The organism is Allobosea sp. BH3 (assembly GCF_025499465.1).
Taxonomy (GTDB): Bacteria; Pseudomonadota; Alphaproteobacteria; order Rhizobiales; family Beijerinckiaceae; genus Allobosea.
Genome location: NZ_JAIMCA010000004.1, coordinates 164,513 through 610,003, shown reverse-complemented (window position 1 = coordinate 610,003; position 445,491 = coordinate 164,513). Strand labels below are relative to the sequence as shown.

Below are 445,491 nucleotides of genomic sequence, written 5' to 3'. Positions count from 1 at the left end.
CGCGTCGTCGCGCTGGAGCCGCAGCCGGGGCCGGCCCGCGTCATCCGCCTGATCCATCGGCGCGACCCATTGGTGACGCTGATCGAGGCGGCCTGCGGCGACCACGAAGGCTCCATCGGGCTCAGGATCAACAGCGACAACCCCACCGTCTCGACAGCCTCGGCCGCCTTCATCGGCGCCGCTGCCGGGGCGAATGGCTGGGAGGGGCAGGCCTGGGACCATGAGATCACCGTGCCCTGCACGACGCTCGACCGGCTGATCATGCGATACGGCCTGCCGAAGCTGCTCAAGATCGATGTCGAAGGCTTCGAGGCGCATGTGCTGGCGGGGCTGACGCGGGCCGTGCCGGTGATCTCCTTCGAGTTCACCACGATCCAGCGCGACGTGGCCGAGGCCTGCCTCGCCCTGCTGGACACGCTCGGCTTCTACCGCTTCAACGTCGCGCTCGGCGAGAGCCAGCAGCTGGAACTCCCCGCACCCGTCGACGTTGAGGCCATGGGCGCCTATCTGCGCGCCCTGCCGCACGCCGCCAATTCAGGCGATGTCTACGCTATCCTGCAACGCTGAGAGCGACGTTCATGACGTTTTTGCGCCTGCGCGCTGCCGCCCTGCTTGCGGCTCTCGCCTGCATCGCGACGCCTGCTTTCGCCGCGGGCGACATCCCTGTCGAAGTGAAGAACGAGTCCGAGCCGGTGCTCTGCGCCGAGAAGGACAACGTCACCATCAAGGCGATCTCGCCCGACGTTCGGCGCTTCCAGATCGAGGCGGCGCATCCGGCCTATATCGCGGGGCTGGTGCGCGACAACTGGGACGCCGACTGGACGAATTGCGACATGAAGGGCGACCCGTCCTTCGCCCCGCCGACGCCGCCGCGCCGCGTGACCTTCTGGGAAACCATCGATTACTGGCTGGTGGGCTACACCTTCCCGAGCTTCTGGCGCCCGGCCGACACGACCTTCCGCGTCGGCGACAGGGTGGAGAAAGGGCTGCACATCGTCCAGCTCTGGAAGCTCGGCAAGGACAAGTCCTACGAGGTTCTGGTGGTCTATCCGCAGGATGGCTACTGGCGGGCCCGGCCGATGCCACCGGAGCATCTCGGCTATTCCTCCTACGGTTCCTCCTTCCTGTTCGGCCCGGTGGAGCAGGACGGCCGGCCGGTGGTGAACATCCGCGAGATCGAGTTCGATCCGAAGACGCTTTCCTTCAAGCTCGCCTTCAAGGACGGCTCCAACGGCACGCTGAAGCTCGGCAGCGTCGACGAGAACCGGATGGTGCTCGACGCCGTGCTGGATCGGCCTGTGACGGGCGGCAAGGCCTTCCTCGCGCTGCGCTCGATGTACGTCACCGAGTTCAACAACGATGTCGCCCGCATCGCGGTGCGCGAACCCGGTGCCAAGGGGTGGCGCGAAGAGCCGCTGATGCCGTTCCAGGGCGGCAAGGCGACCGATATCTGGATGGGCCGCGCCACCCATTCGCGCCACAACACCTCCTCGCCCGACATGGTGTTCCGGCGTTTCTCGGCCGATCCTGTCCCGCCGCAACCGGAGAAGAAGCCGTAAGCACGCCGTCATTGCGAGGAGCGTAGCGACGAAGCAATCCACGGGGACTGGGTAACGTCCGACCCAACCCCCTTGGCTTGCTTCGCTGCGCTCGCAATGACGAGGCTCAGTGCCTCGCCACGGAACGCATCCCCTCCCTGCCGCGTTGCGGCATGACGTGGCGTGCGCATCGCGCTAGCTTGCCGCCATCGATGCCGATTAGCTTCTAGGACTGCCATGCCGCGTTTCGCCGCCAATCTCTCGATGATGTTCACGGAATGGGACTTCCTCGACCGTTTCAAGGCGGCCGCGGAGGCTGGCTTCGAGGCTGTGGAGTTCCTCTTCCCCTATGAGCACAGCCCCGAACAGGTCGGGCTGGCGCTTGCCGGCGGGGAACTTCAACAGGCTCTGTTCAACTTGCCACCGGGCGATTTCGCCAATGGCGAGCGCGGCATTGCGTCGCTTACGGGCCGCGAGGACGAGTTCCGCGCCTCGGTCGAGAAGGCCCTTTCTTATGTCCACGAGACCGGGGTGAAGAAACTCCACATGATGGCGGGGCTCGCCGACCCGAAGGACCCCGTCGCGCAGAAGACCTATCGCGCCTCGCTGGCCTATGCCGCCGACAGGCTCGGCGAGCATGGCATCGATCTGCTGCTGGAGCCGATCAACGGCAAGGACATGCCGGGCTACTTCCTGAACGATTTCGATCAGGCCGCAGCCTATATCCGCGAATCCGGCCGGTCGAATGTCCGGTTGCAGTTCGACATGTATCATTGCGAGCTGATCCATGGTGACGTCTCGGCTCGGCTGAAGGCGCTCTATCCGCTCGTCGGCCATGTGCAGATCGCCCGCGCCAACGGCCGCCACGAGCCCGACGCGTCCGGCCCCGACTATCCACGCCTTTTCGCCGAGCTCGATGCGCTCGGATATGACGGCTTCGTCGGCTGCGAATACCGGCCCGAGCGCAGCACGCTCGAGGGGCTCGGCTGGTTCGCGCCCTGGCGGAAGCACGTCTGATGCGTCCGCCCTCGATCAGCTACCCGGTTCTGGTGGCCGATGTCGGCGGGACCAATTGCCGGCTCTCGCTGGTTGCTGATCCCGACAGTGCGCATCGCCCGCTGGCGCGGCTAGGAACGGGCAGCTATCCGACCGCTGAGGCTGCGTTCGCCTCCGTGCTCGCCGATCTGCCCGAGAAGCCGCGCGCCGCTGTCATCGCCGTCGCCGGGCCGCTCGACGGACGACAGGCCCAGCTTACCAACGCGATCTGGGAGCTCGACGGGCGCCGCATCGCCGCGGCGCTCGACCTGACGCAGGGGCTGCTCGTCAATGATTTCGAGGCGCTTTCCGCGTCGCTCGCAGTGCTCGGGCCGCGAGATGTCGTGACGCTGGTCGAGGGGCAGCCGGAGCCGGAGGGCGTGCGGCTGGTGCTCGGGCCGGGCACGGGCTTCGGCGCGGCGGCGCTGCTGACGCATGGCGAGCGCGGCATGCTGATCCCGACCGAATCCGGCCATATCGGCATCGGCCCGGAGGACCAGGCCGAGCAACGCATCTGGCCGGCGCTGAGCGAGGGCGTGCCGCGCCTCACCGTCGAGCATCTCTTGAGCGGGGACGGGCTGGTGCGCCTGCACAAGGCCGTGGCGCGAACGTCCGGCACGCCGGCGGCCGATGTCAGCGCCGCCGACATCTCTCGGCTCGCGCAGGATGGCGACCCGGGCGCTCTGATGGCGGTCGTCTGCTTCTGGCGCCTGCTGGCGCGTGTCGCTGGCGATCTCGCCCTGATCTTCAAGGCGACGGGCGGCGTGTTCATTGCGGGCGGCATCGCGCCCCATCTGCTGCCGCTCGCCGACAAGGCGGCGATCCGCACCGTCTTCGCCGGCAAGCCGCCGATGGAGGAACTGGCCGGTCGTTTCGCACTCCACGTCGTCACGGCGCCGGATGCCGCCGAGCAGGGACTCGCGGCGATTGCCGCGAATCTCCATCGTTTCGGCCTCGACGATCCGAAGCGGCTGTGGTTTGGCTGAGCCTCCCGCTCGTTCGAATGCTTCTCCCAAGGTCCGCGTGCAGCCCATCCATTCGATCCAGGTCCTGCGCGCGCTCGCGGCCTTCATGGTCGCGATCCATCATGTCCAGCCCGATGCGGCGGTGGTGGCTCAGCGCTTCGGGCTGAGCTTCACGCGCAACGACCTGCTGCCCTGGATGGCCGGCGTCGACATCTTCTTCGTCGTCTCCGGCTTCATCATGGTCCATGCCTCGCAGGAGCTGTTCGGGCGGGAAGGGGCCTCGGTCGCCTTCCTGAAACGGCGGCTGGCGCGCATCGTGCCGCTCTACTGGGCGATGACGACGCTGTTCCTGCTGGTGGCACTGTTCATCCCGGCGGTGCTCAATTCCGGCGCACCGAGCCTCGCGCAGATTCTTGCCTCCTACCTGTTCTGGCCTGTGCTCTCGACGCAGGGGCTGGCACAGCCGGTCTATTCGCTGGGCTGGACGCTGAACTACGAGATGCTGTTCTACGTCCTCTTCGCCGCGGGGCTGGCGCTGCCGGCGCGCTGGACGCTGCCGGCGATCACCGCCGTGCTGGTGCTCATGGTCGCGGCCGGAACGCTCGCCGGTCCGCTGCCGCTGCCCTTCGGCTTCTGGAGCGAGCCGATCGTGCTGGAATTCGCAGCCGGCATGGGCATCGCCGTGCTGCGCCGGAAGGGCCTGCGCCTGCACGGAGCCCTGCGCGTCGCGGTTGCCGTGGCGGGCGTCGGGGTGCTGCTGGCGGCTGCGCATCTGCCGGGTGCTGACGGACCTTGGAGCAGCGTGCTCTGGCGCGGCGGGGCGGCTGTCCTGCTGATGCTCGCGGCTGCTTGCGGACGGGAAGGCATCGTCGCGCCGAGGCCGGTGAGGGCGTTGGCGGTCGTCGGCGACGCCTCCTATGCACTCTATCTCGTGCACCCCTTCGTGATCCGCGGGATGAGGGAGGTCGCGCTGCGGATCGGTCTGGCTTCGCCCGCGCTCTACATCGTGCTGGCGCTGGCGGGCGCGGTACTGGCGGCGCTGCTGGTCTATCGCTTCTTCGAGAAGCCTGCGACGCGGCTTGTAAGGCGCTGGATCGGAGGGTGAGTGCGCCGTCATGCTCGGGCTTGACCCGAGCATCTCCTGACCAGAGCGACTCCTGCGCCTTACCCTCCCGAGATTCCCGGGTCTGCGCTGCGCTTCGCCTGAGAATGACGCCCGGTGGCTAGCGTAACTTCATGCCCTTGAGGGACTGGCCGACGACGCCGCCATCCTTGCGACGCTCCGCGCGCCTCGCCTTGATCGCATCGGCATGCTCGGGCTGCGGATAGTAGCCGCGCTCCATGATCTCGAGCGAATATTCCTCATAGGTCAGGCCGAGCGCCTCGGCCTTTTCCTGTCGATTCAGCGCGACCTCGCGCGGCTTCTTCCAGGCCCGGCGATGGGCGAAGCGCCAGTCGAAATAGCGTCCGATATTGCCGTTGCCCGTCCCCGAGCGGCGCTTCCGCTCCTTCAGCGGCGGGCCGCCATTGTGGCCGATCCCGATGGGGCGGTCGCTGAGCATCGCTTTTGAACTCATGAAGGCCGTGTTCCGTCACGATAAGGGGCGGGGAGGAGCTGGCAAGGGCCGTGCCAGCGGGTGAGACATCTCCATGCCCGCTTGCAGGCGGCCAACCCGGTCGTGGGTTCCGGGTTCTTCGCTACGCGAAGCCCCGGAATGACATTGGTGATTCCTGCGCGCGTGACAGGACCGCAGCGGCGGTCTATCCCGCAGGCCGAACACAGGACGGATCATGGCCCCTTTGCTGCATCTGCGCGACGTCGCGCTCACCTTCGGCGGACAGCCTTTGCTCGAAGCGGCGGAAATCGCCGTGTCGGCCGGAGAGCACGTCTGCCTCGTGGGCCGCAACGGCTCGGGCAAATCGACCTTGCTCAAGATCGCGGCCGGTCTGGTCGAGGCCGACAGCGCTGACCGCTTCGTCCAGCCCGGTGCGACGATCCGCTATCTGCCGCAGGAGCCGGACTTCACCGGCTACAAGACCTCGCTCGCCTATGTCGAGGCCGGGCTTGGACCGGGAGACGATCACTATCGCGCGCAGTACCTGATCGACGAGCTCGGCCTGACTGGGGAGGAGGACCCGGCGACGATGTCGGGTGGCGAATCCCGCCGCGCGGCGCTGGCGCGCGTGCTCGCGCCCGAACCCGATATCCTGCTGCTCGACGAGCCGACGAACCATCTCGATCTGCCGGTGATCGAATGGCTGGAGCAGGAGCTGAAATCGCTGCGCTCGGCGATGGTCCTGATCAGCCACGACCGGCGCTTCCTGACCAACCTGTCGCGTGCGACGATCTGGCTCGATCGCGGCCTGACCAAACGCATGGACCGGGGCTTCGGCGATTTCGAGGCCTGGCGCGACGAAGTGCTCGCGCAGGAGGAGCTCGACCGCCACAAGCTCGACCGCAAGATCGCGCGCGAGGAGGACTGGCTGCGCTATGGCGTCAGCGCCCGGCGCACGCGCAACCAGCGCCGCCTCGGCGAGTTGCACGGGCTGCGCGAGCAGCGCCGGACGGCGCGCTTCGCGGTCGGCAGCGTCAAGCTCGAGGCGAGCGAGGCCCAGACCTCGGGCAAGCTCGTGATCGAGGCGGTCAATGTCGCTAAAGCCTTCGGTTCGAATGTCGTGGTCAAGGACCTGTCGCTGCGCGTGGCACGCGGCGACCGGATCGGCATCGTCGGCCCCAACGGCGCCGGCAAGACCACGCTGATCAACCTGCTGACCGGTGCGCTCGCGCCGGATTCAGGCACGGTGAAGCTCGGCGTCTCGCTCGAGATGGTCACGCTCGACCAGCGCCGTGAGAGCCTCGATCCGGCGACCCCGCTGGGCGATGCGCTGACCGGCGGCGGCTCGGATCAGGTGATGGTCGGCGACACGCCGCGCCACGTCATCGCCTATATGAAGGACTTCCTGTTCCAGCCGCTGCAGCGGCGCACGCCCGTCGGCGCGCTGTCGGGTGGCGAGCGAGGCCGCCTGATGCTGGCCCGCGCCTTGGCCAAGCCTTCCAACATGCTGGTGCTGGATGAGCCGACCAACGATCTCGATCTCGAGACGCTCGACCTGCTTCAGGAACTGCTCTCGGACTACCAGGGCACGGTCCTGCTGGTCAGCCATGATCGCGACTTCATCGACCGCGTCGTCTCGGCGACGCTGATCTCGGATGGCGATGGCGTCTGGACCGAGTTCGCCGGCGGCTACACCGACATGCTGGCCCAGCGCGGCCGCGGCGTTAGCGCAAAGGTGAGGGCGCCCCTTGGCAAAGCGCAGCCCACCGCCGAAGCACCGGCGGTCATTGCGAGCGCCGCGCCTGTGTCGAAGCGCAAGCTCTCCTTCAACGAGAAGCATGCGCTGGAGACGCTGCCGAAGAGGATCGAGGTGCTGCAGGGCGAGGTGGCCAAGCTCAACGTCGCGCTCGCCGGCGACCTCTACAGCCGCGATCCGAAGCTCTTCGCCAAGGCGACGGCGCGGCTGGAGGACGTGACGCGCGAGATCACCGACGCGGAGGAGCGCTGGCTGGAGCTGGAGATGCTGCGGGAGGAGATCGGGGCCTGAGCCATACGATTTCCGTATCCGGCTGCGCATCAAAACGCATTTACGACGGCATCCAATCGTCTCAAACATCCAAGCCATCAAAAAACACGAGGAACGACCATGAGACTGAAGGGCAAGACGGCGCTGGTGACTGGCGCGGCGCAGGGCTTCGGGTTCGGGATTGCGGAGACGTTCGCGCGCGAGGGCGCACGGGTCGCGGTGCTCGATCTCAATGGCGACAAGGCCAAGGAGGCTGCCAAGGCCATCGGCCGCCGCGCTTTCGCCGTGACCTGCGATGTCGGCAAGGCCAAGAGCGTCGACAAGGCGGTGGAGAAGATCCTCGCGAAGGTCGGGCGGCTCGACATCGTCGTCAACAATGCCGGCACCACCCATCGCAACAAGCCGATGACCGAGGTGACCGAGGAAGAGTTCGACCGGGTCTTCGCTGTGAACGTGAAGTCGATCTACCTGATGGCGCGGGCGACGATCCCGCATTTCCGCGAGCATGGCGGCGGCGTCATCCTGAACATCGGCTCGACGGCCGGCCTGCGTCCGCGTCCGGGCCTGACCTGGTACAATGGCTCGAAGGGCGCGGCGAACCTGATCTCGCAGTCGATGGCCGTCGAGCTCGCGCCCGACAAGATTCGCGTCAACGCCATCGCGCCGGTCGCGGGCGAGACGCCGCTGCTCGCCACCTTCATGGGGGAGGACACGCCGGAGCGCCGCAAGCAGTTCACGTCCACGATCCCGTGGGGCCGCTTCTCGACGCCGCAGGACATCGCCAATGCGGCGCTCTTCCTCTGCTCGGACGAGGCCGACATGGTGACGGGAAGCGTGCTGGCGGTGGACGGCGGCCGCTGCGTCTAAGGAGGCGTCATGCTCGGGCTTGACCCGAGCATCTCGTCCCGAAAAGGGTGGCCTTCCTTCCTGAGATTCTCGGGTCGAAGCTCCGCTGCGCCCGAGAATGACGGCTAGTCGTTCAGACCAACTCGCCCAGCAATGCGATCTCCTGGCGGCGCACCACCGTGCCGTCGGGCTCGAAGCCGCGCTGTTCCAGCGTGATGCGCGGCGCCTTGGCATCGCCTGCGATGCGGAAGAGGTGCCAGGTTCCGAGCTCGCCATGGCCGAGGGGGCCAAGCGAGGCGGAAGGCACGCCGACGATTGGCACGTCATGACCGTGTTTCTGGCCGGGACCGGGCCGCCAGGCCAGCGAGAAGCTGTGGTTGTGGCCGTGCAGCACGAGATCGGCGCCCTTGCGCTTCAGCATGGCCTCGAAGGCTGCGGCGTCGATGAGTTCGCGGCCGCGCTTGGCGCCGCCGACATAGGGCGGGTGATGGATCAGCACGACGCGAATCAGGCCCTCGTCGCGAGCGCGTTCCAGCAGTGCCTCGGTGCGGGCGATCTGCTCGCTGCCGACCCGGCCCGTTGCCATCAGGGGAAGCGTCGGCACGCCGCTGTTGACGCCGATGAGCGCGACAGGGCCGCGCTTGCGATACCAGGGATAGCCCACCTTGCTCTCGTCATCCGCGCTCCAGGGTGCGAGCTGGGCCGCCAGCGGCTTCAATGATGAGCGGGCATAGGCATCGTGGTTGCCCGGTACGAAGCTGACCGTCTCGCGAGGCCCCAGGGTGTCGAGGAAGGCGACGGCAGTGCGGAATTCGTTCGGCAGGCCGATATGGGCGACGTCGCCGGTGCAGGCGATATGGTCCGGCCGCTTCTCGTGGATATCGGCGACGATGCGGGCCAGGATGTCCATGTCATGGGCATGCCGGCGCTTCCGACGCCAGTTGACGTAGCCGGTCGCGCGCTTGCCGAAGAGCTGATGCAGCGAAAACCCGGCCAGCGGGCCGAGATGCGGGTCGGACAGATGCGCGAGCTTGAACACGCTCCAGCGCTTCTCCCGCCGCGGGCCGTCAGTCAAGCGCGCCGTTGACGCGCCTGGACTGGCGGAAGGCGGAACGGCCTCAGTTGGCGGCGCCGGTGAGTTCCGACACGATGCGCGAATCGGTCAGCGTGACGGCGGGCTTCCAGACATAGGCGGGCTTGGCCCTGAGGCGGGCGATGATGAAAGAGAGAAGCATGGTCGTGGTTCCGGTTGGTGACGTTGCGTTAGTGCTCCCTATTTGGGACGCGTTTATGACGGAACAAGACCGCGAAAACGACTCCGCTATGCGTCATTTGCATAGACAATTAACCGGATCTTGAGAGTTTCCCTGATGCCATCGCAGGCGCCGACCTCCGCCGCCGATCCCGAAACCTCCCGCCGGCCGGGAGAGCGGCTTCTGGTCAGGCTGCTCCATCTCTATTTCCGCTTCGCCCGTGGCATGACCTTCGGCGTGCGCGCCGCCGTGCTGAATGAGCGCGGAGAGGTCTTCCTGATTCGCCATACCTATGTTTCGGGCTGGCATTTGCCCGGCGGCGGCGTCGAGGTCGCGGAATCGGCGCTGCAGGCGCTCGATCGTGAATTGTCGGAAGAGGCCGGGCTCGCGCTGACCGGAGTGCCGGCGCTGCACGGGTTGTTCTTCAACCGCCATGCGTCACGGCGGGACCATGTGGCGCTCTATGTCGTGCGCGAGTTCAGGATCGAAAGCGTCAAGCAGCCAGACCGAGAGATCGCGGAGGCAGGCTTCTTCCCGCTCGATGCCCTGCCGGACGGCACGACGGCCGCGACGCGAAAGCGGCTCGACGAGATCATGACGGGCGCGCCGCCTCCTGCCGAATGGTAGCTATTCCCCTTTGCGAGACGATGCTGTACAGGCGCTTGCCATGAGCAACGGGCACAGCCTCCGCGACCTGCGACGACCGACGCGCTGAATGCGCCTTCCGGGCGAGGAGTGTTTGCGCGCCCTCGTCATCGCCGATCGCTCCCCGCTCTGCTGACTGCTGCCATGACCTCCTTGCCATTGACCATCCGCCACGAATTGCCCGTGGATTCCGCCGCCATCGAGCGCCTGCATGAGCGCGCCTTCGGCCCCGGCCGCTTCGCCCGCACGGCCTTCCGCCTGCGCGAGGGCGTGCCGCCCGATCCAGCGCTGTCCTTCGCCGCCCATGTCGGCACCTTCCTCGTCGGCTCGGTGAAGGTGACGCCCGTCGTTGCCGGCGGCCACAAGGCGCTGATGCTGGGGCCGCTGACGGTCGACCCCGCCTTCGAGGGGCGGGGCATCGGGGCGGCGCTGATGAACCGCTCGATCGAGGCTGCGCGCGAGGCCGGGCATGACCTCGTCATGTTGATCGGCGATGCGCCCTATTACGCCCGCTTCGGCTTCAAGGTGCTGCCGCCCGGCCAGCTCGTCCTGCCCGGCCCGGCCGATCCGGGTCGTTTTCTGGCGCTTGAGCTGCTCGAAGGCGTGCTGAGCGAGCGGCGCGGCGCGGTGATGTCGGCGCGGGTCACGGGCTGAGGTTTTGCGTCATGCTCGGGCTTGACCCGAGCATCTCGGAAACCAGCGCCTTCTGGTCCTGAAATTCTCGGGTCAAGCCCGAGAATGACGCGCTGCCTGCGCGGCCATCTCAAGCCTGACGCTTGAAGCGGCGGCCGCTTTCGCCGAGCCAGCCTGCGACCAGAGCACCGAACAGCAGCGCCAGCCCGATCAACCCGACGAAGAGCGGAGAGATCCGAACGCCGCGCACGATGCCGGAATCGCTGATCCTCAAGCCGATCCAGTCATTGCCGGAGAACTGGCTGCCGGAACGCACCGGCACGATGCGCGGCACATTGACGGCCGAGCCGCTCTCACGGCCGATGCGGCGCGAGGAGCCGCCGGTGGCCTGTGCCAGCGGCTGCAGGGCGGCTGGATCACTCACCACCTCCATCAGCTCGCGCGGGTTCTCCGGGCCGACGCTGGCGAAGGCGGTCAGGTTATCGGATGTCAGCCGATAGAGCCCCTGTTCGCCGGCCGGAATGCGGGCGGTGAAGAGGCCGGGGCGGCCGGCTTCGAGCGGGATGCTGCGGGACTGGCCGTCCGGCCCGGTGACGGTAATCGGGGACGGGTTGTCGCGCAGCGTCTGGCGCTCGACCTCGACGGTGCCGCCGCGGGCGGTGGCGCGCAGCGCCTCCTCCTCCAGCTCCGGTTCCTTCATCAGCCAGTGGCTGAGGCGCCGCAGCAGGTCGAGATACGGGCCGCCATCGCGGAAGCCGCGAGCCCAGAGCCAGGCATGATCGGAGAGGAAGAGCGCGACGCGGCCCTTCTGCTCGCGAGCCAGCATCAGCAGGGGGCGCTCGCCAGGCCCGGTCATGACCGGGGACGCGCCGGGGCGCGCCTGGGCGCCGACCATGCGCAGCCACTCGCCCCAACGCGGCGGCGAGACTTCCGAGCCCGGCAGGTCGCGGGTGACGGGGTGACGCTTGCCGGGCTCGCTGACCTGGGCGCGATAGGCCTCGTCGATGACGCTGCCGTCCGGCACGGCCGGCAGGATCTGGCCGAGCGGGGTGCGCGCCAGCGTCTGCCCGCCGGCATATTCCGGGCCGGCCGCGACGAGGAGCGCGCCGCCGTCCCGCACATAGCGGACGATGTTCTCGAAATAGAGCAGCGGCAGGATCGACTGGTTGGCGTAGCGATCGAAGATGATCAGGTCGAATTCCTTGATCTTGACCTGGAACAGCTCGCGCGTCGGGAACGCGATCAGCGAGAGCTCATTGATCGGCGTGCCGTCCTGCTTCTCCGGCGGGCGCAGGATGGTGAAGTGGACGAGGTCGACATTGGCGTCGGCCTTGAGGAGGTTGCGCCAGGTGCGCTCCCCCGGATGCGGCTCGCCTGAAACCAGCAGCACGCGCAGCTTGTCGCGCACGCCTTCAATCGTAATGACCGCGCGGTTGTTGGCGAGCGTCAGCTCCTGATCGAGGGCCGAGGCCTCGATCTCGACGACGTTCGGCCCGCCGCGGTCGATGCGGACGGGCACCTGCACGACCTGTCCGGTGACGACGTCGCGGCGCGCGATGATCTCGCCGTCGCGGCGGATGGTCAGCCCGGCGCGGCCGGGCCCGCCCTTGTCGACGACGCGAAGCCGGATCACCTGGTCCTTGCCGACGATGCCGAAGCGGGGCGAATCGACCAGCATGATGCGGCGGTCGATCTCGGCATTGCGGCCGGTGGTCAGCACATGCAGCGGCGCGCGCAGGCCGAGCACCTCGGCATTGGGCGGGCTGTCATGGGCGAGGCCGTCGGTGATGGCGATGGCACCGGCGACGCGCTCCGAGGGCACGTCGGCGAGGCTCGCCGCCAGTGCCTCGAACAGGCGGGTGCCGTCGCTCGACCCCTGCGCATCGCGAAGGTCGACGATACGGGGCTCGATATTGGGCATGCCACGGAGCTGCCGCTCGACCTCGGCGACGGCTTCGTCGGTCTGGGCGGAGCGGTCGGCGAGCCGATTCGAGGCCGAGCGATCGACCACGACCGAGACGACGTCCTTGACCGGGTCACGGTCCTCCGCGACGAGCGAGGGATCGGCGAGGGCGAGCGTCAGCACGGCGAGTGCCAGAGCCCTCAGGATGGCGCTGCGGCCGGCGAGCACGATGGCCGCACCCGCAGCAACCGCCGCAAGGACGGCGAGCCCGATGAGGAGCGGCAGCGGAACCAGCGGGGCGAAGGAGACGCTCCACATGGCTTACTGTCCCAGACGTTCGAGCAGGGCCGGGACGTGGACCTGGTCGGCCTTGTAGTTGCCGGTCAATGCGTACATCACGAGGTTGACGCCCGCGCGCAGCGCCATCTCGCGCTGGCGGGGATCGGAGCCGGAGAGCGGCACCAGCCCGTCGCCGCGCTTGTCGATGGCCCAGGCTGCGGCGAGGTCGTTGCCGGTGATGACGATGGGGGAGACATTGTCGCCGGCCCGCGCCGGGCGCTTGCCGTCGCTATCGGCCGGCGGCAGAATCTCGACCCAGGTCGTGCCGGTGTCGTAGCGGCCGACCAGCTCGTCGAGGATGTAGAAGGTCTTGGTCAGGACGTGGTCGCGCGGCAGCGGCTCCAGCTCGGGAATGTCGAGCGTCTGCAGTGTCCGCCGGAGCTGGTCGCCCTCCGGTGTCGTGCCGCCGCCCGGCCTGGCGCTCATGGCATCGCGCGTGTCGAAGATCACGAGCCCGCCGCCCTTCATATAGGCTTCGAGCTTGCGCAGGGTCTCGCCCGAAGGGATCGGCCGGCCGGCGACCACCGGCCAATAGAGCACGGGGAAGAAGGCCAGTTCGTCACGCTCGACATTGACGCCGACCGCATCGCCCGGCTCCAGCGCGGTGCGCGCGCCCAGCACGGTGTTGAGGCCCGCGAGGCCTGCCTTCGAGATATCGTCGACGCCCCTGTCGCCGGTGACGACATAGGCGAGCCGCGTCACCGCGCCATTGGCGAAGAGCGCGCGCGGGATCGGCGGGCGGTTCTCCGGCGGGGCGCCCGGCGCCGGCTGGGCGCGGACCGTGTCAGGGGCAAGCATGCCCGCGGCGGCGATCGCGATGAGGATCGCGGCCGGGGCGGTCGCCTTGCGGAAGCGGGCGAAGTTCAGCCTGCCGCCGAGCCAGAGCGTCGCCAGCGTATCGGCCACGAGCAACAGCAGGGCGATGACCAGCAGCGGGGGGCGGGCGTCGCGAGCCACCGGCTCGTCGATCGGCAGGATCGGCGCGCCGAGCCCGGCGAGATCGAGCGCCGCCAGCGTGTCGTCGGGCTTGAGCGCGTTGACGGCGAGGGAGCCGTCCGCCGGGCCGTAGAGGCCGGGTGGATGCGCCAGTGTGGCGCGGCCGGCGAAGTTGCGCGCGACCGGCTGGCTGGTGGCCGGCGGCGTGCGGAAGCGGCCGCTGCCATCGAGCACGCGGGTGGGCGAGAGCGTCTCGACGCGGGCCTCGTCGCTCTGGGCTTCGGAAGCGGTTCCGGTGCCGGCGAGGCCGACGATCTTGCGCAGCATCTCGACGAAAAGGCCGGAGAGCGGCAGGTTCGACCAGGTCGTGTCGGCCGTGACATGAACCATGGCGATGATGCCGTCGCCACGCCGCTCGCCGGTGACGACGGGTGTGCCGTCCTCCAGCGCCGCCCAGGTCTTGCGCGAGAGATTGGCCTCGGGTTCGGCCAGAATCTGGCGGCTGACGCGGAGGTCGTCGCTGATCTGCAGTCCGGCGAAGGGGCTTTCGCGGGTGAAGGGCGCGAGCTTGCGCGGCGTCTCCCATGACAGGCCGCCGCCGAGCGTGCGCCCGCCGCGGCGCAGGCGCACCGGCGTCAGGTCGTCGGAGGAGGCTGCCAGCCGCGCGCCGGCGAAGCGCAGCAGCACGCCGCCACGCTCGACGAACTCGCTGACCTTTGCGCTCGTCTCGCGGTCGAGCGCGCCGATATCGGCGAGCACCAGCACCGAGAGGTTCTGTGCCAGCAACTCGCCGACGGGATCGGTCGAGCCCTGGCGCGGCTCGCGGACCTCGGCGAAGGGCTGGAGCGCGCGGGCGATGTAGTAGGTCGGCGAGAGCAGCGGCTGGGCGGTGTCGGCCGTGGCGCCCGAGACGAGGCCGACACGGCGACGCTTGGCGCGATCGTCGAGCAGGGCCACGGCGGCGGCGCTGCCCTCGCCGGCGATCTCGAGCCGCGACACGGCGTTGCGGACCTCGATCGGCAGTGTGAGGCGCGCCGTCGTCTGCAAGTTCGAACCCTCGAAAATGAATGGCGCGTCGCCGAGCGGCAGGCCCTTGAGGTCCAGCGCGCGGACCTGGCCACTGGCAGGGGCGCTCGCGGTGGGGCGCAGCACCTTCACGGTCAGCGCGCCGGCGAGGTTTTCCGGCGCGGCGAGCGCGATCTGGCCCGGCGGGCCGGCATGGAGCGAGAGGCGGCGCGCACCGGCCTGCTGCTTGAGCCCTGCCAGGAACTCGCTTTCGTCCGCGACAGCGAGCGAGTCGCTGACCCAGACGATCTCGGCCGAGGGCGTGGTTTGAAGGAAGGCCTCGATCCGCGGCAGATGGGCGGCGCGATCGGGGGCGTGGGGCTCGAGCGCGAGCGCCCGCAGTCGGTCCAGCGCGGTGCGCGGTTCGGCGAGTGCGATAGCGGTCGGTGCTTCAGCGAGGCCGACGATGGCGACGGGGCGGCCCTCGCGCGTCGCGGCGGCAATGCGGGATTCGGCGACAGCGATGCGCTCCGGCCAGTCGGAGGCGGCGCCGAAGCCGTTGTCGATGAGCAGCAGGATCGGGCCAGTGCTCGGCGCGCTCTCCCGTGTCGGGTTCCAGATCGGACCGGCGACGGCGAGGATGGCGAGCGCAGCCACGGCCATGCGCATGGCGAGCAGCCACCAGGGCGTATGAGCCGGCAGCTCGCGCTTGGCGATGAGGTCCGCGACGATCTTGAGCGGCGGGAAGTCGATGCGGCGCGGCCGTGGGGGCGTCACGCGCAGGATCAGCCAGAGCGCTGGCAGAACAGCGAGCGCGGCGAGCGCGAGCGGGGCGGTGAAGCTCAAGGGGAGGGCGCTGAACATGGGCTCTCCCTCAGACCATGCCGCGCGCGGCGGCGACGAGGCTGGCGACGCGCAGCACGGCTTCGCTGGCCGGGCGGTCGGTGCGGTGGAGCGTCAGCGTCCAGCCCGCCTTGCGGCATGCCTCGGAGATCGCATCGCGATGGGCGGCGAGGCGCTGGCGGTATTCCTCACCCCAAGAGCCTGCATCGCCGACGCGCAGCGTCAGCCCGTCCTCGAGGTCGAAGAGCTCGGCCTGCCCGCTGAATGGGAAGGTCTCCTCGATCGGATCGGCGATGAGCAGCACATGGCCGCGGGCGCCGCTGGAGGCCATCGAGGAGATGCGCTGTGCCAGCGATGTCCCGGGCGTGAGCCCGTCGGTCACGATGATCGCGTCCGCCAGCCGCGGCAGAGGTCCGCCGGGCGGGAGATCGTCTTCGGCACCGCGGCTGTCGGCGACGATGGCCTGCGCCAGCACCTCGACGATGCGGCGGGAAGCGAGCGCCCGCGTCAAGCCGAGATGGCCGACACGCTCGCCGCCCTCGACCAACGTCTCGGCCAGCGCGAACCCTGCGACCAGGGCGCGGTCGATCTTGGAGGCGAGTGCCAGCGAGGAAGCGAAACCCATCGAGGCCGAGCGGTCGATCCAGAGCCAGATCGAATGCGAGGCTTCCCATTCCCGCTCGCGGACGAAGAGGTGGCCGTCGCGGGCGGAGCGGCGCCAGTCGATGCGCGAGGCCGATTCGCCGGCGACCAGCGGGCGATACTGCCAGAAGGTCTCGCCCGGGCCAGAACGGCGCCGGCCGTGGATGCCGTGGATGCTGGCCGAGACGCGACGGGCTTCGAGGATGAGACGCGGCAGGCGCGCGGCGAGGTCGAGCGATTCCGTGAGGATCGGTTTGGCGGGTTGCCGTTCGCTCGGACCCAGGACGCGCGTGCGCAGCATCGGCCTATCCCAGCCGTTCCACGAGCTTGCCGATCACGCCCTCGACGGTCTCGCCATCGGCACGCGCCGCGAAGGTCAGCGCGATACGGTGCTTGAGCACGGGCAGCGCCAGCGCCGCGACGTCGTCCACCGAGGGGGCGAGCCGGCCTTCGACCAGCGCGCGGGCGCGGACGGCGAGCGTCAGCGACTGGCTGGCGCGCGGGCCGGGGCCCCAGGCGAGCTTGCCGGTGATCGCATCGTTGCTGTCGCTAGGACGGGCGGAGCGCACGAGATCGAGGATGGCATCGACGACGGCCTCGCCGACCGGCAGGCGACGCACCAGCCGCTGCACCGACATCAGCGTCTCGGCGGTCATCGCGGCCTCGGGCTTGCGCTCGCTCGCGCCGGTTGTCTCGAGCAGGATGCGGCGTTCGGCGTCGCGATCCGGGTAGCCGACATCGATCTCGAGCAGGAAGCGGTCGAGCTGCGCTTCGGGCAGGGGGTAGGTGCCTTCCTGCTCGATGGGGTTCTGGGTCGCCAGCACGTGGAATGGAGCGGGCAGGTCGTATCGCTCGCCAGCCACCGTCACATGATGCTCCTGCATCGCCTGCAGCAGTGCGGACTGGGTGCGGGGCGAAGCGCGGTTGATCTCGTCCGCCATCAGCAGCTGGGCGAATACCGGGCCCTTGATGAAGCGGAAGTGGCGCTTGCCGTCGCTGGATTCGTCGAGCACCTCGGAGCCGAGGATGTCCGACGGCATCAGGTCCGGCGTGAACTGGACGCGCCGCGCGGCGAGCCCCAGGACCGTGCCCATCGCTTCGACGAGGCGGGTCTTGGCGAGGCCGGGCACGCCGACCAGCAGGCCGTGGCCGCCGGCGAGAAGCGTGACGAGCGAAAGGTCGACGACCTGCTGCTGGCCGAAGATGACCTGGCCGATCTCCTTGCGCGCCGCGCTGATCGCACCGAGCGCGGCTTCTGCCGCCTCGACGATGCCGGTGTCGAGATCGATCGGGGAATTGCTCTCGCTCGCCCGGGCTTGCGCCGCCATGTCGGTCTCCTTCAGTCTGGCCCTGCCGTTGCCGCATCGGGGCCGATGGACGCGTGAACCTGTCGTCGTCTTCCGTCGTTCAATGTGGACGGCCCCTTGGAGGGGCTCAAGCGCCGATTGGAGCGGTGCACATAAACTCGGCTTCACGATTATGTGGAGTTCAAGGCAGAAAGACGATGCAACCACTATGCCGCATCCGACAGGGACGGGCTTTTCGATGACCGCGGAAGGCAGCGCGATGGAGCGACTCATGGCCGCGCTCGGCGGGGCCGGCGCGCCCGGCAAACCGCGCGGTTTGCCGCCTGTCGAGCGCTGGAACCCGCCTTTCTGCGGCGATCTCGACATGCGTATCGCCGCCGACGGGACCTGGTTCTATCTCGGCACGCCGATCGGCCGGCCGGCGCTGGTGAGGCTTTTCTCCTCCGTCCTGAAGCGAGAGGGCGACGATTACTTTCTCGTGACCCCGGTCGAGAAGGTCGGCATCCGGGTCGAGGACGCGCCCTTCCAGGCGGTCGAGATGCAGGTCGACGGGGAGGGGGATGCCCGCAGCATCGCCTTCAGAACGCAGGTGGATGACCTGCTCAGCGTCGGGCCGGACCACGAGCTGCGTTTCGAGCGGGCTGAAAAAGACGGTCTCAAACCCTATGTCCATGTGAGACGCGGCCTCTGGGCTCGGCTGACGCGGGCGCTGACCTATGATCTGCTCGCGCTCGGCGAGGTTCGGGAGGTCGGGGGCGAGGCGATGTTCGGCATCGCGGCTGCCGGGCAATTCTACCCGGCGTTGCCGGCGAGCGAGATCGAGGGCATCGAGATTTGACGATCAACGGCCATGCCCTGAACCTCGATACCGAGGCCTTCGCAGCGCTCGCGCGCGAGCGGTTGCGGCCCGAGCCGCCGGATTTCGGCGATATCATCAGCCGTCCGCGCGGCGACCATGAGAATCAGCCCCAGCCGGTGCCTGTCCCCGACGAGAAGCGTGCGATTCCCGCCGCCGTGCTGATCGGCATCGTGCCCCGCGTGGAGGGGCCCACCATGCTGCTGACCACGCGTGCCGCCAGCCTGCGCAAGCATTCGGCGCAGGTCGCCTTTCCTGGCGGGCGGGTCGATGCAGTCGATGGCTCGCCAGTCGTGACGGCGCTGCGCGAGACGGAGGAGGAGATCGGCCTTGCGCGTGAGCACATCAGCACGCTCGGCTTCCTCGACGCTTACCTGACCGGCACCGGATACCGCATCGTGCCGGTGGTGGCGCTGATCGAGCCGCCCTTCTCGCTGACCATCAACCCCCATGAGGTGGACGAGGCCTTCGAGACGCCCCTCTCCTTCCTGTTCGATCCGGCCAATCACAAGCGCGAGGGGCGGGAGTGGCAGGGGCAGTTGCGCACCTACTATGCGATGTCGTTCGCGGATCGCTATATCTGGGGGGCGACCGCCGGCATGATCCGTAACCTTTACGAGCGGCTTGCCGGATAGAGTTGCGACAGGCGCGCATTTCGGGCGCGCGGGCGATTTGGCCCGCCACGAAAAGCGCGCGGGAGACGACGGTCAATGCTGCGCGTAATCATCGAAGAGGTCCTGCTCTTCGTTCTACCCTTTTGCGTCTTTGCGGCTTATCTCGTCGTCAAGCGGCGAAACCCCTTCGATGTCGAGCACTGGAGCCGCCATGCCTTCTGGCTCTCGGTGACCGGTCTTCTCCTGGCCATCGCGGTTCTCGCCTATACCGGCTTCATCGCGCCGCGCAGCCAGGGCGCCTATGAACCGCCGCATATGGAGAACGGCGTGCTGGTGCCCGGCCGCTTTAAATGATCGAGGCGCGAAATGGCGCCATCGCGGCGTTTCTCGCTGAGCCGGTCCTGGCGCAGCTCCTCGCTGCCTTGAACGGCGAAGGCGAGGAGACGCGCGTCGTCGGCGGAGCGGTGCGCAATCTCCTGCTCGACGAAGCGCACAGCGATGTCGACCTCGCCACCACGGCGCTGCCGGAGGAGACGATTCGACGTGGCAAGGCGGCAGGCTTCAAGGCGGTGCCGACCGGCATCGAGCACGGCACTGTTACGCTCGTCTCCAAGGGCCAGAGCTTCGAGGTGACGACGCTCAGGCACGACGTCGAGACCGACGGACGCCGGGCCAAGGTCGCGTTCGGGCGTGATTTCGCCGAGGATGCGCTGCGGCGCGACTTCACCATCAACGCGCTCGGCCTGAGCCGGGACGGGGCGATCCACGACTACAGTGACGGTCTGGCCGATCTCGCGACCCGGCGCGTGCGCTTCATCGGGAAGGCCGAGGAACGCATCCGCGAGGACTATCTGCGCATCCTGCGCTTCTTCCGATTCCATGCCCAATACGGCGCGGGGAGCCCGGATGCCGATGGGTTGCGCGCCTGCATCGCGGGCCGAACGGGACTGGGCGGGCTCTCTCGCGAGCGTGTCCGTGCCGAGACGATGAAGCTTCTGGTGGCTCCGGGCGCCGCAGCGACGCTGGAGGCCATGGCGGGGGCGGGGCTGCTGATGCCGGTGATCGGCGGCGTGCCCCATCTCTCGCGCTTCGCCGCTGTGGCTGCGGAGGGCGGGGAGGGCGTCTATCCTGCGTTCCGGCTGGCGGCTTTGGCTGTCGCCGTTCGTGAGGATGCGCCGAGGCTCAGGGAGCGACTCAGGCTCTCGAACGAGGAGTTCGACCGGATCGAGCGGATCGCGCTCGCGCTGCAGCGGCTGGGCGGGCAGGCGGAGCTGCCAGGGCTCGCTGCGCTGCGCCGCATCGCTCATGCGGTGGGGAACGACGCGGCGGCCGGGGCGCTCGTGTTGCTGACTGCTTCTGCCGAGAAGGACGTCGGCCGCGATGTGCAGCGGCTGATCGGCGATTTGGGCCGCACGCCGCCCTTCCTGCCGACGGGGAAGGACGTCATCGGTCTCGGTGTGCCGCCTGGGCCGGAGATCGGCCGCGTGCTGGAAGCGGCGCGGCAGGGCTGGATCGAAGCGGGGTGTCCGGCTGAACTCGAACAGCAGATGGGTCTCGTGAAGGCGGCGCTTACGGCGGACACTTAGGCTCGGACAGCGCGGGGAACCCTCTGCCGTAGGGAGAGAGGTTCCCCGCTATCTTGTCGGGGATGCTGCGCGCTTTACGGCCACCTCACCGTCGGCGGCATCGAGGACAGGATCGAGGCGACATTGCCGCCGGTCTTCAGCCCGAAGATCGTGCCACGGTCGTAAAGCAGGTTGAACTCGACATAGCGGCCGCGCCGCACCTGCTGCTCGTGCCGCTCGCCCCCGCTCCAGGGCTTGCCGATGTTGCGGCACAGGATGTTCGGGTAGGTGTCGAGAAAGGCCTCGCCCACCGCCCTCGTGAAGGCGAAGTCGGCCTCGGCGTCGCCGGTCCAGATATAGTCGTAGAAGATGCCGCCGATGCCGCGCGGCTCGTTGCGGTGCTTCAGGAAGAAGTACTCGTCGCACCAGCGCTTGAAGTGCTCGTAATCCGCGATGGCCGGGAAGCGCTCGCAGGGCGCGCGCATCGCCGCGTGGAAATCGCGGCTGTCGGGGTCTTCCTGGTTGCGGCGGGCGTCCAGCACGGGAGTCAGGTCGGCGCCGCCGCCGAACCAGGGCTTCGTCGTGACGACGAAGCGCGTGTTCATGTGCACGGTCGGCGCGTGCGGATTCCACGGATGGGCGATCAGCGAGATGCCCGTCGCGTGGAAGCGCGGGTCCTCGGCCGCACCGGGAATCTGGCTGGCGAATTCGGGCGAGAAGCTGCCGTGGACGGTCGAGACATGCACGCCGACCTTCTCGAAGACGCGCCCCTTCATGATCGACATCACGCCGCCGCCGCCGGGCGCTCCGTCATGGTTGGTGCGCTGCCAGGGCGTGCGCACGAAGCGGCCGGCCTTGTCGTCCTCCGGGGGGAAGGGGCCCGTCGCAGTATCCTCGATCTCCTCGAATGCGGCGCAGATGCGGTCCCGCAGGCTCTCGAACCAGGCGGCCGCGCGCGGCTTCAGCGTCTCGACGAGAGCGGGATCTGCAGGAGGGGCTTCAACGGGCTTGGGGATGCTCATGCTTCATGTCCATCGCGGCGCGGGTAGCCGCCTGTCTGGCGCAACGCCTCGCCGATTACCATCGCCGCGGCCAGCGCGACATTGAGCGAACGCAATCCCGGGCGCATCGGGATATGCAGGGAGGCGTCGGCCGCCGTGCGGACTTCCGTGGTCACCCCCGCCGATTCCCTGCCGACCAGAACGATGTCGCCGGGCTGAAAGGCGAAGTCCGGCAATGGCGTCGCGCCATCCGTCTCGGCGAGCAGGAGGCGATGTCCGCTGCCGCGCCGCCATTCATCGAAGGCCGCGAAGGAATCGTGGCGCATCACGGCTGCTCGTTCCAGATAATCCATGCCCGAGCGGCGGAAATGCCGGTCCGAGACGTCGAAGGCCGCGGGCTCGACGATGTCGACGGCGATGCCGAGGCAGGCGGCCATGCGGATCATCGTGCCGGCGTTCTGCGGGATGTCCGGCTGGAAGAGGGCGAGGCGCAGCATGGCTGCTGTCATGCGGCGACGTTCCGATATGCGTCAAGCAGGCTGGCGCTTCGCTTGGGCGAGGGCCATATGCTGCCTCGGTTCCGTCGTCGTGCCTAACAGCCTCTAGGAGGGCAGACATGTTCGCTCCGCTCTTCCGCTGGCTCGAAAGCCGCGTCGACGTCTTCGCCCCCTTCGACGAGCGCGAGACGCCGCCGAACGGCGTCTGGCCCTTCATGTGGCACCACATCAGGGGTGTGAAGGGCTGGATGGTCGCGATCATGATCACCGGCCTCTGCTTCAGCGGCATCGAGGCGGCGATGTATCTGATGGTCGGCTGGTTCGTCGACCTGCTGGCGACGCAGTCGCCGGAGACGCTGTTTCGCGATCATGGCCTGATGCTGGCAGGCGCCGCCATCCTGGTGCTGGTGGTGCGGCCGCTCGTCTATTTCGCGAACCACGCCATCGTCGACCAGGTCGTGGTGCCGCAGATCACCAACCAGATCCGCTGGCGCAACCACGTCTACACGCTCGGCCACGCGCTGGGTTATTTCCAGAACGATTTTGCAGGGCGCCTTTCCTCCCGCGTCATCCAGGCCGGGCAGGCGATCCGCGGCGCGACGATCGAGATCATCGACGACCTTTGGTACGCCTTGGTGTTCGCCTCCGTCGCGGTCGGCTTCTTCGGCAAGACGAGCCCGTGGCTGGCACTTCCGGTGCTGACCTGGCTCGCGGGCTATGTCGCGCTGCTGATCTATTTCGTACCGCGTGCCAAGAAGCGTTCCGAGGCGAACTCGCTCGGCCGCTCGACGACGACCGGGCGCATCGTCGACGCCTACACCAACATCCTGACCGTGAAGCTCTTCGCCCGCGCCGACGCCGAGCGCTCGGCCGTGCGCGATTCGCTGAAGCGCTGGAACGCCTCCTTCCTCGACCTGTCGCGGCTGATCACCGGCGTCAGCGTCATCCTGCAGACGATGAACAGCGCGGTCGTCGTGGCGACGGCCTGGCTCGCGCTCTGGCTGTGGAGCACGGGCGAGATGACGTCCGGCGCGGTCGCGGCCGCCATCGGCCTCGTGCTGCGGCTGGTGCAGATGTCCGGATGGCTGATCCATCTGGTGCGCGGCATCTTCGAGAATCTCGGCTCCGTGCAGGAGAGCATGGAGACCATCGCCAAGCCGCACGACCTGACCGACGCGATCGGCGCCGCGCCGCTCGTGGTCGACAAGGGCGCGATCAACTTCGAGAAGATCCACTTCAACTATGGCAAGGCGGCCGGGCTGTTCGAGGGACTCGACCTCCAGATCAAGCCGGGCGAGCGGATCGGGCTGGTCGGCCCGTCCGGCGCCGGCAAGTCGACGCTGGTGAACCTGCTGCTGCGGCTCTACCCGCTCGAGGGCGGGCGCATCCTGATCGACGGGCAGGACATCGCCCATGTCACGCAGGATAGCCTGCGCGCCCAGATCGGCATGGTTACACAGGATAATTCGCTGCTCCACCGATCGATCGGCGACAACATCGCCTATGGCCGGATCGGGGCCAGCGAGGCGCAGATCGCGGACGCAGCGCGGCAGGCGGCGGCGCATGAGTTCATCGTCGGGCTCGGCGATCAGGACGGGCGCCAGGGCTTCGATTCGCGCGTCGGCGAGCGCGGCGTGAAGCTCTCGGGCGGCCAGCGCCAGCGCATCGCCATCGCGCGCGTGCTGCTTAAGGACGCGCCGATCCTCATCCTCGACGAGGCGACCTCGGCGCTCGACTCCGAGGTGGAGGCGGCGATCCAGCAGCAGCTTTCGGCTTTGATGCAGGGCAAGACGGTGATCGCCATCGCCCACCGGCTCTCGACCATCGCGGCGCTCGACCGGCTGATCGTGCTCGACAAGGGGCGCATCGTCGACATGGGCAGCCATCAGGAGCTGATCGCGCGCGGAGGGCTCTATGCCCGGCTCTGGGCGCGCCAGTCCGGTGGTTTCCTCGCGGCCGTCGACCCGGAAAAGCTCGCGGTCTGAAGCCCTCGCCTGCGGACTGTGCGCCATGCATGGCAGCGACAGTTGTGACAGTAGACTTCCTCCAATCTGCATGTCAAAGAGCCGAGTGACGCAGCGCCGCATTGCGGCTGGTGCGGCGCGCCCGTATGAGGGCGAGAGGCGATTAATTTCGAGCTGTTACAGCTCGCAAGACGTTTGAGAGGCTTGGATCGTGGCGCACGCTAGCGATACATCGACCGGAACCACCCGCCGCGATTTCCTGATGCTCGCAACCGGCGCTTTTGGCGCCGTCGGCGTCGGCGCACTGGTCGTTCCCCTGATCAGTCAGCTCGCGCCCGACGCGCAGGTGGTTGCGGCCGGCGCGCCGATCGATCTCGATCTGGCGCCCGTCGCGGAAGGCCAGGCGATCAAGCTTTTCTGGCGCGGCAAGCTGATCTTCGTGCGCCACCGCACCAAGAAGGAGATCGACGAGGCTCTCGCGGTCGACATCGCCACGCTGCGGGACCCGCAGACGGACCAGCAGCGCACCAAGGCCGGCCATGAGCCGTTCCTCGTCGTCTACGGCAACTGCACCCATCTCGGCTGCGTGCCGCTGGGCAACGCGCCCGGCGAGCCGAAGGGCGACTACGATGGCTGGTTCTGCCCCTGCCATGGCTCGCACTACGATTCTTCCGGCCGCATCCGCAAAGGCCCGGCACCGCTCAACCTGCCGGTCCCGCCCTACGCGTTCACCGCGGATACGAAAATCCGGATCGGCTGAGCAATGCGCTCGACGCTTTCCCGCCAAGATGAGACAGCCTTGAGGCATTCTTGATGAGTGGTCACAGTTCCTACGTCCCGAAGACCGGCATCGAACGCTGGCTCGACGCGCGCCTCCCGATCATCCGGCTCACCCATGATTCTGCGGTTTCATATCCGGTTCCGCGGAACCTGAACTACCTGTGGACCTTCGGCGGCATCCTCGTGTTCATGCTGGTGGCGCAGATCGTGACCGGCATCATCCTGGTGATGCACTATACTCCGCACGCGTCCATGGCCTTCAATTCCGTCGAGCACATCATGCGCGACGTGAACTATGGCTGGCTGCTGCGCTACCTGCACGCCAACGGCGCCTCGATGTTCTTCGTGGCTGTCTACGTCCACATCTTCCGCGGGCTCTACTACGGCTCCTATAAGGCGCCGCGCGAGGTGCTCTGGATCCTTGGCGTGGTCATCTTCCTGCTGATGATGGCGGCGGCTTTCATGGGCTACGTGCTGCCCTGGGGCCAGATGTCATTCTGGGGCGCGACGGTCATCACCAACCTGTTCTCGGCCCTGCCGGTGATCGGCGAGACGATCGTGACCTTCCTGTGGGGCGGCTACTCGGTCGACAACCCGACGCTGAACCGCTTCTTCTCGCTGCACTACCTGCTGCCCTTCATGATCTTCGGCGTGGTCGTGCTGCACATCTGGGCGCTGCATGTCGTCGGGCAGAACAACCCGACCGGCGTCGAGGTGAAGAACGTCGAGAAGGACACCGTGCCGTTCACGCCGTACGCGACCGTCAAGGACGTCTTCGGCATGGTCGTGTTCATGATCGTGTTCTCCTGGTTCGTGTTCTACCAGCCGAACTTCATGGGCCACGCCGACAACTACATCATGGCGAATCCGGCCGCGACGCCGGCGCACATCGTGCCGGAATGGTACTTCCTGCCCTTCTACGCGATCCTGCGCGCCATTCCGGACAAGCTCGGCGGCGTCATCGCCATGGGCTCGGCCATCGTCGTGCTGGCCTTCCTGCCCTGGATCGACACTTCCAAGGTCAGGTCGATGAGCTACCGGCCGATCGCGCGCCAGCTCTTCTGGGCCTTCCTCGTCGTCTGCATCGGCCTGGGCTATCTCGGCGCCATGCCGGCGGAAGGCGGCTACGTCATCGCCTCGCAGATTTTCACCGTGCTGTATTTCGGCTACTTCGTCGCGCTGTTCGTCGTCGGCCTGTTCGAGCGGCCGAAGACGCTGCCGACCTCGATCGCCGATTCCGTGCTCGCTTCCGCCAAGGGCGGGTCGGCGGCGCGGATGGCGACCGCCACTGCTGCCGAACCGAACGTCAAGGGCTGACGGGACATGACCAAGACATCGTTTCGTCTCGCCCTGACCGGGCTCGCCGCCGGCCTCTCGCTGGCCGCCATGCAGCCGGCCGCGCAGGCGGCCGAGGCCGGCCCGAAGCCGCCGGCGCTGAGCTGGTCCTTTGCCGGGCCGTTCGGCAAGTTCGACCGCGCGCAGCTCCAGCGCGGCTTCAAGGTCTACAAGGAAGTCTGCGCGAGCTGCCATGGTGCAAACCTCGTCCGGTTCCGCAACCTGTCGCAGCCCGGCGGTCCTGAGTTCACGCCGGGCCAGGTCGCTGCGCTCGCCGCGACCTACCAGATCAAGGACGGCCCGAACGACCAGGGCGAGATGTTCGAGCGGCCCGGCCGGGCGGCCGACGCCTTCCCGTCGCCGTTCCCGAACGAGCAGGCGGCCCGCGCTGCCCAGGGCGGCGCCTATCCGCCGGACTTCTCGGTGCTCGCCAAGGCGCGGACCTATACCCGCGGCTTCCCGACCTTCATCTTCGACATCTTCACCCAGTACCAGGAGCAGGGGCCGGACTACATCCACGCCCTGCTGATGGGCTATGAGGAGCCGCCGGCCGGCGTCACGCTGCTGCCGGGCCAGAACTACAACAAGTACATGCCGGGGCATCTCATCGCGATGCCGAAGCCTATCTCCGATGGGCAGGTCGAGTATCCCAAGGGGCCGGATGGCAAGTCTCCCGTGCCCGAGACCGTCGACCAGTATTCCCGCGACGTCGCGGCCTTCATGGTCTGGATGGCGGAGCCGCATCTCGAGGCGCGCAAGCGTCTCGGCATGCAGGTGATGATCTTCCTCGTGATCTTCGCGGGGCTGCTCTACTACACCAAGAAGAAGGTGTGGTCGCGCATGCCTGACGGCTCGCCGGCGCATTGACGCCGCCTCGATATCGTTCTGGAAAAGGCCCCGGTGACGGGGCCTTTTTTTGTTGGCAGCGCAGCCGGCCGTGGCTGTTTGGAGCTGCGTCGTCATTCCCGGCCACGAGGCGGTCGCTCGCATTGGGCCACCGTATTGCGAGCGTCATGGAAAGATGGTGCCTTCCCTAGATCATCGCGCGTCCTATCGGACGCGGTCACGATGATCTAAATCGTTGTCGTCGCATCGGATATTTCCGAAAAATGGAATCCACTTTTCGGTCCGATGCTATGGCCGCAACAGGGAATCACGCATGAGCGAAGCCGTTCTCGGAATTATCGGCGGATCGGGCATCTACGATCTGCCGGGCCTCACCGACCTGCGCGAGGAGCGCATCGAGAGCCCCTGGGGCGAGCCGTCCGACGTGCTGCGCATCGGCCGGATGGGCAAGACCAAGATCGTCTTCCTGCCCCGGCATGGGCGCGGCCATGCGATCCCGCCTTCCGAGATCAACTACCGCGCCAATATCGACGTGCTGAAGCGCGCGGGCGTGACCGATCTCGTCTCGCTCTCGGCCTGCGGCTCCTACAAAGAGGAGCTCTATCCGGGGCTGTTCGTTCTCGTGGACCAGTTTGTCGATCGGTCCAGCCGGCGCGAGAGCTCCTTCTTCGGGCGCGGCTGCGTCGCGCATGTCTCGTTCGGCCATCCGGTCGGCCCGCGGCTGCAGCAGCGGCTCGCCGATGCGGCCGAGGCCGAGGGCATTCCCTTCGTCCGGAACGGCACGCTGGTGACGATGGAGGGGCCACAATTCTCGACGCTTGCGGAATCGCTCACTTATAAGGGCGTCGGCTACGATCTGATCGGCATGACCGCGATGCCCGAGGCCAAGCTCGCCCGCGAGGCCGAGATCACCTATGCCACGGTCGCTATGGTGACCGACTACGATTGCTGGCACGAGGAGCACGGGCCGGTCGACGTCGCGGCGGTGGTCAAGGTGCTGCACCAGAATGCCGACAAGGCGAAGCGGCTGGTCGCCCGGCTGGCGGCGGATTTTCCGGCCGAGCGCGAGCCCTGTCCCGCCGGCTCTCACAATGCGCTGGACACCGCCATCATCACCGCGCCGCCCTATCGTGATCCCGCGCTGCTGGCCAAGCTCGATGCCGTGGCCGGGCGGGTCCTGAAAGGCTGACGCATGGCTGCGCCCTTGACGAAGGCGGCGTCGCGGCCGACCAAGGCTTCCGCCCATTTGCCGAGACCGTGTCCATGAACCTGGCCGACAGCATCCGCGCGATCCCGGACTATCCCAAGCCCGGCATCATCTTCCGCGACATCACCACGCTGCTCGGCGATGCGCGGGCGTTCCGGCGCGCGGTGGACGAGCTGGTCCAGCCTTTTGCCGGGCTGAAGATCGCGCAGATCGCCGGTATCGAGGCGCGGGGCTTCATCCTCGGCGGAGCGGTGGCGCATCAGCTTTCCGCCGGTTTCATTCCGGTGCGCAAGCAGGGCAAGCTGCCGCGCGAGACGCTGCGGGCGACCTATGCGCTCGAATACGGCACGGACGAGATCGAGATTCATCGTGATGCGGTACAGCCAGGCGAGCGCGTGCTGCTGGTCGACGATCTGGTCGCGACCGGTGGCACGGCCGAGGCTGCGGTCAACCTGCTGACCCGGCTCGGGGCCGAGGTGGTCGCGGCCTGCTTCATCGTCGACCTGCCGGACCTTGGCGGGGCTGACCGCATCCGCAGGCTCGGCGTGCCTGTGCGCACACTCGTTTCCTTCGCGGGCCACTGAGCCATGAAGATCAACGGCCAGCACTATCGGACGATCTGGCTGGCGCAGGATGGCTGGCGCGTCGTGGTCATCGACCAGACGCGGCTGCCTTTCCGGTTCGAGACGGTGGCGCTCGGCTCGGCCGAGCAGGCGGCCGGGGCGATCCGCAGCATGGTCGTGCGCGGCGCGCCGCTGATCGGCGCGACGGCCGCCTATGGCGTGGCGCTGGCGGTGCGGGTGGATGCTTCGGACGCTGCGTTGGCGGCGGCTCTCGACCTGCTGGGCGCGACGCGGCCGACGGCCGTCAACCTGCATTGGGCGCTGTCGCGGATGCGGCGCGTGCTGTCGGGCCTGCCTGTCGAGATGCGGGCCGAGGCGGCCTATGCCGAGGCGGCGGCGATCTGCGACGAGGATGTCGCGCTCTGCCATGCCATTGGCGAGTACGGCCTGCCGCTGATCCGCGAGATCGCGGCGCGCAAGCCTGCCGGGCAGCCGGTCAACATCCTGACCCATTGCAATGCCGGCTGGATCGCGACGGTGGACTGGGGCACGGCGCTGGCGCCGATCTACATGGCGCATGATGCGGGCATTCCGGTCCATGTCTGGGTCGACGAGACGCGACCGCGCAACCAAGGCGCGGCGCTGACGGCCTATGAGCTCGGCGGCCATGGCGTGCCGCACACCGTGATCGTCGACAATGCCGGCGGCCATCTGATGCAGCACGGCCAGGTCGACATGGTGATCGTCGGCACGGACCGGACGACGGCGAATGGCGATGTCGCGAACAAGATCGGCACCTATCTCAAGGCGCTCGCCGCCCATGACAACGGCGTGCCCTTCTATGTCGCGCTACCCTCGCCGACGATCGACTGGAGCATCCGCGACGGGCTCCGGGATATCCCGATCGAGGAGCGTGCGGCGCGCGAGGTCACGCATCTGTCGGGGCTGGCCGAAGATGGCGAGGTCCGCTCGGTCCGTGTCGTCGCGCCGGGCAGCGCTGCGGCCAACCCGGCCTTCGACGTGACGCCGGCGCGGCTCGTCACCGGGCTTATCACCGAGCGCGGGGTCTGCGCAGCCTCGGCTACGGGGCTGGCAACACTCTTCCCCGATATGGCGAACAAGGCGGCATGATGAACGAGACGCAGTTGCGGCAGGAGATCGTCGCGGTCGCGCAGGCGATCGACCGGGCGGGGTTCTGCCCGTCGAAATCCGGCAATGTCTCGGCCCGCTTCGGCGAGGGCCTACTGATCACGCCCTCGGGCCTGCTCTATGCGCAGACCAAGCCGGAGGACCTGATTCATCTCGCCCTTGACGGCACGGTGCTGGGCGGGGCGCGCAAGCCGTCCTCGGAATGGCCCTTCCATGTCGAGATCTACAAGGCGCGGCCCGATGCGCAGGCCATCGTCCATACGCATTCGCCGCGCGCCACGGCGCTTTCCTCGACGCGGCGCGGCATCCCGGCTTTCCACTACATGATCGCGCTCTGCGGCGGGGCCGATGTGCGCTGCGCCGACTATGCCACCTTCGGTACGCCGGAACTCGCCGCCAATGCGGTGAAGGGGTTGGAAGGGCGCAAGGCCGTTCTGCTCGCCAACCACGGCGTGATCGCACTCGGCCAGACGCTGGCCGGCGCGCACACCATCGTCGCCGAGGTCGAGAACCTGGCGGGGCAATATCTCGATATCCTCGCCGCGGGGATTGAGCCCGTGATCCTCGACGAGGAGGAGATGGCGCTGGTCGGCGCGAAGTTCGCCGGTTACGGCAAGGTGGGGTGAGGAAAAGGCGGGGAGCAAAAGGGCGCTCGCCCCGTCATGGTCGGGCTTGTCCCGACCATCCACGTCTTCCTTCGAGCAGAGCGGCGTTCAAGACGTGGATGCTCGCCACGATGGCGAGCATGACGGCGTTGTCGCGGCTATCGCATCAGCCGTCCTGCCAGCGCTGCTGCTGCGCGGTGGCCGACATCAGATCGAACGAAAGGTCCGAGATCGTCCAGTAGCGCGTGCTGTCCTGCTGGAACGCCCAGAGATGGTCGTAGATCTTCTTGAAGTTCGGATTGGCGGCCGACATCTCGGCGTAGAGATCCTTGGTGTGCTTGTAGCTGGCCTTGAGGATGTCGTTCGGCATCGAGCGCAGCTGCGCGCCGCCCGAGATCAGCTTCTTCAGCGATTGCGGGTTGAGCGCGTCGTATTTGGCCTGCATGTCGTGGCCAGCGGCCATGGCGCAGGTCTTCAGCACCTTCTGGTAGATCGGCGGCAGGCTGTTCCACTTCTCCAGGTTGATGAAGAAGCTGAGCTCGGCGCAGCCGTCCCAGAACCCCGGATAGTAGTAGTATGGGGCGACCTTGGCGAAGCCGAGCTTCTCGTCGTCATAGGGTCCGACGAACTCGACGGCGTCGAGCACGCCGCGTTCCAGCGCCGGATAGATGTCGCCCGCGCCGAGTTGCTGCGGGATCACGCCCATCTTCTGCAGCACGTTGCCGCCGAGGCCGCCGATGCGCATCTTCAGGCCCTGCAGATCGGCAGCCGATTTGAGCTCCTTGCGGAACCAGCCGCCCATCTGGGCGCCGGTGTTGCCGGCCGGCAGGTTGTAGATGTTGAACTTGGCGTAGAACTCGTTGAGCAGCTCCAGCCCGCCGGCATGGAAGAGCCAGGCTTGCATCTGGCGGCTGTTCGGCCCCCAGGGGATGACGGTGCCGAAGGCGAACGCGGTGTCCTTGCCGGTGTAGAAATAAGAGCCGGAATGGCCCATCTCGACGGTGCCGCTCGTCACCGCATCCGCGACCTGCAGCGCAGGGACGATCTCGCCCGTGGCGAAGACCTGGATTTTGAACTTGCCGTCGGTGACGGCCGAGACGGCCTCCGACAGATAGGTGCAGGCGCCGAAGAGCGTATCCAGCGATTTCGGATAGCTCGACGCCATGCGCCAGGAAATGGACGGCATGCTCTGCGCTATTGCGGGTGAGGCGATGCCTGCGGCCGCGCCGATGCCGGCGCCCGCCAGAAATGATCTGCGCTTCATAGAGACGTTTCCTGCCTGATTTTATCGTTCGCCGAAGCCGGCGTGCGGGCAGCATGGCATGCGCCCGTCCGGGTTCACAAGGACAGCATCCCGGCCGCTGCGGCATTGCCGCCTTGCCTTCGGCGCTGGTCCGTTCAGGTCCGGTTGGCCTCTTCCATCAGTCTGACCATCACCATCAGCAGACGGTTGGCCGGGGTTGCGATGCCGAGCGTCTCCCCCATCCGCACGACATAGCCGTTAAGATGCCCGATCTCGGTGTGCTTGCCCTTGGCGAGATCCTGCGCTGTCGAGGAGAACTGGTTCGGCATCGCGGAGGCGAGGCCCAGCACCTTGCCGAGGATGGCCTCGTCGGTGCTGACGCCGCAGCCTTTCGCCACCGCCACGCATTCGGCGACGATGTCCTTCATCACGGCCTCGACGCCATCCACTGCGCGCATCCGGCCATAGGGAAGCTGGGGGATGGCGGAGAGCGCGTTGTAGCAGCAGTTGACGATCAGCTTGCCCCAGAGGTCCCCGATGACGTTGTCGGAGATCTCGGTGCCGATGCCGGCCTTAGTCAGGGTCGCGGCGATCTCTGCACTGGCAGGGCTTGAGCCGATGACCAGCTCGCCGCGGCCGTGATGGCGGACATGGCCGGGCGCCGGCATTTCGACTGCGACGTAGACGGCTGTCGGAATGACGGAACGCTGCAGCACCTCCTGCAGCCGCTCGGCATTGTCGACGCCGTTCTGCAGGCTCAGGATCGCGGCGCCGGGGGCGAGATAGGGCATCATCGCCTGGCCTGCCGCGGCCGTGTCGTCCGATTTGACGCAGAACAGGATGATCCCAGCCCCTGCCACGCCGGAGGGTTCGGTGGTTGCGGCGAGAGGGATGGTCTCGGTGGTGCCGCGCGCCTCGAGGACGAGCCCGCGTCCACTGATGGCCTCGACATGCTGGGGCCGGGCCACCAGCGTGACCTGATGGCCAGCCCGCGCCAGCATGGCCCCGTAGTAGGAGCCGACGGCTCCAGCCCCCATGACGGCGATCTTCATCGGTCAAGTCCCCTGTATCCGGTCCAAGCCAGCTTAGCGGGCATCGGCCGGCTGCGGCCAAAGAAAGCTTCGGTTCAGGTCGGCCGGCGTGGCGCAGCCGAGATGGATCAGCGTGTTGAGCAGTTCCTCGCGCAGGATGTCGATGATCGCCGACGGGCCGTCTTCCGTCCCCATGGCTGCGACGGCATAGAGGAAAGCACGCCCGAGCAGGACGAAGTCGGCGCCGGAGGCCAGCGCCCGCGCGATGTCGTCGCCATTGCGCACGCCGCTGTCCAGAATGAGCGTCAGCGCGTCGCCGCAGGCGGCGCGGATGGCGGGCAGCACCTCGATCGAGGACGGCGCCGGATCGAGCTGGCGGCCGCCATGGTTCGAGACGACGATGCCGTCGGCGCCCAGCTCCGCGGCCCTGACCGCATCCTGCGGGTTCAGGATGCCCTTGATGACCATATGATGCGGCCAGATCGCGCGGATGGCCGCGATCCGGGCCCAATCGAGGCCAGGGCAGGAGAGCTGGCGGGAGACGAATTCGGCATGGGCGAGGCCGCTCATGCCGCCCTTGCTCGCCGTGAAGTTCGCCATGCCAAGCCGTTCGCCCAGAGCGGCCCGGGCGAGCCATGCGGGATGGCGCGCGACGTCGAGCACGGTGCGCAGCGAGGGGCGCAAGGGGATGGCGAGGCCGTTGACGCGATCCCGGACGCGCTTGCCGGGGACCGGAATGTCGACCGTCACCAGAAGCGTGGTGACGCCCGCCTTCAGCGCCCGTTCCATCAGGCTCGCGGCCATGGCTTCGTCGGAGCCGGGATAGAGCTGGAACCAGAGATTGTCCTGCGCGATCGGGCTGATTGCCTCGATCGAGGTCGTCGCTGCCGTAGAGAGCGTGTAGGGGACGTTCCATTGCTTGGCTGCGCGAGCCAGTGCCCGGTCGGTTCCGGGGCGGACCAGATCGGCGAAGCCCATCGGTGCGACGCCGAACGGTGCGGCATAGCGGCGGCCGAAGAGCGTGACCTCCGCGCTCGCGGCGGAGCAGTCGCGCAGGGCCTGCGGCAGCAGGGCGATCCCTTGGAGGCGGCTGAGATTGCGCGCGATCGCCAGCTCGGACCCCGCGCCGCCCTGGATGAAGTCGAAGACGGCCCGTGGCAGGCGCCTGCGCGCGATATCTTCCATCTGGCGCGTCGTGAAGATGCCTTTGCTCGGCACGGCCTGCCTCCCACCGCCTCTTTGTCGGGCTTCCGACGATCTATGCCGGCGGGTGCGGAGCCCGGCAATGGCGCGGGCGTCATGGTGGGATTGCGACGGAACCCTGCCACAGGCCCGGTGTTCATCGATCAGGCGCGGCTGCAGTCAGGCTGCCGCCCGGTTCATCCTGTCAGAGAAGGAGGGCTCCATGCCTGCGAAATCCGCCGCCCAGCAGAAAGCCGCGGGAGCTGCGCTCGCAGCCAAGCGCGGCGACATGAAGAAGAGTGAGCTCAAGGGGGCTTCGAAATCGATGGAGAAGTCGATGAGCGAGACCGAGCTGGAGAAGATGGCCTCCACGAAGCGCGAAGGGAAACCCGAGCACAAGACGAAGCATTGAGCTTCGCTAGGGAACGCTCGTCATGGTCTATTCCGAGAGCGTGACGAGCGCTCCTAGTCCTTCCGAAGCTTGCCCATATTCCCCGGTAGGCCGGAGAAGGGCAGGTCGTCCGGACGCAGGAGGCTGGTATCGGGCTCGGGCCCGTGACTGTTCTCGCCCTTATGCGCAGCGTCCCAATCGCGGATCGCAGCTACGAGCCTCTGCAACTCCTCGGCTTGCTCCGTTCCTTCCGGCGCGTCGCCGAGCGATGCGGCGCGCGCTGTGGCTGCGCGATAGTCGTCGTGGCTGGACAGTTTCATGGTGTGCGTCCTTGAGATGCGAGAGCCCCGCCGGCACTCCAGCGGGGCTCCTGCCGTCACGCGGCCTTGCGATTGATCCCGCCCATCGCGAGCTTCGTGAGTTTCTCGTCGGTGGCGGCTTCCTCATCGAGGTTCTGCTTCAGCAGGGCCGCGCAGTCCTCGCGGCCGAGCTGCTTTGCCCAGGCGACGAGCGTGCCGTAGCGGGTGATCTCGTAGTGCTCCACGGCCTGCGCGGCGGCGATGAGGGCGGCATCGAGCACCTGCTTGTCCTCTACCTCGCCGGCGATCTCGTTCGCCTCCTTGATGATGCCGTCGATGGCCGGGCAGGTGACGCCCTTCTCCTGCGCGCCATGCATCCGGAACACCTCCTTGAGGCGGCCGATATGCCCTTCGGTCTCGCGCAGATGGGTCTCGAAGCCCTGCTTCAGCGCGGGGCTCGTCGCCTTGGCGACCATGTCGGGCAGCGCCTTCCTGATCTGGTTCTCGGCGTAATAGATGTCCTGAAGCGTGTGGACGAACAGGTCGTCCATCGTGGCGATATCCTTTGAAAACCAACCCATGCCGCTCTCCATCCTGTTGGGGAATCCCCCAGCACATGGACCCAGAACCGGGCGGCTCGGCCGTTGTTCCATCCTTTCCGGACGGCTTAGCTCCGTTCGACGAACACGCAGCCGTCGAAGCTGAAGACCTCTTCGCCGTGCTGGTTGACGCCGGTGTTCCGGTGGAAGAACAGGCCCCATTGCGGGCGCGAGGCGCTTTCGCGCTTGTCAGCGATCTCGGAGAAATAGGTGATCCGATCGCCCGCGAAGACGGGCTTCGACCAGCGCAGGTTTTTGAAGCCGGGGGAGGGGCCGAGCCGGGCCGGTCGGCCGGTCGTGGCGCCGAGCTGGCGCTGGCGGTGCGACACCATCGTCGCCATCCAGACCGCCGCCGTGTGCCAGCCCGAGGCTGCAAGTCGCCCGAAGGAAGAATTCGCCGCCGCAGCCTCGTCCATGTGGAAGGGTTGCGGATCGAAGCTGCGGGCGAAGGCGACGATCTCCTCGGCCGTGAAGACGAAACTGCCGAGCTCGTAGCGGCGGCCGATCTCCAGCTCCTCGAAGAAGCGGGTCGGCTCCGGCGCTTCCGCCGGGGCTTCGAGAGCGCTTTCCCGTGGCGGCCGCGCGTAGCGGGATGCGTGCGCAAGCCAGTCCCCCTTCGGCTGGGGCGCGACGCCGGAACCCTTGCGGCCGAACATGATCCAGTTCACCTGGTCCATCACCGGCTCGTCGCGCTGGTTCAGAAGCTCGAGGCGGAAGCGAACCAGGCCCATCTCGGGGCGCGAGCGCGAGGCCTTGGTTTCGAGCACGGTGCGGCGGGCATGCAGCGTGTCGCCCGGGAAGACCGGCCGCAGCCATTTGATCTCCTCGATGCCGGGCGCGCCCATGCCGGTCGAGTCGAGCAGGAAATCTTCGGCGACCAGCCGCATCAGCATGGCACAGCTATGCCAGCCGGAGCCGATCAGCCCACCGACGAAGCTCGATTTGGCAGCCTCGGGATCGACATGGAAATCCTGCGCATCGTAGCGCGAGGCGAAGGCGACGAGCTCCTCCTGCGAGACGGCCATCCGGCCGAAGGAGACCGTTTCGCCGACGATGAAATCCTCGAACTGCAGCATCGCCGGCCGCTCCTATGGCATCGGACCGAAAAGCGGAATCCACTTTTCGGAAAAATCCGATGCGATCACAATCAGATAGATCGCCGTAAGTCCGACAGGACGCGCGGCTATCCAAGCTCAGTTCGCGAAGCGGAAATGCAGGACGTCGCCGTCCGCGACGACATATTCCTTGCCTTCGAGGCGGAACTTGCCGGCCTCGCGCGCGCCGGCCTCGCCCTTGTTGGCGACATAGTCGTCATAGGCGATGGTTTCGGCCCGGATGTAGCCCTTCTCGAAATCGGTATGGATCACGCCGGCGGCCTGGGGCCCCTTGGTGCCTTTCTCGATCGTCCAGGCGCGGGCTTCCTTCGGGCCGACGGTGAAGTAGGTGACCAGATCAAGCAGGGTGTAGCCGGCGCGAATGACGCGGTTCAGGCCGGGCTCCTCCAGGCCTACGGCCTCCAGATAATCCTTCTGGTCGGCTGCCGGCAGCACCGCGATCTCGCTTTCGATCTTGGCGGAGACGACGACGGCGACCGCGTTTTCTTCCGCAGCGCGGGCTTTCACGGCTTCGGAGAAGGCATTGCCCTTGTCGGCGCTGGCTTCCTCGACATTGCAGACATAGAGCACCGGCTTGGAGGAGAGCAGGCCGAGCATGTCGAAGGCCTTGCGCTCATCGGGGGCGACCTGGACGAGGCGGGCCGGCTTGCCGTCGCGCAGCAAGACGAGGCAGCGGTTCATCAACTCGGCCAGTTCCTTGGCGTCCTTGTCGCCGGTCTTGGCCTTCTTCTCGAGCGGCAGCACGCGCTTCTCGAGGCTTTCGAGATCGGCCAGCATCAGCTCGGTCTCGATGATCTCGATGTCGTTGATCGGCGCGACCTTGCCCTCGACATGGGTGATGTCGCCATCCTCGAAGCAGCGCACGACATGGGCGATGGCATCGCATTCGCGGATATTGGCGAGGAACTGGTTGCCGAGGCCCTCGCCCTTCGAGGCGCCGCGCACGAGGCCGGCGATGTCGACGAAGGTCAGCCGCGTCGGGATGATCTCCTTCGAGCCCGCGATCGAAGCGAGCTGCTCCAGCCGATCATCGGGCACCGCGACGTCGCCGACATTCGGCTCGATGGTGCAGAAGGGATAGTTCGCAGCTTGCGCTGCGGCCGTCTGCGTCAGCGCGTTGAAGAGGGTCGACTTGCCGACATTCGGCAGGCCGACGATTCCGCATTTGAAGCCCATGATCGCCGATCCGTCGCGCTGCCGCGGCCAGATGGCGGGCGCGCATGATGTTGAAGAAATGATGGCGCCTTATTGGGGTGAGAGCGCCATAAACACAAGGGGCAGAACGGAAAGGCGGGAGTTCCAGCCTCACGGGAACGTGCATGGCGGCAGACTTCACGCCGGTGCTGGATCGTGGGCGGTTCTCCTCGACCTTCGGTGTCCCGACATGCGCAAATTTCCTCTCGCCGCCGCCGCGTTCGCAGTCGTTCTGGCCGCCGGAACGGCCCAGGCCCAGCAGGGCGGCACGCGGCTGCGCGGCGAAGTCGAGGCCATGAGCGGCTCAACCCTGATGCTGAAAACCTCTGACGGGCGGGAAGCTAAAGTGATGCTGACGCCGGGATTCTCGGCCGGTGGCGTCGTGCCCGCCAAGGCGTCGGACATCGGCAAGGGGGCGTTCATCGGCGTCGGCGCACGGCCACAACCGGATGGGACCCTGCTGGCGGTGCAGGTCGTCATCTTTCCCGAAACGATGCGCGGAACCGGCGAAGGGCATCGCCCCTGGGGCGTGCTGCCGGACGCGACCATGACCAATGCGACCGTGGCGGATACGGTCTCGCAAGTCGATGGCGCCAATCTCGTGCTCAGCTATCCGGGTGGCGAGCAGAAGGTGACGATCACGCCGGACGCCACCATCCTGATGGCCGGGGCTGCCGAGGCCTCCGAACTCAAACCCGGGGTGCAGGTCGCGATGACCGCGAGCCGTCAAGCCGACGGCAGCTACAGCGCGAGCCGCATCACCATCGCGAAGTCCGGGGCGAAGCTGCCGTTCTGACTTTTGTCTCACCGCATTTTCTTCACGCGAACCGGCGTCCACTTCGCTTGAAGATACTCCGGGCGCTCAGTCGCCGTCCTTCTCGCCGAGCCGCTTCACTGCGGCGTGGCCGCGTGCGTCCATGAAGAGGTGGACCTTGTTCTGGAAGCCGGTGTCGTCATGGGCCGCGAGCAGCTCCGCATGGTCGGCGCAGGCGCGGCACATGTCCTCGACCCAGGGCTGCTCGGCCTTGCCGAAATCGTTGAGCACATAGGCGTGGACCAGCGCCTTGTCGCCGGGATGGCCGATGCCCATGCGCACGCGGCGATACTCGTTGCCGATGGCGGCGGTGGTCGAGCGCAGGCCGTTATGACCGGCATTGCCGCCGCCGAGCTTCACGCGCAGCTTGGCCGGGGGGAGGTCCAGCTCGTCATGGAAGACGACGACGTCGGCGGGGGCGATCTTGAAGAAGCGCGCGGCCTCGCCGATCGAGCGGCCGGATTCGTTCATGTAGGTCTGCGGCTTGAGCAGGATGATCTTTTCGCCGCCGATCGTAGCCTCGCAGGCCTCGGCCTGGAAGCGTGCGCGCCAGGGGGAGGCGCGGTGGAGGCGAGCGATCTCCTCGACGGCCATGAAGCCGATATTGTGCCGGTTGCGGGCATAGCGCGCTCCCGGATTGCCGAGGCCGGCGAAGATCAGCATGGCGGGACTCCGGCAGGCTTATCGGTTCAGCATCGGCCTTGTCCGAAAACCGGAAATCACTTTTCGGTCCGATGCCATAGCAAGACGGCCGGGAGGTCCCGGCCGTCTCGTCAGACTGTAGAAGCAGGAAGAGAGGGCGCCGGATGGCGCCGCTCATCAGGCCTTGGCTTCGGCCGAAGCCTCGGCAGCGGCGTCGGCGGCCGGCTCGACCTCGACGGTCGGCGGGGCGATCGTGACGATCGTCGCGTCCGAACCGACGGTCAGCTTGGCGCCGGCCGGCAGCTTGATGACCTTGGCTTCGATCTGGTCACCGATGTTCAGACCGGCAACCGAAACCTCGAAGGCCTCCGGAATGTTTTCGGGCTCGACCGTGATCTCGAGGGTGTGCTCGACGATCTGGACCAGGCCGCCGCTCTTGACGCCGGGGCTCGACTCCTGGCCGACGACGTGGATCGGAACCTGGACCGTGACGGTCTGGCCCTTGGCGACGCGCAGGAAGTCGACGTGGAGCGGGAAATCCTTGACCGGGTCGAGCTGGTAGTCGCGCGGGATGACCCGCTGCTTCTTGCTGCCGACGGTGATCTCGAAGATCGTGGTCAGGAAGTGGCCATTGAAAATGAGCTGGCGCGTCTTGTTGGCGTCGAGCGCGATCGCTTCGGGAGCAGCGCCCCCACCATAGATCACGGCAGGCGTCTGGCCCTGGCGGCGAACTGCACGGGCGGCCCCCTTGCCGACCTGTGCGCGCGCCGAAGCCTCGATTTGCTTCACGGCGGTCATGTTACTGTCCTTGACGTTCAAAATGACAAGGCCGCCTCGTGGCGGCCATCGGGTTGCGCGTCCAGAGCCTCCAAGGGTGTCAGCGGGACGCGAGGGTGCTCATAGGCGAAAAGCGGCGCGATCTCAAGTCCATTGCGTCGGATACGGGCCGGCTGCGAAAGCGGCTCGGCTTCAGGCCGCGTTCGCGATGGGGCGGCTGTCGGCGGCCTTCACTTCGGGAGCGCGGGCGAAGCGCCGCAACAGCTCGCGGACCTGGGCCGCCGGGACCGGAGGCGAGTAGAGGTAGCCCTGGCCGAGGCGGCAGCCCATCTCGCCGAGGCGCTGGGCCTGCGACTGCGTCTCGATGCCCTCGGCGATGGTCTTCATGCCGAGCCGGCGGGTCATGTTCAGCAGGGATTCGACGATGGCACCGCTGCGCGCGCCGCTGTCGATCGCCGCGACGAAGGAGCGGTCGATCTTGATGATGTCGATCGGGAAATCGAGGAGATGGGTCAGGGACGCGAAGCCGGTGCCGAAATCGTCGAGCGCCACCGCGATCCCACAGTCCTGCAATGCCTCCATCGTGCGCGCGACGCCGTCCTTGCGCCCGCCCATGAAGACCTGCTCGGTGATCTCGACGACGAGGTGCTGCATCGGCAGCCCGGCCTTTTCCGTGATCCGGCTGATCCGCTGGACGAGATCGCCCTTCCTGAAATCGGCCGAGGTCACGTTCAGGGCGACATGCTGGAGCTGCAAGCCCGCGTCCCGCCAACGCGCCATGTCGGCCGCGACCGCCATCAGCATCTGCGTGGTGATGCGATGGGCGATCTTGGGATCGAGCAGGGCCTCGTGGAATTCATCCGCTGTGGCCAGGCGGCCATTGGAGAGGCGCATCCGGGCAAGCGCCTCGACCCCCACGATCTCGGGGGTCTCGAGCCGGATGATCGGCTGATAATAGGGGATGATCCGGTCGTCCTCGAGCGCGCTGCTGACGTCCTTCCTGATCCGGATGCGGTGCATCATCGCGCTGCGCAACTGGCTGCGGAAGCGGACATAGCGGCCGCGCTGAGTTTCCTTGGCATGATAAAGTGCGAGGTCGGCGTTCTGGCGCAAGGCGCCGCTGTCCTGCCCGTCCTCGCCGGCGAGGGCGCCTCCGATGGTGACGCTCGGCAGGATGGTCTGGCCATCATGATCGAGCGGAGCGGCTATCGCGGCCAGGGCCGCGCTGGCCAGGCTGCGCATCCTTGCGCCGCTGTCGCAATCGGGGATGAGGACCGCGAATTCATCGCCACCGATCCGGCAGGCCAGGCAGTCGGGAAGCGTCGCGGCAAGCCTGGCGCCGATCTCGGCGATCAAGGCATCGCCGGCGCCATGGCCGAGCGTGTCGTTGATCGTCTTGAGGTGGTCGATGTCGATCAGCATCAGCCCGTAATGGCGCGAGGTCGCGCTGATGGCTGCGATCGCGTCGTTGAACTGCGCCCGGTTCGGCAGCTTCGTCAGCGTGTCGAAATAGGCGAGCCGGTGATTGCGGGCGCGCACCTCGTCATGCTCAATCGCGATGGCGCAGAGGTGGACGCAGGTCGCGACGATACGGCGCTCGAGCGCCCGCGGCCTGCGCGGCTCGCGGAAATAGAAGGCGAAGGCACCGACGACGCGGCCGTCGCGCGCCTTGATCGGCGTCGACCAGCAGGCGCGCAGGCCCAGCGGCAGGGCCAGTTCCTTGTAGGCTTCCCAGAGCGGGTCGGTCGCGATGTCGGTGACCTCGACGGGCTCGCGACGGTAGACGGCCGTCCCGCAGGAGCCGACGCAGGGACCTGTCGGAAGGCCTATGAGGGCCGCGGTGTAGTGTTCGGGAAGGCTGGGCGAGGCGAGGGGCTGCAGGCGACCCTGGTCGTCGACTGCCAGGACCGAGCAGACGGCGCCCCTGGATGTCGCTTCGGCACGCCGGCACAGGCGCTCCATGGACGCGACGAGCGACTCGCCCCGCGCAATGTCTTCGAGAATGTCGTTCTGCAAAGCCTGCAGATTGTCCGAGGGTCTGATCACGCGGTTCCCTACGGATGGCGCATCGCAGACCCGCGCTATTGCACGGCGTGCCTTAAGGGCCGGTTGAGGCGTTGCCTCAAAGTCGTTGTGTCGGGCCGCTCAGGCCGCGATCAGGCCCAGCCGTTCGTCGCGGCGGCGCAGCAGGTACATCAGCGGCAGGGCCAGCAGAACCATCCAGGCCTTGCCGATGATCTGGCCCGACAGGTAGTCGAGGCTGCCGAAGGCGAGGTGCAGGAAGACGATCGAGTCGACGACGAGGCCGACGACGCTGGAGGCGAAGACGGCGGTGACGAAGCGGCGGCGCTGCAGCGGCGTGTAGACCGCGAAATCGGCGAGTTCGGAGAGCAGGAAGGCGCTGGCCGAGGCGATCACGATGGCGGGCGGGGCCAGCCATGCCGAGATCAGCGTGCCGACCGCGATAGCGCCGAGCCCCGCGAGCGCGCCGAGGCGGCGCTGGACGACATCGCGCAGCACGAGCGCGAGGCCGACCATCAGCACGCCGCTCGGGGCCATGACGCCGGGCCAGACCGGGACGAGGCAGGGCCCGTTCGGCACGCAGACCGCGCCTGCATTGCCGATCAGCCAATTCGCCGCCGGAATGGTGAGGGCGAAGGCCGCGAGGGCGATGAGGCCTTCGGTGAGGCGCTGCCGGTCATGAGTCATAGGAAGGTCCGCTGTCGTCGGGTGCCGCGAGATAAGCCGCGAAGCCTTTTGCGCGCAAGTCGCAGGCCGGGCAACGGCCGCAGCCATAGCCCCAGCCATGCCGTGTCGTCCTGTCGCCAAGGTAACAGCTATGGCTGTCCTCGACGATGAGGTCGAGCAGGGCCTGCCCGCCGAGTGCCCGGGCGAGCGCGAAGGTCTGTGCCTTGTCGCGCCACATCAGCGGCGTGTGCAGGACGAGCCGGCGGTCGAGCCCGAGGCTCAGGCTGACCTGCATCGCCTTGATCGTGTCGTCGCGGCAGTCCGGGTAGCCGGAATAGTCGGTCTCGCAGACGCCGAGCACGATGTGCTTCAGGTCGCGGCGATAGGCGACGGCCGCTGCGAAGGTCAGGAAAATCAGGTTGCGGCCGGGCACGAAGGTGGTGGGCAGGCCCGTCTCGGCGAAGGCGATTTCGCTCTCGCGGGTCAGCGCCGTCTCGGAGATGGCGCCGAGCGCCTTGAGATCCACGAGATGGTCGGGGCCGAGCCGTTCGGCATAGGTCGCGGAGAGGGCGGGTAGCTTCTCGCGGATGGCGAGGCGGCATTCCATCTCGATGCTATGGCGCTGGCCGTAGTCGAAGCCGATGGTCTCGACCGCGTCGAAGCGCTCGAGCGCCCAGGCCAGCGCGGTGGTGGAGTCCTGTCCCCCGGAGAACAGGACGAGGGCGCCTGCCTTGCCCACGCTTGCCCGCCTCAGTCGAACAGGCTGGAAACGCTGGTCTCGCTCGCCGTGCGCTCGATCGCCTCGCCCATCAGCCCGGCGATGGAGATGACGCGGATGTTGCGGGCGACCTTCACGGCCTCGGTCGGCAAGATCGAGTCGGTGATGACCAGTTCCTTGAGCTTGGAGGAGGCGATGCGCGCCACCGCCCCGCCCGAGAGCACGCCATGGGTGATGTAGGCGAAGACCTCCTTGGCGCCGTCGGCGAGCAGCGCCTCGGCGGCGTTCACCAGCGTGCCGCCCGAGTCGACGATGTCGTCGATCAGGATGCAGGAGCGGCCCTCGACAGAGCCGATGATGTTCATCACCTCGGACTCGCCCGGCCGGTCGCGCCGCTTGTCGACGATGGCCAGCGGGGCGTCGATGCGCTTGGCGAGCGCGCGCGCGCGGACCACGCCGCCGACGTCCGGCGAGACCACCATGGCGTTCTTCCAATCCAGCCGATCCTTGATGTCCCGCGCCATCAGCGGGGCGCCGAACAGGTTGTCGGTGGGGATGTCGAAGAAGCCCTGGATCTGGCCGGCATGGAGGTCGAGCGTCAGCACGCGGTCGACGCCGGCATGGGTGATGAGATTGGAGACGAGCTTGGCCGAGATCGGCGTGCGGCCGGAGGCGCGGCGGTCCTGCCGTGCATAGCCGAAATAGGGGATCACCGCCGTGATGCGCTTGGCCGAGGAGCGGCGCAGCGCATCGGTGACGATCAGCAGCTCCATCAGGTGGTCGTTGGTGGGAAAGGAGGTCGACTGGATGACGAAGACGTCCTGGCCGCGGACGTTCTCCTGGATCTCGACGAAGACCTCCATGTCCGCGAAGCGCCGGACCGAGGCCCGGGCGAGCGGGATGCTGAGATGGTTGCAGATCGCTTCGGCGAGCGGCCGGTTGGAGTTGCCGGCGACGACTTTGAAGTGAGAGGCCATGCCGTGGCGTACCGTCTGAATTGGAGGCCGCCGACCGATCGGCAGGCTTTGAGCGGGGCAGAAACCGGCCATGCCGGCTCAATTCGAACGGCTCTTAACAGCGCGGTCGGGCTGAGTCGACTGCTGCGCTGCAATATCGGCATGCAAATTATATGACAGGCCTCCTGTCAGAGGCGCTTGCCGCTTCCGGTGGTGGCTGTGCCGGCCGCTGCGGTCTTCTTGCCGTCGGTCTTCGATCCCGTGGTCGCGGTCGGGAGCGGCGTGGCGTCCGGCGGCATCGTCACGAGGAAGCCAGCGATGGCGTCCATCGAGTCGGAGGCCGCTTTCGCGACGACCGTGCGATCGATAGCTGTCCAGGGGTCGGATCCGCCGCCGCGCTTGCCGATGCTCTCACCCTGCACGCGCTGGGCGCGCTGCTTGCTGGCGTCATAGACGTCCCAGACGAAGGCGAGCGCGGTCTGCCCGTCCTCGGTCGGCAGCGCCGTGAGATAGCCCTTGACGCGGAAGCGGGCGGGCTTGTCGCCGGGGACGATCTCCATCCGGCGCTCGGCCGCGGCCTCGCCGAGCAAGCTGGTGAAGTTGCTGGTCACGTCATCCGGCGCGCCCGAGATGCTCTGCACCGAAACGGGGATACCGGGCGCATCGACGCGCGGACGCGCTGCAGTCTGGGTGGTTTCCTGGCAGCCGGCCAGCGCCAGCGCGAAGACAGAACCCACGGCAAGGCCGCTCAGACGGTTGAACATGACGCCTCCCACCCTTTGAGCCACGAACCGCTTCTTAATGATTCCCTAACGGCTCTTCTAGGCTCAACGGATGGCGAGGTCCAGATCGGGCAGGTTGAGCGCTTCGGCGCCGTGTTCCCCGACGAGATAGGTGCGGCCGAGGCACATGGCCGTCTCGGTTTCCGAATCCATCAGGATCATGTGGGCGAACATCACCATGCCGGGCACGATCTCCCACTCATTGGCCTCGTAGAACATCGGCCAGTCCATCCAGGACGGCGTGAACTTGGCGCCAAGCGAATAGCCGCAGGCATTGAGCCGGTGCTGGCCGAGGCCGTGCGCGTCGAACACGCGCGCATGGGCAGCGAAGACATCGCCCGCCGTGCGGCCGGGTTTCAGCTCCGCTTCGCAGGCGAGCAACGCGTCCCTGGCGGCGGTGTGATAGGTCAGATGCAGCGGGCGCGGCTTGCCCACGGCGACGGTGCGCATGATCGCCGCGTGGTAATGCCGGTCGGCGCCGGCGAATTCGAGCGTGATCTGGTCTTGCGTCTCGAGCTTGCGGCGGCCCGATTTGTAGCGGCAGAGCAGGGCGTCGCGGCCGGAGCCGATGATGAACTCGTTGCCGGGATAGTCCCCGCCGTCGGCGAAGATGGCGTTGTGCTGGCCGGCGAGGATATCGCCCTCGTCGGCGCCGGCCCGGATGGTGTCGAGCGCGGCGCGGTCGGCGGCATCGGAGAGCGCGGCGGCGCGGCGGACATAAGTGATCTCCTCAGCCGATTTCACGGCGCGCAACCGCGTGACGATCAGCGAGGCGTCGACGAGATCGGCCTGCGCGGCGAAGGCTGCTTCCAGCTTGCGGTAGTTCGAGGCGACGAGGCCGTAGGATTCGAATTCGACGCCGATGCGCTTGTTCCCGAGGCCGAGATCGCGGGCCAGTGCCAGCAGGTCGACGGCGGGGTTGGCATCGCGCCCGTCCTTCCAGATGCGGATGTCGCTCAGGTTCGAGGTGTGTTGTGCCTGCCTGAGATCGGCCGAGCGGGTGAGCAGCGCCATGGTGCCGTCGGCTTTGACCACCAGACACTGGAAGAAGCAGAAGCCGAAGGTGTCGTAGCCCGTCAGCCAGAACATCGATTCCTGCTGGAACAGGAAGAGCGCATCGAGCCGCTCAGCCTGCATCGCGGCGAGCAGGGCCTGCCGGCGGCGGGCGAATTCGGCGGGGGTGAAATGCAGGGCCATGAAGACGACTCCCTTGGGCTGGCGGCCATGTGAGCTTGGCGCGGCCCCAGCCGCAAGCCTTGGGGCCCAAGCGTTTCGATTGCGGCGCCTGCGCCGGCTCCCTATAGGCTTTGACGACAGGAATTTGGTGCCGATGGAGAGAACCATGGCCAGCACAAGCAACCGCATCCTCGACGACATCGCCCGCCTCGCCACCGATGCAGCGGGCGCGGCGCAGGGCGTGCGCCGGGAGGTCGAGACCGTGGTGAAGACGCAGATCGAGCGCCTGCTGCGCGATCTCGACGTCGTCACCCGCGAGGAGTTCGAGGCGGTGCGCGAGATGGCGCTGATCGCCCGCGAGGAGAACGACAAGCTCGCCGCCCGCCTCAAGGCGCTGGAAGAGAAGCTCGGCAAAGCCTGAGTCGGTCCAGTGTCCACAGCCAAGTGCTGTGGACAGCCCTGAGAGGGGATTGAGCGCGGCGCCCGAATCCGGAGAGCTTCGCTCCCGTGTTGGGAGCGTCACAGCGCCTGCGCTATCGTCGGTGGAAAGAATTGATTCGTCGGGCGGATTCGGTTCCGGTCGGTGGATGGGAAGGTTCCTACAAGGAGCGTTCCGAGGTGTGTTGCGTCCTCGCGCTTTCCAATCGCCGTGTTCCTCTTCTCGAACGCGCCGGGGTTCCCGCCCCGGAAGGTGGACACCAGGGCATGATGGATCTCGATATGGATGCCGATCAGGATCGGCCTTCCAACCCGCTGGACCTCTTTGAACGCCTCGCTTCCCTCAACGACTGGACCTTCGACCGCGACAGCGAGGATGAGCTTTCCGTCGCCGTCACAGGCGGCTGGTCCGATTATCACGTCGCGATCACATGGCTCGCCGAGGTGGAGGCCCTGCACATCGCCTGCGCCTTCGACCTGAAGGTGCCGGAGCGGCGCCGCGGCGAGGTGCTGCAACTCGTCAGCCTCGTCAACGAACAGCTCTGGCTCGGCCATTTCGACCTCTGGAGCAGCGAGAGCGTGGTCATGTATCGCCATGCGCTGCTGCTCTCCGGCGGCGCGGAGCCGACCGAGGAGCAAGCGGCTGCCCTGGTTCGCAGCGCGGTCGAGGCCTGCGAGCGCTACTATCAGGCCTTCCAGTTCGTCGTCTGGGCCGGCAAGACGGCCAAGGAGGGCATGGAGGGCGCCATTCTCGAGACGGCTGGCGAGGCCTGAACGCCAGGTGCGTGCGTCGCGGCCGGGCTTGACCCGGCCCTCCGTTGCGGGCTCTGGTCCTGCGATGGTCCGGGCGCGCGCCCGGGCCTGACGCTCTCATCCCAGCCGTCGCGAGGCCGCCATGTCGAATGCCCTTCCGCAATCCCTTGTCCTGATCGGCGCGGGCAAGATGGGCGGTTCGATGCTGGAGGGCTGGCTGCGCATCGGCATGGACCCGGCCGCCATCGCCCTGATCGATCCCAAGCCCTCCGACGAGATGGTCGAGCTCGCCAATGAGAAGGGCCTGAAGCTCAACCCCTCCGCCAAGGATATCCCGGCTACGGAGGTGCTCGTGCTGGCGACGAAGCCGCAGATGCTCGATACGGCGGCGCCGGCCGTGCAGGCCTTCATCCATCCCAAGACGCTGCTGATCTCGATCCTCGCCGGCAAGACACTGGGCGATCTTTCGGCGCGGCTGCCGAATGCGGCGGCGATCGTGCGGGCGATGCCGAACCTGCCGGCTTCGGTGCAGCGCGGCGCGACGGGGGCGGCCGCCGGCAAGGGCGTCAGCGCCGCACAGCGCGCCATGGCCGATGCGCTGCTGCGCAGCATCGGCGTGGTCGAGTGGGTCGAGGACGAGGCACTGATCGACGCCGTCACGGCGGTGTCCGGTTCCGGCCCGGCCTATGTCTTCCATCTCGTCGAATGCCTCGCCGCAGCCGGCGTAGAGGCCGGACTTCCGGTTGATGTCGCGGAGCGCCTGGCGCGGGCGACAATCGAGGGGGCGGGCGAGCTTCTGTTCCAGTCGCCGTTGCCGCCCGGGACGCTGCGCCAGAACGTGACCTCGCCTGGCGGGACGACTGCAGCGGCGCTCGAGGTGCTGATGGCCGATGACGGGCTCAAGCCCCTGATGCGCAAGGCCGTCGCCGCGGCCAAGCGCCGCGCAGGCGAACTCTCAGGCTGAACGGCCTTTCGCCTGCCATCATAGGGGCCTAACCTCCCTTTCGCTGGATCATCGGCTTTATCCGAAAACCGCATTCCACGTTTCGGGCCGATGCTCTGCGAAGCGAGAGGAGCAGTGCCATGGCCCGCAAACCCGTTTCACCCCAGGCGGAGCCTGCCGCGCCGGCCGCCGACCCGCGCAAGCGCGCCGTCGAGGCGCTGATGCGGCTCGCCGCCGGCCAGCCCTGGGACCAGATCGAGCTGCCGGAGATCGCCGCCGAGGCCGGGCTCACGCTCGCCCAGCTACGCGGGCTCTTCCCCTCCAAGCTCGCCATGCTGGGTGGGCTGACGCGCATGGTCGACGACGCAGTCCTCGCCGGCTCTTCCGACGATCTCATGGGCGAGCCCTTCAAGGAGCGGATGTTCGATCTCGTCATGCGCCGGCTCGATGCTCTTGCGCCCTACAAGGCGGGCCTCCGCAGGATCTTGCCGGTGATCCGCCGCGACCCGCTGGCGCTGGCGGCGCTCAATAGCGGCGCGGTCAATTCCTGGCGCTATATGTTAGCGTCGGCCGGTATCCCGACCGAGGATGCGCTCGGCACCGTGCGCGTTCAGGGCGCGGTGCTGCTGATGGCGCGGGTGTCGGAGGTCTGGCTCGACGACGAGGAGCCGGAACTGTCGAAGACCATGGCGAGGCTCGACCGCGAACTGAAGACGGCCGGTTGCATCATGGCGCGCGTCGAGGATGTCCATCGGCTGACGGCGCCGTTGCGCGGGCTGGCGCGTGCGATCTGCTCGGGTCGGCCGCTCAAGGCGCGCAGGCGCGAGCGGGCATCGGACCGCGGCGAGGACAATGAGGATTACGCTCCGGCGATCTGATCTTTCCGGACAGTACCCGGAGTCTCCAGCATGGAGCGGCCTGTATAGTTCGGCTGACAAGCGTGTTCGAGCCGACGTGGCCAAGGAGAGAGTTCCCCTCTTTCCTACGGTCGGCGTGCTTGCGCCGTGTTCTTCAGCATCCCCATCCCATGGCCGAAGCATTGATCGGCGCCGCACATTCGATCTCGCAAGAGGCCGGCGCCATTGACGCCAATTCGCCGTTTGCGCGGCCGAATTGACCAAGCGCAAATCCTCGCCGAAATGCGGCTAAAAGGAGTCATCGTTAAACGTGTCTTAAGTCGATCTGCGGCAATAGAGGAAACCTCCCTCCGGCGCAGGACACGTTTATGCTGTTCTTGAAGAAGCTTGCTACCTTGTCGATCGGTCGCTCCTTCGCGCTGATCGCGGCCCTGGCGGTTCTGATCGCTGTCGGCGGCATCGGCTATTCGCTGAACGCCGCCCGCAATGAAATGATGGTGCTCAAGCGCGCCGAGATGAAGAATCTCGTCGACGCTGCCGCGACGACCGTCAAAGGCTATCTCGCGCGCGTCGAGTCGGGGGAACTCAAGGAAGAGGATGCCAAGAAGCTGGCGATGGAAGCGCTTGGAAGCGCGCGCTTCGACGATGGCAATTACTACTTCCTCGTCAACTACGACGGCATCAGCGTCCTGCACGCCAACAAGAAGATCCAGTCTTCGGACATGAAGCCGCTCAAGGACGCGGACGGCAAGTTCTTCGTCCAGGACATGATCGCGCTGGTGAAGGCAAAGGGCGAAGGCTTCCTCGACTATGGCTGGCTCAAGGCCGGCGACAAGGAGCCCTCCCTCAAGATTTCCTATGTGATCGGGATTCCGAAGTGGCAGTGGCTGGTCGGCTCGGGCCTGCATGTCCACAGCGTCGACGCGGCCTTCAGCGGCATGGTGCTCGGTGTCGCCAAGGTCCTTGTTCCGCTCGGCCTGGTCATGCTGGGCCTGGTGGTGTTCCTGAGCCGCCGCGCGACGGGGATGCTGCAGTCGCTGCGGGGTTCGATGGACCGCTTGGCGGAGGGGCATCTCGACACGCAGATCGCGCATCAGGAGCGGCCCGACGAGGTCGGCTCGATGGCGCGGGCGCTGGTCGTCTTCCGCGACGCGGCCCTGGCCAAGGAGACGATGGAGGCCGACAAGGTGCGCGTCGAGGAGGAGGCCGCCGGCCACCGCACGGCCGCCGAAGGCGAGCGCCGCCGCAACGAGGCTGAGCGCGGCGAGCAGGCCCGTCTTCAGGCCGGCGTGGTGCAGGCGCTAGGCCGGGGCCTGGAGCATCTCTCCGAGGGCGACCTGACATACCGGATCGAGGAAGCCTTCTCGGCCGAATACGTGAAGCTGAAGGACGATTTCAACGGCGCCATCGCCAAGCTCCAGGATGCGATGCGCCAGATCGCGACCAATACCGAGAGCATGAAGGCGGGTTCGACCGAGATCAGCCAGGCGGCCGACGACCTCGCGAGCCGCACCGAGCAGCAGGCTTCCTCGGTCGAGGAGACCGCCACTGCGCTCGACGAACTGACGGCCACGGTGCGCCAGACTGCCGAGAGCGCCCGCCTCGCCAATCAGGCGACCGATCAGGTCAAGACCGAGGCCGAGCAGTCGACGAGCATCGTGCGCGACGCGGTGACAGCAATGGGCGGCATCGAGAAGTCGTCGCAGGAGATCTCGCAGATCGTCGGTGTGATCGACGAAATCGCCTTCCAGACGAACCTGCTGGCGCTGAATGCCTCGGTCGAGGCGGCGCGCGCGGGCGATGCCGGCAAGGGCTTCGCGGTGGTGGCCTCCGAAGTGCGGGCGCTGGCGCAGCGCTCGGCCTCCGCGGCCAAGGAGATCAAGACGCTGATCGACGTCTCGACGATCGAGGTGGAGAAGGGCGTGTCGCTGGTCGGACAGACGGGCGGAGCGCTGCAGCGCATGGCCTCCGAGATCAACCGCGTGACCGGACTCGTCGCCGAGATCGCCGGCGCGGCGCAGGAGCAGGCTTCGGGCCTGCAGGAGGTCAACTCGGCTGTCGGCGAGATGGACCAGGCGACGCAGCAGAACGCAGCGATGGCCGAGGAATCGACTGCCGCGGCGCATTCGCTCTCGCAGGAGGCCGACAGGCTCTCCGCGCTGGTCGCCCGCTTCCAGGTCGGCGGCGATATCGGCGGCCTCAAGGCCATGGCCAGAACCATGCAGGCCGCCGTGGCTCCGGTCGCCGCTCCGCGCGCCGCAGCGCCTCGCGCCAGGGCCTATGTCGGCGGCTCGGCAGCGCCGAAGCTCGACGCCGTGAGCCATGACAGGGGTTGGTCGGAGTTTTGAGCTCCTCTGCCGAACCCGCCGCGCAGATCGGCTTCGACGATTTCCTCAAGGTCGACATCCGTGTCGGCACGATCGTCGAAGCCGAGCCCTATCCGGAGGCGCGCAAGCCTTCGATCAAGCTCGTCATCGATTTCGGCGGCAGCATCGGTCGCAAGAAATCCTCGGCGCAGATCACGAAGCACTACCGGCCCGAGGATCTCCCGGGCCGTCAGGTTCTCGCCGTGGTGAATTTCCCGCCGCGACAGATCGGCCGGTTCATGTCCGAGGTGCTGACGCTCGGCATCCCCGATGCCGATGGCGAGGTGGTGCTGATCGGACCGGGGCATGAGGTGCCGGCCGGCGGGCGGTTGTTCTGACGATTGCGGGACCGGGCGGCGGCGTCTGAAATTGCGTCGCCAATCGGCCATTGCGCACATTGCCGGCCTGCCCGCATCGCGACCGGAATTGGCGCCTAATCGCCGATTTAAAAGGCCAATCAGGCGGAGAAAGAGCCGAAAATCGCTGTCCGTTTACTGAAATTTTTCCTGATGATGCGATCCGAGCCTCTGTGATCGGAGCATGGCTTCAATGAACTCGATGGTTAGCTTGAGTTTCGTGCAGGCCTGCGTCCTCGCGTTTCTCGGCCTCCTCTGTATCGCCATCTATTTCGGCATGCGCAGGCAATCATCTCTCGCCTGGCTGGCTGTGGCGCTGCTGTGTGGCAGCGTCGAGGTGCTAATCATCAGCCTTTCGAACGGCTCTTTCTTCGAACTGCTTGCCGCCACAGTCCTCGTGCCAGCCGCCTATCTCTGCGTCGGACGGTCAGTCGGCATCGTAACCGGCGAGCGGCGGCCGCAATCGTGGCTGCTCGCGACGGTGGTCGGCTTGGTCGGCCTCGCCCTTGTTTTGTTGTTTACCCAGGCTCCCTTTGTCTACCAAACCTTGCCGTTCCAGCTCGCTTGCGGACTGGCGGTGACAGACAGCATCCTCAGGCTCTTGCGGGCGCGGGAGCGCGGCATTTTAGGCATGGGCCTCATGCTAACGCTAACCGGCATAGCGGGCGTGTTCTTCATGCGCGTGCCTCTCTTCCCGCTCCTGTTCGAGGGCGGCGCCCCGTATCTCAGCGTCAGAGATTCGGCGTTGGAAAAGGGGTTGATGCGCTTTACGGCACTAGCCACACCGACCGCGGTGTTCCTGCTTCTGGGCAAGATCATCGGCGCAGTCATCGAAAATTATCGAACACGATCTGAGCGGGACAGTCTGACAGCGCTGCTCAACCGCCGCGCGCTCGATGAGCTGATCCAGACCAATCGATCGCGCGGCGGTTCGCTGATCCTTTGCGATATCGATCACTTCAAGGATGTGAACGATCGATATGGCCATTCTGCAGGTGACGAGATCATCTGCGCATTTGCGAGGTTGCTCGAACAACCTGCAGTGCATGCTGCCCGCATCGGCGGTGAGGAATTCGCACTGCTGTTGCCGGGAATCGGCGCCTCGGCGGCTGCCGAGCTTGCTGACGCGGTCCGCGCGCGATTCTCCGCTGCCGGCCACCCGCTTGTTCCGCGAGACTATCGATTGAGCGCGAGCTTCGGCGTGGCGGCCTATGAGGCGGGTGAAGCGCTGAAGGAGGTGTTCGCCCGGGCGGATGTCGCACTCTATCGTGCCAAGCATGAGGGCCGTGACCGTGTAGCAGTCTATCGGGACGGCGATGCGCGTGACCCGGCGTCCGCAGCACGGAAACAAGCCGCCTGATCAGCGCGCACCGACGAGCAAGTGAGCGCAGCCGAATCTAGCAAACGTAAGCTTTCGACCCATAGCTGCCGTTCGTCCGGCCTGCCCTCGCCAACCCCCAATTTATCCCCGCCCCATCCACCTGCACCTATCCTCCCCCCGTCCCGCCCGACCAAGGGGGCTTCGCGAGGCGTCGTGCGGCCGGGCGGGATGCGGTGTTCCGGGTTCTCGTCGCTGGTGGCGGGGCTCGGAAGGGTCTTCTCGCCGCCGGGCCGAACAGGCAGGCCCGGTCGTGCCTAAGGCGGGCGGACCCACGAGAGAACCGCGCGCGGGGTTCGGGCGGTGCCGGCAGGCGCCGCATCGACTTCGACATTCGACATCGACATTCGGCACGCGGCAAAAGCCGTGCGCCGCCCGGACCCCGCGCATCCCCTTGGATGTGAAAGTGCGAGAACCCCGCAGGCTTAGCCTGGACGGGGCTTTCGGTGCGGGTGGTGCTTGGGAACTGCGGCGCTTATCCCTTCTCCCGGACGGGAGAAGGTGGTGCGGAGCGCCAGATGAGGGCCTGCCGTTTCAGCCGAAGGCGAGGCGGCTTCGTTGCGACTTTTCGATCAGCGGCGGTCCCTCACCCCTGCCCCTCTCCCATCCGGGGGAGGGGTTCCCCGCGCTGCCTGCGCCTTCTGGTTTGGCCCCCGCCGGCAGCCGGCCCACCCGCTACCTATGTTTTATTGCCGCCCGCGCCGGCCCCCCATACTGTCCGCACAGCCATTCGTGCGCGAGGACTGTGCCATGTCCAACGATGCTTATGCCGTGGCTGCCATCGTCGCTATTCTGCTTCCGACCCTGTATTTCCTGATCGCCTCGCCGACCTTCCTTCTGGCTAAATTCGAAGATCCCATCGTGACCTGGCTGTTGCGAGGCCTGTTCAGCGTTCATTTCCGGCTGATCTGCATCGGCTCCTTCATCGGAGCCATCGCTCTCGTGGTAGCCGACCGCCCGATCTTCGCCGCCGGCCCTGCCTTGATCGGCGGTATGGCGATCGCGATGCGGCAGTGGATCCTTCGGAACATGGATGCCGAACTCAGTGCGCGAGATGCCGGTGACGGACAGGCGATCCGCCGATTGCACGCGCTGCACTGGCGCGCCATGGCCTACAATGCCACGCAGTTCGCGCTGATCGTCGCCGTCACACCCTTCGTCTTCGCGCCGCCAGCCTGAAGGCCTCAAACCGGCAGTCGTACCGTCGCTCGCAAGCCCCCGAGCGGCGAATCCGCCAGCATGATGTCGCCGCCATGGGAGCGGGCGATGTCGCGGGCGATCGCGAGGCCGAGCCCGGTGCCGCCGCCGTCGACGTTGCGGGCCTCGTCGAGCCGGAAGAAGGGTCTGAAGACGTCCTCGCGCTGATCCGCCGGGATGCCCGGGCCGTCATCGTCCACCATCACGATCAGGTAGCGGGCGTCATGGGCGGCGCTGATCGCGATGCGGTCACCGTATCGGGCCGCATTCGAGACGAGGTTGGTCATGACGCGGCGGAAGGCGTCCGGCCGGACCACCACCAGCGGATCGCCGATCACCGTCAGCTCGGTCTGATGGCCCTGCCGCTCGGCGTCGGATTTCAGTTCCTCGAGCAGCCCGCGGATGTCGGTTTCGACGGCCGCCTCGCCCGCATCGCCGCGCGCGAAGGCGAGATAGTCCTCGAGCATGCGGCTCATCTCGTCGACATCCTTCTCGAGCGCCTCGATCTCGGAGGAACGCTCCATCAGGGCGAGCGAAAGCCGGAAGCGGGTGAGGATGGTGCGCAGGTCGTGGCTGACGCCGTTCAGCATCGTCGTGCGTTCGCCGATGGAGCGCTCGACGCGCCGCTTCATCTCGATGAAGGCATTGCCGGCCCGGCGGACCTCGCGGGCGCCGCGCGGGCGGAACTCCGTCTCGCGGCCCTTGCCGAAGGCTTCAGCCGCATCGGCGAGCTTGAGGATGGGGCGGATCTGATTGCGCAGGAACAGCACCGCGATGGTCAGCAGGATCAGCGAGGTGCCGATCATCCAGAGCAGGAAGATGTGGCTGTTGCTGGCATAGGCCGCGTTGCGCCGGGTCAGGATGCGCATCACGTCCTTGCCGAGCTTGATGCGGATCTCGATCAGGCTGGAGCGGCCGACCGTGTCGAGCCAGAAGGGGCGGGCGACCTGCAGGCTGAGCTCGGTCGAGAGCGCGTTGTCGAGCAGTGAGAAGAACGGACGCGGCCCCGGCGCCGGCAGGTCGGAATCGGGGATGATGTCGACGTCCATGCCAAGACGCTCGGCGGCGATGCGCGAGAGCGTCGCAGTGTCGGGGTCCTGCGGATAGCTTTCATAAACGTCGATCAGCATGGCGATATCGGCCGAGACGGCCGAGGAGAGCCGCTGCGTCACCGTCTGCCAGTGCCGCTCCATGAAGACATAGGCGATGACTGACTGCAGGAGCACGACCGGCGCGATGACGATGACGAGCGCGCGCGGATAGAGCCCCTTGGGCATGTAGCGCGCAACGTGCCGCAGCGGCCTGCCGATGGTCCTCAGCGCAGGGCGTATCGCGCGATTCAGGCGGCTTGCGCCCCGCTGCACCTGCACGACGGAACGAGCGAGCGCAGATGCGGCGAAGCGCAGGGCCGCCGGGCCTTTCCTGTCCTGCTGCAGTTGGGTCACGCCCTGTCCGTCACGAGCCGGTAGCCGACGCCGCGCACCGTCTGGAGATAGAGCGGGTCGGCCGGATCGCGCTCGATCTTGCGGCGCAGCCGGTTCATCTGCACATCGACGGTGCGGTCGTTGGCGGCGGAACCCTGCGCGGCGAGATCCTCGCGCGGCACCACCTCGCCGGCGCATTCGGCAAGTGCGGTCAGAATCTCCCGCTCGCGCTCGGTCAGGCGGATGGTCTCGTCGCCCTTGCGCAACTCGCCACGGGTCAGCCCGTAGAGGAAGGGGCCGAAGCGAACGAAATCGGGCCGCGCGCCGGATTGGGCAGGCTCGACGACGACAGTGCGCTTCAGGATGTTGCCGAGGCGCAGCAGCAATTCACGCGGCTCGAAGGGCTTGGCGAGATAATCGTCGACGCCGATCTCGAGGCCGTTGATCCGGTCCTTGCCGTCGGCGCGGGCCGTCAGCATCAGGATCGGGATGGCGGAAGACCCCCGGAAGCGGCGCGCGAAGTCGAAGCCGTTCTCGCCGGGCATCATCACGTCGAGCACGATGGCGTCGAAGACGAGATGTCCGAGGCGATTATCGGCCTCGGCGGCGCTGGCGGCGGTCGTGACACGGTAGCCATTGTCGCCGAGAAAGCGGCCGAGCAGGTCGCGCAGGCGCCTATCGTCATCGACGACGAGAACGTGCGGCGCCTCGTCAGGCAGGGGCTTGCGGGCCGGCTTCGCCAGGGTCTCGGTCGCGATCATCCACGCTCCTCTGTCCTCGCGCCCGTGCTTCGGGCAGATCGCAGTGCGATCGAGCCATAGCACAACGCGCGAAACGGGTCCCCTTCAAGGCCGCTCCTCAGGATGAGGGCTGAAATCAGGATCCGTCGAGCAGGCGCTCCACCTTGGGGCGCTCGGAAGGGTCGATCAGCGCGGAGAGGTATCGTGCCGCCGTCGCCGCGGCTTCGGGGCCGACGCTCGCAAGCGCCCGGTTGATGCGCTCGGCCTGCAGCCGCACGAGCCTGAGCGCCAGATCCTGCCCCGCCGCAGTGGTGTGGAGATGGCGCTGGCGCTTGTCCAGTCGACCGGTGCGCTGCTCGATATAGCCCTTCTCGACCAGCTCCTTGAGCACGCGGTTCAGGCTCTGCTTGGTGATCTGCAGGATGTCGAGCAGCTCCGCGATGGTCAGGCCCGGCCGCCTCTGGACGAAATGCAGCACCCGGTGATGCGCGCGGCCGAAGCCGTAATCGGCGAGGATGCGGTCCGGGTCGCCGACGAAGTCGCGATAGGCGAAGAAGAGCAGCTCGATCAGGTCGTGCGGGACGGCCTCCGCAGGCGAGCGGACCGGGGCTTCTTCGAGATCGGGGCGTGCCAGGGACAAAAGCTGCTCCGAAAATTTAGGTCAATGATATTGACATATCTCAGACGGAAGATTACCGGTCAAGCACGCCGGGCGAACGATTATTTCAAAGTCCGACGCTGAGATGCAGCTTTAGACCTGTTCTTGCGTTCAGGGAAAGCCTGTGTCGAATTCCGGCGCCTCAAGAAGCACCCAGGAGAAGGTCCCATGTCAGTCATTCCTTTCGACCAGCGCGATGGCGTCATCTGGTTCGACGGCAAGCTCGTGCCGTGGAAGGACGCGAAGGTGCACGTACTGACCCATGGGCTCCATTACGGCTCCTGCGTGTTCGAGGGCGAACGCTCCTATGACGGCGTGATCTACAAGTGCACGGAGCACACGAAGCGCTTCCACAAGTCGGCCGAGATCATGGATTTCACGATCCCCTATTCGGTCGCCGAGATCGACGAGGCCAAATATCTCTGCCTGCGCGAGAACGGCCTCAAGGACGCCTATGTCCGCCCGGTCGCCTGGCGCGGCTCTGAGATGATGGCCGTCTCGGGCCTCAACAACACGATCCATACCGCGATCGCGGTGTGGGAGTGGCCGAGCATGTTCGACATGGCGCAGAAGCTGAAGGGCATCCGCCTCGATGTCGCCGCCTATCGCCGGCCCGACCCGGCCTGCGCGCCGGTCCATGCCAAGGCGGCGGGGCTCTACATGATCGCCACGCTCTCCAAGCATAAGGCGGAGCGCGCCGGCTATGCCGACGCGATGATGCTCGATTGGGAAGGCAATGTCGCCGAATGCACCGGCGCCAACATCTTCTTCATCAAGGATGGCGTGATCCACACGCCGCAGGCGGATCGCTTCCTGAACGGCCTCACGCGCCAGTCGGTGATCGAGCTGTGCCGCCAGCGCGGCTTCGAGGTGGTGGAGCGGCGCATCCGGCCGGAAGAGCTCGAAGGCTTCTCGGAATGCTTCATCACCGGATCGGCTGCCGAGGTGACGCTCGTCTCTGAGATCGGTCCCTACAACTTCATCACCGGCAATATGGGCAAGGTGATCATGGAAGATTATTCGGCATCGGTGCGCCCGGCGTCGAAGGCGGCGTGAGAGCCGCGAGGTCGCTCTGGAAGCGGCCCGGCAAGGTCAACGCCGGAGGCCATGGAACGAGGTTTGAAGAAGGGGTCGCAGCGATGCGGCCCCTTTGCGCATTCGGCGAGCCAGGCCTCTTCCATTGAGGAACGCCACATCATCCCGGACAAGCGGCGTAGCCGCGCAGATCCGGGATGACGGCGTGGCTCCGTGCGAAATCGATACGCTCTACTTCTCGTCGCTCCTGAACAACGTGATCCAGTCATCGCCGGAAATGAGGCGGCAGATGTCCATCCCGCTGAGCTGGAGCACGGCGAACCGCGTCCCGTTCCAGCCATAGGAGCCGGATGTGCCGCAATCGCCGATGCCGCGGCCCTTGGCGTAGAACATGACGCGGCCCGACTTCGGGTCGTAATCCGCGTTGACCAGTTCATTGCCCTCGCGACCGCGGTTGCCTTCGAACTCGGCGGGCTTGGCCTTCGCGACGTCGCGCCCGGGCACCAGCCAGAACTGGCTGGCGACGTTGTAGGCGCCCCGCGAGCAGGCGATGACGATCAGCCTTGTCGAATCGTCCAACGGAAAGGCGCCGTCGGAACCCTCGGACATTTCCTCGCAGGAATCCGGCTCGCGCCGGTTCAGTTCGGCGCGCATGGCTTTCACCAGCGCCGCGGCTTGCTCCTTCGGCAAGGGCTTGCCCATGGCCGGCTTGCTGGCGATGACGGGGAGCGGCGGCGCGGGCGGCACGGTCACGGCCGTCCCCTTGCGGATCAGCGCGGACGGCGTGTTCAGCCGCCCCTGCCGCTCGTCGATCCAGAGCATGGCCGCGACCGAGCCCGCGAGCGAGAGCTTGAAGCTTCGCGCCTCGATCTTCGCCGTCAGCGTCGTGGCCTTGCGCGCGGCCGCTATCAACGCGTCGGCATCGGCGGGCGCAATCGCGATTTCTGCGGTTTCGCTATCGATGCTCGTCGTCTGCAGGCGACGGCCGGCAGCCGGGAAGGGGGCGCCATCCAATGCGAGTTCCAGCGAAAACTGCTTCGGGAGTTTCGATGCCCGCAGCTTGAGGGCGAGTGTCGGCGCGCCGGTCGGCCCGGCCGGGCGGTCGAGGCGCAGAAAGGCGATTTCGTCGTCGGCCTCGTTCGGCAGCGAGAGCGCTGTGCAGGCCCTGGTGTTGTCGCAGCCGGCGATCCAGTCGCGGAAAACCTTCATCTCGCCGATCTGGGCCTGCGCCGGCGCACACAGGGCCAGCGAAAGGAGCAACGCAGCAAAACCGGTGTCAGCTCCAGCGCTGCGCGGCATCGTCATCCTCCGCCTTGGCCTCGACCCAGCCGCCGAGCGTGCCGTCGGCGCGGTGCTCGCGCTTCCAGAACGGGGCGCGGGTCTTGAGGTAATCCATCATGAAATCGGCGGCCTCGAAGGCGGCGCGGCGATGCGCCGAGGCCGCGAGCACCAGCACGATCTGCTCGCCCGGCCGGATCAGCCCATAGCGGTGGATCGCGACCAGCCCCATCAGCGGCCAGCGCTCCACAGCTTCGGTGGCGACGCGGCTCATCTCCACTTCGGCCATGCCGGGGTAGTGTTCCAGTTCGAGAGCCGTGAGCGTGCCGGCTTCGTCGCGGCAGAGCCCGGTGAAGGAGACCACGGCGCCGATATCGGCGCGGCCGGTACTCAGAGCGTCGATCTCGTCCTGAAGCGAGAAATCCTCGCGCTGGATCCGGATGAGGGGCGTCATGGACGGCCTCAGCCGCCGGTCATCGGCGGGAAGAAGGCGATCTCGCGGGCGGTTCCGAGAGCGGCCTGCGGCTTGGCGTGGACATGGTCGAGCGCGGCGCGCACGATCTTCTCATTCTCGAAAGCGGCCTCGTAGCCTTCGCCACGCGCCTTCAGCCAGCGCACGAGATCCGCGACGGTGGCGAGATCGGCGGGAATGTCGAGCGTTTCCTCGGGGAGCCCGACACGCTCCCGCACCCAGGCAAAATAGACGATGCGGACCGGGCGCGTGCCGGCTGCCGCTGTGGCGACTGCGCTGCTCATCGCAAGGTTCTCATCGCAGGGTTCTCATGGCGTGCGCTCGTCCTGCGCGACGAGATGGCGGACGCCGGCGTTGAAATAGTCCCAGCCGGTGTAGATCGTCAGGCCGGCCGCCGCCCAGAGCAGGACGATGCCGATTGTGGTGTTGCCGGGCAAAACCTTGTCGCCGGCGGGGCCCGCAATGAGGAAGCCGAGGGCGAAGAGCTGCGCCGTCGTTTTCCATTTCGCGACCTTGCTGACCGGGACGCTGACTTTCAGCTCCGCCAGGAACTCACGCAGGCCCGAGACGAGGATTTCGCGGCAGAGGATGACGATGGCGGCCCAGAGCGTCCAGCCATGGATGGTGCCGTCCGCCACCAGCATCAGCAGCAGGGCAGCCACGAGCAGCTTGTCGGCGATGGGGTCGAGCATGCGGCCGATGGCCGATTGCTGGCTCCAGGCGCGAGCGATGTAGCCGTCGAGATAGTCCGTGATCGCGGCAACCGTGTAGATCGCCAGGGCCATCCAGCGCATCCAGTCGTCGCGCGGCCAGAACAGGATAGCCACCAGCGCGGGGATCGCGAGGATCCGGCCGTAGGTGAGGAGGTTCGGCAGCGACCAAGGGCCCCGCCGCCTGATGGCGTCTGGAAGAATCGTCACGACGAGAACCAAAGCAGCGCGACCATGACAGCGTCAACACGCAAAGCCGCGAGGCGGCCAGATGCCTCAGGCATCATGGAAGAAATCATGGACCGCCTTGGCGGTCGCGGCATTGACGCCGGGCGTGCGCATCAGGTCGTCGAGCTTGGCGCGCTGGATCGCCTTGACCGTGCCGAAATGCAGCAGGAGCGCCCTTTTTCTCGAGGGGCCGATGCCCGGAATCTCGTCGAGCGGGTTCTTCATCGTCTCGCGCTTGCGCTTGGCCCGGTGCGTGCCGATGGCGAAGCGATGCGCCTCGTCGCGCAGGCGCTGGATGAAGTAGAGCGCCGGATCGCGCGGCTGCAGCTTGAAGGGCTCGCGGCCCGCCATGTGGAAAGTCTCGCGCATGGCGTTCCTGTCCTCGCCCTTGGCGATCGCGACGAGGGGGATATCGGCCGCGCCGAGCTCGCGCATGATCTTGAGCGCTGCGCCGAACTGGCCCTTGCCGCCGTCGACGATGACGAGGTCGGGGCGGGAGGGGAAACCATCTTCGTCCTTGCGCGGTTTCGGAGCCTTGCGGATTTTTCCGCGTGAGCCCTCATCCTGAGGAGCGCCGTCAGGCGCGTCTCGAAGGATGATCGCCGAAGTTCCATCGCCCTCTGGAGCATCCTTCGGGACGGCTGCGTCGGCGGCCTCCTCTGGATGAGGGCTGAGGGAGAAGCCTTCCTCCTTCGCGAGCTTCGCGAACCTGCGCGTCAGCACCTCGCGCATCATGCCGAAATCGTCGCCCGCGATGGTGTCGGTCGAGATGTTGAAGGTGCGGTACTGGTTCTTCACGAAGCCGTCCGGCCCCGCGACGATCATGCCGCCGACCGCGTTCGTGCCCATGATGTGGGAGTTGTCGTAGACCTCGACCCGGCGGGGCGCGCTTTCCATGCCGAAGGCGGCGCCGAGCGCGGCGAGCAGCGCGCTCTGGCCGGCATTATCGGCGAGCTTGCGCGAGAGCGCTTCGCGGGCGTTCTTGAGGGCGTGCGCCATCAGGTCGGCGCGCTCGCCGCGCTTGGGATGCGCGACCTCGACCTTGCGGCCGGCCCGCGCCGAAAGCGCCTGCGCGATCAGCTCGATCTCCTCGACCGGGTGCGAGAGCAGCACGAGGCGCGGCGGCGGCTTGTCGTCGTAGAACTGGGCGACGACGGAGGCGAGCACCTCTGCCGGCGTCAGCGAGCGGTCGGCGCGGGGGAAGAGGGCGCGGTTGCCCCAGTTCTGGTGATTGCGGAAGAAGAAGATCTCGACGCAGAACTGGCCGGCCTGCTCGTCGATGGCGAAGACATCCGCCTCCTCGACGCCTTGCGTATTGATGTCCTGCCCCGCCTGCACGGCCGAGAGCGCGGCGAGCCGGTCGCGATAGCGGGCTGCCTTCTCGAATTCCAGCTCCTCGGCAGCCTCCTGCATCCGGGCGGAGAGAAGCTGCTTCACGGCGGAGGAGCGGCCGGAGAGGAAGTCGCGGGCCTGTCCGGCGAGGGCCTGATACTCGGGGATCGGGATTTCCCCGGTGCAGGGGCCGGCGCAGCGCTTGATCTGGAAGAGCAGGCAGGGGCGCGTACGGTTCTCGTAGAAGGAATCCGAGCAGGTGCGGATCAGGAAGGCCTTCTGCAGCGCATCGATGGTGCGCGTAACAGCCCAGACCGAGGCGAAGGGGCCGAAATAGTCGCCCTTGCGATGGCGCGAGCCGCGATGCTTGACCAGCGCCGGCGCCTCGTGGTCGCCGCTCAGGAGGATATAGGGAAACGACTTGTCGTCGCGCAGCAGCACGTTGTAGCGCGGCCTGAGCTGCTTGATGAGGTTCGACTCGAGCAGCAGGGCCTCGGTTTCGGTGCCGGTGGTGACGAACTCCATGTTCGCCGTCTCGGCGATCATCCGGGCGACGGCGTTGGTATGCGCCATGCCGCGGGCATAGGAGGTCACGCGGTTCTTCAGGCTCTTAGCCTTGCCGACATAGAGCACCTCGCCGGCCCGATCGAACATCCGGTAGACGCCCGGCCCGTTCGGCAGGTGCTTGGCGAATTGCTGGATGACCTCGATGCCGGCCTTGAGCGCGCCGGGTGCCGCCTCGGGAGCGAGCACGGGTTCGGTGGCGGGGAGGGCCTCCTCCTCGTCCTCGAACTCGTCCTGTGGCAGATCGTCCTGACGTTCGCGACTCATGGCCTGCATGTAGGATGCCGGAGCGGCTTCGTCATGTCAGGAATGCGCCTGGTATCGTCCGGAAATGCAGGGCCGCAGGCGCCGAGCCGTTTCAAGATGGTCACAGACGCCGGCGGCGTTCCCCAACGAGGATCAATACCATGCCCCAGCCCGACAATATTCGGATCGTTCTCGCCTCCCGTCCCGAAGGGCGGCCGAAGCCTGAGAATTTCAGGCTGGAGCATGCTGCCGTTCCCGCGCCCGCGGAGGGCGAGGTGCTGCTGGCGATCCGCTACCTCTCGCTCGATCCTTATATGCGCGGCCGGATGAGCGCGGCGAAATCCTATGCCGCCTCGACCGAGATCGGGCAGGTGATGGAAGGCGGCACCGTGGGCGAGGTGCTCGAAAGCCGCCATCCCGATTTCAAGGCCGGTGATTTCGCGTTGTCCTTCTCCGGCTGGCAGTCCCATGCCGTGGCGAAGGGCGCACAGCTTCGCAAGCTCGATCCGAAGGCCGCGCCGCTCTCGACGGCGCTGGGCGTGCTCGGCATGCCGGGCTTCACCGCCTATTCCGGGCTTCTCACCATCGGCCAGCCGAAGACGGGCGAGACGGTGGTCGTCGCGGCGGCGAGCGGGCCGGTCGGCTCGGCGGTCGGTCAGATCGCGCGGATCAAGGGCGCGCGGGCGGTGGGCATCGCCGGCGGGCCGGAGAAATGCGCCTATGTGAAGGAAAAGTTCGGCTTCGACGCGGTGGTCGACCATCGCGATCCGGACCTGGCCGGCAAGCTGGCAGCGGCCTGCCCTGACGGCATCGATGTCTATTTCGAGAATGTCGGTGGCCATGTCTGGGACGCCGTCTTCCCGCTGCTCAACACATTCGCGCGCATTCCGGTCTGCGGGCTGATCGCGCAATATAATGCGACCGGCGATTTCCCGGGGCCGGACCGGCTGCCGGTTCTGATGCGGCAGGTGCTGTCGAAGAGCCTGACGATCCGGGGCTTCATCCAGCGCGAGTTCGCCGAGGCCCAGGGGCCGAGCTTCCGCAGCGAGATGGCGCGCTGGATCGCCGAGGGCGCCGTCAAATACAAGGAGGACGTCGTCGAGGGGCTGGCGAACGCGCCGGAAGCCTTCATCGGGCTGCTCGAAGGCAAGAACTTCGGGAAGCTGGTCGTGAAGCTTTGACGATGAGGTGAGGCACGGCCCCCGCGATCCCGCGGGCGGCATGCCATGCGCAGTCAGGGGGAATGGCGATCTCCAGAACCCGAGAACTTGCGCCCATCTGACCTTGGGTCATAATCGGTCGGGCTGGCGAAATGGCCTCCGGATCAAGGAGGCGCCGGCCTTTGCATGCTCGACGCAATGTTGCAGCAGATCTATATTGCAGAAGATTACTGAAAAAGGGCGGCCATATCCGAGAAACCGTGAAGAAAATAAAATGGGAGGTCAGGATGGGCAGACATTTACTTGTTAATTCTTTCTGCGCTTTATTGGCTTCAATTCTTGCTCCCGTGGCGATGGCTCAAAGCAGCCCGCCAGCCGTCACCGAGGCCGAGGCCCACTCGATCGGGGTGGATGCCTATATTTACCTCTACCCGCTGGTCACGATGGACGTGACACGCCGGCAGGCGACCAACATCGAGCCCGGCAAGGTCTTCGGGCGCGGGCCGATGAACATGTTCGTCAATGTGCCTGAGTTCCCGCCTGCCGATTTCCGGGACGTCGTCCGGCCCAACTTCGACACGCTGTATTCGATCGCTTGGATCGACATGTCGAAGGATGCCGCCGTCGTATCCGTGCCCGACACCGGCGGACGGTTCTATCTCCTGCCGATGCTCGACATGTGGTCGGACGTGTTCGCATCGCCGGGCTGGCGCACGACGGGAACGCAGGCCGGCAACTTCCTGCTCACGCCGCCGAAATGGAGCGGCACGGTTCCCGACGGGATGACGCGGATCGACGCCCCGACGCCGACGGTCTGGGTGATCGGCCGGACCAAGACGGACGGGCCGCCCGACTATGAAGCCGTGCACAAGATCCAGGCCGGCTACAAGGTCACGCTGCTGTCGGATTGGGGGAAGCCGCCCCGCGCCGCCGAGGTCAGGATCGACCCGAATGTCGATATGAAGACGGCGCCAAAGGCGCAGGTCGACGCCATGCCGGCGGCAGCCTATTTCGGCTACGCCGCAGAGCTACTCAAGCTCCACCCACCCCATCTCACCGACCAGCCGATCATCGCGCAGATGAGGCGAATCGGGATCGAGGCCGGCAAGAGCTTCGATGTCGAAAAGCTCTCTCCGGCTGTGCGGAGCGGCCTCCAGGGGACGCCGGAGGCTGCACGCAAGCTGATGGAGTGGAAAATCCCGACGCTGGCGCGTGTCGCCAATCATTGGTCGATGAACACCGACACGATGGGCGTCTACGGCAACTACTATCTCAAGCGGGCCATCGTCGCGCAGGTCGGTCTCGGCGCGAACCTGCCCGAGGATGCGATCTATCCGCTCAATCTCGGCGACGAAGCCGGCAGGCCGCTCGACGGCGGCAGCAAGTACACGATCCAGTTCGAGCGCGGCGCGGCGCCGCCGGTCAACGCGTTCTGGTCGATCACCCTCTACGATCAGGAGGGCTTCCAGGTCGCCAACAGCCTCAACCGCTTTGCCGTGAGCAGCTGGATGCCGTTCAAATACAATCCCGACGGTTCCCTGACGCTCTATATGCAGAACGAAAGCCCCGGGCCGGACAGGGAGGCCAACTGGCTTCCGTCTCCGAAAGGCGCCTTCAACCTGACGATGCGGCTCTATGGCCCGAAATCGGAGGCGCTTACCGGGCGCTGGAATCCGCCGCCGATGACAAAAATTCAGGGACTTCCGGCGCTCGTTGGCCAATAGCAACGACGAGAATCGCGCAGGGCTTTCCTAAGGCGTTTGCCGAAGGTTGCTGCCGCTTGTCTTGAGCCGGAGCGCTGCTTCCCGGCGCATCAACTGGCCCCTGCCTGGACCGGCAGGGCGCCTTTTCGCTTGACCGCATCACGGCCCGGCAGCCATCACCGTGCGCCCGCTGCCGGATACTCCTCATGCCCGTCTTCGCGATTCCCTTTCCGATGATCGATCCCGTCGCGGTCCAGCTCGGACCGCTTGCGGTGAAATGGTACGGGCTCGCCTATGTCGTCGGCCTGATCGGCGGCTGGTGGTATGCGCGCCGGCTCGTCATGGCCGAGGGGCTCTGGGGCGGGCGGGCGCGGCCGAAGCCGGAAGAGCTCGACGACATGCTGCTCTTCGTGGCGATCGGCGTCGTGCTCGGCGGGCGGATCGGCTTCGTGCTGTTCTACGATCTCGAACGCTACCTCTCCCGGCCGCAGGACATCATCGCGATCTGGCAGGGCGGCATGTCCTTCCATGGCGGGCTGATCGGCGCGACGCTGGGCCTGTGGCTGTTCGCGCGGCGGCGCGGCTATCCGGCGCTCTCGGTCTTCGACCTCGCGGGCGCTGTCGTGCCGATCGGGCTCTTTCTCGGGCGCATCGCCAATTTCATCAATGCCGAGCTCTGGGGCCGGCCGGCTCCCGACGTTCCCTGGGCGATGGTCTTTCCTCATGGCGGGCCGGTGCCGCGCCATCCAAGCCAGCTCTACGAGGCGCTGGGGGAGGGCATTCTGCTCTTCGTGCTGGTCAACCTGCTGGTGCGCTTCGGCGGCTTCAAACGACCGGGCTTGGTCGCCGGCGTCTTCGGCATGGGCTATGCGGTCGCGCGCATCGTCTGCGAGTTCTTCCGCGAGCCCGATCCGCAGCTCGGCTTCCTGTTCGGCACCTCGGTCGATGCGCTTTCGGGCGGCATCACGATGGGCATGGTGCTGTCGCTGCCGGTGTTCTTCGCCGGGCTCTGGCTCGCGCTGCGCAGCAGGGCCGGGCCGCGCGCGTGAACGCGCTCGAAGCAGAGATCGTCGAGATCATCCGAGCTGACGGGCCAATGCCCGTGTCGCGCTATATGGGGCTCTGCCTCGGCCATCCGCGCCATGGCTACTACACGACGCGGGACCCCTTCGGGCGCGAGGGCGACTTCACCACGGCGCCCGAGATCAGCCAGATGTTCGGCGAGTTGATCGGGCTTTGGGCCGCGCATCTCTGGCAGGCGATGGGCGCGCCGGCGCGGTTCCGGCTGGTCGAGCTCGGGCCGGGGCGCGGCACGCTGATGTCCGACATGCTGCGGGCAACGCGGATCTTGCCCGGCTTCCGCGAGGCGGCTTCGATCCATCTGGTCGAGACGAGCCCCGCGCTGCGCGCCCGGCAGGCGGCGGCACTCACGGGCTTCGACCCGGTCTGGCACGATGGTCTTGCGAGCGCGCTCGAAGGGCCGGTCATTCTCGTCGCCAACGAATTCCTCGACGCCCTGCCGCTCGACCAGTTCGTGATGACACAAGAGGGTTGGCGCGAGCGGTTGGTGGGGCTCGACTCGGAGGGAAAGCTCGCTTTCGGGCTAGCGGCCCAAGCCGAGGGGGCGCTTGGGGTCAGTGCGCCGGCAGGCTCCGTCTTCGAGCAGCCTTCGCTGGCGCTGGACATCGTCGGGCAGGTGGCGGGGCACGTCGCGGCCGAAGGTGGGGCGGCGCTGTTCATCGACTATGGCTCGGTCCGCTCCGGCTACGGCGACACGCTGCAGGCGATGCGCAAGCATGGCTTCGTCGATCCTCTCGCTCAGCCGGGGGAGGCGGACCTCACCGTCCATGTCGATTTCGAGCGCATGGGGCACGCAGCCCTGAAGGCGGGCGCAGCGCTGCACGGGCCGGCGAGCCAGCGCGACTTCCTGCTGGCGCTGGGGCTGGCGCAACGCGCGCAGGCGCTGTCGCTGAAGGCCGATGCCGATCAGCGGGATGCGATTTCAGCCGCTTTCGACCGGTTGATCGAGCCGGGTGAGACCGGCATGGGCGAATTGTTCAAGGTTCTCGCTCTATCCCGACCCGACCTGCCGCTGCTGCCCGGATTTGACCTTCATCGGCTGCCAGATCAGGGCTGATATCCGCCGCTCTCTTTGCCGCCCCTCGCGGATTCGCCAAACCGGACGACGCCATGTTCATCACCTCCCGCGAACTCGCTGGCGAAGCCGGCATCCGCCACGCCTTCTTCACCCGCGAGGGCGGCGCGTCCGGCGGCATTTACGGCTCGCTCAACGGCGGGCTCGGCTCGAACGACGAGCCGGCAGCCATTGCCGAGAACCGGGCGCGGATGGCGCGGCATCTCAAGGTCGAACCAACCCATCTCGTCAGCCTGTACCAGGTGCATTCTCCCGACGTCGAAGTCGTGACGGGCCCCTGGGCCGGCGAGCGGCCGAAGGCGGATGCGATGGTGACGGTCTCGCAGAACGTCGCGCTCGGCGTTTCCAGCGCCGATTGCGGGCCGATTCTCTTCGCGGATGGCGAGGCGCGGGTGATCGGGGCGGCGCATTCCGGCTGGAAGGGCGCCTTTAGCGGCGTGGTCGGCGCGACGGTGACGGCGATGGAGAAGCTCGGCGCAAGGCGGGAGCGCATCCTCGCCGTGCTGGGGCCGACCATCAGCGCCAGGGCCTATGAGGTCGGGCCGGAATTCATCGAGCGCTTCAAGGCCGAGAACCGGACCTATGCCCGCTTCTTCACGGCGTCCGAGCGCGCCGCCCATGCGATGTTCGACCTGCCGGCCTTCATCGCGCTGAAGGCGCAGGAGGCCGGGATCGGCCGCTTCGTCGATATGGGCCTGTGCACCTATGCCGACGAGACGCGCTTCTTCAGCTATCGGCGCACCACCCATCGTGGTGAAAGCGACTATGGCCGGCTGATCTCGGCGATCGCGCTCGACTAGTATCGACTTCACCGATAGCCGGCGGCGGTCTGCAACCAGCGCTTGCTGGATTGTGCGGACGGAGTCATCGTCGCGCCCAGGCCGGTCGAATGCATCGCTTCCCCGGCCCGGGATGTCCGTCGGGCGGTGCATGCGAGATGCGGGGCCGAGATGGAGCAGATTCTGATGAACCTCGTCGCCGGTGCGATCGGCGGCAATGCGGCCGGCAAGGCCAGCCCCAGTTTCGATCTCGGAACCTTGGGCAATACGATCTCGGGGCTGGTCGGCGGCGGCGTGCTGGGCCAACTCGTCCCGCTTGTCCTGCCGGCGATCAGCGCCGCGGCGCAGGGCGGCAATCTCAGCGTTGGAAGCATCCTCGCCAATCTGATCAGTGGCGGTGCCGGCGGTGCGATCCTCACCGTGATCATCGGCGCCATGAAGAACAAGGCTGCCTGACCGCGTTGAATCCCCTGCCTGTCCCGTCATTCGGGGTGTAGGGTCTTTCTCTTCCTCTCTCGCCTGCGAGTCCTGCCTTGCCTCGGTCCATCGCCTATTACTTCTCGCTGCATTCGCCCTGGACCTATCTCGGCAACGAGCTCTTCCATGAGATCGCCCGGCGGCATGGCTGCGACATCGACTATCGGCCGGTGCCGCTGCGCTCCGTCTTCGACGAGACGGGCGGGGTTCCGCTGCCGAAGCGCCATCCCGTGCGCCAGCGCTACCGGCTGATGGATCTCCAGCGTTGGCGCGAGCGGCGCGGCCGCAAGCTCGTGCTGCAGCCGAAGCATTTCCCTTTCGATCCCGCACAGGCGGATCGCATGGCGATCGCGATCATGCTGGGTGGGGGCGATCCGTCCGGTTTCATCGAAGACGTGATGGCCGGCGTCTGGGCTCGCGAGGACGATATGAGCCGGCCGGAGGCGCTGCTCGCCGTCGCGTCGCGCGCCGGGTTCGACGGCTCGACTTTGCTGGAGGCGGCCGAAAGCGAGCCGGTGCAGCAACGATATAATGACTCGCGGGAAGCGGCCGTCGCGGCCGGCGTCTTCGGCGCGCCGAGCTATGTGCTCGATGGCGAGGTGTTCTGGGGGCAGGATCGGCTGGAACTGCTCGATTCGGCACTGGCGAGCGGCCGGGCTCCGTATCGGGTCGAAGGGGCGGTCTAAGGTCCGAGGCCGGCACGGCAGGGCCGGCTCTCCGGCTCAGCGTTCGGCGGGCTCGTGCTTCGCCGGCGTCGCGGACGGGACGATTCCAGCGCGTCGTTCGAGGCGCCGCTCCCAATGCTTGGCGACGCGCAGATAGCGGTAGAAGGCGTAGTTCATCGCGGTCATGAAGCCGTAGATGCCGCGCAGCGCATGGCGCCGCCCGATATAGGCCTTGACGAAATTGGCCGGGAACTCGGCGGCCAGCCTGAATACCGAGAGCGTTTCGCCGCGCGCATCCAGATCGTCGGCCTGCGCGTCGCTGTAGGCGTTGAGCTTCTCCATCTGCTCGCCGAGCGAACGGACGGAGAAGTGATGGACCGTTCCGTTCAGCTTTCCGACGCGGGCGCCGGGCTGAAGGTCCACACGGTCATGCACGGGCGAAGGCGAATAGCGACCTTTGCTCTTGCGGTAGAGCCGCACCGGCGCCAGCGCATAGGCGAAGCGATGCGGCGCCCGCTCGCCGGGGAAGATTTCGGCGATGCGAATCTTGTAGGCGTCGGCCGAGGGCTCGCCCCGGGCGAAGAGCGCGGCGATCTCGGCGGCGAGATCGGGGGGCAGGACTTCGTCGGCGTCGAGATTGAGCAGCCAGTCATGCCGGCACTGCTCTTCGGCGAAGCGCTTCTGCGGGCCATAGCCCGGCCAAGGGTTGAACATGACGCGCGCGCCGAGCGCTTCGGCCAGAGCCTGAGTGCCGTCGCTGGATCCGGAGTCAACCACGAGAATATCGTCGCTCAATCCACGCGCCGCCTCGATCGTGCGACCGATCCGGTCCGCCTCATTCTGGGCAATGATGAAGATTGAGAGCGGCGGCACGAGTCATTCGATCCTTGTGATTTCGAGCCTTAAGCACGCTACTCTGTCAGCAGCAACCATGCCTGAAAAAGATGCATTTGAGCGAGGGAACTTTGGCTAAATTGCCTGGTTTCTAGTCCGGCCCGGTGTGGGTATTACGGGCGCGTGGTGAGCCGTTATTAGTATTCGATTTACCATGGCGGGCAGGGGCGGAGAGATTAACGAGAGTTTACTTGTTTGTGTTCGGTTAACGCATTCGTGCCGCATTTTTGCCGCGGTCTGCAAGCTGATTGTGTTGCCGACGCAACAGACAAAACCGATAGAGCACCTTATAAGGGGTGCACTGACATCAACAGCCGGACCCGTCCGGCTCCTGCGACGACTGAGGAGTTAATCATGAAGAAGTATCTGCTTGCGAGCGTTGCTGCGCTCGGCATCGTCGCCGCTGGCGCCGCCGCGGCGGCGGATCTGCCCTCCCGCAAGGGCCCGGTCGTTGCTCCCGTTTACGTCCCGGCTTTCACCTGGACCGGTTTCTACGTCGGTGGTAACGCCGGCTACGGCTGGGGCAATGTGAACGCTGGCAACGTGTTCAACGGCCGCACGGTCTCGATCGGTGACATGGACGGCTTCGTCGGTGGTGGCCAGGTCGGCTACAACTACCAGATGGGCCAGTTCGTTCTCGGCCTCGAAGCCGACATCCAGGGCGCTGACCTCAGCACCGGCACGAACGCCTTCGGCGACAGCGTCAGCACCGACTTCTACGGCACGGTCCGCGCTCGCGTCGGCGTCGCCTTCGACCGGTTCATGCCCTACGTCACCGGTGGTTGGGCTTACGGCAACGTGAAGACCACGATCGGCGGCCTCGGCTCGACCGACAAGAGCCACACCGGCGGCTACGCCATCGGTGCCGGCCTCGAGTACGCCTTCACCAACAACATCATCGGCGGCGTCGAGTACATGTACGTCGACCTGGGCGAGAAGTCCGTGCTCAACACGGGCGTCAAGATCGGCAACGACTTCTCGGTCGTCCGCGCTCGCCTCAGCTACAAGTTCTGATCTCCTCCTCCTTCGGGAGACCTATGACCCGGCAGCTTCGGCTGCCGGGTTTTTTGTTGTCTGCGGGAAGCGAATACGGGTCGTGCTCGGGCTTGAGCCCGAGCATCTCGTGACATCGATTTTGCGATGCGCCTTTCGTCCGGGGTCCCCGGGCACCGCCATGCGGCGCCCGGGAACTGACGCCTGCCGCTCAGCCCTTGAAGCGTGTCGTCTCGAAAGCCGGGACCCGGGCGGCGAAATCGTCGAGCCAGGCGACGAGCTTCGGGAAATCCGCGCGCCATTTGCCTTCGAAACGCAGGTCGAGATAGCCGAGGGTGCAGGCCAGAGCGATTTCACCGATGCGCGGCCGGTCCGGGAAGGCTGGAGGCGCCGCTTCGAGCGCTTCCAGCCCGCGCGCGACCTTGCCGGCCTGATGCGCCACCCAGTTCGCGTTGCGTCCTTCCTCGGGGCGGTAGCGCCCTTCATAGACCTGCAGCAGCGCGGCGTCCGCCATGCCGTCGGCGAGCGCCATCAGGCGCAGCTGCGCGAATCTCGCTTCGCCTGCCGGAAAGATCCTGCCGCCGGCGAGATGGTCGAGATATTCGACGATGACGCGCGAATCGAACAGCGTCGTGCCGTCCTCCAGCACCAATGTCGGGATCTTGCCCAGCGGGTTCTGCTGGCGCAGCGGCTCGGCGGGATCGTTGGTGTCGGCTGCGACGACCTCGATGCGGTCCATCAGGCCGAGTTCGATGGCCGCCATCTTGACCTTGCGGCCGAAGGGTGAGGCGGGGGAGGAGCGCAGGACGAGCATCGGCAAAATCCTTGAGGCGGAAGGCGGAACGTGAGAGGGCGATCAGCCGTCGGGGCGGATCGGCTCGCATAGATAGCGCGGCCGCCGGCCCTGGGCGAGCCGCTCGGTCAATGCCGGCAGCAGGATCGCGGCCTCCTCCGCCAGGCGCCACGGCGGATTGGCGATCAGCAGGCCCGTCGCGCCGAGGCCGCCTGCGGCTTCCGGGCGGTCGACGTCGATCTCGAGCCTCAGCAGCCGGCCGATGCCGGCATCGTTGGCGCCGTCGAGCAGGGTTTCGATGCCATGGCGCTCCTTCAGCGGATACCAGAGCATGTAGATGCCGGTCGGCCATTTGCGGTGGGCGGCGATGAACTGCTCCGCCAGCGTCGCGAATTCGTCCTTCTGCTCGAAGGGCGGGTCGATCAACACGAGGCCGCGCCGCTCCTTGGGCGGGACATTGGCGCGCAGGGCCGTCCAGCCATCGATGGCGAGCGCCTTGCAACGCTTGTCGCGGCCGAGCGCCTCGGCGAGTTTCTGATAGGTCGGTGGGTGCAGTTCGGCGGCGATCAGCCGGTCGTCAGGGCGCATCGCATGGCGGCAAAGCCAGGGCGAACCGGGATAGGCGTCCGGGCCGTAGAGCGCGCGAGCTCCGGCGAGCGCGCTGCGATAGGGGGCGAGCAACGCCTCGGCGGCGGGCGCCAGCGGCGACTGATCGAGCCGCGCGACGCCGTCCTTCCACTCATGCGTCCTGAGCGCCTCCTCGGAGCCGAGATCGTATCGGCCGGCGCCGGCGTGGGTGTCGATGACGCGGAACGGCGTATCCTTCGCCGTCAGGTGCAGGAGGACGCGCGTCAGCAGGGAATGCTTCAGCACATCGGCAAAGTTTCCGGCGTGGAAGCCGTGGCGGTAATTCATCGCCCGGTCCTACGGGATTTCGCGAACGAAGTCAGCGCGGCGCGACGACGGTGAATTCGGGGGCGCGACAGCCGGAGCGGTCGACCTGCTGGCAGGAGCGGAAGCCGCGCAAGTCCTTGCTGAAGCAGATGCGGACCTCCTGCAGTACGCCGCGCTTGCAGGCGACCGACATCATGTCCGTCCGCAGCCCGGGATTGGCTGCGACGAAGGCGCGTTCGAGGTCGATCGCGGTCCAGCTCTGGTCACGCTCAGCCTTGGCGAGAGCGGGTGGGATCGTCACCGCATCGCGGGCTCGCCGGGCGTCGCGGAAATAGTCGGCCGGGCTCGACCCGCTGCAGGTGCCGTGCTTGCGCCATTGGTAACGGGCGAGGCCTTCGCTCGGGAACAGCCCTTCGGCTTCCTGCAACGCGATGCGCGAGGGCACGCGCCCGGCCGGGCCGCACTCGCTCGGGTAGCCCCGTTCGTTCTGCGGCCAGAGCCCGTGCACGACGAAGCGCAGGCCGGCCCCCTGCGCGCACTGCTCGCGATTGCGCGAACGGTCGCCGTCCAGTTCGCAAAACCCCGGCGACCAGGACAGCGCCAGCACATAGAAGTCGAAATCGCCGGGCGCGCCGCCGCGAGCGTGATCCTGTGCGTGGGAAAGGCCACTGAGTCCCAGCCACGCCAAGGCGATCAGCGCGAGCCGTCTCATCGGGATGACAGCTGCGTCAGGGCCGCGCCATCTGGCAGTCGGGCGCATGGCTGCGCTGACGGTCGAGGCCGCCCACGCACCAGTCGAGGTTCCAGGTCATGCCGAACAGGCCGAGATTCTCGCGTACGGAATAGTCGACGCGACGGAAGATGCCGTCGTTGAGCAGGACGCGGCCGCTGCAGAAGCGCCGCGGGACAAAATCGTCGCCCCAGGTGCGGAAGCCGATCTGCCGGATACGGTCATAGGAGCCTGCCTGCAGCGGGCCCCAGAACGTCGCCTCGCGCGAATTGAACCGGCCGCTCAGTTCGCTGAGGACGGCGGGGTCCTCGCACGCCGGCAATGCGCCATACATCGGGATGATGCGCGCCTCCGCCCGATCGGCCGGGTGGACATGGCGCCGGCTGCCGGCTTCGGCGGCGGCAAAAGCCGTCAGGCAGCCGAGGGAGACAAGGGCGGTTCGCAGCAGAGCGCGGCGCATGAATCAGCCTCGAGAACGGGACGATATGTTTGCACGATGGCGATGCGCGGGGCGGGGGTCAAGGCGCTATGCTGCACGAGAGCCGGATCAGATCAGGTTGGCTCGACCTGATCGGTGAACCCGTCCCTAAATTATTGATGGAGAACGCATGATCCGATCGGATTGCTGCGCCATCCGATCGGTGCGCGCTCTGGCGTCCGTTGCAGCGATCCGCCAGACTGCCGCCGACATGCGAGGACACGTTATGACGAACTGCTTCGACGACCCGGCCGTGCTCATCGACGATCCCGAAACCCTTCGCGGGCATATCGGCGTGGTCTCTCCGCTGGCGAGCGACAAGGTCCTCGACCGGCTCGATCGCTTCTGCCGCGACTTCATCGCGCTCTCGCCCTTCCTCGTGCTCGCGAGCTGCGACAGCGAGGGGCGCGCCGATGCCAGCCCGCGCGGCGATGCGCCCGGCTTCGTGCGCGTATTGGACGAGAAGACGCTGCTGATCCCGGACAGGCGGGGCAACAACCGGGTCGACAGCTTCGGCAATGTTCTCTCGGCGCCGGGCGTCGGCCTCGTCTTCATGGTGCCGGGCATTCCGGAGACGCTGCGCGTCAACGGCAAGGGACGGGCAACGCGCGATGCCGAGCTCCTGGCGGCCTCGACCGTGCAGGAGCGCCCGCCGGTGACAGGCCTCCTCGTCACGGTCGAGGAAGCCTTCTTCCATTGTGGCAAGGCGCTGATCCGCTCGAAGCTATGGGACCCCGCTTCCCAAGTGCCGCGCGCCTCCTTCCCTTCACTCGGCCGCATCATCGCCGACCAGACCAAGGCGGTCGATGCTGACGAGGCCGACCGCAATCTGGAGGAAGCCTATCGGACCCGGCTCTATTGAGCCGGGTCGCGGGTAGGTTTCAGAACGAGGCTTCCAGCATCGCCGCGTAGTCTGCGGCGGTAGCCGGGCGCGGGTTGCTCGCGGTGGAGTGGTCCTTCACCGCCGCTTCCGAGATCGCCGGCACGACGCTGCGCGGCACGCCCATCTGCGTCAGGTTCGCCGGCAGGCCGATGCGGGCGACGAGCTCCGCGATCCAGACGGCGAGATCGGCGTCTGCTGCCAAGCCCAGCGTGCGGCGGATCTCGGCGTATTTCGCCTCCACCGACGGAGCGTTGAAGCGCAGCACGGCCGGCAGCAGCACCGCGTTCAGGGTGCCGTGGTGGAGCGAGACGTCCTTCAGCCCACCGAGCGGGTGGGAGAGGGCGTGGACGGCGCCGAGCCCCTTCTGGAAGGTCATGCCGCCCTGCAGCGCGGCCATCATCATCTCCTTGCGGGCCTCGCGGTCCGTGCCGTCCTTCACTGCGCGCTCGATATGGGCGACGGCGCGCTTGAGGCCGTCCAACGCGATCGCCTCGGCCGGCGGGTTCTCGCGCGGGGAGAGATAGGTCTCGATGCAGTGGGTGACGGCGTCCATGCCGGTCGCGGCCGTGAGCCAGGCCGGCATGCCCATGGTGAGATCGGGGTCGCAGAGCGCGATGCGCGGGATCAGGTGCGGCGCGATGAAGCCGAGCTTGCGGCCGTCCTTCAGCGTGATGAGCGCGGCGCGGCCGACCTCACTGCCCGTGCCGGAGGTGGTCGGGACGGCGATGACGGGGGCGACCTTCGCCGTGATCTTCGGGATGCCGCCGAGGATCGCCGCGTAGGTCTCCAGCGAGCCCTCATGGGTGGCGAGCAGGGCGACGCCCTTGGCGAGATCGATCGGCGAGCCGCCGCCGATGGCGACAAGGCCATCGCAGCCATTCTGGCGATAGAGCGCGAGCGCGGCCTCGACCGCCTCCTCAGTGGGGTTGGTCGGGGTTTCGAGGAAGACGGGGGCGGTCTTCAGCGCGGCAGCGTGCTTCTGCACGGCCGCGACGATGCCGGCGGCGGCGACGCCCTTGTCGGCGACGATCATCGGCTTTGAGATGCCCAGGCCGGTCAGATCCGCCTCGATGCCGGCGATCTCGCCGAAACCGAACTTGATCGTGGTGAGGTAGGTAATCAGCGCCATATCGTTCCTCCCGCCGGCGTCATCTTTAATGCGGGGAGATTTGTGGCGCGTCCGCCGCCCCGATGCCAGCCCGGAGGCGTGAGCCCAGCGCAGGCGGCCCCGGCACGGACGAGGGAACTGACTAGAGCCGGATGGGAGAACGCGTGATCCGATCGGATTGCCGCGCAATCTGATTGGCGCGTGCTCTAGCCGCCAGAGGGCTTCGTTGATTGAGCCGTTTCGCCCGCGACGTCTCGGCCGGCCACTGACTCCCGCCGCTCCAGAACAAGCAGGGTGAGGCCGGCGGTGACGATCAGCGCGCCGCCCCAGAGCATCGACGGCGTCGGCCAATCGCCGAAGACGAACCAGCCGAAGATCAGCGCCCAGATGATCAGTGTATATTGATAAGGCACGACGACCGAGGCTTCCGCCAGCTTGAGCGAACGCGTGACGCAGATGTGGGCCGTCATGGCGACGATGCCGAGCAGGCCGAGCAAGGCCAGATCGGTCAGGCTCGGGCTCACCCAACCCAGGGGCAGGAGGACGAGGCCCATGACGAGGGCGCCGAGCGTCTGCCAGAAAACCAGCGTTACGTCGGGCGTGCCGCGCAACTGCCGGCCGGCGACCATCATCGCGGCGAAGAGCACGCTGCCGAGCACGGCGATCAGCGCCGGCATGGTGAGGCTCGCGCCGGTCGGGTTCAGGGCGACGACGACGCCGGCGAAGCCAGCCGCGACGGCAAGCCAGCGCCTTGCATCGACACGCTCGCCCAGGAGAAGGGCCGCGAGGATCACGACCCAGACCGGGGCTGCCAGCCAGATCGTCATCGCGTCCGCGAGCGGAAGATAGACCACAGCGGCATAGAACAGCGCGACCTCCAGCGAACCGAAGAGCACGCGCAGCGCCTGCAGGCCCGGCCGCTCGGGCCTGAGGGTGCGGCGGGGCCCCTGCATGACGACGAAGGGCAGGATCACGACGAGCGCGGCGGCGCTACGCAGCACCAGCACCTGCCCGACCGTGTAGGTCGAGACCAGCCATTTGCCCATCACGTCGTTGAGCGAGAACAGCAGGATGCCGAGGAGCATCATGGCGATGCCGGCGAGCGAGGCGTTGCGGGAGGTCATGCTGCTGCGGCGGCTTCCGAAGGGGCGCCACCTCTGGCCCAGTCCAGCGCTGGAGGCAATCCTGCGCTGCAGCATGGCCAGGCTTGCCCTATAATTTAAGTATTTACTTAATTAAGTAGATGCGCAATATTCTGGGCATGGACCGTTTCGCCGCCCTTGCCGACCCGACCCGCCGCAGCATCGTGGAGATGCTGGCCGAAGGCGCGCTGCCGGCAGGGGAGATCGGGGCTCGGTTCAAGGCGAGTCCTCCCGCGATCTCGCAGCATCTGAAGGTGCTGCGGGAGGCGGGGCTGGTGACGGTCGAGGTCCGCGGCCAGCAGCGGATCTACCGGCTGGACCCGGTGGGGCTCGATGCCTTCGACGCCTGGCTGCGCCGCGTGCGCCGCTTCTGGGGCCACCATCTGGATCTGCTCGAACAGGAACTGGCAAAACCCGACACAAGCGAGGGAGAACGCGATGAGTGAGTACGGTATCGTTCTGGAAGGCGGAGCTGTGCGTTTCGAACGCCTGCTGCCCGGCCCTATCGAGCGGGTGTGGGCCTACATCACCGAGGGCGGCAAGCGCTCGACCTGGTTCTGCGGCGGCGAGACGGAGCCGCTCGTGGGCGGCAAGGTCGCGCTCTTCTTCAAGCACTCGGAGATCACCGACGAGCGGCCGCCCGAAAGCGCCCGCAAGATGAATGACGAGGGGGCGATGATGTCCGGGACGGTGACGGCCTGGGAACCGCCCCATCGCTTCGCCTTCAATTGGGTGGGCATGGGGGAACCGGATTCGGATGTCGAGTTCGAGCTGACGAAGGAGGGCGAGAAGGTGCGCCTCGTGCTGACCCACCGCCGGCTCGGCACCAAGGCGCGGATGGCCATGGTTTCCAGCGGCTGGCACCTGCATCTGGGCCTGCTCGAGGATCAGCTCAACGGCAGCAAGCCGCGTGGCTTCTGGTCAAAGCACGAAGCACTGGAGCAGGATTATGCCGCCCGGCAGAAGCACCTGCCCGAGCCTTCAGGACTTGCCTAAAGGCTTGCCGACTTCACCCGGAAGCGCCGCGTCATCCCGGCCGCAGCGAAGCGGAGCGCCGGGATCCATCGTAAAGCTCTGAACCCTACGATGGATCCCGGATCGGCGCGGCTGCGCCGCTTGTCCGGGATGACACCGTGGTTCCGTGCAATATCAGTCCTCTACAGGCTCGCCGCCGCTCGTGCGGCCTGATCGTACTGCCCTGACAGCGAGCGCATGACAGCGGCGATCTCGGAGAGGCGCGCCGGATCGAGGCCGGTGGCACGCACGGATTTGACGAGCAGCTGTTCGCGAATCTGGGCGTAGCGCCGGCAGGCCTCGCCGCCGGCGGGCGTGACCTCGGCGGTCTTTTCCTTGCCCTTGCGGCCGCCACGGATGAGCTTCAGCCGCTCCAGCTTCTTCAGCGAGTAGTTCACGATATGCGTGTCCTCGATATTGAGGACGAGGCAGATGTCGGAGAGCCGCTTCGGCTTGCCGCGATGGTTGACGTTGTGCAGCACCAGCACGTCGAGCGGCGAGAGGTCCGGCACGCCGGCCGCCGCCATGCAGCGCACCATCCAGCGATGGAAGGCATGCACCGACATGCTGAGCGCGAACTCGTACTCCGACAGCGCCGGCAGCGCGCCGGAGGCGAGATGGCCGGAGGAGACGATCGGGCCAAGGTCGTCGAGGTCTGGCTGCATCGCTTGTCCAGCTGCACCTTTCAGTGACGAAAATGGCGCGGGAGTTGGAATCCCGCGCCCTTTCTCGAGGCTTGCAGCCTTACATCTTCTTGTAGGCGTCGACGATCGCCTGGCCGTCGGCACCGGCCTTCTTCAGCCAGTCGGAGGTCAGGGTCTCGCCAGCCTTCTTAAAGCCGGCCGCGAGTTCCGGGCTCGGCGCCTGGACCTTCATGCCCTTGGCCTTGAGCTGGTCGAGATACCAGCCGGCCTTCTCCTCCCACATCTTCCAGCCGCGCGCTTCGGCGTCGGCCGAAGCCTTGAGGATGGCGTCCTGCGTCGCCTTGTCGAGGCCGTTGAAGGCGGCCTTGTTGACGAAGGTCGCGTTCTTCGGGATCCAGGCCTTGGTGTCATAGAAGTGGGTCAGCGACTCCCAGACCTTGGAATCATAGCCCGTGCCGCCCGACGACATGAACGAGTTGACGACGCCGGTCGCCAGAGCCTGCGGCAGTTCGGCGGCCTGAATCGTGACCGACTGCATGCCGAGCAACTCGCCGAGGCGGGTCGTGCCGACATTGTAGGAGCGCCACTTCAGGCCCTTCATGTCCTCGATCGTGTTGATGTCCTTCTTGGCGTAGACGCCCTGCGGCGCCCAGGGGACCATGAACAGCAGCTTGACGCCCTGGCTGTCGAGCTTCTTCTCGACTGCCGCTTTCGAGGCGGCATAGAGCTTCTTCGATTCCTCGAAGGAGGCGGCGAGGAAGGGCACGACGTCGATGCCGTAGACCGGGTCCTCGTTCTCGTGGATCGACATCAGCACTTCGCCCATCTGGGCCTGGCCGGTCTGGACGGCGCGCTTGATCTCCGGCGCCTTGAAGAGCGAGGCGTTGGCGTGGACCGTGATCGAGAGCTTGCCGCCGGTCGCCGTCTCGACGTCCTTGGCGAAGAGGGCGAGGTTTTCGCTGTGCGGGTTGTCGGCCGGGTAGGCGGCGGGCAGATTCCACTTGGTCTGCGCCATGGCGCCGGTGCTTGCGAGGGCCAGAGTGCCGGCGGCCACGCCAATGGCAAGCAGGCCCTTGATGAAGTCGTTACGCGTCATGTCGTTTTTCTCCGTTCCCTGTTGTTGGTCTCTTTTACTGCGGCGGAAAGGCCATCTCCGGCAGCACCATCACGATCCATGGGAAGATCGTAATGATCGCGACGGCGGCGACCAGTAGAAAAAAGAAGGGCAGCGCCGCGAGCGCGACGGTGTTGGAATCCTTGCCCGACATCGTCTGCAGCACGAAGAGGTTGAAGCCGACGGGCGGGGAGACTTCCGCCATCTCGACGATCAGCACGAGGAAGATACCGAACCAGACCAGATCGAAGCCCGCGGCCTTGATCATCGGCAGCACGATCGCGGTCGTCAGCACGATCATCGAGATGCCGTCCAGCGCCGTGCCGAGGATGATGTACATCACCGTCAGGGCAGCGATCAGCGCATAGGGCGAGAGGTGAAGCGAATCCACCCAGGCAGCCAGGGCCAGCGGGATGCCGGTATAGGCCATGGAGGTCGACATGAAGGAGGCGCCGGCCAGGATCAGCATGATCATGCCGGTGATCCGCGTCGTGCCCATGACGCTCTGCCAGAAGGCCTCTTTCGTGAGCGTGCCTGACCACCAGGCGATGCCGAAGGAGCCGAGCACGCCCCAGGCGGCGCATTCCGTCGCGGTTGCCCAGCCCAGCAGCAGCGAGAGGAAGACCAGCGCGATCAGCAGCATGCAGGGGATGAGCTGCGCCGATTCCCGCATCTTCTCGCGGAAGCTCATCTTCGGCTCCTTGGGAGGAGCCTGGTCCGGATGCAGCAGGTGCCAGACCGCGATGTAGCCGGAATAGAGCACCATCACGAGCAGGCCGGGCAGGAAGCCGGCGAGAAAGACCTGGATGATCGAGACGTTCGCCGCGACCGCATAGACCACCATGGTGATCGAGGGCGGGATCAGGATGCCCAGCGTGCCGGCGCCGGCGAGCGAGCCCAGCGCGAGCTTCTCGTTGTAGCCACGCTTCTTGAGCTCGGGCAGGGCGATCTTGGCGACGGTGGCGCAGGTCGCTGCCGAGGAACCGGAGACCGAGCCGAAGATGCCGCAGGCCAGCACGTTGACATGCATCAGCCGGCCGGGGAGCCAGTTCAGCCAGGGGGCGAGGCCGCGGAACATCTCCTCGGAGAGCTTGGTGCGGTAGAGGATCTCGCCCATCCAGATGAAGAGCGGGAGCGCCGCCAGCGTCCAGGAGGCGCTGTTGCCCCAGATCGTGGTTGCCAGCACGGCGCCGGCGGGGATGCCACCAGCGACGAACTGCATCGCGACCCAGCCGCAGGCCATCAGCGAGATCGCGATCCAGACGCCGCCGGCCAGGAAGACGATCAGCAGCAGGAGCAGGAGCCCCGAAATTTCGATCATTGCCATCGTGTCAAACCCCGCTCGCCATGGCGCGCTCGACGATTTCCTCGTCGGACTGCGCGGGCGGCTTCTCGTAGCGCGGCTCCTGCCGGCGCAGCACGACGTGAACGAACTCGTCGGCGAAGGCGATGAACAGGATCACAAGGCCGCCGGAATAGCCGAGCTGCGGAATCCACATCGGCATCGCGACGACGCCGCCGGCGATGTCGTTGAACTCATAGGACTGCCAGGTCATGATCACGGCGTGCCAGGCGAAGAAGCCGACGAAGCCCAGGCCGAGCACCAGCGAAAAGACCTCGAAGCACCAGCGCGTCTTGCCCTTGAACCGGTCGATCAGCAGGCCGACCCGGATCATGTCGCCGGACTTGAAGGTATGGGCGAGCCCGAGGAACGCCATCGCCGCCATGCACCAGGAGGCGAAGTCGTCGCCGGAGGGGATGTTGAGGCCGATCTCGCGCCCGAGCGACAAGCTCATCATCAGCACGAAGATGACCACCAGGAAGCAGCCAGCGGCATAGCCGGCCCAGAGATAGAGGGCGTCTAGTGCGCGGCGGATCATGAGATGCGCCCTTCCCACAGGTCTGCGGCGCCGGTGCACCCGGTTGTCAGGAGAGCTCGCATTCTTGCATCCTCCGCCTCAAGCTGGCCCGGCCCCTCAGCCATGTTCCAGCCACAATCGAGATCGTAGCCGGCGAAACCGGCTTGTCAATAAGTCATCGACGATTTATCGATGAAACGTCAACGTAGATCGCTCCGACCCAGGGGCGGACGGAGGAGGGGCTTCCATGTCGGCGCATTGGGACTTCTGGATCGATCGCGGCGGCACATTTACCGACGTGATCGGCCGCGAGCCGGCTGGCAAGCTTCATGCCAGAAAGCTGCTTTCCGAGAATCCGGGCGCCTATCGCGACGCCGCGGTTCAGGGCATCCGCGACCTGATCGGGCTGAAGGCCGGGGAGGCCATTCCGGCCGCCACCATCGGCGAGGTCCGCATGGGCACGACCGTGGCCACCAATGCGCTGCTGGAGCGCAAGGGCGACCGCACGCTGCTGGTCACGACCAAGGGTTTCCGCGACGCGCTGCGCATCGGCTACCAGGCGCGGCCGGACATCTTCGCCAAGGAGATCATCAAGCCCGAGCAGCTCTACGAGGATGTCGTCGAGATCGAGGAGCGGGTGCTGGCCGACGGCGCGGTCGAGCGTGAGCCTGACGCAGCGGCGATCCGCAAGGCGCTGCAGGCGCAGTACGATGCCGGCTTCCGCGCGCTCGCCATCGTCTTCATGCACGGCTATCGCTACCCGGCCCATGAGCAGGTCGCGGCCCGGATCGCGCGCGACATCGGCTTCCCGCAGGTTTCCGTCAGCCATGAGGTCTCGCCGCTGGTGAAGCTGGTCGGGCGCGGCGACACGGCCGTGGTCGATGCGTATCTCTCGCCCATCCTCGCCCGCTATGTGAAGCAGGTTTCCGACGAACTCGACATCGCCCGCACCGGCGCGCGGCTGATGTTCATGATGTCCTCGGGCGGGCTCACGGCCGCCGAGCTGTTCCAAGGCAAGGATGCGATCCTGTCCGGCCCCGCCGGCGGCGTCGTCGGCCTCGCCGAGACCGGCCGTTCGGCCGGCTTCGACAAGGTGATCGGCTTCGACATGGGCGGCACCTCGACGGACGTTGCCCATTTCGACGGCGAATATGAGCGGGCCTTCGAGACGGAGGTCGCCGGCGTGCGCATGCGCGCGCCGATGATGCTGATCCACACGGTTGCGGCCGGTGGCGGCTCGATCCTCCATTTCGACGGCTCTCGCTTCCGCGTCGGCCCGGATTCCGCCGGGGCGAATCCAGGCCCTGCCGCCTATCGCCGCGGCGGGCCGCTGGCGGTGACGGATGCGAACGTCATGGTCGGCAAGCTGATCCCTGCCTATTTCCCGGCCATCTTCGGGCCAGGGCAGGACCAGCCGCTCGATGTCGAGGCTGTGCGGGCGAAGTTCGCGACGCTTGCCGCCGAGGTCGGCGACGGCCGCTCGGCCGAGGAGGTCGCGGACGGCTTCATCCAGATCGCGGTGGCCAACATGGCCGAGGCGATCAAGAAGATCTCCGTCCAGCGCGGCTACGACATCACCCGCTATGCGCTGAACTCCTTCGGCGGCGCCGGCGGCCAGCATGCCTGCCTCGTGGCCGATGCGCTCGGGATCAAGACGGTGCTGCTGCACCCCTTCTCGGGCCTGCTCTCGGCTTATGGCATGGGCCTCGCCGAGATCCGCTCGACACGCACCGCGGCCCTCGATGTCGCGCTCGACGACAAGGTCAAGGCGGCGATCGACGCGGTGGCCGGGAGGCTCGGAGCCGAGACCCGCGCCGAGGTCGCTGGCCAGGGCGTGGCCGAGGGCGACATCGCCATCCATGTGCGCGCCCATATCCGCTATGCCGGCACAGACACGGCCATCGCGATCCCGGCCGGTGAGGCGCAGGCCATGAAGAGCGCCTTCCAGACGGCGCACAAGGCGCGCTTCGGCTTCATGGACGAGACCAAGGCGCTGGTGGTCGAGGCTGTCGAGGTCGAGGCGGTCGGCGGTGGCGCGAAGTTCGAGGAGGCCTCCGCCGCCGAATTGGCGGGCGAGCCCAAGGTCGCTGAGCGCACGCGGCTGTTCTCGAAGGGGCAATGGCACGATGCCGCCGTCGTCAGGCGCGAGGCGATCAAGCCCGGCCAGAGCGTCGCGGGACCTGCCATCATCATTGAGCCGAACCAGACCGTCGTGGTCGAGGAAGGCTGGAGCGCGAAGCTGACGCCGAAGGACCATCTCGTCCTGGTGCGCGTCAAGGCGCTGGTCCAGCAGGCGGCGATCGGCACCAAGGCCGACCCGGTGATGCTCGAGATCTTCAACAACCTGTTCATGTCGATCGCCGAGCAGATGGGCGTGACACTGCAGAACACCGCCTATTCGGTGAACATCAAGGAGCGGCTCGACTTCTCCTGCGCCGTCTTCGACCAGACCGGCGCGCTCGTCGCCAATGCGCCGCATATGCCGGTGCATCTGGGCTCGATGGACCGTTCGGTCGAGACCGTGATCGCCAACAACCCGGTGATCAAGCCGGGCGACGTCTACACGCTGAACGCACCTTACAATGGCGGCACGCATCTGCCGGACATCACGGTCTGCACGCCGGTCTTTGACGACCGGGACAAGGAGATCCTGTTCTGGGTGGCTAGCCGCGGACACCACGCCGATGTCGGCGGCACGGCGCCGGGCTCGATGTCGCCGCTGGCGACGAATATCGAGGAAGAAGGCGTCTATATCGACAACTTCAAGATCGTCGATCAGGGCCGCTTCTGCGAGGAGGAGCTGGTCAAGGTGCTGACCGGCGCGCGCTATCCGGTGCGCAACGTCGTGCAGAACGTCAACGACCTGAAGGCGCAGATCGCTGCCAACGAGAAGGGCGTGGCGGAGCTGCGCAAGATGATCCGCTCCTTCGGGCTCGATGTCGTGCAGGCCTATATGGGCCATGTGCAGGACAACGCGGCCGAGAGCGTGGCGCGTCTGCTCGCCAAGCTCCACGACTGCGAATTCACCTATCCGATGGACCAGGGCTGCGCGATCAAGGTGAAGATCACCGTCGACCGCGAGAAGCGCGAAGCGACGGTCGATTTCACTGGCACCTCCGAGCAGCGACCGGACAATTTCAACGCGCCGGCGCCCGTCACGCGCGCCGCCGTGCTCTATGTCTTCCGCGTCATGGTCGACGACGCGATCCCGATGAATGCGGGGTGCCTGAGGCCGATCAGGATCGTGGTGCCGGACGGCTCGATGCTCAGCCCGCGCTATCCGGCCGCGGTCGTGGCGGGCAATGTCGAGGTCAGCCAGGCGGTGACGAACACGCTGTTCGGCGCGCTGGAGGCGATGGCGTGCTCGCAGGGCACGATGAACAACCTCACCTTCGGCAACGACGAGTACCAGTACTACGAGACGATCTGCTCCGGTTCGCCGGCGGGCCCCGGCTTCAACGGCACCTCGGGCGTCCATGTCCACATGACGAACTCGCGACTCACCGATCCCGAGATCCTGGAGACGCGCTTTCCGGTCGTGCTGGAGGATTTCCACATCCGTCTCGGGTCCGGTGGCAAGGGCGAGTGGAGCGCCGGTGACGGCACCAGCCGGACCATCCGCTTCCTCAAGACGATGGACTGCGCGATCCTCGCCTCGCATCGCCGTGTGCGCCCCTTTGGCGTCAAGGGCGGCGAGCCGGGCGAGCTCGGGCGGACGCTGGTGAGGCGCCTCTCCGGAGCTGTCGAGGAACTCAAGCCCTCCGACCAGACCCTGCTGCAGGCGGGCGAGGCGGTGACGGTGATCACACCGACGGCGGGCGGCTACGGCAAGCCCAAGGGCTGAGGCGGTCGGCCGTTACCGTCTGAGTGCTCGCTCCCTTGGCGAGCACTCTCGTCCTTTTCATCGATCCGCTAAAGCTTACGGAAGAAGCCGTGCGTATAGGAGCCTGAGTAGAGGTAGCAGATCTTCTCCGGCTTATCGGCCAGGAAGTCGTCGCAGGCCTTCTTGACGCCGGGCAGCTCGTTCCAGCCATGCGGATCGACGGCTGTGTCGCAATAGTCGTCGATCAGGCAGATCGCCCCCTTCGACAGCCTTGGATAAGCGTGCTCCAGGCTGACCATGATCGAATCGTAAAGATCGCCGTCCAGATAGGCGAAGCAGATCCTGTCAGGAAGCCCGGTCGGCAGCGTATCCGAGAACCAACCCTTGTGGATCACCGGGATCGACAGGCCGCGATCGGCGAAATTCTTTCGGAAAGCCGCTTCCGATACCGCCAGATCGCCGGCCTTGTAGGACGTGCCGTCCTCGGCGCGAGTATCGGGCAACCCCGAGAAACTGTCGTAGACGTGAAACGCTTTCTGCAACTTGAAGTCGTTCATCACAGTCCGGATCAGGATTGAAGACTGGCCTTCATTGCAGCCGACTTCAACCAGATCGCCTTCAACCTCATAAGCCAAAACCTGGCTGACGAGATGATAGATATTGATTCTCTGCTCGAGATTTGTCGAAGAGCCTGACCATGTGGCGGATAATCTGAAGCCGGTGAGGGTCAGAATCAACCTGTCGATGATCGGGGCTGTATAGATTTGGGTCCCGAGCCGCCTAGCTATGACATTAAGCGCACGATCGAGGTGAGATGATCGCCTCACCTCCCAGTCGAAATCTCTGGCGATGAAAAAATTGTTCACCATGAGAGCTCCTGTTCTGGGCTTTTATCGTTCGATGCTATCCAGTTCTCGCAGCAAAATTCATGTCGGCGCGTTGCGTTCCTGAGCAGGAACGCCACGTAAAGAGATGCAATAAGCGTTCCATGGGTTGCGCGTCGTTGTGCCGGGCCATCCCCAGGTTGCGGCGCCGATCCCGGCGCCGACCCGCCTAATGCGCGACCTTGGCGAGGAAGGCCGTCAGCCTTTCGAGCGCCTCGCGTCCCGGGGAGCTGTCGAGATCGAACTGGTATTCGTGCGCGAGCTTCGGCTCGTGCTCTGGCGGGAAGAACAGCGTGTCGACCCTGACGCCGCGATCTCGCAGCGCCTGCGCCATCACCACCGATTGCGGCGCGAGCGGATCGCCGTTGCCGACCGAGATGAAGCTCGGCGGAAAGGCCTCCGTCACGTAGCGTGGGATGGCTGCCTCGGTGATCCGCTCGTTCTCCAGCGGATTGGCCGTGCCGAAATAGCCGAAGAGCACGGCGCGGGCGACCCCGCCGAAGGGGCCGGTCATCTCCACGGCCGTGGGATCGAACGGCCCGCAGAACAGCACGATGCCCTTCAGCGCGGCGGGCGCGACCGATGGCTTCAGGCCGATGAGCGCCGCATAGTCCACGCCGGTGAGGCCGGCCGCGAGCTGGGCGGCGATATGCGCGCCGGCCGAATCGCCGGCGAGCACGATGCGGTCCGGGTCGAGGCCGAGGCGCCGGCCTTCCCGTTGCAGGAAGCCGAGCGCGGCGTTCGCCTGCATGACCGGGCCGGGATAGAGGGCGTCCGGCGCGCGCGCATAGCCGATCGCGACGGTGGGGTAGCCGCGCCCGGCCAGGATCTTGAGGTAAGGCGCCACGTCCTGCTTGTCGCCGGCGACGAAGCCGCCGCCATGGATCCAGACGATGGTGGGCTTGCCCGGCTGCGGCCCTCCCTGCGGCAGGTAGATATCGAGCCGCTCCTCGGGGGCGCTGCCATAGGCAATCTCGCGCTGCTCGCGAATGCCGGCGGGGACATGCGGGGCGAGCGCTGCGGTGGTCTTCGCCGCCCCGTAGCCGAAGGCGAGGCGGATCAGCATGGCCGATGGCCAGGGCGACAGGGCAAATGCCGCATAGCCCGCCAGCACAAGGCAGAGGCAGAACAGGAGAATCCGGATGGCTCGGGGCTTCATGCCGCCAAGCTAGGCTGCCGTTCGGCGCCGGGCAATCGCAGTCGGGCGCGTCATGCGGCGGTGTGGCGCACCAGGGCGAGGAGCCTGTTCATAACCGGCTAAGCTGCTGAAATTGTTACGGCATGCCGTGCGGGCGTTAACCTCCTGTTCGCTCGCACCTGCAAGAAGGGCGCGGGCTATCGAACGGTGATTATGATGCGGCGACTGGGACTGACGGCGAAGATCATGTTGTTCTTCGCACTCCTCGGTCTTGCAGGGGCGCTTGGACTCGCCAGTGCGCTAAGGGGCTTCGACGAGGCGCGCGCCATCGATGCATCCGCCTTCTCCGCGCTCGGACTTGCCAGCAGTGCCTCGCTTCTCTCCAGCCGCGTCGCCTCCACGGCCCTGCTCAGCCGCATCGACCCGGATGCTCCGACGCGGGAGGTCGAGGCGATGCTCGGCAGGCTCGACGCCTCGATCGAGCGCGTCGATGCGGCACGAATTTATCTGATGTCCTCGCTGCCGGAGAATCTGCGCGAGGCCAATCCAACTCTCGAAGCGCGCATCCGGACGTTCCTCGATTTCCAGCGCGGCATCGTCGAAATCGGCCGACGTGTCTCGGCCAAGGCTGCGCTGCTCGAAGCCGGAGCGGACGAGGCGCATGTCAATGTCGAGCAGATTATCGTGACAACCGCGGCCTTGCGGGACGAGCTCGCGCGGCTTGCGGCCAGGACCACCGGCCGCGCCAGCGAGCGCGCTGAGGCCATCCGGCTGCGCACCATGCTGTTCGCCCTGCTGCTGCCGCTCGGCGGCGGGCTCGCGGCCCTGCTGATGCTGCGCAGCCAATTGACGCGGCCGTTGCGGGATCTGATGGAGGCGATCCGGCGGACGACCTCCTCCAACGAGGTCATCGCGGTTCCCCATAGCGGACGCGCCGACGAGATCGGGCAGCTCGCCCGCGTCGTCCAGGAGCTCAACGAGGTGCGCGCGACGCTGGTGACACGCGAGGCGGAGGCGGGGGATGCGCGCCGCCTGCAGCAGTCGCGCAGCGACGAGCTGGAGCGCATCGCCGACGAGTTCGAGGCCCGCCTCGGAGTGCTGCTCGGCGAGATCGGCCAGGCCAGCGAGGTGCTGCGCCTCGCGCTCCAGGACTCGGCGGTGAGGTTCCACCAGGTTTCGAAGAGCACCGAGATCGCAGCGGCGTCCGTCGAGGGAGCCGGCGCCGAGGCGCATCGAAGCAGCGAGGCGGCCTCGCGCATGGAGGAGGTCATCCTTCAGATCAATGGCGAGGTGCGGCGCGTCTCGGAGACGGCTTCGGCGGCAACACGGGAAGCGGCCGGCACGCATGACCTCGTCAGGCGCCTGACCGAGAACGCGGCGCAGATCCGCGATGTCGTCGGCATCATCGAGGCGGTGGCGCGCCAGACCAACCTGCTCGCCCTCAACGCGACGATCGAGGCCGCGCGTGCCGGAGCGCATGGCCGAGGCTTCGCCGTGGTAGCTGCCGAGGTGAAGACGCTCGCCAACCAGGCGGGCGAGGCGGCCTCGCGCATTGTCGGCCGGATCGCGCAAGCGGACGAGGCACTGTCGCATGCAGCCGAAGCGGTCTCCGCCATCGGCGCCAGTGTCGCCGCCGTCGAGCAGACCGGCACCGAGATCGCGATCATGGTCGGCTCGCATGTTGAGCTGCTGGGTTCGCTCGGCGACACGGTGGCGCGCATCTCCGACATCACTGGGACGGCTGCGGTCGCGATGGGCGAGATCGCGCAGGCCAATATGCAGACCGTTGAGCAGGCCGAGACGAAGGCCACCAGCGCCCGCGAGCTCGACCAGCGGATCAACGCCCTGCAGGCTGAAGCCGGAGCTTTCGTGCAGCGTCTGCGAGCGGCCTGACGGAACTCTGCCTTACGGCGCTTGCCTTCCGCGCGCGACTCTGCCCCATCTGCGCGATGCCATTCTTCGCGAGACCCTGACGATGAGCTGGTCGCCCCAGCAGGATGCGGCGCTGACCGCCGTGGCGCGCTGGCTGCAGGCCGGCGAGCCGCAGCTCTTTCGCATGTTCGGCTATGCCGGCACCGGCAAGACGACGCTCGCGCGCCATATCGCCGAGGCTGTCGATGGCGAGGTCGTCTTCGCCGCCTATACGGGCAAGGCCGCGCTGGTGCTGCGCAACAAGGGCTGCCATGGCGCGCAGACCATCCACTCGCTGATCTATCGCTCGCGCGGCGTCGAGGAGGAGAGCCCGGTCTTCTCGATCAATCGCGAGAGCGCGGCGGCCAAGGCGAAGCTGATCATCATCGACGAGTGCTCGATGGTCGATGAGGAACTGGGGCGGGATCTGCTCTCCTTCGGTACGCCCGTTCTGGTGCTGGGTGATCCGGCGCAGCTCCCCCCGGTGAAGGGCGGCGGCTTCTTCACCGAGCAGGAGCCGGACGTGATGCTGACCGAGGTCCACCGCCAAGCCGCGGACAACCCGATCGTGCGGATGTCGATGATCGTGCGCGAAGGCGGCCGGCTCGACTATGGCGATTATGGTCCGAGCCGCGTGATCCGGCGCGAGGACATCAATCCCGAGATCGTCATGGGGGCCGACCAGGTGCTGGTCGGCATGAACAAGACACGGCGCAACTACAACGCCCGCATCCGCCAGCTGATGGGCCGCACCGAGATCAACCCGGTCGCCGGCGAGAAGCTGGTCTGCCTGCGCAACGACAAGAGCAAGGGCCTGCTCAATGGCGGTTCCTGGATCGTGCAGGAGATCAAGACCTCGAAGAAAGGCCTCGTCACCATGCGCGTGACGCCGGAGGACGACACCGGCGCCAAGGCAGTGAAGGTTTCGGTGATGCCTAATTTCTTCGACGGGACCGAGGACGAGGTGCCTTGGGAACTGCGCAAGCACACCGACGAATTCACCTTCGGCTACGCCCTGACGGTGCACAAATCGCAAGGCTCGCAATGGGACGACGTCGTGCTCTTCGACGAAAGCTTCGCTTTCCGCGAGCATCGCGCGCGCTGGCTCTATACCGGGCTGACACGCGCGGCGGAGACGATCACGGTGGTGATGTGAGGAGAAGGCCGGGGAATGCCGACCAGCGAAACCGACATCGTCATTCTCGGAGCCGGGCATAACGGTCTGGTCTGCGCCTGGTATCTTGCGAAGGCGGGGCTGAAGGTCACGGTGCTGGAGCGCCGCGGGGTCGTCGGCGGCGCGGCGGTGACGGAGGAGTTCCACCCGGGCTTCCGCAACTCGACCGCAAGCTACACGGTCAGCCTGCTGCGTCCCGAGATCATCCGCGAGATGGAACTCGCGCGGCATGGGTTGCGGATCGTCGAGCGCCGGCTCTCGAACTTCATGCCGCTGCCGGAGGGAGGCTACCTCGCTGCCGGGGCCGGACGGACCCAGGCCGAGGTCGCGAAGTTCTCAGCCACTGACGCCGAGAGGCTGCCGGCCTATGAGGCCCGGCTGGAGGCCGTCGCAGCGGTGCTGCGCGATCTCGTGCTGCAGGCGCCGCCGAATGTCGGCGAAGGCGGCTGGCTCGCCGCATTGCCGGAGCTCCTCGCCGCGGGCAAGATCGGACGGCGGATCAGCGGGCTCGACACCACCGCGCGGCGGGACGTGCTCGACCTCTTCACCAAATCAGCCGGGGACTGGCTCGACGGCTGGTTCGAGAGCGCGCCGATCAAGGCGCTGTTCGGCTTCGATTCCGTCGTCGGCAACTATGCCAGTCCCTATACGCCGGGTTCGGCCTATGTGCTGCTGCACCATGTCTTCGGTGAAGTGAACGGGAACAGGGGCGCCTGGGGCCATGCCATCGGCGGCATGGGCGCGATCACGCAGGCCATGGCCAAGGCCTGCGCCGAGGCGGGCGTCAACGTCCGGCTGGAGGCGCCGGTCGCGGAGGTGCTGACCCAAGGCGGGCGCGCTGTCGGGGCCGTGACGGAGGCTGGCGACGTCGTGCGAGCCAGGGCCGTGGTCTCCAACCTGCACCCGCGCCTGCTGTTCGGGAAGGTCGATCCGGCCGTGGTGCCGGCGGATTTCCGCGAGCGCATGGGGCGCTACGCGTCGGGCTCGGCGACGTTCCGCATGAATGTCGCGCTCTCGGAGCTTCCGCGCTTCACGAGCTTGCCAGAAGCCGGCGACCATCTCACCAGCGGCATCATCATCGCGCCGAGCCTGGCCTATATGGACCGGGCGCATGCGCAGGCGCGGCTCGCAGGCTGGTCGCAGGAGCCGATCGTCGAGATGCTGATCCCCTCGACGCTTGACGATACGCTCGCGCCGCCCGGCCGGCATGTCGCGAGCCTGTTCTGCCAGCATGTCGCGCCCGTGCTTCCGGAGGGGCTGGATTGGGAGGCATGCCGCGAGACGGTTGCCGATCTGATGATCGACACAGTCGAGCGCCATGCGCCGGGCTTCCGGGCCTCGGTGATCGGGCGGCTGGCGCTCGGCCCGGCCGATCTGGAGGCGCGCTTCGGGCTCGTCGGCGGTGACATCTTCCACGGCCGCCTGACGCTGGACCAGCTCTTCTCGGCGCGGCCGGTGCTCGGCCATGGCGATTATCGCATGCCGGTGCCGGGGCTCTATCTCTGCGGTTCGGGCGCGCATCCTGGCGGGGGCGTCACCGGTGCGCCGGGGCGCAATGCCGCCATGGCGGTACTGGCCGACCATCGTCGCCGGCGCCTGCGTTGACGAACGCTCCGCTCTTTCGCCATTTTCATGCGCCTCACTGCCATAGGCGACTACTGGCGAACGGAACTATGCGATGGCGACCCCAGGCGATATGCGTGCCGGTTCCGTTGGCCTTCAGCGTTTCGGACTAGGCTTCGCACTCGGGCAGAGCGACGCGATCCGGGCCGAGGCACGAGACAGGATGCTGGCCGAGATCGCGGCCGGGCCGCCGGCGCAGCCTGCCGGAGTGGCCTATTCCGGTGCAGCCGAGATCGGGCGGGCGCTCTATGCGTTCGAGGACAAGGTCAAACTGGAGCGGGAAACGAAGCGACCCGCCGCGGCGCAGCCCAGCATGCAGCTTGCCAACGCCATGCCCGCAGATGGCAAGGCCACGGCTTCGGCGCCGCAGAACCAGATGGCCGAAACCCCCAAGCCGGCGCCAAACGAGCCGGAGCTGCCCTTCCGGACCTATCGCGACGAGGTGAAGGCGCGGGTCGATCTGGCGCTCACGGCCGATACAGGCCTCAGTGAGCGGCTGACGATGTTCTGGTCGAACCATTTCTGCATCGGGGCGACCAAGAGCAATATCTGCCGGATCATGGCTGGCGCCTATGAGCGCGAGGCGATCCGCCCGCATGTCTTCGGCCGCTTCGAGGACATGCTGATCGCGGCCGAGAGCCACCCGGCGATGCTCGACTTTCTCGACAACCGGCTATCGATCGGCCCGAATTCGTCCGCGGGCCGCCGCCGCGGGCGCGGGCTCAACGAGAACCTCGCCCGCGAGATTCTGGAATTGCACACGCTCGGAGTCTCGGGCGGCTACACGCAGGCGGACGTCACCAATCTCGCCCGCATCATCACCGGCTGGACCGTTGTGGGGCGCGAGGCGGTGCTCGGCTTTCCGGGCTCCTTCGCCTTCAACGCCGGGCTGCACGAGCCCGGCGTCACGCCTCTGCTCGGACGGCGCTACGATCAGCCCGGGCGCGCGCAGGGCGTCGCGGCGCTGATCGATCTCGCCCGCCATCCTTCGACCGCCCGCTTCATTGCGACCAAGCTCGTTCGCTATTTCGTGGCCGACGATCCGCCAGCGAAGCTGGTCGATCTGCTCAGCGCCACGTTCCGCGACAGCGGGGGAGACCTGCCTGCCGTCTATCGCGCCTTGATCGCCAGCGACGAGGCCTGGAAGGCGCCGGCGACCAAGCTGCGCTCGCCGCAGGAGTTCATGCTCGCCGCCTATCGGGCGACCGGCATTCAGCCGAATTTCGGCCAGATCCTCGGCCCGCTCGGCGCGATGGGGCAGCCTTTCTGGCAGCCCTCGGGGCCGAACGGCTATGCCGATACGAACGCCGTCTGGGCCTCGGCCGAGGGCATCAAGACCCGCATCGACGTGGCAGCCGGCTGGGGGCGGCAGGCGGCGAATGCGGCGCCCGACCCGCGCCGCCTGACCGATGACATCCTCGGCCCGCTTCTGTCCCCTGAGACCAGGCAGGCGGTGGCGCGGGCAGAGAGCAAGCCTCAGGCGATCGCGCTGATGCTGATGTCCCCCGAATTCCAGCGGAGGTGAAGCCATGGATCATCGCGACGACGACGATTGCGAACGGATGACGCCGTCGCGGCGCGCCGTTCTCGGTGCGGCCGGCGCGCTCTTCGCGTGGTCCTTCGTGCCGAAGACGGCCTATGCGGCGCCCGGCGCGCGCGATCCGCGGTTCCTCATCGTCGTCTTGCGCGGCGCGCTCGACGGGCTCTCGGCGGTGCCGCCCATCGGGGACCCGGCCTATGAGGGACTGCGCGAGGGCATAGGACTCGCCAAGGACGGACCCGATGCGGCCCTGCCGCTCGACGGCTTCTTTTATCTGCATCCCGCGATGCCGAATCTGGCGCGGCTCTACCGGGGCGGTCAGGCGGCCATCGTCCATGCGGCGGCCACAGGCTATCGCGAGCGCTCGCATTTCGACGGGCAGGATGTGCTCGAGAGCGGCCAGGCCGGGCCGGGCCAAACGGCGAGCGGCTGGCTCAATCGTCTGCTCGCCAGCCTGCCGGCGGGCGAGGGCATCGCTCGCAAGGGTGTGCTCGGCGTCGGCGTGGTGCCGCCTCTGGTGGTGCGCGGCGAGGCACCGGTGCTCGGCTGGGCGCCGCCGCGCATGGCGCGGGCGGGCGTCGACCTGACGATGCGGCTGTCGGACCTCTACGGCCAGCGCGACCCGGGGCTTTCGGTGGCGCTGCAGCAGGCGATCGAGACGGAAGCCCTGGCGCAGCGGCGCGGCATGAACGGCAAGATGGGCGGGGGGGGGCCAGATTCGGCGGACGGCATGCGCCGCATCGCGGAGGGGGCAGCCAGCCTTGTCGGCGCGGATGACGGCCCGCGCATCGCCGCGCTCGCCTTCGAGGGCTGGGACACCCATGCCAATGAGGGCGGGGCCAAGGGCAGGCTCGCCAATCTGCTCGGTGGGCTGGACGGTGCGCTCGCGACCTTCGAGCAGGGGCTGAGCTCCGTCTGGAAGGACACGGTCGTCATGGTGGTGACCGAGTTCGGGCGAACGGCGGCGGTCAATGGCACCACCGGCACCGATCACGGCACTGGCACGGTCGCCTTCCTGGTCGGCGGGGCGGTCAGGGGCGGGCGTGTCATCGCCGACTGGCCGGGGCTCAGGGCCGAGCAGCTCTATGAGAACCGCGACCTGCGGCCGACGACCGATATCCGCTCCGTCGCCAAGGGCGTGGTGGCCGATCTCTTCGGGCTCTCGGGGCCGGTTCTGGCGGAGAAGGTGTTTCCCGGAACGGGCGAGCTCAAGCCGATGCAGGGGGTGGTTGGGTAGCCGGTTTTCCGCAGCCCCCGTCCTTCGAGACGCCGCTGACGCGGCTCCTCAGGATGAGGGCTGCTAGCTGTAGCCGGATCAGCTCACGCCCATTCGCGCTGCTTCAGCTTGTCCTCGAAGGCGTCGATCTTCGCGCCCTTCTCCATCGTCAGGCCGATGTCGTCGAGGCCGTTCAGCAGGCAGTGCTTGCGGAAGGGGTCGATCTCGAAGGTGATCGTGCCGCCGTCCGGGCCCTGGATGGTCTGGTTCTCGAGATTGACGGTCAGCGTCGCGTTGGAGCCGCGCGCGGCGTCGTCGAACAGCGCGTCGAGCTGCTCGGGCGTGACCTTGATCGGCAGGATGCCGTTCTTGAAGCAGTTGTTGTAGAAGATGTCGGCGAAGCTCGTGGAGATCACGCAGCGGATGCCGAAGTCGAGCAGCGCCCAGGGCGCATGCTCGCGCGAGGAGCCGCAGCCGAAATTGTCGCCGGCGACGAGGATCTCGGATTTGCGGTAGGCCGGCTGGTTCAGCACGAAATCGGGGTTCTCCGAACCGTCCTCCTTGTAGCGCATCTCCGAGAACAGCGCGGTGCCGAGGCCGGTGCGCTTGATCGTCTTCAGATACTGCTTGGGGATGATCATGTCGGTGTCGACATTGACCACCTTCATCGGGGCGGGGGTGGAGGTCAGGGTGGTGAAGGGCTGCATGGTTCTCGTCCTTGCTGCTTCGGGCCGGCCTAGCCGGCCGCCTGTTCGATGGCTTCCATGTCCTCGTCGGAGAAGCCGAAATGGTGACCGATCTCATGGACCATGACATGGGTGACGATGGCGCCGAGGCTCTCGTCGTTCTCTGCCCAGTAGTCCAGGATCGGCCGGCGATAGAGGTGGATGGTGTTGGGCATCTGGCCGGTCTGCGGGGCGTAGCCCTGCTGCGGCAGGCCGACGCCGGTGAAGAGGCCGAGCAGGTCGAAGGGGCTCTCGGCCTCCAGCTCCTTCAGGACGTCCTCCTCCGGGAACTCCGTGACGTTGAAGATGACGTCCGAGCAGAGCGCGCGGAACTCGTCGGGCAGGCGGTCGAATGCTGCCTGCGCCAGCAGCTCCAAAGCGTCGAGCGACGGAGCCTTGGCCCCGTCCCAGTCGATCTCCGTCGTTTTCGCCACCATGGCGTCCATATCCGTCACCAGAACTTCAGCTGGTGGCCGAGCCACCAGGTCAGCACGACGACCCCGAGCAGCGAAAGGGACCGGCCGATGCGCCTGCCCCAGAGCTCGATCCGGTCACCCTCGGGAGCGTCCGCCGCCGAGAAGTGCTCTGCCGCCCGGCCCATGGAGGAGCCGAGCAGGCTTTCGCTGTCGCGCTTGACCCGTTGCAATGCCGCCTTCGCTTCGGCGGCGCGGGCGGCTTCGCGGGGATTGTCCGACATGGATGGCCTCCCCGCTGTTGCCGCTCAGCCCAGCGTGCGCACGTCGACGAAATGGCCGGTCAGCGCCGCCGCCGCGGCCATCGCCGGAGAGACGAGGTGGGTGCGGCCGCGATAGCCCTGGCGACCCTCGAAATTGCGGTTCGAGGTCGAGGCCGCGCGCTGGCCGGGCTTCAACTGGTCGGGGTTCATGCCGAGGCACATCGAGCAACCGGGCTCGCGCCATTCGAAGCCGGCGGCGAGGAAGATCTTGTCGAGACCTTCCAGCTCCGCCTGCTGCTTCACCAGGCCGGAGCCGGGGACGATCATGCCGTAGTCGAGGCTCTCATGGATCTTCTTGCCCTCGACGATCCGGGCGACGGTGCGCAGATCCTCGATGCGGCCATTGGTGCAGGAGCCGATCCAGATCACGTCGAGCGGGATCTCGGTCATCTTGGTGCCGGCGGTCAGCCCCATATATTCGAGCGCGCGCTTCTTCGAGGCACGCTTGACCTCGTCCGCGATCAGCTCCGGATCCGGCACTGTGCCGGTGACCGAGATGACGTCCTCGGGCGAAGTGCCCCAGGAGACGATCGGCGGCAGGTTGGCGGCGTCCAGCCTGACGATGCGGTCGAAATGCGCACCCTCGTCGGAGTACAGCGTCTCCCAGTAGCGCAGGGCGGCCTCCCAGGCGGCGCCCTTCGGCGCCTTGGGCCGGCCCTTGAGGTAGTCGAACGCCTTCTGGTCGGGCGCGACCATGCCGGCGCGGGCGCCGCCCTCGATCGACATGTTGCAGACCGTCATGCGGCCTTCCATGCTGAGGCCGCGGATGGCCTCGCCGGCATATTCGATCACCGAGCCGGTGCCGCCGGCGGTGCCGGTCTCGCCGATGATGGCGAGCGTAATATCCTTGGCGCCGACGCCGGGCGCAGGCGTGCCGTCCACCTGGACGAGCAGGTTCTTCGCCTTCTTCTGGATCAGGGTCTGGGTGGCGAGCACATGCTCGACCTCCGAGGTGCCGATGCCGTGCGCCAGCGCGCCGAAGGCGCCGTGGGTCGAGGTGTGGCTGTCGCCGCAGACGATGGTGGTGCCGGGCAGGGTGAAGCCCTGCTCGGGGCCGACGATGTGGACGATGCCCTGGCGCCTGTCGAGCTCGTTGAAATACTCGACGCCAAACTCCTTGGCGTTCTTGGCCAGAGCCTCGACCTGGATGCGGCTTTCCTCTTCCGCGATGCCCTTGCTGCGGTCGGTCGTCGGGATGTTGTGATCGACGACGGCGAGCGTCTTCTCCGGTGCGCGGACCTTGCGCCCGGTCATGCGCAGGCCCTCGAAAGCCTGCGGGCTCGTCACCTCATGGACGAGGTGGCGGTCGATGTAGAGCAGGCAGGTGCCGTCGTCCTGCCGGTCGACGACGTGGTCGTCGAAGATCTTGTCATAGAGCGTGCGGGGGCCGTTGTTGGCAGTCATGGCGTGAAGCCTCGGTCTTCTGAACTGTCTTGGGAACGATTAAGCCGGCGCTCGAGGCCGACTCGCAAAAACGGTTCGCCTGTCGCCGGCCGCTCTCGGGCGGCCGGTCTCAGGCGCCGGTAAGGCCTGCGGCGATGGAGGCCGTGAAGCGGCCGAAGAAGCGCCAGGGCAGGCGGGCATGGTCATGCAGCGCGACGAAATCCTGCGTCGTCGGCAGGGGCGGCAGATGGCCCTCTCCCTGCACGGCGCAGAAGCGCTGGAACTGATGCACACGCGGCGACATGACCACTATGTAGCAGTTCCAATGAAGCCGGACAATCGATGCTGATGCGTGCATGCCATCGGCCGAGCGCAGAGGTGGGGCGGCGGTCATTCCCGGGCGAGGCGAAGCGGAGACCCGAGAAATGCATGCAAGAGGGGCCGCTGGAGCCTCCATGTCCCGAGATGCTGGGGTCAAGCCCGAGCATGACGGCCGCTCACGCAACAAAAAAACGCGGCCCGGGGGCCGCGTTTCCTGAAATCTGCCAGTGTCGGCTCTGGCTTACTTGCCGGCCTTCTCGCCCTTGGCGGGCTTGGCATCGACGCGCTCGGCGATGCGGGCCGACTTGCCGCGGCGGTCGCGCAGGTAATAGAGCTTGGCGCGGCGCACCTTGCCCTTGCGGACGACCTTGATGGAGTCGAGGTTCGGCGAGAAGAGCGGGAAGACGCGCTCGACACCCTCGCCATAGGAAATCTTGCGGACGGTGAAGCTCTGGTTGAGGCCGCCGCCGTTGCGGGCGATCACGACGCCTTCATAGGCCTGGACGCGAGCGCGCTCGCCTTCCTTGACCTTGACGTTGACCTGCACGGTGTCGCCCGGCTGGAACGCGGGAATGGCCTTGCCTTCGCTCAGCTTGGCAATCTGCTCGGCGTCGAGCTGCTCGATGATATTCATGGGTTTCTCCATGGCCGTGTTCGCGCGGAAGCGCGGGCTTTCGGCTCGCTGTTTTCAGTTGAGTGCCGGGCCATACAGGAGCGCGCCGCATTTGTCGAGCGACAATGCCGGCCAAGGCCGCGAGCGGCAGGGCGCTTGGCGCGGGCGCCGCCGGCATGCTTAGCGTTGGCGCAAAGCAAGACATACCGGGATGGACGCCATGACTGAAACCGCCACGAAGACCGCCCTCATCACCGGCGCCGCGCGCGGCATCGGGCTCGCCACGGCAAAGCGCTTCCTGGCCGAGGGTTGGCAGGTCGGGCTGCTCGACATCGACAGTGCCGGGCTCTCGCAGGCCGCGACCGATATCGCCGATCCGGAGCGGACGCTGGTGCTGCCCTGCGACGTTGCGTTTCCGACCCAGCTCGCATCCGCCTTCGAGGGCATGTCCAAGCGCTTCGGGCGGCTCGACGCGCTGGTCAACAATGCCGGCACGGCCGTGTTCAAGCCGCTGCTGGAGACGACCCATGACGAATGGCAGCGCGTGCTCGCCGTCAATCTCTCCGGTCCGTTCCTGGCGACGCAGCTCGCCGCGCCGATGATGGCCGATAATGGCGGCGGCGCCATCGTGAACATCGCCTCGATCTCGGGCCTGCGCGCCTCGACGTTGCGGGTCGCCTACGGGACTTCGAAGGCGGCGCTGATCCATCTGACGAAGCAGCAGGCGGTGGAACTGGCGAGTTTGGGGATTCGCGTCAACGCCGTGGCGCCGGGGCCGGTCGATACGGCGATGGCGAAGGCCGTCCACAGCCCCGAGATCCGCGCCGATTATCGCGACGCCGTCCCGCTGGCGCGTTACGGGCTGGAAGAGGAGCTGGCAGAGGCGATCTTCTTCCTGTGCAGCGACAAGGCCAGCTACATCACCGGGCAGGTGCTGGCCGTCGACGGGGGCTTCGACGCGGCCGGCATCGGGCTTCCGACGCTCAGGGGCGAGCGGCGGAATCTTTAGCCTTCCAGGGCTCCAGCAGAAGAACGGGGGCAGGGGTGAACGACAACGTCGCCGAGATCGATCGCCGCATCAGGGCGAGCTTCGCCAAGCAGGGGCTGATGCACACGCTGGGCGCGACGCTCGACGCCGTGGCACCCGGGCTGGTCGAGATCGCGCTCGTGCCGCGGCCGGAGATTTCGCAGCAGCACGGCTTCGTCCATGCCGGCGCAGTCGGCGCCATCGCCGACAGCGCGGCCGGCTATGCCGCGCTCAGCACGATGCCGCCGGACCGCGGCGTCCTGACCGTGGAGTTCAAGATCAACCTGCTGGCTCCTGCTGCGGGCGAGCGCATCGTCGCGCGCGGCAAGGTGGTCAAGGCCGGGCGCACGCTGACGCTCGCCCAGGCGGAGGTCTTCGCCGAAGCGCAAGGCAAGGAGCGGCTGATCGCCATGCTGAGCGCGACGCTGATGGCGATCGAAGGCCGCGACGGCATCGTCGATTGAGCGATCGACCCGTCTTCCGCCGAGCGCTGCAGCGCAGCGGATAAAGCGCTTGCGCCGGCCTCCAAACGGCGCGAACCTGCCCCGACTGCCTCTTCGACGGCCGCCCGACCCTGTCGGGCCCGAGCGACCGCCGCCCCTCCGGCGCGAGCGCATTTCCCGTTCCCGCCGGCTTCCCGCTGCGCCGGAGCGGGGGCGTCGAGCCTCTTCCTCCTTCGTGGCCAGACCCCAAGGAGGAAGCCATGCCCGCATCGGCACAGAACGGAGTCTCCGCAGCAGGTACCCGACGCGCGGGGCCACGATGCATCGCGATCGTCGGCCCCTTCCAGAGCGGCAAGACGACCTTGCTCGAAAGCATCCTCATGCGCTGCGGCGCGCTCTCCCGCGCCGGCTCGGTGAAGGGCGGCAACACGGTCGGCGATGCGGCGCCCGAGGCGCGCGCGCACCAGATGAGCACCGAACCCTCCATCGCGACGGTCGATTTCCTGGGCGAGACCTTCCATTTCATCGACTGCCCCGGCTCGGTCGAGTTCCTCCACGAAATGCGCCATGTGATGCCGGCGGTCGATGCGGCCGTCGTGGTCTGCGAGGCGGATGACCGCAAGGCGCCGGCGCTGGAGCTCGTGCTGCGCGAACTCGAGGAGGCCGATATTCCGCGCTTCCTGTTCCTGAACAAGATCGACACGGCCTCGCGCCGGGTGCGCGAGACGCTTTCGATCCTGCAGCGCGCCTCGCGGACGCCGCTGCTGCTGCGCCAGATCCCGATCTGGCAGAAGGGCATCGCCGTCGGCTTCATCGACCTCGCTTTGGAGCGGGCCTTCATCTATCGCGAGCATGCGCCGAGCGAGGTCGTGCCTCTGGCGGTCGACGAGACCGACCGGGAGAAGGAAGCGCGGTTCTCGATGCTGGAGCGGCTCGCCGATTACGACGACGAGCTGATGGAGGAACTGCTCGGCGACATGGAGCCGCCGCGCGATCGCATCTTCGACGATCTCGCCCGCGAATTGCAGCACCGCCATGTCGTGCCGGTGCTGATCGGGGCGGCTGAGCGCGGCAACGGCGTGACGCGGCTGCTCAAGGCGCTGCGGCACGAGGCGCCGGGGCTCAGCGAAACGCGCGGCCGCGCCGGCATCCTCGCCGAGGGGCCTCCGCTCGCGCAGGTGATGAAGACATGGCATTCCAGCCAGGGCGGCAAGCTTTCGCTCGCCCGCGTAATGCGCGGGCGCCTGGCCGAGGGCGATGTGGTGACCTCGTCGGGCGGCGCCGAGGCGCGCATTGCCAGCGTGGTTGCGCTCAAGGGCCCCGAGCAGAGCCGCAAGCCCGCGGCCGAGGAGGGCGAGGTCGCCGGCTTCGGAAAGCTCGACGGCATCAGCACGGGCGAGGCGTTCATGCTCGGTAAGCAGCGGGCGGGCGTTGTCAGCGCGATTGCCCCGCCGGAGGCGGTCCACACGCTGGCCATCGCGGTGAAGGAGCGCAAGGACGATGTCCGGCTCGCTGCCGCGCTGCAGCGGCTGACGGAGGAGGACAGTGCGCTCATGGTGACGCAGGTGCCGGAGCTCGGCGAGACCCGGCTCTCCGGCCAGGGCGAGATGCATCTGCGGGTGGCGCTGGAGAAACTGTCCGGCCGCTACGGCGTCACGGTGACCAGCCGCAATCCGCAGGTCGGCTACCGCGAGACCATTCGCGGCGAGGCGAATGCACGCGGCCGGCATCGCAAGCAGAGCGGCGGCCATGGCCAGTATGGTGACGTCGTCATCGAGGTGGCGCCGCTATCGCGCGGGGAGGGCATCCGCTTCGTCGACAGGATCACCGGCGGGGTGGTGCCTCGCCAGTATATCGGCTCCGTCGAGGCCGGAATGCGCGATTATTGCGAGAAAGGGCCGCTCGGCTTCCCTGTCGTCGATATCGCTGTCGCGCTGACGGACGGCTCCTATCACACCGTCGATTCCTCAGACATGGCGTTCCGGCAGGCGGCGCGGCTGGCCATGAGCGAAGCGATGCCGCTGGCGAGGCCCGTGCTGCTGGAGCCGATTCTCTCCGTCGAGGTGGTTATTCCCTCCGATGCGATGTCACGCGCCTCGGCGCTGATCTCGGCGCGGCGCGGGCAGATACTGGGATACGACACGCGCCCCGGCTGGCGCGGCTGGGACCAGATCAAGGCACTGGTGCCGGAAGCGGAGATGACGGGTCTCATCGTCGAGCTGCGCTCGGCCACCTCCGGCGTCGGCTCCTTCAGCGCGCGCTTCGACCATCTGGCGGAGCTCGCCGGCAAACCGGCCGAGGCGGTGGTGAGCGCGCAGGCTCTGGCCATGGCGCAGGCGCGCTGAGGCGCATCCAAGAGGCGAGGGCGGAATCGCAGGCGGCGGCCTGCGGTTCCGCTTGCGTTCATATCCTGTAGACAGTTTAAGTATGAACTATCGTGAGATGCGGAAGCGCCTTGCGCCAAGGCCGGCGTTTCCGCACTGTATGATACTGAAAATGCACCGGACTCCGCCCCGCGGCGGTCAACCGGGCCATAGGGAGGGGATGATGAATGCGATTGGCGCCGCGCAGGCCAGGCAGGGCATGCGCCCGTGGCTCGCGCATTATCCGCCGGCCGTGCCGCCCGAGCTGGATGAGGCGCGGATCGGGACCTTAGTCGATCTGATCCGGACCGCGGGCAGCACCTTTGCGGATCGGCCCGCCTTCGAGAGCTTCGGCAAGACGATCACCTTCGCCGAAACGCTGCACGCGGCGGAGGCCTTCGCTGGCTGGCTGCAGGCGAAGGGCTTCAAGCCGGGCGACCGCGTCGCCCTGATGATGCCGAACATCCTGGCCTATCCGGCGGCGCTCTTCGGCGCGCTGATCGGCGGCTACACGGTCGTCAACGTCAACCCGCTCTATACGGCCCGCGAACTCGCCCATCAGGTCAACGATGCCGGTGCGCGGGTGCTGGTGGTGATCGAGAATTTCGCCCATGTCGTCGAAGAGGCGAAGCCGCATCTGAGGCTCGACGCCGTCGTCGTCGCCACGGCCGGCGACCTGATGGGCTTCAAGGGGCATATCGTCAATTTCGTCGCGCGGCGGATCAAGAAGGTCGTCAAGCCGTTCAACCTGCCGGGCGCCGTCGAGCTCCGCCACATCCTGCGGGCGGCGGAGCGGATGAAACCGGTCTCCGTCGCTCCGGGCGATATCGCCTTCCTGCAATATACCGGCGGGACGACCGGCATCGCCAAGGGCGCGACGCTGACGCATCGCAATGTCGCGGCGAATGTCCAGCAGTCGGGGCTTTGGCTGGAATGGATGCTGGAGCCGCCGCTCGGCCGCGCCGACTACCAGCATGTCATGGTCACGGCGCTGCCGCTCTACCACATCTTCGCGCTGACCTGCTGCTGCCTGTTCATGCTGCGCATCGGCGCGAAGAGCCTGCTGATCGCCAATCCGCGAGATATCCCCGGCTTCATCAAGACGCTGAAGAGCGGCCGCTTCACGCTCTTTTCCGGCGTCAACACGCTCTACAACGCGCTCGCCAACCATCCCGAGATCAAGGAGGTCGATTTCTCCGAGATGCGCTTCGCGGTCGCCGGTGGCATGGCGACCCAGGCCGCGGTGGCGAAGCAGTGGAAAGCAGTCACAGGCCGGACGATCATCGAGGGCTACGGCCTCTCGGAAACCTCGCCCGTGGCGACGATCAACCGGCCCGACATCCAGGAGTTCACCGGAACGATCGGCTTCCCCATCCCCTCGACCGAGATCGCCATCCGCGACGCCGACGGCCACGACATGCCGCTGGGCGAAGCCGGCGAGATCTGCATCCGCGGCCCGCAGGTCATGGCGGGCTACTGGAACCGCCCGGACGAGACGGCCCGCGCCATGACGGCAGACGGCTTTTTCCGCAGCGGCGACATCGGGCTGATGCTGCCTGACGGGCAGATCAAGATCGTCGACCGGATGAAGGACATGGTGCTGGTCTCCGGATTCAACGTCTATCCCAACGAGGTCGAGGATGTCCTGGCCTCGCATGCCGGCGTTCTCGAGGCGGCCGTGATCGGCCTGCCCGACGAGCATTCGGGCGAGGCGGTCACCGCCTTCGTGGTGCGCAAGGACCAGACCCTGACGGCGGACGAGCTGCGCGCCTTCTGCAAGGAGAACCTGACCGGCTACAAGGTGCCCAAGCAGATCTTCTTCCGGGAGACGCTGCCGAAGACCAATGTCGGCAAGGTGCTGCGCCGCGTGTTGCGCGAGGAGCTCGTGGTCAGGAAGTGAGGCGGGGCGCGGGGGAGGCATCGGCCCGCGAAGAGCACCATGTCTTCCGGGCCGGCCATCGGCATGATCTATTGCGCCATGGCCCCTCGCCGGAGAGATTGACCGCTTGCCTCACCGTCTCGTCGAATTGCCCCTGTTGCGGCGGCTGAAGCCCGGCCTCCATGTCCATGACGAGGAGGCGCTGAATGCGGAGCCGGCGCTCTCGTTGCTCGGCGAGGCGATAACCCCGATCGATGCCTTCTTTATCCGCAACAATGGCGAGCTGCCCGAGCCCGTCGCGGAGGGGAACTGGCGGCTCGCCATCGACGGGGAGGTCGAGCGGCCGACCGTCTGGACCGTGGCCGAGCTGAAGGATGCCTTCGAGACCGTCAGCGTGACCGCCGTGCTGGAATGCGCCGGCAATGGCCGCTCGCAGTTCGAGCCGGCGACGGACGGGCTGCAATGGCGGTTGGGAGCGGTCGGCTGCGCGCGCTGGACCGGCGTCCGCCTCGCCGATGTGCTGAGGGCCGCCGGAGTGAAGCCGGAGGTCGTCTATACCGGCCATCATTCGCCGGATCGGCAGATCGGGAAGCCGGAGAAGGCGGCGCTCTCGCGCGGGCTGCCTATCGCCAAGGCGCTGTCCCCGGAGACGCTGATCGCCTTCGGCATGAATGGCGAGCCGCTGCCGCGGCTGCATGGTGGACCTCTGCGCATCGTCGCGCCGGGCTATCCGGGCTCGGCCTGGCAGAAGTGGCTGGAGCGGATCACGCTGCGCAAGGACGAGCATGACGGCGAGAAGATGCGCGGCACGGATTATCGCCTGCCGATCAGCCTGGTTGCACCCGGCGAGGCGCTCGATCCGGCGAATTTCTCTGTCATCACCGACATGCCGGTGAAATCGCTGCTCACGGCGCCGGAGGACGGCTTCGAGGCACGGCTGGGCGAGCGCATCAGGGTCACGGGCTTCGCGTGGAGCGGCGCCATTCCGCTCGCCTCCGTCGAGGTCTCGGGCAACGGCGGTGCAAGCTGGCGGGAAGTGCGGCTGGAGCAAGGCGAAGGGCCCTTCGCGTGGCAGCGCTTCGAGGCGCAGGTGCCGGCGGAGCGGGCAGGGCCGATCGCCATCATGGCCCGGGCGCGGGACGCCGAGGGCAACAGCCAGCCGCTCGAGCCGGTCTGGAATCCGCGCGGCTATTGCAACAATCAGGTGCAGCGCGTGGAAGGCAGGATCGTCGCCTGAGTTTTTGAACCTTTCATGGTCCTGCGGCGTCTAATGCGTGGGTCTGCCATTCCGGGCATGGCTCTGCCGCCTCGGTCTCTCCCTCCTCCCATCGGCGACCGAGGCGGCTTTTCTTTTCCAGCCTCAAGCAGCTAGCAGCGCGCGGCCATCGGCCGTGTGGCCGGTCGCCGGGACGATCTGGCCCGCCGCGACGTCGCGGGCGAAGCGCACCAACGTGAAATCCTCCGCCCGGCCGGTATTGCCGCGCTCTGTCAGCACGGTGAGCCGGCGGCCGATGCGCTGCGCGAGGTGGCGTTCCTGCGCCAGCTCTGCTGCAGCCCGCAGCCGCGCGGCGCGCTCGGCAACGACCCCGCCCGGCAGTTGCGGCATCCGTGCGGCCGGCGTCTCGGGACGGGCGGAATAGGGGAAGACATGGACGAAGCTCAGGCCGCATTCCTCCACCAGCGATAGCGAGCGGCCGAACATCGCCTCGTCCTCGGTCGGGAAGCCGGCGATGAGGTCGGCGCCGAAGACGATGTCGGGGCGCAAGGTGCGGATCTCGCTGCAGAAGCGGATGGCGTCTTCCCGGCTGTGGCGCCGCTTCATGCGCTTCAGGATCAGATCGTCGCCGGCCTGCAGCGAAAGATGCAGATGCGGCATCAGCCGTGCTTCGCCAGCGATGAGGTCACGCAGCGTATCGTCGACCTCGACGGCGTCGATGGATGACAGGCGCAGGCGCGGCAGTTCGGGCAGGGCGTCCAGGATCGCTTGCGCCAACGTGCCGAGCATCGGTGAGCCGGGCAGATCGCGGCCATAGCTGGTGAGGTCGACGCCGGTCAGCACGATCTCGCGCGCCCCGGCCTCGACCAGCCGGCGGCATTGCGCGACGACATCGGCCTGCGGCAGCGAGCGTGAATTGCCGCGCCCGAAGGGGATGACGCAGAAGGTGCAGCGATGGTCGCAGCCATTCTGCACCTGCACGAAGCCGCGCGTATGGCCGGCGAAGCGGCCCGTAACCGGTGCCCGCAGCGTCGAGCGCGCCATGATGTCGCCCACCGCGACCTTTTCGTCCGGTGTCGCGCCGGGTTCGCCCAGGCTGTTCGAGCGCGCGAGCGCGGCCCAGCTTTCGGGGGCGAGCTTTTCGTCATTGCCGAGGATGCGGTCGGCCTCCGGCATGGCGGCAAAGCGGGCGGGCTCGATCTGCGCGGCGCAGCCGGTGACGATGACCGGGCGGTCCGGTCGCTCGCGCTTGAGGCGCCGGATCGCCTGCCGGGCCTGCCGGGTCGCCTCAGAGGTGACGGCGCAGGAATTGACGATCGCCACATCCGTCAGGCCGGCGGCTTCCGCCTGGAGCCGCAGCGCCTCGCTCTCGACGATGTTGAGGCGGCAGCCGAAGGTGACGACCTCGAGAGTCATCGGGGCGACCCTCAGGCCGCGTTCGTGAACAGGGCCGGGTCCAGCGTGCCCTCCCATTCGAATTCGGCCGGGCCGGTCATCAGCACATGACCGTCACTCTCGCGCCATTCGACGGTGAGATCCCCGCCCGGCAGGCTGACGATGGCCTTGCGGTCCGACAACTCGCGCCGCACGGCCGCGACCAGCGCCGCGCAGGCGCCCGAGCCGCAGGCCTGGGTGATGCCGGCGCCGCGCTCCCAGACGCGCAGGACGATATGGTTCGGCGCCTTCACGGCGGCGAGCTCGATATTGGCGCGGTCGGGGAAGATCGGGTGGTTCTCGAGCAGCGGGCCGATCTGCTCCAGATTGAAGCGATAGGGGTCGTCGACGAAGAAGACGGCGTGCGGGTTGCCCATGTTGACCGCGCAGGGCGTGTGCAGGATCGGATCGTCGATCGGCCCGATCTGGAGCTCGAAATGGCTGGTGTCCTCGAAGGGCTCGGCGAGCGGGATCTCCTCCCAGCCGAGGCGCGGTGCGCCCATGTCGACGGTGAAGACGGTCTCGCTGTCGCGGACGGCCGGCAGCAACCCGGCCCGGGTCTCGATCGCAAGGCGGCTCTTGGCCGTGCTGCCCATCTGCGGATCGGCCATCATCGCCCAGGCGACGCAGCGCGTGCCGTTGCCGCAAGCGCCGGCCTCCGAGCCGTCCGTATTGTAGATGCGGACGAAGGCGTCGGTGCCGGGGGTGACAGCGTCGTGCAGCACCATGAGCTGGTCGAAGCGGGCCCGCGGCTCGGAAGCGATGGCGCGCGCCTCGGATTCACTGACGCGGTGCTTCGAACCGCGCAGGTCCAGCACTGTGATCTGGTTGCCGAGCCCGTTCATCTTGAGGAACCGGCGGTTGGCCAGAGCGTTCATTTGGTCACACATCCCATCAATTGGCCGTCTATGGCGGAGGCGACGCGAAAAAGCCACCCTCCTGCCCGTTCCTGAGAGTAAGTGGACATCCTATGCTGCGCCGCAAGGTGCGAATCGCTTGAGATTCAGGGTCGTGACGATGCGGTATTCCCGGGTCTGTGTTCTGGCATTCACGGTGATGGCGGCTGCGACCGGCGGCTTGGCCTTCGCGCAGGGCGTGGCGCCGCCTGCGCCCGTCGAATCCGCGCCGCTCGCGCCACCACCCGGCACGCCGGTCCAGATGCCGTCTGCTCCGGCGCAGGCGCAGCCAGTTCCCGCTCCGGAGGCTCAGCCGCAACAACAACCTGTCCCGCAGCCGGTGCAGCCGCCTCCGCCGCTTTCAGGCCCTGTGACGCCGCAGCCGATGCAGCCACCGCCCGCGCCGCCCGGTCCTATCGAGCCGCAGCCTGTGCAGCCGCCGCCGACGCTGCCGGCCCCCGGCCAGCCGCTGCCGCCCGCGCCTTCCCAGCAGCAGACCGGGTTGCCGGACCCCAATGCGACGCTCTCGGCCAGAAGCGCCGATCCGAGCGATGTCGGCGAGGTGATGCTGGCGCCCAAGCCGGTGCTGACGCTCTCCGGCCAGTCGACCTGGGACCAGGGCTTCCTGAAGCTGTCCGAGAGCTTCAAGGCATTGAGAGCCGAGGCGCAGAGGTCCGGCCTTGCCATCGCTGGTCGGCCGCTCACGCTCTTCGTCGAGACGACCGATGAGGGCTTCCGCTTCGATGCGATGCTGCCGGTTGCGATCCCGCCCGGCGGGCAGGCTCCTTCGCTTGCGCCCGATTTCAGGATGGGCACCTCGCCGGCGGGGCCGGCGCTGCGCTTCCTGCATCAGGCGCCCTATGACGACATCGACTCCACCTACGAGACGATCACCGCCTATCTGGAGGCGAAGAACATCGTCGTGAAGGATACCTTCCTCGAGGAATACATCAGCGATCTCAACGATCCGGGCGATCCGAACCTCGAGATCAACGTCTACGTGCAGCAGCGATAGACTCTGCTGCAGTCGGCATTGCGATGAGCGCAAGCGACGAAGCAATCCAGCAGGACGGGATAGCACGGTCCTGCGCAATTCCCTGGATTGCTTCGCTGCGCTCCCAATGACGGCCGCCCGTCACGCCATCCAGCTCAACCCCGGCCGCATCGGCCTGAAGCGCTCCTCGGGCAGGCCGGCGGCCTGCAGCGCCGCCTTCAGTGCCTCGGGCGGGCGTTCGACGCCTTCGTCGGTGAGCTGGAAGGTGCCCCAATGGTGGCCGATCGCCTGCTCGGCGCCGAGCGCGAGCATGACCTTCACCGCCTCCTCCGGGTTCATGTGGTTGTCCGACATGAACCAGCGCGGTTCATAGGCGCCGATGGGCAGAACCGCGAGGCCGAACGGACCGTGCTCGCGGCCCAGCCGCTCATAGAGCGAGCCGTCGTGAAAGCCTGTGTCGCCGACATGGAAGATCTTCGTGCCGGCCGCTTCGAGGATATAGGAGCACCACAAGGCCATGCGCCGGTCGAAGGCGCCGCGGGCCGACCAGTGATAGGTCGGGACCAGGGTGAGCGCGACATCGTCCGACAGGGCAAGTCTGTCGTTCCAGTCATGCGCCTCGGCGCGGGCATCCGGAATCCGCGCCTTGACGATGGTGTCGTTGCCGAGCGGCATGATCATCCGCGGCCGGTCGCGGCCATGGATCATTGCGAGCGTCTCGATGTCGAGATGGTCGTAATGGTTGTGGGTGACGAGGACGGCGTCGATCGTCGGCAGATCGTCGAAGGCGACGCCGGGCGCGTTCACGCGCTTGGGTCCGAGGAAGGTGAAGGGGCTGGCGCGCTCGGAATAGACCGGGTCGACCAGCAGGTTCAGCCCGCCGATCTGGTAGAGGAAGGAGGCATGGCCGAGATGGACGATGCGGGCGCTTTCGACGCGCTCGGGCGGCTTGTCCTGCGGCGGGGCCTCGTAGAGCTGCGGGAAGGCCTCGCGCTCGCGCTTGCCGGTCTGCCATCGCAGCACGTCCATCAGCCCCTTGTTGGGGGTGCGACCGTCGCTGAAGACGAGCCCGTTGAAATGGTCGCTGACCGGACCCTGGTAATAGGGGTTGCGGGAGCGGGAGATGGCGGCCCAGGCTGCGCTGCTGGAAGCCAGCAGCGCACCGAGGCCGACGAAGGAGAGAAGTTTGCGACGATCCATGGCCCTGAAGAGGTAGGACGCCGCGACGCCTGGTCAAGCCTCCGGAGACTTGCTCGTCAGGACATGCAGCCAGCGTGTCGGCATCTTGTCGTATCCGCCGCCCATATCCTCCTCGATCTCGAAGGACGACCAGCGCGATGGCGCGCCGAAGGCGGCGGCGAGCTCGGATGGCGACAGGTAGTTGAAATAGCGGCCCAGGCTATCACGGCCTTCGGCCTCGCCGGCCTTGAAGCTGGCGTAGAGGACGCCTCCGGGCCGGAGCGCGGCATGGATCCTGTCGATGATGCGGGGCAGGGCCGGGCGAGGTGCGTGCAGCAGGCAGGCATGCGCCCAGACGCCGTCATAGGCGGCGGCTTCGTTCAAATCCTCGAAGAGGAGCACCCGCACGGGGCGGCCGAGCCGGCGCTCGGCCTCGCGCGCGAGCTCGGGAGAGCCGTCGGTCGGGACGACGTCGAAGCCACGCGCGAGCATCTCGGCGCTGTCCTGGCCGCCGCCGCAGCCCAGTTCGAGGATGCGGGCGCCGGTGTGGAGGCGCGCGGCGAACAGGTCGATGCGGTGGTGCTCGGCCTCGCGCCGCCGCTCGGCGTAGGCGCCGGCCTCGGCCGCATAGAAGTCGAGCGTCCGGCTGTCTTTATTCGTAGGCATGGTCGGGTTCAGTTGCTGCTGGAGCGCATGGCGACGGTGGCGATGCCGGCGCCGACGAGGAGCGTGCCGCCGGCCTTGTTGAAGAGGCCGATGGCGCGCGGGTTGCTGACCACGGCGCGGGCGCGCGACGCGATCAGCGCGTAGCCCAGCGCATTGGCGAAGGCGAGCGTGACGAAGGTGGCCTCGAAGATCAGCATCTGTGTCCAGAAATCGCCCTTCGGATCGAGGAACTGGGGCAGGAAGGCGACGAAGAAGGTGATGCTCTTCGGGTTCAGCGCCGTCACCAGCCAGGCATGAGCCAGCATCTTCCAGCCCGAGACGGCATCCTCGCGCGGCTTGGCATCGAGCGAGCCGCCCGCCCGGAAGAGCTTGATGCCGAGCCAGATCAGATAGGCGGCGCCGATCCACTTCAAGGCGGTGAACACGAAGGCCGATGTCGCCAGCAAGGCGCCGACGCCGAGCATGGAGAGCGTCATTGCCGTGAAGTCGCCGAGCGCCACGCCGATCGCGGTCGGCAGGGCGGTGCGCCAGCCCTGGCCGAGCGCATAGGAGATGACGAGCAGGATGGTCGGGCCGGGGATCACCAGCAGTACGGCGGTGGCGGCGGCGAATGCAGCCCAGGCTTCGAAGGTCATGACGGGGCTCTCCCTGTAAAGGCGAGAGCCATCACCAGATGGGGCGCCTTGTAAAGGGGTAAGCTTGGTGAAAGCGGCAAGGCTAAGCCCTCATCCTGAGGAGCCGCGAAGCGGCGTCTCGAAGGATGCTTCAGGAGGTCCGGAACCAACTGGACCATCCTTCGAGACGGCCCTCCGGGCCTCCTCAGGATGAGGGCTGAACTCTGTGAGGCAGGCTCAGCGGATGCTGCCGGCCGAGCCAAAGGGGCCTGCGCTGATCTCGCGCCGCGGCTCGGGATCGGCCGCCACGACCAGCGCCCACCAGGCGCCGTAGCTCGTGCGCGGGTCCTTGGCCAGCGCGATGCCGTAGCGGGTCGCCTCGCGCATCAGCAGGTTGGCGTTGTGCGCCGAAGACTGCCGCCAGCCTGTGAAGGCCTCCTCGGTCGAGAAATAGCCCGCGCCGATGTTCTCCGCCGCGCGGGCGCCATTCAGGCCGGCCGACTCGACGCGGGCGGCGAAGGCGCCGGCGGCGTCATGCGACAGGGAGTTCGACTTCGCCATCGCATCCGCCTGGCGCTGCGCCATGCCCATCAGCCGCGGGTCGGGCCTGACGGGGCCGAGGCCGTGGCTCGCACGATAGGCATTCAGGATGCGCCCCGCCGAGGCCGGATCGAGCGAGACGGCGGCAAGCTTCTCCGCCGCGCCCGGGGTGATCGGCCCTTCACGGCGCGCGTCGCCGGCGCAGCCCGCGAGGAGGATGGCAGAAATCAGCAGGGACAGGGCTGTGTGGCGTTTCATTCTGGCGTCATCTCGAATCGGTTGAGCAGCGATGCCGCCGGATCGGGGCCATTCTAGGGCCGCCGCACGATCAGCCGCGTGCGCCGTCGATGACGCGGCAGAATGCCTTGCGAACATAATCTTCCGGCGCGACCTGCCCCGCCTGGACGACGAAGACGGCATCGACCCGCGTGCTCTTGCCGTTCTTGCGAGCCGTGATGCGGAGCGTCTGCGGACGGCCCGAGCCTGAGGTCTCCTGAATGGCGACGACGGCGCTGGTCGACTTGTCGATACGCATATCGGCGAAACCTTCTGCCGAAACGGCGGCGGCGAGGTCCTTGAGGACGGTGGCAGGCGGCCGGCTGACGAGATCCCAGGTGCGATAGCTCAGGCCCGTGACCATCGGTACGCCGTCAACCTTGAAGTTGCTGGCGCAGGGTTGGGCGAGAGCCGAGGTCGAGACGATGATGGCCCCGACAGCGGCAGGCAGGATCGTTCTAAAGAGGCAAGGCATCGTCTATCCTTCGGCGTGCAAATCAAGCGGTGCAGGATTGCGGTAGTGTGGAGTCGGATGCAATCGCAGCCGGCGCGAGCGGCGGCGATTGTCCCCGAAACTTGACTTTCGCCACATTCTTCCGCTTTAAGTCCGGCCATCCGTTTCGCCGACATCGCCGAAACCACATCCGCCGACCGGGCCGCGCCTTAGTCGCTTCCATGAGCCCGGAGGTCAACGCCCGACAGCGCGTCTGCGCCCTCGGGCGCGAAACCGCTTGGCGATGCAGTTCTGGCGGTGCCGGTTTCCTGAGGCAAGCAAGCAGGTCCGCATGTTCGGCACGCTGAGCGACAGACTCTCCGGCATCCTTTCGGGGCTTACCCGCAGGGGCGCGTTGACCGAGGAAGACGTCAACGCCGCGCTGCGCGAAGTGCGTCGCGCGCTGCTGGAGGCGGACGTCGCGCTCGAGGTCGTGCGCAGCTTTACCGACAAGGTCAGAGAACGCGCTGTCGGCGCCGAGGTTCTGAAGTCGATCACGCCCGGCCAGCAGGTCATCAAGATTGTCAACGACGTGCTGATCGACACGCTCGGTGGCGAGGGCGAGGCGATCTCGCTCGCCTCAGTCCCGCCGGTGCCGATCCTGATGGTTGGCCTCCAGGGCTCGGGCAAGACGACCTCGACCGCCAAGATCGCTAAGCGCCTGACCGACCGGGACAAGAAGAAGGTCCTGATGGCGTCGCTCGATACGCGGCGCCCCGCTGCGATGGAGCAGCTTGCCATCCTCGGCCAGCAGGTCGGCGTGCAGACGCTGCCGATCGTCGCCGGGCAGTCGGCCGTCCAGATCGCCCGCCGCGCGATCGAGGCCGGGCGCCTCGGCGGCTACGACGTCGTGATGCTCGACACGGCCGGCCGCGTCACGCTCGACGAGGCGCTGATGGCCGAGGTCGCCGAGGTCAAGGCGGCGACCGATCCCCATGAAGTGCTGCTGGTCGCGGATGCGCTGACCGGCCAGGATGCCGTCAACACGGCGCGCGCCTTCGACGGCCGCGTCGGGCTGACCGGCATCGTGCTGACCCGCATGGATGGCGATTCGCGCGGCGGCGCGGCGCTCTCGATGCGCGCTGTCACTGGCAAGCCGATCAAGCTCGTCGGCACCGGCGAGAAGACCGATGCGCTGGAGGAGTTCCATCCCTCGCGCGTCGCCAACCGCATCCTCGGCATGGGCGACATCGTCTCGCTCGTCGAGAAGGCGGCGCTGACGATCGATGCCGAGCAGGCGCAGGCGACTGCGCAGCGCATGGCCAAGGGGCAGTTCGACCTCTCCGACATGCGCGCCCAGCTGCAGCAGATGGAGAAGATGGGCGGCATCGGCGGCGTGATGGGCATGCTTCCGGGCATGAAGCAGGCGCAGGCGCAACTCGCCAGCTCAGGTGTCGGCGACAAGATGTTCAAGCGCATGATTGCGGCGATCGACTCGATGACGCCGGCGGAGCGGAAGAACCCTGATCTGCTCAAGAACAGCCGCAAAAAGCGTATTGCGGCCGGTTCCGGCACGTCGGCGGAGCAGATCAACAAGCTGCTCAAGATGCATCGCGGCATGGCCGACATGATGAAGACAATGAGCAAGCAGAAGGGCGGCATGCTCGGCAAGCTGGGCTCGATGTTCGGGCTCGGCGGCGGTGGACTGCCGCCCGGCATGCCCGATCCCTCCAAGATGGACCCGGCCCAGCTCGAGGCGCTGCAGAAGCAGCTCGGCGCGGGCGGCGGGCTGCCTTCGCTGCCGCCGGGCGGTTTCCCCGGCCTGCCGAAGGGCGTCACGCCGCCGGCCGGCATGATGCCGAAGCTGCCGGGCCTTGGCGGCGGTGGCCTGCCGGGCTTGGGCGGGCCGTTCGGGGGGAAGAAGAAGTGAGACATCGTTCGGCCGTGACGCAGATCGTCATGGTCGGGCTTGTCCCGACCGTCCACGTCTTTGCGACGTCGAGGCCGGGAAAACACGTGAATGCTCACCACAAGGGCGAGCATGACGGGCTAGTGCCCGGCGCGAGCCGGTAAGACCAACCAAGACCAAGACCAGAGAAAGAGAAGAGCCATGTCCCTCAAGATCCGCCTGACCCGCGGCGGCGCCAAGAAGCGCCCCTATTACCGCATCGTCATCGCTGATGCCCGCTCGCCGCGCGATGGCCGCTTCATCGAGAAGATCGGCTCCTATGATCCGATGAAGCCGAAGGATTCGGCCGAGCGCGTCGTGCTCGACGTCGAGAAGGCCAAGGAGTGGCTCGCCAAGGGCGCCCAGCCGACCGACCGCGTGCTGCGCTTCCTCGATGCCGCCGGCCTGACCAAGCGCCCGGCCCGCAACAACCCGAAGAAGGCAGAGCCCGGCGACAAGGCCAAGGAGCGCGCTGCCGCCCGCGCCGAGAAGGCCGCTGCCCCGGCTCCCGAGCCGGCGCCGGCTCCGGCCGCCGAAGAAGCTGCCGCCGAGGCGTGAGCTTGATGATCGGCACGTCATTCTCGGGCGAAGCGCAGCTTCGACCCGAGAACCTCTTGCAAGAGATGCTCGGGTCAAGCCCGAGCATGACGTGCCGGTATGTCTGACCTGATCCTCCTCGGCGTCATCGGAGCGCCGCACGGCATCCGCGGCGAGGTCAGGATCAAGGCCTTTACCGGCGATCCGCTCGCGATCGCCGAGTACGGCCCGCTGACGGACCGCAAAGGCCGCAGCTTCACGATCGCCGAAATCCGCCCCGCGAAGGAGGTGGTGGTCGCCCGGATCAAGGGCGTCGCCACACGCGAGGCGGCCGAGGCGCTGAACGGCGTCGAGCTGTTCGTTTCCCGCGACAAGCTCCCGGAAGCCGAGGACGAGGACGAGTTCCTGCAGGCCGATCTGCTCGGCTGCAGCGTGGTCGGCCCCGATGGGGTGGTGCTCGGCACCGTCTCGACCGTCGAGAATTACGGTGCCGGCGATCTGCTCGACATCGCCACGCCGGACGGGCGCTCCGTGCTAATGCCCTTCACCAAGGCCTATGCGCCGCGCATCGACATCGCGGCACGCCGGATCGAGGCCGAGCCGCCGCTGGGATTGTTCGAGCCGGAGCCCGAGAATGACAAGCGCTAGGCCTGCCCGCGCGCTGATCTTCGACATGGACGGCACCATCGTCGATAATATGCGCTTCCACGACGATGCCTGGGAAAGCTGGCATCTGCGCAACGCGCTGCCCTTCGACCGCGCCACCTTCTCGGTCCGCACAGCCGGCATGGCGGTCTCGGAGATCATCGGGCCCTATTTCCCCGCGGCGACGGCCGAGGAGATCGCCGCGATGGGAGAGGCCAAGGAAGCGCTCTACCGCGAGACCTATCGGCCGCATATCGCCGCGACGGGCGGATTGCTCGAGCTGATGGCGCGGGCCGAAGCGGCGGGCGTGCCGATGGCGGTTGCAACCGCCGCGCCGCCGCCGAATGTCGCGCTGGTGCTGGACACGCTGGCCTTACGCGATCGCTTCGCCACCATCGTCTCGCCGAGCCAGGGCTTTCGCGGCAAGCCGCATCCCGACATGTTCCTGGCGGCGGCCGAGCGGATGAAGGTCGAGCCCGCCGATTGCATCGTCTTCGAGGATGCGCCCAATGGCGTGGAGGCGGCGCGCCGCGCCGGGATGCCGGCCGTTGCGCTCCTGACCCTGCTCGGAGCCGAGGGCTTCGGACATTACGAAAACCTGATCGCCGCCGTCGGCGATTTCACGGCGCTGGACGGGCTGCCGGCCCTGCGCTTTGCTTGAGGCCATGCCCTTTCGCGCCTCGATCCTGACGCTCTACCCGGAGATGTTCCCGGGACCGCTCGGCATCTCGCTGGCGGGGGAGGGGCTGCGTAAGGAGCTCTGGTCTCTCGATACCCACCAGATCCGCGAGCACGGCATTGGCCGCCACCGCAACGTCGACGACAATCCGGCCGGCGGCGGCGCCGGCATGGTGCTGCGCTGCGACGTGCTGGCTGCGGCGATCGACGCCGCGGTGCCGCACGACGACCCGCGCCCGCGCTTGCTGATGTCACCGCGCGGACGTCCGCTGACGCAGGTCCAGGTGCGCGAATGGGCTGCGGGGCCGGGCCTCGTCATCGTCTGCGGGCGCTTCGAGGGCGTGGACGAGCGCGTGATCGAGGGGCGCAACCTCACCGAGGTCTCGATCGGCGACTATATCCTCTCCGGCGGCGAGATGGCGGCGCTGACCCTGCTCGACGCCTGCGTGCGGCTGATCCCGGGCGTGATGGGCAAGGTCGCTTCGGGCGAGGACGAGAGCTTCGAGAGCGGACTGCTCGAATATCCGCACTATACGCGGCCGCGCGAATGGGAGGGCCGGGGCCTGCCCGAGGCGCTGCTCTCCGGCGACCATGCGCGCATCGCGAAATGGCGGCGCGAGCAGGCGGAGACGATCACACGGGAGCGGCGGCCGGATCTGTTGAAGGAGCGCGGCGAGGGTTGAGGCCTGGCCGTCATTCTCGGGCGGAGCGAAGCGCAGACCCGAGAATCTCTGCCCCGGAGCGGTGCCTTTCCTGCCTGAGATGCTCGGGTCAAGCCCGAGCATGACGGCCATTGCTAGCGATATTCAGTGACCGGCAGCTTCTCCGCCAGCCACCCGCCCGGCCCGAGCATCCCGCCACGCACCGCCGCGAGATCGCGCCAGCCGCGCCCGGCCAGTTTCTGGGCGATTGCGGCGGCTTGCGCGCCGGTGCGGTCGATCAGGGCGATGCGCTTGCCCGGATTGTCGAGGCGAAGCCCGGCGAGCCGGGGCTCGAAGGCGGGGCCGTCCGCATCGAGCGGGGTTGCGCCGTGGGGAAGGCCGGTATCGGCCCACTCGTCGGCGCTGCGGATGTCGACGAGGACGATCCGTTTTGCCTGCACGGCCTCATAGGTCTCGCGGACGGAGAGGCTCGTTACAGCCTGCCCGAAAACGAAAGAGGCCGGGAGCAGCAAGCTCCCGGCCAGAACGATGCGGCGCGTTGCGGCGCCTCTTTGCATTGTCTCAGCGCAGCTCGGCGCAGAAGCGCTGGATGCGGCGGCAGGCCTCTTCCAGCTTCTCGTCCGAGGTGGCGTAGGAGATCCGGAAGTTTGGGCCGAGGCCGAAGGAGGAGCCGTGCACGGCCGCGACGGCCTCCGTCTCCAGGATGCCCATGACCAGATCTTCGTCGGTCTCGATCTTCTTGCCGTTCGGCATTGTCTTGCCGATCAGGGCCGAGCAGTCGGGGTAGACGTAGAACGCGCCCTCGGGCTTCGGGCAGACCAGGCCGCGGGTCTGGTTCAGCATGGAAACGACGAGGTCGCGGCGGCGTTCGAAGGCCTTCTTGAAGACCGGCAGGTGATCCTGCGGGCCGTCGAGAGCCTCGACCGCGGCCCATTGCGAGATCGCCGAGGTGCCCGAGGTCTGCTGGCCCTGGACCATGTCCATGGCGTCGATGAGGTGCTTGGGGCCGGCGGCGTAGCCGATGCGCCAGCCGGTCATGGCGTAGGACTTGGAAACGCCGTTCATGGTCAGCGTGCGCTCATACAGAGCCGGCTCGATCTGCGCCGGGGTGACGAACTTGAAGTCGCCATAGACGAGATGCTCGTACATGTCGTCCGTCAGGATCCAGACATGCGGATGGCGCATCAGAACGTCCGTGAGCTTCTTGAGCTCGTCATGGGTGTAGGCCGCGCCCGACGGGTTCGAGGGCGAGTTCAGGATGACCCACTTGGTCTTCGGGGTGATCGCCTTCTCCAGCGCTTCCGGCTGAAGCTTGAAATCGTCCTTGATATAGGTCTGGGCGAAGGTCGCCGTGCCGCCGCAGAGCGCGACGATCTCGGGATAGGTCACCCAGTAGGGCGAGACGCAGATGACTTCGTCGCCCGGGTTCAGCGTGGCGAGCAGCGCGTTGTAGATGACGTGCTTGCCGCCGGTCGAGACGATGGTCTGGTTCGGCTTGTAGTCGAGGCCGTTCTCGCGCTTGAACTTGCGCGCCACGGCCTCGCGCAGCTGCGGAATGCCCGAGACCGGGGTGTATTTGGTCTCACCGCGGCGGATCGCGGCGATGGCCGCCTCCTTGATGTGGTCCGGCGTGTCGAAATCGGGCTCGCCGACGGAGAGCGAGATCACGTCCTTGCCCTGCGCTTTCAGGTCCCGGGCCTTCTGCGTGATCGTGATGGTCGCCGAGGGCTTCACGCGCTTCAGGGCTTCGGCAAGAAAGGCCATGGGACTGGTCTCCGGGGGAGCGGGAGGGTGCGCGCCGTCGAGGCGCGCGCGTGGTTTAGGGCGCGCGGGCGCGCATCGCAAGCGCAACTGCTTGATGCTTTGCAGAAACGTCATGAATTGCGGGCGGTCATGCCGTGTCGTCGTGCCGTGCCTTGCGCTGCATCACCCTGGCGACAGCGCCGGCGGTCCAGCGGGGCCGGCCCCAGCAGGGAAAGCCACGGCGATTGAGCCGCCGCGCGATATCGGCGTGATCGGCGATGCCGACCTCCACCAACTGGCCGATCAGGGCGGAAGCGGCCTCGTCGAAAACGGCGAGGATGGCGCGCTGGGTCATGGCGACCTCCTTCGGCGCCATGACATTTTTTCTGGCGCATTTTCTTCACGCGAACCGGTGTCCACTTCGCTCGAAAATGCTCTAGGAGCGACCAGCATAGGGAAACAATGTGAGTGGCGCGCTCGCCGTATAGGAACCTTATCAAGGCGGCTTGCGCTGCCGCGCGCGGCCTGCGATGTCGCGGAGCATGACGAACCCTATCGCGATCTATATCGACGCCGATGCCTGCCCGGTGAAGGACGAGATTTATCGCGTCGCCGGCCGGCATGGCTTGCATGTCTTCGTCGTCGCCAACAGCTTCATCAACGTGCCGCGTGAGCCCTGGATCGAGCGCGTCACCGTGCCGGGCAATTTCGACGCGGCCGATGACTGGATCGCGGAGCGGGTGGGGCGTGGCTCCATCGTCATCACCGCCGACATCCCGCTGGCGGATCGCTGCATCAAGGCCGGCGCCGACGTCATCGGAAACACCGGCAAGCCCTTCACCGAGGCCTCGATCGGGATGGCGCTGGCGACGCGGGACATGATGGAGGATCTGCGCGCGATGGGGACGGTCCAGGGCGGGCCGAAACCCTTCTCGCAGAAGGACCGTTCCGCCTTCCTGCAGGCGCTGGACCTGGCGATCCAGCGGCTGAAGCGCGCGGGCTTCGGCGCCTGATCCGTCAGATCTCCGAGAAGTCGCCTCCGCGCCCCTTGCCCGCGGCGAAGCGGCCGGCGCCGGCCGCGCCTTCGGTGGCGATCGTCTGGACGCCGCGCTGCCACTCCCGCCCGAGCGCCTCCTGCACCGGCAATCCATGCCCCGCGATCGCGCTGGCGCGGTCAGCCCGGACTGCGCCTTGCGGGAAGCGCGCGATCTCCTGCGCCATGGCTTCGGCCGCCGCGCGGGCTTCACCCTTCGGCGCGACCGTCTCGCACAAGCCGATGCGGAGCGCTTCGTCGGCCGCAACCTTGCGGCCGGTCATCATGATCTCCAGCGCGCGGCCCTGCCCGACGAGGCGCGGCAGGCGCACCGTGCCGCCATCGATCAGCGGGATGCCCCAGCGCCGGCAATAGACGCCGAAATAGGCGTCCTCGGCCATCACGCGGATATCGCACCAGAGGGCGAGTTCCATCCCTCCCGCGACAGCAGGCCCTTCGATCGCGGCGATCAGCGGCTTGCTCATCTCAAGCCGGGAAGGGCCCATAGGCCCCCGCGGTGGCGCGCCTGCCGCCGGAAATGCCAGGCCATCGACGATCTCGCGGTCGAAGCGCCCCGCATCGGTGAAGGCCTGCGCGTATTTGAGATCCCAGCCTGCACAGAAAGCGTCGCCTTCGCCCCAGAACACGATGGCGGCCGTCTCATCGTCGCGATCGAGCTCGGTGAAGGCGCGGGTCAAGGCATCCGCGCTGTCGGGGTCCATCGCATTGCGCGCCTCGGGCCGGCTGTGGATGACCGTCGCGACCTTGCCCTGTCTTTCGATACGCACCGCCATCGCCTTCCTCCCTCTGTTATCCATGCAGATTAGGCTGCTTCGCCCGGCAGCGCCGGGCGCTGGACGCATGGCTCCTTTGCCCCTAAAGGACCGCCACGCCCGCTGCATAGACGGGCACCCGGGAGGAAGTTCATGTCGTTGACCCGCCGCTCCACGCTCGGCCTGATGGCCGGCGCCGTCCTTGCTCCGTCCGTCGTCCGAGCCCAGAGTTTTCCCAGCAAGGTCGTCACCCTGGTCGTGCCCTATCCGGCGGGCGGGCCGACCGACGCCATCGCGCGCTTCGTGGCGCAGGATCTGACGGTCGCCTTCGGGCATAATGTCGTGGTCGATAACCGCGCCGGCGCCTCGGGCGCAGTTGGCACGCGTGCCGTCGCCCATGCCGCCCCGGACGGCTACACCATCGTGTTCGGCAACAACCAGACGCACGGCAACAACATGTTCCTGCTCAAGGAGCCGGGCTACGACGCGGTGAAGGATTTCGCGCCGCTGGCCGGCGTCGGCGCCTTCGAGCACGCCTTCGTGGTCCGCAACGGGCTGCCAGCCAAGAACATCCAGGAGCTGATCGCGCTGGCGAAGGCCGAGCCGGGCAAGCTCAACTACGGCTCGACCGGCGTGGGCTCCGGCTCGCACCTCGCCATGGAGCTGTTCATGCAGCGCACGGGCATCAAGATGACGCATGTGCCGTTCCGCGGCGCAGCGCCGCTGGTGCAGGAGATCATCGGCGACCGCATCGATATCGCCAATTCGACGCTGCCGAGCGTGCTGGAGCAGATCAATGCCGGCACGCTGAGGGCGCTGGCGCTGGCCAGCCCCGAGCGCAATCCGCGCGCCAAGGACATCCCGACGCTGCGCGAGCAGGGCGTGAGCAACGCCGACGCCGATTCCTGGGCCGCCTTCTTCGCCCCCGTGAAGACGCCGGATGACGTGCTCGCGACGCTTTCCAAGGCGGTGCTCGCCTCGCTCAACAAGCCCGAGACCCGCGAGGCGATCCTGAAGCTCGGCTTCACGCTCAAGGTGCGCGATCCCGCGGCATTCAAGCCCTATCACCTCCAGGAGATCGCGACCTGGAAGCAGATCATCGCCGATGCGGGCGTGAAGCCGGAGTAAGCGTTAGGCTTGCTTCTCTCTCAGCCCTCATCCTGAGGAGGCCCACAGGGCCGTCTCGAAGGATGATCCAGCTGGTTACCGAGCCTCCTCGATCCTCCTTCGAGGCGCCATTTCTGACGAAATGGCGCCTCAGGATGAGGGCTGAGGGGCAGGTCGGGGTTAGCGACACGCCTCAATTCGTCGTGAGCGCGCCGCTCAGGCTTGGCCTTGGGCGGCGCCGGCCTCTATCTCTGCCGCGAGCGGATGATGGAGGAAGCGCTATGCGGCGTGGTTTGATCGGTTGGACGACGGGTCTGGGGCTATGCGCGGCCGTGCTGGCGGCGGAACCGGCCCCTGCCCAGCAGCGCTTTCCGTCCAGCGCGGGCGAGCTTGCGGTCGAAACCGTCGCGAGCGGGCTGGAGCGGCCCTGGGGCCTGGCCTTCCTGCCGGATGGGCGCATGCTCGTCACGGAGCGCCCGGGCCGGCTCAGGATCGTCGGCCAAGACGGCCGGCTTTCTCCCGCGATCTCCGGCCTGCCCAGCGTCGCGGCGCGCGGGCAGGGGGGATTGCTCGGCATCGCGCTCGATCCTGGCTTCGCCCAGAACCGGCTGGTCTACTGGTCGTTCTCGGAGCCGCGCGCCGGCGGCAACGGCACGAGCGTGGCGCGCGGGCGTCTCAACGAGCAGGGCACCGCGCTGACGGCCGTCTCGGTGATCTTCCGGCAGATGCCGGCGATCAGCTCGAACCTGCATTTTGGCTCGCGCCTCGTCTTCGACCGGACAGGGGCGCTCTTCGTCACGGTGGGGGATCGCTACAGCCAGCGCGACCAGGCGCAAAATCCGGAGAACCATATCGGCAAGGTGATCCGCATCCGCCCGGAGGGCGGAGCGCCGAACGACAATCCGAAGAAGCCGGGCTGGGCACCGGAGATCTGGTCGATCGGGCATCGGAACGTGCAGGGCGCAGTGCTGCATCCGGAGACGGGCCAGCTCTGGACGGCCGAGCATGGCGCGCGCGGCGGCGACGAGGTCAACACGCCGAAGGCCGGGCTGAACTATGGGTGGCCGGTCATCACCTACGGCATCGACTATTCCGGCGCGAAGATCGGCGAGGGCACGTCGAAGCCCGGCATGGAGCAGCCGCTGTTCTACTGGGATCCGTCGATCGCGCCTTCGGGCGCGGCGTTCTACACGGGCGCGGCCTGGCCGGCCTGGAAGAACTCGCTCTTCGTCGGCGCGCTCGCCGGCAGCATGCTGGTCCGGCTCTCGACCGAAGGCGAGAAAGTCACCGGCGAGGAGCGGCTGCTCGTCGATATCGGCGAGCGCATCCGGGACGTCGTGCAGGGACCGGACGGCTTCCTCTACCTGCTCAGCGACGAGGATAACGGCAAGGTGATGCGGGTGCGGCCGGCGCGGTGATTGGCTACCGAACCACGCCGTCATTCCGAGGTCGGTGGACCAAGCGCGCTTACGGCCCGCAATCCCATTCGCGCTCGATGACGAAGACCTTGCGCGTCGAGAGGTGGCCGTTCGTGTCGTAGAGGTCCCCGACGTAATATTCGGTGCCGTCGGCGTCATGGGCGCTGCGGTCTACCTGCAGCGACCAGCCATAGCCGACCTGCTTGCCCTGCCAGGCGCGATGGATGGCGGTCGGAGAGGCCGCGCCGAGGATTTTCGCGCTGGAATCGCTCGGGCTGCAGGTCGGACCCGCCATCGCCGCCGCCGGGGCGAGCAGGAGGCCGCAGACAATCAGTGCTGTCTTCTTCACGGTCGTAAATCCTGTTGGGAGGTTGTCTTCAGAGAAGAGCGTCAGCTCTTGGCGTGAAAGATGAAGAAGGCCCCGGCCGCGATCAGGGCGAAGCCGACGGCGTGGCTCCAGGTCAGCGATTCCTTCAGCCAGAACACCGAGAAGCCGGCGAAGACCATGAGGGTGATGATCTCCTGCATCGTCTTCAGCTCGGCGGCGGAATAGACGGCGGAACCGATGCGGTTGGCCGGAACGGCGAGCATGTATTCCGGCAGGGCGATCATCCAGCTCACGAGGATCGCGATCCAGATCGCGGCGCTCTTGTAGCTGAGGTGTCCATACCAGGCGAAGGTCATGAAGATGTTCGAGCCGAACAGCATCGCGATCGGCAGGATGTGGGCCATGGTGAGGGAGGGCATGCCGGATATTCCTTGGCGGCAGCGGGCGGGCGGCGGATCAGCCGAAGCGGAGCTTCATCGTGATGATAAGGAGCACCAGGAGCAGGGTCAGCGCGTTGGCCGCAATGACCGGCAAGGACAGGATCTGGATGCCGTAGCCCAGCCAGAGCGCCGTGCCGAGGGCGAACAACCCTTGCGTCCACAGCGATATCGCGCGGGTGTCCCGGGTGCGGATGGTGCGCCAGGCCTGCGGCAGCCAGCACAGGCTGGTCAGCGTCGCGGCGGCGAAGCCGAGGAGTTCGATGGCGGCCGGCGACATGGCTGAGTAGCTCAGAAGGCGAATCGCGGAAGAACGGATGCCTTTCCATAGCGGCTTTTGCTCCTTCGCGCCGCCATTCTCGCTGGTTAACCTCCGTTAACCACACCCGCCTAGCCTCGCCTCTTCCTTGCGAATCGGTGGAGACCCATGCGCGCCATCACATTGGCCTTGCCACTCATCCTCATCGCCTCATCGGCCTTCGCCCAGGCTGGATTCCAGTCCTGCGTCGCGGGGCTGCGCTCCGAGGCTGCCGCCAAGGGCATCTCGGGCGCGACCTTCGACCGCGCCATGGCCGGCGTCGAGCCCGACATGAAGGTGATCGAGGCGATGAACAACCAGCCGGAGTTCAAGACGCCGATCTGGGATTACCTCGGCACCCTGGTCGACGAGGAGAAGGTCGCGGAAGGCCGCTCGATGATGCGTCAGCATGCCTCGACGCTCGCCGCCGCGGAGCAGCGCTTCGGCGTCGATCGCCACACCATCGCCGCTGTCTGGGGCGTGGAGAGCGACTTCGGCAAGGCAAGGGGCAAGATGCCGCTCGTGCAGGCGCTCTCGACCGGCGCCTGCCTGGCCCCGCGCCGCAACGCCTTCTTCAAGGGCGAGCTCTTCGCGACGCTGCAGATCATCCAGCGCGGCGATGTCCGGCCGGAACGGCTGTTCGGCTCCTGGGCGGGCGCCTTCGGCCATACCCAGTTCATTCCCTCGACCTATATGCGGCTGGCCGTCGACGGCGATGGCGACGGGCGCCGCGACCTCGTCGATTCGATCCCCGACGCGCTGCATTCGACCGCCAACTTCATGGACAAGGCCGGCTGGGTCACGGGCGCGACATGGGGCTACGAGGTGCGCGTGCCGGGCGGCTATTCCGGTGGAACGGGGCGAAACCCGAAGCGGCCGCTCTCGCACTGGGCCTCGCAAGGCATCGTCAAGTTCGACGGCTCTGGCCTGAGCGGCACCGGCAATGCGGGGCTGCTGATGCCGGCGGGCCGCAACGGGCCGGCCTTCCTCGTCTTCAAGAACTATGACGCGGCCTACAGCTACAACGGTGCTGACTCCTACGCTCTCGCGATCTCGCTCCTCTCCGACCGGCTGCGCGGCAAGCCCGGCGTGCAGGGGGACTGGCCAACGGACGACCTGCCGCTCTCGCGAGAGCAGCGGCGCGAGTTGCAGCGGCTCCTGATCGCCCGCGGCTACAATGTCGGCGAGCCGGACGGCGCGGTCGGCGCTTTGACGCGCGGTGCGATCAAGGAGATCGAGGCCCGGCTCGGCATGCCGCAGACGGGCAGGCCGGGCGAGAAGGTGCTGCGCGCGCTGAAGGGCGGGCGGGTTTAAAAGGCGCCCCATATGTCGTTCCGGGGCTTCGCGAAGTGAAGAACCCGGAACCCACGACGGGGAACGGCAGTTTGCGCCGCTTTTCTCGACGGCTGCAGGACGGTGTCACCTGGTCGTGGGTTCCGGGTTCAGGCCTGCGGCCTGCCCCGGAATGACATCGTACGTCGTCTTGCCAGAAAACGGGTGGCAAGGGAGGTTTGCGATCTCGCAAGTCGCGTCCTTCCCTATTTGGAGACCCAGATGACCCGCCGCCTCATCTCCACCGGTTCGCCTTTCGAGCGCTCCTTCGGCTATTCGCGCGCCGTGGTCGATGGCGATCTGGTTTTCGTATCCGGTACGACGGGCTATGATTACGTCACCATGGCGATGCCGGACGATGTTGCCGAGCAGGCCCGCAACATCTTCGGCACGCTCGAGGCCGTGCTGGAGGAGGCGGGGTCCTCGCTGTCACAGGTGGTGCGCGCCCAGTATTTCGTCACCGATCGCAGCTATTGCGAGCCGGTGCTAAGTGTCTGTGGGGAGGTCTTCAGCGAGATCAGGCCGGCGGCGGGCATCTATGTTATTGCCGGGCTGCTGAAACCAGAGATGAAGGTCGAGATCGAGGTGACGGCGCGGCTCGCTTCTGGCTGATCGCATCGCTCGGCACGGCCGATGCGGCGTCGCCGCTTCTGGTATATCTCTTGCTTCAGATTGCGCTTTGCGGGGCGCCCGCTCCGTCAGCTGGGAGAGATGTCATGCCGATCGACCGCCGTCAGTTATTGACCGGAGCCGGAGCGCTTGCGGCCTCCGGTTTCCTCTCGAATCGCGCTTTTTCGCAGAGTGCGGCGTCTACCTTGCGGTTTATCCCGTCGACGCCGCTGCCCTCGCTCGACCCGATCACGGCCACGAGCTACGTCATCCGTAACCATGGTTACCTGATATATGACACCCTGTTCGCGACCGATGCGAACTTCCAGATCAAGCCGCAGATGGTGCAGGCTTGGGAGACCGCGCCGGACGGGCTGAGCTGGACCTTCCATCTGCGCGACGGACTCGTCTTCCACGATGACGAGCCGGTGAAGGCGCAGGACTGCATCGCCTCGATCGCACGCTGGTCGAAGCGCGATGCCTTCGGCCAGACCTTCGCGACCTTCGTCGAGGGCTATGACGTCGTCGACCAGCGGACATTCAAGATCAGGCTGAAGAAGCCCTTCCCGATGCTGCCGGCGGCGCTCGGCAAGCTCTCGTCCAACGTGCCCTTCATCATGCCCGAGCGCGTCGCGCAGACGGACCACATGAAGAACATCACCGAGGCCGTCGGGTCCGGCCCCTGGCGCTTCATGGACAAGCAGTGGGTCCCCGGCCAGAACGCGATCTACGAGCGCTTCGCCAAGTACAAGCCTCGCGAGGAGGCGCCCTCCTGGGCGGCCGGCGGCAAGGTGGCGAAGATCAACCGGATCGAGTGGCTGCCGCTGACCGAGCCAGCTGCGGCTGCGGGCGCCCTGATGCAGGGCGAGGTGGACTGGTACGAGCAGCCGCCGGTCGATCTGCTGCCGATGCTGAAGGGCAACAAGGACGTCGCCATCGCGAACGTGCCGCTCGGCCTGTTCCTGCTGATGCGCTTCAACCAGATGCAGCCACCCTTCAACAATCCGGCGATCCGCAAGGCGGTGATGACCGCCGTCGCCCAGGCCGACTACATGGAGGCCGTCGTCGGCGACAAGGCCTATTACAGCGAGGCCAAGACCTTCTTCACACCGGGCTCGCCGATGTCGTCGGGCGCCGGCGGCGCAGAGGCAATGCCGGCCAATCTCGAGAAGGCCAAGGCCATGCTCAAGGAGGCCGGTTACAAGGGCGAAAAGGTCATCCTGCTCGCCCCGGCCGACCAGCCGATCGCCTATCAGCAGTGCATGGTGACCGAGGATCTGTTCAAGAAGCTCGGCATCAATGCGGAGCTGGTCGCGACCGACTGGGCGAGCTTCATCGGCCGGCGCGCCAATCGCGGCCTGCCCGATCAGGGCGGGTGGTCGGTGTTCCACACGCTATGGTCCTGCGCCGACACGCTCAACCCGGCGCTGCATCCGCTGATGCGGGCCAATGGCGGGGCGGCCTGGTTCGGCTGGCCCGAGGACACCACCATGGAGGGCTTGCGCGACCAGTGGATCGCGACGCCGGAGGAAGCCAAGCAGAAGGAGATCGCGGCCTCGATCGAGCGGCGCGCCTTCGACTTCGTGCCCTATGTGCCCTGTGGCCTGGTCCAGCAGCCCATGGCCTTCCGTGCCAACCTGACCGGCATGGTGCTTTCGCCGGTGCAGTTCTTCTGGAACATGGAAAAGAAGGCCTGATCAGGCTCGCAATCATGCTGCGGCAGGGCATCGGAGCTTGCCGCAGCATGATACGGAACCTTCCTGCCCGCCGGCCGTTGCTGCTGGCGGGATAGCGAGGACGACCTTTCGGCTCCCGGCTAGGAAAGGAGTTCCCATGCTTCGGACAGTTCTGCTTACCGCTGGCCTGATCCTGATGCCGGCCGCGGCCATGGCGCAGGGGCAGCCTGATGATCTACGCAGCGTGCTCTCCTCGCAAAGCGGCCTCGTGCCATTGCTGAAGAAGCACGCCGTCGCCGAGCGTCCGGGCCCGTTCGTCTATACGGCACCGGTCTCTTTCGGGAAGGTGCTGTCGCAGCAGCAGGTTGTGCAGGGCGAGGATGATCTCGCCGGAGACGGTGTCGGAAGCGTGAGCGATGGCACCGTGCTGCCTGCGCCGCCGGCGCGCCGGATCATTCACATCATCGAGTGACCTGCAGTCTCGAGTGACGTTGCAGCCGGGCGAGCGGCACGCATCGCGTTGCAACGTTCCGAAAGCCCGCGCCCCCGAGCGCGGGCTTTTTTGCGTGAGCAGCATTGCTGCGCCGCGGCTTGCGTGCAGCCGCCCGGCCGCCTATCAGCCTGCGCTAGAGCACGCGCCGATCAGATTGCGCAGCAATCCGATCGGATCACGCGTTCTCTATCGATAATTGAGAGGCGGATTCACCGATCAGGTTGATCCAACCTGATCGGATCCGGCTCCAGAAACGCGACCAGAACACGAGGCAACGATCATGGCGACCCACAAGCTCCTGATGCTTCCCGGCGACGGCATCGGCCCCGAGGTGATGGGCCAGGTCGAGCAGATCGTGTCCTGGTTCGGCAAGCAGGGGCTCGGCTCCTTCGAGATCGAGAAGGGCCTCGTTGGCGGCACCGCCTACGACGCCCATGGCAAGGCGATCTCCGACAGCGACATGAAGCTCGCTCAGGACGCCGACGCCGTGCTGTTCGGCGCGGTCGGTGGGCCGAAATGGGCGGACGTGCCGTATCAGCACCGGCCGGAAGCGGGCCTGCTGCGTCTGCGCAAGGATCTCGGCCTGTTCGCCAATCTGCGCCCCGCGATCTGCTATCCGGCGCTGGCCTCGGCCTCATCGCTCAAGCCGGAGGTTGTCGAGGGTCTCGACATCCTGATCGTGCGCGAGCTGACCGGCGGCGTCTATTTCGGCGAACCGAAGGAGATCGTGACGCTGGAGGACGGGCAGAAGCGCGGCGTCGACACGCAGCTCTACACGACCGGCGAGATCGAGCGGATCACGCGCGTCGCCTTCGAGCTGGCACGCACACGCCGCAACAAGCTCTCCTCGGCCGAGAAGCACAACGTCATGAAGACCGGCGTGCTCTGGAAGCAGACCGTCACGGCGCTGCATGCCAAGGAATACGCCGATGTCGAGCTGGAGCATGTGCTCGCCGACAATTGCGCCATGCAGCTCGTGCGCTGGCCGAAGCAGTATGACGTCATCGTCTGCGACAACCTGTTCGGTGACATCCTTTCCGACGTGGCGGCGATGCTGACCGGCTCGCTCGGCATGCTGCCCTCGGCTTCGCTCGGCGCCGAGGACCCGGCCACCGGCAAGCGCAAGGCGCTCTACGAGCCGGTCCACGGCTCGGCCCCGGACATCGCCGGCAAGGGCCTCGCCAACCCGATCGCGATGATCGGCTCCTTCGCCATGGCGCTGCGTTACTCGTTCGGCGCGGGCGACGCGGCGGACCGCCTCGAAGGCGCGATTGCCGATGTGCTGGGCTCCGGCACCCGGACCAAGGATATTGCCGCGCCCGGCGCGAACGCCGTCTCGACCAGCGAGATGGGCCAGGCGATCGTCAAGGCGCTGGAAGCGCGGGGCTGAGCGTCGAACGTCATGGCCGGGCTTGACCCGGCCATCTCGGAAACCAGCCAGACTCCCGAAGAGATGCCCGGGTCAAGCCCGGGCATGACGACGCGGCAGTTCCTCTCCCCCTCGTGAATTGCCGTTACCCCGCTTTCGTGACCTAACTCCGGCATCGCATCGGACCGAAAAGTGGAAGCCACTTTTCGGGAGAATCCGATGCGACGACAAATCGGTCGATCACTGTTGTCGCGCCCGAACGGGCGCGCAGCGATCGGGCGAAAGCGGAGTATGTCCGTCATGCTGATCAAGCGCCGTGCCGGCTGGGAAATGCCGGAAAGCCAGGCCACGCCGGAGAGCGTGTTCCTCAATCGCCGCCAGCTCATGGCTGCCGGAGCCGGCCTGATCGCCGGGGCGGCGCTGCCGGGCGGCGCATCGGCACAGGCGCCCGATCCGACGCTCGATCTCTATCCCGCGAAGCGCAACGAAGCCTACAAGCTCGATGTGGCGCAGACGGCGGAAGACGACGCAGCGAACTACAACAACTTCTACGAATTCGGCATGTCGAAGGACATCGTCGATGCCTCGAAGCGCCTCGCGACGCGGCCCTGGAGCATCCAGGTCGACGGCATGGTCGAGAAGCCCTTCGAGATCGGCTTCGATGATCTCGTCCGCAAGCTGCCGCTCGAGGAAAGGCTCTACCGCTTCCGCTGCGTCGAGGCCTGGGCGATGGCGGTGCCGTGGACCGGCATCCCGCTGGCAGCCTTCGTTGCTTTGGCCAAGCCGCTCTCGGGCGCGAAATATATCCGCTTCGAGACCTTCATGAACCCGCGCGTCGCGCCGGGGCAGAACCAGCGCTGGTATCCCTGGCCCTATACGGAAGGGCTTTCCATCGCGGAGGCGACGAACGAATTGCCGCTGCTCGTCACTGGCATCTACGGCAAGCCGCTGCCGACCCAGCATGGCGCGCCGATCCGGCTGATCACGCCGTGGAAATACGGCTTCAAATCGGTCAAATCGATCCGCAAGATCAGCTTCGTCGCCGAGCGGCCCAAGACCTTCTGGGAGGGGCTGCAGGCGAGCGAATACGGCTTCTGGGCCAATGTGAACCCGGCCGTGGCGCATCCGCGCTGGAGCCAGGCCACTGAACAGATCCTTGGCTCGCGCGACCGGCGCCCGACGCTGATCTTCAACGGCTATGGCGAGCAGGTCGCAGGGCTCTACAAGGGGCTGGAAGGCGAGAAGCTGTTCATGTGAGGCCGGCTGCTGCCAGCTTTCGGGTGCCCTGTACGTCATGATGCGTGCTAAATCGGCGTGATCCGGCAGCCGGAACGTCGCGAGTAGCTCATGGCCGCACAGCATTTCCACCTGTTCGAGACCGCGATCGGCACTTGTGCGCTGATCTGGGAAGGCGAGCGCTTCATCGGGGCGCAATTGCCGGAGCGGGATGAGGACGCCGCGCGGCGCCGGCTCGCCCGGCGCTTTCCGGATGCGATCGAAGAGATGGCGCCGGGGGGCTTCATTGCCGAAGCGGTCGCCGCGATACGGCATCTCCTGGACGGCGACCCGAGCGATCCCTCGAACCTGCCGATCACGATCGAGACCGTCTCCGATTTCAACCGCAGGGTCTATGAGGTCGCGCTCGCCATACCGCCCGGTGAGACGCTGACCTATGGCGAGGTCGCCGCTCGGATCGGCGATCCCGGCGCGGCGCGGGCCGTCGGTGTCGCGCTCGGCCAGAACCCGTGGCCGATCATCGTGCCTTGCCACCGCGTGCTCGCCGCGGGCGGCCGCACCGGTGGTTTTTCGGCCGATGGCGGCGTCGAGACCAAGCTCAGGATGCTGACCATCGAGAAGGCGCGCACCAGCCCGGAGCCGGGCCTGTTCGACGCGCTGCCTCTGGCGGCGAGGCCAGCCCGGCGCTGACACCGTCCAGCCTTGAAATTCCGCAATACCCCTCTTGCGACGGCGAAGCTTGCCCCGACCAGCCGGCGGCTTCTACCGTCGGTCGGTTTCTTGCCCAGCATCGAGGATTGTAATGGCCAAGTTGAAGCTCGCTATCGTCGTCGGCAGCACGCGGCGCGAATCGATCAATCTCAAGCTGGCGGAGGCGCTGGCCAAACTCGGAGCCGACGCATTCGAGCCGTCCTTCGTCAGGATCGATGATCTGCCGCTGTTCAACCAGGACCTCGAGGCCGACCGTCCGGAGTCGACGCTCAGGCTGAAGCGCGAGATCGAGGCCGCCGATGCCATCCTGATTGTCACTCCGGAGCACAACCGCTCGATCACCGCCGCGCTCAAGAACGCTATCGACTGGGCTTCGCGACCCTATGGCAAGAATTCCTGGGCCGGCAAACTGGTGGCCGTGACCGGCACGAGCGGCGGCGCCATCGGCTCGGCCGTCGCTCAGCAGAACCTGCGCATGATCATGACGAATCTTGCGGGCGTCGTGGTCGGCGGCCAGGTGTTCATCACCTACAAGGAGGGGCTGATCGACGGCGCCCACGAGGTCACGGACGAGGGCACCCGCAAGTTCCTGCAGGGCTTCATCGACAATTTCGCGACGATCGCCGGCAAGCTGGCTGGGTGACCGTCAGCGACGAAGCAATTGAGGGGCGGCAGAGCTCTCCGTCCGCCTGGATTGTTTCGTGGAGCCTGTCCTTGGGCTTGCCGAAGGCAAGACCCGAGGGCTCGCAATGACGGGATCAGCAAAAGGACAAAAAAAGGGCCGGCGTCCCCGAGGGGAGCCGGCCTCGAAAGTTTGAAACATCTGGCAAAAGCCAAACATTTCAGAGGGGAACGGCTGAAACGAACTCAACGCCGGGAGGAGATTGCGGAGCCCGTTTCGAACAACCGTGAGTGCAATATTGTGCAGGAGCTGCCTTTTTGCAATGCAACATAGCTTGGGTCTGACATGCAGTTGCTGCATGTCTTGGGAGCAGATGGTACTAATTCGGGCTTAAATGATTGAGAAATATGCGTTTGATGCAAGGCTGGCGCGATGCGGCCAAGCCGATTAAGCGCCGAGAATGGCCATTTTAACGTTTTCGAAAGTGATTTTTCGCCGGCTTGTTCGGATTTGGTGCAATCGCGCCGGGGCAATGGTCACAAAACAGACAGAATTCAGGTCGCGCTCCGGTCGGCTGGTTGCTTCGCTGCCGGATCGGAGAGTGCGATGCCTGTTTAATGGCCGCGCCCCTGCCCGGCCGTGAAGGCTGCCTCGAAACGATGCAAGACCAGCCGGCGGCGCTCGCCACAAGGGCGAGCGCGACTATGCCCCGCGCTTCCCGGGCCTCAATAGGTCCAGCGCTGGGCCTTCTGGATCAGGAAGTCGCGGAAGACCTGGACGCGGGCGACCGACTTCATCTCTTCCGGATAGACCAGATAGCTTTCGAGCTGCGGCATATCCGTCTCGCGCATGAGCTGCACGAGGGGCGAGCCGGTCTCGATCAGGTAATCCGGCAGCACGGCGATCCCGGCGCCGGAATCGACCGCCCGCTTCATCGCGGTGATGTTGTTCACCGTGAGGTGGATCGGCCGCGGGTTGCGCTGGTCGCGCCCCATGGTGCCGAGCCAGTGCACTGCAGTCAGATAGGACGGCGAGGTGCCGCCGAAGGACAGGATGCGGTGGTTGTCGAGGTCTTCATAGCTCTTCGGCTCGCCGAAGCGCTTCACATAGGCCGGCGAGGCGTAGACGTGGAAATGGACCGTGAAGAGCTTGCGCTGGATCAGGTCCGGCTGCTGCGGCTGGCGCAGGCGGATCGCGATGTCGGCCTCGCGCATCGAGAGATCCAGCTCCTCATCGGTGAGGATCAGCTCGACGCGGATGTCGGGATAGAGATCGAGGAACTCGGCCAAACGCGGGGTCAGCCAATGGCCGCCGAGGCCGCGCGTCGCCGTGACCTTGAGCTCGCCCGAGGGGTGCTCGCGCGTCTCCGATAGCTGCGAGCGCGTGCGCTCCAGCCGTTGCGTCATCTCGCGCGCCGCACGCCAGAGCAGTTCGCCCTGCTCGGTCAGGATCAGTCCGCGCGTATGCCGATGAAAGAGAGGCGCGCGCAATTCACGCTCAAGCGCCCCGATCTGCCGGCTGACGGCGGATTGACTCAACCCCAGAACATCGCCAGCTTTGGTGAAACTGCCTGACTCTGCGACCGTGTAGAAAATTCGGATGCGGTCCCAATCCACCGCGCGTCCCCCGTTATGCGTTTTGTGCATGATGGGGGATGAAGTTGCTGTACGTCAATGTCTAGACGGCAGAGATAGTCCATTTTGCCACTGATTTTGGTGGCGATATCCATCAATTTTGGTGATGAGTTGGCGGTGCAGCCTATTCGGCTGCCTCGCGTTGATCGAGCGCGCTGTTCAGCAACCAGCGCTCGGCGTCGAGCGCCGCCATGCAGCCCATGCCCGCCGCCGTCACCGCCTGCCGATAATGCTCGTCGGTGACGTCTCCGGCAGCGAAGACGCCCGGAATGTTGGTGCGGGTCGTACCGACCTCGACTTCGAGATAGCCGGATTCGCGCATGTCGAGCTGGCCGGCGAAAAGCTCGGTCGCCGGCTTGTGGCCGATGGCGATGAAGACGCCGTCGGCCTTCAGCTCGCTCTCGGCGCCCGTCTTCGTATTCTTCAGGCGCAGATGCGTGACATTGGGCGGGGTGGTGGCGCCGCAGATTTCGGCGATCTCGCTGTCCCAGACCAGCTTGATCTTCGGGTGCTTGAACAGGCGCTCCTGCATCACGCGCTCGGCGCGCAGATGATCGCGGCGATGAACCAGCGTGACCTTGCTGGCGAGGTTGGCAAGATAGAGTGCCTCCTCGACCGCGGTGTTGCCGCCGCCGACGACCACGACCTCCTTGTTCCGGAAGAAGAAGCCGTCGCAGGTGGCGCAGGCCGAGACGCCGAAACCCTGGAAGCTCTGCTCGGAAGGCAGGCCGAGCCATTTCGCCTGCGCGCCGGTGGCGATGATCAGCGAGTCGCAGGAATAGGTCTCGTTGCCATCGCCCCAGAGGCGGAAGGGCCGCTGCGAGAGGTCGACGCGGGCGATGTGGTCCGAGACCATCTTCGTGCCCATATGCTCGGCCTGGGCGCGCATCTGCTCCATCAGCCATGGGCCCTGGATCGGATCGGCGAAGCCCGGATAGTTCTCCACATCGGTGGTGATCATGAGCTGGCCGCCAGCCTGCAGGCCGGAGATGAGCACCGGCTCCAGCATGGCGCGGGCGGCGTAGATCGCGGCGGTGTAGCCGGCCGGGCCGGAGCCGATGATGATGACGCGGGCGTGCATGTTGGCCATCGTCTCAATTCCTCTCCTGCGGGCGAACGGCCGCAGTTTCGTTCCGTCAGATACGGCGGCGGCGCGCCGAAACAAGAGCGGCCTGGTTCACTATCAGATCGATCGCCGTGATCGCGTCCTATCGGATGCGCGGTGATCTATGCGTCGAGCCCGAGAGCGGCCCGGTGGCTGAGCCAGCCCCGCCGTATCGCATCGGCGATGACGGGCGTTGAGTCTATCGGCGCGTAGCGCTTGCCGGCAAGCTGTCCACGGAAAGGATGCACAGCGCCTTCCTGCATCAGCGTCGCGATCAGCGCTGTGATCTTCGGATGGCCGCCCTGCGGCTCGAAGACGAGGACGGGAACGCCGGTCGCCGTGGCCTCGCCGATCATGTTGGTCGAATCGGCGGTGACGACGACGGCGTCGGCATTGGCGATCAACGCGAGATAAGGGTTCTCGCCCGAGCCGTCCCACCACCAGCCGCCATGGCGAGCGAAGACGGCCGACGCCGCATTCGCGAGGGCGGGCGAGGTGCGGCGTGAGGGCGAGCCCATCAACGCGGCGCCGGAGCCGGCCAGGGCATCGAGCTGCTTGCTAAAGCCCTCGATATCGGCCGGGGAGAAGCGGTGGTGCCGGCTGTCGCCTCCGACCAGCACGGCGACGCGCGGCGCGGGCAAAGCCCCTATGGGGCCGGGAGGCGCGGCCTGGGCCGAGGCCAGCTTCTCGGGCGTGAGGCGATGGGGGGAGGTGGCGGTGACGAGCACATTGTCTCCACGCAGCCGGTCGTGTCCTGAGACCCAGATCAAGTCGGCCGTGCCGGCGCCGGTGCGCGGGTCCTTGAGGAAGACGGTGAAGGTCCGGCCGTTCGAGGCCTTCTTCACCGCCCGCAGATAAGGGACGGCGCGCCGGCCCGAGGCGATGGCGATGTCGGGGAAGGGCGGGCGGATCGGGCTCTCCGACCGGTCGGGCGCCTCTCGCGGGTCGATCGGCCCGCGCGGCATCAGCCAGGCGAAGGGCTTGCGCGGCCTCACGCGCCGTATTTCCGGCATGACGCCGAGCCGTTCTGCCACGCCGAGGCACTGGCCTTCGTCGCCGGCCTTGCCATCGGTCAGGACCCAGACGGTTGGTTGGGGAAACTGCGGTTCGGGATTGTCGTGCATCGTTTCGCCTGTCCGCGGCATGCGCCTTGTATCGCTTGGCCGCGCCGTCTACACCAGCGCGACCTTCCTTGGGGATATTCGTGCGTCCGAAACTCGACGAGATCGACCTGCGCATCCTGCGCGAGCTCCAGGCCGATGGGCGCATGACCAATGTCGAGCTCGCGAGCCGCGTCGGCATCTCGCCCCCGCCCTGCCTGCGCCGCGTGCGCGCGCTGGAGGAGGCCGGGTTGATCCGCGGCTACCATGCCGATCTCGACGAGCGGAAGCTGGGCTTTGAGGTGGTCTGCTTCGCTTTCGTACATCTGGCGAGCCAGGCGGAGGTCGACCTCGCCGCCTTCCAGGTCCGGATGAAGGGCTGGCCGAGCGTGCGCGAATGCTGGACGCTCTCCGGCGACATCGACTTCGTGCTGAAATGCGTCGCGCCTGACCTGAAGGCCTTCCAGGACTTCGTGGCGGAGCTGACGGCGATGCCGAATGTCCGGAACGTCCGCACTGCGCTCGCCCTCGACCGTGTCAAGGACGAGCCGATCGTGCCTTTTGGCTGAGAGCGAGGCTGCCATGCCGGTGACGGTCTGGACGGCGGCCGACGCGGATTTGTCGGCGATCCTTGCGCTCTATCGCCAGCTCAGCGTCACCGACCTCGTGCCGGACGCCGCGGCGGCGGCCGAAACCTGGCGGCAGATTCTCGCCAGCGGCTTCATGACTGTGCATGTCGCCGAGCTCGACGGCAGGGTCGTGGCGACCTGCGTGCTGGTGATCGCGCCCAATCTGACACGCAACATGCGCCCCTTCGGGCTGATCGAGAACGTCGTCACCGAAGAAGGGCTGCGCGGCCAGGGCGTCGGCAAGCGTGTCGTACAGGCCGCCATCGCGCAGGCCTGGGACGCCGGCTGCTACAAGGTGATGCTGCTGACCGGGCGCAAGGACCCGGCCGTGCTCGGGTTCTACGAGGCCTGCGGCTTCAGCCGCGGCAAGACCGCCTTCGAGGTCAGGCGGCCCGGCTAGCGTCTATTCCGGCCTCGCACCTGCGGTCAGCCAGCGACGTAGCGCTTGATCCAGTATGCGTTGTTGCGGGCGAGGGCCTTCAGCCGGCGCCGGTCAATGTCCGGCAGATTCCAGCCGCCGCCGGCGGGGTGTTCCGACGACATGATGGGGTAGCTCGCGAGCGGCCGGCCGCTGCGATCGTAGATCGTCGCCGTGCTCTCGAGAAAGTCGCTGGTGCCGCCGCCGCCGTTCGGTTTGCCGCCTCCGCTGCCCACATAGGATGAGAGCCAGACGCTGGTGACATTGACGATGAGCCGCGTAGACGCGCCGCGCTGCAGCGAGGGCCCGAGCAGTTCGGCGAGCTTGCTCTCCAATTCGGCCTTGACCAGGGCGGTGTTGGCGCCCCAGCCCTGCACGACAGTCGGCGCGAAGGTCACCTGGATCGAGCCGATCGGCGCGGCCTGCGCCAGGGCGGCGGCCCCTGCGAACGGCGCCAGCGCGGCGGCAGCGAGCGCGAAGGACAGAAAGTGTCGACGCGTTGTCATGATCGGAAACTCCGTGAAAACCGTTCCTTCAATGTAAGCGCGGGTTTTCGATAGTCCATGGGCGCGTTCGCGTGCCATCGGCAGCGGCTTACTCTATGGGATTCGCATTCGAGGGGGGATTCTCATGGAACGCTGGCTGACGGAATTCGTGAAACTATGGGTCGTGATCGACCCGATCGGGACCCTGCCGGTGTTCCTGGCGGTCACGGCGGGGATGAGCAAGGCGGCTGCGCGACGCGTCGCCCTGCACGGCACGCTCGTCGCCTTCATTGTGCTCCTGTTCTTCATCCTGCTGGGGCAGGTCCTGCTGACGGCGATGGAGATCGAGCTGAGCTCCTTCCAGATCGCCGGCAACATCGTGCTGTTCCTGTTCGCCCTGACCATGATCTTCGGCGAATCGAAGCTGGACGAAGACAAGAAGCTGCTGAGCTCATCCGATCTCGAAAAGGCGGTTTATCCCCTCGCGATTCCGAGCATTGCGAGCCCAGGCGCGATGCTGACGGTGATGACGGTGACCGACAATGCGCGGTTCAGCATCGTCGAGCAGACGGAGACCCTGATCCAGGTCGGCATCATCCTGGCAGCGCTGCTCGTGCTGCTGTTCTGCGCCTCGCATATCATCGCGGTCATCGGAAATGCGGGAGCCAGCATCATCAGCCGCGTCATGGGGCTGATCCTGGCGAGCGTCGCAGTCGACGGTTTCGTCAAGGCGGCGAGGGTGATTGTCGCCGGGTAGCGGAACGGGGGGAGTCATGCTCGGGCCTGACCCGAGCATCTTTGGCCGAAGAGGCTAGCCGCCGCTTTCCTGCATGAGGTTCTCGGGTCGGAGCTGTGCTCCGCCCGAGCATGACGCATTCGGTCAGCGGAAGACGACGCTGACGACTTCGTAGGACTTGCCGCCGCCGGGCGTATTGACCTGCACGGAATCGCCGACCTTCTTGCCGATCAGCGCGCGCGCGATCGGCGAGCCGATCGAGACCTTGCCGGACTTCACGTCCGATTCCGGTTCGCCGACGATCTGGTAGCTCTTCTCTTCCTCGGTATCGTCGTCGATCAGCTTGACGGTGGCGCCGAACTTGATCGTGTCGCCGCCGAGCTTCGAGACGTCGATGATGTCGGCGCGGCCGATCAGCGACTCGAGCTCCAGGATGCGGCCCTCGTTGAGGGACTGCGCTTCCTTCGCGGCATGATATTCGGCGTTCTCCGAGAGGTCGCCGAGGGCACGCGCCTCGGAGATCGCGGTGATGATGCGCTGACGCTCGACCTGCTGGCGGTGCTTCAGCTCCACCTCCAAAGCGGCGAAGCCGCCCGCGGTCATGGGAACCTTTTCCATTCTTTCCGTCCCGTAAGCTTCAAAAGCGCGGCTCGCCGGGCGAATGGCACGCCGGCGTTTCCGCGCTTCCGATCGATCTTGAACCTCGACGCTTCCGGCCGCTCAGGCCGCGCGTTCGAAGTAGGATTGCAACGATCGTACTTCGAGATCGCCGCTGCAATAGGCCTTGATGCCCTCTGCCGCGGCGATCGCGCCTGCCAAGGTGGTATAATAGGGCACCTTGTGCAAGAGGGCCGTTCGACGTAGCGAACGGGAATCCGCCAGCGCCTGCGGCCCCTCGGTCGTGTTGAAGATCAGCTGGATTTCGCCGTTCTTGATCGCGTCGACGACGTGCGGTCGGCCTTCCAGCACCTTGTTGATCTTGCTGGCGCTGATGCCCTGCTCCTGCAGCAGGCGCAGCGTGCCGCCGGTCGCGACGATGCGGAAGCCGAGATCGGAGAGGATGCGAACGGCTGGCACGATGCGCGGCTTGTCGTCATCGCGCACCGAGACGAAGACCGTGCCCTTGACCGGGACCTTGGAGCCGGCACCGAGCTGGCTCTTGGCGAAGGCGGTGTCGAAGGAGCGGTCGAGGCCGATGACCTCGCCGGTCGAGCGCATCTCCGGCCCGAGCAGCACGTCGACGCCCGGGAAGCGCGCGAAGGGGAACACCGCTTCCTTGACGCCGACATGGTCGAGCACCGCCGGCTTCAGTGCGAAGCTCGCCAGGCTCTCGCCGGCCATGATGCGGGCCGCGATCTTGGCGACGGGAACGCCAATGACCTTGGCGACGAAGGGCACGGTGCGGGAGGCGCGCGGGTTGACCTCAAGGACGTAGATGTCACCGTCCTTGATCGCATACTGGACGTTCATCAGCCCGCCGACATCGAGCGCCAGCGCCATGGCCTTGGTCTGGCGTTCCAGCTCGGAGAGGACTTCGGCCGAGAGTGAGCGCGGCGGCAGCGAGCAGGCCGAATCGCCCGAGTGGATGCCGGCCTCCTCGATATGCTCCATGATGCCGGCGATGAAGGCGTCCTTGCCGTCGGCCAGGCAGTCGACATCGACCTCGATCGCGTCCGACAGATAGCGGTCGAACAGCAGCGGGTTCTTGCCGAGCACCGTGTTGATCTGGCCGGTCTTGTCGTTCGGGTACTTGGCCTTGACCTCGGAGGGGATCAGCGAGGGCAGGGTGCCGAGCAGATAGTCCTCGAACATCACCTCGTCGCGGATGATCGCCATGGCGCGGCCGCCCAGCACATAGGAAGGCCGCACGACGAAGGGCAGGCCGAGCTCGGCCGCGATCAGCCGGGCCTGCTCGACGGAATAGGCGATGCCGTTCTTCGGCTGCTTCAGGTGCAGCTTGTCGAGCAGGCGCTTGAAGCGGTCGCGGTCCTCGGCGAGGTCGATCGCGTCCGGCGAGGTGCCGAGGATCGGGATGCCGGCCTCTTCCAGAGCGTTGGCGAGCTTGAGCGGCGTCTGGCCGCCGAACTGGACGATGACGCCGTGCAGCGTGCCGTTCTGCTTCTCGGTCTCGAGGATCTCGAGCACGTCCTCGGCGGTCAGCGGCTCGAAATAGAGCCGGTCGGAGGTGTCGTAGTCGGTCGAGACCGTCTCCGGATTGCAGTTGACCATGATGGTCTCGTAGCCCGCATCCTTCAGAGCGTAGCAGGCGTGGCAGCAGCAGTAGTCGAACTCGATGCCCTGGCCGATGCGGTTCGGCCCGCCGCCGAGGATGACGACCTTCTTGCGATCGGAGGGGTTGGCCTCGTCGGCCACCTTGCCCGCGAAGGGCATGGCGTAGGTCGAATACATATAGGCCGTCGGCGAGGCGAACTCGGCCGCGCAGGTGTCGATGCGCTTGTAGACCGGGCGGACGTCGAGCGACCTGCGGAGCGCACGGACCTCGGCCTCGGTCTTGCCGGAGACGGCGGCGAGGCGCTTGTCGGAGAAGCCCATCGCCTTGATTTGGCGGAAGGCGCCGGGCGTCTGCGGCAGGCCGAACTTCCGGACCTTCTCCTCGGTGTCGATGATGCCGCGCATCTGCTCGAGGAACCACGGGTCGATCTTGCAGCTCTCGTGGATCTGCTCGTCGGTGAAGCCCAGCCGCATCGCCTGGGCGACATGCAGGATGCGGTCAGGCGTCGGCGTCGAGATCGCCGCCTTGACGGCGTTGCGGTCGTCGCCGAGGCCCAGACCCTCGACCTCGATCTCGTCGAGGCCGTCGAGGCCGGTCTCCAGCGAGCGCAGGGCCTTCTGCAGCGATTCCTGGAAGGTGCGGCCGATCGCCATGGATTCGCCGACCGACTTCATCGCCGTGGTCAGCGTCGGCTCGGCACCGGGGAACTTCTCGAAGGCGAAGCGCGGGATCTTGGTGACGACGTAGTCGATCGTGGGCTCGAACGAGGCGGGCGTCGCGCCGCCGGTGATGTCGTTCTCGATCTCGTCGAGCGTGTAGCCGACGGCCAGACGCGCTGCCACCTTGGCGATGGGGAAGCCGGTCGCCTTCGACGCCAGCGCCGAAGAACGCGAGACGCGCGGGTTCATCTCGATGACGATCATGCGACCGGTTTCCGGATCGATCGCGAACTGCACGTTCGAGCCGCCGGTCTCGACGCCGATCTCGCGCAGCACCGCCAGCGAGGCGTCGCGCATGATCTGGTATTCCTTGTCGGTCAGCGTCAGGGCCGGGGCGACGGTGATCGAATCGCCGGTATGGACGCCCATCGGATCGAAGTTCTCGATCGAGCAGACGATGATGCAGTTGTCCTTCTTATCGCGGACGACCTCCATCTCGTATTCCTTCCAGCCCAGCACGCTCTCCTCGATGAGGACTTCGCTGGTGGGGGAGGCGTCGATGCCGCGCTCGACGATGTCGATGAACTCGCCCTTGTTGTAGGCGATGCCGCCGCCCGTGCCGCCCATGGTGAAGGAGGGGCGGATGATCGCGGGCAGGCCGATGTCCTCCAGCGCGTCGAGCGCCTGGCCGAGCGACTTGACGTGGTGCGAACGCGGGGTGTCGAGGCCGATCTTGGTCATCGCCTCGCGGAAGAGCTCGCGGTCCTCGGCCTTGTCGATGGCTTCGGCGGTGGCGCCGATCATCTCGACGCCGAACTTCTCCAGAACGCTGATCTTGCTGCCGTCAGGCTGAACGATCGACTTCTTGTTGAGCGAGAGCGCGCAGTTCAGCGCGGTCTGACCGCCCATGGTCGGCAGCAGCGCGTCGGGCCGCTCCTTCTCGATGATCTTGGCGACGATCTCGGGCGTGATCGGCTCGACATAGGTCGCGTCGGCCAGGTCCGGATCCGTCATGATCGTCGCCGGGTTCGAATTGACCAGGATGATGCGATAGCCCTCGGCCTTGAGCGTCTTGCAGGCCTGGGTGCCGGAATAGTCGAACTCGCAGGCCTGTCCGATGATGATGGGGCCGGCGCCGATGATCAGGATGGACTTGATGTCTGTGCGCTTGGGCATGATCTCGGCCGTTTTCGCGGGCGCGCGCACGGCCGTCCGATCGAGAGAGCGGGCCGGTGCGAACGCCAGAATGAATGCTAGGCGCTCGCTATAGACGGGCTGGGCGGCGGGGGGAAGCGGAAAGGCTGAGCTTTCGACAGTTCGTGGGTGGCGGCGGAAAGCCTCAGCCGCAGCAGGGGCAGCCCGGCCCGAAGACCGCACGGCTGCCCAGCGCCGCGAGCCGGGCGCGCCAGCCCGGGACGCGGCCGCGCAGCGTGGCGATGGCGCGGTCGCGGTCGAGGCGTGTCGGGCGTGCATCCTCCAGCACGATCTGACCGTCGATGACGCTCGTCACCACGTCGCTCGCCCGGGCATAGTAGACCAGCGCCGCGTAGCCGCCGTAATAGGGCTGGAGATGGGGCCGGTCGATGTCGACCGCGATCAGATCAGCCTTCTTGCCGGTGTCGAGCGAGCCGATTTCGGCATCGAGCCCGAGAACGCGCGCGGCGCCCATGGTGTGGAGCTGCAGCGCCTGCGCGCAGGAGAGGGCGTTCGGGTCCCCCAGCCTGAGACGCATGGCGTTGAGAGCGTTGCGCATGCCCTCGAACGGGTCGTTCATCATCCAGTCGGTGGCGAAGCCGGTGGGTATCCCGCGGGCGAGGATGTCGTCGAGCGGCGGGTAGCGTCCGCGGCGCGGATAGATGGTGGGGCAATGGGCGTAGGCCGCGCCGCTTTCCTGAACGGCGTCGAGATCGCCCGCTCCGGCGAAGACGAGATGGGCGAGCACGACATCGGGCGCCAGCATGCCGACATCGCGCAGGAATTCCAGCGGGCCGCAGCCATGTTCAGCCCTGATCTGCTCCGTCTCGCCGAGACTCTGGGCGGCGTGGATATGCATGCCGACGCCGAGGCGATTCGCTTCGCCGCGCGCCTCGCGCAGCAGCCCGGCCGAGCAGGTGTCTGTCGCATGGGTGCCGATGCGTGCGGAGATGCGGCCCGATGCCGTGCCGTGCCAGCGCTCGGCGAAGGCGACGCCGTCCTTCAGGCGCGTTTCGCCGATCTCGGCGTGGTGGGTGTAGTCGCCGCGCCAGAGCTCGTGCAGGCGCACATCGAAGACCTTGTGGGCGATCTGGGCGCGCAGGCCGCAGCGCTCGACGGTCTCGGCCAGCCTGTCGGGCGCATACCAGATGTCGTTGATCGTGGTGATGCCGGAACAGAGCATGTCGGCGCAGCCTGCCTCGGCCAGCAGGGCCCATTCCTCCTCCGCGATGTCCTTCTCCATGCGGAAGGCCACCTCCAGAAGCGCGGCCTTGGCGGCATGGTCGTCGGTCTGGCTGCGGAAGATCAGGGAGGCGGCGTGGGAATGGCAGTTGACGAAGCCCGGCAGCACGGCCCGGCCTTCCCCGCGCAGCACGCGCTGCGCCTGCCAGGTTCCTTCAGGCTGCCGTGGCCCGGCGTGGAGGATGCGGCCGCCCGCGATAGCCACCTCGCCATCGGAGATGATCGGAAGGCCCTCGCTCATCGGGTAGAGGAACTCGGCACGGACCAGCAGGTCGATCTCGGTCACGGACGGGCTTCTCCACTGCGACTCGGGGCTCGCCGCGGAGCTTAGGGGCAGGGCCGGCAGGCGTCAGCCCCGGGGGACGATCGGCCGCTTGCGTCCCGCGCGATTGCTTAATATGAAATGTTATATTATTTCATATTGAGGCTTCGTCGTGCACCAGCGCCCTCCCGTCCCCGCTCTCTCCCACCTTGCCGCAATTCTCCTGGCATCGACGCTGACAGCGTCCATCGCCTCCGCCCATGATCACGCGCCGTCGCGCGGTCGGCTCGTCTTCGCCGATCATGAGAAGCCGGTGGTCCGCGTCCTCGATCTCGACAGCGGCGAGGTCACTCATACGTTTCCGGTGCCGAAGCCGAACCCGGTCTTCGCCGGTGTCGATGGCGGGCGCTATGTCGCGATCAAGACCGGGGACGATGCCGGGACGGTGCGGCTGCTCGATACGGGCCTCCTCTACGAGCCGCATGGCGACCATGTCGACGTTGAGAAAGGGCCGGTGCGCCTGCTCGATCTCGCGGTGACCGGACAGAAGCCGGCGCATGTCATCTCGGGCAACGGGCAGCTCGCGCTGTTCTTCGACGGCATCCGGCCCTGGGACGGAGCGAGCACGGCCAAGGCGGTGCTGCTGTCCATCAAGGGCCTCGACAAGCCCGCGCCGACGCAGACCGTGTGGCAGAGCCCCGGGCCGCAGCACGGCATCGCGGTGCCGCTTGGGCGCGGGCAATGGCTGATGTCCGTGCCGAACCCGGCCTATGTGAAGGGCGACGACCGGCAGGCCTCGTCGCGGCCGAACGGCTTCGAGGTGCTGGACCAGGGCAAGGGCTGGAAGCGCCTGGCATCCTTCGCCGATGCCGCGAAGGCGGATGCCTCCTGCAAGCTCTATCACGGGCAGGCCAGTGCCGGCGGCCGCCAGGTGCTCGGCTGCACTGAGGGGCCGGACGGCGGCGTGCTCGTGCTGGAGCGCGGGAAAAAGGGCTTCGAGGCGCGCAGGTTGCGCTACCCCGATGCAGAGCGGCGCATCAGCGCCATCCGGGGGCGCGACGCCGGGCGATACATGGTCGCGAACTATGGACGCACCAGCCCCTATGACGCGCTGATCCGCATCGATCCGAAGGTGCGGAAGCTTGAGGCGCAGGACGTGCAGCCGGTTCCGGGCGGCCAGTCCGCCTGCCAGTTTGAGCTGTCCGGAAACGGCAAGTGGCTCGCCAATCTGACGCCGGACGGCAAGCTGCGCGTTTACGAGATGGCTCCGGCCTGGAAGGAGGTCGCGTCCTTCGATGCGGTGCCTGCCTTCGACTGCGCCTATGGCGCCCGCACCCCGACGCCCTCGCTTGCCGTGATCGGTGAAATCGCCTTCGTCAGCGACCCTGAGAACGGCCGCATCCGCGAGTTCAATCTCGGAACGCTCAAGCAGGGGCTCGACCTCCCTGTCGAAGGCAAGCCGGCCAACCTCGCCGGTGCCGATGCCGGGTAAACGTTCTGTGCGTTGACAGGGTAGGGCATGAGCCTAGCGTGACCGCTTCCGTGCTGGCGTGAAGCCGGATCGCGAACGCTCCGGCGGCGCCCGAAACAGGGAGCATGACCATGCGTGCTGCCGACCCTCAGAAACTCGATGCATTGGTGGGACGCCTCGTCGGCGATGTCGGGGCTTCCGTCACCGGGGCGTTGATCGTGCTCGGCGACCAGCTCGGTCTCTACAAGGCGATGGGCGATGGCGAGCCGGTGACCGCGGCCGAGCTCGCCGCGCGGACGGGCTTCAAGGAGCGCTATGTCCGCGAATGGCTCTCCGCCCAGGCGGCGGCGGGCTATGTCGACTATGACGAGGGGAGTGACCGCTTCAGCCTCTCCCCCGAGCAGGTCATGACCTTCGCGGAGGACGACAGCCCCGCCTTCTTCGCGGGCGCCTTCGAGGTCGTGCAGTCGATGTGGGTGGACGAGCCAAAGGTGGAGGAAGCCTTCCGGAGCGGCAAGGGCCTCGGCTGGCACGAGCACAGCAAATGCCTGTTCCGCGGCACGGAGCGCTTCTTCCGGCCGGGCTACAACGCGCATCTGACGGCTGAATGGATTCCGGCGCTGGATGGCGTCCAGACCAAGCTCGAGCGGGGGGCGACGGTCGCCGATGTCGGTTGCGGCCACGGCGCCTCGACGATCCTGATGGCCAAGGCCTATCCGCAGTCGCGCTTCTACGGCTTCGACTATCACGGCCCCTCGATCGAGCGGGCGCGGGAGGAAGCGCAGAAGGCAGGGGTGGGGGACCGCATCGTCTTCGAACAGGCCTCCGCCAAGGACTTCCCGGAGCAGAAATACGATCTCGTCACGATGTTCGACTGCCTGCACGACATGGGCGACCCCGTCGGTGCCGGAAAGCATGTGCGCGATTCGCTGGCGCGAGACGGCAGCTGGATGATCGTCGAGCCCTTCGCCCATGACAGGCTGCAGGATAATCTCAACCCGGTCGGGCGGATCTATTACGGCGCCTCGACGATGATCTGCACGCCGGCCTCGCTGTCGCAGGAGGTTGGGCTGGGGCTGGGGGCGCAGGCGGGCGAGATGCGGCTGCGCAAGGTCGCGCTCGATGCCGGTTTCTCGCGCTTCCGGCGCGCGACCGAGACGCCCTTCAACATGGTGTTCGAGGTGCGGGCCTGATTTTCACGAGCCTGGTGTTGAAAGCCGGCGTGATCGTGGGGTGAGGCTGTCCAAGCCGCCGGACAGCCTCTAGAAGACCCGCATGCCGTTTCGCCGCTATCCGCGCCAGTTCCGCCAGCTCGCTGCCTATGTCGTCGCAGGCGGGCTCACGGCCGTGGCGCATTACGGGGTGCTGGTCGGGCTGGTCGAGCTGGGCCGGGTCGATCCGGTCCCGGCGACGCTGGCGGGCTTCGTCGTCGGTGCGCTGGTTTCCTACACGCTCAATCGCTGGATGACCTTCGACGCCACCCGCGGCCATGTCGAGGCCGGCTGGCGCTTCGCCGTGATCGCGGCCGGCGGCTTCGTGCTCACCGGCATCCTGATGCATCTCTTCGTCAGCCGCGCCGGCCTGCCCTATCTGCCGATGCAGATCGTGACGACCGGCGTGGTGATGGTGTTCTCGTTCCTCGGCCACAAGTTCTTCAGCTTCGCCGACCGGGCGGCCTGAAAGGGCGCCGGAGGCGGGACGTGCCGGCCCCTCAGCGGATGCCGCTGGAGCAGTTCATGAATGCCATGTGGGCGCCGGTTCCGCGCTTCGGCGAATGCCATCGCATCCGGCCCGGCCGGTGATTGTCCGGCGAGAGCCTGCCGCCGTTGTTAAGGGCGCAGTTGCAGGCGCGCGGGTCGTTCATCCGACGACATTCCGGGTGGATCCCGCCTTGTTGCGCCGAGGCCGGCGGTGGGAATCCCAATGCGACAAACGACAGAACCGTCGCGGCAAGCCAGTATCTCACGTCAGTCTCTCCCCCGAGCCGACGCAAGGTTTCATGCCGCTTGCGACAAGTCCATCGCGCTGCCCGCGCTGCGGGCTGCGCCTTTCGTCGCTGCGGCTGTGCCCTTCGCACGCAGGCGATAGAGGCGGGCGGAACGCCCGCCTGCCTCACTTGGGCGGTTCGACCGTCAGCGTGAGCTGGCTGCGGCCGGTGCGGCCTTCCTTGTCGGTGGCCTCGATCTCGACGACATGCCGGCCGGGCGGGACGATGACCGCGGGCGCCTCGATGCCCGCCGCGGTGATGAAGGGCTTCACGCGGGGGGTGAGGTCGATCGGCTGCTGGCGGCGATAGGTGATGCGCACGCTCGCCGGGTCGATCGGCACGCCGTTGCTGGGCATGAAGCGCACCGCGAGCCGGAACGGCCCGCTGCTCACCTTTGAAGGTGTGCCGAGCGTGTCGATGCCCGGGCCGCGCGTGAGGTTGCGCACGGATCCCGTCTTGATCTCGACCGCCGGCAAGCCGGCTTCCTCATGCGTGATGAGATGCACCGGGTCTGCCGCCATCGCCGATGAAAATGCGCAGGCAGCGAGAAGAAGTGTCGGCAGGAGCTGCCGGGAGAATCTAATCTTGGTCATCTTCCTATTTAACCCCCAAAAGAACGGCTATCAGGCCGGCTATGGCCGAGACGACGGTGGTGGCCATGAGCACCGCCTTCTCGATGTTCTTGATGGTATCGACCGGCATCTTGCCGTTGACGGCCAATAGAACCTCACGCAGGGCAGGCAGCGAGACGATGCCGCGCGCGGTCAGCGCGGCCTGCGTCATGCGCAGCAGCATGCCGGTCAGCATGGAAGCGCCGATGCTCAGCGCGTAGAAGATCGTTTCTCGCCAAGCTGCCGGTCCCTGCGGAAGGAGCGGTATGTTGTCGATCCAACCGAGCAATCCGTTCATGCTCGCGACAGAAAAAATTGCGAAGCCTGCCGCAACGGAGGCGTCGAACCGGGTCAGGCGCGGCCGAATGCCGAAATAGGCCAGGCCTGTGAAGAAGGGGATCGCGACCGAAGCGAAGCGCAGGACGGAGAGCGGCAGGTCCAGCCAGAGCACGACGCTGGCATAGCTGCCGAGCAGCGTCAGGAAGCCGAGCGGAAGCACATGGTAGCGCCTGCGGTGGATGAGGCCGTGCCTATGCTCCCGATGGTGCGGCTCTGCAGCGGCCAGCGGCGCCTGGGGCGCGCTGAAGATGGGCGCTACGGGCGCCTTGCGACTTTCCTCCGCCGCCTTCTCGACCTCCACCAGGCGGCATTCCAGCGCCTCGATCCGGCGCAGCAGCGGCAGCACGGGCGTGAGATCTCGTCCGCAGCAGCGGCAGGACAGCACGCCGCCACCGAGCACGGCTTCGCAATAGGGACAGACAGTCTGATCCTGCACGGAAATCTCGGTCTTTGGGAAGAGCGCGCTCAAAGACACAAGTGCCGCTGCAAATCAAGTATTCAGAGGATTTTTCATTTACGGAAAGTGCCCCGATGACCCAAAAGTCGCAAGCTCGCGCTTGCGCATGGCCGCGCTTCCGCGTCCCGCGCGAGGTTCCTTCATTGTCGAGCATGGCGCCGCCCGGCTTCAGGCCGGCTTGAGCGCCTTGAAGGTCATCCGGTGCGGGTTGTGGCCGAAATTCGCCGGGCGCGCGGGCTCGGCGAAGCCGGCCTCGCGGATCAGCGCGGACATGGCCTCGGCCGTATAGGTCGAGAGGCCGTACTGCGCTCTCAGCTTGCGATAGTCGGAAAAGGCCGTGCGGACGAGCCCCGCCAGCGCTGCGGTCAGGAAGCCGCCGCGCCCGGCGAAGGCGAGGAGTTGGGAGGCGTCCGTCAGCGGGCTGACATCCGGCGGGATGACGTCAGCGAGGATCAGCGCCCCGCCGGGCTTGAGCTTGGCGTGCCATATCCGCAGCAGCGCCTGCAGCTCGTCGCGGGAGAGGTATTGGAGCAGCGAATTGGCGACCACGAGGTCGAGGGAAGCGTCCGGCAGCGCCTCGACCTCCTCCGGCGAGACCACGGCGATGTTACCGAGGCGGCCGAACTGCGTGCGCAGCTTCTCGCGAACATTCGGCGCGGCCTCGCAGAGATTGAGCCGACCACAGGCCGCCGCGACGCGGGCCGCATCCAGCGCTTCGCCGCAGCCATGGTCCAGGACCACCGCGTCCGGCGAGGGGATATGAGCGATCAGGTCGCTGGCAATGGCGCGGTAATGCAGGGCCTTGTGCCGCGGCGATACGTAGATGGAGTGCTCGCCGTTCCAGAAGTCGCGCCAGGACATGCTCTCGCCATTTGCCGTTGAGGGGCAGCGACGGGCTGCCTCCCCGCAGGACTAGAGGCTGTTGGGGGCGTTGGACAAGTACCGCTTTTGGGGGTCAGGCGCCCGGCGCCTTCGGCTTGGCGAAATGGATGCCGATCTGCCGCTGCCGGACCCAGACCAGCGAGGCGGCGCGGAAATCATCGTCGTCGTCGGCGCGGTAGTGCAGATCCATCGGCAGCGGCCGGTCGGTCTCGGGCTGCAGCCGCGCGCCGGTCGCGGAAATATCCACCACGCGGCACGAAACGAGGAAGCGTTTGGCGGCGTCGAAAAGCTTGCCAGAGCGCAGTCTGCCCCGCCAGCGTGCCGCCTCCCTGCGCTCGATGCCCATCCTGCCGTCCCAGAGATTGTCAGTTTGCGGCAGAGCCTAGAGAATGGAGATTGAGCGAGGCTTAAGCCAATCTCGCAATTGCTGCCTTTACGGGACTTCCGATGCTGCTGCTTCCGAGACTGCTGAAACGGTTCGTGCGAAAGGGCCGATTGACTGTCATCACGCCGGATGGACGGCGGCATGTTTTCGGGACGGGGCCGGAGGAGATGCTGTTTGCAGGCGTCGTCAAGACGGCGCCTTCCGTCACCGTGCGCTTCCGTGACGACAAGGTGGAGCGAGAGCTCTTCCTCAATCCGGAACTGGCGCTCGCCGAAGGCTATATGGACGGGCGGATCGACTTCGAGGAGGGCACGATCCACGACCTGCTGACGCTGTTCTGGCTGCAGCGCCAGGAACTGCGCAAGCATCCGCTCCAGCAGGCGATCCGCAAGATCCGCTTCCGGCTGCGGCGCTGGCGGATGCACAACCCGCTCGGCGTCGCGGGCAAGAAGGTCAAGCACCACTACGACATCCCGACCGAGTTCTATAAACTCTGGCTCGACGAGACGATGACCTATTCCTGCGCTTACTGGCACAGCCCCGAGGTGGGGCTGGAGGCCGCGCAGCAGGCTAAACTCAGGCACATCGCCGCCAAGCTGAAGATCGAGCCCGGCATGACCGTGCTCGACATCGGCTCGGGCTGGGGGCAACTCGCGATCTATCTCGCCAAGGCCTGCGGGGCGAAGGTGACGGGGCTCAACGTCTCGCCCGACCAGATGGCTGCGGCGCAAAAACGGGCCGAGGCGGCGGGCGTCGGCGACGCCGTGACCTTCATCAACAAGGACTATCGCGAGCTGACCGGCACCTTCGACCGTGTCGTCTCGGTGGGCATGATGGAGCATGTCGGCGTCGCGCATTACCTCGAATATTTCGAGAAGATCCGCGAGCTGCTCACTCCGGACGGCATCGCCATGGTGCATTGCATCGGCCGCGTCGGCCCGCCGGGCTTCACCGGTCCGTTCTTCGACAAGTACATCTTCCCCGGCGGCTATGCGCCGGCGATGTCGGAGGTGTTCGCAGCCGTCGAGCAGACCGGGCTGTGGTCGTCCGACTGTGAGTTCTGGCGGCGCCATTACCACTGGACGCTGGAAGCCTGGCGCGAGCGCTTCATGGCGCATCGGGCGGAGGCGGTCGCGATGCTGGGCGAGCGCTTCGCACGGATGTGGGAGTTTTATCTCTGCGCCTGCTCGATCTCCTTCGACATCGGCGGCGACATGGTGTTCCAGCTTCTGCTCGGAAAGCACAAGAGCGCCGTCCCGGTCATCCGCGACTACATCGCGGATGACGAGAAGGCGCTGGCGGCGAAGGGGTTCTGAGGCGCGGCTGCGTATCCGCGTCCCCCCGTCGAGCGGGCGCGCTTCGTTGCTGTCCGCGAGACCTCTTGATCGCTGCGCTCGCGAAGGCGCGTGGTCAGGCGCTGACGGTCTTGCGGCGGGCCTTGGGCTTGGCGGGGGCCAGGGCCAGCGCTTCGCGATCGAGCGCCTCCTTCTGCAAGCGCAACTCGCGCAATCTCGCGGTCTTCTCATCGCGAGCCTGGGCGATGTTGTCGCTTTCGGAGATGATGCGGTTGCGGGCCAGCGACTGCGTCTGGACCTTCAGGAAGCTGTTGTCGGCTTCCGTGCGCTGTTTCGAATGTTCAGCCATGGCGGCCTTCCGATCGTGTGGGTCGTCGTTCAGATACGAAAAAAGGCCAAGCATGCGCTTGGCCTTCCCTTGGAAGTCATTCCAGTCAGTGGTGCCGGTACATCCATGGTCACCGCGACGAATGACGTCCGATCACGCAGCCTGAAGCTGCTCGGCGGCCATCTTGCCCGACTTGTTGTCGCGAGCGACTTCGAAGCCGATCTTCTGGCCTTCCTGCAGCTCGCGCATTCCGGCGCGCTCGACAGCGGAGATGTGGACGAACACGTCCTGGCTGCCGTCGTCAGGCTGAATGAAGCCGAAGCCCTTGGTGGAATTGAACCATTTCACTGTGCCGGTGGCCATTGAAGAACCCTCCTTGTTGGCAGTACCTGTCGTCCGCCATGCGACTGCCCGGCGGATTCAGAACGATTTCGAAAGGGGAGTTCATCAGAAGCGCGCCGAGGCGCGAAAATAAAAACAACCGTCCAAACAAATATCGACAACGAATTATCTAGTTTCTTTTGATCCGAATGTCAACCTTCGGTTTGTTTTATTTTTTCCTCTGGTCGAATTCATGTGCCTGCAGCAGGTATTTCCGGATCCAGTCACGGTATTTTCAAGTCGAGTTTGGCGTTTTTCTGGAGTTTTGTGCTCGATTATTTTCGAGAGATGAGGCGGCGCGGCTGGCCGCCGGGGAAGGCTAGCGCTTCAGGTTGACGACGACCACGCCGGCGAGGGCCATGGCACCTCCGATGATGCCGAAAAGGGTCGGCACCTCGCCGAGCCAGAGGAAGCCCATCAGCGTCGCCATCGGCGGCACGCAGTACTGGAAGTTGGCGGCGCGGCCGGCCGGCAGGCGCGAGAGGGTGATCGCCCAGGTGCCGTAGGCGATCAGGCTCGGCACCACGGCGAGATAGACCACCGACCAGAAGGAGACCGCAGACGCCACCTGAGCCTGTGCGATCGCGCCCGGCAGGAAGGGCAGCAGCACGAAGCCGCCGATCGCCTGGTTCCAGGCGGCGACATGCAGCGGCTTGTAGCGGCCGAAAAGCGGCTTCTGCACCACGGTGGTGATGGCATTGCAGAAAGCCGCGCCGAGGATGAGCAGCACGCTCAGGCCGATCTCGACATCGAGCCCCTTGCCGAGCGCGATGACGCCGATGCCGGCGAAGGAGAGCGCTGTGCCGAGCCAGGCTGTGAGGCTGAAGCGCTCGCCCAGGATCATCATCGCGAGCACGGCGGTCATGATCGGGTTGGTGTTGATGATGAAAGCTGCCGGCCCTGCCGGCACGACGCGCTGGCCGAAGTTCAGCAGCACCGCATACGCCGCGATAAAGACCACGCCACCGATGAGGAAGCGCCAGATATCGGTGCGCTCCGGCAGCTTGGCGCGCGTCGCGATCAGGAAAAGCGCGGCCGGCGTGCCGGCGAGCGCGAAGCGCAGCGCCGCCATCTCGGCCGGGCCGAAGCCGGCGAGTCCGGCGCGGATGGCGGGAAAGGAGGAGGCCCAGGCCGTCACGGTGAAGGCGACGGTGAAGACCAGCGTCGGGTCGAGGCGCGCGCCGCTCGACGTGGTGGTTCCGGCATGGGTGCAGGCGGGAGAGGACATGGCGTCGATCCGCGTTGAAAGACAAGTTAACCCGATAGACGACTGCCGGACCTGATTGACAAACGAACAAATGAGGCATGAGCTGTGATGATGGATCACAGCTCGAACCTGCCACCGCTGGACACGCTGCGCGCGTTCGAGGCGGCTGCGCGGACGGGGAGCTTCTCGGCTGCGGCGCAGGCGCTCAACCTGACGCATGGCGCTGTCAGCCGGCAGATCGCGCGGCTGGAGCATTGGCTCGGCCTGCGCGTCTTCCTGCGGCAGGCGCGCGGGGTCTCGCTGACGCCGGAGGGGCAACGCCTGCTGGCCCGCACGCAAGAGGCTTTCGCGCTGATCGCCGACACATCCGAGCGTTGGCGCGAGGCGCGGGGCGCGGCGGTCGTTCGGGTCAGCGCGCCGCCTTCCGTCTGCTCGCTCTGGCTGATGCCGCGCTTGTCGGTTCTGGAGGCGGGAGAGCCTTCGCTGCGCATCGTGCTGCAGGTCGAGCACCGCAAGGTGGATTTCGAAGAAGAGGGGGTGGACCTCGGGATACGTTGCGGGCGCGGCGGCGCGCCGGATAGGCTTTCGCTCAAGCTGTTCGAGGAATGGTGCTTCCCGGTGGCCTCGCCGCAATTGGCGGCCGCGATCGGGGAGGGGGCGCCGGAACGGCTGCTAGCATATCCGCTGATCCACGATTCGGACGCGGCCGGCTGGAAGGCCTGGTTCGCGGCGCAGGGGCTGGATTATCGTCCGCGCCCGCAGGACCGGCGGTTCGAGGATTACAATCTCGTGCTCGATGCCGCCGCCCATGGACTCGGCATCGCGCTGGCCCGGCCGCCGCTGGCGCGCGAGCAACTGGCGACAGGGCGGATCGTAAGAGCCGATGCGCGCGAGGCTCTGAACCCTGTGTCGTACTGGCTCGACCGGCCGTTTGGTGCACTCAGGGCTTCGGCGGCGGCGCTCGCGGGACGGATCGCGCGCGAAGCCGGTGTGTCCGACCGCGAGATCGAGGGTTTTCTCAGCCGGGAGACCAGGGCGGCGTAGGATTCTCGCGCGAGACGTGCCGGGGCGCCGCGATCTCGCCGCGCTGGCTGGCTCGGGCCATCTCGAAGCTGTCGGCGATGCGCCGCGCGCGGACGATGAAGGCCTCGGCGATCTCCGGCGGGCAGAGTTCCCGGGCCGTCGCCTCAAAGAGATCGAGCCAGCGGTCGAAATGCTCGCCCGTCAGCGGCAGGATGAGATGCGGGCGCATCGGCCGGCCGTTATAGCGGCCGGTGCGCAGCATCACGCCGCTCCAGAAATCGGTGATCTTGCCGATATGCTCGTCCCAATCCTCGACGGCGGCTTCGAAGACGGGGCCGATCAGGACGTCCTGCCGCGCCCGCCCGTAGAAGCTGCGCACGAGCTCGGCGATCATCGGCTCGCGCAGATCGGGATGGGCGGCGCCCGGATGGGTCAGGGGATTATCGGTCATCGTCCTGCGATCAGAGAGTGACTGCATCCGATATGGCGAATGCGGAGCCGGCTGGGTAGGTCCGTCAGCGTCGCAGGCCTTTTCCAGTTTCCTGGCGCACATTTATCTTGCCCGGAACCAGGCCATCATCCCGGACAAGCGGCTTTAGCCGCGCCGATCCGGGATCCATCGTAAAGCTCCGAGCCCTATGATGGATCCCGGCGCTCCGCTGCGCTGCGGCCGGGATGACGTGCGTTTCGATCAGACGGCGAGGCGCTCGTCATTAGCTATCGCCGCGGCGGCCCTCTCAGCCTGTGGGGCATCGCCATGCTCCAGGAACAGCCGCATCTCGTCCGCCAGCGCGAAGAAGCGGTCCCGCACCGCCTTGGCGTGCGGATTGGCGCGCTCGATCGCCATGAAGACATTGGGCGCATCGTGACGCACCATCTCGGTCGCCTGCATCAGCAGATCGAAGCTCGCGGTGGTCATGCGCTGCGGCAGCGGCTCCATGCGGACGAGAATCTTTGCGATCAGATGGGTCAGGCCCTGCGCCATCGCGACCTCGCGGTCATGCGCGTCCGGCGTCGTGACGATCACTTCGAGGCCCAGGACACGGCGCAGGAAGGCTGCGATCCGCCGGATACTGCGGCCGCGGACCGGGCAGAGCGCGATCTTGAGGCCGGCGATGCCATTGCGCGCGCTCTGCGGGCCGAAGAGCGGATGCGTGCCGATGATCTCGACGTGATCCGGCAGTCCTTCCAGCATGGCGCGGGCGGGGCCGATCTTCACCGAGCCGACATCCAGCACGATGGCGCCGGCCTTCAGATGCGGGCGCAGCGCGGCGATGGCCGCGGGTATCGCGGAGACGGGCACGGCGAGGATGACAAGGTCGCAGGCCGCGACCTCTGCGAGATCGGCCGGCTTCAGCCCCTTGCCGGAGACATCGGGCGGGGGAGGGGTGCCGGGATCGCAGATCCGCAGCGCAAAATGCGGCTGGAGATGGCGGGCCATCAGGCGGCCGAAGGCGCCGAAGCCTATGATGCCGATGGTGGAGAGGTTTCTGATCCTGGAAGACATCGCTTTGGTCCTGTGAGGGCCGCGATGTCGGGGGAGAGCCTGATTTCAACCGCCATCGCGGCGGTTGAACATGGGAATGCCACCGCCTTTATGAGGACGGGGCGTAATAGCTGCGGAACGAGGCCATCAGGCTGGTCATGACGTGCTTAAAGCTTCCCGTGGCGGCGAAGTCAAACGACTTGCCGCCGCGCAGAGCGAAACGCGCTATCAGGCCGCCTGCTTGCTCTTCTCGGCCGCCATCAGCTCGACGAAGCGGTTGAAGAGGTAGTGGCTGTCCTGCGGGCCGGGAGAGGCTTCCGGGTGGTGCTGGACGCTGAAGGCCGGGCGGTCGGTGAGCGCGATGCCGCTGTTCGAGCCGTCAAAGAGCGAGACATGGGTCTCGACGGCATTCGCCGGCAGGCTGGCCGGATCGACCGCGAAGCCATGGTTCATCGAGACGATCTCGACCTTGCCGGTGGTCTTGTCCTGCACCGGATGGTTGGCGCCGTGGTGGCCCTGCTTCATCTTCATGGTCTGGCCGCCGATGGCGAGCGCCATCATCTGGTGGCCGAGGCAGATGCCGAAGGTCGGCACCTTCCGGTCCAGAAGCTCCTTGATGACCGGCACGGCATATTGGCCGGTCGCGGCCGGGTCGCCCGGGCCGTTCGAAAGGAAGACGCCGTCGGGCTTGAGCGCCATGATGTCCGCGGCAGTGGTGGTCGAGGGGACGACGGTGACGTCGCAGCCGGCCTTGGCGAGGAGACGCAGGATGTTGCGCTTCACGCCGTAGTCGATGGCGACGACCTTGTAGCTCGCGCTCTCGCGCTTGCCGTAACCGGCCGGCCAGACCCAGGGCGTCTCGTCCCAGTCATAGCGCTGGGCGGAGGTGACGAGCGGGACGAGGTCGAGACCGGCCATGTCGGGCAGCCCGGCGGCCTCCCTCTTCAGCCGCTCGATGTCGAAGACGCCGTCCGGGTTGTGGGCGAGCATGGCGTTCGGCATGCCCTTGTCGCGGATCAACGCGGTCAGCGCGCGGGTGTCGATGCCGCAGATGCCGACGATGTTGCGGGCCTTGAGCCAGGCGTCGAAATGCTTGGCCGAGCGCCAGTTCGAGGGCTCGGTGATGGCGGCGTGGAGCACGCAGCCGCGCACGCCGGACGAGGCGGCGGCGTTCACCGTCTCGGTGTCCTCCTCGTTCACGCCGACATTGCCGACATGCGGGAAGGTGAAGGTGATGATCTGCCCGGCATAGGACGGGTCGGTCAGGATTTCCTGATAGCCGGTCATTGCCGTGTTGAAGCAGACCTCCCCCGGCGCCTCGCCCACGGCGCCGAGGCCGAAGCCTTCCAGCACCGTGCCGTCGGCGAGCACGAGGAGCGCGGTCGCGCGCGGTTCGGTCCAGCCGGTTTCGGCGGGGTTTCCTTCGGGAGCGGTCATGTCTATGTCTCGGTCCAGGCCGCTTCGAGCGGCATTCATGCGGGGCGGGGCACTAAATTTCGCTCCACCGGTCTGGAACGCGAGCCTTAAAGAGGCGGGCGCTGCCCGTCAATCGAGGCAGGCGCAAGCCACGCTGGATAAATGAGCAAGAGAAAAGGACGACCACGATGACGAGCCTGCGCGAGCGCTTCACGGCCGACATGAAGGAAGCGATGAAGGCCGGCGAGAAGGCCAAGGTCGCGGCGATCCGCCTGATCAGCGCCGCGCTGAAGGATAAGGACATCGAGGCCCGCGGCGCCGGCAAGGGCGAGGCCACGGCCGACGAGATCCTCGGCGTGCTGCAGAAGATGATCAAGCAGCGCCAGGAATCGATCGCGATCTACGATGCGAACAACCGCCCCGAACTCGCCGAAGGCGAGCGCGTCGAGGTCGCGGTGATCTCGTCCTACCTGCCCAAGCAGATGTCGGACGACGAGGTGAAGGCCGCGATCGACGCCGCCATCGCCGAGACCGGCGCGAGCGCCGTCAAGGACATGGGCAAGGTCATCGGCAGCTTGCGCGCCGCTTATGCCGGCCAGATGGATTTCGGCAAGGTCAGCCCGATGGTGAAGGCGGCGCTCGGCGGCTGAGCCCTGCCGGGGCGAAGCGAGCTGCCATCTCTGTGAATCACGGGAGCAAGCCAGCCGCCGATGCGATCGGTGGTTGGCTTTCGTCCGTTGTAGGATCACATAAGACCGATGAAATTCCCGCCCTCCGTCCTTGAGGAGATCAAGGCGCGGCTGCCTGTCTCGGCGGTCGTGGGCAAGCGCGTGCGCTTGCAGAAGGCGGGGCGGGAATGGAAGGGGCTCTCGCCTTTCAACGCCGAGAAGACGCCCTCCTTCTTCGTCAACGACCAGAAGGCCTCGTTCTTCGATTTCTCATCGGGCAAGAACGGCGACATCTTCAAGTTCGTGATGGAAACCGAGGGGCTCTCCTTCCCCGAGGCGGTGGAGAAGCTTGCGGCCGAGGCCGGGGTGACGCTGCCGAAGATCACGCAGGAGGCGCAGGTCCAGGAGGAGAAGCGCAAGGGGCTGCACGACGTCATGGAGCTTGCCGCGCGTTTCTTCGAGGCCGAGCTGATGGGGGATCGTGGCGGTTCGGCGCGGCGCTATCTCGCCTCGCGCGGCCTCGACGGCGAGGCGCGCACGCGCTTCCGCCTCGGCTACGGCCCGGCCGACCGCTTCGCGCTGCGTGACTTTTTGGCGGGCAAGGGCGTGCCTTCGGAGTTGATGACGGAGACGGGGCTGCTGGTTCATGGCGAGGACATCGCCGTGCCCTATGACCGTTTCCGCGACCGGATCATGTTCCCGATCCACGATGTGCGCGGGCGTGTCGTCGCCTTCGGCGGGCGGGCGATGAGTTCAGAGGTGGCGGCGAAGTACCTCAACTCGCCGGAGACGCCGCTCTTCCACAAGGGCCACCTGCTCTTCAACCACCACAACGCCCGCAAGGCGGCGCATGACACGAGCCAGGTCATCGTGGTCGAGGGCTATGTCGACGTCATCGCCATGTCGCTCTCCGGCTTCCCGCAGACGGTGGCGCCGCTGGGCACGGCGCTGACGGAGGACCAGCTCGGCCTGCTCTGGCGGATGGCGGACGAGCCGGTGATCTGCCTCGACGGCGACAAGGCGGGGCGCAAGGCGGCGAGCCGCGCCATCGATCTGGCGCTGCCGCTGCTGGAACCGGGAAAGTCGCTCTCCTTCGCGCTCCTGCCGGACGGGCAGGACCCGGACGATCTTGCCCGCTCTGGCGGGCGGCAGGCCATCGCGGAAGTGCTGACTGCGGCGCGGCCGCTGGTCGATATGCTCTGGCAGCGCGAGGTCGAGGCCGGGCCGCTCGATACGCCGGAGCGCCGGGCCGCCTTCGAGCGGCGCCTCAAGGAGCCGCTCTCGCAGATCCGCGACGAAACCACCCGCAAGCATTACAGGCGCGAGATGGACGAGCGGTTGGCGCAGCTCTTCGCCAGCACCGCGCCGGCGCGGCCTGAACGCGGTGGCGGGGCGGGGAACTTCCAGCGTGGTCGCGGCGGCGGGGGCAATTTCCGCGGCGGGCGATCGGTGCCGGCCTGGCTCGCGGGGCCTCTCAAGGCGTCAAGCGCGCTGACCCAGTCGCGGCTCGTGGCGCGGCTGCGCGGCGAGGACCAGCGCGAGGCCTTCATCCTGCTGGCGCTGGCGAGCCATCCCGAACTTCTGCTGCGCTGTGCCGACGAGATCGCGGAGCTATCGCTCGACGGGCCGGCAGCGGAGCGCTTCCGCCAGGCGCTGCTCGATGCGGTCGAGGACACGCTCGACCGCGAAGCGCTGTCGAATCGCCTCGTTCAGCCGCGGGTGAAGGAGGCGCAGAACCAGTTGATGGCGGTCACGGGGCCGGCCGAGCGGCGCAAGCTGGCGCAAGATGCTGATCCAGAATCGGTTTTTGACTCGATTCATCAGGCCATCGTCTTGCATCATCGCGCGCGAACGCTAAATAGCGAGTTGAGAGCAGCCGAGCGCGCATTGGCTGACGATGCGACCGAAGCCAATTTCGCCTGGATCAAGGACGTGAAGGCCCGCCTCGATACTATCGACGGCACGCAGGCCACGTCCGAGGATTGATAACCCAGGGAATGGCGGACGCCCGTTCGATTGCGCGCAAGCTGTCGGGTGGTTCACGATTCGTCAACGACGTTCGGTGCCATCTGCATGAGATGATTTGGATGGGTGAGCGCGCCGGGCCTGCGGTCGCGCCGCCCCTTTATGCGTCGGTGCATGACTGTCTCGTCATGGCCGGCGCAAGTGCGGAGCGCTGATTGATGGCGACGAAAGCGAGCGAACGGGAAAAGACCGACCAGGTCGCGCCGGATGCACCCCCGACTACCGACGGCCCGTTGCTCGACCTGACCGATCAGGCCGTAAGGCGGATGATCAAGCTCGCCAAGAAGCGCGGCTATGTCACCTATGACGAACTGAACGAGGTCCTGCCTTCGGAGGAGTTCAGCTCCGAGCAGATCGAGGACGTGCTGGGCCAGCTCTCGGAGCAGGGCATCAACGTCGTCGACAACGAGGACCCGGAAGCGTCGGGCGAGGAGCGCGCCAACCGCAAGGATGGCGGCGGCGACGATGAGGAGCCCGAGGGCGGCGACATGGTCGAGACCGCGCGCTCGGCCCTGCCCACCGAGACCAAGCGCAACCTCGAGCCGACCGAGCGCACCGACGATCCGGTGCGGATGTATCTGCGCGAGATGGGCTCGGTCGAGCTTCTCTCCCGCGAGGGCGAGATAGCCATCGCCAAGCGCATCGAGGCCGGCCGCGAGGCCATGATCGCCGGACTCTGCGAGAGCCCGCTGACCTTCCAGGCCATCATCATCTGGCGCGACGAGCTGCTGGAGGCGAAAGTCCTCCTGCGCGACATCATCGATCTCGAGGCCACCTATGCCGGCCCGGACGGCAAGAACCCCGCCGTCTCCGGCGAGGAAGAGGCCGAGGAGAGCGAGCCGGCGGCGGCCGAGACTCCGGAGGGGGAAACCCCGCCGGATATGGACGACGACGACATGGAGAACAACGTGTCGCTTTCGGCCATGGAGGCCGAGCTCAAGCCGCGCGTGCTCGAGACCTTCAACGCCATCGCCGACGACTACAAGAAGCTGCGCCGCCTGCAGGACCAGGACATTGCGGGCCGGCTGGAGAACAACAAGCTCTCGCCGTCGCAGGATCGCAAATACAAGAAGCTCAAGGACGACATCATCACCGCGGTGAAGTCGCTCTCGCTCAACAACAACCGCATCGAGGCGCTCGTCGAGCAGCTCTACGACATCAACAAGCGCCTGATCGGCCATGAGACGCGCCTGCTGCGCCTCGCCGAGAGCTATGGTGTCGGCCGCGAGGACTTCCTCAAGCAGCATGTCGGCGGCGAGCTCGACCCGAAATGGGTGCTGCGCGTCTCCAAGCTCGGCTCGCGCGGCTGGAAGGAGTTCGTCGGATCGGAGCTCGAGCGGATCAAGAGCCTGCGCGAGGAGGTGCACACGCTCGCCTCCGAAACCGGGCTGGAAATCCAGGAGTTCCGCAAGATCGTGCTGATGGTCCAGAAGGGCGAGCGCGAGGCCCGGCAGGCGAAGAAGGAGATGATCGAGGCCAATCTGCGCCTCGTGATCTCGATCGCCAAGAAGTACACGAACCGCGGCCTGCAGTTCCTCGACCTGATCCAGGAAGGCAATATCGGCCTGATGAAGGCGGTCGACAAGTTTGAATACCGCCGGGGTTATAAGTTCTCGACTTACGCGACATGGTGGATCCGGCAGGCGATCACGCGCTCGATCGCCGACCAGGCCCGCACGATCCGCATCCCGGTCCACATGATCGAGACGATCAACAAGATCGTGCGGACCTCGCGCCAGATGCTGCACGAGATCGGCCGCGAGCCGACCCCGGAGGAACTGGCCGAGAAGCTCGCCATGCCGCTGGAGAAGGTCCGCAAGGTCCTGAAGATCGCCAAGGAGCCGATCTCGCTCGAGACGCCAATCGGCGACGAGGAGGATTCGCATCTCGGCGACTTCATCGAGGACAAGAACGCGATCCTGCCGATCGATGCCGCGATCCAGAGCAACCTGCGCGAGACGACGACACGCGTGCTGGCCTCGCTCACGCCGCGCGAGGAGCGTGTGCTGCGCATGCGCTTCGGCATCGGCATGAACACCGACCACACGCTCGAAGAGGTCGGCCAGCAGTTCAGCGTCACCCGTGAGCGTATCCGCCAGATCGAGGCGAAGGCGCTGCGCAAGCTCAAGCATCCGAGCCGCAGCCGGAAGCTCCGGAGCTTCCTGGATAACTGAGCTTTCAAAGACCTGCGCCGGCTCCAGCCGCCCTTGAACAAGGCCTGCTTCCATGCTGCGGAGGCGGGCCTTTTCTTTGGCGTCTCCCAAGAGAGGCTGCCATGTCGTTCTCATATGAACGAAGGATGCTGCTGCGCCGGCAGCTGGTCAGTGTGCGGCAACTCGACGAGCGGGCAGGTGCCTATCATCGGGACCAACACTTCCGCTCCAGGAGGTTGCCCATGCTGCCATTCACCTATGACACGCTGCAGGATCGCTTTGCCAAGGTCCGTCCCTGGGCGAAGAACGCTATCGGCGACGCCACCAATCGCTGTGCCATCTGCATGGGCTATACGCTGCAGATAACCCCGTCAGGGGACGATGCGACGATCAAGACCATCATGTCCGGAGCGGTTGCGACATCGTTCGGCCGTGCGACAGATCTGGCGGGTGGGCCACAGCCCGGCGTGCTGCCCGGCTCCGGGGGCCCGTTGCGAGGGCTGAGCAAGCTGCTCTTCATCCGCGCGTCGGAACTGCTGCCGCGCGTCCGGCGCGTTTATGGCGACCCTGATATCGAGGGGGTCTGCAAGGACGTCACTCCCGAGGTGCTGGGTCGCAGGGGCGTGCTCTATCTGGAGAACTGCTACCAGACGACCGGCGACAAGACGTTTTCCTTCCTGTTCTTCCAATGGACCAATGGGGACCATTGGGACCTGTTCGACGGCACCAACGTCGTCGCGCAGGAGCAGCGGCTCGCCGGCAACACCCATTCAGGCCAGCTTTATTTCTGGCAGGCACGCTGACGCCGGCCGCGCCGCTTCGCGCGAGGCCGGCCTTGATCTCGCCGCCGGGCGAGGGCTTGCTGGCGCGATGTCGCAACAGAGCATCATCACGATCGGGACCAAGGGGCCGGGCCTCTACGAATTCACGGATCAGGCGCAGGCGTTTATCCGTGCTGCCGGCGAGCCGAGCGGCCTGCTGACGCTGTTCGTGCGCCACACCTCATGCTCGCTGCTGATCCAGGAGAATGCCGATCCCGACGTCCAGCAGGATCTCCATGCGTTTTTCCGCCGGCTCGTGCCTTCCGCGGATGATCCGGCGATGGACTATCTCGTTCACCGCGCCGAAGGGCCGGACGACATGCCGGCGCATATCAAGGCGGCGCTGACGCCGGTCTCGCTATCGGTTCCGGTCATGGGCGGGCGCCTCGCGCTCGGCACCTGGCAGGGGATCTATCTCTTCGAGCACCGCCAGCGGCCGCATCGGCGCGAGGTCGTGCTGCACTTCTCTACGTAAGCCTCTCAGCCCGGCGGCGCGACGATGAGCGCGACGAGGCGCCGCACGAGAGGCAGGACCAGAAGCAGCGTCGGGAAGGCGACCGCCCAGGACAGGGCCCAGGAACTCGGCCAGGTCTGCAGGAACTCGGCGGTGAGGCCGAGCGCCTTCACGGTCGAAATGGCCGAGACGACGAAGGTCATCATCACGGAGAGGATGAAGGGCATCACCAGCCCGGCATAGCGGGGAGGCAGGCGGCGGAAGACGGGGCGCGGCATGGGGCTGGCTTTCGCAAGAGCAGGCCGTTGGACGCATCCTGTCGGCTACTGCCCGATGGATGCGTTGCCTGACGTGAGACGCTTACGAACGGGAACGAAGCCCGATGGCGATTGCTTAGTGACGAGCGATTTTTCTGCCAAGGGCGTCAGGCGCATGCACCCATGCGCCGTTCGGCGATCTCTTTCAGTCTTCGTGCCGGCTTGGCAGCGGCGGCGGGCGGGGCTACTGCTCCGGCAGCAGCGCAGGTCCGGCCGCGAGGAGAACCCATGTCCTTCCTGAAATCCCTGTTCGGCGGGCGCAAGGCCGCCGAGGACAAGCCCGCCGGCCCGGTCAAGAGCATCGAGCACAACGGCTTCACCATCCATGCCACGCCCTATCAGGAGGGCGGGCAATACCAGCTCTGCGGCGTGATCGAGAAGGTGATCGACGGCGAGACGCGCAGCCATCGCTTCGTGCGCGCCGACCGCTTCCCCGGCCAGGCGGAGGCGGCCGATTTCACGCTGTTGAAGGGCCAACAGATCGTCGACATGGAAGGCGAGCGGATCTTCGGCTGAGCCTCTCCGCGACCTTTGGCCTCGGGAACGCAGGCGCGTTCCGGCGGTTTCCTGAACATATTCCCGCAAGTTCAGGAGAACGCCATGAGCCAACTGGCTGGAAAGAAGATTCTCATCCTCGCAACGCACGGCTTCGAACAATCGGAGCTCGACGTGCCGCATGCCGAACTGAAGAAGGCCGGCGCCACGGTGGAGATCGTCTCGCCCGAGGCCGGCGAGATCAAGGGCTGGAAGGACAAGGACTGGGGCACCCCGGTCAAGGTCGACCGGTCGCTCGATCAGGTGAAGGCCGACGACTACGATGCCATCGTGCTGCCCGGCGGGCAGATGAATCCGGACACGCTGCGCGGAAACGACAAGGCGCTGGCGCTCATCAAGGCCTTCTACGACGGCGGCAAGGTGGTCGCGGCCGTGTGCCATGGCCCCTGGCTGCTGATCGACACCGGCATAGCCAAGGGCCGCAAGCTCACCTCCTGGCCGAGCATACGGCAGGACCTGGTGAACGCCGGGGCGCAGTGGGAGGATCGCGAGGTCGTCAATGACAAGGGCATCGTGACCTCGCGCAAGCCCGACGACCTCAAGGCCTTCGTCACGAAGATCATCGAGGAAGTCCAGGAAGGGCGGCATCAGCGGCAAGCGGCCTGAGCGGTTGGGCGCGGCTTCGTTTCCACGACAGCGGGAACGGCCTCCTGTCTGATATTCGCGCCTGTCAGGCGCGCTGGGCAGGGCTGCTCCCCGCGGCCTTGCCCGCCTCGTCCGTGCTGCTAATCGTGCGACAGAAGCCGCAGTTCAGGCGGCCGGCGAGGAAGCATGCCCCAGGACGCTCACCACGACGCCCATGCGCGTCGGTACGAACCGGATTCCCCTTATGCGTGGCTGAGGCTGGCCGTCGCGCTGCTGATTGGCACCGTGGCCTGCGTTGGCTCGTGGTCCGTCGTGGTCGTGCTGCCCGCGATGCAGGGCGAGTTCGAGACGCTGCGCTCCGGCGCTTCGCTGCCCTACACCCTCGCCATGCTGGGCTATGGCGTCGGCAACATCGCCATGGGCCGCATCGCCGATCGCTACGGTCTGATGGTGCCGGTGGCGGCGGGCGGGCTGCTGCTCGGGGCGGGCTATGCCGCTGCCGCGATGTCGCAGTCGCTCTGGCAGTTCGCGCTCGCGCATGGGCTGTTGATCGGGCTTGGCACCGGCGCCGGCTTCTCGCCGCTGATCTCCGACCTGTCGCACTGGTTCCGGCGCCATCGCGGGCTGGCGGTCGTCGTCGGCGCCTCCGGCAGCTATCTTGCCGGCGTGGTCTGGCCGCAGATCATCACCTGGGGACTCGCGACCCATGGCTGGCGCGCGACGCATGTGGGCATCGGGATTGTCGCGATGGCGATCATGCTGCCGCTCGCACCCTTCTTCCGGCGCAGCCCGGCCGCCGCGACATTGGCTGCGGCTGATGCCAGCAGCGCTGGCGCACGGGGCGATCTCGGCCTGAGCGCAGGCCAGCTCCAGCTGCTGCTCTGCGTTGCCGGCTTCGCCTGCTGCGTCGCGATGGCGATGCCGCAGGTCCATATCGTCGCCTATTGCGGGGACCTGGGATACGGCGTCGCCCGCGGCGCGGAGATGCTCTCGCTGATGATGGCGCTGGGCATCGTCAGCCGCATCGGATCCGGCTTCATCGCGGACCGCATCGGCGGTGCGGCGACGCTGGCGATCGGCTCGCTGATGCAGGGCGTGGCGCTTTTCCTCTATCTCTGGTTCGACGGGCTGCAGTCGCTCTACGTCGTCAGCGCAATCTTCGGCCTGTTCCAGGGGGGCATCGTGCCGATGTATGCGGTCATCACCCGCGAATACCTCCCGGCGCGACAGGCGGGCATGCGCATCGGCGTCGTCATGTCGATGACGATCCTGGGCATGGCGGCGGGCGGTTATCTCTCGGGTGTGATCTTCGACTATTTCGGCTCGTACCGGATCGCCTTCCTGCACGGGCTCGCCTGGAACTTCGTCAACCTGACCATTGTCTGCTGGCTGATGCTGCGGGCGCGCCCGCGGCCGTCCGTAGCGCTTGCCTCGGGCCCTGCCGCGACGCCATGATCCGGAGCATGTCCGCGTTTCCCTGACTCGCGAACATGCTCCAGTCTTTTATCGTGCCGTATTTTCGTCACGCGAACCGGTGCCCGCTTCGCTCGAAAATGCGTCAGGCAGGCGATTCCGAAGGGTGACGATGAGCAAGGCTGCAGAGAGAAGCGAAGCGGATGGCGGGGAACCGCGCGGCGAGTTGTCCGTGCGCATCACCGCCATGCCGGGCGATACCAATGCCAACGGCGACATCTTCGGCGGCTGGGTGATGTCGCGGATGGACCAGGCCGGCGGCATCGCCGGCGTCGATCGGGCGCAGGGGCGGGTCGTCACCGTCGCGGTGGAGGCGATGACCTTCATCCATCCGGTCAAGGTCGGTGACGTGCTCAGCGTCTATACGGAGATCGAGTCGATCGGCCGGACCTCGATGCGCATCCATGTCGAGGCCTGGGCCAAACGCTTTCGCACGACGCTGCACGAGAAGGTCACCGACGCCACCTTCACCTTCGTCGCGATCGACGAGGAGGGCCGGCCGCGGCCAGTGCCCCGCCCGGCCGAGGGCTGAAGGCGCCTCAGTCCCGACTCAGGTCCTAACGGGAGCTGAATCGGGCCGTCTTCGATGTGATTCAAAAGAGTCCACTTTAAACGTTCCTTAAGCGCCCTTCTTGCAAAGTTGTATGCAGAGGTCGGGGAGGCAGTCCCGACCGGGGGTTCCAGGTTCGTTCGACGCTGCATCCTATGTCCAGCCGCCGGGCTTTCCGGCTGCGGACCCGGCGCTTCCGTTCCCGGTGCTTCCGTTGCGTGATACCGGGAGTAGACGTCATGACGAAAGCCAAGCCCGCGCGAAAGGCAAGAGGCGCGCGGATCGGTATCGCAGCCCGGATCTACGCAGCTCTCGGTGTCCTGACTGCGCTGACGATCGTTTCGTCGGGCGTCGCTTGGTTCTCCTATGATCGCGTCGACAACACGGTCGACGAACTGGTCGAGCGGAAGATGCCTGTCGTCGAAGTCGCGCTTGAACTCGCGCAGGCGGCCACGCAGTCGACGGCGCTGGCCGCGCGCTTCAGCGAGGTCGAGAGCGTGCAGCAGCGCGCGGCGCTGACCGGCGAGCTCGATGCCGTCGAGGGCCGCCAGATGGATCTGCTGCGGCGCATTGCCGAGCAGGGCAAGGTCGACAAGAGCAAGGCCCAGGGCGCGATCGACGCACTTTCGCGCCAGATCAACGACATCAACGACCTGACCGGGGATCGTCTGCGCAATGCGGCCGAGCAGACCACCGCGCTCGCCAACCTGACCAAGGCGCGCGACGCCTTCACGGGCGTGGCCGATTTCGAAGCCGGCGACGCGCAGTTCAACGTCAAGATGAGCATCGCCAGCGCGACCCAGGTCTCCGGCGAAGAGGTCGAGAAGGCGCTGGCGAAGATCATCGACGAGGATCTCGCATTGGTGAATTCGCTGCAGGCGCTGCAGCTGCAGACCAGCGAGCTCGTCGGGCTGCTGCGCGAGATCTCGCAGGTCGACAATCCCGGCCGCCTGGCGCAGCTGAAGACCCAGCTCAATGCATCGATCAAGCGCCTCATGGCGCTGCAGACCGATGCAGAGAAGCTGAAGGCCAGCCCCGAGCGTGCACAGGCGGTGCAGACCGTCATCAATCTGAGCCATGACCGCAACGGCATCGTCGCGATCCGCGAGCGCGAGATCGAGACGCGCGCGGACATCATGAAGGGCCTGGCCGAGACGCAGAAGGCGGCTGAGGCGGTTCGCCGGCAGGTCGGCGAGCTGGTCGCGGGCGCCCGCAGCGAGGCGACGGCCAGCGCCGCCTCGACCACGGCGCTGATCGAGCAGAGCAAGCTCTGGCTCGGCGGCATCGGCGCCGGCTCCCTGCTGATCGCCCTGGCTCTCGGCCTCTTCTATGTCCGTCCGCAGATCGTCGGCCGCCTCAACCGGCTCTGGGCCGCGACCCGAGCGATCGCCAATGGCGCGCTCGAGACCGTGGTCGACACCAAGGGCAACGATGAGATCTCGGACATCTCGAAGAGCGTCCTGCTGTTCCGTGACAATGCAGTCGCGCTGCGCGCTGCCGAGGAGGCGAAGCTCGAGGATCAGGCCAAGGCCCAGGAACAGCGCCGCCAGATGATGCAGGAGCTGGCCGATGCCTTCGGCGTCGTCGTCGCCGCCGCTGCGGCCGGCGACTTCGGCAAGCGCGTCGAGGCGAACTTCGCCGATCCCGAGCTCAACGCTCTCGCAGGTTCGGTCAACAGCCTGATCGAGACCGTCCAGACCGGTCTGTCCGAAACCTGCACGGTGCTGGCCGAGCTTTCGGCCGGCCATCTCTCGACCCGCGTCGAGGGCATGTATCAGGGCGCCTTCGCGGAACTCAAGGACGGCAGCAACGCGCTGGCCGACGCCTTCGAGAGCACGCTGGCGCGGCTCTCCGAGACGGTCTCGGCCGTCCGCAGCGCCACCGGCGAGATCCTCGACGGCGTCACCGACCTCGCCCAGCGCACGAGCGAGGAGAGCAACGCCGTCTCCCAGGCGACCAACCAGCTCGGCACCTTCGCCGGCACGGTTCAGAAAACCGCCAGCCAGGCCGATCAGGCCACGGGCATGGCCCAGAGCGCCGAGGCCCGCGCCCAGCAGGGCGAGAAGGTCGTGACTTCGGCGCTGGAAGCGATGCAGCGCATCCGCCAGTCCTCCAGCAAGATCTCGGAGGTCATCGCGATGATCGACGAGATCGCCTTCCAGACCAACCTGCTCGCGCTCAATGCGGCGGTCGAGGCGGCCCGCGCCGGCGATGCCGGCAAGGGCTTCGCGGTGGTCGCGACCGAGGTGCGCAGCCTTGCCAAGCGCTCGGCCGATGCGTCCAACGACGTCAAGAAGCTGGTCGAGGCTGCCCATGGCGACGTCAAGGTCGGCGTCGGGCTGGTCGAGGAAACCTCGGCCATGTTCGGCGCGATCGTCGGCGCCGTGAACGAGCTGACCGGGCTGATGAACGGCATTTCGCAGACGGCCCGTAACCAGGCCGAGGACGTTTCGGCGATCAACGGCGAGATCGGCGGCATCGGCGAGATGGCCCACCAGAATGCGGCGCTGGTCGAGGAGACCAATGCGGCGCTGGCGCTCACCGACGAACAGACCCGCGCGCTCACCGAGCATATCGGCCGCTTCACCTTCCGGCAGGGCCACGTGTCCGCCCATGAGGGCGCGCCGGAGATTGCAGCGGCGGCCTGACGGCCCGTCCTGCGCACCTGCGACGAAACGAGAGGCCCCGCGGAACATCGCGGGGCCTTTTCCATATCGGCTTCGCGCCTTGCCGGCCTTGCTTGCCGGGCTCACGCGATGCTAGGCGAGATATGGGCCGGTAGCTCAATGGTTAGAGCTCGCTGCTCATAACAGCGCCGGTGCCGGTTCGAGTCCGGCCCGGCCCACCATTCCGTTTCAGATCAATGCCTTAGCCAGAGGATTGTGCCGCTGGGACATTCTGGTGGGGCATTCTGGTGTTCAATCCGGCCTATTTGCAGCGTTCCAAAAGCGGCATCTTCTATCTCCGTTGGCCGATTCCCCGGCGACTTCATCCGGCAAACAAGCCGAGCACGTTGAGAATGTCGTTGAAGACCCGAGACCCGAAAGCGGCACTGCGCCTCTCTCGATCCGCCAGCCAGTCAGCAGACAGACTGGTCGAAGCCGCTGCAAAGCAGGGGATGCGCTACGATGATATTCGGGTTGCGTTGAGGGCTCATTTCCAAACGCGCTTCAGTGATCGAGTTGAGGGCATCGCGGAATCGGGCCGTTTGAGTGATGACGATAAGGCCGCACTCTCCGCAGGCCGGGACTTAGCGGAGTTGGCTATCACTCCGGAGAAGATCGCGGAGTTCGCAGCGAAGTACGATCTCGATATCAAGCCGGGGTCAGAGCCCTATGGTTGGCTCGAACGCGAGTTCCAGCTTGCCTACAGTGACTACTGCAAGGCGGTGCTAGAGCACGATAGATCGCTAGATTCATACAGCTTCAAAGCTGAAGCGATTCCGCGGGTCAGTGACGAGCCGGCCAATTCAAGAGCGGTCGGGATGACAATCGCTGCCTTGACCAGTTCCTATACGGTGGAGAAGAAGCGCGCCGGGCAATGGGGTGCAAAGACCGAGCTTGAGCGCGCTGACCATATCAAGCTTCTAAAGGAAATTCTTGGCGCTGAAACAGATACCACTCGACTTGTGGCTATCGATGCCAAGCGCGTCAAAGACACTCTCATCGATTATCCAAAAAACAGATCCAAAAATATTAAAACAAGAGGAAAAAATCTTGAGCAAGCTCTGCGTGTTGAAGGCGTAGAAAAGCTACATACGACTACGATAAACAAATATCTTCAGACCTACAGCGACATATTTGAATGGGCAAGCCGTAATGGTTTGATTGCAAAGAACATATTCTCTGGTCAGACAATCAGGCAGTCACGACGAAAAAAGGAAGATAGACGGGACGGGTTCACCGCCGATCAGATCGTTTCTATCATTACGATAGTTAGGCAAGACAATGGGGGCCTAATTAACAAGCCATATCAGAAATGGGGGACATTAATCGGCATATATACCGGCGCGCGCCTCAACGAGATCGCCCAGCTTCATTTGAGTGATATTCGCCAACAAGATGGCATCTGGTGTTTCGACATTAACGCGGACGGCGATAAGCACCTGAAGACAGCTGCATCTGAACGGCTAGTGCCTGTTCATTCTAAGCTTGTCGAGTTTGGTCTATTGGAGTGGGTCCAATCGATGCGCGACAAGGGGCATACTAAGCTGTTCCCCGATTTCACTCATTGTTCGAAGAATGGCTGGGGTCGCCACTTGGGCCGATGGTTCAATGAAGGGCTGCTCCCTAAACTGGGGATGAAGCAAAAAGGGCTCGTCTTCCACAGCCTACGCCACACGGTTGTTACACAACTTTCGCGTGCTGATGTTGAGCCGCCGGTTGTGAAGGCGATTGTAGGCCATGCGCCTGAGGGTGTGACCCATCAGAACTATTTCAAGCGAGGCTACAAACCTCAGCAGCTGGCTGCAGGCTTGGAAAAGTTGGATTTCAGTGAGGAGCCGTCCGTAGCTGCTCAATGAGGGCATGAATGTCCAGGCCGATGACATCAGCAATCACAAGCAGCTCGACGAGATCGACGCGCCGCTCTCCGCTTTCGATGTTCGCGATGAACGGCTGATGTCGACCGAACGCCTTGGCAACGTCAGCCTGAGAGAGGCCTCTGGCTCGCCGCTGGTCAGCCAACGCTTTCGCGATCAGCTGCTGACGCTCTGAATGGACTGATTTCGCCATTGCCTGTTGACGTGAGATTCAACAGGGCGCTAATCCGCAAACCGGATTATCCAAAAATCAGATGACCTTGGTAGGGTGGGGCTCCATGGAAATCATCATATTGGCGCTGCTGGCGTTTGCCGGATATCAGTTTTTCCGAACTAATACGCGTGCGGGCAGAGAAGCTATCCGCGCCTATCTGTTCCTTGAGCGCGTTAATCAAGGAAAAAGTGCTAGAGATGGGAACGCGTTTGTAGATGCCGCGCTGCATGACCTTGGATCAGATATGGCGACTATCTCCATTGGCATGGCGAAGCGCGCATATGCGGAGGTCCATGGAGGCAAAGTTCTTGCTGTAGTCGGTTATGCCTATCGGCAGGGACTGCGCCCGGCAATGCCATTTTGGTACGGCATCATTGCTCAGATGGCGCCAGTAACTCGTGCCATCGAAGTTACTTACGGGCGGGCGCGGCCAGCCACCAGAGAAGCGGACGGCCTTCAAGTGAACGAGGGGGCTTTGCCTGCTTCGGGGTCAGCAGCAGCTGCTAGATCGCTTGATCGAGCGCCCTCTGAGGCCGAATTCCAACAATACTATCGCGCGCTCATTGCCGCTCTAAAGCAGAAAAGCGGACCAACAGATACCTATGACCGTGATGTTGAGATGATGGTCGAAATGTATGGAGACGGTCCTTTTAGAGAGGCGTTTCGAGATGGCATTATGCCAGAATCGCTGGCGGATGTATTCATACAGAAACTTAGTAAGGCTGGCACTTAAGCGATTTAATTAGATCGGAAACTCGCCCACGCAGGTAGTTGGCCGCAGCCGATCCTTCCGAAATCGCCTCAGAAGCGTGGTGGCGGCTGTTTTGCCAAGTCTGCAGGGGATACCGCCCGCTGCCTTCCAGATGCCCTCAGCGGCGATCTGTGGGCGTTTGAGGCGCATGCTGGATGGGCGTCCAATCCTCCCACCTCGCCAAAGCGCGTTCGGCCTGCTCGGGGGCGCTTTTGATCCGCAGGATCGCTTGTCGTGTCAGGCCGGTCTCTTTCGCGATGGTGGAAGCCCCTGCGCCTGTAGCGAGCATATCTTGAACAAGTGACAGCTGGTCACTGTCGAATGTTGGCTTGCGACCCTTGTACTTCTTTGGTGCCTGTCTGGCGTGGTCAATGCCGGCACGCTGAGCTTCCTTTGTCGCCTCGGCCTGAGCTTGGGCCATAGCGGCCATGAACACGATAAGGGAGTCACGGACGGCTTGCTGTATCGGATCTGTCGTTTCACCGTCGAATGTCATGCCATTGATGACGGTCTTAATGACGATGCCCCGATCCATGAAGCTCCGAATGGTGTCGCACACATCTCGATAGTTCCTGCCAAGGCGATCGACCCAGCGAACTACGAGGACATCGCCTTGTCGGAGGATGTCATAGAGGCGCCTGCCTTCCGGTCTCTCAGACAGCTTGGTTGCTAGGCCGGAGACGCCGTGGTCAGCAACGATGCGGTCGATTGCAAAGCCGGCTTGTCGTGCCTGAGTTTCCTGATGCTCGATTGTCTGGTCAGTCGTGGAGACGCGGGCATAGAGAACGGTCTGCATCCGGACACCTTCATCTGTAGACAAGGGTAGTGTCCGTATAATTTGACGTCCGTTGACTCGTGTCAACCCTTATGGACAGCCGGTATGAGGATGCCGGATGTGTCCGATAGGGTATAGTCTAACGGCCGGGCGTCGCCTTCGGTGGGTTGTTGGGTGCACACTTTGCCGAAATTATAGTGATCAGTGTCTGTCTATATAAAATCGGTAGATATCTGTATATACTATACATGTATAGTAAAGTATTTGTATTATTACATATAGATCTATAATTATGTGCAACTGTATATATCTAGTTATATTTATACGGCATATATCTATGGGTATCGGTTAAACTGATACCGGTCGCTGTCGATCATATCTTTCATCTGTTTCTTGTAATGCTGATGGTATGGTCATTACATTGCCGGTTCAGAGGTGAAAGTTGTCAGAATCAGTTTCGTCAATCCGTATAGGCAGGGAATTAACAAGCCCGGGGTAGGGGGGCTGTTGCCCACCCTACCTTCTAGATATGTCCACGAAAAATTTCGCTATTCAGATGATGAGCTCATAAGGCGTCATATATTCCAAATCTTGTTGTAGCCGACTGAAGCGAGCTCGACGCCACGGTCGGCTATCGTCTTGTCGGTCCATGCTTTTGATTTAGATAGAAAGTCGTCACAGTAAACATTGTTCTCCTTGGTATAGAACGTCTTTTTGTCAGCGAAATTCTTATTGTCTAATTTCCCATTAAGTTTGTCGGTCATGAATATGAGATTGCCAATCGCTCCAACGTCAAACGCGTCTCCTGTTTCTGATCCTTGTGACTGAGGCAGGATGTGTTCGATGGTCAGCAAGTTGGTATCTATCTCGTCAGGCATGCCATAATGTTTAGCGATCTTTGTAAGAACATATCGGGCAAGCGGTCTCTCACGTGTATAATTGCTTCGATATATAATTCTTGAAAATGGGACCGTGAACTCAGTTTCATCAGGTATTCTCTCTTCGAATTTATCCTTTATCTCCGAGAGCACATTGGCGTACTTCTGAGGATCACGGCACGACATGGCGCTCTGAGCCAGCCGTGCGTACATGTTCGACACGCCCCCGCCGCCTCTCGATTGCGTCAATGCGTTGAACTGGAACGTGAATTTCTCGATTAATTCGAATGTATTGCGCGCTGATTTTAAAGAAATTATCTTTCTTTCGTATAATGTCATCACAGCAAGCATCAATGGCGCCGCTTGGGCCACGCCGAAAATTCGTATAGCGTTAAGCGACTCTCTGATTTCGCGTTCTTGTTTGCTGAACTCCATCTCCATGGGAGCCATACATTTCATATAAGTGGCGGCTGAACTCTTAATGTCATCGAGCCAATTCTTGGCGTCCGATTTCTTAATTTCTTTTTTGAAGTTCATAAATAGATTGGCTTTGGACACATATCCATGACTAGAAAGCCAATAATGAAGCAAAAACGAATCTGGATCTATGAATATTGTTGCACTACCTAGGGTCTCCATTATATCGCCCCAATCATTTTTGGTCTTATCTAATCCTTTTGTTGACTGAGGCAGAAGTCTCATGAAATGATTCTTAAGGAGATCTGAGGCTCTCAAATCCTTTCCACGGGTATTAAGTGTTTCAAATATAAGGTAGGCGTCATCCTCATTGTCGAGCTCGATTGAGATGAACTGCATTTGTAGAAGGCAATCTCTCAGGTGCCGGAGATAGGTTACAGTCTTATTTTTATCTCCCTTAAATTCGTTCTTCACATGAGATTGAACGCTTGCTTGCAGGTATCGGTACGCAGATTGCAAGTTGTTTTGCTGAGCACCCTCTGGCTGAAGTTTTGAATCCCGTTTCTGCTGCTGAATTGCGTACTGCATAAAACGGTCTGGCGGATCGTGCTCAAGGACGAATCGGCTCTTGTCGTCGATATCTCTAGTCTCAATAAGCTCGTGAATCCCTTTAGATGAGCCTTCCTCGCCGATCTCTTTAAGGTAATCGCGGATTATAGCGAGCATAATCGTAATAGTCGTGATTCTCTGTTGTCCATCAACGAGAGATATTAAGTTTTTCTCTTTTGAATCGGTGAATATGACAATCGACCCCATGAAATAATCCGGGTCGGTTCGATCTTTTAGGTCATTCCAAAACTCGGTTAGATTATCGCGATCCCAATCATAGGGGCGTTGAAATCTTGGGATTCGAATGAAATTTCCGCGCAGAACGTCCGCTAACGACTTTGATACAGGCGTGACTTTCATGATTTCCTCCAGCCTGCCGCGTAGCAAACCTGATTTGCGGTTTGGTCGCAACAGGCCAAGGAGCTCTACCGGTGCAGTAATCCGGGTTCGGGCAGGCTGCAGTTTAATGCGTACATCTCATAACGTGCTGGCGTCGACACAGGGCAGCCATAGCTATATGACATTTCCAGTCGAACTAAGCCCTGTGGCAACTGACGGCTAACGCTTGCGAAGCGGTGGTGGGCGCTCCGGCCCGGCCCACCATTTCCGATCAGAACTGCGAACCGGACTGCGATCCGTGGCCCGCCTGCCGAGACACGGCGCTTCTTTGCAACATGTCAAAGAAGGCGATCGCTCGGCGGACTAAACAGGGGCTCCCTGAACGGTCGATCGGAGCCGCGCCATGCAGGCGACGCCATATCGAGACGCGCGGCTTCCGCGCTACACCAGCTATCCCACAGCTCCGCATTTCCACGCCGGGGTGGGCCCGGACATCTATTCCGGCTGGCTCGGAGCGCTTGCGGCGGGGACGGCCACTTCGCTCTACCTGCATGTGCCGTTCTGCCGCTCGATGTGCTGGTACTGCGGCTGCCACACCACGGTGGCGCTGCGCGACGGCCCGATCATCGACTATCTCGCGGCGCTTCGCGGAGAGATCGCGCTCGTGGCCGGGCAGCTCTCCGCGCCTGTCGACGTGCGGCACATCCATTTCGGCGGCGGCACTCCGACGATCCTGGAGCCGGCGGATTTCGTCGCGCTCGTCGCGCTTTTGCGGCAGCATTTCACGGTTCATCCCGACGCCGAGATCGCGGTCGAGATCGATCCGCGCCGCCTCGCGCCCGCCATGACGTCAGCCCTGGCCGCAGCCGGCGTCAACCGGGCGAGCCTCGGCGTGCAGAGCTTCGATCCGGACGTGCAGAAGGCCATCAACCGCATCCAGAGCATGGAGCAGACCGCTGCCGTCGTCGCGGGGCTGCGGGGAGCGGGCATCGGTTCGGTGAGTTTCGATCTGATCTACGGCCTGCCGAAGCAGACCGTCCAATCCTGCATCGACACCGTCGAGCTATGTCTCGCGATGCGGCCCGACCGGTTCTCGATCTTCGGCTATGCTCATGTGCCGGAATTCAAGAAGCACCAGCGCCGGATCGTGACAGCCGAGCTGCCGGACGGCGAAGAGCGGCACGCGCAGGCGGAGGCGATGGCGCGCCGTCTCGTCGCGGCCGGCTATGTCTGCATCGGGCTCGATCACTTCGCCCGGCCGGAAGACCCGATGGCCAGGGCGCTGTCGCAGGGCCGGCTGCACCGCAATTTCCAAGGCTACACCACCGATCCGTGCGAGGCGCTGATCGGCTTCGGAGCGTCGGCGATCGGGCGCCTGCCACAGGGCTATGTGCAGAACGAGGTCGTGATCGGGCGTTATGCCGAGCGGATTTCGGACGGCGCGCTGCCGACCGTGAAGGGCTATCGCATGACGCCGGAAGACAGGCTGCGCGCGGAGCTGATCGAGCGCGTCATGTGCGACCTCACGGTCGATATCGATGCCGTCTGCGCCAAGCATCCCGTCGATGCCGGCGTGCTCGTTCCGTCGCGCTATGCGCTGGCTCAGCTCGCGCAGGAGGGCGTGGTCAACTTCGACGGCAGCCGGGTGCTGCTGCCCGGGGATGCGCGCCTGCTCGTCCGCAAGGTCGCCTCGACCTTCGACGCGCATCTCGACAACGCGCCACGGCAATATAGCCGAGCTGTCTGAGCCGTGTCTCAGGACAGGCCGAGCGGGCGCCGGTAGGCTGCGAGAAAGAGCAGGAAGGCGGCACTCCAGCACAGGGCCGCGTAGCCTGGGTGCAGCGGCGCGCTGATTTCCGAAAGCAGCCGCAACGGTGCAGCGGCCGCGCTCGCGGCCAGCATCGCCTGTGATCCGACGGGGCTGGAAAAGGCCTGCCGCGACTGCCGCCGGACCATGCTGGCCATGACGGCGAGGCACATCGCGCCGACAGCGCCCGCCGCCCAGGCATGAAACACTGCATTGCCGCTGACGCCGAGGCCGGCTGCGCGCAAAGCGTTCAGCCCCAGGCCCAGCGGAATCCAGGCATAGGCGAGGTGAATGGCGACGAGGCCTGCGTAACGGGCGACGCGCCAGGGTTGCCAGGCGAGCAAGCGGATGGCTTGGAGAGCGGCTGCTGCCAGGCTGACAGGAGCTTGTCCTGCAGCATCGCAGGTCCAGAGGCCGAGAGCGGCCGCGAGCGACAAGGCGGCGACGACCTCGAAAGCGCGAGGCAGCCGCGGGCCGCATTCCTGCCCGTGCAGAGCAAGATAGGCGGCCGTCAGTGCCGGCGCGACGCGGCCCGCTATCACCGCTACGAGCCCGATTTCGGCCGCCAGGGCGAGCCGCAGGCGCAAGCCGACGGCCACGGCGTCGAGCGCGGTCTCCGATGCCGCGGCTCCAGCCAAGGCTACCATGAGAAGCACGATCTTGATTTCCCGCAGGGCACCGGCCGCGATCACGCGCATGGCCGCGACTCCCGCGACGCCCAGCACGAAGCCGGCCGTCATCGGGCCCGTGAACGCCGGATAGCAAAACGGCATCGCCTGGCCCGCCAGCCAGAACGTTGCGAAGCTCAGCAGAAGGGGGCGCGACACAGGCGCCGAGCGGGTCCAGCGCGGCAATGCGGTGAGCAGGAAGCCGGCCATGACCGCCGGCATCATGCCGAACACCAGCATTTCGCTGTGCCAGGCCGCCGCTGTCATGCCGGGCGGCGAGAGGCCGACGAGCCAGGGCGCAACTCCCGTCACGGCAGCGAACGCGGCAAGGACGAAGCAGATGCGGAAGGGCCGGTGTGAGCAGGCGGAGCAGTCGCCGCCGGCCGTCACGCCTCACCGCCTTGCCATTCGTTGATCGGCAAGGCTGCGGTCCGGAGGTCGAGGTCGAGCAGTCCGATGGCGCGCCGCGCGATCTGGTCGATCAGCTCCGCGATCGTATCGGGCATCAGATAGAAGGGCGGCACAGGCGGCGCGACGATGGCGCCGTATTCTGTAACTTGGGCCATGGCGCGGAGATGGCCGAGATGCAGGGGGCTTTCGCGCACCAGCAGGACGAGCCTGCGCCGTTCCTTGAGATGGACGTCGGCAGCTCGCGCCAGGAGATTGTCGAGCTGGCCGTAGGCGATCGCGGACAGGCTGCGGATCGAGCAGGGGGCGACGATCATCCCCGCCGTGCGGAAGGAGCCGCTGGCGATGGCGGCTCCGATGTCCGAAGGCTCATGGTAGCGGGTGGCGAGTTGCCGGGCTCGCGCGGGCGCCGCCCTGTCGACCTCAGTGGCCAGTGTCCGTTCGGCGGCTGGCGAGATCACCAGATGAGTCTCGACCCTGCCCGTTTCGGCCAGCAGTTCGAGCACGCGCAGGCCGATCGCCGCGCCGGAGGCGCCGCTGATCCCGACGACGACGCGAGGGCTCATCGTGCCGCTCCGGCCGGCTGCAGCCCGAGCGATGGCCAGAGCGCATCGATGCGGGCGATGATTTCGGGCGTCATGGCCATAGGCCGACCCCATTCCCGCTCGGTCTCGGGCGGCAGCTTGTTGGTGGCGTCGATGCCGAGCTTGCCGCCCAGGCCAGGCTTCGGCGAGGCGAAGTCGAGATAGTCGATCGGCGTGTCGGAGAGGGTGACGAGATCGCGGCTGGCGTCGCTGCGCGTCGCGACCGCCCACATCACCTGCGCCCAGTCGCGCGGGTCGATGTCGCGGTCCACGATGATGACGAGCTTGGTGTAGCTGAACTGAGGCAGCAGCGACCACAAGCCGAGCATCAGCCGCCGCGCCTGCCCCGGATAGCGCTTGTCGATGGCGACGACCGCGATCCTGTAGGAGCAGGCCTCGGGGGGCAGCCAGATATCGACCACCTCGGGAAACTGGCGCTGGAGCAGGGGGAGGAACAGGACATTCAGCGCCTCGCCGATGCGCGAGGGCTCGTCCGGCGCCCGCCCGGTGAAGGTCGAGAGATAGAGCGGCGCGCGCCGCATCGTCACCGCCGTAACGCGCATCACGGGGAAGGGCTCGACCGCATTGTAGTAGCCGGTATGGTCTCCGAACGGGCCTTCCGGCGCCGTCTCGTCCGGCGAGACCAGGCCCTCGATGACGATCTCCGCCTCCGCCGGCACGGCAAGCGGAACGCTGACACAGGGAATGAGCGCCGGCCGCTCGCCGCGCAGCAGGCCGGAGAAGCGCAGCTCCGCGACGGTTTCAGGCAGCGGAAGCACGGCCGACAGGATCGTGGCAGGGTCGGCGCCGATCACGACCGCGACCGGCATGTCGCGGCCGAGCCGGCGCCATTGCGCATGGTGGCGGGCGCCCCCGCGGTGAGCCAGCCAGCGCAGGATGGCACGATCCCGGCCGAGCACCTGCATGCGATAGACGCCGAGATTACCCTCATCCTCGGGCGAGGGTTCGGGCGGCGCCGTCAGCACCAGCGGCCAGGTGATCAGCGGCGCGGCTTCGCCCGGCCAGCAGAGCTGGGCCGGCAGTGCCGTCAGGTCGATCGCATCGCCCCGGAATATCCTTTCCTGGACCGGTGCGCGCCTGATCTCGCGCGGCCTCATCGATAGGGCGGCGCGTGCCAGCGGCAATGACCTCCACGCTTCGGCGAGCCCGCGCGGGGGCCGCGGTTCGCGCAGCTCGGCGAGCGTTCGGCCGAAGGCGAGCAGGTTTTCGCGCTCGATCCCGAGACCCCAGGCGACGCGCTCGACCGTGCCGAACAGATTGGTCAGCAGCGGCATGGACGAAGCTGTGCCGTCCGCAAGAAGGGGGCGCTCGAAGAGCAGGGCCGGCCCTTCGTCGACAATGACGCGGCGATGAATCTCGGTGATCTCGTGGATCACGCTGACCGGCTCGGCGATGCGCCGCAACTGACCGGCGGCATCGAGGTGCGCGAGAAAAGCATTGAGATCGCGGAAACGCGGCAGGGTGCGGATCGACAAGGCAAGGGCTCCGGTTGCCGGACCATGCGCCGTTCATTCGCAGCCGACTTTGAGCCAGAGCAACGAAGGTTTCGGATTTCGGTCCAGATTGGGGTCCGGAGGTGATTGATGTCGGATTCAGAGATGACCGGGAGATCGGCGATTCCACCGGTGCTGCCGCCGGTGCTGGCGCGCGCCGTCGCGCCGTTGCCGCTTGGCCCGCTGCAACCGGTCCTGGCGCTGATGCTTCATCGCATCAGCCGGATGTATCCCGATCTCTACAGCCGCCTCGGCGAGCATGCGGACAAGCGCTTCGGCATCGATCCGACCGACCTGCCGTTCGCCTTCGTCCTCGAGCCGAGGTTGCGCCAACCCCGGGTGCGCGCCGTGCGGACCTTGCCGGCCGGTCTCGACGCCAGCATCCGCGGCCCGCTTTCGGGGCTCGTGGGCATGGCGGAGGGCACGCTCGACGGCGATGCGCTGTTCTTTTCGCGGATTCTCTGGGTGGAGGGCGATGTCGCGGCGGCGCTCGCCCTGCGCAATGCGATCGACGATGCGCGGATCGATTTCGGAGCCGTGATGTTCGGTCATTTCGGCCCGCTGGGCCGAAGGCTGGGCGATGCGTTGCGCAGGCAACTGCAAGCGCGACGCACCGTTTCCGGAGCCGAGACATGGAGCTGATCTGCCCGGCCGGCACGCCGGCCAGCCTCGAAGCGGCGGTCGAAGCGGGAGCCGATGCGGTCTATTGTGGCTTCCGCGACGAGACCAACGCCCGGAATTTCCCTGGCCTCAATTTCTCGCGCGAGGAACTGCGCAAGGGGATCGCTTTCGCCCATCGGCGCGGCGTCAGGGTTCTGGTCGCGATCAACACCTTCGCGCGCGCCGGGGCGTTCGGGCTCTGGCAGGCGGCGATCGACGATGCAGTGGCTGCCGGCGCGGACGCGCTGATCCTCGCCGATCTCGCGACGCTCGACTATGCGCATCGCCGGCATCCCGGCCAGAGGCTCCACGTCTCGGTCCAGGCCGGCGCCGCCAATCCCGACGCGATCCGCTTCTATGCCGAGAATTTCGGCGCGCGCCGTGTCGTGCTGCCGCGTGTGCTGAACGTGATGGAGATCGCGTCGATCGTGCGCGAGACCTCCTGCGAGACGGAGGTGTTCGTCTTCGGAGGCCTGTGCGTGATGGAGGAGGGGCGATGCTCGCTCTCCTCCTACGCCACCGGCCAGTCGCCGAACATGAACGGCGTCTGTTCGCCCGCGAGCCATGTCGCCTATTCCGAGCGCGACGGGCGGATCGACTCCCGGCTCGGCGGCTTCACCATCAACAGCTTCGGCAAGGACGAGCCGGCCGGTTATCCGACCCTGTGCAAGGGGCGTTTCGCTACGCCCAAGGGCTCCGGTTACATCTTCGAAGAGCCTGTCAGCCTCGACGCGGCCGTGATGCTGCCGGCATTGCGCGATGCCGGCGTGACCGCCTTCAAGATCGAGGGCAGGCAGCGCGGGCGCGCCTATATCGCGGGCGTGGTGCGCTCCTTCCGCAAGATCCTCGCGGCGATCGACGAAGGCCGCAGCCCTCCGGCAGCGAGTCTGATGGCCATGGCCGAAGGGCAGGCCGGCACGGTCGGCGCCTATCGCAAGGGCTGGCGCTAGCAGCCGGCCCGCAAAGGAACACGCGATGCAGCTTACCCTCGGTCCCGTCCTCTATCACTGGTCGCCGGAGCGCTGGCGCGACTTCTACTACCGCGTGGCCGACGAGGCGCAGGTCGATGCCGTGGTCGTCGGTGAGGCCGTCTGTTCCAAGCGTGCGCCCTTCAAGCAGGACCATATCCCCGCCGTGGTCGAGCGACTGGAGGCTGCGGGAAAACATGTGCTGCATTCCAGCCTGATCCTGATCTCGCTGCCGCGCGAACGCCGCCAGACCCGCGAGCTGATGCAGAGCGATGAGGCCGAGGTCGAAATCAACGACCTGAGCTGTTTGGCCGGGCTGGCACCGAAGCCATTCGCAGTCGGCCCTTTCGTCAACGTCTACAACGAGGTGGCCGCCGGGTTTCTCGCCGAGCGCGGCGCGACGCGCATCTGTTTGCCCCCGGAACTGCCGCTGACTGCGGTCGCGGCCATCTCTGCCGCGGTGCCGCAGCTCGCGACCGAAGTCTTCGCCTTCGGCAGGGTGCCGCTCGCGATCTCGGCGCGCTGCTACCATGCGCGCGCCCACAAGCTGACCAAGGACAATTGCCGCTTCGTTTGCGAGCAGGACCCGGACGGCATGCCCGTCAAGACACTCGACGGCGCCGGATTTCTCTCCGTCAACGGGGTGCAGACCCTCTCAGATAGCTGCGCCAGCCTGCTGCGTGACGTTCCCGCGTTGCGCCAGGCCGGTGTGGCGTCGCTTCGTCTCTCGCCGCAGGGCTGCGACATGGTCGCGGTCGCGCGATTGTTCCGCGATGTCGTCGACGAGCGGATCGATCCGGAAGAAGCCGAGAGGCGGCTGGGCGAAATCTATCCGAACGTGCCGTTCTCCAACGGCTTCCTGCACGGGGCGCCCGGCCACGTTCGGACGGGAGCGGGTGGCGCGACCCCGGGCGATCGCCTCGTCTCGCAAGCGCGCGGAGGGAGCCTTCATGAGAACCGGGCATGACGGAAATCCCGAGCACAGGTTCGACCCCGACGTGGCGACGACCTCGGCGAGCCAGTTGATCGGCCGCTTGCAGCGGGTGCTGCGTCCCGAGGACCTCGATTGCGCTTGTCGCGAGAGGCTGAATGGCGCTCTCGCCCGCTTCGACGAGCAGGAGCGTCGACGTGAGACGCGCCGTCGGCTGGCCTCAGCGCGCGAGCACAAGGAGCGCATCGCGTCGATCCTGCATTTCCTGTCGGAACTCGATGCGCTCACCGAAGCGGAAAGCGATCGCACGGTTTTCGAGGAGTTCGCTCTCCTGTTCGTCGAGATCGCGCACAGCGCGGACGCGGCGGTTGCGGCCTTGCGCGGCCTTTGATCCCGCCGATCCCGCCTTCTCTTTGCGTTATCGCAAATTGCGACCGGCTCTCTCCCGCTAGTGTTGCGGTGCAGCGAGAAACCGATGAGTTCGCTGCGGTGATGGAGAAGTCAGATGTTCAGGACTGTTCTAACCGGCGCGCTGATGGCGCTGGCGATCGCGGGCGCGAATGCCGCCGAGGTCGAAGTCAAGATGCTCAACAAGGGCGCCGCCGGCGCCATGGTGTTCGAGCCCGCGCTCGTGAAGATCGCGCCGGGCGACACCGTGAAGTTCGTTCCCACCGACAAGAGCCATAACGCCGAGAGCATTGCCGAAATGATGCCGGCCGGCGCCGAGCCCTTCCTGGGCAAGATGAACGAGCAGGTCGACGTCACCTTCAAGGAGGCTGGTGTCTATGGCATCAAGTGCAAGCCGCATTACGGCATGGGCATGGTCGCGCTGATCGTGGTCGGCGAGCCGACCAACCTCGATGCCGCCGCAGCCGCCAAGCACCCCGGCAAGGCCAAGCAGGTCTTCGCCGATCTGGTCGCCAAGGCCAATCAGGTCGCCAAGGCACCGTAGCTCGAAACCCGGCGATCGGGCGCGGCCGGATCTTTCCCGGCCGCGGGAAGGAGGGAGCCCATGGCACCCATACCGCGACTGCGGGCCTATGACGGGCCCGCTTTTCTGTCTTACGGCTTTCGGCCGTTCTTCCTTCTGGCGGCGCTGCAGGCCGGCTTGACGATGCTGGTCTGGCTGCCTTTCGTCACCGGCCATCTCGCCGTTCCGACGGCGTTCGCGCCGGTCGACTGGCACGTTCACGAAATGCTGTTCGGCTATCAGGCGGCCGCGATCGCCGGCTTCCTGCTGACAGCGATCCCGAACTGGACCGGTCGCTTGCCCGTCCAGGGCAAGCCGCTTCTGGTCCTCGTGCTGGCGTGGCTCGCCGGGCGCGTCGCCGTCTCGGCCTCGGCCCTGATCGGCTGGCGCCTGGCCATGGCGATCGACGCGCTGTTCCTCCTGCTGCTCGCTGCGGCGGCCGCGCGCGAGATCGTCGCGGGGCGCAACTGGCGCAACCTCAAGGTCGTCGTGCTGATCGTGCTTCTGCTGGCGGCGAACCTCGCCTTCCATCTCGAAGCGGGGCTGACCGGGGGGGCCGATCTCGCCCGCCGTTTCGCGATTGCCGTCGTCCTGATGCTGGTCATGCTGATTGCCGGGCGGATCGTGCCGAGCTTCACGCGCAACTGGCTGGCGCAGCGCGGCGAGGGGCGGATGCCGGTTCCCTTCGGCGCCTATGACAAGGCCGTTCTCGCCGGCAGCGCCGTCGCGCTTCTGGGCTGGGTCGCCATGCCGGAAGCCGCCGCGCCCGGCGTCGCGCTGATGCTCGCTGCGGGGTTCCATCTGTTCAGGCTCGCGCGCTGGGCCGGCGATCGGACCTGGCGCAATCCGCTGCTTGTCATCCTGCATGTCGGCTATCTCTTCGTGCCGGTCGGATTCGCGCTGGCGGCCGCGGCGAGCCTCGGCTTCATCGCGCCCGCTGCCGGCACCCATGCCTGGACGGCCGGGGCCTTCGCCACCATGACGCTCGCCGTGATGTCGCGCGCCAGCCTCGGACACACCGGCCGTGCACTCACCGCCACGACCGCGACCCAGCTTTGCTATGGGCTCGTCGTTATCGGCGCCGTGGCGCGAATCTGCTCGGCGACCGGCCATGGGCCGGTGGCACTGTTGCATGTCGCGGGGCTCGGCTGGTCTCTGGCCTTCCTCGTCTTCGCGGCGGCCTACTGGCAAGTCCTGACCGGCGTGCGCGCCGCTCCGAAAGCGCCTTCCGCCGCTCAGCGAGCCTGACCAGAGCCGGATCCGATCAGGTTGAATCAGCCTGATCGATCGGTGAATCCGCTGCGTGCTCTCGAGCATCGGTCCGAAATGTGGAGCGCGGCTTTCGGACAAAACCGATGCAGGATCAAAGAACTGGGTCATCGGACCGAATGCGAGGTTCGGTCCGATGATCTAGCCGCAGCCGCCTTCGTCACGACGCGGGTCGTTCAGGATCGGCCAGAAGCCAACCAGCCAGGTGGCGAAGGAGGCCGACCAGAGCCCAGCGGCCAGAGCATGGTGCAGCCCCAGCAGGCTCTCGCCGATGCCGAGTTCGGGCAGGACACGCATGGCCGCGGCGGCTGCCATCAGCACCAATGCCAGCTTGGCGGCGGGTGGCAGCACGAGATCGCGCCCACTATGGCGCAGACCCGCGATCACGAAGACCGCCATTACGGCGAGTCCGAGCGCCCCGACGGACAGCAGGTGCAGTCCGGTGGCCGGCGCGAGCGGGGCGCCGAGGCCGGCCAGGCCCAGCACCAGAAAGCCGAGGCCGCCAAATGCATTCGCCGCCGCGAGCGCGAGCACCTCCAGGCGCAGCACGGCACGGCCGATGAACCATTCCGCCAGCCGATCGAAAAAGGCCGCCGCCGCGGCAAGCGCGAGCCAAGCCGGGGCGGCCGAGTCCGGCGCGACGAGAGCGGCGACGAGCTGGAGCCCCACCAGTCCGGCCGTCAGGTTCTGGCGGCCTGGATGAGGGCGGTAGGGTGTCGTCTCGCCGCTGGGGTCGAGAGCGTGATTGACGACCACCACGTTGATCCGCGCGATGGCGAGCGACAAGAAGACCAGAAAGACCGCGAGCGCGGCCTGCAGCAGCCGCCCGGACAGGGCCGTCTCTCCCAGAAGCCAGGCCGCGCGGATCGACAGCTCGAGTAGCGCGAACAGAACGATCCAGACGGCGAAGGAGCCGTGGCGTGTGGTGCGCCGTTCGATCAGCGGCCCGGTGACGTAGACGAGCAGCAGGGACAGGAAGGCCAAGTCGGTCAGCGTCGCCGGGACGATCAGGGCATCGGCGCCGAGGAAGCCGATCAGCCGGCCGGGCAGCCAGAGGGCGAGCAGGAGCAGGAGCGCACGGCCACGGCGCGGCTTCGTGTCCGTCCATTCCGGCATGGCCGAGCCGAGGAAGCCGGCGAGCGCAGCACCATAGGTGCCGAAGATCATCTCATGGGCGTGCCACTGCCCGGCCGGCACCTGCCGAGCGAAGGGCAGGTCGAAGGCGAGGACCGTCACCCAGATGAGCGGCAGCAGCACCGCATGGGCTGCCGCGACGGGGAAGAACAGCTTCAGCGCTTCCGCGAGCAGCGGATGGTTCGGCGAATGTCGGGTCATGCTAATCCCTGTCGCCATCGAACAGGTCCGCGAAGGCGGGGTCCTGCATCCAGGCCTGCACGGTCTCGAAGACGGAGCGGTCGTCGCGTTGGCCGGGCATGCCGTCGAGCGTGCGCTCCGCGACGATGCCCTCCTGCCGGCCCGAGAGCACGACGATGCGATGGGCCAGCCTGACCGCCTCGGCGAGGTCGTGGGTGACGAAAAGGGCGGAGAATTTCTCCCGGGCCGAGGCGGCGATGACCAGGTCCTGCAGGACGCGCCGCAATCCGACATCGACCGCCGTGAAGGGCTCGTCGAAATAGACGATCTCCGGGTCTGTCGCGAGCGCGCGAGCGACGGCTGTCCGCTGGCGCATGCCGCCGGAAAGCTCGGCCGGGTACTTGTCGAGGTCCCTCTCGAGCAGGCCGACCTCGGCTGCGCGCCGATCGGCAGTGGCCCGGCGCTCGGTTCTGCCGATCCCGCGTGCGGCGAGCCCGTAGGCGATGTTGTCGCGTGCCGTCAGCCAGGGCAGCAGCCGCGGTTCCTGGAAGACGACGGCGTGCCGCCGGTAGTGGCGGCGCACACGCCCGCGCAGCGGATCGATCAGCCCGGCTGCGATCTGGAGCACGGTCGTCTTGCCACAGCCGGACGGGCCGACCAGCGCGACGACCTCGCCTTCGCCGAGCGCAAGCGACAGATCCTCGAAGACGGGCCTGCCGAGGTAGGCGTGGCCGATGCGGTCCAGCTCCAGCCTCATCGCTTCACGCCCCAGGGCTGGCCCGCCTGGCGCCATTGTTCCAGCCGGTCGCGGACGGGCTGCAGCACGGCGTATTCCGTGAACAGGGCGAAGCCGACGGTGACGAGCACGATCGCGGTGACGCGCGGGATGTCGAACAGGGCGCGCGCGCTGGCGAGATCCCCGCCGAGGCCGCCGGCGTTGGAGAGCAGCTCCGCCATCACCGTGACCTTCCAGGCCGAGCCCGCCGTCGTCGTCCAGGCCGGGAAGAGATAGGAGACCATATGGGGGGCGGTGACGGTCCGCAGCCGCATGAAGGGGCCGGCGCCGAAAGAGCGCGCCATGGCATCGAGCCCCCGGTCGCGGGTGGCGACGCCTTCGAGGCCGCCGGCGAAGGAAATGGGCAGCGAGGCGACGACCACGGTCATGATCGCGGTGCCGCCGCTGGCGCCGAACCAGATCAGCGCCAGCACGATCCAGGCGATCGGCGGCACGCCGAGGATGACGGTGACGACGGGGCGCATCAATCGCATCGCCGCGCAGGAATAACCGGCGGCGATGCCAGCCGTCGTGCCGATGAGGACCGCGAGCCCGAAGCCCAGCCCGGCGCGTTCGGCCGTCTCGCGCGCCGCGTGGCGGAAGGCCTCATCCTGCGCCAGCTTCGCCACTTCCCGCACGGTCTCGAGCGGCGCGGGCAGGATGAAGGAGCCGTAGAGCTCGTGGCCTGCCTGCCAGGCTGCGGCGATGCAGAACAGCCCGGCCGCGCCGGCCCAGCCGGACCAGAGATAGCGACCGGCCCAGCCGAGAAAGGCGAGCCCGTGGCGCATCGCGTCACAGGGCGTAGAAGGCGTCGCCCGGCAGCTTGCCGCCGATGATGCGCGGATCGTCAGAGGCCAGCGCGGTAAACAGCGCTTCGAGATCGGGGCGCGCGGCCGAGGCAGGCTGCACGACAAGGTTGCTCTCCGGCACAGCCAGCGCCAGCAGGGGGGCTGGTAGCTGGAACAGCGTCCCGGCCTCATAGGCTACTGCGGAGGGATCGGCGGCGACGGTGCCGAGCGCCGCCACCAGCGCGCGCTGCAACGCCGTGATCCCATCGGGGCCGATCTGCCTGGTCAGCCCGTCGGTGACGGCGAGGCCGGCTTGAGGCAGGTTCGGGCGCCCGGTCGCGTCGGCCCAGAGCTTGCGCAGGTCGACGGCCCGCTCGAGAGGCTTGCCGCGCAGGCCCGACATCATGATCACGCCGGAGGTTGCAGGCTCCGAGAGCAAAGCGGCATCGACGCGGCCGCCCAACAGGAGCTGGACCGCCTCGGGCGGCGTGCCCGAGTAGTCGATGTTCAGCTCTTCCGGCTTGAGGCCCTGCGCCGCGAGCATGCGGCGGAAGAGGAAGTCCGGCATGTCGTTCTTGAACGGCACCGCGACGCGCTTGCCCTTGAGGTCGGCGAGGGTTCTCACCGTGCCAGCCGGCGCCACGACCTGAAGCAGACCGTGGGTGAGGACATTGGCCAGCCGGATGCCGAGGCCACGATTGTGCAGGTTGGCAGCGACATAGCTCGGCACCACCACGGCCTTCATGCCGCCCGACGCGACACCGGCGCGCATTTCATCCGGGGTGCGCCAGATCCTGACCTCGACGCTGTCGGCGAAGGGCTTGAGCGCCGGGTCCTTGGCGGCGGCGACGAGCAGTAGTCCCGGTGTCGCCGGCGGACCCCAGAGCACGAGCGGCTCGGCGGCGCGCGCGAGATGCGGCAGGGCGATTGTGGCGGCGGTGGCAGCCAGGAAGCGGCGGCGGTTGAGCATGCTGATCTCCTCGCCGCGTCGCCGGAAGCCAGCGACGCGGATCATGATGTGTTTTCAGAAGCGGGCCTTGAGGCCGGCATAGAAGGCGCGGCCGGTGCCTGGCAGGAAGGCCGCCTGGTCGGGGCGGGCCTGGTCGACGATCAGCGTCGAGGAGGCATAGGTCTTGTCGAAGACGTTGCTGACCTCGCCGAAGGCGGTGACGCTGTCGTTGATGCGGTATTCGGTGCGCAGGTCGACCAGCGCATAGGGGTCCGCATAGAGGGTGTTCATGTTGTCGACCGGCGTCTTCTCCGGGTTCCAGCGCAGCGAGGCCTGCAGCATCCAGGCCTGTGTCGCCTGGTATTGCAGCGTGGCGTTGATGAGATGGCGCGGCGCTCCGGCGATGCGGTTGTTGCCGCGCGTCGGGTCGTTGTCGAAGCGGAAGTCCTGATAGGTGTAGGCGAGGCGCCCGGTCAGCCGCTCGAAGATCCTGGCGCCGAGGCCAAGTTCCACGCCGAAATGCGTGGTCTTGTCGGCATTGATCGCGCCGAGCGAGGCGCCGGTCGCGTCGCGCAGGCTGAGCAGCTCATCGTCTATCCAGGAATAATAGACGACGCCGTCCCAGGAGTAGTCGCCATGCCGACCGCGCCAGCCGCCTTCCAGAGTGGTGCCGGTCTGTGCCTTCAGCGCCGGGGTGGAGAACACCGCGGAGGCCGCCATGGGAGCGCCGGGATTGGGGCGGCCGGGGCTGCTGTTGGGCGTGCCGTTGATCGTCGCCAGCAGGTCGTCATGTGTCGGAGGCTCGAAGCTGCGCGACAACGCGGCGAAGACGATCTGTTCGGCGTTCGGGCGCCAGCTCAGGCCGAGGCTGGGGCTCCAGCCGTCATAGGTGCGCCTGTAGCTGGAATCCTGTGTCGGGACGGAGCCGTTCGGCAGGAGCGCGTAGGGCGAAGCCGGATTGTAGGCGTTGGTCGGCCGGCGGGCGAAGGGGTAAGTATCGGTGTTGTCGCGTGTCGCATGGGCATAGGAGATTGCCGGCGACAGCGTCACGCTCTGCCAGACCGGGATGTTGGCACCGGCATAGAGCGAGAGCGTGGTCGCATCGAGATCGCTTTCGCCGAACAGCGCTCCCGTGGTCCCGCCCTGGTTGAGGTCATTCTCGCGCTTTGCCGAGCCGATGACGTATTGCGCGGTGGTCTCGAAGAGCGGCAGTGCGGCAGCCTGATCCGGCTTGTAGGCATAGCGCGCAACGGCCGTGGCATCGCCGCCCTTGGTGACCCGCACGCCCGAGGAGATCGGGAAGCGGAACATGTCGTCCGTATAGGTGTAGCCGAGGCCGAGATCGAACAGATGCGGCCCGAACTCTGCCGTGGTGCGGTTTCCGATGAAGAATTGCCGCGTCTCCCGTCGCGGGCGGTCTCGGAGGACGTTGGGGCCGGGATCGACGGCCACGCCGTTGACGACGCGCGGGCCGCCATGGACCTGCTTCGGGTCGGCACGCAGGCCCTGCTTGGTCAGCGGGCCGGCGACGTCGAAGCTCAGATCGGTATAGCCGACGAAGAAGCGGGTCTTGATGTTCTCGGTCAGCGCGATGCCGACATTGCCGCTGACGCTGGCGCGCTGCGATTCATTGTAGACGCGGTAGCCGTCGCGGCGGCTGAAATCGCCCTGGATCAGCGCGTCGACACCCTCGCCACGGTAGCCGGTCTGGCCGGAGAGATTGAGCTGGCCGAACCTGCCGCCCGAGACCTGAACCTGCGTGCCGGGCGCGGTGTTGCCGGTCGGCGAGACGAAGTTGAGGGCACCGCCGAGCACGGTGGCGCCAAGCCGATGCGCCGCCTGTCCACGATACACCTCGATCGACTGTGCCTGGAGCGGGTTGGCCAGGCCGACGATGTAGGAGCCGTCGGCGCGGTTGAGCGGCAGCCCGTCGCGCAGGACGAGGATGCCGCGCTCGACCGGGTTCTGCTGCAGGCCGGAGCCGCGAATCTGGATGCGCGGCTGGTCATTGCCGCCGAAGAACTCCTGCACGACCACGCCCGGCGCGTTCTGCAGGGCCTGGGCCAGGGTCGGATTGCCGCTCTGCGGAATGTCCTCGGCAGTCAGCAGCGTCGCGCCGCCGGCCGTGGCAAAGAAGCGGTCCCGGACAAAGGCCGGTACACCCGTCGAAGAGCCCTCGACGACGATGGTGTCGAGAATGATCGCGGAGCCCGGCGAGGCCGATTGGGCCAGGCATGCCTGGGCGGACACGCCCGTCAGGAGCGTCGCGAGCGTGAGCCGGCCGAGAGCGGTGCTCCGGCGCGGCGCGCGCGCACCGGCGCGAGGGTGTGCATTGCTGGTCGTCATGGTCTCGACGCCTTCTGAAGGAGCAGGTGCTGGAATGAGGAGGGCGTTGTCCGCTTTGCGGCTCCGCTATGCGGACGATCGCGCGGCCCGACACAGGCTCGCCCGCCATGGGCGGGGGGCGATGCGTTTCAGGCTGGCGTTCGACATGGGAAGATTCTAAATAGGAATTTCAGATGGCACTTTTTCTACGTGCGGAGACGGAGGCTGTAAACTCCGATCTGCGTGGTGCGACAAGTTGTTCCACGTCTATTGATATGTATTTATCGCTCTGTCTCTGTTCGTTTTGAATATTAAATAGAATTATTCCAGATATAATTTTAGTTCGGTATCTGTATATTATGCCGCATCTCCGACAAATTGGAGGGAGAATGCTGGCCTGCGACAGGGGTGGTGGATTCTGGAATGCGGTTGACCCAATTCAGCGAATACGCGCTGCGGCTCCTGATTTTTGCGGCCGCTCACCCGGACCGTCTGGTCACCGTCGAAGAAGCCGCGGCCTCATACGACATTTCGCGAACGCATCTGATGAAGGTGGCCAACCTCCTGGTTAGGCATGACTTCCTCAAAGGCGTGCGCGGCCGCTCGGGCGGGCTGGCGCTGGCGCTGCATCCTGAGGACATCTCGCTGGGCGCGATCATCCGGGTGACCGAGCCGGCGTTCTCCATCGTGGAGTGCTTCGGGGAGGCGGAGGGGCGCTCCCTGCTGAGCCTGGATCGCTGGCGCGGCATCCTCTCCGGCGCGATGGAGGTTTTCCTGGCCGAGCTCGACAGGTATTCGCTGTGCGATCTCGCTGCCGATCCGGAGCGTTTCGGCATGGGCCGCCCGGCCGCCTGAACAGCCTCCTCTGTCGTGCGCCGGTCAACGGGTGCTTGCGTCGGCGCAAAAAGCATTATGGCAGAATCCGTTAGATCGAAGCTGTCTTTCGGGTGGCCCCAAGCGATGTGCCGGGCTGAGATCGAGGTGGGATGATGACGTTTCCGTCCTTTTTCGCGCGGGCTCCCCGCCTCCAGGTCAGGGATCCGCTGGCTGCCTTTCTCGGTGCCAGCGAAGATGGCATCCTGGATTACGGCTACGAGGATGCCGTCCGGCTCGCAGGCCATTCCTGCCCGGCCGTCGCCGGCGCCTATCTGATGGTGATCAACGGCCTTTCCTACCTCTATGACGAGGAACTGCCGGAGCGCGGTGGCGTCGAGGTGCTGATGCGGGACGAGTGCGACCAGGGAACGACCGGGGTTCTGGCCTCCATCGTGACGCTGCTCACCGGCGCAGCTGCAGGGGCCGGCTTTCACGGCATCGGCCCCGCCCATCGCTTTGCCCGGCGCGACCTGCTCCGGTTCGGAGCCGATATCGAGGGCGTCATGGCGTTGCGACGCCGGGATACCGGCCGGGGCGTTGTCGTGGACATCGATACGGGAGCCGTGCCGCATGCCGAGGCGATGGCGGCCGTCATGCCGCAGGCCGTATCCGGGGCGGCCGACGAAGCCGGTCTCTCCAGCTTCGCGGCGCTGTGGCAGGATCGCGTCCGCCGCATGCTGATCGAGCATGCGGACGATCCCAAGCTGATCCACCTCTACGAGTGGGACTCGGCCGATGCCTTCGTGGCCTGAGGGGCTCGTCGCTTATCGGCGTTCGCCCGAATTCACGGAAAACACCATCCCGGCCGGCCTCCTCAAGGCCCACGCCACAAAGCCGGGCGTCTGGGCCAAGCTCCATGTGCTCGCCGGTTCGCTGCGCTTCCGCGATCTGGAGGGCGGCGAGGATCTCATCCTGACCGAGGGCATCCATTCGCGGATTTTCCCGGCGGCGACGCATGAGGTCGAGCCTTGTGGCGCCGTCCGCTTTTTCGTGGAGTTCTACAAGCAGCGGTGAGTGCGGCCGGTCCCGGCGCTATTTGACGTTCTCGGCCAGGCGCTGCAGGGCGGGGGCATCGCAAACCACCAGCTTCTGCCGGCCGCCCTCGACCCACCCGTTCGACTCCCAGGCGCTGAGGATGCGCGAGACCGTGTGCAAGGTCGTGCCCGTCATCTCGGCGATGTCGCGGCGCGAGATCGGAAAATCGATGCGCATCCCCGTTTCGTCGCGCCGTCCGGCCTGGTCGATCAGCCTGAGCACGGCGTGGGCGACGCGGCGCTCGACTTCCTCGGTGGACATCTCGCGGATGCGGGTATGGGCTTCGTCGAGGCGCTGGCCGATGGTCCGTATGGCGTTCATCGCCAAGTGCGGATTGTCTTCCACGAAGCTGTCCCAGGATTCGCTCGGCCATGCCGACACAAGGCTGTCGACGGCCGCTGTCGCTGTGCCCGGATAATCGGGGCGGCTGAGCGCGCGGGTAAAGCCGAACAGGTCGCCGGGATGGACGACCCTCACGATGATCTGCTGACCATCGCGCGTCACCTGCGTCACCTTCAGGCGGCCATGCAGCAGGAGATAGAAGGCCTTTGCCGAATCGCCCTGCTCGAAGACAGCCTCGCCCTGGGGAATCCGGCGCGCGCTGGCTTGCGCGGTCATGCGGTCGAGCTGCGCGTCGCTCATCGCCGCGAAGAGCGGGATGCTACGCAACACGCTGCGATCCAATGCCACGATGCCGTTCCCTAAGGGGCTTTGAAAAGTGCCCCCATCCTGCCTCAGCCGGACTGGGCGCGCGATATGACCGCAATCGCGCCGGCGGTTCAAGTGCGTCACGATACCCCGGATAGTGCGATCCGGGCGCCGGCCAGCAAGCAGATGAGGGCGGCATAGCCGATGAGAGCGCCGGCCAGCCCCGCGCTTTCGCGCTGCAGCCGCATGAAACCCAGCACGACGAGCATCGCCTTTGCCAGGCTGAGGGCCGCGATCGCCGGACCGCGAAACCCGGAGGGCAGAACACTGGCTGCGAGCAGGCTCAGGCCCGTCGCAACGAACAGGCAGAGGAGGACCGCCGGAAGGGGGAGGGCACGAGGCGAGCGCATGTCAGCCGAGATAGATGACGGGAAGGATCAGGAGCCATATGAGGTCGATCAGGTGCCAGATCGTCGCGACGCCGGCGACATGGCGCGGCGTTGGCCGCAAGGCGACGAGGAGCAGCAGGCCGGCGACGAAGAGGACATGGGCGAAGTGGAAGCCGACGATGAGCATATAGAGCTCGGATAGGCGTCCCTCCGTCGCGGCGAGCGCCGGGAGCTCATGCACCAACGCTGCGATCTTGAGGGCGCAGAAGGTGAAGCCGCCCAATGCCGCGGCAACGAGATTGCGGCGCGGATGATGCCCAAACGCGGCGCGAGCCGCGAAGAAGCCGCTGGAGACCAGCACGATCGTCGCCATGCCGGCGAGGGGCAGTTCGAGCCCGCTGCGCAACGCCGCCAGCGCCGGCGGATCGAGCGCTCCCAGGAGCAGGAAGGCGCCAAGCAGCGCGCCAAAGACGACGAGCTCGCTCCAGATCAGGATCCAGAGCAGGAGCTCGACGCCACTCCCGGTTTCCGGCTGCGCGGTGTCCAGGCCCTCGCGTACGGCGATATTCATGCCGGCAGAAGCCTGCGCAGCCTGTCGCGCCAGCCCTGTTCGCGAACCAGCCGGAAGCCGAGGTTGTCGGGCGGGGTCGCCACCGAGCAGCCGCCGGCCTTCGGGTTGCGAATGAAGAAGCTCATCGGGGCACGATGCTGGCCCTCGACAACATAGATTCCGCAATTGCTGGTCTCGCCGATCGTGCGGCCAGCGGCGTCGAGCGAGACGCGGCGCAGGCAGGTCTGCGTCCATTCCCAGATATTGCCGGCCATGTCGTGCACGCCATGCTCATTGCCGCCGAAGCTGCCGACCGGCCGCGGGGCCGGGTTGCTCGCCGCCTTGCGGTTGGCCTCGCGATCATAGTCGGCGAGCCAGCGGAGCGCGGGGTTGGTGCTGGTTCCGTCGAGGCCACGGGCATCGTCGACGAAGCGCTTGCCGGCTGCATGCGCCCATTCGGCGTCGGTCGGCAGGCGCCAGCTCGCGCCGGTCTCCTGCGAGAGCCAGCGGGCATAATCGGTGGCGTCGACATGGCTGACGCCGGTGACGGGCAGGTCGCCGCGCGCCGCCGGAGTGTCCAGGCGCTTGCAGGCGCCGGCAGAGACGCAGCGCGCATGATCGGCAGCCGTGACCTGATAGCGCATGATCTCGAGCGGCTGACTGAGGCGGATCGCGGCGCGCGGTGCATCGACCGGCTGGCCGGCGCGGCTGTATTCGCCATCGAGCCTGTGGAGCAGCGTTCCGGCCGGAACGATCGCCGTCTGGGGAAACGGCAGGGTCGGAGCCGGCCGCTGTACGGCAGCGGCGAGAAGGAGCGCCGCAGCGCCTGCCATGAACAGGAGGCCGAGCGAGGTCGTCAGGCGCGGCAGCGAGAGATGCGAAGTCGTGGCCATAGCGGCCCCCTATGAAGAGAAGTTTGCCTCCCCGCCGCCCGGCGGGGAGGCAAGGCGCCGGGTCAGATGCCCGCCGGCGCCACGACCTGCTTCATCAGGTCGTCGTTCCACTCACCCTCGACCTTGAAGTGACCGGCAGCGCCGAGCTCGAAGGCCTCGATGAGGTTGTGGTTGACGTAGGCGTAGATGCCCGGCTGCAGGAAGGTGTAGAGCGCCGCTCCCGCGCAGCCGCCGGGGATGAACCAGGTTTCCAGATCGCGCTCCGGCGGGTTCCGGAACTTGCCGGTGGCCCAGACATAGTCGCCATGGCCGCCGATCAGGTGGGGCCGCGTGTCGCGGTTCGCCTGAGAATGCAGGATCAACACCGTCTCGCCGACCTTGGCAGTGAGCGCGTTCTTGCCGGTCAGCGCACCGACCTTGCCGTTGAAGACGACATGGCTGGGGGTCAGCGTGCGCATCGCCTTGACCACGTCCTCATGCGACTCGCCGACGCTTGCGTAGCGCTTGAACTTCCCGTTCTCGTCACGCGGCACGTAGAAGTCCTGCTCGCCGACATAATAGGCCTTGTCGTATTTCAGTGGCTTGCCCTGATGGTCCTTCAGGCCGTCGCGCGGCAGCACCGTGATGGCGCCGTTCATGCCCGCCGTGACGTGCCAGGGCACCATGCCCGGGGGGGCGCAGTGATAGACGAACACGCCCGGCCTTGTGGCCTTCCAGCGCAGCACGACCTTTTCGCCGGGGTTGACCTCGGTCAACGCACCGCCGCCGAGCGCACCCGTCGACGAATGGAAGTCGATGTTGTGCATCAACTCGTTGGTTTCGGCGTTGATCAGGGTGAGTTCGACGTAGTCGCCCTCATGGACGACCATCATCGGGCCGGGAACCGTGCCGTTGAATGTAAAGGCGAAGGTTTCGGTGCCGGCGTCGTCGAGGACGATCTTCTTCTCGCGGATGGTCATCTCGAATTCGACGACCTTCGGACCGCCGGTCGCGACCTGCTCATGCGCATGGACGAAGGGCGGGTCGACCAGCTTCGGCTTGATGCGCGGCAGCTTGGCCACGTCAGTTGCGGTGGCCTTGGTCATCACGGCCTGTGCCTGCGCCGGCGCAGTGGCCGCCTGGACGATGGCCCCGGTGGCTGCCGCTCCCGCCAGAATGCTGCGGCGGGTCAGTTTGAGCTCTTCGCCCATGGCTTGTCTCCTTGCCGAACGACCGTCAATGGATCGGTCATCAGCACTTTAGGAGCCTGGCGAATTCGGTCTTTGTTGCAGCACAACATCTCTGATGATTGCGGCGGGACCCTAGGTCACTCCGCAGCGATCATGGCCGGCTCCCAGGCCGGCTCGTAGGTGAGCGTCACCGTCACGGCGGTGACGCCCTCGACAGCGCCGGCGGCAAAGCCCACGGCCTCCTTCAGGAAACCGGCGAGCGGGCAGCCGCGCGTGGTCGTCGTCATGGTGATCGCGACGCTGCCGTCCGGTGCCGCATGGATCGCGTAGACGAGGCCGAGATCGACGACGCTGCGGCCGATCTCCGGATCGAGCACGTCGCGGAGCGCGATCTCGACCAGGCGTTCCAGATTGGCGCTCACTTGTGCGCCCTCCCGCCGCCATGGCGTACGAGCAGGCGATAGGCCGTGCCCGAAGCGTCGAAATTGCCGGCCCATTCGTGCTGGCGCTTGGCCAGCTCCGGGAAGAGGAAGACCGGCTCGCGGGCAAGCAGCGCGAACAGGACGTCGCCGGGTTTCAGGTCTTCGAGCGCTTCCAGGATGCGGACCATCGGCTCGGGCGGCTCGAGATCGACGAGGTCGAGCTCCTCGATCGGATCGCCCCAGGACATGGCGGAGGGGCTGCTGCCGGTGGCGAGCCCGGCTTCGGCCTCAATACCGGCGACCGGAGAGAACACGACCTCCCAGTCGCCGCCGTCGAGCGCGCGGTCGCTGGCGGCGAAGCCGCGATTGGCCATCACCGAGAAGAGCGGCACCGGCCGGAAGGGCGCGACGAGGCGCAAGGATTCGCCGGGCTGGAGCGCGCCGACGGCTTCCATGATCGCCTGGAATGGCTCTTCGCCGGCCCGCAACATCGGGCGGACGTCAAGCTCGCGGATGGGCGATGGTTCCGGTGTGGACATGGTCCGGTCTCCTTTCCTCTGCCCGAGCGGCGAAGAGCCTGGGGCGTTCATGCGCCGGCGGCCGATCGGCAGCCTTGATCTGCGACAAGCGGCGGATGCGGATCAGCTCGGCAGCGATACCGATCGTTCCGGCCAGGCAGACCGCCATGCTCAACCGGAAGCCGCCGGTCGCTCCGATGGCGAGCGCGGCCGTGCCGAACGCGACCCCGGCATAATAGAGCAGGAACCACCAGCCGGTGCGCGGCATGGCGACGAGATCGCCGACGCGCGGCGCCGGGCCGCGCCCGAGCCGAGAGGCATAGGTTTCGAGCCAGGTCACGAAGGAGACGATCTTGACCAACTGCGCCAGCGTCAAGCCGCCCAGCCAGCCGAAGGCGAGCAGGAAGACGAGCGCCGCGATCGAACCGTCGCCCGCGCGGGCGATGACGGCGACCGGCAGCAGCGCCAGTCCGAGGCCAAGGGCGGCAAAGGCTGGAATGCTGGCGAGCATGTTGATCTCCAGCGCCTTGCGCCGGCGGGCGCTGTAGAGTGCCAGGATGCCCCGGCCGTAGAGCAGGCCGGCCAGGACGAGCAGGGCGAGCGCCGTCGCAACCCAGCTGGCGCCCGGCTCGATGCCGGCGAAGGGCGCGGCGAGGCCGGCGAAGGCGAGGCCGAGCCCCAGGCTGGCCAAGAGCAGCACGGGACGTACATCGCGCGCAGGCGGCTCCGGGGCCATCATGAACATGACGAAGAGGCGGTAGCTGACGCCGAACGCGATCAGGCCGAGCCAGCCGCCGAGGCCGAGCAGGGCGTGGAAGGGGAGGCCTTCCGGAAGTAACGCGATGGTGCCGAGCCAGCCACCGCGTCCCGAAAGGAGCGCGCTGAAGGCCGCTCCGCTCAGCGCCGTGGCTGCGAGGCAGGCGAGGCCGACGAGGACGAAGCGGGTGAACAAGGCGATGGGCCGCGCGGTCAGCAGCGTCGCGACCAGCATCAGGCCGAGCAGGGCAAAGCCCGAGAGCAGCGAGGCGCCGCCCAGCGGCAGGATGTCGAGTGGGGCATCGATCCAGCCGCCCAGCGTGGCGAAGCCGGCGGTGAGCAGGAGGAGGCCGGCGATGAGCGCTGTCAGCGCCGGCAGGGCGAGACTCGGGAAGGCGAGGGGGCGGGAGACCAGAACCGGCACGAATTGCAGCAACGCGCCCGCCATGGCGAGGCTGAGCCAGCCGACCGCGACGAGGTGGACAAGGACAAGCGTCGCGGGCTCGCCGAGGCCGGCGGCGGGATAGCCGATGCCGGCGACGGCGAGAGCTTCGGCTGCGAGCAGCAAAGCGAGCGCAGCCGCGAAGTAGCTCATCGTCCAGCGGGACAGCGATGCCATCGGCATGGCTGCGATCTCCCGGATGTGCAGCGGTCAGTGACCGCAGGTGCAGGAATGGCCTTCGTCGTGGCCGCCGCAATCGGCAGCATGCTCTTCGTTGCCGGCCTCGTTGCGGCCGATCTCGACCTGCCAGATATCCGGGCCCTGCACGATGTAGGCCCAGGAATAGGTGCCGGGATAACGCGCGTCGATCTGCCGGCGCAGCGGCGCGGGGTCGTGATCGTTGACGATGCTGAAGGCATCGCCGGGGGGGAGCCGCTCCAGGATGCCGAAGATCGTGGCATGGCGCACGACCGGCGGGATCGCGCGCACGTCGAGCGGTTCGAGAGGCTGGATGGTCATGGTTCGGCTCCGGTTGCGGCCCCGATGCGGGCGGCGTCCCAGCCTAGCGGAGGTCTCGCGGCGGCAATTTGCCGAAGCGCAAACTGCCTGCTTTTGGCAGCCTCACTGTTCGAGAAAGAGCAGGGCGGCGATGGCGAGCGACGCCATGACGGCGATGGCGACGCCGCCCTTCTGGAGCACGCCCATCCGGTAGAGCAGCATGGCCATCACGATGATGGCGGGCGTGGCGACGACGAGGCCCATCTGAGCGTCGGTCATGGTGTTCTCCTCAGGGCGCGATGTCGCATGATCTGATCCGAAAACCGGTTCCCCCTTTTCGGGATCATGCTCAGGCCGCCAGCGCGCGATAGATCGCCGGCAGCGCGGCCGGCAGACGATCGAGCCGGGCGACCACGGCGTGGCCGTTGCGGCCGAAGAGATGGGGGATATAGGCGCGCGACTCGCGGTCGACCGTGACGGCGAAGACGCAGATGCCGGCGCGCCGCGCCTCGATCACCGCCATGCGCGTATCCTCCATGGCGAAACGTCCTTCGTAATGGTCGATGTCGTTGGGCTTGCCGTCGGTCAGGACGAGCAGGAGCTTTCTGCGATCCGGCCTCGCCTTCAGCCCGGCCGCGGCATGACGGATCGCGGTGCCGATGCGGGTGTAATAGCCGGGCTTCAGCGCGGCGATGCGGGCCTCCACCGCCGGCCCCATCGCCTCGTCGAAACGCTTCACCGTCTCGATCCGGACCCAGTCGCGCCGACGCGAGGTGAAGGTCAGGATCTCGTGGCGGTCGCCGCAGGCAGCGAGGCCATGGGCGAAGACGGTGAGCGCCTGTTTCTCGACATCGAGCACGCGCAGATCGTCGAACCAGGAATCGGTGGAGAGCGAGACGTCCATCAGCGTTGTCACGGCGAGGTCATGCGCCTGCGGCCGGCTCGCCACATGGATGCGGTCGCTGCCTGAGCCGCCGGCGGCGAGATCGGCCTGGCGGCGCACCACGGCGTCGAGATCGAGATCGGGGCCGTCGATCTGGCCCCGTTGCGGCTCGCGCAGCGGACGCAATGCCTCGAACTGGCGGCGGACCTGGCGCACCAGCGCGCGGGTCGCAGCGTCCTGCACCGGCGGCGCCAACTCCTGCCCGGCCAGCCCGGCGAGCACGCGACAATGATCCTCGCGATAGGAGGCGCTGCGGAAATCCCATTCCGGATAGGTCAGGGCGCCGGCGAGCGCAGCCTCGTCCATCGCTTCCGGCGGCAGGTCGAGATCGAAGCGAAAGCGCGAAGCCGGGCGGCCCTTGCGCTCGCTCAGCACCATCTCGTCGAGCTCGTCGGCGGCTTCCGGATCATGCTCCTCGCTGTCGTCGGAGGGGCGGTCGACCGCGACCATCTCCGACATCGCCAGGATCTTCTCGAAGCGGTTGAGGATGAAGGGGCTGCGCTCGCGCCATTCTTCCGCCGTCTCGTCGCGGCTGGCGGAATAGGCCTTCATCTGTTCCTCGACCTTAGCCGAGGCTGGTGGAGGCTGGTCCTCGTCACGCCGGCGCGTGCGGGCGGGGGCTACCGCGCTCGCCAACGGCCAGAGTGGCACGCCGAGCGCCGGCAGATAGCCGGCCGGTGCAGCCGCCGACCAGACCGCGGGAGAAAGGTCGACCTGGTCGCCCCGCAGCAACGCGCATATGAGCGCCTCGACTTTCGCCTCCGTTGCAGGCAGGCCCTCGCGACGCCGGCTAGCCAGCGTCGCCTCGGCGAGCCGGCGGTAGACAGGGACCAGGCCGGCGAAGCTGTCGAGGACGGTCCTGACCAGGGCGCGTGCCGCCGCGATCAGGGCGAGGTCGTGCCGGAGCGGATCGACCAGCGCGACCGGGGCCGGCGGCACGGCCGACATGGCGGCGGCGAGCCAGACATAGAGATCGCGGTTGAGACTGCGCTCCGGGAAGAGGGCGAGCTCGGCGGGAAGCTGCAGGCTGTCCGGCGTGCGCAGCGCCTGGACCAGCCGCTCCTCGCCGAGGCCGACGCGCTGGCGCAGCCGCAGCCGGTGAGTGGCGGCGCGTCCGCGTGCGGGGACGATCCTGACGCCGGGTTCGCCGCCGAAGCCGCGGAAGCAAACAGCCAGGGTCGGCGCGATCGTGGACAGTGCCACTGCGGCCTCAGGATGATGCGGCAGGCTCGCGGTATCGCCGACGAGCTTGTGCCAGAATCGTCCGACAGTCTCTTCCAGCTCCAGGAAGTCCAACATCGCGAAGGCTCCTAGCCGAGCACCGCACGGGCGATTTCGACCAGCCCCGCGCGAATCTCGGGCTCGTCGGTCAGCGGTTCGATGATCGCGGCCATCACGGCTTCCTGCCGAGGCAGGCCGGCGGCGATCAGGCTCGCGGCATAGACGACGAGGCGGGTCGAGACGCCTTCCTCGATATCCTGCCCTTTGAGCGTGCGCAGGCGCCGGGCGAGGTCGACCAGCGGCGCGACGGCCGTCTCGTCGAGCGCGCTTTCCTGCGCGACGACCGCGATCTCCCGATCGCGCGGCAGGAAGTCGAAGCTGATCGAGACGAAGCGCTGCCGGGTCGAGGGCTTCAGGTTCTTGAGCAGATTCTGGTAGCCGGGGTTGTAGGAGACCGCGATCATGAAGGAGGGCGGTGCGGCGAGCAGTTCGCCTGTGCGCTCCAGCGGCAGGATGCGACGGTCGTCGGTGAGCGGATGCAGCACCACCGCGACGTCCTTGCGGGCCTCGACGATCTCGTCGAGATAGCACAGCCCGCCCTCACGCACGGCCCGCGTCAGGGGGCCGTCGACCCAGACCGTCTCGCCGCCCTTGAGCAGGTGGCGGCCGGTGAGATCGGCGGCGGAGAGGTCGTCATGGCAGGCGACCGTGAAGAGCGGCAAGCCGAGCTTGCCCGCCATATGCGCGATGAAGCGGGTCTTGCCCGAGCCGGTCGGCCCCTTGAGCAACAGCGGCAGGCGCTTTTCCCAGGCCTTTTCGAACAGGGCGCGCTCGTTGCCGGAGGCGGTGTAGGCCGGGATATCCGCCGGGGCGGGAACGGGCAGGCCCGCGGACGGCATCTGAATCATGTTCATGCTGGTGTCCTCACGCGATGGCGCGGAAATGAGGCCCGGCGGCGGGGCGCCGCCGGGGATGGACCGTCATTCGGCGGGCTGGGCGAGGCCGAGCGGCTCGGCGCTCCGCTCGCGGCCGGGCACCAGGATCGCCCAGGCGAACATCAGCGCGGCGATGACGACGACCACGCCGGAGCCGAGCCGGATCCAGTAGAACAGGACAAGATGCTCCTGGACCTCCATGAAGAACTGGCCCATCACGCGTTGTAGATGGATCTGGACCACCCCCGCGAAGGTGAGCGCGAAGGTCATCACGATCATGGCCGAGCACATCAGCCAGAAGCTGACGATGGAGAGCCACTGGTTGTAGGGCGCGCGGCCCTTCAGTTCGGGGATCGCGTAGGCCATCACCGCGAGGTTCAGCATCACATAGGCGCCGAAGAAGGCGAGGTGGCCATGGGCGGCGGTGAGCTGCGTGCCGTGCGAGTAGTAGTTGACGAAGGAGAGCGTGTTCAGGAAACCCCAGATGCCGGCGCCGATGAAGGCCATGACCGAGCAGCCGACCGACCAGAGCAGGGCGGCGCGGTTGGGGTGGTTGCGGCCGGCCTTCCAGGTCATGTGCACGGTGAAGAGAATCATCGTGAAGAAGGGCGCGATCTCGAGCGTCGAGAACAGCGAGCCGATCCACTGCCAGTATCCGGGCGCGCCGATCCAGTAATAGTGATGCCCGGTGCCGAGGATGCCGGAGAACAAGGCCAGCCCGACGATGACGTAGAGCCACTTCTCGACGACCTCGCGGTCGACGCCGTTGAGCTTGATCATCAGGAAGGCGAGCACGGACGCCATGATCAGCTCCCAGACGCCCTCCACCCACAGATGGATGACGTACCACCAGTACATCTTGTCCAGCGCGAGGTTGGCCGGGTTGTAGAAGGCGAAGAGGAAGAAGATCGCCAGGCCCCAGAGGCCGAAGAGGAGGATGTTGGTGACGGTGGTCTTGCGCCCCTTCAGCGAGGTCATGGTGATGTTGAACAGGAAGATCAGCACGACCACGACGATGCCGACCTTGATGATGAAGGGCTGCTCGAGGAATTCGCGCCCCTCATGGATGCGGAAGAGGTAGCCGACGACGGCGATCGCCGCGGCTATGAAGAACAGCCAGAACTGCAGGACGGCGAGCTTGCGGCTGTAAAGTTCGGTCTGCGCCTCCTCGGGCAGCAGGTAGTAGGTGGCACCCATGAAGCCGAGCAGCAGCCAGACCACCAGCGCGTTGGTGTGGATCATGCGCACGATGTTGAAGGGCAGCAGTTCCGACAGCGTATTCGGCAGCACGTAGATCAGCCCGGCGACCAGTCCGAAGGTGACCTGGGCGACGAACAGTGTCAGCGCGCCGTAGAAATACAGCATTGCGACGCTCTGCGTCTGATATCTCGTCGTATTGTAGCCGGGCATGGCTCTCTCCTGTCGCGACATCTCAGCCGGCATCGTTGGGCGGCCAGTTCTGGGTCTTGATCCGGCTCGTCCATTCCAGGAAGTCGGCGAGATCGTTGAGTTCCTGCTCGGTCAGGTTGAACTGCGGCATCTGGCGCCGGCCCTCGATCCCGGTCGGCTGGGCCGCCATCCAGGCCTTCAGGCTCTCGCGGGCGCCGGCGGCGTCCTTGTCGCCGCCGTAGCGCTTCCAGACATTGCCGAGCTCGGGCGCGAAATAGGCGCCTTCGCCCAGCAGCGTGTGGCAGTTGATGCAGGAGTTGCGCTCCCAGACATGCTTGCCGCGGGCAACGGCGGGCGTCAGCGTCGACTCGTCGGTGGATTTCGTCCGCATGTACCAGTGGCTGTGGGCGGTGAGCCCGACGAAGATGGCGAAGAAGAAGATCGATCCGCCGTAGAAGACATTTCGGGCTCCCGCCTTTGTCAGACGTTCGGCCATGCGTTCACCCTTCCGTTGCGCCTCCGCGAGGCGGCGCCGGCACAGCCGGCTCTTGACCCGCCGCAGGGGCAGGGAACACCGGTCTTATCGGGCGAGGCGCAGGGCCTCTTTGCGCTTCGGCAAACAATCCTGCGACGTGTCCGGGCTCATCGATCCGGGCGGCGCTTCCAGCAGGGTGGTCAGGAAGTCCGGCCGCAGCAGGACATGCCATCGATGGAGATCCAGAAGCAGTCAGGCGCAGCCGTCGTCGGAAGACCGCGCCGGCCGCCTATGGCATTTTGTCCGGGTCCCCATCGGCAAATTGCGTATCTGAGATGATGCTTTTGTGCGATACCGACCCTTGAACGGCGTGAGTCTGTCGGCCCGCGCCGGCTACGGAGAGGGGGAGCGATGATTGCGGCACTCACGATCGCGGAGCGTCAGCGCGCCATCTCGATCTCGGCGCTGCTCGCCTTGTGCGGACTCGCCATGGCGATCGCCGGCCGCGACGACCTGTTCGGGGTCCACGGCGTCATCGTGCTGCTGTTCGGCCTCGGCTTCGTCGGCCTGGTCATGTCGCAATACTTCGCGCCGGAGCCTTCCGAGGAGCGCCTGACGCGCTATTACGACGACCCGACGCGGGTCGGCATCGTGCTCTCGCTCGGCTGGGCCGTGGTCGGCATGTTCTTCGGCGTCTGGGTCGCCGCGCTGCTGGCCTGGCCGGATCTCACCTTCGATGCCGGCTGGGCGAGCTTCGGCCGCATCCGGCCGGTGCATACCTCCGGCGTGATCTTCGGCTTCGGCGGCAATGCGCTGATCGCGACTTCGTATCATGTGCTGCAGCGGACCACGCGGGCGCGTCTGCCCGATCAGGTGACGCCCTGGTTCGTGCTGATCGGCTACAACCTGTTCTGCGTGCTGGCCGCGACCGGCTACCTGATGGGCGTCACCCAGTCGAAGGAATATGCCGAGCCGGAATGGTATGCCGATCTCTGGCTGGAAATCGTCTGGGTCACCTATTTCCTGCTCTATATCCGCACGCTGCAGCGGCGGAAGGAGCCGCATATCTATGTGGCCAACTGGTACTACATGGCCTTCATCCTGGTCGTCGCGGTGCTGCACACCGTCAACAACCTGGCTGTGCCGATCTCCTTCGGCGAAGCGAAGAGCTATTCGCTGTTCTCCGGCGTGCAGGATGCGATGACGCAGTGGTGGTATGGCCACAACGCCGTCGCCTTCTTCCTGACCTCCGGCTTCCTCGGGATGATGTACTATTACCTGCCGAAGCGGGCAGGGCGGCCGATCTACTCCTACAGGCTGTCGATCATCAGCTTCTGGGGCATCACCTTCATGTATATGTGGGCGGGCTCGCACCACCTGCACTACACGGCGCTGCCGCAATGGGTGCAGACGCTGGGCATGACCTTCTCGGTCGTGCTGCTGGTGCCGTCCTGGGCCTCGGCCGGTAACGCGCTGGCGACCCTCAATGGCGCCTGGGGCAAGGTCCGTGACGACGCCACGCTGCGCTTCATGATGGTGGCCGCCGTGTTCTACGGGCTCTCGACCTTCGAGGGCTCGTTCATGGCGATCAGGGCCGTGAACTCGCTCTCGCACTACACCGACTGGACCGTTGGCCATGTCCATGCCGGGGCGCTCGGCTGGGTCGCGATGATCACCTTCGGCTCGCTCTATGCGCTGGTGCCGTGGATGTGGAAGGTCGAGCGGATGTATTCGCCCAAGCTGATCGAGGTCCATTTCTGGCTCGCGCTCTCGGGAACCGTCATCTACGTCTTCGCGATGTGGAACTCGGGCATCATTCAGGGCCTGATGTGGCGCACCTATAACGACAGCGGCACGCTGGCCTATTCCTTCATCGACAGCCTGGTCGCGATGCGCCCCTATTACATCGCGCGCACCGTTGGCGGGTTCCTGTTCCTGCTCGGCGCGATCGTCGCCTCCTACAATGTCTGGATGACGATCCTGATGTCCCGTTCCCAGGCAGCCGCGGAGGCCGGCGAGAGCGACCTGCCGGCGCTTCGGGGCGCGGGCGCAACGCTTCAGGCGGGGGAGTGAGGCCGGTGCGTGAGTTCTTCCATCGCAAGCTTGAGCGCAGTGCGATCGGCTTCGTGCTCGCGATCATCGGCGTCTCCGCCATTGGCGGCTTCGTCGAGATCGCGCCGCTCTTCACCATCCACGAGACGGTCGAGAAGGCGCCGGACATGCGCGTCTACACGCCGCTCGAGCTGGCAGGGCGCAACATCTACATCCGCGAAGGCTGCTATGCCTGCCATAGCCAGATGATCCGGACGCTGCGCGACGAGGTCGAGCGCTATGGGCCGTATTCGCTCGCGGTCGAGTCGAAATACGATCATCCGATGCTGTGGGGCTCGAAGCGCACGGGGCCGGATATCGCGCGGCTCAGCGGCAAATATTCCGATGCCTGGCATGTCGCGCATCTGATCAACCCGCGCGATGTCGTGCCCCAGTCGGTGATGCCGAAATATGGCTGGCTGATGCGCAACGAATTGAAGACCGAGGATCTCGGCCGGCATCTCAAGGCCCAGCGTGCCGTCGGCGTGCCCTATACGGATGCGATGATCGCCAATGCCGGCAGCGACGCCTATGGTCAGGCCAGCCCCGACAGCGCCTATGCCGGCGGCGTCAGCGAGCGTTACGGCGAGGCCACCAATGTGCGCGCCTTCGATGGAGTGCCCGGCCGCCTGACGGAGATGGATGCCGTGGTCGCCTATCTCCAGGTGCTCGGCCGCCTCACCGATGCCGCGCATAAGCAGGCCGCCGCGGCGGAGAAATGAGACGATGGACGTCGATCATCAATCGCTGGTCGGTTTCGCCAAGAGCTGGGGGTTGTTCTACCTCATCGCTCTGGCGATCGGCGTGCTGATCTACGCCCTTTGGCCGTCGAACCGGAAACGTTTCGACCGGGCCAAGAAGAGCATTTTCGACAAGGACGACAGGCCGGGGGACTGAGCGATGGCAGATGCGACGCGCGATCCCGTCACGGGGACCGAGACGACCGGCCATGAGTGGAACGGCATCGAGGAGCTGGATACGCCGATCCCACGGGTCGTGCTGTTCTTCCTGGCGGCGACGACCCTGTTCGCGGTCGGCTACTGGCTGCTGATGCCGGCCTGGCCGCTGGGCGTGACCTATACCAAGGGGCTGCTCGGCATCGACCAGCGTCAGGTCGTGACCGAGCAGGTGCGCGATGCCGCCACTGAGCGGGCAAGCTGGACCGCGAAGATCGACAAGGCCTCGTTCGCCGAGATCGCGGCCGATCCGGCCCTGATGCGCCATGTCCGCGATACCGGCCGCACGCTTTTTGAGGACAACTGCGCCGTCTGCCACGGCGTGCAGGGGAAGGGCGGGCCGGGCTTCCCCAATCTCGCCGCCGGCTCCTGGCTGTGGGGCGGCAGCCCGGATGCCATTGCCGAGACGATCCGCGTCGGCATCAACGGCACGGCCAAGGATACGCGCGTCGCGCAGATGATGGCCTTCGGCCGCGACGGGGTGCTCCAGCGCGAGCAGGTGCTTGCCGTCGCCTCTTACGTCCGCTCGCTCTCCGGCCAGAAGCTTGACGCCGCCGAACAGGCGCGTGTTCCGGCAGGCAAGGAGGTCTTCTCGGCCAACTGCGTCGCCTGCCACGGGGCCGACGGCAAGGGGCAGCACGATGTCGGCGCGCCGGACCTGACCGACGCCAACTGGATCTATGGCGAGGATCTGCAATCGGTGGTCAACAGCGTCCATGGCGGGCGGCAGGGCCAGATGCCGAGTTGGGGAGGCAGGCTCTCGCCAACCGACATCAAGCTTCTGGCGCTTTATGTCGGCACGCTAGGCGAGGCGAAGCGATGAGCGCCCCGGTGGGACGCGACACGGCGCGGCGCGGCGGGCGGAAGGCCTTCTGGCTGGTTCTTGCCGGCGTCCTGGCGGGCGGGCTCGTCCTCGCCAATGCCCATCTGGTCTATGTCGCGGTCGGCTCGCAGCCTGACTGCGTGCCGCATGCGAAATCGGCGGGCGAGGCGGGCGGGTTCCGCGCCGCCCGGCCGTCCTGCTGAAGGAGGAGCACATGGGTGCGATCGGGAACGGCCAGGAGATGCCCCTGCCTCTTTCCGCCCAGCGGCGGCGCAACCTGCCGGCGGGCGCGGCCCTGTCCTGGCTCGGGGCGGGCTGGCGCGACCTCTGGCGCAATCCGGCGCCGAGCCTGCTCTACGGGCTCGCCGTGTTCGCGGTCTCGCTGATCATCGTCGGGGGGCTTTTCCGGCTGGGGCTCGACTACATCCTCTTTCCGGCGCTGGCGGGCTTCATGGTGATGGGGCCGCTGCTGGCGATCGGGCTCTACCAGAAGAGCCGCGCGATCGAGCAGGGCGAGCCGGTCAGTCTCTCCCGCATGATCTTCGTCAAGGCGGCCTCGGGCGGGCAGGTCTGGTATACCGGCGCGATCCTGTCGCTGCTGATGCTGGTCTGGATGCGGGCGGCCGTGATCATCTACGCGCTGTTCTTCGGCCTGCGGCCGTTCCCCGGCCTGCAAGATGTCTCCGCCATGCTGTTCGGGACGCCGATCGGCTGGGCGATGCTGCTGGTTGGCACCGTGGTCGGCGGGCTGTTCGCGGCCTTCTCCTTCGCGATCAGCGCCTTCGCCATCCCGATGCTGCTCGACGAGCGGGTCGATGCCTTCACCGCCATGGGAACCAGCATCTCCATGGTCTGGAGGAACCTGCCGGTGATGCTCGCCTGGGGTGCGATCGTGCTCGCCCTCTTCCTCATCGCCGTCGCGACCGGGCTTCTCGGGCTGATCGTGGTCTTCCCGCTGCTCGGCCATGCGACCTGGCACAGCTACCGGGCGATCAGATGAGCTGCTGCGCGCCGCCGATGGCCCTCGACGGTGCGCCCGACCCTTCCGCTGCGCCGCAGGAAATCCGCCTCGCCAGCCGCGACCTCGGCAACGGCCTGCGACAGAGCGATCTCTCGGTGCCCGGCATTCATTGTGCCGCCTGCATCCGGGCGGTGGAAACCGGGCTTGCCCGGTTGCCGGGCGTTGCGCAGGTCCGGGTCAACCTCTCGACCCGCCGTGTCGCGGTGCAATGGCAGGGGGATGAGGCACCCGAGCTACTGACGGCGCTGGCCGGCCTCGGCTATTCCGGCCACCTCTTCGAGAGCGAGGCCGAGGAGAAGGATCCCGAGCGCGACCGGTTGATCCGGGCGGTGGCGGTCGCCGGCTTCTGCGCCATGAACATCATGCTGCTCTCGGTCTCGGTCTGGTCGGGGGCCGAAGCGGAGACGCGGCAGGCCTTCCACTGGATTTCCGGCGCGCTGGCGCTGCCGTGCCTGATCTATTCGGGCCGCATCTTCTTCACCTCGGCCTGGGCGGTGCTGCGGCGAGGCCGCACCAACATGGACGTGCCGATTTCGGTCGGTATCTGCCTCGCTTTCGGCCTGAGCCTCTACGACACGATCCATGACGGCCCGCATGCCTATTTCGACGCGGCGACCTCGCTGATCTTCTTCCTGCTGATCGGCCGCACGCTCGATCACCTGATGCACGAAAAGGCGCGCGCGGCCGTGCGGGGCCTGATGCGACTCGCGCCCCGAGGCGCGACCGTGCTCGGCGCCGATGGCGGCCGGGCCTATCTGCCGCTCGCGGAGGTCGTTCCGGGCATGCGGATCGCGCTCACGGCTGGCGAGCGGGTGCCCGTCGACGGAATTGTCCAGGAGGGCGCCTCCGAGCTCGATTGCGCCGTCGTCACCGGCGAGAGCGCGCCGCGGTCGGTGTCGCCGGGCGCGGCGGTCCAGGCCGGGACGCTCAACCTCTCAGGCCCGCTGACGATCCTCGCGACGGCCAAGGCCGAAACCTCTTTCCTGGCCGAGATGGTGCGCCTGATGGAGGCGGCCGAGGGCGGCCGGGCCCGCTATCGGCGCATCGCAGACCGGGCGGCGGCGCTCTATTCGCCCGTTGTCCATACCACGGCGCTCATCGCGTTCCTGGGCTGGATGGCGGCGACGGGCGATTGGCACCGCGCGATCACTGTCGCCATCGCCGTGCTGATCATCACCTGCCCCTGCGCGCTGGGCTTGGCCGTGCCGATCGTGCAGGTCGTGGCCTCGCGGCGCCTGTTCGAGGCCGGCATCATGGTCAAGGACGGCTCCGCCATCGAGCGCATCGCCGAGATCGACACGGTCGCGTTCGACAAGACGGGCACGCTGACGTTCGGCCAGCCGCGGCTCATCGATCCCGCGTCGATCCCGGCCGCCGATCTGGCGATCGCAGCGGCCATCGCGCGACGGTCGAGCCATCCGCTTTCGCGCGCCATCGCTGCGGCTGCGCCAGATGGAGATCTGGCACTGGATCAGATCCGGGAGCATCCGGGCCTGGGCGTCGAGGCAGAGCTGGAAGGTCATCGCTATCGACTCGGGCGGGCGGCATGGGCGCTCGCGGAGGAGGGCGGTCATCGGGAGAGCGGCACCGTGCTGGGCCGTGATGGCGCGCTCGTCGCCCGCTTCGCCTTCGCCGAGACCTTGCGCCCGCAGGCGCGCGCCGCTGTCGACGCGCTGCGTGCGGGGGGGCTCGCCATCGTCCTGCTATCCGGCGACCGCGCCGAGGCGGTACAGACGATCGCCGGGCGGCTCGGTATCGACGAAGTCGCGGCCGGGCTGCTGCCGGCCGGCAAGGTGGAAAGCCTCGCCGCATTGACCGCCGAGGGCCGCAAGGTGCTGATGGTCGGGGACGGCCTCAACGATGCACCGGCGCTGGCGGCGGCGCATGCCTCGATGGCGCCGGCCTCGGCCGCCGATATCGGCCGCAACGCTGCGGATTTCGTCTTCCTGCATGATGGGCTCGATGCGGTTCCGGTCGCTGTCGCAGTCGCGCGAGCCGCCGGCCGGCTGGTGCGGCAGAACTTCGCCCTGGCGATTCTTTACAATGCGCTGGCGCTGCCGGTCGCGATCGCCGGCTATGTCACGCCGCTGATCGCTGCGCTTGCGATGTCGCTGTCCTCGATCCTCGTCGTCGCCAATGCCCTGCGGCTCGATGCGGGGAGAGCGGTGGCTCCCGCCAGATCCGCCCCGCGGCCGTCGGGAAGGCTCGTTGCGACCTCTGAGGCCGGCGAATGAGCAGCCTCGTCTTCCTCATCCCGCTGGCGCTGCTGCTCGGCGGGGCGGCGCTCGCCGCCTTCCTGTGGAGTTTGCGCAGCGGCCAGTATGACGATCTCGATGGAGCGGCCGAGCGCATTCTCCTCGACGAGGAGGGAGATCAGAAGCCGTGATCATCGCGCGTGGCCATTGCCCCCGCGCCTCGTCAGCCCCGTGACATGCCGGTTCAGGGCAGGTTCTCGCGCAGCACGATCTCTATGTTGGGCCGCGCCGTGCCCTCGAGCGGCTGCCGGCCGGCGCGGATATTGGCGAAGATCGAGACGCAGTCGAGCAGCGTCGCCTGCGGATTCTGGTTGATCACGGCGTCCATCACCCCATCGACCAGCAAGGCGCGGGTCTCCGGCGTCAGCCCGTGGCCGATGAAGGCGACATCGTGCTGGCGCCCCGTTTCCCGCAAGGCGCGGGCGATGCCTTCCGGTCCGCCGCCGATGTTGTAGATCCCGGCGAGATCGGGGTGCTGGGCCAGCAGCATCTTGGTCTGGCGATAGTTCCGGGCTTCTTCGTCGTGCCCCTCGCGCAGCCCCACCACCTCGATCGCCGGGTAAAGCTCGTGGAAGAGATGGAGAAAGCCCATCTCGCGTTCCTCATGCGCGCGGTAGCTCAGACTGCCGGCGATCATCGCGACCTTGGCCGGCCGTGGCCCGACGAAGCGGGCCATGAGCTGCCCCGCGGTGCGCCCGGCCGCTCGGTTGTCGAGCCCGATATAGGCCGCGCGCTGCGTGTTCGCGACGTCGGAGATCAGCGTGACGGTCGGCACGCCGCGCTCGGCCAGCCCATTCACGGCTTCCCGGACAAGCGGATGCTCGAGCGCCATGAAGGCGATGCCGTCGACTTCGCGGCCCGTTCGCTTGAGCTCCCGGGCGAGCAGGTCGGGGCGGAAGCTCTCGATCCGCTCGACCCGCGCCCGCATGTTGAAACCGGCCAGCATGCTCTGCGCATTGCCGATCAACCGACTCAGCATCGCGACGAAGCTGTTCTCGCCGGAAGGCAGCAGCACGGCGAGGCGCAAGGGCTTCGCCACGGTGGAGGCGCGTTCGCTTGCATCGGTGATGTAGCCGAGCTCGCTGGCCGCATCGAGAACCCGCCCGAGCGTGGTCGGCCTCACCCCCGGGCGCCGGTTCAGGGCACGGTCGGCCGTCGCCGTCGAGACGCCAGCGAGCGCGGCGACGTCGGCCAGCGTCGGTAGATGGCGGACGGGGGAGAGCTTGCTGTTCGGCATAAAACATCAAATGACATCAAAAATAAGTTTTGACCAGTCCGATCGCTGAAATTTATGTTCCATCGAAAGCGCCATAAGACGCCGATAGAAAAACGAGCTTGGGAGGTCATTACTGCCGCAGAAATGCGGATTCATGCGATCGATATGTCTCGATGTCGCCCGTAAATCGGGAGCGCGGACGTCATCGGTGCCTCTCAAATCAGAATCATATAAATCAAAACACGTCATCTTCCGGTGGCGCTGTTCGGTGACTGCAGGAGAATGCGGGTGTCTGGCCCTCGGCTTAACGGCAAGGTTGCGATCGTTTTCGGTGCGGGCTCCATCGGCGAGGGATGGGGCAACGGCAAGGCCGCTGCCGCTGCCTATGCCCGGGCCGGCGCGCGGGTTGTCGCGGTCGACCTCAATGCCGCAGCGGCCGAGGCGACGCGCGACATCATCCTTTCCGAAGGACATGAGGCGATCGCTGTCGCGGCGGACACGACGAGCCTGGCCGATGTCGAGCGCAGCGTCGAGGCCGCCCGCTCGGCGTTCGGTCGCATCGACATCCTGCACAACAATGTCGGCATCACCTCGCAGGGGGGCCCGGTCGAGACCGGCGAGGATGTCTGGGACCGCGTCATGACGGTGAACGTCAAGAGCATGTTCCTGACCTGCAAGGCGGTGCTGCCGCTCATGGAGCAGCAGGGGGCAGGGGCGATCATCAATATCGGCGCGCTCGGCGGCGTTCGCTGGACGGGCTATGCCTACTGCGCCTATGCGGCCAGCAAGGGCGCGGTGAACAGCTTCACGCAGAGCATCGCGCTGCAATATGCCGGCAAGGGCATCCGCGCCAACTGCATCCTGCCCGGCGTGATGGATACGCCGCACATCTACAAGCAGATTTCGGGCTTCTACCAGGACAACGACGCCATGGTTGCGGCCCGGCACAAGATGTCGCCGACAGGGCGGATGGGGGACGGCTGGGATGTCGCCCATGCGGCCGTGTTCCTGGCCAGCGACGAGGCCAAGTACATCAACGGCGTCGAGCTGTTCGTCGATGGCGGCATGCACGCTCGCTGCAACTAACTGGACCTGGCCCCAGGGCCCGGTTCGACAATGCCGCCTTCCAGCGGCGCATCTTCAAGAACGGGTCGCCAAAAGGCAGCCCAGCCAAACGGGGAAACGACCATGACGCATTCGACGCGCCGACAGATCCTGAAGACCCTCTCGCTCGTGCCTGCCGCCGGCTTCGTCGTCGGCCTGCCGCGCCCGGCTCGCGCCGCCGAGATCACCCTGAAGTACGGCAACAACCTGCCTCTCAGCCATCCCCTCAACATCCGTGGCGCCGAGGTTGCCGAGCGGATCGCGAAGGAGACCAATGGCCGGGTCGAACTCAAGATCTTCCCGAACAACCAGCTTGGCGGCGACACCGACATGCTGTCGCAGGTGCGCAGCGGCGGCATCGACATCTTCAACGCCGGCACGCTGGTGATCGCGACGCTGGCCCCGGTCAGCGCCATCACCGGCGTCGGCTTTGCCTTCAAGGATTATGATCAGGTCTGGGCGGCCGTGGACGGCCCGCTCGGAAACCTGATCCGCGCTGCCTTCGCCAAGGTCGGCCTCCACACCTTCGAGAAGATGTGGGACAACGGCTTCCGCCAGATCACCACCAGCACCCGCGCCATCGCCTCCGCCGCGGACCTCAACAGCCTGAAGATCCGCGTGCCGGTCAGCCCGATGGGTATCGCGATGTTCAAGGCGCTGGGCGCCGCGCCGACCAGCCTGCAGTTCAGCGAGGTCTATTCCGCGCTCCAGACCAAGGTCGTCGATGCGCAGGAGAACCCGCTCGCGATCGTCCAGACCGCCAAGCTCTTCGAGGTCCAGAAATTCTGCTCGCTGACCAATCACAGCTGGGACGGCTACCATCTCGTCTTCAACGGCCGTTCGTGGCGTGGCCTGCCGGACGATGTTAAAACCGTCGTATCGCGCGCCTTCAACGAGGGCGGGCTCCAGCAGCGCGCCGACGTTCGCAAGCTCAATGAAGGCCTCCAGGCCGAGCTGACCAAAAACGGCCTCGCCTTTAACGAGGCCGCCGCCCCGACCTTCCAGGCCAAGCTGCGCGACAGCGGCTTCTATAAGGAGTGGCAGGAGCGCTTCGGGCCGGAAGCCTGGAGCGTGCTCGAAGGCGCCGTCGGCAAGCTCGCCTGAGCCGCCGGCGCAGAATACGAAGGATCGGACGAAAGCCATGGATCTTCACGCCGGAACGCTGCAGGAGCCCGCGCGCCTGCCTCTTACGGGGATTTCCTGGCTGGCGGACCGCCTCGACCGCGGTCTCGGCGGCGCTGTTGAAGTCGTCGCCGCCCTCATCGTCCTCACCGAGATCTGCATTCTCGGCGCGGGCGTGACGGCGCGCTACGTCTTCCATGCGCCGCTGGTGTGGGCGGACGAGCTGGCCTCGATCCTGTTCCTCTGGCTGTCGATGCTCGGCGCGGTGATCGCTCTGCGCCGCGGCGAGCACATGCGCATGACTGGACTCGTCAGCCGTGTTTCGCCGGAAGTCCGCACTGTGCTGGAGGCGCTGGCGATCACCGCCTCCATCGCCTTCCTTCTGCTGATCCTGCCGCATGGGCTCGAATATGCGGAGGAGGAGCGTTTCATCGTCACGCCGGCGCTGGAGATCAGCAATGCCTGGCGGGCTGCGGCCCTGCCGGTCGGCATGGGGCTGATGCTGGTCGCCGCCGGCTTCCGGCTTCTGCGGTTCAGCTCGCTGAAGCCCGCCCTGTTCGCGATTGGCATCACCATCGCGCTTGTCCTGGTGTTCTGGCTCCTCGGCCCGGCGCTGAAGCCGCTCGGCAAGCTCAACCTCGTAGTCTTCTTCGTCGGCGTCGTCGCGCTGAACGTCTTCTCCGGGGTGCCGATCGCCTTCTCCTTCGCGCTGGCCACTTTCGGCTATCTGTCGCTGACGACCTCGACGCCGCTGGTCGTCATGGTGGGCCGGCTCGACGAGGGCATGAGCCATCTGATCCTGCTAGCCGTGCCGCTGTTCATCTTCCTCGGCGCGCTGATCGAGATGACCGGCATGGCCCGCGCCATGATCCAGTTCCTCGCCTCGCTGCTCGGCCATGTCCGCGGCGGCCTCTCCTATGTGCTGATCGGCGCGATGTACCTCGTCTCGGGCATCTCGGGGTCGAAGATCGCCGACATGGCGGCCATCGCGCCCGTGCTCTTCCCGGAGATGCAGAAGCGCGGCGCCAAGCCGGGCGATCTCGTCGCGCTGCTCTCGGCGACCGGCGCGCAGACCGAGACGATCCCGCCCTCCATTGTGCTCATCACCATCGGCTCGGTGACGGGCGTCTCCATCGCTGCGCTGTTCACTGGCGGCATGCTGCCGGCGCTCGTGCTGGGGCTCGCACTCTGCGTCGTCGTCTGGTGGCGCTATCGCGGCGAGGATCTGAGCGGCGTCGCCAAGGTCTCGAAGCGTGAGATTGGCAAGCTCTGCCTGATCGCGCTGCCGGCCATCGCGCTGCCCTTCGTCATCCGCGCGGCCGTGGTCGAGGGCGTCGCCACCGCGACCGAGGTCTCGACCATCGGCATCGCCTATGCCGTGCTGGCCGGCCTCATGATCTACCGCCAGTTCGACTGGCGCCGGCTGCCGAAGATGCTGATCGAGACGGCCTCGCTGACGGGCGCGATCATCTTCATCGTCGGCAGCGCCACCGCCATGGCCTGGGGCCTGACGCAGTCCGGCTTCTCGCATGATCTGGCGCGGGCGATGGCATCGGTCCCGGGCGGCACCTGGGGCTTCCTCGGCATCTCGGTCGTCGCCTTCGTCATCCTCGGCAGCGTGCTCGAGGGCATTCCGGCGATCGTGCTGTTCGGCCCGCTGCTGTTCCCCATCGCCAAGCAGGTCGGGGTTCACGAGGTCCATTATTCGATGGTCGTGATCTTCGCGATGGGCATCGGGCTTTTCGCTCCGCCCTTCGGCGTCGGCTACTACGGCGCCTGCGCCATCAGCAAGATCAACCCCGACGAGGGCCTCAAATACATCTGGGGCTACATGCTCGCGCTGCTGATTGGCCTCGCGATCGTCGTTGCCGTGCCGTGGATTTCCACGGGCTTCCTCAAATTCTGATTTCTCGCGCTTACGAGGTGCACCGATGAGCCGTTTCTTCGGCCAGATCCGCCAGGCGGGTTACGTCGTCCCGGATATCGAGGCGGCCATGGACTACTGGAGCCGTGTGCTCGGGGTGGGGCCGTTCTTCTACAACCCCAAGGTTCCCATCAAGAACTACCGCTACAAGGGCGAGAGCTACGAGCCGCATAACTCGGTGGCGCTGGCCAATTCCGGCCCGCTGCAGATCGAGCTGATCCAGTGCCGCAACGACGTGCCGTCCATGTACAAGGACTTCACGGATGCGGGCCTGACCGGGCTGCAGCATGTCGCCTACTGGACCTCGGACTATGACGCCGATCTGGAGCGCCTCGTCGCCGAGGGCTTCAAGCCGGTGATGAGCGGCGAGGTCGGCGAGCGCGGGCGCTTCATCTATTTCGACACGCATTATCATCCGGGAACTGTGATCGAGCTCTCCGAGGTCGCCGGGCCCAAGGGCGAGATGTTCCGCCTGATCCGCGAGGCCTCCGAAACCTGGGACGGCAAGGACCCGGTGCGGCCCTTCCCGGATCTGAGCAAGCTCGCCGCCGCGGCCGGTTGAGGCCTTGGGATGAAGCGCGCCATGGTCGGGCTTGATCCGGCCATCTCGCAAACCAGTGCGGTCTGGTCCTGAGATGCTCGGGTCAAGCCCGAGCATGACGCCCTGAAAGACAGTCCGATGACCGACGACCGTTTCGAAGCGACCTACCTCATCGAGACGCCCCTCGACCCGGCGAAGGTCGCCGAGGTCATGGCCGGCGAGCAGTCGAGCGGCACCTTCACCCGCGTCGCCGGCGAGACCGACGAGCTGCGGGACCGCACGCGCGCCGTCGTCACCGGCATCACGGAGCTGGAAAGCGCGTCGGAGCCGAGCCTGCCCAATGCCTGGCTGGCGCGGAAGGGCATCGCGGGACCATGGCGGCGCGCCCGCGTCGCGATCTCGTTCCCGGTGGCCAATGTCGGCGCCAACCTGTCGACCTTGGCCTCGATCGTCGCGGGCAATCTCTTCGATCTCGGCGAGGTCACGGGGCTGCGGCTCGACACCATCACACTCCCCGCTTCCTTCCGCCGTCGCTTCCAGCTGCCCCGACAGGGCATCGCAGGCACGCGCACGCTGACCGGCGTCATGGAAGGCCCGATGGTCGGCTCGATAATCAAGCCGAATGTGGGCTTGAGCCCGGCCGAGACCGCCGTGCTGGTGGCGAAGCTTTGCGAGGCCGGGCTCGACTTCATCAAGGACGACGAGATCAGCGCCAACCCCGACCATGCGCCGCTGGCCGAGCGCGTGCCGGCGGTGATGGCGGCCGTGCGCCGCCATGCCGACAAGACCGGCAAGCATGTCATGGTGGCCTTCAACATCACCGACGAGACCGATGCCATGCGCCGCCATGCCGATCTGGTCGCGCGCGAGGAAGGCACCTGCGTCATGGCGAGCCTGAACTGGTGCGGCTTTTCGGGGATTGAGACGCTGCGCCGCTCGACCGATCTCACCCTTCACGGCCATCGCAACGGCTATGGCGCCTTTTCGCGCCATCCCTGGCTCGGCATTTCGTTCCAGGCCTATCAGGTTCTCTGGCGGCTGGCCGGTGTCGACCACATGCATGTCCATGGATTGCAGGGCAAGTTCGCGCAGGAAGACGAGGAGGTCGTCACCTCCGCGCGGGACTGCGTGACGCCGCTGACTGATGGCCTCGACGACCGCGTCGTGCCCGCCTTCTCCTCGGGCCAGTGGGCCGGTACGGCCCAACCGACCTGGGATGCGGTCGGCCATTCGGACCTGCTCTTCATGGCCGGGGGCGGCATCCTCGCCCATCCGGGCGGGCCTGCTGCCGGCGTCGCCAGCATCAGGCAGGCCTGGGCCGCGGTCGCCGAGGGCGTGCCGCTTGCTGAAGCCGCCCGTTCGCGGCTTGAACTGAAGCAGGCGCTCGATTTCTTCGGCGCCAAGGCCGGCTGACGCGTCATGGCGAACGCGGCGCCGCAATATGGCTGGTTCGGCGACGATTTCACCGGCGCCTCCGATACGCTCGCCACACTGGCGGAGCGCGGTTTCAGGGCGCTGCTGTTTCTCGGCATCCCGACGCCGGAGCAACTCGCCGCCGTCGGCCCGCTCGATGCCGTCGGCATTGCGGGGGCGACGCGTTCGATGGCTCCGGCCGAGATGACACCCGTGCTGGATGCTGCCGGGGCCTTCTTCGCCGGGCTCGGCGTTCGGCTGATGCACTACAAGTGCTGCTCGACCTTCGACAGCGCTCCGCATGTCGGCAGTATCGGTGCGGCGGTGGCGGCGCTGGGGCCGCATTTTCCGAACCCGCTGGTGCCAGTCATCGGCGGCCAGCCCAACCTCGGCCGCTATTGCCTGTTCGGCCAGCTCTTCGCCGCGGCCGGCACCGGCGGCGAGGTGCACCGCATCGACCGACATCCGACGATGAGCCGCCACCCCGTCACGCCGATGGGCGAGGCCGATCTGCGCCGCCACCTCGCGGCGCAGGGGCTCGGCTCCATCGGTCTTTTGGATTATCGTTCCTACGAAGATGAAGGCGGTGCCGCGGCGCTCGAGCGTGCCGGCGAGGCGCAGGCCGTGCTCTTCGATGTCTCGCGCCCGGAAGATCTCGCCGCGATCGGTCGGCTGGTGGCCGGCCCGCTCGCTGACGCGCCGATGCTCGCTGTCGGAGCCAGTTCGGTCGCGCAGATGGTGGCCGGGCTCGGCTGGGCGACAACCGGGGCGGCTTCCTTACCGGCAGTTGTCCGGCCGGAAGGACCGGTGCTGGCGCTTGCCGGCTCGCTCTCGCCGGTGACGCGGGCGCAGGTCGAGGCGGCGACGGGCTTTGCGCGGGTTATCATCGACCCCGCTCGCCTGCTGTCGGAGCCGGGCCATGCCGACGATCTGTGCCGGCGCGCCGTCTCGCAACTCGCCGCCGGCGATACGATGCTGCTGACTGCCGCTCCCGAGGGTGCGCCCGAGAATCCGCGCGCGGTGGCGGAGGCAACCGGGGCGCTGCTGCGCGATGTAATGCGGGAGGCGCGCGTCGCCCGCCTGCTGGTCGCGGGCGGCGACACCTCGACGCTCGCCATCGAGGCGCTCGATATCTGGGGGCTGTCCTATCGCGCGCCGCTGGTGGCGGGCGCGCCGCTGTGCCGGGCCCATAGTGCGGCGCCTCATCTCGACGGGCTCGATATCGTGCTCAAGGGCGGCCAGATGGGGCCGCCGAATTTCTTCGAGCTCGCTTCGCGCTGAGAGCGCACGCGCCGCGATTTTTGACTCCCGGCTCCCGGTGCGGGAATGGAGTGTGCTGTCGCCGTCCCGCGAGCGGTTCCGGCTCCGGGGACGCGACGCCCGAGGCGATGCAGGAGTTCCGGCGGACGTGGCGGCTGAGCAAGGATTGCCGGTGGGCGGCATGGCGGCGGTGGGCCGCGACCGGGCCGTCGTCTGGTGGCTGGCGCTGGATAGCGTGGACCCCGGCGACTGGCCTCGGTTGCGGGCGCTGCTCGCGGCCGAGGAGCGGGCGCGGGCGGATCGGTTTCATTTCGAGCGCGACGGGTTGGTCTACACTGCCGCTCACGCGCTTTGCCGCGGGCTGCTCAGCGCCGCGACCGGATTGCCGCCGGAAGGCTGGGCCTTCTCCGTCGGCGCACATGGCAAGCCTGAGGTGCTCTCGCCCCGCGATGGGCCGCAACTGCGGGTCAATATCTCCCATACGCGCGGGTTGGCGGCGGTCGCACTGACCGCCGAGCATGATATTGGCGTCGATGTCGAATGGCTCGAGCGTCATCCTCATGTGGACGAGCTGGCCGGGCGGATGTTTGCCGAACGGGAGCGCGAGCAGCTCGCCGCCGTGCCTGATGCGCAGAGGATCGAGGCCTTCCTGCGCTTCTGGACGCGCAAGGAGGCCTATGTGAAGGCGATCGGCAAGGGGCTGTCACAGCCGCTCGACGCCTTCTCCTTCGAGCTGGACCAGCCGGGGATCCATTTCGCCGATCCGAACGCGGACGATCCGGCGCGCTGGCATTTCGACGAGATTCGGCCGGGGCCGGAGCATCTGCTGGCGCTCGCGATTTGCCATCCCGAGCCGGCCCGCCTCACTGTCGAGATCGGCCCGGCGCCGCTGGCCTATCTCACCAGCCTCGCCTCGGAGATCTCCAGCTCGGAAACAGCCGAGCCGGGCAGGACGTCGCGCAGATAGGCCGCGATGCCGAGGCTCCGGTTCCATTGATACGGATAGCCGAGCGAAACCTCCTCGAAGCGCGTGCCGTCCCGCCAGTCGGTCCGGCGGATGTGCAGGTGGCCGGATACGACGACGCTGGCGTTGAAGCGAATATGCCAGTCCTCGGTCCGGCGCGTGCCGCACCAGGGCGAGAAACGCGGCGCACGCGGCAGCCGGGCGAGATCCCGGCGCAAGGGGAAGTGATTGACCAATATGGTCGGCCGGCCCGGCGGCAACTCCGAGAGGCGCCGTTCGGCCTCGTCGCAACGGCTCGCGCACCAATCTTCCCGGCTGTTCCAGGGCGAGGGATCGAGGAACAGCTCGTCGGAGCAGACGGCCCTGCCTTCGCGCGCCCATGCGACGACATCCTCTCGCGCCACCTCGTCGGGCCGGAAGCTGTAGTCGTAGAGGAGGAAGAGCGGCGCGATCGTGCAGGGGCCGTCCGGGCCGTGCCAGGTCTCATAGGGGTCTTCGGGCGTGACTACGCCGTATTCCCGGGCATGCGAGACGAGCGTCCGGTAGCGCTTCTCGCCGACGATGACCGGCCCACCGTTCGCCTCCGGTCCGCTCCAGAGCTCGTGGTTGCCCGGAACCCAGATCACCTTGGCGAAGCGCCGGCTCAGCACATCGAAGGCGAAGCGGACATGCTCGATCTTCTCGGCGATGTCGCCGGCCACGATCAGCCAGTCGTCTCCGAAATCCGGCAGTTCGAGCAGGGCTTCGCGATTGGCCGCGTTCGCGAGATGCAGGTCGCTGATGGCTTTGAGATGCATGCGAGACCGGGTTTCCCTCTGCGGGCCATCATCAGGCGGCTCGCTTTCTTTCGAGAACGGCAGCGCGTCGCCGGCAGAATAACGGGTGCGTCGGGCGGAATTTCAACCCGTGTCGGCTCGATGGCCCCTATGCCGGTCCAATGCTCCGTCTGCGGGGCAGGGGCCGTTGCCGCCTTTCCATGCAGCGGGAGCATTGCCGTGTCGCCGGCTCACCAAATTGTGCCGGGTCCGTCAATCCTCTAGAGCGTTCGTCCGCATCGCGACGGGAATCGCCCGGCCGCGCGAGATACCGGGACTGCCGACATGACCGTCAGCGCGCCGACTGCCGCCTCCACGACCCAGCGGGCCATGATGCCGGTGCTGATCGTGCTCAGCGTGACGCACCTGCTCAACGACATGATCCAGTCGCTGATCCCGGCGATCTATCCGATCATCAAGGAGGCCTATCGGCTGGATTTCGGCCAGATCGGCCTGATCACGCTGACCTTCCAGGTCTCGGCCTCGCTGCTGCAGCCGGTCGTCGGGCTCTACACCGACAAGCATCCGATGCCCTATTCGATGGTCGCGGGCATGGGCTTCACGCTGGCCGGGCTGATCGGCCTGGCGCATGCCGGCAGCTACGGGATGCTGCTGCTCTCGGCCGCCTGCGTCGGCATCGGCTCCTCGATCTTCCATCCGGAGGCGACGCGGATGGCGCGAAATGCGTCCGGCGGACAGCATGGGCTCGCGCAGGGCATCTTCCAGGTGGGCGGGCAGACGGGCGGGGCGCTCGGGCCGCTGCTGGCTGCCTTCATCATCGTACCGCGCGGGCAGGGCAGCCTGTCATGGTTCTCGCTGGCGGCGCTCGTCGCCATGGTCCTGATGGTCTGGACGGCGATGAGCTATGCCAGGCTCGACCGACAGCGGCCGCCGAAGCCGGCGGCTGCGGCCGTGGCCGCTCCCCCGAAGCGCAGCACGGCGGCGGTCGCCTTCGCGATCTTCATCCTGATCGTGCTGCTGTTCTCGAAGAACGCCTACACGTCGAGCTTCACCAACTTCTACACCTTCTACCTGATGGGCCGGTTCGGCATCACGGTGCAGAACTCGCAGGTGATGCTGTTCCTGTTCCTCGCCTCCTCGGCGGCCGGCGCGCTCGGCGGCGGGATGCTTGGAGACCGGATCGGCCGCAACAAGATCATCTGGTTCTCGATCCTGGGCGCGCTGCCCTTCACGCTGATCCTGCCCTATGCCGACCTGTTCTGGACGGGCGTGCTGACCATCCTGATCAACGTGATCATGTCGAGCGCCTTCGCGGCGATCCTGATCTACGCGCTCGAGCTGCTTCCGGGCCGCGTCGGGCTCGTGGGGGGCTTCTTCTACGGCCTCAGCTTCGGGCTCGGCGGGCTTGCGGCAGCGCTGCTCGGCGAGGTCGCCGACCGGGTCGGCATCGAGGCGGTCTACAAGATCTGCTCGTTCATCCCGCTGATTGGGCTGCTCGCCTGGTTCCTGCCCCGCCTCAGCGCAGGCAGCACGCGGGTGGGGCATTAAGGCCCATTTGCGCTCGGAACCGCGCGGAACCCTCTTCCGGAGGGAGAGGCAGGGTGAGGGGTAGGCCGTTGGACACTGTAGCCGTGACCTGACCGCTGCATCGCCGTGAGGACAGCATTCGACTAGTCCAGGGGCCTACACCTCACCCCTGCCCCTCTCCTTACAGGAGAGGGGTTCCCCGCGGTCTTCTACGGCAGGGAGAGTTGTCAGATCGCCAGCGTGCCGGCCTTGGCGGCCGCGTAGCGCGCGCCGACCTTCGTCCAGTCGACCACGTTCCACCAACCCTTGAGGTAGTCGGCGCGGCGGTTCTGGTACTTCAGGTAATAGGCGTGCTCCCAGACGTCGTTACCGAAGAGCACCATCTGCTTTTCCATCAGCGGGCTGTCCTGGTTCGGCTTCGGCAGCAGGGCGAGCTTGCCGGCCTTGTCGACCGTGACGAAGACCCAGCCCGAGCCGAAGACGCGCAGGCCGGCCGCCTCGAAATCGGCCTTGAACTTGTCGAAGCCGCCGAGGTCCCGCGAGATCGCGGCGGCGACGTCGCCCGTCGGAGCTCCGCCTGCGCCCGCGCCCATCACCTCCCAGAACATGCTGTGGTTGGCATGGCCGCCGCCATTGTTGCGGACGAGCGTGCGGATGCCTTCGGGCAACTGGCCGAGATCGGCGAGAAGCTCGCCCAGCGAGGCTTTCGCCATCACGCCATTGTCCTTGGCGGCGTTGTTGAGGGCGGCGACATAGGCCGCGTGGTGGCGGTTGTAGTGGATGTCCATGGTCGCCGCATCGATATGTGGCTCGAGCGCATTGGCCTCATAGCTGCGCTTCGGCAGCGAGAAGGGGCCGGCCGGCGCTGCGGGGGCGGCGGCCTGGGCCCAGACCTTGGGTGCGGCGGCGCTGGCGAGGGCTGCTGCGCCGAGGCCGAGCACGCCGCGCCGGGAAAAGACTGCGAATTCCTTCATGACGTCCTCCTGCGGGAAACGTTTGTCCGGCAGCGCTTGCGACCGCCGCCGGCTCTGTTGTCCGGTCAATGTCTGAAGATTCATGCCGTTGGGGAAGCCCCGCCGGTCAATTGAATAGACCGCAGGCCGGCCCATCCGCAAATTTGCACCCAGCGCCCGGAAATGCCCTCTTAACGAGCGGTTTACCGCGTTTCTCTACCTTTAGAAAGAAGTCCCGGTCCATTGGGGGACACCGAGGAACGCCCCGCATGAACGCCCTGGCTCTGAAGGCCGACCCGCCGAGCTTCGACGTATTGCTTCCCGCTTCCGCTTCCTCCGTTCCTGCGCCGGTCCTGATGGCCGTGCCGCCGGAGACGGGAGCCGAGCGTGCCGTGCGCGAGATCTCCGACCGTTTCGGCAAGCTCTCCGCCGAAATCACGGATGTTGCCGGCCGCATCGGCGACGTGACCCAGCAGTTCGGGGCGCAGACGGCTGGCCTGCGCCGCGTCGTCGGCGCGGTCGAGCAGGTCTCCCGCGCCAACCATGCCATCCGCCAGGCGGCCGAGGGCGCGCAGCAGGCGGCCTCCGTGGTGCGCAGCGGGCTCGAGCGCGTGACCGGCTCGGTGAAGCTCGGCCTGAGCGCCGCGCAGACCGACATCGAGACGCTGTCGGAGGAAGCCCAATCGATGTCGCAGGCGCTGGCGCAGGCCGTCAGCGACGCGCACAAGGCGCGTGCCTCCAGCGACGCGATCCAGTCGATCACCCGCGAAATCCAGCTGCTGTCGATCAACGCCGGTGTCGAGGCCGCGCGCAGCGGCGAGGCCGGGAAGGGCTTCGCGGTCATCGCCGCGGCGGTGAAGACGCTCGCCGAACAGACCCGCGAGGCGACCGCTGCAAGCGCGGTCCAGCTCGATCTGCTCGTCAAGGCGGTCGATGCGCTGGCCCATCGCAGCCAGGCGAACGCGCAGACCGCACGGCGCGCCCGCGAGGGCAGCCGGACGATTTCGCAGCAGGTCAGCGAGTTCGACAGCTTCGGCCGCTCGGTCGTGGATCTGATCGGCGGGATCGAGGAGGTCTCGCAGCCGACGCGTGAGAATGCCGAGGCCTGCGCCAAGGCGGGGCAGGATCTCGCCGGCCTCGTCGCCGGCGTCGACGCCTCTACCGACATCCTCGATCAGGCCGTGAAGCGCACGCAGAACCTGGTGTCGATCAGCGAGGGTATCCTCGGCTCGATCGCAGCCTCCGGAGTGCGGACCCCGCAGTCGGATCTGATCGCCGTCGCCGTCGAGGCGGCCACGAAGATCGGCCGCCTGTTCGAGACCGCGCTGGAGCGCCGGGAGATCACGCCCGAGGAGCTGTTCGACGAGAGCTACCGGCCGGTGCCGGGTTCCGACCCGCAGCAGCATATGACACGCTTTGTCGCCCTGACCGATCGCCTGCTGCCGCCGCTGCAGGAAGAACTCCTCGCCTCGAACGCGCGGATCGTCTTCTGCGCGGCCGTGGACCGCAACGGCTTCCTGCCGACGCACAACCGCAAATATGCGCAGCCCCAGGGGGCCGACCCGGTCTGGAACAACGCCAACTGCCGCAACCGGCGCATCTTCGACGATCGCACCGGGCTGGCAGGGGCGCGCAATCGCAAGCCTTTCCTGCTCCAGAGCTACCGCCGCGACATGGGCGGGGGCGAGTTCCTGGTGATGGAAGACCTCTCGGCGCCGATCATGGTCAAGGGCCGGCACTGGGGCGGCTTCCGGATCGGCCTCAAGGTCTAGAGTTCTTTGTCCATGCCTGCCCGTCGCGTCGAGTGAGTAATCCTGAGTCCGCTCCATGCATATCGCGCCATCCTTCCCGAACCTCTCGGTGCTGCTGATCGACCACAGCGCGCATTATCGGCGCATCGTGCGGACGATGCTCTATCAGGCGCAGCTCAACCGCATCTTCGAGGCGGCGGACCTCACCTCCGCAGCCTCCACCTTCATCCAGAAGCAGCCGAACATCGTCATCCTCGACTGGGACCTGCCGGATGGCGGCAGCATCAAGTGCCTCGCCGCGATCCGCACCTTCAAGACCTCGCCCTTCACCAAGGCGCCGGTGCTGGTGATGATGGAGCGGCCGGACCGGCGCTCGGTGCTGCAGGCCGCCAAGCTCGGCGCGCATGAGATCGTCACCAAGCCGATCTCGCCGAACAACCTCTGGCTTCACCTGTCCGGGGTCATCAACATGCCGCGCCGGTATAAGGAAGTGGAAGGCAAGACCACGCTGGTGCCCCGCGCCATCAGCAACGCCATTTTCTAGGCGGGGCGCGGGCCGTCATTCGAAGACTTCTGCGGTCATTCCAAGACCTCTGCCGGCGAAAAAAGCCGGACCCTGCCCCATGGCGGCTTCTCCAGCCTTCGTGCTCATCCTTGTGGCGAGCATCCACACCTTGAACACGGCCTTGGCCCCGAGAAGACGTGGATGGTCGGGACAAGCCCGACCCTGACGGAGGATTCGTGGCCGTTACGCTCCCGGCTCAAGCCTTGCGGCCTGTCGCCAAAATAGCACCCGGCACGGAGCTGGCGCGGGGCTGCCCTCAAAGCGCCCGAAATATTGATGGCCGGCCCGAGAGTTAGAAAAATTTTTACCAATTTGCGGCGATGCTCCGAGCGCAACCTGGGTCACCTGCATGGTCATCACCGTCTCGCTTCCTCAATTCCTTGGCCGCTCCGAGGCCGCGACATTCCGCAATCAGTTGCTGGTCGCACTGGAGCAGAAGGAAAGCATTTCCGTTGAATGCGCCGATGCCGGGCCGCTGCCCAGCCTCTGGATTCAGCTCCTTCACTCGGCTGCCGTCAGCGCCAAGGCGCTGGGGCTTTCGGTCTCGCTCAAGGCGGCTTCGGAAGAATGCCGCGAATCCCTGCGCGCCATCGGCTTCGACGCCGGCCAAAGCGCCCTCGTCCTGGAGTGACGCATGAAAATCCTGGCGATCGACGATACCAAGACTCTGCTCAGCCTGCTCAGCATGACGCTGCGCAATGCCGGCCATGAGGTGGCGGAGGCCGAGAACGGCGAGGAGGGGCTGAACAAGTTCGATGCCTTCAAGCCGGACCTCGTGATCACCGACCTCAACATGCCGATCATGGACGGCATCGAGTTCACACGCGCATGCCGCGCCCGGCCCGCCGGCGAGAACACGCCCATCATCGTGCTCACCACGGAGAACGGGGCCGAGATCAAGGCCGAGGGCCGCCGTGCCGGCGCCAGCGCCTGGATGGTCAAGCCGTTCGAACCCAACACGCTGCTCGGCCTCGTCGCCCGCTACCAGAATTGAAGGCCGGCTGATGGATCCGTTGGCAGAACTCAAGCAGACCTTCTTCCAGGAATGCGAGGAACTCCTCGGCGCGCTGGAGCAGACGCTCCAAGCGCTCGACGAGGGGTCGAGCGATTCCGAAGACGTCAATGCAGCCTTCCGCGCCATCCACTCGATCAAGGGTGGTGCGGGGGCCTTCGGCTGTACGGAGCTCGTCGGCTTCGCCCATGTCTTCGAAGCGGCGCTGGATCACCTGCGTTCCGGCCGCGTCGCGATCGAAGATGCGCCGTTCACCCTCTTCCTGCGCTGCGCGGATGCGGTCGCCGATCTGGTCTCGGCCGCGCGCAATGACGAGCCCGCGACCGAGCGGCCCGATCTGCTGGAAGCGCTGGCCCAGGTCGGCAAGAGCCCGCAGGACGCCGCCGCCGCGGCGCCTGCTCCCGCTGCCAAGGCTCCTGCCGCGGCGCCGGCTGCTCCTGCTCCGGCTGCCCCGGCATCGGCTCCGGCCGCCGCGAAGGGCGACGACGCACCTCCCGGCATCGCAGCTCTCGGCGGTCTGCTCGCCATGGTCGAGGCCAAGACGGGTGCCGCTGCCTCCTCCAACGATGGCTGGGACGATGAGCCGGCCGCGCCGGCCGCCGCTTCCGGCAAGCCCGGCCGTGACGTCCGCCTGCGCATCGCGCCGGAGAGCGACCTGTTCCGCCGTGTCATCGAGCCGCGTGTCGTGTTCGGCTCGCTGCCGGCGGACGACGTCGTCTCGATCCGCTGCGACCTGAGCCACGTCCCGCCGCTGGAAACCCTCGACGTTTCCGACTGCTTCATGCGCTTCGACGTGGTGCTGCGCACCGAGCTGTCGATCGAGGACCTGCACAGCCGTTTCGATTTCACCCTCGCGAGCGAGGAGTACGAGATCGAAATCGCCGAGCAGGCCGAGGTTTCCGAGCCGGCCCCGGCCGAAGCCGAGGCTACGGCCGAGGTCCCCAGCGCCGTCGCCGCCGATCTCTCGGCGATCCTCGCCAAACTCGGCCCGGCCTCCGAGCCCGCGCCGCAGCCCGACATCCAGCCGGTGGCTGCCGTTGCGGCCCCCACGGCGGCGGAACCCGCCGCCCAGCGCGCCGCCATGCGTGCCGCTCCCGCCAACGAAGCCGCTGGCCGTCAGCGCCAGGCGGTCAGCGTGCGTGTCGATCTCGACCGCATCGACAAGCTGATGAACCTGGTGGGCGAGATCGTCATCACCCAGTCCATGCTGGTCGAAGGCGTCCGCTCGCTGCCCTACGACGTTTATGCGAAGACGGCCGAGGGCATCGCGACCCTGTCGCGGCAGACGCGCGAATTGCAGGACCACGTCATGGCCGTGCGCGCGCAGCCGGTGAAGGCGGTGTTCCAGCGCATGCCGCGCCTGGTGCGCGAGCTCGCCCAGACGCTCGGCAAGGAAGTGCGCCTGGTTCTCGAAGGCGAGAACACCGAGGTCGACAAGACGATCATCGAGGAGTTGGCTGATCCGCTCACGCACATGATCCGCAACTCGATGGATCACGGGCTGGAGACGCCGGACGAGCGCGTCGAGGCCGGCAAGCCGCGCGAGGGCACGATCAAACTGGTCGCCGAGCATCGTGCCGGCCGCATCGTGATCTCTGTCACCGATGACGGGCGCGGCATAGGCCGCGACCGGCTGCTTGCCAAGGCCCGCTCGCGGGGCCTTGTCGGTGCCGACGAAAAGCTCGCGCCGGAGGAGATCGACCAACTCATCTTCGCGGCAGGCCTGTCGACGGCCGAGGTCATCAGCGACGTGTCGGGCCGCGGCGTCGGCATGGACGTCGTGCGCCGCAACGTCGAATCCTTGGGTGGGCGCATCAGCGTCGACTCCGAGCCTGGCCGCGGCTGCAAGTTCACCTTGGCGCTGCCGCTGACGCTCGCCGTGCTCGAAGGCATGGTGATCCGCTGCGGCGACGATCGCTATGTCATCCCGATCGCCTCGGTGATCGAGACGCAGCACCTGTCCTCGACCCCGATCGAGCGCCTGCCCTTCGGGCAGGAAGTGTTGCGCTGGCGCGGCGAGGTGACGCCGCTCTACCGGCTCGGCGACGTGATGGGCTCGAGCGGCCAGACCAACGAGAACATCGTGATCATTGCCGAGACCGAGCGTGGCAACAATGTCGGCATCGCGGTGGACGAGATCCTCGGCCAGCAGCAGGTCGTCGTGAAGAGCCTCGAAGCCAATTACGGCGCCGTCAACGGAGCCTCTGCGGCGACGATCCTCGGCGACGGCCTCGTCGCCCTGATCCTGGACATCGATTCGATGCTGCGGCTGGCCGCCTCCGGCGGCCGGGCTCATAGCGCCGACATCAAGAACACACTCTCTGACCTCAAGCTGGCGGGATAACCATGAGCCTCGAACTCGGCGAAAAGCACTTCTCCTCCGCGCAGCCGGAATCCGCCGCGCGCCGGATCGTCACCTTCAAGGTCGGCGACCGCACCTTCGGCATCGATGTCGGCATGGTCCGCGAGATCAAGGGCTGGCAGGCGACGACCCCGCTGCCGCATGCGGCTCCGCATGTCCGCGGCGTGCTCAACCTGCGCGGCGTCATCCTGGCCGTCTACGATCTGCGCACCGCGATCGGGCTGGGCCAGACCGACGCCACCGCCACCCACGTCATCGTCGTCGTCGATGTCGAAGACAAGACCGCCGGCCTGCTGGTCGATTCGGTTTCGGACATCGTCGACGTTCCGGTTTCGGCCGTTCGTCCGGTGCCGGATCTGGAGCGCGACGAGAACGGCCTGATCGAGGGCCTCGTCCTGCTCGACAGCGACATCGTGGCGCTGCTCGACCTGGCGGCTGTGGTTCGTGACGGCGGCGGCGACGCCGGCCTGAAGACCGCACGCGCCGCCTGATTTCAGAGAGACTTGCCCGAGCGTAGCGTTCAGATACGGGCCTGACCAAGAAACGATCACACTTCATGGGCACCGCGCTCGGCCCCCTTTCGCATCTCTCCGTCAGCCAGCCGCTGACGGCCGCCGGTTCGGCGGTGTTGGCAGGCGGCTTCGTTCACTATGCCGCCGCAGCAGGCGCGCCCCTGATGGGCGTCCTCGCCGTATCGGCCGTCGCGCTGCTTGGCGGGCTCTCGGCCTGGGCTGCGACACGCCCGCTCGGGCGGGTTTCCAAGGCGGCGACAAGTCTCGTGGCAGGCGGCGCCTTCGATCCGGCGGCGATGCCGGCTTCGGGAGAGGGCGCCGAACTCGCGCGTGCGATCGCCGCGCTTCAGGAGCAGGGCCAGGAGGCGGTGCGGCTGCGGGCCGCGCTCGACCATGGCCGCGCCAATGTCATGATCTGCGACCCGGCCGGCCAGGCCGTCTATGTCAGCAAGGGGCTGCTGCGGTTCTTTGCCGAGGCGCAGGAAGACTTCCGCGCCGCATTCCCGGGCTGCTCGGCCAAGGACATGCTGGGCCGGGTTATGGAGCGCGTGCAGTTCCATCCCGCCGGCAGTGGGCCTGTGCAGCTGACGCTCGGCCGCCGGACGGTCTGCCTGACCCTGACGCCGATCACCGCTGCCGACGGTGTGCGTATTGGCACCGCCGTCGAGTGGCGGGAGCTGACGGACGAACTCTCCGCGGCGGAGAAGAGCGCTGAAACGAACCGGATCAACGCGCTGCTCGACGCCGCCGTCGCCGACGTCGCAAGCGTCGTGGAAGGGCTCGCCCAGGGCGACCTGACCCGGCGAATGGCCGGCAGTTACGAGGGCCGGCTCGCCGCGCTCCAGCAGGATTTCAACGGCGCGCTCAACCAGCTCGGCGAGACCGTCGAGGCGCTGCGCGACGCGGCGGGGCGGGCTTCCGACGCCGCGGTCGGCGTCAGCGGCGTGACACAGGACCTCTCCGCACGCACGGACCGGGCCGCGGCCGATCTCGGCGCCGCCTCCGGCGTCGCCGAGAAGATCGCCGCTTCGGTGCAGGACAGCACCGACCGTTCCCGCGAGGCGAGCGAGCTCGCCGGCGAGACGATGAACGTGGCGCAGGAAGGGCAGGGCGTCGTCGCCCGTGCTGTCGGCGCCATCGAGCGGATCGAAACCTCCTCTCAGCGGATCTCCGAGATCATCGGCGTCATCGACGAGATCGCCTTCCAGACCAATCTGCTGGCGCTGAACGCTGCCGTCGAGGCGGCTCGCGCGGGCGATGCCGGCAAGGGCTTTGCGGTGGTGGCCTCCGAGGTGCGGGCGCTGGCGCAGCGCTCGGCGCAGGCCGCCAGGGACATCAAGGGCCTGATCGCCTCCTCCAACAGCCAGGTGGCGGAAGGCGCGGGCCTCGTCCGGCAGACCGGCGAGACGCTGGAGCGGATCCTGGCGTCGGTGGGCAAGGTTTCGGCGACCGTAGCAGAAATTTCAGCCGTCTCGGCCGAGCAGGCCCGCGGCATCGGGGAGATGAGCAAAAGCGTGACACAGGTTGATGCGGGTATCCGGCAGAATGCCGAGCTGGCCGAACGGGGTGCACAGGTCGCGGGCGAGCTCGCCGGCCAGATCGCCGCGATGCACGAGATCGTCGAGGCTTTCCGGCCTGCTGCGGCGGCCGGGTGGAGCGAGCGACCGAGTCCGCGTCGGGCGGCGCCCGCCCCTGTCCAGCCTGAGCCGCGCATGTCGTTCCAGCCGTTGCAGCGCCGTGTCGCTGGCGGCCGGATGGGAGCCTGATCCATGTCCGTATCGACCGCTACCCAGCCGTTCCCGTCCTTCCAGCAGCCTTCCGCGGACATCATGCTGACGCGGGAGGACATGAACTTCATCGCCAAGCTGGTCTACGATCAGGCCGGCATCGTCATCCGCGAGCACAAGGAGGCGATGACGCGCGGCCGGTTGGCCCGGCGCGTCAAGGTGCTGGGGCTCAACTCCGTCTCGGAATACTGCGCGTTCCTGAAGACGCCGCAGGCCGCCAGCGAAATGACGGAGCTGATCAATGCGGTGACGACCAATCACACCGCCTTCTTCCGCGAGCGGCACCATTTCGACCATCTCGCCCGGGAGGTGATGCCGCGGCTGATTCAGGAACGGTCCGGCCGGCGCGGGCGCATTCGCATCTGGTCCTCGGCCTGCTCCTCGGGCGAGGAACCCTATTCGATCGCGGCGACCTGCCGGGACGTTCTGGGTCCGCGCAGCGACCTGGACTTCCGCATCCTGGCGACCGACATCGACACGGATATCCTGATCAAGGCCGAGGCCGGCATCTACCCGGCCGAGCAGTTCGAGCGCCTGCCGGCCGATGTGCGGGGGATGTTCAAGTTCGAGGCCGGGGCGAGCCGCAGCGAGGTCCGGATCGCGGAAGAACAGCGCCGGATGATCGCCTTCAAGCGCCTCAACCTGATCGAGCGCTGGCCGATGAGCGGCCCGTTCGACATCATCTTCTGCCGCAACGTCTTCATCTATTTCGATACGCAGACCAAGGCCTCCATTCTCGACCGGTTTGTCGACCTGCTGTCGCCAGGTGGCTTCCTCTATCTCGGCCACTCGGAATCGCTGCCGTCGCCACACAAGAATCTGCGCCTGATCGGCCGCACCATCTACGAGAGGACTGCATGAGCCCTTCGAGAGCCTCTCGCCGCTATTTCGACCCGCGTTTCGAAGCGACCATCATCACCGTAGCGCCCGGCGAGCACGAGATCACTGCGGCCAAGGACGAGATCGTCGCCACGGTGCTGGGTTCCTGCGTTTCGGTCTGCATGCGCGATCCGCAGCTCGGCATCGGCGGCCTCAACCATTTCCTGCTGCCGCGCAGCAACGGCAACCACGATGCCGGGGCCGGTGAGCGCTATGGCGACACGGCGATGGAGGTCCTGATCAACGACCTGCTGAAGCGCGGCGCCAAGCGCAATCACTTCGAGGCGAAGGTCTTCGGCGGGGCGCGCGTGCTCTCCGGTGCGACCATGCTCGCCATCGGCGACAACAATGTCGCCTTCGTCACCGAGTTCCTGAACCGCGAGGGCATTCCCGTCGTCTCGAAGGATGTCGGCGGCAACCGTTCGCGACGTATCCACTACCAGCCCTCGACGGGGCGGGCCTGGGTCCAGCATGTGCAGCCCACAGCGCGGGACAGCGACCAGGAGCAGGAAATCGCTTATCTCAACCGTCTCAAGACCCAGCCTGTCGCAGGTGAGGTGGAGATCTTCTCATGACCCTCGCTTCTTCCAATCTTTCCGGTGCCGCGCCAGTCAAGGTGCTGGTCGTCGACGATTCCGTGCTCATGCAGAAGCTGATGACGCAGATCATCAACGGAGCCCCGGGCTTCGAGGTGATCGGCATCGCCGGCAGCGCCGAGGAGGGCTGGGACGCCATCCAGGAGCTGAGGCCCGATGTCTTGACGCTCGACCTGGAGCTGCCGGGCCGGCATGGGCTCAAGCTGCTCGCTCGTGTCCTGAAGCAGGACCCGCTGCCGGTGCTGATCGTCTCGGCCTTCGGCGGGCCGGGTGCGGACAACACCATTCAAGCGCTGGAACTCGGTGCCATCGACTTCATCGAGAAGCCCGATGGTTCGACCAACACACTCGAAGGCTTCATGAAGCATCTCGTCGCGGCGCTGCAGCGCGCCGCGGCCAGCCGCAAGATGCTCGCCGCCGCGCGGCAGATGGCCCAGATGGCGCAGCTCGCGCAACCGCGCATGACGGCGCGGGCGGAGTTCGCGCAAGGCGGCAAGGCCTCGCTGATCGCCATCGGCGCCTCCACCGGCGGCGTGCCGGCCGTGCAGACCGTGATGCGTGACCTCGCGCCGCTCAGGATCCCGATCTCAGTCGTGCAGCACATGCCGCCCGGCTACACGGCGCGCTTCTCGGAGCGTCTCGCCACGGCGACCGGGCTCGACGTGCGCGAGGCGGCCGACGGCATGAAGCTGAAGCCGGGCATGGCGGTCGTGGCCCCGGGTGGCCCGCGCCATCTCGAGATCGAGGACAGGCGCGGCGAGCTCACCTGCGTGCTGAAGGAGGGGCCGCTCGTTAGCGGGCACTCGCCCTCCGTCGACGTGATGTTCCATTCCGTGGCGCGCAGCTTCGGGCCGCATGCCGTCGGAATCCTGCTCACCGGCATGGGGCGCGACGGCGCTGACGGTTTGTTAGCCATGCGCAAAGCCGGGGCGGAAACGTTAATCCAAAGTGGGGAGACTTGCGTTGTAAACGGTATGCCGAAGGCGGCGTTCGAGATCGGCGCCACCGAGAGAGTCGTCCCGCTGAATCAGATCGGTGCGGCGGTTGGTCAGTTGCTGGGCGAGCGGCCTAGCCTGCGCACCGCTTAAGGAGAATGGAATGTCAAGGGCTAGAAGCGATTACCGCATCCTGGTGGTCGACGACCAGAAGAGCATGCGCGGGCTTGCGACCTACTTCCTGAAGCAGATCGAGTTCCAGGACATCGACGAGGCCGAGAACGCCCGCGAGGCCCTGATGAAGATGCAGCAGAAGCGCTACGACCTGCTGCTGCTCGACTGGAACATGGAAGGCATGAGCGGCATCGACCTGCTGCGCGCCATCCGCTCCGTGCCGGAACTCAACCAGATCAAGATCATCATGGCGACCTCCGAGCGCTCGGTCGACAAGATGGACGAGGCGACCAGCAACGGCGCCGACCACTACGTCGTGAAGCCCTACGAGTTGCGCGACCTCGAGGTGCGCGTGAAAAAGGTTCTCGCCTGCTGAGGGATTGAGGCAACATCCGGTCTCGCCTTCGTGAAAGAGAGCCCCGCGCCGAAAGGCTGCGGGGCTCTTCGCTTTGCGGCATGATCGCCCGGTCGCAAGCAGGGGCAGCAGTCATGAAGCCGTCGCGCCGGAACATCATCGCAGCCATGGCCGGCATCGCCCTGCCGGGCCTCGCCTTGCGCGCCGCGAACGCGGCAGACCCCGGCGCCCACGCCTTCGGCTTCGAGCGACCTGGCGCGGCGTCATTGTCTCTGGCCGATTACCGCGGCAAGCCGATCCTCGTCGTCAACACTGCGACGCGTTGCGGCTATGCCGGGCAGATGGCGACGCTGGAGCAGCTCTGGCAGCGCTACAGGGAGCGCGGGCTGATGCTGGTCGCGGTGCCGAGCAACGATTTCGGCGGGCAGGAGCCGCTCGATGGCGCGGCCATCGCGGAGGCTGCCCTGCAGAGCCATGGCGCGACCTATGCCTTCGTCGAGAAGGCGGTGGTGCGCGGGCCGCAGGCCCACCCTTTCTATCGCTGGGCGGCTTCGGAGCGGCCGGCGGAAACGCCGCGCTGGAATTTCCACAAATACCTGATCGGCCGTGACGGCGCGCTGCTCGGCGGCTTCCCGGCCGCGACGGATCCGCTTTCGCCGCAGCTCGTGCAGGCGATCGGGCGGGAGCTGGGGGCGGGGTAGCCTCTCAGGCTCACTTCTTAGGCCGGAAGGCCGCGATCACCGCCGGGTCGGTTTCGAGTCGCGGTCCTTCGATCAGGTCGATGCAGTAGGGGATCGCCGGCATCACCGCGTCGAGGCATTCGGCGATGGCGCGCGGGCGCCCGGGCAGATTGACGATCAATGTGCGGCCCCGGATGCCTGCCGTCTGGCGCGAGAGGATCGCGGTCGGCACCTTGGCGAGGCTGACCTGCCGCATCAGTTCGCCGAAGCCGGGCATGGGCTTCTCGATCACGTCCTCGGTCGCCTCCGGCGTGACGTCTCGCGGGGCCGGACCCGTGCCTCCGGTGGTGACGATCAGGCAGCAGCCCTCGTGGTCGGCCAGCTCGATCAGCGTCCCGGCGATCTGCTTGCGGTCGTCGGGGATGAGGCGCGGGAGCGCCTCCCAGGGTGAGGCCAGCGCCTTCGTCAGGTAGTCGTGGATCGCCGGGCCGCCCTCGTCGGCATAGATGCCGGCTGAGGCGCGGTCCGAGACCGTGACGATTCCAATCCGGGCGATCGTAGTCATCGGCTCACTTCTTTCCGTGTCGGGCGGCCCGGGCTTGGACAAAGCCCCGCAGGCGGCGCAGCCACATCCGGGCGTAGGCGGCGGCCTCGGGCAGGCCAAGGCGGCCTGGGCCGGTGCGGATGATGGCATGGGCCATCGCGCGGCGCTCAGCCCAGACATAGGTGCCGGCGTCGACGCCTTCGCCGGCGCCGCTGTCGAGCATGGCCGGCGGCGTGCTGGCGAGATCGGCCTGCAGCATCGCGATCGTCAGGGTGCGGCCGGGCGAGTGGCGCGCTTGCGCCTCGTCATAGGCGATCTTGATGAAATGCCGGCGATCACCGCTTTCGAGGAAGAGACCCATGGCGAGAACCTGCCCGTCGAGCAGGAGGGTGTCGATCTGCAGCCCGTCCGCGGCGGCGAAGAGTTCTGCCAGCCGGCGGATATAGGCGGCGTCCTCCGGTAGGCAGGCGATCGCCGTGCCTTCCTCGCCCTTCCAGCCGGAGGCCTCGAGCGCGAGAAAGGTGTCGAGCGCATCGAGCGCCGCCTTGCCGCGGCTGCGCCGGAAGGTCAGGGCGCCCTGCTTTGCGACGGCCCGGAACTGCTGCATCCGCTTCTTGTAGCTCGAGCCGAGCGAGCGCCGCAGATAGGCTTCGGAGGTCTCGCCCGGCTGTGGGGCCATGACGGGCCGGTTCCAGCGCTCGTAAGGGAAGATGCGGCTGCCGGTGACGCGGCAGGCTTCGCAGAGCGCGGCGAAGCCCGGCCCTTCCATCGGCAGAACGGGCAGGATGAGGGGATGGGGCAGGTCGCTGGATGCGGCGAGGTAGCGCACCAGCGCACGCGTCCCCTCCTCGGCATGGTCGCGGTCGATGACCGGCAGGGAGGAAACCTCGTAGAGCGGCACCAGCGGGGAGACCAGCGCGGCAGAGAAACCGGAGCGCCAGCCACGTTCGCGGCGCAGCGCCCAGACACCGATGAGCTGTTCGAAGTCGAGCGCCGCGCTGAACCAGGCGCAGAGGACGACGATGTCGTCCTCCGGTACGAGCAGCGTCGCGGCCGAGATCGCGGCCGGGGCCATATGCGGATTGGGCTCCAGCGCATGGCCGGCGAGCTCGGCGAAGGCCGGTCCGAGGTCTGCGTAGGCGGCCGCGCCGAGGCGCCGGACGGTGATGTTTGGATTCAAGGCTGCTGCCCGTCCCGGTTCTGCCGGCTTAACTCGCCGCGCAGCGACAGGACGAAGGCGATCACCTGCGCGGTGGCGCGATAGAGTTCCTCGGGGATCTCGTCGTCAAGCTCGACGGCCGAGAGCGCCTGGGCGAGGATCGGGTTCTGCTCTACGGCGACGTCGTGCTCGCGCGCCGTTTCGACGATGCGCTCGGCGAGTTCGCCGCTGCCCTTGGCGGTGACGCGCGGCGCGTTCTGCCCGTCATATTCGAGCGCGACGGCGATGCGCGGCGGCTGCGGCGTGCTCATGAGAGGCGGTCCAGGAACTGGCCGGCAGTGGGCTGCGCCACGCGGGGCTGGCCGGTGTGGACATCGACGGCGCCGCCGGCGAAATCGGCGGCGAGGAGCGCGCTTTCGAGGCCGGGGGCTGCTCCGCGCAGGATCCTGCTCGTGTCCTCGCGCTCGGCCCAGAGCGTGACGCCGACCTCGCGGCCCTGCAGCGTGATGATGCCCTGCAGCGGGCCGATAGGCTCGACATCGAGCGCGAAGCGGATGCGCCAGAGCGGCGGGCTGACGCCTTGCGCGGTGCGGCGCGGCGCATCCCTCTCCACCTGCATGGGCAGGACCGTCGCGCCGTTCTGGAAGGCGATGGGGACTTCGGCGAGCCAGCGCTGCGCCGGCTGCGAGGTGTCCTGCCGGGCGGATTCGAGCGGAAGCGAGGCGTATTGCGTCAGCCGGATCCGGTCGAGCGCGGAGTCCGTCTGGTCGAGCAGGGTCTCGGCGATGGCGAGCGTCTTCTCGCCGGGCGAGAGCGTCGGCTCAGCCGGGGCCTGCGGCAGGAGGGGGCCGTCACGGCGCGGCGGGGCAGGGCGGCTCGCCTGATCGGGCGCGGCTTCGGTCCGGCCGTCCGGCGTGGGCAAGGCGGGGCGGTCCTGCGCGCCGATCTTCGTGGCCGGAGCGAGCGCGTCGATGATCGGGATCAACGCCTCGCGCAGTCCCTGGAGCCCGGCCTTGAGATCCCTCTGAGGCTGCAGGCCGGCGGCCTTCTGCGCTTCGAGGAAGAGGCCCGAGCTCTGGAAGGCTTCCCTGAGCTGCCGCGCCGTCATCGGCTGCTCGCCGGGAACGGCCTGAGCGAGCACGCGATTGACGGCGGTGAGCAGCTCCTTCGGCAGGGTGGGCACGATCTCGCCGCGCGCGAGGCTGCGCAGATTGGCGAGGAGCGGCGCCAGGCTGTCCTGCTGCTGCAAGGCCGAGGCGAGCATAGGGCCGGCGAGCGCGCGGGCGGCGGCCGGCGTCGGCACATCGGGCGCGGTGGCTGCGGCCTGGGCCGTGGCGGCTTGGGGCGTGGCAGCGGTTGCCGCAGCGGCGGGCGGGCGCGTCTCGACCAGCGTGGCGCGCAGCTCGCCGCCGGATTCGGCCGGCGCGTCGAGCCGCAGCATCAATGTCGTGCCGGGCTCCAGCGCTGCCTGCCTGGCCTGCGGGCCGGCGAGGACGAGCGCGACCTTGGTCTCGCCGATCATCGCCGTGGCCGTGCCGTCCGCGTCCAGCATCAGAAGCCTGGCCTGCACGGTCCTGCCGACCGGCAGCTCGCCCGAAATGTCGAGCGCCTGAAGCAGGGTTGCGAGGGTCTTGCTCTGGACGAGCTGGGCGATGTTCATCGGATGGCCAGGTTCGATCCCGCCACCCTGTCAGCAAAGTTTAAGTATTTCCTTGCTTTGGGCCAGGCTAGGCTTCGCTTGCGTCTCTCGGTACACGGCATCGAATGTCGCCGGGGTTGCCTCGCGCAGGGCGCTCCTGCGTTGCGGGCTCTGGCGTGGCCGGCCTCGCTGCGGCAGGTTTCACCGCCCTGTCCGAGGAGGATCGCCATGGAATACCGTCGTCTCGGCCGCTCCGGCCTCGAGGTCTCGCCGCTCTGCCTCGGCACGATGATGTTCGGCGGCCAGACGGACGAGGCCGCCTCGCGCCGGATCGTCGACCATGCCCGCGAGGCGGGCATCAACTTCATCGACACGGCCGATGTCTACAATGAGGGCCGCTCGGAGGAGGTCACCGGCCGGGCTGTCGCCGCGAATCGCTACGACTGGGTGCTGGCGACCAAGGTCGCCAGCCTGATGGGTCCGGGGCCGATGAAGGGCGGGCTGTCGCGGCGCTGGATGATGCGCGCCTGCGAGGACAGCCTGCGCCGGCTCGGAACCGAGACGATCGACATCTACTACCTCCACAAGGAGGATCACCACACTCCGCTGGAGGAGACGGTGCATGCGCTGGCCGATCTCGTCCGTCAGGGTAAGATCCGGCATTTCGGCGTCTCCAATTACCGCGCCTGGCGACTGGCCGAGATCTGCCGGCTCTGCGACGAGCTGGGCATCGACCGGCCGGTGGTCAGCCAGCCCTATTACAACGCGATGAACCGGATGCCCGAAGTCGAGCATCTGCCGGCCTGCGGCTATTTCGGCCTCGGCGTCGCGACCTATTCGCCGCTGGCGCGCGGCGTGCTGACGGCGAAATACGCGCCCGGCTCGGCGCCTGCAGAAGGCACCCGCGCCGGCCGGCAGGACCGGCGCATGATGCAGTCGGAATGGCGCGAGGAGAGCCTCGACATTGCCCAGACGATAAAGGCGCATGCCGAGAAGCGCGGGCTGACGCCCGTGCAGTTCGCCGTGCGCTGGGTGCTGAACAACGCCTTCGTCACGGCTGCGATCGCGGGTCCGCGTACCTTCGAGCAGTGGCAGGCCTATCTCGCCGCGCTCGACGCAGACTTCACCCAAGAGGACGAGGCGCTGGTCGATTCGCTGGTCGCGCCCGGCCATCCCTCGACGCCGGGCTACAACGATCCGGCCTATCCGCTGGAAGGCCGCGCCGCCCGCACCGGCTGAGGCCGGTACGGGCAAAATGCAAAGAGCGCCCCCGCTGCGCTTGTTGATCGGCGCCCCGGGCCGGTAGGTTGTATGCCGAGCCGCGGTGGGCTCGAAGGAGGCGAAGGATCGGATGGCGGCCGAGGCAGGAATGACGGGCGACCTCGTCAAGGTCGTGGCGCTGCTCGGCGCAGGGGTCGTCGCGGTCCCGATCTTCCGGAAACTCGGGCTCGGCTCCGTGCTCGGCTATTTCGGCGCGGGCATCCTCATCGGGCCTTTCGGGCTCGGGCTGTTCTCGACGCCGGAAGGCGTCCTGCACGTCGCCGAATTCGGCGTGGTGATGTTCCTCTTCGTGATCGGGCTCGAGATGCAGCCCTCGCGACTGTGGGGGCTCCGGCGTGCCATCTTCGGGCTCGGTGTCGCGCAAGTCCTGTTCTGCGGCTTCCTGCTGACGCTGCTGGGCATGGCCGGGGGGCTTGCGCCCACGGTCGCCTTCATCGCCGCGATGGGCTTCGTGCTGTCCTCGACGGCGGTGGTCATGCAGATGCTGAACGAGCGGGGCGAGACCTCGACGCCGCAGGGCCAGCAGGCGGTCTCGATCCTGCTGCTCGAGGACCTCGCCATCGTGCCCCTGCTCGCCATCGTCGCGCTGCTGTCGCCGCAGCCCGGCGGCGAGCAACAGGCCTGGGTCTCCTTCGCCATCGGTGCGGGCGCGCTGGGCGGGCTGATCGCCGCGGGGCGCTGGCTGCTGAATCCGATGTTCCGGGTGCTAGCCGCGGCAGAAGCCCGCGAGGTGATGACGGCGGCGGCGCTGCTCGTCGTGCTGGGCTCGGCGCTGGCGATGCAACTCGGCGGGCTCTCCATGGCGATGGGGGCCTTCCTGGCCGGCGTGCTGCTTTCGGAATCGACCTTTCGACACCAGCTGGAGGCGGATATCGAGCCTTTCCGTGGCGTCCTTCTCGGGCTCTTCTTCCTCGCCGTGGGCATGTCGCTCGACCTCGCGGTGGTCTCGCGCGAGTGGCAGCTGGTGCTGGTGGCGGTCATCGGCTTCATGGCGGTCAAGGCGCTCGGCATCTTCATCGTCGCCAAGCTGTTCGGCTCGAACTGGCGCCAGGCGATCACGCGCGTCGCGCTGTTCTCGCAGGGCGGCGAGTTCGCCTTTGTGCTCTATGCCGCGGCTGCGGCGGCCGGCATCTTCGATCCGCGCATCACCGCGATCGCCAGCGGCACCGTCATCATCTCCATGGCGCTGACGCCGCTGCTGGCGCTCGCACTCGATCGCTTCATGCCGGCAGCGAAGACCGACATGGACGGCATCGAGGTTGCCGAAGGGCTCAGCGGGCGGGCGCTCATCGTCGGCTTCGGCCGCTTCGGTCAGGTCGCCAGCCAGGCGCTGCTGGCGCGCGGCATCAGCGTCTCGATCATCGATTTTGACGTCGAGATGATCCGGGCCGCCTCGGCCTTTGGCTTCAAGCTCTATTATGGCGACGGCACGCGGCGCGACATCCTCCACGCGGCCGGCGCGGAGCGGGCCGAGGTGATCGTCATCTGCGTGGAGCGGCGCGATGTCACCGATGCGATCGTACGGCTGGCGCAGCATGAGTTCCCGCACGCCAAGCTGTTCGTGCGTGCCTATGATCGCGGCCACGCGCTCGATCTCGTTCGTGCCGGGGTCGACTACCAGATCCGCGAGACCCTCGAATCCGCGGTGGTTTTTGGCACGGAGCTGCTGAAGAGCCTCGGCGTGTCTCATGACGAGGCGAAGGAGATCGAGGAGGATGTGCGCCGCCGGGATGAGGAGCGGTTCACGCTGCAGCTCGCGGGCGACTTCCATGCGGGGGGGCACCTGCTCAGCCGCAATACGCCGACGCCGACACCGCTGACCAAGCCGAAGCGGCAGGGGCAGATGCCGGCCAACCTGCCGGACGATCTTGGCAGCGAGGCCTAGGCGCCTCGATCGCCGCGCGTCCTATCGGATGCAAAGTGGCGATCTAGCTCATTGTTTCAGCATCAGATTCTTCCGAAAAGTGGATTCCACTTTTCGGTCCGATGCTCTGGCTCAGTTCATCAGGCAGAAGCCGCCGACCACCATGTCACTGCGGCACCAGGGCTTCTGGGTGCCTTCATTGGCGGTGGTCAGGCGAAGCTGCGGGGGCTCTTCGCGCGCCATGGTGAAAGGCGGGAACGGCACCCGCTCGGGCTTGCCCGTTTCCCCGGCCTGAACGCGGCCGGCGCCTGCTGCGCCGGGAATGACGACCAGGGTGCTGCTTGTCTTGGTGGTGGCGGCGCTGTCGCTGCGCCCGCCGCGTGGACGGGCTTCCGCCTGGGCGGGCAGCAGCGCAGCGGCGGCGAAGAGGCAGGCGGCGGCAGCGATGCGGCGCATGGACGATCTCCCGTTTGCCGGCAGGATGATGCGATCGGCCGCTGCCGCAAAGCCAAGCTTCGAGTCAGCCTCAGCGGGACGTTAACGCGACCGTGGTGTCATCCCGGACAGGCCCCGAAAGACGGCGTGGTTCCGAGTGAAACCGTAGCGCCCTAGTGCCCGGGCAGCACGATCATCTTCGGCGTGGCCGGGAGCGTCGCCTTGCTCACCGTGATGACCGGCCGCTCGCGGCGCTCGACCGGCCAGAGCGCTTCCGTGCGGGCGAGGAAGCGGTTCAGCGTGCCGCCGCCGAAGAAGTGCATCGGGATCATGATGCGCGCCTGAAGCGACTTCAGCACCTGCAGCATGCCTTCCTGGTCGAGCGTATAGCTGCCGTCGACGGGGAAGAGCACGACATCGACCCGACCGAGCGCGCGCAGATGGCCGGGTTCCAGCGGGTGATGCAGATGGCCGAGATGGGCGATGCAGAGATCGCCGATCTCGAAGACGAACATCGAATTACCGTCGTAATCGGTGCCGCCGGCATAGTCGCGGATGTTGGTCGGCACGTTGCGGACGCGGATGTCGCCGAATGTAAGATCGTGCTTGGCCGCGCCCTGGCCGCTGGTGTCCCAGCCGGGCAGCACATGCCGGATGGCCGGATCGGGGCTGCGGGAGTTATGCGTCGAGTGCGCCTTGTTCATCGTGGCGATGTCGGGCGTCACCGGCGGGCGGACATAGTCGTTGTAATCGGTCGCGATCTTCACGCCGCCCGGCGTCTCGATCAGGAAGGTGGCATGGCCGACGAAGGTGAGGCGGACCTCGTCCTTCGCCAGGTTGGCGCGATGGAGCGGGAGCCTGAGGCTCGCCATCTCCGGCCGGCAGCCCGGCTCGTCGGTCTGGGCACTGGCCGGGGAGGGGCCGAGCGCGAGAGCCGCCAGAAGGAAGAGGCAGAGCCGAAGGATCGCCGCGCGGATCGTCGGTCGTGCCATCCCATCTCTCCCTGACATTTCGGCCCGGCCAGTCTGATGCATGGTCCGGGCCGAGAGGAAGGTGTCGGACGGGGCGATCCCGCGTTTGTGAAGGCTCACTCCTTGGCGAGGCCGAGGTCCTTGAGCACGGCGTTGCCGCGCTCGGTGAAGGTCTTCACATAGGCGGCGAACTCGCCGGGCTTGTCCCAGACGGGCGTAATGCCACGATCCGCCATTGCCTTGCGGACCTCGGGGCGCTGCATCGTGCGCTCGGCCGCTTCGAAGAGGATCTTGCGGCGGTCGGCCGGGATGCCCTTCGGGCCAGCGAGTGCAAACCAGTTCTCATAGGTCCAGTCGATGCCGGCTTCCTTGGCGCTCGGCACGTCGGGGAAGTTCGGGTGGCGCTCGTTGGTCATCAGCAGGATGGTCCGCACGCGACCGGCCTCGAGCATCGCCTTGGCCTCGATGGGCGAACCGGTGAAGACGCTCAAGCCGCCGGCGACGAGGTCGTTTAGTGCAGGCGCGCCGCCGTTGCTCGGCACCCATTTTACCGCGTCCGGCGCGATGCCAGCGGCCTTGAGCAGCCCGCCCGAAGCGATGTGCCAGGAGCCGCCGACGCCGGTGCCGGAGCCCAGGAAGGTGCCCTTCGGGCTGTCCTTCACCGCCTTCAGATAATCGGCGGGGGTCTTCAGCGGGCTGTCGGCCTTCACCGTCACGCCCGCAGGGATCAGCGAAAGGCGGGAGAAGGGATCGACGCTGTCGACCGTCAGTTCGCCCATGCCGAGCGTCTTGAAGAAGGAAATCTCAGGGCTGATGCCGCCGACGGTGTAGCCGTCCGCCTGTGCGGTCGCGATGGCGGTGTGGCCGGTGATACCGCCGCCGCCGGTGCGGTTGATGACATTGACCGGCTGCTTCAGTTCCGCCTCAAAGCCCGCCGCGAAGATGCGCATCACCGAGTCCATGCCGCCGCCGGCGGCCCAGGGCACGATGAGCTGGACCGGCCGGTCCGGGAAGGCCCAGGCCGTTCCGGAGGCGGCTGCCATCAGGGCCAGCGCGAGCGCGGCCTTTGCCAATCTCTTCATGGTGATCCTCCCAAGACCTTTGTTCAGATCGCTCTCGGGCGATCTTGTGGGAGGATGGTAATCGAACGGCGGCGAAAGGCAATAACTGTATGCTGCATGCAGAGTGCTTGATCGGGCTTGATCTTCGCCGGTGATCGAGACCTGTGATCACTCGTCCGGCGGCCGCAAATTGGTCATGGGCGGATGGAAAGCAGAGGTTTCCCGCATCGCGATCCCGAAGGAGTGCAGCGCGCTATGTCCGGCCTAACCATCTCCCGCCGTTCGGTTCTGGCGTTGGCTCCAGCACTGATCATCGGGCCTCGCCGGGCCTTGGCGCAGGTCGACGATCCGGGGGCAGTGCTCGCCGCCTATGCCGAGGAGGCCGCGCCGACGGCGCTGCTTGCGGTGCGCGCCGGGCAGCCGGTGTTCAGCCATGGCGATCCGGCGCGAAAGCTACCGGTAGCGTCCGTCCGCAAGAGCCTCATCGGCGCGCTCTACGGGATCGCGGTGGCGGAGCGGCGGATCGATCTGGCGGATACGCTGGAGAAGCTCGGGATCGACGATCTCGCGCCATCGCTGAGCCCGGCCGAAAGGCAGGCCACCGTGGCCGATCTATTGGCATCGCGCTCGGGCATCTACCATGTGGCGGCGCGCGAGACGGCCGATATGCGGACGCGGCGGCCGGAGCGCGGCAGTCATCCGCCCGGCAGCTTCTGGTTCTACAACAACTGGGATTTCAACGCGCTGGGTACGATCTACCGGCAGCGTACGGGCGAGGACATCTTCCAGAGCTTCGCAGAGCGCATTGCGAAGCCGATCGGCATGCGGGACTTTGTGCCGACCGATGGGCGCTATGCCCGCAGTCCCGCCTCCGAGCATGCGGCCTATGTCTTCAGCCTCAGCACGCGCGACATGCTGCGCTTCGGCGAGATGGTGCTGGGGCAGGGGCAATGGGAGGGCAGGCGGATCGTGCCGGCGGATTGGCTCGCGGAATCGCTGACGGCGCGCTCGCAGTCGGCCCGGCCGGGGCTGGGCTATGGCTATCTGTGGTGGACGCTGCCGGCCGAACGCTTCGGCGCAGGGGCCGGCTTCGCGGCGGGGCATGGCGGGCAGTTCATCGCGGTTCTGCCGCGTCAGCGCATGGTCGTCGCGCAGACGATCGCGAGGCCGCCCGAGGCCGGGGGCGGCACGACGCGGCGTTTCGTGCGGCTGCTGAACGGTCTTGCGGCCAGATAGCGCGCGCGGCTGTTGCGGGCGTCACGCGTCATCGCTACATAGCGGCCAGATTTCCCGACATCTCGTCGCAATGCCCCGAAAGCGGAGCCCGCTCGCCTCATGTCCCGCCAGTTCATCTACCATATGCGCGGCCTGTCGAAGACCTATCCGGGTGGCAAGCAGGTCCTCAACAACATCCACCTCTCCTTCTATCCGGACGCCAAGATCGGCGTGCTCGGCGTCAACGGCGCCGGCAAGTCGACGCTGCTCAAGATCATGGCCGGCATGGACAAGGAATGGACCGGCGAGGCCTGGGTCGCGGACGGTGCGCGCGTCGGCTATCTGCCGCAGGAGCCGAAGCTCGACGAGAGCCTGACCGTGCGTGAGAACGTCATGCTCGGCGTGGCGCCGCAGAAGGCGATCCTCGACCGCTACAACGAGCTCGCCATGAACTATTCGGACGAGACCGCCGACGAGATGACCAATCTCCAGGACGAGATCGAGGCCAAGGGGCTGTGGGACCTCGATTCCAAGGTCGACCAGGCGATGGACGCGCTGCGCTGCCCGCCGGACGACTGGGCGGTCGACAAGCTCTCGGGCGGTGAGCGCCGCCGTGTCGCCATGTGCAAGCTCTTGCTGGAGCAGCCGGAGCTGCTGCTGCTCGACGAGCCGACCAACCATCTGGACGCCGAGACCACCGCCTGGCTTGAAGGCCATCTGCGCACCTATCCGGGCGCGATCCTGATCGTGACCCACGATCGCTACTTCCTCGACAATGTCACGAGCTGGATCCTCGAGCTCGATCGCGGCCAGGGCATCCCCTATGAGGGCAACTACTCGGCCTGGTCGGTGCAGAAGCAGAAGCGGCTGGCGCAGGAAGGCCGCGAGGACGTCTCGCGCCAGAAGACGCTGGAGCGCGAATCGGAGTGGATGGCCGCTTCGCCGAAGGCCCGCCAGGCCAAGAGCAAGGCCCGCATCCAGCGCTATGACGAGCTGGTGCAGAAGGCCAACAACAAGGGGCCGGACACCGCCCAGATCATCATCCCGATCGCCGAGCGGCTGGGCAACAACGTCGTCGATTTCGAGGGGCTGTCGAAAGGCTTCCAGGACAAGCTGCTGATCGACGATCTCTCGTTCAAGCTGCCGCCGGGCGGCATCGTCGGCGTGATCGGCCCCAACGGCGCTGGCAAGACGACGCTGTTCAAGATGATCACCGGCGTCGAGAAGCCGGATGCCGGCACGATCAAGGTCGGCGAGAGCGTCCAGCTCGGCTATGTCGACCAGAGCCGCGATTCGCTCGACGACAAGAAGAACGTCTGGGAGGAGATCTCCGGCGGCAACGACATCATCTATCTCGGCAAGAAGGAGATAAACTCCCGTGCCTATTGCTCGGCCTTCAACTTCAAGGGCGGCGACCAGCAGAAGAAGGTCGGCTCGCTCTCGGGCGGCGAGCGCAACCGCGTCCACCTCGCCAAGATGCTGAAGAGCGGCGCCAACCTGCTGCTGCTCGACGAGCCGACCAACGACCTCGACGTCGACACGCTGCGGGCGCTTGAGGAAGCGCTCGAGGATTATGCCGGCTGCGCCGTCATCATCAGCCACGATCGCTGGTTCCTCGACCGCATCGCGACCCATATCCTCGCTTTCGAGGGTGACAGCCATGTCGAGTGGTTCGAGGGCAACTTCGCCGAGTACGAGGAGGACAAGAAGCGCCGCCTCGGCATCGACTCGACCATTCCGAAGCGCATCCAGTACAAGAAGTTCTCGCGCTGAGCTTCAGCTGCCGGAATTGAAAAGCCCCGCGGCACCTGGTGCCGCGGGGCTTTTCTTTGGAAGACGATCGCTGCGTCGCCAGTACCGTCAGCCCGTCATGCCGCGGCAGGCGCGGGGCTGGCGGTGGGGGCGGAAGCGGGAGCCGGGGATGCGTGTGCAGCGGCGGCGGGCGCCGGTGCGGGGGCGCTCTCGGCCTTTGGCGCGGATGCCGCAGCCGTCTGGGGAGCCGCCTGCTGTTCGACCGTCTTCGCAACCGGCGGCTCGGCCGCCTTTGGTGCGGGGGCCGGCCTGGCGGCTTCGGCAGCCTGTTCGGCCGCCTTGGCGTTGGCTGCCTTGGTATCGACCGCCTTTGCATCGGCAGCCTCGATCCGGGCGGCTTGCTCGGCTCTGGCGTCCTGCTGGGCCTCGTTCGCCGCGCGCTGGGCCTCGGTGGCGGCTTTGGCGGCCTCGGCGGCCTGCTTCAGCGAGGCGCTGAAGGTATCGACGCCGAGATCGCGAGGCAGGCCTGCGATGATCTCCCGCGCGTTCGGGTTCAACGCCAGCTCGTCGAAGGCTGCCCGGATGGCGGCGCGGAAGGCCGTGTCCGATCCGTAATTCTCCTGGTTGATGCCGAGCGCGCCCGCAACGCTTTCGATCACACGGAGCTTGATGGACGTCAGGCTTGTGTGCTCGGCATCGAACAAGGCCTCCGAAACGCGGGACCGCGCCTGGGTCGTCACCGGATCGAGTTTCGAGATCGGCTCGACGGGGCGAACGGCATCGGCGGTTTCGCTCGCCGCCGCGGCGCGGGGGGCGTTGGAAGCCGGCACAAGGATGGCCTGCTGCAACAGCAGCGAAGCGGCTCCCTGGACAGGCGTGACCGTAGACATGGCAGTCTCCGACAGCAATACTCGTGATGCATATCGATCACGATGACCTATGGATAAGTCACACCTTGTTCTAGGTGTATATTAGAGTCGATCTTTTTTCTGCGGTTGAATTAAGTTGATTTTGATCGACGCGGAATGATTTTAACCGTATTCGATCGACGAATTTTATTCAAAACGTGACGCCAGCTTCGGGAAGGCTCCGATGCGGTTTGCGCGCGGCGCTGCGGTAGACCGTCCGTGGGCTCTCAGGCCGCACAACGCCACGGTGATTTCGAGTTCGTTGCGAGCAGGTCGAGCGGAGGGCGATGCCCCTGTTCGCTCATGGCGCGCGGCCGTGGAGACGCGATCATTGAAGGCGTTTCTGACCCCGCGGCACTGGGTCGCGGGGCTTTTCCGCTGTGCCGGCGCACGCGCGGCATGCGTTGCGCGGGGTGGCTAAAGCGGCGCCATTCTGGTCAAAGATGCGCCGCTTTGACCGATCCCCTTAAGAGGGGCTTAAGGCGGAGCCCCTATGGGTGTCTCGCGGTTGCGGCATAGTAATGCTGTAGCTTTGACGAAATTTATGTGAGTCTTGACGCCCTGTTGTGGGCGTTGAGTGCTGTACTGCGAAGGTGTGTTATGAATAGCCGGCAAATTCAGGATATGGTTCAGGGCGTGAAGGACGGGCAGATGTCGCGCCGTTCTTTCATCCAGAGGCTGGCGGCAGTAGGAATTACCGCGCCGATCGCGAGCCAGATCCTCGCCTGGAACGATGTGGCGATGGCAAACGCCACGCTCGAGTACAAGCCGACCAAGGCCGGCGGCGGCGGCCCGCTGAAGATGCTGCTGTGGCAGGCCCCGACGTTGCTGAACCCGCATTTCGCCTCCGGCACCAAGGACCAGATCGCATCGCGCGTGTTCTACGAGCCGCTTGCCGGCTGGGACAAGGAAGGCAACCTGATCCCGCAGCTCGCCGCCGAGGTGCCCACTAAGGCCAATGGCGGCCTCTCGGAGGACGGCACGACCGTCACCTGGAAGCTGAAGCCGGGTGTGAAGTGGCATGACGGCAAGCCGTTCACCGCCGACGATGTCGTCTTCACCTGGGAATATGCCGCCGATCCGGCGACCGCCGCCTACACCTCGGGCGCTTACAAGGACATCAAGGTCGAGAAGGTCGATGACCTGACCGTCAAGGTTATCTTCGCCAAGCCGACGCCGTTCTGGGCGGATCCCTTCGTCGGCGTCGCCGGCATGGTGATCCCCAAGCATCTCTTCGCCGAGTTCAAGGGCGCCAAGTCGCGCGAGAACCCGGTCAACCTCAAGCCGGTCGGCACCGGCCCCTACAAGTTCGGTGACTTCAAGCCGGGTGACATCCTCACGGCCACCCGCAACGAGGCCTATCACGTCGCCAACCGGCCGCATTTCGACACCTTCGAGATCAAGGGCGGTGGTGACGCAGTTTCGGCGGCGCGCGCCGTGCTGCAGACCGGCGAATACGACTACGCCTGGGACACGCTGGTCGAGGACGAGGTCCTCAAGCGCATGGAGACCGGCGGCCGTGGCCGCATCAGCGCTGCTTCCGCCGGCGACATCGAGTTCATCACGCTGAACACGACCGATCCGTGGACCGAGGTCGACGGCGAGCGCTCGAGCATCAAGACTAAGCACCCGACGCTGTCGGATCCGGCCGTGCGCCAGGCGATCAACCTGCTGATCGACCGCGACTCGATCCAGAAGTTCATCTATGGCCGTGGCGGCGCCGCGACCGCGAGCTTCGTCAACGAGCCCAAGCAGTTCAAGTCGCAGAAGCTGGCATACGAGTTCAATATCGAGAAGGCGAACAAGATCCTCGACGACGCCGGCTGGAAGAAGGGCTCGGACGGCATCCGCGAGAAGGACGGCAAGAAGCTCAAATACGTCTACCAGACCTCGATCAACGCTCCGCGCCAGAAGGTCCAGGCCATCGTCAAGCAAGCCTGCGGCCGCGCCGGCATCGATATCGAGCTGAAGTCGGTCACGGCCTCGGTGTTCTTCTCGTCGGACGTCGCGAACCCCGACACCTACACCAAGCTCTACACCGACATCGAGATGTATACGACGACGCAGCCGCAGCCCGATCCGGAGCGCCTGCTCAACCAGTTCGTCTCCTGGGAGATCGCCAACAAGGAGAACAAGTGGCTCGGCCGCAACGTCTCCCGCTACACGGACCCAGCTGCCGATGAGGCCTACCGGGCTGCGCAGAAGGAACTCGACCCGGCCAAGCGCGCCGCGCTGCTGATCAAGGTCAACGAGATCTTCTGCGAGGCCAACGTCATCCTGCCGCTCCTGTCGCGCAAGAAGGTCGTCGCTGCGGCGAACAGCCTGTCGATCGACCATTCGGGCTGGGATGTGGACACCTGGAACCTCGCATCCTGGTATCGCGCCTGAGCGTGAGCTGCCCGCCTCGCGTCTGATCGCGAGGCGGGGTTCTCTTCTGAAATGCAGAAGGCCCGGCGGATGCGATCCGCCGGGCCTTCTTTTGTCTTGCTGCGCGGCCTGGCCGGAGCCGGTTACTTCGCGTCCTCGGCGAGGGTATGGGTAACGATGGCGTTGGCGTGCCCATGGCCCATGCCGTGCTCGGCCTTGAGGAACGCCACGAGCTCCATGTGCTTCGCGGGACAACGGGCGCGCACCAGAGCTTTCCATTCGGCGATCGGGCGGCCGTACTTCTTCTCGATGGAGGGGAAGTACGATGCGGGGCCCTTGATCTGCGGCTCGGTCATCTCAGGCTTCTTCCGCGGTGAAACTCAGACTGCAGTCAGCCGCTTGATCGCGCCTGCGCGGCCGCCGACGAGGATGCGCTCGTCGACATCCTTGATGTCGCGCAGGCCGCACAGCGCCATGGTGACGTCGAGTTCCTTGCGGATGATGTCGAGCGTGGCGGTGACACCCTGTTCGCCCATGGCGCCGAGCCCGTAGAGGAAGGCGCGGCCGATGAAGGTGCCTTTCGCTCCGAGGGCAACCGCTTTCAGCACGTCCTGCCCCGAGCGGATGCCGCCGTCGAACAGCACCTCGATGCGGCTGCCGACCTGGTCGACGATGCCCGGCAGGGCCTCGATCGAGGAGAGGGCGCCGTCGAGCTGTCGCCCACCATGGTTGGAGACGATCAGCGCGTCAGCGCCGCTCCTGGCGGCCATCTCGGCATCCTCGGGATCGAGGATGCCCTTCAGGATCAGCTTGCCGCCCCACTGGTCCTTGATCCACTTGATGTCGTCCCAGTTCAGCTGCGGGTCGAACTGGCTGGCGGTCCAGTTGGAGAGCGAGGACATGTCGGCGACACCGGTGACATGGCCGACGATGTTGCCGAAATGCCGGCGCGGCGTGTCCAGCATCTTCAGGCACCAGCGGGGCTTGAAGGCGAGGTTGATCAGGTTGGCGAGCGTCGGCTTCGGCGGAGCGGAGAGGCCGTTGCGGATGTCCTTGTGGCGCTGGCCAAGGACCTGCAGGTCAAGCGTCAGCACCAGAGCCGAGCAGCCTGCCTTCTTGGCGCGCTGGATCAGGCGGGAGATGAAGTCCCGGTCCTTCATCACATAGAGCTGGAACCAGAACGGTGCCTGGGTGTGGTTCGCCACGTCCTCGATCGAGCAGATGCTCATGGTCGAAAGCGTGAAAGGCACGCCGGCCCTGGCGGCGGCCTTGGCCGCGAGGATCTCGCCATCGGCGTGCTGCATGCCGGTCATCCCCGTCGGGGCGAGCGCGACGGGCATCGAGACCGGCTGGCCGATCATCTCCGAGGCCAGCGAGCGGTTCGTCATGTCGACGGCGACACGCTGGCGCAGCTTCACCTTGGCGAAGTCTGCCTCGTTGGCGCGATAGGTGCCCTCGGTCCAGGCGCCTGAATCGGCATAGTCGTAGAACATGCGCGGGACGCGGCGCTTCGCCAGAACACGCAGGTCTTCGATGGTCAGGGGCTGGGCCATGTCTCGTACTCGCCGCTCGTCTCGCCGTTTACGTCCGGTCGTTTCCTCAAGGGGCTGACTCGCATGACGAAAGGCGAGGCGCAACTGTCAGCGTGACGCGGCCGTCATTCCCGGGCAGTGAAGCTCAGGACACCGCCATGTAGCGGCCGGGCTTGTGGTTCATCGCCAGGATGGCGTTGATCACCAGCGTGCCGACCGCCGACATCGCCACCTTGTCGAGCGGCAGGACGAAGATCGCGGCGGCGAAGATCGCGGCGTCGACCGCAAGCTGGACCCAGCCGGCCCGTAGGCCATGCCGCTCCTGCAGATAGAGCGCGAGGATGTTGAGGCCGCCGATGGCGGTGCGGTGACGCGCCAGCGCGAGCAGGCCGAGCCCCATGGCGCAGCCGCCGGCGATCGCCGCATAGAGCGGAGAGATCGCCTCGATGCTGAGCCAGTTCGGCGTCGCCCAGACGAAGAACGAGATCAGGGCCACCGCTGCGACGGTGCGCAGCGTGAAGCCCCAGCCCATGCGGACCGCAGCCAGCCAGTAGAAGGGCAGGTTGAGCACGAAGAACAGGATGCTGAATTCCGTGCCGGTGGCGAATTGCAGCAGCAGGGCCAGCCCCGCTACCCCGCCGGTCAGCACTGTCGCCTTGGCAAAAAGCACGACGCCGATCGAGATCATCAGCGTGCCCAGCGGCAAAGCGAGGAGGTCCTCATAGAGGCGGTGCTTCTGCGGCATCGGTACGCTGGCGGTGTGTGACATGATGAGTTCAGACCCTAGGCCTGTATCGGCTGGCGGCATTCTGCGCCAGTGGCATGCAACGGTTGAGCCAGTCAGGCGTTCCTGTTCGGCTGCGCTGCCTTGCGTGGCGATAGGGAGATCGTCTCGCATGGCTCTGCGGCTCGTCGCTGCCTTCCTCCTGTTATGCCTGGCCACGGCCGCATCGGCTCAGCAGGCCGTCTCCTGGAAGACCGGGCGGGAGGCGCAAGGCATCGAGCGGCGGATCGACGCTCTGCTCCGGCGCATGACGCTGGAGGAGAAGGTCGGGCAGCTTCATCTCTCCGGGCGCGGCGAGGGCTTCGATGTCGAGCAGGTCCGCAGCGGCGCCATGGGTGCCGTGATGAACTTCGTCGTGCCGGCCGAGATCCTCGCCGTGCAGAAGGCGGTGCGCGAGAGCCGCCTCAGGATTCCGCTCATCATCGGGCTCGATGCCGTCCATGGTTTCTCGACCTATTTCCCGCTGCCGCTCGGCCAGGCTTCAAGCTGGAATCCGGAGCTGATCGAAAAGGCCGCCTATTGGACGGGGCGCGAGGCCTCCGCCGCCGGCGTCAACTGGACCTTCGCGCCGATGGTCGACATCTCCCGCGATCCGCGCTGGGGCCGGACGCTGGAGGGGGCGGGGGAGGACGCCTATCTGGGCTCCGTCGTCGCCGCGGCGCGCACCCGGGGCTATCAGCGCGGCGGCGTCGCGACCACCGCGAAGCACTTCGTCGGATATGGCGCGGTCGAGGGCGGGCGCGACTACAACACGGCCTGGATTCCGACGAGCCAGCTCTTCGACCTTCACTTGCCGCCTTTCAAGGCCTCGTTCGAGGCCGGTGCGATGACGGCGATGGCCGCCTTCAATACGCTGAACGGCGTGCCGGCCACGGCCCATCGCGGCATGCTCACGGATTTGCTGCGCGGGAAATGGGGATTCCGCGGCTTCGTCACCTCCGATTTCGGGTCGATCACGGAGCTCCGGCTGCACGGCATCGCCCGAGACGATGCGGAAGCCGCGCGCAAGGCGCTGCTCGCCGGCATCGACATGGACATGATGGGCGACGTCTACCACAACCACCTTGCCGCAGAGGTGCGGGCCGGCCGCGTGCCGGTGAAGGCCGTGGATGAGGCGGTCCGGCGTGTGCTGCGCGTCAAGTTCCATCTCGGCCTGTTCGACAGGCCCGATGTCGATCCCGCTGCCGCCCCGAAGCTGATGCAGACGGAGGCCGCTCGCGAGGTCGCGCTGCAGGCGGCGCGCGAGGGCGCGATCTTGCTCAAGAACGCCGACATCCTGCCGATCCGCGAGGGGGTGAAATCCGTTGCGGTGATCGGCGCCATGGCGGTGCCGGAGGACGAGCGTGTTTGGACCGACCCGGCCGGTCTCGGCCGGCGCGCCATCACGCCGCTGCCGGACGCGTTGCGCGAACGGCTGCCGAAGGATGTGAGCGTCACCTTCGAGCCGGCCTTGACCAAGAATTGCGGCACGGAGTTCGCCGACAGGGAGGCCGCCATTCGCGCCGCTGCCGCCAGCGACCTCGTCGTTGCCATGCTGGGCGAGGACTGCGAGTTCATGGGCGAGGCGGCGTCGCGCACGAAGCTTGGCCTGCCCGGCGTGCAGCAGGAACTGCTGGAGGCGCTCGTCGCTACGGGCAAGCCCGTCGTGTTGGTGCTGGCGACCGGGAGGCCGCTGGTGCTCGGCTGGGCGAGCGAGCATGTCTCCGCGATCCTGCAGACCTTCCATGGCGGCACGGAGGGGAGGGCGGCGATCGCCGACATTCTGACCGGGCGCTACAACCCTTCCGGCCGGCTGCCGATGAGCTTTCCGCGCTCTGTTGGGCAGATCCCGGTCTATTACGGCGGGCTGCCGACCGGGCGGCCGGCGAGGCCGGGCGAGCGCTATTCGTCGGTCTACATGGACGAGCGGAACGAGCCGCTCTACCCCTTCGGCCACGGGTTGTCCTATAGCCGCTTCACCTACTCCAGCCCGCGTGTCTCAGCTGCTTCGATGCCGCTGAACGGGGCTGTCGATGTTTCGGTCGATGTCGGCAATTCCGGACCGCGGGACGGGCAGGAGGTGGTGCAGCTCTATATCCGCCAGCCCGTCGCAGGCCGGTCCCGGCCATTGCGAGAGCTGAAGAGTTTCTCCAAAGTGACGTTACGGAATGGCGAAACGAAAACCGTTCGCTTCAGGCTCGCCGCGGCCGCGATGGGAGCTCATGACGATAGGGGAGCTTATGTCGTCGAGCCCGGGCAGTTCGAGATATATCTCGGGGGTTCTTCCCGGGCGGCAGTAATGGTCAAGGTCAGCCTGGCCAAACCTTGATTAGGCCGTTGCGCAGAGTCCGATGTTTGATCTCGACAAGGAACGATTTTCGTACAATTCTTCTAATGTGCGCGGCCTGTGCGCTCCGAGGGCTTGTCCAGCGGAGCGGCTTCGAAGGGTGTGGCTATGGCGACTGGGACCGTGAAGTGGTTCAACACTGAGAAAGGTTACGGCTTCATTCAACCGGCGGAAGGCGGCAAGGACGTATTCGTTCATATAACTGCCGTAAAGGAAGCCGGTATGATGACGCTGACGGAAGGGCAGAAGATTTCTTTCGAGATGAAGACCGAGCGCGGAAAGACTGCTGCGGGCGATCTGAAACTGATCTGAGATCTCTTTCTCTGTGGCTGGGGATCGCTTGCCAGATGCGGCAGGCCCTTGAGAGAACTGCGCCGGCGGCTGGGGTCGCCGGCGCTTCCGTTTCCGGAGACGACCGACAGGTGGCGCACCGAAAGCCCCGTCAGGCGTGGGCCTGCGGGGTTTCGGGCTTCAAGCGTATCCGAGGGGATGCGCGGAGCCTTGCAGCGTTCGCAGTCGACGGCTGCGTGCCGATTGTCGATGTCGATGTCGATGTCGATGTCGAACAGCGACGACCTTCGCGCCGTTCGGCTCCGCGCACGGGTATCTGGGGGTTCCGCTTCGTCGTCGAAGTCCGGCGAGGACGGGCCTGCCTGTTCGGCCCTGACGAAGTCGGCACCTCCGCACCTGAAGGGCCCGCAACGGCCCGGGCGCGAAACCCGCAATCCCATCCGGCCGCACGATGCCTCGCGACAGCCCCCTCGGTCGGATGGAACGGGCAGAGGATAGGGCGGGATTGGCGGGTGGGGATAAGTTTGATGAAAGACCCGCGACGCCTCTTTCCTTCTCCCAGAGGAGAAGGTGGCGCGGAGCCCCGGATGAGGGACCCCGCGCTGCCCGAGCCTGCTTTGGCGACGCCGTCCTCTTCGCCGTACGATAATCCGCTTGCGCGAACGCGACGTTCGACATAAACATATCTTTATATGTCTTTCCTTGTGCGGGCTGTGTGAGAGCGTGCGGCAACCGACGACCTTCTCCTCCGAGGTGCTTCTCGCGTCCTTAAGGGCCGCGGGCGAGGAGACGCGGCTGCGCATTCTCGCGCTGCTCGCGGAGGGCGAGCTTTCGGTCTCGGACCTCACCGACATTCTCGGCCAGTCGCAGCCGCGCATCTCCCGCCATCTCAAGCTGCTTGCCGAGGCCGGGCTCGTCCGGCGCTCGCGCGAGGGGGCATGGGCCTTCTTCAGGCTCGACGAAACCGGGCCGGGCGGGGCCTTTGCCGCTTCGCTGGCAGCCTGGCTCGACCTCAAGGACCCGGTGCTGGCTGCCGACCGGGAGCGGCTCGCGGCCGTGCGCGCTGTCCGCGCGGAAGCCGCGCAGAGCTATTTCGCCAGCGTGGCGCGCGATTGGGACCGGCTGCGCGGGCTGCATGTGCCGGACCATGCCGTCGAGGCCGCTGTCGAGGCGGCGGTGGGCGAGGGCACGAACGGCGCGATGCTCGATCTCGGCACCGGCACGGGCCGGATGCTGGAGCGGATCTCGCCCCGGTTCGGCCGTGCCGTCGGTGTCGACGCCAACCATGCGATGCTGGCGGTGGCGCGAGCCAATCTGGAGCAGGCCGGGCTCTCGCGCGTCGAGCTCAGGCAAGGCGACATCTATGCGCTGCCCTTCGCGCGTGGCTCCTTCGATCTCGTCGTGGTGCATCAGGTGCTGCACTTCCTCGACGATCCCGGCCGTGCGGTGCGCGAGGCGGCAGCGATGCTGGCGCCGGGCGGACGGCTGATCGTCGTCGATTTTGCGCCTCACGACATGGAATTCCTGCGCACCGAGCATGCGCATCGCCGGCTCGGTTTCTCGCGCCAGCAGATCGCCGGCTGGTTTGCGGAAGCGGGGCTTTCCTGCGATCTCGCTCAGGAAGTCACTTTCGCCGATGGCGGCTCCGGCCAGCTCCCCGTCATGCTCTGGCGGGGCCGCGACCGCCGTATCCAGGCCGATCCGCCGGTCCGTTCGATCAATCTCGAGGTTGCGTGATGAATGCTTTCCGCCCCAGCCGGCACGGCACGCGCCGCCCGCGCGTCTCCTTCGAGTTCTTCCCGCCGAAATCGGAGGAGATGGAGGTCGCCCTGTGGGAGTCGGTGCGCCGGCTCGAGCCGCTCTCGCCCGCCTTCGTCTCCGTGACCTACGGCGCCGGTGGCTCGACGCGCGAGCGTACCCACGCAACGGTCAAGCGCATGGTCGACGAGACCGGGCTGAAGCCGGCCGCGCATCTCACCTGCGTCTCGGCCTCGAAGGCCGAGGTGGACGAGGTGATCCGCTCCTATTGGGATGCCGGCGTTCGCCATGTCGTGGCGCTGCGCGGCGACCCGGCCGGCGGGCTCGGCACGGTCTACGAGCCGCATGCGGACGGCTATCACCAGACCTCGGACCTCGTCGCGGGCCTGAGGCGCATCGGCGATTTCGAAGTGACGGTCTCGGCCTATCCGGAGAAGCATCCGGAAGCCGCTTCGCTCGATGCCGATATCGACGCTCTGCAGAAGAAGGTGGATGCCGGCGCGACGCGGGCGATCACCCAGTTCTTCTTCGATAACGACGTCTATTTCCGCTATCTCGACAAGGTCCGGGCGCGGGGCATCGAGATCCCGATCCTGCCGGGCATCGTGCCTGTCCAGAACTTCAAGCAGACCGCGAATTTCGCCCGCAAGACCGGTGCGAGCGTGCCGCAATGGCTGGCCGACCGCTTCGAGGGGCTGGAGGACGACGCGGCGACGCGCCGGCTGGTCGCCGCCGCCGTCTGCGCCGAGCAGGTGCTGGACCTGATCGACCGCGGCGTCTCTGACCTGCATTTCTACACGATGAATAAAGCCGATCTGGTCTATGCGATCTGCCATCTCGTCGGCCTGAAGCCCGAGAAGCCTGCAGCGCAGGCCGTGGCTGCGGAGTGAACTGATGTCCGATTACAAGCCTGCACCCGTCGACGGCGCTGAGATCGAGCGCTCCCTGCGCGAAGCCGCGCAGCAGCGCATCCTCGTGCTCGATGGCGCGATGGGCACGCAGATCCAGGAGCTCAAGCTCTCGGAGGCGGATTTCCGCGGCGAGCGCTTCAAGGGCTTCAATCACGATCTCAAGGGCAACAACGACATCATCGCGCTGACCCAGCCCGAGGCGCTGCGCGACATCCATCTCGCCTATTTCCGGGCGGGCGCCGACATCGTCGAGACCAACACCTTTTCCGGCACCTCGATCGCCCAGGCCGATTACGGCATGGAGGATATTGTCTACGAGTTGAACGTCGAGTGCTCACGGCTTGCCCGCGAGGCGGCCGTGATTGCGCAGAAGGAGGACGGCCGCCGCCGCTATGTCGCCGGCGCCATCGGCCCGACCAACCGCACGCTCTCGATTTCCCCGGACGTCAACAATCCCGGCTTCCGCGCGGTGACCTTCGATCAGGTCCGCGACGCCTATGCCGAGCAGGTGCGGGGGCTGATCGACGGTGGCTCCGAGCTGCTGCTGATCGAGACGATCTTCGACACGCTCAACGCGAAGGCGGCGATCGTCGCCATCGAGCAGGTCTATCGCGAGAAGGGCATCCGCCTGCCGGTGATGATCTCCGGCACGATCACCGACCTCTCGGGCCGCACGCTCTCCGGCCAGACGACGGAAGCGTTCTGGAACGCGGTTCGCCATGCCGCGCCGCTGACCATCGGGCTCAACTGCGCGCTCGGCGCGCGCGAGATGCGGGCGCATATCAAGGACCTGTCGCGTGTCGCCGACACGCTGATCTGCGCCTATCCGAACGCCGGGCTGCCGAACGAGTTCGGCCTCTATGACGAGCGGCCGGAGGCGACGGCAGAGATGATCGCCGAATTCGCCGATGCCGGCTTTGTCAACGTCGTCGGCGGCTGCTGTGGCACCACGCCCGGCCATATCCAGGCGATCGCGCAGGCCGTCGCCGGCAAGTCGCCGCGCAAGCCCCCGGAGGTGAAGCCCTATCTGAGGCTCGCGGGGCTGGAACCCTTCACGCTCGACGAGACGATCCCGTTCGTGAATATCGGCGAACGCACGAACGTCACCGGCTCGGCCAAGTTCCGCAAGCTCATCACCAACGGCGACTATGCGGCGGCGTTGGACGTGGCGCGCGACCAGGTCGCGAACGGCGCGCAGGTCATCGACATCAACATGGATGAAGGCCTGCTCGATTCCGAGAAGGCGATGACCGAATTCTGCAACCTGATCGCCTCCGAGCCCGATATCTCGCGCGTGCCGATCATGGTGGACTCCTCCAAGTTCCCGGTGATCGAGGCGGGCCTGAAGACGATCCAGGGCAAGCCGATCGTCAACTCGATCTCGATGAAGGAAGGCGAGGAAGCCTTTCTCGAGCAGGCGCGCATCTGCCGGCAATATGGCGCGGCCGTCGTCGTAATGGCCTTCGACGAGGTCGGCCAGGCCGACACCTTCCAGCGCAAGATCGAGATCTGCACGCGGGCCTACAAGCTGCTGACGGAGAAGCTCAACTTCCCGCCGGAGGACATCATCTTCGACCCGAACGTCTTCGCGGTGGCGACGGGCATCGAGGAGCACGACAACTACGGTAACGACTTCATCGACGCGACCAAGGCGATCCGCGAGAGCCTGCCGCACGCCCATATCTCGGGCGGCGTCTCGAACCTGTCCTTCTCGTTCCGCGGCAACGAGAAGGTCCGCGAGGCGATGCACTCGGTCTTCCTGTACCACGCCATCAAGGTCGGCATGGATATGGGCATCGTCAATGCGGGCCAGCTCGGCTCCTATGACGATCTCGACCCGGAGCTGCGTGAGCTCTGCGAGGATGTCGTGCTCAACCGCCGCAAGGATTCGACCGAGCGGCTGCTGGAGGCGGCGCCCCGCTTCAAGGGCGACGGTTCCGTCGCCACATCCGGCAAGGATCTCGCCTGGCGCGAGCTTCCGGTCGAGAAGCGGCTGGAGCATGCTCTCGTCGCCGGCATCACCGAATTCATCGATGTCGACACGGAAGAGGCGCGGCAGAAGGCCGAGAAGCCGCTGCACGTCATCGAAGGCCCGCTGATGTCCGGCATGAATGTGGTCGGTGACCTGTTCGGCGCGGGCAAGATGTTCCTGCCGCAGGTGGTGAAGTCCGCCCGCGTGATGAAGCAGGCCGTGGCCTATCTCATGCCCTATATGGAGGAGGAGAAGCGCCTCAACGGCGGTTCCGGGCGTTCCGCCGCCGGCAAGGTGCTGATGGCGACGGTGAAGGGCGATGTCCACGACATCGGCAAGAACATCGTCGGCGTCGTGCTCCAGTGTAACAACTACGAGGTGATCGACCTCGGCGTGATGGTGCCGACGCAGAAGATCCTCGACACGGCACGCAAGGAAAACGTCGATATCATCGGGCTGTCCGGCCTCATCACCCCCTCGCTCGACGAGATGGTGACGGTCGCCTCCGAGATGGAGCGCGAGGGCTTCGACATCCCGCTGCTGATCGGTGGCGCGACGACGAGCCGCGTTCATACGGCGGTGAAGATCCACCCGGCCTATGAGAAGGGCCAGGCGGTGCATGTGAACGACGCCTCGCGCGCCGTCGGCGTCGTCTCCAGCCTGCTCTCGGCCGAGCAGAAGCCTGCTTACGTCGCCGGCGTGCAGGCCGAATATGCCAAGGTCGCCGACGCCCATCGCCGCTCCGAGGCCGACAAGCAGCGCCTGCCGATCGCGAAGGCCCGCGCCAATGCCTTCAAGCCGGATTGGGCCAGCTACGCGCCGCCGAAGCCCAGCTTCCTCGGCACGCGCACCTTCCGGACCTACGACATTGCCGATCTCGTGCCGGTGATCGACTGGACACCCTTCTTCCAGACCTGGGAGCTGAAGGGGCGCTTCCCGGCCATCCTTCAGGACGAGAAGCAGGGCGAGGCGGCCCGTGCGCTGTGGGACGATGCGCAGGCGATGTTGAAGCGCATCGTCGATGAGCGCTGGTTCAACCCCAAGGCGGTGATCGGCTTCTGGCCCGCCAATCAGGTCGGCGACGACGTCCGCCTCTATACCGGCGAGAGCCGGCAGGAGCAGCTTGCGACCTTCCATGGCCTGCGCCAGCAGCTCAGCAAGCGCGACGGCAAGCCGAACATGTGCCTGTCGGACTTCGTCGCGCCCGAGGGCTCGTCGCCTGACTATATCGGCGCCTTCGTCGTTACGGCGGGCGCGGAGGAGGAGCGCATCTCCGAGAAGTTCGCGCGCGACAACGACGATTATCGCTCGATCATGGTCAAGGCGCTGGCGGACCGCTTCGCGGAAGCCTTCGCCGAGCGGATGCACCAGCTCGTGCGCACGCAGTTCTGGGGCTATGCGCCCGACGAGAACCTGACGAACGATCAGTTGGTCCGCGAGGAGTATCACGGCATCCGCCCGGCACCGGGTTATCCGGCCCAGCCCGACCACACCGAGAAGGCGACGCTGTTCAAGTTGCTGGAAGCGGAGCGGCGCGTCGGCGTGAAGCTGACGGAGAGCTACGCGATGTGGCCGGGCTCCTCGGTCTCCGGGCTCTATTTCTCGCATCCGGACGCCTATTACTTCGGCGTCGCCAAGGTCGAGCGCGACCAGGTCGAGGACTATGCCGCGCGCAAGGGCATGAGCATCGAGGAGGTCGAGCGCTGGCTCGCGCCGATCCTCAACTACGACACGGCGGCCTACCGGCTGCAGGCGGCGGAGTAGCGAGCTCCGCCCGAGCGGCACGCCAGTGGCGTGCTGCTCGGAAGGCTTGCGGCTGCAGATTATACAAGCGTGTCTTGTTGAATTATCCGGTCGGCTCGTTTAACCGCGGATCAGGCCGGGGTGACCGGCGGCGACAGGACGAGCAAGGCGGTCATGGCCGACGACAACGACGAATACGTCTATGACGAAGCGACGGGCGAGTGGCGCCCGGCTTCGGAGGTTGCGGCTGCGGCCGCCGCGGCATCGCAGGTCGAGGTCAAGGATGCGGCCGGAAATCTGCTCGCCGATGGCGATTCCGTCGTCCTCATCAAGGACCTGAAGGTCAAGGGCGCCGGCCAGACCCTCAAGCAGGGCACGGTGATCCGCTCGATCCGCCTCACCGGCGACCCCGAGGAGATCGATTGTCGCCATGACACGATCAAGGGCCTGGTGCTGCGCACCGAATTCGTGCGCAAGCGCTGATGAACGCGCTGGAAGCTCACCCGGCCCTCATTCGCCCGGCGCGGGCAGAGGATCAGCCGCGCATCACTGCGATCCGCATGGGCGTGCGCGAGAACCAGCTCTCCGACCCGTCGAAGGTCACGCAGGCCGAGGTCGACTGGTATCGCGAGCAGGCGATCTTTTTCGTTGCCGAATGCGACGGGGAGGTGGTGGGCTTCAGCTGCGCCAATCATCAGACGGCGCTGATCTGGGCGCTGTTCATCGATCCGGCGCATGAGGGGCACGGCCATGGCCGTGCGCTACTGGATGCGGCGCTGGCCGGGCTGAAGGCCGCCGGCCATTCGCAGGCCTGGCTGACCACGGGCAGCGGCACGCGGGCCGAGCGCTTCTATCGCCGCCACGGCTGGCGCGACATGGGCAGGGGCCTGGACGGTTCGATCATCTTCATACGGACGCTGGACTAGGCTTCAGGCCGGCGCGGAACTGCCGGCGAAGCGCGGCCTCGCGATGGGACCATCGAAGATGTTCACGCAGTTGCCACCGGCCGTGCCCGCAACGAGCAGCGCGGCCTCCGCCTCGGCAAGGAGCTCCTGAGGAGCACGGCAGCGCTCGGGCGTACCCAGTGAGGCGCCGATGGAGAGGGTGAAATCCAACACGAGGGCTCCGTGCGGGACGGGGCGGCAAAGGAGCGGGCGCATGCCGTTCAGAGCCGCCTGCAGATGACGCCGGTCGCCGGGCATGCGCAGCAGCACGGTGAAGCTTCCCTCGCCGGCCTTCTCGATCGAGAGGGAGTCTGGGAAGACGCGCTTCAGCCGCTCGGCAAGGCAGCGCTCCAGGACGCCGCCGGAAACCTTGCCGAAGCGGTCGAGAAGCGGGCCGAAGCCATCGATCGAGAAGATCACGAGGGCGATGCGCGCCGAGGCGGCGTCGTGACCGGGTTGCACATGGCGCAACGCATCGCCGAGGCCGGAACGGGCGGTGACGCTCGTGAGGGGCTCGCCCCGCGCGCGGGCGGAGAGGCCCGTCCATAATTCCTTCTCGGCCGTGATATCTTGCTTGGAGCCGAAAATGCGGAACGGCCGGCCGTTCTGGTGGCCGACGCCGACGACGAGGCGCATCCAGCGCTTCTCCCCGGCGGCCGTCACGATCCGGCAATCGAGCGCGAAGCCCCGGCCCTCGCGGATGGCGCTGGCGCGCAGGCGCTCCATCTCGCGGCGCGAGCTCTCTTCATAGAGGTCCAGGGTTGAGCTGCGGTAAATCTCGCTGCCGCGGCGCAGGCCAAAGAGATCGTAGACGCCGTCGGTCCAGGTCAGTGCGTTGTTGGCAAGGTTGCATTCCCAGGCGCCGATCGCGCCGGGCTGGACGGCTCCGTCCAGAAACGTTGCGGCGGGGGCTGGTCGCAGGCTGTTCAAGGTGCTTCTCCCGGCTGCCCTGTCGACAAATTGCAACCTAGGATCGTCTGGTTAACGGATTCTTGCGCCGCCTTATTCTCTGCGCAGCGCTTCGATGGGGTCGAGCCGCGCGGCGCGTCTCGCCGGGTAAAAGCCGAAGAAGACGCCGATCAGCCCGGAGACGCCGACCGCGATCAGGATCGTCTCGATCGAGATCACGGAGGGCCAGCCGGCGATTCGGGCAATGGTCAATGCGGCGGCGACGCCGAGCGCGACGCCGGCTGCGCCACCGATGGTCGCGAGCGTCGTCGCCTCGATCAGGAACTGGGTCAGGACCGCGCTCTGGCGCGCGCCGACAGCGAGCCTGAGGCCAATCTCACGGGTGCGCTCCGTCACCGAGACCAGCATGATGTTCATGATGCCGATGCCGCCGACGAGCAGCGACACGGCCGCAACGGCGGCCAGCAGCCAGGAGAGGGTGGTCGCGGCGGCGGTCGCCGTATTGGCGATCTCGGTCAGGTTGCGGATGGTGAAGTCGTCCTCCTGATCCTCAGGCAGGCGGTGGCGCTGCCGCAGCAGGGCGGAGACCCCGGCGATGCCCGGATTGATCGCCTCCTCATTGGCGAACTTCACCATGATGCTCTGAACGGAGCGATCACGCGCATAGTTGCGCCCGACGATGCGGCGCCGGCCGGTGTCGAGCGGCACGAAGATGACGTCGTCCTGGTCCTGCCCCAGTGCCGACTGGCCCTTGGGCGCCATCACGCCGATGACCTTGAAGGGCACGTTGCGGATGCGGAACTGCTGGTCGAGCGGGTTCTCCTCGCCGAAGAGATTGCGAGCGACCGTCTGCCCGATCACGGCGACGATCTCGCCCTTGCGCAGCTCCTCGGGCTCGAACAGCCGGCCCTCGGCAATGTCCCATTCGCGGGCGGCGAAGAAGTCGAGATCGGTCGCGGTGATCTGCGTCGACCAGTTGGTGCCGGCATAGACGGCCTGGGCACGGGTGACGATGACGGGGGCAGCGGCGGTGACATCCTCGACCTCGTTGAGGATCGCCGCGGCATCCTCGTCGGTGAGGGTGGAGGAAGCGCCGGCGCCGAGGCGAACGCCGCCCTGCGTGACGTTGCCGGACTGGATGATCGCGAGGTTGGCGCCCAGCGACTTGATCTGCCCGGTGACACGCTCGCGCGCGCCGGAGCCGATCGCGACCATGGCGATGACGGCGGCGACGCCGATGATGATGCCGAGCATGGTCAGCGCCGAGCGCAGCGCGTTGGCGCCGATGGCCGAGAGGGCGGAACGCAGGGCTTCGAGGAGGCTCATGCCGCGGCCTCCGGCAGAACCGCGCCGGTATCGAGCGCCATGAGCGCGCCGCGGGCATCAGCCGGCTCCTGCCGCGTATCGCTCAGAAGATGCCCGTCGCGGAAGCGGATCAGCCTGCGGGCATGGCGCGCGACCTCGGCATCGTGGGTGACGAGGACGACCGTGACGCCTTCGCGGTTGAGCTCCTGGAAAAGGGCGAGGATTTCCAGCGCCGTGCGGCTGTCGAGGGCGCCGGTCGGCTCGTCGGCAAGAAGCAGGCGAGGCTCGTTGACGAGGGCGCGGGCGATGGCGACGCGCTGCTGCTGGCCGCCGGAAAGCTGCATCGGCCGGTGATGGGCCCGCTCGGCGAGGCCGACGCGCGCGAGTGCCGCCAGGGCGCGCCGCTTCCGCTCGGCGCGTGCGACGCCGGCATAGACCATCGGCAGTTCGACATTGGCGCAGGCGTCGATGCGCGGCAGCAGGTTGAACTGCTGGAAGACGAAGCCGAGCTTGCGGTTGCGCAGGCTCGCCAGCCCGTCGCCCGACAGCGTCTCGACCGCGACGCCATCGAGCCGATAATGCCCGCCGCTCGGCCGGTCGAGGCAGCCGATGAGGTTCATGAAGGTGGACTTGCCCGAGCCGGAGGGGCCCATCACCGCCACGAGGTCGCCGGCCTCAATGGCGAGCGAGACGCGGTCCAGCGCCGTAACCCGGCCGGAGTCGAGGTCGTAGACGCGGGAGAGATCGCGGGTTTCGATCAGGGGCATCGCCGGTGCCCTCAGAACAGCCGCGGCGCGCCGCCGCGGGGGCGCACCGCCGGCTGCTCGGGCGCGGTGGTGACGCGCGGACCACCGCCGATGACGACCAGTGCGCCGTCCTTGACCTCGCCGCCGAGCAGTTCGGTGAAAGCACCGTCGGTCGGGCCGAGCATGACCGGAACCGGCTTGGGCTGACCCGCCCCGTCGAGGACATAGAGCCGGCCCGGCACGCCTTGCCGCGGGGCGGCCGCGCCCTCCTGCATGATCGCCTCGAACTTCGCGCGCCGCTCGGGATCGAGGACGGCGCCGATCTTGGCGACGAGCTCGGTGCGCGCGGCGCGGAAGGCGGCGCGCCGCTCCTCCTGCGAGAGGCCGGCCATGGCCTCGCGGGTGCCGCGGCGGTCCTTCAGGATCTCGGCGATTGCCTGCTTCTGCTCGGCGGTCGGTTGCAGCTCGGCCTCGATCCGCTCGCGCAGCGCGATACCGGCGCGCGGGCCGCGCTCGCCTTCGGGGCCGGCGGCCGTGGTAGAGGCCACGGCAGCAGCGCCCGCGGGGCGGAAGCGCAGGGCTGCGTTCGGGACGCGCAGCACGTCGGGCCGGTCCTCGGTCACGACCTGCAAATTCGCGGTCATGCCCGGCAGCAGGGCCATGTCGCGGTTCTCGACGCGGACGATGCCGGTATAGGTCACGACGTTCTGGATGGTCTGGGCGCCGAGACGGACCATCTCGACGCGGCCCTGGAAATTGCGGTTCGGATAGGCGTTGACGGTGAAGGAGACCGGCTGGCCCGGCTTCAGCCGGCCGACATCGGCCTCGTCGATATTGGCGTAGATGTCGATGGTGCGCAGGTCCTGTGCGATCTGGAACAGGGTCGGCGCGGAGAGGGAGGCCGCGACCGTCTGGCCGAGATCGACTTGGCGCTGGACGACGACGCCGTCCACCGGCGAGCGGATGTCGGTGCGCTCGAGGTCGATCAGGATGTCGCGCAGCTTGGCCTCGCGGCTGCCGATCAAAGCGAGGCCGGACTGGACCTGGCCCTCGGCGAGCTGGATGTCGGCATCGAGCCCTTTCAACTCAGCGCGGGCCGAGGTGAGCTGTGCCTCGTTGGAGGTCAGAGTCGCCGTCTGTATCTCGACCTGCGTCCGGGCCGTGTCGAGATTCTGCTGGGAGCCGGTGCTGCGGCTGAACAGCTCGTTCTGACGATCGAAGGTGCGCTTGGCATCGTTGAGCTGCGCGGTGGTCCGGTCGCGCTGGGCCTCGATGTCGCGGATGACGGAATCGGCCTTGGTGCGGGCGGTGCGGGCGCGTTCGAGCTGGGCGCGCTTGACGGTGAGGTCGGCCTTCGCCTGCTCCAGATCGGCCTGGGCAGCGTCCCGGCGCGTCCTGATCTGATCGCTGTTGAGCCGCGCGACGACCTGGCCCGCCTTCACCTGCGAGTTGTAGTCGACCAGGATCTCTACGATCTGCCCGGAGAGCTGGGAGCCGACGAGGACGGTCGTGACCGGGGTCAGCGTGCCGGTGGCGCGCACTGCCGCGGTGATGCGGCCGCGGTCCAGCGAAGCTGTGCGGTAAGCGGGTTCATTGGCAGCGCCGCCGGCCGGGCGCAGCGCCCAATAGCCTCCGGCTGCCGCCAGCACGATCACTCCCGATGCGATCAGCCATCTACGCAAGGTCTGCCCCCTTGTCGGCGCAAAGCGCCATAAGGGCCGCAGATTGACAGAAACGGCGACTGTCCGCGAGTTAACTTCCTGCAATCTTTGGGAGAGCTTCGGGTCAGGCGGTGCGGGACCCTTGCGTCGTCGCCAGCAGGTCGCGCAGCGTCGTGATCGTCGAGGAATCGGCGACGCCGTCGACTGTCTGCGGCCGCCAATGGCGCTGGAAGGCCGCGACCACGGCCTCCAGCTTCTCGTCATAGATGCCGTCGACCGCCACGCCGTAGCCGAGCATGGCGAACATCGCCTGCAGGGCTTCGACCGGCTGGCCGGCATCGCCGCGCGCGAAGTAGCGGCCGCCGTGGATCGGCGCGGGCTCGGCCCAGAGGCCGACGCCGCCCTCGGCAAAGTGCCGCCAGGGGAATTTCTCGCCGGGGTCGATCTTGCGGCCGGGCGCCACGTCGGAATGGGCGAGAACGCGCTCGGGCGGGATCGACCAGCGCTCGCAGATGTCGCGGCAAAGGTTCAGGGTCGCGGCGATCTGCTCGGGCGGGAAGTCGGGCAGGCCGGCGGGATGGCCGGGATTGGCGATCTCGATGCCGATCGAGCAGGAGTTGATGTCGCTCTCGCCGGCCCAATGGGAGGCGCCGGCATGCCAGGCGCGACGGGCTTCCGGCACGAGCTGGAGCGTGTGTCCGTTTTCGAAGACGAAATAGTGTGAGGAGACCTGCGAGATCGGGTTGCAGAGCCATTGCAAGGCTTCGCCGGCAACCGGCATGCCGGTGTAGTGCAGGATCAGCATGTCCGGCCGGCGGTCTGTCGAGCCGTCTTGCAGCTTGCGCTCGCCGTGGTTGGGGGAAGGGAAGACCTTGGCCGCGAAGCGGCTGTCCGGCTTGGCTGTGTCGGTCATTGGGTCAGGCCGGCTCCGGCGTGAGGCTCTGGCTCAGGCCGCGTTCCTTGCGGATCAGATCCCAGGCGGCGTTGATCGCCGAGAGCCGTTTCGTCGCGATCGTCACAGCTTCCTCGGGCAGGCCGCGCGCGATCTCGCGGTCGGGGTGCGTATCGGCCACCAGACGGCGATAGAGCCGCTTCAGCTCGGCATCACCCATATCGCGATTGGCGCCGAGGACGAGATAGGGATCGTCCGGGCGGCGCGCGTGGCGGGCCTCGATACGGGCGAAATCCTTGTCCGAGATGGCGAAGATCGCTGCCACGGAGCGCAGATAGGCGTGCTCAGCCTCATGGATCGCCCCGTCGGCCGCAGCGATCAGGAAGAGCCCGTCCAGCACGTCCTCCAGCAGGGCTGGTTCGTCATGGAAAGCGCTCGCGATCTGCCCGGCATAGGCCTCGAAGCCGGCGCTGGTCTGCTTGGCGAGGTCGAACAGGCTCTCGATGCGCTCCTGCTGGTCGGCCGGAACCTCGACGATGCGGCGAAAGGCGGTGATCTCGTCGCAGGTCACGACGCCGTCAGAGCGCGCCATCTTGGCCGCCAGCGCGACGAGGCCCGTGGTGAAGACGAGCTGCCGCGGCGCCGGGCCGAACGGCGCGCCTTCCCGGTCGACCAGGACATGGCCGGCAAGCGCCCCGAGCAGCGCGCCGAGCGGTCCGCCGACCACGAGCCCGAGTCCGCCGCCGCCGAGCGCGCCCCAGAACGTTGAAGCCATCAAGACAGATATCCCCTGGAAGCCCGGCCGGATGATGTGAGAAGCCCCGGCGCGGATGCAAGAGCGCACCCCGCGACCACCTGCCGCGCCGCGCCCCGACCGAAGCCGAGCAGCCCCGAAACCACAACGCCTCAGCCCCGGTATGGTTCGTCGGCTGAATTAAGGCGGAAATTGGGCGAATCCGGCGCTTGCTTGATTCGTTCTTGGGTGGTTGGCCGGCTCAAGCTTTGTTGCCCCAAAAATACATATGGATACTGAATAGTTAAATATAGCATAGAGTCCTGTTGATGTATTTTTTTCTGTGTTTTTCCATGCAATGCGCCAGATTATCGTCACATTCTGCTATCAGTTGAATGGCCCCACCAGCCAGTCATGGCGATATGGGGTTGAGTTCAACATGAAATATATCTGCGGTAGTCTCGCTGCGGCGTGCCTGATTAGCCTCGCTTCGGCCGCTTCGGCCAGCGAAATGGTTAACGCCGAAACGGACGCCCGGGCCTTCATTGTTCGTGAGGCCGAGATCGCTCGCGCCAAGGCCGAGGCGACGGGCGGCAAGCGTGTCGCCTCCGAGGCGAGCTGGTCGGTTGCTCGCGACGAGGCGAAGACCGAAACCCGTAGCAGCCGTGCGCTGGCCGCTCCCGCCGGTTCCGAGGGCATCAAGGCGATCGTCGCCCGCCATGCCGCGGCCAATGGCGTGCCGTTCTCGCTGGCCGATGCCGTCGTCCGGATCGAGAGCCGCTACAATCCGCGCGCTTCGCATGCCGGCAATTACGGGCTGATGCAGATCCGTCATCAGACGGCGCGGGGCATGGGCTATAGCGGCAGCGCTGCCGGCCTGCTCGATGCCGAGACCAATGCCCGCTACGCCATGAAGTATCTGGCGCAGGCTTACCGGCTCGCAGGCGGCGACACCTGCCGCACCGTGATGAAATATCAGAGCGGGCACATGACCACCCGCATGAGCGGCGCCAACCGCACCTATTGCTCGAAGGTGCGCACGATCACGGCGAGCAACTGACGATCGCCTGCAGCGCTTCCGCGTTTCTCCGAACCGCTGAAGCGCTGCAGCTATTTGTCTTGGCGCATTTTCTTCACGCGAACCGGTGTCCGCTTCGCTTGAAAATGCTCTGCTCTGCGGCCCGTGCTTGACGCCGGCCCCGCCAGCGCGCATTCCCCCCTCGCCAGTCGGCCGGACGGCCGCTCTCGTTCGCGAGGGAGGAAAGTCCGGGCTCCACGGAAACACGGTGCCGGATAACGTCCGGCGGGGGCGACCCCAGGGAAAGCGCCACAGAGATCGAACCGCCTCGCGCTGGAGAGCTTCGGCTTTTCCGGCGAGGTAAGGGTGAAAAGGTGCGGTAAGAGCGCACCGCGGACCCGGCAACGGGGACGGCATGGCAAGCCCCACCGGGAGCAAAACCGAATAGGGACGATGCTTTCCGCGCAAGCGGGGAGGGGCCTGTTTCTGGGCCTTGTCGTCCGGGTTGGTTGCTCGAGGCGCGCAGCAATGTGCGTCCCAGAGGAATGGCCGTCACGTTGCGGGAGAAATCCTGCAGCCATCCAGAACCCGGCTTACAGGCCGACTGGCACCTCTACCGTCGTGAATTCTGCTCCGGCGGGCATCTCGCGCGACTTTCTGCGTATCTTTCCAGAACGCGGGTCGCCCCGGGCGGCCAAAGGTCGACCCGGAATCCATCATAAAGCGCGGCGCTCTTCGATGGATCCCGGATCTCCGCTTCGCTGCGTCCGGGATGACGGCGCTTCAGTCGGAAGTCTTCGCCTTACGCGACGACCGTCTCGGTCTCGATGTTGCCCCGCGTCGCATGCGAATAGGGGCAGACCACATGCGCCTTCTTGACGAGGTCCTCGACCACGGCCTTGTCGAGGCCGGGGATCGAGATGGTCAGCTTCGCGGCGATGCCGAAGCCCTGGCCGTCGTCGCGCGGGCCGATGCCGACATCGGCGCTGACCTTGGCTTCCGCCGGGATCGCGATCTTCTCCTTGCCGGCGACGAACTTCAGCGCGCCCAGGAAGCAGGCCGAATAGCCCATCGAAAAGAGCTGCTCCGGGTTGGTGCCCTCGCCGCCGCTGCCGCCGAGCTCCTTCGGGGTGTTCAGCACGAGCTTGACGTTGCCGGTATCGGTCGCGGCCTGGCCTTCGCGGCCGCCGGTGGCGGAACCATGGGCGGTGTAGAGGATCTTCATGGGGTGCTCCTGTCTGTCTGCGGGTCGATGGTTGCTATTTAGATTGTGTGCAATTAGATTGTCAACAACTAAATTTGAAGCGAGGCGACAGTTGATTACGAGGCCGGTTTAGGCTTTGCGTGGAGGCTGACGCGGTCGGTGAGGGTGAGATGGCGCAGAAGGGCAAAGGCACGGTCGAAGGCGCGGGCACGGGCGAGGGCGTTGCGCCGCGGCTGGGGCAGCAGCTGTGCTTTGCGGTTTATCAGGCGAGCCACGCCTTCAACCGGGCCTATCGCCCGATCCTGGCCGCGCTTGGCCTGACCTATCCGCAATATCTCGTCATGCTCGCATTGTGGGAGGATGACGGCCCGACCGTGAAGGCGCTGGGCGAAAAGCTGATGCTCGATTCCGGCACGCTGACGCCGCTGCTGAAGCGGCTGGAGAGCGCCGAGCTCATTCGACGCGAGCGCGATGCGGCCGACGAGCGGCAGGTCCGCATCCGGCTGACCGGTAAGGGCGATGCGATGCGCGCGCAGGGGCAGGGCGTGCAGGAGGCGATCGGCTGCGCGCTCGGGCCGACGGCCCCTGGCGCCGGGGATCTGCGCGAGGGGCTGGCACGGGTCAGGGACGCGCTTCTGGCGTCGTCGCGGGAGGAGTAGGGCCGGGCCTTTCGTCATTGCGAGCGCAGCGAAGCAATCCAGGGGGATTGCGCTAAATCGCTCGACCCAGCCCTCCTGGATTGCGTCGTCGCTTTGCTCCTCGCAATGACGGCGGAGAGGGCGCTTTTCCGTCCTGCGATGCTCGGGCCGAGCCCGAGCATGACGCCCGGCGCTGGCCTCGAAATTTTTCTTCAGCCGTTCTCGGACTTCGCCGCTGCCCCACGGGCATGGGACAGGGCCGATTCCGCATGATTTACGGATACTTAACCTTAACAGTCTGTGATGATCCGGAGTCGTCGCCGGTGCTGCTTCGCGCTTGCGATTCCATTGACGCCCATGATCGCCCATGCTATCCCAAATCATCCCGTCGAAGCCGGCAGGCAATCGTCAGGTCAAGCTCCGTGTGCCGCGCGGAATTTGGCCCTCGCCTGAGCTTTGCCTGCTTCGACGGGGCGACTTTCCGCCGCCCGCCGTTTGGCGCGGCGAAGATGTGAAGAGCAGGCCGGGAGGCGGCGTTGACGGACCGCTTCGTCTCGAACTTCACCAATCGGCTCGACGCCAAGGGGCGCGTCTCCATTCCTTCCGGTTTCCGCTCCGTCCTGGCCAAGGACGGGTACGAGGGGCTCTACGTCCATCAGGGGCTCGACCTGCCGGCGCTGGATGCCGGCGGCAACGCGCTGCGGGCGACGATCGACGACATCCTGGCGCGCTTCTCGCCCTTTTCGGACGAGTGGGAGCTGCTTTCGACGGCGCTCAACGGCACCTCGGAGGTGCTGAAGGTCGATCCGGAGGGGCGTATCATGCTGAGCGAGGCGCTGAAGGCGCATGCCGGCATCGGCGATGCCGTGACCTTCGTCGGGCACGGCCACAAATTCCAGATCTGGGAGCCGGAACGCTTCCGCGCGCATCTCGATGCGGCGCGGACACGGCTGCGCGACGTCAAGCGGACGCTTGGCGGCCTCGTTCCTTCTGCCGGAGGGCTGGTCCCTCCGGCCGGGGGTGCGGGCACATGACGGGCAATGGCGACCACCCCGGTGGAGCCATTGGCGGACCGGCCCGTCATGTGCCCGTGCTTCTGGCCGAGGTGCTGGAGGCGCTCGCGCCCAAGGCCGGCGGGCGCTATCTCGACGGCACTTTCGGTGCGGGTGGCTATTCGCGCGCGATCCTGGAGGTCGCACCCAGCGCGACGCTGCTCGGGCTCGACCGCGATCCGACCGCGATCGCCGGCGGCGCCGAACTCGTTGCCGCGATGGGCGGGCGGCTGAAGCTTTCGCAGGCCTGCTTCGGGGAACTTGCCGAGGAAGCGGAGCGCCATGGCATGGCCCCGCTCGACGGCGTCGTGCTCGATATCGGCATATCCTCGATGCAGATCGATCAGGCGGAGCGCGGCTTCTCGTTCCGCTTCGACGGGCCGCTCGACATGCGCATGAGCGGGGCGGGGCAGAGCGCCGCCGACATCGTCAACGAGGCCGAGGAAGGGCTGCTGGCGAACATCTTCTACCATTACGGCGAGGAGCGCCGCTCGCGCGCCGTGGCACGCGCCGTGATCGAGGCCAGGCGCAAGGCGCCTATTGCCACGACGAAGCAGCTCGCGGACCTCGTCGCCGGCATCGTGCGCGGGGAGCCTGGCGGTGCGCATCCGGCGACGCGAGTGTTCCAGGCCTTGCGCATCGCGGTCAATGACGAGCTTGGCGAACTGGTCAGGGCGCTGCATGCGGCCGAAACCGTGCTCAAGCCGGGCGGGCGTTTGGTCGTTGTGACCTTCCATTCGCTGGAGGACCGCATCGTCAAGCAGTTCTTCGCCGAGCGCTCCGGCCGGGTGCCGACGGGCTCCCGCCATGCGCCAGCCGTCGCGGCGGCGCAACCGACCTTCAGCCTCGTCGTCAAGGGCGCGGTCGCGCCTTCCGAGGCCGAGATGCGGGCCAATCCGCGGGCTCGCTCGGCCAAGCTGCGCGCCGCCGAACGCAATGCCGCCCCCGCAAGGCGGGCCGAGCCGGGGCTCGTCGCGCTCTCGACCGTTCCCGATCCGCAGCCGCGCCGGAGGCCCTGAAGCGTGATCAAGCTCCTGCATGTCATCGCGATCGGCGCGCTGGTCTCCTCGGCGGTCTATGCCTATTCCGTCAAATACGAGACGACGCTCGAGAACGAGCAGCTCCAGAAGATCCGGGCCAAGACCCAGCGCGAGCGCGACGCTATCGCCGTGCTCAAGGCCGAGTGGCAGTTCCTCAACCGGCCGGACCGCATCCAGACGCTGGCCGAGCGGCATCTCGATTTGCAGGCCTTCGCCGCGACGCAGGTCGTGAAGGCCTCCGAAATTCCCAATCGCGGCCCGAAGGTCGATACCATCGGCCGCAAGCTCGAGGATCTCGGGCTGGGGGTTCCCACCGAGACGCCGAAGAGCACCAAGGCAGGCGGCACGACGCCCGGGCCCTTGCCATGACCCACCAGACGGAGAACGAGGCGGCGATGGACGAGGCGAGCGAGGCCACTCAGACTGCGCCGCGGCGCGGGCGCCTCTCCTGGCTGCGCGACGTCTTCCGCATGAGCGGAGAGAAGAGCGAGCCGCGCGTCGGCCTCATCATCCTCGGCTTCACCGTGTTGTTCGCCGGCATCACGGGCCGGCTCGTGATGCTGGCGACGCTGCCGAACGAGCAGGTCGGCCTGCGCCGCGCGACCGCCACGGCCACCTCCGCCGCGCGGCCGGACATCGTCGACCGCAACGGCGAGGTGATGGCGACCGATATCCGTACGGTCTCGGTCTTCGCCGAGCCCCGCAAGATATTGGACAAGGACGAGGCGACCGAGCTGCTGACAGCCGTCCTTCCGGACCTCGACGCCAAGGACCTGCGCGAGAAGCTCGGCACCAAGAAGGGCTTCGTCTGGGTCCAGCGCGAAATCACGCCGCGCCAGCAGGCCGAGGTTCACCGGCTCGGCATCCCCGGCGTCGGCTTCGTGCCAGAGAACAAGCGCGTCTATCCGAACGGGCCGGCGGCGGCCCACATCCTCGGCTTCGCCAATATCGACAATGTCGGCATCGCCGGCATCGAGAAATACATCGACTCGCAGGGGCTGCAGGACCTCAACGGCGCGGGATTCGCGACGGAATCGACCGATCTCAAGCCGCTCCGGCTCTCGATCGACCTGCGGGTGCAGCATCTGCTGCGCGACGAGCTGATGAAGGGCATGGAGCGCTTCAAGGCCATCGCCGCGGCGGGCGCGATCATGGACGTCACCACCGGCGAGATGATCGCGCTGGCCTCGCTGCCGGATTTCGACCCGAATACCCCCGTCGACGCGCTGGAGAAGGACCGGATCAACCGGATGAATGTCGGCGTCTACGAGATGGGCTCGACCTTCAAGGCGCTGACCATCGCGATGGCGCTGGATTCCGGCAAGGCCAACATCAATTCGACCTACTCGACCGCCGGCGGCATGATGCGTTTCGGCCGGCAGGTCATCAAGGAATACCACGGCACCGGCCGCACGCTGACAGTGCCGGAGGTCTTCCTGCACTCGTCGAACATGGGCTCGATCAAGATGGCGCTCGCCGTCGGTGTCGAGGGCCACAAGGCGTTCCTCAAGAAGATGTGGCAGCTCGACCGGATGACGACCGAGCTGCCGGAAAGCGCGGCGCCGATCGTTCCCGGGCGCTGGGGCGAGATCAACACCGCGACCATCGCCTTCGGCCATGGCCTCGCCGTCGCGCCGATCCAGGCGCTGGCCGCGGTCGGCTCGCTGGTGAATGGCGGCTACCTGATCAAGCCGACCTTCCTGCAGCGCAGCGAGGAGGACGCGAAGAAGACGGCGATCCGCGTCATCAAGCCCGAGACCTCCGAGGCGATGCGCTTCATCATGCGGCTGAACGGCGAGAAGGGCTCGGCCCGCAAGGCTGACGTTCCCGGCTACTTCGTTGGCGGCAAGACCGGCACGGCCGAAAAGGTCATCAACGGCCGCTATGCGAAGAACAAGAACTTCACGACCTTCACGGCCATCGCGCCCTCGGACAAGCCGAAGTACCTCTTCCTCGCGATCTATGACGAGCCGAAGGGCTATGCCGAGAGCGGCGGCTACTCGACCGCGGCCTGGAATGCCGGCATTACCACGGGCAAGCTGATCGAGCGTGCCGCGCCGCTGCTGGGGCTGACGCCGCGCTTCGACGCGCCGCCTTCGCCCTTCCCGCTGATGGCGAGGCTCGGCGCCTGGGGTTCCCGCTGAGGCTTGACGATGGCGGATCGCATGCCGTCATGCTCGGGCTTGACCCGAGCATCTCGTGACGCAAGAGGCTCCTGAACCTCCTCCGGCTGGAGATTCTCGGGTCTGCGCTTCGCTCCGCCCGAGAATGACGCCCTGTTGCCGGATATGACAACGGAATGGTGAGTTCGATGTCCTGGAACCTCGGCCAACTCTTCCCCGGGGCTTTCGATGCCGGTGCCGCTGGCCTCGACGTTGGCGGCGTTGCCTTCGACAGCCGCAAGGTGGCGCCCGGGGATGTCTTCGTTGCGCTGGCCGGCGCCAAGGCGGACGGGGCGCGCTTCATCACCGATGCCGTCGTGCGCGGCGCCGTGGCCGTGGTCTCCGGACAGCCGCGGCCCGCGGAACTACCGGAGCTGGTCGCCTTCGCGCAGGTCGGGGACCCGCGGTTGGCGCTGGCGCTTGCGGCGGCGCGGGTGCACCCGCGCCAGCCCGGCACCATCGTCGCTGTGACGGGGACGAGCGGCAAATCCTCCGTGGCCGATTTCACCCGCCAGATCTTCCAGGCGCTGGGCCATGAATCGGCGAGCCTCGGCACGATCGGCGTGGTGACGGCGAAGGGCGCCGATTACGGCTCGCTGACAACCCCGGATCCGCTCTCGCTCCACGCCTCGCTCGATCAACTGGCCGGGGAGGGCATCACGCATCTTGCGATGGAAGCCTCCTCGCATGGCCTCGACCAGCACCGGCTCGACGGGGTGAGGCTGAAGGCCGGCGCCTTCCTCAATCTCGGGCGCGACCATCTCGATTATCATCCCACGGTGGAGAACTATCTCGCGGCGAAGCTGCGCCTCTGGGCGCTGCTGCCGGACGGAGCCCCGGTCGTGGTCAACCGGGACGAGCCCTACGCCATCGAAGCGGCAGAGGCTGCCGTCGCGGCGGGCCATCCGCTGATCGGCATCGGTCATAAGGGCGAGACGCTGAAACTGCTGGCCAATACGCGTGATGGCTTCTCGCAGCGCCTGACCATCGGGTTCGACGGCAAGGAGCTCTCGGTCGATCTGCCGCTGGTCGGGGACTTCATGGCAGGCAATGCGCTCGTGGCCGCGGCCCTCGCGATTGCGACGGGCGAGGACAAGGCGGCGGCACTGCGGGCGATCTCCGGCCTTAAGGGCGTGGCCGGGCGGCTCGAACGGGTCGGGGAGGCCAATGGCGGGCTCGTCGTGGTCGACTACGCCCATAAGCCCGATGCGCTGGCTGCGGTTCTGACGACCTTGCGCCGCTATGCGACGGGCCGGCTGATCTGCGTCTTCGGCTGCGGCGGAGACCGCGACAAAGGCAAACGCCCGCTGATGGGCGCCATCGCCGCGGAGAAGGCCGATATCGCCATCGTCACCGACGACAATCCGCGGAGCGAGGACCCGGCGACGATCCGGGCCGAGATCATGGCGAGTTCGCCGAAGCTCCTGGAGATCGGCGACCGCGAGGAGGCGATCAGAAGCGCGGTGTGCATGCTGACGCCTGGGGATTTGCTGGTCGTTGCCGGAAAAGGCCATGAAACCGGCCAGATCATAGGCGACCGCACGCTGCCTTTCTCGGACCACGACGTGGTGCGGAAAGCGCTATCGGAGATTGGATGATGAGCGCCCCGCTCTGGACCGGAGACAAGCTGATCGCCGCGCTGGGCGGACGTGCCGAAGGCGCTGTGCCGCCGGCAGTGACCGGCGCCTCGATCGACACCCGCACGCTGGAGCCCGGCGACGTCTTCTTCGCCATCAAGGGCGAGGCCCGCGACGGGCATGATTTCGTCAAGGCTGCCCTCGACAAGGGTGCGGCGCTCGCCGTGATCGACGAGGAGCATGCGGCGGCATTCACCGGGATTGGGGCGCTGGCCATCGTGCCGGACGTGCTGAAGGCGATGGAGCAGGCGGGAGCCGCGCGTCGCGCGCAGCTCAAAGCGGGTATCGTCGCCGTGACGGGCTCCGTCGGCAAGACGGGGACGAAGGAGGCGCTGCGCCTCGTGCTCTCCCGGCAGGGCAAGACCCATGCGCCGGTCGCCTCCTACAACAACCATTGGGGCGTGCCGCTGACGCTGGTGCGCACCCCGGCCGATATTGCCTATGGCGTCTACGAGATCGGCATGAACAGCCCCGGCGAGATCCTGCCGCTGGCGCGGCTGGTGCGCCCGCAGGTCTCGATCATCACCACGATCCAGCCGGTGCATCTGGCCGCCTTCGCCTCGGTCGAGGGCATCGCCGAGGAGAAGGCCGGCGTCTTCTGGGAGCTGGAAAAGGGCGGCACGGCCATCGTCAACGCCGACATCCCGCAATCCGAGCTGCTGCGCGATATCGCGAAGTCGGGGCCGGCGGGCCGTATCATCACCTTCGGTGAAAGCCCGGATGCGGATGTGCGGCTCGTCTCCTGCGCGCTGAAGCCCGATATGTCGACGGTCGAGGCGCGCGTCTTCGGCGAGGCTGTGGCCTATCGTCTCGGCAGTCCGGGCAAGCACATCGTGCTGAACTCGCTCGGCGTGCTGGCGGTCGTCCATGCGCTCGGCGCGGACCTCGCGCTCGCAGCGCTGGCGCTCGGCGATCTCAAGCCGCCTGTCGGGCGCGGCGCGCGGCAGATCCTGCAGGCGCCGGGCGGGCCGATCACGCTGCTCGACGAGAGCTACAACGGCAACCCGGCTTCGATGCGCGCCGCGATCGAGAATCTGGGCCGGCTGCCTGTGGAGGGGCGGGGACGGCGCATCGCCGTGCTCGGGGACATGCTGGAACTCGGGCCGACCGGCGAGCAGTTGCACAAGGGGCTGGCCGAGCCGCTCAACGCCAACGCCATCGACAAGGTTTTCGCGTGCGGGCCGCTGATGAAAGGGCTCTATGAGAGCTTGCCTTCGGCCATGCGAGGGGCTTATGCCCCCGGAGCGGGCGACCTGGAGCCGCTCGTGCTCGATGCGATCCGTGCCGGCGATGTCATCACGGTGAAGGGGTCGCTGGGCTCGCGCATGGGGCCGATCGTCAAGGCGATCCTCGCGCGCTTTCCTGCCGTGCCTGCCGAAGACTGACCCCAAGAGCGGGATGTGAAAAAGTGGAAGCCGGTTTTTCGCATCAATCCCGCTCTCACCTTCTGGAAACGATCACGTTTTGTGATTTTGGATCGAATCGATCCAAGGTCATCGTGATCTAAGAGAACTTTCCGCAATGCTCGTCTGGCTCGCCGATTTCGCCGGCACCTTCCCGGTGCTGAATGTCTTCCGCTACATCACTTTCCGGGCCGGCGGAGCCACCGCCACGGCGCTGCTCTTCGTCTTCTTTTTCGGGCCGGCGGCGATCTCCTGGTTGCGCATCAAGCAGGGCAAGGGCCAGCCGATCCGCACGGACGGGCCTGAATCGCATCTCGCCAAGCGTGGCACGCCGACCATGGGCGGGCTGATGATCCTGTCCGGCCTGTTCGCCGCGGTGCTGCTGTGGGGGAACCTCCGCAATCCTTATGTCTGGATCGTGCTCGGCGTCACGGCCGCTTACGGCGCCATCGGCTTCTATGACGACTATCTCAAGGTGACGAAGCAGTCGCACAAGGGCTTCTCCGGCAAGGCACGCATCTCGATCGAGGTCGTGGTCGCGCTCGTCGCCTGCTACTTCGTCATGCAGACGCAGCCGCCGGCGATCTCGTCCGGCTTCGCCATGCCCTTCCTCAAGGAAGCGATCATTCCGCTCGGCATCCTCTTCCCGCTGGTGGCGGCCTTCGTCGTGGTCGGGGCGGGCAATTCGGTGAACCTGACCGACGGGCTCGACGGGCTCGCCATCGTGCCGGTGATGATCGCGGCCGGCACCTTCGGCTTCATCTCCTATCTCGTCGGCAACGCCATCTTCGCGAACTACCTGCAGATCCACCACATCCCTGGCGCGGGCGAGCTGGCCGTGATCTGTGGCGCGGTGATCGGGGCGGGGCTCGGCTTCCTCTGGTTCAACGCGCCGCCGGCCCAGATCTTCATGGGCGACACCGGCTCGCTCGGCCTCGGCGGCCTGCTCGGCACCATTGCGGTGGCGACCAAGCACGAGATCGTGCTCGCTATCGTCGGCGGGCTCTTCGTCGTCGAGGCGCTCTCGGTCATCATTCAGGTCGCGGTGTTCAAGCGCACGGGCAAGCGCGTCTTCCTGATGGCGCCGATCCACCACCATTTCGAGAAGCTCGGCTGGACCGAGCCGCAGGTCGTGATCCGCTTCTGGATCATCTCTGTCGTGCTGGCGCTGGTCGGCCTCGCCACGCTCAAGCTGCGCTGACCAGATGAAGCCTATCTCTGACGGTGGTGGCCAATGACCCCGGTCACGGTCTTCGCGGGGCGCAGGGTCGCGCTCTTCGGCCTCGGCGGCTCAGGGCTCGCCACGGCGCGCGCGCTCAAGGCGGGCGACGCCGATGTCGCGGCCTGGGACGACAATGAGAACAGCCGGGAGAAGGCTGCGGCCGAGGGCATCGCCGTCGTCGATCTCGCGAGCGCCGACTGGTCAGGCTTCGCGGCTTTCGTGCTGTCGCCCGGCGTGCCGCTGACGCATCCCGTTCCGCACTGGACGGTGGAAAAGGCCAAGGCCGCGGGCGTCGAGATCATCGGCGATGTCGAGCTGCTCTTCCGCGAGCGGGCGAAGATCGCGCCTGGTTCGCCCGTCGTCTGCATCACCGGCACCAACGGCAAGTCCACGACGACGGCGCTGATCGCGCATGTGCTCAAGGCGGCCGGGCGCGATGCCCAGATGGGCGGCAATATCGGGACCGCCGTGCTGGCGCTGGAGCCGCCGGCTGCGAACCGCATCCATGTCGTCGAGTGCTCAAGCTACCAGATCGACCTCGCGCCCTCGATGGTGCCGAGCGTCGGCATCCAGATGAACCTGACGCCGGACCATCTCGACCGGCACGGCAGCTTCGAGGCCTATGGCGCGATCAAGGAGCGGCTGGTCGCTGCATCCGACATCGCCGTCATCGGTGTCGACGACGAGCCCTCGAAGCAGATGGCGCGTCGGCGCGCGGCCTCGGGCAGGAAGCTCGTGAAGATCAGCGGCGAGCAACCGCTCGACGAGGGCGTCTTCGCCGGTGTCACCGCGAATGCAGGCCGGCTCGATACGCGCATCGTCGCCGTCGAGGGCGGCAAGCCGCGTGTCGTCGCCAATCTTGCGGGCATCGGTTCGCTCCGCGGCGCACACAACGCCCAGAACGCGGCGGCGGCCTTCGCCGCCTGTGCGTCGCTGGGCCTGAGCGATGCGGAGATCGCCGCTGGCTTCAGGAGCTATCCCGGGCTGCCGCATCGCATGGAGGAGATCGGCCGAACCGGCCGCGTCGTCTTCATCAACGATTCCAAGGCGACCAATGCGGATTCCACCGAGAAGGCGCTGACTTCCTTCCGCGACATCTTCTGGATTCTCGGCGGCAAGGCCAAGGAGGGCGGCATCGAGTCCTTGCGCCGCTATTTCCCGAACATCGCCAAGGCCTATTTGATCGGGGCGGCGAGCGACCTTTTCGCCGCGACCTTCGACGACGACGGCCGCGTGGCCTATGAGCGCAGCGAGACGCTCGACAGGGCCGTGGCCGATGCGACGCGCGACGCGCTGGCGAAACCGGGCGAGGGTGAGATCGCGGTGCTGCTCTCGCCGGCTTGCGCCTCCTTCGACCAGTTCCCTAATTTCGAGGTGCGGGGGGATGCGTTCAGGGGGCTGGTGCAGACTCTGCCGGGTTTCGAACCTTTCGGGGTGAAGGGGTAGGGGGCGGTTCGGCGCCATGCTGAAACTCGACCATCTTACCGTCATTGCCCCGACGTTGGCGGAGGGCGTCGCGCATGTTCGCGCCTGCCTCGATCTCGATGTGCCTTTCGGGCAGCGCCACCTCTACATGGGCACGCATAACCATCTGCTTCAGCTCGGGGGCATGACCTATCTGGAGATCGTCGCGCTCGATCCCGAAGGCGAGACCCCCGGCCGGCGGCGTTGGTTCGGGCTGGACGACCAGGCAAAGGTCCGGGCCGATTGGGAGGAGGGCAGGCGGCTGAGGGGCTGGGTGGCGCGGGTCGATGGGCTCGGGGAGTTCATTGCGGGGCGCGAAAGCGCCTTCGGCGAGAAGGTGCCGCTGCCGCCGGTCGATTCCGCGTTCGACTTTGCGATTCCGGCGGATGGATCGCTGCCTCTCGACGGGGCGGCACCCTCGTTGATCGACCGGCGCGGCAAAGCTCGCTCGATGGCGACGATCGCCGATCTCGGCGCGCGGCTCAGGTCGTTCACGTTTGAGCATCGGGAGCCGGATGCGATAGCGGCGCTCTATGAGCAACTCGCGATCGACCGGCCTCCGACGATCCTGCACGGGCCGAAGCTGCGCTATCGCGCGCAGATCGAGACGCCTTCCGGAGTCAGGGAACTCGCCTGAGCTGCGCCGATAGAGCGAAAGGCTAACCGGCCCGCTTGGCGACGACGATCAATTCGCCCTCATCATTCAACTGGGCGACGAGGACGTCGCGGGAGGAGAAGCCCTTGGCCTCGATGGCCGTCTTGGCCATCGGCGCGCCTTCGATCGCCTGCTGAAGCCGCTGGTTATCTTCCGCCGAGCGCTTGGCCACGATGTCATTGACCTGCGTCTTCGTGGCCTCGGGAAGCTCGTTGAGATCGACCACATTCACGGACTTGATCGCGGGCGCGGCCGCGGGTGCCTGCGGCGAAGCGGCGGGGGGCGCGTTGGGCGTCTGGGCCGGAGAGGGGGATTGGGCGTGGGCCGCGCCGGCCAGAAGAGCAGCGGCACTGAGGGCGGCAAGCATCGTCATACGCATGGAGTGTCCTTCCATCGATTGCAGATGAGCGCTCGATTTGGCGCCGCGAATGGGGTTTCACCCTGAATTCGCCGCGGTCATTTCGTGATGATGTCGCGGCGGGAATGAGTCTGGCCCGGCTGGAATCGCGCGAAGTCGAGGCGCCGTGATCGGCCGCATCGGAATCAATCGGTTAACCATTCATTGACAGAATGATTCGTCATGCAAGGCGCGGCTCGTCCGCGCAGAATTCTCCGGGATGCCCATCATGGTCTCGCGCGCGGAACCTTCTCTCAGCGGCCGCTGGTGGTGGTCGATCGACCGCCTGATCCTCACGGCCCTCGTCGCGCTGATGGTTTCCGGCGTCGTGCTGCTGATGGCGGGCGGCCCGCCGGTGGCCGAGCGGCTGGGCCTCTCCACCTTCCATTTCGTCAACCGGCAGGCGGCCTATCTTTCCGGCGCGCTGGTGATCTTCCTTGGCGTCTCGCTCATGAGCCCCCGGCAGGTGCGACGCTCCGCCCTCATCATCTATGTCGCTTCGCTAGCGATGGTGGTGGCGACGCTCTATTTCGGCGTCGAGGTGAAGGGCGCCAGGCGCTGGCTGACTCTGGGGCCGCTCGGCTCGGTGCAACCCTCCGAATTCCTGAAGCCCGCCTTCGTCGTGCTGGCCGCCTGGGCCTTTGCCGACGGCACGCGCCGGCCGGATCTGCCGGGCACCTTCTTCGCCATGCTGCTCCTGCCGATCACCATCGTGCCGCTGGTGCTGCAGCCGGACTTCGGCCAGACCATGCTGGTCAGCCTCGTCTGGTGCGGGCTGTTCTTCGTTGCCGGCCTGCACTGGTTCTGGGTGATCGGGCTCGGAGGGGTCGGCGCCGTCGGCATCCTCGTCGCCTATGAGCTCGTGCCACACGTCCGCGCCCGCATCGAGCGCTTCATGGACAAGGGCTCGGGCGACACCTTCCAGGTCGATACGGCGCTGGAGAGCTTCGCGCAGGGCGGCTGGCTCGGAAAGGGGCCGGGCGAGGGCACCGTGAAGCGCATCCTGCCCGACGCGCATACCGACTTCATCTTCGCCGTGACGGCCGAGGAGTTCGGCATCGTCATCTGCATGGTCCTGGTGCTTCTCTTCGCGGTCATCGTGCTGCGCTCGCTCTTCGTGGCGCAGAAGGCGGAAGATCCGTTCGTCCGGCTCGCCGTCACGGGGCTCGCGCTGCTCTTCGGCATCCAGGCGGCGATCAACATGATGGTGAACCTGCACATGATGCCGGCCAAGGGCATGACGCTGCCCTTCATCTCCTATGGCGGCTCGTCGCTGCTCTCGCTCGCGGTCGGCACCGGCTTTCTGCTCGCGCTGACGCGTCGCCGCCCGCGGGCGGTCGATTTCGGCTCCTACAGGCGCTGAAGCGATGGCCACGGCCAAGCTCATCATGCTGGCGGCCGGCGGGACCGGCGGCCATCTCTTTCCCGCCGAGGCGCTGAGCCACGCACTCCACGCCAAGGGCATGCGCGTCGTGCTGATGACCGACACGCGCGCGGCCGAATATGCCGGCCGCTTCCCGGCCGAGGCCGTGCATGCCGTGCCGGCGGCCACGCCGTCCGGCCGCTCGCCGCTGCAGCAGGCGAAGGCGCTGTTCGCCGTCGCCAAGGGCACCTTCGCGGCGCGGCGGATCATCGGGCAGGTGAAGCCGGCCATCGTCGTCGGCTTCGGCGGCTACCCGACCGTGCCGCCCGTGCTCGGCGCTTCGCTCGCGGGCGTGCGCACGCTGATCCATGAGCAGAACGCCGTGATCGGCCGGGCCAACCGCTTCCTCGCCGGCCGCGCCGACGTCATCGCGACGGGCTTCGCCAAGGTCGGCGGGCTGACGCCGGCCCAGCAGGCGAAATGCCGCCATGTCGGCAACCCGGTCCGGCCGGCGGTCATTGCAGCGGCGGAGCAGGTCTACGAGCCGCCGGGCGAAGGCAAGATCAAGCTCCTCGTCTTCGGGGGCAGCCAGGGCGCGCGCATCATGGCCGACATCGTCCCGCCGGCGATCCAACTCCTGACTGAGGCTGAGCGAGCGCGGCTCTCCATCGTCCAGCAGGCGCGCGTCGAGGACGACGAGCGGGTGCGCGGCATCTACGAGAAGCTCGGCATTCGGGCGACGGTCGCGCCGTTCTTCAAGGACCTGCCGGCGCAGATGGCGGCGGCACATCTCATCATCGCCCGCTCGGGTGCCTCGACCGTCGCCGAGCTTTCGGTGATAGGGCGCCCGGGCATTCTCGTGCCCTTGCCGGGCTCGCTCGACCAGGACCAGGCGGCCAACGCCGCCTTCCTCGAGGGGGCGGGCGCAGCGATCCGCATCCTGCAGCCCGAACTCACGCCGCGGCGGCTGGCGAGCGAGCTTTCGCGGCTTATCGCCGAGCCTGAACACTTGACGACCATGGCTGCAAACGCGAAGAGCGCCGGCATTCCCGATGCCGCCGACCGCCTCGCCGATCTCGTGATCGCCACGGCGCATCTTTAGAACTGACAGGACAAGCAGACCATGAAGCTGCCGCCGAAGCTCGGCCCCATCCATTTCGTCGGCATCGGCGGCATCGGCATGTCCGGCATCGCCGAGGTGCTGCACAATCTCGGCTACAAGGTGCAGGGCTCGGACGCCTCGGACGGCGCCAACGTCAAGCGCCTCGCTGAGAAGGGCATCACCACCTTCGTCGGCCACAAGGCAGAGAACCTCGGCGAGGCCGAGGTCGTCGTGGTCTCGACCGCGATCAAGCGCGACAATCCCGAGTTGCTTGCCGCCCGCGAACAGCGTCTGCCGGTGGTGCGCCGCGCCGAAATGCTGGCCGAACTGATGCGGCTGAAAAGTTGCGTCGCCATCGCCGGCACCCATGGCAAGACGACCACGACCTCGCTCGTCGCGACGCTGCTGGAGAAGGGCGGGCTCGACCCGACCGTCATCAACGGCGGCATCATCAACGCCTATGGCACCAATGCCCGGATGGGCGAGAGCGACTGGATGGTGGTCGAGGCCGACGAATCGGACGGCACCTTCCTGAAGCTTCCGGCCGACGTCGCGATCGTCACCAATATCGACCCCGAGCATCTCGACCATTTCGGCACCTTCGACGCGATCAAGGCCGCCTTCCGCACCTTCGTCGAGAACCTGCCCTTCTATGGCTTCGCGGTGATGTGCATCGATCATCCGACCGTGCAGGGGCTGGTCGGGCAGATCACCGACCGGCGCGTCATCACCTATGGCGAAAACCCGCAGGCCGATTTCCGCCTGCTCGACATCGATCTATCGGGCGGGCAGGCGCGCTTCACCCTGTTGGTCCGCGACCGCAAGAACGGCCGTGACGACGTGATCCGCGATCTCGTCATGCCGATGCCGGGCCATCACAACGCGCTCAACGCCACGGCCGCTATCGCGGTCGCCTATGATCTCGGGGTGCCGGTCGAGCGCATCCGCGAGGCTCTGGCCGGCTTCGGCGGCGTGAAGCGGCGCTTCACCAAGACCGGCGAATGGAACGGCGCCTTGATCTTCGACGATTACGGCCATCACCCGGTCGAGATCGCGGCCGTGCTCAAGGCGGCGCGCGCTTCGACCAAAAGCAAGGTCATCGCGGTGGTTCAGCCGCATCGCTATACGCGGCTTTCCAGCCTGTTCGACGATTTCGCCGCCTGTTTCAACGACGCCGATACCGTGATCGTGGCCGATACCTACGCAGCCGGCGAGGCGCCGATTCCGGGCGCCGACCGCGACTCGCTGGTCGCTGGCATCAAGGCCCGCGGCCATCGCCATGCGCTGCCGTTGGAGGCTCCAGACAAGCTCGCGGGGATGGTGGCGGAACTGGCCGGGCCGGGCGACTATGTCGTTTGCCTCGGGGCAGGAAACATCACGCAATGGGCCTATGCGCTGCCGGGAGAGCTCGCGGCGCTGGGCTGAGGTCTTTGCGAGGCTGTCCGGACCGGCTAAAGCGTCCGACATGGCATTCCCCGACATCTCCTCCGACCTCCGCGCCGCGGCGCCCGATCTGCGCGGGCGGCTGATTGCGAATCAGGATCTCTCCGCGCTGACCTGGTTCCGGGTCGGCGGGCCGGCGCAGCTCCTGTTCACGCCCGCGGACGAGGAAGACCTCGCCTATTTCCTGTCGAGGCTGCCGGCCGAGGTTCCGATCACGGTGATCGGGCTCGGCTCCAACTTGATCGTGCGCGACGGCGGCATTCCCGGCGTCGTCATCCGGCTCGGCGGCAAGGGTTTCGCGGAGATCACTGTCGAACCGGGCGACAGGCTGCGCTCAGGCACCGCGGTGCCGGACGTCAAAGTGGCGCGGGCGGCGGCCGATGCCTCGCTCGGCGGGCTCGCCTTCTATCGCGGCATCCCGGGCTCGATCGGCGGGGCGCTGCGGATGAATGCCGGTGCCCATGGCGGGGAAACCACCGATGTGCTGGTCGAGGCGCGTGGTGTCACCCGCAAGGGCGAGATCGTCACGCTCAGCCACGCCGATATGGGCTTCACCTATCGCAATAGTGCTGCGGCTACCCGCGACATCATTTTCACCTCGGCCCTATTCCAGGGCCGGCCGGGCGAGCGGGAGGCGATCCTGGCCGAAATGGACCGGGTGACCGAGGCGCGCGAGGCGGCGCAGCCGATCAAGGAACGCACCGGCGGCTCGACCTTCAAGAACCCGGAAGGCGGAAAGGCCTGGCAACTGATTGACGCTGCCGGCTGCCGCGGCCTGCGTGTCGGCGGGGCGCAGGTCTCCGAGATGCACTGCAACTTTCTGATCAACACCGGCGGCGCTACCGCGGCCGATGTCGAGGGGCTCGGCGAAGAGGTCCGCCGCCGGGTGAAGGATCATTCCGGCTACGAGCTGCAATGGGAGATCAAGCGGCTCGGGGTGCCGGCCTGAGCGGCCGAATCACACGCATCTTCAAGGCCTGATTTCGCGTTGGCCAAGCCCTGCTTCTGCATTTCGCCCGAGGATAAAGCCGCGCTGGCGCCATCCTGCGCGCCGACCGGGCGGTCCCGGTGTGACCGAAATGCAAGTCGCTGCCGGCGCGTTCCGAGACGGTGACGCCAAGGGCATGAAACGAGGCCGATCCACATCTCGGTCGCTCAAACTTTACCAAAAATTTACCAGCAGATCGAAGAGTGGCGTTAACGGCGCATCAAGCAAATCGGTGCCGGGGCGTCAGCAGATTTGATTTCCGGAAAGGGGCGGGGCCGGCGGGCTCGTCCGGCTGGAATCAATGAGCGGCCCGGGTCGACCGAGACGAGCCTGATGCCCGGATGGCTGCCCCTGCGGGCCTGAATTGCGGTGAGCTCGTCAAATGGATGGTGGAGGACGCCTCCCTCGATCGGTGAAAGCGAAGACGGCGAAGCCCTCTTCGCGTCTGCCGGTCGCGCATGCCGGGCCGCAGCTCCTCGTCGGTGAACGGCAGGGGCGCGGGCTGCTGCGCCGCTCGCGCCGCAGTGCCATCGCGGTGCCGCTGTCCCAGCGCCTGCCTCAGGGCCTCGGCAGCTGGCTCAGCCTCGGTTTTCTCGCGCTCAGCATCGGCTCCGGCTTCGTCCTCGGCGGCCATTGGCAGGCGATGCAGGAGCAGCATGGCGAGCCGCGCCACATGCTGGCGCGCGTGCTCGGCTTCGGTGTCGACCGCGTCACCATCTCCGGCCTTTCCGGCCTTTCGGAGCAGGAAGTCCTGGTCGCGGCCGGGCTCGATTCGAAGACCTCGCTCGTCTTCTTCGACGCCGACGAAGCCCGCAGGCAGCTCGAGGCCACGCCGCTGATTCGCGAGGCCGCGGTACGCAAGCTCTATCCGGGCGAGGTCTCGATCTCGCTGACCGAGCGCGAGCCCTATGCGCTCTGGCAGGTGAAGGGCGAGCTCTTCGTGATCGCAGCCGACGGGACGGTGATCGACAAGATGGATGACGGGCGATTCGCCTATCTGCCCCTCGTCGTCGGCAAGGACGCGAATGTCCGCGCCGGCGAATACCTCAAGCTGCTCGGCCAGGCCGGCGATTTCGCCAAGCATATCCGTGCGGCGACGCTGGTCTCTGGCCGCCGCTGGAACCTCAAGCTCGACAACGGCATGGATGTTCGCCTGCCGGAAGGCAAACCCGAGGCCGCGCTGCAGCGCCTCGTCTCGCTGGAGAGCGATTTCCGCCTCCTCGAGAAGGACGTGCTCGCCATCGACCTGCGACAGTCCGACCGCGTCGTGATGCGTCTCTCCGAGGAGGCCGCCGCCGCCCGCGCCGAAATGCTCAAGAGCAAGACCGGCAAGAAGAAGGGAGGCGAGGCGTGAACCACCTGACCTCCCAGGGCCTGACGCCGCGCATGCGCCCCCTCTCGTCGCGCAAGAGCGCGACGCTTTCGATTCTCGACATCGGCACGAGCAAAGTCGTGTGCCTGATCGCGGAGCTTTCGCCGGCCGAGACCAATGAGCGGCTGCGCGGGCGCACCCATGTCTGCCGCATCATCGGCATCGGTCATCAGCGTTCGCTTGGCCTGAAGGGCGGGGCGATCATCGATCTGGAAAGCGCCGAGCGCGCCATCCGCGCTGCGGTCGATGCGGCCGAGCGCATGGCCAAGGTCGAGGTGCAGTCGGTCATCGTGAACCTGACCGGCGGGCGCATCGGCTCGCAGCACTATGCCGCGGGCGTCGACCTGCGCTCCGGCTCGGTCGGCGACGGCGACATCCGGCGCGTGCTCGCCACCGCCGCGACCCATGCGATCCGCCCCGGCAAGGCTGTGCTCCATGCGCTGCCGACCGGCTATGCGCTCGACGGCGTGCCGGGCGTGCTCGATCCGCGCGGGCTGATCGGCGGCAAGCTCTCGGTCGACATGCATGTCGTCGCCAGCGAAGCGGCGGCGGCGCGCAACGTCATGCTCGCGGTCGAGCGCTGCCATCTCGAGGTCGAGGCTGTGGTGGCGAGTCCCTATGCCTCCGGCCTTTCCGTGCTGGTCGACGACGAGGCCGAGATGGGGGTTGTCGTGGTCGATCTCGGCGGCGGCACCACCAGCCTCGGTGTCTTCTCCGGCGGGCATCTCGTCCATGCCGACGGCATCGCGGTCGGCGGCAACCACATCACCATGGACGTGGCGCGTGGTCTTTCCACCCGCGTCTCGGCGGCCGAGCGGCTGAAGACGCTGCACGGCTCCTGCATCTCCAGCGCTTCCGACGAGCGCGACATGATTGCAGTGCCGCAGGTCGACGACGACGAGCGCGACGCGCCCAATCACCTGCCGAAGTCGCAGCTCGTGCGGATCATCAAGCCGCGCGTCGAGGAAATCCTCGAACTGGTGCGCGACCGGCTCAACCAGGCCGGATTCTCCGCCCAGGCCGGGCGGCGCGTCGTGCTGACAGGCGGCGCCTGCCAGCTCACCGGGCTGCCGGAAGTCGCGCGGCGCATTCTCGGCGGCCAGGTCCGCACCGGCCGTCCGCTCGGGATCAAGGGCCTGCCTGAAGCGGGAAAGGGTCCGGCCTTCGCCACCGCGGTCGGCCTGCTGGTCTATCCGCAGGTCGCCCATATCGAGCATTTCGAACCGCGTGCCGCCGGAGCGAGCTACTTCGCGACGGGCACGGACGGCTATTTCTCGCGTGTCGGGCGGTGGCTGAAGGACAGTTTCTGAGCATGACGAGAATCATGCTCCAACTTTGAGTGAGTAGGGCCCCCAAGGGGCCACGGCGTCGAACGTAGCAATCGGGACGGCTCCCGCCAGGCGCCGGACAAAGGAATCAAAAGAGGCAATCATGGCGATGAATCTGCAAGCCCCGGATATTCGGGAACTGAAGCCCCGGATCACGGTCTTCGGCGTCGGCGGCGCCGGCGGCAATGCGGTCAACAACATGATCGAGGCGGGCCTCGACGGGGTCGACTTCGTCTGCGCCAATACCGATGCCCAGGCTCTGGCGCTGTCGCGCGCCCCGCGCATCATCCAGATGGGCCTTCAGGTTACCGAGGGTCTCGGCGCCGGTTCGCAGCCGGAAGTCGGCCGCGCGGCGGCCGAAGAGGTCATCGACGAGATTCGTGACCATCTGGCGGGCGCGCATATGGTGTTCATCACCGCCGGCATGGGCGGCGGCACCGGCACCGGCGCGGCCCCGGCCATCGCCCGCGTCGCCCGCGACATGGGCATCCTGACCGTCGGCGTCGTCACCAAGCCCTTCCAGTTCGAGGGCCAGCGCCGCATGCGGATGGCCGAGGCCGGCATCGGCGAGCTCAACGAGGCGGTCGACACCCTGATCGTCATCCCGAACCAGAACCTGTTCCGCGTGGCCAACGAGACGACCGGCTTCGCCGACGCCTTCGGCATGGCCGACCAGGTGCTCTATTCCGGCGTCGCCTGCATCACCGACCTGATGGTCCGCCCCGGCCTCATCAACCTCGACTTTGCCGACGTGCGCGCCGTGATGCGCGGCATGGGCAAGGCGATGATGGGCACCGGCGAGGCGCAGGGCGAGAAGCGCGCTCTGACCGCGGCCCAGGCCGCGATCAACAACCCGCTGCTCGACGACGTCTCGATGAAGGGCGCGCGCGGCCTGCTGATCTCGATCACCGGCGGGCGCGACATGAAGCTCTATGAGGTCGACGAGGCCGCCACCCGCATCCGCGAGGAGGTCGATTCCGAAGCCAACATCATCGTCGGCGCCACCTTCGACGAATCGCTCGAGGGCACGGTGCGCGTCTCCGTGGTCGCCACCGGCATCGACAAGCCGATCTCCAGGGAGGTCGAGGTCGACGAGACCGAGGCCCGCATCGCCCAGGTCGCTGAACGCCTGAAGCAGGAGGCGCGCCTGCGCAATACGGCCGCCGCCGCGCCGCGCCCGGCCGCTCCGGCCCCGCAGCCGATGCCGATCGTCGAGACCGCGCGCCATGCGCCGCAGCCCGAGCCGATGCCGGCCATTCAGGACATCCGCATCGAGCCAGTTCAGCCGATGCGCCCGGTGATGGCAGCCGCGCCTGCGCACGAGCCGATGGCCGCGCCGGAGCCGCACCTCGACATCGCCGACAGCTTCATCCCGCCGATGGCCGAGCGCGCCATGCGCCCAACCCGCATGCCCCGCGTCGAGGACCTGCCGGCCCCGGGACAGGCCCAGCTCGCCGCCCAGCGCGGCGTCCAGCCGGCCCCGCAGCCGCCGAGCGCCGTCGAGCAGAAGCGCATGTCGCTGATGCAGCGCCTCGCCTCCGTCGGCTTCGGCCGCAAGGAGGATGAGCATGAGGAGCATCATCAGGCTCCCGCCCCGGTCCGCCAGGCGCCCCAGCCTCCGGCGATTCCGGCCGGGGCAGGGCCGAGCGCGGCCCATGCTGAATATATGCGCCGCCCGGCTCCGCAGCCGGCGTCGCGCCCGGCGCAGGGCCAGCTCGATCCGCATGGCCGTGCAGCCCCGAATCGGCCCAGCGAGGAAGACCACCTCGAGATTCCCGCGTTCCTGCGCCGCCAGGCGAACTGAACACGGCTGGTTAATGACGGCTCAATGACAGATCCCGCCGCGACCTCTCGCGGCGGGATTTTTCGTCTTAAGAAATCGTTATATCTCAGGGCGTTATAAGGTCTGACCACTCGGCTTTCGGTTGTTACACAGCGAAAGAAAGAGTGATTTTGAGTGAATGCCTCAAGGGCCTATGTTCCATCCCGTCAAGCGGATAGCCTCGACCAGGCTGCTCTGCACAGCCTTGGACGACATCGCGGGTCGGTAGCCGCTGCTTCAGCAGGCCGGACACAGCCTTCGATCAGGATTGGATAGCTCATGAGTTTCGATCGGCAGACGACCCTGCGGACGGCCGTGACCCTGACCGGGATCGGTGTCCACTCCGGAGCCCCGGCGGGTATCTGCCTCAAGCCCTCCAGCGCGAATTCCGGCGTCGTGTTCCTGCGCACCGGCATCGAGGGCATGCCTCCCCAGCTCATTCACGCCAAGCACACCAAGGTCAGCGCCACCGAGCTCTGCACCGTGATCGGCGATCGCAGCTCCGCGTCCGTTTCGACCATCGAGCACCTGATGTCGGCCTGCTCTGGCCTCGGCCTCGACAACGTGCTCGTCGAGATCGACGGGCCGGAGATGCCGATCATGGACGGCAGCGCGACCGAGTTCGTGACCGCCATCGAGGCGGTCGGTCTCGTGACGCTCGCCGCGCAGCGCCGCTATCTCAAGGTCCTCCAGCCGGTCCGCATCGAGCAGGGCCGCGCCTTCGCCGAGCTGATGCCTGCGGAGAAGGGCTTCCGCCTCGATGTCGAGATCGACTTCGACACCGCCGTGATCGGCCGCCAGCGCAAGGTCTTCGATCTTGAGGCCAAGGCCTATGCCAGCGAGATTTCCAAGGCCCGCACCTTCGGCTTCATGCGCGATGTCGAGCAGCTCTGGAAGGCCGGCTTCGCGCTCGGCGCGTCGCTCGACAACACCGTCGCGATCGGCGAGGACAAGGTCATCAACCCCGAGGGCCTGCGCTACGGCGACGAGTTCGTGCGCCATAAGGTGCTCGATGCCATCGGCGATCTGGCGCTTGCCGGCTATCCGATCATCGGCGAGTTCCGCTCCTATTGCGGCGGCCACCGGATGAATGTCCGTATCCTGGAGGCGCTCTTCGCCGACCGCGCGAATTTCGCGATCGTCGAATCCCAGCCGGTTTTCGCGGCCACGTCGCGGGCCGTGCAGATGGCGCCGGCCGCCTACGCGCCCGATCTGCACTGAGAATCGTCGCGTCAGGCCATGATCCGGCTGGACAGGTTCCGGCCGGATGTTTTTTCGCCTTTCCTTCGCCGGTTTTTTGTCCGACATGCCGCAGAGAGGTTGAATCGGACCACGACCGGCTTTCGGCAGTGGCGCGGGCAAGGCGTCTGAGGTAAGGCATGCTTCCCGTGAGCCAGAGCATGAGAGACGGATTTGCGGATCCGCTTCCTGGGACGAGCGACAAGAGGACGGACGACGTGAGCGTGACGCGGCAAAGCCTTCCGGCAATCCATCGCGGGACATCGCCGCGCAAGGGCATCGCCCTGGCGCTGGGTGCCGCCATGCTGCTCGGCGGCTGCGATACGCTATCCTCGCTGAACCCCTTCGACCGGCCTGAGGTCTACAAGCCGGACCTCACCCCGGTGGAGCCGGCCGACAAGCTCTACAACGAAGGTCTCGCGCGCCTGCAGAACGGCGACAGCGAGGGTGCCAGCAAGCGCTTCGACCAGATCGACAAGACGGCGCCGTTCTCGCCCTATGCCCGCAAGGGCGTGCTGATGACGGCCTACACGAATTTCCAGGCGAGCAAGTGGGAGGAGGCGATCACCGCCTCGAAGCGCTTCATCGCGCAGAACCCGGCGAGCCCGGACGCGGCCTACGCGCAGTACATCATGGCGATGTCTTACTTCAACCAGATCCCGGACACGACCCGCGATCAGGAGAAGACCGGCCAGGCGATCCAGGCCTTCGAGGAGCTCCTCGCACGCTATCCGAAGTCGGAATACGCGCTGGACGCCAAGGAGAAGCTCCTGGTGGCGCGCGACCAGCTCGCGGGCAAGGAGATGAATGTCGGGCGCTTCTATCTCGAGAAGCGCAACTACACGGCGGCGGTGAACCGCTTCCGCGAGGTCATCATCAAGTACCAGACCACCCGCCATGTCGAGGAGGCGCTGATGCGTCTGTCCGAGGCCTATATGGCGCTGGGCGTCACCAATGAAGCGCAGACCGCCGCCGCGGTTCTCGGGCACAACTTCCCGGACAGCCCCTGGTACAAGGACGCCTACAAGCTGCTGCAGAGCGGCGGCCTGGAGCCGCGTGAGGATCGTGGCTCCTATATCAGCCGCGCCTTCAACGGCTTCTCGCGCACGGTCGGCGGTATCATCGGGCTCGGCAGCCTCTGACGGCGCAAGGGTCCGGACTCATGACGAGCCCCGATCGACCCTGCCGGCTTCCGGAACCGAGCTGAGCCATGCTGGCCCAGCTCTCCATCCGCGACATCGTTCTGATCGACCGGCTCGACCTGGGTTTCCGGGAGGGTCTTTCCGTGCTCACCGGCGAGACCGGCGCGGGCAAGTCGATCCTGCTCGACGGCTTCGCGCTGGCTTTGGGCGGGCGCGGCGACGGATCTCTGGTGCGCCATGGCGAGACGCAGGGACAGGTCAGCGCTGTTTTCGACCTGCCGCTCGAACATGCGGCGCGCAGGCTCGCCCAGGCGCAGGAGATCGACACCGACGGCGACCTCATCCTGCGGCGCGTGCAATATGCCGACGGGCGCACGCGCGCCTTCATCAACGACCAGCCGGTCTCGGTGCAGATCCTGCGCATGGTCGGGGCGGCCATCGTCGAGATCCACGGCCAGCATGACGACCGCGCCCTGACCGACCCCGCCCAGCACCGCACCATCCTCGACGGCTTCGGGGAGCTGGAGCTGCGGGCGGAAGGCGTCGCGAGCGCGAGCGAGACGCTGAAGAAGGCGCGGCAGGCCCTGCAGTCGCAGCGCCTGCGTGTTGAGGCGGCGCGCAAGGAAGCCGATTTCCTGCGCCACGCCGTCGAGGAACTCGGCAAGCTCGCGCCGCAGCCGGGTGAAGAGGACGCGCTCGCCGCTACCCGCCAGTCGATGATGCAGGCCGAGAAGGTGGCGCGGGACCTGATCGATGCCCATGAGGCGGTCGGTGGCCAGTCTTCGCCTGTGCCGGCGCTCGCCGCGGTGCTGCGGCGGCTTGAGCGCCGGGCTGCGCAGGCGCCAGGCCTGGTCGATCCCTCGCTCGCTGCGCTCAACACCGCCATCGTCGCGCTGGAGGAAGCGGGCGAGGCGCTCGGTGCCGCTATGCGCGCCGCCGAATACGATCCGCGCGAGCAGGAGCGCATCGAGGAGAGGCTGTTCGGCTTGCGCGCCGCGGGCCGCAAATACGACGTGCCTGTCGAGGGGCTGAGCGTGCTTGCCGCCACCATGGCAGGCGACCTCGCGGCGCTCGACGAGAGCGAATCCTCGCTGGCGCGGCTCGAAGCCGATCTGAAGGAAGCGGAAGCGGCCTATCTCGTGCAGGCGCAGGCGTTGTCGGAAGCGCGCAAGGCTGCCGCGGCGCGGTTGGACGCCGCCGTGAAGGCCGAGCTGCCGCCGCTGAAGCTGGAGCGCGCGCGCTTCATCACCCGCATCGAGAGCGACGAGACGGCGCGGGGGCCGGAGGGCTTCGACCGCGTCGAGTTCTGGGTCGAGACCAACCCCGGCACGCGGCCGGGCCCGATGATGAAAGTCGCCTCGGGCGGCGAGCTCTCGCGCTTCATGCTGGCGCTCAAGGTGGTGCTGGCCGAGCGCGGCTCGGCCCCGACGCTCGTCTTCGACGAGATCGACACCGGCGTGGGCGGCGCGGTGGCGGATGCGATTGGCGAGCGGCTGGCACGTCTCGCGGGGCGGGTGCAGGTGATCTCGGTGACGCATGCGCCGCAAGTTGCGGCCAAGGCCGGGCAGCATTTCCTGATCGCCAAATCGGCCGGCGAGGGCGAGGCCTCGCGGACGGTGACGCGGGTCACCCCGCTCGCCGACCAGACACGGCGCGAGGAGATCGCGCGCATGCTCGCCGGCGCCTCGATCACGGAAGAGGCGAGGGCGGCGGCCGGCCGCCTGCTGGAAGCTGCCGGGTTGCGCGGCTGATCAGGCTGCAGGCTCGAGCGCAAAGCCGGAGCCCTGCCGGCGCACCTTCCTGAAGCCGGTGACGTGCCCGCCCGAAACGACCCAGCCCGCATCGGCGGCGCGCGCCAGGATGTCGCGGCGCGAGGCCACGGCCTGCGCGGCGTCGAGATCGTAGAGAATCCCGGTCTCGGGGTCTTCCGCCTGCTGGTCGGCGAGGTGCAGGGCATCGCCCCAGAGCAGCAGGGCGCGCTCTTCATCGCCGATGAGATAGCCGCTATGGCCGAAGCTGTGGCCCGGCAGCGGGATCAGCTCGATCTCCGGCAGGACCGGGCCCGGCGCAGCGCTGCGGACACGCCCTGCGTAGAGCCGCTGCAGCTTCGCCGCGATGTCGAAGGCGCCTCGCTTGTTCTCCGGCACGGCAGCGCGGTGCGTTTCGTCGCCATAGAAGCGCAGATCGGCTTCCGGAACGATGATCTCGGCCGTGGGGAACCAGGGTTCTTCGCCGTCGAAGAGGCCGAGCGCATGGTCGCCGTGGAGGTGGGTGATCAGGATGCGGCCGACGTCCTGGCGTGCGATGCCCGCGTCTGCCATGGCGGCGCGGGCATGGCCGAGAGCCGGACCCCAGGCCTTGCCGGTGCCGGCATCGACGAGCGTTATGCCTCCCGCGCCGTGCAGCGCGAAACAGTTGACGTCGATGCGGATCTTCTCCTGGCCGAGACGCGCGATGGCAGCGGTGCGTGCAGCCTCGCCGCGCTCATGCACGATGATGTCCGCGGGCGCTTCGAAAATGCCGTCGAGCAGGGTGATGACCTCATACCCGGCGAAGGAGAGGGGCTGCGCATTCATCGGGTCGTCTCCAGTCCGATCAAGGCGTAGCCGCCGGCACGCCGCAGCGGCAACGCCGCACCGCAGGGAGCGGCCCTGCAGCGGGCGCGTGCATATTCCATTCCCTTTTTGAGCGGTTTGCTCTAAGAGCCGCTTCAATCGATGGCTTGCAGGCGCGCCCGCGCCGCTCTGCCGTCCCCGAATTGACGCGACGTTTCGCGCCGTAGCTCCAGGCTTTGCAGATGTCCTTTTCCCTCACGAGCCCGCCGCTCGCGCGCGCGCTGGCCGATCGCAACTATTCCGAGCCGACCCCGGTGCAGAGCGCCGTTCTCGAGGATCGCGCTCGCGGCCGGGACCTGCTTGTCTCGTCGCAGACCGGCTCCGGAAAGACCATCGCCTACGGGCTCGCCATCGGCGAGACCCTGCTGGGCAGCGCCGAGAAGCTGGGTCCGGCTGCAGAGCCGCTCGCCCTGATCATCGCGCCGACGCGCGAGCTTGCCCTGCAGGTCCAGCGCGAACTCGCCTGGCTCTACGCCCAGACCGGGGCGCGCGTGATCTCCTGCGTCGGCGGCATGGACCCGCGCCGCGAGGCGATGCTGCTCGACGAGGGAGCGCACATCGTCGTCGGCACGCCAGGCCGCCTGCGCGACCATATCGAGCGGCGCCGCCTCGACGTCTCGGCGCTGAAGGCGGTCGTCCTCGACGAGGCCGACGAGATGCTTGATCTCGGCTTCCGTGACGATCTCGAATTCATCCTGAAGACGACCCCCGAGGGCCGGCGCAGCCTGTTGTTCTCGGCCACCTTCCCGAAGGCGATCGTCCAGCTCGCGCAAAGCTACCAGCGCGATGCGCTGCGCATCGAGGTGGAAGCGGCGCGCAGCGGCCATGCCGACATCGCCTACAAGGCCGTGCGCGTCTATCCCAAGGAAGCGGAGCTGGCGGTCGTCAATCTGCTGCGCTTCCACGATGCTCCGGTCGCGCTCGTCTTCTGCAACACGCGCAACGCCGTGCGCCATCTGGAGGCGATCCTGCTGGAGCGCGGCTTCGCTGCCGTCGCACTCTCGGGCGAACTCGGCCAGAATGAGCGCAACGCCGCCCTGCAGGCGCTGCGCGACGGGCGGGCGCGGGTCTGCGTCGCGACCGATGTGGCGGCGCGCGGCATCGATCTGCCGGGGCTCGACCTCGTCATCCATGCCGAGCTGCCGAACGATTCCGAGGTGATGCAGCATCGCTCTGGTCGGACCGGCCGCGCCGGCAAGAAGGGTACGAGCGTTCTGCTGGTGCCGCAGTCACGTCGACGCAAGGCGGAGCGACTGCTGATGGAAGGCCGTGTCGAGGCCGAATGGATCGGCCCGCCGACGGCGGACGAGATTCGCGCTCTCGATCAGGAGCGCATGCTCGCCGACCCGATGCTGAGCGGCGAGATCGGCGAAGACGATGCCAAGATGATCGATGCGCTGATGGCCGGTCGCGAGGCGCGCGAGATCGCCGCCGCTCTGGTCCGGCTCTATCGGGCGCGTCTGCCGGCGGGCGAGGAAGCGGGCGACCCCGGCTTCGGCCACGACGAGCGCCGGCCGGTTCGCGCGAATGAGGATTATGCCGCCAAGCGTCGGCCCTTCGGGGCGGGCCGTGAGGAAGGCGAAGCCGGAGAGCGGCCGCGCAAGCAGGCTGGGCCGCGCGGCGACACGGTCTGGTTCCGGCTCGACATCGGCCGCAAGCAGGGCGCCGATCCGCGCCAGCTGCTGCCGATGCTGTGCAGGCGCGGGCGGATCACGCGCGACGAGGTCGGCGCGATCCGCATCTTCGATCGCGAGACCAAGGTCGAGATCGATGCCGATATCGCGGACCGCTTCTACGAGGCCGCGAAGGTTCCCGACCGCGACAAGATCACGATCGAGCCGGCGGAAGCGGCGGAGCGGCGCCCGGCGAAGGCCTTCGGCGACAAGCCCGATCGCCCGGCCGCGCCGCGCAAGAGCTGGGATTCGACTGAGGCTGCCGGAGAGGGTGCGCCGCGCAAGCGCTTCCCCTCGAAGGATGGTGGAGATCGCGAACAGCGCGGCGAAGATCGCAAACCCTATCGCCCCGCGGGCGCGCCCCCACGCGACGATAGTCGCCCGCGTCGGGAGGACGGCAAGCCGGCCGGCGGTTTCAAGAAGCCGTTTGCTTCGAAGGGTAAGCCCTTCGCCGGCAGGCCGGAGCGGCAGGACGGGGGGCGCCCCGCCGGCGGCGGCAAGCCCTTCGGCAAGGGCAAGCCGCGCCGCGGCTGAGCGGCCGTCTGGTCGCCGTACTCTCTCGCCTCAGCGCAGGCCGAGGAAGGAGAGGATGGCGAGCACGACCACGATAAGGCCGACAATATAGATGATGTTGTTCATGCTGACCCCCTGATCAGAAAGAGCCGGAAGGCTCGATTTAGCGGGGGGTGAACGGCAGCCGGGGGGAAAAGGTTCCCGATCGGGGGTTGTGCGCGCCGTCATTCCGGGGCGGGCAGCAGGCCCGAGCCCGGAACCCAGAACCGATACGGATCATCGTTCTCTGAACCGAAGCCCGCCGCGTTTCCGGCGACGGCATCGGTTTTGGGTTCCGGGCTCGTTGCTTCGCAATGCCCCGGAATGACGGTGCGGTTCTAAACTACGACCCGCCGATAGAGATGCCAGGTCGCGTGGCCGAGCACCGGCATCACCACGATCAGCCCAACCAGCACGGGCAGGCAGCCGAGCACGAGAAGCCCGGTCACCATCAGGCCCCAGTACATCATCACGCGCGGATTGGCCTCGACGGCGGCGATCGAGGTGCGGATCGCCGTCGGCGCGTCGACATGCCGGTCGATGATCAGCGGGAAGGATACCACCGAGATCGAAAAGGCGAGGATGGCGAAGAGCAGCCCCAGCGAGTTGCCGATCACGATCATCACCCAGCCGTCGAAGGTGGTGAAGACGGCGCGCAGGAAATCGGTGGTGGAGACGTCTGCCGGCAGGGCGAGCAGGCTGCGATAGATGAACCAGGCCGAGAACAGCCAGGCCAGGAACAGCCCGGTTAGCATGGCGCCGAGCAGTACGATCTGCCCGATGGACGGCGAGCGCAGGAGGCCGAGCGCGTGGCGCCATGACGAATCCAAGCCCTGCTCGCGCCGGCGGCTGACCTCGTAGAGCCCGATCGCGGCGAAGGGGCCGATCAGCGCGAAGCCTGAAAGCATCGGGAAGAGCAGGGGGAAGATGTTGTAGCTCACCGTGAGCTGCGCCAGCAGGATGCCGGCGACGGGGTAGATCAAGGCGATGAAGACGAGGTGGCTCGGCTGAGCCTTGAAATCCTCCCAGCCCTGCCTGAGCGAGTCGGTCAGATCCCGCGGGGTGATGCTGCGGATCTGTGGATGCTCACCTGCAATGTCGTGGAAGGCGTGGTCGATATTGGCCATGGCGTATCTCCCGGTTCCGGCCCGGTGCGCCATGGCTGTCGATCGACCTGACGAGGGCGTCAACCGCCTGCGGCGTCGAGCTTCCCATTCCCAGTCGCATCATTATACGCGCTGGAGCGGAATTGTCGCAGGGGTTTCCTTCATGAGCCCTCATCCGGAGGAGCCGCGTCAGCGGCGTCTCGAAGGATGAGGCTCGGGAGAAGGCCGCGCTGCTGACTTCCCTCGGTAGCCGCATCTCGCCTAATGAAGGTCCATGAGCGAGACCGACTCCACCCCCGTCGCAGACCTCACGCCGCGCAAGGCGAAGCTCGAGCACAAGCGCGTCGCCGCCGAGGTGCAGGCGGCGAACGATGCCTATTTCCAGGAAGACCAGCCGATCATGGACGACGCGGCCTATGACGCGAAGCGTCGGCGGCTGGTGGCGCTGGAAGAGGCTTTTCCGGAGCTGAAGGAGGCCGGCGGCGTCAGCGCGGCGGTCGGCGCCCGGCCTTCGGGCAGGTTCGCCAAGATCAGGCATCGCGTGCCGATGCTCTCGCTCGACAATGCCTTCTCGGACGAGGCCGTCGCCGAGTTCGCCGCCCGCGTCTACCGCTTCCTCGGCCGCAAGGAGGAGGATGGGGGCATCGCCTTCACCGCCGAGCCGAAGATCGACGGGCTTTCGCTGTCGCTGCGCTACGAGAAGGGCGAACTCGTCGCCGCCGCGACGCGCGGCGACGGCGAGGAGGGCGAGGACGTCACGGTCAATGCCCGCACCATTTCCGAGATACCGCAGACGCTCGCCGGCCCGGATGTGCCGGATATCGCCGAGGTGCGCGGCGAGGTCTATCTCGGCCATGCCGATTTCGCCGCCATCAATGAGCGCCAGCGCGAGAAGGGGCTTCCGGAGTTCGCCAACCCGCGCAACGCCGCCGCCGGCTCGCTGCGCCAGCTTGACGCGAGCATCACCGCCGCCCGGCCGCTGCGCTTCTTCGCCTATGCCTGGGGCGAGATGCCGATGCTGCCCGCCGCGACGCAGGCCGGCGTGGTCGAGGCCTTCGGGCGCTGGGGCTTCCGCACCAACCCGCTGATGAAGCGCTGCGAGAGCGTCGCGGAGCTGGTGGCGCAATACCGGCTGATCGAAGGCCAGCGCGCGACGCTGGGCTATGACATCGACGGCGTGGTCTACAAGGTCGACGATCTTGCCCTGCAGGCGCGGCTCGGATTCGTGTCGCGCGCGCCGCGCTGGGCGATTGCCCATAAATTCCCGGCCGAGCTGGCGACCACGGTCCTCGAGGCGATCGATATCCAGGTCGGTCGCACCGGCGCGCTCTCGCCGGTGGCGCGGCTGAAGCCTGTGACGGTCGGCGGCGTCGTGGTGACGAATGCGACGCTGCACAACGAGGACTACATTCGCGGCTTCGATTCCAAGGGCCAGTCGATCCGCGACGGCGCCGATATCCGCATCGGCGACACGGTGACCGTCAAACGGGCGGGTGACGTGATCCCGCGCGTCGAGGCGGTGGATCTGACGAAGCGCCCGGCGGATTCGAAGCCTTACGAATTTCCGACGCGTTGTCCCGTCTGCGACAGCCACGCGACGCGCGAACTCAACCCGCGCACCGGCAAGGAGGATGCAGTGCGCCGCTGCACCGGCGGGCTGATCTGCGCGGCGCAATCGGTCGAGCGGCTGAAGCATTTCGTCTCGCGCGACGCGATGGACATCGACGGGCTCGGCGACAAGCAGATCGAGTTCTTCCACAGCGATCCCGATCTGCCGGTGCTGGAACCGGCCGACATCTTCACGCTGGCGCAGCGGGACGCGGCCAACTTCAAGAAGCTCAAGGACAAGGAGGGCTTCGGCGCCGTCAGCGCCAAGAAGCTCTTCGATGCGATCGAGGACAGGCGCCGGCCGCCGCTCAATCGCTTCATCTTCGGGCTCGGCATCCGCCATATCGGCGAGACGACGGCGCGGCTGCTGGCGCGCAACTACGGGACCTTCGAAGCGCTGCGGGAGGCGGGCATTGCGGCGGCCGACGAGACCTCGCCCGAGCGGCAGAGTCTCGATGCCATCGACGGCATCGGCCCGACGGTCGTCGAGGCGCTGATCGAGTTCTTCGGCGAGCCGCATAACGAGCAACTGCTCGACAGGCTGCTCGGAGAGGTCCAGCCGCAGCCGCTGGAGGCGGTGGCCTCGGTCAGCCCGGTCGCCGGCAAGATCGTGGTCTTCACCGGCGCGCTGGAGCGCATGACGCGCGACGAGGCCAAGGCGATGGCTGAGCGGCTCGGCGCCAAGGTCGCGGGCTCGGTGTCGTCGAAGACCGACCTGCTGGTCGCCGGGCCCGGGGCGGGCTCCAAGCTCAAGGATGCACAGAAGCACGGCGTCGAGGTGATCGATGAGGCCGGCTGGTTCGATCTGGTCGGCGGTTGAGGGCTATTCGGCGGCGGTCGCCATCGGCGTGAACATGCCGGTGGGCTGTGTCTCACCTGCTGCCCGCACCTGGCTGGGGGCCTGGCCGGTGACGCGCTTGAAGGCGCGGCTGAAGGAAGCCTCCGATTCATAGCCGAGGCGCTGGGCCACGACCGCGATGCGCAGCTTGTCGCGGGCGAGCCATTGCCTGGCCTGGTGCATCCGGACCTGCGCGACATAGCGGGCGGGCGTCTCGCCGACGACCTCCGCGAAGCGCTCGGCGAAACCGGAGCGCGAGGCGCCCATCAGCTCGGCGAGGCTTTCCACCGTATAGTCCCTCTCGGGGTGGGCGTGGATCGCCGCCAGCACCTTGCCGATCTGTGGGCAGCGCGCCGCCGCGACCCAGCCCTTGGCGGCGCCGCAGCCGCGCTCGACCCAGGCACGGATGATCGCTGCGGCCAGCACATCCGCGAGGCGCGCGAGGATGCCGCCGGCGCCGACACGGTCCATTGCGACCTCGCGGCCCATCGCCTCCAGCAGATGCGGAATTCCAGGCTCGTTCGCCATGAAGTCGCTCATCCGCATCATGTCCGGCATGAGGCGCAGCAGAGGGTGGTCGAGATCGACATTGAAGGTCATGCGGCCGGTGAAGACCAACATGTGCTCTCCGCTGCCGCCGCCCTCGACGTCGAAGACATTGCCATAGGCCTCGCGCACCCGGCAGTTGCAGGGCGGGGAGGCGACGACCTCCGGCGAACTCGCTAGCACATGGTCCCCGCCTTGCGGCAGGAGCACGGCGTCGCCGTCCTGCAGTTCGAGCCATTCGCCTTCGGGTGTCTTCAGCCAACAGCTGCCGCGGGAGATGAAGTGAAAGCAAGCCTCGCGGCTCTGCGGATAGGCGACACCCCAGGGCGCAGCCAGCTGACAGCGGCTGTAATCGACGCCATCGAGCCTCAGGCCCCGGAGCATTTCGGTGAGATGGTCGGCGGGAGCGTTCATGGCAGCTTTGGACGAATGGTCAAGGAATGCGGATTATGTAGCATGGAAACTCCACGACGTCAGGCCCATCTTGCCGCGACCTCTTGGAGATTCGCATGTCCAATTCCCTTTCGGCCACGCTCGACGCCGTCGAGCAGCCTCCCGATTCCTCGACCCTTCCCGCGGACGAGGTCCGCGACACGCCGGCCTGGGCCGCGGTCGTCTCGCTGACGCTCGGTGTCTTCGGCCTTGTCACGGCCGAATTCCTGCCCGCGAGCCTGCTGACGCCGATGGCGGCCGATGTTGGCGTCTCGGTCGGCGTGGCCGGCCAGGCCGTCACGGCGACCGCGGTCATCGCCGGCATCGCGGGCCTTGCCGCCGCAATCGTGACGCGCGGCATCGATAGGCGGATCGTGGTCTGGTCGCTGACGAGCCTGCTCGTGATCTCCAGCATCATCGCGGCGCTCGCGACCGATCTTGCGACGCTGCTGTTCGCCCGTGTCCTGCTCGGCATCGGGCTCGGTGCCTTCTGGTCGATGGTCGCGGCGATGGCGATGCGCCTCGTTCCGCCGAGCGCCCTGCCGAAAGCGATGTCGCTGATCTTCGCTGGCGTTTCGGTCGCTACGGTCAGCGCGGCGCCAGTCGGTGCCTATCTCGGCGAGGTGCTCGGCTGGCGTGTCGTGTTCTGGATCGTCGCGCTGGTCGGCGTCGGCGTGCTGGCGGTCCAGATGGCGGTGCTGCCGCGTCTGCCGGCGCGAGGCGCGCCCGATGTCCGCACCCTGTTCAAGCTGCTCGGCCGGCCGAGCATAGCGCTCGTGCTGGCGAGCATCGTCGTGGTGATCTCCGGGCATTTCGCCGGCTTCACCTATGTGCGCCCCTTCCTGGAGCAGATTCCGCGGCTTTCGGTCGAGGCGATCTCGCTCGTCCTGCTGGCCTTCGGCATCGGAGGCTTCCTGGGCAATCTCGTTGGCGGAGCGATCACTGCGCGCAGCGCCAAGGCCTCGGTGATCTTTGGCGCGCTGCTGATAGTAGCGACGGCGTCGGCCCTTCTTCTCGCGGGGACATTGCCGGTCGTTTCCGCTGTCGCGGTCGGGCTCTGGGGCTTCGCCTTCGGGGCGTTGCCGGTCGGCTTCCAGACCTGGCTGGTGCGGGTCGCGCCACCGGAGGAGGCGGAGTCGGCCGGTGGGCTGCTCGTCGCCGCTTTCCAGATCGCCATCGCGAGCGGGGCCGTATTCGGCGGCCTGCTGGTCGATGGTTTCGGGACGCTCGGCGTGATCGCCTATGCGGCCGGGGCGGCGCTGATCGGCGCACTCGCTGTGTTGGCTCTGGGTTCGCGCAGCCCGGAAAGGCTCGATGGTGGCACTGTCACCGGGGCCCACTGAAAGCCGAAACCGATCGGGTGCGTGATCGACCCGATCACTTTTCTTCAAGACAGCGGCGGCGCGAGTGGGTTTATGCTCACGCGATGGATGCGATCACACAGGGCGAGACTTTGGGGTTGGAGCCGCTCGTCATAGGCGAACGGGCCAAGCTGTTCCCGGCCGTGCGCTTCGGCGGGCTGGATTGCCTCGCCGCGACCTTCCGCAGCCATGCCTATGCGCCGCATCTGCACGAAAGTTATGTGATCGGCACGATCGAAGCCGGCTGCGAGACTTTCCGCATCCGCGGCGTCCGGCACTATGCGCGGCCGGGCCAGATCGCCTTCGTCAATCCGCTTGAAACCCATGACGGGGAGCCCTACGGGCCGGGCTACAGCTATCGCATGACCTATCCCGAGATCGGGCTGATGCAGGAGGTCGCGGCCTCTCTGAGCGGGCGCGAGGCGGTCGGCACGCCCTTCTTCCCGGAGCCGCTGGTCGAGGATGCGGAGGGGGCGGCGCTCTTCGCCGCTGCCCATCGCGCGATCGAGCAGGGCGGCGACCAGCTGGCTGGCGAGGAGATGCTGCTGTCCTTCTATGCCCGCTGCCTTGCCCGCCATGCCGACCTCGCCGTGCGGCCGCTGGGCCGCGAGGCCGGGCCGGTCGCGCAGGCCCGCGAATTGTTCGAGGCTCGCTATGACGAGGATCTCTCGCTCGCCGATCTCGGGCGGCTGACGGGGATGCCGCGCCATCACCTGATCCGCGCCTTTCGGCGGGAGACGGGGCTGACGCCCCATGCCTATCTGGTCGATGTGCGGATCAGGCGGGCGCGGGAACGGCTCCGACGTGGAGACATGCCGGGCGACGTCGCGGCCGCAACGGGTTTCTGCGACCAGGCCCATCTCACCCGCGCCTTCAAGGCCCGCTTCGGCGTAACGCCAGGGGCCTTCCGCGCGGCACATGCCGGCTGAGCCGGCCGCTTCATTCCAAGAGAATTTAGAACATGTCCACGACGCGTGACGACGTCAGGCGCGGCCTGAGCGACATCTGGCCTGCGATGGTCGCGGCCGCCCCGATCGGCCTCCTCTTCGGGGCGCTCGCGGCCGGCAAGGGTCTTTCTGCGCTCGAAGTCTTCCTGATGAGTGCGATGGTGTTCGCGGGCGGCGCGCAGTTCGCGGCGATCGAGCTCTGGACGACGCCCGCGCCGGTCGCCGCGCTCGTCTTCTCGACGCTGCTGATCAATGCGCGGCATGTGCTGATGGGAGCCTCGCTTGCGCCGAAACTCGATGGCTTCAGCCGCGGGCAGAAATTCCTGGGGCTCTTCTACATGGCCGACGAGAACTGGGCGCTGGCGGAAAAGCGTGCGCGCACGCATCGCCTCAGCCCGGCCTACTGGTTCGCGATGGTCATCCCCTTCGTCTCGGCCTGGCTCGCGACCTCGACGCTGGGGGCGAGCATCGGCGCCGTGCTGGGTGACCCGAAGCGGCTTGGGGCCGATTTCGCCTTTACGGCCTTGTTCATCGCCCTCGTCGCCGCCTTCTGGAAGGGGCGGGTGACGTTCTGGACGGTGGCTGCGGCGGGCATCGCCTCGGCCTTGACCTATCGGTTGGCCGGGCCGCCCTGGCATGTCGCGGCGGGCGCGCTCTGCGGGCTGATGGCTGCCTGGCTCGCCGCCGGCGCGGATGAGCGGCCGGTGACGGAGGAGGCCAAGGCATGAGCGTCGATCCGATCAACCTCCTCGCCTTCCTCGGCATGGCGGTCGCGACCTATGCGACGCGTATCGGCGGGCTCGCTCTGGCCGGCCGGCTCAGCCTGTCGCCAAGGGCGCAGGCCGCCTTCGACGCCATCCCTCCGGCGGTGCTCGTCGCGGTGATCGCGCCGAGCGCGCTCGCGACGGGCTGGGCCGAGACGGCGGCCGCGGCGGTGACGGTGCTCGCAGCGACGCGGCTCCCGCTGCTGGCCGTGGTGGCGGTTGGCGTGGTGGCAGTCGTCGGGTTCCGGGCGGTGATGTGACTGGCGTCATGCTCGGGCTTGACCCGAGCATCTCAGGGCGGAAGGGATGCCCTTTCCTGCAGCAGATTCTCGGGTCTGCGCTTCGCTCCGCCCGAGAATGACGCCTGTCGTCACAAAGGCCTGCAGGCCTCCTCCAGCCAGGCCTTCGCCTCGCCTTCGACCAGCGGGCCGATCTTCCCCCAGACCGTGGCGTGATAGGCGTCGATCCAGGCGATCTCGCCGGCATCGAGCATCGACCTGTCGATCAACGCCCGCTCATAGGGGCACCAGGTGATCGTCTCGAAGCCGTAGATCGTGCGCTCGGCGCCAGAGATCCGGCGCTCCTCGACCACGATCAGGTTCTCGATGCGGATGCCGTAATGGCCTTCCTTGTAGTAGCCGGGCTCGTTGGAGAGGATCATGCCCGGCTCCAGCGGCGTGGTGCCGAGCTTGGAGAGGCGCTGCGGCCCCTCATGCACCGAAAGGTAGCTGCCGACGCCATGGCCGGTGCCGTGGTCGAAGTCGAACCCACCCTGCCAGAGCGGCAGCCGCGCAAAGGCGTCGAGTTGCGCGCCCGAGGTGCCCTTGACGAAGACCAGCCGCGAGATCGCGACATGACCCTTGAGCACGCGGGTATAGCGGTCCCTCATCTCGGGCGTGGGCTCGCCGATGACGATGGTGCGCGTGATGTCGGTGGTGCCGTCCTCGTATTGCGCGCCGGAATCGACCAGGAAGATGCCGGGCTCCAGCACGCGGTTGCTCGCCTCGCTGACGCGGTAATGCGGCAGGGCGGCATTGGGGCCGGCGCCGGCGATGGTGGTGAAGGAGACGTCCTTCAACAGGCCGGTCTGCAGCCGTTCGTTCTCAAGGGCGGCGACGGCGTCGATCTCCGTGATGCCGCCCTTCGGCGCCTCCTGCGCCAACCAGAAGAGATAACGCGCCATCGCCGCGCCGTCGCGCAGATGGGCGGCGCGGGCGCCGTCGAGTTCGGTTGCGTTCTTGCGCGCCTTCATCAGCGCGATAGGGTCCGCGCCGGCATCTGGCGTGCCGCCGGCATCAGCAATCAGCGTCGCCAGCGCCGAGGCGGCGGTCGTTGAATCGAGGCGGACCTTGGCCTTGGCGGCGCCGAGCTTCTTGAGCTGGCTTTCAAGCGCGGCCGGCGGGGCGATCTCGCCCACGGCGCCAATGGCGTCCCCCGCCTCGTTCGTGATCTTCTCCGGCGCGAGGAAGACGGTGGGGCGGCCCTCGCGCGGGACGATGGCATAGCCCAGCGGCAGCGGCGTGTGCTCGACATCGCCGCCGCGGACGTTGAAGACCCAGGCCAGCGCATGCGGGTCCGAGACCACCAACGCATCGACCTTCGCCTCGGTGAGCGCCTTGCGGATGCGGTCCAGCTTGGAGGCGGTGTCCTCGCCCGCGTGAGCGGCCGCATGCGCCTTCACCGGGGCGGTCGGCGGGGCGGGGCGGTCCGTCCAGATGGCGTCGATGGGATTAGCGGGCAGGGCAACGAGGCTGCCGCCGGCTGCCGCCACGGCCTTCTCCAGCTTTGCGACGCCATCGACCGTGTGCAGCCAGGGATCATAGCCGAGCTTGCCGCCGGCCGGCAGGTTGCGCTCGATCCAGCGGTCGAGCGGCGTCTCCTCCATCTTCACCGCCGTCACCACGGCGGTGTCTGTCTGCGCGGCCGACTGCAGGGTGTAGCGCCCGTCGACGATCAATGCCGCCTTGTCGGCCAGCACGACGGCATTGCCGGCCGAACCTGTGAAGCCGGTGAGCCAGGCGAGGCGGGCCATATGGGCCGGGACATATTCGCCCTGATGCTCGTCGGCGCGCGGGATGACGAAGCCGTCGAGCCCCTGCGCGGCAAGGGTCTTTCGCAGGGCAGCGACGCGGCCGGCGACCTGCGTCGGGTCGCTGGGCTCTGAAAAGGTCTGGAAGCGGCAGGTCGGCAGGGTCATGGAAGCAGCGTCGTTCTCAAGGGTGCAAAGCGGAACCCGAGAATTTCCGGCAGTCGATGCCGGGTCAAGCCGAGCGTGAGCGAGAAGCGGAGACGCTACCGAATTTCGCTGCTGCCAAACTAGGCGCAGGCCGAGGCATTGTGCTGTTCCATTATGCAATTAACGCAAAGATAATAACTGTTTCATGCGCAACTCATGCATTCAGTGCATATCTCGCATATGCAAAATCATCTTCTCGCAAGTGCGAAATGATACCACCTTAGTCGCATAAGAGAACGAGGAAGCGACAGGGACTGTCCTTCGTTTTTCGGAGATGGACCCATGACTTATGTTTTGAACAATGCCGACGTGCTGCCCGTAGCGGTGGTGGCCGGTGCCAAGACGAACGCTGAAAAGCCGGGCCTGATGCAGCGCTTCTTTGATGCGCTGGTCGAGAGCCGCATGCGCTCCGCCGCGCGTGAGCTGCGTGCCCGCAACATGGTGGTCAACGAGGCCGAGCAGGTTCTGGGCGGATATCCCTCCGCGACGCTGTCGAGCGACGTCGCCCTGCCTTTCAGCCGCTGATCCTTCCGTTCACGCAAACTTTCGGACCAAAACCATGATCGCTCTCATCAAGCACATCGTCACCGAGACCATCGATTGGGTGAAGCTCATCGCCGGCGCCCTGCAGGACGCCCGCCGCATGCAGGAAGAGGCCGAGCGCAAGTACGGCCGCGCGACCGGCTTCTGAGCCAAGCCTCGCTCCGAGCCACGCCTCGGCTATTCTGATCAATAAGGGCGGCGCGGCCTCGGGGCTGCGCCGCCCTTTTTCATGACCAGCGTCGCCCAGCCCTCGCGCAGCGAGCGGCTGGCCAGATAAAGCCCCTGATGCCGGTAGGTCGAGACCACGCCGGCGACGTCCATCTCCAGCAGGCCGGAGAGGATCAGAACGCCGTCGGCCGAGAGCGCACGAGCGAGCGAGGGGGCAAGGCGCTTCAGCGGTCCTGCCAGGATGTTGGCGAAGACGAGGTCGAAGTGGCCGGGCCGGTTCGCCTTCGCATGGCGCAGGCCCGGCGCGACATAAAGATCGAGCGCCTGCGGGGCGTGGTTGATCCGGGCGTTGTGAGCCGAGACTTCGACGGCGATGGCGTCGATGTCGCCCGCGACCACCTTGCGCTTGATCTGCTTGGCCAGCGCCAGCGCGAGAATGCCGGTGCCGGTGCCGACATCGAGGCCATGGCGCGGCCGGCGCTTCTTCAGTTCCGCATCGAGGGCGAGCAGGCAGCCCGCCGTCGTGCCGTGATGGCCCGTGCCGAATGCGAGCGCCGCCTCGATCTCGATGGCGACATCGTTGATGCGCACCGCCTCCCGGTCATGGGCGCCATGGACGAGGACGCGGCCGGCCCGCACGGGCTTCAAGCCATCGAGGCTGGCGGCCACCCAGTCCTGCTGGTTGACCGTGGTGAAGGGCGTGCCGTCGATGACGTCGCCGACGATCGGCCGCAGCAGGTCCCGCACCGCCTCCTCGTCGGGATGGGTCGCGAAGTAAATCTCGACCTTCCAGGGGGCGTTGAGCGAGAGCGTGGTGACGCCGTCCTCGACCTCGAAGGCGGAAATCGCCGTCTCCGTGGGGTCGAAGACCTCGCCAAGCAGCTCGGTCAGGACACGGGCCTTCTCGCCCGAGGTGGAGAGTTCGAGGACGGTCGCAACCGTCGCTGGCAGGAGGCCTTCGCGCATGCGGGCGGCTTAGCAGGGCGAGGGGCGGTTGTCATGCGGGGAGCGGGCGCGGGCCGTTTCCCAGCCCAACGCCAGGTTGGTAAGCTAGGCGCGGATCGGAAGCTGGGGCTCGCCATGTTCTCGCATATCTGCGTAGGGACGAATGATTTCGAGAGCGCAGAGGCGTTCTATGCGGCACTCTTTACCGTGTTGGGAATGCGGCAGCGATTTCGCGATGCCGAAGCCGGCATGGCAGCGTGGCAGCCGCTGGATTCAGATCGGCCATTGCTGTTCCTGACGCGCCCTTTCGACGGAGGGCCCGCCACTCCCGGCAATGGCCAGATGGCCGCTTTTCTTGCGGGAAGCCGCTCTGTCGTCGATCGCTGCCATGCGGCGGCGCTTGCCGCCGGCGGCACCTGCGAGGGGCCGCCGGGGCTGAGAGTTCATTACCATCCCGACTATTATGGCGCGTATTTCCGCGACCCCGACGGCAACAAGCTCTGCGTCTGCTGCCATCGGGCGGAGTAAACCGCGGGGCGGTCAGCGGTGCTGGGCGTTCAGCCCGGCGAAGACCTGCGCGAAGCTGCCGCTGGCCTCGGCAAAGCGCAGCGGCTTGCAGCGCCCGACGATGACCTCTTCCGTTTCTCCGCTCTCCAGGATCGAGATCACCTCGGCGATGAAGTCGGCGAGCGGCATCGCTGCCGGATCGACCGCCTGATGCGGGCCGAGCAATTCGGTCTGGACATAGGGCGGCGCGATCTCGATCACCTCGACCGAAGTTTCCTTGAGCTGCTCGCGCAGCGAGGCCGACCAGGAGTGGATCGCAGCCTTGGTGGCGCTGTAGGTCGGCGTTGCGGCCAGCGGCACGAAGGCGAGGCCCGAGGAGACGGTGAGAATCGCCGCGTGCGGCTGCCTCAGGAAGTGCGGCAGCAGCGCTGCCGTCAGGCGGATCGGGCCGAGCAGGTTCGTGGCGATCGTCTCCTCGGCGATGGCGGTATCGCCAGTCACGACCTTTTCCGGCTTCATGATGCCGGCGTTCTGGATGACGACGTTCAGCTTGGGAAAGCGCTCGACCGCCTGCCGGGCGAAGCGGGCGATATCGGTGGCGTCCTGAATGTCGAGCAGCATCGATTCCATGCCGGGATTGGCCTCGGTCACGGCGTCCAGCGCGCGCTCGCGGCGGCCGGCGACGATGACCTTGTTGCCCCTGGCGTGCAGCGCCTCGGCGAGCGCGCGGCCGATGCCCGAGCCGCCGCCGGTGATGAGGATGGTGTTTCCGCTGATGTTCATCGCAGTACCCTTTCGTGGTTGCGGAACATCAGTTGGAGACCTAACTCTCTATTCGAAAGAAGGCGCCTGAAGGTGCCATACGCACCAAAAGGAGAGTGTCAAATGCATGCGATCCGGGAAGCCATGGCGGAAATGCATGCGCGCAGCGAGGCGATCCCGCCGGTCAGCCCGGCGGTGGAGTCGCTGGTGCGGCAGGTGATCGCCCAGGTGGCGGATAAATGGACGATGCTGGTGCTGGAAGCGCTGGAGGAGCGCGGTACGCTGCGCTTCACGGAGGTGGGCCGCGTCGTGGGCGGCATCAGCCAGAAGATGCTGACGAAGACCCTGCGCGAGATGGAGCGCGACGGGCTCGTGGTGCGCACCGTGCACCCGGTCATCCCGCCGCATGTCGACTACACGCTGACGGAGCTGGGCCGCGAGCTCAGCGCGGCCTTCTGCGGAGTCTGGACCTGGGCGGAGACTTATTACGCGCAGGTGTCGGCTGCGCGAAAGGCGTTCCGGGAGCGGGAAGAGGGGGCATAGCGCCCACGCTTCCGGCACCGCTCCCGGTTGGTTCTGGGATCAGGCTGCGGGCGTCCTGCCTTGCCTGCGCAGGTAGATAATCTGTGCGGTCAGCCCGATGACGAGCGCGGCGAGGATGCTTGCCTGTGCTCCGAGCAGGAGCGGCGACTTCAGGTCGGTGACGAAGGGGTGGCCGTCGGGGACGCGGCGCAGGATCTCGGAGACGGTCGGCAGCATGAGCAGGAAGGTGGTGATGCTGAGGACGATCGTCTCGACATAGGCGACGAGCCGCGCGGGGAGCGGCGTCCGGCCTATCGTATAGCCTATGATGAGCAGCACGAGCGTCAGCGCGCCGGCGATATGGCCGCCGGGCATGTGGGTAACGAAGAAGACCGTGACGGCGCCGATCAGCATCGCGATCAGATAGATGATGCCGGCCGTCGAGCGCGGCACGATCCGGCCATGGACGGCGAACATGTAGGCGGCGGCGGGAATGGCTGGCAGGCTGCCGAGGGTATGAACCCAGCCGAGCGGAGAAATGCCAAACATGGGAATGCCTTTCATCGGGTCGTTGACGGTCTGAGGAAGGAACTCGGCGCGCCATCTATTTCTACCTACTAGTTGGTAGTTAAAAATGACGCGCGGAGGCATTGTTCGGAGCGTTCTGGCTTCAATGCCGCGGTGCGAGGCGCTCCAGCAGCGGACGGGTGATGAGGCCGAATGTCCCCGGATCGCCATAGGCGCGGGCCGAGAGCATCGCGCCGTGAACGCAGGCCATGAAGCTTTCCGCCTCGGCCTTGGCTGTGCCCGCGAAATGCAGGCTGCCCTGCCTCGCGCCGCGTTCAAGAACCGAAGTCAGCCAGGCGGAGAGCGATCGGAAATGAGCGCGCACTTCCGTGACGATTTCGGCGGGAAGGGCGGGGATTTCGCCTGCCATCAGGGCGCAAACACAGAACGGCGCGCTCGCATCCGCGATGCAGCGTTCCCAATAGCCGACATATGAGGCGAGCTGGGCGGCCGGATCGGACACCTGCCGCTCGAGCTGGGCTATCCCGGCCTCGGCCTCTTCGCGATAGCGGGCGACGAGCGTGCGGACGAGCTCGGCCTTGCTGGGGAAATGATGGTGGATGCTCGCATTGCGAATGCCGACCACCTTGGCGATGTCGGCATAGCTGAACCCGTTGTAGCCGCCCTGGATCAGCAGCGAGCGGGCGCAGCGCAGGATTTTATCGGATGTGGAGGTCGACCCAGTCATGGAGTTGGTCTATCTACTAGTTAGTAGGTGATCAAGCTAGGTCACGGCTTTGTGCAGATGGCTCAACCTGCCTTCTGCACAAAAGAGCAATTTCGGGGCGAGCCCAGGTGCCGCGTGGTGCGGAAGGCATTCGGAACGTGAGGGGGAGTGGTTACTCTGCCGCCGGCTGGAGGGCGAGGTCAGGAGCGGGGATCAGCGCGATTGCAAACTGTTCCATCTCGCTGGCGACGGAAGGATCGTTCTTCAGTTCACTCGGTGTGCGGGCATGTGGGATGTCATGGCCGTCCGCCCGCATTGTCTCGATCCAGAGGGCGAGGGCCTCCGGCGCGTTCTGCAAGGCTTCGTCAAGTGTATCGCCGGCCGCGAAGCAGCCGGGCAGGTCGGGGAACCAGACACCGACCGCATGGTCGGGGCCAGCATCCTCGATGATGGCGACGTAGTGGGTCATGTCAGTCGCGCGGCCAGCCTGCCTGCTTGTAGATCTTCAACACGAGGCCGGGTCCGAAATTCTTCTTCGGATGCGGCACGACGATAGTGTCACGGACGCCCGGCTTTTTGAAGACATGGTATGAACCGGCGACGCGCACGCATTCCCAACCCTCGCGTTCGAGGCGGCGAATGATGTCGGCGCTGTTGTTGAGCATCAAAGCCTGCTGATTTGCGACGGACCTGCATTCTATACCATCGCATTGAACCAGATTGAATGATGTTCATGTTTTGTTCAAAGTGAATCGACGGGGTTTTCCCCGAGATCCAGAAACTACCCCGCCTTCTGCACGAAGGAATCCAGCACCATCTTCCGCCCGGCCTTGTCGAAATCGACGGTGAGCTTGTTGCCGTCGACGCTGGCGACGGAGCCGGGGCCGAACTTGACGTGGAAGACGCGGGCGCCGGTGCCGTAGGCGGATTCGCCGGTCGATTTGGCTGTCAACTCGCCTTCGATCAGGAGCGGGCCGCGCTGGCGCGAGCCGCTGCCGAAACCACCTTGGCCGAAGCCGCGGCCGCTGTCGGAGAAGCCGCTGCCGCCGCCGCCGCTGTTCTTCGCCCGGTTCTCCTGCGCGCGCTGCCAGCCCGGTGTGTTGTAGCTGGAGCCGAAGCTCTCCATCCGGTCGAAGCGCGAGGCGCCGTAGCCGCCCTGGCTGTAGCTGGTCGCGGCCTGCTCGACCTCGACATGCTCCTCCGGCAATTCGTCGATGAAGCGGGAGGGCAGACTGGTCTGCCAGAGACCATGGATACGACGGTTCGAGGCGAAATAGAGCTTCAGCTTCTTGCGGGCCCGGGTCAGGCCGACATGGGCGAGGCGGCGCTCTTCCTCTAGTCCGGCGCGGCCGCTCTCGTCGAGCGCGCGCTGGTTGGGGAACAGGCCTTCTTCCCAGCCGGGCAGGAAGACCGTGTCGAACTCCAGCCCCTTGGCAGCATGGAGCGTCATGATCGAGACTCGGGCCTCCGCGTCGCCGTCGGCAACATCCATCACCAGCGAGACGTGCTCGAGGAAGGCCGGCAGGTCGGGGAATTCGTCGAGCGAGCGGACCAGTTCCTTGAGGTTTTCAAGGCGCCCCGCGGCGTCGGCCGAGCGGTCCTTCTTCCACATCTCGGTGTAGCCGGATTCTTCCAGCACCAGCTCGGCGAGCTCGCCCTGCGGCATGTGCTCGGCGCGTGCCTGCCAGCGGCCGAAGGCCTCGACCAGCTCGCGCAGCGATGTGCGAGCCTTCGGCTTCAGCTCGTCGCTCTCGACTGCGGCGCGGGCCGCGTGCATCAGCGAGGAGCCGGTGGCGCGGGCATGGTTGTGCAGGAGCTGCACCGTCGCATCGCCCAGACCGCGCTTGGGCACATTGACGATGCGCTCGAAGGCGAGGTCGTCGGTGGGCGAGACGACGCAGCGCAGATAGGCCAGCGCATCGCGGATCTCGGCGCGCTCATAGAAGCGCGGGCCGCCGATGACGCGATAGGGCACGCCGGCCTGGACGAAGCGCTCCTCGATTTCGCGCATCTGGGCCGAGATGCGGACCAGCACCGCCGCCTCGCTGAGATTGTAGCCCTTCGACTGCATCGCCTCGATCTCGTCGGAGATCAGGCGCGCTTCCTCCTGGCTGTCCCAGGCGCCGGTGATGGTGACCTTCTCGCCGAGCGCATCCTCGGTGCGGAGCGTCTTGCCGAGGCGGCCTTCGTTGCGGGCGATGAGCTTCGAGGCGGTGGCGAGGATATGGCCGGTCGAGCGGTAGTTGCGCTCCAGCCGGATCACGGTCGCGCCCGGAAAATCGTGCTCGAAGCGCAGGATGTTGTCGACCTCGGCGCCGCGCCAGCCATAGATCGATTGGTCGTCGTCGCCGACGCAGCAGATGTTGCGGCGGCCCTGCGCCAGCAGGCGCAGCCATAGATACTGCGCCGTGTTGGTGTCCTGATACTCGTCGACGAGGATGTAGCGGAAGCGGTCGTGATAGGTCTGCAGCACGTCCGGATAGTCGCGGAACAGCGTCAGGCAGTGCAGCAGCAGATCGCCGAAATCGACAGCGTTCAGCGCCTTCAGCCGCTCCTGATAGGCGGCGTAGAGCTTGCCGCCCTTGCCATGGGCGAAGACGGCGGCCTCGCCTGCCGGAACGTCCTTGGGCGCGAGGCCGCGGTTCTTCCAGCTATCGATGAAGCCTGCCAGCATGCGGCCGGGCCAGCGCTTCTCGTCGATGCCCTCGGCCTGGATCACCTGCTTCATCAGGCGGATCTGGTCGTCGGTGTCGAGGATGGTGAAGTCGCTGCGCAGGTCGAGCAGCTCTGCATGGCGGCGCAGCAGCTTGGCCGAGATCGAGTGGAAGGTGCCGAGCCAGGGCATGCCTTCGGCGACCGGGCCGACGAGATGGGCGACACGTTCCTTCATCTCGCGCGCCGCCTTGTTGGTGAAGGTGACGGCGAGGATCTGCGAGGGGAAGGCTCTGTTGGTCGAGATCAGGTGGCCGATGCGGGTGGTGAGCACGCGGGTCTTGCCGGTGCCGGCGCCGGCGAGCACGAGGACAGGCCCGTCCGTCGCCTCGACGGCCTGCCGCTGCTCCGGATTCAGCCCCGCGAGATAACCGGCCGCGGGCTGGGCGGCAGCGCGCGCGGCGAGGCCGCCGGGGCGGGGCTGGGGAGCGGAAAAGGCGTCTGTGTCGGACAAGGGTGGTGCTGCTCGTGCGTGATTCGTTCTCCGGCGAATATAGGGCGCTCGTGTCAGGATTGCGCCCTGCCGGAGCGCTCATTTTATATCCCGTTCCACAGGGAGGTGGCAGCAATGGCCGAGCAGGGCAGGGAAGAGCGCTGGGAGGTCACCAATCAGGTGCCGGTGCTGGCCGATTACGACGCTTTCGCCGCCGATCCGGTGCTGCCCGCCATCGTATCGGCCTTCGGGGCAGATTGGGCGCGGGAGCGGCTGCATGAGGCGGGGCGGGTTGTCGGCTCCGCCCATGTGCAGGAGCTGGCCTATCTCGCCAATCGCCATGGGCCGGAGCTGAAGGCTTTTGATCGTTTCGGCAACCGCATCGACGAGATCGCCTTTCATCCCGCCTGGCATGAGCTGATGGGCCTCGCCATTGGGCAGGAGACGCATGCGCTCGCCTGGAACCGGCCGGAGCCCGGCGCGCAGGTGGCGCGGGCGGCGCTGCAATATCTTTGGTACGGCGCGGAGAGCGGCATCTGCTGCCCGATCAGCATGACCTATGCCGCCGTTCCGGTGCTGAAGCAGGACGCTCGGCTTTGGGAACAGTGGGGGCGGCTCGTCACCTCGAACCGTTATGACGCGCGGCAGGGCCCGGCCCATATCAAGACGGGAGCAACGGTCGGCACCGCGATGACCGAGACGCAAGGCGGCTCGGATCTGCGCCAGACCCAGACGGTCGCCGAGGACAATCGCGACGGCACCTTCTCGCTCCACGGACGAAAGTGGTTCTTCTCGGTGCCGCATTCGGATTTGTTCCTGACGCTGGCACGGACGGACGAGGGCATTTCCTGCTTCGCCGTGCCGGGCTGGCTGCCGAATGGGGCGCGCAACGGGGTCGCGATCCAGCGGCTGAAGGACAAGGTCGGCAATCGCTCGAATGCCTCCTCCGAGGTCGAGTTTCGCGGCGCGATCGGCCATCTGCTCGGGGAGCCGGGACGGGGCATCCGCACGGGCTTGTCGATGAATCATAATTCGCGGCTGGACATCGCCGCAGCTTCAGCCGGGCTGATGCGGATGGCGGTGTCGCTCGCGGCGCATCACGCGCAGCATCGTCGCGCCTTCCAGAAGGCGCTCATCGACCAGCCGATCATGCAGAACGTGCTGGCGGATATCGCCATCGAGGCGGAGGCGGCCGCCTGGCTCGCCTTCCGGCTTTTTGCTGCGCTCGACCGGCAGGATGCGTCGCAAAGCGAGCGGCTGCTGGCGCGGGTGGCAGCGCCAATCGCGAAATACTGGATCACGCGGCGGGCGCCTGCGGTCGTGACCGAGGCGCTGGAATGCCATGGTGGCAATGGCTTCATCGAGGAGAACCCAATGGCGCGGCTCTACAGGGAGGCGCCGCTCAACGCGATCTGGGAGGGCTCGGGCAATGTCATCTGCCTCGACCTGCTGCGCTCGCTGGCGCGGGAGGAGGGGGCCGTCGATGTGTTGCGGGCGGAGCTGATGGCGGCGGCTGGAGCGGACCGACGCTATGACGCGGCGCTCAGGCGGCTGGAGGGTGAGCTGCCGGAGCTGATGCGGAACGAGGGGCAGGCGCGGCGGCTGACGGAAAAACTGGCGCTTATGCTGCAGGCCTCGCTGCTGCTGCGGTTTGCTCCGGCGGCGGTGGCGGATGCCTTTGTCGCGACACGGCTGGGCGAGGGGTGGTCGGGGCAGTTCGGGGATCTGCCGGTCAGCGTCGATGCGGCAGGACTGGCGCGAAGGGCCATGCCGGTCGTGAATTAGGATCGGACAACGCGGGGAATCCTCTCCCGGAGGGAGAGGGCAGGGTGAGGGGTAGGCCGTTCACCGGGTTGCTGTGACGTGGTCGCTGCGCCGCCGTGAGGCCGGCACTCTAATGGGCCAGGGGCCTACACTTCATCCGTGCCCCTCTCCTTACAGGAGAGGGGTTTCCCGCGGTTCGCGCGTCTAGCTGGGTCATGAGATGGTCGGGTCAAGCCCGACCATGACGGCTCTGGCTTCAGGCCGCTTCCGCTGCCTCGAAGTTCATCGCGACGCCGTTGATGCAGTAGCGCAGGCCGGTCGGGGGCGGGCCGTCCGGGAAGACGTGGCCGAGATGGCCGCCGCAGTTCGCGCAATGCACCTCGACGCGGTGCATGCCGTGGCTGAAATCCTCCGAGGCGCCGACCGCGCCTTCCAGAGGCTGGTCGAAGCTCGGCCAGCCCGTGCCGCTCTCGAACTTCTTGCCCGACTTGAACAGCTTCTGGCCGCAGCCGGCGCAGGAGAAGGTGCCGGCGCGCTTCTCATAGTTGAGCGCGCAGGAGCCGGCCCGTTCCGTGCCGTGGCCGCGCAGGACCTGGTACTGCTCCGGTGTCAGCCGCTCGCGCCACTCGGTATCGCTGAGCTGGAAGGGGAAGTTGTCCTCCGGCTTTCTGGCCTCGCCGAACATGTTCATCAGACCCATGGCGATCTCCTGTCGTGCCGGGCGGCCTGAAGCGCCCCCCGGTTGCTGGCCCCCAATATGGTCCTTCGCCGGCCGGATTTCAGCCCCGTCGGGAGCGCCCGGTTTTCACGATCGGGTGCCCTCGGGCCCGCCCCCGTCACCCAACCGTCATGCGACTCCTCTAGCAGCCCCGCCACCCGCAGAAGAGAGCGAAGGGCTCGATGATGCAGCAGGCGACGCAGACGGCGCGCGCAGTCAAGCGCATGACGACCTCCGGTCTCGGCACGGCGGTCCGCCGTAGCAAGCCGCTCTCCCGGGCGGGCATGCTGGAATGGCTCTTCACCCGCGCCTTCTCGGGGCTGGTCTATCCGCAGATCTGGGAAGACCCGGTCGTCGACATGCAGGCGCTGCAGCTCAGGGCCGGCGACCATGTCGTCGCCATCGCCTCGGGCTCCTGCAACGTCCTGTCCTATCTGACGGCGGCGCCGGTCAGGATCAGCGCGGTCGATCTGAACGGGGCTCATATCGCGCTCGGCCGGCTCAAGCTCGCGGCGCTGGCTCGGATCGAAAGCCATGACGCCTTCCTGGGCTTCTTCGGCCGGGCCAACAGCCGCGCCAACGTTGCCTTCTACGACAACGAGATCGCGCCGTATCTCGACGCCGTCTCGCGTGGCTACTGGGAAGGGCGGGGGCTGAACGGCCGCCGGCGGATCAATCTCTACGCCAACGGCGTCTACCGCTATGGGCTGCTCGGCCGCTTCATCGGCACCGGCCATGTGCTGGCGCGGCTGCTGGGCGGCAATCCGCGGGCGATGCTTAAAGCGCGCGACCTCGCCGAGCAGCGGGCGCTCTATGAGCGGCATCTCGCCCCGATGTTCGAGCGCAGGCTGGTGCGCTGGCTGGTGCGGCAGCCCGCCTCTCTCTACGGGCTCGGCATCCCGCCCGCGCAGTATAAGGCGCTGGCGGCGGATGGTGAGGACGGCATCCTCGGGGCGCTGAAGCTGAGGCTGGAACGGCTCGCCTGCGATTTCGATCTCAAGGACAACTATTTCGCTCAGCAGGCCTTTGGACGCGCCTATGCGGAGGGCGCGGACGCCGCCGTGCCGCCTTATCTGCAGGCCGCGCACTTCGAGGCGATGAAGACGCGCTCGGCGGCGGTTTCGTATCGGCAGGGCTCCGTCACCACGATGTTGTCGGAGCAACCGGCCGAAAGCTGCGACGCCTATGTGCTGCTCGACGCACAGGATTGGATGAACGATGCGGATCTCACCGCGCTCTGGTCGCAGATCACGCGCACGGCCCGGCCGGGCGCGCGGGTGATCTTCCGCACCGCGGCCGATGAACGGTTGCTGCCCGGGCGTGTTCCGGCCGAGATCCTCGACCAGTGGGACTATGAGGAAGAGAAGAGCCGCGTTCTCTGCCGGCAGGACCGCTCGGCGATCTATGGCGGGTTCCACCTCTACGTCCGCAAGGGCGAGGCCGCGTGAGCGCGGCGGACGCCACGGCCGGCTCCGCCGCCGGGCTGATGGACCGGATCTACCGGCACCAGCGCCACATCTACGACGCCAGCCGGAAGTTCTACCTGCTCGGCCGCGACCAGCTGATCGAAGGCTTGGCGCCGCCTGCGGGTGGGACCGTGCTGGAGATCGGCTGCGGCACCGGGCGCAACCTCATCAAGATCGCGCAGCGCTATCCTGCCGCGGCCTGCTACGGGCTCGACGTCTCGACCGAGATGCTGGCGACGGCGCGGGCTTCGGTCGCGAAGGCTGGGCTGGAGGGCCGGATCGGGCTGGCGCAGGCCGATGCCACGGATTTCGACCCACAGGCGCTGTTCGACCGGGCGGGCTTCGACCGGATCGTGATCTCCTATGCGCTCTCGATGATCCCGCCCTGGCAGGCTGTCGTCGAGGAGGCGCTGCGCCGGCTCGATGCGGGCGGCTCGGTGCATATCGTCGATTTCGGCGATCAGGCGGGCCTGCCGCCGGGCTTCAAGAAGCTTCTGCTGCGCTGGCTCGGCCTGTTCCACGTGACGCCGCGCGAGGATCTACCCGCGACGGTGCGGGCTCTTGCCGAGGCGGCGGGGGCGGATTGCCGGTTGGCCGCTCCTTATCGCGGTTATGCCGTGCATGCGGTGCTGACGCGGGGCTGAGCGGCGCATAGCGGTTCGCGGGCCGGAAGCCTATGCTCGACGGCGATGGATGGCGTCGATTCCCCTGCTGAGGATGTGAGCCGGTTCGAAGCGGTTCGCAACCGTTTGCGCCAGCTTTATCATGGCCGCTCGCCGGCGGCGCTGTGTTTCCAGGCGGTGACGACGGTCGTCGACCTGCTCATCATCGCCTTTTTCATCCTGACGCCGTTACTCAGGGAGAAGGCCGCCTTTCTCTGGATCGACTATTCCATCGCCGTGATCATGGTCGCCGAGATCTCGGCGCGACTGCTCGCCGCGACCAACATGCTGCGGCTGCTGCGCCAGCCGACCATGCTGCTCGACCTCTTCATCCTGCTGACGCTGCTTGCGCCGCAATGGCTGGAGAATTTCGGCTTCCTGCGCATCCTCAGGCTGTGGTCGCTGTCGCATAAGGGCATCGTCTGGGCGCAGTTCCGCGAAACACCCTTCCACGAATGGGAGAACGTGGTTCGCGCGCTGAGCAATGTCGTGACGTTCCTCTTCGTCGTGACGGGCTTCGTCTACACCTTCTTCTTCCAGCAACGCGGCGGGCTGGAGGGCTATGTCGAGGCGCTCTATTTCACCGTCGCGACCGTGACGACGACCGGCTTCGGCGACATCACGCTCCCCGGGATCGCCGGCAAGCTGACCTCGATCGTGGTGATGATCGTGGGGATCACGCTGTTCGTGCGGCTGGCGCAGGCGCTGTTCCGGCCCAACAAGGTGACCTTCACGTGCCCGGAATGCGCGCTGCAGCGGCACGAGCCCGACGCCGTCTACTGCAAGGCCTGCGGCCACAAGCTCAAGATCCCGGACAGCGACGACGGCTGACGAGACGGCTCAGTGCCGCGTCTCGGCCTCGGCATGCTGGGGCTCGACCCCATCATCGACGCGGATCGCCGATTTCTTCGGCATGCCGATGATCCGGCCGATCGTGGCCGGAAGCGCCATCATGCTGTGGGCGGCCTTCATCAAAGCGAGGTTGGCGAGGATATCGGCCGGGAAGGGCACGACCCTGCGGTGGACCATGTCGACGTGCAGCGACAAGTTCTCGCTGGTGGCCGCCAGCCAGCCCTCGTTGGCGTGCCGCATCTCGAGATAATAGTGCAGCCGCTTGTCGTCGAAGGCGATGAGCTGGGCGGTGACCCGGACGGCATCGCCCTCGGTCAATTCACGCTTGTAGAGGATGTGGCACTCTGCCGTGAAGGTCGAGGCGTTGCGCGTCTCGGCATAGTCGCGGCTCAGGCCCACCAGCGAGAAGACCTCGTCCACCGCCCGGTCGAACAGAACATGGTAATAGGCCATGTTGAGATGACCGTTATAGTCGATCCACTGCGGCTCGACCCGCATGGCCGAGGAAACGAAAGGTGCGAAGAACAGCGCCGGGGCGCGTGAATCGCTTTTCATGACTGCCCTCCCTGTCAGGCGCTTGGTTCAGGGGCTCGCAGCAATATTGCGGCTGCCCAATCTCTCGTCGCATGCTCTAATATGTCGGCGCCAGCATAGTGGCCGGCTGCGAGGTGACGAAGCTGTCACATCGTAACCAGCTGCGAAACCGATCAGTTCCAAATTAAAGCTCCAATCACGGACATTGACAATGAGCCTGCCCGCCGCCGCCCTTCATGACAGCCCTGTCCCCGCCGCAGCGCTGCCGCCTTCGCCGGCTGCGATCGCCGCTGTGACGCAGGCGCTCGCCGCGCGCTTCGGAAACAGGCTCGTCACCAGCCTCGCGGTGCGCCAGCAGCACGGCCATACGCTGACCTGGATCCCGAACATGCCGCCGGACGCGGTGGTCTATCCGCAGAGCACGGCAGAGGTCTCGGAGATCGTGAAGCTCTGCGCCGAGCATGGCGTGCCTGTCATCGCTTTCGGTACCGGCACCTCGCTGGAGGGCCATGTCAATGCCATCTATGGCGGCGTCTCGATCGACATGTCGCAGATGAAGCGCATCGTCGCCGTGCATGGCGAGGATCTCGACGTGGTGGTCGAGGCCGGCGTGACCCGCAAGGAGCTTAACGAGCATCTGCGCGACCAGGGCCTGATGTTCCCCATCGACCCCGGCGCCGACGCCTCGATCGGCGGCATGGCGGCGACGCGAGCGTCGGGCACAAATGCTGTGCGCTACGGCACGATGAAGGACAATGTGCTGGCGCTGACGGCGGTGATGGCTGACGGTTCCGTCGTCAAGACCTCGACGCGCGCCCGCAAGAGTTCGGCCGGCTACGACCTGACCCGCCTGCTCGTCGGCTCGGAAGGCACGCTCGGCATCATCACCGAGATCACGCTGAAGCTGCATGGCATCCCGGAGGCAGTCGCCGCCGGCGTCTGTCCCTTCCCCTCGGTGAAGGCCGCCTGCGACGCGACGATCCTGACCATCCAGACCGGGCTGCCGGTGGCGCGCATCGAGCTCGTCGACGACGTAATGATCCGCGGCGTCAACCTGCATTCCAAGCTCGGCCTGCCGGAAACGACGATGCTCTTCGTCGAATTCCACGGCACCGAGGCCGGTGTGAAGGAGCAATCCGAGCGCTTCGGCGACATCGCGGCCGAGTTCGGCGGCGGCCCCTTCGAATGGGCGACCAAGGCCGAGGACCGCTCCAAGCTCTGGCAGGCGCGGCATGATGCCTATTGGGCGGCGAAGGCGTTGCGGCCGGGCTTCGAGTCCGTCGCGACCGATGTCTGCGTGCCGATCTCGCGGCTCGCCGAATGCGTCGAGGAGACCAAGAAGGATATCGAGGCCTCCGGGCTGATCGCGCCTATCGCCGGTCATGTCGGCGACGGCAATTTCCACACCCAGCCGCTCGTCGATCTCGACGATGCGGGCGAGGTCGAGCGGGCGCAGGCCTTCATCGACCGGCTGGTCAAGCGTGCGCTCGCCATGGGCGGCACCTGCACCGGCGAGCACGGCGTCGGCCAGAAGAAGATCAAGTATCTCGAGCAGGAGCACGGGGCCGAGGCGCTGGCCGTGATGCGGACGCTGAAGCGGGCGCTCGACCCGCGCAATATCCTGAATCCAGGGAAAATCATCGCCCTGTGACATCGGTACTGCTTGCGCTGCCATGGCCCTTCGCGGGAAGGTCGTGATCCTGCCGCGACTTGCAGGCAAGATCCGGAGTAGATGGCGGTGCAAGCCGTCATTGCGAGGAGCGTCAGCGACGAAGCAATCCAGGGGCGGCCGCGCTCTACGCCCCCTGGATTGCTTCGCTGCGCTCGCAATGACGGCCAAGTCCGCCTTTCCACGATGGCGACAGGGACAGAAAGCGTAATTTGCGTGAAAGCCTGACAGTTCTGGCCGGCTTGCTGGTGTTGGCGTTGCTGGCGGCCCTGATCGGCCCCGGCTTCGTCGACTGGCGCGCCTATCGCCCGCAGATCGAGGCGCGGCTGAGCGAGGCGCTCGGCGTCGAGACGCAGATCGGCGGCGCTATCGGTCTCACGCTGCTGCCCTCGCCGCGCATCTCGCTGGAAGACGTGCGGATCGGCAATGGCGACGGTGCGGCGAGTTCCGCCACCGTTGAGCGCGCGACGGTCGAACTCGCGCTTGCGGCGCTGGCGCGTGGGGAGTTCCGTTTCTCCCAGGCCGCGCTGGACGGTGCGTCGATCGCGCTTTCGCTCGACGAGGCCGGGCTGATCCGCCTGCCCGAGCGTGTGGGCAAGGGTATTCCGGCCGAGGCGCAGATCGACCGTCTCAGGATCAGCCGCTCGTCCCTGATCTGGCGCGAGGCCGGCAAGCCGCCGGTCACGATTTCTCCCATAGCGGCCGAGGTCTCGGCGGTGAGCCTTGCCGGGCCATGGCGCTTCGAAGGCGAGGTGGCGGGCGCTTCGCTGCGCATCACCACCGGCGAGCTGGAGGAGGGCGGGCGGCTGCGCACCAAGACCTTCCTCACCGGCGAGGAGCTGCAGGTGTCGTTCGACGGCGCGTTCGTGCTGCCCGCCGGGCAGGGCGGCTTCGGGGCGCAGCTCGACGGCTCGTTCACGCTGTCGCCGGGCGGCGCGGTGGCGCTCTCGGGCAGGGTCAAGGGCGGCAGCCGTCAGCTCGACCTTGCCGGGCTCACGCTCGACCTTGCGGGCGGCGCGGCGCGGCTGGAGGGCGAGGGGCAATTCATGCCCGGGACCGGCACGGGTTCGCTCGCCCTGCGCGCACGCCGGCTCGACGCCGATGCGCTGGCGACGGCGCTGGCCGAGCGGCCTGGTGCCGAACGCGCGCTGCACGGCCTGCCAGGCGCCTTCGATATCGGGCTCGACCTGGACCAGGTGATCTGGCGCGGCGAGGACTTCTCCGGGCTCGCGCTGCGCGGGCGGCTGCACGATGCAGGTCTGAGCGATGCCTCTGCCTCTGTCCGTGTCGCCGGCGCGCTGGTGGGGGCGAGCGGCCATCTCGGCCCCGAGGGAGCGTCGGGCCGGCTGAACCTCAAGGCCGACGATGCGCGGCGGGTCGCATTGGTGCTGGCGCGCGCCGGGCTCGACCCTGCGCTGGCCGATTTCGTCGCCGCGCTCGGGCGGATCGATGCCGATGCGACGGGGAGCTGGGCGGCCGGGCGCATCGCCTTCCAGCGCCTGCTGGTCGCCGGCTCGTCGGGGCTTCGGCTCGATGCTTCGGGCGAGCTTCTGCCGGCGCGGCTGACGGCCAAGGCCACGGTGAGCGGGCTTTCCCTCGATACGCTGCCGCCGGGCAAGAGTTTCACAGGGTTGGTCCGGCAGCGGGACATCGCTCTCGATCTCACCCTGGCCGACGCCCGTTTCCGCAATGTGCCGCCGGGCTCGGCCCGGCTCGACATCCGCAGCGAGGGGGATGTCTGGCGGTTGAGCCGGCTTTCCGTCGAGGGTTTCGGCGGGGTCAACGTCACCGGCGCGGGCGCGCTTCTGGCCGAGGGCGGGGAGATTTCGGGCCGGGTGCGCGCGCCGCGCATCGAGACGCTGACGGCGCTTGCCGGGCCTCTGCTGCCCGAGATCGTTACGCAGGCGCTGACGCGGACCGGCGACGGGCTGGCGCGGCTCGATGCCGGCTTCCGCCTGACGCGGGCGGCTTCCGGCGAGACGGGGCTCACGGCCGAAGGCACGGCCGCGGCCGGCAAGCTCTCAGTCGACGGGCTGGTCGACCGCGCCGGCAATTGGAGCCGCGCGACGCTCGGCTTCGATCTCGGGGACCGGCGGCAGGCCTTCACGGCGCTGGGAATGCCTGCGCCATTGCAGGGCGGGCCGGGGCGGCTGACGCTCGATCTCGCAAAGGGCCGCATCGTGGGCTCACTGGCGGGGCCGGGGCTTTCGCTCATCGTGGAGGACGGGGCCGGCGGGCCGCAGGTCTCGTTGCAGGCGGACGGGCCGGGCCAGATCCTCCCCGAAGGCCCGGTGCGGCTATTGCCCGACGGCGTGCTCGACGCTCATGCGCGCCTCGACATGACGGGCGAGGCGGTGAAGCTCGACGCCATCTCTGCCCATCTCGGCGGCCTCTCCGCCAGCGGCTCGCTCATACTGCCGCGCGAGGGGCGCTATACAGGGCGTTTCGCGGTTCCCACGGCCGATCTGCGCCTGCTCATGGCCGCCGCGCTCGGTGGCGCGGCGCCGACGGCGGGCTCAACCTGGTCGACGAGCCGGTTCGGGCGCGTCACGGAGCTTCCCGATCTAGAGGTTGCGGTCGAGGCCGGCGCGCTGACCGCCTTCGATGGCGGGGTGCTGCGCAATGCGCGCTTCTCGCTCAAATCCGACATGGATGGGCTCAGGGTCGAGGATGTCGCGGGCGCCTATGGCGGCGGGCAGGTCGCGGGGAGGCTGGGCTTGCGGCGCGACAGCGGGCTCGCCCAGCTCACTGGACGGCTCGATCTCACTGCCATCGATCTGAGCGAGCTGACGCGCGGCGCGGTTGGCGGCAAGGCTTCGGGGCGGATCGAGTTCGGCGGCTCCGGCGAGACACCGGCGCGGTTGATCGCTGGCTTGAGCGGTGCCGGCAGCCTTTCGACGACGGGCACGCGGCTCGCCCGCTTAGACCCGGCCGCCTATGCGCTGGTCATCGCCGGCACCGGCGAGGACGCTTCCGAGAGCGAGACGGCGCGGCTGCAGGACAGGCTCAACGCCGCGCTCGAACGCGATGCCTGGGCGCTCGGCGAGGTAACCCTTCCTTTCACGCTCGCGGGTGGGCTGATCCGGCTCCAGCCCTTCAGCTTCGAGCGCAGCGGCATGCGGACCGAGGTGAGCGGCATCGTCGATCTGCGTGCCCTGAATGCCGATCTGAGGCTTGCCCTGAGGCCGCTGGGGCCGATGCCCAAGGGCTGGCCGGGCGATGCGCCGCAGATCGGGATCGCCTGGCGCGGGCCGCTCGGCTCCTTGCGTCGCGAGAGCGATGTCAGCGCGCTTTCCAACACGGTGGCGGCGCGGGCCCTGGCGCGGGAGATCGAGCGGGTCGAGGCCTTTGAGGCCGATGCCCGCGAGCGGGCCACCCATGCGCGCCGGCTCAGGGCCGAGCGCGAGATGCGCGAGAACGAGCGCAAGCTCAACGAGTTCCTGAGGGTGGAGGAAGAGCGCCGCCTCGCCGAACTGAAGCGTGCGGAAGAGGCCCGTCGCCTGGAAGAGGAACGGCGGCTCGCGGACGAGAAGCGGGCCGAGGAGGCCAAGCGCGCCGAACTGGTGCGGATGGAGCAGGAGATCCGCCGCCGTGTCGAGGCGGAGGAACGCGCGCGCGCCGCCGCCGAGCGGGCTGCGGCGCAGCAGCCGGGGCCGCTCGTCCTGCCCAGTGCGCCGCCAGCGCCTTCGCCCGAGGGGTTCCGGCAGCAGCCGGCGCCAGCGCGCAACACCGCTCCGCCGCTGCCGCCGCCGCTTCAGATCGAGCCGGTGCCGCGGCCCTTCTCGCGCAGCGCGCTGCCGAACTGATTCAACGGGCTCGCGGGCCGATTCAACGGCTTGCGAAACTGATTCAAGTGCTTCGCAATCTGAATCAGGATCTGGTGTTAACCTTTTGTTTGCGCTGATTTTTAGCTATTCGTTTACTTCGCCCGCTCGCGATAATGCGCCAATGCGTGCAGCCGCAGGGCAGCGGAGAGGTTGATTTCGCCGCGCCCGGAATCGACCTCGACGATCAGAGCGGAGACCGAGCGGCCTTCTTCGGCCGCAATCTCCTTCAGGGCTTCCCAGAAGGCGTCCTCCAGCGAGATGCTGGTCCTGTGGCCGGCGATGCTGAGCGAGCGCTTGCGCTCCGGCTTCATGCCGGCTCCGGCTCATCGCGGTCGAGCTTGTGGCGCTCGATATGGCGGGCGGCCTTGTCGCGCTCGTCCTGCGTGAGTTTGCGCTCGGCCTTGGTGCGGCCGAACTCGATGCGGTTCTGCTCGGCCGTCTTCCCGGCCTCCACGCGCGCCTTCTGCTTGCGGAACTGGCGGAGGTTGACGATCTCGGCCATCGCGCGTTCCCGTTCGTCAGGCCGGGCCGAGCATAAGCTCGGGCCTGACCGTCTGGTCGAAGAGATCGGCCGCGACGCCGGCCCTGAGCGCTTCCTCGCGCAGCGTGGTGCCGTTGTGATGCGCGGCCTTGGCGATGCCCGCTGCCTTGTCGTAGCCGATCGCGGGGGCCAGCGCCGTCACCAGCATCAGGGAGCGCGAGAGCAGGTCCTTGAGCTGCGCCTCGTTGGCCTCGATGCCCTCGACGCAGTTGGTGCGGAAGCTGTCGGCCGCATCGGCCAGAAGCCGCACGGACTGAAGGAATGCGGCCGCGATCACCGGCTTGAAGACGTTGAGCTCGAAGTGACCCTGCGAGGCGGCGAAACCGATCGTGGCCTGATTGCCGTGGACCTGCGTCGCGACCATCGTCAGCGCCTCGGCCTGGGTCGGGTTGACCTTGCCGGGCATGATCGAGGAGCCGGGCTCGTTCTCCGGCAGGCTGATCTCGCCGAGGCCGGAGCGCGGGCCGGAGCCCATCAGGCGGATGTCGTTGGCGATCTTGAACAGGTCGGAGGCCAGCGCAGCGAGCGCACCATGGGCGGCAGCGAGCGCGCCGTGGCTCGCCAGCGCCTCGAACTTGTTCTCGGCCGTGCGGAAGGGCAGGCCGGTCAGCGTCGCGACCTCCTTGGCGAAGGCGACGGCGAAGTCCGGGTGGGCGTTGAGGCCGGTGCCGACCGCGGTGCCGCCCTGAGCCAGCGCATGGAGCCCGCCGAGCATCGCCTCGATCCGGCCGATGCCGAGGCGAACCTGCATGACGTAGCCCGAGAATTCCTGCCCGAGCGTGACGGGGGTCGCGTCCTGCAGGTGCGTGCGTCCGATCTTGACGAGGTCCTTGAAGGCCTTCGCCTTGTCGTCGAGCGCCTTCTCGAGACTGCGCAGGGCGGGCAGCAGCCTGCGGGCGATCTCAAGCGACGCGGCGATATGCATCGCGGTGGGGAAGGAATCGTTCGAGGATTGGCCGCGATTGACGTGGTCGTTGGGATGGACCGGCGTCTTGGCTCCGAGGGGCGCGCCGAGCAACTCGTTCGCCCGGTTCGCCAGCACCTCGTTGGCATTCATGTTCGACTGGGTGCCGGAGCCGGTCTGCCAGACCACGAGCGGGAAATGCCCGTCGAACTTGCCGGCGAGCGCTTCGTCAGCCGCCTGGCCGATCGCGCCGGCGACACGCTGGTCGAGCAGGCCGAGCCGGGCGTTGACATGGGCCGCGGCCTTCTTGACCAGTACCAGCGCATGGACCAGCGGCAATGGCAGGCGCTCGCTCTCGCTGCCGATCCTGAAGTTCTCAAGAGAGCGCTGCGTCTGCGCACCCCAATATCGATCCGCCGGCACGGCGATGGGGCCGAAGGAATCGGTTTCGGTGCGCGTCTCGGTCATTGGAGGATCCGGGCTCTAGGTCTTCTTGCGGAAGGCATCGAGGCTGACGACCTCGGCGCCCTTGGCCGCATCCTCGGCCTCCGGGGCAGGGGCCGAATCGCCATCCTTCTCGGCGGTCTCGGCTGCGGGCGTGCGGGATTTCAGCGCCGGCACGCCAGCCGGGACGACCTTTCCAGCCGGGACAACCTTTGCCGGAACGGGGGTGGGCGCCGCCGCCGGGGGCTCCTCGGCCTCGGTCGCTTCCGACGCTCCCTCCGGCTCGCCCTGGGTCTCGAACTTCAGGCCGAACTGGACGGAGGGGTCGAAGAAGGTCGTCAGCGCGTCGAAGGGCACGAGCAGGCGCTCCGGCACGCCGGAGAAGGAGAGCCCGACCTCGAAGGAGTGGTCGGAGACATTCAGGTCCCAGAACTGATGCTGCAGGACGATCGTCATCTCGTCCGGATGCTTCTCCCGCAGGCGCTGCGACAGGCGCACGCCCGGAGCCCCCGTTCGGAAGGTGACGTAGAAATGGTGCTCGCCCGGCAGTCCGTCCCGTGCCGCCTCCGCCAGGATCTTGCGGACGACGCCCTTCAGCGCCTCCTGCACCATCAGATCGTAACGCAGCACATCCTTGGACATCGGGTCGACGTGTTCCGCTTGTTGCTCCGGCGGGAAGAGCCGGCATGCTGAGAAGAAAGTGGAGGCTTCTGTTGCCAGGCGCCTCCGAGCCCCGCCTTACGCGGCTAAACGCAAGGGCTTTGGTTTGGGAACCAGCACCGCTTACGCGGCGACAGCAACCCGAGCATTGTTGTCGTTGGCAACTATGCTTTGGCCCGATAACGGCGGAACCATGCCGAGCAAAGGGATAACCTTTACACCCTCGTCGATCCTGTTTCGCCCCCGCCAAAACTCTGCTTTCACAGGGCTTTGGTGGAGGCGCCGGGTACTGCCCCCGGGTCCGAAAGGCTTATTTCGAGATCCGTTTATCGCCATAGCCGTTCTTGCGAGCGGCACAGGGAATATAGGGCGAGCGTGGGCGCGGGGAAAGAGCGTAGCGCGGATTTCGACAGGATGTGCGGTTTTCCCGCCTCAGTCGAGAATACGACCATTTCTGATGTCGATATCGAGCATCATTTCGTCATGGTCGGCGCTGCGGCCGGCGATCTCCCAGCGGTCGCCGTATCGCAGGATCTCCTCGACATGGACCAGGCCAGCGCTCCAGGCGATGGAGCGAGCCTGGCTCTCGGAGATGATTGCAATGGTTTCTCGGATTTTCGCCTTGCTGGCGCGGGCCGGTCCGGCGGCGAATCCGCTCAGGCCAAGGGCCGCGAGGAGGCAGATCGTTCTTCTTGTCATTCGCATCGGCGTATCCCGCGTCGATCGGGCCGCCATGAGCGGTCCCGATTGAGGCGGGTTTGCGGATGCGGGCGGTCACGGCAAGTCGCGATCGCGTGAGTTTCAGCTCCGATCGGCCTTGGCGGAGGCGGGCCGTTCGCGTTCCAGCCGCATCACGGTCCCGTCGCTGCCGCGCAGATTGATCTGGATGACGGCGCCGGTGGCGTCGCGGCCTTCGACCTTCCAGTGGCCGTCATCGAAGGTCATGTCCTCGACGCGGGCCATGCCGTGCTTATTGGCGATTCGACGCGCATCGTCCTTCGAAATCATCCGGTCTGAAGGCTTGGGCGTCTCGGGGGACTGAGCCGAGGCCAGCGCCGGGATTGCGCATGTGGCCAGTGCGGCCAGCATCGTGGAGCGTCGCGAAAGCATCTCTGCCTCTCCTTCTCGAATTGTGTGTTCTGCTCGAATGGTGTGTTTGGGGAAGAACGGGCGCGGCAACGGGCAGGTTCCCGCCGGAAGCTGTCGCGGCACCCCCGCAAAGTTGGGGAAGCCCCGCAGCCGGGGTGGGCGAGCCGGGCCGCGAGCGGCTATGCTCGCCCGCTCTCCAGAGATTCGACATGCGCCAGTACCAAGACCTGCTCCAACGCGTCCTGACCGAGGGCGTCCGCAAGGAGGACCGCACCAGAACCGGCACGCTCGCCGTCTTCGGCCACCAGATGCGTTTCGACCTTTCGCAGGGCTTCCCGCTGGTCACGACGAAGAAGCTGCATCTGCGCTCGATCATCCATGAGCTGATCTGGTTCCTGCGCGGCGACACCAATGTCCGCTACCTGCAGGAAAACGGCGTCACCATCTGGGACGAATGGGCGGACGAGAACGGCGATCTCGGCCCCGTCTACGGCCGGCAGTGGCGCTCATGGGCTGCGCCGGACGGACAGGTGATCGACCAGATCGCCTGGGTGGTGAACGAGATCCGGCGCAACCCGGATTCACGCCGCCTTATCGTCTCGGCCTGGAACCCGGCCGATATCCCGAAGATGGCGCTGGCGCCCTGCCACTGCCTGTTCCAGTTCTTCGTGGCGGATGGGAAGCTCTCCTGCCAGCTCTACCAGCGCTCGGCGGATGTCTTCCTCGGCGTGCCGTTCAACATCGCGAGCTATGCGCTGCTGACCCATATGGTGGCGCAGGTCACGGGCCTGGGCGTCGGGGATTTCGTGCATTCCTTCGGCGACACCCACCTCTATGTGAACCATCTCGACCAGACGCGGCTGCAGCTTTCGCGCGAGCCGCGCGCGCTGCCGAAGCTCACGCTGAACCCGGCGGTGACGCGGCTGGAGGATTTCCAGTTCGAGGACGTGACGATCACGGATTACGATCCGCATCCCGGCATCAAGGCTCCGATCGCCGTATGACACTCTCCATCCGCTCCGCACGGCCTGGCGAGGCCGGGCTCGTGCTCGGCTTCATCCGCGAACTGGCCGAATACGAGAAGCTGCTGCACGAGGTTTCCGCGAGCGAGGCGGAGATCGAGCAGGCGCTGTTTTCGCCCGACCCGAAGGTGTTCTGCGACATCGCCGAATGGGAGGGGCAGCCGGTCGGCTTCGCGGTGTGGTTCTACACCTATTCGACCTTCTCCGGCCGCCACGGCATCTGGCTCGAGGACCTCTATGTCCAGCCCGCCCAACGCGGGCGGGGCATCGGCAAGGCGCTGATCGCGCGGCTGGCGAAGCGTTGCGTCGACGAGAGCCTGCCGCGGCTGGCCTGGTGGGTGTTGAACTGGAACGAGCCCTCGCGCGTTTTCTATCGTTCGCTCGGTGCGCAGGCGCAGGACGAGTGGACTGTGAAACGGCTGGAGGGCGAGGCGCTCCGGCGGCTCGGCGGGAGTTGAACAGATGGAGAAGCGCCCGATCGTTCTGGTCGCAGCCGTCGCCGACAATGGCGTGATCGGCGACGACAACCGGCTGATCTGGCGGCTGAAGACGGATCTGCGCCGCTTCCGCAGCCTGACCATCGGCCGGCCCGTGCTGATGGGGCGCAAGACCTTCCTCTCGATCGGCAAGCCCCTGCCGGGGCGGCAGACCATCGTGCTGACCCGCGATCCGGGCTTCACGGCGGAAGGCGTAACAGTCGTTCATTCGCTCGACGAGGCGCTGGCGGAAGGGCAGCGCATCGCCGCGGCCAATGGGGCGGATTCGGTCACCGTGGCCGGAGGCGCTGACGTCTACCGCCAGACGCTGCCACTGGCCGACAGGCTGGAACTGACGCTGGTCCACGCCAAGCCGCCTGGCGACGCGCTCTTTCCCGACTGGGAACGCTCCGCCTTCGAGCAGGCCGGAGCAAACGAGCGCCACTCGGCCGACCCCGACAACGAGCATCCTTTCACCTTCGTGACCTGGCGCAGGCGCGCGTGAGAATTCGGCGCAGGCCCGCATAACTCGGCGCAGGCGCGGCTGATCGCCGCTTCCCGTTCACGATGAACGGCTTGCGCCGTTGACGAATCCATGGCCCATGACCAATTCAGCCCGGCGTCCTTCGCTCGAAGGCGCTGACAAGCGGCCATGCCTCACCTATGGCTCGGCCGCGACATAACGGAAGGGAACGGCTCGAGAATGCCTTGGAGCAACCAGAGCGGCGGTGGCGGGGGAGGCCCCTGGGGTCAGCGCGGAGGCAGTGGCGGCGGCGGCCCATGGGGCGGCGGTGGCTCAGGCGGAGGCAACGGTAATCCGCCCGATCTCGAGGAGATCCTGCGGCGTAGCCAGGACAGGCTGAAGAACCTGGTCCCCGGCGGCAATATCGGAGGGCGCGGGCTGGCGCTCGGCATCCTGGCGCTGATCCTGGTCTGGCTCGGCTCCGGCATTTATTTCGTGCGGCCGAACGAGGTCGGCCTCAACGTCGTCTTCGGCAAGTTCGCCGGCAAGACAGGCGAGGGCGCCAACTGGAATTGGCCCTATCCCATCGGCAGCGTGATCAAGCCCCAGGTGACCAACGTCATCACCACCGAGGTCGGCTTCCGCACGATCGAGTCGGTGCGCACGTCGCGCCAGACCGATGTCGGCGAGGAGAGCCTGATGCTCACGGGCGACGAGAACATCGTCGACATCGATTTCATCGTGCAGTGGCAGATCGACCCCGCCACGCCGGAGAACTACGTCTTCAACATCCAGGACCCGCCGGGCACGGTGAAGGCCGTGGCCGAGAGCGCCATGCGCGAGATCATCGGGCGTCGCAACATCCAGCCGGTGCTCACCACCGATCGCGGCGCGATCGAGACCGAAGTGCGCCAGCTGATGCAGGATACGCTCAACGGCTACAATGCCGGCGTGCAGATCCGCCTCGTGCAGCTGCAGAAGGTCGATCCGCCGCAGCAGGTCATCGACGCCTTCCGCGACGTCCAGGCGGCGCGCGCCGACCAGGAGCGCCTGCGCAACGAGGCGCAGACCTATGCGAACCGGGTCGTTCCCGAGTCCCGTGGCCGGGCGGCCCAGCTCGTCCAGGCGGCGGAAGCCTTCAAGGAGCAGACCGTTGCCGAAGCGCGCGGTCAGGCGAGCCGCTTCAACGCGGTCTATGAGCAGTACAAGAATGCCCCGGGCGTGACGCGCGAGCGGCTCTTCCTGGAGACGATGGAACGCGTGATGGGCGGGACCGACAAGATCATCCTCGACTCGACGGGCCAGGGCGTCGTGCCCTATCTGCCGCTCGATCAGCTCCAGCAGGCGCGACCGGCGGCTCCGGGACTGCGTCAGCAGCAGGGAGGGCAGACCCGATGAACGGCTCCTTCCTTCGCGCAGCGCTCTTTGTCGCCGTCGTCGCCGTCGCGGCGGTGCTCTACGCCTGCACCTTCGTGGTTTCGCAGACGCAGTCCGCCCTCGTGCTGCGCCTCGGCGCGGTGCGCGCCGTCAAGACCGAGCCGGGCCTCTACTTCAAGTGGTTCGCGCCGATCGAGACGGTGACCCTGCTCGACAACCGCATCCTCGATCTGGACCTGCCGGCGCAGGAAATCATCGCCTCGGACCAGAAGCGGCTCGTTGTCGATGCCTTCACGCGCTACCGCATTTCCGATCCGCTGCGCTTCTACCAGGCGGTCAACAACATCCCGCGGGCCAATTCGCAGCTGGCTTCGATCGTGAACGGTAATGTCCGCTCCGTTCTTGCGGAGGCTAGCTTCACCGCGATGGTCCGCACGGAGCGCTCGCGGCTGATGAACCGCATCCGGGACGACGTGAACCGCGAGGCGACCCGCTTCGGCATGACGGTGGTGGATGTCCGGCTGCGCCGTGTCGACCTGCCGGCGGCGAACTCGGCCGCAGTCTTCCAGCGCATGCAGACCGAACGCCAGCGCGAGGCGGCCGAGGCGCGCGCGCTGGGTGGCCAGCAGGCGCAGGAGATCCGGGCGCGGGCCGACAGGGACGCGACGGTCATCGTCGCCGAGGCACAGCAGAACTCGGACGTGATCCGCGGCCAGGGCGAGGCAGAACGCAACAAGGTCTTCGCCGAGGCTTTCGGCCAGGATCCGGAGTTCTTCTCGTTCTATCGGTCGATGCAGGCCTATGAGGCCAGCATCAAGCCGGGAGACACGCGGATGGTGCTTTCGCCCGATTCGCCGTTCTTCCGCTTCTTCAACGGTCCGACCGCGCAGCGCGACGGCGGGGCTGCGGCGACGCCGTCAGCGCCTGCGCCCGCGCGGCCCTGATCCCGGCGGAGCGACCCGATGCGGGATTTCATCGCGGCGCTCGGTCTGGTCTTCGCTATCGAGGGCATCCTCTTCGCCGCGATCCCGCATTTGGCGAAGGATGCCCTCAGGAGCGCGGCGGAGACGCCGGCCGAACGGATGCGGCTCATCGGCATCGCCTCGGCCGTGCTGGGCGTGATCCTGGTATGGCTGGTGCGCGGGGTCTGATAGAATAACAGTAAGGCAGGGCGATCGCGTTCGATGACACGATCGTGCGTCGCCCTTCCGCCGCATTTCGGGGTTCAATGTCTGGCGCCCAAGCCAGCATCGAACGCCTGCCCGACAGGCCCGCATTTTTCCGTCATGAGGACCCTATGGCATTGAAAACCGTTTTCGCAGACCGGCCTCTCCGCATTGCGTTCGCCGCCGGCGTCGCCGGTCTCGCGCTGATGGCTGCGCCGGTCCTGGCGCCGCGGCCGGCGCAGGCGAACACGCCGCTGCTGACGGGCCAGACCTCTCTCGCCGACCTCGTCGACAGGGTCATGCCGGCGGTGGTCAACATCGCTGCCGTGACCACCAACGACCAGAAGGGCCGCAACCTGCCGCAATTGCCGCAGCTCGGCCCCGATACGCCCTTCGGCGATCTGTTCGAGGAATTCTTCAACCGCCGCAACCAGCAGGGCGAGCGCCAGGCGCCCCAGCAGCGCCGCTCGCAATCGGCCGGTTCGGGGTTCGTGATCGATGCTTCGGGCATCGTGGTGACCAACAACCACGTCATCGGCGACGCCAACGAGATCACGGTGGTGTTCGGTGACGGACTGCGCCTCAAGGCCGAAGTCATCGGCAAGGACAGCAAGGTCGACATCGCCGTGCTGCGTGTGAAGCACGACAAGCCTCTGCCGGCCGTGAAGTTCGGCGATTCCGACAAGATGCGGATCGGCGACCCCGTCATGGCGATCGGCAATCCGTTCGGCCTCGGCGGCTCGGTGTCGTCCGGCATCGTCTCGGCCCGCAACCGCGACATCAGCCAGGGGCCTTACGATACCTATATCCAGACCGACGCAGCCATCAACAAGGGCAACTCGGGCGGGCCGCTGTTCAACATGGCGGGCGAGGTCATCGGCATCAACACGGCGATCCTGTCGCCGACCGGCGGCTCGGTCGGCATCGGCTTCGCCGTGCCGTCGTCGCTGGCCACCAACATCGTCGATCAGCTGCGTGAGTTCGGCGAGACGCGGCGCGGCTGGCTCGGTGTGCGCATCCAGAGCGTCGACGACGCCACCGCCGAGGCGCTCGGGCTCGGCACGGCGCGCGGCGCGCTCATCGCCGGCATCGACGACAAGGGCCCGGCAAAGCCGGCCGGCCTCGAAACCGGTGACGTGATCGTCAAGTTCGACGGCAAGGACGTGAAGGATTCGCGCGACCTGCCGCGCATCGTCGCGGCGACGCCCGTCGGCAAGGACGTGCCGGTCTCCATCGTCCGGAAGGGCAAGGAAGAGCAGAAGACGGTCAAGCTCGGCCGGCTCGAGGATGGCGAGAAGGTCCAGACCGCCTCGGCCAACAAGCCGGCTGCGGAGCCGGCCAAGCCCGCGGTGACCAGCGCGCTCGGCCTCGAATTCTCGCCGCAGACCGACGAGCTGAAGAAGCGCTATTCGATCAAGGACGGCCTCAAGGGCGTCGTCATCACCAAGGTCGACGCCAATTCGAATGCGGCCGACAAGCGCATCCAGGTCGGCGAGCTGATCGTCGAAGTCGGTCAGGAGCCCGTCAACGCGCCGCAGGACGTGACCAAGCGGCTCGACGCGCTGAAGAAGGAAGGCAAGAAGTCGGCGCTGCTGCTCGTCTCGAACGGGCAGGGCGAGGTTCGCTTCGTCGCGGTGTCGATGAACTGAGCTGTCTTGCTCGTTTCAGGTTAAGGGATCAGGGCGGCCCTGCGAGGCCGCCCTTTTTCATGCCTCGTTCGGAGATCGAGATGAAGATCAGCGAGATTCCCTTCGTGACCACGGACTGGTCGACTGTTCCGCCGGAGCATCATGCCGGCGACAGCGGCGAAGCGACCTGGCGGGTCCAGTATTTCGGCCCCGAAGAGAACCGCATCCGGGTGCGGATGGTCGAATACTCGCCGGGCTACGTCGCAGATCACTGGTGCTCGAAGGGGCACATCATCCTGTGCCTCGATGGTGAGATGGAGACCACGCTCGCCGATGGGCGTGTGATGCCGCTCAGAGCCGGCATGAGCTATCAGGTCGCCGATGGCGCCGAGGCGCATCGCTCCGCGACGAAGACCGGCGCGAAGCTCTTCATCGTCGACTGAACGGTTCCCCTCCGAAACGCGGGTCATCCCGGACGGAGCGAGCGAAGATGCGGCGGGGCCGCCCTTTGTCGTTTGGCTTACCACCGCGTCATGCTCGGGCTTGACCCGAGCATCTCTTCAACCAGTGCCTTCTGGTCCCGAGGTTCTCGGGTCGAGCCCGAGAATGACGCTTTTCAGTCCCGGACGATCTCGCTACCCGCATAGCCCTGCGCGTAAAGCAGCGCGGTGAGATCGGCGTGGTCGAGGCGGGCGTCGGCCGCGGCCGCAACCGCCGGCTTGGCGCGGAAGGCGGCGCCGAGCCCCGCTTCGCCCAGCATGGCGAGATCGTTGGCGCCGTCGCCGACGGCGAGCGTCGCTTCCGGAGCGAGGTTGAAGCGAGCGCGCAGCTCGACGAGGGCGTCGAGCTTGGCCTGCTTGCCGAGGATCGGTTCGGCGACCTCGCCGCGCAGGATGCCGTCGTCCGCCAGCAGCAGGTTGGAGCGATGCTCGTCGAAGCCGATCACGGCACTGATCGGGCCGGTGAAGACGGTGAAACCGCCCGAGACCAGTGCGGTGTAGCCGCCATGGGCGCGCATGGTGCGGACGAGCTCGCGCCCGCCCGGCGTCAGGGTGATGCGGTTCTGAATGATCTCCTCGACGACGCCGAGCGGCACGCCCTTGAGCAGGGCGACGCGCTCCCGCAACGCCGGCTCGAAGGCAATCTCGCCGCGCATGGCGCGCTCGGTGATAGCGGCGACATGCTCCTTCAGCCCGACGACATCGGCGAGTTCGTCGATGCATTCCTGGCCGATCATGGTCGAATCCATGTCGGCGAGGAACAGCGCCTTGCGGCGCGTCGCCACCGGCTGGACGATGACGTCGATCGGCGCGTCCGCCAGCGCGGAGCGGATGTCAGCTTCGAGCTTGCGCGCGTCGATGGCTTCCGCGAAGAGGTCGGCGGCGATGGCGCCGTCGAGAGCGGCCGTGCGGGCGATGCCCGGAACGCTGCGGGCGAGCCCGGCCAGAACGGCCTCGCTCACCAGCGCCTGGCCATGGGCGGATACGAGTGTGGCGACGAACATGGCGAGGACCGGGGTGCGGCAGGGGGAAAGGATCAGGGCGGTGCTCATCGCAGGTCCAACTGCCAGCGGCAAGTCCGCGCTGGCGATCGAGATCGCGCGGCGGACCGGCGGAGTGGTCGTCAACGCCGATTCCATGCAGGTCTATGCAGATCTGCGCATCCTCACCGCCCGGCCGAGCGAGGCGGAAGAGGCGATGGTTCCGCACCGGCTCTATGGCCATGTCGATGGGGCGGTGAACTACTCCGCGATGCGCTACGCCAGCGATGTCACGGCACTGCTCGGCGAATTGCGGGGGGAGGGGCGCCTCCCGATCCTCGTCGGTGGGACGGGGCTCTATTTCAAGGCGGTGACGGAAGGTTTCTCGGCCATGCCGCCCGTGCCCGAGGCCGTGCGCGCGGCCTTCCGCATGCGTGCCGAAGGGCTGGAGACGGTGGCGCTCCATGCGGAGCTCGCGCGTGTCGATCCGGCGATGGCCGAGCGGCTGAAACCTTCCGACCGGATGCGGATCATGCGTGCGCTGGAGGTGTTCGAGGCAACGGGGCGGTCGCTTGCCAGCTTCCAGGGCGAGCGTGAACCCGGGCCGCTCGGCGAGGAAGGGTTGCTGCGGCTCTTCATCCATCCGGAGCGGGAGACGGTACGGCGGCAGATCGACAGCCGCTTCGAGGCGATGATCGAGGCGGGCGCGCTCGACGAGGTCTCACGGCTGAAGGCGCGCGGGCTCGACCCGTTGCTGCCGATCATGCGCGCCCATGGCGTGCCGGGGCTGATCGCCCATCTCGACGGCGAGATCTCGCTGGCGGAGGCGATCCTGCGCGGGCAGGCGGATACGCGTGCCTATGCCAAGCGGCAGGTCACCTGGTTCCGCCACCAGATGGCCGGCTGGCAAGCCGTCTCGCCGAGCGACGCGCTCGGCGCGGCGCTGGCGGGGCTCGAAGGCTAAGGCGCCGGCTGGTTTTCGGTATGGGGCACGATCAGGCGGCGGCAGCCGCGTCGGGCCCGGCGATGCCGAGGCGGTTGCGGCCTTCGCTCTTGGCCCGGTAGAGCGCCTGGTCGGCACGCGCCATCAGGCAGGGCAACCCCTCGCGGGGCAGGCGCATCGCGACGCCGAAGCTCGCCGTCACCTTGAGGGCGAGCGTTTCCGAGACCGGCAGCGCGCGGGCGGCCAGCGCCTCCTGGATCCTCCGGGCCTCGGCGCTGGCGGAGCCCAGGTCGCAATCCTGCAGCAGGATCGCGAATTCCTCGCCGCCGAAGCGGCCGACGAGATTGCTTTCGCCGCGGAACAAGCCGAGCAGCAGATCGGCGAACGCGCGGATGACGGCGTCGCCCGCCGGATGGCCATGCGTGTCGTTGACCTGCTTGAAGTGGTCCAGATCGACGATGATCAGCGCGATGTCACCGCCCGCCGCCGTCACCCTGGCGATGTCGGCGTTAGCCTTCTCGGTAAAGGAGCGGCGGTTGAGCAACGCGGTCAGCGGATCGGTCTCGGCGAGGCGGCGGAGCTCCCGCTCGCGCTCCTCGCGCTGGCCGATCTCTTCGGACAGGGCCCGGCGGGTGGCGCGCTCCCGCCCGATCTCCAGCGCGAGCGTCGCGGCCCGCAGCTGCAGCGTCTGGTTGGCAATGGTCAGGTCGGTAATGTCGGTCAGCGTCAGCAGGAGCCCGTCGCTGATTGGCGCCACTGCGATCCTGAGCCAGCTTGTGCCGCCGTTCCGCGTGATCGAGGTTTCGATGGTGTCGGCGCGCTGCAGATCGACGGCGTGGCGGCAACGGCGCCAGATCGCCGCGTCGGCGAAAAAGGGCAGGCTCTCGCGGGCGTCGGTGTCGAGCAGGTCGATATCCGGGCGCCCGCACAGCTCCGAAGCGCGCTGGTTGGCGGTGACTATGACAACCTGCTCGATGCAGCCTGCCTCGTCCCGCAGCGCGCGCAAGGCCACGATGCCGCTGGGCGAGGTTTCGAGCACGGCATCGAGCAAATCCTCGCGGAACCGCAGCGGCCGGCTGAAGGCGACCACATGGCGGCCGCCGGCGCGGTCCGTCGTCGGCAGCAGCAGCCGCTCCCAGAGGGCGACGCGCACCGTGCTGCTCGAGCGGTGGATCGTATAGAGCGGCCGGTTCTCCGCGAGCGTTTGCGTGAGGCAGTCGATCGTGAAGCGTGCAACCTGCGGGCGCATTCCCGAAACGGTCTCCCCCAGCCGCGTGCCGCCGGCATAGCGCACGATCTCGCGTCCGTAGTGGGTCCAGCGGTAATCGCCGTCGGCCGTCGGGGCGAGGACCATCAGCTCCTCGCCGAAGGCGGCGAACACGTCGGAGGTGAAGCTTTCATGCGAAACAAGGCCGTCTTCACGCGTATGAAGAGCGAAGCGCGTCAGCAGCTCCGCGACCTGCGGCGCATGCCCGCGCGCGGCGATATTCTCGCTGTGAACCTCGTAATACATGTCCATCCCGATCCCAGCGCAAAATCTATGAAACCAGGGGTTGAAAAAGCGTTCCCCAGGGGCAGGCTGCTCCCGGGCCGATGCTCACGGTCGGGAAACCATGTTTGCGCTTGACCGGCTTGCGGCGCTCCGCTAGCGTTTCGCAACTTCCGCCAAGGATCGATCGCGCGATGCGCAAGCTTATTATCGTACAGGTGCGCTGGTAGGGGCCGGTTTCAACGAACCGGGCGTCCCCGACGCCAGCGCACGCCCAGGCCCCTCCGAGGGCCTTTTTTATTGCCCGCATCCCAGACAATCCAATCAGAAGAACAGCCCGAGGAGAGCGTTATGAGCGAGATGATGACCGGAGCCGAGATGGTCGTCCGCGCGCTTCAGGACCAGGGTGTCGAGCATCTGTTCGGCTATCCCGGCGGGGCCGTACTTCCGATTTACGACGCGCTCTTCCAGCAGGAGGCGGTGAAGCACGTGCTCGTCCGTCACGAGCAGGGCGCCGTGCACGCGGCCGAGGGTTATGCCCGCTCCGCGCCCGGCAAAGTCGGCTGCGTGCTCGTGACCTCGGGCCCCGGCGCGACCAACGCAGTCACCGGCCTGACCGACGCGCTGCTCGACTCGATCCCCCTCGTCGTCATCACGGGGCAGGTGCCGACGCATCTGATCGGGTCGGACGCGTTCCAGGAATGCGACACGGTCGGCATCACCCGCTCCTGCACCAAGCACAATTATCTGGTGAAGAGCATCCATGACCTGCCGCGCATCCTGCACGAGGCCTTCTACGTCGCCGCCAACGGCCGGCCGGGCCCGGTCGTCATCGACATCCCGAAGGACGTGCAGTTCGCGACGGGCGCCTATAGCCGCCCGCGCGACAACCAGCACAAGACCTACCGCCCGGTGGTCAAGGGCGACATCGAGAAGATCAAGGCGGCGGTCGAGCTGATCGCAGCCGCCAAGAAGCCTGTCTTCTACACCGGCGGCGGCGTCATCAACGCGGGCCCGCATGCGTCGGCACTGCTCAGGGAGCTGGCGCGGCTGACTGGCTATCCGGTGACCTCGACGCTGATGGGACTCGGTGCCTTCCCGGCCGCCGACAAGCAGTGGCTCGGAATGCTGGGCATGCACGGCACCTACGAGGCCAACCTCGCCATGCATGACTGCGACGTCATGATCAATATCGGGGCGCGCTTCGACGACCGGATCACCGGGCGGATCGATGGCTTCTCGCCGCGCTCGAAGAAGATCCACATCGACATCGATCCGTCCTCGATCAACAAGACGGTCAAGGTCGATATCGGCATCGTCGGCGACTGCGCGCATGTGCTGGAGGACATGGTCCGCATCTGGCGCGAGAGTGGCGCGCAGGTCGACAAGACCGCGCTTGCCGCATGGTGGACGCAGATCGATGGCTGGCGCGGGCGCAAGAGCCTCGCTTACAAGCGCTCCGACAGCATCATCAAGCCGCAATATGCGCTCGAACGCCTTCACGCGCTGACCAAGGATCGCGATACCTACATCACGACCGAGGTCGGGCAGCACCAGATGTGGGCGGCGCAGTATCTCCAGTTCCAGGAGCCGAACCGCTGGATGACCTCGGGAGGCCTCGGCACGATGGGCTACGGCCTGCCGGCGGCGATCGGCGTGCAGATGAAGCATCCCAAGGCGCTCGTCATCGACGTCGCCGGCGAGGCCTCGATCCTGATGAACATGCAGGAGATGTCGACGGCGGTGCAGTATCGCCTGCCGGTCAAGATCTTCATCCTTAACAACGAATACATGGGCATGGTGCGGCAGTGGCAGGAGCTGCTGCATGGCGGGCGCTATTCGGAGAGCTACTCGCAATCGCTGCCCGATTTCGTGAAGCTGGCGGAAGCCTATGGCGGCCATGGCATTCGCTGCGACGACCCCGCCGAGCTGGACGATGCGATCATGGAGATGATCGATACGCCCAAGCCCGTGATCTTCGACTGCCTGGTGGCGAAGGAAGAGAACTGCTTCCCGATGATCCCGTCGGGCAAGGCGCATAACGAGATGATCCTGCCGGATTTCGAAGGCGATACCGGTCTGATCATCGACGCCAAGGGCAAGCAGCTGGTTTGAGGTAACACCGTCATGTTCGGGCCTGACCCGAGCATCTCCGGAAAGAGCTTCGCGGGTCTGCGCTTCACTGCTCCGGAGAATGACGGCCACAGGGTTGGGGGAACGACATGGCCACGATCGGCCTGATCGGCGGAATGAGCTGGGAATCGACGGCGGTCTATTACCGGCTGCTCAATGAGGGTGTGCGGGAGCGGGCGGGCGGGCTGCATTCGGCCGACGTGCTGCTGCATTCGGTCGACTTCGCGCCCATCGCCGAGATGCAGGCGCAGGGCGATTGGGCGGCGGCGGGCGCGGCGCTGGCCGAGAGCGCGCGCCGGCTCGAGCGCGCCGGGGCCTCCTGCCTCGTGCTCTGCACCAACACGATGCACAAGGTGGCGGACCGGATCATCGGTGCGACGAACCTGCCTTTCCTGCATCTGGCCGATGTGACGGCGCGCGCGATCCTGGCTTCGGGCTCGCGCCGTCCGCTGCTGCTGGCGACGCGCTTCACCATGGAGCAGGCTTTTTATCGTGACCGGCTGAGAGCCTTCGGCGTGGAGGCACTGGTGCCTGCCGCGGAGGAGCGCGAGGCTGTCCATCGCATCATCTACGAGGAACTCTGCCGCGGGCGCATCGAGCCGGTCTCGCGGGCGCAATATCGTGCCATCGTCGAACGGGCGGTGCGCAAGCAGGGCTGCGACGGCGTCATCCTCGGCTGCACCGAGATCACGCTGCTGGTGTCGCAGGCTGATTTCGCCGTTCCCGTCTTCGACACCACCGCCCTGCATGTCGCCGCGGCGCTCGATTTCGCCGACCAAGTGGAGAGCGTCGCTGCATGAAACTGCTGATCGGCAACAAATGCTATTCTTCCTGGTCGCTTCGGGCCTGGCTCCTCATGCGGGCGACCGGCATCGCCTTCGAGGAGACGCTCGTGCTGCTCGACGCGCCCGGCTTCAAGGAGACGGTCTATGCCGAGGCTCCGCTGAGCGGCGGCACGGTGCCGACGCTGGTGGATGGCGACATCGCCGTCTGGGAGACGCTGGCGATCGCCGAGTATCTCCATGAAAAGCATCCCGCTGCCGGCATCTGGCCGCGCGAGCCGGCCGCCCGCGCCCATGCCCGTGCCGTTTCGAGCGAGATGCATGCGGGCTTCACGGCTCTGCGTGGCGCCTGCCCGATGAATCTCGGCAAGCGCTATGCCGCGCGCGACCGCGGCCCGGCCGTAACCCGCGACGTGGAGCGCATCACCACGATCTGGCGTGAGGCGCGCGAGCGCTTCGGCAAGGCCGGCTCGGGGCCGTTCCTCTACGGAAATTTCTCGGCGGCCGATGCGATGTTCGCGCCTGTCGTCACCCGCCTCGACACCTATGGCATCGCCGTCGACGCCGTCTCGCAGAGCTATATGCGGTCGATCCTGACGCTGCCGGCCTATCGGCAGTGGCTGGCGGCAGCGCTCTCCGAGCCCTGGATCGTCGCGCATGACGAGGTCGACGAGCCCGCCCTCGTCGATCTCCGCCATAGCTGAATCCTTTCCTGCTTAAACCTTGCCCGCTTAACCTCGCCCACAGGTCCGTCATGTCCAAGCCCGCGACCCATTACCCGAACGCCCCGAAATCCCAGCCGAGCGCGCGCCATACGCTGGCGGTGATCGTCGACAACGAGCCCGGCGTCCTCGCCCGTATCGCGGGGCTCTTCTCCGGGCGCGGCTACAACATCGAGAGCCTGACCGTCTCCGAGACGGAGCATGAGAAGCATCTCTCGCGCATCACCGTCGTGACGTCCGGCACGACTTCCGTGGTCGACCAGATCAAGGCGCATCTCGACCGGTTGGTGCCGGTGCATCGGGTCGTCGACCTGACGGAGCAGGGCGAGGCGCTGGAGCGCGAGCTGGCGTTGATCAAGGTTGTCGGCAAGGGCGAGCACCGCGTCGAGGCGATGCGGCTGGCTTCCGCCTTCGGAGCGCGCACGCTCGATGCCTCGCTGACCTCCTTCGTCTTCGAGCTGACCGGATCGACCGACGAGATCGAGCGCTTCATCAAGCTGATGACCGTGGTGGGCCTCACGGAAGTCTCGCGCACCGGCATCGCGGCGATGAGCCGCGGGCCCGAGGCGATGTAAGCATGGCGCTGACGCCGGAAGCCCTCAACCTGATCTCGCTCGGGCTCGGGATCGCGGGTTTCGCCTGCCTTGCGGGGCCCGTGATCATGCGAATGGGCGGCCGCGCGGCTGCCGAGCCGCCCGGCAGCGGCAAAATCCTGCGCTCGCCGCTCTGGTGGGCGGGCTTCGTGATGACCGTCGCGGCGATCATGCTGCAGCGTGTGGCGGCGCAGGGCGCCGCCGGCTGATTTCTTCAGCCCGCGAAGCCGCCTTTCTCGAGAAACGCCTGTTCCTCGGCGGTCGTCTCGCGCCCGAGGACCGGGTTGCGATGGGGGAAGCGGCCGAAATCGCGGATAATGTCGCGATGGATTTCGGCGTGTTTCACGCCGTCCGGGTCGCCGGCCGCCTGGCAGAGCGCGACGCAGCGATCCTGATCGGCGAGCGCTTCGGAATGCATGAACGGCATGTAGAAGAAGCGCTGCGCGGGCGGCTGGTAGGATGTGTCGAAACCGCGGGCGATGGCGCGCTGCGCGATGGCCAGCGCCTGCGCGTCCGTCGCAAAGGCCCTCGGGCTTCCCCTGAAGAGGTTGCGCGGAAACTGGTCGAGCAGGATGAGGAGCGCATAGGCCCCTTCCGGCGTCTGTTCCCAATCCGGCAGTTTTCCTGCGGCTGCGGCTTCATGCGCGGCGAAGAAGCGCGCCTTGATTGCCGCATCGAAGGCGTCGTTTTTGGCGAACCATTTCTCCGGACCGGCTTCGTGCCAGAAGGCGATCGTCTCGGCGGCGCTCGGCAAGGTCATCAGTGACGGTCTCCTGCTTTCTCTACGGGCGGAGATAGTTACTCGAAGCGGCCAAGCCAGGCCCGAATAACGCTTGCCCGCCATTCGCCGCTGCGCTAGATGGCTGAACCGTAACGTACGGTACTGGATTTTCCGATCCCATGACGCAGGCTGCCGCAGAGACGCAGGGCGAGGCGCTGACCGCGCGCCAGCAGGCCGTGCTCGACGCTGTGCTGAGCCTGATGGTCGAGAAGGGCAGCGGGCTGACCATGACCGCGGTGGCGCGGCGGGCGAGCTGCTCCAAGGAAACGCTCTACAAGTGGTTCGGGGACCGCGACGGCCTGCTGACCGCCACGGTGCAGTGGCAGGCCTCGAAGGTGAGGGCGGGCAATTACGACCGGCAGAAGCTCGATGCCGGTGCGCTGCGCGAGAGCCTGAAGCGCTTTGCGGCGAACTGGCTGGAAGTCATCTCCTCGCCGACCTCGATCGCGCTCAACCGCATCGGCGTCAGCCAGGCGGCCTCGCGCGACGGCAATCTCGGCTCGATCATGTTGGCCAATGGCCGCTTCGCCATCGGGGAACGGCTGAAGCCCGTGCTGGAAGCCGGGCGCGAGGCCGGGCTCATCGCCTTCGACGATACCGAGACCGCCTTCCGGACGCTGTTCGGCCTCGTCGGCCGCGACGTGCAGATCCGCCTGTTGCTGGGCGACCCGCTGACACTGAGCAGGGCCGAGATCGCAAGCGACGCTGAGCGTGCGACGGAACAGTTTTTCACCCTCTACGGCGCGGCATCAAATGAGCCGAGCCGCAGCAAGATCAACGCGTAACCCAAGGAGATACCGATGCGCGTTTATTACGATCGTGATGCCGACATCAACCTGATCAAGGGCAAGAAGGTCTGCATCGTCGGCTATGGCAGCCAGGGCCATGCCCATGCGCTCAACCTGCGCGATTCCGGCGTCAAGGACGTTGTCATCGCGCTGAAGGCGGGCTCGCCGACCCGCAAGAAGGCCGAGGAGGCCGGCTTCAAGGTGATGACGCCGTCCGAGGCCGCCAAGGTCTCCGACATCATGATGATGCTGACCCCGGACGAGCTGCAGGGCGACATCTATCGCGACGAGCTGCATGCCAACATGAAGCAGGGCGCTGCCCTTCTGTTCGCGCACGGCCTCAACGTGCATTTCAACCTGATCGAGCCCCGCAAGGACCTCGACGTGCTGATGGTCGCGCCGAAGGGCCCGGGCCACACTGTCCGCTCCGAATATCAGCGCGGCGGCGGCGTGCCGACCCTGATCGCGATCCATCAGGACGCCACGGGCAACGCCCATGACCTCGGCCTGTCCTACGCCTCGGCCAATGGCGGCGGTCGCGCCGGCATCATCGAGACGACCTTCAAGGAAGAGTGCGAGACCGATCTTTTCGGCGAGCAGGTCGTGCTCTGCGGCGGCCTCGTCGAGCTGATCAAGGCCGGCTACGAGACGCTGACCGAGGCGGGCTACGCCCCCGAGATGGCCTATTTCGAGTGCCTCCACGAGGTGAAGCTGATCGTCGACCTCATCTATGAGGGCGGCATCGCGAACATGAACTACTCGATCTCGAACACGGCCGAGTATGGCGAGTATGTTACCGGCCCGCGGATCATCACGGCCGAGACGAAGGCCGAGATGAAGCGCGTGCTGACCGACATCCAGTCGGGCAAGTTCACCCGCGACTGGATGCTCGAGAACAAGGTCAACCAGACCTCGTTCAAGGCGACCCGCGCCCGCTACGCCGCTCATCCGATCGAGGAAGTCGGCGCCAAGCTCCGCGACATGATGCCGTGGATCAAGGCCAAGGCGCTCGTCGACAAGTCGAAGAACTGAGTCGGCGGGGCGCGTCATGCTCGGGCTCGCCCCGAGCATCTGCTGACAAAGATTCTCGGGTCTGCGCTTCGCTTCGCCCGAGAATGACGCCTCGGTTTCCAATTTGATTCAACGCCTTGCGGGAATGATTCCGGATCTCCCGGCAAGGCTCTGAGATCATTTGATTAAAATGCTTCAGAAGGCGGCGCTGCGAGGCGCCGCCTTCTTGCTTCGGGCTATCGGAACCCACTGGCGCCGCCCGCGTTTCATTCTGCGAGGCATGGCCGAGAAGGCCAGCCTGAGGCCAGGGAGAACGATCATGGCGGTCGATACCAGACCCACAGAGCCGGAGACCGATCTCGAGCAATTGCGCGGCGGCGATCCGATACCGCCGATGCGGGCCGACGATCACAGCAATGCCGATCCGGCTGTGGAGACGCCCGTCGAGGCGCGGCAGGGCTTTCTCGACCGGCCGGTTCTGATGGTGCTGATCGGTGGGCTCGTGCTGGTCACCATGGCGTGGATCGTGGTCGACGCGCTGGTCTAGGCTTTGTTGTTTTCAGGTTTTTGTTCTTGCGGAGCCGTTCGTGTTTGCCCGCTCCAGGGGAGGCCGTGATGGAACTATTTCGCATTCTCGAAACGCCGGTGGCCATCCGCGTGATGATGGCGCTGTCGCTGGCAATGATGCTGGCGGTGGTCCTGGGCCTCGCCTGAGGTCCGTCTCGAAAGACGATCGCGAGGAAGCCTCCGGCGCTTGGCACCGGAGGCTTTTTGCTTGGGGAGTGCCGATCAGAAGGTGATCTTGTCCTTGATGTCGGCCTCGACATTCGCAGGCAGTGTTCCGCGTTTCACGAGGTCGGCGAAATCCTTGAACTTCGCCTTGTTGCGTTCCTCGATGATTTTCTTGGAACGGGCCTCGCCGACGCCCTTGAGCGTGTCGAGTTCGGCGGCGGTCGCGGTGTTGATGTTGATCTTCTTGACCTGCGCTGCCGGAGCAGCAGGGGCTGTCACAGGTGCGGCCGGCTTGGCGGCGGGAGCCTGCGTCGCGGTCTGGGCGAAGGCCTGACCGCCCATGGCGGCAAGCGCGACGAGGGGGAGCAGATAGCGTGACATCGTCATGACTGGACCTCGCGGGTCGGCCCGGAAACGTCGCATCCGCCGGGGGCCGGGTCCCTCCGCCGGACGACGCTGGCGGCGCGAGGCCGTTCAGCGTGTCGCGCCGGGCTCACCGTTGTGGCGTTCCGCGATGCGACGACGCGAATAAGCGCCTTTCGGTTTGAACGAGCCCCGAATGCTGCGTTCACCGGGCAGTCAGGTGACTGCTGTCTCAGCGCGCCATGAGCTCGCCGATGCGTCCTGCGCCGTAGAGCAGGGCGAAGCCCCAGGCGAAGGAGGCGAGCCAGTTCGCGATCTGGAAGGGCAAGAACGGCATATTCACGATACCTGCCACGATCGCGATGACCGCCCTGATCGGCCCGAAGAAGTGGCCGATCAGGATGCTGAGCACGCCCCATTTCTCGAAGAACGCGTGGCCGCGCTCCAGCATCTTCGGATTGTCGCGGAACGGCCAGTGATCGTCGACGCGGGGACCGAGGTAGAGCCCTGCCCAGTATGATACCCAGAAGCCGCTGCCTGCGCCCAGCGAAGCTGCAATTGCGAGCGGCACGAGGTTCATGCCCGACGCGCCAGCGACGGCTCCGAAAGCGGTGAAGAACACGGTCGCCGGGACCAACCAGGACAGTATCGCAACGCATTCTGCGAAGGCGATGGCGAACACGATCGGAATCGCCCATTGCTGATGCGTCCGCATGAACTCGACGAGCGTGTGCATGGCTTGATCGAGAATGGCCATTGCGGACGGCTCGGCTCCTGCTGACGGGCCCTGGCATATGGCCGCAGCCGGCCTGCGATGCAAGCGGGCCAGGGGCGGCGCCTGTGCTCCGCGCCGTTCAGAGACGTTGCCTTCCCTGACCGATCGCCTATTAATTTCAGCAACATTCAACAAGCTGGCCCGGGCTGGAGTGAAAACTCCAGGACAAGTGGCCGACGAGGAAACGGACTCTATGGAGTTGCAGGGTAACCCGCAGGCCGGTGCGGGAGCAGGAGCGCATGCGCCGGCCGAGCCGGCAGTTGCACTCGGCGGCGTCGACATCACCTTCCATCTCGCCGATGGCGGCCGCTATCAGGCTGTGAAGGGCATCGACCTTAACGTCTTCCCCGGGGAGTTCGTATCGATCGTCGGGCCGACCGGTTGCGGGAAGTCCACCCTGCTGAACGCGGCGGCCGGGCTGCTTACGCCTTCGACCGGCCGTGTCGACATCTTCGGCAAGCCCCTCGCGGGCCTCAACCGCCGCGCCGGCTATCTCTTCCAGCAGGATGCGCTGATGCCGTGGAAGACGGCGCTCGAGAACGTCAAGGTGGCGCTGGAGCCGATGGGCGTCTCCGACAAGGAAGCGGATCAGCGGGCGCGGGAATGGCTGGCGCGGGTGGGCCTGCGCACCTTCGTCGACCGCTATCCGCACATGCTCTCGGGTGGGCAGCGCAAGCGCGTCAGCCTCGCGCAGATGCTGATCCGCAATCCCGAAATCCTGCTGATGGACGAGCCCTTCGGGCCGCTCGACGCGCAGACCCGGCAGATCATGGGCAATCTCCTGCTCGATCTCTGGTCGCGGGACCGCAAGGCGCTGATGTTCGTCACCCACGATCTTGAGGAGGCGATCGCGCTCTCCGACCGTGTCGTGGTGATGTCGGCTGGGCCGGCGGCGGGCATCGTCGCCGACTACAAGGTAACGCTGCCGCGCCCGCGCGACATCGCCGACATCCGGCTGGAGAAGGCCTTCCACGAAATCCACCGCGATATCTGGACGTCCCTCAAGGTGGAGGTCCAGAAGGCCTATGCGATGGGCGAGGGGCGTGAGCTGGTCGGGGGAGACGTGTCGTGAAGCGGATCAAGCTCCTCTCGCTCCAGGTCCTGGTGATGCTGGTGTTCCTCGGCGCCTGGCATGTGGTTACGACCACGAGCCTGTTCGGCGATGTGAAGACGCTGCAGTTCTTCTTCTCGACACCGACGGCCGTGCTGACGCGCACCTTCAAGCAGCTCACCAGCGGCGACATCTACTGGCACCTGGGCATCACGCTGACCGAGACGGTGCTCGCCTTCGTCATCGGCTCGCTCGCGGGCATCCTTTTCGGCTTTGCGTTTGCGCGGCGCGAGCTGCTTTCTGCGGTGTTCGACCCTTACATCAAGGCGGCAAATGCGCTGCCGCGCGTGGTGCTGGCGCCGATCTTCGCGCTCTGGTTTGGGCTCGGCATCTGGTCGAAGGTGGCGCTCGGCTTCACGCTCGTCTTCTTCATTGTCTTCTTCAACGTCTATCAGGGCGTGCGCGAAGTCTCGCCGACGATCCTCGCCAATGCCCGCATGCTGGGCATGAACGAGCGCCAGCTGTTCAAGCATGTCTACTGGCCCTCGGCGCTGACCTGGATGTTCTCCTCGCTGCATACCTCGGTCGGCTTCGCGCTCGTCGGCGCGGTGGTGGGCGAATATCTCGGCTCCTCGGCGGGGCTTGGGTACAAAATCCACGAGGCCGAGAGCGTCTTTGACGTCACCGGCGTCTTCTCGGGCATGCTGATCCTGGCGATCTTCGTCATCGCCATCGATGCAGTGGTGACGCTGGTCGAGAAGCGGCTGCTGGTCTGGCGGCCGGGCCAGAGCGCCACGACGGCGTGAGGGGCAGCTTCGGTTGCCCTCACGCGGCAAACTCGCCTATCGTTTCCACTAAAGCGCTCGCCATAGAAGCGCATCATCACAAGATAATCGACCGGAGGTAACGCCTATGATCTTCACCCGCCGCGCGGCGCTGGCTGCGCTCGCCCTTTCCACGTCTCTGGGCTTCACGCCCTATGGCGCGCTGGCCCAGAACGCCGAGAAGCCCAATGTGACGCTCGGCGTCGGCGGCAAGCAGCTCCTCTACTATCTCCCGCTGACGATCGCGGAGAAGAAGGGCTTCTTCAAGGAGCAGGGGCTCGACGTTACGATCAACGATTTCGGCGGCGGCGCGAAGTCGCTGCAGGCGCTCGTCGGCGGCTCGGTCGACGTCGTCACCGGCGCCTATGAGCACACCATCCGCATGCAGGCGAAGGGACAGGACATCCGGGCCGTGATCGAGCTCGGCCGCTTCCCGGCGATCACCATCGCCGTGCGCAAGGACCTCGCCGACAAGGTGAAGTCCGCGGCCGACTTCAAGGGGCTCAAGATCGGCGTCACGGCGCCCGGCTCCTCGACGGCGCTGACGGCGCAGTACGCGATGGTCAAGGCCGGGCTGAAGGCGGCGGATGCGCCGATCATCGGCGTCGGCGCGGGCGCGAGCGCCATCGCCGCGATCAAGCAGAAGCAGGTCGACGTGATCTCGCATCTCGACCCCGTCACCTCGAAGCTGGAAGCCGATGGAGACGTCGTCTCGCTGATCGACACCCGCACCGAGGCCGGCACCAAGGCGCTGTTCGGCGGCTCCAACCCCGCGGCCGTGCTCTATCTCAAGAATGATTTCGCCGAGAAGAACCCGGTCACGACGCAGAAGCTCGTCAACGCCTTGATGAAGGCGCTGAAATGGGTCGAGACGGCGACGCCGGAAGATGTGGCGGCGCTGGTGCCGGAGGAATACCTGCTCGGCGACAAGCCGCTCTATCTGCGCGCGGTGAAGAACTCGCAGGAGGCCTATTCGCGCACCGGCATCTCCACGCCGGACGGCATGAAGAGCATGTACGATTCGCTGAAGTTGCTCGATCCCGAGCTGACCAACTCCAATGTCGACCTGTCGAAGACCTTCATCGACAGCTTCGCCAAGAAGGCGGCGTCGGGGTCCTAAGCCCTCGACACCCGGCAGCGCCTCGGTCACTATTCGCGCCTTACCCTAGGAGAGCGAAAGATGACCGAGCGCGCTGCGATCGAGACTTTGCTCAAGGACGCCTATCAGGCGCGGGTGCAAGGCGACCTCGAGAAGGTTATGTCCTACTTCCATCCCGAATGCCGCTTTCAGCTGATGGGGGCGCCCGAGATGATCCCGGCCTGCAGTCCCCATTGCGGCTGCGACGCCGTTCGCGAGCACATGGCCGGCCTCATCGAGACCTTCGGCTTCTCGAAGTTCGAGACGCTCGACCTGATCGTCGAGGGAGACCGCGCAGCCTATCGCTGGCGCGCCGACATCACCTTTCGCCCGACGGGGCGGACCCAGAATTTCGAAGCCCTCGACATCCTGACTTTCGAGGATGGCAAGGTGCGCAACATCACCCAGTTCACCGATACGGCGAGCGTGATGCAGTTGGCGGCGGCCTGATCCCAACCCGTTATCGTTGGCATCAACGCTTCCGATTTGCGCCCGGCGCGCCAATCGCTGGAGCATTTCCGCGCGGAATTGCTCCAGCCTCTTGGCCTGCCGCATTTTCTTCACGCGAACCGGTGTCCACTTCGCTCGAAAATGCTCTAGGTTCGCCGCGTCGTTTCGTTGAAGGCCGGCTTTGCCCATCATGAACATCCTCTCGATCCAATCGCATGTCGCCTATGGCCATGTCGGCAACGCTTCCGCCGTCTTCCCGATGCAGCGCCTCGGCGTCGAGGTCTGGCCGATCCATACGGTCCAGTTCTCGAACCACACCGGCTACGGCGCCTGGAAGGGCCGGGTCTTCGACGGCGGCATGATCGAGGAGGTGATGGAAGGCATCGTCGAGCGCGGCGCGCTCGCGACCTGCGACGGCGTGCTTTCCGGCTATATGGGCTCGGCCGATATCGGCCACGCGATCCTCTCCGCGGTGGAGCAGGTGAAAGCGGCGAACCCGAAGGCGCTGTATTGCTGCGACCCGGTGATCGGCGATGTCGGGCGCGGCATCTTCGTACGGCCGGGCATCCCGGAGTTCATGCGCGAGCAGGCCGTGCCGGCGGCCGACATCGTGACGCCGAACCAGTTCGAGCTCGAGCTCCTGACCGATACCGAGATCAGGACCGCGGCCGACGCCCATCGCGCCGTCGAGGCCTTGCGGGATGCCGGGCCGAAGGTGGTGATGGTGACCTCGCTCGCGACCGAGGAAACCCCGGAGGATGCGATCGACCTGATGGCCGCCGATGGGAAGGGAAGCTGGCGCGTGCGCACGCCGAAGCTCGACGTCAGCGTCAATGGCGCCGGCGACGCGATCGCGGCGCTGTTCTTCACGCATTATCTGCGCGAGGAGTCGGCGGCGACGGCGCTGGGCAAGGCGGCCTCTTCCATTTACGGCCTGCTGAAACGGACCAAGGAGGCCGGCTCCCGCGAGATCCTGACCGTGGCGGCGCAGGACGAGTTCGTCATGCCCACGCATGTCTTCACGCCGGAAGCGCTCTGAGTCGTTGCGATGAAGCTGCGTGTAGGGACCTTCAACGTCGAGAACCTGCTGACGCGCCATCGCTTCGACCCGGGCGGACGCTCGGAGACGGCGGCGGCGATGTCGCTTTTCCATTTCCCGCGCGCCGACGAGCGGGACGCGGTGGAGCGTTCGCTGGCGGTGGCGTTGGAGGACGACAAGCGCCAGATGACGGCGCTCGCCATCGCGGAGGCGCAGGCCGATCTTTGGATGCTGCAGGAAGTGGATTCTCTGGCGAGCCTGCAGGCCTTCTTCGCCAACTATGTCCACCGCATCGCCGACCACCGCTACGGCCATTTCACGCTGATGGACGGCAATGACCGGCGCAATATCGATATCGGCTTTGCCGCGCGGCGGGACCTGTTCGGCAACGGGCAGGTGAAGGTCCGCTCGCACAAGGATCTGACCTTCGCCGAAGCAGGAGTGCATGACCGCGATCTCGCCATGCTCGGCATCGGCCCGCACGGCAAGGTCTTCGCGCGCGACTGCCTGGAGATCGAGCTTTCGTTCGGCGGCCGGCGGCTTTCGCTCTTCGGCTGCCACTTCAAATCGATGAACAACGGGCGGGACGACGGCCGGGAAATGACGCTGCCGGTGCGGCGCGCCGAGGCGCGCGCCGTGAAATGGCTGGTCAAGCAGCGCTTCGGCGGCGGCTGGCACGAGGCGAACTGGATCGTGCTGGGAGACCTCAACGGCTATCGCTACAGCCTCGGCCCGCGGGCCGGGCCGGTCGACGAGGGTTCGAGCGGCATCGAGCCGTTGCTGGACGATTTCGCCGTCGATCCGATGCAGACCCTGCCGGCGCATGAGCGCTGGACGCATTTCCGCCGCTACTGGTCGGACCAGGAGGACAGGCTCGTCGACAGCCACATGCCGCTCGACTGCATCCTGCTCTCGCCCTCTCTCGCTGCCGCCAATCCGAAGTCTGCCATGCGGATGATCCGGCGCGGCCTGCCTTATCGCGTGCCGCTCGATCCGCGCGAGCCAGACCGCTCGATGGCGCGCCTCGCAACCTGCGCCGACCGCTATCCGCGCGTCGGCTGGGACAGGCCGAAGGCTTCCGACCATTGCCCCGTCACGATCGATCTCGAGATTCCGGCAGGATAGGCCCGATGAAACGCCGCTTCGTCACGCTCGATGTCTTCACCACCCGTCGCCATGCGGGTAACCCGCTGGCCGTGGTGCTGCAATCGGAGGGGCTGGACACCGAGGCGATGCAGGCCATCGCCAAGGAATTCAACCTGTCCGAGACCGTCTTCGTCGCGCCGCCGGAAAAGGCGGGCCACCGCGCCGCAATCCGCATCTTCACGCCGGGCGGCGAATTGCCTTTCGCCGGGCATCCGACCGTGGGCACGGCGGTCTGGCTCGCCCTCAGCGACGAGGCCGAGGGACGGCCTGCCGACCTGCTGGTGCTGGAGGAGAAGGTGGGGCCGGTCTCCTGTGCGGTCTCGATCAAGGGAAGCCACGCGGGCCACGCGACCTTCACTCTGCCAAGATTGCCGGAGCAGCTCGGGCAGCCCCTCGCGGATGCGTCTTTGTCTGAGGCACTTGGGCTCGATCCGGCCGATCTCGGCTTCGACGCGCACCGGCCGAGCCTCTTCTCCGCCGGTGTCGCGTATACGACCGTGCCTGTCGCCAGCCGCGAGGCGGTGGCCCGCGCACGGGTCGCGGGTGCCTTCGAGAGCATCATGGCCGGGTCACCGAACGGCAACGCCTTCGTCTATTGCCGCGAGACCGCCGAGGTGGGGCACAGCTATCACGCCCGCATGTTCTGGCCGGGATCGGGAATCGTCGAGGACCCGGCAACCGGCAGCGCCGTCGCCGCCTTCGCCGGCGCGATCATGGCCTATGACAAGCCGGAGGACGGCGACCATCGCTTCGTCATCGAGCAGGGCTACGAGATGGGCCGTCCGTCCCAGATCACGCTGGAGGTGAGCGTCAAGGATGGCGCGCTGGCCTCGGCGCGGATCGGCGGCTCCGCGATCGTGGTCAGCGAGGGCGTTCTGCTTTGAGCGATGACGTCGAGAACGGCCTGATCGTGCGGCTGTCGCGGGTCGATGCGCAGGTCGAGCCGTATGACTGGGCGTTCGCGCGCGAGAACGCGGCGATGATCGCAGCGCATTGGGCGAAGATCAGCGCCGGCAAGCCGGCGATGTTCAATGGCCGCATCATGCTGCAGCATCGCGCCGCGATCCGCGATGGTGTGTTCGAGGCCGGCTATTTCGAGACCGATTATGCCGCCTTCATGACCTGGCGGAATATCGGCCATCCCGGCCCCGTCGTCCGCAACGGCTTCGCGATGGCGGCGCTGCGTGCCAGTGACGGCGCCTTCCTGTGCGGGAAGATGGGCGAGCACACCGCCAATGCCGGCAAGGTCTATTTCGCCGCCGGCACGCCTGACCGCGGCGATGCCCGTCCCGACGGCACGCTCGATCTGGCCGGCAGCGTCACCCGCGAACTCGGCGAGGAAACGGGCCTGCGCATCGAGGAGCTTGCGATCGGCGAGGGCTGGACCGCGCTGATCGAACAGGGGCGCATCGCCTTCATGCGCGAGGTTCGCATCGACCGTCCAGCCGAGGAGGCGCGGGCGCTGATGCTGCGGCGGATGGAGCACCTCGAAGAGGAGGAACTCTCCGACATTGTGATCGTGCGCGATCTCGCCGAGACCGAAAACCACGACATGCCGCCCTTCATGCGCCGCTATCTCGCACATATCTTCGGAATTGACGATTTTTGCGCATAAGTATTGGCTTTGTGTGCAGAATTTGTCGCGCTTTATGCAGAAATGCGGTGCGATGCGGTGAAACGGTAAGGCGCCCGCGCTCCGTGCGACTTCCGCGCACCATTTCACACAGGGATCGTGCTTTCGGAAAGCGCCGCTTGGGAGATGGTGGGGGCTGAGAGATGCGACGGACCATCTCCCAGTCCCTCGGGCGCGCCAGGCAAGGCTCCACAAGGGCTGCGCGGCTAGGGAGAGTTTTCGAGGCCGCCCTAGCCGCTCCGTCGTCTTGACGAATCGAAGATTCCGAGCTGGCATCATAAATATAGTCGCTTGAATCTGATCAAATAATTTTCCGATTAAATCTTATTATTATTTATGAATGTCCAATAATTGTGAATTACAAAACTTGTTATTGGGTATACTATAGACAATATAACTCCGGTTAAAATTACATCTACGTTAAATACATTTACCATTACGTCAGATGCAATTGCTATAATTATTCCAAGTGCAGAGGTTACTGCAATGTATCTTAATCCATACTTCTTATGGTTATGTGATATCTTATATGTAATGATGGCGTGCCCAAAATATGATAGTAATAAACAAATTGAAAAGCTAATTAAGCTCGCCCATCCAGCTCGTAAGCCAATAAATCTTTCTCCTAATAATAAATTTATTAAAGAATACGATATTGTTACAAGCGCGCCTATGAGTGCGAATCGAGCAATCTTTATAAAATCATATTCACTCAGAATTTTCATGTGATTATCAGAGATGTTTTCGCTGGCGACGTCGATTAGTCGATCTTACAGTTTGATTCCCATGAAGCGCCGGCATCTTCCAATTTCGGATTGCCGGGCTTCCACAGCAACGTTTGTGATGCCGACCTCCCATAGACCGCAGCGTCGCTGCCGCAGGGGCCCTGCTCAAACCTCGATCCATTCCATCGGCTAAACCATCCTGGAAATGCTGCGTACCACCGGAAGCTCGGCGATCGCATATTCCAGACATCCGCCATCGCCTTGCGGTCGCCAGTCCGATTGTAAAGGGCCCATGCAGCGGCGCCTGAAATCTCCCAAGGAGCGGATGCGGGCGCAACGAACTGCCATTTGGTGTCACTGATGGCGATGAAGGCGCGATCGTTGCCTTGAAGGGAGACGATCTCCTCCGGAATTTGAGAAAGGCGGGTCATCTCGAATTGCCAAGCGCGAGCCCATTCATCAATGCGGTGCGACGATGAGATTCCGATGCCGATGATTATGGCGGCGATCGAAGCAATTCCAGCAATCGCCGACACTGGTCGGACAGCTAGCGCTTGCCACGCTAGGGCACTCAAAATGCCCATCCCAATTCCAGCGTATATCGTGAGGACCAATGAGGTCCTTGCCATTGGCCCTTCGGCCGCGAGGCCATAGCCGGCAAAGGCATACAGTATTCCTGCCGCAGCAATTGCACCGGAAACAACGACATAAAATGTCATGATCCGTACGATCCCGATCGTCGTCCTGGCAAATAGGAGGCTGGATGCCAACAGGGTCGCTAGCGAAACTCCCAACCAAGATGCATTCTCTCTTGTAGCGTTGCGATATATCTCCGCTAATCTCAGGTGGCCGCCGAAGAACAGATTCCACCAATCTGCATAAAATGATTTGTGGATTATGCCCGGGGCAAGCCGATTATATGCGATGCATCCAACGTTTATTAGAAATATGGTTGCCAGCAGAATCCATAATTTGCGGCCAATGTCTTTCCGGCCAAGCGCATATGCAATAGCTAGAATTGCAAATTCTTGAAAGTAAAGTGCTTCATAAGCAAGGTGCGACAGAGTCAGTAGTGCAGCGCCGCCGAGCATTCGGCTGCGGGTCAGATTTGCGCTCAGCAGCAGGACCATGCCGAAGCAAAAAAGCGGGACGGCCGGTATGGCAACGAGCATTCCGGTGCTCCACGCGAATATTCCGACGCTCGCTGGAAATAGTATGAAGCTGGTGGCGGAAACGCTGAGCCCGATCATTGCGGATGCGTGCGATACGCGAGAAGACGCGAGCGTGGCCTGCGTGAGTCGACCGACCGCAAGCCCGGTTATACCGAGCATCACGACATTCAGGATCTGAGCCCGGACGGGTGACCAGTCGGCGAGAAGCTGGGCGAGCCAGATAAAGGGAGCGGATGTCGGGCGCGTCGAAACGAGCGTGAATATGTCCGCAAAGGCCGTGATGCTCCCCACATTCGGGTGCAGCAAGACCATCCAGTCATCGCTGAAGAATCCGAGGCGAGCTGGCCATGCACCGGCAAGCCAGACAAGCGCTAAAACAGGAATTCCTAAGCAAGCAACATGCAATATCTTCGAGAGGTTTTGGTTAGTCATTATCGGCCATTGACTGCATCTAGTCCGGAATTTTCCGAGATTTGTTTCTGGCCGGCTTCATCGCCGTGCCCGACCGTCGCGGCGATCCTGTACTGCGTTCCGAACGGAAAAAACCGCAGCAATGAGTCGATCCATTCCGCAAGTCTTCCGTAAGGGGGGACCGTCAGAATGGATTCGATCGAGATCGAATCGCAGCCCGCCTGCTGCAGCAGGTTGCGAGTTTGGGATCGCTTCAACAAAACAGCATCGCGATCGAACGCGCAGTCCCCGACGACCTTTCGGGTCAAGGGGTGATCCGGATTGTGCTCGTAGATGATCACGCTACCGCCGCGTCTGGTCACGCGGCGAAGCTCGCCAACGAAACGCTGCCAATGCGCAGGCGGAACGTGGTGAAGAACACAGACGCAGAAAGTAGCGTCGAACGCCTGATCCGCGTAGGGGAGTGTCCCGCCATCGTACAGAGAGTACGCAACCTGTGGATTCCTGAGCACCGCTCGTTCTATGCATGCGGCGGACACATCCACCCCGCTCAACGAGCCGACATGCGGTACGAGATACGGATGGTAGTTGCCTACACCGCACCCCACGTCGAGCACGCTCAGGTGGCCAAGCGAACCGAAGATTCTGGTCAGATAGCGCAGAAGATTGTTGGCCTTGGCATGGGTGAACGCCTCCAGCTTCTTGCCAGAAAAGGCGATCGAGCGATTTACCGCATCGTCATACGTATCGCCATACTGATCAAATTCTTCGGCGACGGCTTTCTGCTGCGGATCCATCGATGCGCTCCCGTAGGTTGGCCTGGCATTGCGGCATCAATCCGCTTTTGGGCGGGAGAGGTTTTCTCGAACGGAGGTCAGGCTTGCCGCCAACTGGCGTATCGGCTCGATTCGATGCTCAATGATCGGGGCAGGAATGTGCCGGGTGTTCCGGAATATCCGACCGATGTACTCGCCGAGAATTCCGATAAAAGCTGCATTCATTCCCATCGATAAAAGAATCAGAATGACAATCGTCGTGAAACCCGGCGTCTGATCATCTGAGATGACGACGAACCAAAGTAAGTAGAAAATTATCGATATAAAAGAAATGAAGCTGAGTATAAATCCAAACAATGTGATAATTTCTAGCGGCTTCGTGGAATGGCTACAAATTCCATCCATTCCGAGCCGAATTAGCGACAATATCTTGAATTTGCTCGCTCCATTCGCTCGGCGATCGCGGTCGTAAGGAATTCCGATCTGCGGGTAACCGAGTTCGGCAATAGCTCCACGAATATATGGAGAATTGTCGCGCATTTCTCTAAGGTTTTCTATTACGATTCTATCGATAAGCCGAAAGTCACCAGCATCAACGGGAATGTCAACGTTACTAAGGCGATTGAGCGCTCTGTAGAACAGTCGCCTTAGGCCGCTCAATAACGAACTCTCCTGCCTCGTGCGTCGAACTCCGTAGACTACCTTATAGCCGCGCTCCCATGCCGAAAGGAATTCCGAAATCATTTCCGGCGGATCCTGCAAATCTGCGTCGATTTGAATCGCGGCTTCGCCCTTCGAGTTTAAGTAATTTGTTAATATAGACCTCTGAAATCCGAAGTTCTGCGTGAATCTAATGACTCTAATACGATTATCTTTTACAGCTTCAGTGGATAGTATCTCAAAAGTTCGATCATCGCTTGCATTGTCTGTGAAAATGAACTCGAAATCATATCGGTTGTTGATTTCCGTGATCGCGCGAAGGCGATCCAGTAGGGGGCCGATATTATCCTCTTCATTCAGAACAGGAATTGAGATCGAGATCAATCGGCGACGAATCTCCGATTTATTTGCCCCGTCGTCCTGAGATGGTGATGCGGCAGTCAACTAGCATACTCTTTTTTCAGGTGAATACGGAAGGAATCCGATTGATGCCAACGTGACGCGCTTATAGTCGAGGGTGCGGGTGCGCACCAGCGCCAAACCTCAGTGGCATATAGTGTTCTCCCGGCCGTGGCGGCGCGCATTTCCAATGCCCCCGATTTGGCTCTGCCGCAAATCGATTGCGCTCAAACTCGTGCTATCGAGCACGCGTCCGATCGAGAGGTCGCCTGTGGCGTCTGCCTGAAATCGGGCGATCTCATTGGTCGGATGATGGATGTGCCGATGCCGCACGCGTCAGCCGGCATCAGTCGCGGCTCGTGTCCATGTCTCGATTCAACTCTAGCGTTAGCACCATTTGAGACAGCTTCGCGCCGAATGGTCGCCGGACAAAGTCGAAAGCTGCAGATACGGCCTGCAAGATCGGCATCAAGGGATGATATATGGCCGGGCGGCTGGCCGATACGCGCACCAGCTTCATTCTTTGCAGGAGCGCCAGGAGTGAAGCGCTCCAGAAGGGGGCGCCTTGCGTGTAGGCAAAGCTCCTCAATCGTAAGCCGCTCATGTCGCTCAGCCGTTCGAGGCTCTCTTTCTTGAAGATAACGAAGTGCCTGGGCGTATGGTATCCTGCCCAAGATTGATGCCGGAAAATCCGAGCGTCGAGGCTGTCGAAATTGGGCGTCTTGATCCAGATCAGGCCATTTGGGCTGAGCAATCGAGCTGCCTTGGCCATCACTGCATGCGGATCGGCGACGTGTTCGATTAGATTGAGCATCAATATCAGATCGAACTGTCGATCGGCCACTTCGTAAGCTTCAAATCGGCCGAGAAAAAAGTCGTGGCCATTCCGCAATGCGATTTCCTTGGCGCCATCATCGATATCGATGACGGTACCGCGCGCTACGCGTGAATCGGCGCGCTTGACTTGGTCGACGAGCCAGCCCGTGCCGCCGCCAATATCAAGTATAGAAAGCTCTTGGCCGGGAATTTGTTGCGTCAATTGGCGCAGTGCGCGCCTATCGAGCCACTCTTTAAGCTGGACAACAAGGTTCTTCTTATTGTTCTGAAAAGAATAATAGTTTTTTGGGTATATTTTGTTGAGCTCTTGCGAGCGCATTGGGTCGACAAATAATATCCCGCATTCATCGCAAGCTCTGATGTCGTACACGTCGTCCGACGTAAAGTACTCGATATCCGTCGCCTTCGCATAAACCGACGTCGATTGCGAGCTGCAAAGCGGGCAGGTGGGGAATTGAGCGGTCATCAACGTTGATTTATCTAAAGCGAAAGGAGCTTGAGAAAAGTCGTCATATAGGTTGTCCGCCGTCGCTCGATGTATGCTCTGGCTGGCGTTTGCATCAGGAACCGCTCAAATTCCGGCAAGTTGGTGTAGGAGATTGACGGCTCCCAATGATGCAGGAGATGGCGATTGAAGCCCGCCCCTCCGAACGTCGAAGAGAACGCACCGTCGGGGAACAGTCGAGTGATTGCGCCATGAGAGATCTTAGTAAAATCGGTGTCCGGCATCGCATTTTCGTCGCGATGTTCCAGGACCTGCCGCAAGGCGCCTAGAAACGGGAACACCATGCCTACCCCGACAAGCCAAGCGATCGAAACCCACCAATAGCCAAGCCAGTAGGCGATCGCGACAATGCCACCGTGAACGATGGGGGCTGTCACGAGCGCCCAGTTGAATGGAAGATCAGTCGCGCTTCCAACTTGCCTTTCGGCCGCGTCGGCGACAGCGCTCTTTCTCGCGAAAACGACCTCGGCGGCCCTGATGCCGAATAGGCCCTTGACGAAGAAGGTCAGATTGAGAGGAAAAAAGTAGGAGTGTTCGCTGTCTTCGGGGGTGCCCAGCGCGCGGTGGTGTTGAAAATGCACTGTCCGATAGGCGGCGACATTAGTTCCAATCATCCAGGCAATGAGGAGATTGCAGATACGATCGCTTTTTGCTCGCGTCGGCGCGAGATTGTAGTGCGCACCCTCATGTATAAAGAGCTGGAGGTAGGCAATCCAATAGCCAACAGACACTGCTCCGACCCCGGCGGCAACGCCAGCCCAAACGCCGACAGCAGGCATTGCTGCTGTCCCCAGCAAGGTTACCGCGAGGGCGAGATAGCCTAATGCAATGTCTCGCCCAATTTTTCTGTAGTCTGGCTTCAGCGATTTCAGGAAGCTTTTATACGAGTAGTTTTCCGCGCTCCAAAGTTCGCGTCGGAGGGGCGCGAAATTGCCGGAAAAATCATCGAACGGTTCGGCACTCATCGTCCTTCTCCGTTTCGCCGAGGCGACCCCAGCAGGCTATTCGTCCATCGATGTCAATGGAGGCAAGTTGCCGTTAACGCCGCCTTTGGCCGGTGTCGAGCGATCATTTTTTTGGGTGGCTATAATCCAGCCGGACGGTTCGAAGAACCTCGATTTTGGGCCGGCGCGCATTTTCGGCGCAGCCCGAGCTTGCAGAGGATGATGTGGCCCTGGGCTTCATCCTGCAGCGTGGACACAGGAGCCCCCCGTTATTGCGCTGCGGCGAACAACGCTGCGGCGACCCGCGAGAGCCAGGCCAGCCGCTGCATGTTATAGACGAGGTTGGCCATGCCGACTTTCGTCTTCGCCCTGGCAAGGCCGACGGTGCGAACGTAGAGGCCCATCCTCGCCTTTTGCTCGGCAGAACATGCTCAACGCGGGAGCGGACCTTCGACTTTGCGTCGTTGGCCTGCGCGGCGCCTCCGGCACCGGCGGCCCTTCGGCTCTTACGGTGGTCGCGGCTGACAGCCGTGCCTGTCGAGGAAGGCCTCGTTGGCGGCCGGGCGGTAGGCCGTCTCTACAGAACCTCTTAGTTCGCCCTCGACCTCCGCGGTACGGCCGAACAATAGGCGTGGCCGTCGAGCAACAACGCCAAGGGATCGTTGTCGACGCTCTCTGGCGCCGAGATCCGGGCACGGGCGACCGGTGACAGGCCGAGCGCCTCACCGGCCAGGTGCATCTCCCGCGCTGCGAGGTTCTGGATCCGGATCAGCGGCGACATTGCCAACTGGCCGGTCGAGCCCCTGCTGAACATCGACAACGCCGCGATCTTGCGCTGGCATTCCCGGAACCGCGACCACGCCACCGTCATCCTCTCGACGGCCTGGCTGTTGGCCAGCGTCAGCAAGCCGGGCGGCATGCCGGCCTCTATCTGACGCCAAAGCCCGCGCTGCTCGTCATCGAGGTGGTCCGGCATCAGCGGGCGGCCGCGGCTCTCGACGCTGGCGGGGATGGCTCGCTTGCCCCGATTGCCTTCCAGCCTGCGGATGCGGCTGGGTTTCGGTGGACGTCCTGCGGTCATCAGAAGGGGCTCCGGAGGGGCTGTTCTGGCGCGGCTACGGCCATTGTGGCGCCGTAGATCCCAAAATTTCCACCAATTTTGCGGATCCGCGAACATGGGGCCACGGGTTGGTTCAGGTCGGCCCGGCCCGGCCTTTTTGACCTCCCCCCCGGCCTGGTCGGCTCCCGATTTTTCGCCGCGCCGGTCGCATTCGACTGGACTGTCTCCGCCAGGAGACGATCGGCGGTTGCAACAATGTTGCTCTGCCGGTCGTTTAAGGCTCGCATCCTCTGGCGTCGGCTCGTCCACTTTCCAGCCGGACAGGATCAATTGCTTGAGCGCGGGCTGGCGCGCCACGGCCAGCCTCACCAGTCGGGCCGGAAGCTTCCATCGAGCGGGTGCGCCAGGACCACGCCGTGATCGGTCGCCCCGATCACACCTCCAAGCTGATAGATCTCACGAATGATGTCCGCAGCGTCCATCGTTCTTTCTCCCCTGTCTTTGGGTTGCACGGATTGGTGGTGAGGAAGCATCAGCCCGCAGGCGGCATGGCACCGGCCGGTGCGTCATTGCGCCATTGGGCGCCGTTAAAAAGATCAATGATGGCGCGTGCCAATGCGCCATTGATATTATAGACGCCCGATCAATAACGGCGCAGGCCCGTTTTGCGCCATTAGCGCGCCATTGAAATCGGGTTAATGGCGCAACCCTCATGACGGCCTCCGAGCGTTGACGACCGATAATCCCTTGACCGGTTTTCGGGTGCTCGGATTGTCATATACCTCGACGGAGAGAAGCTCCGACTTGAGCCAGGTCTGGATCATCTGGCGGCACGGTCCCTCGTCCTTGCCGCAGTGCTTCTGGACCACGCGCCAGGCCGGCCGGTCGGTGTTAGGGGCGTTGCTGTAGCGGTTGCCATCGGGCAGGCCGGCATCGAGCTCGTCGAGGATTCGATTGATGATCACGCTGCTGACATCAGCGAACAGTTCCGGCGGGATCCAGACCTCGACGGTCTGCACGGAATCACCGTTCGGATAGAGCTCGGTGCCATTGCCGATGTCGACGCCGACCAGCCGGAACCAGGACGCCTCGGCCGAAGGGACGATGTTCACCTTGGCGTCGTCGACACGGACCAGCCTGCGGCGCTCGACCTCGTCGATGCCGAACGCCTTGGCCTCGTCGGCGCTCATCGGTGTCAGCGTGCGGACCAACCGAAAGGCATCTTTCAAGGACGAGGCGCTGCGCCCCTTACTGGCGTTGCCGGGGTCGGGCGGTCCCTTGCTCATGTGATGCGGCGCATCGATCGCGATACCGAAGCTGAGCGCCATTGCGGTGAAGATCGAGGCGACCTCATCGATGCCGTTGTTGTTGTTTTCCGGCACGCCATGCGTCTTGATGAAGGGGTCGAGCAGGACCAGATCGATCCCGCGATTGATGATGGTGTTGACGAGCTTCGCGCCCAGTTTGCCGGGCACCGGCTGTCCCTTCGGGTCGAGCACCATCAGCTTGCCATCCTTCGTGCCGAGTGCCGCCAGGAAGAGCCAGCCTTTGAGCTCGCCGCGTTCGATGCCGTGATGAATCCGCGCGGCCAGGATCCGGCGGCGCAGTTCATCCGCGCCATCTTCGAGGCTGGCGATCAGGACGGGCGCTGGCACGCTGGTTTTTCGGTGATGCAGAGATCCCGCTTCTTCGCGATGTAACATTGCGTCAAGATCGTAGCACAGGCGGCCTAGTGCGGCAGGCTACGAGCCTTGCCGCCTACATGGCGGTCTCAGCTGCTGATCATCTGGAAGCAGAAGCGCTGATGCGGATTTGCATCGAATGCGGCGACTATTTCGCGCTTGGCCGAACTGACGCGCGCTTTTGCTCGACCCGATGCCAGGTCGCCCACCATCGTCGCCCGGCGGCGATTAACGCGGGAGAAATCTGATGGCCTATGTCCGCAAGGAAACCAGCGCTGCCGGTCGCATTTTCTTTCGTGCCGGCTGGCGGGAAACGGGGGCCGATGGCAAGTCGCGCGAACGATCCAAGAGTTTCGAGAAGGAGCGAGACGCGCGCCTTCATGCGGCGCAAATGGAAGTTGCCCATACGGGCGTCGTTGCCGGCGACCCCGAGGACCGCACGGTTTCGGAGTTTTTCAGGGTCTTTGTCGATGTGCTGGAAAGCCAGGGCAAGGCTCCCGCAACGGTCCGAACCTATGGCGAGAGCCTTGCAAAGATCGGCAAGATCATCGGCCCGATCAAACTACGCCGCTTGAGCGCCTCAGACCTCGACCGCGCTTATGCACTGCTCCTTAAGGCTGGGGGCGTCAGCAAACGCACGCCAAAAGCGCCGGGGAAGCCGGAAACAAAGCCCCTGAGCCCGGCCTCGGTCCGGGTCGTTCATACTGCGGTCCATGCCGCTCTGCAGCAGGCCCGCAAATGGCGCTGGATCGTCAGCAACCCCGCTGCCGACGCCACGCCACCCAGCACGGTCAGGAGTGCTGCGCGCAATCTCGCCGATGACGAAATCCGGCGGCTGCTTACGGCCGTGGGCAACCCCACCGTCCAGGCCGAGGTTTATGACCATATCGACCTGATGGTGTCGGTCCTGATGCTGACCGGGATGCGGCGCGGCGAGCTTGCGCCGCTCGCGTTCGACCAGATTGATGCCGAGCGCAGTGAGATCGTGATCTCGCGCACCGTCAGCGTCGGGCCGGGCCGTGCTCCGATCCTCCGCAATGCCGCGAAGACGCAGAAGTCCCTGCGCCGGATCAAGCTGCCGCCGGCCTTCATCGCACGGCTGCAGAAGCATCGAGCCACCATTCTCGAACAGGCGCTGAAATGGGGGCCGGGCTACCAGCGCGAGCCGCTGCTGCTGTTCCCGAATTTCGGTGGGGAGATGTTTCACCCTGACCGGATCACAAAACTGATGAAGCGCGTCATGCGACGGGCGAAAGTGAAGGGCGCGCAGCCCTGTCACGCTTGGCGGCATTCCTGCGCCACGGATCTCCTAGCGGCCGGGCTGGACGCCGTGACGGTCGCACACCGGCTTGGCCATTCGAGCCCGCGCGTGACCCTGGAGGTCTACGGCCATGTGAAGGACGAGCGGGCCGAGGCGGCGGCGAATCTGATGGGTGATCGTCTTGCCAGCCTGACCGCTTCCGAAGGGTGAACAAACCGAGGCCGGCGATGCGGTCGATGCGGTGGCGATGCGGTGAAACTGGAGCGAAAACGGAAAACAACGAGACAAATGGCGATAAACGACGCACAGCGATGAAGAAAATTTACCTTAGAGATCAGCAGCTTGTCGACATGCCGCGCAAAACGATAAAGACGACGCAGTGCGGGCTGGCTATCTCGCACATATCTTCGATCGCAGCTGATCCTGGGCGACCGATCCCGCCCGTCCTTCCGAAAGCGAAGCGATGACTTCTTCCAAGACTGCCCATCCCGAAGCCTTGCCCGCATTGCCAGCCGAGAACCCCTTCGCTGCGCGCTGGGAGACGCCGTTCCGCCTGCCGCCCTTCGCCGAGATCCAGCCGGAGCATATCAGCCCGGCTTTCGAGGCGGCGCTGGCCAAGCATAAGGCCGAGATCGCGGCGATCGTGGCCGATCCGGTGGCGCCCGATTTCGGCAACACCATCGAGGCGCTGGAGAGGGCAGGGCGCGCGCTCAGCCGAGTCGGCGGTGTGTTCTACAACCTGGCCGGCGCCGACACGAACGACGCGCTGCAGGAGATCGAGCGCGAGATGTCGCCGATCACCTCGCGACACTGGTCCGCTATCATGATGGACGAGGGGCTCTTCGCCCGCGTGGATGCTGTCAATGCGAAGCGCGATACGCTCGGGCTCAGCGCCGAGCAGGCGCGGCTGCTGGAGCGCAGCTACAAGGGCTTCATCCGCTCCGGGGCGAAGCTCGGGGCTGAGGACAAGAAGCGGCTCGCCGCGATCAACGAGCGGCTCGCGGCGCTCGGCACCCAGTTCAGCCAGAATGTGCGGAACGACGAGGCCTCCTATGTGCTGTTCATCGAGGACGAGGCGGGACTTGCCGGGCTGCCCGACTTCCTGCAGGCCGCGATGGCGCGCGCCGCTGCTGACCGGGGCAAGCCGGGCCTGCATGCGGTGACGCTCTCGCGCTCGATCATCGAGCCCTTCCTGACCTTCTCGACCCGGCGCGACCTGCGCGAGGAGGCCTTCATCGCCTGGAGCAAGCGCGGCGAGAACGGTGGCGAGAGCGACAACCGCGCCATCGTCGCCGAGATGGTGAAGCTCAGGGCGGAGAAGGCGAAGCTGCTCGGCTATGCCACCTTCGCCCATTTCAAGCTCGACGACACGATGGCGAAGACACCGCAGCATGTGCGCGACCTGCTGGAGCTGGTCTGGAAGCCGGCGCGGGCGCGGGCGGGTCGCGAGGCCGCCGATCTTGCGGCGCTCGCCCAGGACGAGGGCGAGAACGGCCCGATCCGCCCCTGGGACTGGCGCCACTATTCCGAGAAGGTGCGGCAGAAGACCTATGCGCTCGATGAGGCGGTGCTGAAGCAATATCTCCAGCTTGGCCGTGTCAGGCAGGCGGCTTTCGACGTTGCCGGCAAGCTCTTCGGGCTGTCGTTCAAGGAGCGCCCGGAGCTCGCGGGCTATCATCCCGATGTCAGCATCTTCGAGGTGACGGAGGAGGCGAGCGGGCGCCATATCGGGCTGTTCGTCGGCGATTACTTCGCCCGGGCTTCGAAGCGCTCCGGCGCCTGGATGAGTGCCTTTCGCGGCCAGCGAAAGCTCGACGGCGAGACCCGTCCGATCATCGTGAACGTTTGCAATTTCGCGAAGCCCGCCGAGGGCAAGCCTGCGCTGCTTTCGCTGGACGATGCCCGCACGCTGTTCCACGAATTCGGCCACGCCCTCCACGGGCTGCTCTCGGACGTGACCTATGGTTCGCTCGCTGGAACGGCCGTGGCGCGCGACTTCGTGGAGCTGCCTTCACAACTCTACGAGCACTGGTTCCTGACGCGCGAGGTGATGCGCGAATACTGCCGCCATGCCGAAACGGGGGAGCCGATCCCCGAGGCCCTGATCGACAAGATCGAGAAGGCGCAGACCTTCAATCAGGGTTTCGCCACCGTGGAGTACACCTCCTCGGCGCTGGTCGATCTCGCCTTCCACTCGCTGGAGGAGCCGGCGGAGATCGATGCTCTCGCCTTCGAGGCGGCGGAACTCGCACGCATCGGCATGCCGGGCGAGATCATCATGCGCCACCGCACGCCGCACTTCACCCATGTGTTCTCGGGCGATGGCTATTCGGCCGGCTATTACAGCTATCTCTGGTCCGAGGTGATGGACGCCGATGCCTTCAACGCCTTCACCGAGACGGGCGACGTGTTTTCGCCGGCGCTCGCGGAGAAGCTGAAGCGCTACATCTACTCCGCCGGCGACACGCGCGACGCGGCCGAGGCCTACACGCTCTTCCGCGGCCGGCTGCCGACACCGGACGCACTGCTGGAGAAGCGGGGGCTGGCGGCGTAGCCGTCATTGCGAGAAGCGCAGCGACGAAGCAATCCAGGGGACGTAAAGCGCTGCCGCCTTGATTGCTTCGCTTCGCTCGCTATGACGGTTTTGCCTCAGCCCGGATAGCCGAACCGGGCCTTGGTCGCGCGGATCTGGCTGATCGCGCCCGCTTCGTTGCCGGTCGAGCAGGCCGAGCGCGCGGAGGAGATCTCCGAGCTGACGCGCGTGTGCACGCCCTTGGTGGTGTGGCCGGTGGCGAGGTCGTTGTCCATCACGGCCTGGAAGCGCTCGACCTCGCCGGAGCAGCCTGTGCCGGTCGGCATGCGGAAGGTGTTCGGCGTCACGCCGGGAGCCGCCTGCTCCGGCGGCGGGGCAGGCGGCGTGCTGGTCGTTGCTGTCTGGCAGGCCGCAAGGACTAAGCCCGCAAAGGCGAGGAGGGGCAGCGCGCGCATCGGTCTCTCCGGCAAATAGGACGCCGACCATTGCCGATTCTCGGGAGCCGCGCCAGCGAGCGCGCTCAGCCCTCGCGCAGGAAGATCAGGGCCGCGAACGTCAAGGCCAGCGCCGCGGCGGCTGCGACCCAGATGGCGGCGAGGCCGATGCGGCTGTGCACGAACGCGCCGACGAAGGCGCCGCCCATCAGGCCAAGCCAGAGCAGGAAATGGCGCAGAAAGGCGCGCTTCGGCCCGCCGAGAGTCGCTGCCGCGATCCGCTGTCCCAGCTTCACCAGCGTCCCGGTCATGTAGGTGAGGCCGATCGTGACCTCGCCGTCACGCTGGAAAACGGCGTTCTCCGCGCCCATTGCCACTGCGAGCAGCCCGACGGCCGGAAGCGTGTGGCCGGTCGTCTGCATCAGCGCGGCGAGCACGAGCAGCAACGTCACCACGCCCAGCACGGCAGGCGGGCGGTCTCTGCCGGCAAAATGGCCGACGAGGGAGCCGAGCACGACGCCGCAGACGAAGAGGACGATGACACTGCCGGCCAGCGCGATCCCGCCTGGGTTCCCGCTCGCCAGCTCGATGCCGAGCCGCGTCGTGTTGCCCGTCATGAAGGAGACGAAGAAGCCACCCAGCGTGATGAAGCCGAGCGCGTCGACATAACCGGCAAGCGCGGAGAAACAGGCAGCGAGCGCGACCTCGCGCCTCTGGTAGCGCATCATAGGAACATCGATCCCCGGCCCATGGCCCGGCGCGTCGGCCGGGCCCAATCGACACCTGCATAGCATATGCCTTGCCGCCGCATCGTCATGATCCGGTAACCGCATGCGACATATGCTTGCGCTGGACCCCCGGCTTCGGTTACATCCTGTCTCGGTGATTTGAGGAGCGCCCGTGGTTTCGACCGCCCGCCACGACCTGACGAAAGGCTGCGCAGCGACGCAGACCGTCGGCGTGCGCGCTCCGCTTGCTCTTCTCGGCCTTCTTCTCCTTAGCCGCCCCTGAGGGCCGGCCGGGCTTCTGCCTGGGCGCTCAGGGGACTGACGAGAACCGCCGACAGAAACCCAGCGCCCGCCTTTTCCGATATCCGCGGCGCGCCGACACCGGAACAAGACCATGAGCAACCCGACCGCCAACGGCTCCTCCAAAGAGCGCGTCCTGATTTTCGACACCACCCTGCGCGACGGCGAGCAGTGCCCCGGCGCCACCATGACCTTCGAGGAGAAGCTGGAGATCGCCGAGATGCTCGACGCCATGGGCGTCGACGTCATCGAAGCGGGCTTCCCGATCGCCTCCGACGGTGATTTCGAGGCTGTGTCAGAGATCGCGCGCCGGCTGAAGCGCGCCACGGTTGCAGGCCTGGCCCGCGCCATCAGCGTCGACATCGCCCGGGCCGGCGAGGCGGTGCGCCATGCGGTCAAGCCGCGCATCCACACCTTCGTCTCGACCTCGCCGATCCATCTGGAGCACCAGATGCGCAAGAGCCAGGAGGACGTGCTGGCGATCATCACCGCCACCGTGGCGCAGGCGCGCAACCTGGTCGAGGATGTCGAATGGTCGGCGATGGACGCCACCCGCACGCCGATCGACTATCTCTGCCGCACGGTCGAGGCCGCGATCAAGGCCGGCGCGACCACGATCAACCTGCCCGACACGGTTGGCTACGCCACGCCGGACGAGTATCGCGCCATGTTCAAGGCGGTGCGCGAGCGCGTACCCAACGCCGACAAGGCGATCTTCTCGGCGCATTGCCACAACGATCTGGGCCTGGCCGTCGCCAATTCGCTGGCGGCGATCGAGGGCGGTGTCCGGCAGGTCGAGTGCACGATCAACGGCATCGGCGAGCGCGCCGGCAACGCCTCGCTCGAGGAGATCGTGATGGCGCTGCGCGTGCGCGGCGACGTGCTGCCCTACGACACGGGCATCGATGCGACCCAGCTGATGCGCGCCTCCAAGGCTGTGTCGGGCGCCTGCTCCTTCCCGGTGCAGTACAACAAGGCGATCGTCGGCCGGAACGCCTTCGCGCATGAGAGCGGCATCCATCAGGACGGCATGCTGAAGAACAACACCACCTACGAGATCATGACGCCCGAGACCGTGGGCGTGACCAAGACCTCGCTGGTGATGGGCAAGCATTCGGGCCGCGCCGCCTTCCGCTCCAAGCTGAAGGAGATGGGCTACGATCTCGGCGACAACCAGCTGGAAGACGCCTTCACCCGCTTCAAGGCGCTGGCGGACCGCAAGAAGCACGTCTACGACGAGGATATCGAGGCGCTGGTCGACGACAACATCGCTACCGCCCATGACCGCATCAAGATGGAATCGCTGACCGTGATCGCCGGGACGCGCGGCCCGCAGCGTGCCACCATGAAGCTCGATGTCGACGGCAAGCACGTCACCGAGGAGGTCGAGGGCAACGGCCCGATCGACGCCATCTTCAACGCGATCAAGACCATCGTCCCGCATGAGGTCACGCTGGAGCTCTACGACGTCCATGCCGTCACCGAGGGCACGGACGCGCAGGCCGAGGTCACCGTGCGCCTCTCGCGCGACGGTTCGTCGGTGACGGGTCGCGGTGCCGATCCGGACACGCTGGTCGCTTCGGCCAAGGCCTATCTGGTGGCGCTCAACAAGCTGATCGCGCGGGGCGGACGCCTGCACGCGCAGGCGGCGGAGTAAGAAGGAAGGGAAGCGCGTCATCCCGTGTGCGCTGCAGCGTGAAACGCTGCGGCGCAGACACGGGGGCGCGTGACGCGTAAAGCGCCCTTCCTTTTGGCTTCCGAAAAAGGGCGCCTTTTCCTGAACACGGTCCCGTGTCTGCGCGGAAGCACTGCGTGCCGCAGCGCGCACGGGACGACGCTCTTCGATTCCGGTGGATGACGCCGTGGCGATCTGGCGCGGGGCGGTTTCTTGCCTTCATCTGCTCTTCCGGTGCGGTCGCTCCTCCGGCGGCCCGTGGGGAGCGATGCGATGGGCTATTTTCCGAACTGGACCCTGAAGACATCCGGCGCTGTGATGCCGGACGAGCGGCTGCCGACCGGGCAGACCATCATCGCCGGCCTGCAGCATGTCGTCGCCATGTTCGGGGCGACCGTGCTGGCGCCGGTGCTGATGGGCTTCGACCCCAATGTCGCGATCTTCTTCTCCGGTGTCGCGACGCTGCTGTTCTTCGTCATCACGCGCGGACAGCTTCCCAGCTATCTCGGTTCGTCCTTCGCCTTCATCGGCGTGGTCATCGCCGCGACGGGCTATGCCGGCTCCGGCCCCAATCCCAACATCGCAGTGGCGCTGGGCGGCATCATCGCCTGCGGGGCGGCCTATGCGCTGATCGGCCTGATCGTGCAGGCGGTCGGCACGAACTGGATCGAGAAGCTGCTGCCGCCGGTGGTGACCGGCGCGGTCGTGGCGGCGATCGGGCTCAACCTCACGGCGGTGGCGATCGGTATGATCTCGGCCAGCGCCTATACCAAATGGCTCGCGCTGTTCACCGTGGCGGCCGTGGCGCTCGTCGCCGTCTACGGAACCGGCCTGGCGCAGCGCCTGCCGGTGCTGATCGGCGGGCTTGCGGCCTATGCCCTCTATGCGGTCTCGGCGACCAGCTTTGGCGCGCCGCCGATCGATTTCGGCAAGATCGCGGCTGCGCCCTGGTTTGGCCTGCCGCACTTCGTGGCGCCGGTCTTCGACGCGAGGGCGATGACGCTGATCGTGCCGGTCGCGATCATCCTGGTCGCGGAGAATCTCGGGCACATCAAGGGTATCGCCGTGATGACCGGGCGCACTTTCGACCATCTCATCGGCCGGGGCTTCTTCGCCGACGGCCTGAGCACCATGATCGCCGGCTCCGGCGGCGGCACAGGCGTCACCACCTATGCCGAGAATATGGGCGTGATGGCGGTGACGCGGGTCTATTCGACGCTGGTCTTCGTCGCTGCGGGCATCATCGCGCTCATCCTCGGTTTCTCGCCGAAATTCGGCGCGGTCATCGGCACGATCCCCGTCGCGGTGCTGGGCGGGCTTGCCGTCGTGGTCTTCGGCCTGATCGCTGCGACAGCGGGCCGGATCTGGGTGGAGAACAAGGTCGATTTCTCCGAGCCGAAGAACCTCATCACGGTGGCGGTTGCGCTGATTCTCGGTGCCGGTGACCTCAAGCTGCCGATCTTCGGCTATGAGCTCGGCGGAATCGGCACCGCGACCTTCGGTGCGATTCTGCTCTATCACCTGCTGAATCGCCGCGCGGCCTGAGGCAGCTCCTGTTCTCGCGTCGGATTTTCCAGGAAGCCGTTTTCCCAGTTCGGCCCGATGCTAAGGTCCTTGGGTAAAATTCCGGCGACTGCAAAATTTCTGTCATGGATGGGTGGACAGGGCAGGGGGCGTTTGCTACACGCCCCCTGCCTGACGCGGCCACTGCCGCCGCGACGGCGACGCTTCGTGGCGTATGGGTGATTAGCTCAGTTGGTAGAGCAGCTGACTCTTAATCAGCGGGTCGTAGGTTCGAGCCCTACATCACCCACCACGGACCTTTCCGAACATCGCTGAATACTCGGAAGCCGCTGAAGAAGTGGCTGGCCTTTTGCGCCCAGCCGCGGTTCTTCCTCAATCATCGCGTGGCTGCAAGCGCCGCGATCATGCCTGAGACGGCATTGATCAGGATGAACTGATTGTCGACGCGGACCCAGCGCTGACCCCGGCCCGGCGCGCGCAGGTGATAGCTGTGATAGTCCCTGACATGGTGCTGCCGGTAATGCGACGGCAGGGCATGACCGCGCGCCCAGCGCTGCTTCTTCACCACCACGACCTTCTTCGTGACGTGCTTATGGGTGACCTGCTTGTGGACGTGCACCGGGCCGTGATGCGGCCCGTGATGGGACTGGGCGAAGGCGGGCGCCGCGGCGCCGATGATGGTGAGGCCGATGACGGCAGAATAAATCAGTGTTTTCATGGCTGAAGACCTTTCGTTTCGATGTGCTAATCTTCGAATTTCACCGCTAAACGGAAAATTAACAGCGACATTAATGTTTCGTAATGTGATGTTAATTTCGAATATACTGGATCTTGGCGCTCTTTCGGCATGAGATCTGCTTCCGGCTTATCCGGTGGTTGCTCGGCAATGGGCGTTGGGATCATGCTGTCGTCAGCTAAGGACGGGGCTGGAGCGCAGGGCGCCTTGACCGAACTCGAATTGATTCTTCGGCTCGTCGCGGGTCTGCTAGCCGGCGTCGCGATCGGGTGGCAGCGGGCGCTGAGGCACAAGCGCGCCGGTATCCGCACCTTCGGGCTGGTCGGGCTAGGGACGGCCCTGGCCGCGACGCTGTTCGACGACGCCACTCATCCCGATGCGGCCGGGCGGGTGATCCAGGGCGTACTGACCGGCATCGGCTTTCTCGGCGCGGGGCTGATCGTCCGGCGCGAGGACGAGACGGCCCCGCATGGCCTGACCACGGCCGCGGCAGTCTGGGTGACAGCCGCGCTGGGCTCCGCGGCAGGGCTGGGCCATTGGCTGGTCGCCTTTGCCGCCACGGCGCTCGCCTTGCTCCTGCTGGCGCTGGACCATTCGATCGAGCATTGGGCGCGGGGCAGGGCCGTTCAGCCTCAGGATGACGAGGGAGCCCCGTAGCGGGCCGCTCCACGAACTTTCGCGTCGTGGCGGCGTTGCCTCCCCATAACGGAGGCTTTCATGACCCTCGCGTCTTCCGCGACTGCCGCTCCCGGCAATACGCCGGCCATCCCGAATCCGCCGCCGGAGGCGCCGCCGCTGATGCCAGGCGAAATCTCGCCCGCGCCGCCGGTCGAGTCGCCGCCCGACGAGGAACCGCTCGGCGTGCCGCGCGATCCGCCGCCTGAGCTGCCGCCCAACGCGCCGCCGGAGGCTCCGCCGGCGACGCCGATCGACCTGCCGCCGGGGCGCGATCCGCGCCAGCCGCAGGAGTGACGGTCAGACCCCCGGTCGGCCCGGCTCGCCGATGTCCCAGTAGAGCCCGGCCATGGCGGTCAGCGCCTCGCGGGCGATGAAGGCCGGCAGGTGCTCGTCAGGCGCATGCTGCGAGCAGCCCGGATAGGAATGCGGCACCCATATCGTGCGCAGGCCGAGAATGTCCGCGAAGATGTCGTTCGGCAGCGAGCCGCCGAGATTGGGCAGGAGGGCCGGCTTCTTGCCGGTGCTCTTCGCGATCGAATCGAGGGTGAAGGTCACCCAGGGGTCCTCGGGGTTGAGCCGCGTCGCGCCGAAGCGCTCGCTGCCATTGGTCGAGACCTCGATCATCGGGAAGCCGTGGCGGATCAGGTGGCGCTTCAGGGCCGGGATGACGTCTTGCGCGTCGATGCCGACGACGAAGCGCAACTGGCAGCGCGCCCAGGCGCTCGGAGGCACGGCGTTGACCGGCGTCTCGGGCACGCCCGACTTCATGGCCAGGACGTCGAAGGAGCACCAGCCGAAGACCTGCTCGGCCGGCGACAGGCCGGGCTCGCCCCAGTTCGGGTCGATCACAGGGCCGTCCGGGCCGCCATCGATGACGCAATCGGCCACGGCTTCGCGCACGGCGCGCGGCAGTTCCTTCGGCACCCATTCATGGATGCGAATCTGGCCGGTGGGCGAGGCGATCGAGGCGATGGCATGGGCGAGCTGGATCGCGGGATCGGAGAGGATGCCGCCCCAGTTGCCGGAGTGATGGCCGCCCTCGCGCGCGACGATGGAGAGGTCGAAGGTGATGACGCCGCGAGCGCCCAAGAAGACGGTCGGCCGCTCGGCATTGAGGCGAGGCCCGTCCGAGGCGATCAGGACGTCCGCCTTGAACAGCTCCTTTTGCTCCTCGCAGAGCTCGCGCAGGCCTGGCGAGCCGGACTCCTCGCCCATCTCGATCAGGTACTTGACGTTGAAGCCGAGCTTGCCGCGGGTTTCGAGCACGGCCTTCAGCGCGTTGATGTTGATGACGTGCTGGCCCTTGTTGTCGACGACGCCGCGCCCGTACCAGCGCCCGTCGCGCTCGGTGAGCTTCCAGGGCGAAAGTCCCTCGCTCCATTGCGCGTCGAGCCCGCGGATGACGTCGCCATGGCCGTAGCCGAAGATTGTCGGCAGGGACGGGTCCTCGATGCGCTGCGCCAGCAGGAAGGGGCCCTTGGCGATCGGATGGTTCAGCGTCTTGCAGTCGAAGCCGAGCGATTCGAGCAGCGGGCGCATTTCCTTTTCGAGATATTCGGAAAGGACGGGCGCGCGCTCCGGGTTCTGGCTCTCGGTCGGCATCGCGATGAGCCGGGACAGGTCGCTCTTGAGGCGGCCGGAATCGTAATAGTCTTGCGCATGCGCGATCGCCTGGGCGCGGGTCATTTCTGAGGTCTCCCGGAATCGAAGGCCCGCACAGTGCCGATGGACGCGGCTCACCGCCAGTGCCAAGAGAGCATGACAACCTCTCCCCCGGATCGTAATGAGCTTCGTTCCCCACCCCCATCAGCTTGTCGCACGCGACGCGATCCTCGCTGCGCGGGCGAAAGGGGCGGCCGGTTTTCTGCTCGGGGACCTCACGGGGCTCGGCAAGACGCTCTCGGCCTGGCTCGCGCTGTCCGCGATGCCGGAGCAGGAGGTGCTGGTGATCTGCCCGAAGGGGGCGATTCCGCAATGGCGGCGGACCATGGCGCTGTCGGGACTGCCGGCGAAGCGCGTGACGCTGATGAATTTTGAGCGGACGAAATCGCTGCTCGCGCCGCCGCCCGAGAGCAAGAAGCGCTCGACGCGGGCGAAGAACAACGAGCTCGCCAAGCATGGCACACCGAAGCGCGTCTGGCCGCTCGTGGTGATCGACGAGGCGCATCGCATCCGCAATCCCAATTCGCAGCAGGGGCTGGTCTGCCGGCAGATCGCGGCCGCCGCCGATTTCACCATCTTCATGAGCGCGACTGCCGGCCAGTCACCGCATGAACTCTCCTACCTCGCGCCGCTGCTGGCGAAGGCTGCGGGCATGCCGAGCGCCGATCTCGACGGCTTTCGCATGCTGATGAAGCGGCTCAAGATCGGCCGGGCCAAGGGGCGCTGGAAGAACTGGAGCTGGGAGCCGAACGAGGCCGACCGCAAGGCGATGGCCGCTCTGCTCTATCGCGGGGCGAACGCCATCGGGCTGCGTCGACGACCGGAGGAGATTGCGGGCTGGCCGGAGGTGCAGCGGGAACTGGCGCCGGTCGCGCTCGATGCCGCTGCGCGCAAGCTCTATGACGCGACATGGCGGGAGTTCCGCAAGGAGCTCGGCCTCGCGGGCGGCTCGACGCGCAAGCCGCAGGGCTGGGCGGCCGATCTTCGCTTCCGACAAAAAGGCAGCCTGCTGCGCATCCCGGGCACAGCCGATTTCTGCGAGGATCTGCTCGGCAATGACGAGCAGGTGGCGATCTCGGTCGCCTTCCTCGAGACCAGCGCCATGCTGGCTGAGACGCTACGCGGGCGAGGATGGCGTGTGGGCGAGATCAATGGCGAGCACTCGGGCGCGCAGAACGAAGAGACGCGCATCGCTTTCCAGACGGGCGGGCTCGACGCGGTGATCTTTACCGTGACCGAATCGATTTCTCTGCATCGGGGCGAAATGCCGGGCGGCGAGCGCGAGCGGGCGCTCGTCATCCACGATATGCGCCACAGCGCGATCCAGCTCCAGCAGATCGAGGGCCGCTGCCATCGCGACGGCCAGCACGCCACGATCTTCTATGCGTATGCCGAGGACACGGTGGAGGAGGCCATCGCAGGGACGGTGATCCAGCGCATGGCCGCGATGGAAGGGCTCGCCGGCGACGACACGCGCATGCTGGAAGCGATCGCCGGTATCGTCGAGGCGCGGGCGGCGGCGGCCTGAGGCAGGCTTTCAGTCGTCTCAGGCAGCATTGCTGCGATTTGCGATGCCCTTCGCGCCTTCGACGGCAGAATGGGTCAGCCGGGTGATGCCGTCCCAAGCTTCCCGGGTATAGGTGCCCTGATGGACCACGGCGTCATAGCCGACGACCAGCACGATGATGACCAGCAATATGCGGAACACGATCTGTTTCTCCCCTGGTTTCGGCCGATCAACGTTGCGGGGCGAGAAGCGGTTCCGTTCGCGGGACGGAACTTGCGGGAAAGCCGTTTGTTCTGATAGAACAAATAGTGAACATAAGGTTTGTCATGTCTCAGCTTACGACCCTGGAAAAGCTCGAGATTCTGAGCGATGCCGCGAAATACGACGCGTCCTGCGCGTCGAGCAGCACGACCCGCCGCGACTCGCGCGACGGCAAGGGGCTGGGTTCGACGACGGGCGCCGGCATCTGCCATTCCTATGCGCCGGACGGTCGCTGCATCTCGCTGCTCAAGATCCTGCTGACCAATTTTTGCAGCTTCGATTGCGTGTTCTGCATCAACCGCTCGTCGAGCAATGTCCGCCGCGCCCGGTTCTCGGTCGAGGAGGTGGTCAAGCTCACGCTTGATTTCTACCGGCGCAACTACATCGAGGGCCTGTTCCTGTCCTCGGGCATCATCCGCTCGCCGGACTACACCATGGCCGAGATCGTGCGGGTGGCGGAAAGCTTGCGCCGGGAGCATGGCTTTCGCGGCTACATACACCTCAAGCTGATCCCCGGAGCGAGCCAGGAGCTGACCCATCAGGCGGGCCTCTTCGCCGATCGGGTCTCGGTCAATATCGAATTGCCCAGCGAGGATTCGCTGCGGCGCTTTGCGCCGGAAAAGCGCCCCCGCGAGATCAGCGCGGCCATGGGCGGCCTGAGGCTCAGGATCGAGGAGAGCGAAGCCGAGACCGCGAAGTCCGCTCCGAAGTTCTCGCCGGCGGGGCAGAGCACGCAGATGATCGTCGGCGCCGACGGGGCGAACGACGCAGCGATCCTGAAGCGCAGCGCCCAGCTCTATGGCAGCTTCGGCCTCAAGCGGGTCTATTATTCCGCCTATAGCCCGATTCCGGACGCTTCCTCGGCGCTGCCGCCGAGCGAGCCGCCGCTGATGCGCGAGCACAGGCTTTACCAGGCCGACTGGTTGACCCGCTTCTATGGGTTCGAGGCGGGCGAGATCCTGGACGAGGCGTCGGGCGGCATGCTCGACCTCGCGATCGATCCCAAGCTCGCCTGGGCGCTGCGGCATCGCGGCCGCTTTCCCGTCGACGTCAATCGGGCCGATCGCGAGACGCTGCTGCGCGTGCCGGGGCTCGGCGTGCGCAGCGTCGACAGGCTGCTGGCGGTGCGGCGCCAGCGCCGGGTGCGCTTCGAGGATGTCGCCAAGCTGACCCGCTCGGCCCGGACGATGCGGCACTTCATCGTCGCGGATGGCTGGCGCCCTGGCGCTTCGGCTGACGGCGAGCGGCTGCGCGCACTGGTATCGCCGCAACCGAAGCAACTGGCGCTGTTCGGATGATTCTGGCACGGCTGTCCCAACCCGCGGATTTCGAGGGCTGGCGCGACGAGGCGCGGCGGTTGGTCGGGCAGGGTGCGCCGCCGGAAGCGATCAGCTGGCTGGTGGCTGGCGAGGAGGATTTGTTCTCCGGCGATGCCGGGGTCGAGGTGGCGGAGATGGAGGCGCCTGCCGCGCTGCGCGTGCCGCGCGCCTTCCCTGAGCTGGCAGAGACGGTGATCTGCCATCGCGATCCCGAGCGCTTCGGCCTGCTCTACCGGCTGCTGCTGCGGCTTCAGGCAGAGCCATCTCTGCTGACGGTGGCAACCGACGACGACGTTCATCGTGCGGAGGCGATGGCGCGGACGGTACGGCGGGACATGCACAAGATGACCGCCTTCGTGCGCTTCCGCGAGGTGCGGGAAGAGGGGGAAGAGCCGGTCTTCGTCGCCTGGTTCGAGCCCGAGCACTTCATCCTGAAGCGGGTCTCGTCTTTCTTCACGGGCCGCTTCGCCACGATGCGCTGGTCGATCCTGACGCCGCAGGGCTCGCTGCATTGGGACGGAACCTCGCTTCGCATGGGCGAGGGTGCCACGCGCGCGCAGGCGCCGGACGATGATGCAATGGAGGCGTATTGGCGTTGCTACTATGCCAACATCTTCAACCCGGCCCGGCTGAAGACCGATGCGATGCGCAAGGAGATGCCGGTGCGCTACTGGCGGAACCTTCCGGAGGCCGAGCTGATTGCTCCCCTGATCGCGGGCGCGGCCCGCCAGGCGGAGGAGATGGTGATGCGTGCACCGACGCTGCCTCCCGAAAGGCATCTGAGGCAGCAGGCCCGCATGGTGCCGGCGCCTTCGACCGACCTCGAGAGTTTCGAGAACTGGGAACAGGCGGCTGCCGCTGCCCGTGATTGCAAGCGCTGCGACCTCTGCCGCGACGCCACGCAGACGGTGTTCGGGGAGGGTCCGCTCGATGCGCCCGTCATCTTCGTCGGCGAGCAGCCGGGCGACCAGGAAGACCTCGCCGGACGGCCTTTCGTGGGCCCGGCGGGGCGGCTCTTCGATGCGGCGCTGGAGGAGGCCGGGCTGGCGCGGGAGCGCGCCTATGTCACCAATGCGGTGAAGCATTTCAAGTTCAGCCTGCGCGGCAAGCGGCGCATCCATGAGAGGCCGAATGCCGGCGAAGTGCAGGCCTGCCGGTTCTGGCTGGGTATCGAGCGGCAGTTCCTTAAGCCGCAGCTCGTCGTGGCGCTGGGCGCGACGGCGGTGAGCTCGCTGATGGGACGGACCATGTCGCTGTCCTCGGTGCGCGGCCGGGACGTTACGCTGGAGGATGGCGCGCCGATGCTGGCGACCGTGCATCCCTCCTATCTGCTGCGGCTGCCCGACGAGGCGCGCAGAGGCGAGGAGCGGGAGCGTTTCGTCGCCGATCTTCGTCGGATCGGGGAACTGGTACCGGAGTTGAAGCGCCGCCGGGCGGCGTGAACGTCTGCAAGCCTGAAAGCGAGGGAGGTCAGATGCACAAGCCGCCGAACCACAATGCCGTTTCGCCGTATCTGCTGGTTGCCGATGCGGAGGCAGCGCTCGCCTTCGCCAAGGCGACCTTCGGCAGCGAGCCGATCTTCATCCATCGTCGCGACAGTGGCGAGATCGGCCATGCCGAGTTCGTCATCGAGGATTCGGTGGTGATGCTGGGCCAGATGCCGGATGCGACGGGATGCCATGTCCATGTCTATGTGCCCGAGGTCGACAGGGTCTTCGCCAGGGCTAAGGCGGCCGGCGGCAGCGTCGTGCAGGAGCTTTCGGAGAAGGGCGACGGCGACCGCCGCGGCGGCATAACGGACCCGGCCGGGACCACATGGTGGCTGTCGCAGTATCTCGATCCGGCGGGGCGAGAGAGCACTGGCGAGGCGTAGCGCGCCCTCGGTTATTTCGGGGCGATCCGACAGGGTCGAACCCGGAACCCACGACTGGGTCGGGCATGCTCGACTTGTCGGTCGCGCTGTGGCGAGCGCATTGCCCGCTCGCGGGTTCCGGGTTCTTCGCTGGCTCGAAGCCCCGCAATGACCTCGCCCTAAGGCAGGAGCTCCTTCATCCGCAGGAGCGTGATCTTTTCCACCTGCGCCAGCGCGGTCTCGAATTCCTGTTCTGCGCTGTTTGTCAGCCGAGCCTCGAAGGCTGCCAGGATGTCCGCCTTCGAGGCGCCGCGCACCGCCATGATGAAGGGGATGTGGAAGCGGGCCTTGTAGGCTTCGTTCAGGGCCGTGAAGCGGACGCGCTCGTCGCCGGTCAGCCGGTCGAGGCCGGCGGAGAGCTGCTCCTGCGTCGATTCCTCGGTCATCTCGCCCGCGGCGGCGAGCTTGCCGGCGAGGTCGGGGTGGCCGAGCAGGAAGGCCTTCTGCTTCTCCGGTCCCGCGCCGCGCACGACGGCGAACATCGCCGCATGCAACGCTTCGGCGGTGTCCTGCGCCGCGCCGATGCCGGCGTCGTAGGCGGCTTCCGCGATCCAGGCGGCGTGCTCGAAGACGCGGCCATAGACCTCGACGAAGAGCGCCTTGGGCAGCTTCGCGGGCACATATCCGCCAGCCGGCGGATGGGTCTTGATCCAGTGGCGGGCGATGTCGAGCCTCGTCGCCACCCAGACCTTCTCATGGCTCTGGACATAGTCGAGGAAGCGGGCGAGCGCCGCCGCGCGGCCGGGCCGCCCGACGAGGCGGCAATGCAGGCCGACCGACATCATCTTCGGCGCCGTCCCGCCCTCGGCATAGAGGGTGTCAAAGCTATCCTTCAGATAGGCGAAGAACTGTTCGCCGCTGTTGAAGCCCTGCGGGGTGGCGAAGCGCATGTCGTTGGCGTCGAGCGTGTAAGGCACCGCCAGCTGAGGGCCCTTCGGCCCGGAGAGCCAGTAGGGCAGCTCGTCGGCATAGACATCGGCCGTGTAGAGGAAGCCGCCTTCCTCCATCGTCAGCGGAATCGTGTTCTCGGACGTACGGCCCTGATAGCAGCCGAGCGGGCGCTCGCCGGCGAGCTCCGTCTGGATACGGATGGCCTCCAGGATGTCGGCGCGCTCGCGCTCCTTTGGCACGTCGCGATAGTCGATCCATTTCAACCCATGGGTAGCGATCTCCCAGCCGGCCTCCTGCATCGAGGCGGTGATCTCGGGATAGCGGGCGAGCGCGCTGGCGACGGCGAAGACCGTGACCGGCAGCTTGCGCTCGGTGAACATCCGCCAGAGCCGCCAGTAGCCGGCGCGGGAGCCGTATTCGTAGATCGACTCCATGTTCATGTGGCGCTGGCCCTGCCAGGGGGCGGCGCCGACGATCTCCGAGAGGAAGGCCTCGGAGGCCGCATCGCCATGCAGGATGTTGTTCTCGCCGCCTTCCTCGTAGTTGACCACGAACTGCACCGCGATGCGGGCCTCGCCCGGCCAATGCGGATGCGGCGGGGTGCGGCCATAGCCCTTGAGGTCTCGGGGATAGGCGGTCGTGGTCATCGGGCGGGTGCTCGCAGATTGATTCAGGCGATGAGCTTAAGGCCTGATGGCGATAGGGAAAACCGCTTCGTCATCCCGGGGAATTGCGAAGCAATGAGCCCGGAACCCAGAACCATCGAGGGGGCCGGGAAAGCTACGGCCGATCGATTCGCTTCCTTTGCACGCGCTGCGGTTCTGGGTTCCGGGCTTGCCGCTACGCGACGCCCCGGAATGACGGCGTCGGGACCTGCCTCAACTGCCGCGATAGGTCGTGTAGCCGTAGGGAGAGCAGTTCAGCGGCACATGGTAGTGCCGGGTCGTGTCGGCGATGCCGAAGCGCACCGTCACCACGTCCAGGAATGCGGGTTCGGGCAGGTCGACGCCGCGGTTGCGGAAATAGGGGCCGATCGCGAAGTCGATCTCGTAGACGCCCGGCTTCGTCGCCTCGGGCGTGAGCAGTGGTGCCTGGGTGCGGCCATCGGCATTGGTGACGGTCTCGACCAGCGTCTCGCGCGCGCCGTCCGTGACGCGGCGCAGGGTGATCGCGACGCCGGCAGCCGGCACGCCGCCATGGGTGTCGAGAATATGCGTCGTCAGCCCGGCCATGTAAGATTGCCTCATCGGTTGAGCGTGAGGACCAGCAACTTGCATGCCGCCTCGCGGCAACCGTAATTTGCGACGGGGCGAAATCCAACGGCGCACTCCGCCACGCACGCCCGATCGAAAACGGTGAAACGCGATGCTCGAAGCCTATCTGATGGAATGGGGCGGCATGATGCTGCGTTGGCTCCATGTCATCACGGCTATCGCCTGGATCGGCTCGTCCTTCTTCTTCATCCATCTCGACGCCTCGCTGAAGCCGGCGGCCGACATCCCGCCCGGCACAGGCGGGCGCGCCTGGCAGGTGCATGGCGGCGGCTTCTACGAGATGCGGAAATACATGGTCGCGCCGGCCGTGATGCCGGCCGAGCTGACCTGGCACAAATGGCAGAGCTACTGGACCTGGATCTCGGGCTTCTTCCTGCTGGTCTGGGTCTATTACGCGCAGTCGGAGCTCTATCTGATCGACCCGGCGGTGATGCAGCTTTCGCCCTTTGCGGCGGGCGCTGTCGGGATCACGGCGCTGGTCGTCGGCTGGCTGATCTATGACGGGATGTGCCGGTCGCCTCTCGGCCAGAACGATGTCCTGCTGGGCCTCGTCGGCTTCGGCTATGTGGTCGCGGCGAGCTGGGCTTTCGCCAATGTCTTCTCGGGCCGCGGCGCGCTGATCCATACCGGCGCGCTGATGGCGACGATCATGACCGCCAACGTCTTCTTCAACATCATGCCCGGCCAGCGGAAGGTGATCGCCGCGCTGGTCGCGGGTGAGGTGCCTGATCCCAAATACGGCAAGGCCGCCAAGCAGCGCTCGACGCACAACAATTACATCACCCTACCGGTGCTGTTCCTGATGCTGTCGAACCACTACCCCGTCACCTATGCCAATTCGGCGGTGATCCCGCTCTTGGTGGCGCTGGTGATCGTGGCCGGCGCGCTGATCCGGCATTTCTTCAACATTCGCCATGCCGACCATGCGAAATCGCCGTGGTGGTGCTGGGCGGTGGCAATCCTGGCCCTGTGGCTCGCTTTCTGGGTGGCGATGTCATCCTCGCCCGGCGGCCGCGAGCAACTCGGCCTGAAGCCGCCGGAGACGGGCAAGCGCGTGCTGATGGCCGGCGTCGCGCTGCCCCCTGTGGAGGTGTCCAACATCGTCACGGGGCGCTGCGCCATGTGCCATGCGCCCGAGCCGTCCTGGCCGGGCATGCAGATCGCGCCGAAGGGCGTGCTGCTGCACGAGCCGGAGGAGATCGCAGCCCATGCCCGCGCCATCCGCATGCAGGCCGTGATGACCCACGCCATGCCGCCCAACAACCTCTCCGGGATGACGGATGCAGAACGCAGGACGCTCGCGGGGTGGCTTGCGGCGATGCGCTAAAGGGCGAGGGCGCTTCGTCATTGTGAGCGGAGCGAAGCAATCCAAGGGCCGCAGGGCTGAAAGGCTTGAACCCAGTCCCCCTGGATTGCTTCGTCACACGCTCCTCGCAATGACGGCAGTCGTCGACGCTCCGCCCGAGAATGACGGCCTGCATTCCTCGAAAGCCGGAGTGCCGTCTTTTCCCTTTCTTCAGCTTGTCCCCGGTCCGATCACGTCGACCTCACGTCTGCGTGATCGTGTTCAGATTCGGTTCAGGTCGGCGCCGCCATTGTCCGACCACTGACAGGCTCGGAGACAGATCCCACGAAGGGAGCGTCCGGGCCGAGGGACCGTGGGGGTCCGTTTGAAGCGCGTGGATGCAAGGAGCGCCAGCTACCTGCTGGCCGCTATCGGCTTTGTCGTGGCATGGGCCGTCCTGTGCTGGCCCTGGCTCTCGGGGTCGGTGACGATTCCATTCGACGCGAAGGCGCATTTCCAGGCGCAGGTGCAGTTCCTCGCCAATGCCCTGCACACCGGCCAGTCGCCGTTCTGGAACCACAACATCTTCGGTGGTTCGCCGCAGATCGCCGATCCGCAATCCCTGATCTTCTCGCCCGCCATCCTGCTCGCGCTGTTCAACTCCGCACCGAGCTTCCGCGCGGTCGATGCCTATGTGCTGGCGCATCTGCTCGTCGGCGGGCTCTGCTTCCTGATGTTCTTCCGCGACCGGGGCTGGCATCCGGCCGGTGGGCTGATGGCCGCGCTGGTCTTCGCCTTCGGCGCCTCGGCCGCCTGGCGCGTGCAGCATGTCGGACAGATCGCGAGCCTCGCCTTCTTCGCCATCGCCTTCTGGCTGACGGCGCGAATGCTGCAGCGGAATTCGATCCTTGCGGGCGTGCTCGCCGGTCTGGCCGGTGGGCTGATGGTGCTGGAGCCCGACCAGGTCGCGCTGCTCGGCGGCTATGTGCTCGTCGCGGTGGTCGTGGCGCATTGGATCGAAGGTGGCTGGCCGGCCGTCCGGGCAAGCCTGCTGCCGATCGGTGCCGCTTGCTTCGTGGGCATTGCCGTGATCGCCATGCCGCTGATCTGGACCTTCCTTTTTGCGGAGGCGACGACGCGGCCGGAGATCGGCCTTGTCGAGGCCGGGCGTGGCTCGCTGCATCCGGTCTCGTTGCTGACCGCCTTCATCGGTGACCTGTTCGGGGCCAAGGACCCGGTCATCGATTTCTGGGGGCCCTACAATACGCCTCAGCGGGCGATGGAGCTCGCGCTCTCCGAGAACATGGCGCAGGTCTATGTCGGCGCGCTGCCGCTGTTGCTGATGCTGGCGCCGGGACTGACGCGCGGCTGGCTCTGGGACAAGGCCGTCCGCCCGCTTACGCTGTGCTTCGTCTTCATGGTGCTCTATGCGCTTGGCCGCTACACGCCGCTGTTTCATCTGGTCTACGATTATCTGCCGGGTGTGAAGCAGTTCCGCCGGCCGGCCGACGCGACCTTCCTGGTCGGTGCGCTGGCCGCTCTGCTCTCGGGCTATGTGCTGCATCGCGTGCTGACCGCGCCGGAAGGCACGTCATTCAAGCGCGACCTCGCCATCGGCGCAGGGCTCGTGCTCGCCAGCGTCCTCACCGGGTTCGTGGTCGCTTATGACGACGGGCATCTTCGCGATGCTCTGAAGCCGGTCGCCTTTGCCGTCGGTTGGTTCGTGATCGCGGCAGGCGGGGTGCTGCTGATGCGGCGCTGGCGCGGCGCGGCCGGCTCAGCCGCAGCCCTCGTGCTCGTCACCGCCGTCGTGGCGGCCGATCTCGGCGTCAACAACGGCCCCAACGATTCCACCGCGTTGCCGCCGCAGATGTACGACGTGCTGCAGACGGACACGAAGAACGACACCATCGCGCTGCTGAAGCAGCTGACGTCGGCTACTCCGGGCTCGACGCGCCGCGACCGGGTCGAGCTTCTCGGCATGGGCTTCGAATGGCCAAACGCCGGCATGATCCACGGCTTCGACCACACGCTCGGCTATAATCCGCTGCGGCTGGAGGAGTTCTCGGAGGCGGTCGGCACCGGCGACGGGGTTGCCGCGCCTCAGGATCGCAAGTTCACGCCGCTCTTCCCGTCCTATCGCAGTCGCCTCGCCGACCTGCTGGGGCTGCGCTACATCGCCTCGCCGGTTCCGATCGAGCAGGTCGACCAGAACCTGCGCGATGGCGATCTCAAGCTGATCGCGCGGACGAAGCAGGGCTATGTCTACGAGAACCCGCGGGCGCTGCTGCGCGTGCAGTTCGTCGGCGGCTGGCAGCTCGCCGATTTCGAGAGCATGCGGCTGTCCGGCCACTGGCCAGAGACCGATCCGCGGCAGGCCGTGCTGCTCGATGTCGAGCCGCCTGTGGCGACGCCGGAAGGGCCGGTTGCGGTCGAGGCCAGCGTCCGGCTGACCGACTACCGCAATTCGCGCGTCGAGATCGAGGTGACGACGCCGGCTGCCGGCTTCGTCGTGCTCAACGACATCTGGCATCCCTGGTGGCGCGTCGAGGTGGATGGCGTCGAGGCCGAGATGCTGAAGGCGAACGTCATTTTCCGCGCCGTGCAGGTGCCGGCCGGCACCCACAAGGTGCGCTTCAGCTTCCATCCGCTCGACGGCGCCATCGCCGAACTGAGGGCGCGCATCGATCCGCAGGAGCCTGAGGATGCGCTGCCGCAGCCGCCCAGGTCGGACCGCGAGGCTCCGCAGATCGTCGCGGCGCCGTCCGATGGGCCGCGACTCGCGGGGCCGTCGGAGAGCGTGCGCAATTCGCTTGGTCTGGGCGCGGGGGCGGGCCAGCCGGCGCGCAGCGGCACCGCATCGGCGCAACTGCCCGGCGACGCCTCGGCGCACTGAGGGTCCGGGGCGTCATTCTCGGGCGAAGCGAAGCGCAGACCCGAGACACTCTCGCGGGATTAGGTGTCTTTTCGTCCTGAGATGCTCGGGGCAAGCCCGAGCATGACGGCCGATTTTCGCCGTCAGGCCACCCCGAGCTTCTTCTGCAGGCTCGTCGAGGAGGTGGTGTACTGGAAGGTCAGCCGCTTCTCCGGATAGACGTAGCGGTGGATTTTCTGGGCGCAGAGCGCGGCTTCGTGGAAGCCGCAGAGGATGAGCTTCAGCTTGCCCGGATAGGTGTTGATGTCGCCGATGGCGAAGATGCCGGGTGTGCTGGTCTCGAATTTCTCGGTATCGACCGGGATCAGGTTTTCATGCAGGTCCAGCCCCCAGTTCGCGATGGGGCCGAGCTTCATCGTGAGCCCGAAGAAGGGCAGCATCGCATCACAGGCGATCTCGAAGGTTTCGTTGTCGGTGCCGCGGCAGATCGCGGCTTCGAGCCTGCCATCCTCGCCTCTGAGCGCCATCACCTGCCCGAGCTTCAGCTCCATCGCGCCCGCTGCGACCAGCGCCCGCATCTGCTCGACGGAGTGAGGAGCGGCACGGAAATCGTCGCGGCGGTGCATCAGCGTGACGCGCTTCGCGATGGGCTGGAGGTTGAGCGTCCAGTCCAGGGCCGAATCGCCGCCGCCGACGATCAGGACGTCGCGGCCGCGAAGCTCCTCCATCCTGCGCACGGCATAGAAGACCGAGCCGTCCTCGTAAGCCTCGATGCCTGGGATCGGCGGCTTCTTCGGCTGGAAGGAGCCGCCGCCGGCCGCGACGATCACCGCCTTCGTGTCGAAGATCGTGCCCGCGTCCGTCGTGACGCGGAAACGCGGCGCCTCCGCGGTGCCGGTGGGCGTGACGGCCTCGATCATCTGGCCGAGATGGAAGGTCGGTCCGAACGGCTTGATCTGCTCGACCAGGTTGTCGACCAGCCCCTGGCCGGTCACCATCGGAAAGCCGGGAATGTCGTAGATCGGCTTCTCCGGGTAGAGTTCCGCGCACTGCCCGCCGAGCTTCGGCAGGATGTCGACGAGATGCGCGCGGATGTCGAGCAGCCCGAGCTCGAAGACGGCGAAGAGGCCGCAGGGGCCGGCGCCGACGATGACGACGTCGGTCGTGATGACTTCGGTCTCGTCAGCGGCGCCTGCCTCGCTCATCGTGCTGGCCTCGTCTTAAGTCAGGCGCCCGTTTCGCCGACGAGGCCCGCCTTGGCGATGCCGGCGAGCGCTGCGATCTCGTCGTTGTCGGAGGTGTCGCCCGAGATGCCGATGGAACCGAGGACCTCGCCTTCGGGCGAGCGGATCAGGACGCCGCCGACGACCGGGACCAGCGAGCCGCCGGTGGCATGCGTCGCGCCCTGGATGAAATAGGGCCGCTCGATCGCGAATTTCTGCAGAGCCCGGCCGCCGAGCCCGAGGGCGATGCAGCCATCTGCCTTGCCGGTCGCGATATCGCCGCGCTTCAGGGGCGTGCCATCCTGGGCGGTGAAGAGCTTGAGCGCGCCGCGCGCATCGACGATCGCGATGGCGAGAGGCTTGAAGCCGTTTTCCTTGGCGTGGGCGAGCACGCCGGCGAGGATGGTTTCGGCCTGGGCAAGGGTCAGCATGGGAAGCTCCGTTTTCAACGCAAGCGTTCTTGCCAGCCGAGGGGCGCAGAGGGAAGGGGCCTGCGCAAGGCACGCGTCACGAAGAGGGTGCGTCATCAAGAAGTCGCGATGCGGGGCAACACAACCCTTGGCCGTCGTCCGCTTGCGCATGACTAGACGACGATGCTTGATAGCGTCGCGACACAGGGAGGACATCTCAATGGGTTTGTTCAGTTTCATCAAGGAAGCCGGCGCGAAGATCTTCGGATCCAGCGAGGCCAAGGCCGCGTCCGCCGACGATTTGAAGAAGGAGTTGGCGGGGCACGGTCTGCCTTCCGACATCAATGTCCAGATCGATGGCGACAAGGTGAAGGTCTCGGGCAAGGCCGTCTCGACCGAGGAAGCCGAGAAAATCATCCTCGCGCTGGGCAACACCACCGGCGTCGCACAGGTCGAGTCCGAACTCGCGGTGACCAAGGAGACGCCGGCGGCAGTGTTCTACACGGTGAAGAAGGGCGACACGCTCTGGAAGATCGCCGAGACGCACTACGGCAAGGGCCAGGGCGCGAAATACACCGAGATCGTCAAGGCCAACACGCCGCCGGTCAAGAACCCCGACCTGATCCTGCCCGGCTGGGTGCTGCGCATTCCGCCGCTCGCGGCCTGACAGTGTTTTGCCTTAGCGCGGCCGCGAGCTCATGCTCGCGGCTGCTTTTTCGTTTTTGAAGGTACCCATGATCGTCAACGACCTCGACATCGACGCGGTCAAGGCCGGGCTGAGCGACGGCTCGATCCTGATCGTCGATGTGCGCGAGCCGCATGAATTCGCCGCCGGACATATCCCCGGTTCGATCTCGCGACCGCTTTCGCAATTCGACCCGGCGGATCTGCCGAACGAGCCGGGCAAGCGCCTCGTGCTCTCCTGCGCCGCCGGCGTCCGCTCCCGCCGCGCGCTCGAATTCGCGCAGTCGGCCGGGCTCGACATCGACAGCCACTATGCCGGCGGCTTCAAGGACTGGCTGATGCATGGCGAGCCGGTCGCGCAGGACTGACGGCGCGTGCCTTGCGTCTCGTGCGCGGCGCACGCGATAGACGAAGGAAAAGATCGATGACCCTCCGAGCCTTTCTCCGCCGTGCGGCCTGCGCCACCACTCTGATCATCGCCGTGCCGGGCGCTGCCTGGGCACAGGGCGCGGCGACGGCTCCGGCCGCGACCGCGGGCCGGGTGCAGGATGACGACCTCCAGGCCGCGATCGCCAAGTCGAACGCCTATACGGCGCTGATGAACCGCACGCTGCGGGCCATCCAGTCCTGGGAGCGCTATGGCAGCTGGGTCGACATGAAGAAGGGCCCGACCGGCAAGGAGCGCTACATCGGTTACGGGCTCTACAGCCTCTATGACGTCAACAGCGAGATCAAGAAGGCCGAGGAGGCGATGGCGCGCGAGCCGAGGCTGCCGGCGATCGACGAGACGATGGGCCGCTACATCAAGGCCTATCAGGAACTCGCGCCGCTGATCACCCGCGCCGAGCGTTATTACGACCGCAAGGACTATCGCGACGACAATCTCGCCGAGGGGCAGAAGCTGCATGCGGCGATGGTGCCCGCTGCCAAGAGCTTCCTCGACGAGCGCGCCAAGATCGATGCGCTGATGCGCGTCTACAAGCGCGGCCTCGACCAGCGCGAGCTGGCTTCCGTCGAGCAGCGCGAGGGCAGGTCGGCCCGCTGGCAGGTGCGCAACATCATGATCAATGCGCGCGCCGTCATGGATTTGATGCCGAGCAACGAGCAGCCGATCGTCGACCTCAAGGCCTTCAACGCCGCCATCGCCGATTATGCCGGCGCCGTCCGCGAGATGGACGCCTTCAAGGACAAGGAGCCGAAGGGCGTGCCCATGATCGACAGCCAGGCGGGCTCCTGGCTCGGCAAGCTGCGCGATTTCAGCGACAAGCTGGCCAAGAGCAAGGGCGACGTCCGGCGCGGCGCGGCGAGCGACGCCAACTGGATCGTCAACAACTACAATACGATGGTTTCGCTGTCGGATTCGGCGATCCGCATGTCGCGATAAAGGCCAATGCGCTGCGTGCGCCCCTCGGCGGCATGCGCCGGGGGATGACGTCGCGCGTTTTCTGTTCCAGTCTTTCATTCGAACTAACTGAGGATATGCCTCATGCGTCCCATGAAATTCGGTTTCGGCCAGCCTGTGCGGCGGGTCGAGGATCAGCGTCTGACGACCGGCACCGGCCGCTACACCGACGACATCGCCACCGAGAGCGCGCTGCATGCCTTCGTGCTGCGCTCGCCCCATGCCCATGCCCGCTTCACTGTGGCCGACACGGACGTGGCGCGCGGGATGAAGGGCGTTAAGATGGTCCTGACCGGCAAGGATGTCGCCCATTACGGCGACCTGCCTTGCAAGGGGCACATCAAGACCGTCTCGGGCGACATGTCGAAGTCGCTCCCCGTGCCGGTGCTGCCGCCCGACACCGTCCGCCATGTCGGCGAGGCGGTCGCCTTCATCGTGGCGGAGACGCTGGCCCAGGCGCGCGACGCAGCCGAGGCTATCGCGATCGACTGGGACCCGCTGCCCGCCGTCAACGGCATCGAGGACGCGCTTGAAAAGGACGCTCCGCTGGTCTGGCCGGACCGGGCGGGCAACGTCGCCTTCGAGGCCGAGCAGGGCAACCGCGAGAAGACGGAGAAGGCCTTCGCCAAGGCGGCGCGCACGGTCTCGCTGACCATCGTCAACAATCGGCTGGCCTCCAACTACATGGAGACCCGCGCCTGCATCGCCGAATACGACAAGGCGGATAAGCGCTGGACGCTGACGCTGGGCAGCCAGGGCAGCCATGGCATGCGCGACCTGATCGCGAACTATGTGCTCAAGGTCGATCCCAAGCGCATTCGCGTGGTGACGCCGGATGTCGGCGGCGGCTTCGGCACCAAGATCTTCCTCTACCGCGAATATCCCCTGGCGATGATCGCGGCCGAGAAGCTGAAGCGCCCGGTGCGGTGGGTGGCCGATCGCACCGAGCATTTCCTCGCCGACACCCATGGCCGCGCCAATCTCGCCACCGCGACGATGGCGCTCGACGCCAAGGGCAAGTTCATCGGCCTCAAGGTCGATCTCGCTGCCGAGATGGGCGCCTATCTCTCGCAGTACGGGCCCTTCATCCCCTGGGTCGGCACGACGATGACGCCGGGCTGCTACAACATCCCGGCCGTGCATGTGCGCTTCCGCGGCATCCTGACCAACACCACCCCGGTCGACGCCTATCGCGGCGCGGGCCGGCCCGAGGCCGCCTATCTGATCGAGCGGCTCGTCGATGCCATCGCCCGCGAAACTGGCAAGTCGCCGGATGCGGTGCGCGCGCTTAATTTCGTCAAGCCGACCGAGATGCCGCACAAGACGCAGACTGGGCCGGTCTACGATTCCGGCGAGTTCGAGGGCCATATGCGCCGCGCCATGGACGTCGCGGACTGGAAGGGTTTCAAGACCCGCCAGAAGGCCTCGACCAAAGCCGGCAAGATCCGTGGCATCGGCATGGCGAGCTATATCGAGGCCTGCGGCGGCGGGGGGCCCGAGAGTTCCACCGTGATCCTGGAGAAGGACGGCACCGTCACGGTGCTGATCGGCACCCAGTCGAACGGGCAGGGGCATGAAACGGCCTATTCACAGCTCGTCTCGCAGCATCTCGACATCTCGATGGACCGCATCCGCGTCGTGCAGGGCGATACCGATCTCGTCGAAACCGGCTCCGGCACCGGCGGTTCGCGCTCGATTCCCGTCGGTGGTGCGGCGCTGAACAAGGCGACCGAGATCCTGAGCGACAACCTCAAGCAGCTCGCTTCCGAGAAACTTGAGGCGGGCGTCGGCGACCTCGAGATCGTGGGCGGCGCGGTGCGCATCGTCGGCACGGACAAGGCGCTGGATCTCGCGGCCATCGCCGCGCTGCCGGGCGCGACGCCGACCCTGCTCAAGGTGCACCAGAGCTGGACGCCGCCGGAGGCGACCTATCCGAACGGCACCCATGTCTGCGAACTGGAGATCGACCCAGGCACCGGCGGCACCGAGATACTCAACTATGTCGTCGTCGACGATTTCGGCGTGACGCTGAACCCGCTGATGCTGCAGGGCCAGGTCCATGGCGGCTCGGCGCAGGGCATCGGCCAGGCGCTGATGGAGGAAATCCGTTTCGATCCGGATGGGCAGATGCTGACCGCGACCTTCATGGATTATGCGCTGCCGCGCGCGATCGATATCCCGAACTTCCATTTCGAGACGCGCAATGTCCGCTGCGTCACCAACGCCATCGGCGTGAAGGGCGCGGGCGAGGCGGGCGCGATCGGCGCCTGCCCGGCCGTGATGAACGCAATGATCGATGCGCTCGACCGGGCGGCCGGGATCAAGAAGATCGACATGCCGGCGACGCCGGTGAAGGTCTTCAACGCGCTGAAGGAAGCGGGCTACGGGCTTTGATGCAAGATCGGTCTTGCGCTCCCGCAAGCCCGATCACGCAATCGCTAGTTGGATTGTTTGCAATCATTCGCTGATCTGGAGAAGTTCTAAACGGCACTAGTCGTGCCGCCTTGCTTCAAGGGAGAAAGCGAATGATCCGAAGCGTTGTCGTCCTCGCCGGCCTTGCGGTCGGCTTCTGCGCCGTGTCGGCGCAGGCCAATCCGATCGCAGAGCGCCAGCAGGCGATGAAGGCCGTGGGCGCGGCGACGCGCGAAGGCGCGGCCATTGCCAAGGGCGAAGCTCCCTTCGAAGCAGCCAAGGCGCAGGCCGTCTTCAAGGCCTACGCCGATGCGGCGAAGAAGCTGCCGGCGCTGTTCCCCGACGACTCGAAGACGGGCGGCGAAACCACCGCTGCGCCGAAGATCTGGGAGGACCAGGGCGGGTTCAAGGCGGCTCTGGCCAAGTTCGAAGCCGATGCCACCGCTGGCGCAGGTGTGACGGACCTCGCCGGCTTCCGCACCGCCTTCGGGGCGGCGACGAAGAACTGCGGCGCTTGCCACGAGGCCTATCGCGTCAAGAAGTAGAGCGCGGGAAACGCTCCGCGGAACCCCTCTCCTGCATAGAAGTCGGCTGTTGCCGACTTCGACACGTCGAGTGCCGATCTCGGGCAGGCCCGAGATCGGTGAGAGGGGCAGGGGCGAGGTTTAGGCCCCGGGACCAGCGGAGCGCCGCCCTGACCGCGGGGGCAGGTCACCGCCGCAGCGTCCAACGGCCTACCCCTCATCCTGCCCTAGCCCTCCGGGAGAGGGTTCCCCGCGCTATCCGTGCATGACGATGGCCGCCCGGAACCGGCGGCACTGGAACGCTTCTGATTCCAGGGTTGCAGGGCGACCGTCATCGCGTCCAATCTACCGACTGCGCCTTCCGGAGAAGCCGATGCTGCTGCTGCGCCGCCTGCTCGTCACGCTCGTCCTGCTGGCGGCGCTGGCGTTTGCGGGCTTCTATGTCCTGACCGACCCGCGCGTCGTCTCGCCTTCGCCGGAGATCGGCGCGCTGCCGGCGGCGGATATCGAGAACGGCAAGCTGCTCTTCGCAGCGGGCGGCTGCGCCTCCTGTCACGCCACGCCGGGGCAGGAGGAGAGGACGCGGCTCGGCGGCGGGCGCGCGCTCGCCTCGCCCTTCGGCACCTTCCATGCGCCCAACATCTCGCCGCATACGCGAGACGGCATCGGCAACTGGGGCGTGCAGGATTTCGTCGACGCGATGGCGGCGGGCGTCTCGCCACGGGGACAGCATTACTATCCCGCCTTCCCTTACACCTCCTACAGGCTGATCCCGCCCAAGGCGCTGGCGGATTTGTTCGCCTATATCCGCACCCTGCCGCCGGTGGAGGGCAGGGCGGCCGCGCATGACCTGCGCTTCCCCTTCAACATCCGCCGGCTCGTCGGCGGCTGGAAGCTGCTGTTCTTCGAGGGCGCCTCCTTCCGGCCCGACCCCGCCAAGAGCGAGAGCTGGAACCGCGGCGCCTATCTGGTCAACGGCCCCGGCCACTGCGCCGAATGCCACTCCGCCCGCAATGCGCTCGGCGCCATCGTGCCCGCGACGCGCTTCGCCGGCGGGCCGGACCCGGAGGGCAAGGGCATGGTGCCGAACATCACCCAGTCCGAGAACGGGCTCGCCAAATGGTCGGTCGAGGAGATCGCCGAGCTGCTCAAGACCGGCTTCACCCCGAGCTTCGACAGCGTCGGCGGCACGATGGCGGAGGTGGTGCGCAACATGGCGCAGCTCCCCGACGCCGACCGGGCGGCTATGGCGGAATATCTGAAGTCGTTGCCGGCGGTTGAGGGACCGAAGGGGCGGTAGGGCGGGAGACGATGGTTCAGTCGGGTATGGGTCGGAAGCGGAACTTCCTCGAACAGAAATCCGACCAGTCAGCTATTGGGAAGGTCCATCCACTTCCGAGTTGCTTCAGCTTCCTCGGCCAACTGCGCGAGCCGCCTTTTCCTTTCTTCCTCCATAACTTGGTCGTACAAGTCAGAGCCGTAGATAGGTTTTCCATTTACGACAAAAGGAACCTCGTCCGAGACTTTCGGCGAGGAGGCAGGGGAGATCTCCAATAGCCGCGTGAGTGCTCGCTTCAAAACGTTGGGCCCCAGTCAATCATGTTGACTTCCGCGTGGGGGGCTTCACGTCATTTGTTGTGCGTGCGCCATTAACGCTCGGTGACTTCAACGCGGAACACCGCCGTGCAGCGTCCGCTATGGGCCGGAAGCGGACATCCGACGTCAGAGCCGAGACCTCCGCCAAGGGGCGATGTAGCAATCTCCGCAAAGCGCGCGTCGGAGATTGCGCATGACGTATCGGCACTCGATAATGCATGCAGACCTCGGAAGAACGGATGCCGATGAATGAGGGTCCTCTTCTGCCTGTTCGGCTCGCTTGCTGGCTTGGTGCTCGGTTGGTTCATGACGGCCGCTGGCGCCCTCGTCGTGGGAGAGCTGGCTGGTGTCTCCCAGTTCGAAGGCGCGTTTGCGATGGGAGCGGTTTTCCAGCTCGGGCCGTTGGGTGGGTTGTTTGGAGCCGTGCTCGGCGGTTGGCTTGGCTGGCGACGGGCTGGTCGCAAGCGGCGCATTTGAGCCTCCGCTGGGCGTGATCCTGCACGGCACGCGCGTCTTGGCCACGGCCCCTCGTTGGCGGCATAAGACCAACAGCAGCCATGGGTCGATTGCGGGCGCCCTCAGAACTCTGCGTAAATCTCGATGATGTTGTCCTCCGGGTCGCGGAAGAACAGCGTGCGGTGACGCCATTTGGGCAGGTCGGTCGGCCCTCGCAGGATGGGCACGCCCTTGGCGACAAGTTCCTCGTGACAGCGATCGACGGCTGCGAGCGGCACCCGGAAGGCCAATTGGACGGCCGCAGAGCCTTGTGGTCTCGGGCCATCGTCGCAGACGGACCAGGGGCCGCGGGGCCGAAGCGTGAGCAAAGTCGCGCCGAGCCGGAAGCTCACCCAATTCTCCCGGTCCTCGGCGATCGGGAAGCCCATGATCTCGCTGTAGAAATTCCGGGTCTCCTCCATCCTGCTGCACAGGATGACGGTGTAGTCGAGGTTGTCGATTGCGCCGAGGCTCATCATCGTCTCCGCTTAGTCGGATCGTTCTAGAGCATGCCGGGTTTTCGTGGAAACACGGCGTCATTCCGTGAAAGCCTGCAGAAGAACCCGGCGGGCTGGAATGCGCCGGGGTCCGATTCCGGAACCGATCGGGCCAGCTGTCGGTTCATCGGCCGCCCATCACTTCCCGCAACGCGCGAGACCAAGATGAAACTCTCCGGCGGCTGCAATTGCGGACAGGTCCGCTACGAACTCGATGGTGAGCCGGTCCGCGTCGGCATCTGCCATTGCGAGACCTGCCGGAAGGCGTCCGGTTCGGCCTTCTCCTTCTTCGGGATCTGGCCGCGATCAGGTGTGACCCTGTCGGGCGAACTCGGATGCTGGCAGGTCCGGGCGGGGGGCGAGCGCTTCTGCCGGCGATGCGGCTCGCCGCTGTTCTGCTGGGCGGACGATTCGGACGAGATCGAGATCAAGCTCGGCTCGCTGGACAGCCCGCCGAGCGCGCTGTTGCCGGCCTATGAACTCTGGACCATCCGCCGGGAGGCCTGGCTCGCCCACCAGAAGGGCGCGGAGCAGCATGTGCGGGACCGCGAGAAGGCGGGCGATTGAGCAACGGCCGTCATGCTCGCCCTTGTGGCGAGCATCCACGTCTTGAACACCTCTCTGCATGAAGAAAGACGTGGATGGTCGGGACAAGCCCGACCATGACGGGAAAGCTTCCGAGAAGCCGACGCGGCAGCGTCTACTCCATCACCGCCGCCTTGAGGATGCAGACCATCAGCGCGTGTCCCGGCTCGTTGCCGACGCAGCGGACGATGTGGCGGCGGTCGCAGCGGTAGCGCAGCGTCTCGCCGGCCTTGGCGCGCTGGATGATGTCGCCGACCTCGACCTCGAACTCGCCGGCCGTCACCGAGAGCGATTCGATCGAGCCGCGCTGATGGCCTTCCGAATCGAGCTCGCCGCCGGGCTCGGAGGAGACGTCGTACCATTGCAGCCATTCGACGGTCTTGATCCAGCCGATGATGGCGAGCTTCAGCTTGCCGTCCTCCGAGACGAGGATCGGCGTGTCGGCGCGGGTGGTCTTGTCGATGAAGGGCTCTTCCTCGCCGCTGGAGAGGACGCGCTCGATCGAGATGTCGAGCGCCTGCGAGAGCCGCCAGATCGTCGCCAGCGTCGGGTTGGTCTCGTTGCGCTCGATCTGGCTGATGATCGACTTGGCGACGCCGGACTGCTCGGCGAGGTCGGAGAGCGAGAAATTATAGGCCTTGCGCAGGCGCTGGATCGTCTTGCCGAGCTGGCCCGAGATGACCTGAGCCCCGGATTCAAGCTCCCGCCCGCCGCGCTCTTTCGTCTCGATTCCCATCAGGCAGGTTCCATTTTCGATGCCGTATCGTTTGCGACAGCGAACGATCGTTTGCAGAAGCGAACAATGCCTGCTCGCCGCCGGGGGGGCAAGTTTCCTCTTTCGCGGCGTGCCGGGTTTGCTCCCTGCCGCTGCAAGCGGGGGGAGGGCCAGCACCGCGGTCAGGTGATGCGGGTGGGGCCGCCGACTTCGCGCTGCTCGCGTCGGGCGAGGCCGAGCTGGTGCTCGCGCAGGATCACATAGATGCCGGAGGAGATGACGATGAAGGCGCCGATCAGGATCGCCGTCGCCGGCCATTCGCCGAACCAGAACCAGCCGATCGCCACCGCCCAGAGCATGGTCGAATATTCGAAGGGCGCGATCAGCGAGGCGTCGCCATAGCGATAGGCCTGCACGATCAGGATCTGGCCGAGCCCGCCGAGGATGCCGATGACGACCATCAGGAGCGCGTCCCGGGCGTCCGGAATGTTCCAGCCGAGCAGGATGGTGGAGAGGCCGAGCAGGCTGGTCAGCAGCATGAAGTAGAAGACGATCGCGCCGGTGCGCTCGGTCGCGGTCAGGAGGCGAACCTCGACCGAGGCGAAGGCCGAGCAGAGCGCGCCGGCAAGCCCCAGAGCCGCGCCGATGGCGGCGTTGCTCCCGACGGGATGGGCGCCGCTGCCGAGATGCGGCGAGAGCATGATGAGGACGCCGACGAAGCCGATCGTCACCGCGCTCCAGCGATAGATGCGCACCCGCTCCTTGAGGATGAGCGCGGCGAGCACCACCACGGCGAGCGGGCCGGCATAGCCGATGGCGACCGCCTCCGAGAGCGGCAGGAACTGAAGCGCCGCGAAGCCGCAGAACATGCCGGTCGAGCCCATGATGCCGCGCTTGACGTGCCCGCGCATGTTCTCGGTCTTCAGGGCAGCCGGCAGCTCCGCACGCCAGGCGAGCCAGATCAGCAGCGGGATCATCGCGAAGAAGGAGCGGATGAAGACGATCTCGCCTGTCGGATAGCGCGTCGAGATGGTCTTGATCAGAGCGGCCATCAGCGTGAAGGCCAGCGCCGAAATCAGCTTGAGGGAAATGCCGAGGAGAGGGGACAAAGCAGCTGATTCGCGGGAAATGAACTGGTTTCGAGCGAAACCATAGTCCCTTAGATCACGCGGCCGAGGCCCGGCAAAGCGTGAACTCTGCAACCCGGCCAGACGGCAGGCGGGGTGGTTATGATTCGATGAAGCGGGGGCTCCGTCATTCTCGGGCGCTGCGAGGCAGCGACCCGAGAAGCTCCTGCAGGAGAAGGCGCCGCTTTCGGCACGAGATGCTCGGGGTAAGCCCGAGCATGACGCTGTGGCGATGACCTCAGAACGAGCCGCGGAAGGAGCCGCCGTCGATCAGGAAGTTCTGGCCGGTGATGTACCCGGCATGGGCGCTGGCGATGAAGGCGCAGAGCTTGCCGAACTCGTCCGGCGTGCCGAGGCGGCCGGCCGGGACGGCGGCGAGGCGCTGCTTCGTCGCTTCCTCGATGGTGATGCCCTTCATCTCGGCGACCTTGGTGGTCGAGGTCTTGATCCGGTCGGTGTCGAAGACGCCCGGCAGGATGTTGTTGATGGTGACGTTGGCATGCGCCACCTCGCGGGCGACGCCTGAGAGGAAGGCCGTGAGGCCGGCGCGGGCGGCGGAGGAGACGTCAAGGCCGGTGAGCGGCGTCACCACGCTCGCCGAGGTGATGTTGACGATCCGGCCGAATTTGCGCTCGATCATGCCGTCGATGACGCGCTGCACGAGCTCGAGCGGCGTCGCCATGTTCTGCACCACGCCCTCGAGCAGGCCGTCGCGCGTCACCTGGCGGAAGGGCTTCGGCGGCGGGCCGCCATTGTTGTTGACGAGGATGTCGGGGTTGGGAGCGGCCGCCAGCAGGGCGTCCTGGCCGGCCTTGGTCGAGACGTCGGCGACGACGGCGATCACGGTCGCGCCCGTCGCGGCGCGGATGGCGCTGGCGGTGGCTTCCAGGGTGGCGGCGTCGCGCCCGTTGATCACGACGGTGCAGCCGGCCTGAGCCAATGCTTCGGCGCAGCCGCGGCCGAGCCCCTTGCTGGAGGCGCAGACGATGGCCGTGCGGCCGGCAATTCCCAGGTCCATGACTTTTCTCCGTTAAGCATCGTTACATGCGAGGCGCGCAGTCAGAGCATGGATTGGCCGCACCGTCATCAAAGCGCAACGCAAATCAGACAAACGCCCGGAACATCGCAACAACATCGGGCCCTGCGGCATGAGCGACGACAGCGACGCGAAGCAGGTTCGCAGCATCTTCATCTCGGACCTGCATCTCGGCACGCGCGGTGCGCAGGCCGATCTCGTTCTGGAGTTCCTCCGCGCCTACGATGCTCCGCAGATCTACCTGGTCGGCGACATCATCGATGGCTGGAGACTGAAGAACGGCTGGTATTTCCCGCAGTCGCACAATGACGTCGTCCAGAAGCTGCTGCGCAAGGTGCGCAAGGGTTCGAAGCTGATCTACGTCACCGGCAACCACGACGACTTCCTGAGGGACTTCACCGGGCTGCAGTTTGGCGGCATCACGCTCGTCGACGAGGTCGTCCACGAGACGGCGGACGGCAAGCGCCTGCTCGTCATCCATGGCGACCTGTTCGACCTCGTGGTGCGCAACGCCAAATGGCTCGCGCTGCTCGGCGACTGGGCCTACACGGTCGCGCTCGGGCTCAACATGGTGCTCAACAAGGTGCGCCGCTGGATGCAACTGCCGCACTGGTCGCTCTCGGCCTGGGCCAAGGCCAAGGTCAAGAACGCGGTCAACTATATCGGCGAGTTCGAGACCTGCCTCGCCGCCGAGGCCCGCCGTCATGAGGCGGACGGCGTGATCTGCGGCCATATCCATCACGCCGCCTATCGCGAGATCGACGGGCTGACCTACATCAACACCGGCGACTGGGTGGAAAGCTGCACGGCCTTCGTCGAGCATCATGATGGGCGTTTCGAGCTGATCCGCTGGCCGCAGGGCCGGCTGAGAGGGCAGGAGACCGCGCCTGTCGTCGCGTCGACGCGCCCGATACCTGTTCCGGACCTCGTCGAGGCGGCAAGGACCACGCTCCGGCCTCTGGATCTTGCGCGAATTCTTGGCGTTCGGCCGGAAACGGCTGACCGGAAAGCGCGCTGATGCGCGTCCTCGTCGCGACCGACGCCTGGCGCCCGCAGATTAACGGTGTCGTGCGCTCGCTGGAGCGGATGATCCAGGCTGCGCCGGATTTCGGCGTGACGGCGCAGGCGCTGACGCCCGAGGGTTTCCACCAGATCGGCCTGCCGAGCTATCCCGATATCCGTCTCGCGCTGGCGACGCGCCGCGCGCTCGCGGCGCGCATCGCGGCCTTCGAGCCGGACCATGTCCATATCGCGACGGAAGGGCCGATCGGCTGGCTGACGCGCGCCGTCTGCCTCGCGCAGAAGCGCCCCTTCACGACGAGCTACCATACGCGCTTCCCGCAATACATCGCCGCTCGCTGGCCGATCCCCGAGAGCTGGAGCTATGGCCTGCTGCGGCGCTTCCATGGGGCGGCGGCGGCCGTCATGGTCTCGACGGCAACGGTCGAGGATGAGCTGCGCCAGCACGGCTTCCAGAAGCTGGTGCGCTGGGGCCGCGGCGTCGACCTGAGCGTGTTCAAGCCACGTCCGCAGGGCCTGCCCGAGACCATGCCGGCGTCCATGCTCGACCTGCCGCGGCCGATCTTCCTCAGCGTCGGGCGCGTGGCGGTGGAGAAGAACCTCGAGGCGTTCCTCTCGCTCAGGCTGCCGGGCAGCAAGGTCGTGGTCGGCGACGGGCCGGCGCGGGCCGATCTCCAGCGCGCCTTTCCCGATGCGCGTTTCCTCGGCGTGAAGGAGGGCGAGGAGCTTGCGACCATCTATGCCGCCTCCGATGTTTTCGTCTTCCCGAGCCTTACCGACACCTTCGGCATCGTGTTGCTGGAGGCCGTGGCGAGCGGGCTGCCCGTCGCCGCTTTCCCGGTCCAGGGACCGCGCGACGTCTTCGCCGGCAGCGGCGCGGCCGTGATGGACGAGGATCTGCGCAGCGCTGCTCTGCAGGCGCTCCGGGTGCCGCGCGAGGCCTGCCTGGAACTCGCCCAGCGCCATAGCTGGACCAGCAGCGCCGCTCAGTTCTACGGGCATATCAAGCGCGTGGCGCTGCAGGCGGGGTACACACCGGTCGAGCCGGGGCCGACCAGGAACGCGGGCTTCACAACCTTCGCGAGCGGGCGTGGCGGGGAACAGCGGGCGCGGCTGCCGTGGCGCCTGCCGGCTTGAGCTGACTGCGGAAGGCGTCCCGCCGCTCATGAACGGAGGCGATGACGAGGCCCATCGGCACGCCGAGCCCGACCAATGCCGCTTCCGACAATTGCAGGCTGGCCTCGATCGTCTCCGGCACCGCGTCGTTGACGCCGATCTCGTAGAGATGGCGGGCATGGGTCGCGTCGCGGGCGCGGGCGACGATGATGAGGTCCGGACGCAAGGCGCGGGCGGCGCGCACGGTCTCGTCGATGGCGCGCTGGTTGTCGATCGTCACGATCAGGGCGGTCGCTTCCTCGACGCCGCATAGCTTCAGGAAATGGGGCTGCGTTGCGTCGCCGTAGAAGGCCGGGCGGCCGGCGCGGCGCTGGGCGGTGATCAGCGACGCGTCCGAATCGATGACGATGTGGGACTTGCCGTGCTCGTCCAGCATCGAGCTGACGAGACGGCCGACGCGTCCGCCGCCGACGACGATGGCGCGGGGCGTATGATCGGTCGGGGGCGGCACAGCGGCTTCAGCCGGCAGGACGACGGGCACTGCGAGCTTCTGCGCGAAATGGCGGGCGAAGCGCGCGAGCAGCGGCAGGGCGACCATGGTGAGCGAGACGGCGGCGAGCGCGATGCTGCTCGCACGATGGTCGAGCAGTTCGGCGCCGGTGGCGGCGTTGAGCAGCACGAAGGCGAATTCTCCGCCGGGAGCCACCATGATGGCGGTCTCAAGCGCGCTCGCCTGCGACAGCCGGAACCGGCGCGCCAGGGCGAAGATGATGAGCCCCTTCACCCCCAGGAGCCCGAATGCCACGGCAAGGATCGCGACAGGGTGGGCGGCGATCTCGGCGGGGTTCACACCCATCCCGACGGTCAGGAAGAAGACGCCGATCAGCAGCGACTTGAACGGGTCGATCGTGACCTCGATGGCGCGGCGGAACTCCGTCTCGGCGAGCAGGAGGCCGGCGATGAAGGCGCCGAGTCCCATGGACAGGCCCGCCGCCGCGGCGATCAGGCCCGTGCCGATGGCGGTGAGCAGCGTCGCCGCCATGAAGCTCTCGGTGGAATGGCTCGCGGCGACAAGCCGGAAGAGCGGACGCAGTGCGAAGCGCCCGATGACGGTGATCGCCGCGATGGCTCCGAAGGCCTGGATGAACGCCTGGGCCAGGCCGGCGAGCAGCGAACCGCTGCCGTTCTGCGCGTCGAGCACGCCGATGAGGAACAGCAGCGGGATGACCGCCAGGTCCTGGCAGAGCAGGACCGCGAAGCTGGCGCGACCTGCCGTCGTGGTCATCCGCCGCTGGCCGGCCAGCAGCTCGACCACCATGGCGGTGGATGACAGCGCCAGGCCGAAGCCGATGATCAGCGCTGCCGTCGCCGGCTGGCCGAGCGCATAGGCGACGAGGCCGATCGCGCCGGCGCAGAGCCCTACCTGGCCGAGGCCGAGCCCGAACACCAGCCGGCGCATCGTCTTCAGGCGCTCGAAGGAGAGCTCCAGCCCGATCACGAACAGCAGGAAGGCGACGCCGAGCTCGGCCGGGCCGGCCAGCGCCTCGGCGTTCGAGACGGTGAACGTGCTCAGGAAGGGCAGCTTCGAGGAGAGGCTGCCGAGACCATAGGGGCCCAGCAGCGCGCCACAGGCGACGAAGGCAATGACCGAGTTGATCTTGAAGCTCTTGGCGAAGGGCACGACGATGCCAGCCGTCGCGAGCACCACGATGGCATCCCTGTAGGCAGAAGGGTCGACTGTTCCGGCCAAGGCCTGACCTTACGAATCGTGGCGGAAGAAGGTGTGCTCCGACTTTGGCGGCTGAGGGCTGCGCTGCACAACCTTTGAATCGTCACAAGCGAAGAAATTCGCGTTGCGGGACGAGTGGTTAGTAAAAGGCCGCGCTGCCGGCTTGCCAAAAAAGCGGTTCACCTCGGCGCCGGCGATGCGATCGATCATCGCGCGTCCTGTCGGACGCGATAACGATGATCGACCTCGTTGGCGGAGCATCGGAATCGTCCGAAAAGTGGATTCCACTTTTCGGTCCGGTGCTCTAGCGTCCGGAGGCTTGCCCGAAGGAATTTCCATGCGCTTTGCCGGTACCGAGAATTATGTCGCGACCGAGGATCTCACTGTCGCCGTCAATGCCGCCATCCGGCTGGAGCGCCCGCTGCTCGTCAAGGGCGAGCCAGGCACCGGCAAGACCGTGCTGGCGGAGGAGATCGCGGCGGCGCTCGGCGCTCCGCTGATCACCTGGCACATCAAGTCGACCACCAAGGCGCAGCAGGGGCTCTACGAATACGACGCCGTCAGCCGCCTGCGCGACAGCCAGCTCGGCGACCCCCGCGTCTCGGACATCGCCAACTACATCAAGCGCGGCAAGCTCTGGGAAGCCTTCGCGGCTCCGGTCCGGCCCGTCCTGCTGATCGACGAGATCGACAAGGCCGATATCGAGTTCCCGAACGACCTGCTGCTGGAGCTCGACCGCATGGAGTTCCATGTCTACGAGACCGGCGAGACGATCAAGGCGGCGCAGCGGCCCGTGATGATCATCACCTCCAACAACGAGAAGGAACTGCCGGACGCCTTCCTGCGCCGCTGCTTCTTCCACTACATCCGTTTCCCCGATGCCGAGACGATGCAGGCCATCGTCGAGGTGCATTTCCCGGGCATCAAGAAGCGGCTGATGGAGGAGGCGCTGCGGCTCTTCTTCGAGGTGCGCGAGGTGCCCGGCATCAAGAAGAAGCCTTCCACGTCCGAGCTGCTCGACTGGCTGAAGCTGCTGGTGGCCGAGGATATCGGCCCCGAGGTGTTGCGCGAGCGCGACCCGCGCAAGCTGATCCCGCCGCTGCACGGAGCGCTGCTCAAGAACGAGCAGGACGTCTCGCTGTTCGAGAAACTCGCCTTCATGGCCAGGCGCGAGAGCCGTTGACGACGAGCCCAGGATGAGCCGCTCCAGCTTCATTGCCCTGGTCATCATCCTGACGGTTCTGATCATCTTTCTGGCCCGCCTGCAGAAGGAAAAGCGAAAAGGCGCGTCCGATACGGGCAGTGGCGGGTCCGACAGTGGTTGCGAGGTGGGCGATGGCGGCGGAGGTGACGGCGGCGATTGACTGCCGATCTGCTCCCGATGCTCTCGTAATTCGCAGCCGGCGCCGCTAGATATTCTCCATGCGACGCCTCATGCTCCTGCGCCACGCCAAGTCCAACTGGCCCACCGGTGTGGCCGACCGCGACCGACCGCTCGCCGCACGCGGGCGGGAGGCCGCTCCGGTGATGGGGCGCTATCTCGCCGACGAATTGCTGCTGCCCGATCTGGTGCTGGTCTCGCCGGCGCGGCGGACGGTCGAGACCTGGGATCTCGTCGCGCCGATGCTGCCTTCGAGGCCGGCTGTGCAGTTCGAGCCGCGCATCTACGAAGCCGGGACGGACCGGCTGCTTGATGTCGTGCAGGCGATCGAGGGCGATGTCCGCACCCTGCTGATGATCGGCCATAATCCCGGCTTCGCCGATCTCGCGGCTGGTTTGACCGGCCATGGCGACCGCTATGCGGCGGCGCGAATGGGGCAGAAATACCCGACCTGCGGGCTCGCGGTGCTCGATTTCGCCGTCGAGGACTGGCGCGACGTCGCCGAGCGCGGCGGCCGGCTCGACAGGTTCGTCACACCGGCGTCGCTGGGTGAAGGCCCCGACGAGTGAGCGATGCCTCCTATCTCGACAGCGCCCGCAATGCGGCGTTGGCTTTCGGCGACAGTCTGCTGGGGTTGGCGCGGCCGCGCCTGCGGGTGGGCGTCACCGGGCTTTCGCGCTCGGGCAAGACGGTTTTCACCACCGCCCTGATCCAGAACCTGATGGAAGGGGCCAGGCTGCCGGTTCTGAAGGCTGCTTCAGAAGGGCGCGTCGCGCGCGTGCGCCTCGTGCCGCAGCCCGATCCCGACGTGCCGCGCTTTCCCTATGAAGCGCATCGTACCGCGATGAACGGGCCGGACCGGCGCTGGCCGGAGTCGACGCGGCGCATCTCGGAGCTCCGGGTCGAGATCGATTACGAGCGCGCCGCCGGCTGGTTCAAGGGGCCGGCGACGCTGACGCTCGACATCGTCGACTATCCCGGCGAATGGCTGCTCGACCTCGCCCTGATCGGGCAGGATTACAAGGCCTGGTCGGCGCAGGCCGTCGCCGACGCGCGCAAGGCCCATCGGAAGGCGTCCGCCGCCGAATGGCTCGCCGATCTCGTCAAGCGAGGTCCCGAGGGGCCGCCGGACGAGCTTGCCGCGGAGGCGGCGAGCGACCTGTTCAAGGGCTATCTCGCAAAGCTGCGGGCCGACCCCGAGGCCGTGGCGGTGACGCCGCCCGGCCGCTTCCTGATGCCGGGCGATCTCGAGGGCTCGCCGGCGCTGACCTTCGCGCCGCTCGATCTGCGCCATGACAGCGAGCCGAAGCCGGGCACGCTGGCGGGGCTGATGGCGGAGCGCTTCGAGGCCTACAAGCGTGTGGTGGTCGCGCCCTTCTTCCGCGACCATTTCGCCCGGCTCGACCGGCAGATCGTGCTCGTCGACGTGCTGGCGGCGCTCGATGCCGGCGCGCCGGCGCTGGCCGATCTGGAAACCGCTCTGGGGCAGGCGCTCGCCGCCTTCTCGGTCGGGCGCAATTCCTGGCTGTCGAGCCTGTTCGCGCCGCGCATCGAGCGCGTGCTCTTCGCCGCGACCAAGGCGGACCATATCCACCATGGCAGCCATGACCGGCTGGCGGCGGTGATGTCCCATCTCGTCGGGCGGGCGTCGACGCGGGCGCAGGGCGCGGGCGCGCAGGTCGAGGCGATGGCGCTGGCGGCGGTGCGCGCGACGCATGAAGTCCGGATCAGGCAGGGCCGCGAGGAGCTACCGGCTATCGCCGGCGTGCCGGAGGCCGGGGAGGAGATCGACGGACAGGTCTTCGATGGCATTGCGGAAGCCGCCGTGTTTCCGGGCGAACTGCCGGAGCGACCGGAAGCGATCTTCGATCCGAAGACGCATTGGCAGGTGCGGGCGCCGCGCTTCCGGCCGCCGCTCATCCAGCCGGATGCGGGCGGGCGCGTGAGGCCGCCGCCGCAGATCCGCCTCGACCGCGCGCTGGAATTCCTGATCGGCGACAGGCTGGCATGAAGGGCGACATGAACAGGTTCGGGCCATGACCAAGGCACCGCGCGCAATCCGTCTCGACAGCCCCGGCGAAGGGAATGTCGTCGGCGAAGCAACTGCCGTCCGCCGTGGCGACGTCGCGATCCTACCGGAGAGCGAGCCGATCGATGCCGTGGAGCCGGCAGCGCTGCCTCCGGCGCGACGCCGTTTCTCCTGGGGCTCGCTCTTCGTCGCCGGGCTTTCGGGGTTTCTCGCGCTGGCGGCCGGGGTCTGGGTCGAGAACACCATCTCCTCGCTGATGAGCCAGAGCCCGGTGCTCGGCTATACGGCGCTGGCCTGCGCCGTGGTCGCCGTGCTGGCGCTCGTCGTCATGTGGGCGCGGGTGCTGCGCGACATCCTGCGCGAGCGGAAGGTCGAGGCCCTGCGCGAGCGCGCCATCGCAGCGCTCGCAGGCGGCACGCCGGACGAGGGCCGGGCGATCGCGGGCGAACTCATCGGGCTCTACAAGAGCCGGCCGCAGACCGCGCAGGGCCGCGCGGCGCTCGAAACGGCGTTGCCGCAGCTCTTCGCCGCGCGCGATATGCTCACCGTCGCGGAGCGCAGCCTGCTCGCGCCGCTCGATGCGCAGGCGCAGGCGCTGATCGCCCAGGCGGCGCGGCGCGTTTCGCTGGTGACGGCGGTGAGCCCGCGGGCACTGGTCGACGTCGTCTTCGTGCTGGTCGCCTGCGCGAGGCTCCTGCGTGCCATCGCCGGCATCTATGCCGGACGGCCGGGCACGCTCGGCCTCGTCAGGCTGGCGCGGCAGGTGCTGAACCATCTCGTCCTGACGGGCGGCATGGCGGCGGGCGATGCGGTGATCCAGCAGGTGGTGGGGCAGGGGCTCGCGGCGCGGCTTTCGGCCAAGCTCGGCGAGGGCGTGATCAACGGCATGTTGACGGCGCGGATCGGGCTGGCGGCGCTCGCGGTATGCCGGCCGCTGCCCTTCGTCGAGGCGAGGCCGCCGACGCTTTCGGACGTCGCGGGCGATCTGACCTCCTGGCGCGGCGAAACGGCGGCCGATTAGGCCCTCGACCCGGCAGAATCTGCCGGCCGCGCCGAATCTGCCCGGTCGGGACTGCCGCGACACGCTTCGTAAAGCATCCAACTCCTTGAAATATAACCCGTCGCGGCATGGCATAAGCCGTGCAATCCCAGCCTTAGAGTTGCGGGCCGCCCTTGGGGGGCAGCTGGTTGAGGCGAGGGTATCATGGGTGTTTTCAGTGCGCTGACGACAGCGGTTACAGGGATGACGGCGCAGTCCTATGCGCTCGAGAACATCTCCGGCAACATCGCGAATGCGCGGACGACCGGCTACAAGCGCATCGACACGACCTTCTCTGACCTCGTGCCGGATACGGCACTGAACCGGCAGATCGGTGGCTCGGTCGCCGCCTACAGCCTGGCGACCAATACGATCCAGGGCGACTTGCAGGCCACCCGCATCGACACCAATGTCGCGATCAACGGCGATGGCTATTTCGTGGTCGACCAGCGTGCCTCCGGCATCGGCGCGAACATGCAGTTCGACGGCAAGAACCTCTATACCCGCCGCGGCGATTTCGATTTCGACGCCAACGGTTATCTGGTCAACGGAGCCGGCTACTACCTCAAGGGCTTCAAGATCGACCAGACGACCGGGCAGCTCATCGGCACCCAGCCGGATGTGATCCAGATCGCCAAGACGCAATTCCCCGCCAAGGCCACGACGTCCATCGAATTCAGCGCCAATCTCCCGGCCTATCCAAAGACCAACAACGCCGACAGCACGGTGCCGGGTTCGGAACTACTCTTCAACCCCGCTTCCACCTTCGCGGCGAGCTATCCGGACAGCTCGGCGCTCTCTGCAAGCCAGCCCACGACCGTGATCGCGGGCAGCGAGGTCACCAACTTCCTGACGCGCTCGATCGAGGGTGGATCGGTGACGGTCTACGACCCGCTCGGCCAGGCGGTTTCCGTCAATCTGCGCTGGGCGAAGGTCGATAATGGCAACCCCGCGGCGGTGCCGCCGACGACAGGCACCTGGCAGCTCTTCGTCGCTGAGAATACCGGCGCGACGGGCGCGGCTCAGGTCGCCTATCGTAGCGCGGGCGTGAACGTCACCTTCGGGACGACTGGCCAGCTACTCAATCCGGCTGGTGGCAGCATCCAGCTCCCGCAGCTGACGATCGGCGGCACGGCGATCAGCACTGCCACCAATCCGATCGATCTGACTTTGGGCGCCAACGGCCTGACCCAGAACGGCGACGTCAGCGGCCTTATCGACGCGCGCAGCATCCGGCAGGACGGCTACACCGCCGGCACGCTGGACCGGGTCTCGGTCAACTCCGAAGGGGCGGTGATCGGCACGTTCAGCAACGGCCAGATGGTCGCGCTCGCCCAGATCGCGACGGCGCGCTTCAACGCCGACAACTCGCTGAAGCGGCTCGATGGCGGCGCCTTCGAGGAGACGGTCGAGTCCGGTCCGCCGATCACCGGCCTCGGCACCTCGCAGCTCGTCGGCGGCAATGTCGAGCAGTCGAATACGGACATCGCCGACGAGTTCTCGAAGATGATCATCACCCAGCAGGCCTACTCGGCCAACACCAAGGTGATCAGCACGGCGCAGGACATGCTGTCTGCGGTGTTCAACATCATTCGCTGAGGCTTCTGCCAAGGGCGGCGCGGCCCAGGAGGGCCGCTTCTAGCGACAGGAGTTGAGGATGGGTCTGAGTACCTCCCTGAACACGGCGATCGGCGGGCTCAACGCCACGCAGCTCGGCATCGGCGTCGTCTCGCAGAACGTCGCCAATGCCGGCACGACGGGCTATGTCCGGCGCGCTGTTTCGACCGTCGAGGATTACTCGGGCGGCAATTCCAGCGTCCAGACCAGCCATGTCCAGCGGCTGCTCGACAAGATCGTCCAGCACCAGCTTTGGCAGGAGGCTTCGGGCGCCGGCTACACCTCCACGCGGGCGAGCGCGCTTTCCAACCTCGACAAGCTTTACGGCGCGCCGGGCAGCTCGACGGCCCTCGACACGATCTTCAACAAGTTCACGTCCTCGCTGCAGGCGCTGCAGAACGACCCGTCCAACTACAATCTGCGCACGAATGTACTGGATGCGGCTTCGGGGCTGGCGCGCCAGCTCAACACGCTCTCGGCCGGCGTGCAGACGCTGCGCAGCCAGGCGGAGAGCGGCATTGCCAACGGCGTCACCAAGGTCAACGAACTGCTCGGTGCGCTGACGGACGTCAACACCCGCATCGTCGCGCGGCCTAACGACAACAGCACGGCCGACCTGCGGGACCAGCGCGACAGGATCCTGTCGGAGTTGTCGCAATATGTAGACATTAAGACAACCGAGGATGCGCGCGGCAGTATCTCCGTCATCACTGGCTCCGGCACGCAGCTCTTCGACGGGCACCCGACGGTCAAGTTTTCGTTCGACGAGCATTTCGGCCTGGGTGCAGACGATCAGTGGACGTCAGATCCTGCCACCCGCGGCGTCGGCACCATCCGGATGCTGGATACCTCCGGCAACGCCGCCGATGCGATCGCCAACAAGGTGTTCCGCTCCGGCGAGATCGCCGCGAATATCGAGTTGCGCGACAAGACGCTGGTCCAGGCCCAGGCGCAGCTCGACGAAATCGCGGCACAGATGTCGCGGGCGCTCTCCCAGCAGCAGATCGACGCCACCCTGACGCCAGGCCCGGCGAGCCAGGGCGATTTGGCCTTCGACCTGTCGAACCTGGCTCGAGGAGATACCCTCACCTTCGACTATCAGGCGACGGCGGGTGGCGCGAAGCAGCGGTTGACCTTCGTCAATGTCGCGGCTGGCACCACGCTGCCCGCTTCGGCGATGGGCGATGCCAACAACCGCGTCATCGCCGTCGACTTCTCGGCGGGACCAGCCGCCGTCCAGACCGCGATCCAGAACGCGCTCAACACTGCGGCGGGCGCCGGCGGTTTCACCGCGACCTACGACGGCACGACGCTCAACATCGTCGACGACGGCGCGGCCGGCACGCGCGACGTGCTTGGTCTGACCGCGCGGCCGACCAGCACGACGCTGTCCTCCGCCGGCGGACCGGCGGAGTTGCCTTTCTTTGTCGACGGGCTCGCTGGCACGCCCTTCACGGGGTCCTATGAAGGCGGCTCGCAAACCGTCGGCTTCGCTTCGCGGATTGCGGTCAATCCGGAGCTCATCAAAAATCGTGAGCTGCTCGTTGTTCACGACAGCGGCTTGCCGACGCCGGAAGGCGACGATACGCGCCCGCAGCTCATGCTGGACCGGCTTACCAAGAGCCAGCAGGCCTTCACCAACGCGGTCGGGCTCGACGGCAACAGCGCCACCCAGAACACGACGATCGCCAACTATGTGCAGCGCGTCGTCTCCTCGCAGGGGCAGGCGGTAGAGGCCGCCAAGCGCCTGGACGAGGGCCAGCAGGTCGCGCTCGCCTCGATCCAGAGCCGCTTCCAGGAAACCTCGCAGGTCAATGTCGACCAGGAAATGTCGCTGTTGATCGAACTCCAGACGGCCTACGCCGCCAACGCCCGCATCATCTCCACCGTCAAGGAGATGATGGACGTGCTGATGAGAGTGTAAGCTCATGACCATCACTGCCTACGGAACCGGTGCCTACCGCGCGGCCAAGCCGAACAATTTCGTTTCCAGCCGCGCCGAGCTCGACGATCTCCAGCGCCAGCTCGACACCCAGCAGCGCGCCACCAGCTACGGCGATCTCGGCATCGACCGCCGCGTCAGCCTCGACGTCAACGGCAAGCTCTCCTCGATCAATTCATGGCTCGATGGCATCGGCCTCGCCGATGTGAGCTTGAAGCTGCTGACCTCGTCGGTCGAGAATTTCGCCAAGCTGACGAACGGCACGCGCGCCGACGCCAGCGCCGACGGCTATATGGAGACCTCCACCGGACAGTCCCCGCCGCAGATATTGGCGCAGGAGAAGCTGAAGCAGACGCTCGACCTGCTCGATAGCTCGGTGAATGGCCGCTATCTCTTCTCCGGCAAGACCTCCGACAAGCAGCCGACGGCAACGTTCAACGAGATCATGGATGGCGACGGCGCCGGCAAGGCGGGCGTCAAGCAGCTCATCGACGAGCGCCAGCAGGCCGATCTCGGCTCCGGCCTCGGCCGGCTGAGCGCGACCGTGGCCGCGGCGACGGTGACCGTCGCCGAGGAAGCGGTCGCCCATCCGTACGGCTTCAAGATCTCGGGCGCGACCTCCAGCTCCGCCGCGATCACCACGACGCTCACCGCCGGCCCGCCGGCCAGCCTCGCCGTCGATGTCGCGACATTGCCGGCGGCCGGCGATAAGGTGACCTTCAAACTCACCCTTCCTGACGGCACCCAGGAGGAGATCGTACTGACGGCGCGAGCCGCCGACACCGAGCCCCTGATGCCGAACACCTTCGAGATCGGCGCCGACGTCAACGCCACGGCGGCCAATCTGCAGGTCGCGATCACGGAAGCGCTCGGCAAGGAGGCGCGCTCATCGCTTTCGGCGGCGTCCGCGCAGGTGGCGGCCCAGAATTTCTTCGCCGGCAGCAACAGCAATCCGCCGCTGCGTGTGCCGGGCCCGCCCTACGCCAGCGCGACGCTGCCGCCGACCAACACCGGCGCCTATGCGACCAGCACGGTGATCTGGTATCGCGGCGAAGACGGCACCGATCCGGCGCGCTCGACGGCGACGGTCCAGGTCGATCAGGCGCAGACGGTGCAGATGGGGGCTCGCGCGAACGAGGAGGCCTTCCGTATCGGGCTCGCGCAGTTCGCGATCATGGCGACCGAGACCTTCCCGGCCAGCGATACGGAATCGAAGGTGCGCTATCAGGCGATGACCGACCGCGTCAGCGAGCGGCTCGGTTATGGCGGCACGGTGCAGAAGCCCACGGAAATCGTCACCGATCTCGCCTCGGCGCAGACCGCGATGGCGAGCGCCAAGGAGCGCCATACGACGACCAAGAGCTATCTGACGACCGCGCTGGAAGGCGTCGAGAACGTCAAGCCGGAAGAGGTCGCGATGCAGATCCTGGCCCTGCAGAACCGACTGCAGGCGAGCTATGAGGTGACTTCGACGCTGTCGAGACTGTCGCTGACCAACTACCTCTGAGTTCGCTAAGTCTCAGTCCGATCAAAGAAAAGCGCCGCCCGGAAACGGCCGGCGCTTTTCTTTGATCGGACTTGACGGCAGCGGCGCCTCAGCGTCCGCGCAGGCCGGCAGCGATGTCGCGGTTGATGTTGATCAGGACGCCGAGGCTCTTGGCCTGCGGCTCGGCCGCGATCCTGAAGGTCTGGTTGAAGATGAAATTCGCCAGAGCGAGGATGTTCTGCTTGATCTCGACGGGAAGCGGATTGTCTTCCGCGATCACGGCGGAGACGAGCAGCGTCCAGAGCCGGCGATTATAGGAAAGTGCTTCGTCGAGCTCGGCTGCGCGTTGATCCCAGTCGTCGGCGATGATCTGCAGGCGCGTGGCGGCCTTGACGAGGAGGGAGGCTTCGAGTTCGCGGGGGGATACGACGGTCTGGGCTGTTTTGGCAGCGGCGGCGTAGGCGTTAAACCCGTTTTGCATTCTCGATCAGATCCGCTTCGTAGGCGATCAGCTTTCTGGCCGCTTTCAAGGCCTTGTACAGGTCGCCGCTTAAAATGCGGTTATTGATCTCGTGAACATGCTCGAGAGCGCTGGGCGCTGCCGCGAGGAAATCGCGCACGAGCTGGAAGAAGACCTCGTGCTCATAGGTCGGGTCTTGTGCCAGATACATGAGCTGGATGGCGAGATAGATCTTCTTGGCCGGGCTGTCGGCGCTGGCGGCGGTGAGAATGTCCTTCTCGCGCAGGATCGGCGCGTCGCCCTCGATGAAGAAGCGCGTGCGCTGCTCGTCGTTGCGGATGACGACCTGCCCGATGATGATCCGCTCGCGCGGTTTGAGCTCGACCTTGAGGGCCATATCGGTCCTGCCTTCTGGCTGGAGGGGAGGGGCGCTGTCTTCCGGCGCGAGATCAGCCGAAGAGACGCAGAACGCCCTGGTCGGCCTGGTTGGCGAGCGAGAGCGCCGTCTGCGAGAGCTGCTGACGGGTGTTGAGGGCGAGCAGGCTGGCGCCTTCCTCGTTCGGATCCGCCAGGACGAGGTTGTCGGCGCCGGTCTTCAGCACGTTGACCATTTCCTTGGTGAAGTCCTGCCGGGTCTGCGCGACCGAGAGGTTCGAGCCGAAGGTCGAGGCCAGCGAGCGCAGCGAGGTCAGCGCATTCTTCAGCGTGTCCCCGGCCTTCTCGAGATCCAGGTCGTTCTGGAAGTTGATGAAGCCGTCGAGCTGGGTGTTGGTGGCCTGGTTGATGCCAAGCGTCGCCGAGCTCAGGATCGAACCCTGCACATCGAGCTTGGTCTGGTTCGCGCCGGTCTTCTCGTTGAAGATGATCGACAGCCGGTCGCCCTGGAGCAGGTTGATGCCGTTGAAGCCGGTGTCCTTGGCGAGCTTGTCGATCTGCTCGCGCAGGTCGTTGAACTGCTGGATCAGGTTCGAGCGGATCGAAGAGGTCAGGTTCTGACCCTTGATGCCGGTGCCGGCCGTGGCATCTGCTGCGAGGAAGCCGAGGGCGGTGTTGCTGTTGGTACCGGCTGCGCCGGCATTGGTGATCGCCAGCGCATCGGCGGCGGCGATGTCCACCGCCGATGTCGAGGCCGGGTCGGACTTGCCGAAGCCGAATTGCAGCTCCTCGGAACCGACGCCCTTAACGTTGAGCTGGCCCTTCTCGTCGACGAAGGCGGTGGCGATGCCTGATTTGTTGATCTCGTTGACGACGTCGCGGAGCGTCGCGTTGGCGCCGTTGAAAGCGGCCGTGTAGGTCTTGTCGTTGGGCGCCGTGCCTGTCTTGAGCGAGATCGCGAGCCGTGTGCCGTTGGCGCCGGCCGTGAGACCAAGGTCGCCCGACCGCGTCGCCGTCGCAGTGGTGGCCACGCCGTTGTCGGCGGGCACGCCAGTGGCGATGTCGACGATGCTCTTGTCGAGCGCGAGGTCCTTCAGGCTCTTCGAGGTGAGCGTCGCCTCGGCCGCGGACGCCAGCCCCGTGCCGGACTTGGTCGGACGGTTCTGAGCCGCGTCGGACTGGGCCTGCTTGATCACCGACTGGAGCGTCTGGACCATCGTCGTGGCGCTGTCGATGCCCTTGGAGGCCGCCTGAATGGTCTGGATGCCATTCGAGATGCCGTCGAGCAGGCCAGTGAGCTGGCTCGATCGATCGTTCAGGGTCAGCGACGTGAAATAGTTGACCGGGTTGTCGATCGCGGAATTGACGCGCTTGCCGGTGGCAAGGCGATTCTGGATCACGGTCTGCTGCGCCGTCGTCTGCTGCAAGGTCAGCAGATTCGAGCGCACGCCGCTTGAAAGGATAGTTCCGGCCATCTTCGGGTCCCCTGAAACGCGAATCCGCGCCCGCAAGTTCGATGGGACCGATAATTCATTGTTAAGGATAAAAAAGGGTTAACGGCGCCGGAGCCGGTTAAGCATCTGCGAAATTCCCGGCAGGAATGCTTCAGCCCTCTTCCTTCGAGACGCGCTTCTGCGAAGCGCTCCCCAGGATGAGGGCTTATCGTGATCGCCAAAATGCAGAAGGCGGCGGAGCTTTCGCTCCGCCGCCTTTTGTCTTCGCCCCACCTTCTGTGGGGGGATCCGCTTCTGCGGACGAAGGATCAGAACAGACGCAGGACGCCCTGGTCGGCCTGGTTCGAGAGCGACAGAGCCGTCTGCGAGAGCTGCTGACGGGTCTGCAGCGCGAGCAGGGAGGCGGCTTCGGCGTTCACGTCGGCGTTGACGAGGTTGTCGGCGCCGATGGTCAGGACGTTGGCCATGTCCTTGGTGAAGTCCTGACGGGTCTGCGCGACCGAGAGGTTCGCACCGAAGGTCGAGGACAGGGACTTCAGAGAGGTCAGAGCACTGTTCAGCGACTCGCCAGCCTTCGCCAGGTCGGCGTCGTTCTGGAAGTTGGTGAAGCCAGTGATCTTGGTGTTGTTCGCGGAGATGATGCCGAGGTTGTCGGACGTCAGGTTGGTGCCCTGAATGTCCATCTTCGACTGGTTCTTGCCGCCCTTCTCGTTGAAGGTGACCGTCAGACGGTCGCCCTGCAGGAGGTTCAGGCCGTTGAACCCGGAGTCCTTGGCGAGTTCGTCGATCTGCGTGCGCAGGTCGTTGTACTGCTGGATGAGGTTCGAACGGACGGACGACGTGATGTTCTGGCCGGTGATACCGCTACCGGCGGTGACATCGTCAGCCTCGAAGCCGAAGCTGGTGTTGTCGTTCGTGGCGGTCGCGGCGGCGGTTGCCGACGCGGTGCCTGCGGTGTCGAATTCGGTCTGGGTCGGGGCGCCAGCGGCTGCCGGGGCGAAGACCACAGTGTCGATACCGAACTGGACTTCCTCGGAGCCGTTGCCCTTGATGTTGAGCTGGCCCTTCTCGTCGACGAAAGCGGTGGCGACGCCGGACTTGTTGATCTCGTTCACAACGTCACGGACGGTGGCCGTGGTGCTCTTGAACGAGGCGGTATAGGTGTTGGTGTCCGACTTCAGGTAGATGCTGGTCATCGACTCACTGCCAGCCGCCAGGGCGGGACCGCCGATGTTACCGGAATAGGTCGCAGTCGCGTCGTTCGCAACGGCGGCGTTGTTGTCGGTAATGCGCTTGTCGAGAGCGATGTCCTTCAGGCTCTTGGAGGTGACGGCCGCTTCAGTGGCGGTCGCGAGAGCCGTGCCGGCCTTGGTCGGGCGGTTCTGAGCCGCGTCGGCCTGAGCCTGCTTGATGGTGGACTGGAGGGAGCCGACGAGCTTGGTGATGCCGTCGATGCCCTTCGAGGCCGCCTGGACAGTCTGGATGCCGTTCGAGATGCCGTCGAGCAGGCCGGTGAGCTGGCTCGAACGATCGTTCAGTCCGACGGCAGTGAAGTAGTTGACGGGATTGTCGACCGCCGAGTTGACCTTCTTACCGGTCGCGAGGCGGTTCTGGATGCCGGTGGACTGCGAGGTGACGCTCTGCAGCGAGGTGAGAGCGCCGCGAACGCCGGCGGAAAGAGTAACAGCCATGATCGTCTACCTTCTGGTCAGTTTGCCATTCTGGCGCCCGTCCATTCTGGCCGGGTCGAGCGGACATTCGGGCGCCGCTCCGTAACAACTGGTAAATTTCGGCGGTCGCATTGCCGCCAGATCGGGCAAAGCCGGCGCGTGGTTAAGCGGATGTAAAACGGGGCTGGCCCGGCCCTTCATCGCCCCCAGTCTGCGAACGTCGCCTGTGCGGCGCTCCCAAACGCAAACCGCCCGCGCGAGGCGGGCGGTTTGCGTCGGAAGGCCGGGGGCGCTTGTTTCAGGCCGAGCGCTCGAGTTCGTGGCGGCTTTCCTGGGCCTGGCGTTCGAGCTCGGCGAGCTGGCGGGTATAGAGGCGCATCTTGATCAGCGTCTCGTCGGGCAGCTGGGAGACGGTCTCGCCGGTGTCGGTGTTCTTCTTCTGCAGGATGACCGAACGCGTGCGCGGATCGACCACCAGCTTGCGCTCCACCGTTTCGTCGAGCGTGCGGTTCGAGTTGCGGCCGTTCTGCTGTGCTTCGGCGGTGCGCTGTTCGCCATTGGTGCGGATCTGCGCGTCGCGCGCCTGCGCGCCCAGCTCGACATTGACGGCGACGCCGGCGGAGGCGGATTGAACGGTCTTCTCGGGAGGAAGCTCTACTGCGACGCTGCCCTGCTGGGCATTGACGTCCGAACGGCTGACGACCAGGACGCCCGGCGCGGGCGCGAGCCTGGGTGAATTGCTAAAATCCATGACCCACTCCTTCTGGAGTCATTCACGGCGCCGTTGCGCCGCCTCCTCTTAAAGGCGGACACTCTGCCGCCGGATGTCGTGGAGCGTGTCAGAGAAGACTGAATATGACGTAAGGGAATTAGGTAAATATTGAGGCTTGCTGACGTAGCCGCGCGCCAGATGACTTCGCCCGCGCTCCGCCCGGGAGACGTTTCGCTTTTAAAGGCTCCGCGAGACGACCAGCGGGCCGGAGTTCGGGCGGGCGAAAGCACCGGCGCCAACCGAGACGGCGGGGCCGTAGCCGGCGGCCCGCGCGGGCTTGTTGGCGTCGGCGGCAAGATCGCGGATGACGGCTTCCGAGACGGCGCGGGCTGTGGCGAGTACGATCCGGTTCGTCTCGATCAGCAGCTGGAAATCGAGATGTGCTTCCTTCAGCCGCCGGACCTGATCCGGGACGAAGCGGGCAAGCGCGACGGCATTGAGCTTCACCTGCTCGACACCACGCATATAGACGCCGCCGAGTTCGGTTTTGCGGGCCTCGCGGCTCAGCGCCTCCGGCAGGCGGCCGGCGCGGATCAGCTCGGTCTCCTCGCCGACGAGATGCGACAGGGCTCCGAGCGCTTCCAGCACGGCCTCGATCAGCGCGCGGGCGCCGAGCGCGTCGCTGATGCGCGGACGCTCGTCGAGCAAGGGCCTAGCCGCCGACATTCTGTGCTCCGCTGGTGTTCTGGGCCTGAAGGCCGATCAGATCGCGCATGATCTGGTCCGAGAGGCCGATGCCTCCGGCCTTCTGGATCTGCTTGGCGTATTGCTGGCTGAGCTGCGAGCGCCAGATGCCGCCGCCCTGGCCGTTCTCGCCGAGGGGGCCCTCGGTGCCTTCGCTGCTGGCGAAGAGCCGTTCGGTGAACTGCTCGAGAAACATGGTCTCGAAGTCGTCGGCCTGCTTCTTGGCCTTGGCCTTCGCCGGGTCGAGCGCCTCGGCGATGCCGTTGACGACTTTGCCAGCCACTTTGCCGGCGACGCCGAGCGCGAGATTGGCGGCGGGGAGAGCGAGAGCGGCGGTCATCACATCACCTCGATTTCTGCCTGGAGGGCACCGGCCGACTTGATGGCCTGGAGGATGGAGATCAGGTCGCGCGGGCCGATGCCGAGCGCGTTCAGCCCGTCGACGAGCTCCGCCAGCGAGACGCTCTCCTTGACGAGGGCGAGCTTGTTGGTGTTGCCGGTGTCGACCTTCACGTTGGTGCGCGGCGTCACGACCGTCTGCCCGTTGGAGAACGGCTCGGGCTGCGAAACCTGCGGCTGCTCGCTGATCGTGACGGTGAGGTTGCCCTGCGCCACCGCGACGGTGGAGACGCGCACATCCTTGCCCATGACGATGATGCCGGAGCGCTCGTCGATGACGATGCGGGCGAGCTGGTCGGGCTCGACGCGCAGCTGCTCGATGTCGGTGAGCATCTTGATCATGTTGCCCTTGAAGCGCGGCGGAATCTGCAGGACCACGGTCGAGGGGTCGGTCGGCTCGGCGGACTCGCCGCCGATGAAATCGTTGATCGCGGAGGCGACGCGGCGCGCCGTGGTCAGATCCGGGTTGCGCAGCGAGAGCCGCAGGGTCGAGAGCTTGTTCAGCGCGAAGTCGATCTCGCGCTCGACGACGCCGCCATTGGCGATGCGGCCGACCGTGGGCACGCCGCGGGTGATCTTGCTGGCGTCGCCCTCGGCCGAGAAGCCGGAAATCGCGACCGGGCCCTGCGAGACGGCGTAGACCTCGCCATCGGCGCCGAGCAGCGGCGTGACCAGCAGCGTGCCGCCCTGCAGCGACTTGGAATCGCCCATGGCCGAGACGGTGACGTCGACGCGCGTGCCCTGCGTGGAGAAGGGCGGCAGGTTCGCAGTGACCATCACCGCCGCGACGTTGGCGGTGCGCATATTGGCGCCGCGCGTGTTGACGCCGAGGCGCTCCAGCATCGCCTGCAGCGACTGCTTGGTGAAGGGCGTGTTGTTGAGCGTGTCGCCGGTGCCGTTGAGGCCGACGACGATGCCGTAACCGAGAAGCTGGTTGGAGCGCACGCCCTCGACCGAGGCGAGATCCTTGATCCGCGACAGCGCGAAGACCGGCTGCGCGGTCAGCGCGACCGCCACCGCGAGCGCGGCGGCCAGCGGCTTTAGCAGCGAGGTCAGGACGGGGTTGCGGAACATTGCTCTCGGCACCGGAAACAGAAACGGTGCTTCGTCCTTGCCAGCCGCGTGCCAATCCGCTCGAAAACGAAAATCGTTTTTTATCAAATGTTTGGAGTTCGGCGCCATGCTCCGGCAAGGCTCTTCCGCAGGGTGCTTCCTGCCGGGCGGCAGTTTCTGCCGGGTCGTTTACCAGCTGTTAACCATGCCGGAGCGAGGCTCGCGCACGTTTCGCAGCATCGGCTTCATCCGAAAACCGCGGTCCATTTTTCGGGCCGATGCTCCCAAGAGGCCGCCATGATCAGGATCGACCAGCGCGCGCCCGTCTCGAATACCGGCCCTACCGGTTCCGCGAGGCGCTCTAGCGGCGCATCCTTCTCGCTTCCGACGCAGGATTCAACCGAATCTGCGAGCACCACCCGCAGCGCCGGGGTCGGCGCGGCAGGGTCGCTCGACATGTTGCTTGCCGTGCAGGAGCAGGGGGATCAGCAGGAGCGCAAGCGCCGCCAGGCGCGGCGCGGCAACGATCTGCTCGACGGACTCGACCGGCTGAAGGCGGCCCTGCTCGCCGGCCGCGTGCTGCCTTCCGAGCTGGAGCGGCTGCGAGCCACGCTGACGCAGCAGCGGGAGGCCACCGACGATCCGCGCCTCGACGAGGTGCTGGCCCATATCGAGCTGCGCGCGGCGGTCGAGCTGGCGAAGCTCGGGCGCTGACCGACACGCTTCATTCTCGGGCGGCGCGAAGCCCCACCCGAGAGTCTCGGGCCGTAAGAGGCGCAAGAGTCTCCTCGTCAGGAGATGCTCGGGTCAAGCCTGAGCATGACGGTGAACCTCACCGAATGAACTGGTCGACATACTCCGCGCCGAGGCCGTTCTGCGCGTAATGCGCTCGGCATTTGTCGATGCGGGTGAAGACGTCATCATAGCCCAGGCACTTGCCGTCCGGGTCGACATAGATCATCGCCCCGTTCACCTGGAACATGGTGATCATCTCCTCGACGTCCGGATCGACGACCAGCGTGTGCGTCTCGCCCGGCGCCTCGTAGACATAGCTGCCCTCGGTCGCGACCCAGTCATGTTCGAGATAGCGCCACTTGCCCTTGAGCACATAGCCATGGACCGGCAGCGGATGGCGGTGGCGGGAGAGCACGCCGGCCTTGCGGACCTTGAGCAGGTTCATCCAGTAGCCGCGCGAGACGCAGAGGAGCAGGGGACGGAACCAGACATTATCGTCGACCGGAACCCAGACGCGCTCGTCGGTCGGGATCACGTTGGGGACGACGAGCTCCGGAGGCGATTCCTTCGGCTGGGGATGGCGATAGGGCGTCCAGCGCTCCTCCGTCGTCGCGGCGACGGGCATCGGGCTCGTCTCGTTCATGGCTTCTCTCCCATATTGGCTTTTTGATTCAAGAGCTGCTCAAACTGATTCAGCCGCTTGGCCCATGTTTTTGATATTCATCAGTTTTCTTAGACGGCGAGATAGCCGCCATCGACCGGCAGAATGGCGCCGGTGACGAACTGCGCCGCGTCCGAGAGCAGGAAGACGATGGCGCCGCCGACATCGCCGGGCTTGCCCCAGCGGGCCATCGGCGTGCGCGCCAGGATGGGCGCCGAGCGCACGGCGTCGTCGACCAGAGGCCGCGTCAGCTCGGTCTCGATCCAGCCGGGCGCGACGGCGTTGACCCGGATGCCGTCGGCGGCCCAGGCGGCGGCGAGCGACTTGGTGAGCTGGCCGATGGCGCCCTTCGAGGCGGAGTAACCCGGCGCGAAGGGTGAGCCGTGGAAGGTGAGCATCGATGCGATGTTGACGATGGCAGCGCCCGTCTTGCCGGGCAGCTTCGCCGTGAGCTTGTCCTTCGCTGCCAGGCACATCCGCATGGTCCCATTGAGGTTGACCTCGATGGTCAGGCGGAAGGCGTCGATCTCGAATTCCTTGCCGCCGCGCTGGATGATGCCGGCGCAGTTCACCAGCGCGTCGATGCGGGGGCAGGTGGCGACGATCGCCGCGACCTCGTTGTCGCGCGTTACGTCGAGGCGGGCGTGGCGGATGGCGGGGTGCGGCGGGGCAGCCGCGACCTCCTCTTCGGTCAGGCCCGTGGCGAGGACGTCGTAGCCGGCCTGGGCGAGCGCGAGCGCGGCGCCGGCGCCGATGCCGCGCGTGCCGCCGGTGACGAGAGCGAATTTCGTGGGAGCGTGCTTGGTCATGGCCGCGAGGCTAGAGCGACGGGCCGCGCGGGGAAAGCCCGCCCGTTGCAGGTCGCCATGTCCTGGCGGGCGGGGCTGCTACTGCAGCCTGTATTTGAACGAGAGCAGGGCCGTGCCCCGCGTTTCGAAATCGCTGGCGACAAGCGGCAATTTGCGCGCTAGGGACACGTCCAGCGAGGTCTGCCAGGGCAGGTCGGCGGGCTTGGCGAGATCGACCGAGAGCTTCACCTCGGGCGTGAGGGCGGAATTGAAGCGGCCATCCGTCGCGAAGACGTAACTGCCGCCCATGCCGAGCTGCGAGGTCAGCGTCAGGTGCTCGAAGATGCGCTGGCGATAACCGACCACCGCATCGCCGGTCTGCTCGGGCCGGCCGGCAAGCGTCGTATTGCCGCCTGTCGAGAGCCCCCAGACCAACCCTGTGCTTGCCGCCACGGGTTGGGCCAGCCTCCAGCTCAGCCGCGCATCCCGAGCGGAGCCGGCCGCGGCGGATTGTGAAAGACTGGTCTGGACCGAGAGGGCATCCTGGCCGAGCTTGAAGCCGACGGAGCGATCCCGGTTCGGTCCCATCGTGTCGGCGCGGGCGGCAAATCCCTCGCGGATGATGTCGACCGGGATGGGGGCGCGGGCACGCAGATGGGCGCCGGAAGAGGCGGCCGCCCGGCCGGCTGCGGCGAGGCCGGGCTGGAACAGCAGCGTATCTACGCCATCCTGAGCAGCAGGCATCTCGGATGCCTCTTCCGCCGCCGGGTCTAGAAGCGCGGCGCGCGGAATCGGCAGCGTCGGCAGCTGCGGCGCCTCGAACGGCTCGGCCCAGGCCGGAGTCAACGCGGCATAAACGATTGGCATGACCGGAAACAGGCCGGCTGATCTTCTGACGGTGGTGCGAAGCACGACGGTCGTCCTTGCGCTGACGAGCGTGAGCGCAAAGCCTGGACGGCGAACGCGACGATTTTGCGGCAGTGCAGCATTCGGGCTCGATATTGACCGAAAGCTGCGCTTCCCCCGTCGCCGCGAACCGGCTAGGAAGCGTCCAGCCTGAGCTGGGGCCAGCGCCGCAGCTGCGGATCGTTCTATTTTGAGAGCACAGGGGTCATCGCATGAGCAAGATCAAGGTCGCCAACCCGGTCGTCGACATGGACGGCGACGAGATGACCCGGATCATCTGGCAGAAGATCAAGGACACGCTGATCTTCCCGTATCTCGATCTCGAACTCGACTATTATGATCTCTCCGTCGAGAACCGCGACGCGACCGACGATCAGGTTACCATCGACGCCGCCAACGCCACCAAGAAGCATGGCGTCGCGGTGAAGTGCGCCACCATCACGCCGGACGAAGGCCGCGTGAAGGAGTTCAATCTGAAGTCGATGTGGAAGTCGCCGAACGGGACGATCCGCAACATCCTCGGCGGCGTGATCTTCCGCGAGCCGATCATCTGCAAGAACGTGCCGCGCCTCGTGCCGGGCTGGACCCAGCCGATCGTGATCGGCCGCCACGCCTATGGCGATCAGTACCGCGCCACCGATTTCAAGTTCCCCGGCAAGGGCACGCTGTCGATCAAGTTCGTCGGCGAGGATGGAGCCGTCATCGAGAAGGAGGTCTTCAAGGCCCCCGACGCCGGTGTCGCCATGGCGATGTACAATCTCGACGAGTCGATCAAGGACTTCGCCCGCGCCTCGCTGAACTACGGCCTGATCCGCAAGTACCCGGTCTATCTCTCGACCAAGAACACCATCCTCAAGACCTATGACGGGCGCTTCAAGGATATCTTCGAGGAGATCTACCAGGCCGAGTTCAAGGCCGAGTTCGACAAGCTCGGCATCACCTACGAGCACCGCCTGATCGACGACATGGTCGCTTCCGCGATGAAGTGGTCGGGCGGCTATGTCTGGGCCTGCAAGAACTACGATGGCGACGTGCAGTCCGACACCGTGGCGCAGGGCTTCGGCTCGCTCGGCCTGATGACCTCGGTGCTGATGACGCCGGACGGCAAGACCGTCGAGGCCGAGGCCGCGCACGGCACCGTCACCCGCCACTATCGCGAGCACCAGAAGGGCAAGGAGACCTCGACGAACTCGATCGCCTCGATCTTCGCCTGGACCCGTGGCCTCGCCCACCGGGCCAAGCTCGATGGCAATACGGAGCTCGCCAAGTTCGCCTCGCTGCTGGAGAAGGTCACGGTCGACACGGTCGAGGCCGGCGACATGACCAAGGATCTCGCGCTGCTCGTGGGAGCCGATCAGAAGTGGCTCTCGACGACCGGCTTCCTCGAGAAGGTCAGCGACAACATGCGCAAGGCGATGGCGGCCTGATTCAGGCCTCACGCTTGTGAAACGGGAAGCCCGGCCGAGAGGCCGGGCTTTTTCATGGGCTCATCCACTCGCACCTAGAGGCCCGCGCTATTCTTCGAAGCGTCGAACCGATGCAACTGCCGTTGCTCAGCGCTTGATCTCGATCTCGATGAAGGTGAGGTGCGTGTCGCCTGCGTTCTTCACGTCGTGCTTCACACCGGCCGGCCGGATGTAGCTCTGGCCGGTCTTGACCTCGGCTTGCGTCACCACGCCGTCGACCTCATAGGCCATGGTCGCGTCGGTCATGATGACGACGGCGTAGTCCATGCCGTGCTCGTGCCAGCCCGTCGTCGCGCCCGGCTCGAAATCCCAGCGCGTGATCTTGGCCTTGTCGTCCTCGGTGAGCAGCGTGGCGACGGCTGGGATTGTGCATTCGAACGGCATGGGACGTCATTCTCCTCGGTAAAGGCAGTGGGGCAGGATGGCCGCTGCGCGCCGAGCCTCGCAAGCCCATGGGATGGTCTACCGGACCTGCGTCTCACTCCACACGGAGCGGGCGGCGGGCCAGGATGCGCAGGCCACTGACCGGAGCGTTCAGTATGTAGCGCAGTTCGTAGAGGCCCGGCTGGTCCGGCGCCTCAAGCGTCGCCTCGACATTCTCGGCCGGGAAGAAGCGCTGGCTGTCCGCATCGGCGGGCGCGTCGGGCGCCACCAACACGACACGGTCCATCTCGCCGTTGGGGCCGATGCCGCGCACAGGCAGGTGCTGGCCGCGGCCGACCTTCTCCGGCGCGGCCAGGGTCGCTGTCGGCTCGGTCGTCACCAGCGGCTGGCGCAACAGGATGACCGGCGCGCCATCCTTCTCGACGGTGAGGCGCAGTTCGTAAGCACCCGCGATGCCGGGTGTGGGCAGGGCGGGAACCAGGGTCCTCGGCTCCACGACGACAATGGCCGTCGCCGCTGGGTCGCCGGCGCGCGCGATGGCGAGCCGCGCGCCCGGGGGTGGGCGCGTCAGGAAGACGCTGAGCGGGGCGCCGGCCATGATGCTGCGGGCGGCCGAAAGCGCAGGTTCCTCCGCCTGGCGCTTCGCCGGTCTCGTCTGCGCGCCCGCCCCTATGGGCAGGGCGCAGGCAGCCAGCAGCAGCACCCGGCGGGAGAGGGCGCCGGCGAGGCGGCGCCCATCGGTGGTCATCAGCCCATCGCTGCCGCGACGGCTTCGAGCGCTGCCTGCGCCTTGCTGCCGTCCGGCCCGCCGGCCTGCGCCATGTCGCGCCGGCCGCCGCCGCCCTTGCCGCCGAGCTGCTCGGAGGCTGCGCGCACCAGCGCGACCGCGTCGAAGCGCTCGGTCAGGTCCGGCGTGACGCCGACGACGACGCCGGCCTTGCCGTCATCAGCGACGCCGACGATGGCGACGACGCCGGAGCCGACGCGGGCCTTGGCCTCGTCGGCGAGGCTCTTCAGGTCCTTCATCTCGATGCCGGTGACGGCGCGCGCGAGCAGCTTGGCGCCGGCGATCTCCTGGATCGGGTCCTCGGCCGCGCCGCCGCCGCCCATGGCGAGCTTCTTGCGGGCTTCGGTGAGTTCGCGATCGAGCTTGCGTCGCTCCTCGATCAGCGCGGCGAGGCGGTTTCCGGCCTCGGCGGCGGGGACCTTGAGCAGGCTCGCCAGCCCTTCGAGCAGGCGTGATTCCTCATTGAGGCGCAGGCGTGCGCCATTGCCGGTCATTGCCTCAAGGCGGCGCACGCCGGCCGCGACGGCGCCTTCGCCGACGATGCTGACGACGCCAATGTCGCCGGTGCGCGTCGCATGGGTGCCGCCGCAGAGCTCGACCGAATAGGCGCGGCCGGCCGGATTGGTGCCCATCGCGACGACGCGGACCTCATCGCCGTATTTCTCGCCGAAGAGGGCGCGCGCGCCGGAGGCGATGGCCTCGTCGACGCTCATCAGCCGCGTCGTGACCGGCTCGTTCTTAAGGACGATGGCGTTGGCGATTTCCTCGACCTCGCGCAGTTCCTCGTCGCTGATCGGCTTGGGATGCGAGAAGTCGAAGCGCAGGCGGTCGGGGGAGACCAGCGATCCCTTCTGCGCGACATGGTCGCCCAGCACGAGGCGAAGCGCCTCATGCAGCAGATGGGTCGCGGAGTGATTGGCGCGGATCGCGGTGCGCCGGTCATGGTCGACGAGGAGCTCGATGGCGGCGTCGCGCTTGAGCTCGCCTTCCTTGACGGTGACGGCGTGGGCGAAGACGTCGCCGAGCTTCTTCTGGACGTCGGAGACCTCGACGACGATGCCGGGAGCCTTGATGAGGCCGGCATCGCCGACCTGGCCGCCCGACTCGCCGTAGAACGGCGTCTGGTTGACCAGCACGAAGCCGCTTTCGCCGGCCTTCAGCGAGTCGACCTCGGCATTGTCGCGGATCAGCGCCGTAACGACGCCCTCGGCGGTCTCGGTGTCGTAGCCCAGGAATTCGGTGGCGCCGAGCTTGTCGCGCAGCGGGTACCAGAGCGTCTCGGTCGCGGCCTCGCCGGAGCCGGCCCAGGCGGCGCGCGCCTTGGCCTTCTGCTGCTGCATGGCGGCGTCGAAGCCCTCGAGATCGACGGTAATCTCGCGGGCGCGCAGCGCGTCCTGCGTCAGATCGAGCGGGAAGCCGTAGGTGTCGTAGAGCGTGAAGGCGACGTCGCCCTTCAGGCTCTGGCCGGCGGTCAGGCTCTTCGAGGCATCATCGAGCAGCGAGAGGCCGCGCGCCAGCGTCGTGCGGAAGCGGCTTTCCTCCAGCTTCAGCGTCTCGGTGATCAGGGCCTCGGCGCGCAGCAGCTCGGGATAGGCGCGGCCCATTTCGCGGGTCAGCGCCGGCACGAGCTTGTGCATCAGCGGCTCCTTGGCACCGAGCAGCTGCGCATGGCGCATGCCGCGGCGCATGATCCGTCGCAGCACATAGCCGCGGCCCTCGTTCGACGGCAGCACGCCGTCGGCGATCAGGAAGGCGGAGCAGCGCAGATGGTCGGCGATGACGCGGTGGCTCGCCTTCATCGGCCCGTCAGGCTCGACCGAGGTCAGATCGGCGATGGCGCCGATCAGGGCACGGAACAAGTCGATATTGTAGTTGTCATGCGTGCCCTGGAGGACGGCTGCGATGCGCTCCAGCCCCATGCCGGTGTCGATCGAGGGGCGGGGCAGGTTGGTCCTGATGCCACCCGCAGCCTCTTCGTACTGCATGAACACGAGGTTCCAGATCTCGATGAAGCGGTCGCCATCCTCATCGGGAGAGCCGGGGGGGCCGCCCCAGATATGGTCGCCATGGTCGTAGAAGATCTCGGAGCAGGGGCCGCAGGGGCCGGTGTCGCCCATGCGCCAGAAATTGGCCGAAGTCGGGATGCGGATGATCTTGTCGTCGCTCAGCCCGGCGATCTTCTTCCAGAGCGCATGCGCCTCGTCGTCCTCGGAATAGACCGTGACAAGGAGCTTATCCTTGGGCAGGCCGAATTCGCGGGTGATCAGCGTCCAGGCGTTGTTGATCGCCTGCTCCTTGAAATAGTCGCCGAAGGAGAAGTTGCCCAGCATCTCGAAGAAGGTGTGGTGGCGGGCGGTATAGCCGACATTGTCGAGGTCGTTGTGCTTGCCGCCGGCGCGCACGCATTTCTGCGCGGTGGTGGCGCGCGAATAGGGGCGCTTCTCCTGGCCGGTGAAGACGTTCTTGAACTGCACCATGCCCGAATTGGCGAACATCAGCGTCGGGTCGTTGCGCGGCACGAGTGGGCTCGATGCCACGATCTCGTGGCCCTGGGACTTGAAGTAGTCGAGGAAGGTCGACCGGATCTCGTTGACGCCGCTCATCGCTGTTCGAACTCTTGCTGTCTTGAGGCTTCGGCCGGGTGCGGGCCGGCGGTTCCAAGCGTTCTAGTCAGGCGGCCTGTCGCTGTCGAGAGACTGTGACGCCGCAAAGCCTTGGGCCGAAACGAAAACGGGCGGCCCGGAGAGGCCGCCCGATGGAAAGAGCACTTCGACTGCTGGGAATTCCTGGAGCCCTCATCCCGAGGAGCGGCCGCAGGCCGCGTCTCGAAGATTGTCCGGATGCTTCCCCGAGTCTCCTTGAGCATCTTTCGAGACGCCGCTTCGCGGCTCCTCAGGATGAGGGCTCGAGACGATGAAGCTCAGGCCTCGCCCTCGTCGAGATCGTCCTCGCTCGGCGTCGCCTGGTCGAGGATGCGTTCGGCGACGAGGCCGGAGTTCTGGCGGATCGTGGCCTCGATCTTCGCCGCGATCTCGGGGTTGGCCTTGAGGAAGGTCTTGGCGTTCTCGCGGCCCTGGCCGAGGCGCTGGCTGTCAAAGGAGAACCAGGCGCCCGATTTCTCGACCATGCCAGCCTTGACGCCAAGATCGACCAGTTCGCCGACCTTCGAGATGCCTTCGCCGAACATGATGTCGAACTCGACCTGCTTGAAGGGCGGTGCGACCTTGTTCTTGACCACCTTGACGCGGACCTGGTTGCCCGTCGCCTCGTCGCGTTCCTTCAGCGTCGAGACACGGCGGATGTCGAGTCGCACCGAGGCGTAGAACTTGAGCGCGTTGCCGCCGGTGGTCGTCTCGGGCGAGCCGTACATCACGCCGATCTTCATGCGGATCTGGTTGATGAAGATCACCATGCAGTTCGAGCGCGAGATCGAGGCCGTGAGCTTGCGCAGTGCCTGGCTCATCAGGCGGGCCTGCAGGCCAGGTTGCACGTCACCCATCTCGCCCTCGATCTCGGCGCGGGGCGTGAGCGCCGCGACCGAGTCGACGACGAGCACGTCGATGGCGCCCGAGCGAACGAGGGTGTCGGTGATCTCGAGCGCCTGCTCGCCGGTGTCGGGCTGGGAGATCAGCAGTTCGTCGAGATTGACGCCGAGCTTGCGGGCATAGACCGGGTCGAGCGCGTGCTCGGCATCGACGAAGGCGCAGGTGCCGCCCTTCTTCTGGGCTTCGGCGATGGTGTGCAGCGCGAGCGTCGTCTTGCCCGATGATTCCGGCCCGTAGATCTCGATGACGCGGCCCTTGGGCAGGCCGCCGACGCCGAGCGCGATGTCGAGGCCGAGCGAACCCGTGGAAATGGTCTCGATCTCGATCGCCTGCGGGTTCTTGCCGAGACGCATGATCGAACCTTTGCCAAAGGCCCGTTCGATCTGCGAGAGCGCGGCGTCGAGCGCCTTGGCTTTGTCCATCGAGGAGCCTTCCACGAGTTTGAGATTCGCCTGATTCACGGTTCGGGCTCCTTATGGCAGGGCGAGGGGGACATCTCAATGCGTCTTGACAGGAGAATGATCATGCTTTGTTCCTGTCAACAAGTTCTTTTTTTGTTCCCGGTGTCAGTTTTTGTCAGGAGGGCCGTCATGGAGGCGCGATCCCGGTTTCGGAGCGCTGCCGGTCATGCGTGAAGATCGTTTGTTTCGTTTCTAATTTAGCCGGGCATGCGATTGATGCATATCGAGGGCGATGCGTTTCGTATGCCGGTGGCGACGCTTTCCTGTTATTGCGCGCGGCTTCTCGCTCCTTATCGAAAGTTGCAAACGTGTCTTCCGCACCGCCTGAATCCGCATCCCTGAACTCGCCGGCGCGTGTCCTGTTCGCCAGCCTGATCGGCACGACGATCGAGTTCTTCGACTTCTATATCTATGCGACGGCGGCGGTGATCGTATTCCCGAAGCTGTTCTTTCCGGCGGCCGACCCGACCTCGGCGATGCTGTCTTCCTTCGTGACCTTCGCCATCGCCTTCTTCGCGCGCCCGGTCGGCGCGGCGCTGTTCGGCCATTTCGGCGACAGGATCGGCCGCAAGGCGACCCTGGTGGCGGCGCTGATGACGATGGGCCTGTCGACCGTCGCGATCGGGCTGCTGCCGACCTACGCACAGATCGGCATCGCCGCGCCGCTGCTGCTGGCGCTGTGCCGGCTCGGCCAGGGCCTTGGCCTCGGCGGCGAGTGGGGCGGGGCGGTGCTGCTGGCGACGGAGAATGCCCCTCCTGGCAAGGAGGCCTGGTACGGCATGTTCCCGCAGCTCGGCGCGCCGATCGGCTTCATCATGGCGACCGGCAGCTTCCTCCTGCTCGGCGATGTACTGAGTGACGAGCAGTTCTTCGCCTTCGGCTGGCGCATCCCGTTCATCGCCAGTGCGCTGCTCGTCTTCATCGGCCTGTGGATGCGGCTGAAGATCAGCGAGACGCCGGCCTTCCGCAAGGCGATGGACAAGCAGGAGCGCGTGAAGGTGCCGCTGGCGAGCGTCTTCGCGGAGCACAAATTGCCGCTGCTGATCGGCACTTTCGCGGCGCTGGCGACCTTCGTGCTGTTCTACATTATGACGGTGTTCTCGCTGAGCTGGGCCACGACCCGGTTGGGCTACACCCGCAACCAGTTCCTGCCCGTGCAGATGGCGGGCGTCGTCTTCTTCGGCCTGATGATCCCGGTCTCGGCGGTGCTGGCCGATCGCTTCGGCCGCCGCCGCGCGCTCATCGGCACCTCGCTGGGCATCGCGCTGTTCGGCTTCCTGGTGGGGCCGCTCTTCGTCGCAGGCAGCATCCCGAGCGTGCTGCTGTTCTCGGTGCTCGGCTTCGCGCTGATGGGCTTCACCTATGGGCCGATCGGCACGGCGCTGGCCGAGATCTTCCCGACAGCGGTGCGCTACACCGGCGCCTCGCTGACCTTCAACCTGGGCAGCATTGTCGGCGCCTCGCTCGCGCCGTTCATCGCGACCTGGCTGGCGAGCACCTACAGCCTGGGCCATGTCGGCTACTACATGACGGCTGCGGCGCTGGTGACCATCGTCGCATTGCTGGCGATGGGCCAGCCGGTCGAACAGAAGACGACACCGGCCAAGGTTGCTCCGGCCGAGTGAGGCCATCGGACTGAAAATCGAAAGGCGGCGGTCGGGGTGATCCCGGCCGCCGCCTTTTTCGTTGGGTCTCGAAGGGAGCCGCGAAGCTTCAGCCCATCGCCGCCTTCACCGTCTCGACAAGCTGCTTCATCGTGAAGGGCTTGGGCAGGAAGTGGAAGCCCTCGCCCTCGGGCAGGTTCTTGCGGAAGGCTTCCTCCGCGTAGCCGGAGACGAAGACGACTTTGGTGTCCGGATTGCGCTGGCGCAGTTCGCCCAGCAGGGTCGGGCCGTCCATCTCGGGCATCACCACGTCGGAGACGACGAGGTCGATCTGGCCGTCGTTCTTCAGGAAGATGTCGAGCGCCTCGACGCCCGAGGCGGCCTCGTGGACGGTGTAGCCGCGCGAAACCAGCATGCGGGCGTTGAGCGCACGCACCGCGTCCTCGTCCTCGACCAGCAGGATGACGCCGGCGCCGGTATGGTCGGCCGCGAGCGCCTTCGGCGCTTCCTTCGCGGCGGCCTCGGCGGCAATCTCCTCCTGGCTCGGCACATGGCGGGGCAGGAAGATGCGGAACGCCGTGCCCCGGCCGACGACGGAATCGACGAAGACGTAGCCGCCCGTCTGCTTGACGATGCCGTAGACCATGGAGAGGCCGAGGCCCGTACCCTTGCCGACTTCCTTGGTGGTGAAGAAGGGCTCGAAGATCTTGTCGAGATGCTCCTGCGGGATGCCGGTGCCGCTGTCCTCGACCTCCAGCAGCACATAGTCGTCGGCGGGCAGGGCGGCATGGCCGAAGGAGCCGCATTCGTCGCGGGCGACGTTGCGGGTGCGGACGGTGAGCTTGCCGCCGTCCGACATCGCGTCGCGGGCGTTGACGGCGAGGTTGACGATGACCTGCTCGAGCTGGCCGAGATCGGCCTTAACCGGCCAGAGGTCGCGGCCCTGGCGCACGTCGAGCGTCACCTTGTCGGCGACGACGCGCTTCAGCATCAAGGAGAGATCGGAGAGCACCTCGCCGAGCTCCAGCACCTGCGGGCGCAGCGTCTGGCGGCGCGAGAAAGCGAGCAATTGCCTAACCAGCGCCGCGGCGCGGTAGGCGTTCTGCTTGATCTGCATGATGTCCGGGAAGGACGGATCGGTCGGCCTGTGGCTCGCGAGCAGGAATTCGGAGGCGTTGATGATGACCTGCAGCACGTTGTTGAAATCATGCGCGATGCCGCCTGCGAGCTGGCCGACGGCCTGCATCTTGCCGGCCTGGTCCATGTTGTCGCGCAGCTTGCGCTCGGCCGTGGTCTCCAGCGCGTAGACGATGGCGCGCTCGCCGTCGCCATCGTCGGTGGCGGAGACGGGGGTGAGATAGAGCCTGGCCGAGCGGCCGTCCTCGCCGGCGAGCGTGAGGTCCAGAGGCGCGGGGGCGGAGGTGCCTTCGACCAGCTCGGTCAGCGCGCGCTCGAGGCCCGAATCAGTCGTGACGAGGTCGAAGATAGTCTGGGGCTGGGCGCCGCTCGGCGTCAGCCGGGAGAAAGCGGCATTGGAGCGCAGGATCGCGCCGGCCCTGTCAACGGTGGCGATCGCCATCGGCGTCGAGTGGAAGAAGCGGGCGAAACTGACTTCCACATCGTTGCCGAGATCGACGCTCGCCTCTCCGGCCGCGCGGTTCAGCACGAGGGTGCGGGAGGCGCCGGCGCGGCCATCCTGCCCGAAGGCGACCTGATGATGCAGGCGCACGGGCAGGGGCGAGCCGTTGCGGCGCTTCAGATCGACGTCCAGCACCTCGACACGGACATCGCCGGGCTGGCCGCGGATCGCCTGGATCAATGCGGCGGCGGCGGGCGTGCAGATGTCGTCGAGATGCAGCCCGCCGGAACCGAAGCGGGCGAGGTCGAAATCGAGCCAGCCCGAGAGCGTGGCGTTGAGATAGGAAACCTCGCCATCGGCATCGATCGAGATGAAGCCGGCGGGCGCATGGTCGAGATAGTCGATCGCGTGCTGGAGCTCCTGGAAGGCGTTCTCCTGCCGCTCGCGCTCGGGCGTGATGTCGGAGACGGACCAGAGCGTCGCATTGCCGTTCTCGCGGCGCACGGGCGAGACGCGCACGCGATACCAACCGACTTCGCCGCGCCCGTTCAGAGCCGGCTCCAGCCGTACCTCCTCGACCAGGCGGCGGTTCTCGCGGGCCGCGGCGGCCAGGCGGTAAATCGCCTCCGAGACGTCTGCGCGCCCGGTCAGCAGGCGGCCGACCGGCTTCAGGTCGTTGGCACCGGTCGCGCCGGCAAGGGACAGATAGGCCTCGTTGGCGTAGACGACCTCGTTCTCGCCCTCGGTGACGACGATGCCGTCATCGGCGTGATCGACGATGATCTTCGTCAGGTCGTTGCGGGCAGCGCGGCCGGAGAACTGCACCAGCCCGATCGCGAAGGCGAACAGGCCGAAGACGCCGACGACGGAGAGGACGGCGAGCAACCCTAGGATGAGCGGCTGCGCCCATTCATGGGCGATGAAGCCGAGCAAGACAGCCGCGCCGACGAGAAGGCCCGCGACGAGCAGGATCACGCCGATATGGCCGGGCTTGTCGGAGCGATCGATCGTGGTGGTGCCGCTCATGCGGGGAGGTCCGTTCGCTTCTGGCTGTGCCTAGAGCCTGCTGTGATCTGACGGGGTGACGTCGTGGCTCCGTGCAAATTCAGCATACTCTGTAATTTCGCAGCCCTTCATCCTTCGTTCCATATCGAGTTAGGCGCGCCGGCCCTTCAGGCGCAAGACGTAACCGATGACTTCGGCCACCGCCTGATAGTGTTCGACAGGAATTTCTTCGTCGATGTCGACGGTTGCATAGAGGGCACGCGCGAGCGGCGGGTTCTCGATGATCGGCACGCGGTGCTCGCCCGCCACCTCGCGGATCTTGAGCGCGATGGCGTCGACGCCCTTGGCGAGGCAGAGCGGCGCCGGCATTCCCGGCTCGTATTGCAGCGCGACGGCGAAGTGGGTCGGGTTGGTGATGACCACGGTCGCCTTCGGCACGGCGGCCATCATGCGCTTGCGCACGCGCTGGGCGCGGATCTGGCGCAGCTTCGCCTTGATCTCGGGATTGCCCTCGGAGTTCTTGAACTCCTCCTTGATCTGCTGCTTCGTCATCTTCTGGCGCTGGTACCAGGAGAAGCGCTGCCAGGCGAAATCGCCGACGGCGATGAAGGCGAAGAGGGCGAGCACCGCGCCCATCAGCTTGATCGCGAGGACAAGCGTCGCCGGCATCAGCGCGGCGACGTTCATCTGCACCATGGCTTCGAGCCGGTCGTGCTCGCCCCAGAGAATGACCCAGACCACGGTGCCAATCAGGAGGGTCTTGGCGAGGCCCTTGGCGAAATTGACCCAGGCTTCCTTGCCGAACATGCGCTTCAGGCCGGCCATCGGCGAGAGGCGGCTGAACTTCGGCATCAGCGGCTCGACGGTCCAGAGCGGCTTGTGCTGCAGCATCGCGCCAGCCAGCCCCGCGCAAAGGATGAAGGCAAAGGGCAGGCCGAGCGCCATGAAGCCGGTCAGCACGCCGCGCTGCGTGACCTGCATGAAGGCCGCGCCGTCCGAGGGGACCTGGTGGGCGTTCATCAGGAAGGAGCGCAGCGAGAGCATCGCATCGCGCGCCGACCAGCCGGCGCAGACCACGAGCGCCAGGGTCATCCCGCTCAGCACGAAGAAGGTGCCGATCTCCTGCGATTTGGGTACGTCGCCTTTCTCAGTAGCCTCGTCCAGCTTTCGCTGGGTCGGGTCTTCTGTTTGGTCTTCCTTGTCGGCTTCTTCGCTCATCGCGCCCTCAGTTTCCGGTGAACTGACGGAGGAAGGCGCCGAGGTCGTCCATGAACACGCTCATCATCACGCCGACGACGACGAGCAGGATGAGCATGCCGCCGAGGATCGAGGCCGGCACGGCGAGGAAGAAGACCTGGAGCTGCGGCATCATCCGGGCGAGCACGCCAAGGCCCAGATTGAAAAGCAGGCCGAAGACCAAGAAAGGCGCCGAAATCTGGATCGCGAGCGCAAAGCCGCGGGCCGCTGCGCGAACCACCAGCGACAGGATGTCGGTGAGATCCGGCATGCCGCCCGGCGGCAGCAGGCGATAGCTCTCATGGATCGCGGCGATGGCGAGGTGATGCAGGTCGGTGGTCAGGATCAGCGTGATGCCGAGCATCGTCAGGAAGTTGCCGATCGAGGGGTTCTGCATGCCGCCCGTCGGGTCGACCGTCATGGCGAAGCCGAGACCCATCGCCTGGGCGACGAGGGTGCCGGCCGTCTGCAGGGCCGCCATCACGAGGCGCGCGCTCAGGCCGATGATGAGGCCGATCAGCAATTCGCTGATCAGGAGGGTGGAGACGCCGGTCATGTCCGTGGGGACGCGCAGCACCGGGCGAGCGACGGGCAGCAGCATCAGGGCGATGAAGAAGGCCAGCGAAAGCCGCGCGCGGGAGAAGATGAAGCGCTCGCCGATGCCCGGCATCAGCATGACGAGCGTACCGACGCGCGCGAAGACGAGCACGAAAAGCGCGCTGATCTCGGGCAGGATCGCGATCTGCATCGTGCCGCGGGCACCTTCGCGCCAGATCGGGCGCCGCGGGGCCGCTCCGGCGATAGCCGGCAGCAGCCGCGACGAGGTCATCCGCCCGTGGCGATTCGGACGGCGACTCGTCCCATATAACCCGCCATCGCGTCTCCCATGAACGGGAGAAACAGCAGCATGGCCGCGAAGACCGCGACGATCTTCGGCACGAAGATCAGGGTCTGCTCCTGGATCTGCGTCAGCGCCTGGAACAGCGAGATGACGAAGCCGACGAGCAGCGCGATCACCATCAGCGGCCCGCCGACCTTGAGAAAGACGACGATGCCGTCGCGGGCGACGTCGAGAATGGCTCCGGAGGTCATGATCTTCTCTCGATTCCGCGGCCGTCAGACCGGCATCCGCATGATTTCTTCATAGGCCGCGATCACGCGGTCGCGGACCGCGACCAGCGTCTCGATCGCCGCCTCGCTCTCGGCCACCGCCGTCACGACATTGACGATGTCGGCGCGCCCGCCGGCCACGCTCGCGGTCTGCGCGTCAGCCTTGCGGCCGGCATCGGCCGTCGCGTCGAGGGCCTTGCCGAGCAGGGCCGAGAAATCCGGCCCGCCCGCTTCCGCGCCGCCCGAGGTGAGCGGCTTGCGCATCAGATTGCCGGCGCCCACCCCCTGCATGGAGGCATAGGCGCTGGCGGCGAAACCCGGAGTAGCCATGGCCTGTCAGTCTCCCTCTGGAGCGGCGCTCAGGCGCGCAGGATGTCGATGGTGCGCTGGATCATCCGGCGCGTCGAAGAGATCAGGTTGAGGTTGGCCTCGTAGCTGCGCTGGGCTTCGCGCATGTCGACCATCTCGATCAGCGGATTGACGTTGGGCATCTGGACGTTGCCGCTGGCGTCGGCTGCGGGGTTGCCCGGCTCGTGCTTGACCCTGAAGGGGCTGCGGTCACGCTCGACCTTGCCGAGCGCCACCAACTGGGCGTCGATCTCGCGGTCCATATGGCGCTGGAAGCTCGGTACCTTGCGGCGATAGGGGTCGGCGCCGAGGCGCTCCGGTCCCGAATCGGCGTTGGCGATGTTCTCGGAGATGATCCGCATCCGGCCGGACTGGCTGCGCAGGCCGGAGGCCGCGACGACGATGCTCTTCATCAGGTCCATGGTTCAGCTCCCTGCCTTCAGCGGCCCAGCCTTTAGCGGCCCTTGCCGATGGCGATCTTCATCAGGCCGAGGCCCTTGCTGTAGAGCGAGGCGGCGAGCTGATAGTCGGACTGGTTCTGGGCGACCTTGAGCATCTCGTCCTCGAGATTGACGGCGTTGCCGTTCGGGGTCGTCTCGAAGCGCGGCGCGCCGGTGCTGTCGAAGCCGCCATTGGCGGTGTCGAGCTGCAGGTGACCGGGGCGGGTGAGGGCGATGTGCACGCCGGCGCGGTTGGGGTCGACGCTCGGCGGCTTCAGGTCGACCGGGCGGAAGCCGGGGCTGTCGGAATTGGCGACGTTCTCGGCGAGGACCTTCTGGCGCGATTGCTGGTAATACATGCGCGTCTTGAGCGCTTGCATCAGTCCACCGCCGATGCGCAGGCCGTCGTCCGCCATGGCTCCAGTTCCCCGATTTGCCGCCGGACAGAGCCGGCTACTGGGCAAATCCTGCCGGGTGCATGGTTAACATGGGGTTAATTGCGGGGCATTTCACCGTTCCGGTTAACCACGCGTTCACCATGTTTCCCGCTAGCGAAAGCCTTATGCTATAGGCACGGTGTTGAACCTCGGGCGGAACTGGCTGAACGATCAGTAGGCCCGGCCGCCGTGGCAGAAGAGGCATACCTTGCAGAGCTTGTTCGGATTGGAACTCTCGACCGCGCAGAAGGTCATCGTTGCCTCTGTCGTCATTCTCATTCTTCTCGCTCTTCTCGGGCTCATCGTGCGGCAGATCCAGGGCGGCCGCCTGCGCCTGCGCGGTCAGGTGGCGGGCCGTCAGCGCCAGCCTCGACTCGGCGTGGTCGACACCTATGACCTGGACCGTCAGCGCCAGCTCGTGCTGATCCGCCGCGACAATATCGAGCATCTGGTGATGATCGGCGGCTCGTCCGATGTCGTGGTCGAGACCAATATCATGCGCAGCGGCTCGCGCGCTGTGGTTCCGAGCTATGCCGAAACGGCGATTCCGGACCGGCCGCTGCCGCCCTTCGAGACACTGGTTCCGCCCAGCGAGCCCGCCATCCGGGCAGGCGAGGAGGCACGCCGCAACGCCGCCACGCCGGATGTGCTGCCGGCGCTTCCGACCCGGCCCGCATCGTCGTCGGAATTCTCGGCGACCGCTGGCGTGGCCGCCTCGCTCGGTATCTCGCAGGCCGGCTTCGCGCCGACCAAGCCGGCTGCGTCGCCCGGGCCGCTGCCTTCCGTCGCCACTGGCCCGGCGCCGAGCTTCGCGCGGGAGCATGCGCCGCAGCCGCCTGTCAGCCCCGGTGAGCTTGACGACATGACGCGCCAGCTCGAGGAGGCGCTGAAGCGCCCGTTCTCGGCCGTGCGCCCGGCCCATCTGCCCGATGAATCTCCGGCGGAGATTGTAGCGCCTCCGGTCAAGCCACCGGCGCCTGCGCCGGTCGTGCAGCCTGCCGTCGCCGCACCGAAGCCGGAGCCCAAGCCCGCGCCGAAGGTGGTGCCGGCCGCATCGCATATCCCGGTCATGCCGGCTTCTCCGCAACACGGGCCGCTTCCGGGCAGCGTCGAGGCGGAACTCGCGGCCGCACTCGGACTGTCGCCCGATCATGCGGTTTCGAGGCCGGTCGAGATCAATGCTCCCGAAGTCAGGGTTCCCGAGCCGAGGGCGCCCGAACCCAAGTTCGTCCAAACGCGGCCGTCCGAGCCTCGCGTGGTGGAGCCCAAGCCTGCGGAACCGAAGCCCGCAGAGCCCAAACCCGCGGAATCCAAGCCGGTGCCAGCTGCCGTGAAGCCCGAGCCCCAGCCGGCGCCGCCGCCCGAGCCCGAGCCCGAGCCGGAGCTGGAGCCGGAACCCATGTCGGCCGTGGCCGAGGTGGAGCCGGTCGTCGTCGAGGCGAAGCCGGAGCCGAAGCCCGAGCCTGCCCCCGAGCCGCCGGCTGCTCCCGATCCGAAGGAGATCGATCCCTTCTCCGTCGACGCGATCGAGGCCGAATTCGCGCGGCTGCTCGGCCGCGACCCCAAGGCCAAATCCTGAACGCCAAGTCCTGAAGGCTAAGTCTCAAGGCAAGGTCCTGAGCCGGGCGCCGGCGAATCGTGCCGCCGACATTCGTCCCGGCGGCCATCAACAGGAATGTCGCGCTTCCGGCCCCCGGCCGCCGCACGCCGGTTGCGCGGCCTTCTCCGGAGGCTAGCTTCGTCCGGCCCGATCGGTTGAGTCGGGCGCCGGCGGTTGCGCGTGAATTTCACCCCAAGACCAGCGAGACGGCATCGATACGGGCGCGCCCTGATCGCGGCTGCGCTCATGCTCGCCTTCTCCACGCCGGCCCTGCCGCAGACGTTGTCGCTCGATCTCGGACAGGGCGGCGGCGTGGCGGAGCGGGCGCTTCAGCTCATCGCCGTCATCACGGTGCTGTCGCTGGCGCCGTCGATCCTGATCATGGTGACGTCGTTCACGCGGATCGTCGTGGTGCTGTCGCTGCTGCGCTCGGCGCTCGGCACGCAGACCGCGCCACCGAACTCCGTCATCATCGCGCTGGCGATGTTCCTGACGGGGTTCGTCATGGCGCCGACGCTGCGCGAGGTCTACACCACGGCCGCTGCGCCGCTGATCGCAGGACAGATTCAGCCGCAGCAGGCCTATGAGCGCGGCGTCGTACCCTTCAAGACCTTCATGCTCCGCCATGTGCGCGAGAAGGACCTTCAGCTCTTCATCGACATGTCGCAGGCGCCGCGGCCGCAGCAACCGCAGGATATCGGCATCGAGGTGCTGGTGCCCGCCTTCATGATCTCGGAGCTGCGCCGCGCCTTCGAGATCGGCTTCCTGCTTTTCGTGCCCTTCCTGATCATCGACCTCGTGGTTGCCTCGATCCTGATGTCGGTGGGCATGATGATGCTGCCACCGGTGACGGTGGCGCTGCCGTTCAAGCTGATCTTCTTCGTGCTGGTCGATGGCTGGGGGCTGGTCACCGGCTCGCTGGTGAAGAGCTATATGGGCGGCGGGTGAGGGCGGAATCCGTCATGCTCGGGCTTGACCCGGGCATGACGGAAACCAGTGCGTTCCCGTCATGAGATTCTCGGGTCTGCGCTTCACCTCGCCCGAGCATGACGGCCGAGCTCAGTCCACCACGACCTTGCCGCGCTGGATGCGCAGGCTGAGCTGCCCGTTCTTCAGCGCCAGCGCCTTTTCTCCGAAGACGCCGCGGCGCCAGCCCTGCAGGGCCGGGACGCCGTCGAGATCGTCGGAGGCGATGGCCTCGAGGTCGTCGCCGGTGGCGATGATCTTGGGGGCGACGCGTTCGGCATCGGCCACGGCCTTGAGCAGCACCTTGAGCAGGTCGAGCACCGCGCCGTTGGTCGGCCGGCCGCGCTCACGCTCCAGCCGGGGCAGGGTCTTGGGATCGATCGCAGCCGCACGCTCGATGGCGGCCAGCACCTCGCCGCCGGCGCGGGAGCGCTCGAAGCCGTTGGGGACCGAGCGCAGCTCGGCAAGAGCCTCGACCGAGCGCGGG

At 66.5% G+C, this 445,491-nt stretch carries 438 protein-coding genes, 2 tRNA genes and 2 other RNA genes (2 of these 442 only partly in view); 241 read left to right on the top strand and 201 right to left on the bottom strand.

Features of this window, described 5'->3' with window-relative positions; all coding sequences use genetic code 11:
- The 5 genes from BoBH3_RS15820 to BoBH3_RS15800 form a co-directional block, all read left to right on the top strand.
- Positions 1-567, top strand: partial view of an FkbM family methyltransferase gene (locus tag BoBH3_RS15820; RefSeq protein ID WP_262331770.1) — the 3' portion only. Its footprint begins 192 nt before the window's first position; the window shows 567 of its 759 coding nt (coding positions 193-759); its start codon lies off the left edge, out of view; the stop codon is at positions 565-567.
- Positions 568-578: 11 nt separating this feature from the next.
- Positions 579-1,559: a hypothetical protein gene (locus tag BoBH3_RS15815; RefSeq protein ID WP_262331769.1), complete on the top strand. Its 981-nt coding sequence runs from the start codon at positions 579-581 to the stop codon at positions 1,557-1,559.
- 216 nt (positions 1,560-1,775) lie between these two features.
- On the top strand, positions 1,776-2,555 hold the full coding sequence (gene otnI / locus BoBH3_RS15810; protein ID WP_262331768.1) for a 2-oxo-tetronate isomerase: 780 nt from the start codon (positions 1,776-1,778) through the stop codon (positions 2,553-2,555).
- Positions 2,555-3,559, top strand: coding sequence for a glucokinase (locus BoBH3_RS15805; RefSeq protein ID WP_262331767.1), 1,005 nt, complete (start codon positions 2,555-2,557; stop codon positions 3,557-3,559). The genes otnI and BoBH3_RS15805 overlap by 1 nt, the downstream gene beginning before the upstream one ends.
- 37 nt (positions 3,560-3,596) lie before the next feature.
- Positions 3,597-4,643: an acyltransferase family protein gene (locus BoBH3_RS15800; RefSeq protein ID WP_262331766.1), complete on the top strand. Its 1,047-nt coding sequence runs from the start codon at positions 3,597-3,599 to the stop codon at positions 4,641-4,643.
- A 118-nt stretch (positions 4,644-4,761) separates the two neighbouring features.
- Here the strand turns inward: BoBH3_RS15800 and BoBH3_RS15795 are convergent, their stop codons facing one another.
- Positions 4,762-5,115, bottom strand: a complete 354-nt coding sequence (locus BoBH3_RS15795) for a hypothetical protein (RefSeq protein ID WP_262331765.1) — start codon at positions 5,113-5,115, stop codon at positions 4,762-4,764.
- Positions 5,116-5,326: 211 nt separating this feature from the next.
- On the opposite strand from BoBH3_RS15795, the gene BoBH3_RS15790 reads away from it, so the two are divergent.
- Positions 5,327-7,141 (top strand): ABC-F family ATP-binding cassette domain-containing protein, encoded by a 1,815-nt coding sequence (locus tag BoBH3_RS15790; protein WP_262331960.1) that lies wholly within the window; start codon positions 5,327-5,329, stop codon positions 7,139-7,141.
- A 99-nt stretch (positions 7,142-7,240) separates the two neighbouring features.
- Positions 7,241-7,987: an SDR family oxidoreductase gene (locus BoBH3_RS15785; protein WP_262331764.1), complete on the top strand. Its 747-nt coding sequence runs from the start codon at positions 7,241-7,243 to the stop codon at positions 7,985-7,987.
- Between the two features lie 112 nt (positions 7,988-8,099).
- Here the strand turns inward: BoBH3_RS15785 and BoBH3_RS15780 are convergent, their stop codons facing one another.
- Entirely contained in the window at positions 8,100-9,005 is a 906-nt protein-coding gene (locus tag BoBH3_RS15780) for a metallophosphoesterase family protein (RefSeq protein ID WP_262331763.1), read from the bottom strand.
- Between the two features lie 331 nt (positions 9,006-9,336).
- Between BoBH3_RS15780 and BoBH3_RS15775 the strand changes: the two genes are divergently transcribed.
- The gene (locus BoBH3_RS15775) at positions 9,337-9,846 is read left to right on the top strand and encodes an NUDIX domain-containing protein (protein WP_262331762.1); all 510 of its coding nucleotides are present in this window, start codon (positions 9,337-9,339) and stop codon (positions 9,844-9,846) included.
- 162 nt (positions 9,847-10,008) lie between these two features.
- The gene (locus BoBH3_RS15770; RefSeq protein WP_262331761.1) at positions 10,009-10,518 is read left to right on the top strand and encodes a GNAT family N-acetyltransferase; all 510 of its coding nucleotides are present in this window, start codon (positions 10,009-10,011) and stop codon (positions 10,516-10,518) included.
- A gap of 109 nt (positions 10,519-10,627) precedes the next feature.
- On the opposite strand, the gene BoBH3_RS15765 is transcribed toward BoBH3_RS15770, so the two are convergent.
- Genes BoBH3_RS15765 through BoBH3_RS15750 form a run of 4 tightly spaced genes read right to left on the bottom strand, consistent with a single transcriptional unit; the run spans position 10,628 to position 17,493 of the window.
- Positions 10,628-12,718: a hypothetical protein gene (locus BoBH3_RS15765; protein WP_262331760.1), complete on the bottom strand. Its 2,091-nt coding sequence runs from the start codon at positions 12,716-12,718 to the stop codon at positions 10,628-10,630.
- 3 nt (positions 12,719-12,721) lie between these two features.
- The gene (locus BoBH3_RS15760; RefSeq protein ID WP_262331759.1) at positions 12,722-15,544 is read right to left on the bottom strand and encodes a DUF4159 domain-containing protein; all 2,823 of its coding nucleotides are present in this window, start codon (positions 15,542-15,544) and stop codon (positions 12,722-12,724) included.
- Positions 15,545-15,554: 10 nt separating this feature from the next.
- Positions 15,555-16,466: a DUF58 domain-containing protein gene (locus tag BoBH3_RS15755; protein ID WP_262331758.1), complete on the bottom strand. Its 912-nt coding sequence runs from the start codon at positions 16,464-16,466 to the stop codon at positions 15,555-15,557.
- A gap of 4 nt (positions 16,467-16,470) precedes the next feature.
- Entirely contained in the window at positions 16,471-17,493 is a 1,023-nt protein-coding gene (locus BoBH3_RS15750; RefSeq protein WP_262331757.1) for an AAA family ATPase, read from the bottom strand.
- A gap of 217 nt (positions 17,494-17,710) precedes the next feature.
- Between BoBH3_RS15750 and BoBH3_RS15745 the strand changes: the two genes are divergently transcribed.
- The 4 genes from BoBH3_RS15745 (at position 17,711) to BoBH3_RS15730 (ending at position 20,528) form a co-directional block, all read left to right on the top strand.
- Positions 17,711-18,310: a DUF1285 domain-containing protein gene (locus BoBH3_RS15745; RefSeq protein ID WP_410050608.1), complete on the top strand. Its 600-nt coding sequence runs from the start codon at positions 17,711-17,713 to the stop codon at positions 18,308-18,310.
- Entirely contained in the window at positions 18,307-18,963 is a 657-nt protein-coding gene (locus tag BoBH3_RS15740) for a CoA pyrophosphatase (RefSeq protein WP_262331756.1), read from the top strand. The genes BoBH3_RS15745 and BoBH3_RS15740 overlap by 4 nt, the downstream gene beginning before the upstream one ends.
- Positions 18,964-19,038: 75 nt before the next feature.
- Entirely contained in the window at positions 19,039-19,296 is a 258-nt protein-coding gene (locus BoBH3_RS15735; RefSeq protein ID WP_262331755.1) for a DUF6111 family protein, read from the top strand.
- Positions 19,293-20,528, top strand: a complete 1,236-nt coding sequence (locus tag BoBH3_RS15730; RefSeq protein ID WP_262331754.1) for a CCA tRNA nucleotidyltransferase — start codon at positions 19,293-19,295, stop codon at positions 20,526-20,528. Before BoBH3_RS15735 ends, BoBH3_RS15730 begins: the two co-directional genes overlap by 4 nt.
- 74 nt (positions 20,529-20,602) lie before the next feature.
- Here the strand turns inward: BoBH3_RS15730 and hemF are convergent, their stop codons facing one another.
- Both hemF and BoBH3_RS15720 read right to left on the bottom strand, forming a co-directional pair.
- Complete coding sequence (gene hemF, locus BoBH3_RS15725) at positions 20,603-21,529, bottom strand: oxygen-dependent coproporphyrinogen oxidase (RefSeq protein ID WP_262331753.1); 927 nt, start codon at positions 21,527-21,529, stop codon at positions 20,603-20,605.
- Entirely contained in the window at positions 21,526-22,005 is a 480-nt protein-coding gene (locus BoBH3_RS15720) for a tRNA (cytidine(34)-2'-O)-methyltransferase (protein ID WP_262331958.1), read from the bottom strand. Before BoBH3_RS15720 ends, hemF begins: the two co-directional genes overlap by 4 nt.
- Positions 22,006-22,124: 119 nt before the next feature.
- Between BoBH3_RS15720 and BoBH3_RS15715 the strand changes: the two genes are divergently transcribed.
- The 8 genes from BoBH3_RS15715 to BoBH3_RS15680 all read left to right on the top strand — a co-directional run bounded on the left by BoBH3_RS15715 (position 22,125) and on the right by BoBH3_RS15680 (position 30,475).
- On the top strand, positions 22,125-23,990 hold the full coding sequence (locus BoBH3_RS15715; protein ID WP_262331752.1) for an ABC transporter ATP-binding protein: 1,866 nt from the start codon (positions 22,125-22,127) through the stop codon (positions 23,988-23,990).
- A gap of 190 nt (positions 23,991-24,180) precedes the next feature.
- On the top strand, positions 24,181-24,729 hold the full coding sequence (petA, locus tag BoBH3_RS15710) for a ubiquinol-cytochrome c reductase iron-sulfur subunit (protein ID WP_262331751.1): 549 nt from the start codon (positions 24,181-24,183) through the stop codon (positions 24,727-24,729).
- A gap of 53 nt (positions 24,730-24,782) precedes the next feature.
- Positions 24,783-26,066, top strand: a complete 1,284-nt coding sequence (locus BoBH3_RS15705; RefSeq protein WP_262331750.1) for a cytochrome b — start codon at positions 24,783-24,785, stop codon at positions 26,064-26,066.
- 6 nt (positions 26,067-26,072) lie between these two features.
- Positions 26,073-26,951 (top strand): cytochrome c1, encoded by an 879-nt coding sequence (locus BoBH3_RS15700; RefSeq protein ID WP_262331749.1) that lies wholly within the window; start codon positions 26,073-26,075, stop codon positions 26,949-26,951.
- Between the two features lie 292 nt (positions 26,952-27,243).
- Positions 27,244-28,119 carry an S-methyl-5'-thioadenosine phosphorylase gene (locus tag BoBH3_RS15695; RefSeq protein WP_262331748.1) on the top strand — a complete coding sequence of 292 codons (876 nt, stop codon included), beginning with the start codon at positions 27,244-27,246 and terminating at the stop codon, positions 28,117-28,119.
- 74 nt (positions 28,120-28,193) lie between these two features.
- Positions 28,194-28,721, top strand: a complete 528-nt coding sequence (locus BoBH3_RS15690) for an adenine phosphoribosyltransferase (protein WP_262331747.1) — start codon at positions 28,194-28,196, stop codon at positions 28,719-28,721.
- A gap of 3 nt (positions 28,722-28,724) precedes the next feature.
- On the top strand, positions 28,725-29,831 hold the full coding sequence (gene mtnA / locus BoBH3_RS15685) for an S-methyl-5-thioribose-1-phosphate isomerase (protein WP_262331746.1): 1,107 nt from the start codon (positions 28,725-28,727) through the stop codon (positions 29,829-29,831).
- The gene (locus tag BoBH3_RS15680; protein WP_262331745.1) at positions 29,828-30,475 is read left to right on the top strand and encodes a class II aldolase/adducin family protein; all 648 of its coding nucleotides are present in this window, start codon (positions 29,828-29,830) and stop codon (positions 30,473-30,475) included. The genes mtnA and BoBH3_RS15680 overlap by 4 nt, the downstream gene beginning before the upstream one ends.
- 145 nt (positions 30,476-30,620) lie before the next feature.
- Here BoBH3_RS15680 and BoBH3_RS15675 read toward each other — a convergent pair whose 3' ends face one another.
- The 3 genes from BoBH3_RS15675 to BoBH3_RS15665 all read right to left on the bottom strand — a co-directional run bounded on the left by BoBH3_RS15675 (position 30,621) and on the right by BoBH3_RS15665 (position 33,946).
- Positions 30,621-31,718, bottom strand: coding sequence for a TRAP transporter substrate-binding protein (locus tag BoBH3_RS15675; protein WP_262331744.1), 1,098 nt, complete (start codon positions 31,716-31,718; stop codon positions 30,621-30,623).
- 134 nt (positions 31,719-31,852) lie between these two features.
- Positions 31,853-32,749: a ketopantoate reductase family protein gene (locus BoBH3_RS15670; protein ID WP_262331743.1), complete on the bottom strand. Its 897-nt coding sequence runs from the start codon at positions 32,747-32,749 to the stop codon at positions 31,853-31,855.
- A gap of 33 nt (positions 32,750-32,782) precedes the next feature.
- On the bottom strand, positions 32,783-33,946 hold the full coding sequence (locus BoBH3_RS15665) for an alpha-hydroxy acid oxidase (RefSeq protein ID WP_262331742.1): 1,164 nt from the start codon (positions 33,944-33,946) through the stop codon (positions 32,783-32,785).
- A 187-nt stretch (positions 33,947-34,133) separates the two neighbouring features.
- Between BoBH3_RS15665 and BoBH3_RS15660 the strand changes: the two genes are divergently transcribed.
- Entirely contained in the window at positions 34,134-34,322 is a 189-nt protein-coding gene (locus BoBH3_RS15660) for a DUF3008 family protein (protein ID WP_262331741.1), read from the top strand.
- A 53-nt stretch (positions 34,323-34,375) separates the two neighbouring features.
- Here the strand turns inward: BoBH3_RS15660 and BoBH3_RS15655 are convergent, their stop codons facing one another.
- The 4 genes from BoBH3_RS15655 to ychF all read right to left on the bottom strand — a co-directional run bounded on the left by BoBH3_RS15655 (position 34,376) and on the right by ychF (position 37,490).
- Complete coding sequence (locus BoBH3_RS15655) at positions 34,376-34,621, bottom strand: hypothetical protein (RefSeq protein WP_262331740.1); 246 nt, start codon at positions 34,619-34,621, stop codon at positions 34,376-34,378.
- A gap of 56 nt (positions 34,622-34,677) precedes the next feature.
- The gene (locus BoBH3_RS15650; protein WP_262331739.1) at positions 34,678-35,181 is read right to left on the bottom strand and encodes a YciE/YciF ferroxidase family protein; all 504 of its coding nucleotides are present in this window, start codon (positions 35,179-35,181) and stop codon (positions 34,678-34,680) included.
- Between the two features lie 86 nt (positions 35,182-35,267).
- Positions 35,268-36,275 carry a MaoC family dehydratase gene (locus tag BoBH3_RS15645; RefSeq protein ID WP_262331738.1) on the bottom strand — a complete coding sequence of 336 codons (1,008 nt, stop codon included), beginning with the start codon at positions 36,273-36,275 and terminating at the stop codon, positions 35,268-35,270.
- 117 nt (positions 36,276-36,392) lie between these two features.
- Complete coding sequence (ychF, locus tag BoBH3_RS15640; protein WP_262331737.1) at positions 36,393-37,490, bottom strand: redox-regulated ATPase YchF; 1,098 nt, start codon at positions 37,488-37,490, stop codon at positions 36,393-36,395.
- Between ychF and BoBH3_RS15635 the strand changes: the two genes are divergently transcribed.
- Positions 37,489-38,304: a DUF5666 domain-containing protein gene (locus BoBH3_RS15635; protein ID WP_262331957.1), complete on the top strand. Its 816-nt coding sequence runs from the start codon at positions 37,489-37,491 to the stop codon at positions 38,302-38,304. The genes ychF and BoBH3_RS15635 overlap by 2 nt on opposite strands.
- A gap of 66 nt (positions 38,305-38,370) precedes the next feature.
- Here BoBH3_RS15635 and pth read toward each other — a convergent pair whose 3' ends face one another.
- The 8 genes from pth to BoBH3_RS15595 all read right to left on the bottom strand — a co-directional run bounded on the left by pth (position 38,371) and on the right by BoBH3_RS15595 (position 46,082).
- The gene (gene pth, locus BoBH3_RS15630; protein ID WP_262331736.1) at positions 38,371-38,985 is read right to left on the bottom strand and encodes an aminoacyl-tRNA hydrolase; all 615 of its coding nucleotides are present in this window, start codon (positions 38,983-38,985) and stop codon (positions 38,371-38,373) included.
- Between the two features lie 156 nt (positions 38,986-39,141).
- Positions 39,142-39,762: a 50S ribosomal protein L25/general stress protein Ctc gene (locus BoBH3_RS15625; RefSeq protein WP_262331735.1), complete on the bottom strand. Its 621-nt coding sequence runs from the start codon at positions 39,760-39,762 to the stop codon at positions 39,142-39,144.
- Between the two features lie 171 nt (positions 39,763-39,933).
- Positions 39,934-41,787 carry a putative bifunctional diguanylate cyclase/phosphodiesterase gene (locus BoBH3_RS15620; RefSeq protein WP_262331734.1) on the bottom strand — a complete coding sequence of 618 codons (1,854 nt, stop codon included), beginning with the start codon at positions 41,785-41,787 and terminating at the stop codon, positions 39,934-39,936.
- 99 nt (positions 41,788-41,886) lie between these two features.
- The gene (locus BoBH3_RS15615; RefSeq protein WP_262331733.1) at positions 41,887-42,450 is read right to left on the bottom strand and encodes a VUT family protein; all 564 of its coding nucleotides are present in this window, start codon (positions 42,448-42,450) and stop codon (positions 41,887-41,889) included.
- Complete coding sequence (gene queC, locus BoBH3_RS15610) at positions 42,440-43,168, bottom strand: 7-cyano-7-deazaguanine synthase QueC (protein ID WP_262331732.1); 729 nt, start codon at positions 43,166-43,168, stop codon at positions 42,440-42,442. The genes BoBH3_RS15615 and queC overlap by 11 nt, the downstream gene beginning before the upstream one ends.
- 11 nt (positions 43,169-43,179) lie before the next feature.
- Complete coding sequence (locus BoBH3_RS15605) at positions 43,180-44,124, bottom strand: ribose-phosphate pyrophosphokinase (protein WP_262331731.1); 945 nt, start codon at positions 44,122-44,124, stop codon at positions 43,180-43,182.
- Positions 44,125-44,291: 167 nt separating this feature from the next.
- A complete protein-coding gene (locus BoBH3_RS15600; protein WP_262331730.1) occupies positions 44,292-44,867 on the bottom strand; it encodes a hypothetical protein in 576 nt (191 codons plus the stop codon).
- Between the two features lie 63 nt (positions 44,868-44,930).
- Positions 44,931-46,082 (bottom strand): M24 family metallopeptidase, encoded by a 1,152-nt coding sequence (locus BoBH3_RS15595; protein ID WP_262331729.1) that lies wholly within the window; start codon positions 46,080-46,082, stop codon positions 44,931-44,933.
- Positions 46,083-46,227: 145 nt separating this feature from the next.
- Here BoBH3_RS15595 and BoBH3_RS15590 point away from each other — a divergent pair, with 145 nt between their 5' ends.
- The 8 genes from BoBH3_RS15590 to BoBH3_RS15555 all read left to right on the top strand — a co-directional run bounded on the left by BoBH3_RS15590 (position 46,228) and on the right by BoBH3_RS15555 (position 54,331).
- Positions 46,228-46,482 carry an accessory factor UbiK family protein gene (locus tag BoBH3_RS15590; protein ID WP_262331728.1) on the top strand — a complete coding sequence of 85 codons (255 nt, stop codon included), beginning with the start codon at positions 46,228-46,230 and terminating at the stop codon, positions 46,480-46,482.
- Between the two features lie 284 nt (positions 46,483-46,766).
- Positions 46,767-47,273, top strand: coding sequence for a type III secretion system chaperone family protein (locus BoBH3_RS15585; protein WP_112577137.1), 507 nt, complete (start codon positions 46,767-46,769; stop codon positions 47,271-47,273).
- A gap of 121 nt (positions 47,274-47,394) precedes the next feature.
- Complete coding sequence (proC, locus tag BoBH3_RS15580) at positions 47,395-48,216, top strand: pyrroline-5-carboxylate reductase (protein ID WP_262331727.1); 822 nt, start codon at positions 47,395-47,397, stop codon at positions 48,214-48,216.
- A gap of 119 nt (positions 48,217-48,335) precedes the next feature.
- Positions 48,336-49,073 carry a TetR/AcrR family transcriptional regulator gene (locus BoBH3_RS15575; RefSeq protein WP_262331726.1) on the top strand — a complete coding sequence of 246 codons (738 nt, stop codon included), beginning with the start codon at positions 48,336-48,338 and terminating at the stop codon, positions 49,071-49,073.
- A 347-nt stretch (positions 49,074-49,420) separates the two neighbouring features.
- Positions 49,421-51,400, top strand: a complete 1,980-nt coding sequence (locus BoBH3_RS15570; protein WP_262331725.1) for a methyl-accepting chemotaxis protein — start codon at positions 49,421-49,423, stop codon at positions 51,398-51,400.
- Positions 51,397-51,756 (top strand): tRNA-binding protein, encoded by a 360-nt coding sequence (locus BoBH3_RS15565; RefSeq protein WP_262331724.1) that lies wholly within the window; start codon positions 51,397-51,399, stop codon positions 51,754-51,756. Before BoBH3_RS15570 ends, BoBH3_RS15565 begins: the two co-directional genes overlap by 4 nt.
- Before the next feature lie 211 nt (positions 51,757-51,967).
- On the top strand, positions 51,968-53,134 hold the full coding sequence (locus BoBH3_RS15560) for a GGDEF domain-containing protein (protein WP_262331723.1): 1,167 nt from the start codon (positions 51,968-51,970) through the stop codon (positions 53,132-53,134).
- Positions 53,135-53,902: 768 nt separating this feature from the next.
- Positions 53,903-54,331, top strand: a complete 429-nt coding sequence (locus BoBH3_RS15555; RefSeq protein ID WP_262331722.1) for a hypothetical protein — start codon at positions 53,903-53,905, stop codon at positions 54,329-54,331.
- 5 nt (positions 54,332-54,336) lie between these two features.
- On the opposite strand, the gene BoBH3_RS15550 is transcribed toward BoBH3_RS15555, so the two are convergent.
- The 3 genes from BoBH3_RS15550 to BoBH3_RS15540 form a co-directional block, all read right to left on the bottom strand.
- Positions 54,337-55,626, bottom strand: a complete 1,290-nt coding sequence (locus BoBH3_RS15550; RefSeq protein ID WP_410050615.1) for an ATP-binding protein — start codon at positions 55,624-55,626, stop codon at positions 54,337-54,339.
- Between the two features lie 164 nt (positions 55,627-55,790).
- Positions 55,791-56,534 carry a response regulator gene (locus tag BoBH3_RS15545; protein WP_262331721.1) on the bottom strand — a complete coding sequence of 248 codons (744 nt, stop codon included), beginning with the start codon at positions 56,532-56,534 and terminating at the stop codon, positions 55,791-55,793.
- 115 nt (positions 56,535-56,649) lie between these two features.
- Positions 56,650-57,147 (bottom strand): MarR family winged helix-turn-helix transcriptional regulator, encoded by a 498-nt coding sequence (locus BoBH3_RS15540; RefSeq protein WP_262331955.1) that lies wholly within the window; start codon positions 57,145-57,147, stop codon positions 56,650-56,652.
- A 192-nt stretch (positions 57,148-57,339) separates the two neighbouring features.
- Between BoBH3_RS15540 and BoBH3_RS15535 the strand changes: the two genes are divergently transcribed.
- Positions 57,340-58,227: a branched-chain amino acid aminotransferase gene (locus tag BoBH3_RS15535; RefSeq protein ID WP_262331720.1), complete on the top strand. Its 888-nt coding sequence runs from the start codon at positions 57,340-57,342 to the stop codon at positions 58,225-58,227.
- 210 nt (positions 58,228-58,437) lie between these two features.
- Here the strand turns inward: BoBH3_RS15535 and BoBH3_RS15530 are convergent, their stop codons facing one another.
- The 5 genes from BoBH3_RS15530 to uvrC form a co-directional block, all read right to left on the bottom strand.
- Positions 58,438-59,505 (bottom strand): DUF1176 domain-containing protein, encoded by a 1,068-nt coding sequence (locus tag BoBH3_RS15530; RefSeq protein ID WP_262331719.1) that lies wholly within the window; start codon positions 59,503-59,505, stop codon positions 58,438-58,440.
- Positions 59,483-59,938: a molybdenum cofactor biosynthesis protein MoaE gene (locus tag BoBH3_RS15525; protein ID WP_410050607.1), complete on the bottom strand. Its 456-nt coding sequence runs from the start codon at positions 59,936-59,938 to the stop codon at positions 59,483-59,485. Before BoBH3_RS15525 ends, BoBH3_RS15530 begins: the two co-directional genes overlap by 23 nt.
- Positions 59,939-59,946: 8 nt before the next feature.
- A complete protein-coding gene (gene moaD / locus BoBH3_RS15520) occupies positions 59,947-60,240 on the bottom strand; it encodes a molybdopterin converting factor subunit 1 (protein WP_262331718.1) in 294 nt (97 codons plus the stop codon).
- A gap of 24 nt (positions 60,241-60,264) precedes the next feature.
- On the bottom strand, positions 60,265-60,876 hold the full coding sequence (gene pgsA / locus BoBH3_RS15515) for a CDP-diacylglycerol--glycerol-3-phosphate 3-phosphatidyltransferase (protein ID WP_262331717.1): 612 nt from the start codon (positions 60,874-60,876) through the stop codon (positions 60,265-60,267).
- A gap of 66 nt (positions 60,877-60,942) precedes the next feature.
- A complete protein-coding gene (gene uvrC, locus BoBH3_RS15510) occupies positions 60,943-63,057 on the bottom strand; it encodes an excinuclease ABC subunit UvrC (RefSeq protein WP_262331716.1) in 2,115 nt (704 codons plus the stop codon).
- A 140-nt stretch (positions 63,058-63,197) separates the two neighbouring features.
- On the opposite strand from uvrC, the gene BoBH3_RS15505 reads away from it, so the two are divergent.
- The 7 genes from BoBH3_RS15505 to BoBH3_RS15475 all read left to right on the top strand — a co-directional run bounded on the left by BoBH3_RS15505 (position 63,198) and on the right by BoBH3_RS15475 (position 69,996).
- Positions 63,198-64,217: an NADP-dependent oxidoreductase gene (locus BoBH3_RS15505; protein WP_262331715.1), complete on the top strand. Its 1,020-nt coding sequence runs from the start codon at positions 63,198-63,200 to the stop codon at positions 64,215-64,217.
- A gap of 266 nt (positions 64,218-64,483) precedes the next feature.
- Positions 64,484-65,920, top strand: a complete 1,437-nt coding sequence (locus tag BoBH3_RS15500; RefSeq protein WP_410050606.1) for a DUF1254 domain-containing protein — start codon at positions 64,484-64,486, stop codon at positions 65,918-65,920.
- Positions 65,921-66,105: 185 nt separating this feature from the next.
- Entirely contained in the window at positions 66,106-66,948 is an 843-nt protein-coding gene (gene lgt, locus BoBH3_RS15495) for a prolipoprotein diacylglyceryl transferase (RefSeq protein ID WP_262331713.1), read from the top strand.
- Positions 66,945-68,036, top strand: a complete 1,092-nt coding sequence (locus BoBH3_RS15490) for a class I SAM-dependent methyltransferase (protein ID WP_262331712.1) — start codon at positions 66,945-66,947, stop codon at positions 68,034-68,036. Before lgt ends, BoBH3_RS15490 begins: the two co-directional genes overlap by 4 nt.
- 53 nt (positions 68,037-68,089) lie before the next feature.
- On the top strand, positions 68,090-68,854 hold the full coding sequence (gene pgeF, locus BoBH3_RS15485) for a peptidoglycan editing factor PgeF (RefSeq protein ID WP_262331711.1): 765 nt from the start codon (positions 68,090-68,092) through the stop codon (positions 68,852-68,854).
- 165 nt (positions 68,855-69,019) lie between these two features.
- Positions 69,020-69,289 carry a hypothetical protein gene (locus BoBH3_RS15480; RefSeq protein ID WP_262331710.1) on the top strand — a complete coding sequence of 90 codons (270 nt, stop codon included), beginning with the start codon at positions 69,020-69,022 and terminating at the stop codon, positions 69,287-69,289.
- 77 nt (positions 69,290-69,366) lie between these two features.
- Positions 69,367-69,996, top strand: coding sequence for a 2-hydroxychromene-2-carboxylate isomerase (locus BoBH3_RS15475; RefSeq protein WP_262331709.1), 630 nt, complete (start codon positions 69,367-69,369; stop codon positions 69,994-69,996).
- A gap of 36 nt (positions 69,997-70,032) precedes the next feature.
- Here the strand turns inward: BoBH3_RS15475 and BoBH3_RS15470 are convergent, their stop codons facing one another.
- Positions 70,033-70,848 carry a glycosyltransferase family 2 protein gene (locus BoBH3_RS15470; protein WP_262331708.1) on the bottom strand — a complete coding sequence of 272 codons (816 nt, stop codon included), beginning with the start codon at positions 70,846-70,848 and terminating at the stop codon, positions 70,033-70,035.
- Between the two features lie 375 nt (positions 70,849-71,223).
- Between BoBH3_RS15470 and BoBH3_RS15465 the strand changes: the two genes are divergently transcribed.
- Positions 71,224-71,883 (top strand): outer membrane protein, encoded by a 660-nt coding sequence (locus BoBH3_RS15465; RefSeq protein ID WP_262331707.1) that lies wholly within the window; start codon positions 71,224-71,226, stop codon positions 71,881-71,883.
- Positions 71,884-72,073: 190 nt separating this feature from the next.
- On the opposite strand, the gene BoBH3_RS15460 is transcribed toward BoBH3_RS15465, so the two are convergent.
- From BoBH3_RS15460 to BoBH3_RS15445, 4 genes are read right to left on the bottom strand one after another with little or no spacing between them, the layout of a single operon-like run.
- The gene (locus BoBH3_RS15460) at positions 72,074-72,676 is read right to left on the bottom strand and encodes a glutathione S-transferase (RefSeq protein ID WP_262331706.1); all 603 of its coding nucleotides are present in this window, start codon (positions 72,674-72,676) and stop codon (positions 72,074-72,076) included.
- A 42-nt stretch (positions 72,677-72,718) separates the two neighbouring features.
- Entirely contained in the window at positions 72,719-73,570 is an 852-nt protein-coding gene (locus BoBH3_RS15455; protein ID WP_262331705.1) for a 23S rRNA (adenine(2030)-N(6))-methyltransferase RlmJ, read from the bottom strand.
- Positions 73,571-73,601: 31 nt separating this feature from the next.
- The gene (locus BoBH3_RS15450) at positions 73,602-74,261 is read right to left on the bottom strand and encodes a ribonuclease T2 (protein WP_262331704.1); all 660 of its coding nucleotides are present in this window, start codon (positions 74,259-74,261) and stop codon (positions 73,602-73,604) included.
- Between the two features lie 16 nt (positions 74,262-74,277).
- The gene (locus tag BoBH3_RS15445) at positions 74,278-74,739 is read right to left on the bottom strand and encodes a hypothetical protein (RefSeq protein ID WP_262331703.1); all 462 of its coding nucleotides are present in this window, start codon (positions 74,737-74,739) and stop codon (positions 74,278-74,280) included.
- A gap of 244 nt (positions 74,740-74,983) precedes the next feature.
- On the opposite strand from BoBH3_RS15445, the gene BoBH3_RS15440 reads away from it, so the two are divergent.
- Positions 74,984-75,619: a pyridoxamine 5'-phosphate oxidase family protein gene (locus BoBH3_RS15440; protein WP_262331702.1), complete on the top strand. Its 636-nt coding sequence runs from the start codon at positions 74,984-74,986 to the stop codon at positions 75,617-75,619.
- Positions 75,620-75,638: 19 nt separating this feature from the next.
- Here BoBH3_RS15440 and BoBH3_RS15435 read toward each other — a convergent pair whose 3' ends face one another.
- Positions 75,639-76,769, bottom strand: coding sequence for an iron-containing alcohol dehydrogenase (locus BoBH3_RS15435; protein WP_262331701.1), 1,131 nt, complete (start codon positions 76,767-76,769; stop codon positions 75,639-75,641).
- 185 nt (positions 76,770-76,954) lie between these two features.
- Positions 76,955-77,872, bottom strand: coding sequence for a DMT family transporter (locus BoBH3_RS15430; RefSeq protein WP_262331700.1), 918 nt, complete (start codon positions 77,870-77,872; stop codon positions 76,955-76,957).
- Between the two features lie 137 nt (positions 77,873-78,009).
- On the opposite strand from BoBH3_RS15430, the gene BoBH3_RS15425 reads away from it, so the two are divergent.
- Positions 78,010-78,336 carry an ArsR/SmtB family transcription factor gene (locus tag BoBH3_RS15425; protein ID WP_262331699.1) on the top strand — a complete coding sequence of 109 codons (327 nt, stop codon included), beginning with the start codon at positions 78,010-78,012 and terminating at the stop codon, positions 78,334-78,336.
- On the top strand, positions 78,329-78,886 hold the full coding sequence (locus tag BoBH3_RS15420; protein WP_262331698.1) for an SRPBCC family protein: 558 nt from the start codon (positions 78,329-78,331) through the stop codon (positions 78,884-78,886). The genes BoBH3_RS15425 and BoBH3_RS15420 overlap by 8 nt, the downstream gene beginning before the upstream one ends.
- 161 nt (positions 78,887-79,047) lie before the next feature.
- Here BoBH3_RS15420 and BoBH3_RS15415 read toward each other — a convergent pair whose 3' ends face one another.
- From BoBH3_RS15415 to BoBH3_RS15400, 4 genes are all read right to left on the bottom strand, one after another.
- On the bottom strand, positions 79,048-79,569 hold the full coding sequence (locus BoBH3_RS15415) for a winged helix DNA-binding protein (protein WP_262331697.1): 522 nt from the start codon (positions 79,567-79,569) through the stop codon (positions 79,048-79,050).
- A 79-nt stretch (positions 79,570-79,648) separates the two neighbouring features.
- Positions 79,649-80,563 (bottom strand): TRAP transporter substrate-binding protein, encoded by a 915-nt coding sequence (locus BoBH3_RS15410; protein ID WP_262331953.1) that lies wholly within the window; start codon positions 80,561-80,563, stop codon positions 79,649-79,651.
- A 115-nt stretch (positions 80,564-80,678) separates the two neighbouring features.
- On the bottom strand, positions 80,679-81,989 hold the full coding sequence (locus tag BoBH3_RS15405) for a TRAP transporter large permease (RefSeq protein ID WP_262331696.1): 1,311 nt from the start codon (positions 81,987-81,989) through the stop codon (positions 80,679-80,681).
- Between the two features lie 4 nt (positions 81,990-81,993).
- On the bottom strand, positions 81,994-82,542 hold the full coding sequence (locus tag BoBH3_RS15400; RefSeq protein ID WP_262331695.1) for a TRAP transporter small permease: 549 nt from the start codon (positions 82,540-82,542) through the stop codon (positions 81,994-81,996).
- A gap of 226 nt (positions 82,543-82,768) precedes the next feature.
- Between BoBH3_RS15400 and BoBH3_RS15395 the strand changes: the two genes are divergently transcribed.
- Positions 82,769-86,365 carry a hydantoinase B/oxoprolinase family protein gene (locus tag BoBH3_RS15395; RefSeq protein ID WP_262331694.1) on the top strand — a complete coding sequence of 1,199 codons (3,597 nt, stop codon included), beginning with the start codon at positions 82,769-82,771 and terminating at the stop codon, positions 86,363-86,365.
- A 68-nt stretch (positions 86,366-86,433) separates the two neighbouring features.
- On the opposite strand, the gene BoBH3_RS15390 is transcribed toward BoBH3_RS15395, so the two are convergent.
- Together BoBH3_RS15390 and BoBH3_RS15385 are read right to left on the bottom strand one after the other, a co-directional pair.
- The gene (locus tag BoBH3_RS15390) at positions 86,434-87,213 is read right to left on the bottom strand and encodes a TylF/MycF/NovP-related O-methyltransferase (RefSeq protein WP_262331693.1); all 780 of its coding nucleotides are present in this window, start codon (positions 87,211-87,213) and stop codon (positions 86,434-86,436) included.
- A gap of 184 nt (positions 87,214-87,397) precedes the next feature.
- Positions 87,398-88,387: an alpha/beta hydrolase gene (locus BoBH3_RS15385; RefSeq protein ID WP_262331692.1), complete on the bottom strand. Its 990-nt coding sequence runs from the start codon at positions 88,385-88,387 to the stop codon at positions 87,398-87,400.
- Between the two features lie 225 nt (positions 88,388-88,612).
- On the opposite strand from BoBH3_RS15385, the gene BoBH3_RS15380 reads away from it, so the two are divergent.
- From BoBH3_RS15380 to BoBH3_RS15360, 5 genes are all read left to right on the top strand, one after another.
- Positions 88,613-90,259: a methyl-accepting chemotaxis protein gene (locus BoBH3_RS15380; protein ID WP_262331691.1), complete on the top strand. Its 1,647-nt coding sequence runs from the start codon at positions 88,613-88,615 to the stop codon at positions 90,257-90,259.
- An 82-nt stretch (positions 90,260-90,341) separates the two neighbouring features.
- A complete protein-coding gene (locus BoBH3_RS15375; RefSeq protein ID WP_262331690.1) occupies positions 90,342-91,433 on the top strand; it encodes an ATP-dependent DNA helicase in 1,092 nt (363 codons plus the stop codon).
- Between the two features lie 15 nt (positions 91,434-91,448).
- Entirely contained in the window at positions 91,449-93,056 is a 1,608-nt protein-coding gene (locus tag BoBH3_RS15370; protein ID WP_262331689.1) for a phytoene desaturase family protein, read from the top strand.
- A gap of 73 nt (positions 93,057-93,129) precedes the next feature.
- A complete protein-coding gene (locus BoBH3_RS15365; protein WP_262331688.1) occupies positions 93,130-94,599 on the top strand; it encodes a DUF1800 domain-containing protein in 1,470 nt (489 codons plus the stop codon).
- Between the two features lie 4 nt (positions 94,600-94,603).
- Positions 94,604-95,851 carry a DUF1501 domain-containing protein gene (locus tag BoBH3_RS15360; RefSeq protein WP_262331687.1) on the top strand — a complete coding sequence of 416 codons (1,248 nt, stop codon included), beginning with the start codon at positions 94,604-94,606 and terminating at the stop codon, positions 95,849-95,851.
- A gap of 83 nt (positions 95,852-95,934) precedes the next feature.
- Here the strand turns inward: BoBH3_RS15360 and leuD are convergent, their stop codons facing one another.
- The 6 genes from leuD to rplS form a co-directional block, all read right to left on the bottom strand.
- Positions 95,935-96,537, bottom strand: coding sequence for a 3-isopropylmalate dehydratase small subunit (gene leuD / locus BoBH3_RS15355; RefSeq protein ID WP_262331686.1), 603 nt, complete (start codon positions 96,535-96,537; stop codon positions 95,935-95,937).
- A 29-nt stretch (positions 96,538-96,566) separates the two neighbouring features.
- Positions 96,567-96,992, bottom strand: a complete 426-nt coding sequence (locus tag BoBH3_RS15350; protein ID WP_262331685.1) for a metallopeptidase family protein — start codon at positions 96,990-96,992, stop codon at positions 96,567-96,569.
- 14 nt (positions 96,993-97,006) lie between these two features.
- Positions 97,007-97,252: a hypothetical protein gene (locus BoBH3_RS15345; RefSeq protein ID WP_262331684.1), complete on the bottom strand. Its 246-nt coding sequence runs from the start codon at positions 97,250-97,252 to the stop codon at positions 97,007-97,009.
- Between the two features lie 24 nt (positions 97,253-97,276).
- On the bottom strand, positions 97,277-98,695 hold the full coding sequence (gene leuC, locus BoBH3_RS15340) for a 3-isopropylmalate dehydratase large subunit (protein ID WP_262331683.1): 1,419 nt from the start codon (positions 98,693-98,695) through the stop codon (positions 97,277-97,279).
- A 109-nt stretch (positions 98,696-98,804) separates the two neighbouring features.
- Complete coding sequence (locus tag BoBH3_RS15335) at positions 98,805-98,978, bottom strand: hypothetical protein (RefSeq protein WP_262331682.1); 174 nt, start codon at positions 98,976-98,978, stop codon at positions 98,805-98,807.
- Positions 98,979-99,236: 258 nt separating this feature from the next.
- Entirely contained in the window at positions 99,237-99,629 is a 393-nt protein-coding gene (rplS, locus tag BoBH3_RS15330) for a 50S ribosomal protein L19 (RefSeq protein WP_262331681.1), read from the bottom strand.
- A gap of 199 nt (positions 99,630-99,828) precedes the next feature.
- Between rplS and BoBH3_RS15325 the strand changes: the two genes are divergently transcribed.
- The 5 genes from BoBH3_RS15325 (at position 99,829) to BoBH3_RS15305 (ending at position 106,557) form a co-directional block, all read left to right on the top strand.
- Positions 99,829-100,617, top strand: a complete 789-nt coding sequence (locus tag BoBH3_RS15325; RefSeq protein WP_262331680.1) for an SDR family NAD(P)-dependent oxidoreductase — start codon at positions 99,829-99,831, stop codon at positions 100,615-100,617.
- Positions 100,618-100,652: 35 nt separating this feature from the next.
- Positions 100,653-101,099, top strand: a complete 447-nt coding sequence (locus tag BoBH3_RS15320; protein ID WP_262331679.1) for a PaaI family thioesterase — start codon at positions 100,653-100,655, stop codon at positions 101,097-101,099.
- A 239-nt stretch (positions 101,100-101,338) separates the two neighbouring features.
- Complete coding sequence (locus BoBH3_RS15315; protein ID WP_262331678.1) at positions 101,339-103,423, top strand: elongation factor G; 2,085 nt, start codon at positions 101,339-101,341, stop codon at positions 103,421-103,423.
- A 202-nt stretch (positions 103,424-103,625) separates the two neighbouring features.
- A complete protein-coding gene (locus BoBH3_RS15310) occupies positions 103,626-105,341 on the top strand; it encodes an AMP-binding protein (protein ID WP_262331677.1) in 1,716 nt (571 codons plus the stop codon).
- Between the two features lie 106 nt (positions 105,342-105,447).
- Positions 105,448-106,557, top strand: a complete 1,110-nt coding sequence (locus BoBH3_RS15305; RefSeq protein WP_262331676.1) for a sulfite oxidase — start codon at positions 105,448-105,450, stop codon at positions 106,555-106,557.
- Between the two features lie 123 nt (positions 106,558-106,680).
- On the opposite strand, the gene mtaB is transcribed toward BoBH3_RS15305, so the two are convergent.
- Positions 106,681-107,952, bottom strand: a complete 1,272-nt coding sequence (mtaB, locus tag BoBH3_RS15300; RefSeq protein WP_262331675.1) for a tRNA (N(6)-L-threonylcarbamoyladenosine(37)-C(2))-methylthiotransferase MtaB — start codon at positions 107,950-107,952, stop codon at positions 106,681-106,683.
- A gap of 11 nt (positions 107,953-107,963) precedes the next feature.
- A complete protein-coding gene (dapF, locus tag BoBH3_RS15295; protein WP_262331674.1) occupies positions 107,964-108,848 on the bottom strand; it encodes a diaminopimelate epimerase in 885 nt (294 codons plus the stop codon).
- A 139-nt stretch (positions 108,849-108,987) separates the two neighbouring features.
- Here dapF and BoBH3_RS15290 point away from each other — a divergent pair, with 139 nt between their 5' ends.
- On the top strand, positions 108,988-109,881 hold the full coding sequence (locus BoBH3_RS15290; protein ID WP_262331673.1) for a GyrI-like domain-containing protein: 894 nt from the start codon (positions 108,988-108,990) through the stop codon (positions 109,879-109,881).
- 120 nt (positions 109,882-110,001) lie between these two features.
- Here the strand turns inward: BoBH3_RS15290 and BoBH3_RS15285 are convergent, their stop codons facing one another.
- The 5 genes from BoBH3_RS15285 to BoBH3_RS15265 all read right to left on the bottom strand — a co-directional run bounded on the left by BoBH3_RS15285 (position 110,002) and on the right by BoBH3_RS15265 (position 113,610).
- Entirely contained in the window at positions 110,002-111,060 is a 1,059-nt protein-coding gene (locus BoBH3_RS15285; RefSeq protein ID WP_262331672.1) for an MBL fold metallo-hydrolase, read from the bottom strand.
- A 33-nt stretch (positions 111,061-111,093) separates the two neighbouring features.
- Entirely contained in the window at positions 111,094-111,705 is a 612-nt protein-coding gene (locus tag BoBH3_RS15280) for a class I SAM-dependent methyltransferase (RefSeq protein WP_262331671.1), read from the bottom strand.
- 8 nt (positions 111,706-111,713) lie between these two features.
- Positions 111,714-112,340, bottom strand: a complete 627-nt coding sequence (locus tag BoBH3_RS15275; RefSeq protein WP_262331670.1) for a LysE family translocator — start codon at positions 112,338-112,340, stop codon at positions 111,714-111,716.
- Positions 112,341-112,556: 216 nt separating this feature from the next.
- Positions 112,557-113,117: a CAP domain-containing protein gene (locus BoBH3_RS15270; RefSeq protein WP_262331669.1), complete on the bottom strand. Its 561-nt coding sequence runs from the start codon at positions 113,115-113,117 to the stop codon at positions 112,557-112,559.
- A 70-nt stretch (positions 113,118-113,187) separates the two neighbouring features.
- Complete coding sequence (locus BoBH3_RS15265) at positions 113,188-113,610, bottom strand: hypothetical protein (protein ID WP_262331668.1); 423 nt, start codon at positions 113,608-113,610, stop codon at positions 113,188-113,190.
- A 310-nt stretch (positions 113,611-113,920) separates the two neighbouring features.
- On the opposite strand from BoBH3_RS15265, the gene ffh reads away from it, so the two are divergent.
- The 5 genes from ffh to trmD all read left to right on the top strand — a co-directional run bounded on the left by ffh (position 113,921) and on the right by trmD (position 118,059).
- Positions 113,921-115,498, top strand: coding sequence for a signal recognition particle protein (ffh, locus tag BoBH3_RS15260; protein WP_262331667.1), 1,578 nt, complete (start codon positions 113,921-113,923; stop codon positions 115,496-115,498).
- Between the two features lie 180 nt (positions 115,499-115,678).
- Positions 115,679-116,074 (top strand): 30S ribosomal protein S16, encoded by a 396-nt coding sequence (rpsP, locus tag BoBH3_RS15255; protein WP_262331666.1) that lies wholly within the window; start codon positions 115,679-115,681, stop codon positions 116,072-116,074.
- 99 nt (positions 116,075-116,173) lie between these two features.
- Positions 116,174-116,701, top strand: coding sequence for a ribosome maturation factor RimM (rimM, locus tag BoBH3_RS15250; RefSeq protein ID WP_262331665.1), 528 nt, complete (start codon positions 116,174-116,176; stop codon positions 116,699-116,701).
- Entirely contained in the window at positions 116,688-117,359 is a 672-nt protein-coding gene (locus BoBH3_RS15245; RefSeq protein ID WP_262331664.1) for an HAD family hydrolase, read from the top strand. Before rimM ends, BoBH3_RS15245 begins: the two co-directional genes overlap by 14 nt.
- Before the next feature lie 4 nt (positions 117,360-117,363).
- Positions 117,364-118,059: a tRNA (guanosine(37)-N1)-methyltransferase TrmD gene (gene trmD, locus BoBH3_RS15240; protein ID WP_262331663.1), complete on the top strand. Its 696-nt coding sequence runs from the start codon at positions 117,364-117,366 to the stop codon at positions 118,057-118,059.
- Between the two features lie 113 nt (positions 118,060-118,172).
- On the opposite strand, the gene BoBH3_RS15235 is transcribed toward trmD, so the two are convergent.
- The 3 genes from BoBH3_RS15235 to BoBH3_RS15225 all read right to left on the bottom strand — a co-directional run bounded on the left by BoBH3_RS15235 (position 118,173) and on the right by BoBH3_RS15225 (position 120,136).
- On the bottom strand, positions 118,173-118,550 hold the full coding sequence (locus tag BoBH3_RS15235; RefSeq protein WP_262331662.1) for a rhodanese-like domain-containing protein: 378 nt from the start codon (positions 118,548-118,550) through the stop codon (positions 118,173-118,175).
- Between the two features lie 49 nt (positions 118,551-118,599).
- Positions 118,600-119,802 carry a pyridoxal phosphate-dependent aminotransferase gene (locus tag BoBH3_RS15230; RefSeq protein WP_262331661.1) on the bottom strand — a complete coding sequence of 401 codons (1,203 nt, stop codon included), beginning with the start codon at positions 119,800-119,802 and terminating at the stop codon, positions 118,600-118,602.
- 127 nt (positions 119,803-119,929) lie between these two features.
- Entirely contained in the window at positions 119,930-120,136 is a 207-nt protein-coding gene (locus BoBH3_RS15225; protein WP_262331660.1) for a hypothetical protein, read from the bottom strand.
- A 175-nt stretch (positions 120,137-120,311) separates the two neighbouring features.
- Here BoBH3_RS15225 and BoBH3_RS15220 point away from each other — a divergent pair, with 175 nt between their 5' ends.
- On the top strand, positions 120,312-120,794 hold the full coding sequence (locus tag BoBH3_RS15220) for a YaiI/YqxD family protein (protein ID WP_410050605.1): 483 nt from the start codon (positions 120,312-120,314) through the stop codon (positions 120,792-120,794).
- A 4-nt stretch (positions 120,795-120,798) separates the two neighbouring features.
- On the opposite strand, the gene BoBH3_RS15215 is transcribed toward BoBH3_RS15220, so the two are convergent.
- A complete protein-coding gene (locus BoBH3_RS15215) occupies positions 120,799-121,608 on the bottom strand; it encodes a crotonase/enoyl-CoA hydratase family protein (RefSeq protein WP_262331658.1) in 810 nt (269 codons plus the stop codon).
- Between the two features lie 132 nt (positions 121,609-121,740).
- Here BoBH3_RS15215 and BoBH3_RS15210 point away from each other — a divergent pair, with 132 nt between their 5' ends.
- Positions 121,741-122,715 carry a Bug family tripartite tricarboxylate transporter substrate binding protein gene (locus BoBH3_RS15210; RefSeq protein WP_262331657.1) on the top strand — a complete coding sequence of 325 codons (975 nt, stop codon included), beginning with the start codon at positions 121,741-121,743 and terminating at the stop codon, positions 122,713-122,715.
- 260 nt (positions 122,716-122,975) lie between these two features.
- The gene (locus BoBH3_RS15205; protein ID WP_262331656.1) at positions 122,976-124,112 is read left to right on the top strand and encodes a PQQ-dependent sugar dehydrogenase; all 1,137 of its coding nucleotides are present in this window, start codon (positions 122,976-122,978) and stop codon (positions 124,110-124,112) included.
- A gap of 49 nt (positions 124,113-124,161) precedes the next feature.
- Here BoBH3_RS15205 and BoBH3_RS15200 read toward each other — a convergent pair whose 3' ends face one another.
- Genes BoBH3_RS15200 through BoBH3_RS15190 form a run of 3 tightly spaced genes read right to left on the bottom strand, consistent with a single transcriptional unit; the run spans position 124,162 to position 125,157 of the window.
- The gene (locus tag BoBH3_RS15200) at positions 124,162-124,461 is read right to left on the bottom strand and encodes a hypothetical protein (protein WP_262331655.1); all 300 of its coding nucleotides are present in this window, start codon (positions 124,459-124,461) and stop codon (positions 124,162-124,164) included.
- Positions 124,462-124,502: 41 nt separating this feature from the next.
- Entirely contained in the window at positions 124,503-124,859 is a 357-nt protein-coding gene (locus BoBH3_RS15195; protein WP_262331654.1) for a DMT family protein, read from the bottom strand.
- Between the two features lie 37 nt (positions 124,860-124,896).
- Positions 124,897-125,157, bottom strand: coding sequence for a SemiSWEET family sugar transporter (locus tag BoBH3_RS15190; RefSeq protein WP_262331653.1), 261 nt, complete (start codon positions 125,155-125,157; stop codon positions 124,897-124,899).
- Positions 125,158-125,304: 147 nt separating this feature from the next.
- Between BoBH3_RS15190 and BoBH3_RS15185 the strand changes: the two genes are divergently transcribed.
- The 8 genes from BoBH3_RS15185 to BoBH3_RS15150 all read left to right on the top strand — a co-directional run bounded on the left by BoBH3_RS15185 (position 125,305) and on the right by BoBH3_RS15150 (position 133,244).
- Entirely contained in the window at positions 125,305-126,489 is a 1,185-nt protein-coding gene (locus BoBH3_RS15185) for a lytic murein transglycosylase (protein WP_262331652.1), read from the top strand.
- 240 nt (positions 126,490-126,729) lie between these two features.
- Positions 126,730-127,119: a RidA family protein gene (locus BoBH3_RS15180; RefSeq protein WP_262331651.1), complete on the top strand. Its 390-nt coding sequence runs from the start codon at positions 126,730-126,732 to the stop codon at positions 127,117-127,119.
- Positions 127,120-127,322: 203 nt separating this feature from the next.
- Positions 127,323-128,813, top strand: coding sequence for an ABC transporter substrate-binding protein (locus tag BoBH3_RS15175; RefSeq protein ID WP_262331650.1), 1,491 nt, complete (start codon positions 127,323-127,325; stop codon positions 128,811-128,813).
- 136 nt (positions 128,814-128,949) lie between these two features.
- A complete protein-coding gene (locus BoBH3_RS15170) occupies positions 128,950-129,264 on the top strand; it encodes a hypothetical protein (RefSeq protein WP_262331649.1) in 315 nt (104 codons plus the stop codon).
- A 301-nt stretch (positions 129,265-129,565) separates the two neighbouring features.
- On the top strand, positions 129,566-130,675 hold the full coding sequence (gene leuB, locus BoBH3_RS15165; RefSeq protein WP_262331648.1) for a 3-isopropylmalate dehydrogenase: 1,110 nt from the start codon (positions 129,566-129,568) through the stop codon (positions 130,673-130,675).
- Between the two features lie 279 nt (positions 130,676-130,954).
- Positions 130,955-131,911, top strand: a complete 957-nt coding sequence (gene msrP / locus BoBH3_RS15160; RefSeq protein ID WP_262331647.1) for a protein-methionine-sulfoxide reductase catalytic subunit MsrP — start codon at positions 130,955-130,957, stop codon at positions 131,909-131,911.
- Between the two features lie 90 nt (positions 131,912-132,001).
- Positions 132,002-132,580 carry a methylated-DNA--[protein]-cysteine S-methyltransferase gene (locus tag BoBH3_RS15155; protein ID WP_262331646.1) on the top strand — a complete coding sequence of 193 codons (579 nt, stop codon included), beginning with the start codon at positions 132,002-132,004 and terminating at the stop codon, positions 132,578-132,580.
- A gap of 112 nt (positions 132,581-132,692) precedes the next feature.
- Complete coding sequence (locus BoBH3_RS15150; RefSeq protein ID WP_262331645.1) at positions 132,693-133,244, top strand: NADPH-dependent FMN reductase; 552 nt, start codon at positions 132,693-132,695, stop codon at positions 133,242-133,244.
- Positions 133,245-133,948: 704 nt separating this feature from the next.
- Here BoBH3_RS15150 and BoBH3_RS15145 read toward each other — a convergent pair.
- The 3 genes from BoBH3_RS15145 to BoBH3_RS15135 form a co-directional block, all read right to left on the bottom strand.
- Positions 133,949-134,839: a LysR family transcriptional regulator gene (locus BoBH3_RS15145; protein ID WP_262331644.1), complete on the bottom strand. Its 891-nt coding sequence runs from the start codon at positions 134,837-134,839 to the stop codon at positions 133,949-133,951.
- 142 nt (positions 134,840-134,981) lie between these two features.
- On the bottom strand, positions 134,982-135,947 hold the full coding sequence (gene trxB, locus BoBH3_RS15140) for a thioredoxin-disulfide reductase (RefSeq protein ID WP_262331643.1): 966 nt from the start codon (positions 135,945-135,947) through the stop codon (positions 134,982-134,984).
- 137 nt (positions 135,948-136,084) lie between these two features.
- On the bottom strand, positions 136,085-137,086 hold the full coding sequence (locus BoBH3_RS15135; RefSeq protein WP_262331642.1) for a mitochondrial fission ELM1 family protein: 1,002 nt from the start codon (positions 137,084-137,086) through the stop codon (positions 136,085-136,087).
- Positions 137,087-137,166: 80 nt separating this feature from the next.
- Between BoBH3_RS15135 and BoBH3_RS15130 the strand changes: the two genes are divergently transcribed.
- Both BoBH3_RS15130 and BoBH3_RS15125 read left to right on the top strand, forming a co-directional pair.
- Positions 137,167-137,631: an Lrp/AsnC family transcriptional regulator gene (locus BoBH3_RS15130; RefSeq protein WP_262331641.1), complete on the top strand. Its 465-nt coding sequence runs from the start codon at positions 137,167-137,169 to the stop codon at positions 137,629-137,631.
- Positions 137,632-137,644: 13 nt separating this feature from the next.
- Positions 137,645-138,091: a GNAT family N-acetyltransferase gene (locus BoBH3_RS15125; protein WP_262331640.1), complete on the top strand. Its 447-nt coding sequence runs from the start codon at positions 137,645-137,647 to the stop codon at positions 138,089-138,091.
- A gap of 26 nt (positions 138,092-138,117) precedes the next feature.
- On the opposite strand, the gene BoBH3_RS15120 is transcribed toward BoBH3_RS15125, so the two are convergent.
- Positions 138,118-138,693 carry a hypothetical protein gene (locus BoBH3_RS15120; RefSeq protein WP_262331639.1) on the bottom strand — a complete coding sequence of 192 codons (576 nt, stop codon included), beginning with the start codon at positions 138,691-138,693 and terminating at the stop codon, positions 138,118-138,120.
- Positions 138,694-138,739: 46 nt separating this feature from the next.
- On the opposite strand from BoBH3_RS15120, the gene BoBH3_RS15115 reads away from it, so the two are divergent.
- On the top strand, positions 138,740-139,351 hold the full coding sequence (locus BoBH3_RS15115; RefSeq protein WP_262331638.1) for a MarC family protein: 612 nt from the start codon (positions 138,740-138,742) through the stop codon (positions 139,349-139,351).
- Between the two features lie 123 nt (positions 139,352-139,474).
- On the opposite strand, the gene greA is transcribed toward BoBH3_RS15115, so the two are convergent.
- The 3 genes from greA to BoBH3_RS15100 all read right to left on the bottom strand — a co-directional run bounded on the left by greA (position 139,475) and on the right by BoBH3_RS15100 (position 144,944).
- Positions 139,475-139,948: a transcription elongation factor GreA gene (gene greA / locus BoBH3_RS15110; protein ID WP_262331637.1), complete on the bottom strand. Its 474-nt coding sequence runs from the start codon at positions 139,946-139,948 to the stop codon at positions 139,475-139,477.
- Positions 139,949-140,050: 102 nt separating this feature from the next.
- A complete protein-coding gene (carB, locus tag BoBH3_RS15105; RefSeq protein ID WP_262331636.1) occupies positions 140,051-143,398 on the bottom strand; it encodes a carbamoyl-phosphate synthase large subunit in 3,348 nt (1,115 codons plus the stop codon).
- Positions 143,399-143,561: 163 nt separating this feature from the next.
- Positions 143,562-144,944, bottom strand: coding sequence for an amidohydrolase family protein (locus BoBH3_RS15100; RefSeq protein WP_262331635.1), 1,383 nt, complete (start codon positions 144,942-144,944; stop codon positions 143,562-143,564).
- Between the two features lie 148 nt (positions 144,945-145,092).
- Between BoBH3_RS15100 and BoBH3_RS15095 the strand changes: the two genes are divergently transcribed.
- The 3 genes from BoBH3_RS15095 to BoBH3_RS15085 all read left to right on the top strand — a co-directional run bounded on the left by BoBH3_RS15095 (position 145,093) and on the right by BoBH3_RS15085 (position 148,071).
- The gene (locus BoBH3_RS15095) at positions 145,093-146,412 is read left to right on the top strand and encodes a hypothetical protein (protein ID WP_262331634.1); all 1,320 of its coding nucleotides are present in this window, start codon (positions 145,093-145,095) and stop codon (positions 146,410-146,412) included.
- Positions 146,413-146,522: 110 nt separating this feature from the next.
- A complete protein-coding gene (locus BoBH3_RS15090) occupies positions 146,523-147,584 on the top strand; it encodes a class I SAM-dependent methyltransferase (protein ID WP_262331633.1) in 1,062 nt (353 codons plus the stop codon).
- A gap of 82 nt (positions 147,585-147,666) precedes the next feature.
- Positions 147,667-148,071 carry a GtrA family protein gene (locus tag BoBH3_RS15085; RefSeq protein WP_262331632.1) on the top strand — a complete coding sequence of 135 codons (405 nt, stop codon included), beginning with the start codon at positions 147,667-147,669 and terminating at the stop codon, positions 148,069-148,071.
- 432 nt (positions 148,072-148,503) lie between these two features.
- Here the strand turns inward: BoBH3_RS15085 and BoBH3_RS15080 are convergent, their stop codons facing one another.
- From BoBH3_RS15080 to BoBH3_RS15065, 4 genes are all read right to left on the bottom strand, one after another.
- Positions 148,504-148,971: a hypothetical protein gene (locus BoBH3_RS15080; protein WP_262331631.1), complete on the bottom strand. Its 468-nt coding sequence runs from the start codon at positions 148,969-148,971 to the stop codon at positions 148,504-148,506.
- Positions 148,972-148,975: 4 nt separating this feature from the next.
- Complete coding sequence (locus BoBH3_RS15075; protein WP_262331630.1) at positions 148,976-149,764, bottom strand: hypothetical protein; 789 nt, start codon at positions 149,762-149,764, stop codon at positions 148,976-148,978.
- Between the two features lie 189 nt (positions 149,765-149,953).
- Positions 149,954-150,646, bottom strand: coding sequence for a class I SAM-dependent methyltransferase (locus tag BoBH3_RS15070; RefSeq protein ID WP_262331629.1), 693 nt, complete (start codon positions 150,644-150,646; stop codon positions 149,954-149,956).
- Positions 150,647-150,740: 94 nt separating this feature from the next.
- The gene (locus BoBH3_RS15065) at positions 150,741-151,013 is read right to left on the bottom strand and encodes a PilZ domain-containing protein (protein WP_262331628.1); all 273 of its coding nucleotides are present in this window, start codon (positions 151,011-151,013) and stop codon (positions 150,741-150,743) included.
- Positions 151,014-151,219: 206 nt separating this feature from the next.
- On the opposite strand from BoBH3_RS15065, the gene BoBH3_RS15060 reads away from it, so the two are divergent.
- Complete coding sequence (locus BoBH3_RS15060; protein WP_316045107.1) at positions 151,220-152,368, top strand: class I SAM-dependent methyltransferase; 1,149 nt, start codon at positions 151,220-151,222, stop codon at positions 152,366-152,368.
- Between the two features lie 94 nt (positions 152,369-152,462).
- Here the strand turns inward: BoBH3_RS15060 and BoBH3_RS15055 are convergent, their stop codons facing one another.
- The 3 genes from BoBH3_RS15055 to BoBH3_RS15045 all read right to left on the bottom strand — a co-directional run bounded on the left by BoBH3_RS15055 (position 152,463) and on the right by BoBH3_RS15045 (position 154,284).
- Entirely contained in the window at positions 152,463-152,696 is a 234-nt protein-coding gene (locus tag BoBH3_RS15055) for a hypothetical protein (RefSeq protein WP_262331626.1), read from the bottom strand.
- A gap of 132 nt (positions 152,697-152,828) precedes the next feature.
- On the bottom strand, positions 152,829-153,038 hold the full coding sequence (locus BoBH3_RS15050) for a cold-shock protein (protein WP_262331625.1): 210 nt from the start codon (positions 153,036-153,038) through the stop codon (positions 152,829-152,831).
- A gap of 337 nt (positions 153,039-153,375) precedes the next feature.
- A complete protein-coding gene (locus BoBH3_RS15045; RefSeq protein ID WP_262331624.1) occupies positions 153,376-154,284 on the bottom strand; it encodes a DMT family transporter in 909 nt (302 codons plus the stop codon).
- 90 nt (positions 154,285-154,374) lie between these two features.
- Between BoBH3_RS15045 and BoBH3_RS15040 the strand changes: the two genes are divergently transcribed.
- Positions 154,375-155,307 carry a LysR substrate-binding domain-containing protein gene (locus tag BoBH3_RS15040; RefSeq protein WP_262331952.1) on the top strand — a complete coding sequence of 311 codons (933 nt, stop codon included), beginning with the start codon at positions 154,375-154,377 and terminating at the stop codon, positions 155,305-155,307.
- Here BoBH3_RS15040 and BoBH3_RS15035 read toward each other — a convergent pair.
- The 3 genes from BoBH3_RS15035 to carA all read right to left on the bottom strand — a co-directional run bounded on the left by BoBH3_RS15035 (position 155,282) and on the right by carA (position 158,209).
- Positions 155,282-155,737: a group III truncated hemoglobin gene (locus BoBH3_RS15035; protein ID WP_262331623.1), complete on the bottom strand. Its 456-nt coding sequence runs from the start codon at positions 155,735-155,737 to the stop codon at positions 155,282-155,284. The genes BoBH3_RS15040 and BoBH3_RS15035 overlap by 26 nt on opposite strands.
- 240 nt (positions 155,738-155,977) lie before the next feature.
- Entirely contained in the window at positions 155,978-156,793 is an 816-nt protein-coding gene (locus BoBH3_RS15030) for a prephenate dehydrogenase (RefSeq protein ID WP_262331622.1), read from the bottom strand.
- A gap of 207 nt (positions 156,794-157,000) precedes the next feature.
- Positions 157,001-158,209: a glutamine-hydrolyzing carbamoyl-phosphate synthase small subunit gene (carA, locus tag BoBH3_RS15025; protein WP_262331621.1), complete on the bottom strand. Its 1,209-nt coding sequence runs from the start codon at positions 158,207-158,209 to the stop codon at positions 157,001-157,003.
- Positions 158,210-158,376: 167 nt separating this feature from the next.
- On the opposite strand from carA, the gene BoBH3_RS15020 reads away from it, so the two are divergent.
- From BoBH3_RS15020 to BoBH3_RS15000, 5 genes are all read left to right on the top strand, one after another.
- Positions 158,377-158,838 carry a GatB/YqeY domain-containing protein gene (locus BoBH3_RS15020; protein WP_262331620.1) on the top strand — a complete coding sequence of 154 codons (462 nt, stop codon included), beginning with the start codon at positions 158,377-158,379 and terminating at the stop codon, positions 158,836-158,838.
- A 108-nt stretch (positions 158,839-158,946) separates the two neighbouring features.
- Entirely contained in the window at positions 158,947-160,842 is a 1,896-nt protein-coding gene (gene dnaG / locus BoBH3_RS15015) for a DNA primase (protein ID WP_262331619.1), read from the top strand.
- A 197-nt stretch (positions 160,843-161,039) separates the two neighbouring features.
- Entirely contained in the window at positions 161,040-163,055 is a 2,016-nt protein-coding gene (gene rpoD, locus BoBH3_RS15010) for an RNA polymerase sigma factor RpoD (RefSeq protein WP_262331618.1), read from the top strand.
- A 125-nt stretch (positions 163,056-163,180) separates the two neighbouring features.
- Entirely contained in the window at positions 163,181-163,837 is a 657-nt protein-coding gene (locus BoBH3_RS15005; protein ID WP_262331617.1) for a hypothetical protein, read from the top strand.
- Between the two features lie 67 nt (positions 163,838-163,904).
- Entirely contained in the window at positions 163,905-164,330 is a 426-nt protein-coding gene (locus BoBH3_RS15000; protein WP_262331616.1) for a secondary thiamine-phosphate synthase enzyme YjbQ, read from the top strand.
- 5 nt (positions 164,331-164,335) lie between these two features.
- Here BoBH3_RS15000 and BoBH3_RS14995 read toward each other — a convergent pair whose 3' ends face one another.
- The gene (locus BoBH3_RS14995) at positions 164,336-164,587 is read right to left on the bottom strand and encodes a DUF2798 domain-containing protein (protein WP_262331615.1); all 252 of its coding nucleotides are present in this window, start codon (positions 164,585-164,587) and stop codon (positions 164,336-164,338) included.
- 267 nt (positions 164,588-164,854) lie between these two features.
- On the opposite strand from BoBH3_RS14995, the gene BoBH3_RS14990 reads away from it, so the two are divergent.
- From BoBH3_RS14990 to BoBH3_RS14960, 7 genes are all read left to right on the top strand, one after another.
- Positions 164,855-165,142: an HlyU family transcriptional regulator gene (locus BoBH3_RS14990; RefSeq protein ID WP_262331614.1), complete on the top strand. Its 288-nt coding sequence runs from the start codon at positions 164,855-164,857 to the stop codon at positions 165,140-165,142.
- A gap of 84 nt (positions 165,143-165,226) precedes the next feature.
- The gene (locus tag BoBH3_RS14985; protein ID WP_262331613.1) at positions 165,227-165,787 is read left to right on the top strand and encodes a type 1 glutamine amidotransferase domain-containing protein; all 561 of its coding nucleotides are present in this window, start codon (positions 165,227-165,229) and stop codon (positions 165,785-165,787) included.
- Positions 165,788-165,952: 165 nt separating this feature from the next.
- Positions 165,953-167,221 (top strand): MFS transporter, encoded by a 1,269-nt coding sequence (locus tag BoBH3_RS14980; RefSeq protein WP_262331612.1) that lies wholly within the window; start codon positions 165,953-165,955, stop codon positions 167,219-167,221.
- Positions 167,222-167,351: 130 nt separating this feature from the next.
- The gene (locus BoBH3_RS14975) at positions 167,352-167,771 is read left to right on the top strand and encodes an acyl-CoA thioesterase (protein ID WP_262331611.1); all 420 of its coding nucleotides are present in this window, start codon (positions 167,352-167,354) and stop codon (positions 167,769-167,771) included.
- Positions 167,772-168,028: 257 nt separating this feature from the next.
- Positions 168,029-170,437: a methyl-accepting chemotaxis protein gene (locus BoBH3_RS14970; protein WP_262331610.1), complete on the top strand. Its 2,409-nt coding sequence runs from the start codon at positions 168,029-168,031 to the stop codon at positions 170,435-170,437.
- 124 nt (positions 170,438-170,561) lie between these two features.
- Positions 170,562-170,637, top strand: a tRNA-Ile gene (locus BoBH3_RS14965).
- A gap of 66 nt (positions 170,638-170,703) precedes the next feature.
- A complete protein-coding gene (locus BoBH3_RS14960) occupies positions 170,704-172,311 on the top strand; it encodes a site-specific integrase (protein WP_262331609.1) in 1,608 nt (535 codons plus the stop codon).
- On the opposite strand, the gene BoBH3_RS14955 is transcribed toward BoBH3_RS14960, so the two are convergent.
- Positions 172,280-172,522 (bottom strand): helix-turn-helix domain-containing protein, encoded by a 243-nt coding sequence (locus BoBH3_RS14955; protein WP_262331608.1) that lies wholly within the window; start codon positions 172,520-172,522, stop codon positions 172,280-172,282. The genes BoBH3_RS14960 and BoBH3_RS14955 overlap by 32 nt on opposite strands.
- An 85-nt stretch (positions 172,523-172,607) precedes the next feature.
- Between BoBH3_RS14955 and BoBH3_RS14950 the strand changes: the two genes are divergently transcribed.
- Positions 172,608-173,276 (top strand): hypothetical protein, encoded by a 669-nt coding sequence (locus BoBH3_RS14950; RefSeq protein ID WP_262331607.1) that lies wholly within the window; start codon positions 172,608-172,610, stop codon positions 173,274-173,276.
- A 136-nt stretch (positions 173,277-173,412) separates the two neighbouring features.
- On the opposite strand, the gene BoBH3_RS14945 is transcribed toward BoBH3_RS14950, so the two are convergent.
- Both BoBH3_RS14945 and BoBH3_RS14940 read right to left on the bottom strand, forming a co-directional pair.
- Positions 173,413-174,090, bottom strand: coding sequence for a recombinase family protein (locus BoBH3_RS14945; RefSeq protein ID WP_262331606.1), 678 nt, complete (start codon positions 174,088-174,090; stop codon positions 173,413-173,415).
- Between the two features lie 554 nt (positions 174,091-174,644).
- Positions 174,645-176,333 carry a DUF262 domain-containing protein gene (locus BoBH3_RS14940; protein WP_262331605.1) on the bottom strand — a complete coding sequence of 563 codons (1,689 nt, stop codon included), beginning with the start codon at positions 176,331-176,333 and terminating at the stop codon, positions 174,645-174,647.
- 382 nt (positions 176,334-176,715) lie between these two features.
- Between BoBH3_RS14940 and hemN the strand changes: the two genes are divergently transcribed.
- A complete protein-coding gene (gene hemN / locus BoBH3_RS14935) occupies positions 176,716-178,059 on the top strand; it encodes an oxygen-independent coproporphyrinogen III oxidase (protein ID WP_262331604.1) in 1,344 nt (447 codons plus the stop codon).
- An 8-nt stretch (positions 178,060-178,067) separates the two neighbouring features.
- Here the strand turns inward: hemN and BoBH3_RS14930 are convergent, their stop codons facing one another.
- Genes BoBH3_RS14930 through BoBH3_RS14920 form a run of 3 tightly spaced genes read right to left on the bottom strand, consistent with a single transcriptional unit; the run spans position 178,068 to position 181,275 of the window.
- On the bottom strand, positions 178,068-179,177 hold the full coding sequence (locus tag BoBH3_RS14930) for an NnrS family protein (protein WP_262331603.1): 1,110 nt from the start codon (positions 179,175-179,177) through the stop codon (positions 178,068-178,070).
- The gene (locus BoBH3_RS14925) at positions 179,174-179,761 is read right to left on the bottom strand and encodes a UbiX family flavin prenyltransferase (RefSeq protein WP_262331602.1); all 588 of its coding nucleotides are present in this window, start codon (positions 179,759-179,761) and stop codon (positions 179,174-179,176) included. Before BoBH3_RS14925 ends, BoBH3_RS14930 begins: the two co-directional genes overlap by 4 nt.
- Positions 179,758-181,275 carry a UbiD family decarboxylase gene (locus BoBH3_RS14920; protein WP_262331601.1) on the bottom strand — a complete coding sequence of 506 codons (1,518 nt, stop codon included), beginning with the start codon at positions 181,273-181,275 and terminating at the stop codon, positions 179,758-179,760. The genes BoBH3_RS14925 and BoBH3_RS14920 overlap by 4 nt, the downstream gene beginning before the upstream one ends.
- A 162-nt stretch (positions 181,276-181,437) precedes the next feature.
- On the opposite strand from BoBH3_RS14920, the gene ubiT reads away from it, so the two are divergent.
- The 6 genes from ubiT to BoBH3_RS14890 all read left to right on the top strand — a co-directional run bounded on the left by ubiT (position 181,438) and on the right by BoBH3_RS14890 (position 186,070).
- Positions 181,438-181,935 (top strand): ubiquinone anaerobic biosynthesis accessory factor UbiT, encoded by a 498-nt coding sequence (gene ubiT / locus BoBH3_RS14915; protein ID WP_262331600.1) that lies wholly within the window; start codon positions 181,438-181,440, stop codon positions 181,933-181,935.
- The gene (gene ubiU, locus BoBH3_RS14910) at positions 181,926-182,903 is read left to right on the top strand and encodes a ubiquinone anaerobic biosynthesis protein UbiU (RefSeq protein WP_262331599.1); all 978 of its coding nucleotides are present in this window, start codon (positions 181,926-181,928) and stop codon (positions 182,901-182,903) included. The genes ubiT and ubiU overlap by 10 nt, the downstream gene beginning before the upstream one ends.
- Positions 182,904-182,928: 25 nt before the next feature.
- The gene (ubiV, locus tag BoBH3_RS14905) at positions 182,929-183,888 is read left to right on the top strand and encodes a ubiquinone anaerobic biosynthesis protein UbiV (RefSeq protein ID WP_262331598.1); all 960 of its coding nucleotides are present in this window, start codon (positions 182,929-182,931) and stop codon (positions 183,886-183,888) included.
- Positions 183,872-184,243, top strand: coding sequence for a hypothetical protein (locus BoBH3_RS14900; protein ID WP_262331597.1), 372 nt, complete (start codon positions 183,872-183,874; stop codon positions 184,241-184,243). The genes ubiV and BoBH3_RS14900 overlap by 17 nt, the downstream gene beginning before the upstream one ends.
- Before the next feature lie 114 nt (positions 184,244-184,357).
- Complete coding sequence (locus BoBH3_RS14895; RefSeq protein ID WP_262331596.1) at positions 184,358-184,804, top strand: pseudoazurin; 447 nt, start codon at positions 184,358-184,360, stop codon at positions 184,802-184,804.
- Positions 184,805-184,864: 60 nt separating this feature from the next.
- Positions 184,865-186,070, top strand: coding sequence for an NnrS family protein (locus BoBH3_RS14890; protein ID WP_262331595.1), 1,206 nt, complete (start codon positions 184,865-184,867; stop codon positions 186,068-186,070).
- A gap of 162 nt (positions 186,071-186,232) precedes the next feature.
- On the opposite strand, the gene BoBH3_RS14885 is transcribed toward BoBH3_RS14890, so the two are convergent.
- From BoBH3_RS14885 to BoBH3_RS14865, 5 genes are read right to left on the bottom strand one after another with little or no spacing between them, the layout of a single operon-like run.
- On the bottom strand, positions 186,233-187,426 hold the full coding sequence (locus tag BoBH3_RS14885) for an NnrS family protein (protein WP_262331594.1): 1,194 nt from the start codon (positions 187,424-187,426) through the stop codon (positions 186,233-186,235).
- Position 187,427: 1 nt separating this feature from the next.
- Positions 187,428-188,162, bottom strand: a complete 735-nt coding sequence (locus tag BoBH3_RS14880; protein WP_262331593.1) for an ABC transporter ATP-binding protein — start codon at positions 188,160-188,162, stop codon at positions 187,428-187,430.
- Positions 188,159-188,968: an ABC transporter permease gene (locus tag BoBH3_RS14875; protein WP_262331592.1), complete on the bottom strand. Its 810-nt coding sequence runs from the start codon at positions 188,966-188,968 to the stop codon at positions 188,159-188,161. Before BoBH3_RS14875 ends, BoBH3_RS14880 begins: the two co-directional genes overlap by 4 nt.
- Before the next feature lie 4 nt (positions 188,969-188,972).
- Positions 188,973-189,983 carry an ABC transporter substrate-binding protein gene (locus BoBH3_RS14870; protein ID WP_262331591.1) on the bottom strand — a complete coding sequence of 337 codons (1,011 nt, stop codon included), beginning with the start codon at positions 189,981-189,983 and terminating at the stop codon, positions 188,973-188,975.
- A 9-nt stretch (positions 189,984-189,992) separates the two neighbouring features.
- Positions 189,993-192,263, bottom strand: coding sequence for a TonB-dependent receptor family protein (locus BoBH3_RS14865; protein WP_262331590.1), 2,271 nt, complete (start codon positions 192,261-192,263; stop codon positions 189,993-189,995).
- 402 nt (positions 192,264-192,665) lie between these two features.
- Here BoBH3_RS14865 and BoBH3_RS14860 point away from each other — a divergent pair, with 402 nt between their 5' ends.
- From BoBH3_RS14860 to BoBH3_RS14850, 3 genes are all read left to right on the top strand, one after another.
- Positions 192,666-193,097: an RrF2 family transcriptional regulator gene (locus tag BoBH3_RS14860; protein ID WP_262331589.1), complete on the top strand. Its 432-nt coding sequence runs from the start codon at positions 192,666-192,668 to the stop codon at positions 193,095-193,097.
- A gap of 134 nt (positions 193,098-193,231) precedes the next feature.
- Complete coding sequence (locus BoBH3_RS14855; RefSeq protein WP_262331588.1) at positions 193,232-193,870, top strand: hypothetical protein; 639 nt, start codon at positions 193,232-193,234, stop codon at positions 193,868-193,870.
- Positions 193,854-194,132, top strand: a complete 279-nt coding sequence (locus tag BoBH3_RS14850; protein ID WP_262331587.1) for a TehB family protein — start codon at positions 193,854-193,856, stop codon at positions 194,130-194,132. Before BoBH3_RS14855 ends, BoBH3_RS14850 begins: the two co-directional genes overlap by 17 nt.
- Positions 194,133-194,150: 18 nt before the next feature.
- On the opposite strand, the gene BoBH3_RS14845 is transcribed toward BoBH3_RS14850, so the two are convergent.
- The 14 genes from BoBH3_RS14845 to BoBH3_RS14780 all read right to left on the bottom strand — a co-directional run bounded on the left by BoBH3_RS14845 (position 194,151) and on the right by BoBH3_RS14780 (position 205,422).
- The gene (locus BoBH3_RS14845; RefSeq protein WP_262331586.1) at positions 194,151-194,843 is read right to left on the bottom strand and encodes a Crp/Fnr family transcriptional regulator; all 693 of its coding nucleotides are present in this window, start codon (positions 194,841-194,843) and stop codon (positions 194,151-194,153) included.
- 98 nt (positions 194,844-194,941) lie between these two features.
- A complete protein-coding gene (locus tag BoBH3_RS14840; RefSeq protein WP_262331585.1) occupies positions 194,942-195,211 on the bottom strand; it encodes a cytochrome C oxidase subunit IV family protein in 270 nt (89 codons plus the stop codon).
- A 1-nt stretch (position 195,212) separates the two neighbouring features.
- On the bottom strand, positions 195,213-195,761 hold the full coding sequence (locus tag BoBH3_RS14835; RefSeq protein ID WP_262331584.1) for a cytochrome c oxidase subunit 3 family protein: 549 nt from the start codon (positions 195,759-195,761) through the stop codon (positions 195,213-195,215).
- Entirely contained in the window at positions 195,758-196,633 is an 876-nt protein-coding gene (locus BoBH3_RS14830) for a formylglycine-generating enzyme family protein (protein WP_262331583.1), read from the bottom strand. Before BoBH3_RS14830 ends, BoBH3_RS14835 begins: the two co-directional genes overlap by 4 nt.
- Before the next feature lie 62 nt (positions 196,634-196,695).
- Complete coding sequence (nirK, locus tag BoBH3_RS14825) at positions 196,696-197,823, bottom strand: copper-containing nitrite reductase (RefSeq protein ID WP_262331582.1); 1,128 nt, start codon at positions 197,821-197,823, stop codon at positions 196,696-196,698.
- A 116-nt stretch (positions 197,824-197,939) separates the two neighbouring features.
- The gene (locus tag BoBH3_RS14820) at positions 197,940-198,224 is read right to left on the bottom strand and encodes a metal-sulfur cluster assembly factor (RefSeq protein ID WP_262331581.1); all 285 of its coding nucleotides are present in this window, start codon (positions 198,222-198,224) and stop codon (positions 197,940-197,942) included.
- The gene (locus BoBH3_RS14815; RefSeq protein ID WP_262331580.1) at positions 198,221-198,763 is read right to left on the bottom strand and encodes a DUF2249 domain-containing protein; all 543 of its coding nucleotides are present in this window, start codon (positions 198,761-198,763) and stop codon (positions 198,221-198,223) included. The genes BoBH3_RS14820 and BoBH3_RS14815 overlap by 4 nt, the downstream gene beginning before the upstream one ends.
- Positions 198,726-200,123 carry a hypothetical protein gene (locus BoBH3_RS14810; protein ID WP_262331579.1) on the bottom strand — a complete coding sequence of 466 codons (1,398 nt, stop codon included), beginning with the start codon at positions 200,121-200,123 and terminating at the stop codon, positions 198,726-198,728. The genes BoBH3_RS14815 and BoBH3_RS14810 overlap by 38 nt, the downstream gene beginning before the upstream one ends.
- Positions 200,124-200,150: 27 nt before the next feature.
- Positions 200,151-200,459 carry a DUF2249 domain-containing protein gene (locus BoBH3_RS14805; RefSeq protein WP_262331578.1) on the bottom strand — a complete coding sequence of 103 codons (309 nt, stop codon included), beginning with the start codon at positions 200,457-200,459 and terminating at the stop codon, positions 200,151-200,153.
- 102 nt (positions 200,460-200,561) lie between these two features.
- Positions 200,562-200,717 (bottom strand): hypothetical protein, encoded by a 156-nt coding sequence (locus BoBH3_RS14800; protein WP_262331577.1) that lies wholly within the window; start codon positions 200,715-200,717, stop codon positions 200,562-200,564.
- A gap of 70 nt (positions 200,718-200,787) precedes the next feature.
- Positions 200,788-202,680 (bottom strand): nitric oxide reductase activation protein NorD, encoded by a 1,893-nt coding sequence (locus BoBH3_RS14795; protein WP_262331576.1) that lies wholly within the window; start codon positions 202,678-202,680, stop codon positions 200,788-200,790.
- A gap of 11 nt (positions 202,681-202,691) precedes the next feature.
- Positions 202,692-203,501 carry a CbbQ/NirQ/NorQ/GpvN family protein gene (locus BoBH3_RS14790; RefSeq protein ID WP_262331951.1) on the bottom strand — a complete coding sequence of 270 codons (810 nt, stop codon included), beginning with the start codon at positions 203,499-203,501 and terminating at the stop codon, positions 202,692-202,694.
- Between the two features lie 81 nt (positions 203,502-203,582).
- Positions 203,583-204,947 carry a cbb3-type cytochrome c oxidase subunit I gene (locus BoBH3_RS14785; RefSeq protein WP_262331575.1) on the bottom strand — a complete coding sequence of 455 codons (1,365 nt, stop codon included), beginning with the start codon at positions 204,945-204,947 and terminating at the stop codon, positions 203,583-203,585.
- A gap of 22 nt (positions 204,948-204,969) precedes the next feature.
- Positions 204,970-205,422, bottom strand: a complete 453-nt coding sequence (locus BoBH3_RS14780) for a c-type cytochrome (protein WP_173048789.1) — start codon at positions 205,420-205,422, stop codon at positions 204,970-204,972.
- Positions 205,423-205,812: 390 nt separating this feature from the next.
- Here BoBH3_RS14780 and ccoN point away from each other — a divergent pair, with 390 nt between their 5' ends.
- Genes ccoN through ccoS form a run of 8 tightly spaced genes read left to right on the top strand, consistent with a single transcriptional unit; the run spans position 205,813 to position 212,678 of the window.
- A complete protein-coding gene (ccoN, locus tag BoBH3_RS14775) occupies positions 205,813-207,474 on the top strand; it encodes a cytochrome-c oxidase, cbb3-type subunit I (protein ID WP_262331574.1) in 1,662 nt (553 codons plus the stop codon).
- A gap of 5 nt (positions 207,475-207,479) precedes the next feature.
- On the top strand, positions 207,480-208,214 hold the full coding sequence (ccoO, locus tag BoBH3_RS14770; RefSeq protein ID WP_262331573.1) for a cytochrome-c oxidase, cbb3-type subunit II: 735 nt from the start codon (positions 207,480-207,482) through the stop codon (positions 208,212-208,214).
- Between the two features lie 4 nt (positions 208,215-208,218).
- Positions 208,219-208,389, top strand: a complete 171-nt coding sequence (locus tag BoBH3_RS14765) for a cbb3-type cytochrome c oxidase subunit 3 (RefSeq protein WP_262331572.1) — start codon at positions 208,219-208,221, stop codon at positions 208,387-208,389.
- Positions 208,390-208,392: 3 nt separating this feature from the next.
- Positions 208,393-209,271, top strand: coding sequence for a cytochrome-c oxidase, cbb3-type subunit III (gene ccoP / locus BoBH3_RS14760; protein ID WP_262331571.1), 879 nt, complete (start codon positions 208,393-208,395; stop codon positions 209,269-209,271).
- The gene (locus BoBH3_RS14755; protein WP_262331570.1) at positions 209,268-209,474 is read left to right on the top strand and encodes a hypothetical protein; all 207 of its coding nucleotides are present in this window, start codon (positions 209,268-209,270) and stop codon (positions 209,472-209,474) included. The genes ccoP and BoBH3_RS14755 overlap by 4 nt, the downstream gene beginning before the upstream one ends.
- Before the next feature lie 11 nt (positions 209,475-209,485).
- Complete coding sequence (locus BoBH3_RS14750; RefSeq protein WP_262331569.1) at positions 209,486-210,271, top strand: DUF2189 domain-containing protein; 786 nt, start codon at positions 209,486-209,488, stop codon at positions 210,269-210,271.
- Positions 210,268-212,526, top strand: a complete 2,259-nt coding sequence (locus BoBH3_RS14745; RefSeq protein WP_262331568.1) for a heavy metal translocating P-type ATPase — start codon at positions 210,268-210,270, stop codon at positions 212,524-212,526. The genes BoBH3_RS14750 and BoBH3_RS14745 overlap by 4 nt, the downstream gene beginning before the upstream one ends.
- Positions 212,523-212,678 (top strand): cbb3-type cytochrome oxidase assembly protein CcoS, encoded by a 156-nt coding sequence (gene ccoS / locus BoBH3_RS14740; protein ID WP_262331567.1) that lies wholly within the window; start codon positions 212,523-212,525, stop codon positions 212,676-212,678. Before BoBH3_RS14745 ends, ccoS begins: the two co-directional genes overlap by 4 nt.
- 53 nt (positions 212,679-212,731) lie before the next feature.
- Here ccoS and BoBH3_RS14735 read toward each other — a convergent pair whose 3' ends face one another.
- Positions 212,732-213,784, bottom strand: coding sequence for a LacI family DNA-binding transcriptional regulator (locus tag BoBH3_RS14735; RefSeq protein ID WP_262331566.1), 1,053 nt, complete (start codon positions 213,782-213,784; stop codon positions 212,732-212,734).
- Between the two features lie 267 nt (positions 213,785-214,051).
- Between BoBH3_RS14735 and BoBH3_RS14730 the strand changes: the two genes are divergently transcribed.
- From BoBH3_RS14730 to BoBH3_RS14700, 7 genes are all read left to right on the top strand, one after another.
- Positions 214,052-214,849: an SDR family NAD(P)-dependent oxidoreductase gene (locus tag BoBH3_RS14730; RefSeq protein WP_262331565.1), complete on the top strand. Its 798-nt coding sequence runs from the start codon at positions 214,052-214,054 to the stop codon at positions 214,847-214,849.
- 102 nt (positions 214,850-214,951) lie between these two features.
- Complete coding sequence (locus BoBH3_RS14725) at positions 214,952-215,971, top strand: TRAP transporter substrate-binding protein (protein WP_262331564.1); 1,020 nt, start codon at positions 214,952-214,954, stop codon at positions 215,969-215,971.
- Positions 215,972-216,008: 37 nt separating this feature from the next.
- Entirely contained in the window at positions 216,009-217,895 is a 1,887-nt protein-coding gene (locus BoBH3_RS14720) for a TRAP transporter large permease (RefSeq protein ID WP_262331563.1), read from the top strand.
- A gap of 25 nt (positions 217,896-217,920) precedes the next feature.
- Entirely contained in the window at positions 217,921-218,475 is a 555-nt protein-coding gene (locus tag BoBH3_RS14715) for a VOC family protein (RefSeq protein ID WP_262331562.1), read from the top strand.
- A 117-nt stretch (positions 218,476-218,592) separates the two neighbouring features.
- Positions 218,593-219,867: a ribulose-bisphosphate carboxylase large subunit family protein gene (locus BoBH3_RS14710; RefSeq protein ID WP_262331561.1), complete on the top strand. Its 1,275-nt coding sequence runs from the start codon at positions 218,593-218,595 to the stop codon at positions 219,865-219,867.
- A gap of 6 nt (positions 219,868-219,873) precedes the next feature.
- Positions 219,874-221,148 carry a four-carbon acid sugar kinase family protein gene (locus tag BoBH3_RS14705; protein ID WP_262331560.1) on the top strand — a complete coding sequence of 425 codons (1,275 nt, stop codon included), beginning with the start codon at positions 219,874-219,876 and terminating at the stop codon, positions 221,146-221,148.
- A gap of 127 nt (positions 221,149-221,275) precedes the next feature.
- Entirely contained in the window at positions 221,276-222,094 is an 819-nt protein-coding gene (locus BoBH3_RS14700; protein ID WP_262331559.1) for a 4'-phosphopantetheinyl transferase family protein, read from the top strand.
- Here BoBH3_RS14700 and BoBH3_RS14695 read toward each other — a convergent pair.
- Positions 222,022-222,888 carry a metallophosphoesterase family protein gene (locus BoBH3_RS14695; protein WP_262331558.1) on the bottom strand — a complete coding sequence of 289 codons (867 nt, stop codon included), beginning with the start codon at positions 222,886-222,888 and terminating at the stop codon, positions 222,022-222,024. The two genes, BoBH3_RS14700 and BoBH3_RS14695, sit on opposite strands and share 73 nt — an antisense overlap.
- A gap of 303 nt (positions 222,889-223,191) precedes the next feature.
- Here BoBH3_RS14695 and BoBH3_RS14690 point away from each other — a divergent pair, with 303 nt between their 5' ends.
- Positions 223,192-224,415 carry an MFS transporter gene (locus tag BoBH3_RS14690; RefSeq protein WP_262331557.1) on the top strand — a complete coding sequence of 408 codons (1,224 nt, stop codon included), beginning with the start codon at positions 223,192-223,194 and terminating at the stop codon, positions 224,413-224,415.
- Positions 224,416-224,621: 206 nt separating this feature from the next.
- On the opposite strand, the gene BoBH3_RS14685 is transcribed toward BoBH3_RS14690, so the two are convergent.
- Positions 224,622-225,368, bottom strand: coding sequence for a superoxide dismutase (locus BoBH3_RS14685; RefSeq protein WP_262331556.1), 747 nt, complete (start codon positions 225,366-225,368; stop codon positions 224,622-224,624).
- A gap of 248 nt (positions 225,369-225,616) precedes the next feature.
- On the opposite strand from BoBH3_RS14685, the gene BoBH3_RS14680 reads away from it, so the two are divergent.
- From BoBH3_RS14680 to BoBH3_RS14625, 12 genes are all read left to right on the top strand, one after another.
- Positions 225,617-227,119 (top strand): methyl-accepting chemotaxis protein, encoded by a 1,503-nt coding sequence (locus BoBH3_RS14680; RefSeq protein ID WP_262331555.1) that lies wholly within the window; start codon positions 225,617-225,619, stop codon positions 227,117-227,119.
- A gap of 55 nt (positions 227,120-227,174) precedes the next feature.
- A complete protein-coding gene (locus tag BoBH3_RS14675) occupies positions 227,175-227,642 on the top strand; it encodes a response regulator (protein WP_262331554.1) in 468 nt (155 codons plus the stop codon).
- Between the two features lie 370 nt (positions 227,643-228,012).
- Complete coding sequence (locus BoBH3_RS14670; RefSeq protein ID WP_262331553.1) at positions 228,013-228,294, top strand: STAS domain-containing protein; 282 nt, start codon at positions 228,013-228,015, stop codon at positions 228,292-228,294.
- Positions 228,295-228,297: 3 nt separating this feature from the next.
- Complete coding sequence (locus BoBH3_RS14665; RefSeq protein ID WP_262331552.1) at positions 228,298-228,657, top strand: response regulator; 360 nt, start codon at positions 228,298-228,300, stop codon at positions 228,655-228,657.
- 10 nt (positions 228,658-228,667) lie between these two features.
- Entirely contained in the window at positions 228,668-231,019 is a 2,352-nt protein-coding gene (locus BoBH3_RS14660) for a chemotaxis protein CheA (RefSeq protein WP_262331551.1), read from the top strand.
- 2 nt (positions 231,020-231,021) lie between these two features.
- Positions 231,022-231,528, top strand: coding sequence for a chemotaxis protein CheW (locus BoBH3_RS14655; protein ID WP_262331550.1), 507 nt, complete (start codon positions 231,022-231,024; stop codon positions 231,526-231,528).
- Between the two features lie 65 nt (positions 231,529-231,593).
- Positions 231,594-233,315 carry a methyl-accepting chemotaxis protein gene (locus tag BoBH3_RS14650; RefSeq protein ID WP_262331549.1) on the top strand — a complete coding sequence of 574 codons (1,722 nt, stop codon included), beginning with the start codon at positions 231,594-231,596 and terminating at the stop codon, positions 233,313-233,315.
- A gap of 3 nt (positions 233,316-233,318) precedes the next feature.
- Positions 233,319-234,197, top strand: coding sequence for a CheR family methyltransferase (locus tag BoBH3_RS14645; protein WP_262331548.1), 879 nt, complete (start codon positions 233,319-233,321; stop codon positions 234,195-234,197).
- Positions 234,194-234,790 (top strand): chemoreceptor glutamine deamidase CheD, encoded by a 597-nt coding sequence (locus BoBH3_RS14640; RefSeq protein WP_262331547.1) that lies wholly within the window; start codon positions 234,194-234,196, stop codon positions 234,788-234,790. The genes BoBH3_RS14645 and BoBH3_RS14640 overlap by 4 nt, the downstream gene beginning before the upstream one ends.
- Positions 234,787-235,899, top strand: a complete 1,113-nt coding sequence (cheB, locus tag BoBH3_RS14635) for a chemotaxis-specific protein-glutamate methyltransferase CheB (protein ID WP_262331546.1) — start codon at positions 234,787-234,789, stop codon at positions 235,897-235,899. The genes BoBH3_RS14640 and cheB overlap by 4 nt, the downstream gene beginning before the upstream one ends.
- Before the next feature lie 10 nt (positions 235,900-235,909).
- The gene (locus BoBH3_RS14630; protein WP_262331545.1) at positions 235,910-236,296 is read left to right on the top strand and encodes a response regulator; all 387 of its coding nucleotides are present in this window, start codon (positions 235,910-235,912) and stop codon (positions 236,294-236,296) included.
- 113 nt (positions 236,297-236,409) lie between these two features.
- Complete coding sequence (locus BoBH3_RS14625) at positions 236,410-236,976, top strand: glutathione peroxidase (protein WP_262331544.1); 567 nt, start codon at positions 236,410-236,412, stop codon at positions 236,974-236,976.
- A 10-nt stretch (positions 236,977-236,986) separates the two neighbouring features.
- Here BoBH3_RS14625 and mog read toward each other — a convergent pair whose 3' ends face one another.
- From mog to fliK, 4 genes are read right to left on the bottom strand one after another with little or no spacing between them, the layout of a single operon-like run.
- Positions 236,987-237,520: a molybdopterin adenylyltransferase gene (gene mog, locus BoBH3_RS14620; RefSeq protein ID WP_262331543.1), complete on the bottom strand. Its 534-nt coding sequence runs from the start codon at positions 237,518-237,520 to the stop codon at positions 236,987-236,989.
- A 4-nt stretch (positions 237,521-237,524) separates the two neighbouring features.
- Positions 237,525-238,679: a GNAT family N-acetyltransferase gene (locus BoBH3_RS14615; RefSeq protein ID WP_262331542.1), complete on the bottom strand. Its 1,155-nt coding sequence runs from the start codon at positions 238,677-238,679 to the stop codon at positions 237,525-237,527.
- A complete protein-coding gene (locus tag BoBH3_RS14610; protein WP_262331541.1) occupies positions 238,676-238,969 on the bottom strand; it encodes an EscU/YscU/HrcU family type III secretion system export apparatus switch protein in 294 nt (97 codons plus the stop codon). The genes BoBH3_RS14615 and BoBH3_RS14610 overlap by 4 nt, the downstream gene beginning before the upstream one ends.
- Positions 238,966-240,318: a flagellar hook-length control protein FliK gene (gene fliK / locus BoBH3_RS14605; RefSeq protein WP_262331540.1), complete on the bottom strand. Its 1,353-nt coding sequence runs from the start codon at positions 240,316-240,318 to the stop codon at positions 238,966-238,968. The genes BoBH3_RS14610 and fliK overlap by 4 nt, the downstream gene beginning before the upstream one ends.
- 207 nt (positions 240,319-240,525) lie before the next feature.
- Between fliK and BoBH3_RS14600 the strand changes: the two genes are divergently transcribed.
- A complete protein-coding gene (locus tag BoBH3_RS14600; protein WP_262331539.1) occupies positions 240,526-241,536 on the top strand; it encodes an aldo/keto reductase in 1,011 nt (336 codons plus the stop codon).
- A 112-nt stretch (positions 241,537-241,648) separates the two neighbouring features.
- Complete coding sequence (locus BoBH3_RS14595; protein ID WP_262331538.1) at positions 241,649-243,463, top strand: monovalent cation:proton antiporter-2 (CPA2) family protein; 1,815 nt, start codon at positions 241,649-241,651, stop codon at positions 243,461-243,463.
- 111 nt (positions 243,464-243,574) lie between these two features.
- Here the strand turns inward: BoBH3_RS14595 and BoBH3_RS14590 are convergent, their stop codons facing one another.
- The 3 genes from BoBH3_RS14590 to BoBH3_RS14580 all read right to left on the bottom strand — a co-directional run bounded on the left by BoBH3_RS14590 (position 243,575) and on the right by BoBH3_RS14580 (position 245,930).
- Entirely contained in the window at positions 243,575-243,898 is a 324-nt protein-coding gene (locus tag BoBH3_RS14590) for a hypothetical protein (protein ID WP_262331537.1), read from the bottom strand.
- Positions 243,899-244,050: 152 nt separating this feature from the next.
- Complete coding sequence (locus BoBH3_RS14585) at positions 244,051-244,869, bottom strand: MBL fold metallo-hydrolase (protein ID WP_262331536.1); 819 nt, start codon at positions 244,867-244,869, stop codon at positions 244,051-244,053.
- A gap of 95 nt (positions 244,870-244,964) precedes the next feature.
- Positions 244,965-245,930: a tripartite tricarboxylate transporter substrate binding protein gene (locus BoBH3_RS14580; protein WP_262331535.1), complete on the bottom strand. Its 966-nt coding sequence runs from the start codon at positions 245,928-245,930 to the stop codon at positions 244,965-244,967.
- A gap of 234 nt (positions 245,931-246,164) precedes the next feature.
- Here BoBH3_RS14580 and BoBH3_RS14575 point away from each other — a divergent pair, with 234 nt between their 5' ends.
- Together BoBH3_RS14575 and ettA are read left to right on the top strand one after the other, a co-directional pair.
- Entirely contained in the window at positions 246,165-247,145 is a 981-nt protein-coding gene (locus BoBH3_RS14575; RefSeq protein ID WP_262331534.1) for a serine hydrolase domain-containing protein, read from the top strand.
- Positions 247,146-247,244: 99 nt separating this feature from the next.
- Positions 247,245-248,897, top strand: coding sequence for an energy-dependent translational throttle protein EttA (gene ettA, locus BoBH3_RS14570; RefSeq protein WP_262331533.1), 1,653 nt, complete (start codon positions 247,245-247,247; stop codon positions 248,895-248,897).
- A gap of 95 nt (positions 248,898-248,992) precedes the next feature.
- Here the strand turns inward: ettA and BoBH3_RS14565 are convergent, their stop codons facing one another.
- Entirely contained in the window at positions 248,993-249,766 is a 774-nt protein-coding gene (locus BoBH3_RS14565; protein ID WP_262331532.1) for a hypothetical protein, read from the bottom strand.
- 618 nt (positions 249,767-250,384) lie between these two features.
- On the opposite strand from BoBH3_RS14565, the gene BoBH3_RS14560 reads away from it, so the two are divergent.
- Complete coding sequence (locus BoBH3_RS14560) at positions 250,385-252,172, top strand: peptide ABC transporter substrate-binding protein (RefSeq protein ID WP_262331531.1); 1,788 nt, start codon at positions 250,385-250,387, stop codon at positions 252,170-252,172.
- A gap of 122 nt (positions 252,173-252,294) precedes the next feature.
- Here BoBH3_RS14560 and BoBH3_RS14555 read toward each other — a convergent pair whose 3' ends face one another.
- From BoBH3_RS14555 to BoBH3_RS14545, 3 genes are all read right to left on the bottom strand, one after another.
- Positions 252,295-252,507 (bottom strand): DUF4287 domain-containing protein, encoded by a 213-nt coding sequence (locus BoBH3_RS14555; RefSeq protein ID WP_262331530.1) that lies wholly within the window; start codon positions 252,505-252,507, stop codon positions 252,295-252,297.
- Between the two features lie 24 nt (positions 252,508-252,531).
- Positions 252,532-253,704, bottom strand: a complete 1,173-nt coding sequence (locus BoBH3_RS14550; protein ID WP_262331529.1) for an alpha-hydroxy acid oxidase — start codon at positions 253,702-253,704, stop codon at positions 252,532-252,534.
- A gap of 124 nt (positions 253,705-253,828) precedes the next feature.
- A complete protein-coding gene (locus BoBH3_RS14545) occupies positions 253,829-254,452 on the bottom strand; it encodes a YitT family protein (protein WP_262331528.1) in 624 nt (207 codons plus the stop codon).
- Between the two features lie 127 nt (positions 254,453-254,579).
- Between BoBH3_RS14545 and BoBH3_RS14540 the strand changes: the two genes are divergently transcribed.
- The 7 genes from BoBH3_RS14540 to BoBH3_RS14510 all read left to right on the top strand — a co-directional run bounded on the left by BoBH3_RS14540 (position 254,580) and on the right by BoBH3_RS14510 (position 264,394).
- Complete coding sequence (locus BoBH3_RS14540) at positions 254,580-256,775, top strand: glycoside hydrolase family 3 N-terminal domain-containing protein (protein ID WP_262331527.1); 2,196 nt, start codon at positions 254,580-254,582, stop codon at positions 256,773-256,775.
- 126 nt (positions 256,776-256,901) lie between these two features.
- Positions 256,902-257,105: a cold-shock protein gene (locus tag BoBH3_RS14535; protein WP_262331526.1), complete on the top strand. Its 204-nt coding sequence runs from the start codon at positions 256,902-256,904 to the stop codon at positions 257,103-257,105.
- Positions 257,106-257,807: 702 nt separating this feature from the next.
- Positions 257,808-258,821, top strand: a complete 1,014-nt coding sequence (locus tag BoBH3_RS14530; protein ID WP_262331525.1) for an ArsR/SmtB family transcription factor — start codon at positions 257,808-257,810, stop codon at positions 258,819-258,821.
- Positions 258,821-259,732: a methylenetetrahydrofolate reductase [NAD(P)H] gene (gene metF / locus BoBH3_RS14525; RefSeq protein ID WP_262331524.1), complete on the top strand. Its 912-nt coding sequence runs from the start codon at positions 258,821-258,823 to the stop codon at positions 259,730-259,732. The genes BoBH3_RS14530 and metF overlap by 1 nt, the downstream gene beginning before the upstream one ends.
- Before the next feature lie 4 nt (positions 259,733-259,736).
- Positions 259,737-263,489, top strand: coding sequence for a methionine synthase (metH, locus tag BoBH3_RS14520; protein ID WP_262331523.1), 3,753 nt, complete (start codon positions 259,737-259,739; stop codon positions 263,487-263,489).
- 153 nt (positions 263,490-263,642) lie between these two features.
- Positions 263,643-263,951, top strand: coding sequence for an alkylphosphonate utilization protein (locus BoBH3_RS14515; RefSeq protein ID WP_262331522.1), 309 nt, complete (start codon positions 263,643-263,645; stop codon positions 263,949-263,951).
- The gene (locus BoBH3_RS14510) at positions 263,951-264,394 is read left to right on the top strand and encodes a GNAT family N-acetyltransferase (protein WP_262331521.1); all 444 of its coding nucleotides are present in this window, start codon (positions 263,951-263,953) and stop codon (positions 264,392-264,394) included. Before BoBH3_RS14515 ends, BoBH3_RS14510 begins: the two co-directional genes overlap by 1 nt.
- Positions 264,395-264,397: 3 nt before the next feature.
- Here the strand turns inward: BoBH3_RS14510 and BoBH3_RS14505 are convergent, their stop codons facing one another.
- The 6 genes from BoBH3_RS14505 to BoBH3_RS14480 all read right to left on the bottom strand — a co-directional run bounded on the left by BoBH3_RS14505 (position 264,398) and on the right by BoBH3_RS14480 (position 270,700).
- Positions 264,398-265,342 (bottom strand): diguanylate cyclase domain-containing protein, encoded by a 945-nt coding sequence (locus BoBH3_RS14505; protein ID WP_262331520.1) that lies wholly within the window; start codon positions 265,340-265,342, stop codon positions 264,398-264,400.
- 72 nt (positions 265,343-265,414) lie between these two features.
- A complete protein-coding gene (locus BoBH3_RS14500; protein WP_262331519.1) occupies positions 265,415-266,647 on the bottom strand; it encodes an ABC transporter permease in 1,233 nt (410 codons plus the stop codon).
- Positions 266,644-267,393, bottom strand: a complete 750-nt coding sequence (locus tag BoBH3_RS14495; RefSeq protein WP_262331518.1) for an ABC transporter ATP-binding protein — start codon at positions 267,391-267,393, stop codon at positions 266,644-266,646. Before BoBH3_RS14495 ends, BoBH3_RS14500 begins: the two co-directional genes overlap by 4 nt.
- An 11-nt stretch (positions 267,394-267,404) precedes the next feature.
- The gene (locus tag BoBH3_RS14490; protein WP_262331517.1) at positions 267,405-269,054 is read right to left on the bottom strand and encodes an efflux RND transporter periplasmic adaptor subunit; all 1,650 of its coding nucleotides are present in this window, start codon (positions 269,052-269,054) and stop codon (positions 267,405-267,407) included.
- 103 nt (positions 269,055-269,157) lie between these two features.
- Complete coding sequence (locus tag BoBH3_RS14485) at positions 269,158-269,946, bottom strand: peptidoglycan recognition protein family protein (protein ID WP_262331516.1); 789 nt, start codon at positions 269,944-269,946, stop codon at positions 269,158-269,160.
- Between the two features lie 4 nt (positions 269,947-269,950).
- Positions 269,951-270,700: a molecular chaperone DjiA gene (locus tag BoBH3_RS14480; RefSeq protein WP_262331515.1), complete on the bottom strand. Its 750-nt coding sequence runs from the start codon at positions 270,698-270,700 to the stop codon at positions 269,951-269,953.
- 469 nt (positions 270,701-271,169) lie between these two features.
- Here BoBH3_RS14480 and BoBH3_RS14475 point away from each other — a divergent pair, with 469 nt between their 5' ends.
- Together BoBH3_RS14475 and rnpB are read left to right on the top strand one after the other, a co-directional pair.
- Positions 271,170-271,718: a lytic transglycosylase domain-containing protein gene (locus BoBH3_RS14475; RefSeq protein WP_262331514.1), complete on the top strand. Its 549-nt coding sequence runs from the start codon at positions 271,170-271,172 to the stop codon at positions 271,716-271,718.
- A gap of 163 nt (positions 271,719-271,881) precedes the next feature.
- An RNA gene (gene rnpB / locus BoBH3_RS14470) (RNase P RNA component class A) lies at positions 271,882-272,288 on the top strand.
- A gap of 190 nt (positions 272,289-272,478) precedes the next feature.
- Here rnpB and BoBH3_RS14465 read toward each other — a convergent pair.
- Entirely contained in the window at positions 272,479-272,901 is a 423-nt protein-coding gene (locus BoBH3_RS14465; RefSeq protein ID WP_262331513.1) for an organic hydroperoxide resistance protein, read from the bottom strand.
- Between the two features lie 149 nt (positions 272,902-273,050).
- Between BoBH3_RS14465 and BoBH3_RS14460 the strand changes: the two genes are divergently transcribed.
- The 10 genes from BoBH3_RS14460 to BoBH3_RS14415 all read left to right on the top strand — a co-directional run bounded on the left by BoBH3_RS14460 (position 273,051) and on the right by BoBH3_RS14415 (position 284,135).
- Positions 273,051-273,539: a MarR family winged helix-turn-helix transcriptional regulator gene (locus tag BoBH3_RS14460; RefSeq protein WP_262331512.1), complete on the top strand. Its 489-nt coding sequence runs from the start codon at positions 273,051-273,053 to the stop codon at positions 273,537-273,539.
- A gap of 515 nt (positions 273,540-274,054) precedes the next feature.
- Positions 274,055-274,552, top strand: a complete 498-nt coding sequence (locus BoBH3_RS14455) for a division/cell wall cluster transcriptional repressor MraZ (RefSeq protein ID WP_262331511.1) — start codon at positions 274,055-274,057, stop codon at positions 274,550-274,552.
- Positions 274,549-275,589 carry a 16S rRNA (cytosine(1402)-N(4))-methyltransferase RsmH gene (gene rsmH, locus BoBH3_RS14450; RefSeq protein WP_410050604.1) on the top strand — a complete coding sequence of 347 codons (1,041 nt, stop codon included), beginning with the start codon at positions 274,549-274,551 and terminating at the stop codon, positions 275,587-275,589. The genes BoBH3_RS14455 and rsmH overlap by 4 nt, the downstream gene beginning before the upstream one ends.
- A gap of 3 nt (positions 275,590-275,592) precedes the next feature.
- Positions 275,593-275,979 carry a cell division protein FtsL gene (gene ftsL, locus BoBH3_RS14445; RefSeq protein ID WP_262331510.1) on the top strand — a complete coding sequence of 129 codons (387 nt, stop codon included), beginning with the start codon at positions 275,593-275,595 and terminating at the stop codon, positions 275,977-275,979.
- Entirely contained in the window at positions 275,976-277,754 is a 1,779-nt protein-coding gene (locus BoBH3_RS14440; RefSeq protein ID WP_410050603.1) for a peptidoglycan D,D-transpeptidase FtsI family protein, read from the top strand. The genes ftsL and BoBH3_RS14440 overlap by 4 nt, the downstream gene beginning before the upstream one ends.
- Positions 277,755-277,909: 155 nt before the next feature.
- Positions 277,910-279,370 carry a UDP-N-acetylmuramoyl-L-alanyl-D-glutamate--2,6-diaminopimelate ligase gene (locus BoBH3_RS14435; RefSeq protein ID WP_262331509.1) on the top strand — a complete coding sequence of 487 codons (1,461 nt, stop codon included), beginning with the start codon at positions 277,910-277,912 and terminating at the stop codon, positions 279,368-279,370.
- On the top strand, positions 279,367-280,794 hold the full coding sequence (locus BoBH3_RS14430) for a UDP-N-acetylmuramoylalanyl-D-glutamyl-2,6-diaminopimelate--D-alanyl-D-alanine ligase (RefSeq protein ID WP_262331508.1): 1,428 nt from the start codon (positions 279,367-279,369) through the stop codon (positions 280,792-280,794). The genes BoBH3_RS14435 and BoBH3_RS14430 overlap by 4 nt, the downstream gene beginning before the upstream one ends.
- A gap of 136 nt (positions 280,795-280,930) precedes the next feature.
- The gene (gene mraY / locus BoBH3_RS14425) at positions 280,931-282,013 is read left to right on the top strand and encodes a phospho-N-acetylmuramoyl-pentapeptide-transferase (protein ID WP_262331507.1); all 1,083 of its coding nucleotides are present in this window, start codon (positions 280,931-280,933) and stop codon (positions 282,011-282,013) included.
- Between the two features lie 33 nt (positions 282,014-282,046).
- On the top strand, positions 282,047-283,480 hold the full coding sequence (murD, locus tag BoBH3_RS14420) for a UDP-N-acetylmuramoyl-L-alanine--D-glutamate ligase (protein ID WP_262331506.1): 1,434 nt from the start codon (positions 282,047-282,049) through the stop codon (positions 283,478-283,480).
- A gap of 16 nt (positions 283,481-283,496) precedes the next feature.
- On the top strand, positions 283,497-284,135 hold the full coding sequence (locus BoBH3_RS14415) for a VOC family protein (RefSeq protein WP_262331505.1): 639 nt from the start codon (positions 283,497-283,499) through the stop codon (positions 284,133-284,135).
- Between the two features lie 22 nt (positions 284,136-284,157).
- Here BoBH3_RS14415 and BoBH3_RS14410 read toward each other — a convergent pair whose 3' ends face one another.
- Positions 284,158-284,526, bottom strand: a complete 369-nt coding sequence (locus BoBH3_RS14410; RefSeq protein WP_262331504.1) for a hypothetical protein — start codon at positions 284,524-284,526, stop codon at positions 284,158-284,160.
- Between the two features lie 253 nt (positions 284,527-284,779).
- Between BoBH3_RS14410 and BoBH3_RS14405 the strand changes: the two genes are divergently transcribed.
- The 10 genes from BoBH3_RS14405 to recN all read left to right on the top strand — a co-directional run bounded on the left by BoBH3_RS14405 (position 284,780) and on the right by recN (position 298,100).
- Complete coding sequence (locus BoBH3_RS14405; RefSeq protein ID WP_262331503.1) at positions 284,780-285,913, top strand: FtsW/RodA/SpoVE family cell cycle protein; 1,134 nt, start codon at positions 284,780-284,782, stop codon at positions 285,911-285,913.
- Between the two features lie 4 nt (positions 285,914-285,917).
- A complete protein-coding gene (murG, locus tag BoBH3_RS14400; protein ID WP_262331502.1) occupies positions 285,918-287,015 on the top strand; it encodes an undecaprenyldiphospho-muramoylpentapeptide beta-N-acetylglucosaminyltransferase in 1,098 nt (365 codons plus the stop codon).
- A gap of 21 nt (positions 287,016-287,036) precedes the next feature.
- Positions 287,037-288,440, top strand: coding sequence for a UDP-N-acetylmuramate--L-alanine ligase (murC, locus tag BoBH3_RS14395; protein WP_262331501.1), 1,404 nt, complete (start codon positions 287,037-287,039; stop codon positions 288,438-288,440).
- Positions 288,441-288,480: 40 nt separating this feature from the next.
- Complete coding sequence (gene murB, locus BoBH3_RS14390) at positions 288,481-289,407, top strand: UDP-N-acetylmuramate dehydrogenase (RefSeq protein WP_262331500.1); 927 nt, start codon at positions 288,481-288,483, stop codon at positions 289,405-289,407.
- 451 nt (positions 289,408-289,858) lie between these two features.
- Positions 289,859-290,800 carry a cell division protein FtsQ/DivIB gene (locus BoBH3_RS14385; RefSeq protein WP_262331499.1) on the top strand — a complete coding sequence of 314 codons (942 nt, stop codon included), beginning with the start codon at positions 289,859-289,861 and terminating at the stop codon, positions 290,798-290,800.
- Between the two features lie 32 nt (positions 290,801-290,832).
- Positions 290,833-292,128 carry a cell division protein FtsA gene (gene ftsA, locus BoBH3_RS14380; RefSeq protein WP_262331948.1) on the top strand — a complete coding sequence of 432 codons (1,296 nt, stop codon included), beginning with the start codon at positions 290,833-290,835 and terminating at the stop codon, positions 292,126-292,128.
- Positions 292,129-292,249: 121 nt separating this feature from the next.
- A complete protein-coding gene (ftsZ, locus tag BoBH3_RS14375) occupies positions 292,250-293,950 on the top strand; it encodes a cell division protein FtsZ (protein ID WP_262331498.1) in 1,701 nt (566 codons plus the stop codon).
- A 297-nt stretch (positions 293,951-294,247) separates the two neighbouring features.
- Positions 294,248-295,189 (top strand): UDP-3-O-acyl-N-acetylglucosamine deacetylase, encoded by a 942-nt coding sequence (lpxC, locus tag BoBH3_RS14370; protein ID WP_262331497.1) that lies wholly within the window; start codon positions 294,248-294,250, stop codon positions 295,187-295,189.
- Between the two features lie 236 nt (positions 295,190-295,425).
- Positions 295,426-296,349, top strand: a complete 924-nt coding sequence (locus tag BoBH3_RS14365) for an outer membrane protein assembly factor BamD (RefSeq protein ID WP_410050602.1) — start codon at positions 295,426-295,428, stop codon at positions 296,347-296,349.
- Positions 296,350-296,417: 68 nt separating this feature from the next.
- Positions 296,418-298,100, top strand: a complete 1,683-nt coding sequence (recN, locus tag BoBH3_RS14360) for a DNA repair protein RecN (RefSeq protein ID WP_262331496.1) — start codon at positions 296,418-296,420, stop codon at positions 298,098-298,100.
- Here the strand turns inward: recN and aidB are convergent, their stop codons facing one another.
- Positions 298,101-298,925 carry an AidB family quorum-quenching N-acyl homoserine lactonase gene (gene aidB / locus BoBH3_RS14355; RefSeq protein ID WP_262331495.1) on the bottom strand — a complete coding sequence of 275 codons (825 nt, stop codon included), beginning with the start codon at positions 298,923-298,925 and terminating at the stop codon, positions 298,101-298,103.
- 221 nt (positions 298,926-299,146) lie between these two features.
- On the opposite strand from aidB, the gene BoBH3_RS14350 reads away from it, so the two are divergent.
- Positions 299,147-301,171, top strand: a complete 2,025-nt coding sequence (locus tag BoBH3_RS14350; protein WP_262331494.1) for a DEAD/DEAH box helicase — start codon at positions 299,147-299,149, stop codon at positions 301,169-301,171.
- Between the two features lie 356 nt (positions 301,172-301,527).
- Here the strand turns inward: BoBH3_RS14350 and BoBH3_RS14345 are convergent, their stop codons facing one another.
- Positions 301,528-302,316 (bottom strand): DUF2189 domain-containing protein, encoded by a 789-nt coding sequence (locus BoBH3_RS14345; protein WP_262331493.1) that lies wholly within the window; start codon positions 302,314-302,316, stop codon positions 301,528-301,530.
- A gap of 253 nt (positions 302,317-302,569) precedes the next feature.
- Between BoBH3_RS14345 and ligA the strand changes: the two genes are divergently transcribed.
- Positions 302,570-304,723, top strand: coding sequence for an NAD-dependent DNA ligase LigA (gene ligA, locus BoBH3_RS14340; protein WP_262331492.1), 2,154 nt, complete (start codon positions 302,570-302,572; stop codon positions 304,721-304,723).
- Positions 304,724-304,726: 3 nt separating this feature from the next.
- Here ligA and BoBH3_RS14335 read toward each other — a convergent pair whose 3' ends face one another.
- Positions 304,727-305,701, bottom strand: a complete 975-nt coding sequence (locus BoBH3_RS14335; RefSeq protein WP_262331491.1) for an AraC family transcriptional regulator — start codon at positions 305,699-305,701, stop codon at positions 304,727-304,729.
- Positions 305,702-305,796: 95 nt separating this feature from the next.
- Between BoBH3_RS14335 and BoBH3_RS14330 the strand changes: the two genes are divergently transcribed.
- The 4 genes from BoBH3_RS14330 (at position 305,797) to BoBH3_RS14315 (ending at position 309,051) form a co-directional block, all read left to right on the top strand.
- Positions 305,797-307,062 carry an MFS transporter gene (locus BoBH3_RS14330; RefSeq protein ID WP_262331490.1) on the top strand — a complete coding sequence of 422 codons (1,266 nt, stop codon included), beginning with the start codon at positions 305,797-305,799 and terminating at the stop codon, positions 307,060-307,062.
- Between the two features lie 83 nt (positions 307,063-307,145).
- A complete protein-coding gene (locus BoBH3_RS14325; RefSeq protein ID WP_262331489.1) occupies positions 307,146-308,009 on the top strand; it encodes an AraC family transcriptional regulator in 864 nt (287 codons plus the stop codon).
- A 32-nt stretch (positions 308,010-308,041) separates the two neighbouring features.
- Positions 308,042-308,755, top strand: coding sequence for an AzlC family ABC transporter permease (locus BoBH3_RS14320; protein WP_262331488.1), 714 nt, complete (start codon positions 308,042-308,044; stop codon positions 308,753-308,755).
- Positions 308,752-309,051, top strand: a complete 300-nt coding sequence (locus tag BoBH3_RS14315; RefSeq protein WP_262331487.1) for an AzlD family protein — start codon at positions 308,752-308,754, stop codon at positions 309,049-309,051. Before BoBH3_RS14320 ends, BoBH3_RS14315 begins: the two co-directional genes overlap by 4 nt.
- A 110-nt stretch (positions 309,052-309,161) precedes the next feature.
- Here the strand turns inward: BoBH3_RS14315 and BoBH3_RS14310 are convergent, their stop codons facing one another.
- Entirely contained in the window at positions 309,162-310,988 is a 1,827-nt protein-coding gene (locus BoBH3_RS14310; RefSeq protein WP_262331486.1) for an aminopeptidase P family protein, read from the bottom strand.
- Between the two features lie 321 nt (positions 310,989-311,309).
- On the opposite strand from BoBH3_RS14310, the gene BoBH3_RS14305 reads away from it, so the two are divergent.
- The gene (locus tag BoBH3_RS14305; RefSeq protein WP_262331485.1) at positions 311,310-311,552 is read left to right on the top strand and encodes a hypothetical protein; all 243 of its coding nucleotides are present in this window, start codon (positions 311,310-311,312) and stop codon (positions 311,550-311,552) included.
- Positions 311,553-311,586: 34 nt separating this feature from the next.
- Positions 311,587-311,718, top strand: a complete 132-nt coding sequence (locus BoBH3_RS14300; protein WP_262331484.1) for a hypothetical protein — start codon at positions 311,587-311,589, stop codon at positions 311,716-311,718.
- A gap of 38 nt (positions 311,719-311,756) precedes the next feature.
- On the opposite strand, the gene BoBH3_RS14295 is transcribed toward BoBH3_RS14300, so the two are convergent.
- Positions 311,757-312,704 carry a 50S ribosomal protein L11 methyltransferase gene (locus BoBH3_RS14295; protein WP_262331483.1) on the bottom strand — a complete coding sequence of 316 codons (948 nt, stop codon included), beginning with the start codon at positions 312,702-312,704 and terminating at the stop codon, positions 311,757-311,759.
- A 114-nt stretch (positions 312,705-312,818) separates the two neighbouring features.
- On the opposite strand from BoBH3_RS14295, the gene BoBH3_RS14290 reads away from it, so the two are divergent.
- Positions 312,819-313,211, top strand: coding sequence for a VOC family protein (locus BoBH3_RS14290; RefSeq protein WP_262331482.1), 393 nt, complete (start codon positions 312,819-312,821; stop codon positions 313,209-313,211).
- 12 nt (positions 313,212-313,223) lie between these two features.
- Here BoBH3_RS14290 and BoBH3_RS14285 read toward each other — a convergent pair whose 3' ends face one another.
- Complete coding sequence (locus tag BoBH3_RS14285) at positions 313,224-313,973, bottom strand: SDR family oxidoreductase (RefSeq protein ID WP_262331481.1); 750 nt, start codon at positions 313,971-313,973, stop codon at positions 313,224-313,226.
- A 123-nt stretch (positions 313,974-314,096) separates the two neighbouring features.
- Here BoBH3_RS14285 and BoBH3_RS14280 point away from each other — a divergent pair, with 123 nt between their 5' ends.
- Positions 314,097-314,495 (top strand): winged helix-turn-helix transcriptional regulator, encoded by a 399-nt coding sequence (locus BoBH3_RS14280; RefSeq protein ID WP_262331946.1) that lies wholly within the window; start codon positions 314,097-314,099, stop codon positions 314,493-314,495.
- A gap of 39 nt (positions 314,496-314,534) precedes the next feature.
- Here the strand turns inward: BoBH3_RS14280 and BoBH3_RS14275 are convergent, their stop codons facing one another.
- The 5 genes from BoBH3_RS14275 to BoBH3_RS14255 all read right to left on the bottom strand — a co-directional run bounded on the left by BoBH3_RS14275 (position 314,535) and on the right by BoBH3_RS14255 (position 318,874).
- Positions 314,535-315,023 carry a hypothetical protein gene (locus BoBH3_RS14275; protein WP_262331480.1) on the bottom strand — a complete coding sequence of 163 codons (489 nt, stop codon included), beginning with the start codon at positions 315,021-315,023 and terminating at the stop codon, positions 314,535-314,537.
- A gap of 121 nt (positions 315,024-315,144) precedes the next feature.
- Positions 315,145-315,729, bottom strand: coding sequence for a TetR/AcrR family transcriptional regulator (locus BoBH3_RS14270; RefSeq protein ID WP_262331479.1), 585 nt, complete (start codon positions 315,727-315,729; stop codon positions 315,145-315,147).
- A gap of 151 nt (positions 315,730-315,880) precedes the next feature.
- Entirely contained in the window at positions 315,881-316,177 is a 297-nt protein-coding gene (locus BoBH3_RS14265) for a type II toxin-antitoxin system HicB family antitoxin (RefSeq protein ID WP_262331478.1), read from the bottom strand.
- A 1-nt stretch (position 316,178) separates the two neighbouring features.
- Positions 316,179-316,373, bottom strand: a complete 195-nt coding sequence (locus tag BoBH3_RS14260) for a type II toxin-antitoxin system HicA family toxin (RefSeq protein WP_262331477.1) — start codon at positions 316,371-316,373, stop codon at positions 316,179-316,181.
- Positions 316,374-316,489: 116 nt separating this feature from the next.
- Positions 316,490-318,874 carry an ATP-dependent helicase gene (locus tag BoBH3_RS14255; protein WP_262331476.1) on the bottom strand — a complete coding sequence of 795 codons (2,385 nt, stop codon included), beginning with the start codon at positions 318,872-318,874 and terminating at the stop codon, positions 316,490-316,492.
- Positions 318,875-318,988: 114 nt separating this feature from the next.
- On the opposite strand from BoBH3_RS14255, the gene BoBH3_RS14250 reads away from it, so the two are divergent.
- Positions 318,989-320,638: an acyl-CoA dehydrogenase family protein gene (locus BoBH3_RS14250; protein WP_262331475.1), complete on the top strand. Its 1,650-nt coding sequence runs from the start codon at positions 318,989-318,991 to the stop codon at positions 320,636-320,638.
- 235 nt (positions 320,639-320,873) lie between these two features.
- On the opposite strand, the gene msrB is transcribed toward BoBH3_RS14250, so the two are convergent.
- Positions 320,874-321,308, bottom strand: a complete 435-nt coding sequence (gene msrB, locus BoBH3_RS14245) for a peptide-methionine (R)-S-oxide reductase MsrB (protein WP_262331945.1) — start codon at positions 321,306-321,308, stop codon at positions 320,874-320,876.
- A gap of 209 nt (positions 321,309-321,517) precedes the next feature.
- On the opposite strand from msrB, the gene BoBH3_RS14240 reads away from it, so the two are divergent.
- Genes BoBH3_RS14240 through BoBH3_RS14230 form a run of 3 tightly spaced genes read left to right on the top strand, consistent with a single transcriptional unit; the run spans position 321,518 to position 324,294 of the window.
- A complete protein-coding gene (locus BoBH3_RS14240; RefSeq protein ID WP_410050601.1) occupies positions 321,518-322,783 on the top strand; it encodes a BtaA family protein in 1,266 nt (421 codons plus the stop codon).
- A gap of 38 nt (positions 322,784-322,821) precedes the next feature.
- Positions 322,822-323,445, top strand: a complete 624-nt coding sequence (locus BoBH3_RS14235) for a class I SAM-dependent methyltransferase (RefSeq protein WP_262331943.1) — start codon at positions 322,822-322,824, stop codon at positions 323,443-323,445.
- Positions 323,446-323,490: 45 nt separating this feature from the next.
- Positions 323,491-324,294, top strand: a complete 804-nt coding sequence (locus BoBH3_RS14230) for a potassium channel family protein (RefSeq protein ID WP_262331474.1) — start codon at positions 323,491-323,493, stop codon at positions 324,292-324,294.
- 9 nt (positions 324,295-324,303) lie between these two features.
- Here BoBH3_RS14230 and BoBH3_RS14225 read toward each other — a convergent pair whose 3' ends face one another.
- A complete protein-coding gene (locus BoBH3_RS14225) occupies positions 324,304-324,870 on the bottom strand; it encodes a thioesterase family protein (RefSeq protein ID WP_262331473.1) in 567 nt (188 codons plus the stop codon).
- Positions 324,871-325,060: 190 nt separating this feature from the next.
- On the opposite strand from BoBH3_RS14225, the gene BoBH3_RS14220 reads away from it, so the two are divergent.
- Complete coding sequence (locus BoBH3_RS14220; RefSeq protein WP_262331472.1) at positions 325,061-326,500, top strand: FAD-binding oxidoreductase; 1,440 nt, start codon at positions 325,061-325,063, stop codon at positions 326,498-326,500.
- A gap of 230 nt (positions 326,501-326,730) precedes the next feature.
- Positions 326,731-330,324 carry an AsmA family protein gene (locus BoBH3_RS14215; RefSeq protein ID WP_262331471.1) on the top strand — a complete coding sequence of 1,198 codons (3,594 nt, stop codon included), beginning with the start codon at positions 326,731-326,733 and terminating at the stop codon, positions 330,322-330,324.
- Positions 330,325-330,437: 113 nt separating this feature from the next.
- On the opposite strand, the gene BoBH3_RS14210 is transcribed toward BoBH3_RS14215, so the two are convergent.
- From BoBH3_RS14210 to BoBH3_RS14180, 7 genes are all read right to left on the bottom strand, one after another.
- Entirely contained in the window at positions 330,438-330,656 is a 219-nt protein-coding gene (locus BoBH3_RS14210) for a ribbon-helix-helix domain-containing protein (RefSeq protein WP_262331470.1), read from the bottom strand.
- On the bottom strand, positions 330,653-330,847 hold the full coding sequence (locus BoBH3_RS14205) for a DUF4169 family protein (protein WP_262331469.1): 195 nt from the start codon (positions 330,845-330,847) through the stop codon (positions 330,653-330,655). The genes BoBH3_RS14210 and BoBH3_RS14205 overlap by 4 nt, the downstream gene beginning before the upstream one ends.
- A gap of 16 nt (positions 330,848-330,863) precedes the next feature.
- The gene (gene fumC / locus BoBH3_RS14200; RefSeq protein ID WP_262331468.1) at positions 330,864-332,258 is read right to left on the bottom strand and encodes a class II fumarate hydratase; all 1,395 of its coding nucleotides are present in this window, start codon (positions 332,256-332,258) and stop codon (positions 330,864-330,866) included.
- 15 nt (positions 332,259-332,273) lie between these two features.
- Positions 332,274-332,876 (bottom strand): SspB family protein, encoded by a 603-nt coding sequence (locus BoBH3_RS14195; protein WP_262331467.1) that lies wholly within the window; start codon positions 332,874-332,876, stop codon positions 332,274-332,276.
- Between the two features lie 57 nt (positions 332,877-332,933).
- Positions 332,934-333,288: a transfer-messenger RNA gene (ssrA, locus tag BoBH3_RS14190) on the bottom strand.
- Positions 333,289-333,326: 38 nt separating this feature from the next.
- The gene (locus BoBH3_RS14185; protein ID WP_262331466.1) at positions 333,327-333,629 is read right to left on the bottom strand and encodes a PepSY domain-containing protein; all 303 of its coding nucleotides are present in this window, start codon (positions 333,627-333,629) and stop codon (positions 333,327-333,329) included.
- 66 nt (positions 333,630-333,695) lie between these two features.
- Complete coding sequence (locus BoBH3_RS14180; protein WP_262331465.1) at positions 333,696-333,983, bottom strand: PepSY domain-containing protein; 288 nt, start codon at positions 333,981-333,983, stop codon at positions 333,696-333,698.
- Positions 333,984-334,192: 209 nt separating this feature from the next.
- On the opposite strand from BoBH3_RS14180, the gene BoBH3_RS14175 reads away from it, so the two are divergent.
- From BoBH3_RS14175 to BoBH3_RS14140, 8 genes are all read left to right on the top strand, one after another.
- Positions 334,193-334,987: a thymidylate synthase gene (locus BoBH3_RS14175; protein ID WP_262331464.1), complete on the top strand. Its 795-nt coding sequence runs from the start codon at positions 334,193-334,195 to the stop codon at positions 334,985-334,987.
- On the top strand, positions 334,984-335,463 hold the full coding sequence (locus tag BoBH3_RS14170) for a GNAT family N-acetyltransferase (RefSeq protein ID WP_262331463.1): 480 nt from the start codon (positions 334,984-334,986) through the stop codon (positions 335,461-335,463). The genes BoBH3_RS14175 and BoBH3_RS14170 overlap by 4 nt, the downstream gene beginning before the upstream one ends.
- 4 nt (positions 335,464-335,467) lie before the next feature.
- On the top strand, positions 335,468-335,986 hold the full coding sequence (locus BoBH3_RS14165; RefSeq protein ID WP_262331462.1) for a dihydrofolate reductase: 519 nt from the start codon (positions 335,468-335,470) through the stop codon (positions 335,984-335,986).
- A 198-nt stretch (positions 335,987-336,184) separates the two neighbouring features.
- Positions 336,185-337,342 carry an FtsH protease activity modulator HflK gene (hflK, locus tag BoBH3_RS14160; protein WP_262331461.1) on the top strand — a complete coding sequence of 386 codons (1,158 nt, stop codon included), beginning with the start codon at positions 336,185-336,187 and terminating at the stop codon, positions 337,340-337,342.
- Complete coding sequence (gene hflC, locus BoBH3_RS14155) at positions 337,339-338,265, top strand: protease modulator HflC (RefSeq protein WP_262331460.1); 927 nt, start codon at positions 337,339-337,341, stop codon at positions 338,263-338,265. The genes hflK and hflC overlap by 4 nt, the downstream gene beginning before the upstream one ends.
- Before the next feature lie 18 nt (positions 338,266-338,283).
- Positions 338,284-338,472, top strand: a complete 189-nt coding sequence (locus BoBH3_RS14150) for a DUF2065 domain-containing protein (protein ID WP_262331459.1) — start codon at positions 338,284-338,286, stop codon at positions 338,470-338,472.
- A gap of 146 nt (positions 338,473-338,618) precedes the next feature.
- A complete protein-coding gene (locus BoBH3_RS14145) occupies positions 338,619-340,136 on the top strand; it encodes a DegQ family serine endoprotease (RefSeq protein ID WP_262331458.1) in 1,518 nt (505 codons plus the stop codon).
- Between the two features lie 80 nt (positions 340,137-340,216).
- Positions 340,217-340,558: a DHCW motif cupin fold protein gene (locus BoBH3_RS14140; RefSeq protein WP_262331457.1), complete on the top strand. Its 342-nt coding sequence runs from the start codon at positions 340,217-340,219 to the stop codon at positions 340,556-340,558.
- Positions 340,559-340,731: 173 nt separating this feature from the next.
- On the opposite strand, the gene serB is transcribed toward BoBH3_RS14140, so the two are convergent.
- Complete coding sequence (gene serB, locus BoBH3_RS14135) at positions 340,732-341,667, bottom strand: phosphoserine phosphatase SerB (RefSeq protein WP_262331456.1); 936 nt, start codon at positions 341,665-341,667, stop codon at positions 340,732-340,734.
- On the opposite strand from serB, the gene miaA reads away from it, so the two are divergent.
- On the top strand, positions 341,618-342,559 hold the full coding sequence (gene miaA, locus BoBH3_RS14130; RefSeq protein ID WP_262331455.1) for a tRNA (adenosine(37)-N6)-dimethylallyltransferase MiaA: 942 nt from the start codon (positions 341,618-341,620) through the stop codon (positions 342,557-342,559). The two genes, serB and miaA, sit on opposite strands and share 50 nt — an antisense overlap.
- A gap of 31 nt (positions 342,560-342,590) precedes the next feature.
- Here the strand turns inward: miaA and BoBH3_RS14125 are convergent, their stop codons facing one another.
- Positions 342,591-344,051 (bottom strand): GGDEF domain-containing protein, encoded by a 1,461-nt coding sequence (locus BoBH3_RS14125; protein ID WP_262331454.1) that lies wholly within the window; start codon positions 344,049-344,051, stop codon positions 342,591-342,593.
- 327 nt (positions 344,052-344,378) lie between these two features.
- On the opposite strand from BoBH3_RS14125, the gene BoBH3_RS14120 reads away from it, so the two are divergent.
- The 5 genes from BoBH3_RS14120 (at position 344,379) to BoBH3_RS14100 (ending at position 348,466) form a co-directional block, all read left to right on the top strand.
- Complete coding sequence (locus BoBH3_RS14120) at positions 344,379-346,142, top strand: acetolactate synthase 3 large subunit (protein ID WP_262331453.1); 1,764 nt, start codon at positions 344,379-344,381, stop codon at positions 346,140-346,142.
- Between the two features lie 107 nt (positions 346,143-346,249).
- Positions 346,250-346,960 carry an aspartate/glutamate racemase family protein gene (locus tag BoBH3_RS14115; RefSeq protein ID WP_262331452.1) on the top strand — a complete coding sequence of 237 codons (711 nt, stop codon included), beginning with the start codon at positions 346,250-346,252 and terminating at the stop codon, positions 346,958-346,960.
- A complete protein-coding gene (locus BoBH3_RS14110) occupies positions 346,957-347,646 on the top strand; it encodes a glutathione S-transferase family protein (RefSeq protein ID WP_262331451.1) in 690 nt (229 codons plus the stop codon). The genes BoBH3_RS14115 and BoBH3_RS14110 overlap by 4 nt, the downstream gene beginning before the upstream one ends.
- A 50-nt stretch (positions 347,647-347,696) precedes the next feature.
- Positions 347,697-348,239: an acetolactate synthase small subunit gene (gene ilvN / locus BoBH3_RS14105; protein ID WP_262331450.1), complete on the top strand. Its 543-nt coding sequence runs from the start codon at positions 347,697-347,699 to the stop codon at positions 348,237-348,239.
- 2 nt (positions 348,240-348,241) lie between these two features.
- Complete coding sequence (locus BoBH3_RS14100; protein ID WP_262331449.1) at positions 348,242-348,466, top strand: hypothetical protein; 225 nt, start codon at positions 348,242-348,244, stop codon at positions 348,464-348,466.
- A gap of 5 nt (positions 348,467-348,471) precedes the next feature.
- Here the strand turns inward: BoBH3_RS14100 and BoBH3_RS14095 are convergent, their stop codons facing one another.
- Positions 348,472-349,017, bottom strand: coding sequence for a DUF924 family protein (locus BoBH3_RS14095; RefSeq protein ID WP_262331942.1), 546 nt, complete (start codon positions 349,015-349,017; stop codon positions 348,472-348,474).
- Between the two features lie 140 nt (positions 349,018-349,157).
- On the opposite strand from BoBH3_RS14095, the gene BoBH3_RS14090 reads away from it, so the two are divergent.
- The 3 genes from BoBH3_RS14090 (at position 349,158) to BoBH3_RS14080 (ending at position 351,384) form a co-directional block, all read left to right on the top strand.
- Complete coding sequence (locus BoBH3_RS14090) at positions 349,158-349,823, top strand: TetR/AcrR family transcriptional regulator C-terminal domain-containing protein (protein WP_262331448.1); 666 nt, start codon at positions 349,158-349,160, stop codon at positions 349,821-349,823.
- Positions 349,824-349,838: 15 nt separating this feature from the next.
- A complete protein-coding gene (ilvC, locus tag BoBH3_RS14085; RefSeq protein ID WP_262331447.1) occupies positions 349,839-350,858 on the top strand; it encodes a ketol-acid reductoisomerase in 1,020 nt (339 codons plus the stop codon).
- Positions 350,859-351,156: 298 nt separating this feature from the next.
- Positions 351,157-351,384 (top strand): hypothetical protein, encoded by a 228-nt coding sequence (locus BoBH3_RS14080; RefSeq protein ID WP_262331446.1) that lies wholly within the window; start codon positions 351,157-351,159, stop codon positions 351,382-351,384.
- A gap of 242 nt (positions 351,385-351,626) precedes the next feature.
- On the opposite strand, the gene BoBH3_RS14075 is transcribed toward BoBH3_RS14080, so the two are convergent.
- Positions 351,627-351,956: a ComEA family DNA-binding protein gene (locus BoBH3_RS14075; RefSeq protein WP_262331445.1), complete on the bottom strand. Its 330-nt coding sequence runs from the start codon at positions 351,954-351,956 to the stop codon at positions 351,627-351,629.
- A gap of 208 nt (positions 351,957-352,164) precedes the next feature.
- A complete protein-coding gene (locus tag BoBH3_RS14070) occupies positions 352,165-352,689 on the bottom strand; it encodes a DedA family protein (RefSeq protein ID WP_262331444.1) in 525 nt (174 codons plus the stop codon).
- 211 nt (positions 352,690-352,900) lie between these two features.
- Between BoBH3_RS14070 and BoBH3_RS14065 the strand changes: the two genes are divergently transcribed.
- From BoBH3_RS14065 to BoBH3_RS14030, 8 genes are all read left to right on the top strand, one after another.
- The gene (locus tag BoBH3_RS14065; protein WP_262331443.1) at positions 352,901-353,779 is read left to right on the top strand and encodes an ABC transporter ATP-binding protein; all 879 of its coding nucleotides are present in this window, start codon (positions 352,901-352,903) and stop codon (positions 353,777-353,779) included.
- A complete protein-coding gene (locus BoBH3_RS14060; protein ID WP_262331442.1) occupies positions 353,776-354,564 on the top strand; it encodes an ABC transporter permease in 789 nt (262 codons plus the stop codon). The genes BoBH3_RS14065 and BoBH3_RS14060 overlap by 4 nt, the downstream gene beginning before the upstream one ends.
- Before the next feature lie 106 nt (positions 354,565-354,670).
- On the top strand, positions 354,671-355,702 hold the full coding sequence (locus BoBH3_RS14055; RefSeq protein ID WP_262331441.1) for an ABC transporter substrate-binding protein: 1,032 nt from the start codon (positions 354,671-354,673) through the stop codon (positions 355,700-355,702).
- A 60-nt stretch (positions 355,703-355,762) separates the two neighbouring features.
- Positions 355,763-356,170 (top strand): nuclear transport factor 2 family protein, encoded by a 408-nt coding sequence (locus BoBH3_RS14050; RefSeq protein ID WP_262331440.1) that lies wholly within the window; start codon positions 355,763-355,765, stop codon positions 356,168-356,170.
- A 190-nt stretch (positions 356,171-356,360) separates the two neighbouring features.
- Positions 356,361-357,209 carry a pyridoxal kinase PdxY gene (gene pdxY / locus BoBH3_RS14045; RefSeq protein WP_262331439.1) on the top strand — a complete coding sequence of 283 codons (849 nt, stop codon included), beginning with the start codon at positions 356,361-356,363 and terminating at the stop codon, positions 357,207-357,209.
- A gap of 9 nt (positions 357,210-357,218) precedes the next feature.
- A complete protein-coding gene (locus BoBH3_RS14040; RefSeq protein ID WP_262331438.1) occupies positions 357,219-358,334 on the top strand; it encodes an endonuclease/exonuclease/phosphatase family protein in 1,116 nt (371 codons plus the stop codon).
- A 5-nt stretch (positions 358,335-358,339) separates the two neighbouring features.
- A complete protein-coding gene (locus tag BoBH3_RS14035; protein ID WP_262331437.1) occupies positions 358,340-359,239 on the top strand; it encodes a PhzF family phenazine biosynthesis protein in 900 nt (299 codons plus the stop codon).
- Entirely contained in the window at positions 359,236-359,970 is a 735-nt protein-coding gene (locus tag BoBH3_RS14030) for an NUDIX hydrolase (protein ID WP_262331436.1), read from the top strand. The genes BoBH3_RS14035 and BoBH3_RS14030 overlap by 4 nt, the downstream gene beginning before the upstream one ends.
- A 335-nt stretch (positions 359,971-360,305) precedes the next feature.
- Here BoBH3_RS14030 and BoBH3_RS24540 read toward each other — a convergent pair whose 3' ends face one another.
- The 9 genes from BoBH3_RS24540 to BoBH3_RS13990 form a co-directional block, all read right to left on the bottom strand.
- On the bottom strand, positions 360,306-360,713 hold the full coding sequence (locus BoBH3_RS24540; RefSeq protein WP_410050600.1) for a GtrA family protein: 408 nt from the start codon (positions 360,711-360,713) through the stop codon (positions 360,306-360,308).
- A 35-nt stretch (positions 360,714-360,748) separates the two neighbouring features.
- Positions 360,749-362,317 carry a hypothetical protein gene (locus BoBH3_RS14025; protein WP_262331435.1) on the bottom strand — a complete coding sequence of 523 codons (1,569 nt, stop codon included), beginning with the start codon at positions 362,315-362,317 and terminating at the stop codon, positions 360,749-360,751.
- Entirely contained in the window at positions 362,317-363,093 is a 777-nt protein-coding gene (locus tag BoBH3_RS14020) for a class I SAM-dependent methyltransferase (protein ID WP_262331434.1), read from the bottom strand. The genes BoBH3_RS14025 and BoBH3_RS14020 overlap by 1 nt, the downstream gene beginning before the upstream one ends.
- A 36-nt stretch (positions 363,094-363,129) precedes the next feature.
- The gene (locus BoBH3_RS14015; RefSeq protein WP_262331433.1) at positions 363,130-364,176 is read right to left on the bottom strand and encodes a glycosyltransferase family 2 protein; all 1,047 of its coding nucleotides are present in this window, start codon (positions 364,174-364,176) and stop codon (positions 363,130-363,132) included.
- A gap of 301 nt (positions 364,177-364,477) precedes the next feature.
- On the bottom strand, positions 364,478-365,434 hold the full coding sequence (locus BoBH3_RS14010) for a class I SAM-dependent methyltransferase (RefSeq protein WP_262331432.1): 957 nt from the start codon (positions 365,432-365,434) through the stop codon (positions 364,478-364,480).
- Positions 365,435-365,448: 14 nt separating this feature from the next.
- A complete protein-coding gene (locus BoBH3_RS14005; protein ID WP_262331431.1) occupies positions 365,449-366,438 on the bottom strand; it encodes a fatty acid desaturase family protein in 990 nt (329 codons plus the stop codon).
- Between the two features lie 248 nt (positions 366,439-366,686).
- Positions 366,687-366,821: a hypothetical protein gene (locus BoBH3_RS14000; RefSeq protein WP_262331430.1), complete on the bottom strand. Its 135-nt coding sequence runs from the start codon at positions 366,819-366,821 to the stop codon at positions 366,687-366,689.
- A gap of 185 nt (positions 366,822-367,006) precedes the next feature.
- Positions 367,007-367,498, bottom strand: coding sequence for a phage terminase small subunit P27 family (locus BoBH3_RS13995; protein ID WP_262331429.1), 492 nt, complete (start codon positions 367,496-367,498; stop codon positions 367,007-367,009).
- Between the two features lie 689 nt (positions 367,499-368,187).
- The gene (locus BoBH3_RS13990; protein WP_262331428.1) at positions 368,188-369,132 is read right to left on the bottom strand and encodes a helicase RepA family protein; all 945 of its coding nucleotides are present in this window, start codon (positions 369,130-369,132) and stop codon (positions 368,188-368,190) included.
- Between the two features lie 274 nt (positions 369,133-369,406).
- Between BoBH3_RS13990 and BoBH3_RS13985 the strand changes: the two genes are divergently transcribed.
- Together BoBH3_RS13985 and BoBH3_RS13980 are read left to right on the top strand one after the other, a co-directional pair.
- Positions 369,407-370,630 carry a tyrosine-type recombinase/integrase gene (locus BoBH3_RS13985; RefSeq protein ID WP_262331427.1) on the top strand — a complete coding sequence of 408 codons (1,224 nt, stop codon included), beginning with the start codon at positions 369,407-369,409 and terminating at the stop codon, positions 370,628-370,630.
- A 253-nt stretch (positions 370,631-370,883) separates the two neighbouring features.
- Complete coding sequence (locus tag BoBH3_RS13980; protein WP_262331426.1) at positions 370,884-372,974, top strand: M3 family metallopeptidase; 2,091 nt, start codon at positions 370,884-370,886, stop codon at positions 372,972-372,974.
- Between the two features lie 95 nt (positions 372,975-373,069).
- On the opposite strand, the gene BoBH3_RS13975 is transcribed toward BoBH3_RS13980, so the two are convergent.
- Both BoBH3_RS13975 and BoBH3_RS13970 read right to left on the bottom strand, forming a co-directional pair.
- Complete coding sequence (locus tag BoBH3_RS13975) at positions 373,070-373,408, bottom strand: hypothetical protein (RefSeq protein WP_262331425.1); 339 nt, start codon at positions 373,406-373,408, stop codon at positions 373,070-373,072.
- A 65-nt stretch (positions 373,409-373,473) separates the two neighbouring features.
- Positions 373,474-374,115 (bottom strand): YoaK family protein, encoded by a 642-nt coding sequence (locus tag BoBH3_RS13970; RefSeq protein ID WP_262331424.1) that lies wholly within the window; start codon positions 374,113-374,115, stop codon positions 373,474-373,476.
- Positions 374,116-374,509: 394 nt separating this feature from the next.
- Here BoBH3_RS13970 and BoBH3_RS13965 point away from each other — a divergent pair, with 394 nt between their 5' ends.
- The 3 genes from BoBH3_RS13965 to BoBH3_RS13955 all read left to right on the top strand — a co-directional run bounded on the left by BoBH3_RS13965 (position 374,510) and on the right by BoBH3_RS13955 (position 377,906).
- On the top strand, positions 374,510-376,072 hold the full coding sequence (locus BoBH3_RS13965; RefSeq protein WP_262331423.1) for a 2-isopropylmalate synthase: 1,563 nt from the start codon (positions 374,510-374,512) through the stop codon (positions 376,070-376,072).
- Between the two features lie 291 nt (positions 376,073-376,363).
- Positions 376,364-377,635 carry a uracil-xanthine permease family protein gene (locus BoBH3_RS13960; RefSeq protein ID WP_262331422.1) on the top strand — a complete coding sequence of 424 codons (1,272 nt, stop codon included), beginning with the start codon at positions 376,364-376,366 and terminating at the stop codon, positions 377,633-377,635.
- Positions 377,636-377,830: 195 nt separating this feature from the next.
- Positions 377,831-377,906, top strand: a tRNA-Lys gene (locus tag BoBH3_RS13955).
- 84 nt (positions 377,907-377,990) lie between these two features.
- On the opposite strand, the gene BoBH3_RS13950 is transcribed toward BoBH3_RS13955, so the two are convergent.
- Positions 377,991-378,332: an RcnB family protein gene (locus BoBH3_RS13950; RefSeq protein WP_262331421.1), complete on the bottom strand. Its 342-nt coding sequence runs from the start codon at positions 378,330-378,332 to the stop codon at positions 377,991-377,993.
- A gap of 225 nt (positions 378,333-378,557) precedes the next feature.
- Between BoBH3_RS13950 and BoBH3_RS13945 the strand changes: the two genes are divergently transcribed.
- Together BoBH3_RS13945 and BoBH3_RS13940 are read left to right on the top strand one after the other, a co-directional pair.
- Positions 378,558-379,007: an MgtC/SapB family protein gene (locus BoBH3_RS13945; protein ID WP_262331420.1), complete on the top strand. Its 450-nt coding sequence runs from the start codon at positions 378,558-378,560 to the stop codon at positions 379,005-379,007.
- A gap of 60 nt (positions 379,008-379,067) precedes the next feature.
- The gene (locus tag BoBH3_RS13940) at positions 379,068-379,322 is read left to right on the top strand and encodes a hypothetical protein (protein WP_262331419.1); all 255 of its coding nucleotides are present in this window, start codon (positions 379,068-379,070) and stop codon (positions 379,320-379,322) included.
- Between the two features lie 3 nt (positions 379,323-379,325).
- On the opposite strand, the gene BoBH3_RS13935 is transcribed toward BoBH3_RS13940, so the two are convergent.
- Positions 379,326-380,714, bottom strand: coding sequence for a M20 family metallopeptidase (locus BoBH3_RS13935; RefSeq protein WP_262331418.1), 1,389 nt, complete (start codon positions 380,712-380,714; stop codon positions 379,326-379,328).
- 97 nt (positions 380,715-380,811) lie between these two features.
- Here BoBH3_RS13935 and BoBH3_RS13930 point away from each other — a divergent pair, with 97 nt between their 5' ends.
- Complete coding sequence (locus BoBH3_RS13930) at positions 380,812-382,218, top strand: SNF2-related protein (RefSeq protein WP_262331417.1); 1,407 nt, start codon at positions 380,812-380,814, stop codon at positions 382,216-382,218.
- A gap of 18 nt (positions 382,219-382,236) precedes the next feature.
- Here BoBH3_RS13930 and BoBH3_RS13925 read toward each other — a convergent pair whose 3' ends face one another.
- Positions 382,237-382,398: a hypothetical protein gene (locus tag BoBH3_RS13925; RefSeq protein WP_262331416.1), complete on the bottom strand. Its 162-nt coding sequence runs from the start codon at positions 382,396-382,398 to the stop codon at positions 382,237-382,239.
- Positions 382,399-382,523: 125 nt separating this feature from the next.
- Between BoBH3_RS13925 and BoBH3_RS13920 the strand changes: the two genes are divergently transcribed.
- From BoBH3_RS13920 to BoBH3_RS13910, 3 genes are read left to right on the top strand one after another with little or no spacing between them, the layout of a single operon-like run.
- Positions 382,524-383,756, top strand: coding sequence for a putative DNA modification/repair radical SAM protein (locus BoBH3_RS13920; RefSeq protein ID WP_262331415.1), 1,233 nt, complete (start codon positions 382,524-382,526; stop codon positions 383,754-383,756).
- Positions 383,753-385,219, top strand: a complete 1,467-nt coding sequence (locus BoBH3_RS13915; protein WP_262331414.1) for a UdgX family uracil-DNA binding protein — start codon at positions 383,753-383,755, stop codon at positions 385,217-385,219. Before BoBH3_RS13920 ends, BoBH3_RS13915 begins: the two co-directional genes overlap by 4 nt.
- Before the next feature lie 32 nt (positions 385,220-385,251).
- Positions 385,252-385,650: a VOC family protein gene (locus BoBH3_RS13910; RefSeq protein WP_262331413.1), complete on the top strand. Its 399-nt coding sequence runs from the start codon at positions 385,252-385,254 to the stop codon at positions 385,648-385,650.
- A 158-nt stretch (positions 385,651-385,808) separates the two neighbouring features.
- Here BoBH3_RS13910 and puuE read toward each other — a convergent pair whose 3' ends face one another.
- Positions 385,809-387,227, bottom strand: coding sequence for an allantoinase PuuE (puuE, locus tag BoBH3_RS13905; protein ID WP_262331412.1), 1,419 nt, complete (start codon positions 387,225-387,227; stop codon positions 385,809-385,811).
- A 231-nt stretch (positions 387,228-387,458) separates the two neighbouring features.
- Complete coding sequence (gene uraH, locus BoBH3_RS13900; protein ID WP_262331411.1) at positions 387,459-387,812, bottom strand: hydroxyisourate hydrolase; 354 nt, start codon at positions 387,810-387,812, stop codon at positions 387,459-387,461.
- A 133-nt stretch (positions 387,813-387,945) separates the two neighbouring features.
- Between uraH and BoBH3_RS13895 the strand changes: the two genes are divergently transcribed.
- Both BoBH3_RS13895 and BoBH3_RS13890 read left to right on the top strand, forming a co-directional pair.
- Positions 387,946-389,181: a urate hydroxylase PuuD gene (locus BoBH3_RS13895; RefSeq protein ID WP_262331410.1), complete on the top strand. Its 1,236-nt coding sequence runs from the start codon at positions 387,946-387,948 to the stop codon at positions 389,179-389,181.
- A gap of 331 nt (positions 389,182-389,512) precedes the next feature.
- The gene (locus BoBH3_RS13890; RefSeq protein ID WP_262331409.1) at positions 389,513-392,035 is read left to right on the top strand and encodes a glycosyltransferase family protein; all 2,523 of its coding nucleotides are present in this window, start codon (positions 389,513-389,515) and stop codon (positions 392,033-392,035) included.
- 122 nt (positions 392,036-392,157) lie between these two features.
- Here BoBH3_RS13890 and BoBH3_RS13885 read toward each other — a convergent pair whose 3' ends face one another.
- A complete protein-coding gene (locus BoBH3_RS13885; protein ID WP_262331408.1) occupies positions 392,158-393,219 on the bottom strand; it encodes an NAD(P)/FAD-dependent oxidoreductase in 1,062 nt (353 codons plus the stop codon).
- 20 nt (positions 393,220-393,239) lie between these two features.
- A complete protein-coding gene (locus BoBH3_RS13880) occupies positions 393,240-393,668 on the bottom strand; it encodes a GlcG/HbpS family heme-binding protein (RefSeq protein WP_262331407.1) in 429 nt (142 codons plus the stop codon).
- Between the two features lie 199 nt (positions 393,669-393,867).
- Here BoBH3_RS13880 and lysM point away from each other — a divergent pair, with 199 nt between their 5' ends.
- From lysM to BoBH3_RS13845, 7 genes are all read left to right on the top strand, one after another.
- Positions 393,868-394,314 carry a peptidoglycan-binding protein LysM gene (lysM, locus tag BoBH3_RS13875; protein ID WP_262331406.1) on the top strand — a complete coding sequence of 149 codons (447 nt, stop codon included), beginning with the start codon at positions 393,868-393,870 and terminating at the stop codon, positions 394,312-394,314.
- Positions 394,315-394,381: 67 nt separating this feature from the next.
- Positions 394,382-394,699 (top strand): rhodanese-like domain-containing protein, encoded by a 318-nt coding sequence (locus BoBH3_RS13870; protein ID WP_262331405.1) that lies wholly within the window; start codon positions 394,382-394,384, stop codon positions 394,697-394,699.
- Positions 394,700-394,755: 56 nt separating this feature from the next.
- Entirely contained in the window at positions 394,756-395,715 is a 960-nt protein-coding gene (locus BoBH3_RS13865) for a YiiG family protein (protein WP_262331404.1), read from the top strand.
- 102 nt (positions 395,716-395,817) lie between these two features.
- Positions 395,818-398,127, top strand: coding sequence for a xanthine dehydrogenase family protein molybdopterin-binding subunit (locus tag BoBH3_RS13860; RefSeq protein ID WP_262331403.1), 2,310 nt, complete (start codon positions 395,818-395,820; stop codon positions 398,125-398,127).
- 131 nt (positions 398,128-398,258) lie between these two features.
- Entirely contained in the window at positions 398,259-398,690 is a 432-nt protein-coding gene (locus BoBH3_RS13855) for a c-type cytochrome (RefSeq protein WP_262331402.1), read from the top strand.
- Between the two features lie 361 nt (positions 398,691-399,051).
- Complete coding sequence (locus tag BoBH3_RS13850) at positions 399,052-399,969, top strand: c-type cytochrome (protein ID WP_410050614.1); 918 nt, start codon at positions 399,052-399,054, stop codon at positions 399,967-399,969.
- A 545-nt stretch (positions 399,970-400,514) separates the two neighbouring features.
- Positions 400,515-400,742: a hypothetical protein gene (locus BoBH3_RS13845; RefSeq protein ID WP_262331400.1), complete on the top strand. Its 228-nt coding sequence runs from the start codon at positions 400,515-400,517 to the stop codon at positions 400,740-400,742.
- A 101-nt stretch (positions 400,743-400,843) separates the two neighbouring features.
- Here BoBH3_RS13845 and BoBH3_RS13840 read toward each other — a convergent pair whose 3' ends face one another.
- Positions 400,844-401,236: a VOC family protein gene (locus BoBH3_RS13840; protein WP_262331399.1), complete on the bottom strand. Its 393-nt coding sequence runs from the start codon at positions 401,234-401,236 to the stop codon at positions 400,844-400,846.
- Positions 401,237-401,422: 186 nt separating this feature from the next.
- On the opposite strand from BoBH3_RS13840, the gene BoBH3_RS13835 reads away from it, so the two are divergent.
- Entirely contained in the window at positions 401,423-401,824 is a 402-nt protein-coding gene (locus BoBH3_RS13835; protein ID WP_262331398.1) for a GFA family protein, read from the top strand.
- A 133-nt stretch (positions 401,825-401,957) separates the two neighbouring features.
- On the opposite strand, the gene BoBH3_RS13830 is transcribed toward BoBH3_RS13835, so the two are convergent.
- The 3 genes from BoBH3_RS13830 to BoBH3_RS13820 form a co-directional block, all read right to left on the bottom strand.
- Positions 401,958-402,578: a helix-turn-helix domain-containing protein gene (locus BoBH3_RS13830; protein ID WP_262331397.1), complete on the bottom strand. Its 621-nt coding sequence runs from the start codon at positions 402,576-402,578 to the stop codon at positions 401,958-401,960.
- A gap of 161 nt (positions 402,579-402,739) precedes the next feature.
- Positions 402,740-403,666 carry a DMT family transporter gene (locus BoBH3_RS13825; RefSeq protein WP_262331396.1) on the bottom strand — a complete coding sequence of 309 codons (927 nt, stop codon included), beginning with the start codon at positions 403,664-403,666 and terminating at the stop codon, positions 402,740-402,742.
- A gap of 256 nt (positions 403,667-403,922) precedes the next feature.
- On the bottom strand, positions 403,923-404,702 hold the full coding sequence (locus tag BoBH3_RS13820) for an SDR family oxidoreductase (protein WP_262331395.1): 780 nt from the start codon (positions 404,700-404,702) through the stop codon (positions 403,923-403,925).
- A 130-nt stretch (positions 404,703-404,832) separates the two neighbouring features.
- Here BoBH3_RS13820 and BoBH3_RS13815 point away from each other — a divergent pair, with 130 nt between their 5' ends.
- Both BoBH3_RS13815 and BoBH3_RS13810 read left to right on the top strand, forming a co-directional pair.
- Entirely contained in the window at positions 404,833-405,738 is a 906-nt protein-coding gene (locus BoBH3_RS13815) for a UDP-2,3-diacylglucosamine diphosphatase (protein WP_262331394.1), read from the top strand.
- On the top strand, positions 405,738-406,877 hold the full coding sequence (locus tag BoBH3_RS13810) for a glycosyltransferase family 4 protein (RefSeq protein ID WP_262331393.1): 1,140 nt from the start codon (positions 405,738-405,740) through the stop codon (positions 406,875-406,877). The genes BoBH3_RS13815 and BoBH3_RS13810 overlap by 1 nt, the downstream gene beginning before the upstream one ends.
- Here BoBH3_RS13810 and BoBH3_RS13805 read toward each other — a convergent pair.
- Together BoBH3_RS13805 and BoBH3_RS13800 are read right to left on the bottom strand one after the other, a co-directional pair.
- Positions 406,810-408,564, bottom strand: a complete 1,755-nt coding sequence (locus BoBH3_RS13805) for a cation:proton antiporter domain-containing protein (RefSeq protein WP_262331392.1) — start codon at positions 408,562-408,564, stop codon at positions 406,810-406,812. The two genes, BoBH3_RS13810 and BoBH3_RS13805, sit on opposite strands and share 68 nt — an antisense overlap.
- A 51-nt stretch (positions 408,565-408,615) precedes the next feature.
- Entirely contained in the window at positions 408,616-408,795 is a 180-nt protein-coding gene (locus BoBH3_RS13800; protein ID WP_262331391.1) for a hypothetical protein, read from the bottom strand.
- Positions 408,796-408,922: 127 nt separating this feature from the next.
- Between BoBH3_RS13800 and BoBH3_RS13795 the strand changes: the two genes are divergently transcribed.
- From BoBH3_RS13795 to BoBH3_RS13760, 8 genes are all read left to right on the top strand, one after another.
- Complete coding sequence (locus tag BoBH3_RS13795) at positions 408,923-409,768, top strand: AAA family ATPase (RefSeq protein WP_262331390.1); 846 nt, start codon at positions 408,923-408,925, stop codon at positions 409,766-409,768.
- 13 nt (positions 409,769-409,781) lie between these two features.
- Entirely contained in the window at positions 409,782-409,949 is a 168-nt protein-coding gene (locus tag BoBH3_RS13790) for a hypothetical protein (protein ID WP_262331389.1), read from the top strand.
- Between the two features lie 58 nt (positions 409,950-410,007).
- Entirely contained in the window at positions 410,008-410,535 is a 528-nt protein-coding gene (locus BoBH3_RS13785; protein WP_262331388.1) for a SixA phosphatase family protein, read from the top strand.
- Positions 410,532-411,977 carry a YcjX family GTP-binding protein gene (locus tag BoBH3_RS13780; RefSeq protein WP_410050599.1) on the top strand — a complete coding sequence of 482 codons (1,446 nt, stop codon included), beginning with the start codon at positions 410,532-410,534 and terminating at the stop codon, positions 411,975-411,977. The genes BoBH3_RS13785 and BoBH3_RS13780 overlap by 4 nt, the downstream gene beginning before the upstream one ends.
- A gap of 25 nt (positions 411,978-412,002) precedes the next feature.
- Positions 412,003-413,016 carry a YcjF family protein gene (locus tag BoBH3_RS13775; RefSeq protein WP_262331387.1) on the top strand — a complete coding sequence of 338 codons (1,014 nt, stop codon included), beginning with the start codon at positions 412,003-412,005 and terminating at the stop codon, positions 413,014-413,016.
- A gap of 183 nt (positions 413,017-413,199) precedes the next feature.
- Positions 413,200-414,633 carry a flagellar hook protein FlgE gene (locus BoBH3_RS13770; protein ID WP_262331386.1) on the top strand — a complete coding sequence of 478 codons (1,434 nt, stop codon included), beginning with the start codon at positions 413,200-413,202 and terminating at the stop codon, positions 414,631-414,633.
- Between the two features lie 58 nt (positions 414,634-414,691).
- Positions 414,692-416,575: a flagellar hook-associated protein FlgK gene (gene flgK / locus BoBH3_RS13765; protein WP_262331385.1), complete on the top strand. Its 1,884-nt coding sequence runs from the start codon at positions 414,692-414,694 to the stop codon at positions 416,573-416,575.
- Between the two features lie 4 nt (positions 416,576-416,579).
- Complete coding sequence (locus BoBH3_RS13760; RefSeq protein WP_262331384.1) at positions 416,580-418,100, top strand: hypothetical protein; 1,521 nt, start codon at positions 416,580-416,582, stop codon at positions 418,098-418,100.
- Between the two features lie 88 nt (positions 418,101-418,188).
- Here BoBH3_RS13760 and flaF read toward each other — a convergent pair whose 3' ends face one another.
- From flaF to BoBH3_RS13720, 8 genes are all read right to left on the bottom strand, one after another.
- Positions 418,189-418,560 carry a flagellar biosynthesis regulator FlaF gene (gene flaF, locus BoBH3_RS13755; protein ID WP_262331383.1) on the bottom strand — a complete coding sequence of 124 codons (372 nt, stop codon included), beginning with the start codon at positions 418,558-418,560 and terminating at the stop codon, positions 418,189-418,191.
- Complete coding sequence (flbT, locus tag BoBH3_RS13750) at positions 418,544-418,936, bottom strand: flagellar biosynthesis repressor FlbT (protein WP_262331382.1); 393 nt, start codon at positions 418,934-418,936, stop codon at positions 418,544-418,546. The genes flaF and flbT overlap by 17 nt, the downstream gene beginning before the upstream one ends.
- Before the next feature lie 52 nt (positions 418,937-418,988).
- Positions 418,989-420,389 (bottom strand): flagellin N-terminal helical domain-containing protein, encoded by a 1,401-nt coding sequence (locus BoBH3_RS13745; RefSeq protein WP_262331381.1) that lies wholly within the window; start codon positions 420,387-420,389, stop codon positions 418,989-418,991.
- 287 nt (positions 420,390-420,676) lie between these two features.
- Entirely contained in the window at positions 420,677-422,059 is a 1,383-nt protein-coding gene (locus BoBH3_RS13740) for a flagellin N-terminal helical domain-containing protein (protein ID WP_262331380.1), read from the bottom strand.
- 277 nt (positions 422,060-422,336) lie between these two features.
- Complete coding sequence (locus tag BoBH3_RS13735; protein ID WP_262331379.1) at positions 422,337-422,789, bottom strand: hypothetical protein; 453 nt, start codon at positions 422,787-422,789, stop codon at positions 422,337-422,339.
- A 198-nt stretch (positions 422,790-422,987) separates the two neighbouring features.
- The gene (locus tag BoBH3_RS13730) at positions 422,988-423,476 is read right to left on the bottom strand and encodes a hypothetical protein (protein ID WP_262331378.1); all 489 of its coding nucleotides are present in this window, start codon (positions 423,474-423,476) and stop codon (positions 422,988-422,990) included.
- A complete protein-coding gene (locus BoBH3_RS13725) occupies positions 423,463-423,834 on the bottom strand; it encodes a rod-binding protein (protein ID WP_262331377.1) in 372 nt (123 codons plus the stop codon). The genes BoBH3_RS13730 and BoBH3_RS13725 overlap by 14 nt, the downstream gene beginning before the upstream one ends.
- Positions 423,834-424,967, bottom strand: a complete 1,134-nt coding sequence (locus BoBH3_RS13720; protein WP_262331376.1) for a flagellar basal body P-ring protein FlgI — start codon at positions 424,965-424,967, stop codon at positions 423,834-423,836. The genes BoBH3_RS13725 and BoBH3_RS13720 overlap by 1 nt, the downstream gene beginning before the upstream one ends.
- A gap of 276 nt (positions 424,968-425,243) precedes the next feature.
- Between BoBH3_RS13720 and BoBH3_RS13715 the strand changes: the two genes are divergently transcribed.
- Complete coding sequence (locus BoBH3_RS13715) at positions 425,244-425,660, top strand: flagellar assembly protein FliX (protein WP_262331375.1); 417 nt, start codon at positions 425,244-425,246, stop codon at positions 425,658-425,660.
- Between the two features lie 118 nt (positions 425,661-425,778).
- Here the strand turns inward: BoBH3_RS13715 and BoBH3_RS13710 are convergent, their stop codons facing one another.
- The 3 genes from BoBH3_RS13710 to BoBH3_RS13700 all read right to left on the bottom strand — a co-directional run bounded on the left by BoBH3_RS13710 (position 425,779) and on the right by BoBH3_RS13700 (position 428,042).
- Positions 425,779-426,324, bottom strand: a complete 546-nt coding sequence (locus BoBH3_RS13710) for a 2,4'-dihydroxyacetophenone dioxygenase family protein (RefSeq protein WP_262331374.1) — start codon at positions 426,322-426,324, stop codon at positions 425,779-425,781.
- Between the two features lie 89 nt (positions 426,325-426,413).
- A complete protein-coding gene (locus BoBH3_RS13705; RefSeq protein ID WP_262331373.1) occupies positions 426,414-427,151 on the bottom strand; it encodes an SDR family NAD(P)-dependent oxidoreductase in 738 nt (245 codons plus the stop codon).
- A gap of 78 nt (positions 427,152-427,229) precedes the next feature.
- Entirely contained in the window at positions 427,230-428,042 is an 813-nt protein-coding gene (locus BoBH3_RS13700) for a hypothetical protein (protein WP_262331372.1), read from the bottom strand.
- 206 nt (positions 428,043-428,248) lie between these two features.
- Between BoBH3_RS13700 and BoBH3_RS13695 the strand changes: the two genes are divergently transcribed.
- Positions 428,249-429,463, top strand: coding sequence for an NADP-dependent isocitrate dehydrogenase (locus tag BoBH3_RS13695; RefSeq protein WP_262331371.1), 1,215 nt, complete (start codon positions 428,249-428,251; stop codon positions 429,461-429,463).
- A gap of 126 nt (positions 429,464-429,589) precedes the next feature.
- Here the strand turns inward: BoBH3_RS13695 and BoBH3_RS13690 are convergent, their stop codons facing one another.
- The 4 genes from BoBH3_RS13690 to recA all read right to left on the bottom strand — a co-directional run bounded on the left by BoBH3_RS13690 (position 429,590) and on the right by recA (position 434,640).
- Positions 429,590-429,886 (bottom strand): cupin domain-containing protein, encoded by a 297-nt coding sequence (locus tag BoBH3_RS13690; RefSeq protein ID WP_262331370.1) that lies wholly within the window; start codon positions 429,884-429,886, stop codon positions 429,590-429,592.
- Between the two features lie 94 nt (positions 429,887-429,980).
- Positions 429,981-430,634: a hypothetical protein gene (locus BoBH3_RS13685; protein ID WP_262331369.1), complete on the bottom strand. Its 654-nt coding sequence runs from the start codon at positions 430,632-430,634 to the stop codon at positions 429,981-429,983.
- Positions 430,634-433,276: an alanine--tRNA ligase gene (alaS, locus tag BoBH3_RS13680; protein ID WP_262331368.1), complete on the bottom strand. Its 2,643-nt coding sequence runs from the start codon at positions 433,274-433,276 to the stop codon at positions 430,634-430,636. The genes BoBH3_RS13685 and alaS overlap by 1 nt, the downstream gene beginning before the upstream one ends.
- Positions 433,277-433,593: 317 nt before the next feature.
- Positions 433,594-434,640, bottom strand: coding sequence for a recombinase RecA (gene recA, locus BoBH3_RS13675; protein WP_262331940.1), 1,047 nt, complete (start codon positions 434,638-434,640; stop codon positions 433,594-433,596).
- Positions 434,641-434,987: 347 nt separating this feature from the next.
- Between recA and BoBH3_RS13670 the strand changes: the two genes are divergently transcribed.
- Positions 434,988-436,304 (top strand): MFS transporter, encoded by a 1,317-nt coding sequence (locus tag BoBH3_RS13670; RefSeq protein ID WP_262331367.1) that lies wholly within the window; start codon positions 434,988-434,990, stop codon positions 436,302-436,304.
- 88 nt (positions 436,305-436,392) lie between these two features.
- Here the strand turns inward: BoBH3_RS13670 and cckA are convergent, their stop codons facing one another.
- The 7 genes from cckA to BoBH3_RS13635 form a co-directional block, all read right to left on the bottom strand.
- The gene (gene cckA / locus BoBH3_RS13665; protein WP_262331366.1) at positions 436,393-438,888 is read right to left on the bottom strand and encodes a cell cycle histidine kinase CckA; all 2,496 of its coding nucleotides are present in this window, start codon (positions 438,886-438,888) and stop codon (positions 436,393-436,395) included.
- Between the two features lie 129 nt (positions 438,889-439,017).
- Positions 439,018-440,085 (bottom strand): flagellar biosynthesis protein FlhB, encoded by a 1,068-nt coding sequence (gene flhB, locus BoBH3_RS13660; RefSeq protein ID WP_262331365.1) that lies wholly within the window; start codon positions 440,083-440,085, stop codon positions 439,018-439,020.
- 7 nt (positions 440,086-440,092) lie between these two features.
- Entirely contained in the window at positions 440,093-440,851 is a 759-nt protein-coding gene (fliR, locus tag BoBH3_RS13655) for a flagellar biosynthetic protein FliR (RefSeq protein WP_262331939.1), read from the bottom strand.
- A gap of 77 nt (positions 440,852-440,928) precedes the next feature.
- Positions 440,929-441,195 carry a flagellar biosynthesis protein FliQ gene (gene fliQ, locus BoBH3_RS13650; protein ID WP_262331364.1) on the bottom strand — a complete coding sequence of 89 codons (267 nt, stop codon included), beginning with the start codon at positions 441,193-441,195 and terminating at the stop codon, positions 440,929-440,931.
- A gap of 24 nt (positions 441,196-441,219) precedes the next feature.
- The gene (fliE, locus tag BoBH3_RS13645; RefSeq protein ID WP_262331363.1) at positions 441,220-441,543 is read right to left on the bottom strand and encodes a flagellar hook-basal body complex protein FliE; all 324 of its coding nucleotides are present in this window, start codon (positions 441,541-441,543) and stop codon (positions 441,220-441,222) included.
- Between the two features lie 29 nt (positions 441,544-441,572).
- Positions 441,573-441,983 (bottom strand): flagellar basal body rod protein FlgC, encoded by a 411-nt coding sequence (gene flgC, locus BoBH3_RS13640; protein ID WP_262331362.1) that lies wholly within the window; start codon positions 441,981-441,983, stop codon positions 441,573-441,575.
- Positions 441,984-442,015: 32 nt separating this feature from the next.
- Positions 442,016-442,417 carry a flagellar basal body rod protein FlgB gene (locus BoBH3_RS13635; protein WP_262331361.1) on the bottom strand — a complete coding sequence of 134 codons (402 nt, stop codon included), beginning with the start codon at positions 442,415-442,417 and terminating at the stop codon, positions 442,016-442,018.
- 229 nt (positions 442,418-442,646) lie between these two features.
- Between BoBH3_RS13635 and BoBH3_RS13630 the strand changes: the two genes are divergently transcribed.
- Together BoBH3_RS13630 and fliP are read left to right on the top strand one after the other, a co-directional pair.
- The gene (locus tag BoBH3_RS13630) at positions 442,647-444,017 is read left to right on the top strand and encodes a hypothetical protein (RefSeq protein WP_262331360.1); all 1,371 of its coding nucleotides are present in this window, start codon (positions 442,647-442,649) and stop codon (positions 444,015-444,017) included.
- Positions 444,018-444,284: 267 nt separating this feature from the next.
- Positions 444,285-444,986: a flagellar type III secretion system pore protein FliP gene (fliP, locus tag BoBH3_RS13625; protein ID WP_262331359.1), complete on the top strand. Its 702-nt coding sequence runs from the start codon at positions 444,285-444,287 to the stop codon at positions 444,984-444,986.
- Positions 444,987-445,097: 111 nt separating this feature from the next.
- On the opposite strand, the gene rnd is transcribed toward fliP, so the two are convergent.
- Positions 445,098-445,491, bottom strand: the 3' portion of a protein-coding gene (gene rnd, locus BoBH3_RS13620; protein ID WP_262331358.1) for a ribonuclease D. The gene runs 746 nt beyond the window's last position; the window shows 394 of its 1,140 coding nt (coding positions 747-1,140); its start codon lies off the right edge, out of view — the gene reads right to left on this strand; it ends in the stop codon at positions 445,098-445,100.

Bases quoted from the DNA above. Each gene is read 5' to 3' on its own strand.
- BoBH3_RS15815 (WP_262331769.1), top strand. From the start codon at position 579: ATGACGTTTTTGCGCCTGCGCGCTGCCGCCCTGCTTGCGGCTCTCGCC.
- otnI (WP_262331768.1), top strand. From the start codon at position 1,776: ATGCCGCGTTTCGCCGCCAATCTCTCGATGATGTTCACGGAATGGGAC.
- BoBH3_RS15805 (WP_262331767.1), top strand. From the start codon at position 2,555: ATGCGTCCGCCCTCGATCAGCTACCCGGTTCTGGTGGCCGATGTCGGC.
- BoBH3_RS15795 (WP_262331765.1), bottom strand. From the start codon at position 5,115: ATGAGTTCAAAAGCGATGCTCAGCGACCGCCCCATCGGGATCGGCCAC.
- BoBH3_RS15785 (WP_262331764.1), top strand. From the start codon at position 7,241: ATGAGACTGAAGGGCAAGACGGCGCTGGTGACTGGCGCGGCGCAGGGC.
- BoBH3_RS15775 (WP_262331762.1), top strand. From the start codon at position 9,337: ATGCCATCGCAGGCGCCGACCTCCGCCGCCGATCCCGAAACCTCCCGC.
- BoBH3_RS15770 (WP_262331761.1), top strand. From the start codon at position 10,009: ATGACCTCCTTGCCATTGACCATCCGCCACGAATTGCCCGTGGATTCC.
- BoBH3_RS15765 (WP_262331760.1), bottom strand. From the start codon at position 12,718: ATGTGGAGCGTCTCCTTCGCCCCGCTGGTTCCGCTGCCGCTCCTCATC.
- BoBH3_RS15760 (WP_262331759.1), bottom strand. From the start codon at position 15,544: ATGTTCAGCGCCCTCCCCTTGAGCTTCACCGCCCCGCTCGCGCTCGCC.
- BoBH3_RS15755 (WP_262331758.1), bottom strand. From the start codon at position 16,466: ATGCTGCGCACGCGCGTCCTGGGTCCGAGCGAACGGCAACCCGCCAAA.
- BoBH3_RS15750 (WP_262331757.1), bottom strand. From the start codon at position 17,493: ATGGCGGCGCAAGCCCGGGCGAGCGAGAGCAATTCCCCGATCGATCTC.
- BoBH3_RS15745 (WP_410050608.1), top strand. From the start codon at position 17,711: ATGACCGCGGAAGGCAGCGCGATGGAGCGACTCATGGCCGCGCTCGGC.
- BoBH3_RS15735 (WP_262331755.1), top strand. From the start codon at position 19,039: ATGCTGCGCGTAATCATCGAAGAGGTCCTGCTCTTCGTTCTACCCTTT.
- BoBH3_RS15730 (WP_262331754.1), top strand. From the start codon at position 19,293: ATGATCGAGGCGCGAAATGGCGCCATCGCGGCGTTTCTCGCTGAGCCG.
- hemF (WP_262331753.1), bottom strand. From the start codon at position 21,529: ATGAGCATCCCCAAGCCCGTTGAAGCCCCTCCTGCAGATCCCGCTCTC.
- BoBH3_RS15720 (WP_262331958.1), bottom strand. From the start codon at position 22,005: ATGCTGCGCCTCGCCCTCTTCCAGCCGGACATCCCGCAGAACGCCGGC.
- BoBH3_RS15715 (WP_262331752.1), top strand. From the start codon at position 22,125: ATGTTCGCTCCGCTCTTCCGCTGGCTCGAAAGCCGCGTCGACGTCTTC.
- BoBH3_RS15705 (WP_262331750.1), top strand. From the start codon at position 24,783: ATGAGTGGTCACAGTTCCTACGTCCCGAAGACCGGCATCGAACGCTGG.
- BoBH3_RS15700 (WP_262331749.1), top strand. From the start codon at position 26,073: ATGACCAAGACATCGTTTCGTCTCGCCCTGACCGGGCTCGCCGCCGGC.
- BoBH3_RS15695 (WP_262331748.1), top strand. From the start codon at position 27,244: ATGAGCGAAGCCGTTCTCGGAATTATCGGCGGATCGGGCATCTACGAT.
- BoBH3_RS15690 (WP_262331747.1), top strand. From the start codon at position 28,194: ATGAACCTGGCCGACAGCATCCGCGCGATCCCGGACTATCCCAAGCCC.
- mtnA (WP_262331746.1), top strand. From the start codon at position 28,725: ATGAAGATCAACGGCCAGCACTATCGGACGATCTGGCTGGCGCAGGAT.
- BoBH3_RS15680 (WP_262331745.1), top strand. From the start codon at position 29,828: ATGATGAACGAGACGCAGTTGCGGCAGGAGATCGTCGCGGTCGCGCAG.
- BoBH3_RS15675 (WP_262331744.1), bottom strand. From the start codon at position 31,718: ATGAAGCGCAGATCATTTCTGGCGGGCGCCGGCATCGGCGCGGCCGCA.
- BoBH3_RS15670 (WP_262331743.1), bottom strand. From the start codon at position 32,749: ATGAAGATCGCCGTCATGGGGGCTGGAGCCGTCGGCTCCTACTACGGG.
- BoBH3_RS15660 (WP_262331741.1), top strand. From the start codon at position 34,134: ATGCCTGCGAAATCCGCCGCCCAGCAGAAAGCCGCGGGAGCTGCGCTC.
- BoBH3_RS15655 (WP_262331740.1), bottom strand. From the start codon at position 34,621: ATGAAACTGTCCAGCCACGACGACTATCGCGCAGCCACAGCGCGCGCC.
- BoBH3_RS15650 (WP_262331739.1), bottom strand. From the start codon at position 35,181: ATGGGTTGGTTTTCAAAGGATATCGCCACGATGGACGACCTGTTCGTC.
- BoBH3_RS15645 (WP_262331738.1), bottom strand. From the start codon at position 36,275: ATGCTGCAGTTCGAGGATTTCATCGTCGGCGAAACGGTCTCCTTCGGC.
- BoBH3_RS15635 (WP_262331957.1), top strand. From the start codon at position 37,489: ATGATCGCCGATCCGTCGCGCTGCCGCGGCCAGATGGCGGGCGCGCAT.
- ychF (WP_262331737.1), bottom strand. From the start codon at position 37,490: ATGGGCTTCAAATGCGGAATCGTCGGCCTGCCGAATGTCGGCAAGTCG.
- pth (WP_262331736.1), bottom strand. From the start codon at position 38,985: ATGCTGATCTTCGCCGGCCTCGGCAATCCGGGAGCGCGCTATGCCCGC.
- BoBH3_RS15625 (WP_262331735.1), bottom strand. From the start codon at position 39,762: ATGACCGCCGTGAAGCAAATCGAGGCTTCGGCGCGCGCACAGGTCGGC.
- BoBH3_RS15615 (WP_262331733.1), bottom strand. From the start codon at position 42,450: ATGACTCATGACCGGCAGCGCCTCACCGAAGGCCTCATCGCCCTCGCG.
- BoBH3_RS15605 (WP_262331731.1), bottom strand. From the start codon at position 44,124: ATGGCCTCTCACTTCAAAGTCGTCGCCGGCAACTCCAACCGGCCGCTC.
- BoBH3_RS15600 (WP_262331730.1), bottom strand. From the start codon at position 44,867: ATGTTCAACCGTCTGAGCGGCCTTGCCGTGGGTTCTGTCTTCGCGCTG.
- BoBH3_RS15595 (WP_262331729.1), bottom strand. From the start codon at position 46,082: ATGGCCCTGCATTTCACCCCCGCCGAATTCGCCCGCCGCCGGCAGGCC.
- BoBH3_RS15590 (WP_262331728.1), top strand. From the start codon at position 46,228: ATGGCCAGCACAAGCAACCGCATCCTCGACGACATCGCCCGCCTCGCC.
- BoBH3_RS15585 (WP_112577137.1), top strand. From the start codon at position 46,767: ATGATGGATCTCGATATGGATGCCGATCAGGATCGGCCTTCCAACCCG.
- proC (WP_262331727.1), top strand. From the start codon at position 47,395: ATGTCGAATGCCCTTCCGCAATCCCTTGTCCTGATCGGCGCGGGCAAG.
- BoBH3_RS15575 (WP_262331726.1), top strand. From the start codon at position 48,336: ATGGCCCGCAAACCCGTTTCACCCCAGGCGGAGCCTGCCGCGCCGGCC.
- BoBH3_RS15570 (WP_262331725.1), top strand. From the start codon at position 49,421: ATGCTGTTCTTGAAGAAGCTTGCTACCTTGTCGATCGGTCGCTCCTTC.
- BoBH3_RS15560 (WP_262331723.1), top strand. From the start codon at position 51,968: ATGAACTCGATGGTTAGCTTGAGTTTCGTGCAGGCCTGCGTCCTCGCG.
- BoBH3_RS15555 (WP_262331722.1), top strand. From the start codon at position 53,903: ATGTCCAACGATGCTTATGCCGTGGCTGCCATCGTCGCTATTCTGCTT.
- BoBH3_RS15550 (WP_410050615.1), bottom strand. From the start codon at position 55,626: ATGCCCAAGGGGCTCTATCCGCGCGCGCTCGTCATCGTCATCGCGCCG.
- BoBH3_RS15545 (WP_262331721.1), bottom strand. From the start codon at position 56,534: ATGATCGCGACCGAGACCCTGGCGAAGCCGGCCCGCAAGCCCCTGCCT.
- BoBH3_RS15535 (WP_262331720.1), top strand. From the start codon at position 57,340: ATGTCAGTCATTCCTTTCGACCAGCGCGATGGCGTCATCTGGTTCGAC.
- BoBH3_RS15530 (WP_262331719.1), bottom strand. From the start codon at position 59,505: ATGCCGCGCAGCGCTGGAGCTGACACCGGTTTTGCTGCGTTGCTCCTT.
- BoBH3_RS15525 (WP_410050607.1), bottom strand. From the start codon at position 59,938: ATGACGCCCCTCATCCGGATCCAGCGCGAGGATTTCTCGCTTCAGGAC.
- moaD (WP_262331718.1), bottom strand. From the start codon at position 60,240: ATGAGCAGCGCAGTCGCCACAGCGGCAGCCGGCACGCGCCCGGTCCGC.
- uvrC (WP_262331716.1), bottom strand. From the start codon at position 63,057: ATGAGTCGCGAACGTCAGGACGATCTGCCACAGGACGAGTTCGAGGAC.
- BoBH3_RS15505 (WP_262331715.1), top strand. From the start codon at position 63,198: ATGCCCCAGCCCGACAATATTCGGATCGTTCTCGCCTCCCGTCCCGAA.
- BoBH3_RS15500 (WP_410050606.1), top strand. From the start codon at position 64,484: ATGGGCAGACATTTACTTGTTAATTCTTTCTGCGCTTTATTGGCTTCA.
- lgt (WP_262331713.1), top strand. From the start codon at position 66,106: ATGCCCGTCTTCGCGATTCCCTTTCCGATGATCGATCCCGTCGCGGTC.
- pgeF (WP_262331711.1), top strand. From the start codon at position 68,090: ATGTTCATCACCTCCCGCGAACTCGCTGGCGAAGCCGGCATCCGCCAC.
- BoBH3_RS15480 (WP_262331710.1), top strand. From the start codon at position 69,020: ATGAACCTCGTCGCCGGTGCGATCGGCGGCAATGCGGCCGGCAAGGCC.
- BoBH3_RS15465 (WP_262331707.1), top strand. From the start codon at position 71,224: ATGAAGAAGTATCTGCTTGCGAGCGTTGCTGCGCTCGGCATCGTCGCC.
- BoBH3_RS15460 (WP_262331706.1), bottom strand. From the start codon at position 72,676: ATGCTCGTCCTGCGCTCCTCCCCCGCCTCACCCTTCGGCCGCAAGGTC.
- BoBH3_RS15455 (WP_262331705.1), bottom strand. From the start codon at position 73,570: ATGAATTACCGCCACGGCTTCCACGCCGGAAACTTTGCCGATGTGCTG.
- BoBH3_RS15450 (WP_262331704.1), bottom strand. From the start codon at position 74,261: ATGAGACGGCTCGCGCTGATCGCCTTGGCGTGGCTGGGACTCAGTGGC.
- BoBH3_RS15445 (WP_262331703.1), bottom strand. From the start codon at position 74,739: ATGCGCCGCGCTCTGCTGCGAACCGCCCTTGTCTCCCTCGGCTGCCTG.
- BoBH3_RS15440 (WP_262331702.1), top strand. From the start codon at position 74,984: ATGACGAACTGCTTCGACGACCCGGCCGTGCTCATCGACGATCCCGAA.
- BoBH3_RS15435 (WP_262331701.1), bottom strand. From the start codon at position 76,769: ATGGCGCTGATTACCTACCTCACCACGATCAAGTTCGGTTTCGGCGAG.
- BoBH3_RS15430 (WP_262331700.1), bottom strand. From the start codon at position 77,872: ATGACCTCCCGCAACGCCTCGCTCGCCGGCATCGCCATGATGCTCCTC.
- BoBH3_RS15425 (WP_262331699.1), top strand. From the start codon at position 78,010: ATGGACCGTTTCGCCGCCCTTGCCGACCCGACCCGCCGCAGCATCGTG.
- BoBH3_RS15420 (WP_262331698.1), top strand. From the start codon at position 78,329: ATGAGTGAGTACGGTATCGTTCTGGAAGGCGGAGCTGTGCGTTTCGAA.
- BoBH3_RS15415 (WP_262331697.1), bottom strand. From the start codon at position 79,569: ATGCAGCCAGACCTCGACGACCTTGGCCCGATCGTCTCCTCCGGCCAT.
- BoBH3_RS15410 (WP_262331953.1), bottom strand. From the start codon at position 80,563: ATGGCGCAGACCAAGTGGAATCTGCCCGCCGCCTACCCGGCCGACAAC.
- BoBH3_RS15405 (WP_262331696.1), bottom strand. From the start codon at position 81,989: ATGGCAATGATCGAAATTTCGGGGCTCCTGCTCCTGCTGCTGATCGTC.
- BoBH3_RS15400 (WP_262331695.1), bottom strand. From the start codon at position 82,542: ATGATCCGCCGCGCACTAGACGCCCTCTATCTCTGGGCCGGCTATGCC.
- BoBH3_RS15395 (WP_262331694.1), top strand. From the start codon at position 82,769: ATGTCGGCGCATTGGGACTTCTGGATCGATCGCGGCGGCACATTTACC.
- BoBH3_RS15390 (WP_262331693.1), bottom strand. From the start codon at position 87,213: ATGGTGAACAATTTTTTCATCGCCAGAGATTTCGACTGGGAGGTGAGG.
- BoBH3_RS15385 (WP_262331692.1), bottom strand. From the start codon at position 88,387: ATGAAGCCCCGAGCCATCCGGATTCTCCTGTTCTGCCTCTGCCTTGTG.
- BoBH3_RS15380 (WP_262331691.1), top strand. From the start codon at position 88,613: ATGTTGTTCTTCGCACTCCTCGGTCTTGCAGGGGCGCTTGGACTCGCC.
- BoBH3_RS15375 (WP_262331690.1), top strand. From the start codon at position 90,342: ATGAGCTGGTCGCCCCAGCAGGATGCGGCGCTGACCGCCGTGGCGCGC.
- BoBH3_RS15370 (WP_262331689.1), top strand. From the start codon at position 91,449: ATGCCGACCAGCGAAACCGACATCGTCATTCTCGGAGCCGGGCATAAC.
- BoBH3_RS15365 (WP_262331688.1), top strand. From the start codon at position 93,130: ATGGCGACCCCAGGCGATATGCGTGCCGGTTCCGTTGGCCTTCAGCGT.
- BoBH3_RS15360 (WP_262331687.1), top strand. From the start codon at position 94,604: ATGGATCATCGCGACGACGACGATTGCGAACGGATGACGCCGTCGCGG.
- leuD (WP_262331686.1), bottom strand. From the start codon at position 96,537: ATGCAGCCCTTCACCACCCTGACCTCCACCCCCGCCCCGATGAAGGTG.
- BoBH3_RS15350 (WP_262331685.1), bottom strand. From the start codon at position 96,992: ATGGTGGCGAAAACGACGGAGATCGACTGGGACGGGGCCAAGGCTCCG.
- BoBH3_RS15345 (WP_262331684.1), bottom strand. From the start codon at position 97,252: ATGTCGGACAATCCCCGCGAAGCCGCCCGCGCCGCCGAAGCGAAGGCG.
- leuC (WP_262331683.1), bottom strand. From the start codon at position 98,695: ATGACTGCCAACAACGGCCCCCGCACGCTCTATGACAAGATCTTCGAC.
- BoBH3_RS15335 (WP_262331682.1), bottom strand. From the start codon at position 98,978: ATGTCGCCGCGTGTGCATCAGTTCCAGCGCTTCTGCGCCGTGCAGGGA.
- rplS (WP_262331681.1), bottom strand. From the start codon at position 99,629: ATGAATATCATCGAGCAGCTCGACGCCGAGCAGATTGCCAAGCTGAGC.
- BoBH3_RS15325 (WP_262331680.1), top strand. From the start codon at position 99,829: ATGACTGAAACCGCCACGAAGACCGCCCTCATCACCGGCGCCGCGCGC.
- BoBH3_RS15315 (WP_262331678.1), top strand. From the start codon at position 101,339: ATGCCCGCATCGGCACAGAACGGAGTCTCCGCAGCAGGTACCCGACGC.
- BoBH3_RS15310 (WP_262331677.1), top strand. From the start codon at position 103,626: ATGAATGCGATTGGCGCCGCGCAGGCCAGGCAGGGCATGCGCCCGTGG.
- mtaB (WP_262331675.1), bottom strand. From the start codon at position 107,952: ATGACTCTCGAGGTCGTCACCTTCGGCTGCCGCCTCAACATCGTCGAG.
- dapF (WP_262331674.1), bottom strand. From the start codon at position 108,848: ATGAACGCTCTGGCCAACCGCCGGTTCCTCAAGATGAACGGGCTCGGC.
- BoBH3_RS15290 (WP_262331673.1), top strand. From the start codon at position 108,988: ATGCGGTATTCCCGGGTCTGTGTTCTGGCATTCACGGTGATGGCGGCT.
- BoBH3_RS15285 (WP_262331672.1), bottom strand. From the start codon at position 111,060: ATGGATCGTCGCAAACTTCTCTCCTTCGTCGGCCTCGGTGCGCTGCTG.
- BoBH3_RS15280 (WP_262331671.1), bottom strand. From the start codon at position 111,705: ATGCCTACGAATAAAGACAGCCGGACGCTCGACTTCTATGCGGCCGAG.
- BoBH3_RS15275 (WP_262331670.1), bottom strand. From the start codon at position 112,340: ATGACCTTCGAAGCCTGGGCTGCATTCGCCGCCGCCACCGCCGTACTG.
- BoBH3_RS15270 (WP_262331669.1), bottom strand. From the start codon at position 113,117: ATGAAACGCCACACAGCCCTGTCCCTGCTGATTTCTGCCATCCTCCTC.
- BoBH3_RS15265 (WP_262331668.1), bottom strand. From the start codon at position 113,610: ATGCCTTGCCTCTTTAGAACGATCCTGCCTGCCGCTGTCGGGGCCATC.
- ffh (WP_262331667.1), top strand. From the start codon at position 113,921: ATGTTCGGCACGCTGAGCGACAGACTCTCCGGCATCCTTTCGGGGCTT.
- rpsP (WP_262331666.1), top strand. From the start codon at position 115,679: ATGTCCCTCAAGATCCGCCTGACCCGCGGCGGCGCCAAGAAGCGCCCC.
- rimM (WP_262331665.1), top strand. From the start codon at position 116,174: ATGTCTGACCTGATCCTCCTCGGCGTCATCGGAGCGCCGCACGGCATC.
- BoBH3_RS15245 (WP_262331664.1), top strand. From the start codon at position 116,688: ATGACAAGCGCTAGGCCTGCCCGCGCGCTGATCTTCGACATGGACGGC.
- trmD (WP_262331663.1), top strand. From the start codon at position 117,364: ATGCCCTTTCGCGCCTCGATCCTGACGCTCTACCCGGAGATGTTCCCG.
- BoBH3_RS15230 (WP_262331661.1), bottom strand. From the start codon at position 119,802: ATGGCCTTTCTTGCCGAAGCCCTGAAGCGCGTGAAGCCCTCGGCGACC.
- BoBH3_RS15225 (WP_262331660.1), bottom strand. From the start codon at position 120,136: ATGACCCAGCGCGCCATCCTCGCCGTTTTCGACGAGGCCGCTTCCGCC.
- BoBH3_RS15220 (WP_410050605.1), top strand. From the start codon at position 120,312: ATGTCGCGGAGCATGACGAACCCTATCGCGATCTATATCGACGCCGAT.
- BoBH3_RS15215 (WP_262331658.1), bottom strand. From the start codon at position 121,608: ATGGCGGTGCGTATCGAAAGACAGGGCAAGGTCGCGACGGTCATCCAC.
- BoBH3_RS15210 (WP_262331657.1), top strand. From the start codon at position 121,741: ATGTCGTTGACCCGCCGCTCCACGCTCGGCCTGATGGCCGGCGCCGTC.
- BoBH3_RS15205 (WP_262331656.1), top strand. From the start codon at position 122,976: ATGCGGCGTGGTTTGATCGGTTGGACGACGGGTCTGGGGCTATGCGCG.
- BoBH3_RS15195 (WP_262331654.1), bottom strand. From the start codon at position 124,859: ATGCCCTCCCTCACCATGGCCCACATCCTGCCGATCGCGATGCTGTTC.
- BoBH3_RS15190 (WP_262331653.1), bottom strand. From the start codon at position 125,157: ATGTCGCCGGCCGCCATCGAACTCCTCGGCTTCGCCGCCGCGACGCTG.
- BoBH3_RS15185 (WP_262331652.1), top strand. From the start codon at position 125,305: ATGCGCGCCATCACATTGGCCTTGCCACTCATCCTCATCGCCTCATCG.
- BoBH3_RS15180 (WP_262331651.1), top strand. From the start codon at position 126,730: ATGACCCGCCGCCTCATCTCCACCGGTTCGCCTTTCGAGCGCTCCTTC.
- BoBH3_RS15170 (WP_262331649.1), top strand. From the start codon at position 128,950: ATGCTTCGGACAGTTCTGCTTACCGCTGGCCTGATCCTGATGCCGGCC.
- leuB (WP_262331648.1), top strand. From the start codon at position 129,566: ATGGCGACCCACAAGCTCCTGATGCTTCCCGGCGACGGCATCGGCCCC.
- msrP (WP_262331647.1), top strand. From the start codon at position 130,955: ATGCTGATCAAGCGCCGTGCCGGCTGGGAAATGCCGGAAAGCCAGGCC.
- BoBH3_RS15155 (WP_262331646.1), top strand. From the start codon at position 132,002: ATGGCCGCACAGCATTTCCACCTGTTCGAGACCGCGATCGGCACTTGT.
- BoBH3_RS15150 (WP_262331645.1), top strand. From the start codon at position 132,693: ATGGCCAAGTTGAAGCTCGCTATCGTCGTCGGCAGCACGCGGCGCGAA.
- trxB (WP_262331643.1), bottom strand. From the start codon at position 135,947: ATGGCCAACATGCACGCCCGCGTCATCATCATCGGCTCCGGCCCGGCC.
- BoBH3_RS15135 (WP_262331642.1), bottom strand. From the start codon at position 137,086: ATGCACGACAATCCCGAACCGCAGTTTCCCCAACCAACCGTCTGGGTC.
- BoBH3_RS15125 (WP_262331640.1), top strand. From the start codon at position 137,645: ATGCCGGTGACGGTCTGGACGGCGGCCGACGCGGATTTGTCGGCGATC.
- BoBH3_RS15120 (WP_262331639.1), bottom strand. From the start codon at position 138,693: ATGGCACGCGAACGCGCCCATGGACTATCGAAAACCCGCGCTTACATT.
- BoBH3_RS15115 (WP_262331638.1), top strand. From the start codon at position 138,740: ATGGAACGCTGGCTGACGGAATTCGTGAAACTATGGGTCGTGATCGAC.
- greA (WP_262331637.1), bottom strand. From the start codon at position 139,948: ATGGAAAAGGTTCCCATGACCGCGGGCGGCTTCGCCGCTTTGGAGGTG.
- carB (WP_262331636.1), bottom strand. From the start codon at position 143,398: ATGCCCAAGCGCACAGACATCAAGTCCATCCTGATCATCGGCGCCGGC.
- BoBH3_RS15090 (WP_262331633.1), top strand. From the start codon at position 146,523: ATGCGTGCTGCCGACCCTCAGAAACTCGATGCATTGGTGGGACGCCTC.
- BoBH3_RS15085 (WP_262331632.1), top strand. From the start codon at position 147,667: ATGCCGTTTCGCCGCTATCCGCGCCAGTTCCGCCAGCTCGCTGCCTAT.
- BoBH3_RS15080 (WP_262331631.1), bottom strand. From the start codon at position 148,971: ATGACCAAGATTAGATTCTCCCGGCAGCTCCTGCCGACACTTCTTCTC.
- BoBH3_RS15070 (WP_262331629.1), bottom strand. From the start codon at position 150,646: ATGTCCTGGCGCGACTTCTGGAACGGCGAGCACTCCATCTACGTATCG.
- BoBH3_RS15065 (WP_262331628.1), bottom strand. From the start codon at position 151,013: ATGGGCATCGAGCGCAGGGAGGCGGCACGCTGGCGGGGCAGACTGCGC.
- BoBH3_RS15060 (WP_316045107.1), top strand. From the start codon at position 151,220: ATGCTGTTTGCAGGCGTCGTCAAGACGGCGCCTTCCGTCACCGTGCGC.
- BoBH3_RS15055 (WP_262331626.1), bottom strand. From the start codon at position 152,696: ATGGCTGAACATTCGAAACAGCGCACGGAAGCCGACAACAGCTTCCTG.
- BoBH3_RS15050 (WP_262331625.1), bottom strand. From the start codon at position 153,038: ATGGCCACCGGCACAGTGAAATGGTTCAATTCCACCAAGGGCTTCGGC.
- BoBH3_RS15045 (WP_262331624.1), bottom strand. From the start codon at position 154,284: ATGTCCTCTCCCGCCTGCACCCATGCCGGAACCACCACGTCGAGCGGC.
- BoBH3_RS15040 (WP_262331952.1), top strand. From the start codon at position 154,375: ATGGATCACAGCTCGAACCTGCCACCGCTGGACACGCTGCGCGCGTTC.
- BoBH3_RS15035 (WP_262331623.1), bottom strand. From the start codon at position 155,737: ATGACCGATAATCCCCTGACCCATCCGGGCGCCGCCCATCCCGATCTG.
- BoBH3_RS15030 (WP_262331622.1), bottom strand. From the start codon at position 156,793: ATGTCTTCCAGGATCAGAAACCTCTCCACCATCGGCATCATAGGCTTC.
- carA (WP_262331621.1), bottom strand. From the start codon at position 158,209: ATGACCGCTCCCGAAGGAAACCCCGCCGAAACCGGCTGGACCGAACCG.
- BoBH3_RS15020 (WP_262331620.1), top strand. From the start codon at position 158,377: ATGACGAGCCTGCGCGAGCGCTTCACGGCCGACATGAAGGAAGCGATG.
- dnaG (WP_262331619.1), top strand. From the start codon at position 158,947: ATGAAATTCCCGCCCTCCGTCCTTGAGGAGATCAAGGCGCGGCTGCCT.
- rpoD (WP_262331618.1), top strand. From the start codon at position 161,040: ATGGCGACGAAAGCGAGCGAACGGGAAAAGACCGACCAGGTCGCGCCG.
- BoBH3_RS15005 (WP_262331617.1), top strand. From the start codon at position 163,181: ATGCTGCTGCGCCGGCAGCTGGTCAGTGTGCGGCAACTCGACGAGCGG.
- BoBH3_RS15000 (WP_262331616.1), top strand. From the start codon at position 163,905: ATGTCGCAACAGAGCATCATCACGATCGGGACCAAGGGGCCGGGCCTC.
- BoBH3_RS14995 (WP_262331615.1), bottom strand. From the start codon at position 164,587: ATGCCGCGCCCCGTCTTCCGCCGCCTGCCTCCCCGCTATGCCGGGCTG.
- BoBH3_RS14990 (WP_262331614.1), top strand. From the start codon at position 164,855: ATGTCCTTCCTGAAATCCCTGTTCGGCGGGCGCAAGGCCGCCGAGGAC.
- BoBH3_RS14985 (WP_262331613.1), top strand. From the start codon at position 165,227: ATGAGCCAACTGGCTGGAAAGAAGATTCTCATCCTCGCAACGCACGGC.
- BoBH3_RS14980 (WP_262331612.1), top strand. From the start codon at position 165,953: ATGCCCCAGGACGCTCACCACGACGCCCATGCGCGTCGGTACGAACCG.
- BoBH3_RS14975 (WP_262331611.1), top strand. From the start codon at position 167,352: ATGAGCAAGGCTGCAGAGAGAAGCGAAGCGGATGGCGGGGAACCGCGC.
- BoBH3_RS14970 (WP_262331610.1), top strand. From the start codon at position 168,029: ATGACGAAAGCCAAGCCCGCGCGAAAGGCAAGAGGCGCGCGGATCGGT.
- BoBH3_RS14955 (WP_262331608.1), bottom strand. From the start codon at position 172,522: ATGGCGAAATCAGTCCATTCAGAGCGTCAGCAGCTGATCGCGAAAGCG.
- BoBH3_RS14950 (WP_262331607.1), top strand. From the start codon at position 172,608: ATGGAAATCATCATATTGGCGCTGCTGGCGTTTGCCGGATATCAGTTT.
- BoBH3_RS14945 (WP_262331606.1), bottom strand. From the start codon at position 174,090: ATGCAGACCGTTCTCTATGCCCGCGTCTCCACGACTGACCAGACAATC.
- BoBH3_RS14940 (WP_262331605.1), bottom strand. From the start codon at position 176,333: ATGAAAGTCACGCCTGTATCAAAGTCGTTAGCGGACGTTCTGCGCGGA.
- hemN (WP_262331604.1), top strand. From the start codon at position 176,716: ATGCAGGCGACGCCATATCGAGACGCGCGGCTTCCGCGCTACACCAGC.
- BoBH3_RS14925 (WP_262331602.1), bottom strand. From the start codon at position 179,761: ATGAGCCCTCGCGTCGTCGTCGGGATCAGCGGCGCCTCCGGCGCGGCG.
- ubiU (WP_262331599.1), top strand. From the start codon at position 181,926: ATGGAGCTGATCTGCCCGGCCGGCACGCCGGCCAGCCTCGAAGCGGCG.
- ubiV (WP_262331598.1), top strand. From the start codon at position 182,929: ATGCAGCTTACCCTCGGTCCCGTCCTCTATCACTGGTCGCCGGAGCGC.
- BoBH3_RS14900 (WP_262331597.1), top strand. From the start codon at position 183,872: ATGAGAACCGGGCATGACGGAAATCCCGAGCACAGGTTCGACCCCGAC.
- BoBH3_RS14895 (WP_262331596.1), top strand. From the start codon at position 184,358: ATGTTCAGGACTGTTCTAACCGGCGCGCTGATGGCGCTGGCGATCGCG.
- BoBH3_RS14890 (WP_262331595.1), top strand. From the start codon at position 184,865: ATGGCACCCATACCGCGACTGCGGGCCTATGACGGGCCCGCTTTTCTG.
- BoBH3_RS14885 (WP_262331594.1), bottom strand. From the start codon at position 187,426: ATGACCCGACATTCGCCGAACCATCCGCTGCTCGCGGAAGCGCTGAAG.
- BoBH3_RS14880 (WP_262331593.1), bottom strand. From the start codon at position 188,162: ATGAGGCTGGAGCTGGACCGCATCGGCCACGCCTACCTCGGCAGGCCC.
- BoBH3_RS14875 (WP_262331592.1), bottom strand. From the start codon at position 188,968: ATGCGCCACGGGCTCGCCTTTCTCGGCTGGGCCGGTCGCTATCTCTGG.
- BoBH3_RS14870 (WP_262331591.1), bottom strand. From the start codon at position 189,983: ATGATCCGCGTCGCTGGCTTCCGGCGACGCGGCGAGGAGATCAGCATG.
- BoBH3_RS14865 (WP_262331590.1), bottom strand. From the start codon at position 192,263: ATGACGACCAGCAATGCACACCCTCGCGCCGGTGCGCGCGCGCCGCGC.
- BoBH3_RS14860 (WP_262331589.1), top strand. From the start codon at position 192,666: ATGCGGTTGACCCAATTCAGCGAATACGCGCTGCGGCTCCTGATTTTT.
- BoBH3_RS14855 (WP_262331588.1), top strand. From the start codon at position 193,232: ATGACGTTTCCGTCCTTTTTCGCGCGGGCTCCCCGCCTCCAGGTCAGG.
- BoBH3_RS14850 (WP_262331587.1), top strand. From the start codon at position 193,854: ATGCCTTCGTGGCCTGAGGGGCTCGTCGCTTATCGGCGTTCGCCCGAA.
- BoBH3_RS14840 (WP_262331585.1), bottom strand. From the start codon at position 195,211: ATGCGCTCGCCTCGTGCCCTCCCCCTTCCGGCGGTCCTCCTCTGCCTG.
- BoBH3_RS14835 (WP_262331584.1), bottom strand. From the start codon at position 195,761: ATGAATATCGCCGTACGCGAGGGCCTGGACACCGCGCAGCCGGAAACC.
- BoBH3_RS14830 (WP_262331583.1), bottom strand. From the start codon at position 196,633: ATGGCCACGACTTCGCATCTCTCGCTGCCGCGCCTGACGACCTCGCTC.
- nirK (WP_262331582.1), bottom strand. From the start codon at position 197,823: ATGGGCGAAGAGCTCAAACTGACCCGCCGCAGCATTCTGGCGGGAGCG.
- BoBH3_RS14815 (WP_262331580.1), bottom strand. From the start codon at position 198,763: ATGTCCACACCGGAACCATCGCCCATCCGCGAGCTTGACGTCCGCCCG.
- BoBH3_RS14810 (WP_262331579.1), bottom strand. From the start codon at position 200,123: ATGCCGATGGCATCGCTGTCCCGCTGGACGATGAGCTACTTCGCGGCT.
- BoBH3_RS14805 (WP_262331578.1), bottom strand. From the start codon at position 200,459: ATGACCATCCAGCCTCTCGAACCGCTCGACGTGCGCGCGATCCCGCCG.
- BoBH3_RS14800 (WP_262331577.1), bottom strand. From the start codon at position 200,717: ATGACCGACGCTCAGATGGGCCTCGTCGTCGCCACGCCCGCCATCATC.
- BoBH3_RS14795 (WP_262331576.1), bottom strand. From the start codon at position 202,680: ATGTTGGACTTCCTGGAGCTGGAAGAGACTGTCGGACGATTCTGGCAC.
- BoBH3_RS14790 (WP_262331951.1), bottom strand. From the start codon at position 203,501: ATGCCGTCCGCGGGCCTGCCCGTTCCCGCCCCGGCGGATATCCCGGCC.
- BoBH3_RS14785 (WP_262331575.1), bottom strand. From the start codon at position 204,947: ATGCCCGGCTACAATACGACGAGATATCAGACGCAGAGCGTCGCAATG.
- BoBH3_RS14780 (WP_173048789.1), bottom strand. From the start codon at position 205,422: ATGGCCGAACGTCTGACAAAGGCGGGAGCCCGAAATGTCTTCTACGGC.
- ccoN (WP_262331574.1), top strand. From the start codon at position 205,813: ATGATTGCGGCACTCACGATCGCGGAGCGTCAGCGCGCCATCTCGATC.
- BoBH3_RS14765 (WP_262331572.1), top strand. From the start codon at position 208,219: ATGGACGTCGATCATCAATCGCTGGTCGGTTTCGCCAAGAGCTGGGGG.
- ccoP (WP_262331571.1), top strand. From the start codon at position 208,393: ATGGCAGATGCGACGCGCGATCCCGTCACGGGGACCGAGACGACCGGC.
- BoBH3_RS14755 (WP_262331570.1), top strand. From the start codon at position 209,268: ATGAGCGCCCCGGTGGGACGCGACACGGCGCGGCGCGGCGGGCGGAAG.
- BoBH3_RS14750 (WP_262331569.1), top strand. From the start codon at position 209,486: ATGGGTGCGATCGGGAACGGCCAGGAGATGCCCCTGCCTCTTTCCGCC.
- BoBH3_RS14745 (WP_262331568.1), top strand. From the start codon at position 210,268: ATGAGCTGCTGCGCGCCGCCGATGGCCCTCGACGGTGCGCCCGACCCT.
- ccoS (WP_262331567.1), top strand. From the start codon at position 212,523: ATGAGCAGCCTCGTCTTCCTCATCCCGCTGGCGCTGCTGCTCGGCGGG.
- BoBH3_RS14735 (WP_262331566.1), bottom strand. From the start codon at position 213,784: ATGCCGAACAGCAAGCTCTCCCCCGTCCGCCATCTACCGACGCTGGCC.
- BoBH3_RS14725 (WP_262331564.1), top strand. From the start codon at position 214,952: ATGACGCATTCGACGCGCCGACAGATCCTGAAGACCCTCTCGCTCGTG.
- BoBH3_RS14720 (WP_262331563.1), top strand. From the start codon at position 216,009: ATGGATCTTCACGCCGGAACGCTGCAGGAGCCCGCGCGCCTGCCTCTT.
- BoBH3_RS14715 (WP_262331562.1), top strand. From the start codon at position 217,921: ATGAGCCGTTTCTTCGGCCAGATCCGCCAGGCGGGTTACGTCGTCCCG.
- BoBH3_RS14710 (WP_262331561.1), top strand. From the start codon at position 218,593: ATGACCGACGACCGTTTCGAAGCGACCTACCTCATCGAGACGCCCCTC.
- BoBH3_RS14705 (WP_262331560.1), top strand. From the start codon at position 219,874: ATGGCGAACGCGGCGCCGCAATATGGCTGGTTCGGCGACGATTTCACC.
- BoBH3_RS14695 (WP_262331558.1), bottom strand. From the start codon at position 222,888: ATGCATCTCAAAGCCATCAGCGACCTGCATCTCGCGAACGCGGCCAAT.
- BoBH3_RS14690 (WP_262331557.1), top strand. From the start codon at position 223,192: ATGACCGTCAGCGCGCCGACTGCCGCCTCCACGACCCAGCGGGCCATG.
- BoBH3_RS14685 (WP_262331556.1), bottom strand. From the start codon at position 225,368: ATGAAGGAATTCGCAGTCTTTTCCCGGCGCGGCGTGCTCGGCCTCGGC.
- BoBH3_RS14680 (WP_262331555.1), top strand. From the start codon at position 225,617: ATGAACGCCCTGGCTCTGAAGGCCGACCCGCCGAGCTTCGACGTATTG.
- BoBH3_RS14675 (WP_262331554.1), top strand. From the start codon at position 227,175: ATGCATATCGCGCCATCCTTCCCGAACCTCTCGGTGCTGCTGATCGAC.
- BoBH3_RS14670 (WP_262331553.1), top strand. From the start codon at position 228,013: ATGGTCATCACCGTCTCGCTTCCTCAATTCCTTGGCCGCTCCGAGGCC.
- BoBH3_RS14665 (WP_262331552.1), top strand. From the start codon at position 228,298: ATGAAAATCCTGGCGATCGACGATACCAAGACTCTGCTCAGCCTGCTC.
- BoBH3_RS14660 (WP_262331551.1), top strand. From the start codon at position 228,668: ATGGATCCGTTGGCAGAACTCAAGCAGACCTTCTTCCAGGAATGCGAG.
- BoBH3_RS14655 (WP_262331550.1), top strand. From the start codon at position 231,022: ATGAGCCTCGAACTCGGCGAAAAGCACTTCTCCTCCGCGCAGCCGGAA.
- BoBH3_RS14650 (WP_262331549.1), top strand. From the start codon at position 231,594: ATGGGCACCGCGCTCGGCCCCCTTTCGCATCTCTCCGTCAGCCAGCCG.
- BoBH3_RS14645 (WP_262331548.1), top strand. From the start codon at position 233,319: ATGTCCGTATCGACCGCTACCCAGCCGTTCCCGTCCTTCCAGCAGCCT.
- BoBH3_RS14640 (WP_262331547.1), top strand. From the start codon at position 234,194: ATGAGCCCTTCGAGAGCCTCTCGCCGCTATTTCGACCCGCGTTTCGAA.
- cheB (WP_262331546.1), top strand. From the start codon at position 234,787: ATGACCCTCGCTTCTTCCAATCTTTCCGGTGCCGCGCCAGTCAAGGTG.
- BoBH3_RS14630 (WP_262331545.1), top strand. From the start codon at position 235,910: ATGTCAAGGGCTAGAAGCGATTACCGCATCCTGGTGGTCGACGACCAG.
- BoBH3_RS14625 (WP_262331544.1), top strand. From the start codon at position 236,410: ATGAAGCCGTCGCGCCGGAACATCATCGCAGCCATGGCCGGCATCGCC.
- mog (WP_262331543.1), bottom strand. From the start codon at position 237,520: ATGACTACGATCGCCCGGATTGGAATCGTCACGGTCTCGGACCGCGCC.
- BoBH3_RS14610 (WP_262331541.1), bottom strand. From the start codon at position 238,969: ATGAGCACGCCGCAGCCGCCGCGCATCGCCGTCGCGCTCGAATATGAC.
- fliK (WP_262331540.1), bottom strand. From the start codon at position 240,318: ATGAACATCGCCCAGCTCGTCCAGAGCAAGACCCTCGCAACCCTGCTT.
- BoBH3_RS14600 (WP_262331539.1), top strand. From the start codon at position 240,526: ATGGAATACCGTCGTCTCGGCCGCTCCGGCCTCGAGGTCTCGCCGCTC.
- BoBH3_RS14595 (WP_262331538.1), top strand. From the start codon at position 241,649: ATGGCGGCCGAGGCAGGAATGACGGGCGACCTCGTCAAGGTCGTGGCG.
- BoBH3_RS14590 (WP_262331537.1), bottom strand. From the start codon at position 243,898: ATGCGCCGCATCGCTGCCGCCGCCTGCCTCTTCGCCGCCGCTGCGCTG.
- BoBH3_RS14585 (WP_262331536.1), bottom strand. From the start codon at position 244,869: ATGGCACGACCGACGATCCGCGCGGCGATCCTTCGGCTCTGCCTCTTC.
- BoBH3_RS14580 (WP_262331535.1), bottom strand. From the start codon at position 245,930: ATGAAGAGATTGGCAAAGGCCGCGCTCGCGCTGGCCCTGATGGCAGCC.
- BoBH3_RS14575 (WP_262331534.1), top strand. From the start codon at position 246,165: ATGTCCGGCCTAACCATCTCCCGCCGTTCGGTTCTGGCGTTGGCTCCA.
- ettA (WP_262331533.1), top strand. From the start codon at position 247,245: ATGTCCCGCCAGTTCATCTACCATATGCGCGGCCTGTCGAAGACCTAT.
- BoBH3_RS14565 (WP_262331532.1), bottom strand. From the start codon at position 249,766: ATGTCTACGGTCACGCCTGTCCAGGGAGCCGCTTCGCTGCTGTTGCAG.
- BoBH3_RS14560 (WP_262331531.1), top strand. From the start codon at position 250,385: ATGAATAGCCGGCAAATTCAGGATATGGTTCAGGGCGTGAAGGACGGG.
- BoBH3_RS14555 (WP_262331530.1), bottom strand. From the start codon at position 252,507: ATGACCGAGCCGCAGATCAAGGGCCCCGCATCGTACTTCCCCTCCATC.
- BoBH3_RS14550 (WP_262331529.1), bottom strand. From the start codon at position 253,704: ATGGCCCAGCCCCTGACCATCGAAGACCTGCGTGTTCTGGCGAAGCGC.
- BoBH3_RS14545 (WP_262331528.1), bottom strand. From the start codon at position 254,452: ATGTCACACACCGCCAGCGTACCGATGCCGCAGAAGCACCGCCTCTAT.
- BoBH3_RS14540 (WP_262331527.1), top strand. From the start codon at position 254,580: ATGGCTCTGCGGCTCGTCGCTGCCTTCCTCCTGTTATGCCTGGCCACG.
- BoBH3_RS14535 (WP_262331526.1), top strand. From the start codon at position 256,902: ATGGCGACTGGGACCGTGAAGTGGTTCAACACTGAGAAAGGTTACGGC.
- metF (WP_262331524.1), top strand. From the start codon at position 258,821: ATGAATGCTTTCCGCCCCAGCCGGCACGGCACGCGCCGCCCGCGCGTC.
- metH (WP_262331523.1), top strand. From the start codon at position 259,737: ATGTCCGATTACAAGCCTGCACCCGTCGACGGCGCTGAGATCGAGCGC.
- BoBH3_RS14515 (WP_262331522.1), top strand. From the start codon at position 263,643: ATGGCCGACGACAACGACGAATACGTCTATGACGAAGCGACGGGCGAG.
- BoBH3_RS14510 (WP_262331521.1), top strand. From the start codon at position 263,951: ATGAACGCGCTGGAAGCTCACCCGGCCCTCATTCGCCCGGCGCGGGCA.
- BoBH3_RS14500 (WP_262331519.1), bottom strand. From the start codon at position 266,647: ATGAGCCTCCTCGAAGCCCTGCGTTCCGCCCTCTCGGCCATCGGCGCC.
- BoBH3_RS14495 (WP_262331518.1), bottom strand. From the start codon at position 267,393: ATGCCCCTGATCGAAACCCGCGATCTCTCCCGCGTCTACGACCTCGAC.
- BoBH3_RS14485 (WP_262331516.1), bottom strand. From the start codon at position 269,946: ATGACCGACACAGCCAAGCCGGACAGCCGCTTCGCGGCCAAGGTCTTC.
- BoBH3_RS14480 (WP_262331515.1), bottom strand. From the start codon at position 270,700: ATGGCTTCAACGTTCTGGGGCGCGCTCGGCGGCGGCGGACTCGGGCTC.
- BoBH3_RS14475 (WP_262331514.1), top strand. From the start codon at position 271,170: ATGGTTAACGCCGAAACGGACGCCCGGGCCTTCATTGTTCGTGAGGCC.
- BoBH3_RS14465 (WP_262331513.1), bottom strand. From the start codon at position 272,901: ATGAAGATCCTCTACACCGCCCATGGTTCCGCCACCGGCGGCCGCGAA.
- BoBH3_RS14460 (WP_262331512.1), top strand. From the start codon at position 273,051: ATGGCGCAGAAGGGCAAAGGCACGGTCGAAGGCGCGGGCACGGGCGAG.
- rsmH (WP_410050604.1), top strand. From the start codon at position 274,549: ATGACGGGCAATGGCGACCACCCCGGTGGAGCCATTGGCGGACCGGCC.
- BoBH3_RS14440 (WP_410050603.1), top strand. From the start codon at position 275,976: ATGACCCACCAGACGGAGAACGAGGCGGCGATGGACGAGGCGAGCGAG.
- BoBH3_RS14435 (WP_262331509.1), top strand. From the start codon at position 277,910: ATGGTGAGTTCGATGTCCTGGAACCTCGGCCAACTCTTCCCCGGGGCT.
- BoBH3_RS14430 (WP_262331508.1), top strand. From the start codon at position 279,367: ATGATGAGCGCCCCGCTCTGGACCGGAGACAAGCTGATCGCCGCGCTG.
- mraY (WP_262331507.1), top strand. From the start codon at position 280,931: ATGCTCGTCTGGCTCGCCGATTTCGCCGGCACCTTCCCGGTGCTGAAT.
- murD (WP_262331506.1), top strand. From the start codon at position 282,047: ATGACCCCGGTCACGGTCTTCGCGGGGCGCAGGGTCGCGCTCTTCGGC.
- BoBH3_RS14415 (WP_262331505.1), top strand. From the start codon at position 283,497: ATGCTGAAACTCGACCATCTTACCGTCATTGCCCCGACGTTGGCGGAG.
- BoBH3_RS14410 (WP_262331504.1), bottom strand. From the start codon at position 284,526: ATGACGATGCTTGCCGCCCTCAGTGCCGCTGCTCTTCTGGCCGGCGCG.
- BoBH3_RS14405 (WP_262331503.1), top strand. From the start codon at position 284,780: ATGGTCTCGCGCGCGGAACCTTCTCTCAGCGGCCGCTGGTGGTGGTCG.
- murG (WP_262331502.1), top strand. From the start codon at position 285,918: ATGGCCACGGCCAAGCTCATCATGCTGGCGGCCGGCGGGACCGGCGGC.
- murC (WP_262331501.1), top strand. From the start codon at position 287,037: ATGAAGCTGCCGCCGAAGCTCGGCCCCATCCATTTCGTCGGCATCGGC.
- murB (WP_262331500.1), top strand. From the start codon at position 288,481: ATGGCATTCCCCGACATCTCCTCCGACCTCCGCGCCGCGGCGCCCGAT.
- ftsA (WP_262331948.1), top strand. From the start codon at position 290,833: ATGCGCCCCCTCTCGTCGCGCAAGAGCGCGACGCTTTCGATTCTCGAC.
- ftsZ (WP_262331498.1), top strand. From the start codon at position 292,250: ATGGCGATGAATCTGCAAGCCCCGGATATTCGGGAACTGAAGCCCCGG.
- lpxC (WP_262331497.1), top strand. From the start codon at position 294,248: ATGAGTTTCGATCGGCAGACGACCCTGCGGACGGCCGTGACCCTGACC.
- recN (WP_262331496.1), top strand. From the start codon at position 296,418: ATGCTGGCCCAGCTCTCCATCCGCGACATCGTTCTGATCGACCGGCTC.
- aidB (WP_262331495.1), bottom strand. From the start codon at position 298,925: ATGAATGCGCAGCCCCTCTCCTTCGCCGGGTATGAGGTCATCACCCTG.
- BoBH3_RS14350 (WP_262331494.1), top strand. From the start codon at position 299,147: ATGTCCTTTTCCCTCACGAGCCCGCCGCTCGCGCGCGCGCTGGCCGAT.
- BoBH3_RS14345 (WP_262331493.1), bottom strand. From the start codon at position 302,316: ATGGCCAATATCGACCACGCCTTCCACGACATTGCAGGTGAGCATCCA.
- ligA (WP_262331492.1), top strand. From the start codon at position 302,570: ATGAGCGAGACCGACTCCACCCCCGTCGCAGACCTCACGCCGCGCAAG.
- BoBH3_RS14335 (WP_262331491.1), bottom strand. From the start codon at position 305,701: ATGAACGCTCCCGCCGACCATCTCACCGAAATGCTCCGGGGCCTGAGG.
- BoBH3_RS14330 (WP_262331490.1), top strand. From the start codon at position 305,797: ATGTCCAATTCCCTTTCGGCCACGCTCGACGCCGTCGAGCAGCCTCCC.
- BoBH3_RS14325 (WP_262331489.1), top strand. From the start codon at position 307,146: ATGGATGCGATCACACAGGGCGAGACTTTGGGGTTGGAGCCGCTCGTC.
- BoBH3_RS14320 (WP_262331488.1), top strand. From the start codon at position 308,042: ATGTCCACGACGCGTGACGACGTCAGGCGCGGCCTGAGCGACATCTGG.
- BoBH3_RS14315 (WP_262331487.1), top strand. From the start codon at position 308,752: ATGAGCGTCGATCCGATCAACCTCCTCGCCTTCCTCGGCATGGCGGTC.
- BoBH3_RS14310 (WP_262331486.1), bottom strand. From the start codon at position 310,988: ATGACCCTGCCGACCTGCCGCTTCCAGACCTTTTCAGAGCCCAGCGAC.
- BoBH3_RS14305 (WP_262331485.1), top strand. From the start codon at position 311,310: ATGACTTATGTTTTGAACAATGCCGACGTGCTGCCCGTAGCGGTGGTG.
- BoBH3_RS14300 (WP_262331484.1), top strand. From the start codon at position 311,587: ATGATCGCTCTCATCAAGCACATCGTCACCGAGACCATCGATTGGGTG.
- BoBH3_RS14295 (WP_262331483.1), bottom strand. From the start codon at position 312,704: ATGCGCGAAGGCCTCCTGCCAGCGACGGTTGCGACCGTCCTCGAACTC.
- BoBH3_RS14290 (WP_262331482.1), top strand. From the start codon at position 312,819: ATGTTCTCGCATATCTGCGTAGGGACGAATGATTTCGAGAGCGCAGAG.
- BoBH3_RS14285 (WP_262331481.1), bottom strand. From the start codon at position 313,973: ATGAACATCAGCGGAAACACCATCCTCATCACCGGCGGCGGCTCGGGC.
- BoBH3_RS14280 (WP_262331946.1), top strand. From the start codon at position 314,097: ATGGCGGAAATGCATGCGCGCAGCGAGGCGATCCCGCCGGTCAGCCCG.
- BoBH3_RS14275 (WP_262331480.1), bottom strand. From the start codon at position 315,023: ATGTTTGGCATTTCTCCGCTCGGCTGGGTTCATACCCTCGGCAGCCTG.
- BoBH3_RS14270 (WP_262331479.1), bottom strand. From the start codon at position 315,729: ATGACTGGGTCGACCTCCACATCCGATAAAATCCTGCGCTGCGCCCGC.
- BoBH3_RS14265 (WP_262331478.1), bottom strand. From the start codon at position 316,177: ATGACCCACTACGTCGCCATCATCGAGGATGCTGGCCCCGACCATGCG.
- BoBH3_RS14260 (WP_262331477.1), bottom strand. From the start codon at position 316,373: ATGCTCAACAACAGCGCCGACATCATTCGCCGCCTCGAACGCGAGGGT.
- BoBH3_RS14250 (WP_262331475.1), top strand. From the start codon at position 318,989: ATGGCCGAGCAGGGCAGGGAAGAGCGCTGGGAGGTCACCAATCAGGTG.
- msrB (WP_262331945.1), bottom strand. From the start codon at position 321,308: ATGAACATGTTCGGCGAGGCCAGAAAGCCGGAGGACAACTTCCCCTTC.
- BoBH3_RS14240 (WP_410050601.1), top strand. From the start codon at position 321,518: ATGATGCAGCAGGCGACGCAGACGGCGCGCGCAGTCAAGCGCATGACG.
- BoBH3_RS14235 (WP_262331943.1), top strand. From the start codon at position 322,822: ATGGACCGGATCTACCGGCACCAGCGCCACATCTACGACGCCAGCCGG.
- BoBH3_RS14230 (WP_262331474.1), top strand. From the start codon at position 323,491: ATGGATGGCGTCGATTCCCCTGCTGAGGATGTGAGCCGGTTCGAAGCG.
- BoBH3_RS14225 (WP_262331473.1), bottom strand. From the start codon at position 324,870: ATGAAAAGCGATTCACGCGCCCCGGCGCTGTTCTTCGCACCTTTCGTT.
- BoBH3_RS14220 (WP_262331472.1), top strand. From the start codon at position 325,061: ATGAGCCTGCCCGCCGCCGCCCTTCATGACAGCCCTGTCCCCGCCGCA.
- BoBH3_RS14210 (WP_262331470.1), bottom strand. From the start codon at position 330,656: ATGAAGCCGGAGCGCAAGCGCTCGCTCAGCATCGCCGGCCACAGGACC.
- BoBH3_RS14205 (WP_262331469.1), bottom strand. From the start codon at position 330,847: ATGGCCGAGATCGTCAACCTCCGCCAGTTCCGCAAGCAGAAGGCGCGC.
- fumC (WP_262331468.1), bottom strand. From the start codon at position 332,258: ATGACCGAGACGCGCACCGAAACCGATTCCTTCGGCCCCATCGCCGTG.
- BoBH3_RS14195 (WP_262331467.1), bottom strand. From the start codon at position 332,876: ATGTCCAAGGATGTGCTGCGTTACGATCTGATGGTGCAGGAGGCGCTG.
- BoBH3_RS14185 (WP_262331466.1), bottom strand. From the start codon at position 333,629: ATGGCGGCCCGATCGACGCGGGATACGCCGATGCGAATGACAAGAAGA.
- BoBH3_RS14180 (WP_262331465.1), bottom strand. From the start codon at position 333,983: ATGCTGGCCGCACTGGCCACATGCGCAATCCCGGCGCTGGCCTCGGCT.
- BoBH3_RS14175 (WP_262331464.1), top strand. From the start codon at position 334,193: ATGCGCCAGTACCAAGACCTGCTCCAACGCGTCCTGACCGAGGGCGTC.
- BoBH3_RS14170 (WP_262331463.1), top strand. From the start codon at position 334,984: ATGACACTCTCCATCCGCTCCGCACGGCCTGGCGAGGCCGGGCTCGTG.
- BoBH3_RS14165 (WP_262331462.1), top strand. From the start codon at position 335,468: ATGGAGAAGCGCCCGATCGTTCTGGTCGCAGCCGTCGCCGACAATGGC.
- hflK (WP_262331461.1), top strand. From the start codon at position 336,185: ATGCCTTGGAGCAACCAGAGCGGCGGTGGCGGGGGAGGCCCCTGGGGT.
- hflC (WP_262331460.1), top strand. From the start codon at position 337,339: ATGAACGGCTCCTTCCTTCGCGCAGCGCTCTTTGTCGCCGTCGTCGCC.
- BoBH3_RS14150 (WP_262331459.1), top strand. From the start codon at position 338,284: ATGCGGGATTTCATCGCGGCGCTCGGTCTGGTCTTCGCTATCGAGGGC.
- BoBH3_RS14145 (WP_262331458.1), top strand. From the start codon at position 338,619: ATGGCATTGAAAACCGTTTTCGCAGACCGGCCTCTCCGCATTGCGTTC.
- BoBH3_RS14140 (WP_262331457.1), top strand. From the start codon at position 340,217: ATGAAGATCAGCGAGATTCCCTTCGTGACCACGGACTGGTCGACTGTT.
- miaA (WP_262331455.1), top strand. From the start codon at position 341,618: ATGGCGAGGACCGGGGTGCGGCAGGGGGAAAGGATCAGGGCGGTGCTC.
- serB (WP_262331456.1), bottom strand. From the start codon at position 341,667: ATGAGCACCGCCCTGATCCTTTCCCCCTGCCGCACCCCGGTCCTCGCC.
- BoBH3_RS14125 (WP_262331454.1), bottom strand. From the start codon at position 344,051: ATGTATTACGAGGTTCACAGCGAGAATATCGCCGCGCGCGGGCATGCG.
- BoBH3_RS14120 (WP_262331453.1), top strand. From the start codon at position 344,379: ATGAGCGAGATGATGACCGGAGCCGAGATGGTCGTCCGCGCGCTTCAG.
- BoBH3_RS14115 (WP_262331452.1), top strand. From the start codon at position 346,250: ATGGCCACGATCGGCCTGATCGGCGGAATGAGCTGGGAATCGACGGCG.
- BoBH3_RS14110 (WP_262331451.1), top strand. From the start codon at position 346,957: ATGAAACTGCTGATCGGCAACAAATGCTATTCTTCCTGGTCGCTTCGG.
- ilvN (WP_262331450.1), top strand. From the start codon at position 347,697: ATGTCCAAGCCCGCGACCCATTACCCGAACGCCCCGAAATCCCAGCCG.
- BoBH3_RS14100 (WP_262331449.1), top strand. From the start codon at position 348,242: ATGGCGCTGACGCCGGAAGCCCTCAACCTGATCTCGCTCGGGCTCGGG.
- BoBH3_RS14095 (WP_262331942.1), bottom strand. From the start codon at position 349,017: ATGACCTTGCCGAGCGCCGCCGAGACGATCGCCTTCTGGCACGAAGCC.
- BoBH3_RS14090 (WP_262331448.1), top strand. From the start codon at position 349,158: ATGACGCAGGCTGCCGCAGAGACGCAGGGCGAGGCGCTGACCGCGCGC.
- ilvC (WP_262331447.1), top strand. From the start codon at position 349,839: ATGCGCGTTTATTACGATCGTGATGCCGACATCAACCTGATCAAGGGC.
- BoBH3_RS14080 (WP_262331446.1), top strand. From the start codon at position 351,157: ATGGCGGTCGATACCAGACCCACAGAGCCGGAGACCGATCTCGAGCAA.
- BoBH3_RS14075 (WP_262331445.1), bottom strand. From the start codon at position 351,956: ATGACGATGTCACGCTATCTGCTCCCCCTCGTCGCGCTTGCCGCCATG.
- BoBH3_RS14070 (WP_262331444.1), bottom strand. From the start codon at position 352,689: ATGGCCATTCTCGATCAAGCCATGCACACGCTCGTCGAGTTCATGCGG.
- BoBH3_RS14065 (WP_262331443.1), top strand. From the start codon at position 352,901: ATGGAGTTGCAGGGTAACCCGCAGGCCGGTGCGGGAGCAGGAGCGCAT.
- BoBH3_RS14055 (WP_262331441.1), top strand. From the start codon at position 354,671: ATGATCTTCACCCGCCGCGCGGCGCTGGCTGCGCTCGCCCTTTCCACG.
- BoBH3_RS14050 (WP_262331440.1), top strand. From the start codon at position 355,763: ATGACCGAGCGCGCTGCGATCGAGACTTTGCTCAAGGACGCCTATCAG.
- pdxY (WP_262331439.1), top strand. From the start codon at position 356,361: ATGAACATCCTCTCGATCCAATCGCATGTCGCCTATGGCCATGTCGGC.
- BoBH3_RS14040 (WP_262331438.1), top strand. From the start codon at position 357,219: ATGAAGCTGCGTGTAGGGACCTTCAACGTCGAGAACCTGCTGACGCGC.
- BoBH3_RS14035 (WP_262331437.1), top strand. From the start codon at position 358,340: ATGAAACGCCGCTTCGTCACGCTCGATGTCTTCACCACCCGTCGCCAT.
- BoBH3_RS24540 (WP_410050600.1), bottom strand. From the start codon at position 360,713: ATGAAAATTCTGAGTGAATATGATTTTATAAAGATTGCTCGATTCGCA.
- BoBH3_RS14025 (WP_262331435.1), bottom strand. From the start codon at position 362,317: ATGACTAACCAAAACCTCTCGAAGATATTGCATGTTGCTTGCTTAGGA.
- BoBH3_RS14020 (WP_262331434.1), bottom strand. From the start codon at position 363,093: ATGGATCCGCAGCAGAAAGCCGTCGCCGAAGAATTTGATCAGTATGGC.
- BoBH3_RS14010 (WP_262331432.1), bottom strand. From the start codon at position 365,434: ATGACCGCTCAATTCCCCACCTGCCCGCTTTGCAGCTCGCAATCGACG.
- BoBH3_RS14005 (WP_262331431.1), bottom strand. From the start codon at position 366,438: ATGAGTGCCGAACCGTTCGATGATTTTTCCGGCAATTTCGCGCCCCTC.
- BoBH3_RS14000 (WP_262331430.1), bottom strand. From the start codon at position 366,821: ATGGGCCTCTACGTTCGCACCGTCGGCCTTGCCAGGGCGAAGACGAAA.
- BoBH3_RS13995 (WP_262331429.1), bottom strand. From the start codon at position 367,498: ATGACCGCAGGACGTCCACCGAAACCCAGCCGCATCCGCAGGCTGGAA.
- BoBH3_RS13985 (WP_262331427.1), top strand. From the start codon at position 369,407: ATGGCCTATGTCCGCAAGGAAACCAGCGCTGCCGGTCGCATTTTCTTT.
- BoBH3_RS13980 (WP_262331426.1), top strand. From the start codon at position 370,884: ATGACTTCTTCCAAGACTGCCCATCCCGAAGCCTTGCCCGCATTGCCA.
- BoBH3_RS13975 (WP_262331425.1), bottom strand. From the start codon at position 373,408: ATGCGCGCGCTGCCCCTCCTCGCCTTTGCGGGCTTAGTCCTTGCGGCC.
- BoBH3_RS13970 (WP_262331424.1), bottom strand. From the start codon at position 374,115: ATGATGCGCTACCAGAGGCGCGAGGTCGCGCTCGCTGCCTGTTTCTCC.
- BoBH3_RS13965 (WP_262331423.1), top strand. From the start codon at position 374,510: ATGAGCAACCCGACCGCCAACGGCTCCTCCAAAGAGCGCGTCCTGATT.
- BoBH3_RS13960 (WP_262331422.1), top strand. From the start codon at position 376,364: ATGGGCTATTTTCCGAACTGGACCCTGAAGACATCCGGCGCTGTGATG.
- BoBH3_RS13950 (WP_262331421.1), bottom strand. From the start codon at position 378,332: ATGAAAACACTGATTTATTCTGCCGTCATCGGCCTCACCATCATCGGC.
- BoBH3_RS13940 (WP_262331419.1), top strand. From the start codon at position 379,068: ATGACCCTCGCGTCTTCCGCGACTGCCGCTCCCGGCAATACGCCGGCC.
- BoBH3_RS13935 (WP_262331418.1), bottom strand. From the start codon at position 380,714: ATGACCCGCGCCCAGGCGATCGCGCATGCGCAAGACTATTACGATTCC.
- BoBH3_RS13930 (WP_262331417.1), top strand. From the start codon at position 380,812: ATGAGCTTCGTTCCCCACCCCCATCAGCTTGTCGCACGCGACGCGATC.
- BoBH3_RS13920 (WP_262331415.1), top strand. From the start codon at position 382,524: ATGTCTCAGCTTACGACCCTGGAAAAGCTCGAGATTCTGAGCGATGCC.
- BoBH3_RS13915 (WP_262331414.1), top strand. From the start codon at position 383,753: ATGATTCTGGCACGGCTGTCCCAACCCGCGGATTTCGAGGGCTGGCGC.
- BoBH3_RS13910 (WP_262331413.1), top strand. From the start codon at position 385,252: ATGCACAAGCCGCCGAACCACAATGCCGTTTCGCCGTATCTGCTGGTT.
- puuE (WP_262331412.1), bottom strand. From the start codon at position 387,227: ATGACCACGACCGCCTATCCCCGAGACCTCAAGGGCTATGGCCGCACC.
- uraH (WP_262331411.1), bottom strand. From the start codon at position 387,812: ATGGCCGGGCTGACGACGCATATTCTCGACACCCATGGCGGCGTGCCG.
- BoBH3_RS13895 (WP_262331410.1), top strand. From the start codon at position 387,946: ATGCTCGAAGCCTATCTGATGGAATGGGGCGGCATGATGCTGCGTTGG.
- BoBH3_RS13885 (WP_262331408.1), bottom strand. From the start codon at position 393,219: ATGAGCGAGGCAGGCGCCGCTGACGAGACCGAAGTCATCACGACCGAC.
- BoBH3_RS13880 (WP_262331407.1), bottom strand. From the start codon at position 393,668: ATGCTGACCCTTGCCCAGGCCGAAACCATCCTCGCCGGCGTGCTCGCC.
- lysM (WP_262331406.1), top strand. From the start codon at position 393,868: ATGGGTTTGTTCAGTTTCATCAAGGAAGCCGGCGCGAAGATCTTCGGA.
- BoBH3_RS13870 (WP_262331405.1), top strand. From the start codon at position 394,382: ATGATCGTCAACGACCTCGACATCGACGCGGTCAAGGCCGGGCTGAGC.
- BoBH3_RS13865 (WP_262331404.1), top strand. From the start codon at position 394,756: ATGACCCTCCGAGCCTTTCTCCGCCGTGCGGCCTGCGCCACCACTCTG.
- BoBH3_RS13860 (WP_262331403.1), top strand. From the start codon at position 395,818: ATGCGTCCCATGAAATTCGGTTTCGGCCAGCCTGTGCGGCGGGTCGAG.
- BoBH3_RS13855 (WP_262331402.1), top strand. From the start codon at position 398,259: ATGATCCGAAGCGTTGTCGTCCTCGCCGGCCTTGCGGTCGGCTTCTGC.
- BoBH3_RS13845 (WP_262331400.1), top strand. From the start codon at position 400,515: ATGAGGGTCCTCTTCTGCCTGTTCGGCTCGCTTGCTGGCTTGGTGCTC.
- BoBH3_RS13840 (WP_262331399.1), bottom strand. From the start codon at position 401,236: ATGAGCCTCGGCGCAATCGACAACCTCGACTACACCGTCATCCTGTGC.
- BoBH3_RS13835 (WP_262331398.1), top strand. From the start codon at position 401,423: ATGAAACTCTCCGGCGGCTGCAATTGCGGACAGGTCCGCTACGAACTC.
- BoBH3_RS13830 (WP_262331397.1), bottom strand. From the start codon at position 402,578: ATGGGAATCGAGACGAAAGAGCGCGGCGGGCGGGAGCTTGAATCCGGG.
- BoBH3_RS13820 (WP_262331395.1), bottom strand. From the start codon at position 404,702: ATGGACCTGGGAATTGCCGGCCGCACGGCCATCGTCTGCGCCTCCAGC.
- BoBH3_RS13815 (WP_262331394.1), top strand. From the start codon at position 404,833: ATGAGCGACGACAGCGACGCGAAGCAGGTTCGCAGCATCTTCATCTCG.
- BoBH3_RS13810 (WP_262331393.1), top strand. From the start codon at position 405,738: ATGCGCGTCCTCGTCGCGACCGACGCCTGGCGCCCGCAGATTAACGGT.
- BoBH3_RS13800 (WP_262331391.1), bottom strand. From the start codon at position 408,795: ATGATCGATCGCATCGCCGGCGCCGAGGTGAACCGCTTTTTTGGCAAG.
- BoBH3_RS13795 (WP_262331390.1), top strand. From the start codon at position 408,923: ATGCGCTTTGCCGGTACCGAGAATTATGTCGCGACCGAGGATCTCACT.
- BoBH3_RS13790 (WP_262331389.1), top strand. From the start codon at position 409,782: ATGAGCCGCTCCAGCTTCATTGCCCTGGTCATCATCCTGACGGTTCTG.
- BoBH3_RS13785 (WP_262331388.1), top strand. From the start codon at position 410,008: ATGCGACGCCTCATGCTCCTGCGCCACGCCAAGTCCAACTGGCCCACC.
- BoBH3_RS13775 (WP_262331387.1), top strand. From the start codon at position 412,003: ATGACCAAGGCACCGCGCGCAATCCGTCTCGACAGCCCCGGCGAAGGG.
- BoBH3_RS13770 (WP_262331386.1), top strand. From the start codon at position 413,200: ATGGGTGTTTTCAGTGCGCTGACGACAGCGGTTACAGGGATGACGGCG.
- flgK (WP_262331385.1), top strand. From the start codon at position 414,692: ATGGGTCTGAGTACCTCCCTGAACACGGCGATCGGCGGGCTCAACGCC.
- BoBH3_RS13760 (WP_262331384.1), top strand. From the start codon at position 416,580: ATGACCATCACTGCCTACGGAACCGGTGCCTACCGCGCGGCCAAGCCG.
- flaF (WP_262331383.1), bottom strand. From the start codon at position 418,560: ATGCAAAACGGGTTTAACGCCTACGCCGCCGCTGCCAAAACAGCCCAG.
- flbT (WP_262331382.1), bottom strand. From the start codon at position 418,936: ATGGCCCTCAAGGTCGAGCTCAAACCGCGCGAGCGGATCATCATCGGG.
- BoBH3_RS13745 (WP_262331381.1), bottom strand. From the start codon at position 420,389: ATGGCCGGAACTATCCTTTCAAGCGGCGTGCGCTCGAATCTGCTGACC.
- BoBH3_RS13740 (WP_262331380.1), bottom strand. From the start codon at position 422,059: ATGGCTGTTACTCTTTCCGCCGGCGTTCGCGGCGCTCTCACCTCGCTG.
- BoBH3_RS13735 (WP_262331379.1), bottom strand. From the start codon at position 422,789: ATGGATTTTAGCAATTCACCCAGGCTCGCGCCCGCGCCGGGCGTCCTG.
- BoBH3_RS13730 (WP_262331378.1), bottom strand. From the start codon at position 423,476: ATGTCGGCGGCTAGGCCCTTGCTCGACGAGCGTCCGCGCATCAGCGAC.
- BoBH3_RS13725 (WP_262331377.1), bottom strand. From the start codon at position 423,834: ATGACCGCCGCTCTCGCTCTCCCCGCCGCCAATCTCGCGCTCGGCGTC.
- BoBH3_RS13720 (WP_262331376.1), bottom strand. From the start codon at position 424,967: ATGTTCCGCAACCCCGTCCTGACCTCGCTGCTAAAGCCGCTGGCCGCC.
- BoBH3_RS13715 (WP_262331375.1), top strand. From the start codon at position 425,244: ATGATCAGGATCGACCAGCGCGCGCCCGTCTCGAATACCGGCCCTACC.
- BoBH3_RS13710 (WP_262331374.1), bottom strand. From the start codon at position 426,324: ATGAACGAGACGAGCCCGATGCCCGTCGCCGCGACGACGGAGGAGCGC.
- BoBH3_RS13705 (WP_262331373.1), bottom strand. From the start codon at position 427,151: ATGACCAAGCACGCTCCCACGAAATTCGCTCTCGTCACCGGCGGCACG.
- BoBH3_RS13695 (WP_262331371.1), top strand. From the start codon at position 428,249: ATGAGCAAGATCAAGGTCGCCAACCCGGTCGTCGACATGGACGGCGAC.
- BoBH3_RS13690 (WP_262331370.1), bottom strand. From the start codon at position 429,886: ATGCCGTTCGAATGCACAATCCCAGCCGTCGCCACGCTGCTCACCGAG.
- BoBH3_RS13685 (WP_262331369.1), bottom strand. From the start codon at position 430,634: ATGACCACCGATGGGCGCCGCCTCGCCGGCGCCCTCTCCCGCCGGGTG.
- alaS (WP_262331368.1), bottom strand. From the start codon at position 433,276: ATGAGCGGCGTCAACGAGATCCGGTCGACCTTCCTCGACTACTTCAAG.
- recA (WP_262331940.1), bottom strand. From the start codon at position 434,640: ATGGACAAAGCCAAGGCGCTCGACGCCGCGCTCTCGCAGATCGAACGG.
- cckA (WP_262331366.1), bottom strand. From the start codon at position 438,888: ATGAGCGGCACCACCACGATCGATCGCTCCGACAAGCCCGGCCATATC.
- flhB (WP_262331365.1), bottom strand. From the start codon at position 440,085: ATGAGCGAAGAAGCCGACAAGGAAGACCAAACAGAAGACCCGACCCAG.
- fliR (WP_262331939.1), bottom strand. From the start codon at position 440,851: ATGCAGATCGCGATCCTGCCCGAGATCAGCGCGCTTTTCGTGCTCGTC.
- fliQ (WP_262331364.1), bottom strand. From the start codon at position 441,195: ATGACCTCCGGAGCCATTCTCGACGTCGCCCGCGACGGCATCGTCGTC.
- fliE (WP_262331363.1), bottom strand. From the start codon at position 441,543: ATGGCTACTCCGGGTTTCGCCGCCAGCGCCTATGCCTCCATGCAGGGG.
- flgC (WP_262331362.1), bottom strand. From the start codon at position 441,983: ATGGACCTGATGAAGAGCATCGTCGTCGCGGCCTCCGGCCTGCGCAGC.
- BoBH3_RS13635 (WP_262331361.1), bottom strand. From the start codon at position 442,417: ATGGCGGACGACGGCCTGCGCATCGGCGGTGGACTGATGCAAGCGCTC.
- fliP (WP_262331359.1), top strand. From the start codon at position 444,285: ATGCTCGCCTTCTCCACGCCGGCCCTGCCGCAGACGTTGTCGCTCGAT.